Source organism: Humibacillus xanthopallidus (genome assembly GCF_044793955.1).
GTDB lineage: Bacteria > Actinomycetota > Actinomycetes > Actinomycetales > Dermatophilaceae > Humibacillus > Humibacillus xanthopallidus_C.
Genome location: NZ_CP084995.1, coordinates 682861 through 1144233 on the forward strand (window position 1 = coordinate 682861; position 461373 = coordinate 1144233).

The 461373-nt window shown below is 70.9% G+C and carries 405 protein-coding genes, 9 tRNA genes, 1 other RNA gene and 1 pseudogene (2 of these 416 cut by a window edge); 235 read left to right on the forward strand and 181 right to left on the reverse strand.

Going from position 1 to position 461373, the window contains the following annotated elements:
* On the forward strand, positions 1-1444 hold the 3' portion of the coding sequence (locus LG278_RS03150; protein WP_404390853.1) for a DEAD/DEAH box helicase. Its footprint begins 74 nt before the window's first position; only the last 1444 of its 1518 coding nucleotides appear in the window; its start codon lies off the left edge, out of view; its stop codon occupies positions 1442-1444.
* Between the two features lie 392 nt (positions 1445-1836).
* Here the strand turns inward: LG278_RS03150 and paaI are convergent, their stop codons facing one another.
* Together paaI and LG278_RS03160 are read right to left on the reverse strand one after the other, a co-directional pair.
* Complete coding sequence (gene paaI, locus LG278_RS03155) at positions 1837-2253, reverse strand: hydroxyphenylacetyl-CoA thioesterase PaaI (protein WP_404390855.1); 417 nt, start codon at positions 2251-2253, stop codon at positions 1837-1839.
* A gap of 119 nt (positions 2254-2372) precedes the next feature.
* Complete coding sequence (locus LG278_RS03160; RefSeq protein ID WP_404390857.1) at positions 2373-3608, reverse strand: 3-hydroxyacyl-CoA dehydrogenase NAD-binding domain-containing protein; 1236 nt, start codon at positions 3606-3608, stop codon at positions 2373-2375.
* A 90-nt stretch (positions 3609-3698) separates the two neighbouring features.
* Between LG278_RS03160 and paaN the strand changes: the two genes are divergently transcribed.
* Together paaN and LG278_RS03170 are read left to right on the forward strand one after the other, a co-directional pair.
* Complete coding sequence (gene paaN, locus LG278_RS03165; protein WP_404390859.1) at positions 3699-5423, forward strand: phenylacetic acid degradation protein PaaN; 1725 nt, start codon at positions 3699-3701, stop codon at positions 5421-5423.
* A complete protein-coding gene (locus LG278_RS03170; RefSeq protein ID WP_404390861.1) occupies positions 5423-6823 on the forward strand; it encodes an MFS transporter in 1401 nt (466 codons plus the stop codon). Before paaN ends, LG278_RS03170 begins: the two co-directional genes overlap by 1 nt.
* Positions 6824-6840: 17 nt before the next feature.
* Here LG278_RS03170 and LG278_RS03175 read toward each other — a convergent pair whose 3' ends face one another.
* From LG278_RS03175 to LG278_RS03185, 3 genes are all read right to left on the reverse strand, one after another.
* A complete protein-coding gene (locus LG278_RS03175; protein WP_404390863.1) occupies positions 6841-7221 on the reverse strand; it encodes a DUF1304 domain-containing protein in 381 nt (126 codons plus the stop codon).
* 87 nt (positions 7222-7308) lie between these two features.
* Positions 7309-10302 (reverse strand): AAA family ATPase, encoded by a 2994-nt coding sequence (locus tag LG278_RS03180; RefSeq protein WP_404390865.1) that lies wholly within the window; start codon positions 10300-10302, stop codon positions 7309-7311.
* 2 nt (positions 10303-10304) lie between these two features.
* Entirely contained in the window at positions 10305-11453 is a 1149-nt protein-coding gene (locus LG278_RS03185) for an exonuclease SbcCD subunit D (RefSeq protein WP_404390867.1), read from the reverse strand.
* Between the two features lie 171 nt (positions 11454-11624).
* On the opposite strand from LG278_RS03185, the gene LG278_RS03190 reads away from it, so the two are divergent.
* Positions 11625-12344, forward strand: a complete 720-nt coding sequence (locus tag LG278_RS03190) for a RibD family protein (RefSeq protein WP_404390869.1) — start codon at positions 11625-11627, stop codon at positions 12342-12344.
* On the opposite strand, the gene LG278_RS03195 is transcribed toward LG278_RS03190, so the two are convergent.
* From LG278_RS03195 to LG278_RS03215, 5 genes are all read right to left on the reverse strand, one after another.
* Positions 12334-13191, reverse strand: a complete 858-nt coding sequence (locus LG278_RS03195) for a TetR/AcrR family transcriptional regulator C-terminal domain-containing protein (protein WP_404390871.1) — start codon at positions 13189-13191, stop codon at positions 12334-12336. The genes LG278_RS03190 and LG278_RS03195 overlap by 11 nt on opposite strands.
* Before the next feature lie 172 nt (positions 13192-13363).
* Positions 13364-14275, reverse strand: a complete 912-nt coding sequence (locus LG278_RS03200; protein WP_404390873.1) for a hypothetical protein — start codon at positions 14273-14275, stop codon at positions 13364-13366.
* Positions 14276-14430: 155 nt separating this feature from the next.
* On the reverse strand, positions 14431-15099 hold the full coding sequence (locus LG278_RS03205) for a hypothetical protein (RefSeq protein WP_404390875.1): 669 nt from the start codon (positions 15097-15099) through the stop codon (positions 14431-14433).
* A 226-nt stretch (positions 15100-15325) separates the two neighbouring features.
* Positions 15326-15706: a phage holin family protein gene (locus LG278_RS03210; RefSeq protein WP_404390877.1), complete on the reverse strand. Its 381-nt coding sequence runs from the start codon at positions 15704-15706 to the stop codon at positions 15326-15328.
* 4 nt (positions 15707-15710) lie between these two features.
* Positions 15711-16799: a 6-phosphofructokinase gene (locus tag LG278_RS03215; protein WP_404390879.1), complete on the reverse strand. Its 1089-nt coding sequence runs from the start codon at positions 16797-16799 to the stop codon at positions 15711-15713.
* 147 nt (positions 16800-16946) lie between these two features.
* On the opposite strand from LG278_RS03215, the gene hisC reads away from it, so the two are divergent.
* The 3 genes from hisC to LG278_RS03230 are packed head-to-tail and all read left to right on the forward strand — an operon-like array spanning position 16947 to position 19587.
* Positions 16947-18083: a histidinol-phosphate transaminase gene (gene hisC / locus LG278_RS03220; protein ID WP_404390881.1), complete on the forward strand. Its 1137-nt coding sequence runs from the start codon at positions 16947-16949 to the stop codon at positions 18081-18083.
* 35 nt (positions 18084-18118) lie between these two features.
* Positions 18119-18817: a hypothetical protein gene (locus LG278_RS03225; protein ID WP_404390883.1), complete on the forward strand. Its 699-nt coding sequence runs from the start codon at positions 18119-18121 to the stop codon at positions 18815-18817.
* Positions 18814-19587, forward strand: coding sequence for a hypothetical protein (locus LG278_RS03230; protein WP_404390885.1), 774 nt, complete (start codon positions 18814-18816; stop codon positions 19585-19587). The genes LG278_RS03225 and LG278_RS03230 overlap by 4 nt, the downstream gene beginning before the upstream one ends.
* A gap of 124 nt (positions 19588-19711) precedes the next feature.
* Here the strand turns inward: LG278_RS03230 and LG278_RS03235 are convergent, their stop codons facing one another.
* The 3 genes from LG278_RS03235 to LG278_RS03245 are packed head-to-tail and all read right to left on the reverse strand — an operon-like array spanning position 19712 to position 22596.
* A complete protein-coding gene (locus LG278_RS03235) occupies positions 19712-21322 on the reverse strand; it encodes an AarF/UbiB family protein (RefSeq protein ID WP_404390887.1) in 1611 nt (536 codons plus the stop codon).
* Positions 21319-22221, reverse strand: a complete 903-nt coding sequence (locus LG278_RS03240) for a hypothetical protein (RefSeq protein ID WP_404390889.1) — start codon at positions 22219-22221, stop codon at positions 21319-21321. The genes LG278_RS03235 and LG278_RS03240 overlap by 4 nt, the downstream gene beginning before the upstream one ends.
* A gap of 3 nt (positions 22222-22224) precedes the next feature.
* Complete coding sequence (locus tag LG278_RS03245) at positions 22225-22596, reverse strand: hypothetical protein (RefSeq protein WP_404390891.1); 372 nt, start codon at positions 22594-22596, stop codon at positions 22225-22227.
* Between the two features lie 215 nt (positions 22597-22811).
* Between LG278_RS03245 and LG278_RS03250 the strand changes: the two genes are divergently transcribed.
* The 4 genes from LG278_RS03250 to LG278_RS03265 all read left to right on the forward strand — a co-directional run bounded on the left by LG278_RS03250 (position 22812) and on the right by LG278_RS03265 (position 28104).
* Entirely contained in the window at positions 22812-24212 is a 1401-nt protein-coding gene (locus tag LG278_RS03250) for an AAA family ATPase (protein WP_404390893.1), read from the forward strand.
* A gap of 245 nt (positions 24213-24457) precedes the next feature.
* Positions 24458-25612: a pyruvate dehydrogenase (acetyl-transferring) E1 component subunit alpha gene (pdhA, locus tag LG278_RS03255; RefSeq protein WP_404390895.1), complete on the forward strand. Its 1155-nt coding sequence runs from the start codon at positions 24458-24460 to the stop codon at positions 25610-25612.
* Positions 25612-26598 carry an alpha-ketoacid dehydrogenase subunit beta gene (locus LG278_RS03260; RefSeq protein WP_404390897.1) on the forward strand — a complete coding sequence of 329 codons (987 nt, stop codon included), beginning with the start codon at positions 25612-25614 and terminating at the stop codon, positions 26596-26598. Before pdhA ends, LG278_RS03260 begins: the two co-directional genes overlap by 1 nt.
* 15 nt (positions 26599-26613) lie before the next feature.
* A complete protein-coding gene (locus LG278_RS03265; protein WP_404390899.1) occupies positions 26614-28104 on the forward strand; it encodes a dihydrolipoamide acetyltransferase family protein in 1491 nt (496 codons plus the stop codon).
* A gap of 162 nt (positions 28105-28266) precedes the next feature.
* Here the strand turns inward: LG278_RS03265 and LG278_RS03270 are convergent, their stop codons facing one another.
* Both LG278_RS03270 and LG278_RS03275 read right to left on the reverse strand, forming a co-directional pair.
* Positions 28267-29088 carry an oxidoreductase gene (locus tag LG278_RS03270; RefSeq protein WP_404390901.1) on the reverse strand — a complete coding sequence of 274 codons (822 nt, stop codon included), beginning with the start codon at positions 29086-29088 and terminating at the stop codon, positions 28267-28269.
* Positions 29089-29167: 79 nt separating this feature from the next.
* A complete protein-coding gene (locus LG278_RS03275; RefSeq protein WP_404390903.1) occupies positions 29168-29761 on the reverse strand; it encodes a CGNR zinc finger domain-containing protein in 594 nt (197 codons plus the stop codon).
* 56 nt (positions 29762-29817) lie between these two features.
* Here LG278_RS03275 and LG278_RS03280 point away from each other — a divergent pair, with 56 nt between their 5' ends.
* Positions 29818-30960, forward strand: coding sequence for an MFS transporter (locus tag LG278_RS03280; protein WP_404390905.1), 1143 nt, complete (start codon positions 29818-29820; stop codon positions 30958-30960).
* A 382-nt stretch (positions 30961-31342) separates the two neighbouring features.
* On the opposite strand, the gene LG278_RS03285 is transcribed toward LG278_RS03280, so the two are convergent.
* Positions 31343-33496 carry an MDR family MFS transporter gene (locus tag LG278_RS03285; protein ID WP_404390907.1) on the reverse strand — a complete coding sequence of 718 codons (2154 nt, stop codon included), beginning with the start codon at positions 33494-33496 and terminating at the stop codon, positions 31343-31345.
* Between the two features lie 74 nt (positions 33497-33570).
* On the opposite strand from LG278_RS03285, the gene LG278_RS03290 reads away from it, so the two are divergent.
* Together LG278_RS03290 and LG278_RS03295 are read left to right on the forward strand one after the other, a co-directional pair.
* Positions 33571-34179, forward strand: a complete 609-nt coding sequence (locus LG278_RS03290; protein WP_404390909.1) for a TetR/AcrR family transcriptional regulator — start codon at positions 33571-33573, stop codon at positions 34177-34179.
* A 343-nt stretch (positions 34180-34522) separates the two neighbouring features.
* Complete coding sequence (locus LG278_RS03295; RefSeq protein WP_404390911.1) at positions 34523-34732, forward strand: hypothetical protein; 210 nt, start codon at positions 34523-34525, stop codon at positions 34730-34732.
* A 31-nt stretch (positions 34733-34763) separates the two neighbouring features.
* Here LG278_RS03295 and LG278_RS03300 read toward each other — a convergent pair whose 3' ends face one another.
* Together LG278_RS03300 and LG278_RS03305 are read right to left on the reverse strand one after the other, a co-directional pair.
* Positions 34764-35132: a TraR/DksA family transcriptional regulator gene (locus LG278_RS03300; RefSeq protein WP_404390913.1), complete on the reverse strand. Its 369-nt coding sequence runs from the start codon at positions 35130-35132 to the stop codon at positions 34764-34766.
* 80 nt (positions 35133-35212) lie between these two features.
* Entirely contained in the window at positions 35213-35560 is a 348-nt protein-coding gene (locus LG278_RS03305; protein WP_404390915.1) for a helix-turn-helix transcriptional regulator, read from the reverse strand.
* A gap of 560 nt (positions 35561-36120) precedes the next feature.
* On the opposite strand from LG278_RS03305, the gene LG278_RS03310 reads away from it, so the two are divergent.
* The 3 genes from LG278_RS03310 to LG278_RS03320 all read left to right on the forward strand — a co-directional run bounded on the left by LG278_RS03310 (position 36121) and on the right by LG278_RS03320 (position 43311).
* Positions 36121-40368, forward strand: coding sequence for a multicopper oxidase domain-containing protein (locus LG278_RS03310; RefSeq protein ID WP_404390917.1), 4248 nt, complete (start codon positions 36121-36123; stop codon positions 40366-40368).
* A 102-nt stretch (positions 40369-40470) separates the two neighbouring features.
* Positions 40471-41940, forward strand: a complete 1470-nt coding sequence (locus LG278_RS03315; protein WP_404390919.1) for a hypothetical protein — start codon at positions 40471-40473, stop codon at positions 41938-41940.
* 108 nt (positions 41941-42048) lie between these two features.
* Entirely contained in the window at positions 42049-43311 is a 1263-nt protein-coding gene (locus tag LG278_RS03320) for an Nramp family divalent metal transporter (protein WP_404390921.1), read from the forward strand.
* 40 nt (positions 43312-43351) lie between these two features.
* On the opposite strand, the gene LG278_RS03325 is transcribed toward LG278_RS03320, so the two are convergent.
* The 3 genes from LG278_RS03325 to trxA form a co-directional block, all read right to left on the reverse strand.
* Entirely contained in the window at positions 43352-43618 is a 267-nt protein-coding gene (locus LG278_RS03325; protein ID WP_404390923.1) for a metal-sensitive transcriptional regulator, read from the reverse strand.
* Between the two features lie 156 nt (positions 43619-43774).
* Positions 43775-44188: a DUF302 domain-containing protein gene (locus tag LG278_RS03330; protein WP_404390924.1), complete on the reverse strand. Its 414-nt coding sequence runs from the start codon at positions 44186-44188 to the stop codon at positions 43775-43777.
* Between the two features lie 54 nt (positions 44189-44242).
* Positions 44243-44620 carry a thioredoxin gene (gene trxA, locus LG278_RS03335; RefSeq protein ID WP_404390926.1) on the reverse strand — a complete coding sequence of 126 codons (378 nt, stop codon included), beginning with the start codon at positions 44618-44620 and terminating at the stop codon, positions 44243-44245.
* Between the two features lie 237 nt (positions 44621-44857).
* Between trxA and LG278_RS03340 the strand changes: the two genes are divergently transcribed.
* From LG278_RS03340 to LG278_RS03365, 6 genes are all read left to right on the forward strand, one after another.
* Positions 44858-46246 carry a rhodanese-like domain-containing protein gene (locus LG278_RS03340; protein WP_404390928.1) on the forward strand — a complete coding sequence of 463 codons (1389 nt, stop codon included), beginning with the start codon at positions 44858-44860 and terminating at the stop codon, positions 46244-46246.
* Between the two features lie 130 nt (positions 46247-46376).
* Positions 46377-47186, forward strand: coding sequence for a sulfite exporter TauE/SafE family protein (locus LG278_RS03345; protein ID WP_404390930.1), 810 nt, complete (start codon positions 46377-46379; stop codon positions 47184-47186).
* A gap of 131 nt (positions 47187-47317) precedes the next feature.
* Complete coding sequence (locus tag LG278_RS03350; protein WP_404390932.1) at positions 47318-48466, forward strand: acyl-CoA dehydrogenase family protein; 1149 nt, start codon at positions 47318-47320, stop codon at positions 48464-48466.
* Positions 48466-49560 carry an acyl-CoA dehydrogenase family protein gene (locus LG278_RS03355; RefSeq protein ID WP_404390933.1) on the forward strand — a complete coding sequence of 365 codons (1095 nt, stop codon included), beginning with the start codon at positions 48466-48468 and terminating at the stop codon, positions 49558-49560. The genes LG278_RS03350 and LG278_RS03355 overlap by 1 nt, the downstream gene beginning before the upstream one ends.
* 88 nt (positions 49561-49648) lie before the next feature.
* On the forward strand, positions 49649-50383 hold the full coding sequence (locus LG278_RS03360) for an enoyl-CoA hydratase-related protein (RefSeq protein ID WP_404390935.1): 735 nt from the start codon (positions 49649-49651) through the stop codon (positions 50381-50383).
* Between the two features lie 105 nt (positions 50384-50488).
* Entirely contained in the window at positions 50489-51688 is a 1200-nt protein-coding gene (locus LG278_RS03365; protein ID WP_404390937.1) for an MFS transporter, read from the forward strand.
* A 389-nt stretch (positions 51689-52077) separates the two neighbouring features.
* Here LG278_RS03365 and LG278_RS03370 read toward each other — a convergent pair whose 3' ends face one another.
* Together LG278_RS03370 and LG278_RS03375 are read right to left on the reverse strand one after the other, a co-directional pair.
* The gene (locus tag LG278_RS03370; RefSeq protein WP_404390939.1) at positions 52078-53784 is read right to left on the reverse strand and encodes an MDR family MFS transporter; all 1707 of its coding nucleotides are present in this window, start codon (positions 53782-53784) and stop codon (positions 52078-52080) included.
* Position 53785: 1 nt separating this feature from the next.
* Positions 53786-54283 (reverse strand): MarR family winged helix-turn-helix transcriptional regulator, encoded by a 498-nt coding sequence (locus LG278_RS03375; protein WP_404390941.1) that lies wholly within the window; start codon positions 54281-54283, stop codon positions 53786-53788.
* Between the two features lie 265 nt (positions 54284-54548).
* Here LG278_RS03375 and LG278_RS03380 point away from each other — a divergent pair, with 265 nt between their 5' ends.
* Entirely contained in the window at positions 54549-55289 is a 741-nt protein-coding gene (locus LG278_RS03380) for an ANTAR domain-containing protein (RefSeq protein ID WP_404390943.1), read from the forward strand.
* 41 nt (positions 55290-55330) lie between these two features.
* On the opposite strand, the gene LG278_RS03385 is transcribed toward LG278_RS03380, so the two are convergent.
* On the reverse strand, positions 55331-56119 hold the full coding sequence (locus LG278_RS03385) for a sigma-70 family RNA polymerase sigma factor (protein ID WP_404390945.1): 789 nt from the start codon (positions 56117-56119) through the stop codon (positions 55331-55333).
* Positions 56120-56294: 175 nt separating this feature from the next.
* Entirely contained in the window at positions 56295-57155 is an 861-nt protein-coding gene (locus LG278_RS03390; RefSeq protein WP_404390947.1) for a maleylpyruvate isomerase family mycothiol-dependent enzyme, read from the reverse strand.
* A gap of 26 nt (positions 57156-57181) precedes the next feature.
* Here LG278_RS03390 and LG278_RS03395 point away from each other — a divergent pair, with 26 nt between their 5' ends.
* The 7 genes from LG278_RS03395 (at position 57182) to LG278_RS03425 (ending at position 65254) form a co-directional block, all read left to right on the forward strand.
* The gene (locus tag LG278_RS03395; RefSeq protein WP_404390949.1) at positions 57182-59212 is read left to right on the forward strand and encodes a cytochrome c oxidase assembly protein; all 2031 of its coding nucleotides are present in this window, start codon (positions 57182-57184) and stop codon (positions 59210-59212) included.
* 281 nt (positions 59213-59493) lie between these two features.
* The gene (locus LG278_RS03400; protein ID WP_404390951.1) at positions 59494-59691 is read left to right on the forward strand and encodes a DUF6767 domain-containing protein; all 198 of its coding nucleotides are present in this window, start codon (positions 59494-59496) and stop codon (positions 59689-59691) included.
* 19 nt (positions 59692-59710) lie between these two features.
* Positions 59711-60517, forward strand: coding sequence for a carbon-nitrogen family hydrolase (locus LG278_RS03405; RefSeq protein WP_404390953.1), 807 nt, complete (start codon positions 59711-59713; stop codon positions 60515-60517).
* Positions 60514-62379, forward strand: coding sequence for an NHL domain-containing thioredoxin family protein (locus LG278_RS03410; RefSeq protein ID WP_404390955.1), 1866 nt, complete (start codon positions 60514-60516; stop codon positions 62377-62379). Before LG278_RS03405 ends, LG278_RS03410 begins: the two co-directional genes overlap by 4 nt.
* 38 nt (positions 62380-62417) lie before the next feature.
* Complete coding sequence (locus LG278_RS03415; protein WP_404390957.1) at positions 62418-63284, forward strand: hypothetical protein; 867 nt, start codon at positions 62418-62420, stop codon at positions 63282-63284.
* 72 nt (positions 63285-63356) lie between these two features.
* Complete coding sequence (locus LG278_RS03420) at positions 63357-63641, forward strand: DUF6458 family protein (RefSeq protein WP_404390959.1); 285 nt, start codon at positions 63357-63359, stop codon at positions 63639-63641.
* Between the two features lie 239 nt (positions 63642-63880).
* Entirely contained in the window at positions 63881-65254 is a 1374-nt protein-coding gene (locus LG278_RS03425; protein ID WP_404390961.1) for an acyltransferase, read from the forward strand.
* Here LG278_RS03425 and LG278_RS03430 read toward each other — a convergent pair.
* A complete protein-coding gene (locus LG278_RS03430) occupies positions 65232-66215 on the reverse strand; it encodes a helix-turn-helix domain-containing protein (RefSeq protein ID WP_404390963.1) in 984 nt (327 codons plus the stop codon). The genes LG278_RS03425 and LG278_RS03430 overlap by 23 nt on opposite strands.
* A gap of 228 nt (positions 66216-66443) precedes the next feature.
* Between LG278_RS03430 and LG278_RS03435 the strand changes: the two genes are divergently transcribed.
* The 6 genes from LG278_RS03435 (at position 66444) to LG278_RS03460 (ending at position 70591) form a co-directional block, all read left to right on the forward strand.
* On the forward strand, positions 66444-66578 hold the full coding sequence (locus LG278_RS03435; RefSeq protein ID WP_404390964.1) for a hypothetical protein: 135 nt from the start codon (positions 66444-66446) through the stop codon (positions 66576-66578).
* Positions 66575-66901: a hypothetical protein gene (locus LG278_RS03440; protein WP_404390966.1), complete on the forward strand. Its 327-nt coding sequence runs from the start codon at positions 66575-66577 to the stop codon at positions 66899-66901. Before LG278_RS03435 ends, LG278_RS03440 begins: the two co-directional genes overlap by 4 nt.
* A gap of 118 nt (positions 66902-67019) precedes the next feature.
* Positions 67020-67490: a hypothetical protein gene (locus tag LG278_RS03445; protein ID WP_404390968.1), complete on the forward strand. Its 471-nt coding sequence runs from the start codon at positions 67020-67022 to the stop codon at positions 67488-67490.
* 155 nt (positions 67491-67645) lie between these two features.
* Positions 67646-68875 (forward strand): hypothetical protein, encoded by a 1230-nt coding sequence (locus LG278_RS03450; protein WP_404390970.1) that lies wholly within the window; start codon positions 67646-67648, stop codon positions 68873-68875.
* Entirely contained in the window at positions 68872-69498 is a 627-nt protein-coding gene (locus LG278_RS03455; protein WP_404390972.1) for an ATP-binding cassette domain-containing protein, read from the forward strand. The genes LG278_RS03450 and LG278_RS03455 overlap by 4 nt, the downstream gene beginning before the upstream one ends.
* Positions 69491-70591: an FtsX-like permease family protein gene (locus LG278_RS03460; protein ID WP_404390974.1), complete on the forward strand. Its 1101-nt coding sequence runs from the start codon at positions 69491-69493 to the stop codon at positions 70589-70591. Before LG278_RS03455 ends, LG278_RS03460 begins: the two co-directional genes overlap by 8 nt.
* 126 nt (positions 70592-70717) lie before the next feature.
* Here LG278_RS03460 and LG278_RS03465 read toward each other — a convergent pair whose 3' ends face one another.
* The 4 genes from LG278_RS03465 to LG278_RS03480 form a co-directional block, all read right to left on the reverse strand.
* The gene (locus LG278_RS03465) at positions 70718-72580 is read right to left on the reverse strand and encodes an acyl-CoA dehydrogenase (RefSeq protein WP_404390976.1); all 1863 of its coding nucleotides are present in this window, start codon (positions 72578-72580) and stop codon (positions 70718-70720) included.
* Between the two features lie 183 nt (positions 72581-72763).
* Positions 72764-72837, reverse strand: a tRNA-Gly gene (locus tag LG278_RS03470).
* A gap of 50 nt (positions 72838-72887) precedes the next feature.
* Positions 72888-74606, reverse strand: a complete 1719-nt coding sequence (locus LG278_RS03475) for a SulP family inorganic anion transporter (RefSeq protein ID WP_404390978.1) — start codon at positions 74604-74606, stop codon at positions 72888-72890.
* A gap of 84 nt (positions 74607-74690) precedes the next feature.
* Entirely contained in the window at positions 74691-76226 is a 1536-nt protein-coding gene (locus LG278_RS03480; RefSeq protein ID WP_404390980.1) for an FAD-dependent oxidoreductase, read from the reverse strand.
* Positions 76227-76369: 143 nt separating this feature from the next.
* On the opposite strand from LG278_RS03480, the gene LG278_RS03485 reads away from it, so the two are divergent.
* Positions 76370-78124 (forward strand): FAD-binding oxidoreductase, encoded by a 1755-nt coding sequence (locus tag LG278_RS03485; protein WP_404390982.1) that lies wholly within the window; start codon positions 76370-76372, stop codon positions 78122-78124.
* A gap of 237 nt (positions 78125-78361) precedes the next feature.
* Complete coding sequence (locus LG278_RS03490; protein ID WP_404390984.1) at positions 78362-79606, forward strand: peptidoglycan-binding protein; 1245 nt, start codon at positions 78362-78364, stop codon at positions 79604-79606.
* A gap of 28 nt (positions 79607-79634) precedes the next feature.
* On the opposite strand, the gene LG278_RS03495 is transcribed toward LG278_RS03490, so the two are convergent.
* Positions 79635-79705 (reverse strand) — tRNA-Gly (locus LG278_RS03495).
* Positions 79706-79813: 108 nt separating this feature from the next.
* Here LG278_RS03495 and LG278_RS03500 point away from each other — a divergent pair.
* Both LG278_RS03500 and LG278_RS03505 read left to right on the forward strand, forming a co-directional pair.
* Positions 79814-80245 carry a hypothetical protein gene (locus LG278_RS03500; RefSeq protein WP_404390986.1) on the forward strand — a complete coding sequence of 144 codons (432 nt, stop codon included), beginning with the start codon at positions 79814-79816 and terminating at the stop codon, positions 80243-80245.
* Positions 80245-81087, forward strand: coding sequence for an SMP-30/gluconolactonase/LRE family protein (locus tag LG278_RS03505; protein ID WP_404390988.1), 843 nt, complete (start codon positions 80245-80247; stop codon positions 81085-81087). The genes LG278_RS03500 and LG278_RS03505 overlap by 1 nt, the downstream gene beginning before the upstream one ends.
* A 114-nt stretch (positions 81088-81201) precedes the next feature.
* Here LG278_RS03505 and LG278_RS03510 read toward each other — a convergent pair whose 3' ends face one another.
* Positions 81202-82734 carry an AAA family ATPase gene (locus tag LG278_RS03510; protein ID WP_404390990.1) on the reverse strand — a complete coding sequence of 511 codons (1533 nt, stop codon included), beginning with the start codon at positions 82732-82734 and terminating at the stop codon, positions 81202-81204.
* A gap of 83 nt (positions 82735-82817) precedes the next feature.
* Here LG278_RS03510 and dcd point away from each other — a divergent pair, with 83 nt between their 5' ends.
* From dcd to LG278_RS03560, 10 genes are all read left to right on the forward strand, one after another.
* Positions 82818-83396 (forward strand): dCTP deaminase, encoded by a 579-nt coding sequence (gene dcd, locus LG278_RS03515; protein WP_404390992.1) that lies wholly within the window; start codon positions 82818-82820, stop codon positions 83394-83396.
* Positions 83393-84160 (forward strand): alpha/beta fold hydrolase, encoded by a 768-nt coding sequence (locus LG278_RS03520; protein ID WP_404390994.1) that lies wholly within the window; start codon positions 83393-83395, stop codon positions 84158-84160. Before dcd ends, LG278_RS03520 begins: the two co-directional genes overlap by 4 nt.
* 105 nt (positions 84161-84265) lie before the next feature.
* Positions 84266-85519 (forward strand): ABC transporter ATP-binding protein, encoded by a 1254-nt coding sequence (locus LG278_RS03525; protein WP_404390996.1) that lies wholly within the window; start codon positions 84266-84268, stop codon positions 85517-85519.
* Positions 85516-86157, forward strand: coding sequence for an ABC transporter permease (locus tag LG278_RS03530; protein WP_404390998.1), 642 nt, complete (start codon positions 85516-85518; stop codon positions 86155-86157). The genes LG278_RS03525 and LG278_RS03530 overlap by 4 nt, the downstream gene beginning before the upstream one ends.
* A complete protein-coding gene (locus tag LG278_RS03535) occupies positions 86154-86936 on the forward strand; it encodes an ABC transporter permease (RefSeq protein WP_404391000.1) in 783 nt (260 codons plus the stop codon). The genes LG278_RS03530 and LG278_RS03535 overlap by 4 nt, the downstream gene beginning before the upstream one ends.
* A gap of 103 nt (positions 86937-87039) precedes the next feature.
* Positions 87040-87954 carry an ABC transporter substrate-binding protein gene (locus LG278_RS03540; RefSeq protein ID WP_404391002.1) on the forward strand — a complete coding sequence of 305 codons (915 nt, stop codon included), beginning with the start codon at positions 87040-87042 and terminating at the stop codon, positions 87952-87954.
* 184 nt (positions 87955-88138) lie between these two features.
* Entirely contained in the window at positions 88139-88306 is a 168-nt protein-coding gene (gene rpmG / locus LG278_RS03545; RefSeq protein ID WP_404391004.1) for a 50S ribosomal protein L33, read from the forward strand.
* Between the two features lie 158 nt (positions 88307-88464).
* Positions 88465-89232, forward strand: coding sequence for an alpha/beta fold hydrolase (locus tag LG278_RS03550; RefSeq protein WP_404391006.1), 768 nt, complete (start codon positions 88465-88467; stop codon positions 89230-89232).
* A 10-nt stretch (positions 89233-89242) separates the two neighbouring features.
* Positions 89243-89716 (forward strand): hypothetical protein, encoded by a 474-nt coding sequence (locus LG278_RS03555; RefSeq protein ID WP_404391008.1) that lies wholly within the window; start codon positions 89243-89245, stop codon positions 89714-89716.
* Entirely contained in the window at positions 89653-90588 is a 936-nt protein-coding gene (locus LG278_RS03560; RefSeq protein WP_404391010.1) for a cytochrome P450, read from the forward strand. The genes LG278_RS03555 and LG278_RS03560 overlap by 64 nt, the downstream gene beginning before the upstream one ends.
* Here the strand turns inward: LG278_RS03560 and LG278_RS03565 are convergent.
* Positions 90511-91260 (reverse strand): hypothetical protein, encoded by a 750-nt coding sequence (locus LG278_RS03565; protein WP_404391012.1) that lies wholly within the window; start codon positions 91258-91260, stop codon positions 90511-90513. The two genes, LG278_RS03560 and LG278_RS03565, sit on opposite strands and share 78 nt — an antisense overlap.
* A 181-nt stretch (positions 91261-91441) precedes the next feature.
* On the opposite strand from LG278_RS03565, the gene LG278_RS03570 reads away from it, so the two are divergent.
* The 3 genes from LG278_RS03570 (at position 91442) to LG278_RS03580 (ending at position 95036) form a co-directional block, all read left to right on the forward strand.
* A complete protein-coding gene (locus LG278_RS03570) occupies positions 91442-92674 on the forward strand; it encodes a GAF domain-containing protein (RefSeq protein WP_404391014.1) in 1233 nt (410 codons plus the stop codon).
* Positions 92675-93047: 373 nt separating this feature from the next.
* Positions 93048-94571, forward strand: a complete 1524-nt coding sequence (locus LG278_RS03575; RefSeq protein ID WP_404391016.1) for an aldehyde dehydrogenase family protein — start codon at positions 93048-93050, stop codon at positions 94569-94571.
* Between the two features lie 12 nt (positions 94572-94583).
* Entirely contained in the window at positions 94584-95036 is a 453-nt protein-coding gene (locus LG278_RS03580; protein WP_404391018.1) for a DUF779 domain-containing protein, read from the forward strand.
* An 81-nt stretch (positions 95037-95117) separates the two neighbouring features.
* Here LG278_RS03580 and LG278_RS03585 read toward each other — a convergent pair whose 3' ends face one another.
* The 4 genes from LG278_RS03585 to LG278_RS03600 form a co-directional block, all read right to left on the reverse strand.
* Positions 95118-95840, reverse strand: a complete 723-nt coding sequence (locus tag LG278_RS03585; RefSeq protein WP_404391020.1) for a transporter substrate-binding domain-containing protein — start codon at positions 95838-95840, stop codon at positions 95118-95120.
* 118 nt (positions 95841-95958) lie between these two features.
* Positions 95959-97920, reverse strand: a complete 1962-nt coding sequence (locus tag LG278_RS03590; protein WP_404391022.1) for an adenylyl cyclase — start codon at positions 97918-97920, stop codon at positions 95959-95961.
* A 110-nt stretch (positions 97921-98030) separates the two neighbouring features.
* Complete coding sequence (locus tag LG278_RS03595) at positions 98031-98942, reverse strand: LLM class flavin-dependent oxidoreductase (protein WP_404391024.1); 912 nt, start codon at positions 98940-98942, stop codon at positions 98031-98033.
* Positions 98939-101266, reverse strand: a complete 2328-nt coding sequence (locus LG278_RS03600; protein ID WP_404391026.1) for a (Fe-S)-binding protein — start codon at positions 101264-101266, stop codon at positions 98939-98941. Before LG278_RS03600 ends, LG278_RS03595 begins: the two co-directional genes overlap by 4 nt.
* A gap of 245 nt (positions 101267-101511) precedes the next feature.
* On the opposite strand from LG278_RS03600, the gene cysK reads away from it, so the two are divergent.
* From cysK to LG278_RS03635, 7 genes are all read left to right on the forward strand, one after another.
* Positions 101512-102441, forward strand: a complete 930-nt coding sequence (gene cysK, locus LG278_RS03605; RefSeq protein ID WP_404391028.1) for a cysteine synthase A — start codon at positions 101512-101514, stop codon at positions 102439-102441.
* A gap of 10 nt (positions 102442-102451) precedes the next feature.
* Complete coding sequence (cysE, locus tag LG278_RS03610) at positions 102452-103183, forward strand: serine O-acetyltransferase (protein ID WP_404391030.1); 732 nt, start codon at positions 102452-102454, stop codon at positions 103181-103183.
* 146 nt (positions 103184-103329) lie between these two features.
* Positions 103330-103653: a helix-turn-helix domain-containing protein gene (locus LG278_RS03615; RefSeq protein ID WP_404391032.1), complete on the forward strand. Its 324-nt coding sequence runs from the start codon at positions 103330-103332 to the stop codon at positions 103651-103653.
* Between the two features lie 299 nt (positions 103654-103952).
* Complete coding sequence (locus tag LG278_RS03620; protein ID WP_404391034.1) at positions 103953-104903, forward strand: type II toxin-antitoxin system HipA family toxin; 951 nt, start codon at positions 103953-103955, stop codon at positions 104901-104903.
* Between the two features lie 133 nt (positions 104904-105036).
* Positions 105037-105127 (forward strand) — tRNA-Ser (locus LG278_RS03625).
* A gap of 542 nt (positions 105128-105669) precedes the next feature.
* Positions 105670-106575, forward strand: a complete 906-nt coding sequence (gene folP / locus LG278_RS03630; RefSeq protein WP_404393522.1) for a dihydropteroate synthase — start codon at positions 105670-105672, stop codon at positions 106573-106575.
* A 225-nt stretch (positions 106576-106800) separates the two neighbouring features.
* Positions 106801-107004, forward strand: coding sequence for a cold-shock protein (locus LG278_RS03635; protein WP_404391036.1), 204 nt, complete (start codon positions 106801-106803; stop codon positions 107002-107004).
* Positions 107005-107164: 160 nt separating this feature from the next.
* Here LG278_RS03635 and LG278_RS03640 read toward each other — a convergent pair whose 3' ends face one another.
* A complete protein-coding gene (locus tag LG278_RS03640; protein WP_404391038.1) occupies positions 107165-108733 on the reverse strand; it encodes an LCP family protein in 1569 nt (522 codons plus the stop codon).
* 241 nt (positions 108734-108974) lie between these two features.
* Between LG278_RS03640 and LG278_RS03645 the strand changes: the two genes are divergently transcribed.
* Positions 108975-109064: transfer RNA gene (locus LG278_RS03645), tRNA-Ser, on the forward strand.
* A gap of 335 nt (positions 109065-109399) precedes the next feature.
* Here LG278_RS03645 and LG278_RS03650 read toward each other — a convergent pair.
* Positions 109400-109918, reverse strand: coding sequence for a DUF6328 family protein (locus LG278_RS03650; RefSeq protein WP_404391040.1), 519 nt, complete (start codon positions 109916-109918; stop codon positions 109400-109402).
* A 154-nt stretch (positions 109919-110072) separates the two neighbouring features.
* Positions 110073-111917 (reverse strand): phosphoenolpyruvate carboxykinase (GTP), encoded by a 1845-nt coding sequence (locus tag LG278_RS03655; RefSeq protein ID WP_404391042.1) that lies wholly within the window; start codon positions 111915-111917, stop codon positions 110073-110075.
* A gap of 457 nt (positions 111918-112374) precedes the next feature.
* Between LG278_RS03655 and LG278_RS03660 the strand changes: the two genes are divergently transcribed.
* From LG278_RS03660 to LG278_RS03705, 10 genes are all read left to right on the forward strand, one after another.
* Positions 112375-112447 (forward strand) — tRNA-Arg (locus LG278_RS03660).
* Positions 112448-112635: 188 nt separating this feature from the next.
* Complete coding sequence (locus tag LG278_RS03665) at positions 112636-113547, forward strand: alpha/beta fold hydrolase (RefSeq protein ID WP_404391044.1); 912 nt, start codon at positions 112636-112638, stop codon at positions 113545-113547.
* A 169-nt stretch (positions 113548-113716) separates the two neighbouring features.
* On the forward strand, positions 113717-115360 hold the full coding sequence (locus LG278_RS03670; protein ID WP_404391046.1) for an AMP-binding protein: 1644 nt from the start codon (positions 113717-113719) through the stop codon (positions 115358-115360).
* A 141-nt stretch (positions 115361-115501) separates the two neighbouring features.
* Positions 115502-117175 (forward strand): hypothetical protein, encoded by a 1674-nt coding sequence (locus LG278_RS03675; protein ID WP_404391048.1) that lies wholly within the window; start codon positions 115502-115504, stop codon positions 117173-117175.
* Between the two features lie 224 nt (positions 117176-117399).
* Positions 117400-119160, forward strand: coding sequence for an arginine--tRNA ligase (gene argS, locus LG278_RS03680; protein ID WP_404391050.1), 1761 nt, complete (start codon positions 117400-117402; stop codon positions 119158-119160).
* Between the two features lie 95 nt (positions 119161-119255).
* On the forward strand, positions 119256-120518 hold the full coding sequence (locus LG278_RS03685; protein WP_404391052.1) for an alpha/beta fold hydrolase: 1263 nt from the start codon (positions 119256-119258) through the stop codon (positions 120516-120518).
* A gap of 60 nt (positions 120519-120578) precedes the next feature.
* A complete protein-coding gene (locus tag LG278_RS03690; RefSeq protein WP_404391054.1) occupies positions 120579-121859 on the forward strand; it encodes an NAD(P)/FAD-dependent oxidoreductase in 1281 nt (426 codons plus the stop codon).
* Between the two features lie 79 nt (positions 121860-121938).
* Positions 121939-122514 (forward strand): OsmC family protein, encoded by a 576-nt coding sequence (locus tag LG278_RS03695; protein ID WP_404391056.1) that lies wholly within the window; start codon positions 121939-121941, stop codon positions 122512-122514.
* A gap of 39 nt (positions 122515-122553) precedes the next feature.
* Complete coding sequence (locus LG278_RS03700) at positions 122554-123264, forward strand: flavodoxin family protein (protein ID WP_404391058.1); 711 nt, start codon at positions 122554-122556, stop codon at positions 123262-123264.
* 125 nt (positions 123265-123389) lie between these two features.
* Positions 123390-123770, forward strand: coding sequence for an SHOCT domain-containing protein (locus tag LG278_RS03705; RefSeq protein ID WP_404391060.1), 381 nt, complete (start codon positions 123390-123392; stop codon positions 123768-123770).
* A 243-nt stretch (positions 123771-124013) separates the two neighbouring features.
* Here LG278_RS03705 and xylB read toward each other — a convergent pair whose 3' ends face one another.
* Genes xylB through LG278_RS03735 form a run of 6 tightly spaced genes read right to left on the reverse strand, consistent with a single transcriptional unit; the run spans position 124014 to position 131239 of the window.
* The gene (xylB, locus tag LG278_RS03710) at positions 124014-125432 is read right to left on the reverse strand and encodes a xylulokinase (RefSeq protein WP_404391062.1); all 1419 of its coding nucleotides are present in this window, start codon (positions 125430-125432) and stop codon (positions 124014-124016) included.
* Between the two features lie 55 nt (positions 125433-125487).
* Positions 125488-126507 (reverse strand): NAD(P)-dependent alcohol dehydrogenase, encoded by a 1020-nt coding sequence (locus LG278_RS03715; RefSeq protein WP_404391064.1) that lies wholly within the window; start codon positions 126505-126507, stop codon positions 125488-125490.
* Between the two features lie 10 nt (positions 126508-126517).
* Positions 126518-128026, reverse strand: coding sequence for a mannitol dehydrogenase family protein (locus LG278_RS03720; RefSeq protein WP_404391066.1), 1509 nt, complete (start codon positions 128024-128026; stop codon positions 126518-126520).
* A complete protein-coding gene (locus LG278_RS03725; protein ID WP_404391068.1) occupies positions 128023-128910 on the reverse strand; it encodes a carbohydrate ABC transporter permease in 888 nt (295 codons plus the stop codon). Before LG278_RS03725 ends, LG278_RS03720 begins: the two co-directional genes overlap by 4 nt.
* Positions 128907-129857 (reverse strand): carbohydrate ABC transporter permease, encoded by a 951-nt coding sequence (locus tag LG278_RS03730; RefSeq protein ID WP_404391070.1) that lies wholly within the window; start codon positions 129855-129857, stop codon positions 128907-128909. Before LG278_RS03730 ends, LG278_RS03725 begins: the two co-directional genes overlap by 4 nt.
* Positions 129854-131239 (reverse strand): ABC transporter substrate-binding protein, encoded by a 1386-nt coding sequence (locus tag LG278_RS03735; RefSeq protein ID WP_404391072.1) that lies wholly within the window; start codon positions 131237-131239, stop codon positions 129854-129856. Before LG278_RS03735 ends, LG278_RS03730 begins: the two co-directional genes overlap by 4 nt.
* Before the next feature lie 139 nt (positions 131240-131378).
* Here LG278_RS03735 and LG278_RS03740 point away from each other — a divergent pair, with 139 nt between their 5' ends.
* From LG278_RS03740 to LG278_RS03755, 4 genes are all read left to right on the forward strand, one after another.
* Positions 131379-132350, forward strand: a complete 972-nt coding sequence (locus LG278_RS03740; RefSeq protein ID WP_404391074.1) for a sugar-binding transcriptional regulator — start codon at positions 131379-131381, stop codon at positions 132348-132350.
* A 152-nt stretch (positions 132351-132502) separates the two neighbouring features.
* The gene (locus tag LG278_RS03745) at positions 132503-134068 is read left to right on the forward strand and encodes a Re/Si-specific NAD(P)(+) transhydrogenase subunit alpha (protein ID WP_404391076.1); all 1566 of its coding nucleotides are present in this window, start codon (positions 132503-132505) and stop codon (positions 134066-134068) included.
* Between the two features lie 3 nt (positions 134069-134071).
* Positions 134072-135457 carry a Re/Si-specific NAD(P)(+) transhydrogenase subunit beta gene (pntB, locus tag LG278_RS03750; protein WP_404391078.1) on the forward strand — a complete coding sequence of 462 codons (1386 nt, stop codon included), beginning with the start codon at positions 134072-134074 and terminating at the stop codon, positions 135455-135457.
* A 365-nt stretch (positions 135458-135822) separates the two neighbouring features.
* A complete protein-coding gene (locus LG278_RS03755) occupies positions 135823-136452 on the forward strand; it encodes a helix-turn-helix transcriptional regulator (protein ID WP_404391080.1) in 630 nt (209 codons plus the stop codon).
* 2 nt (positions 136453-136454) lie between these two features.
* Here LG278_RS03755 and LG278_RS03760 read toward each other — a convergent pair whose 3' ends face one another.
* From LG278_RS03760 to LG278_RS03770, 3 genes are all read right to left on the reverse strand, one after another.
* Entirely contained in the window at positions 136455-137957 is a 1503-nt protein-coding gene (locus LG278_RS03760; RefSeq protein WP_404391082.1) for an amino acid permease, read from the reverse strand.
* 105 nt (positions 137958-138062) lie between these two features.
* Positions 138063-138986, reverse strand: coding sequence for a PH domain-containing protein (locus LG278_RS03765; RefSeq protein WP_404391084.1), 924 nt, complete (start codon positions 138984-138986; stop codon positions 138063-138065).
* 55 nt (positions 138987-139041) lie between these two features.
* Positions 139042-139212, reverse strand: a complete 171-nt coding sequence (locus LG278_RS03770; RefSeq protein ID WP_404391086.1) for a hypothetical protein — start codon at positions 139210-139212, stop codon at positions 139042-139044.
* A 148-nt stretch (positions 139213-139360) separates the two neighbouring features.
* Between LG278_RS03770 and LG278_RS03775 the strand changes: the two genes are divergently transcribed.
* A complete protein-coding gene (locus LG278_RS03775; protein WP_404391088.1) occupies positions 139361-140341 on the forward strand; it encodes a small ribosomal subunit Rsm22 family protein in 981 nt (326 codons plus the stop codon).
* A 24-nt stretch (positions 140342-140365) separates the two neighbouring features.
* On the opposite strand, the gene upp is transcribed toward LG278_RS03775, so the two are convergent.
* Positions 140366-141004: a uracil phosphoribosyltransferase gene (gene upp, locus LG278_RS03780; protein ID WP_404391090.1), complete on the reverse strand. Its 639-nt coding sequence runs from the start codon at positions 141002-141004 to the stop codon at positions 140366-140368.
* A gap of 17 nt (positions 141005-141021) precedes the next feature.
* On the opposite strand from upp, the gene LG278_RS03785 reads away from it, so the two are divergent.
* Positions 141022-141507 (forward strand): nucleoside deaminase, encoded by a 486-nt coding sequence (locus LG278_RS03785; RefSeq protein ID WP_404391092.1) that lies wholly within the window; start codon positions 141022-141024, stop codon positions 141505-141507.
* Between the two features lie 11 nt (positions 141508-141518).
* Positions 141519-141608: transfer RNA gene (locus LG278_RS03790), tRNA-Ser, on the forward strand.
* 422 nt (positions 141609-142030) lie between these two features.
* On the opposite strand, the gene LG278_RS03795 is transcribed toward LG278_RS03790, so the two are convergent.
* The 3 genes from LG278_RS03795 to LG278_RS03805 all read right to left on the reverse strand — a co-directional run bounded on the left by LG278_RS03795 (position 142031) and on the right by LG278_RS03805 (position 143092).
* Positions 142031-142375: a type II toxin-antitoxin system HicB family antitoxin gene (locus LG278_RS03795; RefSeq protein ID WP_404391094.1), complete on the reverse strand. Its 345-nt coding sequence runs from the start codon at positions 142373-142375 to the stop codon at positions 142031-142033.
* Positions 142372-142620 (reverse strand): toxin HicA, encoded by a 249-nt coding sequence (locus tag LG278_RS03800; RefSeq protein ID WP_404391096.1) that lies wholly within the window; start codon positions 142618-142620, stop codon positions 142372-142374. Before LG278_RS03800 ends, LG278_RS03795 begins: the two co-directional genes overlap by 4 nt.
* A gap of 85 nt (positions 142621-142705) precedes the next feature.
* Complete coding sequence (locus LG278_RS03805; protein WP_404391098.1) at positions 142706-143092, reverse strand: tyrosine-type recombinase/integrase; 387 nt, start codon at positions 143090-143092, stop codon at positions 142706-142708.
* Positions 143093-143110: 18 nt separating this feature from the next.
* Here LG278_RS03805 and LG278_RS03810 point away from each other — a divergent pair, with 18 nt between their 5' ends.
* The 3 genes from LG278_RS03810 to LG278_RS03820 are packed head-to-tail and all read left to right on the forward strand — an operon-like array spanning position 143111 to position 144407.
* Positions 143111-143323, forward strand: a complete 213-nt coding sequence (locus tag LG278_RS03810; protein ID WP_404391100.1) for a hypothetical protein — start codon at positions 143111-143113, stop codon at positions 143321-143323.
* A gap of 60 nt (positions 143324-143383) precedes the next feature.
* The gene (locus LG278_RS03815) at positions 143384-143596 is read left to right on the forward strand and encodes a sensor histidine kinase (protein WP_404391102.1); all 213 of its coding nucleotides are present in this window, start codon (positions 143384-143386) and stop codon (positions 143594-143596) included.
* A 52-nt stretch (positions 143597-143648) separates the two neighbouring features.
* Positions 143649-144407, forward strand: coding sequence for a class I SAM-dependent methyltransferase (locus tag LG278_RS03820; protein ID WP_404391104.1), 759 nt, complete (start codon positions 143649-143651; stop codon positions 144405-144407).
* Between the two features lie 106 nt (positions 144408-144513).
* Here LG278_RS03820 and LG278_RS03825 read toward each other — a convergent pair.
* Positions 144514-144744 (reverse strand): annotated as a pseudogene (locus LG278_RS03825) (chorismate-binding protein); the annotation flags it as partial.
* Between LG278_RS03825 and gntH the strand changes: the two are divergent.
* Positions 144733-146016, forward strand: coding sequence for a guanitoxin biosynthesis MBL fold metallo-hydrolase GntH (gntH, locus tag LG278_RS03830; protein WP_404391106.1), 1284 nt, complete (start codon positions 144733-144735; stop codon positions 146014-146016). The pseudogene LG278_RS03825 and the gene gntH sit on opposite strands and share 12 nt — an antisense overlap.
* 285 nt (positions 146017-146301) lie before the next feature.
* Here gntH and LG278_RS03835 read toward each other — a convergent pair whose 3' ends face one another.
* Entirely contained in the window at positions 146302-148500 is a 2199-nt protein-coding gene (locus LG278_RS03835) for a bifunctional lysylphosphatidylglycerol flippase/synthetase MprF (protein WP_404391108.1), read from the reverse strand.
* A 743-nt stretch (positions 148501-149243) separates the two neighbouring features.
* On the opposite strand from LG278_RS03835, the gene LG278_RS03840 reads away from it, so the two are divergent.
* Together LG278_RS03840 and LG278_RS03845 are read left to right on the forward strand one after the other, a co-directional pair.
* Entirely contained in the window at positions 149244-150632 is a 1389-nt protein-coding gene (locus LG278_RS03840; RefSeq protein ID WP_404391110.1) for an ABC1 kinase family protein, read from the forward strand.
* A 284-nt stretch (positions 150633-150916) separates the two neighbouring features.
* Positions 150917-151753 carry a helix-turn-helix transcriptional regulator gene (locus LG278_RS03845; protein ID WP_404391112.1) on the forward strand — a complete coding sequence of 279 codons (837 nt, stop codon included), beginning with the start codon at positions 150917-150919 and terminating at the stop codon, positions 151751-151753.
* On the opposite strand, the gene LG278_RS03850 is transcribed toward LG278_RS03845, so the two are convergent.
* Entirely contained in the window at positions 151750-153330 is a 1581-nt protein-coding gene (locus tag LG278_RS03850) for a helicase HerA-like domain-containing protein (protein ID WP_404391114.1), read from the reverse strand. The two genes, LG278_RS03845 and LG278_RS03850, sit on opposite strands and share 4 nt — an antisense overlap.
* A gap of 73 nt (positions 153331-153403) precedes the next feature.
* Between LG278_RS03850 and LG278_RS03855 the strand changes: the two genes are divergently transcribed.
* Positions 153404-153700 carry a type II toxin-antitoxin system VapB family antitoxin gene (locus tag LG278_RS03855; RefSeq protein WP_404391116.1) on the forward strand — a complete coding sequence of 99 codons (297 nt, stop codon included), beginning with the start codon at positions 153404-153406 and terminating at the stop codon, positions 153698-153700.
* A gap of 95 nt (positions 153701-153795) precedes the next feature.
* The gene (locus tag LG278_RS03860) at positions 153796-154335 is read left to right on the forward strand and encodes a LytR C-terminal domain-containing protein (protein WP_404391118.1); all 540 of its coding nucleotides are present in this window, start codon (positions 153796-153798) and stop codon (positions 154333-154335) included.
* 79 nt (positions 154336-154414) lie between these two features.
* Here LG278_RS03860 and argF read toward each other — a convergent pair whose 3' ends face one another.
* From argF to LG278_RS03875, 3 genes are all read right to left on the reverse strand, one after another.
* Positions 154415-155434 (reverse strand): ornithine carbamoyltransferase, encoded by a 1020-nt coding sequence (argF, locus tag LG278_RS03865; protein ID WP_404391120.1) that lies wholly within the window; start codon positions 155432-155434, stop codon positions 154415-154417.
* Between the two features lie 176 nt (positions 155435-155610).
* Positions 155611-156906, reverse strand: a complete 1296-nt coding sequence (gene eis, locus LG278_RS03870) for an enhanced intracellular survival protein Eis (RefSeq protein WP_404391122.1) — start codon at positions 156904-156906, stop codon at positions 155611-155613.
* Positions 156907-156996: 90 nt separating this feature from the next.
* Positions 156997-158229 (reverse strand): MFS transporter, encoded by a 1233-nt coding sequence (locus tag LG278_RS03875; protein WP_404391124.1) that lies wholly within the window; start codon positions 158227-158229, stop codon positions 156997-156999.
* A gap of 98 nt (positions 158230-158327) precedes the next feature.
* Here LG278_RS03875 and LG278_RS03880 point away from each other — a divergent pair, with 98 nt between their 5' ends.
* Entirely contained in the window at positions 158328-159401 is a 1074-nt protein-coding gene (locus LG278_RS03880; RefSeq protein ID WP_404391126.1) for a LacI family DNA-binding transcriptional regulator, read from the forward strand.
* Between the two features lie 74 nt (positions 159402-159475).
* Here LG278_RS03880 and ffs read toward each other — a convergent pair.
* An RNA gene (gene ffs / locus LG278_RS03885) (signal recognition particle sRNA small type) lies at positions 159476-159574 on the reverse strand.
* A gap of 87 nt (positions 159575-159661) precedes the next feature.
* Between ffs and LG278_RS03890 the strand changes: the two genes are divergently transcribed.
* A tRNA-Ser gene (locus LG278_RS03890) sits at positions 159662-159749 on the forward strand.
* A gap of 127 nt (positions 159750-159876) precedes the next feature.
* Here LG278_RS03890 and LG278_RS03895 read toward each other — a convergent pair.
* From LG278_RS03895 to LG278_RS03905, 3 genes are all read right to left on the reverse strand, one after another.
* Positions 159877-161286, reverse strand: coding sequence for a hypothetical protein (locus LG278_RS03895; protein WP_404391127.1), 1410 nt, complete (start codon positions 161284-161286; stop codon positions 159877-159879).
* Between the two features lie 3 nt (positions 161287-161289).
* The gene (locus LG278_RS03900) at positions 161290-161946 is read right to left on the reverse strand and encodes an ATP-binding cassette domain-containing protein (protein WP_404391129.1); all 657 of its coding nucleotides are present in this window, start codon (positions 161944-161946) and stop codon (positions 161290-161292) included.
* A 161-nt stretch (positions 161947-162107) separates the two neighbouring features.
* Positions 162108-162569, reverse strand: a complete 462-nt coding sequence (locus LG278_RS03905; RefSeq protein ID WP_404391131.1) for a DUF3817 domain-containing protein — start codon at positions 162567-162569, stop codon at positions 162108-162110.
* 161 nt (positions 162570-162730) lie between these two features.
* Between LG278_RS03905 and LG278_RS03910 the strand changes: the two genes are divergently transcribed.
* Positions 162731-165508: a DNA polymerase III subunit gamma and tau gene (locus LG278_RS03910; protein ID WP_404391133.1), complete on the forward strand. Its 2778-nt coding sequence runs from the start codon at positions 162731-162733 to the stop codon at positions 165506-165508.
* Between the two features lie 293 nt (positions 165509-165801).
* On the opposite strand, the gene LG278_RS03915 is transcribed toward LG278_RS03910, so the two are convergent.
* Complete coding sequence (locus tag LG278_RS03915) at positions 165802-166164, reverse strand: DUF1622 domain-containing protein (RefSeq protein WP_404391135.1); 363 nt, start codon at positions 166162-166164, stop codon at positions 165802-165804.
* 227 nt (positions 166165-166391) lie between these two features.
* Here LG278_RS03915 and LG278_RS03920 point away from each other — a divergent pair, with 227 nt between their 5' ends.
* The 3 genes from LG278_RS03920 to LG278_RS03930 all read left to right on the forward strand — a co-directional run bounded on the left by LG278_RS03920 (position 166392) and on the right by LG278_RS03930 (position 171471).
* On the forward strand, positions 166392-167150 hold the full coding sequence (locus tag LG278_RS03920) for a class I SAM-dependent methyltransferase (protein ID WP_404391137.1): 759 nt from the start codon (positions 166392-166394) through the stop codon (positions 167148-167150).
* A gap of 159 nt (positions 167151-167309) precedes the next feature.
* Positions 167310-170645 (forward strand): S8 family serine peptidase, encoded by a 3336-nt coding sequence (locus LG278_RS03925; RefSeq protein WP_404391139.1) that lies wholly within the window; start codon positions 167310-167312, stop codon positions 170643-170645.
* A gap of 151 nt (positions 170646-170796) precedes the next feature.
* Complete coding sequence (locus tag LG278_RS03930) at positions 170797-171471, forward strand: lysophospholipid acyltransferase family protein (protein ID WP_404391141.1); 675 nt, start codon at positions 170797-170799, stop codon at positions 171469-171471.
* Here the strand turns inward: LG278_RS03930 and LG278_RS03935 are convergent.
* Positions 171435-172673 carry an aminotransferase class I/II-fold pyridoxal phosphate-dependent enzyme gene (locus LG278_RS03935; RefSeq protein ID WP_404391143.1) on the reverse strand — a complete coding sequence of 413 codons (1239 nt, stop codon included), beginning with the start codon at positions 172671-172673 and terminating at the stop codon, positions 171435-171437. The genes LG278_RS03930 and LG278_RS03935 overlap by 37 nt on opposite strands.
* Positions 172674-172767: 94 nt before the next feature.
* Here LG278_RS03935 and recR point away from each other — a divergent pair, with 94 nt between their 5' ends.
* The 8 genes from recR to LG278_RS03975 all read left to right on the forward strand — a co-directional run bounded on the left by recR (position 172768) and on the right by LG278_RS03975 (position 180290).
* A complete protein-coding gene (gene recR, locus LG278_RS03940; RefSeq protein WP_404391145.1) occupies positions 172768-173367 on the forward strand; it encodes a recombination mediator RecR in 600 nt (199 codons plus the stop codon).
* A 204-nt stretch (positions 173368-173571) separates the two neighbouring features.
* Positions 173572-174324, forward strand: a complete 753-nt coding sequence (locus LG278_RS03945) for a hypothetical protein (protein ID WP_404391147.1) — start codon at positions 173572-173574, stop codon at positions 174322-174324.
* Positions 174325-174457: 133 nt separating this feature from the next.
* Positions 174458-175048 carry a DUF5063 domain-containing protein gene (locus LG278_RS03950; protein WP_404391149.1) on the forward strand — a complete coding sequence of 197 codons (591 nt, stop codon included), beginning with the start codon at positions 174458-174460 and terminating at the stop codon, positions 175046-175048.
* A gap of 133 nt (positions 175049-175181) precedes the next feature.
* Positions 175182-176453: an aspartate kinase gene (locus LG278_RS03955; protein ID WP_404391151.1), complete on the forward strand. Its 1272-nt coding sequence runs from the start codon at positions 175182-175184 to the stop codon at positions 176451-176453.
* A gap of 144 nt (positions 176454-176597) precedes the next feature.
* Positions 176598-177782, forward strand: coding sequence for a DUF6544 family protein (locus LG278_RS03960; protein ID WP_404391153.1), 1185 nt, complete (start codon positions 176598-176600; stop codon positions 177780-177782).
* Between the two features lie 6 nt (positions 177783-177788).
* Entirely contained in the window at positions 177789-178901 is a 1113-nt protein-coding gene (locus tag LG278_RS03965; protein ID WP_404391155.1) for a WD40/YVTN/BNR-like repeat-containing protein, read from the forward strand.
* Between the two features lie 122 nt (positions 178902-179023).
* On the forward strand, positions 179024-179191 hold the full coding sequence (locus tag LG278_RS03970; protein ID WP_404391157.1) for a hypothetical protein: 168 nt from the start codon (positions 179024-179026) through the stop codon (positions 179189-179191).
* A 64-nt stretch (positions 179192-179255) separates the two neighbouring features.
* Positions 179256-180290, forward strand: a complete 1035-nt coding sequence (locus tag LG278_RS03975; protein WP_404391159.1) for a DNA topoisomerase IB — start codon at positions 179256-179258, stop codon at positions 180288-180290.
* A gap of 94 nt (positions 180291-180384) precedes the next feature.
* On the opposite strand, the gene LG278_RS03980 is transcribed toward LG278_RS03975, so the two are convergent.
* The 3 genes from LG278_RS03980 to LG278_RS03990 all read right to left on the reverse strand — a co-directional run bounded on the left by LG278_RS03980 (position 180385) and on the right by LG278_RS03990 (position 182905).
* Entirely contained in the window at positions 180385-180711 is a 327-nt protein-coding gene (locus tag LG278_RS03980) for a YbjQ family protein (protein ID WP_404391161.1), read from the reverse strand.
* A gap of 157 nt (positions 180712-180868) precedes the next feature.
* Entirely contained in the window at positions 180869-181366 is a 498-nt protein-coding gene (locus LG278_RS03985; protein ID WP_404391163.1) for a pyridoxamine 5'-phosphate oxidase family protein, read from the reverse strand.
* 102 nt (positions 181367-181468) lie between these two features.
* Positions 181469-182905: an MDR family MFS transporter gene (locus tag LG278_RS03990; protein ID WP_404393524.1), complete on the reverse strand. Its 1437-nt coding sequence runs from the start codon at positions 182903-182905 to the stop codon at positions 181469-181471.
* 359 nt (positions 182906-183264) lie between these two features.
* Between LG278_RS03990 and LG278_RS03995 the strand changes: the two genes are divergently transcribed.
* A complete protein-coding gene (locus tag LG278_RS03995) occupies positions 183265-184383 on the forward strand; it encodes a glutamate--cysteine ligase (protein WP_404391165.1) in 1119 nt (372 codons plus the stop codon).
* A gap of 40 nt (positions 184384-184423) precedes the next feature.
* Here the strand turns inward: LG278_RS03995 and LG278_RS04000 are convergent, their stop codons facing one another.
* The 4 genes from LG278_RS04000 to LG278_RS04015 form a co-directional block, all read right to left on the reverse strand.
* Positions 184424-185149, reverse strand: a complete 726-nt coding sequence (locus LG278_RS04000; protein WP_404391167.1) for a hypothetical protein — start codon at positions 185147-185149, stop codon at positions 184424-184426.
* Between the two features lie 72 nt (positions 185150-185221).
* A complete protein-coding gene (locus LG278_RS04005) occupies positions 185222-186763 on the reverse strand; it encodes an MFS transporter (protein ID WP_404393526.1) in 1542 nt (513 codons plus the stop codon).
* Between the two features lie 198 nt (positions 186764-186961).
* Positions 186962-187038, reverse strand: a tRNA-Pro gene (locus LG278_RS04010).
* Positions 187039-187145: 107 nt separating this feature from the next.
* Positions 187146-188078, reverse strand: coding sequence for a metallophosphoesterase (locus LG278_RS04015; RefSeq protein WP_404391169.1), 933 nt, complete (start codon positions 188076-188078; stop codon positions 187146-187148).
* A gap of 79 nt (positions 188079-188157) precedes the next feature.
* Here LG278_RS04015 and LG278_RS04020 point away from each other — a divergent pair, with 79 nt between their 5' ends.
* Positions 188158-188613, forward strand: a complete 456-nt coding sequence (locus tag LG278_RS04020) for a GatB/YqeY domain-containing protein (RefSeq protein ID WP_404391171.1) — start codon at positions 188158-188160, stop codon at positions 188611-188613.
* Between the two features lie 139 nt (positions 188614-188752).
* Here the strand turns inward: LG278_RS04020 and LG278_RS04025 are convergent, their stop codons facing one another.
* On the reverse strand, positions 188753-191215 hold the full coding sequence (locus tag LG278_RS04025) for a transglycosylase domain-containing protein (RefSeq protein WP_404391173.1): 2463 nt from the start codon (positions 191213-191215) through the stop codon (positions 188753-188755).
* A gap of 271 nt (positions 191216-191486) precedes the next feature.
* On the opposite strand from LG278_RS04025, the gene LG278_RS04030 reads away from it, so the two are divergent.
* The gene (locus LG278_RS04030; RefSeq protein ID WP_404391175.1) at positions 191487-191789 is read left to right on the forward strand and encodes a WhiB family transcriptional regulator; all 303 of its coding nucleotides are present in this window, start codon (positions 191487-191489) and stop codon (positions 191787-191789) included.
* 123 nt (positions 191790-191912) lie between these two features.
* On the opposite strand, the gene LG278_RS04035 is transcribed toward LG278_RS04030, so the two are convergent.
* From LG278_RS04035 to LG278_RS04045, 3 genes are all read right to left on the reverse strand, one after another.
* Entirely contained in the window at positions 191913-193085 is a 1173-nt protein-coding gene (locus tag LG278_RS04035; protein ID WP_404391177.1) for an ArsA family ATPase, read from the reverse strand.
* The gene (locus LG278_RS04040; protein WP_404391179.1) at positions 193082-194083 is read right to left on the reverse strand and encodes an ArsA-related P-loop ATPase; all 1002 of its coding nucleotides are present in this window, start codon (positions 194081-194083) and stop codon (positions 193082-193084) included. Before LG278_RS04040 ends, LG278_RS04035 begins: the two co-directional genes overlap by 4 nt.
* A gap of 213 nt (positions 194084-194296) precedes the next feature.
* On the reverse strand, positions 194297-195112 hold the full coding sequence (locus LG278_RS04045) for an alpha/beta hydrolase family protein (protein WP_404391181.1): 816 nt from the start codon (positions 195110-195112) through the stop codon (positions 194297-194299).
* 82 nt (positions 195113-195194) lie between these two features.
* On the opposite strand from LG278_RS04045, the gene LG278_RS04050 reads away from it, so the two are divergent.
* From LG278_RS04050 to LG278_RS04075, 6 genes are all read left to right on the forward strand, one after another.
* Positions 195195-195359, forward strand: a complete 165-nt coding sequence (locus LG278_RS04050) for a DUF4177 domain-containing protein (protein WP_141824447.1) — start codon at positions 195195-195197, stop codon at positions 195357-195359.
* 2 nt (positions 195360-195361) lie between these two features.
* Positions 195362-195826 carry a RidA family protein gene (locus LG278_RS04055; RefSeq protein ID WP_404391183.1) on the forward strand — a complete coding sequence of 155 codons (465 nt, stop codon included), beginning with the start codon at positions 195362-195364 and terminating at the stop codon, positions 195824-195826.
* 13 nt (positions 195827-195839) lie between these two features.
* Entirely contained in the window at positions 195840-196670 is an 831-nt protein-coding gene (locus LG278_RS04060; protein ID WP_404391185.1) for an NUDIX hydrolase, read from the forward strand.
* Positions 196667-197464, forward strand: coding sequence for an MBL fold metallo-hydrolase (locus tag LG278_RS04065; RefSeq protein ID WP_404391187.1), 798 nt, complete (start codon positions 196667-196669; stop codon positions 197462-197464). Before LG278_RS04060 ends, LG278_RS04065 begins: the two co-directional genes overlap by 4 nt.
* Before the next feature lie 120 nt (positions 197465-197584).
* The gene (locus LG278_RS04070) at positions 197585-198310 is read left to right on the forward strand and encodes a D-Ala-D-Ala carboxypeptidase family metallohydrolase (protein ID WP_404391189.1); all 726 of its coding nucleotides are present in this window, start codon (positions 197585-197587) and stop codon (positions 198308-198310) included.
* 28 nt (positions 198311-198338) lie between these two features.
* A complete protein-coding gene (locus LG278_RS04075) occupies positions 198339-199022 on the forward strand; it encodes a nucleoside/nucleotide kinase family protein (RefSeq protein WP_404391191.1) in 684 nt (227 codons plus the stop codon).
* Positions 199023-199044: 22 nt separating this feature from the next.
* On the opposite strand, the gene LG278_RS04080 is transcribed toward LG278_RS04075, so the two are convergent.
* From LG278_RS04080 to gntA, 3 genes are all read right to left on the reverse strand, one after another.
* Positions 199045-199722 (reverse strand): Crp/Fnr family transcriptional regulator, encoded by a 678-nt coding sequence (locus LG278_RS04080; RefSeq protein WP_404391193.1) that lies wholly within the window; start codon positions 199720-199722, stop codon positions 199045-199047.
* Positions 199723-199792: 70 nt separating this feature from the next.
* A complete protein-coding gene (locus tag LG278_RS04085; RefSeq protein WP_404391195.1) occupies positions 199793-200383 on the reverse strand; it encodes a DUF1989 domain-containing protein in 591 nt (196 codons plus the stop codon).
* Between the two features lie 53 nt (positions 200384-200436).
* Complete coding sequence (gntA, locus tag LG278_RS04090) at positions 200437-201231, reverse strand: guanitoxin biosynthesis heme-dependent pre-guanitoxin N-hydroxylase GntA (RefSeq protein WP_404391197.1); 795 nt, start codon at positions 201229-201231, stop codon at positions 200437-200439.
* A gap of 208 nt (positions 201232-201439) precedes the next feature.
* Between gntA and nth the strand changes: the two genes are divergently transcribed.
* The 3 genes from nth to LG278_RS04105 are packed head-to-tail and all read left to right on the forward strand — an operon-like array spanning position 201440 to position 204052.
* Positions 201440-202099 (forward strand): endonuclease III, encoded by a 660-nt coding sequence (nth, locus tag LG278_RS04095; protein WP_404393528.1) that lies wholly within the window; start codon positions 201440-201442, stop codon positions 202097-202099.
* Positions 202100-202109: 10 nt separating this feature from the next.
* Positions 202110-202850, forward strand: coding sequence for an NUDIX hydrolase (locus LG278_RS04100; protein WP_404391199.1), 741 nt, complete (start codon positions 202110-202112; stop codon positions 202848-202850).
* Positions 202850-204052 carry a MarP family serine protease gene (locus LG278_RS04105; RefSeq protein WP_404391201.1) on the forward strand — a complete coding sequence of 401 codons (1203 nt, stop codon included), beginning with the start codon at positions 202850-202852 and terminating at the stop codon, positions 204050-204052. The genes LG278_RS04100 and LG278_RS04105 overlap by 1 nt, the downstream gene beginning before the upstream one ends.
* 266 nt (positions 204053-204318) lie before the next feature.
* Here the strand turns inward: LG278_RS04105 and LG278_RS04110 are convergent, their stop codons facing one another.
* Genes LG278_RS04110 through LG278_RS04130 form a run of 5 tightly spaced genes read right to left on the reverse strand, consistent with a single transcriptional unit; the run spans position 204319 to position 208723 of the window.
* Positions 204319-205710, reverse strand: coding sequence for an aldehyde dehydrogenase family protein (locus tag LG278_RS04110; RefSeq protein ID WP_404391203.1), 1392 nt, complete (start codon positions 205708-205710; stop codon positions 204319-204321).
* Positions 205707-206141 carry a cupin domain-containing protein gene (locus LG278_RS04115; protein WP_404391205.1) on the reverse strand — a complete coding sequence of 145 codons (435 nt, stop codon included), beginning with the start codon at positions 206139-206141 and terminating at the stop codon, positions 205707-205709. Before LG278_RS04115 ends, LG278_RS04110 begins: the two co-directional genes overlap by 4 nt.
* The gene (locus LG278_RS04120; RefSeq protein ID WP_404391207.1) at positions 206134-207240 is read right to left on the reverse strand and encodes an isocitrate/isopropylmalate dehydrogenase family protein; all 1107 of its coding nucleotides are present in this window, start codon (positions 207238-207240) and stop codon (positions 206134-206136) included. Before LG278_RS04120 ends, LG278_RS04115 begins: the two co-directional genes overlap by 8 nt.
* A complete protein-coding gene (locus tag LG278_RS04125; protein WP_404391209.1) occupies positions 207237-207551 on the reverse strand; it encodes a putative quinol monooxygenase in 315 nt (104 codons plus the stop codon). Before LG278_RS04125 ends, LG278_RS04120 begins: the two co-directional genes overlap by 4 nt.
* On the reverse strand, positions 207548-208723 hold the full coding sequence (locus LG278_RS04130; protein ID WP_404391211.1) for an Ldh family oxidoreductase: 1176 nt from the start codon (positions 208721-208723) through the stop codon (positions 207548-207550). Before LG278_RS04130 ends, LG278_RS04125 begins: the two co-directional genes overlap by 4 nt.
* Positions 208724-208774: 51 nt before the next feature.
* Here LG278_RS04130 and LG278_RS04135 point away from each other — a divergent pair, with 51 nt between their 5' ends.
* The gene (locus tag LG278_RS04135) at positions 208775-209425 is read left to right on the forward strand and encodes a GntR family transcriptional regulator (protein ID WP_404391213.1); all 651 of its coding nucleotides are present in this window, start codon (positions 208775-208777) and stop codon (positions 209423-209425) included.
* A 317-nt stretch (positions 209426-209742) separates the two neighbouring features.
* Here the strand turns inward: LG278_RS04135 and LG278_RS04140 are convergent, their stop codons facing one another.
* The gene (locus LG278_RS04140; RefSeq protein WP_404391215.1) at positions 209743-210435 is read right to left on the reverse strand and encodes a response regulator; all 693 of its coding nucleotides are present in this window, start codon (positions 210433-210435) and stop codon (positions 209743-209745) included.
* Entirely contained in the window at positions 210432-212051 is a 1620-nt protein-coding gene (locus tag LG278_RS04145) for an ATP-binding protein (RefSeq protein ID WP_404391217.1), read from the reverse strand. The genes LG278_RS04140 and LG278_RS04145 overlap by 4 nt, the downstream gene beginning before the upstream one ends.
* Before the next feature lie 170 nt (positions 212052-212221).
* Between LG278_RS04145 and LG278_RS04150 the strand changes: the two genes are divergently transcribed.
* From LG278_RS04150 to LG278_RS04175, 6 genes are all read left to right on the forward strand, one after another.
* Positions 212222-213238 carry a Bug family tripartite tricarboxylate transporter substrate binding protein gene (locus tag LG278_RS04150; protein ID WP_404391219.1) on the forward strand — a complete coding sequence of 339 codons (1017 nt, stop codon included), beginning with the start codon at positions 212222-212224 and terminating at the stop codon, positions 213236-213238.
* Positions 213235-213828: a tripartite tricarboxylate transporter TctB family protein gene (locus tag LG278_RS04155; protein WP_404391221.1), complete on the forward strand. Its 594-nt coding sequence runs from the start codon at positions 213235-213237 to the stop codon at positions 213826-213828. Before LG278_RS04150 ends, LG278_RS04155 begins: the two co-directional genes overlap by 4 nt.
* Positions 213828-215381, forward strand: a complete 1554-nt coding sequence (locus LG278_RS04160) for a tripartite tricarboxylate transporter permease (RefSeq protein WP_404391223.1) — start codon at positions 213828-213830, stop codon at positions 215379-215381. The genes LG278_RS04155 and LG278_RS04160 overlap by 1 nt, the downstream gene beginning before the upstream one ends.
* Before the next feature lies 1 nt (position 215382).
* Positions 215383-215781: a universal stress protein gene (locus LG278_RS04165; protein ID WP_404391225.1), complete on the forward strand. Its 399-nt coding sequence runs from the start codon at positions 215383-215385 to the stop codon at positions 215779-215781.
* 272 nt (positions 215782-216053) lie between these two features.
* A complete protein-coding gene (locus LG278_RS04170; RefSeq protein ID WP_404391227.1) occupies positions 216054-220772 on the forward strand; it encodes an OmpL47-type beta-barrel domain-containing protein in 4719 nt (1572 codons plus the stop codon).
* A gap of 113 nt (positions 220773-220885) precedes the next feature.
* Positions 220886-221185, forward strand: a complete 300-nt coding sequence (locus LG278_RS04175) for a DUF6907 domain-containing protein (protein ID WP_404391229.1) — start codon at positions 220886-220888, stop codon at positions 221183-221185.
* Here the strand turns inward: LG278_RS04175 and LG278_RS04180 are convergent.
* The 6 genes from LG278_RS04180 to nhaA all read right to left on the reverse strand — a co-directional run bounded on the left by LG278_RS04180 (position 221163) and on the right by nhaA (position 227233).
* Positions 221163-221801, reverse strand: coding sequence for a response regulator (locus LG278_RS04180; RefSeq protein ID WP_404391231.1), 639 nt, complete (start codon positions 221799-221801; stop codon positions 221163-221165). The two genes, LG278_RS04175 and LG278_RS04180, sit on opposite strands and share 23 nt — an antisense overlap.
* The gene (locus tag LG278_RS04185) at positions 221795-223195 is read right to left on the reverse strand and encodes a sensor histidine kinase (protein WP_404391233.1); all 1401 of its coding nucleotides are present in this window, start codon (positions 223193-223195) and stop codon (positions 221795-221797) included. Before LG278_RS04185 ends, LG278_RS04180 begins: the two co-directional genes overlap by 7 nt.
* 199 nt (positions 223196-223394) lie before the next feature.
* Positions 223395-224237 (reverse strand): serine hydrolase, encoded by an 843-nt coding sequence (locus tag LG278_RS04190; RefSeq protein WP_404391235.1) that lies wholly within the window; start codon positions 224235-224237, stop codon positions 223395-223397.
* Positions 224230-225141: an alpha/beta fold hydrolase gene (locus LG278_RS04195; protein ID WP_404391237.1), complete on the reverse strand. Its 912-nt coding sequence runs from the start codon at positions 225139-225141 to the stop codon at positions 224230-224232. The genes LG278_RS04190 and LG278_RS04195 overlap by 8 nt, the downstream gene beginning before the upstream one ends.
* Positions 225142-225162: 21 nt before the next feature.
* Positions 225163-225768, reverse strand: coding sequence for a phage holin family protein (locus LG278_RS04200; protein ID WP_404391239.1), 606 nt, complete (start codon positions 225766-225768; stop codon positions 225163-225165).
* Positions 225769-225901: 133 nt separating this feature from the next.
* A complete protein-coding gene (nhaA, locus tag LG278_RS04205) occupies positions 225902-227233 on the reverse strand; it encodes a Na+/H+ antiporter NhaA (RefSeq protein ID WP_404391241.1) in 1332 nt (443 codons plus the stop codon).
* Positions 227234-227459: 226 nt separating this feature from the next.
* Here nhaA and LG278_RS04210 point away from each other — a divergent pair, with 226 nt between their 5' ends.
* Positions 227460-227693: a hypothetical protein gene (locus tag LG278_RS04210; protein ID WP_404391243.1), complete on the forward strand. Its 234-nt coding sequence runs from the start codon at positions 227460-227462 to the stop codon at positions 227691-227693.
* 28 nt (positions 227694-227721) lie between these two features.
* Here the strand turns inward: LG278_RS04210 and LG278_RS04215 are convergent, their stop codons facing one another.
* A complete protein-coding gene (locus LG278_RS04215; protein WP_404391245.1) occupies positions 227722-229116 on the reverse strand; it encodes a hypothetical protein in 1395 nt (464 codons plus the stop codon).
* A gap of 539 nt (positions 229117-229655) precedes the next feature.
* Between LG278_RS04215 and LG278_RS04220 the strand changes: the two genes are divergently transcribed.
* The 8 genes from LG278_RS04220 (at position 229656) to LG278_RS04255 (ending at position 237871) form a co-directional block, all read left to right on the forward strand.
* Positions 229656-229829, forward strand: coding sequence for a Flp family type IVb pilin (locus LG278_RS04220; RefSeq protein ID WP_404391247.1), 174 nt, complete (start codon positions 229656-229658; stop codon positions 229827-229829).
* A gap of 149 nt (positions 229830-229978) precedes the next feature.
* On the forward strand, positions 229979-230335 hold the full coding sequence (locus LG278_RS04225; protein WP_404391249.1) for a TadE/TadG family type IV pilus assembly protein: 357 nt from the start codon (positions 229979-229981) through the stop codon (positions 230333-230335).
* A 65-nt stretch (positions 230336-230400) separates the two neighbouring features.
* Positions 230401-231615 (forward strand): Tad domain-containing protein, encoded by a 1215-nt coding sequence (locus tag LG278_RS04230; protein WP_404391251.1) that lies wholly within the window; start codon positions 230401-230403, stop codon positions 231613-231615.
* A 20-nt stretch (positions 231616-231635) separates the two neighbouring features.
* Entirely contained in the window at positions 231636-232433 is a 798-nt protein-coding gene (locus LG278_RS04235; RefSeq protein ID WP_404391253.1) for a Flp pilus assembly protein CpaB, read from the forward strand.
* A complete protein-coding gene (locus LG278_RS04240) occupies positions 232430-233599 on the forward strand; it encodes a CpaE family protein (RefSeq protein WP_404391255.1) in 1170 nt (389 codons plus the stop codon). Before LG278_RS04235 ends, LG278_RS04240 begins: the two co-directional genes overlap by 4 nt.
* Positions 233596-234972, forward strand: a complete 1377-nt coding sequence (locus LG278_RS04245) for a CpaF family protein (RefSeq protein WP_404391257.1) — start codon at positions 233596-233598, stop codon at positions 234970-234972. Before LG278_RS04240 ends, LG278_RS04245 begins: the two co-directional genes overlap by 4 nt.
* Positions 234969-236957 (forward strand): type II secretion system F family protein, encoded by a 1989-nt coding sequence (locus tag LG278_RS04250; protein ID WP_404391258.1) that lies wholly within the window; start codon positions 234969-234971, stop codon positions 236955-236957. The genes LG278_RS04245 and LG278_RS04250 overlap by 4 nt, the downstream gene beginning before the upstream one ends.
* Positions 236954-237871, forward strand: coding sequence for a type II secretion system F family protein (locus LG278_RS04255; RefSeq protein WP_404391260.1), 918 nt, complete (start codon positions 236954-236956; stop codon positions 237869-237871). The genes LG278_RS04250 and LG278_RS04255 overlap by 4 nt, the downstream gene beginning before the upstream one ends.
* Positions 237872-240192: 2321 nt before the next feature.
* Here the strand turns inward: LG278_RS04255 and LG278_RS04260 are convergent.
* A complete protein-coding gene (locus tag LG278_RS04260; protein ID WP_404391262.1) occupies positions 240193-244356 on the reverse strand; it encodes a hypothetical protein in 4164 nt (1387 codons plus the stop codon).
* Between the two features lie 284 nt (positions 244357-244640).
* On the reverse strand, positions 244641-245186 hold the full coding sequence (locus tag LG278_RS04265; protein ID WP_404391264.1) for an NADPH-dependent FMN reductase: 546 nt from the start codon (positions 245184-245186) through the stop codon (positions 244641-244643).
* 148 nt (positions 245187-245334) lie between these two features.
* Between LG278_RS04265 and LG278_RS04270 the strand changes: the two genes are divergently transcribed.
* Positions 245335-245940 (forward strand): class I SAM-dependent methyltransferase, encoded by a 606-nt coding sequence (locus tag LG278_RS04270; protein WP_404391266.1) that lies wholly within the window; start codon positions 245335-245337, stop codon positions 245938-245940.
* Between the two features lie 12 nt (positions 245941-245952).
* On the opposite strand, the gene LG278_RS04275 is transcribed toward LG278_RS04270, so the two are convergent.
* Together LG278_RS04275 and LG278_RS04280 are read right to left on the reverse strand one after the other, a co-directional pair.
* Positions 245953-246486, reverse strand: a complete 534-nt coding sequence (locus tag LG278_RS04275) for a peptidase (RefSeq protein ID WP_404391268.1) — start codon at positions 246484-246486, stop codon at positions 245953-245955.
* A gap of 285 nt (positions 246487-246771) precedes the next feature.
* Positions 246772-247152 (reverse strand): hypothetical protein, encoded by a 381-nt coding sequence (locus tag LG278_RS04280; RefSeq protein WP_404391270.1) that lies wholly within the window; start codon positions 247150-247152, stop codon positions 246772-246774.
* 59 nt (positions 247153-247211) lie between these two features.
* Here LG278_RS04280 and LG278_RS04285 point away from each other — a divergent pair, with 59 nt between their 5' ends.
* On the forward strand, positions 247212-248504 hold the full coding sequence (locus LG278_RS04285; RefSeq protein ID WP_404391272.1) for a DUF222 domain-containing protein: 1293 nt from the start codon (positions 247212-247214) through the stop codon (positions 248502-248504).
* 142 nt (positions 248505-248646) lie between these two features.
* Here the strand turns inward: LG278_RS04285 and LG278_RS04290 are convergent, their stop codons facing one another.
* Complete coding sequence (locus LG278_RS04290; RefSeq protein WP_404391274.1) at positions 248647-250467, reverse strand: DEAD/DEAH box helicase; 1821 nt, start codon at positions 250465-250467, stop codon at positions 248647-248649.
* Positions 250468-250906: 439 nt separating this feature from the next.
* Here LG278_RS04290 and LG278_RS04295 point away from each other — a divergent pair, with 439 nt between their 5' ends.
* The gene (locus LG278_RS04295) at positions 250907-251578 is read left to right on the forward strand and encodes a sensor histidine kinase (protein ID WP_404391276.1); all 672 of its coding nucleotides are present in this window, start codon (positions 250907-250909) and stop codon (positions 251576-251578) included.
* A 26-nt stretch (positions 251579-251604) separates the two neighbouring features.
* Complete coding sequence (locus LG278_RS04300; protein WP_404391278.1) at positions 251605-252270, forward strand: LuxR C-terminal-related transcriptional regulator; 666 nt, start codon at positions 251605-251607, stop codon at positions 252268-252270.
* On the opposite strand, the gene LG278_RS04305 is transcribed toward LG278_RS04300, so the two are convergent.
* Positions 252251-253963: a hypothetical protein gene (locus LG278_RS04305; protein ID WP_404391280.1), complete on the reverse strand. Its 1713-nt coding sequence runs from the start codon at positions 253961-253963 to the stop codon at positions 252251-252253. The two genes, LG278_RS04300 and LG278_RS04305, sit on opposite strands and share 20 nt — an antisense overlap.
* A gap of 347 nt (positions 253964-254310) precedes the next feature.
* On the opposite strand from LG278_RS04305, the gene LG278_RS04310 reads away from it, so the two are divergent.
* Positions 254311-257694 carry a N,N-dimethylformamidase beta subunit family domain-containing protein gene (locus LG278_RS04310; RefSeq protein WP_404391282.1) on the forward strand — a complete coding sequence of 1128 codons (3384 nt, stop codon included), beginning with the start codon at positions 254311-254313 and terminating at the stop codon, positions 257692-257694.
* An 18-nt stretch (positions 257695-257712) separates the two neighbouring features.
* On the opposite strand, the gene LG278_RS04315 is transcribed toward LG278_RS04310, so the two are convergent.
* From LG278_RS04315 to LG278_RS04345, 7 genes are all read right to left on the reverse strand, one after another.
* Complete coding sequence (locus LG278_RS04315; RefSeq protein ID WP_404391284.1) at positions 257713-258774, reverse strand: hypothetical protein; 1062 nt, start codon at positions 258772-258774, stop codon at positions 257713-257715.
* A complete protein-coding gene (locus LG278_RS04320) occupies positions 258771-260315 on the reverse strand; it encodes an oligosaccharide flippase family protein (protein WP_404391286.1) in 1545 nt (514 codons plus the stop codon). The genes LG278_RS04315 and LG278_RS04320 overlap by 4 nt, the downstream gene beginning before the upstream one ends.
* The gene (locus LG278_RS04325; protein WP_404391288.1) at positions 260312-261739 is read right to left on the reverse strand and encodes an O-antigen ligase family protein; all 1428 of its coding nucleotides are present in this window, start codon (positions 261737-261739) and stop codon (positions 260312-260314) included. The genes LG278_RS04320 and LG278_RS04325 overlap by 4 nt, the downstream gene beginning before the upstream one ends.
* 46 nt (positions 261740-261785) lie before the next feature.
* Positions 261786-263102 carry a hypothetical protein gene (locus LG278_RS04330; protein ID WP_404391290.1) on the reverse strand — a complete coding sequence of 439 codons (1317 nt, stop codon included), beginning with the start codon at positions 263100-263102 and terminating at the stop codon, positions 261786-261788.
* A gap of 110 nt (positions 263103-263212) precedes the next feature.
* Positions 263213-264385 carry a glycosyltransferase family 4 protein gene (locus LG278_RS04335; RefSeq protein WP_404391292.1) on the reverse strand — a complete coding sequence of 391 codons (1173 nt, stop codon included), beginning with the start codon at positions 264383-264385 and terminating at the stop codon, positions 263213-263215.
* Positions 264386-264463: 78 nt separating this feature from the next.
* Positions 264464-265501 (reverse strand): NAD-dependent epimerase/dehydratase family protein, encoded by a 1038-nt coding sequence (locus LG278_RS04340; RefSeq protein ID WP_404391294.1) that lies wholly within the window; start codon positions 265499-265501, stop codon positions 264464-264466.
* Between the two features lie 91 nt (positions 265502-265592).
* Positions 265593-266414, reverse strand: a complete 822-nt coding sequence (locus LG278_RS04345) for a sugar transferase (RefSeq protein ID WP_404391296.1) — start codon at positions 266412-266414, stop codon at positions 265593-265595.
* 330 nt (positions 266415-266744) lie between these two features.
* Here LG278_RS04345 and LG278_RS04350 point away from each other — a divergent pair, with 330 nt between their 5' ends.
* Together LG278_RS04350 and LG278_RS04355 are read left to right on the forward strand one after the other, a co-directional pair.
* On the forward strand, positions 266745-267884 hold the full coding sequence (locus LG278_RS04350) for a glycosyltransferase family 2 protein (protein WP_404391298.1): 1140 nt from the start codon (positions 266745-266747) through the stop codon (positions 267882-267884).
* A 118-nt stretch (positions 267885-268002) separates the two neighbouring features.
* Positions 268003-268659, forward strand: coding sequence for an Hcp family type VI secretion system effector (locus tag LG278_RS04355; protein ID WP_404391300.1), 657 nt, complete (start codon positions 268003-268005; stop codon positions 268657-268659).
* A gap of 117 nt (positions 268660-268776) precedes the next feature.
* Here LG278_RS04355 and acs read toward each other — a convergent pair whose 3' ends face one another.
* Positions 268777-270771, reverse strand: a complete 1995-nt coding sequence (acs, locus tag LG278_RS04360; RefSeq protein WP_404391301.1) for an acetate--CoA ligase — start codon at positions 270769-270771, stop codon at positions 268777-268779.
* A 317-nt stretch (positions 270772-271088) separates the two neighbouring features.
* Here acs and LG278_RS04365 point away from each other — a divergent pair, with 317 nt between their 5' ends.
* Entirely contained in the window at positions 271089-272771 is a 1683-nt protein-coding gene (locus tag LG278_RS04365; RefSeq protein ID WP_404391303.1) for an alkaline phosphatase D family protein, read from the forward strand.
* A 38-nt stretch (positions 272772-272809) separates the two neighbouring features.
* On the opposite strand, the gene trpS is transcribed toward LG278_RS04365, so the two are convergent.
* The gene (gene trpS / locus LG278_RS04370; protein WP_404391305.1) at positions 272810-273934 is read right to left on the reverse strand and encodes a tryptophan--tRNA ligase; all 1125 of its coding nucleotides are present in this window, start codon (positions 273932-273934) and stop codon (positions 272810-272812) included.
* Between the two features lie 146 nt (positions 273935-274080).
* Entirely contained in the window at positions 274081-275010 is a 930-nt protein-coding gene (locus LG278_RS04375; protein WP_404391307.1) for a hypothetical protein, read from the reverse strand.
* A gap of 51 nt (positions 275011-275061) precedes the next feature.
* Here LG278_RS04375 and LG278_RS04380 point away from each other — a divergent pair, with 51 nt between their 5' ends.
* The 8 genes from LG278_RS04380 to LG278_RS04415 all read left to right on the forward strand — a co-directional run bounded on the left by LG278_RS04380 (position 275062) and on the right by LG278_RS04415 (position 281561).
* The gene (locus tag LG278_RS04380) at positions 275062-275946 is read left to right on the forward strand and encodes a hypothetical protein (protein WP_404391309.1); all 885 of its coding nucleotides are present in this window, start codon (positions 275062-275064) and stop codon (positions 275944-275946) included.
* Positions 275947-276656: 710 nt separating this feature from the next.
* Positions 276657-277496 (forward strand): hypothetical protein, encoded by an 840-nt coding sequence (locus LG278_RS04385; protein ID WP_404391311.1) that lies wholly within the window; start codon positions 276657-276659, stop codon positions 277494-277496.
* Complete coding sequence (locus LG278_RS04390) at positions 277493-278791, forward strand: TadA family conjugal transfer-associated ATPase (RefSeq protein ID WP_404391313.1); 1299 nt, start codon at positions 277493-277495, stop codon at positions 278789-278791. The genes LG278_RS04385 and LG278_RS04390 overlap by 4 nt, the downstream gene beginning before the upstream one ends.
* Positions 278784-279650, forward strand: coding sequence for a type II secretion system F family protein (locus tag LG278_RS04395; RefSeq protein WP_404391315.1), 867 nt, complete (start codon positions 278784-278786; stop codon positions 279648-279650). The genes LG278_RS04390 and LG278_RS04395 overlap by 8 nt, the downstream gene beginning before the upstream one ends.
* Positions 279651-279654: 4 nt before the next feature.
* Positions 279655-280320, forward strand: a complete 666-nt coding sequence (locus LG278_RS04400) for a type II secretion system F family protein (protein ID WP_404391317.1) — start codon at positions 279655-279657, stop codon at positions 280318-280320.
* 76 nt (positions 280321-280396) lie between these two features.
* Positions 280397-280639, forward strand: coding sequence for a DUF4244 domain-containing protein (locus LG278_RS04405; RefSeq protein ID WP_404391319.1), 243 nt, complete (start codon positions 280397-280399; stop codon positions 280637-280639).
* A complete protein-coding gene (locus LG278_RS04410; protein WP_404391321.1) occupies positions 280636-281070 on the forward strand; it encodes a TadE family type IV pilus minor pilin in 435 nt (144 codons plus the stop codon). Before LG278_RS04405 ends, LG278_RS04410 begins: the two co-directional genes overlap by 4 nt.
* Positions 281067-281561: an Rv3654c family TadE-like protein gene (locus tag LG278_RS04415; RefSeq protein ID WP_404391323.1), complete on the forward strand. Its 495-nt coding sequence runs from the start codon at positions 281067-281069 to the stop codon at positions 281559-281561. Before LG278_RS04410 ends, LG278_RS04415 begins: the two co-directional genes overlap by 4 nt.
* A gap of 20 nt (positions 281562-281581) precedes the next feature.
* On the opposite strand, the gene LG278_RS04420 is transcribed toward LG278_RS04415, so the two are convergent.
* The 7 genes from LG278_RS04420 to LG278_RS04450 all read right to left on the reverse strand — a co-directional run bounded on the left by LG278_RS04420 (position 281582) and on the right by LG278_RS04450 (position 289283).
* Entirely contained in the window at positions 281582-282046 is a 465-nt protein-coding gene (locus LG278_RS04420; protein WP_404391325.1) for an RrF2 family transcriptional regulator, read from the reverse strand.
* Positions 282047-282390: 344 nt separating this feature from the next.
* The gene (locus tag LG278_RS04425) at positions 282391-283401 is read right to left on the reverse strand and encodes a sulfate/molybdate ABC transporter ATP-binding protein (RefSeq protein ID WP_404391327.1); all 1011 of its coding nucleotides are present in this window, start codon (positions 283399-283401) and stop codon (positions 282391-282393) included.
* Positions 283398-284204 (reverse strand): sulfate ABC transporter permease subunit CysW, encoded by an 807-nt coding sequence (cysW, locus tag LG278_RS04430; RefSeq protein WP_404391329.1) that lies wholly within the window; start codon positions 284202-284204, stop codon positions 283398-283400. The genes LG278_RS04425 and cysW overlap by 4 nt, the downstream gene beginning before the upstream one ends.
* Complete coding sequence (gene cysT, locus LG278_RS04435; RefSeq protein ID WP_404391331.1) at positions 284201-284986, reverse strand: sulfate ABC transporter permease subunit CysT; 786 nt, start codon at positions 284984-284986, stop codon at positions 284201-284203. The genes cysW and cysT overlap by 4 nt, the downstream gene beginning before the upstream one ends.
* Positions 284987-285153: 167 nt before the next feature.
* Complete coding sequence (locus LG278_RS04440; protein WP_404391333.1) at positions 285154-286188, reverse strand: sulfate ABC transporter substrate-binding protein; 1035 nt, start codon at positions 286186-286188, stop codon at positions 285154-285156.
* 210 nt (positions 286189-286398) lie between these two features.
* A complete protein-coding gene (locus LG278_RS04445) occupies positions 286399-286695 on the reverse strand; it encodes a hypothetical protein (RefSeq protein WP_404391335.1) in 297 nt (98 codons plus the stop codon).
* Positions 286696-286859: 164 nt separating this feature from the next.
* Complete coding sequence (locus LG278_RS04450) at positions 286860-289283, reverse strand: DEAD/DEAH box helicase (RefSeq protein ID WP_404391337.1); 2424 nt, start codon at positions 289281-289283, stop codon at positions 286860-286862.
* 181 nt (positions 289284-289464) lie between these two features.
* Between LG278_RS04450 and LG278_RS04455 the strand changes: the two genes are divergently transcribed.
* The 6 genes from LG278_RS04455 to LG278_RS04480 all read left to right on the forward strand — a co-directional run bounded on the left by LG278_RS04455 (position 289465) and on the right by LG278_RS04480 (position 299199).
* Complete coding sequence (locus LG278_RS04455; protein ID WP_404391339.1) at positions 289465-289824, forward strand: anti-sigma factor antagonist; 360 nt, start codon at positions 289465-289467, stop codon at positions 289822-289824.
* Positions 289825-289833: 9 nt separating this feature from the next.
* Positions 289834-291381 carry a methyltransferase gene (locus LG278_RS04460; protein ID WP_404391341.1) on the forward strand — a complete coding sequence of 516 codons (1548 nt, stop codon included), beginning with the start codon at positions 289834-289836 and terminating at the stop codon, positions 291379-291381.
* A gap of 188 nt (positions 291382-291569) precedes the next feature.
* The gene (locus tag LG278_RS04465; protein WP_404391343.1) at positions 291570-294317 is read left to right on the forward strand and encodes a CHAT domain-containing protein; all 2748 of its coding nucleotides are present in this window, start codon (positions 291570-291572) and stop codon (positions 294315-294317) included.
* 124 nt (positions 294318-294441) lie between these two features.
* Entirely contained in the window at positions 294442-295236 is a 795-nt protein-coding gene (locus LG278_RS04470) for a TetR/AcrR family transcriptional regulator (RefSeq protein WP_404391345.1), read from the forward strand.
* A gap of 70 nt (positions 295237-295306) precedes the next feature.
* Positions 295307-297037 carry an ABC transporter ATP-binding protein gene (locus LG278_RS04475; protein WP_404391347.1) on the forward strand — a complete coding sequence of 577 codons (1731 nt, stop codon included), beginning with the start codon at positions 295307-295309 and terminating at the stop codon, positions 297035-297037.
* Entirely contained in the window at positions 297037-299199 is a 2163-nt protein-coding gene (locus tag LG278_RS04480; RefSeq protein ID WP_404391349.1) for an ABC transporter ATP-binding protein, read from the forward strand. The genes LG278_RS04475 and LG278_RS04480 overlap by 1 nt, the downstream gene beginning before the upstream one ends.
* A 73-nt stretch (positions 299200-299272) precedes the next feature.
* Here LG278_RS04480 and LG278_RS04485 read toward each other — a convergent pair whose 3' ends face one another.
* From LG278_RS04485 to LG278_RS04500, 4 genes are all read right to left on the reverse strand, one after another.
* Positions 299273-299410: a hypothetical protein gene (locus LG278_RS04485; protein WP_404391351.1), complete on the reverse strand. Its 138-nt coding sequence runs from the start codon at positions 299408-299410 to the stop codon at positions 299273-299275.
* 112 nt (positions 299411-299522) lie between these two features.
* The gene (locus LG278_RS04490; RefSeq protein WP_404391353.1) at positions 299523-302558 is read right to left on the reverse strand and encodes a BTAD domain-containing putative transcriptional regulator; all 3036 of its coding nucleotides are present in this window, start codon (positions 302556-302558) and stop codon (positions 299523-299525) included.
* Positions 302559-302707: 149 nt separating this feature from the next.
* Positions 302708-303220 carry a CHAP domain-containing protein gene (locus LG278_RS04495; protein WP_404391355.1) on the reverse strand — a complete coding sequence of 171 codons (513 nt, stop codon included), beginning with the start codon at positions 303218-303220 and terminating at the stop codon, positions 302708-302710.
* Between the two features lie 100 nt (positions 303221-303320).
* Positions 303321-303908: a C39 family peptidase gene (locus tag LG278_RS04500; protein ID WP_404391357.1), complete on the reverse strand. Its 588-nt coding sequence runs from the start codon at positions 303906-303908 to the stop codon at positions 303321-303323.
* A gap of 235 nt (positions 303909-304143) precedes the next feature.
* On the opposite strand from LG278_RS04500, the gene LG278_RS04505 reads away from it, so the two are divergent.
* Positions 304144-304701 carry a hypothetical protein gene (locus LG278_RS04505; RefSeq protein WP_404391359.1) on the forward strand — a complete coding sequence of 186 codons (558 nt, stop codon included), beginning with the start codon at positions 304144-304146 and terminating at the stop codon, positions 304699-304701.
* 82 nt (positions 304702-304783) lie between these two features.
* Here the strand turns inward: LG278_RS04505 and LG278_RS04510 are convergent, their stop codons facing one another.
* From LG278_RS04510 to LG278_RS04575, 14 genes are all read right to left on the reverse strand, one after another.
* Entirely contained in the window at positions 304784-305767 is a 984-nt protein-coding gene (locus tag LG278_RS04510; RefSeq protein WP_404391361.1) for an SDR family NAD(P)-dependent oxidoreductase, read from the reverse strand.
* 93 nt (positions 305768-305860) lie between these two features.
* Positions 305861-306286, reverse strand: a complete 426-nt coding sequence (gene soxR, locus LG278_RS04515) for a redox-sensitive transcriptional activator SoxR (RefSeq protein WP_404391363.1) — start codon at positions 306284-306286, stop codon at positions 305861-305863.
* A 47-nt stretch (positions 306287-306333) separates the two neighbouring features.
* On the reverse strand, positions 306334-306900 hold the full coding sequence (locus LG278_RS04520) for an AAA family ATPase (protein WP_404391365.1): 567 nt from the start codon (positions 306898-306900) through the stop codon (positions 306334-306336).
* Positions 306901-306991: 91 nt separating this feature from the next.
* Positions 306992-307921 carry an FHA domain-containing protein gene (locus tag LG278_RS04525; protein ID WP_404391367.1) on the reverse strand — a complete coding sequence of 310 codons (930 nt, stop codon included), beginning with the start codon at positions 307919-307921 and terminating at the stop codon, positions 306992-306994.
* A complete protein-coding gene (locus tag LG278_RS04530; RefSeq protein ID WP_404391369.1) occupies positions 307918-309207 on the reverse strand; it encodes a VWA domain-containing protein in 1290 nt (429 codons plus the stop codon). Before LG278_RS04530 ends, LG278_RS04525 begins: the two co-directional genes overlap by 4 nt.
* The gene (locus LG278_RS04535; RefSeq protein ID WP_404391371.1) at positions 309200-310786 is read right to left on the reverse strand and encodes a protein phosphatase 2C domain-containing protein; all 1587 of its coding nucleotides are present in this window, start codon (positions 310784-310786) and stop codon (positions 309200-309202) included. The genes LG278_RS04530 and LG278_RS04535 overlap by 8 nt, the downstream gene beginning before the upstream one ends.
* Entirely contained in the window at positions 310783-313233 is a 2451-nt protein-coding gene (locus tag LG278_RS04540; protein WP_404391373.1) for a tetratricopeptide repeat protein, read from the reverse strand. Before LG278_RS04540 ends, LG278_RS04535 begins: the two co-directional genes overlap by 4 nt.
* Positions 313230-314435: a hypothetical protein gene (locus LG278_RS04545; protein ID WP_404391375.1), complete on the reverse strand. Its 1206-nt coding sequence runs from the start codon at positions 314433-314435 to the stop codon at positions 313230-313232. Before LG278_RS04545 ends, LG278_RS04540 begins: the two co-directional genes overlap by 4 nt.
* A complete protein-coding gene (locus LG278_RS04550; protein WP_404391377.1) occupies positions 314435-315463 on the reverse strand; it encodes a glutamate ABC transporter substrate-binding protein in 1029 nt (342 codons plus the stop codon). The genes LG278_RS04545 and LG278_RS04550 overlap by 1 nt, the downstream gene beginning before the upstream one ends.
* Complete coding sequence (locus LG278_RS04555; protein WP_404391379.1) at positions 315460-316794, reverse strand: hypothetical protein; 1335 nt, start codon at positions 316792-316794, stop codon at positions 315460-315462. Before LG278_RS04555 ends, LG278_RS04550 begins: the two co-directional genes overlap by 4 nt.
* Entirely contained in the window at positions 316791-318503 is a 1713-nt protein-coding gene (locus tag LG278_RS04560) for an AAA family ATPase (RefSeq protein WP_404391381.1), read from the reverse strand. Before LG278_RS04560 ends, LG278_RS04555 begins: the two co-directional genes overlap by 4 nt.
* 40 nt (positions 318504-318543) lie before the next feature.
* Positions 318544-319140 carry a hypothetical protein gene (locus LG278_RS04565; RefSeq protein ID WP_404391383.1) on the reverse strand — a complete coding sequence of 199 codons (597 nt, stop codon included), beginning with the start codon at positions 319138-319140 and terminating at the stop codon, positions 318544-318546.
* A gap of 104 nt (positions 319141-319244) precedes the next feature.
* Complete coding sequence (locus LG278_RS04570; protein ID WP_404391385.1) at positions 319245-320513, reverse strand: toxic anion resistance protein; 1269 nt, start codon at positions 320511-320513, stop codon at positions 319245-319247.
* A 404-nt stretch (positions 320514-320917) separates the two neighbouring features.
* The gene (locus LG278_RS04575; protein WP_404391387.1) at positions 320918-321709 is read right to left on the reverse strand and encodes a dioxygenase; all 792 of its coding nucleotides are present in this window, start codon (positions 321707-321709) and stop codon (positions 320918-320920) included.
* Between the two features lie 135 nt (positions 321710-321844).
* Here LG278_RS04575 and LG278_RS04580 point away from each other — a divergent pair, with 135 nt between their 5' ends.
* The 5 genes from LG278_RS04580 to LG278_RS04600 all read left to right on the forward strand — a co-directional run bounded on the left by LG278_RS04580 (position 321845) and on the right by LG278_RS04600 (position 327246).
* Complete coding sequence (locus tag LG278_RS04580; RefSeq protein ID WP_404391389.1) at positions 321845-322435, forward strand: GyrI-like domain-containing protein; 591 nt, start codon at positions 321845-321847, stop codon at positions 322433-322435.
* A gap of 25 nt (positions 322436-322460) precedes the next feature.
* Positions 322461-325238, forward strand: coding sequence for a type I DNA topoisomerase (gene topA, locus LG278_RS04585; RefSeq protein ID WP_404391391.1), 2778 nt, complete (start codon positions 322461-322463; stop codon positions 325236-325238).
* 180 nt (positions 325239-325418) lie between these two features.
* Positions 325419-325853, forward strand: coding sequence for a GNAT family N-acetyltransferase (locus LG278_RS04590; protein ID WP_404391393.1), 435 nt, complete (start codon positions 325419-325421; stop codon positions 325851-325853).
* Positions 325854-325932: 79 nt separating this feature from the next.
* Entirely contained in the window at positions 325933-326724 is a 792-nt protein-coding gene (locus LG278_RS04595; protein ID WP_404391395.1) for a PIG-L deacetylase family protein, read from the forward strand.
* Between the two features lie 54 nt (positions 326725-326778).
* Positions 326779-327246, forward strand: a complete 468-nt coding sequence (locus LG278_RS04600) for an SCP2 sterol-binding domain-containing protein (protein ID WP_404391397.1) — start codon at positions 326779-326781, stop codon at positions 327244-327246.
* A 198-nt stretch (positions 327247-327444) separates the two neighbouring features.
* Here the strand turns inward: LG278_RS04600 and LG278_RS04605 are convergent, their stop codons facing one another.
* A complete protein-coding gene (locus LG278_RS04605; RefSeq protein ID WP_404391399.1) occupies positions 327445-329670 on the reverse strand; it encodes an NADP-dependent isocitrate dehydrogenase in 2226 nt (741 codons plus the stop codon).
* Positions 329671-329801: 131 nt separating this feature from the next.
* Between LG278_RS04605 and LG278_RS04610 the strand changes: the two genes are divergently transcribed.
* The 4 genes from LG278_RS04610 (at position 329802) to LG278_RS04625 (ending at position 333295) form a co-directional block, all read left to right on the forward strand.
* Complete coding sequence (locus tag LG278_RS04610) at positions 329802-331163, forward strand: serine hydrolase domain-containing protein (protein ID WP_404391401.1); 1362 nt, start codon at positions 329802-329804, stop codon at positions 331161-331163.
* An 89-nt stretch (positions 331164-331252) separates the two neighbouring features.
* Positions 331253-331795 carry a GNAT family N-acetyltransferase gene (locus LG278_RS04615; RefSeq protein ID WP_404393530.1) on the forward strand — a complete coding sequence of 181 codons (543 nt, stop codon included), beginning with the start codon at positions 331253-331255 and terminating at the stop codon, positions 331793-331795.
* 48 nt (positions 331796-331843) lie between these two features.
* A complete protein-coding gene (locus LG278_RS04620; protein ID WP_404391403.1) occupies positions 331844-332422 on the forward strand; it encodes a hypothetical protein in 579 nt (192 codons plus the stop codon).
* Positions 332423-332644: 222 nt separating this feature from the next.
* Positions 332645-333295 carry a DUF305 domain-containing protein gene (locus LG278_RS04625; RefSeq protein WP_404391405.1) on the forward strand — a complete coding sequence of 217 codons (651 nt, stop codon included), beginning with the start codon at positions 332645-332647 and terminating at the stop codon, positions 333293-333295.
* 207 nt (positions 333296-333502) lie between these two features.
* Here the strand turns inward: LG278_RS04625 and LG278_RS04630 are convergent, their stop codons facing one another.
* On the reverse strand, positions 333503-335590 hold the full coding sequence (locus tag LG278_RS04630) for an MMPL family transporter (RefSeq protein ID WP_404391407.1): 2088 nt from the start codon (positions 335588-335590) through the stop codon (positions 333503-333505).
* A gap of 61 nt (positions 335591-335651) precedes the next feature.
* Here LG278_RS04630 and LG278_RS04635 point away from each other — a divergent pair, with 61 nt between their 5' ends.
* Positions 335652-336179 carry a MarR family winged helix-turn-helix transcriptional regulator gene (locus LG278_RS04635; RefSeq protein ID WP_404391409.1) on the forward strand — a complete coding sequence of 176 codons (528 nt, stop codon included), beginning with the start codon at positions 335652-335654 and terminating at the stop codon, positions 336177-336179.
* Positions 336180-336211: 32 nt separating this feature from the next.
* Here the strand turns inward: LG278_RS04635 and LG278_RS04640 are convergent, their stop codons facing one another.
* From LG278_RS04640 to LG278_RS04660, 5 genes are all read right to left on the reverse strand, one after another.
* Entirely contained in the window at positions 336212-337159 is a 948-nt protein-coding gene (locus tag LG278_RS04640; protein WP_404391411.1) for an anti-sigma factor, read from the reverse strand.
* A complete protein-coding gene (locus LG278_RS04645) occupies positions 337143-337715 on the reverse strand; it encodes an RNA polymerase sigma factor (protein WP_404391413.1) in 573 nt (190 codons plus the stop codon). The genes LG278_RS04640 and LG278_RS04645 overlap by 17 nt, the downstream gene beginning before the upstream one ends.
* Positions 337716-337736: 21 nt before the next feature.
* Positions 337737-338402, reverse strand: a complete 666-nt coding sequence (locus LG278_RS04650; protein WP_404391415.1) for a class F sortase — start codon at positions 338400-338402, stop codon at positions 337737-337739.
* Positions 338403-338555: 153 nt separating this feature from the next.
* The gene (locus LG278_RS04655) at positions 338556-339356 is read right to left on the reverse strand and encodes a DUF4397 domain-containing protein (protein WP_404391417.1); all 801 of its coding nucleotides are present in this window, start codon (positions 339354-339356) and stop codon (positions 338556-338558) included.
* A gap of 325 nt (positions 339357-339681) precedes the next feature.
* Positions 339682-340929: an NAD(P)/FAD-dependent oxidoreductase gene (locus LG278_RS04660; protein WP_404391419.1), complete on the reverse strand. Its 1248-nt coding sequence runs from the start codon at positions 340927-340929 to the stop codon at positions 339682-339684.
* A gap of 335 nt (positions 340930-341264) precedes the next feature.
* Here LG278_RS04660 and LG278_RS04665 point away from each other — a divergent pair, with 335 nt between their 5' ends.
* Positions 341265-342563 (forward strand): SGNH/GDSL hydrolase family protein, encoded by a 1299-nt coding sequence (locus LG278_RS04665; RefSeq protein WP_404391421.1) that lies wholly within the window; start codon positions 341265-341267, stop codon positions 342561-342563.
* A 174-nt stretch (positions 342564-342737) separates the two neighbouring features.
* On the opposite strand, the gene LG278_RS04670 is transcribed toward LG278_RS04665, so the two are convergent.
* A complete protein-coding gene (locus LG278_RS04670) occupies positions 342738-343562 on the reverse strand; it encodes a tryptophan-rich sensory protein (RefSeq protein ID WP_404391423.1) in 825 nt (274 codons plus the stop codon).
* Positions 343563-343696: 134 nt separating this feature from the next.
* Entirely contained in the window at positions 343697-344467 is a 771-nt protein-coding gene (gene ddaH, locus LG278_RS04675) for a dimethylargininase (protein ID WP_404391425.1), read from the reverse strand.
* 159 nt (positions 344468-344626) lie between these two features.
* Between ddaH and LG278_RS04680 the strand changes: the two genes are divergently transcribed.
* From LG278_RS04680 to LG278_RS04720, 9 genes are all read left to right on the forward strand, one after another.
* Positions 344627-345403 (forward strand): MerR family transcriptional regulator, encoded by a 777-nt coding sequence (locus LG278_RS04680; protein ID WP_404391427.1) that lies wholly within the window; start codon positions 344627-344629, stop codon positions 345401-345403.
* 72 nt (positions 345404-345475) lie between these two features.
* On the forward strand, positions 345476-346510 hold the full coding sequence (locus tag LG278_RS04685; protein WP_404391429.1) for an aspartate-semialdehyde dehydrogenase: 1035 nt from the start codon (positions 345476-345478) through the stop codon (positions 346508-346510).
* 271 nt (positions 346511-346781) lie between these two features.
* Complete coding sequence (gene tmk / locus LG278_RS04690; RefSeq protein ID WP_404391431.1) at positions 346782-347471, forward strand: dTMP kinase; 690 nt, start codon at positions 346782-346784, stop codon at positions 347469-347471.
* Positions 347468-348628, forward strand: a complete 1161-nt coding sequence (locus LG278_RS04695) for a DNA polymerase III subunit delta' (RefSeq protein ID WP_404391433.1) — start codon at positions 347468-347470, stop codon at positions 348626-348628. The genes tmk and LG278_RS04695 overlap by 4 nt, the downstream gene beginning before the upstream one ends.
* 97 nt (positions 348629-348725) lie before the next feature.
* Positions 348726-350279 carry an alpha/beta hydrolase gene (locus tag LG278_RS04700; protein ID WP_404391435.1) on the forward strand — a complete coding sequence of 518 codons (1554 nt, stop codon included), beginning with the start codon at positions 348726-348728 and terminating at the stop codon, positions 350277-350279.
* Positions 350273-352033, forward strand: coding sequence for an alpha/beta fold hydrolase (locus LG278_RS04705; protein WP_404391437.1), 1761 nt, complete (start codon positions 350273-350275; stop codon positions 352031-352033). The genes LG278_RS04700 and LG278_RS04705 overlap by 7 nt, the downstream gene beginning before the upstream one ends.
* Before the next feature lie 88 nt (positions 352034-352121).
* Positions 352122-352195, forward strand: a tRNA-Thr gene (locus LG278_RS04710).
* A gap of 205 nt (positions 352196-352400) precedes the next feature.
* On the forward strand, positions 352401-353993 hold the full coding sequence (locus LG278_RS04715) for a M28 family metallopeptidase (protein ID WP_404391439.1): 1593 nt from the start codon (positions 352401-352403) through the stop codon (positions 353991-353993).
* Positions 353994-354097: 104 nt separating this feature from the next.
* Positions 354098-354574 carry a GNAT family N-acetyltransferase gene (locus LG278_RS04720; RefSeq protein ID WP_404391441.1) on the forward strand — a complete coding sequence of 159 codons (477 nt, stop codon included), beginning with the start codon at positions 354098-354100 and terminating at the stop codon, positions 354572-354574.
* A gap of 74 nt (positions 354575-354648) precedes the next feature.
* Here the strand turns inward: LG278_RS04720 and LG278_RS04725 are convergent, their stop codons facing one another.
* Both LG278_RS04725 and LG278_RS04730 read right to left on the reverse strand, forming a co-directional pair.
* Positions 354649-355980 (reverse strand): hypothetical protein, encoded by a 1332-nt coding sequence (locus tag LG278_RS04725; protein ID WP_404391443.1) that lies wholly within the window; start codon positions 355978-355980, stop codon positions 354649-354651.
* Positions 355981-356119: 139 nt separating this feature from the next.
* Positions 356120-358543, reverse strand: coding sequence for an HAD-IC family P-type ATPase (locus LG278_RS04730; RefSeq protein WP_404391445.1), 2424 nt, complete (start codon positions 358541-358543; stop codon positions 356120-356122).
* Positions 358544-358734: 191 nt separating this feature from the next.
* On the opposite strand from LG278_RS04730, the gene LG278_RS04735 reads away from it, so the two are divergent.
* Both LG278_RS04735 and LG278_RS04740 read left to right on the forward strand, forming a co-directional pair.
* Positions 358735-360174 carry an NAD-dependent malic enzyme gene (locus LG278_RS04735; protein WP_404391447.1) on the forward strand — a complete coding sequence of 480 codons (1440 nt, stop codon included), beginning with the start codon at positions 358735-358737 and terminating at the stop codon, positions 360172-360174.
* 46 nt (positions 360175-360220) lie between these two features.
* A complete protein-coding gene (locus LG278_RS04740; RefSeq protein WP_404391449.1) occupies positions 360221-361546 on the forward strand; it encodes a nitrate/nitrite transporter in 1326 nt (441 codons plus the stop codon).
* 111 nt (positions 361547-361657) lie between these two features.
* On the opposite strand, the gene LG278_RS04745 is transcribed toward LG278_RS04740, so the two are convergent.
* Positions 361658-362587, reverse strand: a complete 930-nt coding sequence (locus LG278_RS04745; RefSeq protein ID WP_404391451.1) for an LLM class F420-dependent oxidoreductase — start codon at positions 362585-362587, stop codon at positions 361658-361660.
* Between the two features lie 37 nt (positions 362588-362624).
* On the reverse strand, positions 362625-363176 hold the full coding sequence (locus tag LG278_RS04750; protein ID WP_404391453.1) for a TetR/AcrR family transcriptional regulator: 552 nt from the start codon (positions 363174-363176) through the stop codon (positions 362625-362627).
* Between the two features lie 230 nt (positions 363177-363406).
* Between LG278_RS04750 and LG278_RS04755 the strand changes: the two genes are divergently transcribed.
* The gene (locus LG278_RS04755; RefSeq protein ID WP_404391455.1) at positions 363407-363598 is read left to right on the forward strand and encodes a hypothetical protein; all 192 of its coding nucleotides are present in this window, start codon (positions 363407-363409) and stop codon (positions 363596-363598) included.
* A gap of 8 nt (positions 363599-363606) precedes the next feature.
* The gene (locus LG278_RS04760; protein ID WP_404391457.1) at positions 363607-365148 is read left to right on the forward strand and encodes an MFS transporter; all 1542 of its coding nucleotides are present in this window, start codon (positions 363607-363609) and stop codon (positions 365146-365148) included.
* A 122-nt stretch (positions 365149-365270) separates the two neighbouring features.
* On the opposite strand, the gene LG278_RS04765 is transcribed toward LG278_RS04760, so the two are convergent.
* Both LG278_RS04765 and LG278_RS04770 read right to left on the reverse strand, forming a co-directional pair.
* Complete coding sequence (locus LG278_RS04765; protein ID WP_404391459.1) at positions 365271-368771, reverse strand: nidogen-like domain-containing protein; 3501 nt, start codon at positions 368769-368771, stop codon at positions 365271-365273.
* A gap of 545 nt (positions 368772-369316) precedes the next feature.
* The gene (locus LG278_RS04770; protein WP_404391461.1) at positions 369317-369835 is read right to left on the reverse strand and encodes an inorganic diphosphatase; all 519 of its coding nucleotides are present in this window, start codon (positions 369833-369835) and stop codon (positions 369317-369319) included.
* A gap of 183 nt (positions 369836-370018) precedes the next feature.
* Between LG278_RS04770 and LG278_RS04775 the strand changes: the two genes are divergently transcribed.
* The 11 genes from LG278_RS04775 (at position 370019) to LG278_RS04825 (ending at position 381499) form a co-directional block, all read left to right on the forward strand.
* The gene (locus tag LG278_RS04775; RefSeq protein WP_404391463.1) at positions 370019-371551 is read left to right on the forward strand and encodes a D-alanyl-D-alanine carboxypeptidase/D-alanyl-D-alanine-endopeptidase; all 1533 of its coding nucleotides are present in this window, start codon (positions 370019-370021) and stop codon (positions 371549-371551) included.
* A gap of 125 nt (positions 371552-371676) precedes the next feature.
* The gene (locus tag LG278_RS04780; RefSeq protein WP_404391465.1) at positions 371677-372795 is read left to right on the forward strand and encodes a zinc-dependent metalloprotease; all 1119 of its coding nucleotides are present in this window, start codon (positions 371677-371679) and stop codon (positions 372793-372795) included.
* On the forward strand, positions 372792-373790 hold the full coding sequence (gene tilS / locus LG278_RS04785) for a tRNA lysidine(34) synthetase TilS (protein WP_404391467.1): 999 nt from the start codon (positions 372792-372794) through the stop codon (positions 373788-373790). Before LG278_RS04780 ends, tilS begins: the two co-directional genes overlap by 4 nt.
* A gap of 108 nt (positions 373791-373898) precedes the next feature.
* On the forward strand, positions 373899-374450 hold the full coding sequence (gene hpt / locus LG278_RS04790) for a hypoxanthine phosphoribosyltransferase (RefSeq protein ID WP_404391469.1): 552 nt from the start codon (positions 373899-373901) through the stop codon (positions 374448-374450).
* Between the two features lie 12 nt (positions 374451-374462).
* Positions 374463-375287, forward strand: coding sequence for a DUF1028 domain-containing protein (locus LG278_RS04795; RefSeq protein WP_404391471.1), 825 nt, complete (start codon positions 374463-374465; stop codon positions 375285-375287).
* 230 nt (positions 375288-375517) lie between these two features.
* Positions 375518-377623, forward strand: coding sequence for an ATP-dependent zinc metalloprotease FtsH (gene ftsH / locus LG278_RS04800; RefSeq protein ID WP_404391473.1), 2106 nt, complete (start codon positions 375518-375520; stop codon positions 377621-377623).
* Between the two features lie 3 nt (positions 377624-377626).
* Positions 377627-378199, forward strand: coding sequence for a GTP cyclohydrolase I FolE (gene folE / locus LG278_RS04805; RefSeq protein ID WP_404391475.1), 573 nt, complete (start codon positions 377627-377629; stop codon positions 378197-378199).
* Between the two features lie 74 nt (positions 378200-378273).
* On the forward strand, positions 378274-379086 hold the full coding sequence (gene folP, locus LG278_RS04810) for a dihydropteroate synthase (RefSeq protein WP_404393532.1): 813 nt from the start codon (positions 378274-378276) through the stop codon (positions 379084-379086).
* A complete protein-coding gene (gene folK, locus LG278_RS04815) occupies positions 379086-379985 on the forward strand; it encodes a 2-amino-4-hydroxy-6-hydroxymethyldihydropteridine diphosphokinase (RefSeq protein ID WP_404391477.1) in 900 nt (299 codons plus the stop codon). Before folP (LG278_RS04810) ends, folK begins: the two co-directional genes overlap by 1 nt.
* Positions 379982-380461: a DUF3180 domain-containing protein gene (locus LG278_RS04820; protein ID WP_404391479.1), complete on the forward strand. Its 480-nt coding sequence runs from the start codon at positions 379982-379984 to the stop codon at positions 380459-380461. The genes folK and LG278_RS04820 overlap by 4 nt, the downstream gene beginning before the upstream one ends.
* A gap of 246 nt (positions 380462-380707) precedes the next feature.
* Positions 380708-381499, forward strand: a complete 792-nt coding sequence (locus LG278_RS04825) for a hypothetical protein (protein ID WP_404391481.1) — start codon at positions 380708-380710, stop codon at positions 381497-381499.
* Positions 381500-381514: 15 nt separating this feature from the next.
* Here the strand turns inward: LG278_RS04825 and LG278_RS04830 are convergent, their stop codons facing one another.
* Positions 381515-381748: a hypothetical protein gene (locus LG278_RS04830; protein WP_404391483.1), complete on the reverse strand. Its 234-nt coding sequence runs from the start codon at positions 381746-381748 to the stop codon at positions 381515-381517.
* A gap of 8 nt (positions 381749-381756) precedes the next feature.
* Positions 381757-382944, reverse strand: a complete 1188-nt coding sequence (locus LG278_RS04835) for an NADH-quinone oxidoreductase subunit D (RefSeq protein WP_404391485.1) — start codon at positions 382942-382944, stop codon at positions 381757-381759.
* A gap of 84 nt (positions 382945-383028) precedes the next feature.
* Between LG278_RS04835 and LG278_RS04840 the strand changes: the two genes are divergently transcribed.
* Positions 383029-384321: a cytochrome P450 gene (locus LG278_RS04840; protein ID WP_404391487.1), complete on the forward strand. Its 1293-nt coding sequence runs from the start codon at positions 383029-383031 to the stop codon at positions 384319-384321.
* Positions 384314-384700: a VOC family protein gene (locus LG278_RS04845; RefSeq protein ID WP_404391489.1), complete on the forward strand. Its 387-nt coding sequence runs from the start codon at positions 384314-384316 to the stop codon at positions 384698-384700. Before LG278_RS04840 ends, LG278_RS04845 begins: the two co-directional genes overlap by 8 nt.
* A 23-nt stretch (positions 384701-384723) precedes the next feature.
* Here the strand turns inward: LG278_RS04845 and LG278_RS04850 are convergent, their stop codons facing one another.
* Complete coding sequence (locus LG278_RS04850) at positions 384724-385272, reverse strand: copper resistance protein CopC (RefSeq protein WP_404391491.1); 549 nt, start codon at positions 385270-385272, stop codon at positions 384724-384726.
* A gap of 5 nt (positions 385273-385277) precedes the next feature.
* Positions 385278-386588 carry an SAM-dependent methyltransferase gene (locus LG278_RS04855; protein ID WP_404391493.1) on the reverse strand — a complete coding sequence of 437 codons (1311 nt, stop codon included), beginning with the start codon at positions 386586-386588 and terminating at the stop codon, positions 385278-385280.
* 23 nt (positions 386589-386611) lie between these two features.
* Between LG278_RS04855 and LG278_RS04860 the strand changes: the two genes are divergently transcribed.
* The 6 genes from LG278_RS04860 to LG278_RS04885 are packed head-to-tail and all read left to right on the forward strand — an operon-like array spanning position 386612 to position 392282.
* Entirely contained in the window at positions 386612-387520 is a 909-nt protein-coding gene (locus LG278_RS04860; protein ID WP_404391494.1) for a Rossmann-like and DUF2520 domain-containing protein, read from the forward strand.
* The gene (gene panC / locus LG278_RS04865) at positions 387517-388437 is read left to right on the forward strand and encodes a pantoate--beta-alanine ligase (RefSeq protein WP_404391496.1); all 921 of its coding nucleotides are present in this window, start codon (positions 387517-387519) and stop codon (positions 388435-388437) included. The genes LG278_RS04860 and panC overlap by 4 nt, the downstream gene beginning before the upstream one ends.
* A gap of 40 nt (positions 388438-388477) precedes the next feature.
* Entirely contained in the window at positions 388478-388921 is a 444-nt protein-coding gene (panD, locus tag LG278_RS04870) for an aspartate 1-decarboxylase (protein ID WP_404391498.1), read from the forward strand.
* Between the two features lie 12 nt (positions 388922-388933).
* Positions 388934-390754, forward strand: coding sequence for an L-aspartate oxidase (locus LG278_RS04875; RefSeq protein WP_404391500.1), 1821 nt, complete (start codon positions 388934-388936; stop codon positions 390752-390754).
* Positions 390751-391656 carry a carboxylating nicotinate-nucleotide diphosphorylase gene (nadC, locus tag LG278_RS04880; protein ID WP_404391502.1) on the forward strand — a complete coding sequence of 302 codons (906 nt, stop codon included), beginning with the start codon at positions 390751-390753 and terminating at the stop codon, positions 391654-391656. Before LG278_RS04875 ends, nadC begins: the two co-directional genes overlap by 4 nt.
* On the forward strand, positions 391653-392282 hold the full coding sequence (locus tag LG278_RS04885; protein ID WP_404391504.1) for a flavin reductase family protein: 630 nt from the start codon (positions 391653-391655) through the stop codon (positions 392280-392282). Before nadC ends, LG278_RS04885 begins: the two co-directional genes overlap by 4 nt.
* A gap of 250 nt (positions 392283-392532) precedes the next feature.
* Here LG278_RS04885 and LG278_RS04890 read toward each other — a convergent pair whose 3' ends face one another.
* Positions 392533-393222, reverse strand: a complete 690-nt coding sequence (locus LG278_RS04890) for a class I SAM-dependent methyltransferase (protein ID WP_404391506.1) — start codon at positions 393220-393222, stop codon at positions 392533-392535.
* Positions 393219-394058, reverse strand: a complete 840-nt coding sequence (locus tag LG278_RS04895) for a hypothetical protein (protein WP_404391508.1) — start codon at positions 394056-394058, stop codon at positions 393219-393221. The genes LG278_RS04890 and LG278_RS04895 overlap by 4 nt, the downstream gene beginning before the upstream one ends.
* A 263-nt stretch (positions 394059-394321) precedes the next feature.
* On the opposite strand from LG278_RS04895, the gene LG278_RS04900 reads away from it, so the two are divergent.
* From LG278_RS04900 to LG278_RS04925, 6 genes are all read left to right on the forward strand, one after another.
* Positions 394322-395629, forward strand: coding sequence for an ankyrin repeat domain-containing protein (locus tag LG278_RS04900; protein ID WP_404391510.1), 1308 nt, complete (start codon positions 394322-394324; stop codon positions 395627-395629).
* A 9-nt stretch (positions 395630-395638) separates the two neighbouring features.
* On the forward strand, positions 395639-396265 hold the full coding sequence (locus LG278_RS04905; protein ID WP_404391512.1) for a TetR family transcriptional regulator: 627 nt from the start codon (positions 395639-395641) through the stop codon (positions 396263-396265).
* Between the two features lie 10 nt (positions 396266-396275).
* A complete protein-coding gene (locus LG278_RS04910; RefSeq protein WP_404391514.1) occupies positions 396276-397034 on the forward strand; it encodes an ABC transporter ATP-binding protein in 759 nt (252 codons plus the stop codon).
* The gene (locus LG278_RS04915; protein WP_404391516.1) at positions 397031-397765 is read left to right on the forward strand and encodes an ABC transporter permease; all 735 of its coding nucleotides are present in this window, start codon (positions 397031-397033) and stop codon (positions 397763-397765) included. Before LG278_RS04910 ends, LG278_RS04915 begins: the two co-directional genes overlap by 4 nt.
* Positions 397766-397871: 106 nt before the next feature.
* Positions 397872-398801 (forward strand): Ppx/GppA phosphatase family protein, encoded by a 930-nt coding sequence (locus tag LG278_RS04920; protein ID WP_404391518.1) that lies wholly within the window; start codon positions 397872-397874, stop codon positions 398799-398801.
* Positions 398802-398872: 71 nt separating this feature from the next.
* The gene (locus LG278_RS04925) at positions 398873-399607 is read left to right on the forward strand and encodes an SDR family oxidoreductase (RefSeq protein ID WP_404391520.1); all 735 of its coding nucleotides are present in this window, start codon (positions 398873-398875) and stop codon (positions 399605-399607) included.
* Positions 399608-399614: 7 nt separating this feature from the next.
* Here LG278_RS04925 and LG278_RS04930 read toward each other — a convergent pair whose 3' ends face one another.
* Genes LG278_RS04930 through LG278_RS04940 form a run of 3 tightly spaced genes read right to left on the reverse strand, consistent with a single transcriptional unit; the run spans position 399615 to position 402718 of the window.
* Complete coding sequence (locus LG278_RS04930; RefSeq protein WP_404391522.1) at positions 399615-400412, reverse strand: sugar phosphate isomerase/epimerase family protein; 798 nt, start codon at positions 400410-400412, stop codon at positions 399615-399617.
* Between the two features lie 52 nt (positions 400413-400464).
* The gene (locus LG278_RS04935; protein ID WP_404391524.1) at positions 400465-401691 is read right to left on the reverse strand and encodes an acetyl-CoA hydrolase/transferase family protein; all 1227 of its coding nucleotides are present in this window, start codon (positions 401689-401691) and stop codon (positions 400465-400467) included.
* Positions 401692-401725: 34 nt separating this feature from the next.
* Positions 401726-402718, reverse strand: coding sequence for a Ku protein (locus LG278_RS04940; protein WP_404391526.1), 993 nt, complete (start codon positions 402716-402718; stop codon positions 401726-401728).
* A gap of 18 nt (positions 402719-402736) precedes the next feature.
* Between LG278_RS04940 and ligD (LG278_RS04945) the strand changes: the two genes are divergently transcribed.
* Positions 402737-403684, forward strand: a complete 948-nt coding sequence (gene ligD, locus LG278_RS04945; RefSeq protein ID WP_404391528.1) for a non-homologous end-joining DNA ligase — start codon at positions 402737-402739, stop codon at positions 403682-403684.
* Entirely contained in the window at positions 403684-404565 is an 882-nt protein-coding gene (ligD, locus tag LG278_RS04950; RefSeq protein WP_404391530.1) for a non-homologous end-joining DNA ligase, read from the forward strand. The genes ligD (LG278_RS04945) and ligD (LG278_RS04950) overlap by 1 nt, the downstream gene beginning before the upstream one ends.
* 97 nt (positions 404566-404662) lie before the next feature.
* Here ligD (LG278_RS04950) and LG278_RS04955 read toward each other — a convergent pair whose 3' ends face one another.
* Positions 404663-405001, reverse strand: coding sequence for an Lsr2 family protein (locus LG278_RS04955; RefSeq protein WP_404391532.1), 339 nt, complete (start codon positions 404999-405001; stop codon positions 404663-404665).
* Between the two features lie 137 nt (positions 405002-405138).
* On the reverse strand, positions 405139-405366 hold the full coding sequence (locus tag LG278_RS04960; protein WP_404391534.1) for a hypothetical protein: 228 nt from the start codon (positions 405364-405366) through the stop codon (positions 405139-405141).
* Positions 405367-405447: 81 nt separating this feature from the next.
* Between LG278_RS04960 and radA the strand changes: the two genes are divergently transcribed.
* The 3 genes from radA to LG278_RS04975 are packed head-to-tail and all read left to right on the forward strand — an operon-like array spanning position 405448 to position 408906.
* Positions 405448-406863 carry a DNA repair protein RadA gene (radA, locus tag LG278_RS04965; RefSeq protein WP_404391536.1) on the forward strand — a complete coding sequence of 472 codons (1416 nt, stop codon included), beginning with the start codon at positions 405448-405450 and terminating at the stop codon, positions 406861-406863.
* Positions 406864-406918: 55 nt separating this feature from the next.
* On the forward strand, positions 406919-407995 hold the full coding sequence (gene disA / locus LG278_RS04970; protein WP_404391538.1) for a DNA integrity scanning diadenylate cyclase DisA: 1077 nt from the start codon (positions 406919-406921) through the stop codon (positions 407993-407995).
* A gap of 20 nt (positions 407996-408015) precedes the next feature.
* Complete coding sequence (locus LG278_RS04975; RefSeq protein ID WP_404391540.1) at positions 408016-408906, forward strand: A/G-specific adenine glycosylase; 891 nt, start codon at positions 408016-408018, stop codon at positions 408904-408906.
* A 351-nt stretch (positions 408907-409257) separates the two neighbouring features.
* On the opposite strand, the gene LG278_RS04980 is transcribed toward LG278_RS04975, so the two are convergent.
* Complete coding sequence (locus tag LG278_RS04980) at positions 409258-409641, reverse strand: PPOX class F420-dependent oxidoreductase (RefSeq protein WP_404391542.1); 384 nt, start codon at positions 409639-409641, stop codon at positions 409258-409260.
* 11 nt (positions 409642-409652) lie between these two features.
* The gene (locus LG278_RS04985; RefSeq protein ID WP_404391544.1) at positions 409653-410192 is read right to left on the reverse strand and encodes a gluconokinase; all 540 of its coding nucleotides are present in this window, start codon (positions 410190-410192) and stop codon (positions 409653-409655) included.
* 89 nt (positions 410193-410281) lie between these two features.
* On the opposite strand from LG278_RS04985, the gene LG278_RS04990 reads away from it, so the two are divergent.
* Genes LG278_RS04990 through LG278_RS05000 form a run of 3 tightly spaced genes read left to right on the forward strand, consistent with a single transcriptional unit; the run spans position 410282 to position 412822 of the window.
* The gene (locus LG278_RS04990) at positions 410282-411076 is read left to right on the forward strand and encodes an ABC transporter permease (RefSeq protein ID WP_404391546.1); all 795 of its coding nucleotides are present in this window, start codon (positions 410282-410284) and stop codon (positions 411074-411076) included.
* Entirely contained in the window at positions 411069-411893 is an 825-nt protein-coding gene (locus tag LG278_RS04995) for an ABC transporter permease (protein ID WP_404391548.1), read from the forward strand. Before LG278_RS04990 ends, LG278_RS04995 begins: the two co-directional genes overlap by 8 nt.
* Positions 411890-412822 carry an ATP-binding cassette domain-containing protein gene (locus LG278_RS05000; protein WP_404391550.1) on the forward strand — a complete coding sequence of 311 codons (933 nt, stop codon included), beginning with the start codon at positions 411890-411892 and terminating at the stop codon, positions 412820-412822. The genes LG278_RS04995 and LG278_RS05000 overlap by 4 nt, the downstream gene beginning before the upstream one ends.
* Before the next feature lie 180 nt (positions 412823-413002).
* Here LG278_RS05000 and LG278_RS05005 read toward each other — a convergent pair whose 3' ends face one another.
* The 9 genes from LG278_RS05005 to LG278_RS05045 form a co-directional block, all read right to left on the reverse strand.
* On the reverse strand, positions 413003-413506 hold the full coding sequence (locus tag LG278_RS05005) for an amino-acid N-acetyltransferase (RefSeq protein ID WP_404393534.1): 504 nt from the start codon (positions 413504-413506) through the stop codon (positions 413003-413005).
* A gap of 77 nt (positions 413507-413583) precedes the next feature.
* Positions 413584-414807 carry an LCP family protein gene (locus LG278_RS05010; RefSeq protein WP_404391551.1) on the reverse strand — a complete coding sequence of 408 codons (1224 nt, stop codon included), beginning with the start codon at positions 414805-414807 and terminating at the stop codon, positions 413584-413586.
* A gap of 95 nt (positions 414808-414902) precedes the next feature.
* On the reverse strand, positions 414903-417524 hold the full coding sequence (locus LG278_RS05015) for an ATP-dependent Clp protease ATP-binding subunit (protein ID WP_404391553.1): 2622 nt from the start codon (positions 417522-417524) through the stop codon (positions 414903-414905).
* Positions 417525-417792: 268 nt separating this feature from the next.
* Positions 417793-418290 carry a nucleoside deaminase gene (locus tag LG278_RS05020; RefSeq protein ID WP_404391555.1) on the reverse strand — a complete coding sequence of 166 codons (498 nt, stop codon included), beginning with the start codon at positions 418288-418290 and terminating at the stop codon, positions 417793-417795.
* Between the two features lie 8 nt (positions 418291-418298).
* Positions 418299-419051 (reverse strand): SAM-dependent methyltransferase, encoded by a 753-nt coding sequence (locus tag LG278_RS05025; RefSeq protein ID WP_404391557.1) that lies wholly within the window; start codon positions 419049-419051, stop codon positions 418299-418301.
* 78 nt (positions 419052-419129) lie between these two features.
* Positions 419130-420449 carry an alpha-hydroxy-acid oxidizing protein gene (locus LG278_RS05030; RefSeq protein WP_404391558.1) on the reverse strand — a complete coding sequence of 440 codons (1320 nt, stop codon included), beginning with the start codon at positions 420447-420449 and terminating at the stop codon, positions 419130-419132.
* A 152-nt stretch (positions 420450-420601) separates the two neighbouring features.
* Positions 420602-421615, reverse strand: coding sequence for a hypothetical protein (locus LG278_RS05035; protein ID WP_404391560.1), 1014 nt, complete (start codon positions 421613-421615; stop codon positions 420602-420604).
* A complete protein-coding gene (locus LG278_RS05040) occupies positions 421612-424869 on the reverse strand; it encodes a hypothetical protein (protein ID WP_404391562.1) in 3258 nt (1085 codons plus the stop codon). The genes LG278_RS05035 and LG278_RS05040 overlap by 4 nt, the downstream gene beginning before the upstream one ends.
* 522 nt (positions 424870-425391) lie before the next feature.
* Positions 425392-426189, reverse strand: a complete 798-nt coding sequence (locus LG278_RS05045; protein ID WP_404391564.1) for a maleylpyruvate isomerase N-terminal domain-containing protein — start codon at positions 426187-426189, stop codon at positions 425392-425394.
* Between the two features lie 141 nt (positions 426190-426330).
* Here LG278_RS05045 and LG278_RS05050 point away from each other — a divergent pair, with 141 nt between their 5' ends.
* The 3 genes from LG278_RS05050 (at position 426331) to LG278_RS05060 (ending at position 428828) form a co-directional block, all read left to right on the forward strand.
* Positions 426331-427281, forward strand: a complete 951-nt coding sequence (locus LG278_RS05050) for a proline dehydrogenase family protein (RefSeq protein WP_404391566.1) — start codon at positions 426331-426333, stop codon at positions 427279-427281.
* A 10-nt stretch (positions 427282-427291) separates the two neighbouring features.
* Positions 427292-428098: a pyrroline-5-carboxylate reductase gene (proC, locus tag LG278_RS05055; RefSeq protein ID WP_404391568.1), complete on the forward strand. Its 807-nt coding sequence runs from the start codon at positions 427292-427294 to the stop codon at positions 428096-428098.
* A 202-nt stretch (positions 428099-428300) separates the two neighbouring features.
* Positions 428301-428828 carry a GNAT family N-acetyltransferase gene (locus LG278_RS05060; RefSeq protein WP_404391570.1) on the forward strand — a complete coding sequence of 176 codons (528 nt, stop codon included), beginning with the start codon at positions 428301-428303 and terminating at the stop codon, positions 428826-428828.
* 160 nt (positions 428829-428988) lie between these two features.
* Here LG278_RS05060 and LG278_RS05065 read toward each other — a convergent pair whose 3' ends face one another.
* Positions 428989-429657, reverse strand: coding sequence for a TrkA family potassium uptake protein (locus LG278_RS05065; protein WP_141842030.1), 669 nt, complete (start codon positions 429655-429657; stop codon positions 428989-428991).
* 50 nt (positions 429658-429707) lie between these two features.
* On the opposite strand from LG278_RS05065, the gene LG278_RS05070 reads away from it, so the two are divergent.
* From LG278_RS05070 to LG278_RS05095, 6 genes are all read left to right on the forward strand, one after another.
* Positions 429708-430904 (forward strand): acetoin utilization protein AcuC, encoded by a 1197-nt coding sequence (locus LG278_RS05070; RefSeq protein ID WP_404391572.1) that lies wholly within the window; start codon positions 429708-429710, stop codon positions 430902-430904.
* A 297-nt stretch (positions 430905-431201) separates the two neighbouring features.
* Positions 431202-432563 carry an aspartate--tRNA(Asn) ligase gene (gene aspS / locus LG278_RS05075; protein WP_404391574.1) on the forward strand — a complete coding sequence of 454 codons (1362 nt, stop codon included), beginning with the start codon at positions 431202-431204 and terminating at the stop codon, positions 432561-432563.
* A 227-nt stretch (positions 432564-432790) separates the two neighbouring features.
* A complete protein-coding gene (locus tag LG278_RS05080; protein ID WP_404391576.1) occupies positions 432791-432991 on the forward strand; it encodes a helix-turn-helix domain-containing protein in 201 nt (66 codons plus the stop codon).
* Between the two features lie 212 nt (positions 432992-433203).
* Complete coding sequence (locus LG278_RS05085; RefSeq protein WP_003792170.1) at positions 433204-433302, forward strand: 30S ribosomal protein bS22; 99 nt, start codon at positions 433204-433206, stop codon at positions 433300-433302.
* A 228-nt stretch (positions 433303-433530) separates the two neighbouring features.
* Positions 433531-434577: an NAD-dependent epimerase/dehydratase family protein gene (locus LG278_RS05090; RefSeq protein ID WP_404391578.1), complete on the forward strand. Its 1047-nt coding sequence runs from the start codon at positions 433531-433533 to the stop codon at positions 434575-434577.
* Complete coding sequence (locus LG278_RS05095; protein ID WP_404391580.1) at positions 434574-436418, forward strand: 1-acyl-sn-glycerol-3-phosphate acyltransferase; 1845 nt, start codon at positions 434574-434576, stop codon at positions 436416-436418. The genes LG278_RS05090 and LG278_RS05095 overlap by 4 nt, the downstream gene beginning before the upstream one ends.
* Positions 436419-436526: 108 nt before the next feature.
* Here LG278_RS05095 and LG278_RS05100 read toward each other — a convergent pair whose 3' ends face one another.
* Both LG278_RS05100 and LG278_RS05105 read right to left on the reverse strand, forming a co-directional pair.
* Complete coding sequence (locus LG278_RS05100) at positions 436527-437819, reverse strand: hypothetical protein (protein WP_404391582.1); 1293 nt, start codon at positions 437817-437819, stop codon at positions 436527-436529.
* Positions 437820-437879: 60 nt separating this feature from the next.
* Positions 437880-438587 (reverse strand): sigma-70 family RNA polymerase sigma factor, encoded by a 708-nt coding sequence (locus tag LG278_RS05105; RefSeq protein ID WP_404391583.1) that lies wholly within the window; start codon positions 438585-438587, stop codon positions 437880-437882.
* Positions 438588-438802: 215 nt separating this feature from the next.
* Between LG278_RS05105 and LG278_RS05110 the strand changes: the two genes are divergently transcribed.
* From LG278_RS05110 to LG278_RS05150, 9 genes are all read left to right on the forward strand, one after another.
* Positions 438803-439057: a glutaredoxin family protein gene (locus LG278_RS05110; protein ID WP_404391585.1), complete on the forward strand. Its 255-nt coding sequence runs from the start codon at positions 438803-438805 to the stop codon at positions 439055-439057.
* Positions 439058-439207: 150 nt separating this feature from the next.
* The gene (locus LG278_RS05115) at positions 439208-439888 is read left to right on the forward strand and encodes a redox-sensing transcriptional repressor Rex (RefSeq protein ID WP_404391587.1); all 681 of its coding nucleotides are present in this window, start codon (positions 439208-439210) and stop codon (positions 439886-439888) included.
* Positions 439885-441243, forward strand: a complete 1359-nt coding sequence (locus LG278_RS05120) for a glutamyl-tRNA reductase (RefSeq protein ID WP_404391589.1) — start codon at positions 439885-439887, stop codon at positions 441241-441243. The genes LG278_RS05115 and LG278_RS05120 overlap by 4 nt, the downstream gene beginning before the upstream one ends.
* Positions 441240-442211 (forward strand): hydroxymethylbilane synthase, encoded by a 972-nt coding sequence (hemC, locus tag LG278_RS05125; RefSeq protein WP_404391591.1) that lies wholly within the window; start codon positions 441240-441242, stop codon positions 442209-442211. Before LG278_RS05120 ends, hemC begins: the two co-directional genes overlap by 4 nt.
* Positions 442208-443854 carry a uroporphyrinogen-III synthase gene (locus tag LG278_RS05130; protein WP_404391593.1) on the forward strand — a complete coding sequence of 549 codons (1647 nt, stop codon included), beginning with the start codon at positions 442208-442210 and terminating at the stop codon, positions 443852-443854. Before hemC ends, LG278_RS05130 begins: the two co-directional genes overlap by 4 nt.
* 13 nt (positions 443855-443867) lie before the next feature.
* Entirely contained in the window at positions 443868-444839 is a 972-nt protein-coding gene (gene hemB / locus LG278_RS05135) for a porphobilinogen synthase (RefSeq protein ID WP_404391595.1), read from the forward strand.
* A gap of 40 nt (positions 444840-444879) precedes the next feature.
* Positions 444880-445365: a MarR family winged helix-turn-helix transcriptional regulator gene (locus LG278_RS05140; RefSeq protein WP_404391597.1), complete on the forward strand. Its 486-nt coding sequence runs from the start codon at positions 444880-444882 to the stop codon at positions 445363-445365.
* Between the two features lie 339 nt (positions 445366-445704).
* The gene (gene hemL, locus LG278_RS05145) at positions 445705-447045 is read left to right on the forward strand and encodes a glutamate-1-semialdehyde 2,1-aminomutase (protein ID WP_404391599.1); all 1341 of its coding nucleotides are present in this window, start codon (positions 445705-445707) and stop codon (positions 447043-447045) included.
* Positions 447046-447256: 211 nt separating this feature from the next.
* Positions 447257-447877 carry a putative quinol monooxygenase gene (locus LG278_RS05150; protein ID WP_404391601.1) on the forward strand — a complete coding sequence of 207 codons (621 nt, stop codon included), beginning with the start codon at positions 447257-447259 and terminating at the stop codon, positions 447875-447877.
* Positions 447878-447988: 111 nt separating this feature from the next.
* Here LG278_RS05150 and LG278_RS05155 read toward each other — a convergent pair whose 3' ends face one another.
* Positions 447989-448606 carry a LysE family transporter gene (locus LG278_RS05155; protein WP_404391603.1) on the reverse strand — a complete coding sequence of 206 codons (618 nt, stop codon included), beginning with the start codon at positions 448604-448606 and terminating at the stop codon, positions 447989-447991.
* 128 nt (positions 448607-448734) lie between these two features.
* Here LG278_RS05155 and LG278_RS05160 point away from each other — a divergent pair, with 128 nt between their 5' ends.
* The 7 genes from LG278_RS05160 to LG278_RS05190 all read left to right on the forward strand — a co-directional run bounded on the left by LG278_RS05160 (position 448735) and on the right by LG278_RS05190 (position 455363).
* Entirely contained in the window at positions 448735-449415 is a 681-nt protein-coding gene (locus LG278_RS05160; protein ID WP_404391605.1) for a histidine phosphatase family protein, read from the forward strand.
* A complete protein-coding gene (locus LG278_RS05165) occupies positions 449415-450029 on the forward strand; it encodes a TlpA family protein disulfide reductase (protein WP_404391607.1) in 615 nt (204 codons plus the stop codon). The genes LG278_RS05160 and LG278_RS05165 overlap by 1 nt, the downstream gene beginning before the upstream one ends.
* Before the next feature lie 9 nt (positions 450030-450038).
* Positions 450039-450782 (forward strand): cytochrome c biogenesis CcdA family protein, encoded by a 744-nt coding sequence (locus LG278_RS05170; protein ID WP_404391609.1) that lies wholly within the window; start codon positions 450039-450041, stop codon positions 450780-450782.
* The gene (locus tag LG278_RS05175; protein ID WP_404391611.1) at positions 450782-452407 is read left to right on the forward strand and encodes a cytochrome c biogenesis protein ResB; all 1626 of its coding nucleotides are present in this window, start codon (positions 450782-450784) and stop codon (positions 452405-452407) included. The genes LG278_RS05170 and LG278_RS05175 overlap by 1 nt, the downstream gene beginning before the upstream one ends.
* Positions 452404-453396, forward strand: a complete 993-nt coding sequence (ccsB, locus tag LG278_RS05180) for a c-type cytochrome biogenesis protein CcsB (RefSeq protein ID WP_404391613.1) — start codon at positions 452404-452406, stop codon at positions 453394-453396. The genes LG278_RS05175 and ccsB overlap by 4 nt, the downstream gene beginning before the upstream one ends.
* A 1-nt stretch (position 453397) precedes the next feature.
* Positions 453398-453778, forward strand: coding sequence for a DUF4229 domain-containing protein (locus LG278_RS05185; RefSeq protein WP_404391615.1), 381 nt, complete (start codon positions 453398-453400; stop codon positions 453776-453778).
* A 124-nt stretch (positions 453779-453902) separates the two neighbouring features.
* Positions 453903-455363: an AI-2E family transporter gene (locus LG278_RS05190; RefSeq protein ID WP_404391617.1), complete on the forward strand. Its 1461-nt coding sequence runs from the start codon at positions 453903-453905 to the stop codon at positions 455361-455363.
* A gap of 137 nt (positions 455364-455500) precedes the next feature.
* On the opposite strand, the gene LG278_RS05195 is transcribed toward LG278_RS05190, so the two are convergent.
* The 4 genes from LG278_RS05195 to LG278_RS05210 form a co-directional block, all read right to left on the reverse strand.
* Positions 455501-456376: a 1,4-dihydroxy-2-naphthoate polyprenyltransferase gene (locus LG278_RS05195; RefSeq protein WP_404391619.1), complete on the reverse strand. Its 876-nt coding sequence runs from the start codon at positions 456374-456376 to the stop codon at positions 455501-455503.
* A 50-nt stretch (positions 456377-456426) separates the two neighbouring features.
* Positions 456427-456690: a PLD nuclease N-terminal domain-containing protein gene (locus tag LG278_RS05200; RefSeq protein ID WP_404391621.1), complete on the reverse strand. Its 264-nt coding sequence runs from the start codon at positions 456688-456690 to the stop codon at positions 456427-456429.
* A 122-nt stretch (positions 456691-456812) separates the two neighbouring features.
* On the reverse strand, positions 456813-457997 hold the full coding sequence (menE, locus tag LG278_RS05205) for an o-succinylbenzoate--CoA ligase (protein WP_404391623.1): 1185 nt from the start codon (positions 457995-457997) through the stop codon (positions 456813-456815).
* Between the two features lie 43 nt (positions 457998-458040).
* Complete coding sequence (locus LG278_RS05210; protein ID WP_404391625.1) at positions 458041-459645, reverse strand: MFS transporter; 1605 nt, start codon at positions 459643-459645, stop codon at positions 458041-458043.
* An 87-nt stretch (positions 459646-459732) separates the two neighbouring features.
* Between LG278_RS05210 and LG278_RS05215 the strand changes: the two genes are divergently transcribed.
* Complete coding sequence (locus LG278_RS05215; RefSeq protein ID WP_404391627.1) at positions 459733-460740, forward strand: alpha/beta hydrolase; 1008 nt, start codon at positions 459733-459735, stop codon at positions 460738-460740.
* A 6-nt stretch (positions 460741-460746) separates the two neighbouring features.
* Here the strand turns inward: LG278_RS05215 and LG278_RS05220 are convergent, their stop codons facing one another.
* Both LG278_RS05220 and LG278_RS05225 read right to left on the reverse strand, forming a co-directional pair.
* Entirely contained in the window at positions 460747-461091 is a 345-nt protein-coding gene (locus LG278_RS05220) for a DUF3024 domain-containing protein (protein ID WP_404391629.1), read from the reverse strand.
* A 13-nt stretch (positions 461092-461104) separates the two neighbouring features.
* Positions 461105-461373, reverse strand: the 3' portion of a protein-coding gene (locus tag LG278_RS05225) for a 1,4-dihydroxy-2-naphthoyl-CoA synthase (RefSeq protein WP_404391631.1). It continues 682 nt past the right edge of the window; only the last 269 of its 951 coding nucleotides appear in the window; its start codon lies off the right edge, out of view; the stop codon is at positions 461105-461107.

Sequence of the window (461373 nt, forward strand, 5' to 3'; positions counted from 1 at the left end):
CACCACCCCGACGCCGATCCAGGCCGCGACCCTGCCCGACTCGCTCGCCGGCCGCGACGTCCTCGGCCGTGGCCGCACCGGCTCGGGCAAGACCTATGCCTTCCTCCTCCCGCTCCTGACGCGCCTGTCGCAGTCAGGGCAGCGTCGCCAGGCCCGCCGCCCGCGCGCCCTGATCCTCGCCCCCACCCGTGAGCTCGCGACGCAGATCGACACCGCCATGGCGCCGCTCGCCAAGGCGCTCGGCCTCACCTCACAGACCATCTTCGGTGGGGTCGGCCAGAACCCGCAGGTCTCCGGCCTGCGCGCCGGCGTCGACGTCATCGTCGCCTGCCCCGGCCGGCTCGAGGACCTCATGCAGCAGGGCCACGCGATCCTCGACTCGATCGAGATCACCATCCTCGACGAGGCCGACCACATGGCCGACCTCGGCTTCCTCCCCGGGGTGCGTCGGATCATGGACAAGACGCCGGCCCAGGGTCAGCGGATGCTCTTCTCCGCGACGCTCGACGGCGCGATCAACGTGCTCGTCAAGCGCTTCCTCACCAATCCCAAGACGCACGAGGCCGATTCGGCCCAGTCGCCCGTCTCGACGATGGCGCACCACGTGCTCCACGTTGACAACGGCTCGCACCTGCCCGTGCTGCTCGACCTCACGGCGGCCCCCGGGCGCACCGTCGTCTTCACCCGCACGAAGCACCGGGCCAAGAAGCTCGCCAAGCAGCTCAACGCCTCGGGAGTTCCGGCCGTCGAGCTGCACGGCAACCTCAGCCAGGGTGCTCGCACGCGCAACATGGACGACTTCCACTCGGGCCGCGCGCAGACGCTGGTCGCGACCGACATCGCGGCACGTGGCATCCACGTCGACGACGTCGCGCTCGTGATCCACGCCGACCCGCCGGTCGAGCACAAGGCCTACCTGCACCGCTCGGGCCGCACCGCCCGCGCGGGCAACGACGGCACCGTCGTCACGATGATGCTCGACGAGCAGGTGCGCGACGTGCGCGACCTGACTCGCAAGGCCGGCATCAAGCCGACCACCACGCGGGTCCAGATCGGCCACCCGCTCCTCATCGAGCTCGCCCCCGGCGAGCGGTCGTATGCCGGTGGGCTCGTCCGCGAGGAGGCGCCCGCGGGTGCCCGTTCCGGTGGCGGCTCGCGGGGTGGCTCGGGCGGCGGTCGCTCCGGCGGCTCGCGTCCGGCTCGGGGCCGCTCCGGTAGCCGCGGCGAGGGTGGCGCGCAGGGCTCCGGCTCCTCCGGCCAGCGTCGTGGCGGATCCGGTCGCGGTGACGTAGCCGGCAGCACGTCCGGTCAGCGTCGGGGCGGCTCCAGCGCCCCCCGCCGCTCCGGTGGCACCCCGACCGTCTACTCGACGAGCACCGGTGGCGGCAGCGCCGCCGCGTTCTCGGCCGGCAGCCGCGGCGGATCGCGCCGCGCCTCCCGCTGACCCCAGCGCCCGACGACCCCCCGACGTGACCCACGTCGGGGGGTCGCCCGCATCCTCCCCCCGGCCAGTCGAGTGGGCACTTTCCACCCACGGCCTCAGTCGAGTGGGCAGTTTCCACCCACGGCCTCAGTCGAGTGGGCAGTTTCCACCCGCGGCGGTCCGGTGCGAAGTGCCCACTCGACGGAGGGGGTGGGGCAGCGTGCCCGGTCCTCACGCCCCCGGCCAGTCGAGTGGGCGGTTTCCACCCGCTGCGGTCCGGTGCGAAGTGCCCACTCGACTGAGGGGCCGGTGCAAAGTGCCCACTCGACGGAGAGGCCGGTGCGAAGTGCCCACTCGACTGAGGGTTTGGTGCGAAGTGCCCACTCGACGGGGGCGGGGCGGGGGGCGGGGGCTCAGGTGAGCGTGCGGCTGCGGCCGCGGAACTCGGCGACCACCAGCCCGTCACCCTCGCGCGTCACTGTCACGTCGGTGATGCCGCTGCGCCCGTAGGCCGTGCGCACCCGTCCCTCGGCCACGAGCACGTCGCCGAGACGGCTCGGGGCGGTGAACGAGATGTCGGCGCCTGCGGCCACCGTGAGTCGCCCCTGCGAGTTGCAGGCCAGCGCGAAGCACGAGTCGGCGAGGGCGAAGACGAAGCCGCCGTGGCAGATGGCGTGACCGTTGACCATGTCGTCGCGGACCGTCATCCGCACGACCGCGTGGTCGGTCTCGAGCACGACGGCCTCCATGCCCAGGGCTCGCGACGCGGCGTCGTCGGCCCACATGCGCTGGGCGAAGGCCACCCCCTCCGCCCCTGAGGTCCCCGGCACCCCCGTCATCCCCGACGTCCCCGACGTCCCCTCGTTCGAGGTGATCTCGGCACCGGCGTGGGGCCCGGCATCACCTCGACTCGGGGAGCTGTCGGCGCTCGCGGGGGACCCACTCGCACTCACGCGAGACTGCCGTCGGTGAGGGCCGGGCTCGGACGGTAGCGCCCACCCGGGAACGCCGTGTCGAGTTCGCCGATCTGGGCGGCGACGACGTCGAAGCCGATCTCGCGGCCCCACTCGATCGGCCCCCTCGGGTAGCGCACCCCGAGCCGCATCGCGATGTCGACGTCGTCGGCCGTCGCCTCACCGCGGTGCACGAGGTCGACCGCCTCGTTGACGAGCATCGCGACCGTGCGCGCGAGCGGGTCGGTCACGACCGGCCCACCCACGAGCCGTCCGGCCAGCTCGAGGTCGGGCTCGGCGCCCTCGACCGAGCCGTCGGCGGCATACGTGTAGATGCCCGAGCCGGTTTTGCGACCGAGCCGGCCCTCCTCGACGAGGCGGCGCTGGAGGTCCGTCGGTGCGTAGCGCTCGTCGTGGCCGGTCTGCTCCCAGACCGACGTGCCGACGGCGAGGTTGACGTCCTGCCCGATGAAGTCGGTCAGCTCGAGGGGCCCCATCGGGAAGCCGCCGCGCTCGCGCAGCACCCAGTCGATGGTCGCGGCGTCGGCGACGCCGGCCTCGACGAGGCGCTGGGCCTCGCCGTAGAAGGGCCGCGCGACGCGGTTGACGATGAAGCCCGGCGTCGAGACGCACCGCACCGGCGTCTTGCCCCAGGCGCGCATGAGTGCCGTCGCGTGCTCGACATAGGCCGCCGAGGTGAGCTCACCGCTCACCACCTCGACGAGCGCCATGACCGTCGGCGGGTTGAAGAAGTGCAGCCCGAGCATCCGCTCGGGGTCGATGACGTCGCGGGCGATGGCGTCGATGTCGAAGCTCGACGTGTTCGTCGCGAGCACCGTGTTGGCCGGCTGTCGCTCCGAGAGGTCGGCGAGGAGCCGCCGCTTGAGGCGGAGGTCCTCGGGCACCGCCTCGATGACGAGACCGCACTCGGGCAGGTCGCGCACCGAGTCCGCCGTCCTCAGCCGCTCCAGCGTCGCGTCGGCCTCCTCCCGGCTCGCCCGTCCCTTGCCGACCAGCCGGTCGAGGGAGGCGGCGATGCGCTCTCGCGCTGTGGCCGCCGCCCCCGCGGCCGCGTCGACGAGCACGACGTGGTGACCTGCGGCAGCCGCCACCTGGGCGATCCCCGACCCCATCGCGCCGGCGCCGATGACGGCGACGGTCGCAAAGATCCCCTCGTCGTCCGCGTCCCGGTGCGTCGCCTCGTGGCCGTGCTCGCTGACGTCGGTGTCCATGTCCGACATCCTGCCCGGTCGCAGCGGTCATGCGCCCGCTGGTGGGAGGGGACGGCATACGGCAGCCCGACATCTGGCTAGCATCGATGGGTGACCGCCACGGCAACGACGCCCACCCACCCGATGCTCGCCGCGCACGCCGGTGTCCTCGACGAGATCCGTCAGGCGCTGACGACGCGCTCCTACTACTCGCGCTACCCCGAGTCGCCGAGCCCTCGCGTCTACGGCGAGAGCGCCGCAGCGCAGGGGCTCGCTGCGCACGAGGCGCACCTCGGTCAGCCGTATGCCGCCCTGCTGGGTCAGCCGACCGACGGCACCTTCGTGGGGAGCGAGGTCTCGCCCTACGGTCCCGTGCTCGGCACGACGTATCCCGCGCTCGACATCGACGCCGGCCTCGAGGCCGCCCACGCGGCGATGCCCGCGTGGCGTGACGCCGGACCGCAGGTGCGAGCCGCCGTCTGCGTCGAGATCATCGACCGCATCAACCGCCGCAGCTTCGAGATCGCCAACGCGGTCATGCACACGTCGGGCCAGCCGTTCGTCATGTCGTTCCAGGCGGGCGGACCGCACGCGCAGGACCGGGCGATCGAGGCTGTGGCCGCGGGGCTCGTCGAGCAGGAGCGCGTGCCGACGAGCGTCGTCTGGGAGAAGCCCGGCAAGGACCGTGAGGGCAAGCCCGCCCCGCTGCGCCTGCAGAAGGACTACCGCATCGTGCCGCGCGGCATCGCGCTCGTCATCGGCTGCAACACCTTCCCGACGTGGAACGCCTACCCCGGCATCTTCGCCTCGCTCGTCACGGGCAACCCGGTCATCGTCAAGCCGCACCCCCGCGCCGTGCTCCCGCTCGCGATCTCGGTCGAGATCGCCCGCGCGGTGCTCGAGGAGGCCGGCTTCGACCCGGCGCTCGTGCAGCTCGCCGCCGAGTCCGACGGCCAGGGCCTGGCCAAGACCCTCGCCGAGCGCGACGAGGTCGCGATCATCGACTACACCGGCGGTCCGAGCTTCGGCGGCTGGCTCGAGCAGGCGGGCGCGGCAGCGGGCAAGCTCGTCTTCACCGAGAAGGCCGGCATCAACACGATCGTCGTCGACTCGACCGACAACCTGCGCGGCACCCTCGGCAACCTCGCCTTCTCGCTCGCCCTCTACTCCGGCCAGATGTGCACCGCCCCCCAGAACCTCTACGTCCCCGAGGGTGGCGTCGACACCGACGAGGGCCACCTGTCCTTCGACGAGTTCGGCGAGCGTCTCGCCGGGGCCATCGGCCGCCTGACCGGCGACGACGCCAAGGCTGTCGAGCTGCTCGGCGCGACCGTCAACGACCAGGTGCGCACCAACGCCGACTCGCTCGCCTCGATCGCCGAGGACGCCGACGGGCGCGTCGTGCTCGACTCGCGCCGCGTCCCCCACCCGACGTGGGCCGACGCCGTCGTGCGCGCTCCGGGCCTCGTCGCGCTGGACGTGTCGCGCGAGGACGTCTACACCCAGGAGTGCTTCGGACCGGTGGGCTTCCTCATCCGCACCGCCTCGACGGAGCAGTCGCTCGCCCAGCTCGCCGACACGGTCCGCGAGCACGGGGCGATGACAGCCGCCGTGTACTCGACGAGCGAGGACGTGCTCGAGCGGGCCCGAGAGGCTGCGGCTGCCGGTGGGGTCGCCCTCTCGGAGAACCTCACCGGCCAGGTCTTCGTCAACCAGACGGCCGCCTTCTCCGACTACCACGGCACCGGGGCCAACCCCGCGGCCAACGCCGCCTACACCGACGCCGCGTTCGTCGCCGGTCGCTTCAGAGTCATCACGTCACGACGACACGTGTGATGTCCGACCCTGCCGAGGCGTTTGATCTCGATCCCGCTCACCGAAAAGGTCTGCAGCGCAAGGTCGTCCGCACCCTCATCACGTCGCAGATCCTCTCGGGTCTCGGCATGGCGAGCGGGCTGGCCGTCGGCGCGCTGCTCGCGGAGGACCTCTCGGGCACGGAGTCGCTCGCCGGCCTCGGCACCACCTTCCAGGTGCTCGGCGGGGCGCTCATCGCCATCCCGGTCGCGCGGGTGATGGCGGCTCGCGGTCGCCGACCGGGCCTGCAGCTCGGCCTCGCACTGGCCATGGTCGGATCGGCGCTCGTGGTCACCGCCGCGGTCGCGCGCAGCTTCCCCCTGCTGCTCGTCGGCATGCTCCTCTTCGGGGGTGGCACGAGCGCCAACAGCCAGTCGCGGTATGCCGCGGCCGACCTCGCGCTGCCGGAGCACCGGGGGCGTGACCTCTCGGTCGTCGTCTGGGCGACGACGATCGGGTCGGTGCTCGGGCCCAACCTCGTCGGCCCGGGCCAGGCCTTCGCGCGCGTGCTCGGCCTGCCCGAGCTGGCGGGCTCGTTCGTCTTCTCCCTCGCCGGTTTCGCGCTCGCCTTCGTCGTCATCAACCGTCTGCTGCGGCCCGACCCCCTGCTGTCGGCGCGGGCACTCGAGCGCGCCGACCGGGCGGCCTCGGCCGGACGGCATACTGAGCCGGCGCGGAGCGTCGTCGCGAGCCCGAGCGGTCACGCGATCGAGGACGGCGCGGCGCTCGAGCCCGCCGACGGCATCGGCCCCGGTGAGCTCGGTGACGGCGCCGAGGACCATGACGGGTCACTGACGCGCGGGCTTCGGGTCGTGCGGGCCAACGTGGGCGCGCGCCTCGGTGTGCTGACGATCGCCCTCGGTCACGTCGTGATGGTCTCGGTCATGGTGATGACGCCGCTGCACATGAGCCACGGTCATGCCGACCTGCAGGTCATCGGCTTCGTCATCTCGGTGCACATCCTGGGGATGTTCGCATTCTCCCCGCTCGTCGGCGCGGCCGTCGACCGCTGGGGCGGGCGGCCGGTCGCGGCGACCGGTGGCGCGGTGCTGACGCTCGCGTCCGTGCTCGCCTCGCAGTCGATGACGGGGTGGTCCCCGCTGCTGCTCGTCGCGCTGCTGCTGCTCGGCATCGGCTGGTCGTGCACGCTCATCTCCGGCTCGACGATGCTGACCTCAGCCGTGACGGCGCAGGAGCGACCGGCCACCCAGGGCCTGTCGGAGGTCTTCATGGGCCTCGCTGGGGCGGGTGGAGGCGCGGTGGCCGGCATCGTCGTCGGCCTCTACGGCTACGGCACGCTCGGGCTGGGGGCGGCCGTCGTCGGGGTCGCCGTCATCGTCCTCGTCGCGGTGACCGCGCCGCGCCGGTCGTCGTCGGTCTGACCCGTGGTCGGCCGGCCTCAGGCGAAGAGCATGGCGAGGAAGCCGAGCAGTGGCAGGGTGCCTTGGATCAGTGCGGCCCGCAGGTAGCGCCGGCCCGACGCGGCGAGGACTGCGGCCGCGGCGACCATCGAGCCGGTCGCGAAGAGGACCAGCGCCGTGCCCGCAGTCTCGCTCCCGGACCACCACAGGACGAGACCGAGTGCGGCCCCGACGGCCAGGAAGAGGTTGTAGAAGCCCTGGTTGTAGGCCATCGGACGGGTCACGTCGGCGGTGGCCTGGTCGGCGACGCTGAAGCGCTTCCAGACCTGGGGCCGGGTCCAGGCGATGCTCTCCATCCAGAAGATGTAGACGTGGAGCAGGGCGGCCAGCCCGACGAAGACGCTCGCGACGACGCTCATGACCGGATCGTAGGCCCACGCACCCCCAGGTCGAGTGGCCGCGCCGCCCCATCGGTCCCGCTCGAGTGATGGGGGGAGGTGGCTCGGTCAGGCGGTGATGCGCAGGGTGGAGGTGCGATCGGGCCGGACGATGACCTCGATGCGGTCGGCGACACGCGACTTCAGCTCGGTGACGTGGCTGACGATGCCGACAGTGCGCCCGCCCTCACGCAGCCCCTCGAGGGTGTGCATCACGTCGTCGAGCACGTCGGGATCGAGCGTGCCGAAGCCCTCGTCGACGAAGAGCGTGCCGAGGTCGACACCGCCGGACTCGGCCCGCACGACCTCCGCGAGCGCGAGGGCCAGCGAGAGGGAGACGTAGAACGTCTCGCCTCCCGAGAGGGTGCCGACATCGCGGACTTGGTTGGTGTGCAGGTCGTGGACGCGCACGCCGAGGCCCGACTTGGCGTTGCCCTTCTTGGCGTCGGTGTGCTCGAGCGTGTAGCGGCCACCGGAGAAGCGGGCGAGCTCGGCGTTGGCCGCCGAGAGCACCTCGGTGAAACGCCGGATGAGGACGTACTTCACGAGGTCGAGGTTGAGCTGGTTGTCGCCGTTGCCCGACACGAGCTGCCCGACCCGCACCGCGTCGACGGTGGCCGCGATGACGGCGGCGTTGCGGCCCAGGGCCTCGTGGATGTCGGCGACGTGGCGCTTCGTGCGCCGCACCTGGTCGCGGAGGCTGCCGTGCTCGTTGGTGGCGGCCTCCATCTCCTTCTTGGCGGCCTTCTCGAGCTCGGTCATCTGGTCGATGTCGTCGAAGAGGGCATCGAGCTGCACGTCTGCGAGCTCGGGCCCGGTGAGGCCGGCCCGCACCTGCGTGCACGCCGTCTCGAAGTCGGCGATCTCCTGCTCGCGCTGCGTGATCCACTCGAGCGAGCGGTCGGCGGCGAGCCACTGGGCCACGTCGTCGAAGCCCGCGGCTGCGAGGTCGGCGTCGCGGGCGAGCTCGTCCTCGGCCACGGCCGCAGCCGCGACCGCGCGGTGACCGATGGCGTCGATCAGCTCGTCGATGCGGGTCGCCCTGGTGGCGAGCTCCTGGCGGCGCTCGGCCACGGTCTCGTGGCCGTCGCGCGCCTCGTCGACCTGGGCGCGCTCGCGCTCGATGCGCTCCTCGAGGTCGGCAAGGGACTGCTCGAGTCGGGCGATCGAGGTCTCGAGCTCGCCATGACGCTTCGTCAGAGTGGCTTGGGCGGCTCGGAGCTCGGCCAGACGAGCCTCGCCGCGGGCGACGTCCTGCCGCGCCTGCACCGAGGCGGCGAGAGCCTCGGCGGCCGCCTCCGCCCGCTCGCGGGCGGTCTCGAGGGAGAGCCCTACGGCCGCGGCCTCCAGGGCCCCGACCTCGGTGCGCAGGGCGCCGAGCTCGTCGACTCGCCGCGCGGCGGCCGCGCGCAGCGACTCGAGGCGTTGCTCCTCGGCCGTCACGCGCTCGGGCGTCACGGCATCGTCGCTCGGTCGCGCGGGTGCGGGGTGCTCGAGCGAACCGCAGACCGGGCAGGGCTCGCCCTCGGCGAGCGCCAGGCCGAGCTCTCCGGCGATGTCGTCGATGCGCGCCTGCCGGAGCCGGGCGAGGCCCAGCTCGGCACCGCGCACGGCCTCGAGGGCATCGGCCGTCGCGCGCTCGAGCGGCAGGGTGCGCGAGAGGGCTGCGGCGTGCGCGAGGGCCGCCTCGAGCACCGTCTGCGCTCGGGTCGCCTCGGTGGTGCGGCTGTCGAGCAGCGCGTGTAGCCGGCGGGCCTCGGTGAGGGCGACGTCGTGGGCCGCGAGCGCATCGGGCAGCCCCGCCAGGTCACGGGCGGTGGACGCCAGCGTGGTGCGCGAACGGTCGAGCTCCCCTTGCAGACGCCGCGCCTCGGTGATGCGGCCCCCGAGGGCCGTCTCGAGCGTGATGGCGCCGGCCAGCGAGCCGATGACCTCGCGTGATCGGGTGGCGACCTCGCGCAGCTCGTCGAGGTCGGTGTCGCGCAGGCTCTCGTCGACGCGCGCCCGGGCCAGCCGGAGCGCCGCCTCGGCTCGCTTGAGGGCCCCTTCGGAGATGGCGAGGGTGCGCACGGCTCCGACGACCGGCTTGGCCTGGCGGGCCCGCTCGACCTCGGCCCGAAGCTGCGTGAAGTGGACAGCGCGCTTGCCGAGCGTCTCGTCCTCGCGTTGCAGGGCGAGGAGCCGCTCGCGGCGCTGCATGCGCAGCCGGGCCTCTCCGACCATGTCGGCCATCTGGCGGTGGCCCTCGATCGCCTCACGGCTGCGCTTGCCCGCGTGCCGCTCATTAGTGGCGAGCTCGTCGACGACCTGAGCCAGCTCGCCGGTCAGCGACTCGGGGGACGAGCGACTCACCTCGAGGAGCGCGTCACGGCGGTCGGTCTCGAGCCCTGCAGAGACAGCGAAGGCCTGCACCGCCATGCGGATCTCGTCGACGGCCGACTGCCGTCGGGCCTGGGCGACACGACCTGCCTCGACGATCTCGTCCTGGACCCGCCGGAAGAAGGCCGTGCCGAAGACCTTCTCGAGCAGCTTGCCCTTGTCTTCGGACCGGGCGCGCAGGAAGGTCGCGAACTCGCCCTGCGGCAGGATCACCGTCTGCACGAACTGGTCGCGGGTCAGCCCGACCGCGCGGGTGATCTCGTCGTCGCAGTCGCCGATGTTGGTCGAGAGCAGCTCGCCACCGAGCACGTCGTCGGGGGTCGCGACGCGCCACAGCTTGATCGTGGGCTGCTGGACGGTCATGCCGTCGCCACGGGACTTGGGACGCTCGAAGCGCGGCGTGCGCTGCACGCGGTAGATGCCGGACTGGGTCTCGAAGACGAGCGTGACGATCGGGACCGTGCGAGGGTCGGCGTGGTGGGAGTGGATGCGCTCGACGTCGGCCGAGGCCTGGGCCACCTTGCCGTAGAGCGCGAACGTGATGGCGTCGATGATCGTGGACTTGCCCGAGCCGGTGGGCCCTTCGAGCAGGAAGAGGCCGGCGCGCCCGACCGCGGAGAAGTCGATGCTCTCGGTGCCGGCATACGGCCCGATGGCGGTCATCTCGAGGCGGTGCAGCTGCATGCTCAGGCCACCTCCTGCGACTCCGCGAGGTGCTCGGCCGCCAGGGCGGCCTCGTAGCCCGCCTCGAAGACGTCGACCTCGCCGTCGCTGGCGACGGTCTTGGTGACGTAGGAGATGAAGTCGCTGCCGAGCTCACGGGGGTCGCGTTCGCTGACGACCGTCGTGCCGCCACGGCCGCGGTCGATGGCCCCCTCGGGCTCGTGGAAGACCTGGAGGGCGTGCGGGAAGCGCGACCGGACGCGGTCCATGAGCGAGTCGGGCCGCACCCGGTCGGTCACCGTCACCCGCACCCACGACGCCTCGGCGCCGGAGTGCTCGGGCGAGGCGAGCAGGTCGTCGAGCCGTCCGCGCAGGGTGGCCATGGGCCGAGGCTGCTCGATCTCGACGGGAGTGACCGACACGGGGCCCTCGGCGGCCACGTCGACGAGGAGCACGACCTTGGTGTGGTCCTGCTCGGAGAAGGAGTAGCGCAGGGGGGAGCCGCTGTAGCGCACGACGGAGCCCTCGGCGGAGTCGGGTGACTGCGGCCCGTGCAGGTGGCCGAGTGCGGCATAGTCGATGCCCGCGAAGACGGTGCCGGCCACCCGGTCGACCCCTCCGACCATGATGGAGCGCTCGGAGTCGCTCGGCTCGGCGCCCGCGACGAAGGCGTGGGCGAGGACCACGCTGCGCACCCCGGACGCGCGGCCCGCGAGATCGGCCCGGATGCGGTCGCACGCCGCCGCGACGACCGCCTGGTGCGAGCGCGGCAGCACCTCACCGGACGGGGCCAGCGCAACTCGCGCGTGGTCGGGGTCGAGGTAGGGGATGCCGTAGATCGCCGCCTGCACGCCGTCGCTCCCCTCGAGCAGCAGCGGCAGGTCGAGGGCGCCCGGGTCGGTGACCATGCGGATGCGGTCGCGGAAGAGCGCCGAGCCATAGCCGAGCCGGATGGCCGAGTCGTGGTTGCCCGACGTGACGACGACGGTGGTGACGGCCGACAACCGCGACAGCGTCCACTCGAAGAGCTGGACCGACTCGACCGGCGGCACGCCCCGGTCGTAGACGTCGCCAGCCACGAGGACGGCATCGATGGGCACGCCGTCCGGCGGGTCCTCGACGAGCTCGCAGATGCGGTCGAGGACAGTCGACTGCGCCTCGTGGAGGCTCACGCCGTGGAGCGTGCGCCCGAGGTGCCAGTCGGAGGTGTGGAGCAACCGCATACCTTGACGTTAGGACCCCGCGCCGACAGCCCTGCGGTCGACACCCCGACGGCGGACGGGTGAGGTTCGTCGAGGAGCCTCGTCGCCGCGACCGTCGGTGCCCGCACCTACCGTGACCGGATGGACAGGCCCCATGTCGTCACCTACAACGAGGTCAGCATCGACGGGCGCGTCGTCGGCTTCGACACCCACCCGTCGCGCTACTACCGCCTGGGCTTCCGATGGCACTGCGACGCGATCCTCATGGGCAGCACGACGGCACTCGCCTTCGGGCCGCCCGAGTCTGCCGCCGACCAGCTGCGCTCGCTGCCCCCGCCCGAGCGGGTGCCCGTCGTGCCCGGCTTCGCGTCGCTCGTGACCGAGCCGCGACCGCTGCTCGTCGTGCCCGACAGCCGAGGCGCCGTGCGCTGCTGGCGGGATGCGCTCGCGCAGCCGTGGTATCGCTCGGTCGTCGTGCTCGTCTCGCGCAGCACGCCGGCCGACTATCGCGACTATCTCGACCGTCGCGGCATCGAGCACCTCGAGGCCGGTGACGACCGCGTCGACCTCGCGACCGCGCTCGAGCGCCTCGCGGCCACCCACGGCGTGACCGCGGTCCGCACCGACGGTGGCGGCGCGCTCAACGGCGCCCTGCTGGCGGCCGACCTCGTCGACGAGATCGCGCTCCTACTCGAGCCGGTCGTCTCGAGCGACCCCGGCGGGCAGGGGGTCGTGACGCTGCCCCACCCGGCCTCCCCGGGCGGCATACGCCTCCGGCTGTCGGACGTCGAGCGCTTCGACGACGGTGCGCTCCTGCTGCGCTACGCAACAGGCACGCGAGGGGGCGGGACTACTGGCTGAGCTCGAGATCCATCCGCTCGAGCAGCGACTCGAGCGCCACCTCGAACTCGATCTCGACGTGGTCCTCCTCGAGCTGCGGCGAGAGTCGGGCGACGGTCGGGAAGCGGTCGAGCGGCAGGGCTGCGTCGCTGGTGGGCAGGGACGCCGACCCCTCGTCGAGCGGCGTCTCGGGCCCGGAGAACTGTGCCCCACGCGCCGCCGACTCGAGCAGCAGGTGCCCGAGCAGGAAGCTCGTGAAGGTGCGGTAGGCGCGCACGGCCTGGTCCTCGGTGAACCCCCGTCGCAGGAGGCCGTCGAGGAAGGCCTCGACGACGGCGAGACTGCGCAACGGCGGACGCAGCCAGGGCGCCGCGGGGTGCCTCGTGGCGATGAGCGGGAAGGCGAGGGGGTGGTCGAGCACGAGCTGGCGCACCGTGTGGGCCATCCACTGCAGGAAGGCCTGCCACCCGTCGGCCGGGCCCATCCGGGCGCCGGGGTCGATCTCGAGGGTGGAGACGAGGCGGTCGACGACACCTTCGAGGAGGTCCTCGCGGCCGTTGACGTAGCGGTAGAGAGCCATCGCCTCGACCCCGAGGCGGCCCCCCAGTCGTCGCATCGTGAGCGCGTTGACGCCCTCGGCGTCGACGAGGGCGATCGCCTCGTCGATGATGCGCTCGCGGCTCAGCCGTGGGGCGGCCCCGTCGCCGACCTCGCGCCCGCCGACCTCGCGCCCGACGACCTCGCGCCCGACGACCTCGTCGGCGGCGACCTCGCCCCCGCCGGCATCCGCACCGGTGCCCGGGTCACGGCCCGTCCGGTCGCGAGGGGCGCGGGAGGTCTCCGGCGGTGTGCTCCGGGGGCTGGGCATGGGTGCTCCTTCACCGCTGGCGGTCGGGCGTCACCCCATCATGCCTGCGCCGGTGGGCTCCGGGCAGGTCAGCCCGCTGCGGACGACCGGCACCGCGGGAGGAGCCCAGACAGATGCAGCCGGGTGGAGCCCCGTCGAGAGGCTCCACCCGGCTGCGCAGGTGTGGCAGGGATCAGTAGGTGCTCTGACCGCCGTCACCGGGGCGGTGGCTGCCGCGGTAGTCGCCCGCCTCGAACGAGGTCGTGGGCTCGGAGCTGAACGACGTGGTCTGCGCGCCGGCCGTCTGTGCGCGGTCGTGGTAGAAGTCGTCGGCCGCCTGGGCCTCGTCGCGCTCGGAGGTGCCGGCGGTGCGACCCTCGTGGCGCGCCTTGGCCTCGCGGGCCTGCTCGCCGACGCTCGGCGCCTGACGGACCTGCTCGCGGATGCGGCCGCTCTCCTCGGACATCGTGTCGAGGTAGCGCTCCCAGCGGGCCTGCATCGGCTTGATGAGGCCGCCGCCCACACCGACGATGAGCACACCGGCGACGGTGGCGAGCACCGCGATGAGGACGGGCATCGTCACGGTGGTGGCGATGCCGACCTGGTTGAGGGCGGCGATGACACCGAGCGCCAGGATGAAGACGCTCGCGATGTTGGCGAGCACCTTGCCGTAGGAGAGGCCGCCCAGCGTGTTGGCGATGAGCTCGCGCACGGCTGCGGCGATCGCGGCCGCCACGACGACGATCACGATGGCGACGATGGCCTTCGGGAGGAAGGCGATCACGCCGGACAGCAGGTCACTGATCGGGTTGGGCCCGAAGATGCCGAAGGCGAGCTGCAGCACGAAGAGCAGCAGCGCGTAGTAGACGATCTTGCCGACGATGGACGAGGCGTCGTACTCGCTCTTGGCGAGCGCCTTCTTGATGCCACCGCGCTCGACGGCCTTGTCGAAGCCGACGCGCTCGAGGACCTTGTCGACGACCTTGCCGATCGCCTTGGCGATGAACCAGCCGATCAGCAGGATGAGCAGGAATGCCACGAACTTGGGTACGAAGAGCGCGACGGACCTCCACAGGTCCGACAGCGCCGTATTGATGTTGTCCACGTGGGACTCCTTCGCTTGCAGGGTGTTTACGTTGTAAACCGCAGTCGGTTCGATACCTACCCGTCGCGCGCGAAACGGAAACACCCCGCGGTATGCCGTGAGCCCGCCTTCACGCGGAAGGCGGGCTCACGGCATACCGGGCTGTAGCTCGGCGCTCAGCGGTACATCGTCGCCCTCACGATCTGCTGCGTGTAGATGTCGGGCGTCTGTGGGACGCCGTAGTAGTCCCACGTCTGCGTGGCGGTGTCGTAGACCGCCACCATGGAGCCGTACGTGGACACGTCGACGTTGAGGTTGCCCGTCTTGAACTTGCCGTCAGGCGAGTAGTCGAAGAGTGGCCCCAAGGTGACCCGGTCGTAGGCGTAACGGTCGGTCTCCCAGCGGCACGTCGTCTCGTCGCGGCACTCGATCTGGCCGATCTCCTGCCACGACCGGCCGTCCTCGTCGTAGGGGTGCTGCGCGAAGCACGGGTGCATCCGCGACGAACCGTGCTCGACCTGGATCATCAGGCGGCGGCCGGCCGGCTGGCTGACCGTGTAGGTGTCGGCGTTGACGAAGATGTTGACGAGCTGGGTGTCGGTCGGGGCGGGGATGGGTAGCCACTGCTCGTTCTCGTCCACGTACTCCAGCGACCCGTCCAGGAGCTGGGCGTAGGTGCCTGCGCAGCTCACCTCGCCGGAGACGCTGACGCCGCCGAGCTTGTTGACCAGCGCCCGGTCGACGCTGATCCAGTCGCCACCCGTGGCACCACTGGCGGGCGCGGCCGCCATCAGGGCCAGCCCGACTGCCGCCAGCGTGGCCAGGAATCTCGGTCGAGTCCTCATCGTCATCACCCTCCGGACCTGGGCGGTGGGCGCCGCCGACGGCGTCGCGTGCACCGACCCTCGCTTCCATCCTTCCCGGGAAGCACGGGGCCGCCAGAGCCGATGGTCCCGCCGTCTCGGACGCATGGAGGCTCCGTATGCCGTGAGCCCGCCTTCACGCGGAAGGCGGGCTCACGGCATACCGCGTCAGGCGACGGCGTCGAGCGATGGTGTCAGGCGATGGCGATCAGGCGTCCTTCTTGAGGAAGCCCAGCAGGAGCGAGACGAAGGTGATGATGAGCGCGCCCCAGATGGCGTCCCAGAAGAACTCGTTGACGTGGAAGGCCAGGTTGAACACCCCTGCGAGCCACGACGTGAGCTGGAGCATCGCCGCGTTGAGGATGAAGATGAACAGCCCCAAGGTCAGGATGATGAAGGGCAGCGAGAGCAGCGCCGCGATCGGACGCACGAGGGCGTTGACGACACCGAAGATCAGGGCGACGATCAGCACCGTGCCCACGGTCTTGCCCGTGCTCATGTTGTCGCCGAAGGTGATGCCCGGGACGGCCCATGCGGCGATCCAGAGCGCGAGGCCGTTGATGACGGTCTGAATCGCGAAGTTGACCATGGGCTCAGTCTCCCACGGGGGCAGGCGAATCGGCCGGAAGGCCGGGGTGCTCGTCACCGGGGATGCGGGGCTGAAACATCTGGTTGAGCCGAAGCAGGTCGGCCTCGACCATCTTGAGCGAGCCGACCGCGTCGGCAACCGCCACGCGCTCGATGCGGCCGTTCTGCAGGGCGACCATCTGGCCCCAGTCGCTGTCGAGCGCGGCCTCGACGGCGGCCACCCCGAAGCGGGTGCCGAGCACCCGGTCGAAGGCCACCGGCGAGCCGCCGCGCTGGATGTGTCCGAGCGCCGTCATGCGGCTCTCGATGCCGGTGCGGCCCTGGATCTCGCGGGCCAGGATCGAGCCGATGCCGCCGAGGATCTGGTGACCGTACTTGTCGACCTCCGGGGCGGGGATCTCCATCGTCCCCTCCTGAGGCGTGGCACCCTCGGCGACGACGACGATGGTGGCGAAGCGGCCCTTCTTGTGACGGTGCACGATGCGCTCGCACACCTCGTTGATGTCGAAGGGCTCCTCGGGCACGAGCGTGATCGCCGCGCCGCCGGCGAGGCCGGACCAGATCGCGATGTGGCCGACGTGACGGCCCATCACCTCGACGACGAGGACGCGGTGGTGGCTCTCGGCCGTGGTGTGAAGGCGGTCGATGGCGTCGGTGCAGATCTGGACGGCCGTCTGGAAGCCGAACGTCATCTCGGTGAGGCTGATGTCGTTGTCGATCGTCTTCGGCACGCCGATGACGGGGAAGCCGTTCTCGTGCAGGCGGCTGACGACGCTCATCGAGCCCTCGCCGCCGATGCCGATGATCGCGTCGAGCCCGTGCCGGTCGTAGGCCTTGCGGACGAGCTTGAGGCCGTTCTCGTGGGCGAACGGCTGGTCACGGCTCGTGCCGAGGATCGTGCCGCCGAGGGGGAGGATGCCGCGGCAGCGGTCGACGTCGAGCAGCTCGTAGTCGTTGTCCATGACGCCCCGCCAGGCGTTGCGGAAGCCGATGACGGTGCTGTCGTAGGTGACTTCGGCGGCGCGGGTGGCGCCACGGATGACGGCGTTGAGACCGGGACAGTCCCCGCCCCCGGTGAGAATGCCGATGCGCATGGAGTGGACTTTCGTCTGTGTGGGCAAGAAGAAGATGTCGACGCGGCGCTGGTCCGACGGTGTGAGCCTAGCCACAGTCGGGGTCCGCCGTCAGGAGCACGTCCATGGGACGGGCGCCGCCGTGGACACCCCCTCTACAGTTCGGGTATGAGCGACGCCGCCGAGAGCACCACCGAGAGCGCCCCGCCGAGGGAGACCTACGCCGCCCCCGAGGCGGCCGTCCGCCTCCGCGAGGTGCTGGGCCGGATGCCGGACTACAAGCCGGGCAAGGCGGCGTCGGCGCCCCCCGGCGTCACCGCCTACAAGGTCTCGTCCAACGAGAACCCCTACGGGCCGCTGCCCTCGGTGCTCGCCGCGATCGGTGACGGTGCGACGACCGTCAACCGCTACCCCGACATGGCCGTGACGGCCCTGACGCAGCGACTCGCCCGCGCGCTCGACGTGCCCCCCGAGTGCATCGCGACCGGCACGGGGTCGGTGGCCGTGCTCGCGCAGATCATCAACGCGGCGTGCGACGCCGGCGACGAGGTGATCTTCGCGTGGCGCTCCTTCGAGGCCTACCCCATCGCCACCCAGCTCGCCGGTGCCTCGCCCGTCATGGTCGGGCTCGACGAGCAGGCCCGTCACCGACTCGGCGCGATGTTCGCCGCGATCAACGACCGCACCCGCGTCATCCTCGTGTGCACGCCCAACAACCCGACCGGCCCCTGTGTCGGCCACGCCGAGATCGAGGCGTTCCTCGACAAGGTGCCTAGCGACATCATCGTCGTCATCGACGAGGCCTACGTCGAGTTCGTGCGTGACCCCGAGGCGGTGCGCGGCCTCGATGTGTGGCGCCACCGCCCCAACGTCGTCGTGCTGCGCACCTTCTCCAAGGCCTACGGCCTCGCCGGCCTGCGGGTGGGGTATGCCGTCGCGCACCCTCCCGTCGCCGCTGCCCTGCGCAAGACGGCCACGCCCTTCGGCGTCAACTCGATCGCACAGGTCGCTGCCATCGCGTCGCTCGACGCCTTCGACGAGCTCTCGGAGCGGGTGGACTCCCTTGTCGCGGAGCGCGATCGGGTCGTGCAGGCTCTCGTCGACCAAGGCTGGAAGCTGCCCCGGTCCGACGCCAACTTCGTCTGGTTCCCGCTCGGCGCCGACTCCACCGCCTTCGCGGACGCGTGCCAGGAGGCCGGCCTCATGGTGCGGCAGTACGGCGACGACGGCGTGCGGGTGACTGTCGGTGAGGTGGAGGCCAACAGCCGCCTCATCGAGGTCGCCGCCGCCTTCGGCGCGCGCTGACGAGACTGCAGCACGGGTCACGACGGGGAGGCAGGGTGAGGACGTCGGGGCGTGTGCTCGCCGGCCTGCGATCGGTCCGCCCGGTGGCGGGCCGGTGGCCAGTTGCGCTGGTGGCCCTGCTCGGGGTGGCGATGGCCGTGCCGTCGCTCGTCGGGCCGACGTGGCTGCAGACCGTGTCGGACCGCCAGCGCGGAGAGCTGCTCTCGCAGCAGTGGCAGTGGAGCTGGGGCCGGGTCGACGTGACCGGGCTGACCGGGGTGGAGCTCGACCTCGTGCCCAACCCGGTGGGTCTGGCTGTCGCCGTCGTGCTCCTCGTGCTGGGAGCGGTCGCCGTCGCGGTGTGGGCCCTCGCTCGAGGTGTAGTCGTCCTGCTCGCCCCGATCGCACTGGCACTGTTGGCCGGCCGGCTGCTGACGACGGCCGCCGAGAGGCACGGCCGCGTCTTCCGCGAGGAGATCGCGAGCGAGGCCGGGCTCAGCGTCACCTCCGGCTCGACGACGGTGGGATGGCTCGAGACGGCTTCGGCCGTGGTGCTCCTCGCCGCACTGGTCCTCATGGGCGTGGGGCTGGTGAGGGGGGCGTCTCGACCGGAGCCCGCCGAGCTGGCACGTCATGACCCCGAAGAGCCGGCCACACGGCATACCGGAGCGGCGTCGTCAGCGGCGGCGTTGCGCCCCAAGGGCGCTCGACTCGACGGCCCCGAGGTGGGACTGTCCGACGAGGAGCGTCGATGAGCGCGGTGGCGAGGTGGCGAGAGATATGGGCCCGTATGCCGTTCGTCCGGGGACGGCCGCCGGCCGCGGTCCCGGCTCTGCTGGGAAGCGTGCTCGCTGCCGCGACGATCATCTGGCCGGTGCTGCAGATCTCCCAGCCCATCGGACCCGACGGCCCGTCGTCCGACTTCGTGCAGCAGGTGTGGAGCTGGGGTCGCTACGAGATGACCGGCGACGAGGCGGTGGCCCAGAACGACGCGCTCAACCTGATGCCCGCCTACGTGCTCGGGGTGGCGTGCCTCGCGGGGCTGCTCGGGGGACTGGCATGGCTGCTGCGCCGGGGGTCGGACGGGCGGGTGCTCGGCGCTGCCGGAGTCGCCTTCGCCCTGGCCGTCGTCGGGGGATCGGCGCTCGAACGGCTCGGCAACGTCGCGCTCTACTCGGCCGTGGAGGTCACCGGCTTCCGGGTCGACACCCTCCCCACCGGCCAGGTGGCACTCGCGGCGTCGGCCCTGCTTCTCGTCGCGCTGCTGCTGATGCTCTGGCGGCCCGTCGTCGGTCTCGCGCGGCCGGTCGTGGCGCTCACGGGACGGCTCGCGGCTCGCGGTCGGGCGCGAGCTCAGGCCGACGAGGAGTCCGAGGCGTCGCCGGGGCAGCCTCGGGTGGGCACGGCCGAGCTGCGGGACGCTCGCTCGGCGGGCGGCACGGTGCGCGAGGGCGACCGCAGCGGAGAGGGCGTCGGCTTCAGCGACGGCGCCGGCCGGGAGGACCGCTTCCGCCCCCCGACCTGACCCGCACGTCGAGTGCCCACTTTCCGACGCCCCCCGCACGTCGAGTGCCCTCTTCTTGCCGGGTGCCTGTCGAAAAGTGAGCACTCGAGCTGGACTTCCTGTCGGGAAGTGGGCACTCGACGGTTCAGAGGGCGGGGGTGCCGGGGAGAACGGCGTCGGCGGGGCTCCGGCACTCGAGCGACGCGAGCACGCTGGCCCAGCGGCCGCGGCGCACGTCGACGCTCCAGACCGGAGCCGTGGCGAGCCGGGTGGCGACAGCCTGGGCCCGACGCAGGTGGACGTCGAGGCCGGTGCGGCAGTAGGCGTCGAGCTCACGGTGCACCCGCGTGACCCCCTCGTCATCGCGCGGTCGCGCCGGCGCCGAGCCGTCGGCCCGGATGGTCCAGAGCGCCGCCAGGTCGTGCGCGGTGACATCGCCGGTCAGGTGCGCGACGCGCTGGAGGAACCACGCCGCGTGGGCCGCCTCGTCAGGGCCGGCGCCCTGCCAGACCTCGCTGTCGACGTCGAGCGACCCGACGGCGCGCGCCAGTTCGGTGGCGGTGAGGGCATCGCGGGTGGCCTCGTCAGCCGGCCCCTCGTCAGCCGCCCTGTCGACACCGGTGGCGGCCACGAGGGCGTCGCGCAGTGCAGTCGTCGACGTGAAGCGTGAGGCAGGCGACTTGGCCAGCGCCCGGTGCAGCACACGCTCGCCCGACGGCCACGGGACGACGCCGACCGCGGCGAAGCGACGGGGCGCGTCCGCCGTGATCCGGCGCAGCGCCTCCTCGCGCTCGCACGCGAGGTCGAGGTAGGAGGTCGAGGTCAGCACACGGTGGGCGAGCGTCGCGATCGCATACTGCTCCGACGCTGCGTCGAGAGGAGGCAGGCCCTTGCCCTGCAGCAGCGCTCGGGCGCAGGCGGGGTCGAGCCCCTCGCCTCCGCCCGCCCGCGGGGCCGGCGCCGATGCGGCCCCGGTGGCCTCGCTCACCTGGGCGAGGCCGAAGTCGATGATCGTGACGGTGCCGTCAGGGCGCAGCAGGACGTTGCCGGCGTGCACGTCGCCGTGGAGCACGCCGCGCTCGTGCACGGCGGCATACGCATCGAGGACGGCGACGGCAACGGCCCTGCGGGCCTCGTCGTCACGGTCGGCCACGGCGAGGTCGACCGGGTCTCCGGCCACCTCGGTGAGCACGAGGGTGCCGCCGGTGGGTGACGCCTCGTGCCACACGAGATGAGGCACGTCGGTGCCCGCGAGCGGAGACAACCGGCATAGAGCCGCCACCTCCCGGGCGAAGAGGTCGGGGCCGAGGCCCGCCTCGTCGACGATCTTGACGACGACCGCGGTGCCGTCGCAGAGCACGCCACGCCACACCTCGCTGTCCCGCAGCGTGCGCAGGCGTGCGGTGATCGTCGCCGGGCCGACGACCTCGCCGACGCGCTGACGGTCCTCGACGCTGGCGGCACTGTCGGAGCCCTCGGGCACGAGCAGGTCGGCGTGGGTGAGCGCGACGAGGACGGCGAAGGCCTCGTCGAGGGTCGCCATCGGGTCACCGCCCGTCGTCGAGCAGTAGCCGAGGATCGCCTCGGTCAGCGTCGACGGTGACCGGAACTGCTCGAGCAGCTGCATCGAGTCGGCCGAGAGCAGCTGTGGGGTGACGCGGCTGCCACGACGGGCGAGCAGCACCTCGCCGTGGTCCGGAAGGGACACGACCTCCGTGTCGGTCGGCAGGACATAGCGCACGTCGGCCACGGTCATGAGCAGGTCACCTCGGCTCGGGTGCGTCGCGGCGCCGGAGTCTCGAGCGACGCACCGGCTCTTGCCGCCGATGACGTGGCGTCGCGACGGTCGGCTCTGACGGTTACAGGCGATGACATGGCGGACAAGTTTGCAGCAGAGCGCGATTCGACCATCTCATCCGGCGCCGGGTGCCACGTCTCCACATCGAGTCCGTGGGCGGCAAGCTGCGCAAGCGCCTCGTCGGCGACGTCCGCAGCGCTCGCCTGGAGGCCGAGGGTCACCCTGGTGGCGCAGAGCGAATCGGCCACCATGCGGCATACGTCGGCGCGCCAGCTCGTGCCGGCGACGTCTCGACCACGCGACACGATGCCGGTGGCGCCCACCTGGCCGGTGAACGGAACCCCCTGTGCGGCAAAGCCGCCCAGAGCGAGAGCGAACGCCGATGCGACGCGGTCGGCCCGGTCCGCGCTCGCGAGATAGAGCACGATCTTGTCGGGTCGGTGCAGACCGGCCAGGTCGGCGCCGACCTTCCAGGCCGGCACGCCGAGCAGGGGCGCATGCGTGAGGATGACGCCGAGCGTGGTGGCGACGTCGCGCACCGTCGGGCTGACATAGATCTTGTGCACGAGGGTGGTCGGGTCTGCGTCGGTCGCGGTCCAGCTGTGCCAGTGGCGTGCCACCGACCGCCTGTGGCCGGTGAGGCCGGACCCCGCGGTGCGTTCGGCTGCCGTGACGACGTGACGTGCCCACCGCGGGTCGAGCCGCCCGTCGGGCACGCAGCCGCCGGCGCGATAGAGCAGGGAGGCCAGCGCCGCCGAGTCGGTCGTCGCCGGGTCCACCCGACCGGTGAGCGCCGCGGCCCGCACGACGGCGGTCCGTGTCAGCTCGGCGAGGCGCCCACCGGAGGGGTGTGCCATCGGTCAGCCCTTGCCGACGACCGAGGCGACGTAGGCGAGGTCCTCGCCGGTCGCCTGCATGGAGTCGATCTGCTTCTCGACGGCCTCGAGGGTGACGCGGAGGTTGTCGCGCACGAGCTGCAGGTCGGTCTCCTCGAGGCGGCTGCCCGGGAAGACGATCGGGGTGATCGGCGTCGGGATCGTGTAGAGCGTGTTGTCGTCGGCCGGAAGGCCGACCGCGCCCCCGCCGCCGCGACCCACCGCGACGTGCGGCGACAACGCAGCCGCCCGGATGATCGGTGAGGTCTCCGGGATCGTCGGCGGGTTGGTGAGCGGGTCGTGCCAGCGGAACTTCGGCACGCGGTGGACGTAAAGGTCCTTGATGTAGAACCCCATGGTTAGGCTCCTCTGATTGCTGCCACGCCCCCGGTGACCGTGGCGGTGAGGGGAATCCGGATCGGATCACCACCGTGCAGAGGCGCCGTGCCGGCGCGCTGATACGCCGCGCAGGCGCGCTGATACGCCGCGCAGGCGCGCTGCTCCGTGGCTGCCGGGCCACCCCCGGCGGTATGCCGTCCGGTGCTGTCGGCGCTGCGGCCTACGGTCGGCGCATGCTGACCACCGTCGCCGTCTCGGGCTACCGCTCGCTGCGTGACGTCGTCGTGCCGTTGCACGGACTCGACGTCGTCACGGGCGCCAACGGCAGCGGCAAGTCGAGCCTCTATCGCGCGCTGCGGCTGCTCGCCGGGTGCGGGCGCGGTGACGTCGTCGGCACGCTGGCCCGCGAGGGTGGCCTGCAGTCGGCACTGTGGGCAGGGCCGGCGACCCTGGGCGGGGCCAGGCGGGAGGGGCATGCAGTGCAGGGCACGGCGCGCAGGGGGCCGATCAGCCTGCGCCTCGGCTTCGCGTCCGACGATCTCGGCTACCTCGTCGACCTCGGTCTGCCGCAGCAGTCGTCGGGCGGTCACGAGGGAGGTGAGGGCTCGGCCTTCCTGCGCGACCCCGAGATCAAGCGGGAGGTGGTGTGGTCGGGGCCGGTCATGCGCCCGGGATCGGTGCTCGTGCGTCGACGCTGGGGGCGAGTCGAGACCCGGGCTCCGGTCGGGCCCGACGACGGGTGGGACGACGGCTGGGGCGGCGACGACGAGTGGGAGTCGGACCCGCTCACGCCCGGCGGCGCGCGAGGGCGCGCAGGGGGTGCCGGGGCAGGTCTCGGGCCGGGTGTCGGCGCGCCCAGCGGTGCGCGACCGGGCTGGGTCGAGCTGACCCGCTCGCTCCGGCCCTGGGAGAGCATGCTGACCGAGCTCGCCGACCCCGAGCGAGCACCCGAGCTCATCCGGGTGCGACGGTTGATCCGGGGTTGGCGCTTCTACGACTCCTTCCGCGCCGACGCGGCAGCGCCCGCCCGTCAGGCGCACGTCGGCACGCGCACGCCGGTCCTCTCCGACGATGGTCACGACCTCGCCGCCGCTCTCCAGACGATCCGCGAGCACGGCCGGTCCGTCCTCGACCGCGCGGTCGCCGACGCCTTCGACGGCGCGATCCTCGAGGTGACCTCCGAGGGTGGGCGCTTCGACGTCGCACTGCACCAGCCCGGCATGCTGCGCCCGCTCTCGAGTGCCGAGCTCTCCGACGGCACCCTGCGCTACCTGCTGCTCGTCGCGGCCCTGCTCACCGTCGACCCGCCGCCGCTGCTCGTGCTCAACGAGCCGGAGACCTCGCTGCACCCCGACCTGCTGCCGCCCCTGGCCCGACTCATCCGGGCAGCCGCCGAGCACAGCCAGGTGATGGTCGTGTCGCACTCGTCCCGGCTCGTCGCGGAGCTGGGGATCGGCGCCGACCACGACACCGACACCGACACCCAGCGCGAGCCGGACGAGGCAGGAGCCGAGGAGGCCGGCCTCGGGTCACCGGCGCGCTCGATCGTGCTCGTCAAGGACCTCGGCGAGACCTTCGTGCAGGGGCAGGGGCTGCTCACCACACCGGCCTGGACCTGGGGCACCCGACGGTGACCCCGGGCAGCCGGCCACGGCGTCAGGTCGCCCGGTCACGGGAGGCCGGCGGGCGGCATACGTGCGGGGCGGCGGTGTCGGGGCGTCCCGCATTGTGAGATTCCCGGGAGGCTCCGGTAAGTTCCGTGCCGAGGACCCGCACGTGTCCGCCGTCACCTCGGCAGGCGCGTGTGACACAGCCGTCGGGCGGGTGACCCCCGCGCGCGGCCCGACAGAGGCCGGCCCCACCGGCAAAGGAGCGCCCTGTGAGCGACAAGGTAGTCGCCGAGCTGCAGGAGCCGACCCCCGCGGTCGGCGACGGTGGCCCGGACATGATCCAGCTGCTGACCCCGGAGGGTCAGCGCGTGTCCCATCCCGACTACGACAAGTACGTCGCGGACCTGACGGCCGACGAGCTGCGGAGCTTCTACCGCGACCTCGTGCTCATCCGCCGCCTGGACGCCGAGGGCTATGCCCTGCAGCGCCAGGGCGAGCTCGGCCTCTGGCCCAGCCTCCTCGGCCAGGAGGCGGCGCAGGTCGGCTCCGGTCGCGCCCTGCGACCGCACGACTTCGTCTTCCCGACCTATCGCGAGCACGGCGTCGGCTTCGTGCGCGGCATGGACCCGCAGAGCTCTCTGCAGCTCTTCCGCGGCGTCAGCCAGGGCGGCTGGGACCCCACGGAGCACAACTTCCACCTCTACACGATCGTCATCGGAGCCCAGGCCCTGCACGCCACCGGCTACGCCATGGGTGTGCGGATGGACGGCAACGTCGGCACGGGCGACCCCGACCGCGACACCGCCGTCATCTGCTACTTCGGTGACGGCGCCAGCTCGCAGGGCGATGTCAACGAGGCGTTCGTCTACGCCGCGAGCTTCGATGCTCCCGTCGTCTTCTTCTGCCAGAACAACCAGTGGGCCATCTCCGAGCCCGTCGAGAAGCAGACCCGCATCCCGCTCTTCCAGCGCGCCCGCGGCTTCGGCTTCCCCGGCGTGCGCGTCGACGGCAACGACATCCTCGCGACGTATGCCGTGACGCAGCACTGCCTCGAGGAGGCGCGCAACGGCAACGGCCCGCTCCTCATCGAGGCCTACACCTACCGGATGGGCGCGCACACCACCGCCGACGACCCGACGAAGTACCGCGTGTCGGCCGAGGTCGAGGAGTGGAAGTTCCGCGACCCGATCCTGCGCCTCAAGTCCTACCTTGCCCACGAGGGCATGGCCGACGAGTCCTACTTCAGCGCCGTCGACGAGGAGGCCGACCGTTTCGCGGCCGAGCTGCGCGAGGGCTGCGTCACGATGGAGACCCTGCCCGGCGAGACGATGTGGGACCACATCTATGCCGAGGACCACCCCGTGATGGAGGCGGAGCGCTCCGCCTACCTCGCCTACAAGGCGAGCTTCGAGGAGGCGAACTGATGGCGCTCGAGAAGGTCACCCTCGGCAAGAGCATCACCAACGGCCTGCGCAAGGCCATGGAGGCCGACCCCAAGGTCGTGCTCATCGGTGAGGACATCGGCAAGCTCGGCGGCGTCTTCCGCATCACCGAGGGCCTCCAGAAGGACTTCGGCGAGGAGCGCGTCATCGACAGCCCGCTCGCCGAGTCGGGCATCGTCGGCACCGCGGTCGGCATGGCCCTGCGCGGCTACCGCCCGGTCTGCGAGATCCAGTTCGACGGCTTCGTCTATCCGGCGTTCGACCAGATCGTCAGCCAGGTCGCCAAGATGCGGGCCCGCTCGCTCGGGGCCATCAAGATCCCGATGGTCATCCGCATCCCCTTCGGCGGCGGCATCGGCAGCCCCGAGCACCACTCCGAGAGCCCCGAGGCCTACTTCGCCCACACGGCGGGGCTGCGCACCGTGGCGTGCAGCAACCCCGAGGACGCGCACTGGATGATCCAGCAGGCCGTCGCGTGCGACGACCCGGTCATCTTCTTCGAGCCCAAGCGGCGCTACCACGACCGCGCCGAATACGACACGGGCGCGGCGTCGGCGCCGCGAGGGCTCTTCGAGGCCAACGTGATCCGCGAGGGCACCGACGTGACGCTGCTCGGCTACGGTCCCGTCGTCAAGACGATGATCGAGTCCGCCGCGGCGGCCGAGGCCGAGGGCACGAGCATCGAGGTCATCGACCTGCGCTCCCTCTCCCCGCTGCCCATCGAGACCATCGTGGCGTCGGTGCGCAAGACCGGACGCCTCGTCGTCGTGCACGAGGCGAGCAGCTTCCTCGGCATGGCCTCGGAGATCTCCGCCCAGGTCACCGAGCAGTGCTTCTACGAGCTCGAGGCGCCGGTCATCCGCGTCGGCGGCGCCAACATCCCCTATCCGCCGAGCCGGATGGAGGAGGAGTTCCTCCCCGACCTCGACCGCATCCTCGACGGCGTCGACCGCGCGCTCGCGTACTGAGAAGGGCTGCGACACATGGCAATCAAGATGTTCAACCTGCCCGACCCGGGCGAGGGACTGGTCGAGGCCGAGATCGTGGAGTGGAAGGTGGCGCCCGGCGACTCGGTCAAGGTCAACGACGTGGTGCTCGAGATCGAGACCGCGAAGTCCCTCGTCGAGCTGCCCATCCCGTGGGCCGGCACCGTCAAGCAGCTGCTCGTCGAGGTCGGTCAGACCATCGACGTCGGCACGCCGATCATCTCGATCGACGACGGCCTCGGGGGCGACGACGCACCCTCTGTCGCACCGGCGATCCCGGGTGAGCGGGCCCAGCCCGCCGACAGCGGTGAGGGCGCCATTCTCGTCGGCTACGGCGCCAAGGCCGGGGCCACGGCCCGCCGGGCCCGCAGGGCTCCCTCCGGGGGCGGTATGCCGTCCGCCCCGGTCGCGTCGCCGGCTCCCTCCGCGCCGGCCCCGGTGGTCGTCGCGGCGGCTCCCGCTCCCGTCGCTCCGGCTGCCGCTCCTGTGGCGACGGCTCCCGCTGCCGCCACCAACGGCCTCGGTGACAACGGAGCAGGTGACAACGCCAACGGTGCCAACGGTGGTCGCCCGAAGGCGAAGCCGCCCGTGCGCAAGCTCGCCAAGGACCTCGGCATCGACCTCGCGGCGGTCACGCCGACAGGAGCCGACGGGGTCATCACCCGCGACGACGTCAATGCGCACCTCGCGGGCTCCACTGCGCCCCAAGCAGATTCAGCCGCGTCCGCGGCACCCGGCGGAGCGGCATACAGCGTGCCCTTCGGGTCGGGGGAGCGCGAGGAGCGCATCCCCATCAAGGGCGTGCGCAAGATGACCGCGCAGGCGATGGTCGGCTCCGCCTTCACTGCGCCCCACGTCACCGAGTGGATCACGCTCGACGTCACCAAGACGATGGAGCTCGTCGAGCGACTCAAGGGCACGCGGGAGTTCGCGGACGTCAAGGTCACGCCGCTGCTCGTGCTCGCCAAGGCGCTCGTGCTCGCGATCCGCCGCAACCCGGGCATGAATGCCACGTGGGACGAGGCCGCCCAGGAGATCGTGCAGAAGAACTACGTCAACCTCGGCATCGCCGCGGCGACCCCGCGTGGCCTGATCGTCCCCAACATCAAGGACGCTCACGCCCTGACGATGCTCGAGCTGGCCCGGGCCATCGGGCAGCTGACGGCGACGGCCCGCGAGGGTCGCACGCAGCCGGCCGAGATGTCGGGCGGCACGGTGACGATCACCAACGTCGGCGTCTTCGGCGTCGACAGCGGCACCCCGATCATCAACCCCGGTGAGTCGGCGATCGTCTGTTTCGGCGCGATCCGCAAGCAGCCCTGGGTCGTCACCGCCGCCGACGGCACCGACGAGATCGCGATCCGCCACGTCACCCAGCTCGCCGTGAGCTTCGACCACCGCCTCATCGACGGCGAGCTCGGAAGCCGCTTCCTGTCCGACCTCGCGGCCATCCTCGAGGACCCGGCGCAGGCGCTGGTCTGGGGCTGACTCCCACCTCCGCACCACCCGTCGAGAGGCCACCTCCGGCCGCCAGTCGAGTGGCCACTCTTCGTCGCTCAGCGCACGTCGAGAGGCCACTGCAGGCGGCAAGGAGTGGCCACTCGACGTGAGCGGGCGACGAAGAGTGGCCTCTCGACGGGTGAGTGCGGGTCAGCCGGAGAGGGCGCGTCTGACGACGAGGTCCATCGCGCGGTCCGGGAGCAGCCGGCGGGCGGCCACGATCGCCCGGGCGCCCCGACCGGCGGGGTAGCGGGCCGCCGGGTTGGCAGCCTCGAGGGCCGTGAGGACCTTCTCGGCCACCACCTCGGGCCCGGAGCTCATCCGCGGGGTGTCGACGCGCTCGAACAGCACGGCCATCCGGCAGGCGAGGTCCTCGTAGACGGTGCCGAGCGAACGCTCGACCATGCTGTCGCGGGCGATCGAGCTCCACTCCGAGAGGATCGGGCCGGGCTCGACGATGACGACGTCGATGCCGAAGGGCGCGAGCTCGATGCGCAGGCTGTCGCTGAAGCCCTCGACGGCGAACTTCGTGGCGTGGTACCACGCGCCGAGCGGCTCATAGATCTTGCCGCCGATGCTGGAGATGTTGATGATCCGGCCGCTGCGCCGGGTGCGCATGTGCGGGATGACGAGCTGCGTGAGCCGGGCCAGACCGAAGACGTTGACCTCGAACTGCCGCCGCGCCTCCTCGATCGGCACGTGCTCGACGGGACCGTAGGAGCCGTAGCCCGCGTTGTTGACGAGCGCGTCGATCCGCCCCTGCTCGGTGATGATGCGGTCGATGCCGGCGATCATCGACGCGTCGTCCGTGACGTCCATCGGGAACGTCGTGATGCCGCGCGTCTCGAGCGAGGCCATCCGCTCGACCCGGCGGGCGACGGCATACACCGTCCATCCGGTCGCGACGAGGTGGACGGCGATGGACTCGCCGATGCCGGACGACGCACCCGTGACGAGGGCTACCTTGCTCATCCCGACACCGTATGCGGCGTGGCCGCGACCCGGCCGACCGGCCGGCCCCCGCGGGGTCGGCCGGTCGCCGCGGCTGCCCTCAGCTGGTCGCCGCGGATGCGTGGCCGCTCGACCTGCGGCGGCGGTGCTCGGCGGCCTTGACCCGACTCTGGCACCGCGACCCGCAGAAGCGCCGATGCGAGTTCTTCGACTGGTCGACGTAGACCCGGTCACAGGCCGGCGCCTCGCACATCCCCAGCCGTTGCCCGCCGTCGCCACCGAGGGCCATGGCGAGGCCGGCCGCGAGGCCGGCCGCCCAACCCCGGCTGAAGGAGTCGTCGGGCCCGTGGAAGTGCAGCCGGAAGCCGCCCTCGTCGTCATGGTCGAGCTGCGGACGGGCCCGGGTCCGGGCGAGCATGGCGTTGACGCGGGCGGCCGCCCCCGGGAGGTCGTCGACGGCGACGGCCTCGATGACCTGACGGGCGGCGCGCACCTCAGCGAGCAGGGCTCTCGCCTCGGCGGCGGTCGTCCTCCCGGAGTAGCCCTGGGTGCGCACCGCCCGCGCGACCGCCTCGACCAGCTCGTCGCCGGCGGGCTCGCCGACGGACCGCCCGCCGTCCTGACCGGGCGTGAGCTCGTTGACGAGAGCGACCGTGGACACGAGGAGCCGCTCCACGTGACTGTTGAAACGCATTGCTGCAGTCACCTAACGTTCGGGTCATGTTACTGGTCAACGACGCTACAGCAGTCATGAGGTCCATCGTCGTCATCCGCGTCGTCAACCGGCTCGGCGGCTTCGGCATGGCCTTCCTCGGCCTCCGTCTCGCCCGTGACCTCGGGCTCGACCTCGCTGGGGTCGGCACCGTGCTCGGGGTCTTCGGTGCCTGCACCATCGCGTCGCGGGTGCTCGGCGGCGTGCTCGCGACCCGCTTGGGGCCGCGGCCGACGATCGTCATCGGGCTGCTGGCCACCGCGTCGGCCCAGCTCGTCATCGGCCTGGGGCAGAGCCTGGCGACCGTCGTCGCGGGCGTGGTCGCCCTCGGCCTGGCCTACGAGATCATCGAGCCGGCCTCGCAGGGGCTGATCGCCGAGCACGTGCCCGCCGAACGGCATACCTCGGCGTTTGCCCTGCTCTGGGCGGCGCTGTCGGTCGCCGGCGTGCTCTCCGGACTGCTCGCCGCCCTCCTCAGCCAGTGGGGAGTAGGCGCCCTCTTCGTCGCCGACGCGGCGTCGAGCGCCCTCGCGGCAGGTGCTGCGCTCGCCTGGCTGCCCTCGCCGGCGCCAACGGATCCGGCAGCCCACGACCGGACCGCGACCCCGTGGCGATCGGCGGTCACGGCGCCGCTGGTGCGCTGGACCGCGATCGCCACCCTCCATGCGACGGTCGTGATGGTCGTGGTCTTCATGCTCCCGCTGGCGGTCGAGTTGGCAGGGCTCCGGCCGGCAACGACCGGGTGGCTCCTCGCGACGGCGGCGGCCGCCGCGATCGCCGCCCAGCCCGTCGTGCGTCGACTGGAGCAGCAGGCGGGCCCCGGGACGCTGCTCGTGGGTGGGCACCTCGTGCTGGCAGCCGGACTGGCGCTCTGGGCGACCGGTAGCGGCGGAGGCCTGTTTGCCGGCGCGGGGCTCGAGGGTGCCAGCGGGTCAGTGCTGCTCGGCAGTTATCAGGCGACCGCCGCGCGGATGGCTCGGCCCGGGGGAGCCTCGGCCGTGATGGCGGTCTTCGGGCTGTCGTGGGGAGTCGCCACCGTGGCGGCGCCGGTGATCGGCGCCAGCCTCCTCGAGCGACACACGTCCGTGCTCTGGCTGACCTGCGCCGTCGCATCGCTGGGACTGGCGGTGCTCCACGGTGCGATCACGGCGCGGCGCGACGTTCGCGCTCGGGCGGCGTGACAACCAGGGGGTATGCCGTGAGGCCCGTCCCCGACAAGCGTGCACTCCTCGACGTGGCCCGCCCAGTCGAGTGCCCACTTCCCGACGCACGGGTCAGGTCGAGTGCCCACCTCCCGACGCGGGCACCGAATCGAGTGCTCAGTTCCCCGACGTCAAACCCGTGGGGAACTGAGCACTCGACGTATGGGCAAGTCGAGTGCCCACCTCCCGACGCGGGCACCGAATCGAGTGCTCAGTTCCCCGACGTCAAACCCGTGGGGAACTGAGCACTCGACGTATGGGCAAGTCGAGTGCCCACTTCCCGACGCACGGGCCAGGTCGAGTGCCCACTTCCTGACGTGAAATCTCGTCGGGAACTGAGCACTCGACCTTGAGGGGCTGGTCAGCGGACGACTGCCTCGGCGCGCTCGACGGTGCGGGCACTCTGCCGGTCGACGAGGTAGGCGGCGGTGAGGTCGTCACCGACGGCGGAGAGGAGGCGGATGTCGACCGCCTCGTGACGCTCGGCGACGGTGGGCTCGCGCGTCGTCATGACGGTGCGGGTGTCGCGCTCGGCCACGGCTGTGGCGAGCTCGCGCTTGAGCGCCTCGTCGAGGATGCCCCCGGGCACCTTGGCCCGGGCCGCGACCTCGACGGCGAACCGCTCGGTCTCGGCTGCCAGCGTGGCGTCCTCGGTGGTCAGCATGCGTGACGTGCGGTGCAGCAGCGCTGCGCCTGCGTCGAGGTCACCGTCGCCGAGCCGCGTCACGGCCCGGGTCAGCAGCGGACGGTCGCCCCGCAGCGCCGAGTCGGCGAGCAGGCCCAGGCGCAGGCCGAGCAGGCGCTCGTGGGTGCGCGTGTTGCCGGCCTCGCGGCCCAGCGGCACCTTGAGCTCGTCGTCGGGAGCCGACTGCGACATCGTGTCGAGCAGCTCGATGCCGGCCTCGTCGGGCGTGTGGACGGTGTCGCGTAGCGGCACCTCCTTGATGAAGAGGGCGGCGAGCAGCGCGAGCGCGAAGGGGACCAGGCCCCAGACGAAGACCATGTGCAGCGAGTCGGCCAGTCCCTGTTGCACCCCAGCAGCGATCTGCGGTGGCAGCTGGGCGAGGGCTGACGGGTCGAGCACCGATCCGGCGCTGATCTCCTGCCCGGACTCCTGCATCTGCTGGACGACTGATGCAGGCAGGTGGGAGGCGATGTTGCCGGCGAGGCCGCTGGTCATGATCGTGCCGAAGACCGCTGTGCCGACGGTCGATCCGACGTTGCGGAAGAACTGCGTCGACGCGGTGGCGACACCGAGGTCCTTGCGCTGCGAGGAGTTCTGGATGATCAGGGTGAAGACCTGCAGCGCCATGCCGAGACCCACGCCGAAGACGATCATCGAGAGGGTGAGGTCGAGCTGGCTCGAGCCGTAGTGGAGCTGGGTCAGCAGCCAGAAGCCGACGCCCATGATGAGGATGCCGATGATCGTCTGCAGCTTGTAGCGGCCGGTCTTGGTGATGACGAGGCCGGAGATGATCGACAGGCCGATCATGGCGACGGACATCGGCATGAGGATGAGGCCGGAGTTGGTGGCGGACGCCCCGAGCACGCCCTGGGCATAGACCGGCAGGTAGATCATCGCGCCGAACATCATGACCGAGACCATGAAGGCCGCGATGTTGCTGAGCGTGAAGAGGGGGCTGCGGAAGAGCCGCAGCGGCAGCACCGGCTCGACGGCCCGGCGCTCGACGGCGATGAAACCGGCGAGCGTCACGAGCCCGGCGGCATACATGCCGAGGATGGCGGGCGAGCCCCAGGCGAGCGTCGTGCCACCGAGCGATGTCGGCACGAGCAGCAGGATGAGGGTCATCGACAGCAGCGCGATGCCGGCCTTGTCGATGACGGTCTCGCGCGGCGTGTACTCGAGGTGGAGGAAGCGGCTGATGCCGAAGTAGGCGAAGACGCCGACCGGCAGGGTGATGAAGAAGAGGTAGCGCCAGCCCCAGTTGTCGGTGACGAAGCCGCCGACCAGCGGGCCGAGGATCGATGAGAAGCCGAAGACGCCGCCCATGAGGCCTTGGTACTTGCCGCGCTGACGCGGCGGGATGATGTCGCCGATGATCGTCTGGGACAACGGCATCAGCGTGCCCATGCCGATGCCCTGGATGGCCCGGGCGGCGATGAGCCACCAGAAGTTCTGCGCGAAGCCGGCGAGGACCGAGCCGGCCATGAAGACGACGAGTCCGCCGAGGTAGAAGCCGCGACGACCGTAGAGGTCGCTCATCTTGCCGACGATCGGCACGGTGATGGCGCTGACGAGCATCGCCGCGGTGGCGAGCCAGGCGTAGTGGTCGATGCCGCCGAGCTCGGCGACGATGCGCGGCATGGCCGGCCCGACGATGGTCTGGCTGATCGACGCGACGAGCATGCCGAGCATGAGTGCGATGAAGATGTTGCGGGTGGCGCGGTCGAGTCCGGGCGCCTTCGTGGCAGGCGAGGCGCCGGTCGTGGGGCCGGATGGGCCGGTCGAGCTGGTCGCGGTGTCCGTGGCTACCCCCTGGGAGATCTGTGGCATGGGCTCGACGCTACTCCCAATGTGCAGTCACTGCAAAATTGCAGCGACTGCACATGCCGTGGCACGATGAGGGCATGAGCACCGAGCTGCTGACCGACGAGGCCTGCGGGCTGCGCGAGCGCAAGAAGCGCGAGACCCGACGTGCGATCAACGGAGCCGCCCTCGATCTGGTCGAGGAGAAGGGTTTTGCTGCCGTCACCACCGAGGAGATCGCGACGCGCGCCGGCGTCAGCGCCCGCACGTTCTTCAACTACTTCCCCTCCAAGGAGGCCGCCGTCATCGGCACCACGGGCGAGGAGCTCGAGTCGTATGCCGCCCAGCTGGATGAGGTGCGCGACGGTGAGTCGTCGATCGACGCCCTTCGGCGCATCCTCGCGGGCATGCTCGCCCCGGCCTCGATCGACCGGGGGCTGCGGGTGCGCCGCCGCCGCATCCTGCTCGGCGAGACGGCGCTCGCTCCGGCGCTCGTCGGCAACAACATCCGCATCGAGAACGCCCTGACCGCCGCGCTCGAACGCCGACTCGGCCTCGCCCCCGGCGAGTCGCTGGAGCCGCGGCTCACCGTGGCCGTGGCCATCGCGGCGGTGCGTGCCTGCATCGAGCACCAGCAGCACGGAGGGTCCGGCGACCTCGACAGCAACATCGACACCGCCTTCGCGCGGATCGCCGCCGGTCTCGGCTGAGGCGCGGCGCGCGTCGTGCTCCTGCCCGCTCCGCGGGGCCGCTGCGTCACGGTCCCACTGGTGGCCAGATCTCGGGCCACGCGTATCACCAGCGCCTGCAGCGCCTTCTGATCTGTAGCCGTGCCGCTGATGGCAGGGCGAGGAGGCCGGGCATGGATCGCGGGCGAAGGCAGGGCGTGGCCTCCGGGTGCGCCTGGCTGGTGGGTCTGGCCGTGCTGGCGTGGCTCGGGCTCGGCGCCCCCGTGGTTCGGCCCCAGGCCACGTGGACGCGGCCATCGCACCCGCCGCCAAGGTCATCGACCTAACCCCGCCCCGGCTCGACCCGTCCGTCAGACCGTCGGTCGTGACGCGTCGCGGCCTCGTCACGGCGGAGCCGCGAGGCGTCGATGCGCTGTCCGGCGTCGAGCGACAGGCCTGCAACGGAGGGCGTGCCCTCAGCACGCGCCGCCTCGGGGTGCACCGGGTCACTTGCTTCGCACGCGACCGGGCGGGCAACCTCGCGACGGCACACGTCGAATACCTCGTGGTCGACCGTCGCGTGAGCCAGGGGTGAGGATCGAGCCGCGGCGTGGGCTACTGCCTCGTCAGAGTGGGCCGGACCGTGCGGCCGTGGCGTGCTCGACGCACGTCGTCGCGGTCGGTCGCGCCTCGAGCCGGGCGGCCGGGATCTCCTCGCCGCACACCGTGCAGAGACCGTAGGTGCCGTCGGCGATGCGTCGCTGCGCCGCCTCGATCTCGGCGAGGTGCTCCTCGGCCTGGGTGATGAAGGCGGCGATCTGCGAGCGCTCATAGGCGATGGTCGGGCCCTCCGGGTCGTGCTCGTCATCGCCGTTGGCGCCCTCGGCCGCCTCGACCACCTCGTCGAACTCCCGGCGCAACGCTGCGAGCCGCTCGAGCTCGGTGGCGCGGTCGTGCTCGAGGCCCTGCGCCTGGGTTGCTGTCATCTCGCTCATGTCTCTCATTCTCCGCCGATCACCCTCCGCCGGCTGGCCGCAGTGGCGGAGACCACCAAGGCACGAGTCGTCGCGACCCGTCAGCGGGCGTCGCGCTGCGCGACGGCAGGGCGCGCGCTCTCCTCGGCCGTCAGTCGCCGCAACCGCGGCCGCTGACGCAGGAGGTCGACGAAGTCGCCGACCCGCAGCCCGGCCTCGAGCGAGTGCCTGAAGCGCACGTCCCGTCGCACGACGTAGCGGTTGCGCCGGCCCTCGCGATGGCGGGTGATGACCTGCGCGTCCTCGAGGTCGGCCACGATCTGCTGCACCGCTCGCTCCGTGATGCCGATGTTGTCGGCCATGTCTCGAATGAGCATGTCGGGATTGTCCGCCAGGCAGACGAGTACGTGTCCGTGGTTGGAGAGGAAGGTCCATCCTTTCCTGCTCATGTTTTGAGCGTAACTCCGGTCCCGAAGATGCAGCGAGAAACCTGAAGAGGTCTTCGTCACAGACGGCTTGCCTTTTGCCATTTTCGTCCGCTATGCGTTGAGGGCTATGTCAGAGGAGGGCGGGTTTGGGCGCTATGCGCACAGACGCCGTCGCAGGAAATGCATTTCCGTGATCCAGGGGCGGGCTGACGTCGGCGGAGGCCTTTATGGCCATGCGCCACGGCCGGATGCAAGGACGTTGCGCCATGGTGGAAACCCTTTGCTGGAGACGCGTTTCGCGTATTCTGCTTCGCCTTTTCTGCGCCCGGTCTCGGCCATGCGTCATGCGCGAAAAGGCTTGTGCCCGTGACGAACCCGAGACTGTCCGCTGCTCTCGGAGGGCGTGATGTGAATAGTTGACATTTCTGCCTTTCGCTAAGCCAAGGATCCCTGTTCGCCGATATTCCTAATACCGTGCCGCGCGCATAGTTTGCGTCTTACTCTCGCCAGAGGGGGGATCGGGAATTTCGATTCTCCGCCATGTCTCCCCGGCGAAACTCCTACGGATATGGACAAAGGTGATGAGAAGGAAAGTCACACGGGCGCTGGCCTGCGCCGTGGGGATCGTCGGTCTGACGCTGACCGCCCCCGCCGTCTCGGCCACCGTCACGGACGCGCGCGCCGATCTGGGTCAGGGCATCACCGCCCCCCAGGCCAGCGAGAAGGACCGCTACAAGGACAAGGCCAAGGCGGTCAAGGAGAAGCAGGCCAAGGCCATCGTCCAAAAGGATCGCGACGCGGCTGCCGCGCGCGCCCTGCAGGACGGGGCCCTCAACCCGCTCATGACGGGCATCGCCGCCGCCGCGGCCCCCGTCATCGACAACGGCGAGCCGGTGCCTCGGTACTTCAGCCACCCCAACTACGCCAACAGCCCGCTGCCGGAGATGACGACGACGCCCGGAGCGGATGTCCTCGTGGGCAACCCTGTCGTGCAGCGGTCGATCGCGACTGACACGGCGACGAACGTCCTCGTGATGAGCCCCGAGGTGCTGCCCGATGGACTCCTCACCGGCTTCCAGACGTTCGTCCAAGCCGGCTCCGAGAGCAAGTCCTTCCACGCCTACGTGCTGCGCCCGACCGGGACGGCCAACCAGTACTCGGTGCTGTTCGACAGTGGCGCGCTCACCACGCCCACGACGCCCGGGGTGGCCACCTTCGGGGTGAGCAACCTCGCGGTCCAGGCCGGTGACCGCATCGCCCACTACGGCCAGGGCATCCCGTTCACCGGCGGCTCGGGGACCGACAGCATCTACTACCCCACGAGCGCCGTGCCGCTCCAGGGCAGCGACGTCACTCTCGGGGCCGCTCCCTACCCGGCCTTCACCCAGGCGCGGACCTACTCCTTCGCCGCCAGCATCGTCGGCCCGGACCAGGTGACCGTCACCGGCGGGATCGAGAAGTTCAAGGACGAGCTGCCGGACATCGAGGCGGCCGTGCCGGACACCACGACCTATCCCGGGTCCGACTACTACGAGATCGGGCTCGTGGAGTACTCCCAGAAGATGCACGCAGACCTGCCGGCCACCCAGCTGCGCGGCTACGTGCAGCTCAACGGTGGCACCGGGACGCCGAGCTACCTCGGCCCCGCCATCGTGGCGCAGAAGGACAGGCCGGTCCGGATCACCTTCAAGAACCAGCTGCCCACGGGTGAGGGTGGCAACCTGTTCCTGCCCGTGGACACCACGGTCATGGGGGCGGGCATGACGCCCGAGGGCCACCAGTTCATGGAGGACAACCCCGGGATGGTGGACCCGCAGGTCCCCATGTGCAACGACCTCGCGATGAAGACCGCGATGGTGGCTGCCGGCCACTGCTACTCGGACAACCGGGCGATCAACCACCTCCACGGCGGCATCACCCCCTGGATCTCGGACGGCACCCCGCACCAGTGGATCACCCCGGCGAACGAGGACACCCCGTTCCCCCAGGGCGTCAGCGTGCAGAACGTGCCGGACATGACGAACGCCGACGACCCCAAGGACGGCGTCCAGACGCTCTACTACACCAACGCCCAGAGCGCGCGGCTGATGTTCTACCACGACCACTCGTGGGGCATCACCCGCCTCAACGTGTATGCCGGCATGGCCGCGCCGTACATCATCCAGGACGCGACCGAGGCGGGGCTGGTCACCGCAGGGACCATCCCGGACGCGGCCTCGACCATCCCGCTCGTCATCCAGGACAAGACCTTCGTGCCCAACGACGCCCAGCTCGCCCAGCAGGACGAGACCTGGAACAAGCAGGCGTGGGGTGGCGAGGGCAGTCTCTGGCTGCCGCACGTCTACTCGCCTGCCCAGAACCCCGGCGACGCATCGGGCGTCAACGCCTATGGTCGGTGGGCCTACGGGCCGTGGTTCTGGCCCCCGACGACCAACGTGGAGTACCCGCCGATCGACAACGCGTACTACGACTCCACCTGTGACCCCGACGCTGGCTGGTGCGAGCCGAAGCTGATGCCCAGCACGCCGTACAACTCGATGGGCATGGAGGCGTTCATGGACACCCCCGTCGTCAACGGGGTGGCGTACCCCTACAAGACGCTGGAGCCCAAGCCCTACCGCTTCCGGATCCTCAACGCCGCGAACGACCGGTTCCTCAACCTGTCGCTCTACCAGGCCGTCGACGCGAACGGCGCCGTGTGTGACGGCACCACGACCCCTGTCGCCGAGAGCACCGGCGTCGCCTGCACCGAGGTGGCGCTCAACCCGACCGAGGTCGCGGCCGCGCTCGAGGACCCGACCGTGTTCCCGACGCCGGTTGCCGGCACCGAGGGCCCGGACTGGGTCGTCATGGGCACCGAGGGCGGCTTCCTCCCGGCCCCCGCCGTCGTCCCGGCGCACCCGACCACCTGGGTCAACGACCCGACGGTCTTCAACGCCGGCAACGTCGACCAGCACTCGCTGCTCGTCGCGCCGGCCGAGCGCTTCGACGTGGTCGTGGACCTGTCGCAGTACGCAGGGCAGACGCTGATCGTCTACAACGACGCCCCGGCGGCCTTCCCGGCGCGTGACCCGCGCTACGACTACTACACCGGCAACGGCAGCTACACCGAGTCCGGCGGCGCGCCGTCGACCCTGCCCGGATACGGACCCAACACCCGCACCGTGATGCAGATCAAGGTCGCCGATGCCGCTCCGGCGGCCCCGTTCGACGTCGCCGCTCTCGAGGCCGCCTTCGCGCACCAGGCCGACGGATCCGGCGTCTTCGAGAAGGGCCAGAAGCCGATCGTCGTGGGCCAGGGCGAGTACAACAGCGCCTACGGCACCACGTTCCCGACGAACGGTCCCCTCAATGGCAACGTGCAGATCTTCGACACGTCGCTGACCTTCAACCGGCTCGTCGACCCAGACGCGGCCACCGCGCCGGGCGCACCGTTCACCACCTCCATGGAGGCGGAGCGGCTGACGATGAATCTCAAACCCAAGATGATCCAGGACGAGATGGGGGAGGCGTTCGAGAACGAGTACGGGCGCATGAGCGGCTTCCTGGGGGTGGAGACACCCAACGCCCAAGCGGGTCTGCAGAACATGATCCTCTACGGCTTCGCGATGCCACCGACCGAGGTCCTCGACGGCATCGAGCTGCCGCCGGGGGTGGAGGCCACGCCGATCTCGCAGGCAGACGACGGCACCCAGATCTGGAAGTTCACCCACAACGGGGTGGACACCCACCCGATCCACTTCCACCTCTACGACGTCCAGCTGCTCAACCGGGTCGGCTGGGACGGCATCATCCGCAAACCGGAGGCGACCGAGCTGGGGTGGAAGGACACCGTCCGCATCAGCCCGCTCGAGGACACGATCGTCGCGGTCCGGCCGATCATCCCGCCCATCCCGTCGGGATGGAACGGGCTGCCCAACAGCGTGCGGCTGCTCGACCCGTCGATGCCGGCGGGGGCCTACATCGCCAACACGACGCAGCAGGAGGCGATGGGCCTGCCCCTGATGGCCTTCAACCCCGACGGCGAACCGATCGACGTGATCAACCACTTCGTCAACTTCGGGTGGGAGTACGTGCTCCACTGCCACATCCTCAGCCATGAGGAGATGGACATGATGCGCACTCAGGCCGTGGCGATCAACCCGGTGGAGCCGACCGGCGTCGCGTTCGCGAGGACGACCGGCACCGGCCCGAACCGGGGCTACCGGATCACCTGGACCGACAACTCGAGGAACGAGACCGCCTTCGTCATCGAGCGCCGGCTGGGCACGACCGGCACCTGGGCGCAGCGCGCCGTGGTGCAGACCGAGGGCCGGGTCAACCTGACCACCCTACCCGTGGGGTCGACGAGCACCGGCGCGGCCACCGGACCGACCGGCTACACCGACATCACCGGGAGCAACACCGTCTACGAGTACCGGGTCTACGCGATCAACACGGTCGGGGACACCTGGGACTACTCGAACCCGGCGTTCAACAACCTCCCGCCGGGAGGGGGCTTCCCGACCATCACGGTCGACAGCCGCACCACCGGACAGGCCGTCAACGACCCCGTCGCCGCGCCGTCCAACCTCACCGGCACCCTGACCGTGAAGAACAGGAAGACCTCCACGGTGAACCTCAGCTGGACGGACAACTCCGACAACGAGACCGGCTTCCTCATCCAGCGCACCAATGCCGACGGCACCAACGTCGTGAACGCCACCGTGGCCGCCAACGCCACGACGTTCACGCAGTCCGTCACCTCCGGAGTCGCCTACCGATACCGGGTGCACGCCTTCAGCGACACCACCCAGTCCGGTTGGTCCAACCTCCTTCCGCTGCCGTGACCTGCGACAGCTGAGACCGGCCGACGAGGCCGTCGGGACCCGCCCCTCTCGGTCCCGACGGCCTCGTCCTGCGGGGGTTGACCCCTCCGGCAGGATGAGGCCATGAGCGACTCCAGCGGTGTGGTCTTCCCCGTCGACGCCTCCTCCGGGCGGCGAAGCACCGCGGTGGTGGGGCGGGCCGTCGTGGCCGAGGCGCTCAGCGCCGTCGACCCGGTCGGCTCGGCGTCGGCTGCGCGCGAGACGAACTGGCGCCAGGGCTACCTGCCGCACTTCCGGCGCCTCGTCGAGGCTGGCCTGTCGTCCGACGACGCCGCGGTCACCATCGCGCGCGACGGCGTCGCGGCTCTGCACGACCGGATGCGCTGGTCGTCGAGCGGCGACGACCGCCCGCTCGCCGAGGCCTTCTCCCGACCTCCCGAGGCCGAGCTCGGGCACGAGACGATCCGCGGGGTCGCCGCACCCGACCGCACCCTCTCCGTGCCGTATGCCGGTCAGCGGCTCTCGGGGGATGCGCTCCGTCGCCGGGTCGACACGTGGGTCGAGGCCGGCACGGTCGAGCCGTCCTGCGCCGAGGCCATCGGCGCGGTCATCGACAACCCCGACTGGCTCGACCTCTCCGACCGCACGGTCGTCGTGCTCGGCGCGGCCGCCGAGATGGGCCCCCTGCGCACTCTGCTGAGGTGGGGCGCCGATGTGGCCGCCGTCGACCTGCCGCGAAAGGACTTGTGGGAGAGGCTGATCGGCGAGACCCGCAAGAGCGCCGGGTCCATCACCGTGCCGGTGCGTCGCGGTGACTCACCGTTGTCCGAGCGTCTCGGCGGCGACCTCGTGCACGACCTCAGCGCCGTGACGCAATGGGTCGAGCGCCTCGAGGGGCCGCTCGTCATCGGCAACTACGTCTATGCCGACGGGGCCACCAACGTGCGGGTCTCCACGGCTGTCGACGCCTTGAGTGCCCGCGTCATCGAGACCCGGGGGCAGGGCGAGGTGGCGCTCGCCTTCCTCGCCACCCCGACCGACGTCTTCGCCGTGCCGGGATCGGCTGTCGCGCGCTCGGTCACCAACTACGCCGAGCGCCGCACGAGCAAGGTCCTCCGCGTGCCGCTGCGCACGCTCTCCGGAGGACGGCTGCTCCGCCGCAACTACGTGCCGGTCGGGGGGCCGGAGACGCCGGGCATCAACGACAGCGTCGTGCTGCAGCAGGGACCCAACTACCTGCTCGCCAAGCGGCTCCAGCGGTGGAGGGCGACGGCATACCGCGCCGACGGTGGGCTCGTGTCGCTCAAGGTCGCCCCTCCGACGCGCACCCGCTCGGTCGTCAAGAACCGCGCGCTCGCCGCGGCCTACGCCGGCGCCCACCGCTTCGGCATCGAGGTCTTCGAGCCCGGCACCGCCAACACGCTCATGGCGGCCCTGCTCGTGCACGACCTGCGCGTCGGCGCACCCGCTCAGCCGCACCCCTGGCAGGACGAGGCGTATGCCGCGGTGCACGGCGGGTTGTGGACCGCGGCTTACGACCCGCGCAGCGCCCTCGGGCTCGCCGCCCTGCTGGGAGTCGCGTCCGCGAAGTGACCGCGACGTGACGGCGCAGGCGCCCCGGCGCACCCGCGGTGCGGTGAGTCCCGTCTCAATGTGAACAGGGAGTTGGCGTCACCGGCCCCGAGGCTCGATGCTGTGCCCATGGGTGAGCGAGTGGCGCAGGAGCCGCGTCGGGTCGACGACGCGTCACCCGAGCGTGGGCTCGGTGGCACCATCACCTCCCCGCGCACGCTCGTGCCCGCCCTGCTCGCGGCGATCGCCTACGTCGATCCCGGCAACTTCGGGGTCAACATCAGCTCCGGCGCCGAGCACGGCTACACGCTCGTGTGGGTCGTCGTCTTCGCCAGCTGCTCGGCAATGGTCATCCAGTACCTCGCGGCCAAGCTCGGCATGGTCACCGGCAAGAGCCTGGCCGAGCACAGCTCCGAGCGCTTCCCGGGCGTGGGGCGGCTGCTGCTGTGGGGGCAGGCCGAGCTCGTCGTCATCATGACCGACCTCGCCGAGATCGTCGGCGGGGCGATCGCGCTCAAGCTGCTCTTCGACATGCCGCTCATGGTGGGCGCCGTGTGCGTGACAGCCTTCAGCCTCGTCGTGCTCGGCCTCAAGGTGCGCGGCCGGAGCCACTTCGACTCGGTCGTGCTCGTGCTGCTCGTCGTGATCATCGCGTCGCTGCTGTGGCAGGTGTTCATCGCCGACGTCGACCGCGTCGCGCTGCTGCGCTCGGTGGTGCCGGGCCCGCTCGACTCGTCGGCGGCCCTGCTCGCCGTCGGCATCGTCGGGGCCACCGTCATGCCGCACGCTCTGCACTTCCACTCGGCGGCGTCGCGTGGGCGCGACGACGGCTCGGCGCAGATCTCGCAGGCGGAGCGGCTGCGCGCCGGCCGGCGCACCGTGCGCAGCGTCGTCATCGCCATGACCGTCGCTGGGGCGGCCAACGTCAGCCTCGTCGTCTTCTCGGCGGGCCTGCCCGGCCAGGCCGGGGCGAGCATCGAGTCGGCGTATGCCGCGCTCGCCGCCAACACGGGTCAGATCGCCGCGACGATGCTGGCCGTGGCCCTGCTGGCGTCGGGTCTGGCCTCGACGCTCGTGGGCGTGCAGACGGGTGACGTCGTCATGGCCGGCTTCGGTCGCCGGCCGATCGCACCGCTCTTCCGTCGCCTGCTCGCCGTCGTGCCCGCCCTCATCATCCTCGGCTTCGGGGTCGACCCGACGAGCGCGCTCGTCTGGAGCCAGGTCGTGCTGTCGTTCGCCCTGCCGGGCACGCTGATCCCGCTGCTGCTCTTCACCCGTGATCGCCGGCTCATGGGCGGCTTGGTCAACCGCCCGCTCACGACGGCGACCGCCGGGCTCATCACCGCCGTGATCATCGCCCTTTGCGCCTACCTCATCGTCTCCGGAGGCTGACCGGTCGACCCGTCGACGAGACGCACGGGTCGACCAGCAGTCACGCGAGGGTCAGGAAGAGCTTCTCCATCGCGGCCTGGTCCTCGGGCTGGATGCCGTCGGGGTTGTTGAGGCACTCTCGCAGCCCGGTCGAGACGATGGCGAAGCCGGCCTTGTCGAGGGCCCGGTTGACGGCTGCGAGCTGGTTGACGACGTCGCGGCAGTCGCGGCCCTCCTCGATGAGGCGGATGACGCCGCCGATCTGGCCCTGGGCGCGCTTGAGGCGGTTGATGACCGGGGTCATGTCGTCGGGGTTGAGGGTGACCATGTCGTGCTCCTTGCGATGGCGATGCGATGGCGATGCGATGGGGTGGCGCTCGGGTGGCGGTGGTGCGGCGGTGAGGCACCAAGGTGGTGCAGACGCAACGCTACGTCCGCGTGCGGGCAGTCGGGCGCAGCAGGGTGGACCCTTCCTGCGCAGTGGTCAGGAGCTGGTGGCCGCGGGTGCGGTCGTCAGGGACTCGAGCGCGCGGCTCAGCCGCTCGCGGGCGTCCGTCGCGACGTCGAGCAGGGCGTCGTTGCCGGTGATGCCCACCATGGCCCCCGGGTCCATCGCCTCGACGATGGTGTGGTCGTCATCGACCGCCCGAACAACGACGTTGCACGGCAGCAGCAGCCCGATCGAGGGCTCGGCCTGCAGCGCCGCGTGGGCGAGTGGCGGTCGGCAGGCGCCGAGGATGACCTGCGGCGCGATGTCGACCCCGATCTTGCTCTTGAGGGTGGCCGCCATGTCGATCTCGGTGAGGACGCCGAAGCCGACTTCGGCGAGCTGCGCCCGGGTGGCGTCGAGGGTCTTGTCGAACCCGGCCGGGACGGTGGTGCTCAGGGCGTAGTGCATGCGGTGCTCCTTGTGGCTGTCGGTCGGGTGGCTGTCGGTCGGGGTGGAGGCAGGTCAGGCCGTGACGTCGTCGGTCTGCTGGGCGGCGACCTGACGGCGGATGTCGTCCATGTCGAGGCCGCGGACCGCGGTGATGACCTGCTCGAGGCCGGCTGCCGGCAGGGCGCCGGGCTGGCTGAAGACGAGGATCCCGTCGCGGAAGGCCATCAGCGTCGGGATCGAGGTGATCCGCGCCGCTGAGGCGAGGGACTGCTCGGCCTCGGTGTCGATCTTGCCGAAGACGATGTCGGGGTGCTTCTCGGAGGCCGCCTCGTAGACCGGGGCGAACATCCGGCACGGGCCGCACCAGGCGGCCCAGAAGTCGACGAGGACGATGCCCTCGGTGGCGATGGTCGACGCGAAGTCGGCCGAGGTCAGGGTGCGGGTGGACATGCGATCTCCTTCGGGGCGCGGGCGTTCCTGCTCTGGTGGGAAACTATACCCGTCGGGGTATACAACCGAGGCGACTTCCGCCACATTCCTCAGCCTCGCGGCATACCCGGTGGTGTATGTCACACGGCCGAGCCCCGTTTCGACGGAAGGCGGGGCGACGCGTTACGGTTGGTCGAGACTGATACCCCCAAGGGTATGCCAGCACCTCTGTCAGCCGACATCCGGAAGGAGCGCTCGATGCCCACCATCGTCGCCATCGACACCCCCACCCTCGGTGACCGCAGCTACCTCGCCCATGACGGGCGCGTCGCGATCGTCGTCGACCCCCAGCGTGACATCGACCGGGTCCTCGCGCTCGCCGACGAGGCCGGCGTCTCCATCACGCACGTCCTCGAGACCCACATCCACAACGACTACGTCACGGGCGGCTTCGCCCTCGCGCAGGCCACGGGGGCCTCCTACCTCGTCAACGCCGCCGACGAGGTCTCCTACGACCGCGTGCCGGTGCGCGACGGCGACGTCATCGACGTGTCCGACTCGATGCGGGTGCGCGTCATCGCCACCCCGGGCCACACCTTCACCCACCTGTCCTACGCCCTCGACGCGACACCCGAGGACGGTGACGGCGGGGAGCTCGAGCCGGTCGGCGTCTTCACCGGTGGCTCGCTGCTCTTCGGCGCCACCGGGCGCCCCGACCTGCTCGGCGAGGCGCACACCCACGACCTCGTGCACCACCAGTTCGCATCGGCGCACCGCCTCGCCGACGAGCTGCCCGAGCACACCCACGTGCTGCCCACCCACGGCTTCGGCAGCTTCTGCTCGGCCGGCGGGGCGGGTGAGGCGACGGCCTCGACCATCGGCCAGGAGCGGCGCACCAACCCCGCCCTGACCGACGACGAGGAGCGTTGGGTCGCCGACACCCTCGCCGGCCTCGACGACTACCCGGCCTACTACGCCCACATGGCCCCGGCCAACAGTGCCGGCCCCGACGCCCCCGACCTCAGTGCCCCGGAGCAGGCCGACAAGGTCGTGCTTGCCCGGCGCATCGCCGACGGGGAGTGGGTCGTCGACCTGCGCAACCGCACGGCCTATGCCGCGGGCCACGTCACCGGCACGCTGAACTTCGGCATCGACGGGCAGTTCGCGACCTACCTCGGATGGCTCATCCCCTGGGGCACGCCCCTCACGCTGCTCGGCGAGACGCCAGAGCAGGTCGCCGAGGCCCAGCGCGAGCTGGTGCGCATCGGCATCGACGAGCTCGAGGGGGCGGCCACGGGCACGCCCGAGGACTGGACCGACGGACCGATCGCGTCGTTCGAGCGCGGGAGCTTCGCCGACCTGGCACAGGTGCGCCACCACCGACGCGTCGCGGTGCTCGACGTGCGGCGCGCGTCCGAGTTCACCGCGTCGCACATCGACGGCGCGGTCAACATCCCGCTGCACGAGCTGCTCGGCCGCGTCGACGACGCCCCCTCAGGCGAGGTCTGGGTGCACTGTGCCGGCGGTTACCGCGCCTCGGTCGCCGCCTCCGTGCTGGCCGCCCACGGCCACCACGTCGTGGCCGTCGACGACAGCTACGACGAGCACGCCGCTGCGTCGGGGCTGCCCGTCCGAGTCGCGGCGTGATGCTCGTCCTCGAGGCCCCCACGCTCGGCACGGCTCCCGCGGCAGCCCCGGCCCCCGTGTCCACCACGGCTGCCGCGAGCGCCGCGGTCGACCGCTGCCCATCACGCCCTGCGTCAGGAGCACCCGACCCGTGCTGCTGACGGCCATCCCTCTCGGCCTGCTCATCGGGCTCGCCCTCGGCGCCCTCGGGGGCGGCGGGTCGATCCTCACCGTGCCGGCACTCGTCTACGTGCTCGGTCAGGAGCCGGATGACGCGATCACGAGCTCGCTCATCATCGTCGGGCTCACCGCGGTCATCGCCGTCATCCCGCACGCCCGGGCGCACCGCGTGCGCTTCGGCGCGGGGCTGCTCTTCGGTGCTCTCGGCACGGCCGGCTCGTTCGCCGGGTCGGCACTCTCGCGGGCGGTGCCCGGCACGACCCTGCTCGTCGCCTTCGCGGGACTCATGCTCGTCGTCGCGACGCTCATGCTGCGTCGGGCACTGCGCCCGGCGACTCCGGGCCAGCCGCTCGACCCGACGACGGAGCCGATGCTCACCCTGCGGCCCTTCTCGTGTGCCTGCCCCCGGGTGGCCAAGGTGGTCGTGACGGCCACGGCGGTCGGCCTCGTCACCGGCTTCTTCGGAGTGGGTGGCGGCTTCGTCCTCGTGCCCGCCCTCGTGCTCGCGCTCGGCTTCCCGATGCCCACCGCGGTCGGCACCTCGCTGCTGGTCATCGCCGTCAACAGCGCGACCGCTCTCTGGGCGCGCCTCGGCCACGGGGGCGCCGACCTCGACTGGCCCCTCATCGCGACCTTCACGGTCGCTGCGATCGCGGGCAGCCTCGTCGGAGGACGCGTCGCCGGCGCGGTCGACCCCCGGCGCCTCACCATCGCCTTTGCGCTCCTGCTCATCGTCGTCGCGCTCTACACCGCCGCCCGCAGCCTCGGCGTGATCGGCTGACCCGGCCACGCGGCATACCGGCCTCCTGAGGGTGACGACGGGGTCGCGAAGGGGCGGTGGAGGGCGACGGAGACCGACGGCGAGGGTGTGGGAGAGTGGCCGACACACCGCCCGTCCGAGGAAGGGAAGGCATGGCTGCCGGTCTGCTCCCCCCCGTCCCCAGGGAGCTTCCTGCGCTCACCGACCTGCGGCTCGAGGTGCGTGGCTTCCTCGCCGACCAGGTGCGCGAGGGTGCCTTCGAGCCCCACGTCGACACGTGGCTGACCCGCTGGGACCGCGGCTTCACTCGTGAGCTCGGCCGTCGCGGCTGGCTCGGCATGGTCATCCCGGAGCGCTACGGAGGCCGCGGCCGCACCTACCTCGAGCGCTTCGTCGTCACCGAGGAGCTGCTCGTCGCCGGCGCACCCGTCGCGGCCCACTGGATCGCCGAGCGCCAGATCGGCCCCTCCCTGCTGACCTACGGCACCGAGGAGCAGAAGCAGGCCTTCCTCCCCGCCATCAGCCGGGGCGAGCTCGTCTTCGGCATCGGCATGAGCGAGCCCGACTCGGGGTCCGACCTCGCGAGCGTGCGCACCCGCGCCGATCGGGTCGACGGCGGCTGGCGGCTCACCGGCACCAAGGTCTGGACGAGCGGTGCCCACGAGGCCGACGCCTTCTTCGCGCTCGCGCGCACGGAGCCGCTCGACCCGGTGCGCCGCCACGACGGCCTCAGCCAGTTCATCGTCGACCTGCGTGGGCCCGACGTACACATCCGGCCGATCGTCTCGATGAACGGCGACCACCACTTCAACGAGGTGCACCTCGACGGTGTCTTCGTGCCCGACGACCGGGTGCTCGGACGGCTCGGCGCGGGCTGGGCGCAGGTCACCTCCGAGCTGGCCTTCGAGCGCAGCGGTCCGGAGCGGGTCCTGTCGACCTACCAGCTGCTCGCGTCTGCCGCGCAGGCGATGGACGACGGGCGCCTGCCGCTCGACGAGGGCCTCGGCCGGCTCGTCGCGCGGGTCGCCGGCCTGCACCAGATGTCCTTCGCCGTCTCGCACGCCCTCGAGGCGCACGAGCCCGCCGACACCACCGCCGCCATCGTCAAGGTGCTCGGCACGACGACCGAGGGCGACATCGCCGACTACGTCGACGGACTCACTGCCAGCGGATGGGTGCAGGACGACGAGCTCTACACCCTCCTGCACGCCGCCATCCTGCAGCGGCCCGGCTTCACCCTGCGTGGCGGCACCAACGAGATCCTGCGCGGGGTCATCGCCCGCGGGCTGGGGATGCGCTGATGACCTCGGGCCCGCCCCTCGTCGAGCTGCACGGCGCCGACCCCGACCTCGTGGGCGTGCTGACCGAGCTCTTCGCGGCATACCGCAGCAGGCGCGCGACGCCCACGCACGTCGTCGACCTCGACCGCGAGCTCTGGGCCCAGCTCGAGGAGCTCGGCCTCACCCGGCTCACCGGGTCGCCCGAGCGCGGGGGCAGCGGTGGCACCTGGGCCGACGCGGCGGCGCTGCTCGGCATCGCCGCCGGGGCCGCGGCCCCGGTGCCGCTCGTCGAGCACGACGTGCTCGCCGGGTGGCTGCTCGAGGCAGCCGGACTGCCCGACGACGGGGGGCTGCGCACCGTATGCCGTCCGGACCCTTCGGGGGTCGCCCTCAACGTCACGTGGGCCCGGGACGCGACCCATGTCGTGGCGCTCTGGGAGGACGGCGACGAGTGGCGCGTTGCCGACGTGCCCATCGAGCACGTCGTGCTCACCGAGCGGCGCAACATCGCCGGCGAGCCCTGCGACACCGTCGAGTTCGAGGTCGACCAGCTCGAGGGCGGCGTCGTCGTGTCGCACGCGGTGGGCGAGCAGTTCCACCTGCGTGGGGCACTCGCCCGCAGTGCCCAGGTCGTCGGCGCGATGGAGCGCATCGTCGAGATCGTGCTGCGCCACGTCGCCGAGCGCACCCAGTTCGGTCGGCCGATCGGGCGCTTCCAGGCGGTGCAGCACCTCGTCAGCGACATCGCGGCCGAGACGGCGCTCGGGCGTGCGGCGACCGACGCCGCCGTCGCGAGAGCCTCGGCGACGAACTGGACCGACCCCGGCATGCTCTTCGCCGTCGGCGTGGCCAAGTCGTGCGTCGGTCACGGGTCGTCGGTCGTCGTGCGCGGAGCCCACCAGGTGCTCGGCGCGATCGGCACGACACTCGAGCACGAGCTGCACACGCTGACCAAGCCCATCCTCGCCCGACGCAGTGAGTACGGCTCGCTCCACGAGTGGGACGAGACGCTGACGAGCCTCGCCGTGTCGGCCGGCCACGACCGGCTGTGGTCGCTCATGACGACCGGACGAGCCAAGCCGTCGAGTGCCTCTGTCCCGACGGGTGAGAAGTGAGCACTCGACGGGGTGGGGCGTCGGAAGGTGAGTGCTCGCCGGGTGAGCGGTGTCGGAAACTGAGCACTCGACGAAGGAGATCCAGCCCATGACCGAGGTCCGCTACGAGGTGGCCGACGGCGTCGCCGTGCTCACCCTCGATGCCCCCGAGCGGCGCAACGCGCTCTCGGTGGAGATGTCGCAGGAGCTCATCGACGCGGCCCGCGCGGCCGAGGCCGACGCAGCAGTCGGCGCGCTCGTCGTCACCGGAGGCCCGCACTTCTGTGCCGGCGCCGTGCGCAGCGTGCTCGCCGACACCGGTCGCGACCCGGTCGAGGACGGCGCCTACCGCAACCTCGAGACCGTCTATCGCGCCTTCACGACGATCGGCGAGGTCGCCGTGCCCACCATCGCCGCCGTGCGGGGCGCCGCCGTCGGCGCCGGCCTCAACCTCGCGCTCGCCACCGATCTGCGCATCGTCTCGCGCACCGCCCGGCTGCTCCCCGGCTTCGCCCAGATCGGCATCCACCCCGGGGGTGGGCACTTCACCCTCCTCAATCGGGTCGCCGGCCGCGAGGCCGCCGCTGCGCTGGGGCTCTTCGGCGAGGAGGTCGACGGCGAGCGTGCTGTCTCGCTGGGACTGGCATGGGCGGCATACGACGACGGCGACGTGCTGGACCGCGCCCTGGGGCTGGCGAGCCGGGTGGCCGCGGACCCCGAGCTCGCGCGCCGCACGGTCGCGAGCTTCCGGCGCGAGACGGTGCCGGGCGGCATGCCGTGGGACGTCGCCGTCGAGCTCGAGCGGTCACCGCAGATGTGGTCGCTGCGTCGCCGCGAGGGCTAGACGCCGATTCGGCCCGATCGGGCTCTGGTGCAAGTATGGGGAGGTTGGCCCGGGCCCGGTCCGGTGCGCTGACCGTCCCCCGTCCCCGGCAGAGTTGGAGAGATCGTGCTGGCTACCTACCGACCTCTCTTCGAGGTCCCGGGTGCCCGCAGGTTCATCGCCGGAGGCTTCACGGCCCGCTCGGCCGGGTCGATGTTCGGCGTGTCCGTCGTGGCGATGGTCGCGGCGCGCACCGGCTCCTACGAGCTCGCGGGCGCCGTCGTCGCCGTCGGCATGGTCTCGCTCGCGGTGTGTGCGCCCTTCCTCGGGCGGCTCGTCGACCGCTATGGCCAGCGGCGCATCGCGATCCCGTTCTTCCTCTGGTCGGGCTTCTGGGCCGTGATGACCGTGCTCACGTCGCTGCGCGGCTGGCCGACCTGGCTGCTCTTCATCACCTTCCCGCTCTGCGGCGCCATCCCCAACCTCGGCACCATGGCCCGCGCCCGCTGGTCGCACATCTTTGCCCACGACCCGCGCAACCTGCACTCGGCGATGTCGTTCGAGCAGGTCATGGAGGAGGTCACCTTCGTCATCGGGCCGGTGCTCGCGATCTGGCTCTCGACGGCGTTCTTCCCCGAGGCGGGCTTCCTCTTCGCCACCATCGCGTATGCCGTGGGCGTCCTCGTCTTCATCTCCGCCCGGTCGACCGAGCCGCCCGTCGTGCCGCACCACGAGCGTCCGACCGAGCACGCCCACACGGTGCCGGGCCTCGTGCCGCTCGCCTTCATCATGGTGATGACGGGTGCGATCTTCGGGGTCAACGAGGTCGTGACGCTCGCGGTCTCGGAGGAGGCCGGGGCACCGGGCGCCGCCGGGGGCATCCTGGCGCTGTATGCCGTGGGGTCGGCCGCCGCCGGGCTCGTCTTCGGCCACTTCTCGCACGGTCGCAACCTCGTCAAGCTGCTCATGGTCGGAACGCTCGGCATGGCCGTGCTGCAGGTGCCGGTCTTCTTCGCCCCCAACCTCTGGGCGCTCGCTGGCCTCATGCTGCTCGCCGGCATGGCGACGGCCCCGACGCTCATCACGACGATGAACCTCATCGAGCGGATCGTGCCGAAGGCCCAGCTCAACGAGGGCATGACGATCGTGCTCACCGGCCTCATCATCGGCATCGCCGTCGGGTCGGCCGTCTCGGGCGTGGTCATCGACCGCATCGGTGCCCAGCACGGCTACGCGGTGGCGGTGGTCGCCGGAGGCTTCGCCTTCGTCATGGCGCTCGGCACCCGCGCCTTCCTCACCCGCCGCGAGCTGCACAATCTGCGCTGACCCCGCACGTCGAGTGGCCACTCCTGGTCGGCTGCGCTGAGTCGAGTGGCCACACCTGGTCGCCCCCACCACGTCGAGTGGCCACACCTGGTCGGGTGCGGTGACGTCGAGTGGCCGCTCTTCGCCCGGCGACAATTGGCCTCTCGGCTCACGGGGGCGGCCAGTTTTGGCCTTTCGACTCGGGGAGGCGGCGTGTCTTGGCCCGTCGACGGGTGGGGGGCCGGCGGGGGCGCGGTCCGGGCGGGCTGGCGATCGGGGGCGGACGGCATACGGCGGCTCAGTCGTGCTGGGACCCAACAACAGCGAGAGGCCACCTCCTGCGCGCGGCAAGAAGTGGCCTCTCGACTCGTCGAGGCGACCAGGATTGGCCTCTCGACGGGGTGGGGCGGTCAGTGGCCGGCGGGGACCACGACGGCGTCGTCGTCCTCGGCTGCCTCCGCCCCCGGCTTGGGGCCGAGGTCGACGTGCGGGAGGAAGAGCGAGGCGACGAACGCGAGCACGAGCACCCCGGCCGCCACGAGGAAGACGACCGACATGGCGTCGGAGAAGCCCACGAGGAACGGCTTGGCCAGCGTCGGGTCGAGCTGGTTGATGAACGAGCTGTCCGAGAGTGCCGCCCCTCCGATGCCGCCACCGGTGCTGCCCGACTGCTGCGAGGCCGCGAGCTGCTCGGCGAAGGCCTTGTTGGCGGCGGGGTCGCCGCCCGTCGGGTTGCGCAGGGCCGCTTGGAAGGCCGGGGTCGGCGCGATCGCGGCGAAGGCCTCGGTGATCTTCGTGCCGGCCTGCGAGAAGAGGATCGAGAGGAAGACCGCGGTGCCGAGCGTGCCACCGATCTGCCGGGTGAAGGTCGCCGACGAGGTGGCCACGCCCATGTCGCGGCGGTCGACGGCGTTCTGCACGGCGAGGGTCAGCGGCTGGAAGTTGAAGCCGAGGCCGATGCCGAAGAAGACCATCGCGATCATCGTCTGCCACAGCGGGGTGTCGGCGCCGACGTAGTGGAAGGCGAAGAGCGACAGGACGAGCAGCGCCGAGCCGATGATGGGGAAGATGCGGTAGCGGCCGGTGCGGGAGATCATCTGGCCCGAGAAGATCGAGCCGGCCATGATGCCGAGGGTCATCGGCAGCAGCTGCAGGCCGGCCTCCATCGGGCTGGAGCCCTTGACGATCTGCAGATAGAGCGGCAGCGCGGCGAGGCCACCGAACATGCCCATGCCGATGAAGACCGAGCTGATCGAGGCCGAGGCGATGGTGCGGTTGCGGAAGAGGCGCAGCGGGATGAGCGCCTCCTCGGCCATCGAGCGCTCGATGAGGATGAACGCGACGAAGCCGATCAGGCCGATGACGTAGCAGGCGATCGCGGTCGGGGAGTCCCAGCCCCACTGGCGACCCTGCTCGGCCACGATGAGCAGCGGCACGAGGGTGACGGTGAGTGCCATCGCGCCCCAGTAGTCGACGCGGTGGTCGAGGCGCGTGTGCTTGAGGTGCAGCGTGCGCGACACGACAACCAGCGCGGCGATGGCGATCGGCACGTTGACGAGGAAGACCCAGCGCCAGCCGGTGATGCCGAGGATGGTCTCCTGGTCGGAGAGGATGCCGCCGACGACGGGACCGATGACGCTCGAGGTGCCGAAGACGGCCAGGAAGTAGCCCTGGTACTTCGCGCGCTCGCGCGGCGGCACGATGTCACCGATGATCGCGAGGGCGAGCGAGAAGAGACCGCCGGCGCCGAGGCCCTGCACCGCACGGAACGCGGCGAGCGACGGGATCGACCACGCGAAGGTGCACAGCATCGAGCCGATCGTGAAGATCGTGATGGCGAAGAGGAAGAGCTTCTTGCGCCCGTAGATGTCACCGAGCTTGCCGTAGAGCGGCGTCGTGATGGTGGCCGTGATGAGGTAGGCCGTCGTGACCCACGCCTGCCCGGCGAGGTCCTGGAGGTCATCGGCGATGACGCGCATGGCGCTCGCGACGATCGTCTGGTCCAGGGCCGCGAGGAACATCCCCATCATCAGACCGATGAGGATCGTCACGATCTCCTTGTGGGAGAGCGGGGCTGGCGCCGCGGTCCGGGGCCCCCCTGCTGTCACTTCGTCCATGTCACTGCTCCTGGGTGGAGTCGAAGGGGAGGATGGGAAGGGCTTGGCCGCGCTCCCCCAGGTGCGCGTCGAGCGCGTCGCCGAGGGAGCGCAGCTGCCGGGTGAAGGTGGTGGCGGCCTCGCCGTCCCAGTCGGCGAGCAGCCCCTGGAACCACTGGGCGCGCGAGGACTGGATGCGCCGCAGCACGGAGCGGCCCTCGTCGGTGAGCGAGGCGACCTGCGCCCGCCCGTCGGTCGGGTCGGTCTCCTTGGCCACGAGGCCGTGGGTCACGAGGGCGCTCACCTGCCGGCTCACCGTCGACACGTCGCTGTGCAGGTTGGTCGCGATGTCGGAGACGCGCACCGGTCCGGCACCCGCGATGACGAAGAGCACGGGGTATGCCGCCACGTCGACGCCCTCGTGCACGCGCGGGGACGTGTGGCGGGCTGCCAGGAGCAGCTTCTGCACGCGCAGCAGGGACAGGAAGACGTCGTTCGCCTCCTGGTGGCTGACGGCCATGGGCCCACCTTCCCGAGAATGATTGCTTGCAGCAAGCAAGTATCAGTCGCGTCCCGGAGGTCGTCAAGCCCGGCTATGTCGGTATGGGGTGGTCTGGGGTGGTCTGTCGCGTGGTCGGTCGCGTGGTCACTCGGTCGCACCCCGGTCCGCTTTGTGCTTGTCTGGGCGCTGAGCGCTGCACTCCGGGGGGAGATGGGATGATGGCGGCGCACCGCAGGGCAGTCCTGGCCCCGCGGCAGCAGGTGCAGCGCCACAGAGGAGTCTTATGTCGAGCGAGAACCCGTCAGCACAGTCCGTCGATGCGACGATCCATGACGTGTTCCGGCAGCTGTCCGCCCTCATCTACGCGGGCGCCGACTCGGGATCGATCCACCAGGCCGTCGTCGACGCCGCCAAGCGGCTCGTCGACGGGTGCGACCGCGCGTCGCTGCTCGTGCGCACCCGTGACCGTTACGCCACGGCTGCCAGCACCGACGACATCGCCCGCCGCATCGACCAGATCGAGCTCGAGCTGGGCGAGGGCCCGTGCGTCGACGCCATCCTCGACGAGGCCTACCAGCACGACCCCGACCTGACCGACGCCCGCACGCCGTGGCCGCGCTTCACCGCGCGCATCGTCGCCGAGACGCCGGTGCGCTCGGCGATCGGCTACCGGCTCCTCCTCGACGGCGACAAGGTCGGCGCGCTCAACCTCTTCTCCGACACCCCCAACGGGCTGACGGCGAAATCCGCCGACGTCGGGGCGGTCATCGCGTCGTTCGCCTCGGTGGCGCTCATGGCGATCCGGGCCCGCGAGGAGGCGGCGACCCTGCGCGAGGGCCTCCAGAGCAACCGCGAGATCGGCAAGGCCGTCGGTCTGCTCATGTCGGCGCACCACATCAACGGCCAGGAGGCCTTCGACCTGCTGCGGCGCACGTCGCAGGAGCTCAACATGAAGCTCGCCCACGTCGCCGCACAGGTGGTCGAGGGCCAGGAGAGCCAGTTCGGCGCGACGCGCTCGTCCTGACCCTCCCGGCCGCAGGCCTCGCGGTCGGTTGTGGCTCGCTCTCAGGCGGAGCGGATGCCCTCGGCGTCGAGCGTCGTGCGCAGGGTGTCGAGGGTGCGGCGCAGCAGGCGGCTGACCTGCATCGCTGACAGGCCCATCGACTGGGCGATCTCGGCCTGCGTGAGGTCGTTGGTGAAGCGCAGCTCGACGATGCGCTGGTCACGGGCAGGCAGCCGCTCGAGAGCCGTGCGCACGACGATGCCCTCGTCTAGCGCCGGGTCGGAGCTGCCACGGGCGTTGCTGTCGAAGAGGTCGAGCACCGGCCGGCTGCCGTCGGCCGTGGTCGCGTCAAGCGAGGCGGGACGCAGGTTGCTCGCGGCGACCTGCGCCTCGCGCACCGACTCGGTGGTGAGCTCGAGCTCCTCGGCGAGCTCGTCGACGGCCGGGTCGTGCCCGAGCTGCTGCTCGAGCCGGGAGCGGGCGTCGGTGACGAGCTGGCGGCGCTCCTGCAGCTCGCGCGGCGGACGGACGAGCCACCCGTGGTCGCGGAAGTGGCGGCGCAGCTCGCCGGTGATGGTCGGCGTCGCGTAGGCGCCGAACTCCGTCGGCTTGCTGAGGTCGAAGCGCTGGATCGCCTTGAGCAGGGCCAGGAAGGCGACCTGCTCGAGGTCCTCCCGGTCGAGGCCCTTGCCCGAGTAGCGGTGGGCGAGGGAGCGGGCGAGCGGCAGGTGGAGCATGGTCACGCGCTCCAGTGCCCGGGTGCGGTCGGCCTTGCTCTCCGCGGTGCGTAGCTCTGAGATGAGATTACGAGTCTGCGCATCCTTGCGCGGACCCGACAGGATGTCGGTCATGGGTCCTCCGGGTGATCCCCCGATACGGCGCTGGCTTGACCGACACCTTGACGCTAGGCCGCTCAGCCCTGAATAGCAAGGCGGTTGGGGTTCCCATTGGGGCTCGAAATGGTGTATGCGACAGCGGGGCCCGTGGCCCCGCGGACCAGCCCTCTCGGCAGCCTCCCGGGGCGCCTCAGGAGGTGACGACGAGCGCGTCGAGGACCCGGCGCGCGATCTCCTCGTCACCGGTCACGGTGTAGTGGATCTCGTCGGTCGAGCGCCGTCCCGCAGCCCGCCGCGTGAGGGCGTCGGTCGTCAGGTGGATCGACGTGACGTCGAGCTGCTCCTCGCCGTCGGGCCGGTGGTGGCCGCTGAAAAGCGCTTCTCCGTAAGGGCGCTCGTCCTCACCGGTGATGACACGTGCACCCTCGCGGGCGACCACGGGGCCGGTGACGTCGACGACGACGGCGTGGCCTGCGCCGATGCCGGCCACCCGCGAGATGATGCGTGGCAGGGCGCGCAGGGCCGCCTCGGTGAAGACGGCGGCGGCGGGGGTGTCGAGGTTGCCGGGCCGGTCGAGCGCGTTGCGGATGTCCTGCTCGTGGCACCACGTGTCCATGACGCGCATGCGCAGAAGATGTCCGAAAGTCGTTTCGGGCCCGAGCGCGCCGCCGACGACCGTGTCGAGGTCGGCGGGTGACTCGCGCAGCGACGCGATGCGCTCCGGGTGGAAGTCGGCGAGCTCGGCGACGACCGCACGGCCGGTGCGTCCGCGCCGGGCCTCCACCTCTCGCTCGATGTCTCGACCCGCGTCGTGGCGCAGGTGCGGGTAGTCGGGCACGTCGACGTGATCGGCACGGATGCCGGCAAAGGACTTCTCGACGCCGACGACGTGCGAGATCTGGTCCTTCACCGACCATCCCGGGCAGTGGGTGGGCCGGTCGAAGTCCTCGTCGCGGCAGCCGAAGCCAAGGTCGATGACGGACTGGACGGTCTGGTCGAGCGCGTCGATCAGACCGGTGCGGTCGTCCGGGGCGGCCGGATGCATGGGCATGGCGCCACACTACTTACCCTTGAGCCATGTCGTCCGTGCCGCGAGCCTTCTCCTCCGCGGAGCGCCGCACCTCCCTGACGATCGGGGTCACGGTCGGTGTCGTGGCCGTCGGGCTGGTCTCGAGCCTCCTGGCGGCACGGTTCTCGGGTGCTGTGGCCGCCCCGCCCCCGGGCATCACCGACGCCGGCCCCGTCGTGCGCGCGGCGCTGCCGCTCGTCCGGGTCGTCAGCGACGTCGCGGCGGCGCTCACGCTCGGTGTGCTCCTGCTCGCCGCCACGATGGTCCCGGGTGCGACGCGCGCCGCGAGTGCGGCCCCGGGGGAGCCGCGCCGTGCGCTCGCCCTCAAGGTGGCGACGGGCGCGGCCTTCGTCTGGGCCCTCGCCGCCGCCGTGGGGGTCGTGCTGACCTTCGCCGACGCAGCCGGTATGCCGCTCAGCGAGCCCACCTTCGGCGCCCAGCTCCTGGCGTCGGCCTGGTCGATCGACACGCTCCGCGTCATGGTCCTGTCGGCCATGGCGGCCTTCGTCGTCGCCACCGGGGCCGCGCTCGCCACGACCCGCGCCGCCACTGTGGCGCTCACCGTGGTCGCCCTCTTCGGGGTGCTCGTGCTCGCGCCCGCCGGCCACGCGGGAGGCTCGTCCGACCACGAGACGGCCGTCAACGCCCTCGGCGCCCACCTCGTCGGCGTCTCACTGTGGCTCGGCGGTCTGCTCGGGCTCGTCGTGCTCCGCCGGTCGCTCGGGGACTCGCTTCGGGTCGTCGCGCGGCGCTACTCGAGCCTGGCCCTGTGGTGCTTCGTCATCGTCGGCATCTCGGGCGTCATGTCGGCGTCGACGCGACTGTCGGGCTGGCAGGACCTCACGACCGACTACGGGCTGCTGGTCCTCGTCAAGGTGGTGGCCCTCGTGGCCCTCGGCGCCGCCGGCTGGTGGCACCGGCGGGCGATGCTGGAGCGCATCGACGCAGGGGGCCGGCGGGCCTTCGCCCGGCTGGCGGTCGGCGAGACCCTCGTCATGGGGGCTGCCGTGGGCATCGCGACCGCCCTCGCGCGCACGGCGCCTCCGGTGCCCGAGACGGAGAGCGACCCGTCGGCGGCCCTGGCGCTCACCGGCTTCCCCGCCCCGCCCGCACCGACGGCGATGTCGTGGCTGACGGCCTGGCGGGTCGAGTGGCTCTTCCTCGCGGTCGGCCTGCTCGCCATCGGGCTCTACGTCGCGGGCGTCGTCCGCCTGCGCCGCCGGGGCGACGCGTGGCCGGTGCTGCGCACGGTGACCTGGGTCATCGGCTGGCTGCTCTTCCTCTACGCCACCAACGGCGTGCTCGGCATCTACGGGCGCGTCGCCTTCTCGTGGCACATGACGCTTCACATGTTCGAGGCGATGGTCGTGCCGATCTTCCTGGTGCTCGGCGCCCCGGTCACGCTCGCGCTCCGCACGCTGCGCCCCCGGCACGACGGCACGCTCGGACCGCGGGAGATGGTGCTCGGGATTGTCCACTCCCGCTTCATGGCGGTCCTCGGCAACCCCGTCTTCGCGGCGGCGTTCTTCTTCATGAGCCTCGTCGTCTTCTACTGGACGGGTCTGTTCGAGCTCGCGCTGACGACGCACACCGGCCACCTGCTCATGACGGCGCACTTCATGGTCACCGGCTACCTCTTCGCCTGGGTGCTCGTCGGTGTCGACCCGGGACCGAAGCGGTGGAGCCCCGCGCTGCGCCTCATCGTGCTGTTCGCGACCATCGCCTTCCACGCCTTCTTCGGTGTCGCCATGATCACCGGCACGACCGTGCTGGGCGGTGACTTCTTCGAGACGATCGACATCCCCTGGGTGCCTGACCGCCTCGCCGACCAGCGTTTCGGCGGCGGGGTGGCCTGGGCGATCGGCGAGCTGCCGGCGCTCCTGCTGGCCCTCATCGTGGCGATGCAGTGGTTCCGCAGCGACCGGGCCGAGTCGGTGCGAGCCGACCGCAAGGCCGACCGTGACGGAGATGCCGAGCTCACGGCATACAACGACCGGCTGGCGCAGCTCGCCGACCGCGACGACCGCACCAAGGCCTGACCACCCGGCGCCCCGCCGGCCCCCTCCCCACATCGAGTGGGCACTTTCCCACCGAGGAGCCGCGTCGGGAACTGGGCACTCGACCCAGCCCCGAGTCGAGTGGGCACTTTCCACCCATCCCGAGTGCCCAGCCGGCCCCCTCCCCACATCGAGTGGGCACTTTCCTACCGAGGAGCCGCGTCGGGAACTGGGCACTCGACCCAGTTCCGAGTCGAGTGGGCACTTTCCACCGGGACGGACCGACCTACTACGGCCGGTAGTATGGGTTCGGAGGTCCCGACATGACGCGAAGGCTGCCGACACCGCAGTGCCCGATCCGGCTGGGCGAGCCGTGCACCCTGTGCTTCCCCGGGGCAACCGGTCCGCAGGACTGCGGCCTCGTCTACCTCGTCGAGAGCGACGACGAGATGCGTGAGCAGCTCGCCGAGAAGCGTCGCGAGGTCCTCGCGAGCCGGAAGGCGCTGCACCCGACCGGCTGAGTCGTGTGACAGTGGTGCCATGAAGGTGGCCCTGATCCAGCTCGCCTACGGCGACGACGAGTCCGTCCCCGAGCGCACCCGCCGCGCAGCCGACCTCGTGCGAGCCCAGGCCGGGCACGACCTCGTCGTGCTGCCCGAGCTCTGGGCACCGGGCGGCTTCGACTATCGGCACTGGGACGAGCGGGCCGAGCCCGTCGACGGGCCGGTCGCCCGGGCGCTCGCCGAGGCCGCCCGCGACGCGGGCGTGACCCTGCACGGCGGCTCTATCATCGAGCGCGCTGACCCCCTCGAGCCCGGCGACAAGGGGCTGTGGAACACCAGCCTCGTCTTCTCGCCCACGGGCGACCTCGTCGCGACCTACCGCAAGATCCACCGCTTCGGCTTCGGCGAGGGCGAGCCGCTGCTCATCGACGCGGGTGACGACCTCGTCGTCCTCGACGTGCCCGTCGCGGGCGGGGACAGCGTGCCGGTGGGCCTGTCGACGTGCTACGACCTGCGCTTCCCCGAGCTCTATCGCCGACTCGTCGACGCCGGCGCCCAGGTGCTCGTCATCCCGGCCGCGTGGCCGATGCGCCGCGTCGAGCACTGGACGCTGCTCGGCCGCGCCCGCGCGATCGAGGAGCAGTGCGTCGTGCTCCAGTGCAACACCGCCGGCACCCACTCCGGCCACGAGATGGGCGGCCACTCGCAGGTCGTCGACGCGACCGGGAAGGTTCTGGCCGCCGCCGGCGCTGACGAGCAGGTGCTGAGCATCGAGATCGACACCAGCGCGGTCGCCGCGTGGCGTGAGTCCTTCCCCGTCCTCACCGACCGGCGGCTCGGATGAGCCCGACCGGCTCCGACACCCTGCGCTCCCGGGTGCGGGTGCGCGCCCCCGAGCTCGTCGGCCGCGGCTGGCTCAACACCGGAGGCCGGTCTCTCGACCTGGCTGACCTGCGGGGTCGCGTGACTGTCCTCGACTTCTGGACCTTCTGCTGCGTCAACTGCCTCCACGTCCTCGACGAGCTGCGCCCTCTCGAGGCGCGCTTCCCCGACGCCCTGACGATCATCGGCGTGCACTCGCCGAAGTTCGAGCACGAGGCCGACCCCGTCGCGCTGGCCGCAGCCGTCGAGCGGTATGCCGTCCACCACCCCGTCCTCGACGACCCGGAGCTCACGACGTGGCGGGCCTACACGGCTCGCGCCTGGCCGACCCTCGTCGTCATCGACCCCGAGGGCTACGTCGTGGCCTCGATGTCCGGCGAGGGTCACGGCCCCGGCCTGGCGGCGCTCGTCGCCGAGCTCATCGAGGAGCACGCCGCCAAGGGCACGCTCCAGCCGGGCGACGACCCCTACGTGCCACCGCCTGCCCCTGACACCGCGCTGCGCTTCCCCGGCAAGGCCGCTGCCCTTCCCGACGGCTCTGTCATCGTCTCCGACACCGCCGACCACCAGGTCGTGCACCTCGAGGCCGACCTCGAGACCGAGCGCGCGCGATGGGGTGGCCGGGGCGCACTGGCCGAGCCGCAGGGCGTGCTGCTCGCAACCCCTGACCTGGCGGCGTCGCTCGGCGTCGACCTCATCGTCGCCGACTCGGCCAACCACCAGCTCAAGGGAATCCGCTTCTCCGACGGGTCGATCCACGTCCTCGCCGGAACGGGCGAGCAGCTGCGCGAGCGCACCGGCGGCGACCCTGCGCTGGAGCAGGCGCTGTCGACGCCGTGGGACCTCGCGTGGTTCGAGGGCCGGGTCGTCATCGCCATGGCCGGCACGCACCAGCTCTGGGCGTGGACACCGGGAGAGACCGCTGCGGCAGGCACCCTCGAGGTGCTGGGCGGCACGACGAACGAGGGCCTGCGCGACGGCCCGGTGCTGGACGCGTGGTTCGCCCAGCCTTCGGGCCTCGCCACCTCCGCTGACGGCGCGAGGCTCTGGGTGGCCGACTCCGAGACCTCTGCCCTGCGGTCGCTGCACCGGGACGAGGTCGGCACCCTCGTCGTCGAGTCGCACGTCGGCACCGGACTCTTCGACTTCGGGCACCGCGACGGCGATGCCGGTGAGGCGCTGCTCCAGCACCCGCTCGGGGTCACCGTGCTCCCGGACGGCTCGGTCGCGGTGAGCGACACCTACAACGGCGCGATCCGCCGCTACGACCCGACGACCGGCCAGGTGACGACCCTCGCGCAGGGACTGGCCGAGCCCAGCGACGCCGTCGTCGAGACCGACGCCGACACGGGGGAGACCCGGCTCGTCGTCGTCGAGTCGGCAGCGCACCGCCTCGTCCGTGTCGCCCTGCCCGACGACGCCCAGCGGGTCGACGGCCCCGCTCGTCGCACCCAGCGACCGGCGACGCCACTGCCCACCGGCACCGTCGAGCTCGAGGTCACCTTCGTGCCGCCCCGGGGCCAGAAGCTCGACGACCGGTGGGGCGACCCGACGATGCTCGACGTCTCGGCCAGCCCACCCGAGCTCCTCGTCGGCGGTGGCGGCAGGGCGCGGGGCCTGCGCCGGTCGCTCACGGTGGCACCCGGCATACCGGAGGGCACCCTGCACGTGTCGGTGCAGGCGGCGGCGTGCGACGGAGACCCCGACACGGGCGAGGTGCCCGAGCACGCTGCCTGCCACCTCTTCCAACAGGACTGGGGCATCCCCGTCACCATCGACGAGTCGGCAGATGCCACGATGGTGCTCGATCTCAGGGGAGTCTGAGGGCCTCGCGGCCCGCGGCTGACAGTCAGGTGGCGCTCGTGGCACAACAGTCCGGCGGAGTCGTGCGACCCGTGATCTCACTGGTCTGCGGGGTGCTGGCAGTCGTGCTCCTGCCGCTGTCGCTCGTGGCGGTCTGGGCCTCGATCATGCTGACGCGCACGACGGTCTTCGTCGACGAGCTCACCCCCGTCGTGCGCGAGCCCCAGGTGCAGGAGGCGCTCGCCGACGGCGTCGTGACCGGGGTGCTCGGTGCGGTCACCCTGCAGCCCGCGGTGGAGCAGGTGCTCGAGGGACCGCTGCGGCAGGTGGCCACCACCGTCGTCGCCGATCCGCGCGTCGCCACCGCGTGGGCGGGCGCGCTGCGCAGCACCCATCGGCAGTTCGTCGGCGTGCTCGAGGGCCGGGCCGACACGGGGCTCGACAGCCGGGGTCGGGTGACGATGCTCATCCCGCTCGAGATCCCCGAGCTCGAGCAGGTGCTGTCGCAGGTCGGCGTCACCGACCCGGCAGCCCTGCGCCCCACCCTCGAGATCCCCCTCGTCGCCGCCTCCGACCTCGCCACCGCCAAGCGGGTGTATGCCGTCGCGGACGCCTGGGGTGTCTGGGCGCCCGTGCTCGTGGCGGCCCTCGCGCTCCTGGCGGCCGCGCTCGCCCATCGTCGACGAGCCACGATCGGGTGGATCGCGTTCGGCTGGTTGCTGGGCGGGGTGGGCCTGGCGTCGGCCCTCATGCTCGGGCGCGCCCCTGCGATCGACCTCGTGCGCGAGCCGGTCGTGCGCACGCTGGCCGACGCGGCCTACGGGCTGTCGGCGACGTGGCTCTACGCGGCCTCGGCTGTGGCAGTCGGCGTGTCCGTCGTGCTGCTCGTGGGGGTGGCGGTCTCGGGCCGATCACGGCGCCGCTGACAGGCGAGCGCCTCTGTGGGGTATGAGGTCTCGGAGCACGCACAATGGCGTGCCACGAGTCAAGGAGACGTCATGGGCATCGGACTTGGGATCTTCCTGCTCGTCGTCGGTGCGATCTTCTACTTCACACCGCTCGACAGCAACCTGCTGAGCACCAACCTCAACACGGTGGGCATCATCCTCATGCTCGGTGGGGCGCTCGCCATCGTGCTGGCCCTCATCATGAACGCGCAGCGCAACCGCACGCAGCACACGGTCGTCGCGGAGCGCCGTGGCGCCCCCGACGTCGTCGAGCGTCGGGTCGACGGTGACGAGGTCGTCGAGCGCCGCGTCGAGCGTCGCGACGGCCCGCTCTGACGGTTGGTTGGCCTGACGGTCTGAAGACCTGACGGTCCTCTGCAGCACACCGGGCCGCCCTGCGCGCCCCACCGAGTCGCCAACACACCGAGCAGCTGTCAGACCCGCGCGGCACACCGCGAGGAGCTGGCAGCTGCTCGGTGTGTTTCCGGGTCGGGGCCCAGCTGCGCGTGACGGGCTGAGTCGGCTGAGTCGGCGAACTCATCCCGCCGCCGCCCCGGGGGTGCTTGGCTGGACGCGTGAGCCAGTCTCCCGTGCGATCAGCGTCCGACATCGCCGCGGCCACGCCCGCCGACCGGGACCGGTGGGTCGACACGCTCCGGGTGGGCTCGCTCCTCGTCGTGATGCTCGGCCACTGGCTGATGGTCGTGCTCACCGAGGACCTGCAGATCACGAACGCGCTCGTGATCGTGCCCGCCCTGCAGCCGTTGACCTGGGTCCTGCAGGTCATGCCGCTCTTCTTCCTCGTCGGTGGTGTCGCCCACGCCCACACGTTGGGCTCGCTCGACCGGCGCCGGCCGCCCGGACCGGGGCGGTATGCCGTGTTCTTCCACCGCCGCGCCGTGCGCCTGCTGCGCCCCACCCTCGCGTTCCTCGTCGTGTGGGTCGCCCTGGGGGTCGCGGCCCACCTGTCCGGGCTGACCGCGCTCACCGACGAGGTCGGCCGGCTCGCCCGAGACGCGCTCGTCATGGTGCCGCAGCTGCTGTGGTTCGTCGGCATCTATCTCGGGGCCTGTGCCTTCGCCCCCCTGATGCGTGACCTGCACCGGCGGTGGGGCCTGCGCGTCGTCGTCGCGCTCGTCGCGATGGCGGTCGTCGTCGACGTCATCCGTTTCAACGGTGGGCCGGAGCTCCTCGGCAACCTCAACTTCGCCCTCGTGTGGCTGGCGCTGCACCAGCTTGGATTCGCTTGGCACGATGGTCTGCTCACCACCCGACGCGGGTGGGCGATGGCGGCAGCCGGCTACGGCGCGATGCTCGTCGCGGTGACGGTCGGGCCCTACCCGACCTCGATGGTGGGCCTGCCGGGCGAGCAGGTCTCCAACATGGCACCTCCGACGGCTGCGCTGTTGGCACAGGGCATCGGCATCTGCGGCCTCGCCGTCGTGCTCCGACCCGTCATGCGGCGGGTCCTGTCGCGCTCGCGCGTGTGGGCCACGGTCGTCGTCGCGTCGCCGTTCGCCATGACAGCCTTCCTCTGGCATCTCACGGCCCTCATGGCCGTGCTCGTCACGGCCCGCGCGGTCGGCGTCGTTCAACCCACCGTCGCCTCGGCAGCGTGGTGGCTGACCCGCCCGATGCTCTTCGCCGTGCTCGCCCTCGTGACCGCGGCGCTCGTAGCGGTCTTCGTCCGCTTCGACCGGGGTGGACAGGCCCCGGAGGTGACGCCGCCCGACACGCGGCGTTGGGTCGATCCCGTCACGGCGCTCTCCGCCCTCGTGCTGTTCTTCGGCATCCTCATCGTGTCGATCGTGGGGGTCGACGTGCTCGGCAACCGACCGGTCTTCTTCCTCGTCGGCGACGTCACGCCGGCGGTGGGATTCGCTGTCCTCGGGGCCGGACTGGTCCTGCTCCAGGCGCCGCTGGTCGTCAGGCGACCCAGCCGCGCTTGACGGCGAGGACGCCGGCCTCGAAACGGCTCTCGGCGTGCAGTGCCGACAGTGCCGCGGAGACGAGCCGTCGCACGGTCCGCACCGAGACGTTGAGCCTCCGGGCGATCGCCTCGTCCTTCTGACCCTGGGCGAGCAGGGCCACGACCTGGTGCACCCGGGCGTCCGAGAACTCCCCGTCGGACGCCCCGACGGTGTCGGGGACCAGCGGGATCGCGGCCTGCCAGATGGCGTCGAAGAGGGCGGTCGTCGGGGCGACGAGGTCAGGTCCGTGAACGACGAGCGCCCCGGACGACCCGGCACGCGGCAGGATCGCCACGTCCCCGTCGACGATCACGATGCGGTGCGGCGGCGCCGGGTGCGACCTGGCCTGGACCCCGAGGGCGACCTGCCCTGCGAGGTGGTCACGCCAGTGCGGAGCCTCCAGGGACGCGTCGGTGACGACGACACGCAGGGGGATGCCGCGGGCGAGCAGCTCATCGTCGAGCCGGGCCGATGGTTCGATCGCCGCTGGTGGCAGGGCGTGGCCGGGCAGCATGAAGGACACCCGCTCGCGAGCGGCCTGCGTGAGCTGGAAGAGGCGCGACGTGACGACGCGCGGGTCGTCGATCTGCTCGACGAGCCCTTGGGCGTCCGTCTGCGTGCGGCTGGTGACGAACGACTCCACCAGGGTGCTGAGGTCGTCACGCGCCTCGCTCACTTGGCGCTGACGCTCGGCGAGACGCGCTTCCTCGCGGCCGATGAGCACCTCGATGGCCTGCTCGGGCGGGATGGCCTGGAACGGACGCGAGCCCGCGCTCACCTCGACGAGCATGAGGTCGGCGAGCAGGTCGAGCTCGGCCTTGACCTGTGGCACCGAGATGCCGACGAGGCGGGCGATGTCGGCGGTGTCGGCCGTGGGCCGTTCAAGCATCGACTTGTAGACCGACTCGGTCACCGCCTGGATCCCGAAGACCTGGAGCATGCGCACCCCTTCGCAGCTGCATCGCGTCTGTTCGGCACGACTCTAGTCAGATCGGCAGGGCGGGACGGGCACCTGTGACATGTCGCTCGGCCCCGTGCGGTCCCGACGGCATGGCAGGAAGCGGTCACGTCCTGTTCGCGCCCGCCAAAGCGGTGGCGGCGGGCGGGCCCGCGCTCCAGAGTTCCCAGCAGCGGGCACAGGGGCCCGCCCGAGCACACCAGGAGAATCGTGTATCCCTCTCGCACTCCCCTTCGGTCCGCCCGCTCCTCCCGCCCCGTCGTGCTGGCCTGGTCGTGGCCCGACCTCGTCCTCTGGTGGCCCCTCGCCGTGCGTCGGGTCAGCGTGCGCACCCCGCTCGGGTGACTCCTGTCGCCCTGGTGCTGCGTGTCGGCCGGGCGGGTGAGCTCTCCTGGAGCCACCTGGCCGGCCGTCTCCGCGTCGAGGTCGAGGCGTGCGACGGCATCGACCACGCCTTCGTCGCGCCCTCGGGGGAGCTGTCGGGCGGGGTGGTCGAGCTGCAGGCAGTCCTCTACGTCCTGGACGTCGACGGCGCCCACGCCGTCGACGTGGTCATCGAGATGTCGCGCCCGCTGGTCGACGCCGGCGCCACGATCGCCGCGGTGGTCCCGGCAGCTTGGGGACATGGCTCCACCTGGCCACCTCCGGACCTTTTCGGGGTGAGCTGACCAGCCATACGTTCGGCCTGCGTCGCCGGGTCGGGACGCACCCATCCATCACCAGCCTCAACGAAGAGGCTTGAATGACAAGGGGATTCACATGTTGGGAGTCAAGCGACTCGGTATGATGGCGGGTGGTGCGGCCGCAGCGACGGCGCTTCTCGTCGGCTCGGCCGGATCCGCACAGGCCGCAACCGCCGAGAACTACTGGAACGTGGCCTACGGGCAGCTCTACGTCTCGGCGTGGGAGTGCAACACCTACGTGACGTCGTGCAGCTGGTACACCAAGGTCCAGCTGCGCAACAACGGTGGACGCATCATGGACCGCATCACGAACACCACCAAGATCTATGCCAACGGCATCTCGGCCAGCGTCACGATCTCCAAGGACCAGGTCTCGGCGACGCTCACCGGCAACCAGACCAGCATCGGCAAGGTGACGTGGACGAAGTACGTCTCCAACCTCGTCGAGCTGAGCGGCAAGGCCACCCCGTCCTGGACCACCATCGGGATCACGACCGAGGCCTGTCTCACCGGCAACGGGCCGGGCTCGTACGGCGACGTCAGCGCCAAGTGCGCCAAGATCGGTCTTTGGTGATCCTGAGCCGATCCCGTGCAGCCCTTCGGGCGCTGTCGCTGATCGCGGTGCTTGCCGTCTCCTCCGCCTGCACCGTGCAGGTCGGCGGGGGCGGCAAGCCCTCGGCGCTTCGAGACCATGTCGGGATCAACGGGCTGTTGGCAGACCCTGCAGCCATGAAGCACCGGCCGTCGGCAGAGGTCACCCTGGACCGAATCGGTGCGGCGCGGCTCACCGGGGTGGCCCTGCAGCGGGTTCCCTCCGCCGCGCTCATGGAGGGGTTGATCAAGCAGCAGGACGGTCCGGTTCGCCGTGACCTCGAGATCCGCTGGGCCACCTCCACCGGCGACACCGCCCGGGTCGCCCAGGCCATCGAGGCGCTCGGCGCGCAGTGCGGCGGATCCACCCCGTCCGACGACTGTGACAGCGCCCTGCGCTCCGTCTGGTCCTTCGTGACGGTGTCAGCCAGCCCGGCCCGGGCTCAGCTGGCCCGCACGTTCCCCGACCTTCGCCCTCCGGCGTGCCCGGCCAAGGCCGCGACCATCGGCGACCAGTTCATCAGCGTGCTCTGCGGGCGCCCGGTCCGAGACCAGGACGCCTTCGATGCCGCGGTCGCGCGGGAGACGGAGGGCGACGGCCGTTTCGCGGACAGTCGATCGCTCTGGGCCGCGGCGGCTGTCGCACGCGCCGGGGGACTCGAGTCCGACGAGCTCCGCTCGGCCGCGGAGAGTGCCGTGGGGCAGTCCCACGTCGAGGGTGTGTTCTTCGACGAGACACCTGCGCAGGGCACCTTGCTGACCTCGTGGGCCCTGCTGCACCTCGCTGATGCCGATCGTGCCGGCGTCGACCTCGAGGCGCTCGCCCAGGCCATCCGCCGCGAGCCGACCGACGGTGCCGCAGATCGCGTGATGCTGGCACGCGCCGGACTCGCCCTGCTCGGCTCGACGCCGACCCCCGCTGCCGGCGGCGCGCTCGCTCTGCGCGATCCCGACGGGCCCTACAACCCCTTCATCGCCCTGGCGGCGCGCGACGCCGGAGACCTGCGGCTCGTGTCGATCGGCTTCTCGATGACCGAGGCCCGCAAGACGCCCGAACGGCTGGCGTCGTGGCTCGTCACGAAGCGCATCATCGAGGGCCGCCCGATCAGCATCTCCGATGCGGACGCAGCCCTCCTCCGGCGGCTGGGCCCCACGCAGGCCACGCCCGGTTCGGCGGGCACCCCGGTGCCTGGGCTGCTGCGCGACACCGCGCTCGCCGCCGCCGGCAGGCCGAGCGAGCCCGTGTCCGTCTCACTAGGCTGCGGAGGCGCCGACTGGCTCGTCACCGTCGACGACGAGTGCGACATCCGCTCGTCCCTGCTCGTCGCGCTGCGCGACGACTTCACGACATCCCAAGGAGCCGCATGACCTCCCCTGCCGTGACCCTGCGCGGTGTCAGTGCCGCGCACGGTGCCACCCGGGACAGTCCGCTCGATCTCGACATCGCGCCCGGCGCGCGAGTGTGGATCAGCGGACCCTCCGGGGTGGGCAAGACGTCGCTGCTCTACGTCATCGGAGCGATGACGCTCGCGAAGCGCGGCACCGTGACCGTCGGAGGGGTCGCGGTGTCGAGCAGCCGGGTGGCCGACGAGGTGCGACGCGACCACGTCGGCTTCGTGCTCCAGGACGCCCAGCTCGTCGAGCACTGGTCGGTCGAGCGCAACCTCGCCACGATGGCCGGCCACGACAACGCACCAGAGGCCCTGCAGCGCCTGCACGCGTGGGGGGTGCCCGTCGAGGGCCGGCATCCTCGGTCGCTCTCGGGCGGGGAACGCCAGCGCATCGTCACCGCCGGAGCCCTGGCCAAGGGGGCCGCCGTCATCGTCACCGACGAGCCGACCTCGAGTCTCGACGAGACCGCTCGCGATGCCGTGATCGAGGCCTTCCACGACGCCGCCGAGGCGGGTGCGGCGGTCGTCGTCTCGAGCCACGACTCAGCCTGGAGCGCGTGGGCCAACCAGCACGTCCGCCTCGGGAGGACCGATGGCTGACCGCACCTTCGGCAATGCCTGGGCCAACGTCATCGGACGCCGGGTCGCCTCGGTGACGACGCTGCTCGTCGTCGCGAGTCTCGTGGCCGCGGTCACGGCCCTGCTCGTGCCCCTGCGCGACGTGCGAGACAACCAGCGCGCGGCCTACGACCGTCCGGAGTGGCAGTCGGTCTTCCTCGTCGAGGGGATCGCCGGCGCCGATGAGCCCATGACGACCGCTGACGTCGCTGCGCTGCGACGGACGCCCGGGGTGACCGGGGTCTGGCCCTTCGGCACGGTGGACGCCGATGCCGGGGGAGCGCTCGTGCAGCTCCGCTCCTGGGTCGCCGCCCTCAACGTCCCGATCGTGGTCGGCAGGGCTCCAGAGCCGGGGGCCTGCGAGGCCGCCGTGACGCGCAGCGTGACTGAGGCGACCGTGGGTGCGCCTCTCGACGTCTCGCTGGCCGCGGGCGGCAGCACGGTCGGCCTGGCGGTGCGTCCCGTCGTCGTGGGGGTCGTCGACCAGGGCTACCCGCTGGTGTCGGGACCGTCCGCCCTCACGACGTGCCCGATGCCGTCCACCCAGGCGCCGGAGCAGCTCGTCGTGGCCACGGACACCGGGCGCCTCCCCGATCAGTACGTGGGGGAGTCGCTCGACGTGGTGGCGGCCCGCTCGATGGAGGCCAGCGCGAGCACCGGGGTGATCGGCCTGCTGGCGCTCGTCCTCGCGGTCCTCTCCCTGGTCGTGCTCGGCTCGGTGGCACGGTGGAGCGTGCGGTCGCGTCTCGGGGAGTTCACGACGCTGCGCGTCTGGGGCCGCTCCCGCTCCGACATCGTGCGGATGGTCGGTGTCGAGCAGGGTCTGCTGGCGCTCGCTGCCGCGCCGGTGGGGCTCGCGCTCGGGACGGTGCTGGCCTGGGTGCTCGTCCGCGCCGGTGGGGAGTCGAGCCTCGTCGACCCCGCGGCCGGCATCGCGGTCGCCCTGCCGTCCGCCTCGACAGCCGCCCTGGCCGTGGGAGGCTTCGCGGTCGGTCTCGTGGTGCTCACCCTGGCGCCGGTCATGCGCGCGCTGGCCCCCGACGTGGCGCGCCTGCTGCGCCGCCGGGGTGAGTGAAGCACCGGTCACCCCCGGAAAGACACCGGGCGGCCGTCACCTCGAGCAGGAAAGCCTGCTGGAGCTGACGACCGCCCGATGTGCCGGTCAGGCGGCGGACCCGGTGAGGGCCCGCCGCCGGGAGACTCAGAAAGCCGACTCGGGCACGTCCATGAGGTCGTTGTCGGTCGCCTCGGCGATGGCACGCTCGGCGGCGAGCTTGGGCAGCACGTTCTTGGCGTAGAACGAGGCCGCCGCCACCTTGCCGCGGTAGAAGTCGGCGTCCTTGCCCGATGCACCGCCCTCGAGGGCGCGCTGGGCGACCTCGGCCTGACGCAGCAGCAGCCACCCGACGACGAGGTCGCCGGCGCCGAGGAGCAGGCGGGTGGTGTTCTGGCCGACCTTGTAGAGGTTGGTGAGGTCGCCGCCCACGCGCGGGTCGCTCTTCATGAGGTCGCCGATCATGTGGCCGAGGATGCCCTGCACGTCCTCCAGCGCCTTGCCGAGCAGCTCGCGCTCGGTGTCGAGGGAGCCGCCGAGGTCCTTGGCGAACTCCTGCATCTGCCCCGCGATGTGCTGCAGGGCCTGGCCCTTGTCGCGCACGATCTTGCGGAAGAAGAAGTCGAGGCCCTGGATCGCGGTCGTGCCTTCGTAGAGGGTGTCGATCTTGGCGTCGCGGACGTACTGCTCGATCGGGTAGTCCTGGAGGAAGCCGGACCCTCCGAAGGTCTGCAGCGACTCGGTGCCGAGCAGCGTCCAGGCGCGCTCCGAGCCGAGGCCCTTGACGAGCGGCAGCAGCAGGTCGCTGACCCGGTGGGCGAGCTCGGCGTCGGAGCCCGGCTCGAGCGGGGTGGCCGGGTCGTCCCCCTGCGCCTGGCTGACGGTGTCCTGCTGGCACGCGGTGTAGATGACGAGCGCACGCAACCCCTCGGCATACGCCTTCTGGAGCATGAGCGATCGGCGGACGTCGGGGTGGTGCGTGATGGTGACGCGCGGCGCCGTCTTGTCGGTCATCTGCGTGAGGTCGGCGCCCTGCACGCGCTCCTTGGCGTAGGCGAGCGCGTTGAGGTAGCCCGTCGAGAGGGTCGCAATGGCCTTGGTGCCGACGAACATGCGGGCGTTCTCGATGACCTTGAACATCTGGGCGATGCCGTCGTGCACGTCGCCGAGGAGGGTGCCGACCGCGGGCTCGTGCTCGCCGAAGGTGACCTCGCAGGTCGTGCTGACCTTGAGACCCATCTTGTGCTCGACATTGGTCACCCAGGCGCCGTTGCGCTCGCCGAGGGCACCGGTCTCGGGGTCGACGTGGAACTTCGGCACGATGAAGAGGCTGAGGCCCTTGGTGCCGGGCCCTGCGCCCTCAGGTCGTGCCAGCACGAAGTGCACGACGTTGTCGACCATGTCGGACTCGGCGGAGGTGATGAAGCGCTTGACGCCGGTGATGTGCCACGTGCCGTCGGGCTGCTGGACGGCCTTGGTGCGGCCGGCGCCGACGTCGGAGCCGGCGTCGGGCTCGGTGAGGACCATCGTCGTGTGCCAGGCGTTGTCGACGATGTGCTTGGCGAGCTTCTTCTGCTCGTCGTTGCCCATGTGCCACAGCAGGCTGGCGAAGGAGTAGCTCGCGGTGAACATGTGCACGGCGGGGTTGGCGCCGCACACCATCTCGGCCACCGACCAGCGCAGCGAGGCCGGCACGACCATGCCGCCGAGCTCGGCCGGGACGTCGAGGTTGCCCCACTCGCCGTCGACGTAGGCGCGGAAGGACTTCTTGAACGAGTCGGGCATCGTCACCGACTTGGTGACCGGGTCGTAGACGGGCGGGTTGCGGTCGGAGTCGAGCAGGCTCTCGGCCAGCTCGTTCTCGGCGAGGCGCGCGACCTCGTGGAGGATGTCGCGGGCCGCGTCGGCGTCGACGTCCTCGTAGATGCCCGTGCCGAGCACGTCCTGGCGTCCGAAGACCTCGAACAGGTTGAACTCGAGGTCACGCACATTGCTCTTGTAGTGGCCCATGAGGTCCTCCACCGTTCTGTCGATCGGGTGACCCGCGTCGTCGCGGGCGCAGCCAAGTTACCGGCCGGTACTCCCCATGATGCTACCGACGGGTAACGAACGCAAGAGCATCACCGAGACGCGGTATGCCGCGTGGCCGGGAACGACGAAGGGCCCGGTCGTCATGACCGGGCCCTTCGCACGTGGAGCAGGCGGCACGAATTGCACGTACGTCTTCCTTCTGGAAGAAGGCTGTTCTGCTACTGAACTACGCCTGCGTGTTCGTCAGGAACCATAGCGGACCGTCCCCTGACCATTCCAGTCGGCGCTAGCCCGGCGACTGCTCGGACCCTCGGGTGGACGACCGCTCGGCCTCGACCGCGCGGTAGATGTTGCCGTGGATGTGGTCGGCTCCGAGCCGCTCGATGACGCCGTCGCGATCGAGCGTCGCCCGCACCGACGGCTTGAGGCGTGCGAGTCGCAGGCTGACCCCGGACTCGTGGGCGACGTCGACGATGTCACCCAGCTTGTCGACACCTTGCGAGTCGATGAAGTTGATGCCACCGCAGTCGAGCACGACCCCGGTGATCTCCTTTCGCTCTTGGATGACCTCGCGGAGCCGATCGTCGAACGCGTCGGCGGTGGCGAAGAAGAGGCCACCGTCGAGACGGATCACGGCGACCTCGGGGTAGACGGTGTCCTCCGGGTGCTCGTCCACCTCGCGGAAGACCTGCGTGCCTGCCTCGAGGCCGAGCGACGGCATCTTGGGGCGAGTGGCCACCGACACGAGCCAGATGAGCGAGAGGATGATCCCGATGACGACGCCGGCCAGGACCCCGAAGACGAGGGCCCCGACGAGGGCCGCGATCGCGATCCAGAAGTCGAAGCGCTGGACCCGCCTGAGCCGCTTCATCTCCGTCACGTTCATCATGCCCATGACGACGGCCTCGATGATGAGCGCGGCGAGCACCGGCTTGGGCAGGTTGGAGAAGAGCGGTGCGAGGAAGATCAGCGTGAGGATCACGGTGACGCCCGAGGTCAGCGACGCGACGCCGGTCTTGGCGCCCGAGTGGTCGTTGAGCGAGCTCGCCGACAGGCTCGTCGAGACCGGCATCCCCTGGAAGACCCCGGAGGCGGTGTTGGCCAGACCCTGCGCCGTCGACTCCTGGTTGATGTCGACGCGGTAGCGGTGCTTGGCCGCGAACGCCCTGGCGTCCCCGGCCGTCTGGGAGAAGCCGATGAGCAGCAGCGCGACCGCGGCGAGCGAGGTCGTGCCGATGTTGTCGAGCATGAGCTGGAGGTCGGGGACCTGCAGCGACGGCAGTCCGCTCGGGATGTCGCCGACGAGTGCCACCCCCTTCTCGCCGAGGTCGAGGAACCGAGCGGCCAGCAGGCCGCCGACGACGAGCACCAGGGCGCCCGGCACCCGCGGCGCGACCGCTCTCAGCCCGAAGACGACCGCGAGCGCGACGACGCCGACGACCACCGTGGCGGTCTGCCCCTCGCCCAGGGTGCCGATCCACGACCGCAGCTCCTGGATGGGGTTGGAGCCCGTCACCTCGGTGCCGGTGAGCTTGGGCAGCTCGCCGATGACGACATCGATGGCTGCCCCGAAGAGGAAGCCGGTGACGACGGCGCGGGAGAGGAACCGCGCGATCCAGCCCATCTTGAACAGCGCCAGCAGCAGGTAGAGCAGGCCTGACACCAGGGTGATGCCGGCGACGAAGGTGGCGATGTCCTGCTCGGCGAGCAGGCCGGCGGCGAGGACGGCGCTCGCAGCCACCGCCGCCAGGCCCGAGCTGGGGCCGACGGAGATCTGCCGGCAGCTGCCGAAGATGGCATAGACGATCGCCCCGGCCGCGGCCGCATAGAGCCCGTTCTGCAGCGGGATGCCCGCGATGCCGGCGTAGCCGAGGTTCTTGGGCACGATGAGGGCGGCGACGGCGATGCCCGCGATGAGGTCGCCCCTCAGCCAGGCGCGGTCGTACGAGCGCAGCTGACCGATGAGCGGGACGATGCTCGGGCTCCACCGTGGCTTCGCAGTCATGACCTATGCCTACTCGCACCGAGCGAGCCGTGTGCCCCGATCGCGCAGATCTGTCGCATGTTCGGGCGATGAGGTCGACCGCCGTCAGGACGGGTGGAGGGCGTCCGCCACCGCGAGGGCCCTCTCGGCCAGGCGTCGGCCGCTCGGCAGTGCCAGCTCGTCGAAGCTGACCCGGGTGCGGCGTTCGACGAGGTCCTCCACGGTGAGCGCGCCCTCGTGCAGCACCCCGAAGAGCATCTCCGCGCCGATGGTTGGGCACGAGTCGTTCACGGGCACAGCCAGATCCGGATGCATCGAGGCGAGCCATGACACGTCCACCGCTTCCGTGCCGTAGCGCCGCACGAGCCGAGGAGGTGCGGGCACCCGCGCCAGGGCCTCGCGGGCTGCCGCCCCGACGAGGGGGAGCGTGCTCGTGCGGCACTCGGTCGCGATGCCGGCCCGGCGGCATACGGCATCGATAGCGTCCTGCGCCATCTGTCGGTAGGTCGTCAGCTTGCCGCCCGCGATGGTCACGGGACGGCCGGGCTCGTCGATGAGCAGGTGGCGCCGGGACACGTCGGCGGACTCGCCGACGGCGGGCCCCCGCACGAGCGGGCGGAGGCCCGCGAAGCGACCCACGACGTCGCCGGCGCCCAAGGGGCGCTCGAGGACGCGGTTGATCGTGTCGAGCAGGAAGCGGACGTCCTCGTCGGGCACGGCCGGCGCGACCGGGTCGACGTCGGCCGTCGGCACGTCGGTGAGGCCGAGCAGGACGAGCCCGTCGGGCTGGGGGATGGCGAAGACGGAGCGGCCGAACGCTCCGACGACCGGGGCATAGACGACGGCGCGCGGGCCGCCCAGAGACGAGGCCCGAACGACGAGGTGCGACCCGCGGCTCGGGTGGATCGTGAGCCCCGGCTCGTGCTCGCCGGCCCAGACCCCGGTCGCGTTGACGACGTGGCCGTGTGCCTCGAGGGTCGCCCCGGTCAGCTCGTCGCGCAGCAGCACCGAGCGGTCACCGAGCTCGAGCGCGCTGCACCGGGTGACGATATCGGCCCCGAGACCGGCCGCCGTGCGGGCCACTGCGGTGACGAGCCGGGCGTCGTCCTCGAGCTGGCCGTCCCAGTGGAGCAGCGCTCCGCGGAGGTCGTCGCGGCGCAGGTCGGGCACGAGGGCGAGCGCCTCGGCGGCACTGATGCGCGACGGCCGGGGCAGGAGACGGCGTGGGGTGCCCGCGAGCGTGCGCAGGGTGTCGGCCACACGCATACCGGCCTCGGCTGCGGCGCCCATCGCGGCGGGAGTCGCGTCGCCCAGCGGGAAGAGGTTGGCGGCGGGGCGGGTGAGGTGGGGCGCGATGGCCGTCATGAGGTGGTGGCGCTCGCGCGCCGACTCCCACGCAATCGCGACGTCGCCCTTCACGAGGTAGCGCAGCCCGCCGTGCACGAGCTTGGAGCTCCAGCGACTCGTGCCCGCCGCGAGGTCGACGCGCTCGATGAGGGCGGCACGCAGGCCGCGCGAGGCGGCGTCGAGCACGACTCCGGCCCCCGTGATGCCGCCACCGACGACGATGACGTCGTAGGGAGTGCTCGCCAGGCGGTCGAGCGCGGCGGCCCGCGTGGCTGCGTTGATGGAGGTGGTCACCTCGCCCCCTGACCGGCGTGCGCGACGCCGGAGTGGTCGCGGAGCACGAATCAACGGTACCCACGCGGCGCGATGTGCGACGGTGTTGCGCATGCGAACTGGGTGGCGGTGCGGCTGTCGGAGGTCGTGTCATGCGTCGTGCCATGGATGAGCTGACGCGCTCGATCCGGCGCTCGGTCTGGCACGGCTGGGGTGACCCGGCCGAGGCGCACCCCCTGAGCGCCGCGGGGTGGTCGATGCTCGGGTCGCTCGGCATCGCGCGCGGCCCGAAGTCGCCCCCGGTCGCGCTCGAGGAGGTCGTGCTTCCCCCGATCGCCCTCGGCGACGCCGAGCTGGACGCGCTGCGGCAGGTCGTCGGGGACGGCTTCGTGCACACCGATCGCCGGTGGCGGGTCGAGCACGCAGGGGGCAAGAGCTACCCCGACCTGTGGCGGCTGCGGCGTGGCGACGGGTCGCAGGCGCCCGATGCCGTCGTCGAGCCGGCTGACGCGGGCGAGGTGCAGCGGCTCCTCGAGGTGTGCGGTGCCCTCCGCATCGCGGTCGTGCCCTTCGGCGGTGGCACGAGCGTCGTGGGCGGCGTGGGTGCCGCCGGTGGCGGTGGGGTGGCGTTTGCAGGGGTGGTCGCCGTCGACCTGCGTCGTCTGGACCAGCTGCTCCACGTCGACCAGGAGTCGCGTCTCGCGACCTTCCAGCCGGGGCTGCGGGGCCCCGACATCGAGCGCGCGCTCGAGCCGCACGGCCTGACGCTCGGGCACTACCCGCAGAGCCACCAGGAGGCGACGCTCGGGGGCTACGTCGCCACGCGATCGGCCGGGCAGGCGTCGACGGGCTACGGCCGCATCGACGACATCGTGCTCGGGATGCGGGTCGCGACACCCCGGGGTGAGCTCTTGCTCGGAGGGCGCAGTCCCGCGTCGGCGGCCGGCCCGCGACTGCTCGACCTCGTGGTCGGCAGCGAGGGCACGCTCGGCATCATCACCGAGGCCACGCTCCGGGTCGCTCCCCGACCGACCGCCAAGAGGTATGCCGCGTGGCTGTTTCCGTCGTTCCACGCCGGCTCCGAGGCGCTGAGAGGTCTCGCCCAGGACGTCGGTCCGGGGCTGCTGCCCGACGTCTGCCGGCTCTCGGACGAGGAGGAGACCCGCGTCAACCTGGCGCTGGCAGGCCGCTCCGGTGCCGCCCTGCTCCGCTATGGGCGGGCGCGCGCGCTGCCTGCGCCGGTGCTCGTCATCCTCGTCTGGGAGGGCACGGACGCGGGCGCCCTCAAGCATCGGCAGTCGGTGAGTGAGCGGGTGCTCCGCCGGGGGAGCGGGCGGCGGCTGCCTAGCCGAGTTGCACGGGCGTGGGAGAAGGGGCGCTTCTCGGGGCCATACCTTCGCGATGAGCTGATGGGCCGGCGCATCCTCGTCGACACCCTCGAGACCGCGACGACGTGGGACCGCCTCGGCACCCTCCACGCTGAGGTCGGGTCGGCGATCCGGTCGTCGCTCGAGGTCGGCGGCAGGGGTGTCGTCGTCATGTGCCACGTCTCCCACGTCTATGCGACGGGCGCCTCGCTCTACTTCACCTTCGTCGCCGCTGAGTCGGCCGACCCGATGGCCCAGTGGCGCGCGGTGAAGTCGGCGGCCACCGAGGCGATCGTCGCCGGTGGTGGCACGATCACCCACCACCACGGCGTGGGCGTCGACCACGCGCCGTGGCTCAGCGCCGAGATCGGTGACTTGGGGGTGGATGTCCTGCGGGCCATCAAGGCCGAGCTCGACCCAGCCGGAATCCTCAACCCCGGCAAGCTCCTTCCGCCGGCGGAGGGCTCTTCCGGGGGTGCTGCTGACGGCGTCGTCGAGGCGGTGACACCCGGCCCCGACCCGGGGCTGACCTGCACCCCTGACCTCTCGTGATGCCACCGAGATGGAAGCGCAGAGGGCGCGCGGGCCAGGGTGAGCACCCGGTGCCCGGCCTCATATCACTCGCGAAGAGTGAGCCGGTGCGGCATACAGGGCCCTGACACTGGCAGGACAGTGGCAGCGGCTAGGGAGCGGGCGGTTGGGGCACGGGCCACGAAACCTGAGCTGGCCCTCGACGACGGTGGTGACCGATGTCCCGCCGCAGCCGTGTCCCGATCGAGGAGGAGTCCGATGGTGCAAGGGCGATCATGGGTGTCCTCGGTCGGCCTGCGCCATCGGGGGCGCGGAGTCCGGCTGGCAACGACTGTCCTGGCTGCGGCTCTGCTGCTGGGGGCGTGCAGCTCCGAGACGAGCGGTGACGCGACGCTTCGGGCGGCGGAGGCCAAGGTGGTCTCGGCCCGGTCTGCACTCGACGATGCCCAGGCCGAGGCAGAGACGAAGCGCGCGGAGTTCTGCTCTGCAAGCACCAGCTACATCACGGCGCTCGATCGCTACGGCGACATCCTCAACGAGACCGCTCCGACCGTCGGAGACGTCAAGACCGCCGGCCGCGACCTTGCCCAGCCCGGCCAGGACGCCGTGGCCTCCGGACAGGCCGCAGCCGACGCGACGAGGGCCGTGACGACGGCGGAGCAGGAGCTCGCTGCTGCGGAGGCCGAGCTGGCAGCCGTCCGGGCGGCCGCAACGGGGACTGCGCCTCCTTCACCGTCCACCTCGTCCACGACACCGGGCACGACGTCCACGTCGACCGCTCCTGCCGTGCCGAACGAGACCATCGTCCGAGTCCAGCAGGCGGAGAGCGAGTTCGAGACGGCGCAGGGCAGCATCTCGGACGACACCGCCCTCCGGGTGGCCTCGCAACAGTTCAACGCGGCGGCCGTCGCGCTCGAGATGGCGTGGTTGGGGCTCTACGCCGAGGCTGGCTGCCTGACCGACCCCCAGCAGCAGAAGGCCGTGAAGGCGGTGCAGGACTACACCAAGGCGTTGCAGCAGGACCTGCTCGATGCGGGCTACTACTCAGGCAAGGTCGACGGGGTCTACGGCCCGACGACCGTGGCCGCCGTGGAGGCGCTGCAGAAGGCTCACGGCCTCCCGGTCACCGGCGCCATGGACAAGGCGACCCAGGCAGGGCTGCGCACCGACCTGGCGGCCAAGGGCGGCGTGGCCGCCGGGGCCGAGGTGGCCTCGACCGCTGCAGTGCAGCAGACGCTCAAGCTCGCGGGTTACTGGGACGGGCCGGTGGACGGTCAGTGGACCCCGGCCCTCACCGACGCGCTCAAGCAGGCGCAGACCGAGCTGGGCGTGCCCGCCTCCGGAACGGTCGACGCGGCGACCATCGCAGCCGTCGAGAAGGCCATCGAGGAGGCGGCGGAGACCCCGACGGTCACGCTGACGGTGACGACGACAATCGCGCCGAGTCCGCAGTCCTCACCCTCGTCGACTCCGCCTGCATCAGGGGAGTCCTCGACCAACTAGGTCACCGCGGCCACAGCGGAGATGCGAGAGCGAGCGACGGGAATCGAACCCGCGTATCCAGCTTGGGAAGCTGGCGCTCTACCATTGAGCTACGCTCGCACGGGCCGCCGGGAAGCCCCCGAAAGGGGGCCGCGAGGCGGCACGCGGCGCCAGTGTAGCCGACGCCCGACCGATGGACAGACCTCGACCCCAGGGGCCCGACACCGCATGGATCTCGCCAAGCAGCAGGCCTTCGTCGAGCACGTCCGCGCTCGCGGAGGAGCCACTCGGCAGGTGGCCGTCACGCTCGAGCAGTTCTTCGACGGCAACGACTGCGAGTGGTGCATCGCGCCGAACCGCGACGAGGACCTCGAGCTCGAGACGGTGCGCGACGTCCTCCTCGCGCTGCGCGACCACGACGAGGTGCACGACGTGCGCATCGAGCTCGACCAGCTCGAGTTCCAGACCTATCCCGACGACGAATGGCCTTATGCCAGTGGGGTGGCCGTCATCACGACGCTCAGCCCGGAAGAGGTGGACGTGCTGACGATCGAGGCCGAGACCGACCCGAGCGGCGGCCCCTCGCCGAGCCCTGACTGGCTCGTCGACGGGCCGAACGTGCCGGAGGGCCACCACTACGTCGGCGTGTGGTGGGACTGATGGCCGGGCTCGAGCAGATCACCGACGCACTCTGCTACCACGGCGAGGGACCCGTCTGGTCGTCGACGTGGGGTGGGCTGCGCTGGGTCGACATGCTGGCCGGCGACGTGCTGACCCTGCGCGCCGACGGCTCCGTCGACCGGCTCCACGTCGGTGAGGTCGCGGCCTTCGTGCGTCCCCGCACCCGCGGTGGGTGGGTCGTCGCCACGGAGCGAGGGCTGGCGCTCGCGGACGAGCCGGACGGCATACCGGCGCCGTGGATCGAGCTCTGGGACGACCCGGCGATCCGGATGAACGAGGGCGGCGTCGACAGCCTGGGGCGCCTCTGGTGCGGGTCCATGGGCTACGACCGCGTGCCCGGCAGCGCGACCCTCCACCGCGTCGACGCCGACGGCCACGTCGTCACGGTGCTACCCGACGTCACGATCTCCAACGGGATCGACCTCTCGCCCGACCATCGCCTCGCCTACTACAACGACACGCCGACCGGACGCACCGATGTCTTCGACGTCGTGGACGGCGAGCTGACTCGCCGCCGCCCCTTCCTCACCCACGCCACCGGGCACCCCGACGGGCTCACCGTCGACACCGCGGGCAACGTGTGGGTCGCGCTCAACGGCGCCGGTCGCGTGCGCTGCTACTCGCCGCAGGCGCAGCTGCTCACCGAGATCGAGCTGCCCGTCCGGCTCGTGACGGCGTGCACGCTCGGCGGCGACGACGGCCGCGACCTCTTCATCACGACCTCGCGCGAGAACCTCGATGACCCCGAGCCTGAGGCCGGCGCCGTCTTCCGGGTGCGGGTCGACGTGCCCGGCCCGCCGGTGCGGGCCTTCGCGGGCTGAGCGAGCGGGGCGGCGAGCCGGAAGGCGGGCCCGCAGGCTCGCATCCTGCTCCGCCAGGCGGAGCAGGATGCGACTCCATCGTGCGCCACCCCGTCGGTATGCCGTCCGGCCGGCTCAGCCGGGGTGGAACCCTCCGCTCGTGGGGTCGTAGGCATGGAAGCCCGGGCCGCGCATCGCGCGAGCGGGACGGTGCAGCTGCTGCGCGCCCGGGAACCCCGCAAACATGCCGTCTCCCTCGGGCCTACCTGCACCCGGCTCACCGCCGGCCCCGACGCCGAGGAGGCTGCGGGTGAGAGTGTGCGCGTCGGAGAGCAGCTCGTCGAGCGCCGCGCCCAGGTGGTCGTCGGACGGCGGCTCGTCGGCGATGGCCGCCGCGAGCACCGCCCGGCGCACGAGCTCCTTGGTGAAGGAGGCGGTCGTGCCCTCGGCGCGGGCCGCCGCGGCAGAGATGGCCTCGGCGCCGAAGAGGTGCCCGCCGTAGAGGTGGAGCAGCGCCCGGCGCCCGTCGCCGTCGGGCAGCGGGATCTCGGCCGCGAGGTCGACGCGGCCGGGCCGCTGTGCCAGCGCGATCTCGAGGTCTTCGACGCGGTTGGTCGTGAGCACGAAGGCGACGTCGGCATCGGCGTCGAGCCCGTCGAGGGCGTCGAGCACCTCGAAGAGCAGCGGCGACGCGCCCATCCCGATCGAGCGGTCCTCGGCGACGAGGTCGCAGTCCTCGAGCACGATGATGGCCGGCTGGTGGGCACGGGCCACCTTGGCCGCGTCGTGGATGAAGCGCAGCGACCCGCCACTGAGCAGCACGGCCGTCGTGCCGGGCGACGCCGAGAGCAGGTAGCGCACCGTGTGCGTCTTGCCCGTGCCCGGCGGCCCGTAGAGGAGCACCCCACGCTTGAGGTGCTGGCCGTGGGCCTGCAGCCGCTCGCGCTGCTCACCCATCCCGATGACGTGGTGGGCCACCCGGTCGAGCACCCCCGCCGGGAGCACGACGGCCGCTGCGTCGACCGTGGGGCGCTCCACGAAGGTGAGACCGGCCATTCCGCGGCCATAGGGGTCGGACCCGAAGGTGATGACCTGTCCGCGGATCACGCTGCGCAGGTCCATCAGCTCCTGGGCCCGAGCGATGAGGGCGTCGGAGACCGCCCGGTCGCGCGCGATGACCTCGATCGCACCGGCCTCACGACCGAACTGGAGGTTCATCCCGAGGTGTCGCACGGCGACGGGCTCGCCCTCGTGCCGGAAGAGCCGGATGCCCGACGTGACGACCTGGCGCTTGTCGTCCTTGCCCGGCCCGGTGGACATCTGGTCGTAGTCGACCTGCCCCACCGGCAGCCCCATGCCGTGCTGCACGAGGTCGCCCAGGGACATGTGGTGCCGCGCATCGCCTGCGATGCCGACGATGCGGGCGTCCGCGTCCGCACCAGCGAGCTCGGCCAGCGCGATGTCGGCGTCGACGAGGCGGTGGGGGAGGATCGGCAGGTTGACGACGGAGAGCAGGTGCGGCTCGGTGCCGAGGTGCTCGGTGAGGACCTCGACGAGCCGGGGCCCTCCTCCCGGTCGCGGCAGCTCCTCGAGCACCCGGCGCAGCACGGCGTGGAAGTCGCTCAGCATCTCGTCGCTGGCGACGCGGGGGCGGTCGGAGGCGTCCATCCCCTGACCCTAGGAGGCCAGCGGTCGTTTCGGGAGGCGAGAGTTCGGCGGGCGTTCGGGGGCTCTCGCTGTAGCCTCGACCCGTGCTGCTCTCCGACAAGGACATCCGGGCCGAGATCGCGGCGGAGCGTGTGGTGCTCGATCCGTGGGACCCGCAGATGGTCCAGCCGTCGAGCATCGACGTGCGCCTCGACAAGTACTTCCGGCTCTTCGACAACCACAAGTACCCCTACATCGACCCTGCCGCCGAGCAGCCTGACCTCACCCGGCTCGTCGAGGTCGGTGCCGACCAGGACGGCTTCGTGCTGCATCCGGGCGAGTTCGTGCTCGGGTCGACGCTCGAGGCGGTGACCCTGCCCGACGACCTCGCTGCGCGGGTCGAGGGCAAGAGCTCGCTCGGCCGGCTCGGCCTGCTCACCCACGCGACGGCCGGCTTCGTCGATCCCGGCTTCTCCGGCCACGTGACGCTCGAGCTGAGCAACGTCGCGACCCTGCCGATCATGCTCTACCCCGGCATGAAGATCGGGCAGCTCTGCTTCTTCCGGCTCAGCTCACCGGCCGAGAACCCTTACGGCTCAGCGGCTTACGGCTCGCACTATCAGGGGCAGCGCGGCCCCACGGCGAGCCGGTCGTTCAAGAACTTCCACCGCTCACCGGTGTGAGCACCACGTCCGTCGGCCAGCTCGACGAGGTCGTCCCGACGAGCCGAGGCCGTATGCCGTTCGCGACCCTCGCGTGGGACGCGCAGCCCGCCGACGCCGGGGCCGTCGCCATCGTGCTCCACGGTGGCGCCGTGAACGGCCGCGAGCCCAACCTCCCGTGGTCGCACAACGTGGCTCGCCTGGTGCCCTTCGCCCGGTCGCTGCGGTCGGTGCCGGGGCCGCTGGCAGTGGCCCGCGTCCGCTTCCGCTACCGCGGCTGGAACGGCGCCGAGCAGGCACCACTCGTCGACGCCAGGTGGGCCCTGGAGCAGGTGCGGGCGGCATACCCCGACCGGCCGGTGGCTGTCGTCGGCCACTCGATGGGCGGCAGGGTCGCCCTGCACCTCGGCGACGAGCCCGACGTGCGGCTCGTCCTGGCGCTGGCGCCGTGGATCGAGCCGGGCGACACCAGCCCCGGCCCGTGGTGCCGCACCGTCGTCCTCCACGGCGACCGCGACGTCATCTGCGGGCTCTCCCGCTCGCGCCGGCTCGTCGAGCAGCTGCAGTCGCAGGGGCGTGACGCGACGCTCATCAGGATCGCGCGCAGCGACCACGCCATGTTGCTGCGAGCCCGGCTCTGGACCGAGCTCGTCACCGGCGTCACCGCCGCCACGTTCGCCGACGAGCTGGGCATCGGCGACGACGGTGTCGAGCCCCGGTCCGGGGTCGTCGGTGCGGCGATCGCCCGCGCGGTGCACGGTGGCGGGTCGGTCATCGACCTCTGAGGGGCCCGCCTGCGCGCCCGCCCGGTCACCCCGCCCGGTCACAGCGAGGCAACGGAGGGTTGGACGACCGAGACCGTGTCGGCCCTCGCGGGTACGTTGATCGACATGATCCGCTTCGAAGGCGTGACCAAGCGATATGGCGGCGCCCCGAGCGGCTCGCGCGAGTCCGACGGCAGCGGCGACGACGGGGGCGGCGTGGGCTCGGTCGCCGTCGACAACCTCACGCTCGAGGCACCGACCGGCCAGATCACCGTGCTCGTCGGGCCGTCGGGCTGTGGCAAGACGACGACGCTGCGCATGGTCAACCGCATGATCATTCCCACCTCGGGCACCATCTCCGTCGACGGCCGCGACACCGCCACCATGGATGTCGCCGAGCTGCGTCGCGGCATCGGCTACGTCATCCAGCACGCGGGGCTCTTCCCGCACCGCACGGTCGTCGACAACGTCATGACGGTGCCCCGGCTGCTCGGCGTCGACAAGCGTGAGGCGCGCACCCGCGCCATGGAGCTCATCGAGCGGGTCGGCCTCGACCCCGCCATGGCCCGCCGCTACCCGGCCCAGCTCTCGGGGGGTCAGCAGCAGCGTGTCGGGGTCGCCCGCGCGCTCGCGGCCGACCCGCCCGTGATGCTCATGGACGAGCCCTTCTCGGCCGTCGACCCCGTCGTGCGCGAGCAGCTCCAGAACGAGTTCCTCCGGCTCCAGTCCGAGCTCGGCAAGACGATCCTCTTCGTCACGCACGACATCGACGAGGCGGTCAAGCTCGGTGACCAGGTCGCCGTGCTGCGGGTCGGTGGCGTCCTGGCCCAGCTCGCCTCGCCCGCCAAGCTGCTCGCCGACCCCGTCGACGACTTCGTGGCGGGCTTCGTCGGCCGCGACCGGGGCTATCGCGCCCTGTCCTTCGCCGACGCCCCCGAGCTGTCGCTGGCCGACGAGCCCACCGTCCGTCTCGGTGCCTCGGCGCAGGACGTGCGAGCCATCGGGGCTCCGTGGGTACTGGCGGTCGGCGACGAGGGGGAGCCGGTGGGCTGGGTGCGATCGGCTGCCGTCGACCGCGAGGTCACCCGCGACCTGCTGCACCGTGGCGGCACGGTCGCCTCCACCTCGGGCTCCCTCCGGGCCCTGCTCGACGCCGCCCTCTCCTCGCCCAGCGGTCGCGGAGTAGTCGCCGGCGACGACGGCCGGCTCGTCGGCACGATCACCGCCGCCGAGGTCGTCCCCGCCATCGAGGCCCGCCGCGCCGCCGGCACGGCTGGCCAGGTGCGGGGCGACGGCCGGCCCGGTGCCGCTGACGACGCGACCGAGCCCACGACCGAGCGCACGGCCGATCCCACGGCCGAGGGGGCGACCGCGCGGTGACCTGGGCCCTCGACCACCTCGGCGACATCCTCTTCCGCGCCGGGCAGCACGCCTGGCTCGCCGGGCTGCCGCTCGTGCTCGGCCTGCTCATCGCTCTGCCACTGGGCTGGCTCGCCAACCGCACCCCGTGGCTGCGAGCGACCCTGCTGACGACGACGGGTCTGCTCTACACGATCCCGTCCCTCGCGCTCTTCATCCTGCTGCCCTCGATCCTCGGCACGAAGATCCTCGACCCGTTCAACGTCGTCGTCGCGATGACCATCTACACCGTCGCCCTGCTGACCCGCACCGTCGCCGACGGTCTCTCGTCCGTCGACCCGTCGACCCGGCAGGCCGCCATCGCGATGGGATACGGCGGCTTCGCCCGGTTCCGCGCCGTCGACCTGCCGCTCGCCGTGCCGGTCATCGCAGCCGGCCTGCGGGTGGCCGCCGTGAGCAACGTCAGCATCGTCAGCGTCGCCTCGCTCATCGGCATCTCGCAGCTCGGCTACTTCCTCACCGACGGCTATGCCCGCTCCTTCCCCACGGAGGTGTGGGTCGGCATCGTCGCCTGCCTCATCCTCGCGCTCGTCTTCGACCTCGTCATCCAGGTGATCTCACGCGTGCTGACTCCGTGGACCCGGGCGGTGGCGGCATGAACCTCGCCGAGATCACCGCCTGGTTCACCGACCCCGCCCAGTGGTCGGGCGCCGACGGCATCCCGAACCGCCTGACCGAGCACCTCGTCTACACCGCGATCACCCTGCTCGTGGGCCTCGTCATCGCCATCCCACTCGGTGCGTGGGTGGGCCACACGGGTCGCCTGCGCTGGCTCGTCACCGGCGCCAACGCCCTGCGGGCGGTGCCCAGCCTCGGCCTGCTCTTCGCCGTGTCGATGCTCGTCGGCCCGCTCATCCAGAGCGACCTCGCCTTCGTCATCCCGAGCATCGTCGTGCTCGTGCTGCTCGCCGTGCCGCCCCTGCTGTCAGGCGTCTACGCCGGCATCGACAGTGTCGACCCCGCCGCCCGCGACGCGGCGCGCGGCATGGGCATGACCGGGTGGCAGGTGCTGACGAGGGTCGAGCTACCCTGCGCGCTGCCGCTCGCCCTGTCGGGCTTCCGCAGCGCGACGCTGCAGGTCATCGCCACTGCGACGATCGCAGCCTCCGTCAGCCTCGGCGGCCTCGGCCGCTACCTCATCGACGGGTTGGCCTCGCGCGACTACGTGCAGATGGTCTGCGGCTCCATCCTCGTCGCCGCCCTCGCGCTCGTGGCCGACCTTCTCCTCGCCGCCCTGGAGAGGTATGCCGTCTCGCCGGGAATCTCCGGGCGGTCCGCGCGTGTTGCCCGGTCACGGTCCTCGCGCACCGGGGCCGCTTCACGCCCCGCTCCGGGCGATCCGGCCCGGTCCATCAGCCCGGCTGGCACCAGCACCTGACCCACCGCACCACCCCCGTGACCGATCATCTGCACGACCGACAGCACGACCGGACCCGATCAGCGCCACCGCCGACCGGGTCCCCATCCGAAAGGGACCGAACATGACACGCACGCGCATCCTCGCCGCGGGCCTGCTCCTCGCCGCCGCCGTGCCCCTGGCAGCCTGCGGAGGCGGCGGCGACCCCCTCGCCCCGGCGACCAGCGCCGGCTCGACCGGCGGGGCGACGGGCGCCGCCGGCTCGGTGACGGTCGGCTCGGCCGACTTCCCCGAGGCAGCCCTGCTCGGCGAGATCTACGCCCAGGCCCTCGAGGCCGAGGGCATGACGGTCAAGCGCCAGTTCAACATCGGCAGCCGCGAGACCTACCTCAAGGCCATCACCGGCGGCGAGGTCGACGTGCTGCCGGAATACACCGGCTCGCTGCTCAACTACTTCGACCAGAACGCCAAGGTGACGGCGCCCGACGAGGTCTTCGCCGCCCTCGAGAAGGCGCTCCCTGAGGGCCTCTCGGTGCTCGACAAGTCCGCGGCCGAGGACAAGAACTCCCTCGTCGTCACCCAGGACACCGCGAGCCAGTGGTCGCTCAAGGCGATCCCCGACCTCGCTGCCCACCAGGCCGAGCTCTCGATCGGTGCTCCGCCGGAGTTCAAGACCCGCCAGCAGGGCCTCGTCGGCCTCAAGTCGGTCTACAACATCGTGCCCAACGAGTTCCGCCCGCTCCAGAGCCAGGCGAGCGTCGAGGCGCTGAAGAACGGCCAGGTCAAGGCGGCCAACATCTTCAGCACCGACCCGTCGATCGTCGCGAACGGCTTTGTCGTGCTCGAGGACCCGCAGAGCCTCTTCGGCTCCGACAACGTCGTGCCGCTCGTGCGCACCGAGAAGGCCGACTCGCTCAAGGAGGCCCTCAACGCCGTCTCGGCCAAGCTCGACACCCCGGCTCTGGCCGACATGGTCAAGCAGGTCGTCGTCGACAAGAAGGACGCCAGCGAGGTCGCGAAGACCTGGCTCGCCTCCTGACCCTGCGGCGCCGGGCCTGCCGATCCGGCTAGCCCGGCTGTCGCGGCACCAGCACGACAGAGGCCCCCGCGTCGGATGCGGGGGCCTCTGCCGTCCCCGGGGGAGCCCCGGGAATGCAGACTAACCGATAATGGTTCTCATTACGGTCGCACCCATCGTGCGACCGAGACCTCGAGGAGAACCCATGGCCAAGCGCACCGACGTGCGACCCGTCATCACCCTGCGATCGACGGCGGGCACCGGCTTCAGCTATGTCACGACGAAGAACCGCCGCTCCCAGCCCGACCGCCTCGTGCTGCGCAAGTTCGACCCCGTCGCGCGCGAGCACGTCGACTTCCGCGAGACCCGCTGACCCCGGCGAGACGCCCTGACCCCGATCGAAAGAGCAGTTCGCCCCCGTCCGCGTGAGCCTGCGCGGACGCACCGAGGGGGCGAACTGCTCTTTCGATGAGGCGGGTGGATCTAGGCTCGGGACACCGCATCGCTTCACTTCACCGTCGAAGGAGAGTCATGTCGATCGCCCACCACGTCATCGGGTCCGGCCCACGCACCGTCCTGCTCACCCATGGCTGGTTCGGCTCTGCCGCCGGCTGGGGCCCGTTCGTCGACTACCTCGACCGCGACGCCGCCCGGTGGGTCTTCACCGACGTGCGCGGCTTCGGCGACCGGCGCGGTGAGCAGGGCGACCAGTCGCTCGAGGAGTCCGCGCGCGACCTGCTCGCCGTGGCCGACGAGCTCGGTGCCGATCGCTTCACGCTCGTCGGGCACTCGATGGGCGGCGCCGTCATCCAACGGGTACTCGCCCTCGCACCCGACCGTGTGGAGGGGCTCGTCGGGGTGACCCCGGTGGGCGCGATGCCGACACCCTTCGACGACGCTGGGCGGGGTCTGTTCTGGGGAGCCGCCGAGAGTCGCGACAACCGCTTCGGCATCATCGACTTCACGACGGGCAACCGCAACACGCCCGTCTTCGTCAACGCCATCGTCGACTGGTCGCTCGCACACAGTGACGTCGACGCCTTCGCCCGCGTGCTCGACGCGTGGGCCGGTGCCGACTTCGCCGACGAGGTGCGCGGCAGCGAGCTGCCCGTCCTCGTGGCCGTGGGCGAGCACGACCCGGCCCTCGGCGCCGAGACCGTCACCCAGACGTGGATGCCGCTCTATCCGAACGCTCGGCTCGAGGTGGTGGCCAACGCCGGGCACTACCCGATGTTCGAGGCGCCGGTGCACCTGGCGACGCTCGTCAACGGCTTCGTGGCCGACCTGCCCGAGGGCTGACCTCGCGGTGGTGGCCGACCTCGCTGCCCTGACCGCGATGCTGCACGACCCCTCGACCTACGTCGACGACGTGCCGTATGCCGTGCTCGCCGAGCTCCGTCGCGAGCACGGCATCGTGCGCGTCGAGGAGCCCGAGCAGGCGGGCTGGCCCGAGGGTCCGGGCTACTGGCTCGTGCTCCGGCACGTCGACGTGACGCGGGTGCTGCGCGACCCCGCGACCTTCTCCTCGCACCTCGGTGGCACGCAGATCCGTGACCCCGCCACCGACGGCGACCTCGCCTACGTGCGCCGGATGATGCTCAACATGGACCGCCCGAGCACTCACGGCTGCGCCGGATGCTCTCGCGGTCGTTCACCCCACGGGCCGTCGCAGCGCTCGAGGACCAGATCGCCGGCCACGCGAGCGCGATCGTCGACCGGATGCTCGCCGGGCCGCACGAGGTCGACGCCGCCCGCGACGTCGCGGCCGACCTGCCGCTCCTGACGCTCGCCGACGTCCTGGGAGTGCCGCCCGAGGACCGCGGACTGCTCTACGACTGGTCCAACCGCGTCATCGGCTGGCAGGACCCCGACTACGCCGTGAGCGCGACCTTCGACCCGGCGCGCGGCACCGACCTCGCCCGGGCCGCACTCGCCCTGCGTCCCGGACCGGACGCCGGTGGCCGGATGCCCGACCCGCGCACCCGCTCGGGCATGCCCGACCTCTACGCGTATGCCGCCGCGCTGGGTGAGCGCAAACGTGCCGACCCCGGCGACGACGTCATGTCGATCCTCATGGCCCAGCGTGACGATGGGCCCGCGGACGGTCGCGGTGTTGACGGCCGGGTGAGCGTCGAGGAGTTCGAGAACCTCTTCTGGCTCTTTGCCGTCGCGGGCAACGAGACGCTGCGCAACGGCATCCCCGGCGGGCTCATCGCGCTGCTCGAGCACCCCGACACCCAGCGACGACTGCGCGCCGAGCCGGACGGCATACCGGCTGCGGTGGAGGAGATGCTGCGCTGGTGGACACCCGTCATGGTGTTTCGCCGGACGGCGACGCGCGACACCGAGATCGCCGGTCAGTCGGTGGCTGCCGGTGACAAGGTCGTGGTGTCGTTCGCGTCGGCCAACCGGGACGATGCCGTCTTCGAGCAGCCCGACTGCTTCGAGGTCGCCCGCGACGCCCGGGCACACCTGTCCTTTGGCCACGGTCCGCACTTCTGCCTCGGCGCCCACCTCGCTCGGGTGCAGATGCGCACGCTCGTGCGCGAGCTGCTGGCCCGCACGGCGTGGATCGAGTCAGCGGGAGAGCCGGTCCGCCTGCGGTCGAACTTCCAGCGTGGCGTCAAGCGGCTGCCGATCCGCTGGACCGTCTGAGCCCGCGGGCTGCCGCGCCGGAGCCTGGTGAACGGGAGCGAGCGGGGCGAAGGCCGTCACGACGTCGATGCCATCGCGGAGCATCTGCACGAGACGCTCCTCCGGGTCGTCGATGCAGGCACGGGCGACGCCGTCGACGGCCAGCGCGACGATCTTGGAGGCGTTGGCCGGACGCAGCGCGGCCGAGTTGAAGCCCGTGCGGGCCAAGTGGATTCGCGCCCAGCGCTCGGCCGCCGGAGCCCGGGTGAGCGCGGCTCGTGAGGTGTTGGAGAGCTGCCCGGGCTCGCGGCCGTCACGCTCGGCGAGGATGCCCTCTGCGTTGATGATGGCGAGGGCCATGATGTTCTGGCGCTCCTCGGCGGCCACCGGCAGGGCGGCTCGGGAGGCCGAGAGCACGAGGGCTGCGGCCACCCGGTCGTCGTGCGGGTTGAGCCCCACGACCTCGGGGATCATCGTGCCGATGCGCTGGCGGCTCGTGTCGTCGAGCATGTCGTTGACGCACCGCGCCAGCGTGGCGAGCACGGGGTGCGTGCACGAGGGGTGGTCGCTCCATCGTTCACCGGCGAGGAACGAGGCCATCTCCATGAAGCAGGCGCCCTTGCGCGGGGTGCGGTGCCGACCCCGTGAGAGCACGGGCACGCCGTCGGGAACGAAGGGGGCTCGTCGTGACATCGACATCGTGGCTCCTCGCGCGGTGCTGTCGCTGGTCCTCGGGCAGCTCGGGGCAGGCCCCGGCAGGTCCCTTCATGGTGCGCCTCATTCGGGCTCTTGACCACCCCCTCCGCGCAAACCCTGAACAGCCCGATGACACGGGCACTGTCGGCCCGGGCCGGCGTGTGTGCACAATCGCGTCATGACAGAGACGTCGGAGCCGGTCGAGGGCAGCGGTGTGCGCGCCCACGTGGCCGACTCCTGGGTGCGCTCTGCCGCGGCGGGGGTCGAGGTCGACCGGGTCGAGGCGCCGATCACGCTGCCCGCCGACGCCCTGCGCGACCACCGCGAGGCCCACCCGCTCGCCGCCGTCTTCCCGCTGCTCGACGACGTGCTCGGCCAGGCGGCGCGTGACTGCGACGCCGTCATGGCGGTGTCGGACGCGTCGGGACAGCTGCTCTGGGTGTGCGGCACGCCGAGCGTGCTGCGCCGCGCCGAGAGCATCGGCTTCGTCGAGGGCAGCAACTGGGACGAGCGCCTCGCCGGCACCAACGCGCCCGGCATGGCGCTGCGCCTCGACCGTTCGGTCAACGTGCTGGGGGTCGAGCACTTCCGCCGGTCGGTGCAGCGGTGGAGCTGCGCCGCGGTGCCGATCCACGATCCGTCCGACCAGAGCATCCTCGGAGTGCTCGACATCACCGGTGGCGACGAGATCGTCGTGCCGCAGACGATGGCGATGGTGCGGGCCGCGGCCCGCATGGCCGAGGCCGAGCTGGCGCGCGAGCTGCTCGTCAGCGGGCGGGCCGCGACCGGGGTGGCATCGCAGGGCACGTTGTCGGTGCTCGTCGAGGCGCTCGGGCGCAACGACGCCCTGCTGACGATCGACGACGGCCGGGGTCGGCGTGAGACCCTCCGCCTGAGCCCGCGCCACAGCGAGATCCTGCTGCTCCTCGCGTCTGCGGCCCGGGGGCTGTCCGGCGACGAGCTCAACATCCTGCTCTACGAGGAGGACAGCAATGCGTCGACCCTGAGGGTCGAGCTCGGCCGCCTGCGGAGCCTGCTCGGTGACGCCCTGCTCGCCTCGCGGCCCTACCGCCTCGTCGCCGAGGTGAGCGGTGACTGGCTCGCGGTCGAGGCGCATCTCGCGGCGGGTGACCTCGCGAGTGCCCTGCGCGCCTATCGCGGTCCGCTTCTGCCGCGATCCGTCGCCCCCGGGGTCGTGCGCCTGCGCAGCGACGTCGAGGGCGACCTGCGGCTCGCTCTGCTGCACAGCGGGCGAGCCGACCTCATGTCGGCGTGGACGCGCGCGTCGTGGGGCGCCGACGACTACGAGATGTGGCAGGCCCAGGCCGCCTCGCTCGGCCCGACCTCGCCGCTCATCCCGCTCGTCCAGCACCAGATCGCCCGCCTCGACCGCGAGCTCGGCGCGGTCTGACCCCTCAGCGGGTGCAAACTGCCCACTCGACCGTGAGTGACCGTCGAGTGGGCACTTTCCAACCCAAACCCTGCGGTGCGAACTGCCCACTCGACCGTAGGGACCGTCGAGTGGGCACTTTCCACCCAAACCCTGCGGTGCGAACTGCCCACTCGACTGTGAGGGCCGTCGAGTGGGCACTTTCCACCCAAACCCTGCGGTGCGAACTGCCCACTCGACTGTGAGGGCCGTCGAGTGGGCACTTTCCACCGGCGAAGGGTCGACGGGGAGCCGGGGCCGACGCAACGTCGTTGCAACGTTGCGCCACCTAGCGTCTCGCCCAACACCTCGCCAGCACGCCGGGCGGGGGCCACCAATGACGTTGGGAGAACACATGACCGTCTACGCACCCCCCGGATCGCCGGACTCGCTCGTCTCGCTGCTCGACCGCTACGGCCACTTCATCGGCGGCAACTGGGTCGACCCGAAGAAGGGCCTCTGGTTCGAGAACATCTCGCCGGTCAACGGCAAGCCGTTCTGCGAGGTGGCCCGCGGCACCGAGGAGGACATCGAGGCCGCCCTCGACGCCGCCCATGCCGCCGCCCCCGCCTGGGGCAAGGCATCGCTCGGCGAGCGCTCGCTCATCCTCAACCGGATCGCCGACCGTCTCGAGGAGAACCTCGAGGCGCTCGCCGTCGCCGAGTCGTGGGAGAACGGCAAGGCCGTGCGCGAGACCCTCGCCGCAGACCTCCCGCTCGCTGTCGACCACTTCCGCTACTTCGCGGGCGTCCTTCGGGGACAGGAGGGTTCGAGCAGCGAGATCGACGAGAACACCGTCGCTTACCACTTCCACGAGCCGCTCGGTGTCGTCGGTCAGATCATCCCGTGGAACTTCCCGATCCTCATGGCCGTGTGGAAGCTCGCCCCGGCCCTCGCCGCCGGCAACTGCGTCGTGCTCAAGCCTGCAGAGCAGACCCCGTGGTCGATCCTCAAGGTCGTCGAGCTCATCGGCGACCTGCTGCCCCCGGGCGTGCTCAACGTCGTCAACGGCTTCGGCGTCGAGGCGGGCAAGCCGCTCGCGAGCAGCCCGCGCATCGCCAAGATCGCCTTCACCGGCGAGACGACGACCGGCCGGCTCATCATGCAGTACGCCTCGCAGAACATCATCCCCGTCACCCTCGAGCTCGGCGGCAAGAGCCCCAACGTCTTCTTCGAGGACGTCGCACAGGAGCGGGACGCCTTCTACGACAAGGCCCTCGAGGGCTTCACGATGTTTGCGCTCAACCAGGGCGAGGTCTGCACCTGCCCGTCGCGGGCTCTCGTTCAGAGCTCGATCTACGCCGACTTCGTGCCCGACGCCATCGCCCGCGTCGAGAAGATCGTGCAGGGCAACCCGCTCGACACCGACACGACGATGGGTGCCCAGGCGAGCAACGACCAGCTCGAGAAGATCCTCTCCTACATGGACATCGGCCGGCAGGAAGGCGCGAAGATCCTCACCGGCGGTGACCGCAACGTGCTCGACGGCGACCTCGCCGAGGGCTACTACGTCGCCCCGACGGTCTTCGAGGGCGACAACTCGATGCGGATCTTCCAGGAGGAGATCTTCGGACCCGTCGTCTCGCTCACGAGCTTCGACTCGGAGGCCGACGCCTTGTCGATCGCCAACGACACCCTCTACGGCCTCGGCGCCGGGGTGTGGACCCGTGACGGGTCACGCGCCTACCGGATGGGCCGTGGCATCAAGGCCGGTCGCGTCTGGACCAACTGCTACCACCAGTACCCGGCCCACGCCGCCTTCGGGGGCTACAAGCAGTCGGGCATCGGCCGCGAGAACCACAAGATGATGCTCGACCACTACCAGCAGACGAAGAACCTCCTCGTCTCCTACTCGCCCGATGCTCTCGGCTTCTTCTGACCGGGACGTGACATGACCCCTGACCCCGACGGTCACGAAGGGGCCCAGACGGGCCGACCCGGCGATGCTTCGGCTTCCCCCCACCGGGTCGACCTCACCGGTGAGGCGGCGGACCTGCTCCGCCGCCTCACCGGCCTGCACGGGCCGCTCATGTTCCATCAGTCCGGCGGCTGCTGCGACGGCAGCTCGCCCATGTGCTACCCCGACGGCGACTTCATCACGAGCGAGGCCGACGTGCACCTTGGCGACCTCGCGGTCGACGGACTCCCGGCGCCGGTGCCGTTCTGGATGTCGGTGTCGCAGTATGCGTACTGGCGGCACACCCACCTGACCGTCGACGTGGTGCCGGGGCGCGGCAGCGGCTTCTCCGTCGAGGCACCCGAGGGGGTGCGCTTCCTCATCCGCTCGCGGCTGCTCACCGATGACGAGCTGACGGCCTTCGGCATCACGTCGCCGCGCGTCTGACGGCGTCGCGCGGCTGCACCCTCCGGTATGCCGCGTGGCTGAGCCGCGCGCTCAGGTATGCCGTTTGGCTGAGGTCGGCGGTCAGGCCGGCGGGGCGACCGTCGTGTCCGCGCGGCCCGACCGGTCGAGGGCATCGCGCACGAACCCGCTGGCCTTGAGCTCCTCGACCGTGTCGTGCACGAACTGCACGGTGTCGGGGTGGTGCCCCTTCGTCGTGCCGACGGCCTGCCGGATCTGCATGAAGGCCTCGTCGACGAGGCGCAGCCCGGGCCGCGAGGCGACGAAGGCGGTGAGCGGCTGTCGGATGCCGGCGCCGACCTCGAGACCCTGCTCGGCGAAGACGTCGGCCCCCTCGGAGCCGCGCACGAGGCTCGCGTGCTCGAGCGAGCGGGTGAGGTAGAGGTCGTAGGCCGAGCCCTCCTTGACCCCGATGCGCACGCCCGGCCGGTCGACCTCGGCGACGGAGCGGATCGGTGAGTCCTCGGCTACCGCATAGACCCCCTCGATGAGCACGTAGGGAGCGGTGAAGTCGACCTCGGCCGCGCGCGCGGGCTCGATGGCCATGAAGCAGAGGTCCGCCGCCCCCGAGGTCAGCGCCTCGAAGGACTTCCGGGCGGCGTCGAAGCAGACGAACGACACCGGGATGCCGAGCCGGGCCGCGATCTCGCTCGCGATGTCGACGGTCACGCCGGACGGCGAGTCCGAGCTGCCTTGCGCCAGAACGGGATTGCCGAGATTGATCGACGCCCTCAGTGTCCCGGAAGGCGCGAGGTCACGGGCAACGGCAGTCAGGTCGGCGCTCATCGGGCCACTCTAGGCCGAGCCGCGACGGTGCGCGCGCGACGCTCCCCGCCGGACGGCATACGGGGTGGGGAAGCCCCCCCGGCCCGGCGGCACGGGGCCACCGGACCGGGGAGGTGCCTCACGGGTAGTCGACGACCGTGACCGGGGTCGACGCGTTGGCGATGGTGGACGGGCCGCCGACGCCGTTGACGACGTTGCGGATGCCTCCCTTGCCGTTGACCGGGTCGAGGAAGACCGTCAGCAGGTTGTGCAGCCGCACTCCCGGCGTCACGGGCACCTCGAACGCGTTGGCGGCGAAGATGTCGAGGCCCTGGTTGAAGAAGCTGTAGGAGCCCATGCCCGTGCCGGAGAAGTGCTCGACTCCGGGGGAGACGAGCAGGGCCGGGTAGCCCTCCTTGCCGGGTGCCGACATCCAGGCTGCCTGGCTCGGCGGGTCGTAGGGCTTCTCGTTCTGGAAGAAGGTCACCTCGCCGTGCTCGCCGTTCCAGATGACCTCGGTCTTCTGGTAGTGCTCGACGAAGAGGCCGGTCGCGGTGACGTGGTCGCCGTTGACGACGAGCCCGGTGTCGGCGGTGTTGTCGCTCCACCCCCCACCGTTGCCGTGGTCGGCGCGCCAGGCCCAGATGTCGTCGAGCAGGACGTGGTCGCTGTTGACCTCGAGGCTGACCGTGGCCTTGCCGAGGTAGGGCCCGCCGATGCGGAAGAAGACGTCCTGCAGGGCGGTGGGGTTGCCAGCGTCGCTCCAGCCGGCTCGGCTCGGACCCTGGCCTTGGGCGGCGCGCTGGGTGCCGACCTGGAGCAGCACGGGGGAGTTGACCGGGCCGGCATCGAAGGTGATGCCGGCGATGGCGACACCGGGCACGTCGGCGACGCTCATCGCGACCTGCCCGGCGGTGGGGGTGAGGCTGGCGAGGCCCAGGCCGAGCACGACGGTGTCGGCCCGCTTGATCCTGATCGTCTGGTCGAGGTGGTAGACACCCGGGGTGAGCAGCAGGTGGCGCCCGCGGGCGAGCTCGCGGTTGATCGCCTGCGCCGAGTCGGACGGCCGCGCCACGAAGACATCGGTGAGCGGGATAGACCGGCCCGGCGTGGGTCCGTCGGCCCACGACACGCCCCTCGTGTCGGTGGCTGCCGCGGGCACGAAGACGCGGTAGGCGCCGGACGAGTCGATGTAGAGATAAGGCTTCTCGCGACTCACCGAGGTGGTGTCGACGGTCGTGTAGGGGCCGCCGCAGGCCGCGCTGGCGGGGAAGCACCCGGCGGGGGCGCCCTCCGTGCCGGAGAAGACCTGGTTCCAGACGCCGTTGCTCCAGCCGTTGAGCTCGCTGTTGCGCGTGAGGAACTGCTGCTGCGAACCGCTGATCACGACCTGGTCGAAGCGCGAGTCGGCGATGAATCCGCCACTGGCGTAGGACGGTCCGGTGCAGTAGTCCATCAGCGTCGTCTGGCCCTTGACGTGCACGCGCCGGAGCGGCGCCGCCTGCGACACGGCCCAGAACTGGCCGCTGTAGCACCCGAAGTCGGGGGTCGTCACGTTGATCGTGAGGTTGGACATCGAGCGCCAGAAGTTGTTGAGCGCGATGCAGTGCCCGGTGGCGCTGCACTGGTTGCGGACGTAGATCGAGCCGTTGACGACGACGTCGCCCGGGCTCTGGCCGAGGCCCGAGACCTCGGTGTAGTAGCCGACCTGGAAGTTGAGCGGCTGCGCGGCCATGCCGTAGGTGCCGGGCTTGAAGAGGAGGGCGTAGCGCGCGCTGCCCATCTCGTTGGTCACCTGCTGCGCCGCGATCGCGTCGACCTTGGCCTGGATCTCGGCCTGTGGCATCGACGGGTCGAAGACGAGGACGTTCGGCCCGAGGTCGGGCGTCCTGCTCGGCGCAACGGCTGGCGCACCCGCCAGCGCGGCCGCGGGTGCGGCTGCCGGCGCGGCCGCGGGTGCGGCTGCCGGCGCGGCTGCGGGTGCGGCTGCTGCGGCATTCGCCGGTGGCGCTGCCGCACCCACCCCGGCGACGGCGACGGTGGGGACGGCCGCAAGAGCGGTCGCGAGGGCCATGAAGGCGAGTGGTCGCAGGGCTCGCATGCGCCGTTTGTCACGATCTCGTCGTTGAGTCATGAGCCGACCATTCTCCGTCGGAGACCGGTCGTCAAGAGATCGTGAGAGCGTTCTCACGGCTCGGTCGCGGTCCGGCATCAGCCGCGTCGCAGCAGTCGAGCCACCTCTCCGACGTGGGCGACGTAGTCCTCCGGATGCTCCTCGTCGGCGGTGGGCTGGAGGACCACGGTGTCGGCGCCCGCGTCGATCCAGGCCCCGAGACCGTCCGCGACCTCGGCCGGGTTGCCTGCGAGGCCCGTCAGAGCTCCGGGCTCCCAGTCCCACCGCGACTGCTCGATCTCGAGGCGTGCACCGGCGTCGGGGCCGAAGACGGCGGCAACGTACACCACGACACGGTGCTCCGGCAGGGACGCCTGGCTCGAGCTGCCGGGGCCAGGGGTCTCGATACGACGCGCGCGGCCCTCGGCGATCCGCTCCAGCGCCCTCTTCAGCTTCTCTGGCGAGGTGCCACCCGTGAGAACCGTCCCCGATGCGAGCTCCCCCGACTGCCTCAGGCTGCGCTCGCCCTCGGCCCCGATGAGCACGGGGCCGGGGTGCGGGCTGGGCCAGCCGAGCTCCACCTCCCTCAGACGCACGTAGCGTCCCTCCGCCGTGACCCGCTCGCCGGCGAGCAGCCGGGTCAGCGCGTCGTGGTACTCCGTCATGAGGGTCAGCGGTGACGCCACCCGGGCGCCGACCTGCTCCATCCACGGGGGCACGCCGTGCCCGACGGTCACCACGAGACGACCGGGGAAGAGCCGGTCCACGGTCGCGATCTCCATGGCTGCGAGGGCCACGTTGCGCAGCGGCACCGGGAGCAGGCCGATGCCGATCCTCAGCCGCGTCGTGGAGGCGAGGGCGGCCGCCGCCGAGGTCAGGCCTCCCTCGAGGAAGCAGTCCTCCCACAGCCACAGCTCATCGAGCCCGGCATCATCGGCGGCTCGGGCGGTCGAGAGGAGCTGCTCCGGCGGGGACTGGGGACGGAAGACAGCACCGATCCGGGTCGTCATGCCGGGGCCGGCTCCGGCTCGGCGGCCCCGACTGCCGCGCTCTCGTCACCTCCGCGGCGCACGGCGGCGAGGAGCATCTGGGCGATGTCGACGACCTCGACGGCGTCGGTGGCCTTGCCATCCTGGATCGCCGCGTTGAGCCCGTCCGAGAGCATGACCTTGCAGAAGGGGCACCCGATCGCGATGCGGTCGGCCCCGGTGGCGAGGGCCTCCTCCGTGCGGTTGGTGTTGATCCGCGTGCCGAGCTTCTCCTCCATCCACATGCGGGCACCACCGGCGCCGCAGCAGAAGGACTTCTCCTTGCTGCGCTCCATCTCGGCGTACTCCACACCGGGCAGGATCTGCAGCAGCTCGCGCGGGGGCGCGTAGACCTGGTTGTGCCGGCCGAGGTAGCAGGGGTCGTGGTAGGTCACCTTGGCGCCGGTCGAGGCCGCGCCGGTCATGGTGCCCGAGGCCACGGCCTCGTCGGGACGGGCCACGGGGACGAGCCGCTTCTCGCGAACGAGGCGGTTGAGCAGCTGCGTGTGGTGCAGCACCTCGTACTGCCCGCCGAGCTGGGGGTACTCGTTCTTGATGGTGTTGAAGCAGTGCGCGCAGGTGACGACGATCTTCGTCGCGCCGACCTCGTTGAGGGTCTCGACGTTCTGCTGCGCGAGCATCTGGAAGAGGAACTCGTTGCCCGCGCGGCGGGCGGAGTCGCCGGTGCAGGCCTCGCCATCACCGAGCACCGCGAAGCTGACGCCGGCGGTGTCGAGCAGCTCGGCCACGGCGCGTGTCGTCTTCTTGGCGCGGTCCTCGTAGGCGCCGGCGCAGCCGACCCAGAAGAGGTAGTCGACCTCGTCGAGCCCCTCGACGTCGACGCCGACCTGCTTGACCTCGAAGGGCAGGTCCTTGGCCCAGTCCATCCGCAGGCGCGGGGCGAGGCCCCAGGGGTTGGAGTTCTTCTCGAGGTTCTTGAAGAGGCCGTTGAGCTCGGCGGGGAAGGCCGACTCGATGAGGTTCTTGTAGCGGCGCATGTCGACGATCGCGTCGACGTGCTCGATGTCGACGGGGCACTGCTCGACGCACGCGCCGCAGGTCGTGCAGGACCACAGCACGTCCTCGTCGATGACCGCATCGGGGCCGTGCGGGTTGTAGGCCGACAGCGGGTTGCGGATGTCGTAGCCGGTCTCGCCCACGAGCTGCTCGGTGGCGACCGCGCCCTTGGTCGCGTCGTTGAAGCCGTCGGCGGCCTCGATGCCGCCGGCGCGCACCTCCTCGGAGGCGAGCAGCCACGGTGACTTGGCGTGTGCGTGGTCGCGCAGCGCCATGACGAGCAGCTTGGGCGAGAGCGGCTTGTCGGTGTTCCACGCCGGGCACTGGCTCTGGCAGCGACCGCACTCGGTGCAGGTCGTGAAGTCGAGCAGGCCCTTCCAGGTGAAGTCCTCGACCTTGCCGACGCCGAGCGCGGCGTCCTCGTCGAGGTCGTCGACGTTCTCGAAGTCGAGCACCTCGCCGCCCACGCGGATCGGCTGCAGCTCGCCGAGGCTCGTGCGACCGTCGGCGTGACGCTTGAAGAAGATGTTGAAGAAGGCGAGGAAGCGGTGCCAGGCGACACCCATCGTCGGCTGCAGGGCGATCGTGATCATCCACGCGAAGGAGATGAGGATCTTGATCGCCGCGATGATGATGATGAGGTTCTTGATCGTGTCGAGCGAGAGCCCGGTGAAGAAGTTGCCGATCCACCCGGTGAGCGGGAAGTGCAGCGCGGTGTCCATGCCGGTGCCGAGCTTGCGGGCCAGCGTCCACTCGAGGGCGCGGAGCAGGCCGATGCAGATCGTCACGCCGAGGATCGTGAACTCGACGTAGTAGGCCTGCCACCACGTCGAGCCGAAGAAGCGGCTGCGGCGCCCGTCCTCACCGGCAGCCGAGCGCGGGTGGTTCTTCTGCCGGATCGCGATGAGCAGGAGGATGCTGAGGAAGCCCGCGAAGGCGAAGAAGTCAGTGACCCACTCGTAGAGGAAGAAGTGGCCGATGACCGGCAGCGCGAACTCCGGGTCGAAGAGCTGGCCGAAGGCATTGAGCAGGGTGAAGAAGAGGACCCCGAAGCTGACCATCGTGAACCAGTGCGCCATCGCGACGACCGGCAGCCGTGACATGCGGGTGTGCCCGAGGAACTCGCGCAGCAGGGTGCGGGTGCGAGCGCCCTTGTCGTCACCCCGGTCCTCGGGCTGGCCGAGCCGGAAGGTCGCGAGGAAGTGGTTGACCGTCTTGACGAGCAGGGCCACGGCGACGGCGGTCACGCCGAGGCAGACGACGATGGCGACGATCTGGAGCGCACTCATGCCGGGGAGTCTACTGACCAGTTAGCAAGCGCTTAGTGATTGTGACGGCCGTCGCGACGTGACGATCCTCGCGCCGCGCGCCGCGCGCCGCGCGCTGGAGCGCAGGGCCCCAGGCCGAGGCCCGGATGCTGGGCCAGACTTGGCAGGGATAACGAGATGTTGGAATATGCATAAGGAGCACCCGGTTGTCACCGACAATCGAGTCACCAGACTGTTCGCACCACCAGGCCGAAAGGGCACCAGCCATGCCGATTTACGACGACGTCACCAAGCTGATCGGCAACACGCCGCTCGTGCGCCTCAACAAGATCACCGACGGCGCCGAGGCCACGATCGCGGCCAAGCTGGAGTTCTACAACCCGGCCAGCTCGGTCAAGGACCGCATCGGTGTCGCGATCGTCGACGCGGCTGAGGCGAGCGGTGACCTCAAGCCGGGCGGCACGATCGTCGAGGCGACGTCGGGCAACACCGGCATCGCCCTCGCCATGGTCGGCGCGGCCCGCGGCTACAAGGTCGTCCTCACGATGCCGGAGTCGATGAGCAAGGAGCGCCGTGCGCTGCTGCGCGCGTTCGGCGCCGAGCTCGTCCTCACCGACCCGTCGACCGGCATGAAGGGCGCGGTCGCCAAGGCCGACGAGATCGCCGCCGAGCGCGGCGGCGTGCTGGCCCGCCAGTTCGCCAACGCCGCAAACCCCGAGATCCACCGCAAGACCACGGCCGAGGAGATCTGGAAGGACACCGACGGCGAGGTCGACATCGTCGTCGCCGGCATCGGCACCGGCGGCACCATCACCGGCATCGGGCAGGTGCTCAAGGCCCGCAAGCCGAGCATCCAGATGATCGCCGTCGAGCCCGAGGAGAGCCCGATCCTCAACGGCGGCCAGCCCGGCCCGCACAAGATCCAGGGCATCGGCGCAAACTTCGTGCCCGAGATCCTCGACACCGAGATCTACGACGAGGTCATCGACGTCAACGCCGCCACCTCGGTCACCTGGGCCCGGCGCGCGGCGACCGAGGAGGGCCTGCTCGTCGGCCTCAGCTCCGGCGCCGCCATCGCCGCCGCCGTCCAGGTGGCCAAGCGCGAGGAGAACAAGGGCAAGACGATCGTCGTCATCATCCCCTCGTTCGGTGAGCGCTACCTCTCCACGATCCTCTTCGAGGGTCTCGTCGACTGAAGGTCGTCCCATGAGCTCCGCAGTCACCAGCCACCCGAGCGCGCCCCCGGCGCCGCCGGCGCACCCGTCCCTGTCCCTCGTCCGTGGTGACGCGGGTCAGGAGCCGTCGGCAGCCACTCCCGGGTCGGCGCCCGCCGACGCACCGCAGCGGTATGCCGGCCCGCTCGGTCTCGCGCGCAAGCTCGCCGACCGGCTCCTCGAGGACGTCGACGGCGCGATCGAGCGCGACCCGGCAGCGTCGTCACGCCTCGAGGTGGTGCTGACCTCACCCGGTCTGCACGCCATCTGGGCCCACCGCGGCCTGCACGAGCTGTGGAAGCGACCGGGCGGCCGGCTGCCGGCGCGCGTGCTCGCGACCGTGACGCGCTCGGTCACCGGCGTCGAGATCCACCCGGCAGCCCGGCTCGGTCGCCGCTTCTTCATCGACCACGGCATGGGCGTCGTCATCGGCGAGACCGCCGAGGTCGGCGACGACGTCATGCTCTATCACGGCGTCACTCTCGGCGGCCGGTCCATGGAGCACGTCAAGCGCCACCCGACGGTGGGCAACCGCGTGACGATCGGGGCCGGGGCCCGCGTGCTCGGCCCGGTTCTCGTCGGCGACGACGTCCAGATCGGCGCGAACTCCGTCGTCGTCAAGGACGTGCCGAGCGGCGCGGTGGCGACCGGCATACCGGCGGTGCTGCGCTTCCCGAAGCGCGACGCGGCCAACCAGTGGATGGACCCCGCGATCTTCATCTGAGCACCCCCACCCGCGAAGGGCCTCGACCACGGTCGAGGCCCTTCGCGCGTGCGGGAAGTGTGCCCGCGCACCACACGCAAGAGTCTAGGTCTCATATTTGATATCTTGAAAGCGTTAACGTCGCGAATCTGATTCTTGAGGTGGACATGGCTAGGGCAGAAAAGACGCGGACCCCGGTCGCCGTCACGCGTGCACTGGCGAGGCTCGGCGCCGACATCACGACGTGGCGCAAGCTACGTCACCTCACAGTGGAGCAGGTCGCCGACCGTGCTGGAGTCAGTCGCAGTACGGTCCTCCGCGTGGAGAACGGCCAGGGCGCTTCGATGGAGAACCTGCTGCGCGTCGCCCGCGCGCTCGGGGTGCTCGACCTGCTCACGAAGGCCATCGACCCGTTCAGCACCGACATCGGACGGCTGCGCGCTGACGAGGAGCTGCCGACCCGGGTGCGAAGGCGCAAGGCAACCCCATGAGCGGAGTCGAGGTCTGGGTCTCCCTCGATGGTCGCGACGTCCGAGCCGGCACCTTGTACTCGCATCGTCGACGCGGCGGCGACTCCGAGAGCGCGAGCTTCGCCTACGTCGAGGACTACATCGCCCACCGGGGTGCCTACGCCCTGGAGCCGGGCCTGCCGCTTGAGGGTGGTGCCCACCAGACGCCGACCGGTCACCCGATCTTCGGCGCCTTTGGCGATTGCGCCCCCGATCGATGGGGCCGCACCCTCGTCATGCGTCGTGAGGCTGCCCAGGCCCGCGCCGACGGTCGTGAGCCGATGAGTCTCGGCGAGATCGACTACCTGCTCGGTGTCCGTGATGACCTGCGTCAAGGCTCGCTCCGCTTCCGCCGCGATGACGGACCGTTCGAAGCCGTCGAGGATCCAGGCGTGCCGGCCCTCACCGACCTTCCCGTGCTGCTTGCACTGGCTGAACGCGCGGAGGCGGACACCGCGGACCTGTCAGACCTCCAGCGACTCATTCGAGTCGGCAGCTCCCTCGGCGGAGCGCGGCCGAAGGCCCATGTACGCGACGCCCAGGGCAACCTTGCGATCGCGAAGTTCCCCAGCAGTGCCCACGACACGTGGAACGTGATGGCGTGGGAGAAGGTCGCCCTCGACCTCGCCGAGCGCGCGGGTGTCATCGTCGCACCCAGCAGACTGTTGCGCCTCGCGGGTCGAAGTGTGCTGATCGTCGACCGCTTCGACCGGACACCTCCAGCCGACGGCGGTCCGGTCGGCCGGGTCGGATACGTGAGTGCAATGACGATGCTGCAGTCCGCAGACGGAGACCAAGGCTCCTACCTCGAGATCGCCGAAGCCATCGAGATGCGCTCGAGCCGTGCAACCGCAGACCTGCACCAGCTCTGGCGGCGCATTGTGTTCTCCATCCTCATCTCCAACACTGACGACCATCTGCGCAATCACGGCTTCCTCCATGAGCACGATGACGCGTGGCACCTGGCGCCCGCGTTCGACCTCAACCCGAACCCCGAGCCCGGGCCGAAGCACCTGAGCACGGCGATCGACCTGGGGGACGACACCGCCAGCCTTCAGCTCGCGCTGTCCGTGGCCAACTACTTCCGTCTCGGTGCCTCCGAGGCGGCCTCGACGCTGAAGCAGGTCCGATCGGCGGTGGGACGCTGGCCCGAGGTGGCAAGGCTCCATGGCCTGAGTGAGTCAGAGATCGATGCGATGGCCTGGGCATTCGACGCGCACGGCCGTCGGTGACGTGACGCGCAGGGTGTCAGGACGGCAGGTGTGGTCGAAGGCCGCCGCTGCTCCACGGTGGCCGCAGCAGACCGGGATGACGCCGATTCCGATTCGGGCGACGGACGAGGGTCGCACTAGACTTCGGCGCACTGGAGGGCTCGCATAGTGGCCGAGTGCGGCGGTCTTGAAAACCGCTATGGGTTCATAGCCCATCGTGGGTTCGAATCCCACGCCCTCCGCCAACTGCCCCGAGGCGCGGAGCGCCCACCCCGTGCCCGGGCATGAAAAAAGGGCCTCCGGACAGGTCCGGAGTCCCTTTCATCTCATCGGTCCACCGACCGAGGCTCGTCTCACCAGAGTCCGAGCATCTCCTCGTAGGTGGTGTTGGAGTTGTACTGTCCGACCCGCAGGTGCCGGGACGGACGATTCATCGCTGCGAAGAACGACGCGACATGTGACATCTGTATTCAGTTTCCTCATGACAAAGCCCCCATGACGAGTCGTCATTGGGGGCTCGGTGGTCGATCGTCGTTGCGGGACGATCAGAACCGGCAGACCACCCGCGGTCCGACCGGGAGCAGGGCCGGACCGGCGGGTGATGTCTGCTCGAGCAGCATAACAGTTCGGCAACCTTGTGCGCCAGACGGGTTGACCCCTAGGAGGACTCGTGAGATACGACAGTGTGAGTCGTCGCCCCGGTCTCGAGCCGACGCCCCCACCTGCCCCCCGGGCGGAGCCCGTCCTCGAGGCGCTCGCGCCTCTCGAGCTCCCCGCGCCGGCGGCGCTGGTGCTGCGAGGGCGGCAGTTCGATGCAGGCTCTCCTGCGGTCATGGCCATCGTCAACCGCACGCGTGACTCCTTCTTCAGCGGCAACCGGCACGGCGACCTCGAGGCGGCCAAAGCAGCGTTCGCCGACGCTGTCGAGTGCGGGGCCGACATCGTCGACGTCGGCGGGGTGCGCGCCGGCCAAGAGGGCGAGGCCGTCGATGCGGGCGAGGAGATCCGCCGGGTCGTGCCCCTGCTGCAGTGGGCCCGGGCCGCCCATCCGGAGGTCATCCTCAGCCTCGACACCTGGCGGTCCGAGGTCGCCCGCGAGGCGTCCGGCGTCGTCGATCTCGTCAACGACACGTGGGCCGGCCACGACCGCGAGCTCGTGCACGTGGCAGCCGAGGTCGGTGCCGGTTACGTCGTCTCACATACCGGCGGCCTCCCGCCGCGCACCGACCCCGTCGACGTCAGCTACGGGGAGGGCCCGCTCGACGTCGTGCGCGACGTGCTGGCGACGCTGTCGCGCGGTGCGCTGGTGGCCGAGCAGGCCGGCATACCCCCTGAGCGGGTGCTCATCGACCCCACCCTCGACTTCGGCAAGACGACAGAGCACTCGCTCGAGGTGCTGCGCCACACGGCTGACGTCGTTGCGCTGAACTACCCTGTGCTGCAAGCGATGTCGCGCAAGGACTTCATCGGAGAGACGCTCGACCTGCCTGCCGAGGAGCGGCTCGAGGGCTCGCTCGCGGCGACCTCCGTCGCGGCCTGGCTCGGGGCGACGGTCTTCCGCTCGCACGACGTCCGGGCCACCCGCAGGGTGCTCGACATGGTGGCGACGATCCGCGGCGACAGGGCCCCCAAACTCGCGCTGCGGGGGACCGCGCGACCACCCGAGACCGACCGCCCGGCCAACGCCATCTGAACAGCGAGAATGCCCTCGTTCCGACGGGCCGACTCGCCGGTAGTCTGCTACGTTCGACGCGGTTGCAGTCGTAGTTCCTCGCGGTCGAGCAGGTGCCCGTCATCACCGGTGACGGGTTTCTTTTTCGGTGTCGACGGGTTCGCCCGTTTCGAGTGGAGTCAAGGCGGCAGCTTGGGATGCGCGAAGTGCGTCATCTCACTCGCCAAAGAAGGAAGAGTTACCCGTATGGCACAGGGCATCGTCAAGTGGTTCAACGCTGAGAAGGGCTTTGGTTTCATTGCCCAGGACGGCGGCGGCCCCGACGTTTTCGTCCACTACTCGGCGATCCAGTCGAACGGCTACCGTTCGCTGGACGAGGCGCAGCGCGTCGAGTTCGAGGTCACCCAGGGCCCCAAGGGCCCGCAGGCTGACGCGGTTCGTCCGCTCTGATCAGAGAGATCTGATCACCCCTTAACGAGCGACACCGCATCACCGCACAGTCGTTTGTGCGAAGGCCCCCCGGTTGCGACCGGGGGGCCTTCGTTTGTCCCGTCGTGGTGCTGACGGCTCAGCGCCGAGCCCGTATGCCGGGCGGCGGGGTCCGCTCAGGTCAGCACTGCTCGTAGGGCGTGGTCGTCGGGCTGGGGGTGGCCGGCGTGCGCGTCTTGGTCGAGCTGGGCTTGGGTGTCACCGGCGCCGTCGACGGGGTGACCGCGGGCTTCGGGGCGGCGATCGCCTTCTTGATGAGGCTGCGGATCAGGTCGTAGTCCGGGTTGCTGGAGTAGACGTTCTCCTTCTGCGTCAGCGCCACGCTCGTGATCTTCGAGCGCTGCACGCGCTCCACGAGCTCGACGAAGGCCGGGAGGTCCTGGGCCTCGATGTCGGTGTAGATGCGCTCCTTGAGGATCTTCGCGATCTTGGGGTACTCCCCGACCATCTGTGCCGGGTTGACCTGCTCGACGATCGCCTGGACCACGCACCGCTGCCGCATCTGTCGGTGCGTGTCGTCGTCGCCGGCGCGACTGCGGGCATACCAGAGCGCATGCCATCCATCGAGCCGCTGGAGCCCGGGCTCGAAGTAGCCCTTGATGCCGGTGATCACGCCGTTGACGACGTGTCCACCGATGGGCAACGGCTTGCCCGTCGCGGCGTTCTTGACGTTGATCTCCAGGCCGCCCATGGCGTCGATGAGCTGCTCGAAGCCGTAGAGGTCGACGATGACGAGCTGGTTGATGTCGAGGCCGACGATCTCCTGGACCGTGCCGCGGATCTCCTGGCGCCCCGGCACCACGCCTGCGGGGTAGGCCCCGGGGTGGTCCTTGGCGAAGTTCTCGGCCTCGACGTAGAGGTTGGTGAGCATGCACTGGCCCGTGCCGCCGGGACCGTTCTGCGCGCAGCTGGAGTCGGGCATGCCGAAACTGCCCGACGGGTAGGCCTGGCGCAGCGGGCTGTCGTCCGCCAGGGGGGCGTTGAGCAGGTTGCGCGGCAGCGAGATGAGCGCGGTCCGGCCGCTCTTGGTGTCGATGCTCGCGACGATCATCGAGTCGGTGCGGATGCCCTCACGGTTGGAGCCCGCGTCAGAGCCGAGCATGAGGATGTTGACCCGGGCCTGGTTGGCCCACGGGTCGCCCTCGGTCGCGACCTCGACGCCCTGCCCGGGGGCCTTGTCACCGGCGGTCGTCGTGCCGAAGACCTCCTTGACCGTGTCGGTCGTGATCAGGGTGTACTCGGCGACCTTGAACGTGGATCCGGCGACGAGGAAGACGAGGACGGTGGTGAGCGCGGCCAGGGTGCGGGTGCGGGCGCGGTCGAGCCGGGTGGGCCGGGTCTGGATGGCCGTGAGGATGATTGAGCCGCACCAGAGGATGCCCATCACGACGAAGGCGACCGCGGCCGCCTGGAGCAGGGAGGGTCGTGCGACGAGGGAGAGTGCGGCGTTGGTGATGCCGTCACGGAGCACGACGTAGCCGACGACGATCCCGGTGAGCAGGGCGAGGGTGAGGATGACCCAGCCCAGCCGCTTGCTCCGTGTTTGGGTCAGGCCTGCTCCGGGTATGAGGGTGCCCAGAGCGGTGAGACCGAGGGCCCGTCGGAAGCCGGCGGTGACCTGACGGCGAAAGGCTTCGCGACCGCTGGTTGCGGCGTCGCGTCTGGGGCGCGGCGCGTTGGCGGCGGTCATCAGATCCTCTCGAGCGGGCACGGGGCATTCGTCGCCCGACGGGTGGGCAACGCTGACATTGTGCACCGTGAACCTTTGAACCGCCTCATGACGCGGTGAGAGTCACATGCGCGTGCCTCTGTGCGCCCGCCGCACGACGCAGCGGGTCCCGGTTTGGGAAGCGGACGGCGGGCCGGTAGCCTGTGTCCGCTCGTGCATCCTCGGCGCGCTCGACAGAGCTGCCGCAGGGGAGGGCGAGCACGGAGGCGTCGCATAGTGGCCTAGTGCGCCCGCCTGCTAAGCGGGTTGAGGATAAAACCTCTCGCGGGTTCAAATCCCGCCGCCTCCGCCAGCACCAGACAAGAAGGACCCCGACACGCTCTTTCGTCGGGGTCCTTCTTGTCTGGTGCTGATAGGACACGTGGGATTTGGGAGGAGTCCACGAGGACCCGAGGAACGAGGGGCCTCGTGGACGACGGCTCCCGCCGCCGCCCGTCGGACGCGGGTCGTGCGGCCCGGAAGGGCCGGTGGAAAGTGCCCACTCGACTGGTGGAGGCCGTCGGACGCGGGGCGTGCGGCCCGGGAGGGCCGGTGGAAAGTGCCCACTCGACTGGAGGGTGGTCGAGTGCGCAGGTTCCGAGCGGCATACCGGCGTCGAGAAGTGGGCACTCGACCGGGGGTGGCCCGTCAGGACGTGGGCACGCCACTCTCGGTGCGGGCCTCGAGGCGCTCGCGGGCCTTGCCCTTGTGCGCCATCGGCACGCCGACCCACAGGGCCAGGCCCAGCGCGAGCAGCGCCCCGCCGACCCAGAACGCAGCCGTGTGCGACATGAGCACGTCGAGCACGAGCACGACCCCACCGATGATGCCGACGCCGAGGGTGAAGAGGCCCACGCTCATGAGCCGGTCGGTGTAGGTGACGATGAAGTCCTTGAGCCCGTCGCGGAAGAGGGTGCGGTGCATGGCGACGGGGGCGGTGAAGACGACGACGCTGACGGCGGCCGCGAGCAGCGTGAAGACGTAGATGTTGCGCTGCAGGTCGGTGAGGATCGTGAAGCGCTGCTGGAAGGGGATGGTCAGCAGGAAGGCGAAGAGGATCTGCACACCGGCCTGGGCGATGCGAAGCTCCTGCAGCTGCTCTCCGAAGTTGCGATCGATCCGTTCGGCCTCGGTCTCGTCGCGGGTGTAGGGCTGTGAGTCGGTCATCCCCCATGAGTACCCCCAGAGGGGTCCCCGAGGACAGTCCCCGCGCGCTCTTACCGCCATGGGACGGACGGAGGGCCCGGCACCTCGAGAGGTGCCGGGCCCTGCATCACGTCGTCCGTCACAGCCGGCAAGCGGCGACGGACCACCCACGCCCTCAGCTGGCGCCGAGGTGGGCCTTCAGGGTGTCGAGCTCGGTGGCGAGCTCGGCGGGGAGGCGGTCGCCGAACTTGGCGAACCACTCCTCGATGAGGGGCAGCTCCTTCTCCCACTCGGACGGGTTCACCGCGACGGCTTTGGCGACCATCTCGGGCGTCATGTCGAGGCCCTCGATGTCGATGCCGTCGGCCGTGGGCACGAGGCCGATCGGTGTCTCCACGGCGTCGGCCTCACCCTCGAGGCGGTCGACGACCCACTTGAGCACGCGGCTGTTGTCGCCGAAGCCGGGCCACAGGAAGGAGCCGTCCTCGTCGCGACGGAACCAGTTGACGCCGAAGATGCGGGGGAGCTTGGAGGCGTCCGCACCCTTGCCGATCTCGAGCCAGTGGCTCATGTAGTCGGCGGCGTGGTAGCCGATGAAGGGCAGCATCGCCATCGGGTCGCGCCGCACGACACCGACCGCGCCGGTGGCCGCAGCGGTGGTCTCCGAGGAGAGCGTCGCGCCGATGAAGGTGCCGTGCTGCCAGTCGCGCGACTCGTAGACGAGCGGGATCGTCGTCTTGCGGCGACCGCCGAAGAGGATCGCGTCGATCGGCACACCGTCGGGGTTGTCGTACTCCGGTGCGAGCATCGGGCACTGCTTGGCCGGCGTGCAGAAGCGGCTGTTGGGGTGGGCCGCCTTGGTGCCGGCCTCGCCGTCCGCCGGGGTCCAGGAGTTGCCGTGCCAGTCGGTGAGGTGGGCCGGCGTCTCGTCGGTCAGGCCCTCCCACCACACGTCGCCGTCGTCGGTGAGGGCGACGTTGGTGAAGACGGAGTTGCCCTGGTCGATCGTCGCGATGGCCTGCGGGTTGGTCGACGCGCCGGTGCCGGGGGCGACTCCGAAGAGCCCGAACTCCGGGTTCACGGCATACAGCCGGCCGTCCTCGCCGAAGCGCATCCAGGCGATGTCGTCGCCGACCATCTCGGCCTTCCAGCCGGGGATGGTGGGCGTGATCATCGCGAGGTTGGTCTTGCCACACGCGGACGGGAACGCCGCCGCGATGTAGTGGACCTTCCCCTTGGGCGAGGTGAGCTTGAGGATGAGCATGTGCTCGGCCATCCAGCCCTCGTCGCGGGCGATCGCCGAGGCGATGCGCAGCGCGTAGCACTTCTTGCCGAGCAGGGCGTTGCCGCCGTAACCGGAGCCGTAGCTCCAGATCGTGCGCTCCTCGGGGAAGTGGACGATGTACTTCGTCTCCGAGCAGGGCCACGCGACGTCTGCCTGGCCCTCGGCGAGCGGGGCGCCGACCGAGTGCAGCGCGGGCACGAAGCTCGCGTTCTTCTGCTCGATCGCGTGGAGCACCGCGTCGCCGCAGCGAGCCATGACGAGCATCGAGACGGCGACGTAGGCCGAGTCGGTGATCTCGACACCGAACATCGGCTGCGTGGCGTCGATGTGGCCCATGACGAACGGGATGACGTACATCGTCCGTCCGCGCATGGAGCCGCGGTAGAGCTCGGTCATGAGGCGCTTCATCTGCTCCGGCGCCATCCAGTTGTTGGTGGGGCCGGAGTCCTTCTCGTCCACCGAGCAGATGTAGGTGCGGTCCTCGACGCGGGCGACGTCGCTGGGGTCGCTCGCGCAGTAGAAGGAGTTCGGCTTCTTGCTCTCGTCGAGGCGCACGAAGGTGCCGGCCTCGACGAGGGCGTCGGTCAGCTCGGTCCACTCCTCGGGAGAGCCGGTGATCCAGTGGATGTCGCGCGGCTGTGTCAGCTCGGCGACCTCGGCGACCCAGGCGGCCAAGCCGGCGTGGGTCGTGCGGGTGATCGGTTTCTCGTCAATGGTGGTCAACTCGGGGCCCATCCCTTTCGCGCGGTGCCGCCCGGCACCACGTCGTGCCGGTGTGACTGCCCGCCTGCGAACGGTTCGTCCCGGTGGGGCGCGAAAGTGTCCACATGCTGAGCAGATGACGTGATGTCTTCAAGGTACGCCCGGCCCGGAACCCTGCCGACCGCCTGAGCGTTCCCGACCGGTGAGACGCCTCACACCGGCCCGGGGCCGCAAGAATTTCGACGGTTCCTTGTCGGTTTCTTGCAGAAATTGCGCTACCGGACCGTAGGTTGCCGATGGGTGTCGTCCCGTCGGACGCGGGGTGACCGGTAGGTCCACGGCGGGTGTCGTGCCCCGGTGTCAGGCGCCGCTCGCGCAGAGGCCCCGGAGGAGCGCCGGTATGCCGTCCGGCCGCGATTTCGTGGATCGGCGAGGGTGGCGCTAAGGTAACTCTTCGTCCCACCGAGTGCCGATCGGCACCGCAGGACGCGCACCCGTAGCTCAACGGATAGAGCATCTGACTACGGATCAGAAGGTTAGGGGTTCGAATCCCTTCGGGTGCACTCTGTGTTGAGACAGAAGAACGGCCCCGCAGCGCCTCGGCGCAGCGGGGCCGTTGTCTTGTGCCCGCGGTTTGCCCGCGGGGTGCTTGCGGGCACGGCGTGGTCGTCGCAAGTCACCCGTCGGGGGTGACGCTCGGGGCGGGGCCCGGGGCGAGGATCGGAGGACCCGAGCAGAAGGGAGTCCCGAGGTGTCCGACGAGACCACGACTCCACAGCCGTCCGCTCCACGGCGTCGACTGACGCTGAGGCGCCGGCCGGCACCCCCCTCTGCCCTCGCCTCGCGGTGGACCACGGTCGACGGGATCAAGCTGCACTACCGCGAGTCGCCGGGGCCGCCCGACGGCGCGACGATGACGCACCTGCACGGCTTCGGGCTCTCCGGCGCCTATCTGGTGCCCACGGCGGAGCTGCTCGCGGACGACTTCCACACCCTCGTCCCCGACCTGCCGGGCTTCGGGCGCAGCGGCCGCAGCCCGAGCCCCCTCGGGGTCGAGGGGCTCGCCCACGCCGCCGCGGCGTTCCTCGACGAGAGGCAGGTCGCGACGACCTCGCTCGTCGGCAACTCGATGGGGTGCGCCGTCATCTGCGAGTTCGCCCACCGCTACCCCGAGCGGGTCGACCGTGCCGTGCTCGTCGCACCGGCGGGGGGACTGCACAACCAACCGCTCACCACGGCGATGAAGCAGCTGGTCATGGACTCGGTGCGGGAGCCGCCCAGCCTCATCACGGTGGCCGTGCCCGACTACCTGCGCTTCGGGGTGCCGAGCACGGTGCGGCTCTTCCGGGCCCTCACCCAGTTCCCGTCGCTCGAACGGCTCCTCGAGCTCCAGGTGCCGACCCTCGTCGTGCTCGGACGGTCCGACCCGCTGATGCCCGGGCCGGAGCGCATCAAGGAGGTGGCCGGCCAGACCGCCAACTCCGTGCTGCTCGTCGTCATCCACGGTGCGGCCCACGCCATCAACTTCAGCCACCCGGGCGAGCTGGCCAACGTCATCCGCCGGTTCATGGCGGACCGGCCGATCATCGACGACCCCGACTCGCCCGGCCACGCCCACGCCTACGAGATCCACCGCGGGCAGCACCTGCCCGACACCACCTGACAGAGGTCGGTCCGGCAGGCCTCGTGGTGGCCCCTGATGTTCTCGGGGTGGTCACGAGGTGGCCAGCGGCACAGCCGGGGTCTCTTGCGCGGTGGGCGGGGCCGGAGTTGGGTGTGGGTGCGGGATCCATCCACTGACCGTCCACTGCCGCACGCCCTGAGAGGCCCTCATGACCGACGCTCAGCTCGACACCCTCGACCCGACGCTGTCGCACACGCGCGGTGAGTCCGAGCCGGCCCTCATCGAGCAGACCATCGGCGACAACTTCGACGAGACCGTGGCTCGCTTCGGTGACCGCGACGCCCTCGTCGACGTGGCCCAGGGCAGGCGGTGGACGTATGCCGCGCTGCAGGGTGACGTCGACCGGCTCGCTCGCGCCCTGCTGGCCGTCGGGGTGCAGACCGGTGACCGGGTCGGCATCTGGGCACCGAACTGCTCGGAGTGGACGATGGTGCAGTTCGCCACCGCCAAGATCGGCGCGATCCTCGTCAACATCAACCCCAGCTACCGCTCCCACGAGCTGCAGTACGTCCTCGGCCAGGCCGGCGTCTCGACGCTCGTCGCGGCCGAGTCGTTCAGGTCGAGCAACTACCGCGCCATGGTCGACGAGGTGCGCGGCGAGGTCGACGGCCTCGAGCGCGTCGTCTACATCGGCACCTCCGACTGGGAGGAGCTGCTCGCCCACGCCGACGAGGTGTCGGGGAGCGAGCTGGCCGGCATACAGGCGGGGCTGAAGAACACCGACCCGATCAACATCCAGTACACCTCTGGCACCACGGGATTCCCCAAGGGCGCAACGCTCAGCCACCGCAACATCCTCAACAACGGCTACTTCGTCGGCGAGCTCTGCGACTACACCGAGGCCGACCGCGTGTGCATCCCGGTGCCCTTCTACCACTGCTTCGGCATGGTCATGGGCAACCTCGCCTGCACGACCCACGGCGCGTGCATGGTCATCCCGGCGCCGGGCTTCGACCCAGCCGCTACGCTGCGCGCCACCCAGGACGAGAAGGTCACCTCGCTCTACGGCGTGCCGACGATGTTCATCGCCGAGTGGAACCTGCCGAACTTCTCGGACTACGACCTGTCGACGGTGCGCACCGGCATCATGGCTGGATCTCCTTGTCCCGCAGAGCTGATGAAGCAGCTCATCGCGGCCGGCATCGAGGAGATGACGATCTGCTACGGCATGACGGAGACGTCACCGGTGTCGACGCAGAACCGCACCGACGACACGTTCGAGCAGAAGGTCGGCACCGTCGGTCGGGTCGGGCCCCACCTCGAGATCAAGATCGTCGACCCCGTGTCCGGCGAGACGGTGCCGCGCGGGACGGCCGGGGAGTTCATGACCAAGGGCTACTCGGTGATGCTCGGCTACTGGGAGCAGCCCGACAAGACGGCCGAGGCCATCGAGGACGGCTGGATGCACACCGGCGACATCGGCGTCATGCACGACGACGGCTACGTCGAGATCACCGGTCGCATCAAGGACATGGTGATCCGAGGCGGCGAGAACGTCTATCCGCGCGAGATCGAGGAGTTCCTCTACACCCACCCCGACATCCTCGACGCCCAGGTGATCGGGGTGCCCGACGCGAAGTACGGCGAGGAGCTGTGCGCGTGGATCCGGATGAAGGACGGCGCCTCCCCGCTCACGGCCGAGTCGCTGCGGGAGTTCTGCACCGGGCAGCTCGCCCACTACAAGATCCCGCGCTACGTCGAGATCGTGGATGAGTTCCCGATGACGGTGACCGGCAAGATCCGCAAGGTCGAGATGCGAGAGGTCACCGCCGAGCGACTCGGGCTCGGGTGAGGCCAGGGGCCGCGGGGCAGGAGCACGCCGGGCAGGTGCCCGGACGGGTCCGCGCGCCCTCCGCCGTGCCGGGGGAGGCTCCCGGGCAGTAGGTTTCGGGGGAAGTGGTCGTGAGGACCCGTTGACCCGAAGGGGAATCCAATGTCGGACACCACCAAGCTGATCCTGGCGGTCGTCGTCGTCGTGGTCGTCGTTGCGGTGACCATCAGTCTCTTCCTCAACGCGAGGAAGCGTCGTGAACTGGAGCACCGGCGATTCGAGGCCGGTGAGCTGCGCGCGCGCATCGACGAGCACGCACCGAAGCTGCAGGAGAGCGCCGACCGGGCGTCGGTGACCGGAGCGGTCGCGGCGGACGCCCGCAGCGAGGCCGAGCGCACGGCCGAGGAGGCCGAGCGCAAGGCTGCCGAGGCGCGCGAGCTCGAGGAGCAGGCGCAGCAGAAGGCTGCCGAGGCCCGACGGCTCGAGGAGCACGCCCAGAAGCACGCCGAGGAGGCCACGCAGGCGCAGTCCTCCCTGGTCGAGCTCGAGCGAGAGGCCGACCGCGTCGACCCCGACGTGCGCACCGACGCCGAGGGCTACCGGATCGACGAGTCGGGGCAGCGCCTGCCCGACAGGGAGTCCTCTGGTGCCGCCCCGGCGGTCGCAGCCTCGAGCGGTGCTGCCGCAGCGGCGTCGGCGCCCTTCCTGCGCGACGACGACGAGCCCGACCTGGCGGATGCGGAGAATCCCTTCGCGACCGACGAGGCCAACGCCCCTGACGCGTCGACGGATTCGGCGTGGGACGACTCCGTCGTGGGTACGAAGGATGGTGACCGCACCATCGACGAGACCATCGACGAGAGCAGGGACGACGTGAGCAACGACGACACGACCACCCCGGACACCCCGAGCAGCACGCCCGACACGGCGACCAGCGAGTCGAGCTGGGAGGGCTCCTCCGCCACGGGCGCGGCGGCCGCCGCCGGCACGGGCGCCGCGGCCGGCTGGGCAGCGCGCAGCGACGACGATGACGCCGACACCGACGCGGCGCCGGGCACTGACGACACCAACGCGGCACCCGCGAGTGCCGCCGACACCGAGGTGGCGCCGGGCACTGACGGGACCGATGCGGCACCCACGAGTGCCAGCGACACCGACGTGAGCGAGCCGTCCGCGCGCGAGGACCGTGCGGACGCCGAGCAGACCGTCTCGGTGCCGGCCCTCGAGGACCGCGACGACTACGTGACCGGCACGGGCACACCGGACGACGACCCCGGTGACCACCGCGGCCAGCCGTGGGCGACGACCTCGGGCACGCCGGCGCCGGAGCCGGCGAAGGACCCGGAGACCGGAGCCGAGGAGGGGCAGGCGACCGAGGGTGCCCTCGGGTCGCGCATGGACCCGACGACGGACACCGAGATCGACGGCGACGCCGACGGGTCGTCGTCCGACGAGGCGAGCCCGGTCGAGTCCGGCACGGACGAGCAGGTGGACCACACCGAGCTCCGCGAGGCACCTGTCGACGAGACATCGGCCGACGATGCAGGCGCGGATGCCGCAGGAGCAGGCGAGGGGGAGGAGCGGGCCGACGAGCCGCAGCAGTCCGGACCGCGGGTCTCGACCTTCGAGGAGGTCGTCGACGGCGGCTTCGGCCTCGGGTCGGCCGCGCCGCTGGAGGGCGGCGTGCAGCCCCTCGGCCACGACGTCAAGGCGAGCCGCGACGGCAGCACCTTCCTCGTGCCGGGCGACGAGGGCTACGACGACGCCCAGCCCGACGTCTGGTTCTACAACGAGGAGTCGGCCCGACGCGCCGGCTTCCACAAGTCCGGCGAGTAGGCCTCCGGGCCACCGGCTGCACCGATGGGCAGGTCGTCTCGCACGGCCTGCCCATCGTCGTCCGCGGACCCCGGCCGCGACCCCCGACCCCGACCGCAGGCCGAGCAGCCGCTGACCACCCGTCGAGCCACCCGGCATACGGGAGGCGTCTGGCGGTGGGCGCCGGACCGAGGCGCCCGAAACGGCGGCGCAGCCACCTGCGGGCCGCACCTAGACTTGCCCGCATGGTTTCACCGCTCGTCGCGCTCACGCCCAGGGTCCAGTCCGCGATCGCCGCCGCGCTCGGCGACGAGCACCGCGAGGCCGACCCGGTGCTGCGTCCGTCGCAGTTCGCCGACGTGCAGGTCAACGCGGCGCTGGCGCTCGCCAAGAAGGTCGGTATGCCGCCGCGCGAGGTCGCGGCGAAGATCGTCGCCGCGCTCGACGTCGACGGCGTGTGCGATGCCGTCGAGGTGAGCGGGCCGGGCTTCATCAACCTCACCTTCTCGAACGCCTGGCTCGCCCAGCTGCTGCAGGAGGTCGCCGCCGACGAGCGCGCGGGCGTGCCCCTGCAGGAGCGCGAGAACATCCCCATCGACTACTCCGCGCCCAACGTCGCCAAGGAGATGCACGTCGGCCACCTGCGCACGACGGTCGTCGGTGACTCGCTCGCCCGTACCCTCGAGCACCTCGGCCACAACGTCGTGCGGCAGAACCACATCGGCGACTGGGGCACCCCCTTCGGCATGCTCATCGAGCACCTCCTCGACGTGGGTAGGGAGTCGGCCGAGGCCGAACTGCTCGTCAGCGATCCCAACGCCTTCTACCAGGCGGCGCGGGTGAAGTTCGACCTGGCCGAGAAGGCCGAGCCCGCAGGCAGCGCAGGCGATTTCAACACCCGCGCCCGCACGCGGGTCGTCTCCCTGCAGGCCGGTGACCCCGAGACCCTCGCCCTGTGGCAGGAGCTCGTAGACCTCTCCAAGACCTACTTCAACACGGTCTACTCCACCCTCGGCATCACACTCACCGACCTCGACCTCGCCGGGGAGTCGACCTACAACGCCGTGCTCGGCTCGCTCTGCGACGAGCTCGAGGCCGCGGGCATCGCGACGATGTCGGACGGCGCCCTCTGCGTCTTCCTCGACGGCTACACCGGCCGCGAGGGCAAGCCTGTGCCGCTCATCATCCGCAAGTCCGACGGCGGCTACGGCTACGCGACGACCGACCTCGCGACGATCCGCTACCGCGTGCACGACCTCAAGGCGCACCGCGTGCTCTACGTCATCGGGGCACCGCAGGCGCTGCACCTCAACATGGTGTGGGACACCGCACGCAAGGCCGGCTGGCTGCCCGACGACGTCGTGCCGGTGCACGTCCAGATCGGCAACGTGCTCGGCGAGGACCGCAAGATCCTCAAGACCCGCTCGGGCAAGCCCCTGCGGCTCATGATGCTGCTCGACGAGGCCGTCGAGAAGGCCCGCGCCGTCATCGACGACGCCCGCCCCGACCTCGACGAGTCCGTCCGCGCGACGATCGCCCGCCAGATCGGCATCGGCGCCGTGAAGTATGCCGACCTGTCCGTCGCCCACAACAGCGAATACGTCTTCGACCTCGACCGCATGGTCGCGCTCACGGGCAACACCGGCCCCTACCTTCAGTACGTCGTCGCCCGGATCCGCTCGATCTTTCGGCAGGTCGGCATGGACCCGGCCGAGCAGCGGGCGCCGATCCTCGTCGAGCAGCCGCAGGAGCGGGCCCTCGCGCTGCACCTGCTCGGCTTCGGTGACGTGCTCGCCGAGGTGGGCGACGAGTACGAGCCGCACCGCCTCTGCGCCTACCTCTTTGAGCTGGCCCAGACGTTCTCGGCGTTCTACGAGAACTGCCCCGTGCTCAAGGCCGACCGCGACGAGGTGCGCGAGTCGCGACTCGCGCTCTGCGCACTCGTCTTCCGCGTCATGGCGACCGGTCTCGACCTGCTCGGCCTCGAGGCTCCCGAGCAGATGTGAAGCCCCGGGACGGCGCCCGAGCCGGCCGGACGGCATACCGGAGCGGTGTCGCAGTTGCCTGTGCTCAAGGACGCTGACCTGCGAGAATGGGCAGGGTGCGGTGCTCCTTCGGGGACCTCGTCATCGACACCGACCGGTTCCTGCTCGAACGCGGCGGGACGTCGCTGCACGTCCAGCCCCAGGTCTTCGACGTGCTCAGCCACCTCGTGCGCAACCGCGAGCGCGTCGTGCCGAAGACGGAGCTGCTCGACAGCATCTGGGGTGACCGTTTCGTCAGCGAGTCGACGCTGACGAGCCGCATCAAGGCGGCCCGCCGGGTCGTCGGCGACGACGGCATCAGCCAGACGGTCATCCGCACGGTGCACGGCCGCGGCTACCGGTGGGTGGCCGACGTGGAGCCCGTCGCCGAGCCCGGCGCGGAGCCGGACGCCGGCTCGCAGCCGCCGACCGTGCCACTGCCGCCGGACCCGCGGCATCTCGAGCAGCGCATCCGTTTCTGCCACGCCTCCGACGGGGTGCGCATCGCCTACGCGACGGTGGGGGAGGGCCCGCCGCTCGTGCGGGCGGCGCACTGGGTCACCCACCTCGACTACGAGTGGGAGAGCCCGGTCTGGCGGCACTGGATGGACGGGCTCTCCCGGGGGCGCACCTTCATCCGCTACGACGAGCGCGGCTGTGGCCTGTCCGACCACGACCCCGAGGACGTCTCGCTCGAGGCGTTCGTGCGCGACCTCGAGACCGTCGTCGACGAGCTGGAGCTCGAGCGCTTCCCCCTCATGGGGCTCTCGCAGGGCGGTTCCGTCGCGATGGCGTATGCCGTCCGCCACCCCGAGCGCGTCAGCCGCCTCATCCTCGTGGGCGCCTTCGTCAAGGGTCGGGTCGCCCGGGCCACCACCCCGGACGAGCTGCGCGAGGCGGAGCTGCAGGGCGAGCTCATCCGGATGGGCTGGGGCCGCGACGACCCGTCCTTCCGGCTCTACTTCTCATCCACCTTCATGCCGGACGCGCCGCCGCAGCTGTGGAGCGACTTCGCTGCGCTGATGCGCCGCACGACGTCGGCCGAGAACGCGCTGCGCCTCAACAACAGCTTCGTCGCGATCGACGTCACGGACCTCGTCGGCCAGATCACCGTGCCGACGCTCATCCTCCACGGCCGCGGCGACATGCGGATCCCGTTCAGCCAGGGCCGCGAGATCGCCGCACGCATCCGCGGGAGTCGCCTCGTGCCGCTCGACACGCGCAACCACCTGCTCGTCGCCGGCGAGCCCGCGTGGGAGCACCTGCTCGAGGAGATCGACGCCTTCCTCGCCGACGACGAGTCCTCACGGAGTCCACGGGAAGTCCAGATCCTGTCCTAGGACGGCGGCGCGCCGAGCGGGACCGTGGTCCTCATCGCAGCATCGATGAGGAGAGCACCCATGACCACCGCTTCACCGGCAGCCCGCCGCAGCAACACCACCCGCAGCGCCCGCACCCCGCGCACCGCCCACAGCGCCCGCAGCGCCCGCGGCGCGGATGCCGCCCGTGTCCTCGAGGCCGACGTCGTCGTCGTCGGTGCCCGCTGCGCCGGCGCGGCCACGGCCCTGTTGCTCGCCCGCGCCGGCCACGACGTGCTCGTCGTCGACCGGGCGAGTTTCCCCAGCGACACGATCTCGACCCACGTCATCGCCCGGTCGGGCATGGTGGCGCTGCACCGGTGGGGAGTGCTCGAGGCGGTCGTCGCCTCGGGGGCGCCGCCGATCCGTCGGGTCGAGTTCACGAGCGCCCTGGGCTTCCTGCAGCGCGAGGTCAAGGACCGCCATGGCGTCGACTTCCTCCTCGCCCCGCGCCGGATCGTGCTCGACGGCGTGCTCCAGCGCGCGGCGCGAGAGGCTGGCGCGCGGATCCGCACCGGGGTCGCCGTCACCGACGTCGTGCACGATGCGCAGGGACGCGTCGTCGGTGTCGTGGGCCAGGACGAGGGCGGGCCGGTCGAGGTCCGGGCCCGCCTCGTCGTGGGCGCCGACGGACTGAGCTCGCGTGTCGCCCGTGCCGTGGGGGCGCCGTTGACGATCGTCCGACCTGCCTCCGGTGCGGCGCAGTACGCGTACTACGACGGTGACTGGACGGCCATCGAGCACCACCTCGGCACCAACGCCTTCGCCGGCGTCTTCCCCACCCACGACGGGCAGGCCTGCATCTGGGTCTGCACGCCGGAGGACGCGGCACGGGCGTCGCGCCGGCAGCGCCGTGACCCCGCTGACGCCTTCGACGACCTGCTGGCATCGGCCGTGCCCGGCCTCGCCGCCCGGGTCGACCCGGGCGCCCGAAGGTCTCCGGTGCGGGGGATGCTGCGCATGCCCAACCACTTCCGTCAGGCGTCCGGACCCGGGTGGGCACTCGTCGGCGACGCCGGCTACCACCGCGACGCGGTCACCGGCCACGGCATCAGCGACGCCTTCCGCGACGCCGAGCTGCTCGCAGGGGCCATCGATGCCGCGATGAGCGAGCCCGACTGCGAGACAGCGGCGCTCGCGGCATATGGGCAGGAGCGTGACCGCCTGGCCGCGGAGGTCTTCGAGATCACCTGCGCCCTGTCGACCTTCCCCGAGCAGGGCCGTTTCCTCCAGCTGCAGAAGCAGCTCGCCGTGGCCATCGACGTGATGGCCGGCGAGATGGCGGCCAGACCGCTCCCACGCGCGAGCGAGTTCGCCGCGTGACCCACTCGTCCTCGACCAGCGAGGCACCGCCGACACCCGGCACCGATCCATCACCAGCACCATCCAGAAAGGCAGCACCATGACCATCACGACCGACAACCCCGCCACCGCGCACCGCAACGGGGTCGACACGGCGGCGCTCTTCGCCACCCTGGACGCCGTCAAGCAGATGCCGCCGGCAGCGAAGTTCCAGTTCCGGGCCCACAACCAGTGGGTCCAGGGCACGCACAGCCGCTCGAGCATCCACGACTTCTTCGGCGTCGGCGAGGAGCGCTGCCACGAGCGGGAGTTCGTCTTCGACGCCGACCACCCCGCCGTGCTCGTGGGGAAGGACAACGGGCCGACACCCGTCGAGTTCGTCCTCCACGCCCTGGCGGCCTGCCTCACGGCGGGCATGGCCAACATCGCCGCGGCCCGCAAGGTGACGCTCACCGAGGTGCGCTCGACGGTCAGTGGTGACATCGACCTCAACGGCATCCTCGGGCTTCAGCCGGTGCGCAACGGCTACGAGCAGGTGACGGTGTCGTTCGTCGTCAAGGGGGACGCCCCCGAGGAGGTGCTGCGCGAGATCGTCGAGCAGTCGCGCCAGCGCTCGGCCGTCTACGACGTCATCACCAACGGGGTGCCGGTCGACATCGACGTCGAGGTCGCCTGAGGGATTGCCGGCCCGTGGGCCGCGGAGGACAGTGCTCCCATGAGCGACTGGGACTTCAGCGGCCTACGGGCCACCTTCGTCAACTGCACCCTGAAGAAGAGCCCCGAGGTGAGCCACACCCAAGGGCTCGTCGACGCCAGCGCGGCGATCATGGGCGAGCACGGTGTCGACGTCGACGTCATCCGCCTCATCGACCACGACGTCGCGACCGGGGTCCATCCCGACATGCGCGAGCACGGCTGGGAGACCGACGCGTGGCCGGACCTCTATCCCGGCATCCTCGAGAGCCAGATCCTCGTCGTCGCCGGCCCGATCTGGCTCGGCGACAACTCCAGCGTGACGAAGCGCCTCATCGAGCGGATCTACGCCCTCAGCGGGATGCTCAACGACAAGGGGCAGTACCTCTTCTACGGACGGGTCGCGGGCTGCCTCATCACGGGCAACGAGGACGGCATCAAGCACTGCGCCCAGAACGTGCTCTACAGCCTCCAGCACGTCGGCTACACGATCCCGCCGAACGCCGACGCGGGCTGGATCGGCGAGGCGGGGCCGGGCCCCTCCTACCTCGACCCGGGCAGCGGCGGCCCCGAGAACGACTTCACCAACCGCAACACCACCTTCATGACGTGGAACCTCATGCACCTGGCCAAGCTGCTCCACGACGCCGGAGGGGTGCCGGCGCACGGCAACCAGCGCTCCGCATGGAACGCCGGTGAGCACTTCGGGTGGCACAACCCGGAGTACCGCTGAGCCGTGGTCCGTCGGGGCGAGTCACCCGGTCCGGATGATGCGACCGTCGGCGCCGGGTCGCGATAGTGGGCGCATCGGACTCTCCGACGGAGTTCGGTGCGCCCTCCGAGAAAGGTTGTTCTCCCGTGTCGTTCTGGGACATCGTCTGGTTCATCTTCATCTTCTTCGCCTTCATGGCCTACCTCATGATCATCTTCCAGGTCATCGGCGACCTCTTCCGTGACGACTCCGTGTCGGGCTGGATCAAGGCGGTGTGGATCATCGCGCTGATCTTCCTGCCGTTCCTCACGCTGCTCGTCTACCTCATCGTGCGCGGCAAGGGCATGGCGGAGCGTTCGGCCCAGGCCATGGACACGGCTCGTCGCGCGCAGGACGACTACGTCCGTTCGGTGGCCGGTGCGGGCGCCTCGGCCCCCGACCAGATCGCCAAGGCCAAGGAGCTGCTCGACTCGGGTGCCATCACGGCAGACGAGTTCGCTGCGCTGAAGGCCAAGGCCCTGGCCTGACGGTCCAGACCTGCCACGACGACCACGAGCTCGTCACCACCCACGTGTGGTGACGAGCTCGTGGTCGTCGTGGCCCCACTCGCGTCGCCATTCACCTGGTATGCCGGGTGGCCGGCTTCGCTGAGGCGCGGATCCCGCCGCATCCATCCCGCCGCGGCCGGATGAGTGTGGTCAAGCCGTTGTTCCCGCCGCATCCATCCCGCCGCGGCTGAGATCGTGTGGTTCCGTCAGACCCGCGGCTGCTCAGACTCCGTGGGTCGAGGTGACGAGCGCCTGGTAGCGCGCCACGACGTCGGCTGCAGCGGACTGCTGTCCGGCCGGCACGGGATACTCCGAGTCGACGGCCAGCGGCCAGGTCGGAGGCTCCGCCTCGCCCGACAGGGCCCACGCGGCCTGGCGGGCCGCGCCGATGCCGACGTACTCACCGGGCGCGGGCACGACGACGGGCGCACGGAAGAGCCCCGGAGCGATCTCGCGGACGGCGCGTGAGGCCGCGGCGCCGCCGATGAGCAGCACCCGCTCGACCCCGACCCCGTGCTGGCGCAGCGCGTCGACGCCGCCCACGAGGTTGCACAGCATGCCCTCGACAGCAGCGCGTGCGAGGTTCTCGGGTGTCGCGTTGGAGCGGGTGAGACCGCTCAGGGTGCCCGTCGCGTCGGGCAGGTCAGGGGTGCGCTCACCGTCGAGGTAGGGCAGCAGGGTGAGTCCGCCGGCGCCGGGATCGGCTGCGAGAGCGAGACGGTCGAGCTCTGCGAGGTCGACCCCGATCATCGTGGCCGCCGCGCCGAGCACGCGAGCGGCGTTGAGCGTGCACATGAGCGGCAGGTGCCGCCCGGTCGCGTCGGCGAAGCCGGCGATCGCTCCGGTCTCGTCGCGAATGGCGGAGTCGTGAGGCGTGAAGACCGTGCCACTCGTGCCCAGCGAGACGACGACGTCGCCCGGGCTCAGCGTCAGGCCGAGAGCGGCCCCCATGTTGTCGCCCGTGCCCGCGGCCACGAGCATGCCGCTGTCGGTGCGTCCTGCCGCGGCGGACGGCGCGAGCACCTCGGGCACCTCGAGCTCGCGCCCGAAGGCGGTCTTGAGCAGGTCGAGGCGGTAGTCGTTGGACCCGGCGGACCAGTAGCCGGTGCCGGAGGCGTCGCCCCGGTCGGTGGTCCAGCGCTCGAAACCTTTGCCCTGCTTGAGGATCCGGCCCGTCAGCCAGTCGTGGGGGAGCACGACCCGGGTCGCTCGGGCTGCCAGCTCGGGCTCGTGCTCGGCAAACCAGCGCAGCTTGGTCACGGTGAAGCTGGCGACCGGGACGAGGCCCACCGCGTCGACCCAGGCGGCCGCGCCCCCGAGCTCGGCGGTGAGGTCGGCGGCGGCGCCCGCGCTGCGGGTGTCGTTCCAGAGCAGGGCGTCGCGCACCACGTCGTCGTGCTCGTCGAGTGTCACCATGCCGTGCTGCTGGCCCCCGACGGCGATGGCTGCCACCCCGTCGAGGATGCCGTCAGCGCTCGACTGCTCGTAGGCCTCCCACCAGCGCTCGGGGTCGACCTCGGTGCCGTCGGGATGGGGTGCCCGCGAAGTGCGCACGATCTCACCCGTCTCGGCGTCGCACACGACGATCTTGGTCGACTGGGTCGAGCTGTCGACTCCGGCCACGAGGGTGCGGTCGCTCATCGGTGGTCCTCCAGTGGTGCGTCGGCGGCGGTGCCGTGCGTCGGTGCTGTCAGCATCACCGCTGCGGCAGGATGACGGCCTTGATGGCCTTCGCGTCGGAGCGTCCCGCCACGAGGGCCTCAGCCGTCTGGTCGAGCGTATGCCTTGAGGACACGAGGCGGTCGAGGTGCACCACGCCCGCTGCCACGAGTCCGATCGCCGTGGGCCAGGTGTTGGCGTAGCGGAAGGTGCCGGTCACGACGAGCTCGCGCTCCTGGATCGTCGACAGGGGCAGCATCACCTCGTCGCCGCCCATCCCCACCAGCACGGCGCGGCCGGCGGGAGCGAGGGCCCCGACCGCCTGTCGCGTGACCGCGGGGTGGCCGGTGCACTCGACGAGCGCATCCGGCGGGGCCTCGGCCAGGGCCGCGGCGAGGTCGTCGACGGTGGGGTTGACGGTGCGCGTGGCGCCGAGCTCCGCCGCCATCGCGAGACGGTCGTCGTTGACGTCGACGACCGTGATCTGGGTGGCCCCGGCGGCCCGCGCCACCTGCACGCACACCAGCCCGATCGTGCCCGCCCCGGTGACGAGCACGCGGCTGCCGACGCCGACCTCGGCCTTGCGGGCCGACCAGATGCCGACCGACAGCGGCTCGAGCAGGGCCGCCGCCTCGTCCGACACCGAATCGGGCACCGGATGGGCGAACGCCTCGTGGACGACCACGAGCTCGGCGAGCGAGCCGTCGACGGGTGGCGTGGCGTGGAAGCGCATGTCCGGGCAGAGGTTGTAGCGCCCCGCGAGGCACTGCTCGCAGGATCGGCACGGCAGGCCGGGCTCGATCGAGACTCGCTGCCCCTGCCGCGCAGGGTCGACGCCGGGTCCGACTGCGTCGATCACCCCGCTCGCCTCGTGGCCGAGCACCAGGGGCGACTCGACGACGAAGCTGCCGATGCGGCCGTGGTCGAAGTAGTGGGTGTCGGACCCGCACACCCCGACGGCCGCGACCCGGACCCGCACCTCACCCGCGCCGGGCTCGGGATCCGGCCGATCGATGATCTCGACCTCGCCCGGCCGGTTCAGCACCGCGACACGCATGGCGCTCCCTTCACTGGTCGGTGCCGCGCACGGCATACGTCTCGAGCGTGGCGCGGGCGCCGCGCTCGTGCAGGCTGGCGAGCGCGGCGGCATACGTCGTGGTGAAGCGCTCGTCGTCGACGAGGTCACCGAAGAGGTCGCGGTCGCGCAGGAAGGCGAGGTCGTCGCCCTCTCGCTGGCGGGCGGCTGCCGCCATGACCCGCTCCCTGACCCGGTCGATGACCTCGATCGGCTCGCCCTGCTCGTCGACGCCCTCGGCGTAGCGGGCCCACGACGCGACGACGAGGGCCGAGCGGTCGATCTGACCGCCGGTCTCGAGGTTGCGCCGGATGACGGGGACGAGCCACTTGGGGATGCGGTCGGAGCTCTCGGCGCACAGCCGGGCCAGAGTGTCGCGCACCTCGGGGTTGGCGAAGCGCTCGATGAGCTGGCGCCGGTAGGCGTCGAGGTCGACGCCCGGCACCTCGGGCAGGGTCGGACTGCCCTCGTGCTCCATGTAGCCGAGCAGGAAGTCGACGAAGAGCGGGTCCTGGCACACCTCGTGCGCGTAGCGGTAGCCGGAGAGGTGGCCGAGGTAGCAGAGCGCCTGGTGGCTGGCGTTGAGCAGGCGCAGCTTCATCAGCTCGTAGGGCACGACGTCGTCGACGAGCTGCACCCCGGCCGCCTCGAAGGGGGGTCGCCCGTCGGTGAAGTGGTCCTCGAGCACCCACTGGGTGAACGGCTCGCAGACGACGGGCCAGCCGTCCACGACACCGAACTCGTCGGCCAGCCGCTCGATGTCCTCCGGCGCCGTCACCGGGGTGATCCGGTCGACCATGGCGTTGGGGAAGGCGACGTGCTCGTCCATCCAGTCGGCCAGCCCGGGGTCCTTGAGGCGCGCGAAGGCGGTCATCATCCGCCGCGCGACATCGCCGTTGCCGGGCAGGTTGTCGCACGACATGACCGTGAAGGGGGTCTGGCCGGCGGCGCGCCGGGCCGCGAGCCCGGCCACGACGTAGCCGAAGACCGTGCTCGGCACGGCCCCCTCCTGCAGGTCAGCCCGGATCGCGGGGTCGGTGTCGTCGAACTCGCCCGTGACCTGGTTGACGAGGTAGCCGCCCTCGGTGATCGTGAGCGACACTATGCGGGTGCGGGGGTCGGCCAGCCGGTCGACGACGGCCGCGGGGTCGTCGGGGGCGAAGAGCAGCTCGACGATGCTGCCGATGACGCGGGGCTCCCGGTGGCCGTCGGGGTGCTTGACGACGAGGGTGTAGAGCCCGTCCTGCGCCGTCAGCGTCTCGACGATCCGGCGGTCGTGGGGCAGCACGCCGACGCCGCAGATGCCCCAGTCGAGCGCCTTGCCGTCGTTCATCAGCCGGTCGAGATACATCGCCTCGTGGGCGCGGTGGAAACCACCGACGCCGAAGTGCACGATGCCTGCGGTGACCGCACCCCGGTCGTATGCCGGCCGGCCGACGTCCTGCGGAAGGGCGGCATACGTCTCGGCTGAGAGGGGGGTCGTCGTGGGGGCCGGGGTCATCGCACCGCACCCATCGACAGGCCCTGCACGAGCTTGTCCTGGGCGGCGAAGCCGGCAGCGAGCACCGGCAGCGACACGATGAGCGAGGCGGCGCAGACCTTGGCGAGGAAGAGCCCCTGGCTCGTGACGAAGCCGGTGAGGAAGACGGGCGACGTGCCGGCCACGGTGCCGGTCAGCACGCGTGCCAGCAGCAGCTCGTTCCAGCTGAAGATGAAGCAGATCAGCGCGGCCGCCGCGATGCCGGGCATGACGACCGGCGCGATGACCTCGCGCAGAGTGCGCACGAGTCCGGCGCCGTCGACCTGGGCGGCCTCGAGCATCTCGGCGGGCACCTCGGCAAGGAAGGAGCGCAGCATCCAGATCGCGATCGGGAGGTTCATCGAGGTGTAGAGCAGGATCAGCCACCAGATGTTGTCGAGCAGGTGCACCTTCTGGGCGAAGAGGTAGAGCGGGAGGATGCCAGCGACGATCGGCAGCATCTTTGTGCTGAGGAAGAAGAAGAGGACGTCGGTCCATTTGTTGACCGGCCGGATCGACAGCGCATAGGCCGCCGGGAAGGCGAGGAGCAGCACGAGGATCGTCGAGAGCACGCTCGCCGTGAGGGAGTTGAGCAGCGAGGGCCAGGGGCCAGCGGCGAAGAACGACTGGTAGCCCTCGAGGCTGAGTGGCGCGAAGACGCTCGGGGGGTTGGTCGCGGCGTCGGTCTCACGGTGGAAGGAGGTGAGCACCATCCACATGACCGGCAGGGCGAAGAGGATGCCGATGACCCACGCCAGCAGGCTCAGCAGGGAGGCGCTGCGCGGTGGCTTGCGGTGGCGGATCTCCGACGGGTCCATCGGGGTGGGCCGTGCATCTGCCCGGGGGGTGGCGGCCGTGGCGCTCATCGGGACTCCTCCTTGAACAGGCTGAAGACGGAGCGCAGGGCGAGGGTCGCGATGATGATGGTGCCGATCACGACGACGACGCCCGCGGCCGAGGCCCGGCCGTAGTCCTGCGCGGTGTAGAAGGTCTGGTAGATGTAATAGGGAAGGTTGGCGGTGCCGAGCCCGCCCGAGGTGATCGTGAAGACGTGGTCGAAGTTCTGCACCACGTAGATCGCGCCGAGCAGTCCGGACAGCTCGATGTACTGGCGTAGGTGGGGCAGGGTCATGCTCCGGAAGATCTGCCACGGGCTGGCGCCGTCGATGCGGGCGGCCTCGACGACGTCGAGGGGCCGGCTCTGCAGGCCGGCGAGCAGGATGAGCATCATGAACGGCGTCCACTGCCAGACGAGCGCCGCGATGATCGCCCACAGCGGGTTGTTGGTGATCCAGTCGGGCTGCGGGGCGTCGGGACCGAAGATCCACTTGAGCAGTCCGTTGAAGAGGCCGTACTCGGGGTTGTAGAGCGCGTGCTTCCACAGCAGCGCCGCGGCGACCGGCACGATGAGGAACGGCACGATCATCAGGGTGCGCACGATGCCGCGGCCGCGGAACTTGCGGTCGAGCAGGAGCGCGATCGCGAGACCGAGCGCCAGGCTGATCAGGACGACCCCGGCGGTGAGCAGGATGGTGACGATCACGGCCTGGCGGGCGTTCTCGTCGGTGAAGACCCGCTTGAAGTTGTCGAGGCCCGCGAAGCCGCGCTCCTCGGGGTAGTAGGCGTTCCAGTTCATGAAGGAGATGACGAGCGTCGCGAGGAACGGCAGCTGCGTCATGGCGATGACGAAGATCAGGGCGGGCAGCAGCGGAGCGCGGCGCGCCCAGTCTCCGGCCTTGGCCAGCTGGGTCGACCGCTGCGGCGGGGCGGCCGGGGCCGGTGTGACCTCTTCGGTGGTGGTCGTGGTGCTCACTGTTCCTCCCGTGCCTGGTAGCGCTCGGCGACGTCCTCGGCGAGCTTCTGGCCCTTGTCGAGGGCCTCGTCGACCGTCGTCTGCCCGGCGATCGCGGAGCTGACGTCCTGACTGACCTGCGTGCCGAGATCGGGGAACTCGGGGATGTCGACGAACTGGATGCCGAGCGCTGGCCGCGGCTGCACGCCGGGGTTGGCCGGGTCGGCGGACTCGATGGCGGCCTTGGTCGGGGCGGCGAACGCCCCTGCCTCGGCGAGGTAGGCGGGGTTGTCGTAGGTGGAGGACCGCTTGCCGGCGGGGACCCGCGACCAGCCGAGCTTCTCGCCGACGAGCTGCTCGTAGTCCTTGCCCGATGCCCAGGAGATGAACTTCCAGGCGTTCTCCTGCTTGGTGCTCGCGGCCTGGATGCCCCACGACCACGCGTAGAGCCAGCCGGAGCTCTTCGTCTTGACGACGGGTGCGGCGACGTAGCCGATCTTGCCGCGGACCGGGGAGTCCTTGGCCTCGAGCGAACCGGCAGCCGACGTCGCGTCGTACCACATCGCCACATTGCCCTGCGAGAGGTTGTTGAGGCACTCCGTGAAGCCGGCCTGGGGAGCGCCGTTCTGGCCGTACTCGCGCACGAGGTTGACGTAGAAGTTGGTCGCCTCCTTGAACTCGGGGGCGTTGACCCGCGGGGTCCAGTCCTTCTCGAACCACGTGCCGCCGAAGGTGTTGACGACCGTCGTCAGCGGGGCGAAGAGCTGACCCCACCCGGGCTGGCCGCGCAGGCAGATGCCGGCCATGCCGGGCTCCGCCCCGTCGACCTTGGCCGCGATGTCGGCGACCTCGGGCCAGGTCGGGTTGTCGGGCATCGTGAGGCCCTTGGCCTCGAGCACGTCCTTGCGGTACATGAGGAACGAGGACTCGCCGTAGAACGGCTGGCCGTAGATCTTGCCCTCGGAGGAGAGCGAGACCTGCATCGGCTCGAGGATGTCGGCCTGGTCGAAGGCGGAGTCCTTGGCGATGAAGTCGTCGAGCGGGCTGATCCACTTCGCCTTGGCATAGATCGGGATCTCGAAGTTGCTCAGGCTGGCGACGTCGTACTGCCCCGCCTGGCTCGAGAACTCCTGGCTGATCTTGTCGCGCACGTCGTTCTCGGGCAGGACCGTGAAGTTGACCCTGATGCCGGTCTGGGCCGTGAAGTTGTCGGCCGTCAGCTGCTGGAGGTCGACCATCTGGGGGTTGTTGACCATGAGGACGTTGATGGCGTCGTCGCCGCCGCCCTGACCGACCGCGCCCCAGCCGGCACAGGCGGAGAGGCTCGCGACGAGCCCCGTGGTGAGTGCTGCCGCGGCGACGGCCGTGGGCCGCCTGCGAGTGCCGTGTCGGATCGGTCGCACGTTGCTCCTCCTTGAGTGATGCTCATTTGAGCGATGCAGTGCACATATGAGTAAAGTGACTCAGGTCACTCGTGTCAACAGGTCGTCCGAGATCGGAGGTCTCGCCACGACGGCGACGAGGAGGCAGCACACTGTGGGCGTGAGGGAGACGGGGATGGAGCGACGGGGACCGGCCGAGCTGGTGATGGCCGCCGCTGTCGCGCGCCGTCACTACCTCGCAGGCCGGTCCAAGATCGAGATCGCCGACGAGCTCGGCATCAGCCGGTTCAAGGTGGCGCGGCTGCTCGACTTCGCCCGCGAGCGGGGCATGGTGCGCATCGAGATCGTCGCGGAGGGTGACATCGACCTCGACCGGTCGGCCCGTCTGCAGGAGACGTTCGGGCTGCGCCACGCCATCGTCGTCGACGGGACAGGGCTGGACTTCAAGACCCTGAGCGAGCACCTTGGCGAGGCCACCTCGCGCTTGCTCGGCGAGATCCTCGACGAGCACGACGTGCTCGGGCTGCCGTGGGCGCGCTCGATCGACGTCATGACTCAGTCGCTGCGCCACCTCCCCGCCGTCGACGTCGTGCAGCTCTCGGGCGCGATGGAGGTGCCCGGGGTCAACAGCAGCGCGGTCGACATCGTGCGCCGGGCGGCCCAGGTGACGGGCGGCTCGTCGTCGATCTTCCACGCCCCGCTGCTGCTCGACGACGACACCGCCGCGAGCAGCATCCGCCGCGACGGCCTCGTGGCCCGCGGGCTGGCCCAGGCCTCGCGTGTCACCACCGCGGTCATGGGCATCGGGGCCTGGGCTCCGGGCCTGTCGACGATCTATGACGCGGTGTCGCCCGCCGACCGCGAGGCCTGCTTGGCGGCTGGGGTGGTGGGCGAGATCGGTGGGCGCTTCTTCGACGCCGGGGGCCGGCTCATCGACCCGCCGCTCAGCGGTCGCATCGTCACCATCGGCGCCGAGGAGCTGCGGGCGATCCCCGAGGTCATCGGCATCGTGTCGGGCCGTCCCAAGGCGGCGGCGGTGAGGGCGGCCCTGCGCGGCGGCCTGGTCAATGCGCTCGTCGTCGACGTCGTGCACGCCGACGCCCTCCTGGCCCCCGACGAGGCTCCTGGCTGAGCACACCTCATCGCGCCACGTGCCCACGATCAGAGACAGCGGCGGGCAACCGGACGGCATACGTGTGATTTGGGCGCCTCGGCGCCCGTTACCCGCCGGTCGTGCTCTAGGTTCGGGAACCAGTCCCTGCCCCTCAGCGCGAAGGAGCCATCGTGCAGATCGGTGTCCCACGAGAGAGTCGCCCCCGTGAGACACGGGTCGCCGCGACGCCCAAGACCGTCGGTCAGCTCGTCGGGCTCGGCTACGACGTCGTCGTCGAGTCGGGCGCGGGCGCCGTGTCCAGCTTCTCCGACGAGGCGTATGCCGCCGCGGGGGCTCGCGTCGTCGACGCGGAGCAGGCGTGGGGCTCGGATGTCGTGCACAAGGTCAACGCGCCGAGCGACGAGGAGATCGCGCGCCTGCGGCCGGGCACCGTGATCGTCTCGCTGCTGGCGCCGGCGCTCAACCCGGAGCTGGTCGAGAAGCTCCGCGCCGCGGGCGTGACCGCGATGGCGATGGACGCCGTGCCGCGGATCAGCCGCGCGCAGTCGCTCGACGTGCTCTCGTCGATGGCCAACATCGCCGGCTACCGGGCCGTGGTCGAGGCCGCGCACGAGTTCGGGTCGTCCTTCACGGGTCAGGTGACGGCTGCCGGCAAGGTGCCGCCCGCAAAGGTGCTGGTGGCAGGGGCGGGCGTGGCCGGACTCGCCGCGATCGGCACTGCGCGGTCGCTCGGCGCGATCGTGCGCGCGACCGATGCCCGGGCCGAGGTGGCCGAGCAGGTGGAGTCGATGGGCGCGGAGTTTCTCGCCGTGCAGATGCCGGAGGTCGAGGCGGGTGCCGCGTCGTCCGACGGCTACGCGAAGGAGATGGGGGAGGAGTACAACCGGCGCGCGGCCGAGCTCTATGCCGCGCAGGCTCCCAACGCCGACATCATCGTGACGACGGCCCTCATCCCGGGCCGTCCGGCACCGCGGCTCATCACCGGCGAGATGGTGGCCACGATGAAGCCGGGCTCGGTCATCGTCGACATGGCGGCGTCCAACGGCGGCAACGTCGAGGGCTCGGTCGCCGACGAGATGGTCCTGACAGACAACGGCGTGCGGATCATCGGCTACACCGACCTCGCCGCACGGCTGCCGACCCAGGCCTCGCAGCTCTATGGCACCAACCTCGTCAACCTCATGAAGCTGCTGACGCCGGGCAAGGACGGGCAGCTCGTGCTCGACTTCGACGACGTCGTGCAGCGCAATATGACGGTCGCCCGCGACGGCGAGCTGCTCTGGCCGCCCCCCACGATCCAGGTGTCGGCGGCGCCGGTCGTGGCTGCCGCCGCGTCGAAGCAGGTGGTCAAGGAGCCTGACAAGCCCAAGGATCCGAGGCGGAAGTATGTGGGCATGGCGATCGGGGCTGCTGTCTTCGCCCTCATCGCCGCCGTGTCACCCGCGAGCTTCCTGGGTCACTTCACCGTCTTCGCCCTCGCGGTCGTCATCGGCTACTACGTCATCGGCAACGTGCACCACGCGCTGCACACGCCGCTGATGTCGGTGACCAACGCGATCAGCGGCATCATCGTCGTCGGGGCGCTGCTCCAGCTCGGCACGACGCCCACCTCGGCTGGGGGGACCTCGACGGTCATCCTCGTCCTGGCCTTCATCGCCACGCTCATTGCGAGCATCAACATCTTCGGAGGGTTCACGGTGACCCGCCGCATGCTCACGATGTTCCGGAAGGGCTGACCGGTGACCGACGTCAGCAACGCCCTCATCCAGGCCGCCTACATCGTGGCGGCCCTGCTCTTCATCCTGTCGCTCGCGGGTCTGTCGAAGCACGAGACCGCCCGCGAGGGCAACGTCCTCGGCATGATCGGCATGGCCATCGCCCTCGTCGCGACGCTGTGGCTGGCCCTGCGCGACGCCGCTTGGGGCAACTGGGTCGCGATCGCGGTCGCCATGGCGATCGGCGCGAGCATCGGCATCTGGCGGGCCCGGCGCGTCGAGATGACCGGCATGCCCGAGCTCATCGCGATGCTGCACTCCTTCGTCGGTGCGGCGGCCGTGCTCGTCGGGGTCAACACCTACCTCGCCGACAGCGGCGGGGGCGATGCCGTGCACCTCGTCGAGATCTTCCTCGGGGTCTTCATCGGCGCGGTGACCTTCACCGGCTCGATCGTCGCCTTCCTCAAGCTCTCGGCGCGCATCTCGTCGAAGCCGCTCATGCTGCCGGCACGCCACTGGCTCAACCTCGCTGCGCTCGTGGCCTCGCTCGGCCTGCTCGTCTGGTTCGTCGCGTCGCACTCGATCGTGCCCCTGCTGCTGATGCTCGCCATCTCGCTGGCCTTCGGGTGGCACCTCGTGGCCTCGATCGGCGGCGGCGACATGCCCGTCGTTGTGTCGATGCTCAACAGCTACTCGGGATGGGCCGCGGCCGCGGCCGGCTTCATGCTCGGCAACGACCTGCTGATCGTCACCGGTGCGCTCGTCGGATCCTCGGGTGCCTACCTGTCCTACATCATGTGCAGGGCGATGAACCGGTCCTTCGTGTCCGTCATCGCCGGCGGTTTCGGGTCCGACGGCGCCGTGTCCAACGCCGACGTGGACTACGGCGAGCACCGCGAGACCAACGCCGAGGACGTCGCCGACCTGCTGATCCACTCCGGCTCGGTCGTCATCACGCCGGGCTACGGCATGGCCGTCGCGCAGGCGCAGTATCCCGTCGCCGAGCTGACCGCGAAGCTGCGCGAGCGAGGGGTCGACGTCCGCTTCGGCATCCACCCCGTCGCCGGTCGCCTCCCAGGGCACATGAACGTCCTGCTCGCCGAGGCCCGGGTGCCCTACGACATCGTGCTCGAGATGGACGAGATCAACGGCGACCTGCCCGAGACCGACGTCGTGCTCGTCATCGGTGCGAACGACACGGTCAACCCCGCCGCCGAGGAGGACCCCACCTCGCCGATCGCCGGGATGCCGGTCCTCGAGGTCTGGAAGGCCAAGGAGGTCATCGTGTTCAAGCGCTCGATGGCGGCGGGCTATGCCGGAGTGCAGAACCCGCTCTTCTTCCGCGACAACAGCGCCATGCTCTTTGGCGACGCCAAGGAGCGGGTCGAGGACATCATCAAGGCCCTCTGACCCTGCTCCACCCAGCGGAGCAGGGTGTGAGTCGCTGGCGGGGTGTCGCCCGCGTTTGACTCACACTCCGCTCCACCCAGCGGAGCAGGATGTGAGCCGCTGGCGGGGTGTCGCCCGCGTTTGACTCACACTCTGCTCCACCCAGCGGAGCAGGATGTGAGCCGCTGGCGGGGTGTCGCCGGCGTTTGACTCAGATGCTGCTCCGGCCAGCGGAGCAGGGTGTGAGCGGGGGAAGAGCTATACCGTCGCTGGTCGCTGGTCGCTGGTCGCTGGTCGCTGGGGATGGCCGCAGCGCGGGTGCCGTGCGTCCTGCGACGATCGGCTCGAGGCCGAGGTGGCCGCGCAGTCGGGTGGGGGTGACGCTGATGAGTGGGGATCGACCGCCACCGGTGTTCGATGCGGCGAGGTTCGTCCTTCGCGCACGGCGCGAGGCAGACCTCAGCCAACGCGACCTCGCCGACGTCATCGGACTCTCACGCGCGACCATCGGGCGGCTCGAGACCGGCGCGACGCGGGTGGGCGTCGATCTGCTCGGCAGCATCCTCGCGCTCGCTGGTCTGCGGCTCGCTGTGCTCGACGGGTCCGGTCGCGAGGTCCAGCCGGTGCCGGACGACGTCCTGCGGGACAACGCGGACCGCCGCTTCCCGAGCCACCTCGACGTGCTGTTGCCCGAAGACCAGCCGGCCTACCGAGGCGTCCACCCCCGACCGGGCCAGCCGCCTGCGACGGGGTGGTATCACCAGCGGCGCCGGCGGGCCGACCTGCGACGCCGTCGTGGGACGCAGCCGGACCACCCCACCCACAGCGGCGAACGCCAGCGCAGGAGAGCCGCCTACGAAGCACGGGTTGCCGCCGCCATCAGGCGACAGGCGGATGCTCCCGACCCTGAGTGCACCTGTCTCGACGAGTGCTTCGAGCTGGCCTGTCTGGCCGCGTGCCCCTGCCAGTGCGAGCCGGAGCGACCAGGTTCAGCTCGCTCCGGCCCACCTGTCTGAGGTCAGCGGTCCTTGACCATCTCGGGGGGCTCCGCGGCCGCCTCGGGCTCGGTCTCGAGTCGGCTGTGCTTCTTCGAGTAGATGAAGTAGATGACGAAGCCGATGGCCATCCAGACGAGGAAGCGGATCCACGTCTCGAGGCTGAGGTTGAGGATCAGGTAGAAGCAGCACGCCGCCGACAGCCACGGGATCCACGGGTTGCCCGGCACCTTGAAGGCGCGCTTCAGGTCGGGGCGCTTCTTGCGCAGGATCGGCACCGCGAGCGAGACGAGGATGAACGCCGACAGCGTGCCGATGTTGACCATCTCCTCGAGCGTCCCGATCGGCGTGATGCTCGCGGCCACGGCGACGGCGCCACCGATGATGAGGGTGAGCTTGACCGGGGTGCCGGTCCTGGGGTTGGTGACGCCGAGCCCGGGGGGCAGCAGCCGGTCCCGGCTCATCGCGAAGGTCACTCGGGTCGCGCCGATGATGAGCGTCATGACGACGGTGGTCAGACCTGCGACGGCTCCCGCGGAGATGAGCGTCGCGTAGCCGTCCTTGCCCACGGCGATGAAGGCGTTGGCGAGGGCGGCCTTCGGGTCGATCTCGCTGTACGGCTGCATGCCGGTGATGACGAGTGCGACCGCCACGTAGAGGATCGTGCAGATGACGAGTGAGCCGATGATGCCGCGGGGGAGGTCGCGCTGCGGGTTCTTCGCCTCTTCGGCCGTGGTGGCCACGACGTCGAAGCCGATGTAGGCGAAGAAGACGAGCGCGGCGGCCGACATGATGCCCAGCACGCCGAAGGTGGCCGGGGTCATGCCGGTGATGAGCTGCAGGACCGGGGCATGGATGCCCTCGGAGCCCTTGGCGCCCGGAGCCGACGGGGGAATGAAGGGCGTCCAGTTGTCGCGGTTGATGAATCCGATGCCCGCGAAGATGACGAAGAGCACGATGAAGAGCTTGACCCCGACGAGCACGAGGTTGACCCGCATCGACTCCTTGATGCCCTTGGCGACGAGCAACGTCAGGGCTGCGACGAGGACGAAGGCGGGAAGGTCGAAGTGCCACCCCTCCGCCGGGCCGAGTGACTCCGGCCAGGTGATGCCGAGCTGGTCGAGCAGTGTGACGAAGTAGGTCGACCAGCCCTGGGCCACGACGCTGGCGCCGAGCATGAGCTCGAGCAGCAGATCCCACCCGATGGCCCACGCGATGAGCTCGCCGAGGGTGGCGTAGGAGAAGGTGTAGGCCGAGCCTGACACCGGCACGGTCGAGGCGAACTCCGCGTAGCAGAGGGCGGCCAGGGCACACACGACGGCGCCGATGATGAAGGAGAAGACCACCGCTGGCCCGGCGTACTGCTGAGCCGCCCGCCCGGTCACGGTGAAGATACCGGCGCCGATGATGACGCCGATGCCGAAGACGACGAGGTCGAGCGCCGACAGGCGTCGTTTGAGCTGGTGGTCGGCCTCATCCGCGGCAGCCAGGGACTGCTCGATCGACTTCGTGCGAAAGACGCTCATGGTGACCTCCGAGCGGGTGGGGTCCGGTGATTCGACCCAAACTAGACCCGAGCGGCCGCCGGTGCGAGAGATGGGCGCTGGCGTGGACGCGCGTGTCGGCCCGCGTCAGGACTGCGGCCAGATCGGACCGGTGTCGGCCCCACGCCGGCGGCGCTTGATGTCGTCGCTCTCGTAGACGGTCTCGCCGTCCTTGCGCTTCTGGATCGGCACGGCCCGCGAGTAGGAGTCGAGGCGCTCCTGGATCGGGTCGTGGGTGCTGTGCACGTCGGGATAGGCCGGCCCCGAGCCTCGCGCAGCTCGGGGGCCACGCGAGCTGCGCCCTCCGGGTGTGATCGGGCTGACCGGTGCCTCATGCGCAGCCGGGGTCGCCCCCGGGTAGCCGCCGTAGCCCGTGGGGCTGCCCCCGGATCCTCCCGTGCCTCCCGACCCGCCGGTGCCACCGCCCGTGCCACCGCCCGTGCCACCCAGGCCTTCGAGGTCGTCGGGGTCGATGTCGTCGCCGTCGACCAGGTCACCGCTCGGCGGTGCGATGTGGAAGATCTCGGCACAGATGGCGCGGTAGGTCTCGTCGGGCTGGGGCACCCACTTGATCTCGCGCAGGGCCTGGTCCTGGCCGGCGCTCTCGAGGACGAAGCGCCCGTAGCCGAGGAGCTGGCCCGGGATCGAGCGGACGTAGCTCATGTCGGTCACCTTGATGAGCGGCATCATCGCGACCCGGTGCGTGATGACCCCGTAGCGCATGAGCAGGCGCTTGTCGGTGGCGACGAACCAGTTGTGGTGCCAGTCGAGCAGCTGCCACAGCATGCGCCCGAGCAGGATGATGAAGATCCACCAGAAGATCGTGCCGACCGCCTGGCTGTCGCGGGTGACGTTGGAGTCGACCCAGATCGCGGCGACGAGCGCGAGACAGGCGGTGGCGACCGGCTCGGCGACGCTGACCCAGTGGGAGCGCACGGCGGTCACGAGCTTCTCGCCGGGGAGCAGGATCGGCTCCAGCCCCGCCGGGACCTCGTGGTGTCGCAGTGCCATGGCCGGTGCCCTCCCCCCTCAGGCTAGACCGGTCCGGCCCGGTGGCGGGCCGGTCTCATTGGTTGAGGAGGGAGTTGAAGAACGACAGGATCGCGTTGAAGCCGTCGACGATGACGCCCCACAGGTTGCTGACGATGTCGGCGGCCTTCGTCGGTGACGTGAAGACCGCGTAGACGAAGAACGCGAGCACGATGATCAGGATGACTTTCTTGGTCTTGCTGCCCACGATCAGTCGCTCCTCGGCTCTCGGGGTGGTGCATGGGCCTCGACCCCGACGGGGCCACGGCACAGGGGTGGCACCAGTGTGCCGCAAGTGACGCGTGTGGTGCGGTTGGCGTCCCCGCGTGTTGCCGGCCGGCCGCTATCCTCCTGACGTGCCGTCACCCCCGACGTATGCCGCCGCGTTGCGTGACGCGATCGCCGACGTCACGCATGGCATCGCACCACAGCAGCTGGCGGCAGCCACCGAGGCCCTCATCGGGCGCTACCGATCGGTGGCACCCGCCGGACCGCCGATCCTCGACTCCGCCGATCGGGTCGCAGCCTATGCCGCCTACCGGATGCCGGCCACGCACGCGGCGCTCTCCCGGGTGCTCGGCACGGTGGCGGAGACGGGCCTGGCGCCGACGAGCCTGCTCGACCTCGGCGGCGGCACCGGCGCGGCAGCCTGGGCGGCGGCCGAGACCTTCACCTCCCTGCGCACGATCACGGTGCTCGACCAGGTGGAGGAGGCGCTGCGACTCGGCCGGAGGCTCGTCGAGTCCGCACCGGTGGAGGCGCTGCGCACTGCCCGCTTCGAGCGGGCCGCCGAGGGCTCGTGGCCGCAGGGAAGTGCCGACCTCGTCACCGTCTCCTACGTCCTCAGTGAGTTGACAGCGGACCAGCAGGGCCGCCTGGTCGCGGATGCGATGGCCCTCGGCCAAGCCGTCGCCATCGTCGAGCCCGGCACTCCCGACGGCTACCAGCGAATCCTCAAAGCGCGCAACGGGATCCGTGACGCGGGTTGGCAGCTGCTCGGACCGTGCCCCCACGATCTGGAGTGTCCACTGTCCGCTGGGGACTGGTGCCACTTCGCTGCGCGGGTCAACCGGTCGGCAGAGCACCGCCGGATCAAGGGCGGCGAGCTGTCCTACGAGGACGAGAAGTTCGGGTGGGTAGCGGGCGCACGTCCGGGCGTGGTTGCAGGACAAGCGATCTCGGGTCGAGTGCTGCGACACCCACTCAAGCGCAAGGGCTTTGTCGAGTTCCAGGTCTGCCGCCCCGACGGGACCGCCGGCCGCGAGGTCATCTCCAGGAAGCAGGGCGAGCGCTACCGCAGGGCCAGGGACGCCGAGTGGGGCGACGAGCTCCCCTGACCGGACGGCATACGGGATGGGCGGTCAGACGGTGCCGTAGAGACGGTCGCCGGCGTCGCCGAGCCCGGGGACGATGTAGCCCTTCTCGTTGAGTCGCTCGTCGATGGTGCCCGTCACGAGCTTGACCGGCACGCCGGTGTCGCTGAGTGCGGCCTCGAGGTTGGCGACGCCCTCGGGCGCGGCGAGCAGGCAGACGGCTGTGATGTCGTCGGCGCCGCGGTCGATGAGGAAGCGGATCGCGTCGGCCATCGACCCGCCCGTCGCGAGCATCGGGTCGAGGACGAAGACCTGGCGGCCGGTGAGGTCGTCGGGCAGCCGGTTGGCGTAGGTGACCGGTTCGAGGGTCTCCTCGTTGCGCTGCATGCCGAGGAAGCCGACCTCGGCGCTCGGGAGGAGGCGCACCATGCCCTCGAGCATGCCGAGCCCGGCGCGCAGGATCGGCACGATGAGCGGCTTGGGGTTGGAGAGCTTGATGCCCGTCGTCGGCGCCACCGGCGTCTCGATCTCGAACGGCTCCACGCGCACCTCGCGGGTCGCCTCGTAGGCGAGCAGCGTCATGAGCTCCTCGGCGAGCCGTCGGAACGTGGGACTGTCGGTCCGCTTGTCGCGCAGGTAGGTCAGCTTGTGGGCGATGAGCGGGTGGTCTGCGACGTGGACGTCCATGGGTGGAAACTTAGCGTGTGACCCGCCGCGCCGAAGCCCCCCATGAGCAGTCGTATGCCGCCCAGCTGGGTGAGGCGCTCGCGCTGGCGGCCGAGACCGCTGGCTCGCAGGACGTGCCGGTGGGAGCTGTGGTCGTCGACCGGCGGGGCACCGTGATCGGCCGCGGGCACAACGTGCGAGAGGAGCTCGGCGACCCGACCGGCCACGCGGAGGTGGTCGCCCTGCGCGATGCGGCGACGACCCTGGGCCACTGGCGCCTCGACGGCTGCACGCTCGTCGTCACGCTCGAGCCGTGCGTCATGTGTGCCGGGGCGGCGATGGCTGCCCGCCTGGAGCGGGTGGTGTTCGGGGCGTGCGACCCCAAGGCGGGAGCCTGCGGCTCGGTGTGGGACCTCACCCGCGACCCGCTCGCCACGCACACCGTGGAGGTCATCGGGGGAGTGCGAGCCGACGAGGCGGCAGGCCTCCTGGTGGATTTCTTCGAGGGCCGCAGGCTCCGGTAGGGTCTCCTCTCGGTGGCGTGTCCGAGCGGCCTAAGGAGCACGCCTCGAAAGCGTGTGTGGGGGTAACTCCACCGTGGGTTCAAATCCCACCGCCACCGCCAAACGACGCAGGACCCGACACGCTTTTCGTCGGGTCCTGCGTCGTTTTGTTGGACGCTGCGGGATTTGGGAGGAGGCCGGAGCGAAGCGGAGGCCGACGGCTCCCACCGCCACCGCCAGTCCCTTGCAGAAACGCCGGTTCGAGCCTCAGGGTTCGGACCGGCGTTTCTCGTCGTGGTCTCATTGCCGGTCTGATTCCGGCCAGCGAAGAGCGCTGACAGCCTGTTCGGGGGTTCAGCCCCGTTCAGTGGCGTCCGTTCCACGGGGACTTCGATACGGAACACGCGCCGAAGGCGGGCTTGGCGCTGTTCGCTGGCGTCCGCGACTGTTCGTCCGCGACCGTGCGTCCGGGGCGGCCGTCTGCCGGTCAGGTCGGGGCGGACGGGCCCGAGCATGTCCGGGGCATCACGCGATCCGCGGCAAGTCAGGACGCGTCCCCGAGTCGTCGCACGACGTATTGGTTGAGGCTTAGGTGTTCCTCCGCGGCTTCCAGTGCCAGTTTGCGGTGCAGTCGTTCCCCGACGCGGAGGTTGAACTTGCCGGAGTAGGCACGGGACGAGAGGGGTTCGGGGATCGGCTCGCCTGTTGTTTTCAGATCCTCGACGACGTCGCGGACCACGTCGCGGATGCCGTGCAGGGCATCGTCCTGGGTGGTGGCCAGCCAGGACAAGGACGGGAACTCGAGGCAGGTGCCGATGAACTCGGCGTCTTCGGAGGACCACGTGACGCGGTAGGTGTAGTGCGTGACGTCAGGGATCGTGACGCTCATCCGACTGACTCCTTCTTGTCGATGGCGGCCAAGACCTGCCGGACCTGGTACGCCTTGGCCGTGCCGTGGTCGTTCTGGATGTTGACCCGGGGGTCGCCGGGCCATGGGGTCTTGAACACGGCGTGGGATCCACCGCTGGTGCGCGGCGGTCCAAAGTGGTGCTCGCAGACCTTGACGAGCTCGTCGTACCGGACGTTGCGCGGGTTGGCGCGCATCTCGGCGACGATCTTGGCAACTGAGGGCACCCCTCTATGGTACTGCCGGTGGTACTGACTGTACTATCCATTGAGGGGTGAGTTGAGTCGCCGGCTTCCGGCTCGACTGCTGGCTTCAAGTGCCTGAGGCCATGTAGGCGGCGAGGATGTAGTTGGGGTGGCGGTCGAGGTTCTTGCGGGCCCGGTCGTAGCGCATCGTGGTGCGCGGGTCGGCGTGTCTGGCGGCGATCTGGACGTCGCGCAGGTCGATGCCGGCGTCGAGCATGGTGGTGACGAAGGTGTGGCGCAGCATGTGTGGGTGCATCCGGGCGGCGTGCACGCCGCCCGTTTTGGCGAGGTGGTGCAGGCGTCGGGTGGCGCAGTGGCGGTCCATCCGGCTGCCGCGGCCAGTCCGCAGGATCGGGCCCGAGGCGCGTCCGTCGACGGCGCCAGTGGCTCGGACGGCGGAGGCGGCCTTGACCTCGTCAAGAAGTCCCCGCTCGGCCAGGTAGCCCTCTTCCAACCCGGTAGCAGGCAAGCTATGGCGCCGTGGCTTGACCAGTCCTTGCCAGCGCTGGAGGACCGCGCGCTGGTCCGGGTCCGCCGACGCGCGCCCGGCCTGACCTTCGACGCCACCCTGGCGCCGTGGTGGGTTGTCGGCGAGGCCGCGGCGATGGAGCGCGCGATCACCAACCTGCTCGACAACGCCGCGAAGTGGAGCCCGCCCGAGGGCCGGGTGACGGTGCGGGTCTAAGCCGGCGTGCTCACCGTCCACGACCAGGGTCCGGGGATCGACGCCGAGGATCTGCCGCACGTGTTCGAGCGCTTCTACCGTGCCCGGGAGTCGCGCGGGATGCCCGGCTCCGGCTTGGGGCTGTCCATCGTCCGCCAGGTCGTCGCACGCCACGCCGGCACCGTCGCCGTCCACAACCGCGAGGGCGGAGGCACCCGCTTCACCGTCGTGCTGCCGGGCTCCCCCTCCCCGCACGGCGCGAGCTCCCAGCGCCGCGGTACGAGCGGCAGCTGACCGGGGGCCCCGAGGGCTCCCGCCGGGCCCCTCCGAACCCTAGAGTGGATAGATGCTTTTCGACGTCACCGCCGACGCCTACGGCCGGTTCATGGGGAGATACTCCGAGCCGTTGGCCGATCAGCTCGTGGCGATGGCCGGCCTGCGGGCCACCGACCGAGTGCTCGACGTGGGCTGCGGACCGGGGGCGCTGACCGCGCGGCTGGTCGCCGTCGCCGGCGCCAGCCGGGTCACCGCGATCGACCCGTCCTCGTCGTTCGTCGCCGCCGTCGCCGCCCGCCTGCCGGGCGTGGACGTCCGTGAGGCGAGTGCCGAGGCGCTGCCGTTTCCCGACCACGGGTTCGATGCGACGTTGGCCCAGCTGGTGGTGCACTTCATGAGCGACCCGGTGGCGGGCCTGCGCGAGATGGCCCGGGTCACGCGTCCGGGCGGTCCGGTGGTCGCCTCGGTATGGGACCACGGCGGCGGCCGAGGACCGTCGTCGCCGTTCTGGCGAGGTGTTGCGGACGTCCACCCCGGCGCGCTCGACGAGAGCGACCCCCCCGGCTCACGCGAGGGCCACCTGGGCCAGCTCTTCGAGGACGCCGGCCTGGGCGACCTCGACGAGACGGTGCTCACCGTGACCGTGCCGTACGGGAGCTTCGAGGAGTGGTGGGAGCCCTACACCTTCGGGGTCGGGCCGGCCGGCGCCTACGTCGACCGGCTGGACGAGGCGGACCGGCAGCGGGTGCGTGACGCGTGCGCGGCGCAGCTGCCCCCGGCGCCCTTCGAGGTCGCGGCGTCGGCGTGGACGGTGCGCGGGCGGGCCTAGCCGACTCCGTCGTGGGTCCGTCGAAGACCCGCAGCAACCGCTCCGCCTTCCAGCGGGACTCGGCGTACTCCTCGGCGACGTCGGAGTGGACCGTGATCCCGCCGCCGGTCCCGAGCAGGTAGCGCCCGTCGCCGCTGGTGGTCAGCGACCTGATCACCACCCCGAGGTCGGCCCGCCCGTCGGCGGACACCCAGCCGAAGGCTCCGGCGTAGGCGCCGCGGGCACACGCAGGAAGTCCGCGCCGATCGGGTTCGATCCCGAACTCGGGGCGATGCTCGGCACGGTTGCTGTCCACGCCGACGCCCTGTAGGAGGTGCAATCGACGGTGACCGCACATCGGCACGACCTCCCGGCGGCATATCCGGGCGTTGCGCGGGGTCCTCGGCTGCCAGAGCCCAGGACGAAAGACCCTTCCGGGCTTTCGGTCGGAAGACGATCGTGGATCGCAGACCATCTCGGAGATCGAGGAGGAAAGAGTCCCATGTCTGCATCCGCGATGCCTGTGCTCGCTTACCTGGGCGGAACCCAGGCTCTAACCATGACCCCGGTGGTCGGAGACCCCGTCCAGGCAAGGCCGGATGTGTTTATCCCCGGCACGGAGGACCTGGCGACCGGTGAGATCCGCGTGACGGTGCTCGGGAGCGGTGACCCGTGGATCCGACGGAGCCAGGCGTCGGGGTCGCTGCTGATCGAGGTGGGAAATCCGGAGCGGGACCTCTTCTTCTTCGATCTCGGCTCGGGATCCCTGGCGAACTTCACGGCTCTCTCGCTGCCGGTGGAGTCGACGACGAAGGTCTTCTTGTCGCACCTGCACGCCGACCACATCGGCGACATCCCTGGTCTGGTTGGCAGTCTGGCGAAGGCCGGGCGGGTCGACCCGGTCGAGGTGTGGGGTGGGGCATGTGAGGATCCCGACCTCGGTCTGACCGCGTTCGTCGAGCACATGGGAAAAGCGATGGCGTGGGACACCGCCTCGGTCAGTGGCGTCCGCCCGACCACGGGGTTCGCGATGGTCGGGCACGAGATCCCCTTCGACCGACCGGAGACGATCTACGAGCGCAACGGGGTGACCGTTTCCTGCTTCCCAGCCATCCACGGGCTCAGCGGCGCGGTCGGCTACTCCGTCGCCTACTCCGGCCTCAAGGTCGTCTTCTCCGGGGACACCCGCCCGTGCCGGCACGTCGTGGACGCGGCCGTGGGAGCCGACCTGCTGATCCACGAGTGCTTCCAGTCACCGGCGGTGTACGCGCGCGCCACCGGGCTTCCGTTGGAGACGGCCTTGAACATCACCCGCCTCGCCCACACGGTCCCGGACCAGATCGGCAAGATCCTCGACATGACCAGGCCCCGCATGGGTGCGCTGTGGCACCTCGACGTGACACCTGGCGTGGAGGGGGTCTTCGACGAGCTGGGTGCCCACTACACCGGACCGGTCACCGTGTCCCAGGACTTCACGGTCTTCAACGTCACCAGCGACGCTGTCGTCGCCCGCCAGGCGAAGGTGAACGACGCTGCGCCGCCCGTTCACGGACCCTCACAGAGCAACCCCGAACTCGACCTAAGACCGAAGCCACCTGCGTGGTGGGCCGAGGCACTTCTCGACCTGTGAGGTGACCGCTCATCGGCATCTGCGGACGTTTGCATCCGTCGCTCCCTCGACGCAGCGGGCGCTCCGATGCTCCAGGCCGTGGTGTCATTTGCAGTCTCATTCGCGTTTGTCGGGCGTGCCTCGACGGTCCATTCCGGGAACCCCTGAGCACGCGATCACCCTCGGGAACCCCGGCGAACGGTGGGTCCCAGAGCCCGAAAGCGTGTGTGGGGGTAACTCCACCGTGGGTTCGTATCCCACCGCCACCCTGAGCGCTCCTACGCCCACCCCGCCACCCGTGACGCCTCAGTGAGTCGCGCCTGCGGTGTCGGAGCCGCCCTTGGTGGCGCTCAGGCCCGCCTTCGCCAGGTCGCGCAAGGTGGCTCCGGGGAGGTAGGCCGAGGTGAGGGCGAGCCCGATGCGCGGCAGGGCTGCCTCGTCGGCGAACACGAGGTAGACCGGCTGGTGCCGAGGCTGGAACTTGCGCTTGAAGCTGTCGAGCGAGCGGAAGCCGTAGAGCGGCTCCATGGCCTCACCGAGCTGGTCGAGCAGACGATCGAGGGCGGCGCGTTCGGCGGTGCTGTCGCCGGAGTGGGCCAGGGGGGCGCCGGAGAGCGAGACGAACCGGGCCCCGGAGTCCTTGAAGGCGAGGCAGGCGCTGGCGATGAGGAACTCCGTCACCGGGCGGAAGCCGTCCGGAAGGCGCCGCATGACGTCGAGGGTCCAGCCGTGCACGACGCCGTCGGGGCCGTAGACGGGCAGCCACGACGTCACGCCGTGCACCGTCATCTCGCCGTCGATCGCCAGCCCGACCATGGTGTCGGGGTCGAGCGCCTCATCGACTCCGCCGAGCGTGAACCCCATCTCGGGCAGACCCTTGTCGGAGACCCACAGCTCCGAGATCGCCCGCACCTGCGTCAGCAGGCCGCGAGGCATGTCGGCGAGCCGCCCCTCGTGGTAGGTGATGTTGTCCTTGGCGGCACGGTTGAGCGCGGTCCGCACGTCCTGCCACGCCTTGCCCTTGAAGGCCAGGTCCTCGAGGTCGATGATCGCCTCCTCGGCGACGAGCACGTCGCGCAGGCCGCGCGTCCGTCCCCAGTCGGCGACCTCCTGGGTCACGGAGAAGAAGCAGACCTTGAGACCGCGGATCTCCTGGTCGTCGACGAAGGCCTGCAAGACGGTGGCTCGGGTCTGGGCGTCGGCCCCCACGGAGTCGCCCAGCGCGATGGCCATGCCGCGGTGCACCTGGAAGGCGACGTAGCCGTCCGGCTGGCCGGCTCCGTCACGGTGGATGAACCAGTGGTTGTCGGGCCACGTGCCCATCCACGACATCGTCGTGCCACCGTGCGTCTTGAGCAGGGCGATGGCCGTGTCGCGATCGCTCGCCCCAGCCACGAGCTCTCGGCTCCGGGCCTTGCGCGGTGCGGCGCGGAAGGCGGATCGGCCGACGATGAGCACGCCGAGCTGGAGGATGCTGAGGGCGATGGTGACGAGCAGCTGGGGAGTGGAGGAGATGAGCTCGCCCTCGGCGTTGAGCTGGTCTGCGGCAGTCAGCTCCAGGATCAGCAGGAGTGCCCCCGCCAGGGCAGCCAGCGACGTGAGGACGACGGCGATGCGCCACACCCGGCGCGATCCTCTGCTGAGGCCGCGCGCCACAGCGAGCGAGATGACAGCGTTGATGAGCACGGTGGTTGCGTCGGAGTCGTCGCTGGTCGCTCCGAGCGGGCCGTTCGACGGGACGAGGTAGACGACGATGTTGATCACGGCCGACACGACGAAGAACGTTGCTGCGATGACTCGCCACTCGTGCCGCGTGAAACGAGCGGGACTGAAGCGGGGCTTCCGGCCGAGCAGGAACGGCCCGAGCGCGAGTCCGAGCATGACGGCGAGGAAGTGCTCGACGTCCCAGAGCAGGCCGATGTAGAGCAGGGAGATGGTGACGTAGAGGCACAGGACGAAACGCACCCGCCCACGCCACGGAGGAATGAGCGTCGCTGATGCCGCCGCAACCGCACCGAGGGCGCCAGCACTGAAGCCGACGTCAAGGGTCTCCGAGAGCTCCTGCGCCCAGGCCCAGCCCGTTCCACGGAAGACGACGAGGAAGAGGGACGTGCCCAGCACACCGAAGAGCTGGGCCGCGATCGCCGCGATCGCGACCTTGCGCGTGCCCAGCCGCCACTCGGACCACCCGAAGAGCACAAGTGCTCCGCCGGCGACCGGGAGGTACTGCGCCGGCACGAGCGCGAAGAAGGAGCCGGTCACCGGCGTCCACACGCGGCCCGCCTCAAGGGAGGGCAGTCCGTAGGCGACGTACGGGAAGAGCGCCCGGTCCTGCAGCGGGTTCCAGAGCGACTGGGTGACGACACCGAGCAGGAGCATGATCCCGACGACGGTCAGGGTGAAGGGGAAGCGGCGTAGCGCCGCTCCTACGGACTCGTTGCGCCAGGGAAGGCGAGAAGGACGCGCTCCCAGCTGCTCGGTGGCCTCGGTTGTCTCGGCCTGCATGGCTGGATCCTCCCCTTGGTCCACCTTCGGTCGCGGCATGTCCATGCTAGCCACCGCGCGGTGGAGGGCAACGCGGAGGTGAACTAGGGTCGCAAACCAGACCTATCGTCGGGGAGGTGCGATGGACGTCGTGGGGTATGCCGTGGCCGTCGTGGTCAACATCCTGATCGTCTCGCTCCTGTCGCGGCGGCTGCTCGGAGTGCCGGTCGGGTGGCCGCGGACGATCCTGCTCTGCACGGCCATCCAGTTCGGGGCCCGCGGCCTGCTGATGTGGACGGGCACGACGCTGGACCTGCGTATCAACGGTCCGGCCGCGCCGCACGCCGCGCAGTCCCTGCTCATCGCCGCTCTGGTCCTCGCGTGGCTCTTCGCCGCGCAGGTCATGCTGCTGGCCGTGCTGGAGGCCTTCCTGCCCACGGGGACCATCCCCTCGGTCGTCTCCGTCCTGCGAGCGTGGCCGGCCCGGCAGCGGCGCGCGCTGCGATACACGGCCATCGTCCGGATCGCCGCCAAGCACGGTCTCGGCGCCTACCTGCGACCGTCGCCGACCGCGGTCAAGCTCCCGCAGGGCAACCTCGCCGCCTCGCTGCGTGCGGCGCTGGTCGAGGGCGGGGTCACCTTCGTCAAGCTCGGACAGATGCTGTCGTCCCGTCCCGCCCCGACCTCTGCCTCCGGCCTTTGTCGCCGAGCTCTCCACCCTGCAGACCAGCGTCCCGGCCCGGCCGTGGTCGGAGGTCAAGGGGGTGCTCGAGGCCGACCTGGGCCGGCCCGCGTCGGAGGTGTTCGCCCACGTCGACGAGGAGCCGCTGGCGGCGGCGTCCGTGGGGCAGGTCCACGCCGCCCGCCTGCTGACCGGCGAGGCGGTGGTGGTCAAGGTGCAGCGGCGCGAGGCGCGCGCCCAGGTGACCGCTGACCTCGACATCGTCCTGCGTCTCAGCTCCTGGCTGGAGCGCACCACCGGCTGGGCTCGTCAGCTCGGGGTGCGCCAGCTGGCGCAGGAGTTCGCCAGCTCGCTCGAGGAGGAGCCGGACTACCGCGTCGAGCTGGGCAACCTCCGGTCTGTCGCCGCTGCCCTGCAGGACAGCGGACGCACCCACGTCTCGGTGCCGACCCCCTACGTCGAGCTGTCCTCGCGCCACGTGCTGGTGATGAGCCAGATGGCCGGACGGCCGATCAGCCAGGCCGACAGCAGGCTGTCGACGCTCACCGCGCAGGTGCGGCACGACATGGCGACCGAGCTGCTGGGCGCGATGATGCACCAGGTCATGGTCTCCGGCGTGTTCCACGCCGATCTGCACCCCGGCAACATCTTCGTCAACGACGACGGGAGCATCGGGCTGCTCGACTTCGGCTCGGTGGGGCGGCTCGACAGCACCGCACGGGTGTCCATCGGCATCCTCATCGCATCCTTCGACCAGCAGGACACCCTCGCGGCGACGAACGCGCTGCTGGAGCTGCTCGACCCCGCTCCCGGGCTGGACGCCCGGCTCCTCGAGCGCGACATCGGTCAGCTGCTGCTGCGCTACTCCGGACCGGGGGCCTCGACGGCTGGCTTGTTCATCGAGCTCTTCCGGGTGGCCACGCGACACGGGATCGCGGTCCCGGGTCAGGTGGCCCTCGCGTTCCGCGCGATCGGGACCCTCGAAGGGAGCCTCAAGGCGCTGAGTCCCGGCATCGACGTCGTCGCCGAGACGCGCAGCCAGCAGACCGAGCTGGTCACCGAGTTCACGGGACCCGAGCGGGTCCGTGCCAGCCTGGACCTGCAGCTGGCCGGCCTCCTGCCGATGCTGGAGCGGCTCCCACGGCGACTCAACACGATCGTCGAGGATCTCGAGTCAGGGCGGCTCACCATCGGCGTGCGCCTCTTCGGTGACTCCGCAGACCGGTCCTTCGTCTCGGGGCTCGTCCATCAGTTCGTCCTCGCCCTGCTGGCCACGGCCTGCACGATCGGCGGCGTGACCTTCGTGACGACACCGGGCGGTCCGGCGCTCACGCCCGTCGTGAGCCTCTGGGCCTTCCTCGGCTTCACCCTGCTCTTCTTCGCGTTCGTCCTCGCGGCCCGCGTGCTCGTCATCGTCTTTGCGGGCAACGTCCTGTCTCCCCGCCGGACGGACAGCCGCAGGGGAGCATGAGGATGATCCGACGCAAGCACTGACGACGCTGAGCTTCGCGCTGGGTGACTCCGCCGCGACCCGAGCCGCATCGCCAGGGTTGCCCTCCCCGCGCCCTTCGGTTAGCGTCGGCGGCACACGGGGGACGCGCACTTGGGGCGCCCCGCCAGGTTCAATTCCTGGGTCCTCCACCACATCGAGTGAGGCTGGCCATCCCGCGGGTGGCCAGCCTCACTTGCTTCTACCGTCAGCTCGCCCGGTGCCGGGCCGTCGCCGATGCTGCCGGCGCTGGCAGGATGTGCCCCATGACCACCGACGTCCCGCTCAGCGTGCGCACGCCGTCCCCGCTCGGCGAGTTCCTCCGCGCGCGCAGGCACGCGATCGCGCCCGAGGAGGTCGGCATCAAGCGCGCCAAGGGCCGGCGGCGGGTGGGCCTAAGCCGCACCGAGGTCGCGGAGCTCGCCAACATCTCCGTCGCCTACTACGACCTCATCGAGCGCGGCCGTGACCTGCGGCCGAGCAAGGCGGTCATCGACGGTCTGGCGCGGGCGCTGCGCCTCGATGCCGACGGACGCGCCCACCTCGACTCCATCGCGTCGGGCGCCTCGCCGCGGCGCAAGGCCGAGCCCGAGATGCTCAGCGAGGAGCTCGAGGAGCTGCTCGACTCGATCGACCCCAACCCGGCCTACGTCGTCGGCGCCCGCTGGGACGTGCTCGGCGCCAACCACACGGCGTGCCAGCTCTTCACCGACTGGGAGAGCAAGCGCACCAAGCGCGAGCGCAACCTGCTGTGGTTCTACTGCTGTGACCCGGCGGCCCGCAGCCTCTTCGTCGACTGGGAGCAGGAGGCGGCCGACCAGCTCGCGCTCTTCCGCGAGGCCTATGCCCGCCACCCCGACGACCCGGCCTACAAGCGTGTGCTCGACGAGGTATTCAAGGGCAACCCCGCGACCGAGCACTGGTGGGAGCAGCACGACAGCGACCCGACGCGCGGTCGCACCAAGCGAATCCGGCTCGACACGGGCGAGGTCATCCAGCTGCGCCAGCTAGTGCTCCAGGTCGCCGACGAGCCCGACATTCGGGTCATCAGCTACTTCGCCGACGCTGACGGCGACCTCGACGACGTCGAGTTCGACTACTAACGCTTGCGCGTGCCGAAGATGCTGCGGGTGATCTCGCGCCCGATCACCGTGCCCGCCGAGCGGAGCATCGACTTGAAGGCCGAGCTGCCCGTCACCTGCTGGATGAGACCGGGCTCCTCCTTCGGGGCAGCCTGCCGCTTCGCCGCCGGCGCGGGGGCAGGCGCGGGCGCGGCAGCCGCCGGGGGAGCAGCAGGCGTCTGGGCTTCGAGACGCTTCGTGAGCAGCTCGTAGGCGGACTCGCGATCGAGCACGGCGGCATACCTCGGCCCGATCGTGGAGGCCGCGATGATGCCGTCGATGGTCGCCTGGGGGGAGGGGTCCATGAGCGAGTTGGGCGCCTTCATCCGCGTCCACGCGACGGGCGTCGGCACGCCCTTGTCGGAGAGCACGGTGACGACGGCCTCGCCGATGCCGAGGCTCGTCAGCAGCTTCTGCATGTCGTAGTCCGTGTGCGGATAGGTCGCGATGGCCTGCTTGAGGGCCTTGGCGTCGTCGGGGGTGAAGGCGCGCAGGGCGTGCTGCACGCGGTTGCCGAGCTGCGCGAGCACGCCGGCGGGCACGTCCTTGGGCGACTGCGTGACGAAGAAGACGCCGACGCCCTTGGAGCGGATGAGCCGCACGGTCTGCTCGATCGCCTGCAGGAACGCCTTGCTCGCGTCGTTGAAGAGCAGGTGGGCCTCGTCGAAGAAGAAGACGAGCTTGGGCTTGTCGAGGTCGCCCTCCTCGGGCAGGTCCTGGAAGAGGTCGGCCAGCAGCCACATGAGGAAGGTCGAGAAGAGCTGGGGACGGTCCTGCACCTGCGGCAGCTCGAGGCAGGAGATGATCCCCTTGCCGTCGGGCGCGAGGCGCAGCAGGTCGCGGGTGTCGAACTCCGGCTCGCCGAAGAAGTCGCCGGCGCCCTGGTCCTCGAAGGTGATGAGGTTGCGCAGGATGACGCCCGCGGTCGCGCTCGAGAGCCCGCCGAGCGCCTTGAGGTCGGCCTTGCCCTCGTCGGACGTGAGGTGGCTGATGACGGCGCGCAGATCCTTGAGGTCGAGCAGCGCGAGGCCGTTCTTGTCGGCGTAGTGGAAGATCAGCCCGAGGCTGCTCTCCTGCGTGTCGTTGAGCCCCAGCACCTTGGAGAGCAGCGTCGGCCCGAAGCCGGTGATCGTGGCGCGGATCGCGATGCCGCTGCCCTTGCCGCCGAGGGTGAAGAACTCGGTGGGGTATGCCGTCCCCGACCACGCCATGCCGACGCTCGTCGCGCGCTCGGTGATCTTGGGACCCCCCTCGCCGGGCGTGGCGAGGCCGGAGAGGTCGCCCTTGAGGTCGGCGAGGAAGACCGGCACGCCCTGCTCGGAGAGCTGCTCGGCCATGAGCTGGAGGGTCTTCGTCTTGCCCGTGCCCGTCGCGCCCGCGACGAGCCCGTGGCGGTTGAGCACGCTGAGGGGGATCTGCACGGGCGCATCGGGGTGGGCCTCGTCATCGATGACGACGGCCCCGAGCTTCAGCGTGCCCCCCTCGAAGGCGTAGCCGGCCCGGATCTCGTCGAGCTGGCTCGGGGTCGATGGGGGCGTCTCGGCAGCTGCGTCGGTCACGCTTCGAACTCTATCCGGCGACCTGTCCGCTTCGCCGCCCGTACCTGAGGGGTTCGCCGCCTATGCTGACCCGGTGATTTTCAAGGCCGTTGGCGACGCCCGCCCCTATCCCGACCATGGGCTCGAGACGACGAAGGACTGGTCGAGCGTGCCCCCGCGGGTGGTGCAGCTCGGTGAGCTCATCACGACGAAGAGCACCCTCGACCTGCGCGGACTGCTCGCCGACGACTCGACCTTCTACGGGGACCTCTTCCCCCACTGCGTCGAGTGGGAGGGCCAGCTCTACCTCGAGGACGGCCTCCACCGGGCGCTGCGGGCCGCACTGCAGCAGCGGCCTGTGCTGCACGCGAGGGTCCTGGTGCTCACCTGACCGGAGCCTTGGAGGGCGCCCGAAAGGGGGCTCTGACGGGAGCCAGGCGGCCCGGGCGGGTCGGCTGAGCCGGACGAACGAACGAAGGAGCGGGGATGTCGGAGATCGTCGACGAGGACGGTGCCCGCAGCTACCGGGTGCGCCGGCAGCGGCGCTCGGTGATCGTCATCGCCGTCGTCCTGCTCGCCCTCGCCGGCGCGTTCTACTACGCCTCGACCTACTTCCGCGCGACCGAGCCGCAGGCCGGCCCCTGCACCACCGAGCCGGTCGCCGTGCCGCTCAAGCCGGGTGACGTCAGCCTCAACGTCTACAACGCGACCAAGCGCTCCGGCCTCGCGTCGGCGGCCTCCAAGACCGCCACCGACCGCGGCTTCAAGGTCAAGAAGGTCGGCAACGACCCCAAGAAGGCCACCGTCAAGCAGAACGCCCAGGTGCGCTTCGGGCCCGAGGGGGAGGCGTCGGCCAAGCTGCTCATCGCCCACGTGCCCGGCGCCGTGGCCGTCAACGACAAGCGTGAAGGTGACACCGTCGACCTTGTGCTGGGCAACGCGTGGAAGAACTTCGGTGCGGCGCCTGCCGTCGTCACCCCGACGCAGACGCTGCGCCCCTGCCCGACGGTCACCGTCACCCAGTAGAGCCGCGGGGACCGCCCCGGCGACGGGCGCGCCGACCGCCCCGCCAGCGGCCCCGTCAGCGCCGGTCAGCGCCGTCACGTCAGAGCTGCACCATCGTCGCGACGATGAGGGCCTTGATCGTGTGCATGCGGTTCTCGGCCTGGTCGAAGACGATCGAGGCTTCCGACTCGAACACGTCGTCGGTCACCTCGAGCTCCTTGAGCCCGAACTGCTCGTGCACGTCCTGACCGACCTGCGTCTCGAGATCGTGGAAGGCGGGCAGGCAGTGCATGAACTTGACGCGTGAATTGCCGGACAGGGCAAGCAGATCTGCGTTCACCTGATAGGGCGTCAGCAGCTCGATGCGCTCGGCCCAGACCTGCGTGGGCTCGCCCATCGACACCCAGACGTCGGTGTGCACGAAGTCCACCCCCCGCACGCCCTCAGCTACGTCGTCGGTGAGCGTGACGCGCGCGCCGGTCTCGGCGGCATACCTCCTCGCGACGGCGACGACGTCGTCGGAGGGCCACAGCGAGCGGGGGGCCACGATGCGCACGTCGCTGCCGAGCATCGCACCGGTGACCAGGAGGGAGTTGCCGACGTTGAAGCGGGCGTCGCCGACGTAGGCGTAGGCGATCTGGTCGTCGGGCTTGCCGGAGTGCTCGCGCATCGTCAGCGCGTCGCAGAGCGACTGCGTGGGGTGCCAGTCGTCGGTGAGGCCGTTCCACACGGGCACGCCGGCATGGGCCGCGAGGGTCTCGACGACGTCCTGGCGGGTGCCGCGATACTCGATGCCGTCATAGAAGCGGCCGAGCACCCGCGCCGTGTCCTTGGCCGACTCCTTGTGCCCGATCTGCGAGCCGCTCGGGTCGAGGTAGGTCGTGCTGGCCCCCTGGTCGGCGGCCGCCACCTCAAAGGCGCACCGGGTGCGGGTCGAGGTCTTCTCGAAGATGAGCGCGATGTTCCTGCCCGTGAGCCGGCGCTCCTCGCGCCCCTCCCGCTTGGCTGCCTTGAGGTCGGCGGCGAGGTCGAGCAGCGCTCGCAGCTCGTCGACGGAGAGGTCGGTCTCGCGCAGCAGGCTGCGCTGGTGCAGGGCGGAGAGGATGCTGCCGGCGGTCATCGCCCGATGCTGTCAGGTGCCGCGCGCGGCCAGCAACGCGATCTCACGTCGCCGACCGACGCCTGTCGGCGCCAGCCCCACTGCCACGAGCCGGTATGCCGTGTGGTCAGCCCCGTGGTCGAGTGGCCTCGTCGTCAGCCTCGTCACACCCCGGGTTCTCCCTCACGGGGGCAGGCTCAGAAGTACTCCGTGAGGTAGGGGGTCGCGGCGAAGATCGTGTCGAGAGCGGCGTCGTCGTCGGGTGAGCCGCCTGTCAGGAGTCCAGCCTGCCGCAGGCGCGAGGTCGACCAGCCGCACCAGAGCGCGGCCAGTCCGCGGGCACCCACGTGGGCGGGCCCCCCGGCGGGAGCGGAGTCGACGGACCCGGCGGCGGCGGCCCCAAGGTCCGGTGAGGCGGCAACCTGTGTGGCGCTGCCCGAGCCGTTCTCCACCGACAGCAGCCACCGACCGGTGTTGCGCGGCGCCTCCGGGTCATCGACGACGACCTCGACCTCGGTGCGCGCGAGAGGCGGGAACCCTCGGCCGGCGAAAGCCGCCGAGAGGTCGATGACACGCGCCATCCACGGGACCTGCCGCACGTCCTCGGCGGGCAGGCCACCCAGCATCAGGGTGAGCGGGTCACGGGGGTCGAGGTAGGTGTGAACGGTCGGCACGGCTGCCGAGCCGGAGCCCACCAGGCCCCAGAGGCGGGCTGCAGCCTCGGGTGTTGTGGCGACGAGGTGCTCGACGGTGACGGCCTCGCTCGCGAGGTCGTAGATGACGACGCCATCGGACGTGACGTAGGTGATCAGCTCGTCGCGTTCGATCATGCCGCGCAGCTGGTCGACGGTGGGTGGCATGGGTCCGCTGCGGATGTGACGCTCTGCGTCGTCGCGCAGCATGCGGTGGATCACGTCGGCGTCCGCGGGTTGGGCCCGGCGCGGTCGTCCCGAGGTCTCTGCGGCCGCCGCGGGTGCCCCCGCCGGCGCGGCGGCGGGCGTCGAGGTCGCCGGCGACGGTGCTCCCCGCCGAGACGTCAGGGAGCCGAGGTCGCGAAGGGTGGGGCCGGCATACGTCGTGCGCTGCTGCACCCCGCCCACCTCGAAGCCCGAGCGGCGATAGAGACTCACCGTCGTCGGGAAGAGGCACGACACGACGTCGCCGAGCTCACCCATCCGGGTGATGAGGCCGCGCGTCAGCGCCGTGGCGACGCCCCGACCGCGAGCGCTCGGCTCGACGTAGACGCCGGCGACACCACCCATCCGCAGGTGCCGGCCACCCCACGCCTGCTCGTAGGGGCGGATCCGACCCGCCCCGACGAGTGCCCCGCTCTCGTCAGCCACCCCGAGCCATCGCCCACCGAGGGTCTCAGCGGCGACGCGCTCCCACCAGGTGCCGCTGTCACCCGTGGTGAGGGGTCCGAAGGCGCGGCTGCGGAGGGAGAGCACCTCCGGGAGGTCGGCCTCGGTGACGTCGCGCAGGTTCAGGCTCATGCTCAGACCGTAGCCAAGAGCCGCTCAGCCTCACGCGAGGCGGCCGGCGGGGGCGCTGCTACTGGTCGAGTGGTTGCCTCGTCCCACCTGTCACGGTGCGGGAGTGACGGCGGGGCCACTCGAGGGGGTGGGGCGGGGCTCGCGCACCGCCGGCACGGCGAGCAGGGCGACGATCGCGAGGGCGCCGACGACGAGGAGCGAGTGGAGCACGCCGACCTCGTCACCGAGGAAGCCGAGCAGCGGGGGCCCGGCGAGGAAGGCGGTGTAGCCGATCGTCGTCACGACGCTGATGCGAGCGGCGGCCCGCAGCGGCTCGTCGGCGGCGGCGCTCATGCCGACGGGGAAGCCGAGGCTCGCCCCGAGCCCCCAGATCGCGGCGCCGACGAAGGCGAGCACCGGGCCGCCGAAGACCACGAGGAGGCACCCGACGACGGCGGCGACGAAGAGCACGCGCAGCACGGGCACCCGGCCGCGACGGTCGAGCACCCGTGTGCCGAGCAGTCGGCCCGCGGTCATGGCGGTGAGGAAGACGGCGAAGCCGAGCACCCCCGCCCAGCGCGGCAGGCCGTAGCCGTCGGAGAGCGCGACGCCGATCCAGTCGTTCGCGGTGCCCTCGGTGAAGGCCGCGGCGAAGACGACGACGCCGATGAGCAGGGTGCGTGGCTCCAGCCAGGCCCTCCCGATGCCGGCCTTCTCGTGCACCTGGCTGCCGTGCTCGTCGAGCTCGATCGTGCGCGGCAGGAAGGCCCGCAGGAACCACGGAGTCACGGCCAGCAGGATGACGACCACCCCTCCGAGGTGCACGGCGATCGGCACGTGCAGGGCGGAGAGGCCGGCGCCGATGAGGGCGCTGACGACGGTGCCCCCGCTGAAGGCGGCGTGGAAGTGCGGCATGATCGCCCGCCCCAGCAGCTGCTCGACCTGGGTGCCCTCGAGGTTCATGCCGACGTCGAAGATGCCGGTGCCGAGCCCCACGAGGAAGAGCCCCAGCATGGCGAGCGGCCGGCTCTGGGCGACCGAGACGCCGAGACCGAGGCCGAGGAGACCGGCGCTCTGGATGACGGCCGCGCCCATGAGGGTGCGGGCGGCGCCGAGCCGGTGCACGATGAACCCCGAGATCGGCAGGCCGATGACCGAGCCGAGCGACGCTGCGAGCAGGGTGAGCCCGAGCTCGCCGGCCGAGAGCGACAGCTCGAACTTGAGGTCGGGCACGCGCGAGGCGAAGGCCGCGAAGGCCGCGCCGTTGATGGCGAAGGCCGTGAACACCGCGGTGCGTGCGGTGCGCACGACCGAGGGGGAGGGGGTGGTGACGGCGGTGTCCATGGGTGAAGCCTCTCAAGCCCAGCTGGCGGAGTCGTGGTTCTCGGTCAACGGTGCTTGTCGAATCGATTCGACCGAACCGTTTCGATAGGATGCCTCCCATGGCGTCCCGAGGTCAAGCCCGACCCACCCTGCGCACCGTGGCCGACCGGGCCGGGGTGTCGGTGTCGACCGCCTCGCTCGTCTTCAGCGGCAAGGGCCCGGTCGCGGCGACCACGGCCGAGCGGGTGAAGGCCGCGGCCGCCGAGCTCGGCTTCGCCGGACCCAACCCCCTCGCCTCGTCGCTGCGCCAGGGGCGTGCCGGCGCCATCGGGGTGCTCGTCGACGGCCGCCTGCAAATGGCCTTCCGCGACCCCTTCGCCATCGCCGTGCTCGACGGTCTCGCCGAGGAGCTCGAGGCCATCCCCACCGGCATGCTGCTCCTCGGGCAGCCTTCGGGCTCACCGGAGTCGACGGTGCCGCGCCTCTCGGGTCTCGCCCTCGACGCCGTCGTCTTCTCGCTCTGCGGTCCCGGTGACCACCCCGCCGTCGAGCACCTCGCGGCGCGCGGCATCCCGATGTTCAGCACGGGCGTGCCCGACGACAGGCGGATCACCCAGGTGCGCGTCGACGAGCGGGGCGCCGCGGCCGAGATCACCCGCCATGTACGCGCGCTCGGCCACCGCAGGGTCGCCACCGTGACGATGCCGATGCTGCCGACCAGCGTCGCAGGACCCGTGCCCGCCACCGAGCTGACCGCCCGTGACGCGAGCGTGCCGTCGGTCGGCCGCCTGCTCGGCTTCCGCGACGTCTTCCCTCGCGGCGCCGCCCTGCAGACGGGTGACGGCTCCTCGGTCGAGGGCGGCATCGTCGCCGGGCGGGCCCTGCTCGACGTTCCTGCGGCCGAGCGGCCGACGGCCATCGTCGCGCAGTCCGACGTCATCGCTGCTGGAGTCGTCATCGCGGCAGAGGAGCTCGGCCTGTCGGTGCCGGGTGACCTCTCGGTCACCGGCTTCGACGGGGTCGACCTGCCGTGGCTGCCGCACCGCCTCACCACCATGGACCAGCAGGGCCGCGAGAAGGGCCGCATCCTCGGCACGCTCGTGCGACGCACCCTCGCGGGCGGCCGTCCGCGCAGCGTCACCCAGCCGATCACCCTGCGCGAGGGCACGACGACCGCGCCGCCAGGGCGCTGACGGGGAGCGCGCTCCCCGGCCGAGCGGCATACCGTGTTTGCGGGGTCGGCGGGCGGGCGGTGGGGGCGCCTGGGCAAAAAGGGACACCCCACGTACCTGGAAGAGCTCTCCTACCCTTGCTGCATTCCTGCCCTGGGGGAGTTCGGAGAGGTACCACCACGCGGGGTGCCGACGACGAGTGTATGCCGCGGGGGCCCGCAGGCCGAAACCGGGGCTCCCGGATTTCTTGGGGACGCCTGTCCTCCGGTAGCCTCCCCCACGGAGGATTCGCATAGTGGCCTAGTGCGCACGATTGGAAATCGTGTTGGGATAAAACCCTCGGGGGTTCAAATCCCCCATCCTCCGCCAGATGACGACGGCCCCCATCGCGCCCAGCGCGGTGGGGGCCGTCGTCAACTGACGGCGCCTCCGGGATTTGGGAGGAGGGAGCGAGGAACGAGCGACCGACGGTTCCCCATCTGGCCCTAGCCCTCGGTCACCAGCGGTGCAGGTGGGTGAGCCGTCGCACGCGGTGCAGACCCCAGGCGATCAGCCCGACGACGAGCCAGACGGCCACGCCGGCCGCCGACGGGGCCCCGGCCCGGAGCGCCAGCGGCAGGATCGAGCCGACGATGAGCACGATGAACGACGGCATGAGATACCAGGCGATGAGGCCCTGCGGCCCGGTCTGGATCGTCGGGCTGCCCCGGAAGGCGGCGAGCAGGTGGCCGCCGGCAAGCGCCCCGAGCACGCACACGATCGACGCGAGCGCGCCCCCGTCGACCGCGCCGGCGCTGAGGGCGACGGCAACGCCATACGCCCCGCCGAGCACCGCGGTCGTGAGCACGGTGGGCACGACGAGGTGCGCACCTGCCTCCTCGAGCGGTCCGGAGCCGAGGAGCGACGGGGTGCCGATGTTGTCGGCCTGCAGGCGAAGCCCCTCGGCCCACGCGCCGTAGCCGAGGTAGAGCGGCACGAGCCCGAGGGGCACGGCGATGCCCGGCGCTGCCGGTTGGCTGAGCGCCCACGCGAGCACGACGGCGCCGAGCAGGACGAGGCCGAGCCCGCTGAGCAGGGACGACGGCTGGCGCCGGAGCCCCAGCACGTCTCGCCGCACGAGCACGGGCACCGGGCGCCCCGGCCGCAGCCGCACCGATCGTGCGCGCCGCACGGGGCGGGCGAAGGTGAGCCGGGCGGTGCGCAGGTTGCCGGTGAGGGCCGAGCCGGCCAGCGTCGAGGTGTTGGCGGAGTGCCGGCGCAGCGACTCGGTGTGCAGCTCGCGCAGCGCGTCGTCGACCCGCCAGAGCAGCGAGGGCCCCCGGTCGGGCCCGGGCCAGGAGCGCACCTGCGCCCACAGCCACACCCGCACGACGACGACGGCGAGCACGAGACCGCCGACGAGGGCGATCGGGATGACGAGCGGCCCCACGACCCCGGCGTAGGCGATCCCTGCCGAGAAGGTCAGCCCGACGAGTCCGGCGACGAAGAGGGCGGCTGCGACGGCATACCGCCACCAACGCCGCACGGCGAGCGCTCGGTCGACGGGGGCAGCGAGCACGAGGTCGATCCACGGCATCGGCGGCACGACCGGCCCACGGAAGCGGCCGGCCCAGCTGACCGCGACGAAGACGGCGGCCACCGCCGCGACCCCGACGCCGTATGCAGCGGGGGAGCTCAGCTGGTCGCGCAGCGTCGCGCTGTCGCTCGTCTTGAAGGTCGCCTGCACGAACGGGAAGCCGTAGACGAGCGCCATGAGCGCGAGGACGTAGGCGGCATACCGGCCCTGGGCGCGTGCCTTGGCGGCGGCCTCGCCGCCGATGATCCAGTCGGCCTGGCCGAGCCACTCGGGGTCGTCGACCTCGAAGGTGGGCTCGGGGGCGCTGTCTGGCCCGTCGGGTGTCGTCATCGCTCAGCGGGCGGGCACGACGTCGACGACGCGGGTGGCGAGCGCGGCCGTGAGCTCCGGGTCGTGGCAGGCCATCACGACCGTGGCTCCCGACTCGGCGCGCTCGCGGATGATGCCGGCGACGACCTGCCGCTTGGCCGTGTCGAGCCGCTGCTCCGGCTCGTCGAGCAGCAGCACGGTCGCCGGTCGCGCGAGGGTGAGAGCGAGGCGGAAGAGCTGCTGCTGCCCCGACGACAGCTCGTGCGGGAAGCGGTCGAGCAGCGGGGCGATGCCGAGCCGGTCGAGCAGCGCCTGGGCGCGGTCGTCAGACGTGCTGGGCTCGCCGCCCCAGGTCGAGTCGACGAGCACGAGGTGGTCGACGAGCGTCAGGTCGCGGTAGGTCGTCGGGGCGCCGAGGAGGCCGGCGACGGCGGCGCGCACGGAGCGGTCGCGCTCGTCGGCCTCGCGGCCACCGATCGTGGCGGTGCCCACGGTCGGCACGAGCAGGCCGCCGATGATGCGCAGCAGCGTCGTCTTGCCCGAGCCGTTGGGGCCGCGCAGCACGATGCACTCGCCGGGGTCGGCGTGCACATCCGTCGGCAGCAGCAGCGTCGTCTCGTCGATCGTCTTGCCGACGCCGTCGGCGCGCACCTCACCCGTCAGAGTCGCGACCGCGCTCATCCGCTTCCACCCTTCGTCGGCCCACCGACAGCCACCGTATGCCGCCCGGCTGGGAGCCCGCGTCGCCACCTCACCCGATCGAGAGAGCGATCCGATCGCCCTCACCCCAATCGAGAGAGCGATCCGATCGCCAGCAGGACGAGGCTCAGGGATCGCTGGCGTCAGCCCTGAGTGCTGACAGGCGGCCCCAGGAGCAGCGCGACACCGGTGAGGCCCGCCACCGCGACGAGCCCCACGGCCACGGCGACGGCGGGTCGGGCCAGCAGCGCGGCGACGAGTCGCTCGGCAGGGTTGGTCGGAGCCTCGCCGTCACGCCCGAGCCGCCATTCACCGTCGAGCCGGCCGCGCCGCTCGAGTCGGCGCTCCCACCAGACCGTGAGGAAGGGCGGCACCGCGCTCAGCAGACCGAGCACCCCCTCGCGCACCGTCCAGCGCTGGTTGACCCAGAGCAGCAGTGTGACGAGGCAGAAGGCGATGAAGACGACACCGTGCACGAGTCCGAAGACGGAAACCGCGAGGTCGGTCGTGCGCGTGACGTACTTGAGGAACATCCCGAGCAGCAGCAGCGCCCAGGTCACCACCTCCGCGACGGCGATCCGGCGGTAGAGGGTGCGGGGCGGCATACGGGGTCTCCTACGGTCTGTCGTACGACGAGCGAGCCCCCATCCTGCGCAACACACCGAGCAATCGCCAACTCCGCGCGGCATGCCACGGGGATCTGACGACAGCTCGGTGCGTTGCCGGGCGGGGGTCTGCCGTCGGTCCCGGCGGTTAGGGTTCGGGAATGGCCACCGCCCTGTATCGCCGCTACCGGCCCGAGAGCTTCGCCGACGTCATCGGCCAGGAGCACGTGACCGAGCCGCTCATGCAGGCGCTGCGCACGGGGCGGGTCAACCACGCCTACCTCTTCAGCGGGCCGCGCGGCTGCGGCAAGACGACGAGCGCCCGCATCCTCGCGCGCTGCCTCAACTGCGAGCAGGGCCCGACGCCGACTCCCTGCGGGGTCTGCGACTCGTGCGTCGCGCTCGCCCGCGGGGGCGCCGGCAGCGTCGACGTCATCGAGATCGACGCGGCCAGCCACGGTGGTGTCGACGACGCCCGTGACCTGCGCGAGCGGGCGAGCTACGGCCCGGCGCAGAGCCGTTTCAAGATCTACATCATCGACGAGGCGCACATGGTGACGCCGCAGGGCTTCAACGCCCTGCTCAAGATCGTCGAGGAGCCGCCCGAGCACGTGAAGTTCGTCTTCGCCACGACCGAGCCCGAGAAGGTCATCGGCACGATCCGCTCCCGCACGCACCACTACCCCTTCCGGCTCGTGCCGCCCCTCAAGCTCAGTGCCTACATGGAGCGGCTGCTCGTGGCCGAGGACGTCGCGGTGGCGCCGGGCGTGCTCTCGTTCGTCACGCGGGCCGGCGGCGGCTCGGTGCGTGACTCGCTCTCGGTGCTCGACCAGCTCATCGCGGGGTCGGGTCCCGAGGGGCTGACCTACGACAGCGCGGTGTCGCTGCTCGGTTTCACCGACGGTGAGCTGCTCGACGCCACGGTCGATGCGCTCGCCGCGGCCGACGGCGCGGCCACCTTCCGCCAGATCGACAAGGTCATCGAGTCGGGCCACGACCCGCGGCGCTTCATCGAGGACCTCCTCGAGCGGCTCCGCGACCTCATCATCGTCGCCGCCGTGCAGGAGGGCGCCGGCCAGGTGCTGCGCGGCACCCCCGAGGACCAGCTCGAGCGGATGCGCGTGCAGCAGGCCGCCTTCGGGCCGGGCGCACTCTCGCGCGCGGCCGACATCGTCAACGCGGGTCTCACCGAGATGACCGGCGCCACGGCGCCCCGCCTCCAGCTCGAGCTCATCTGTGCCCGCATCCTGCTCCCTGCCGCGTCGGGCGAGCAGGGGTATGCCGCCCGCCTCGACCGTCTTGAGCGTCGCCTCGACGTCGGCGGCGTCCCGAGCGCTGCGCGCGGCCCGGCTCCCGCGGCCTCACCCGCCGGTGCCTCACCTGCTGGTGCGAAGGCCAGCTCGCCGGCTTCCGCTGTTGGGCCGGGTGCGCCGTCGTCCTCGCCGACCAGCCACGAGACGACGCCGGTTCAGGCCCCCGGTCGCACCGTGTCGGACTACACCCCGCCCCCCTCGGGAGCTCCCTCCGCTCCTCGGGAGGGCGCGTCGGCGGGTTCGTCGCCCGCAGCCGGCGGCATGGGCGGGGGCCGCGAGCGCGACCTCTCCCACACCCTCGGCGCGGGTGGGTCAGGGTCGAGCGGAGCGGGTGGGTCGGCTGCCGGCGGGCCGGTGCACGGTGGCTCACCGTCGACGGCGGGCGCCGAGGCCGACGCGGCCCGGGCTGCTGCGGGTGCGCCCGTGGTGGCCGTCCCCGACGAGTCCGTCGGTGGCCCGTCGGTCGTCGAGACGGGTGTCGACTCGGTCGGTGACGTCGTCGAGCCAGCCGCGCCCGATGCGGTGCCGACGGGTGTCGAACCTGCCGGCTCTGTGGGTGCCGACTCTGCGACTTCTGCTGGCTCGGCCGCACCGACGCGTGGGCTCGACACCGACGACATCCGCCGGGCGTGGCCGACCGTGCTCGGGCGCATCTTCACGATGCGGCGTCTGACCTGGACCTTCGTGTCGCAGAACGCCCAGGTGATGGCCTTCGACGGGCGCACCCTCACCCTCGGCATCGCGACGGCCGGGCTCACGACGACCTTCCGCTCCGGCAACCACTCCGAGGTGGTGCGTCAGGCGCTCATCGACGAGCTCGGCGTCGATGCCGTCGTCGACGGGGTGCACGTCGAGGACATCTCGCAGCAGCCGGCCGTCGCGCCCCCGGCTGGCGCGGTCCCCTCCGAGAATGCCCCCCCACCGCTTGCTCCCCCTGACCACGGTCAGTCGAGTTCCATTGCCGCGCAAGGCAGCGCGGGCGGTGCCCAGGGCTCTCCTAGCCGAGGTGGCGGCAATGCCGCGGGTGGCGACGGCGGTGCCGGAGGCGTCAGCGGATCCGGTGGCTCCGGCGGAGCAGGCGGGTCGTGGGGTGATGCCGGCGCCGGGCATGATCCGCGTGGCGCGGGTCGCGACAGCTCGGGCTCCGGCTCGGGCGGTCGCGCGATGACCGAGGCCGGCCTCAGCCCGACCTCGCCTCGCTCGCTCCAGGACAACGCCGGCTGGGGCAGTCCTGCCGGCCCCGCCCCCGAGTGGGCCACCGCGACTGCGGCGCCGGCACCGGCAGCCGGCGGGACTTCGTCCGGGCCGCCCGCGCCGAGTGCGTCCGGTGCGTCCGGGCCGACGACGGTGTCCGGCGGCTCGGCCGGGTCGACCTCGACCGATGCCCGGCACGCGCGGGGTGCGAGCGCTGTTCGAGAGTCCTTCGCCGCAGCCCGGTCGGCGTCGGCGCGACGCGACGTGGCCGGTGGCGGGGGTCATGGGAGCGATGCTTCGCCCGCCGCGCCGGTCACCGACGACTCGGCCGTGAGCGACGACGACGAGGACATCGAGCAGTCCGGCGACGTCGGCCGCACCGTGATCGAGAAGGTGCTCGGCGGACGCGTCGTCTCCGAGACGACCGACTAGACCGGCACCCATCGGCACACCCGTCCGACTCATCCCCGAGGTCGAGTGCTCACTTTCGGACGGGGGTGGCGTGGGGGGAACTGGGCACTCGACTCATCCCCGAGGTCGAGTGGGCGGTTTCCGACTGGGCCGGCGTGTGAAGAAGTGCCCACTCGACTGGCGTTCTGGTCGAGTGGGCAGTTTCCGACGGGGCCGCGTGTTGAGAAGTGCCCACTCGACTGGCGTCTTGGTCGAGTGGGCGGTTTCCGATGGGGCCGGCGTGGGGGGAACTGGGCACTCGACTGGGTGGAGCCTCAGTCGGCGGTCTCCTGCTGGGCCTCACGAGGGCTCTGCCAGGGCCAGCGGCCGGTGATCTCCAGCTCGAGCGAGAAACTGAGGAAGGTGCGGATCAGGACGATGAGGCCGAGCACGAGGACGCTGTCGAGTGTCGGGGTGATCGCAACGGTCCGGATGATGTCGGCTGCGACGAGCAGTTCGAGCCCCAGCAGGATCGACCGGCCCAGCTGCCGCCGGAAGCGGGTGTAGGTGCCCTGCCGGTCGGCGCGGACGGTGCGCGCTGCGGCCACGGCGGCCAGGAGGGCGCCGACCACCATCGTGCCCACCCCGGCCGTGTCGAACCCCTTGACCGCGAGCTCGATGGCTTCGGTGAAGTCCACGTCTCCGTCCCTTCGTCGGTGAGCGCGACGCTACTCCCCGGACAGCCGCAGAGTCGTCCATTGAGGGCGTGACGCGACCGCGATCAGGTGTCGTGCTGCCCTGTGCCACGGCGGGACCCGCCGCCCGTGTCGGGACGTCGGGGACGGCATACGGGCTCGGCGACGCCGGTCCGGCGGGGTTGGGGATAACGCTCCGGGGGGCGACGCGACGGCAGTACGGTCGAACCGTGTCCTTCGATGTTGCGGCGGACGCGTACAACCGCTTCATGGGGCGCTACTCGGGGCCGCTCTCCAGTGACTTCGCCGACTGGGCGGGAGTGCGCGCCGGAGAGCGAGCCCTCGATGTGGGCTGTGGCCCCGGGGCCCTCACGCGTGTGCTCGTCGACCGGCTGGGCGTCGACGAGGTGTCGGCCGTCGACCCCTCGCCGTCCTTCGTCGCGGCGGTGCGGCAGCTCTTCCCGACCCTCGACGTGCAGCTCGCGGTGGCAGAGCGGCTGCCCTATCCCGACGACCTCTTCGACCACGCCCTGGCCCAGCTCGTCGTCCACTTCATGACCGACCCCGTCGGCGGGCTCCAGGAGATGGCCCGGGTCACCCGGCCCGGCGGCACCGTGTCGGCCTGCGTGTGGGACTTCGCCGGCGAGCGCGGCCCGATCAGTGTGCTGTGGCGCGCCGCCCGCGACCTCGACCCCGGGGTCCTCGACGAGAGCGACCTGCCGGGAGCGCGCGAGGGCGACCTCGAGCGACTCTGCCACGCGGCTGGCCTGGCCCGCGTGGAGAGCGGAGAGCTCGGCGTCTCGGTGCACCACGAGAGCTTCGAGCAGTGGTGGGAGCCCTTCACCTTCGGGGTCGGTCCAGCAGGCTCCTACGTCGCGGGCCTCGACGACGAGCACCGTGGTGCGCTCCGCGATCGATGCCAGCAGCTGCTGCCAGCCACCGACTTCGACCTCCGAGCCCATGCCTGGACGGTGCGGTCCCGCGCGTGAAAACGACGCCATGACAGCGCTTTTCATGTGATGTCGTGATTGTCGCCGCGACATTCGTCCCAAGCCGGACGGCTGCATCGGATCCGCGGACGCGCCGCCGAATCGTCCCTAGCGTGGGAAGGTCTCGGGGCCCATCCAGTGATGGACAAAGGAGTCCGGATGCGCCGTTCAGCCGCCCGCCCGCTCGCTGTCACCGCCGCAGCTGCGGCGGCCTCGTTGGCACTGCTCTCCGCCGGTGGCCCCGCGGCCGCCGACTCGAGCGACGCCAGCCGCTTCTCCGCCCGCCCTCTCCAGCCGGACGCCACGATCTCGGTCGACGTCGACAAGACGCTCTCGGACGCGGCGAAGGGCACGGATGGCCGTGTCTCCGTGATCGTGAGGCTGGACGACGAGCCTGCAGCCAGCTATGACGGCGGGGTGCGGGGCTTCCCTGCGACGAGCGCCCGCGCGACGGGTCGGCCGTTCAACCCTGCCTCGGCCGACAGTGCGCGCTACCGCGCCCACCTGCGGCAGCAGCAGGCGGCCTTCGAGCGAGCGGCCAAGGCGGCCGCGCCGAGCAGCACGGTCACCGCGCGCTACGACCTCGTGCTCGGCGGCGTGGCGATGCGCGTGCGCCGTGACGAAGCAGCCACGCTCGCCACGCTTCCCGGCGTGACGGCCGTGCTTCCCGACCGGCTCGAGCAGATGCAGACCGATGCCTCTCCGGGCTTCATCGGCGCCGGCGCCCTATGGAGCGGCCTCGGTGGCCAGTCGAAGGCCGGTGAGGGCGTCATCGTCGGCGTGCTCGACTCGGGCGTCTGGCCCGAGCACCCGTCCTTCTCGGACCCCGACCCCACGGGCAAGCCGTATGCCGCCCCACCACCCCCCGCGGGAACGCCACGGGCGTGCGAGTTCTCCGGCGGCGCCAACCCGGGCGCGCCGTTCGCGTGCAACGACAAGCTCATCGGCGCCGACCGCTTCATGGCGACCTACGACGCCCTCGTCGGGCTGTTGCCCACGGAGTTCACGACCGCGCGCGACGACAACGGCCACGGCTCACACACGGCGAGCGCGGCGGCGGGCAACCGGAGCGTCGCTGCCAGCATCCAGGGCCAGAGCCGCGGTGTCGTCAGCGGCATCGCGCCGCGGGCCCACGTCATGGTCTACAAGGTGTGCGGCGACGCGGGCTGCTACCAGTCCGACTCGGTGGCGGCCGTGCAGAAGGCCATCGCCGATGGTGTCGATGTCATCAACTTCTCCATCAGCGGCGGGTCCAACCCCTACTCCGACGCGGTCGAGCTCGCCTTCCTCGATGCCTACAACGCCGGCGTCTTCGTCGCGGCCTCGGCCGGCAACTCCGGGCCCGGGGCCGACACCGTCGACCACCGCGGACCCTGGGTCACCACGGTCGCGGCCAGCACCTCCAACCGGCACTTCCGGTCGGCCGTGCAGCTCGCCTCGCCGGACGGCGCCACGCTCTCGCTGACCGGGTCGTCGGTCACCCAGGGCATCCCGAGCGCGACCCCCGTGGTGCTCGCCACGGCGGTCGGCTCCAACGCCCTGTGCACCACCCCGATCCCGGCCGGCGCAGCCGCGGGCAAGATCGTCGTGTGCCAGCGCGGCCCCGGTCGGGTGCTCAAGAGCAAGGTCGTCGCCGACGGGGGAGGAACCGGCATGCTGCTCTACAACCCGACGCGACTCAACGAGTTCACCGACAACCACTGGGTGCCCACCGTGCACCTGGAGAACACGGCGGGAGAGGCCCTGCTCACGTTCATCTCCTCGCATGCCGGGGTGACGGCCACGTGGGCCAACCCCACGGCGCAGACCGTTCCGGGTGACGTGATGACGGTCTTCAGCTCCCGAGGTGGCCCCGCGCAGACCCTGGGTGTCAGCAAGCCCGACGTGACCGCGCCCGGTCTGCAGATCCTTGCGGCCAACACCCCGGCACCCGCGACGAGCGTGGGTGGCTCTCCGGGGCAGCTCTTCCAGAGCATCGCCGGCACGTCGATGTCGAGCCCGCACGTGGCCGGTGGAGCGGCCCTCCTCGCAGCCCTGCACAAGACCTGGACGCCGGGCCAGATCAAGTCGGCGCTCATGACGACGGCGACCACGGACGTCATCGCCAACGACGGCACCTCGCCGACGACACCCTTCGACCGTGGGTCGGGCCGAATCCGGCTCAACAAGGCGGGTGACCCCGGCGCCACGTTCGACGTGAGCGGCGCTGACTACACCGCGCTCGGCAAGGAGCTCTGGAACGCCAACTACCCGAGCCTCTACGTGCCCTCGATGCCCGGTCGGATCACGGCAGAGCGCACCCTGCGCAACACGTCCAACAAGGCGGCGAAGTGGAAGCTCAGCGTCTCGGCGCCGTCGGACCTCACGGTGACCGTGCCGTCGACCCTCACCCTCCCGGCCAACGGCAGCGCGACGTTCTCGATCTCCGTCGACGGGGCCGGCTTGGCTGACGGTCAGGTGCGCCACGCCCAGATCACGCTGTCGGACACCCCCGGGCACCGGCTCGTCTTCCCGATCACGGTCGTTCGAGGTCAGGCCCCGATCACGCTGACGAAGGCCTGCGCACCGTCGACCCTTGCTCTCGGGGCCACGACATCGTGCAGCATCACCGCGGCCAACGCCGCCCTCGCCGACGCGCCGGTCAGCATCGTCGACCCCGTGCCGAACCGGCTCGACGTCGTCGACGCCTCCGTCGTCGGCGGCACGCTCTCGGGCAACACGGTGAGCTTCACCGGCACGGTGCCGGCGACCGTGCCCCCGTCGGTCTCGATCGCTCCCGGCACCTCCCCAGCGGGGTACTTCCCGCTCAGCCTCTTCAACATCCCGCCGATCGTCGGGGTGGGCGATGAGACCATCGCCAACTTCAACGTCCCGTCGTTCATCTTCGCGGGGCAGTCGTGGACGCGGATCGGGGTCACGAGCAACGGGTATGCCGTGGTCGGCGGCGGCACGGGAGCGGACGTCGACTTCATCAACCAGACGCTGCCCGACCCGGCCCTCCCCAACAACGTGCTCGCGCCCTTCTGGACCGACCTCAACCCGGGCGCGGGCGGCGCGGTCCGCATCGGCGTCCTGACCGACGGGGTCAATGACTGGATCATCATCGACTGGGAGGCTGTGCGGGAGTACAGCTCGGCGAAGACCGCGAGCTTCCAGATCTGGATCGGCGTCGAGGGGAACACCCCTGCCGGCACGGACGTGTCGTATGCCTTCGGCCCGATCCAGGGGAACGGTGACGGTGGCTTCCTGACCGTCGGGGCGGAGAACGTCAACGGCACGCGGGGCCAGAACACCTACGTCGACGGGGTCGGGACACTCCCCGCCCAAGGCACCGAGCTCGTCGTCAGCAGCGCGGCCGGGACGGCAGGCACCCGCAGCATCGCCTTCGATGCCCGAGGGGCGAGCGCTGGCCCGTGGACCAACTGCGTCTCGATGACGAGCGCTGCCTTCGACGGCACGAGCGTGCGGTGCGTCAACGGGACGGTGACCCCGTGACCGCACGCGGGTCGCGCGGAAGGATCAGTCCCGGCCACTGACGTCACGAGCCCGCCGGGCGGCATACCGACGACGACGCCGCCAGCAGGGGAGGGGCGGCCGGCGCGGACACACCACGCCGACCGCCCACCGTCGGCTCTAGGCTGACCCCATGATGTACAGCCTGGGGCGCGGAGTCCTCTATCCGCTGTCCCACGCCCTCTATCGCCCGACGATCGAGGGCAAGGAGAACGTGCCGCGCGAGGGTGGCGTCATCGTCGCGAGCAACCACCTCTCCTTCATCGACTCCTTCGCCATCCCGCTCGCGTCTCCGCGCCAGGTCAGGTTCCTCGCCAAGGAGGAGTACTGGACCGGCTCCGGCGTCGGGGGAGCGCTGCGCAAGGGGTTCTTCACGGCCGTCGGCATGGTCCCGGTCAACCGGCACTCCGCGACCGCCGCTCAGGAAAGCCTCGACACGGCGCTCGAGGTGCTCAAGGCGGGCGAGGCCTTCGGCATCTACCCGGAGGGCACGCGCTCGCGCGACGGCAGGCTCTACCGCGGGCGCACGGGCGTGGCGTGGCTCGCGCTGACGGCCAAGGTGCCGATCGTGCCCGTCGGCCTCATCGGCACCGAGGACATCCAGCCCGTGGGGGCCAGCTTCCCCCGTCTCGCGAAGGTGACGGTCCGCTTTGGCAAGCCCATCGGGGTGGAGGCGTATGCCGGTGTGCCGGCTGGCAAGGCACGCCGGCTCCTCACCGACGAGGTCATGCAGGCCATTGCCGAGCTGAGCGGCCAGGAGCGGGTGGACTACTACAACGAGGTCCCGAGCGGCGACCTCTCGGCCTGACCCGCGGTTCCTGCGCCGACCTCGTCCAGGGCGGCGGCGAAGTGCGGCAGCGCCGCCTCGACCGACTCCACCGTCGCGGTGAGGCAGATGCGGAACCACCCCGGGGTCTCGAAGAGGGCACCGGGCATGACGAGGACGCCGAGTCGTGCGAGCGTCGCGACGAAGGCCTCGTCGTCCGCGATCGGCGAGCGTGGCCAGAGGTAGAAGGTGCCCTCGGGGGAGGTCACCTCGTAGCCCATCTCGCGCAGCGCCATGACGAGGCGGTCGCGCTTGGCTGCCAGCCCGGCGACGTCGACGGACAGCGCCTCGAGGTGGGGGACGGCATACTGCATGACGGCGTTGGGGAAGAGCCAGCCACCCGCGATCTGCATGGTCTCGATGGCGTCGAGCAGCTCGTCGTGGCCGGGCAGCCCGGGTGGCACGGCGACGTAGCCGAGGCGCTGCCCGGGGGCCAGCAGCGTCTTGCCGTAGGAGTAGCAGATGACGGTGTGGGCATAGAACTCGGCCGGGCTGTGGAAGGTGAGGCCGTCGAAGACGAGGCGGTTGTAGGGCTCGTCGGACACGATCCAGATGCGTCGCCCGAAGCGGGCCGACGCCTCCTCGAGCAGCTCGGCGAGCGCGGTCAGGGCCTCTGGCGGATAGACCCGACCGGTGGGGTTGTTGGGGGTGTTTACGACGACGATGCGGGTGCGTGGCGTCAGGGCGGCGGCGATGGCGTCGAGGTCGAGGTCGAAGCGAGGCGGGCGCGCGGGCACCTTGACGGGCACGAGCCCGGCCTCGAGCGCAAGGGCCTCGTAGAGGAACCACGGCGGCAGGGAGTAGACGACCTCGTCGCCCGGGTCGGCGAGCGCCTTCATGGTGACGGTGATGGCGCCGAAGCCGCCGGTCGTCATGCGCAGGTCTTCGCCCGACCACGCGAGCGGCACGACGCGGCGCAGCGACGCCGCAGCGGCGGTCTGCGCGGGCTCCTCGCTCTGCTTGTAGGCGAACCACAGCTCGTCGAGCGGCACGGCCGCCTCGCGGATTGCGTCGACGTAGCCCGGCTGCTGCATCTCGTGGGGGTCGCCGAAGGTGAAGTCGAGCACGCCGGGCTCGCGGCGCCGGGTGTCGTAGTCCGACCGGTTGAGGAAGTCGATGAGCAGGTGGAAGGGCCCGGCAGCCTGGATGCGTGCGCTGCGCCGTGACGCGACCTGCTCGTCCATGGACCCTCCTGGCTGGACCGACTCTCCACGGTAGTTGCGCGCGGCGGCCGCGTCAGGGCTTTGGGTGTCAGCACGCGGGCTTAGGGTGGCGGGTGTGTACGAAGGCGCGGTCCAGGACCTGATCGACGAGCTCGGCCGACTCCCCGGGGTCGGTCCCAAGAGCGCTCAGCGCATCGCCTTCCACCTGCTGCAGGCCGACTCCGACGACGTCACCCGGCTCGTCACCGCGCTGACCGAGGTCAAGGCCAAAGTGCGCTTCTGCGAGGTGTGCGGCAACGTCGCGCAGGCCGAGCGCTGTCGCATCTGCGCCGACCCCCGCCGTGACCAGACCGCCATCTGCGTCGTCGAGGAGCCCAAGGACGTCGTCGCGATCGAGCGCACCCGCGAGTTCCGAGGCACCTACCACGTGCTGGGCGGCGCGATCAGCCCGATCGACGGCATCGGCCCCGATGACCTGCGCGTGCGCGAGCTGCTGCCGCGCCTCGCCTCGGGTGAGGTGCAGGAGGTCATCATCGCGACCGACCCCAACCTCGAGGGGGAGGCCACCGCGACCTACCTCTCACGTCTGCTGCGCGATGTCGGGGTCACTGTGAGCCGGCTGGCCTCGGGCCTGCCCGTCGGCGGCGACCTCGAGTACGCCGACGAGGTCACCCTCGGGCGCGCCTTCGAGGGCAGGCGTCGCGTCAACGCCTGACGTTTGGCGAAACCTCCCCGGGGCAGGACCCAGCGCTGGGATCATCGCTGGATGGACGCACCGGACCCGCCCGGGGGAACGGCCTCGGGCCAGCCGTCAGAGCCCTCGCCACCTGCCTCCGGCGCCAGTGACACCGGCGTGAAAGGGACTGTGGCACGCGAGCGGCCGCCACGTTCCAGCATCTGGCAGAGCGAGGGTGCCAAGGTGGCCATCATCGGAGCGGTCGCCACGGCCCTGGCCGCCGCGGTCTTCACCAGCAGCAGGATCGACTCGCTCTTTGGCTGGGTCGGAGGAGGGGCGCCTACCAGCGGAACGACCTCTCAAGCGAACGTCTCGCCGTCCAAAAGCGCGAAAGTGGTGCGCAGCGCCGATGGTGGGGTCACGCTCACCGTGCCGGCCGAATGGGGCTCGGCGCCCGCCCCGTACGACATGCCCATTGACGGGATCATCGATGCAGGCTCAGGCGTACGTAGCGGTACGGGAGCTGGCCTGACCACCGCCCACGCCTACGACGAGCCCAGTGCATACGTCGGGGCGTCGGTGGAGACCGCCCAACGACTGAAGCTCGCGGGCCGCACCGAGGCGGATTACGTGACCTACCTCAGGCAGCTTCTCGAAAAGGATGACTACACCGTCGACGGGTGCACCTACGCCGGTCAGCGCCAGATCGAAAAGGAGGGATACGTAGTCGTAATCGATACGTGGGCGACGTGCCGTGGCTTTCGCGACGCAGAGTTCCGCAACATGTTCGCAATCTCCGTGGACGGCTCCCACTTCGTCGTGGGTTCGGCCGTCAGTGTGGGTGCGAGCCGCGAAGTCGGGGAGGAGGCGCTCGCCTCCTTCGCCATCCGTCCGGCGGCGTTGGACCGGGGTGAGGCGACCCCGGGAGCGGACAAGCGGTATCCGCTGCCCCGCTGGTTCGCGCGCGTCGGCGGTGATCGGGCAGGCACGCCGTGAAGCCCCCTCGTCGTTCAGGAGACGGGGTGCGCTTTCGGTCGAGGCCTACTCGGGTCGACGGGTGACCCGGGCGAGCGGCAGACTGAGGGACACAGCGAAGCAGGCGCTGCGGCATACGACGAAGGGGTTGCCCATGACCACGCACGCCACGGATGTCGAGGACGCCAACGACGTCGGCGACCTCGGCGGCCTCGCTGACCTGACCGCCGCGGAGGCCAGCGCCTTCCTCACCTCGGTCACCGAGGTGGCCTCGGGCAGCTCGCCCGACACGGCCCTGCCGGTGCTGACGCTGGCGCTCTCGCAGATCCTCGTCGCCGGCGCGCGCCTCGGCGCCATCCAGGACGTCGTGCCGACTGAGCGCTTCGAGCCCGACCCCGGCGCCGACGACGACGCCGACCCGCTGCGCGACGGCCTCGCCAACGCGCTCGCCGGCATCGACGACTACATCTACGTCATCGACCCGGTGACCTCGGGGGAGCGCGCCGACGGCTCGATCTCGGGCGACCTCGCCGACGTCGCCCTCGCGCTGTCGCACGGGCTCAAGCACTACTCGGCCGGCCGGCGGCTCGAGGCGCTGTGGTGGTGGCAGTTCAGCTACCTGTCCGAGTGGGGCGACCGCGCCCTCGCCTCGATGCGGGCGCTGCACTCGATCCTCGGGCACCTGCGGCTCGACGCCGACGAGGAGGCCGTCGGCGAGGCGGAGTTCGACGCCCTGCACCCCTGAGAGCCCGCAGGATTTGCGCTCCCACGCGCCCGTCGCCGGACGTCTCAGCATGGTGACCTCCCCGTGGGCGTGCCGGTGGCGAGCCTAGACTCGACCCGCACGAAACCGCCCAGCGACCAGATCCGGAGCCAGTGTGAGCATCGTCGTCCAGAAGTACGGCGGGTCGTCCGTTGCCGACGCCGAGGCGATCAAGCGCGTGGCCCGGCGCATCGTCGAGACGCAGCGCGCCGGCCACTCGGTCTGCGTCGTCGTCTCCGCGATGGGTGACACGACCGACGAGCTGATGGATCTCGCCGAGCAGGTCACGCCGTCGCCGCCCGCTCGCGAGCTCGACATGCTGCTCACCTCCGGCGAGCGCATCTCGATGGCGCTCGTCGCGATGGCCATCGCGCAGCTCGGCTCGGAGGCGCGCTCCTTCACTGGCAGCCAGGCCGGCGTCATCACCGACGACGCGCACGGCGCCGCCCGCATCATCGACGTGACGCCCGGCCGCATCCAGAGCGCCCTCGACGCCGGCCACATCGCGATCGTCGCCGGCTTCCAGGGGGTCAGCCAGACGACGAAGGACATCACCACCCTCGGCCGCGGTGGCTCCGACACGACCGCCGTCGCGCTCGCGGCAGCGCTCGGCGCCGACGTCTGCGAGATCTACACCGATGTCGACGGCGTCTTCACCGCCGACCCGCGCGTGCTGCCCAACGCCCGCAAGCTCGACGTGCTCTCGATGGAGGAGATGCTCGACCTCGCTGCCAACGGCAGCAAGATCCTGCACCTGCGCTGCGTCGAGTACGCCCGTCGCTACGGCATCCCGATCCACGTGCGCTCGTCGTGGTCGCGGAAGCCCGGCACCTGGATCAAGGACAACCCCTACGAAGGAGAAGGCGCCGTGGAGGCACCGATCATCGCCGGCATCGCCCACGACCGCAGCGAGGCCAAGATCACGATCGTCGGGGTGCCCGACCGCGTCGGCATCGCGGCCAAGATCTTCGGTGCCATCGCCGAGGCCGGCCTCAACATCGACATGATCGTGCAGAACGTGTCGGCGGCCGAGACGGCCAAGACCGACATCTCCTTCACCCTGCCCAAGGCCGACGGGCCCAAGGCGATGTCAGTGCTCCAGTCGATCAAGCACCACGTCGAGTACGCCGACCTGCGCTTCGACGACGGCGTCGGCAAGATCGCCCTCGTCGGCGCGGGCATGAAGAGCCACCCCGGTGTCTCGGCCAAGTTCTTCGGCGCGCTCGCCGAGGCCGGCATCAACATCGAGATGATCTCGACCTCCGAGATCCGCGTCTCGGCGGTGACGCGCGCCGAGGACCTCGACGAGGCCGTCCGCGCCGTCCACACGGCCTTCGGCCTCGACTCGACCGAGGACGCCATCGTCTACGGCGGCACCGGACGCTGACGCCCCGCCACTCGCGCTGAGGCCCGGTCCAGGGTCCCGTCACCAAGCCTGAACCGCGCTTCGCCGCGAGCGTGACCTTGGCGACGATGCCGCGCCGCCCACCCCGTCCCGCACGAGACTGGAGGGTGGGAGGAGGTGGCCGCCGTGCTCCTCAGGCGTGTCATCCGCTGGGTCGTCGTCGTCATCATCGCTCTCCATGGGCTGCTCCACCTGCTGGGGGCGGTCAAGGGCTTCGGGTGGGCCGCCGTGCCCGCCCTCACCGCAGACATCGGGCCCTTGCTGGGCTTCGCCTGGCTCTGCGTGGGTCTGCTCGTGCTCGCGGTGGCCGTCCTTCTCGCGCAGGGTGACTGCCCGTGGTGGGTGCCGCTGTCCGCCGCCCTGCTCTCGCAGGTCCTCGTCGTCTCGGCGTGGCAGGACGCGCGAGCCGGCACGGTCGTCAACGTGCTGCTGCTCGCTGTTGCCGGTCATGCCTGGGCCCGCACCGGTCCACGCAGCCTCCGCGCCGACTACGCCCGGCACGTGGAGGCGGCCCTCTCGGCTCCACGACACCCGGCCTTCGTCGCCGAGGGTCACGTCGCGGACCTCCCCGAGCCGGTCATCCGCTTCCTTCGCCAGGCGGGCGCGGTCGATCGCCCGGCGGTCGTCGGCTTCCGCGCGTCCATCCACGGTCGCATCCGCGGCGGTCCCACGAAGCCGTGGATGCCCTTCATCGGCGAGCAGGTGAACGTCTATGGCGCCGACCCCTGCCGGATCTTCTTCATGGACGCGACGATGCTCGGCCTGCCCGTCGACGTCCTCCACGTCTTCACCCGGGGCGCGGCGACGATGCGGGTGCGCCTCGCGTCCGTCGTGCCCATCGTCGAGGGTGCCGGCCCCGAGATGGACCGCGCCGAGACCGTCACCGTGCTCAACGACCTCTGCCTCCTCGTCCCCGCTGCGCTCGTGGGGGCGCCGATCTCGTGGGCGTCGACCGGCGCCGACACGGTCACCGCGACGTTCTCGCTGCGCCGGCAGACCGTGACCGCCGACCTGCGCTTCGACGCGGTCGGGCGGCTCGTCGACTTCGTCTCCGGCGACCGCCTCCGCTCCTCTGCCGACGGCCGCACCTTCACGCGTATGGGGTGGTCGACGCCCGTCCGCTCCGAGCGTGAGTGGGACGGACGCCGGGTATGCGGTGTGGGCGAGGCGCGCTGGCACGCACCCGAGCCTGAGGGGAGCTTCACCTACCTGGAGTTCGTCGTCGACGAGTGGGCGCCCATCGAGGGCGAGGCCTGGGCGCTGCCCGACCCCCCTTCACCGCGCGAGCCGGGGTCGTCCACCCTAGGTTGAGGAGGCATGAAGACACCCCACCGCACCGCCCTGCTCGCCGCCACCACCATCGCCCTCCTCGCCGGAGCCGCCAGCGCGTATGCCGCCCCCTCACCCACTGCGTCAGGGCACCGTCCCAGCGCGGCGGGCGAGGCCAACGCGACGGCATACGGCTGGAGCCTGACGCCGACGGGCACGACCGAGCGCTTCCGCGGGCTCGCGCCGGTCTCGTCGGAGATCGCCTGGGTCAGTGGCACGAACGGCACGGTGCTGCGCACGACCGACGGCGGCTCGACCTGGGCCGATGTCAGCCCGGAGGGGCTGGGCACTGAGGCGCTGCAGTTCCGCGACATCGAGGCGTTCGACGCGCAGCGCGCGGTGATCCTGTCGATCGGCGAGGGTGAGGACTCCCGCATCCTCGTCACCGCTGATGGAGGAGCGAGCTGGACCGAGACCTTCCGCAACGCGGAGCCGACCGCCTTCTACGACTGCCTCGCCTTCAGCTCGCCGCAGCGCGGTCTGGCCATGAGCGACCCGGTCGACGGGCGCTTCCGGCTCGTCGAGACCGCCGATGGTGGGCACACGTGGTCGATCGTCGACCCCGCGGGCATGCCCGACGCGCTCGCGGGCGAGTTCGCCTTCGCCGCCTCGGGCACCTGCCTGTCGACCGGCCCCGGCAACCGCACCTACCTCGCGAGCGGCGGCGTCGACCCGGCCCGTCTCTTCACCTCGACCGACCGCGGGCACACGTGGACGGTCGCGGCCACTCCCGTCGCGGGTGGAGCCGCAGCCGGCATCTTCTCGGTGACCTTCCGTGACGCGCGCCGCGGAGTGCTGCTCGGCGGAGACTTCACGGCACCGACCGGCTCGGTCGACAACGCCGCGTGGACGGCAGACGGCGGCGCAACCTGGAGCAAGCCGACGACCAACCCCGGCGGCTACCGCTCCGGCTCCGACTGGGTGACGGGCACCCGCGCGACGGTGCTGGCCGTCGGGCCGTCGGGCTCCGACGTGTCGACCGACGGCGGCCGGTCGTGGACCGCCTTCGACACCGGCAGCTTCGACTCCGTCGAGTGCACGAACGACGGAGCCTGCTGGGCCTCGGGCGAGCAGGGCCGCGTCGCCGCCCTGCACCGCTGACACCTCATCGGCCCGCCGCCCTCAACAGCCCCGGGTCGATGTATTGCTGCGTCCCACGATCGCGCGAATACATCGACCCGGCGCGGGGTACGGTGCAAGGGCAAGAGACCCCGCTCGGGGGGATGGGCAACAACGCTATGAGCACCTATGAGTCACACCTGCAGGACGACGGCACGGTCTTTCCTCCCGTCACCCCCGACCCGCCCCTGCCGCCCGGGCAGGAGGAGATCTTCGTGCCCGAGATGGTGCCGGTGAGCGACCCGGACGGGCCGGACCACTCGGAGGAGTAGGGCCCGCCTCTCCCGTCAGCCAGCCCGCGTCAACCCGCAAGCGCGTTCGGGGTACGTGTGTGGCGTGAGACTGCGACGGAGCGACATCGACGGGCCCGGCATCCGACGCGTGCGTCGGGGCAAGGGCTTTGGCTACGTCGGGGCCGACGGCTCCGCTGTCGTCCCTGAGGACCGCGAGCGCGTCAAGGCGCTTGTCATCCCGCCTGCGTGGCAGGACGTCTGGATCAGCCCCTATCGCAACGGGCACATCCAGGCCGTCGGCACCGACGACGCCGGTCGGCGGCAGTACCTCTACCACGACGCCTGGCACGAGGCCCGCGGGCGCGAGAAGCACGACCGCGTGCTCCAGCTCGCCAAGCGACTGCCCGCCGCGCGCAAGCACGTGGCGTCCGAGCTGCGCGAGAGCGGCTTCTCGCGACGGAGGGTCACGGCGGCCGGGCTGCGGATGCTCGACGCCGGCCTCTTCCGCAGTGGCGGTGAGGAGTACGAGAGCGAGCACGGCTCGCATGGCGTCGCGACCCTGTTGCGCAGCCACGTCGCGGTCAGCGGCGAAGACATCAGCTTCGAGTTCCCTGCCAAGTCAGGGCAGTTGCGCGAGGCGGTCATGAGTGACCAGCTGCTCGCCCGCATCGTGCTGTCGCTCAAGCGCTCCAGCTATCCGGGGGAGCGGCTGCTCGCCTACCGCGACAAGCTCGGGTGGCACGAGCTGCGCTCGAGCGACCTCAACGTCGCGTTCAAGGAGATCGTCGGCGAGGAGTTCACCGTCAAGGACCTGCGCACCTGGGCGGCCACCGTCACCGCCGCGGTGTCCCTCGCCCAGACGGGTCCCGCCGAGACGGAGCGTGAGGTCAAGCGCGCCGAGAAGGACGCCATGAAGGTCGTCGCAGAGCACCTCGGCAACACCCCAGCCGTGGCGCGTCGCTCCTATGTGGACCCGCGCGTGCTCGACGAGTACGCCGTCGGGCGCACCATCGCCCCCAGCCTGCGGAAGATGACGAAGGCCGACCGCGAGCGGCTGCGGGCCGGAGACCTCGTGCGCGTGCGTGACCGCGACGCCCTCGAGCGGGCCGTCATGCGCCTCGTCAAGGGCGCGTCCTGACTGGGGTCGAGACGCACACCTCGTGACGCACGTGTTGTGAGCGCCCTTGACTGACAGGGCGATTCGCGAGGCCCCGGCGAAGCGCCGGGCGCCGTCAGAGCGGGCTGACCACGACGGCGGTGCCGTAGGCCACGACCTCCTGGTAGCCGTTGCCCACCTCGCTGCCGTCGAAGCGCATGCAGAGCACGGCGTTGCCGCCCTTGGCCTCCGTGGCCTCGACGAGCCGCGCCATGGCCTCGTCACGAGTCTGCTGCAGCTGCTTCGTCAGGCCCTTGAGCTCGCCGCCGAAGACCGACTTCATGCCGGCGCCGAGCTGCGCGCCGATGTTGCGGGCCCGCACCGTCAGGCCGGTCACCTCGCCCAGCACGGTGTCCACCCGGTAGCCGGGGAGCTCGTTGGTGGTGACGACGATGACGGCCATGTGATCCTCCGAGGTCAGGCCCGGCGGCTTTGGCCGGGCACCCGACAAGGTTACGTGCTGCCGGGCTCTAGAGGTCGTATGCCGTTGGGCCACCTTGCGCGACAAGGCGACCCAACGGCATACCGGCGTGTCGAGCCTGTGGATCGTCAGGTGCAGATCAGAGGTCGACGACCTTGTTGTCGACGAGGTCCCCGTCGTCGAGGCGCTCACCCGTGACCTTGGCCTTGACGAGGTTGAGCACCTGGGTTGCCTTGGAGCCCGGGGTGTCCCAGAACTCGGCGGAGTCGGCGCCCACCTTGATGAGCACGTTGTTGGGGTTCTCCGGCCCGCCCTCCATCCACGCGTCGGTGAAGGTGTTCCACAGCTCCTCGAGCTTGGCGCGGTCGTCGACGATCTCGGCCGTGCCCGACAACGAGACCCACGAGCTGCCGGAGCTGAAGGAGACGTTGACCTTGGCCGGCGACTGCGCGGCGATGTCCTGGCACTTGTGGCTGTCGCGCTCGGCGATGAAGAGCACGTCGCCGTCGAACTCGACCTCCTGCGTCGCCATCGGGTGGCTGACGAGCCGGCCGGTCGAGTCGGTGTGGGTGAGCATCGCCACCCGGATGTCCTTGATGAGCTCGGCCACCTTGCGGGTGTCGTCGTCATGGCTCATGGCGCTCTCCTTCGTCGTGGTCGTCGGGGGTTGGTGACCTCCTCGACGTACCCAGCGCCGCAGGGTCGGTCCCGCAGCCAGCCGGTATGCCGTCCGGCTGGCTCAGGTGGTCGCGCGTCCGGTCGCGTCGGCTGCGACGGCGGCGCGGGCGGCGTCGGCCACCTCGGCGTCGGCCGCCATGGCGGCCTCGTGCTCGAGGCCCTCGGCCCGCACGGCGGGCATGAGCAGGCCCGCGAGGATCGTGATCACGGAGGCGATGAGCACGGCGAGGAAGACGGCGGTCGAGCCGGCCTGCACGGCGGCGGCGGACTCGGGTCCGCCGCGGTCGGCGATGATCGCGTTGGCGACGGCACCGAAGATGGCGACCCCGACGGCCGACCCGACCGAGCGCATGAACATGTTGGTGCCGGTGACGACCGCCCGCTCGCTCCACGGCACGGAGGCCTGGGCGGCGATGAGCGTCGGGGTGGCGACGAGACCGAGGCCGAGGCCGACGACGAAGGCCGAGCCGGCCGTGATCCAGACGTTGGGGGTCGCCGAGCCCAGCCACAGGGCAAAGGCACCGAGGGCGGCGACGACGAGGCCGATGAGCGCCGTCGGCCGGAAGCCGATGCGCAGGTAGAGCCGTCCCGACTGTGCCGCCGAGATGGGCCAGCCGATCGTCAGGGCGGCGACGGCGAGCCCGGCGACGATCGGGGTGACCCCCGTCGACCGCTCGAGGAAGGTCGGCACGTAGGAGGTGAGGCCGACGAGCACCGCGCCGACGCCGATCGAGATGAGGCAGGTCGCGACGATGAGCCGCCGCGAGAAGACCTCGAGCGGCAGGATCGGCTCGGCGGCACGCCGCTCGATGAGGCCGAAGACGACCAGGAGCACGCCGCCTACGACGAAGCAGCCGACGCTCTGCCACGACCCCCAGGCCCAGGCCTGACCGCCCTCGAGCACCGCGAGGATGAGCAGGGTCAGCGAGACCGTGAGGACGATCGCCCCGGCGTAGTCGATGTGGTGCTTGCGCCGCTCGATCGACTCGTCGTAGTTGCGCCACAGCATGCCGCCCGCGAGCAGGCAGAAGGGGATGTTGATGAAGAAGATCCAGCGCCACGAGGTGAACTGCGAGAAGACGCCGCCCAGCGTCGGGCCGACCACGGACGAGACCGCCCACACGCTCGCGATGTAGCCCTGCGTCTTGGCGCGCTCGGCGACGGTGTAGATGTCACCGGCGATCGTCGTCGTCAGCGGCAGCACGGCTCCGGCGCCCAGACCTTGAAGGGCCCGCATGGCGATGAGCGAGCCCATGCTCCAAGCGAATCCGCAGAGGATGGAACCGATGAGGAAGAGCCCGATGCCGAAGAGGATCACGGGCTTGCGCCCCACGGTGTCGGCGAGCTTGGCATAGACCGGCACCGACACCGCCTGCGCGAGCAGGTAGACCGAGAAGAGCCACGGGAACTCCGTCAGACCGCCCAGGTCATCGACGATGGACGGGACGGCCGTCGCGAGAATCGTCGCGTCGAGCGCGATGAGAGCGGTGGTGAGCATCAGCGCGAGCAGGATGGGGCCGCGTTCGGACCGCAGTCCCACGGTGGTCGAGGTGGACACGTTGCTCCTGGGGTCTCGGCAGGCTCGCGCTGGCACGGTCGGCGGCGCCCGGCGATACTCGGGTGCAACAGCCCGGAGCAGCATTCATTCCCGACGGGTCGAGCGCGGGCGAGCAGGTGCACGATCCGTGGGGGATGGGTACGTGCCGTGGCAAGCAACCCCAGCACACCCTTGCGCATGCCCGTGACCGTCGCCTCCGCGGCAGGACACACCACAGACGGCGTATGCCGCCGGGCTCGCTCCGGTCCGCCGGATCACCACCCGGTCCGGCGGCATACGTCCCCCGAGAGGAGCGCGTCGTGGCCCGGACCATCGGAGTGGAGGAGGAGATGCTCCTCGTCGACGTGAGGAACGGGCGGCCGCGCTCGGTCTCCGGCCAGCTGCTCGTGAGAGCGGAGGGACAACCGCCACCCGTCGCGGGGCTGGGGGTGCACGGCGCCGTCGAGGGGGAGTTCCAGCAGCAGCAGATCGAGACGCACACGGCGCCCGCCGCCGACCTCGAGACGCTTCGGGTCGAGGTGCTGCGCTGGCGCCGCGAGGCCTTCGCCGCCGCGCGCGCGAGCGGCTCGAGCGTCGCCGCGCTCGGCACGTCGCCGTTGCCCGTGCGCCCCATCCCGGCGAAGTCGACGCGGTATGCGTGGATCGAGGACCGATACCAGCGCACCGCGCGCGAGCACCTCACGTGCGGGTGCCACGTGCATGTGTCGGTCGAGAGCGACGAGGAGGGGGTGGCCGTCCTCGACCGGATCCGCATCTGGATGCCGGTGCTCCTCGCGCTCAGCGCCAACTCGCCCTTCTGGGACGGCGAGGACACCGGGTTTGCGAGCTATCGCACCCAGTCGCTCGTGCGCTGGCCGTCCTGGGGGCCGACCGACCGCTTCGGCTCACCCGAGGCCTACCACCGGCTGGTCCGCGAGATGGTGCTGACCTCGGTCATCCTCGACGAGGGCATGGTCTACTTCGACGCCCGTCTCGCCCAGCACTACCCGACGGTCGAGATCCGCGCCGCCGACGTGTGCTTCACCGTCGAGGAGGCCATCGTGATCGCCGCGATCTGCCGCGGGCTCGTCGAGACCGCGGCGCAGGAGTGGGCTGCGGGCATCGAGGCGCCCGACGTGCCGACGGCGATGCTGCGGCTCGCGACGTGGCAGGCCGCCCGCGAGGGCCTCTCGGGCCAGCTGCTCGACCCCGTCACCGGGCGGCCGAAGCCCTGCTGGGAGGTCGTCGGTGCCCTCGTGGAGCACATCACGCCGGCGCTCGAGGCCGTCGGCGACGTCGCGGCCGTGCAGGACGGCCTCGCCCGGCTGCGCGACGAGGGCAACGGCGCGATCCGGCAGCGGCGGATGTTCGAGCGGACCGGTCAGCTCGTCGACGTGGTGGCCGAGTCGGTGCGCGCGACGGCCCACGCGGCCGACTGAGCGGACGACGCGGCCCAGCCGGACGGCATACCTCCTCGGCTCACGCGCCCCCGCGCGTGGGGAAGCGCTCGTCGGGCTCTTGGCCGCGAAACATGCTCCTGACGATCAGGAGGTGGCTGAGGCCGTAGGCGACGGCCAGCACGGCACCCACCACGCTGACGACGGCGGCGCCGGCACCGGCGGCGCTCGCGATGAGGGCGCCGAGCGTGCCTGCGACGAGCGCGTTGACGACCATGAGGAAGATCGACGTGCTGCCCACGATGTGCAGCACGACGTTGCGCGGTCGCCCGAGGGCGTAGGTGTGCATGAGGCCGGCCTCGTCGTCGTGGATCGACGCCGTCAGGTAGGGCGCGAGCTCCGGCGCCAGGTCGACGTAGGCGTGGCGGAGGCGGTTCATCGCACGGATGAGGTCGGCGTCCTCCTGGCTCGCAGTGTTGACCCGGATCGCCGTCAGCGTGCCCATGATGAGCGCGGCCGAGGCGAAGCCGATCGCCATGACGCGGAAGGGGGCGCCGAAGTCGGTCGCCTGCGCCGTCAGGGCGAGCACGACGAGGAACGCCGACAGAACCGTCAGGTGGATCGTGATGCGGCTCATCACCTCGCTCCACGTCAGCGAGCGGGTGCCGAGGAGGCTCCAGTGCTCGGTGGAGAGGAAGACCGGCAGGCCGGGCGTCGCAAGGTCGAGCCGGGTCGGCGCCGGCATCGGAGCCGGCTGGGGAGCCGTCGGCTCGTGGCCATCGGGGTGGTCGGAGGGGTGGTCGGACATGCGTTCAGTGTCGTCCGCGCCGGACCCCGCGTGCGGGCGTTTGGCTCCACTGCGCGGCCGCGGCTGGCTTGCTCAGCCTGCACCCAGCCCCTCGACCGCGCTCGACGGCTTGATGTCAGGGAGTCGGAGCATCCGGAAGGCGATGCCCACGCCGAGCAGGGTCGCCAGGAGGGGGATGAGCAGGGCGACCTGGAGGGAGCGGTCACGGGCCTGGTCGTTGACCTCCAGGACCGCAGCCTCGACCTCGGCCGGCTGGCCGGTGATCTGCTCGGCCAGGGCGGTGTTGCTCATGACCTCGGCGTCGTCCTGCAGGGCCACCGCGATCTGCTGCTGCTGCGCCGGGGGGATCGCCGGGTTGCTCGCCGTCAGGTTCGTGAAGCTGAAGGACAGGGCGGCGAGCATGAGGCCGCCGGCCATGGCGAGCCCGAAGGACAGCCCGAACGAGCCGGCTGCCGAGTTCACCCCCGCGGCCTCGCTGATCCGCTCCTCCTCGATCGGAGCCAGGGCGTAGTTGTTGAGCTGGCTGACGAGCAGACCCAGACCGCAGCCCGTGATGATCAGGGGGATCACGAGGTACCAGCCGCTGTCCACCCGAGGGACGATCGGGATGATGATGAGGATCCCGACGGCCGCGAGCAGGAAGCCGGCTCGGATGAGGGCTGCCGGCCGACGGCTCCCGGACTTCTTGCCGGCGACCAGGGCCGTCGCGAACATGGTCAGTGACAGCGGAGCCAGTGACAGGCCGGCCTGCATGGCGTTGTATTCCAGCGTCATCTGGAGGAAGAGCGGCAGGACGATCATCGAGCCGCCGAGGGCCACCTGCTGCATCATCTGGCCCGAGATGCCGGCCGTGAAGTTGGGCTTGCGGAAGAGGTCCGGGTCGAGCAGGGTCACGCGCTCCTCGCGCTTGCGCCGCAGGAGCCAGCGGGCGAGGGAGAAGAGCGCAACGGCGCCGACGGCCAGGAGCAGGACGACGAACTCGCCGCCCTCCTGCCACACGAGGATGCCGAGCACGACGCCACCCATGCCCAGGACCGACAGGACCGCGCCGACCTTGTCGATGGCGCGAGAGCCCGTGTAGGGCACATCCTTGACGAGCCGGATCTGGCTGAGCACGACGGCGATGATGACGACCTCGAGCGCGAAGCCGACGCGCCACGAGAGGAAGGTCGTGACGAAGCCGCCGATCAGCGGACCCAGGGCTGCCGCGATGGCAGCCGCTGCGCCGATCATGGCGTAGGCCTGCCGCTGCGCCTTGCCGGAGAAGTTGCCGTGGATGAGGGACTGCATGGCCGGCAGCAGCAGCGACGCACCGAGCCCGCCGATGATCGCCCAGAAGATGACGATCGCCGTCAGGCTCTGCGCCAGCGTCATCGCCAGGGCGCCGACCGCATACGCCAGCAGACCGAGGACGTAGGCCCGCCTGCGACCGATGAGGTCGCCGACCTTGCTGTTGATGAGGATGAAGGCCGCTGACACGAGGGCCTCGAGGGCGATGGCTGACTGCACTCCGCTTGCCGTGGTGTCGAGGTCCTCGATGACGGCCGAGATCGACACGTTCATCAGGGACGTGTCGACCACGAGCACGAACATCGCCATGGCGAGAAGCACCATCAGGCGCCGGTTGCCAGACGTCTCCGGGTCAGTGCCCTCGGGTGGTGTGGTGGTCACTCGTCCTCCTCACGGGCCGTTGTTCTCTGGCCAACGCTAGGGACGGCTCGCGGCCTCGGCATCACCCCGCGGGGATGAAGCCCACCTGGGCAGCACAAAGGGCCCTGACGGCGTCTCCGCACGTCAGAGCCCTTGAGACAGTGGTCGGGGTGACAGGATTTGAACCTGCGACCTCTTCGTCCCGAACGAAGCGCGCTACCAAGCTGCGCCACACCCCGGTGTTGCATCTGCCCTCGGTGACTCACTGGAGGCAGCAAGCAGAGATGCTAGCGCAGCCCCCCGTGCATCTCCGAATCGACCTCGAGAGGACGTCCGCAGGGCTGCGTCAGGCGCGGGCGACGAGGGTCAGCAGGGTCGCCTCCGGCCGGCAGGCAAGTCGGACCGGCGCCGTGGGGGAGGTGCCGAGGCCAGCCGAGACCTCGAGCCACGCGGCACCGTCCGGGGCCTGCGACGAGGGGGTGTGGCCGGCTCCCGGCCACCAGCGGGAGAGGCCCTTGGCCCGCCGCGTGTCGAGGTCGCAGTTCGTCACGAGGGCGCCGTAGCCCGGCACACAGATCTGCCCGCCGTGCGTGTGCCCCGCGACGATGAGCGAGGCCCCGTCGGCGGCATACGCGTCGAGGACCCGCTGGTAGGGAGCGTGCGTCACGCCGATCGTCAGGTCGGCGTCCGGCGACGCGGCGCCGCGCACGAGGTCGACGCGGTCGTAGCCAAGGTGCGGGTCGTCGACCCCGACGAAGTCGAGCCGCAGCCCGCGCACCTCGAGGGTGTCGCGACGGTTGGTCAGGTCGACCCAGCCCGCCGACGTGAAGGCGTGCACGAGCTCACCGGTGGGCAGCCGCGGCGTCGAGCCGACCGCCCTGGCGTGGTCCTTGGTGAGGTACTTCAGCGGGTTCTTGAGCTTGGGGGCGAAGTAGTCGTTGGAGCCGAAGACGAAGACGCCCGGCAGGTCGAGCAGCCACTCGAAGGAGTCGAGCAGCGCCGGCACCGAGTGCGGGCCCGCGATGTTGTCGCCCGTGTTGATGACGAGGTCGGCGTCGAGCGAGCCGAGGCTCTTGACCCAGGCGGCCTTGGCGCGCTGGCGGGGCAGCAGGTGCAGGTCCGACAAGTGCAGCACCCGCAGCGGCGCCGCGCCCTCGGGCAGGACCGGCACCTCGAAACGCCGGAGCACGAAGGCATTCCGCTCGATGAGGGAGGCCCATCCGAGCACGCCCACCCCGGTCACGCCGAGGCCGAGCACGGTCTTGGTCACGGCACGCATGGGCCTCATCCTCGCACTGCCCCCCGCGCCGCCGAGAATCCGCGCGAGAGGTGGCCGCCCTGCCTGAGAGACTGGCCCCATGAGCACCCTCAAGGAGCAGCTGCAGGCCGACCTCACCACCGCGATGCGCGCACGTGACCAGGTCGGCGCCAGCACGCTGCGCATGGCCCTGACCGCCGTCACCACCGAGGAGGTCGCCGGCACCGAGCACCGCGACCTCACCGACGACGACGTGCTCAAGGTGCTCACCAAGGAGGCCAAGAAGCGGCGCGAGGCCGCCACGGCCTACGCCGGCGCCGGGCGCGCCGAGCTGGCAGCCAAGGAGGAGGCCGAGCTCGCCGTCCTCGAGGGCTACCTCCCCAAGCAGCTCTCCGACGAGGAGCTCGAGGGCATCGTCCGTGACGCGGTGGCGTCCTCAGGAGCCTCCGGTATGCCGCAGATGGGCCTCGCGATGAAGGCTGCCAATGCCGCCGTGGCTGGGCGCGCCGAGGGTGGCCGGGTCGCTGCTGTCGTGCGCAGGGTCCTTGCTGGCTGAGGGGTGTGGGCCGGCCCCACGCTGGGAGCAGGGCGGGGCGGCTGCGCCGGCCGGACGGCATACGGGATCGGCGCCTGTCGGCGGGACATGACGAAGGGCCGACGCGAGGAGCGTCGGCCCTTTGTCAGTGGGCGTTGGGTCAGCGAGGCTTCGGCGGCTTGGTCGGCTTCGTCGGTTTGCCCGGGGTGCCGGGGTTGCCCGGCGCGGGTGGCGTGTAGACGGTGGGCTGCACGACGGGCGTCTGCGTGCGCTGGGGAGTCGTGCTCTGACGGCTCACCCCTCCGCCGCGGGAGGTGTAGATCGTGATCATGCTGCCGGGCTGGGGGTTCTGGTAGGGCGAGATGCCCGCGACCCGGCCCGCCTCGACCTGCGAGCTCATCGTGCCGCCGATGCGGGTCTGGAAGCCGGCTGCCTGCAGGAGCGCCTCGGCCTCGGGGACGGTCTTGCCGACGACGGCGGGCAGCTGGCCGGGCGTCACGGTCTGGTTGTCCGTGTCACCCTTGAGGTACTTCTCCGCAGGCTCCTTGAACCTCGCCATGGGGGCGTCCTCGAGCGCGCCGTTCATGATCTGCTTCCAGATCGGGGCAGCGATCGAGGCGCCGTGCATGACGGGGTAGAACTGGCCGCCGACGCGGACGTTCTTCATGACGCGGGTGATCGGGTCGTAGGGGGTGCCGACCCAGACGGCGGTCACGAGCTGCGGCGTGTAGCCGACGAACCACGACTCGTTGTTGTTGTTGGCCGTGCCGGTCTTGCCGGCCGACTGACGGTCACCGCCCGAGAGCTGGTTGCGGATGCCCGAGCCGTTGGTCATGTTGTACTCGAGGAACTTGTCGGTCGCGCGGGCCACGTCCGCCTCGACGGCCTGCTCGCATTTCGTCTTCGGCAGCGCGACGTTCTTGCCGTCCTTGGTGATCTTCGTGACGACGACCATCGGGCACTTCTTGCCGTCAGCGGCGAGCACGCCGTAGGCGTGGGCCACGCCCTGCGGCGAGACGTCGGAGGCTCCGAGGATGTACTGCGGGGCGTACTTGCCGATCTCCTGGCCGTTGGACTGGTGCAGCCCGAGGCGCGTCATCGTGTCGCGCACCTTGCAGCCGCCGAGCTGCTCGGCGAGGGCGATGAAGGCGGTGTTGGTCGACTTGGCCGTCGCCTCCTTCAGCGTGATCCGGCCGCCGGCGAAGGGGCTGTCGTTGAAGACCTTCCACTCGCTGCCAGGACCGCAGTTGGCGATGCCGCCGGGCCACGTCTTCGGGGTGTAGGTGGCCTGCTGGTTGCCGCCGGCCCCCTGCGCGTCGACGCTGGAGTTGACGTTCATGCCCGACTCCATGGCGGTGACCAGGGCGAAGGCCTTGGCCGTCGACCCGAACTGGAATCCACCGGAGCCGCCGTACTTCTTGTCGAGGGCCCAGCCGATGCCGGTCTTGCCGCGCGACTCCTTGTCGACGGTGTAGCGCGTGTTCTGGGCGAAGGCGAGCACCTTGCCGGTGTTGGGGTCGGCCGTGTAGGACGCCGCGCCGATGCGCTCGTCGTTGCCGATCGGCACCTTCTTGTTGATCGCGGACTGGGCGATGCGCTGGACGCGGGGGTCGAGCGTCGTCGTGATGGTGATGCCGCCGCGGTAGAGCGTGCGCTTGCGCTCCTCGACCGTCTTGCCGAGCTGGGGCATCGTCATCGCGTAGTTGATGACGAAGTCGCACCAGTAGGGGTAGGGCGAGGCGAGGCACGTGCTCTTGGGGTTGGTGACCTTCATGTCCTGCTTGAGCGTGCGCTTCTTGGCGTCGGTCCACTGCTTGTCGGTGATCTTGCCGAGCTCGTGCATGCGGTCGAGCACGACGTTGCGTCGCGCGACGGCCTTCTCGGGGAAGTTGACCGGGTCGGTCGTGCCGGGGTTCTGCGTCAGGCCGGCGAGCAGCGCCGCCTGCGAGAGGCTGAGCTTGGCGGCCGGCACGCTGAAGTAGTGCTTCGCCGCGGCCTCGACGCCGTAGGCCCGGTCGCCGTAGTAGACGAGGTTGAGGTAGCCCTCGAGGATCTCGTCCTTGGACAGCTTCTTCTCAAGAGTGATCGCATACTTCAGCTCCTTGAGCTTGCGCATGTAGTCCTTCTTGATCGCGTCGGCGGCAGCCTCCTCGTTGCCGGCGCTGAGCGCGGAGTACTGCAGCGAGATCTTGACGTACTGCTGCGTCAGCGACGAGGCGCCTACCGACGAGCCGTTGCGCAGGTTGGAGACGACTGCGCGGATCGTGCCCTGCAGGTCGATGCCGCCGTGCTCGTAGAAGCGGTGGTCCTCGATCGCGACCTGGGCCTCGCGCATGATCGGGGCGATCTTGGCGAGCGGCACGATGGTGCGGTTCTGCTCCTGCGGCGTCGCGATGACCGTGCCGTCGGAGGCCAGGATCTGCGAGGTCTGGGCCAGCGGGTCGGTGGAGAACTCGCTCGGCAGCTCGTTGAAGACGTCCACGCCGCTGCGGGCCAGCGCGCCGGTGGCGCCCACGGCGGGCATGACGAGACCGGCGGCGAGCAGCCCGAGCACGAGGGCTGAGGCCAGGAAGGCCCCGAGCAGGCTGATGACGCCACCGAGCGACGTGGTGCGTGAAGACATGCGCCAAGGGTAACTGCTGAGACCGTGTCAGCCTCATCCGACGGGGTCGTGTACTACACCACGACCGGCGTCTCCCGCACATCGGGGCCATCGAGACGTATCAGGTGACTAGTCACCCGTCTCACTAAATGGTCCATAGAGCCTATGTCGGGCCCGGCCCTGCGCTCGTAATGTCTGATTTGGGCCAACGGGGGAGGCCCACGCCGAGACCGGTGGGACGGTCTCAGTCGGCTCGGAGTCGTGGGAGGCCCGGGCGGGGAGGGGTTGTGTCATGAGTATTGCCGCGGTCACGGAGGAGTGGACGCAGGAGTGGGCGAGCCAGGCTCGGTGCTCCAGCCAGGACCCGGACGCGTTGTTCGTCCGGGGCAAGGCCCAGCACGACGCGAAGGCGGTGTGCAAGACCTGTCCGGTGCTCGCGCAGTGCCTGGCAGAAGCGCTCGACAACCGCACCGAGTTCGGGGTATGGGGCGGGATGACCGAGCGTGAGCGTCGCGCCCTGCTGCGCAGGCGTCCCGACATCACGTCGTGGAAGTCGGCGCTGCGGGCCGGGATGGCCTCGCACCCGAGGGACTGATCCCTCGGGGCACGTTGAACTGGCGCCGGGGGGTGTCAGGGGGGACGTCGGCACAGCCGGCGGGAAAGGATTGCTGGGGTCGCGCCGGGGGGATCCGCCTGAGGATGGGTGGGCTCGGGGGCCTCAGGTTCCAGCGAGTGAGGCGCCGACCTCGCGCAGGCTCTCGAGGTCGTGCACGTCACGGCCGAGGGCCGGCACCTGCACGACCGGGATGCCCGGGTGCGCCCTCGAGAAGCGGTCCGCCAGGTCGCGCTGCCGCTCCGCCGTGCGCACGAGGTCGGCATGCAGGCGCAGGACGCCGGCGGCGGTCGTCGCGGATCGGGGACCGTTGCCCTCCTCGAGCGACTCGGCCACGGCGAGCGACTTGCTCGGGCTGAGGCCCGGAGCCGAGACGCGACCGATGCGGTTGACGACGAGCCCGGCCAGCGGCATACCGTCGGCCTCGAGGCGCTCGACGAAGAAGGACGCCTCCCGCAGGGCGTCGCGCTCGGGCGCGGCCACGACGAGGAAGGCCGTGCCCTCCTCGGCGAGCAGGCGGTAGGTCTCGTCGGCGCGCTCGCGGAAGCCGCCGAACATCGTGTCGAGGGCGTTGACGAACGTCTGCACGTCACTCAGCATCTGGCCACCCAGGATCTTCGTCATCGTGCTCGTGACGATCTGCACGCCCAGGCCGAAGACCTTGAGCCCCGCCCGGCCACCCGCCTTGGCGGGAGCGGTGAGCAGCCGGATGAAGCGCCCGTCGAGGAAGCTGCCGAGCCGGTTGGGGGCGTCGAGGAAGTCGAGGGCCGAGCGCGACGGCGGGGTGTCGACGATGATGAGGTCCCACGGCGCCTCCGGGGTGCCGGCGCTCGCCTTGAGCTGGCCGAGCTTCTCCATCGCCATGTATTCCTGCGTGCCGGCGAAGGAGCTGCTGACGGCCTGGTAGAAGGGGTTGGCGAGGATCGCCTCGGCCTTGCCCGGCTCGGAGTGCGCGATGACGACCTCGTCGAAGGTCCGCTTCATGTCGAGCATCATCGCGTGGAGGCTGCCGCCCGCCGACGTGTCGATGCCGGTGACCGGGCGGGGAGTGTTGTCGAGCTCCGTGAGGCCGAGGGACTGGGCGAGACGGCGGGCCGGGTCGATCGTCAGCACGACGACGCGACGGCCGGCCTCGGCGGCCCGGAGGCCGAGCGCGGCGGCGGTGGTCGTCTTGCCGACGCCGCCAGACCCGCAACAGACGATGATCTCGGTTGCCGGAGCGGCGATGAGGGCGTCGACATCGAGCTGCGGGGGTCGGTGTGGCGAGGGCTGGGTCACGGCACCATCCCCTGCTCGACGAGGAGTGCGGCCAGCTCGTGCACCGAGCCCGAGTCGACACCTTGCGACAGGGCGGGCAGCGTGACGATGGGCAGGCCGGTGGCCTCGAGCAGCGCGAGCTGCTCGCGCTCGAGGTCGACCCGCAAGGCGTGGTCCCGAGCCTCAGCGACCAGCCCCTCGACGAGCTCGGTCGTCACGGTGACGCCGGCCTCCGTGAGCTGGGTGCGCAGGGAGGGCTTGTGGAGGCGGCCGGCCCGAGCCTGCTCGAGCGCGGCGTCGTCGAGCAGGGGCGCGCGCACCATGTTGACGACGATCGCCCCGGGACGCAGCCCCTTGGCGCTCAGCTCCGAGATCGACTCGAGCGTCTCCTGCACCGGCATCTCCTCGAGCAGGGTCACGAGGTGCACGACGGTGCGGTCGGACTCGAGCAGCTGGGTGATCGCGCCCGCCTGCGAGTGGATGGGCCCCATCTTGGCGAGGTCGGCCACCTCGGAGTTGACCGAGAGGAACCGGCCGATGCGTCCCGTCGGCGGCGCGTCGAGCACGAGGGCGTCGTAGGCGAGCGGGCCGTCACCCTTGTGCTTCCCGTCGCGCCGGCGCCGGTTGGCCTCGTAGATCTTGCCGATGAGCAGGACATCGCGCACGCCGGGGGCGATGGTCGTGGCGAAGTCGATGGCGCCGAACTTCTCGAGCAGCTTGCCGGCGCGGCCGAGCTTGTAGAAGAGCTGGAGGTATTCGAGCAGGGCTGCCTTGGGCTCGACCGACAGCCCGATGACCTCGCCGCCGCCGGCGAGGCGCAGGATGCGGGTCTCCTCGGTGCCGAGCGGCGGCACGTCGAAGGTCTGGCTGATGCCCTGGCGGCCCTCGACCTCGCTGAGCAGCACCCGCCCGGGGCGCGCCGCGAGGGCGAGCGCGAGGGCCGAGGCCACGGTGGTCTTGCCCGTGCCGCCCTTGCCCGTGACGACGTGCAGCCGCGCCTTGGCCCAGTCGTTCGTCACCCGTCCACCCTAGGGCCACGCTCACCACGTCCCGGAGTCGAGGTGATCCCGGCACGGACGTGGGTGACGCGATCACCTCGACCCGTCAGGGAGTGCCTCTGGTTCGAGGTGATGCCGGTAGTGGCGTGGGGGACGCGATCACCTCGAACCGCAGGGAGGGCGGGGAGGCGGGGAGCGTGGGGGACGGTTGACGGCGGGGTCACTCGAATGGGGTCAGGGGATGGGCGTGAGGGACTGGACGGCGGCGAGGACGTGGGCGAAGGCGGGCGAGGTCGGGTCGATGAGGGCGAAGTGGTCGGCGCCCGCGATGACCTCGCTCGTCACGTCGACTCCCGCGGCCTCGGCCTGCGCGCGGTAGGCGTCACCCACCGCCGTCGGCACGACGTCGTCGTCTGCTCCCCAGAGCAGGCGGACCGGCACCCGCGGCGGCACGGTCATCGGGTCGGCCGCCGTCCAGGCAGCGCTCCCCGGGCCCGACCCGACGAAGGTCCGCGCCGCGTCGTCCCCGAGGTGCAGCCGGTCGGCGGCTCCCAGGTCCACCACGCCCGCGAGCGAGACGACCCCGGCCACCGCTCCGCGGCCCCCCTCGGTGAGCCACGGCTGGCCGGCGGCCCAGGTCGCGAGGTGACCTCCTGCCGAGTGGCCGACGAGGACCAGGGGCCCGGGCAGGTCGGGGTCGGCGAGCACCGCGGTGACCACCCCGCGCACGTCGTCGAGGGTGCCGGGGACGCCGCCACCCGGCATACCGACCCGGCGGTACTCGGCCACGGCGACGGTGTAGCCCGCGTCGGCGAAGGCCTGCGCCTCGGGCTCGGCGTGGGCGCGGTCGTAGGCCGCGCGCCAGAAGCCGCCGTGCACGACGAGGACGGTGGCCGACACCGCTGTCGAGCCCGGTGACGGGCCGCGCACGTCATAGACCTGCGCGGGATCGGCGCCGTAGGGGCGGGTCGCGTCGGGCGGGGACGACGGAGCGGTGGGCGGGGACGACGGAGCGGTGGGCGCGGGCTCCGAGCGCGGGGCAGTCGTCATGGGCGTCATGGTGCCACCGGGCGCGGGCGTGCACGCGGTGACGGCGCCGAGGGTGAGCGCGGCACTGAGTAGGGTGAGGCGCATGACCACGTGGGAGTACCTCACTGCACCTCTTCTGATCCACAACACGAAGGCGATCCTCGACAACTTCGGGGCGGACGGCTGGGAGCTCGTCCAGATCGTCAACGGGCCCGACGGCTCGAGCCTCGTCGCCTACTTCAAGCGTCCCAAGTCTGGCGGCAACTGACCATGAGTGCTGTCGAGGACCGCCTGGCCGAGCTCGGGCTCAGCGTGCCCGAGCTCGTGCCGCCCGTCGCTGCCTACGTCCCCGTCGTGCGTGACGGTGACCTCGTCTTCACCTCCGGGCAGCTGCCGATGGTGGATGGCGCGCTCGCCGCGACCGGCAAGGTCGGGGCCGAGGTGGACGCGGACGCCGCCAAGGCGCTGGCCGAGACGTGCGCCCTCAACGCGATCGCCGCGATCAAGTCGGAGGTCGGCGACCTCGACACGGTGTCGCGCGTCGTCAAGGTCGTCGGCTTCGTCGCGTCGGACCCCGGCTTCACCGGCCAGCCCGGCGTCATCAACGGCGCCAGCGAGCTGCTCGTCAAAGCCTTCGGCGACAAGGGGATCCACGCCCGGTCCGCTGTCGGTGTGGCGGCGCTGCCGCTCGACGCGCCGGTCGAGGTCGAGGTCATCGTCTCGGTGCGGGACTGACCGCGAGAGCGTCTTGGGCCGCATCTTCCCGCTGACGACGACGCCGGCCATCTCGGATGCCGCCCGGCGGTGGCTCGACGGTGAGCGGTGGGAGGTGGCCCGCCCCCGCCGCGCCAGCACCGTCATGCTCGTGCGCGATGCCGAGTCGACGGTCGAGGTCTTCATGCTGCGGCGGGTGTCGCAGATGGCCTTCGCGCCCAGCACCATGGTCTTCCCCGGAGGCGGCGTCGACGACCGCGACGGCGATGACGGGCTGCCGTGGGCGGGCCCGTCGCCCACCCAGTGGGGAGCCCGCCTCGGGTGCTCGCCGGCGGACGCGCAGCTCTTCGTGGCTGCCGCGATCCGCGAGGTGTTCGAGGAGTGCGGTGTGCTGCTGGCCGGTCCCTCGGCTGACGGGCCCCTCGCGCGGGTCGAGGCCGAGCGCTGGCGCGGCGTGCGTGACGCCCTCATCGCCCGCGAGGTCTCCCTGGGCGAGGTGCTGCGCGATGAGGGGCTCGTGCTGCGTTCGGACCTCGTCGTCGCCAAGGCGCACTGGGTCACGCCCGTCTTCGAGCCGCGGCGCTTCGACACGTGGTTCTTTGCGGCACACATGCCCCGCGGGCAGACGGCCGACGGTGACACGAGCGAGGCCGACCACGCCGCCTGGGTGACGCCCCGCGAGCTTCTCTCGGCGTATGCCGCCGGGTCGGCTTCCATGCTCCCGCCTACCGTCATGTGGGTGGAGGAGATCCACCAGACCGGCAGCGCAAGGGATTTCGTCGCGCACGCCGAGCACCTGCCGCTCATCATCCCCGAGGTCGTCGACAGCGAGCTGGGTCCGGCGATGGAGGTCGTCGAGCGATGAAGGGGACGGCGGTCGACCTGAGCTGGACCGGCGGCGCGGCGGGGGAGCGGGCCGTCTGCGTGCTCTGCCCGAACCCCTCACCGATGACCCTCGACGGCACGAACACGTGGGTGCTCGCCGAGCCCGGCTCGGACGAGGTCGTCGTCGTCGACCCGGGTCCGCTGGACGAGGCCCACCTCGAGGCGGTCCTTGACCGCGTGCGCGAGTCCGGCCGCCGGATCGCCTTGACCCTGCTGACCCATAACCACCTCGACCATGCCGAGAGCGCGGAGCGCTTCCACGAGCTGACCGGTGCGCCGGTGCGCGGATTCGGTCGCGGCCACGACGACGTGCGAGAGGGAGAAGCCATCACCGTCGGCGGACTCGAGATCCTCGCCGTGCCGACGCCGGGCCACACGAGTGACTCCTTCTCCTTCGTGCTGCCCGCCGACAACACCCTGCTCACGGGCGACACCGTGCTCGGCCGCGGCACCTCGGTCGTCGCCTGGCCCGACGGCAACCTCGAGGCCTACCTCGAATCCCTCTCTCGCATCGAGTCGCTCACCGGTGCGGGGGCGGTGACGAGACTACTGCCGGGGCACGGGCCGACCGTCGACGATGCGGCCGCGACCGTGACCTTCTACCTCCAGCACCGGGCCGAGCGGCTGGAGCAGGTGCGCGCCGCGGTCGCCCGAGGTGCGCAGACGGCATACGACGTCGTCGAGACGGTCTATGCCGACGTGCCGCGCAGCGTCTGGCCGGCGGCCGAGCAGTCGGTGCAGGCGCAGCTCGAGTACCTGCGCACCCACCCCTGACGCCGCTTCGAGATGCGCGGGCGTGCGGCAGCCGGGAGGGTGGAGGTGGCCGACCAGCTGGCCGGCTGACCCTCACGGACAGGGAATCCCATGCGACACAGTCGATTTCTGCGAGCACTGGTGGCTTTCGTGCTCGCGACGACGGGCCTCTCGGCAGCAGCCGTCACGGTGTCGGCTCCGGCCGCGCACGCCGACGAGTGCTACTCGTGGAGCCGCACGTTGAGCTCGGGCACGAGCGGCTCGGACGTGAGCCAGCTGCAGATCCGGGTTGCGGGTTGGGCGGGCTACGGCGTCAACATGGCGATCGACGGACAGTTCGGGGCGCAGACCCAGACAGCGGTTCGCAACTTCCAGAGCGCCTACGGTCTGTCGGCCGACGGGGTGGCCGGGCCGGCGACGTTCTCGACGATCTACGCGCTGCAGGACCCGGACTGCACGCCGGTGCACTTCTCCTACGCGGAGGCGAGCGAGAACTGCGGGCGAGGGCTCAACGGCAACGGGTCGGTCTCGCTGGCGACGGTCCGCGAGAACCTCAAGCGTGTCATGTGGCGCGCCGAGGCGCTGCGTCACCGCATGGGCGACCGGCCGCTCCGGGTGACCTCGGGCTTCCGTGACAAGGCGTGCGACGCCGCGGTCGGCGGGTCCGGCTCCGGTCAGCACACCTACGGAACGGCGCTCGACCTCGTGCCCGCCGACGGGGGCACAACGTTGTGCACCATCGCCCAGAACGCGAGGTATGCCGGCATGGGCGGCATCTTCGGGCCGGGCTACCCGGGTCACTCCGACCACACCCACGTCGACATCCGCTCAGGTCGCAGCTGGAGCGCGTCCCAGTGCGGCATCTGAACCCCGATGCGGTGCGAGACTGCCCAGTGTGAGCAGCTCCGCGCCGTTTGATCCCGCCACCGGCATCGACGCACTCGTCGCGGCGGCCGTCGACCTCGTCGGCGACCGCCGCCGGGTGGTGCTCGGCATCGCGGGCGCCCCGGGTGCCGGCAAGACGACGCTCGCCGAGGCGCTCGTGCGGGGCGTGGCCCGGGCCGAGGGCGCCGACTGGGTCGCACACGTGCCGATGGACGGCTTCCACCTCGCCGACGTGCAGCTGGACCGGTTGGGGTCCCGCTCGCGCAAGGGCGCCCCCGACACCTTCGACGCCGAGGGGTATGCCGCCCTGTTGCGTCGGCTCGTCGACGAGCCCGAGTCTTGGGTCTATGCCCCGGGCTTCGAACGCACCCTCGAGCAGCCCCTGGCGGCCGCGATGGTCGTCCAACCGGCGGCCCGGCTCGTCGTCACCGAGGGCAACTACCTGCTGCTGCCCGAGGAGCGGTGGCAGCGCGCCCGGGCCGCGCTCGCGCAGGTGTGGTTCGTCACGGGCGACGACGCCCTGCGTCGGTCGCGACTCGTCGAGCGTCACGTCACCTTTGGCAAGGAGCCTGACGCCGCCGACACCTGGGTCAAGCAGACCGACGAGGCCAACGCCGCGCTCGTCGCCGCCGTGGCACACACTGCAGACCGGATCGTCGTGAACGGACCGTCGGGGTGGTCGTTCCGAGGCTGAGAAGCCTTGTGCGTCAGTGCATTCAGCGAGCGCGGCGCTTGAGGCGCTCGACGTCGGTGAGCAGCACGGCGCGCGCCTCGAGGCGCAGCCACCCTCGCGTGGCGAAGTCGGCCAGCGCCTTGTTGACCGTCTCACGAGACGCGCCGACGAGTTGCGCGAGCTCCTCCTGGGTGAGGTCGTGCGACACCATGACCCCGCCCTCGACGGGTCGACCGAAGCGCTCCGACAGCTCGAGCAGGGCCTTGGCCACACGACCGGGCACGTCGGTGAAGACGAGGTCGGCGAGATGAGCGTTGGTGCGGCGCAGCCGCTGCGCGAGGGCGGCGAGCAGGGCCTTGGAGACCTCTGGCCGGCCGGAGAGTAGCCCCGTGAGGGAGTCGTTGCCTAGGCCGAGCAGCTGGGTCTCGGCGATGGCCGTCGCGGTCATCGTGCGGGGACCGGGGTCGAAGAGGCTGAGCTCGCCGAACATCTCGCCCGGACCGAGGATCGCGACGAGGTTCTCGCGACCGTCTGGGCTGGTGCGGCCGAGCTTGATCTTGCCCTCGGCGATGACGTAGAGGGTGTCACCGCGGTCGCCCTCATGGAAGAGGACGTCACCGCGCTCCATCCGAGATCGGCTCATCTGCGCCTGCAGCGCAGCAGCAGCCTCGTCGTCCAAGGCCTTGAACAGGGGCGCGCGCCTCACCACATCGAGATCCACGCGCTCAGTGTGCCATGGAGGACCTCCGTGCGCGGCTGTCAGACGCGCACCTCAGGGCCACGAATCGGCTTCAGCCGTCGATCCGGTAGTCGATCGGCTTGCAGACGCCGTTGTTGGACTTCTCTGCCGAGCAGGCCGTGAGGCCGACGACGAGGTCGGCGCGGGCCTCCAGCACGAAGCGGTCTCCGGCGACCGAGGTCGGCGGGTCGATGTGCAGCTCACCCTCGCGCTCGGCCCACACGTTCATGAAGATGTTGAGCGTCGTGGCGATCCGGTCGGGGTCGACACCGTGCGGCCCCATCGACGTCGCGAGGTTCTCGAAGCAGCTGGGGTGGTAGGCGCCCTCGAACTCGGGATAGAGCAGGTCGAAGGTCTGCTGGCTGCACGGCGTCAGCAGGAAGTCGTGTCGACCGCAGGTGTCCTCGACCACGACTGCCATCTCGGTGCTGCGGTTGCTGTAGAGGACCGTGCCGGTCGTCACGGCGGTCGAGTTGGCGTAGTCGATCGTGCGACCGGACGAGAGCCACTCGTCGTGGTCGTCGGCGAGCACGCAGTAGAAGTCGCTGACCTGGCCGCCGGTCGGGTCGACGACCGTGAGCCGCTGGCCCGTGCGCAGGAGGAAGGCCGCACCGGTCTGGGGGTCGAGCCGCGTCATGTCCATCAGGTCACCTTAGGGTCGTGCCTCGGGCAGCCAGCCGGGCCACCGCCGTCCGGCTAGTCGTGCACCTGACCGATGACCTCGGTGCCGGCGTCGCGGACCTCGAGCGGAGGCTCCCAGTCGAAGCCGTGGGCGCGTCCGGAGTACTGCAGCGCCTCCGTCGTCTCGCCGTGGTCGGCCACCATCGGATTCAGCGAGCCCTGCAGCTCCTCGTCGCGGCGTCGGATCGCCGAGCGCATGCCGTCGAAGCGGCCCTCCTCACGCAGCAGCTCGAACTGCTCGTGCGGGTTGAACACGAGGGTCGGCAGCGGCGCCCGCCGGGCCACGCGTGAGGAGGCCGGGTGCAGGCCGACGATGAAGTAGGCGGTGCCTCCGACGCTGAAGGCGAAGTGCGGGTCGTTGGGGTCGGAGCCGACTCCCGGGGCCCAGGCCTCGTCGTCGGCGTCGTGCAGTCGCTGGAGCAGCGCGAAGAGCGCCGCCTCGAAGGATGACTCGTCGGTCGGCACCGGCCCCCGGAAGCTGACGATGAAGGAGTGGAAGCCGTCTTCGCCCTCGATGCCGCGGGCAAAGGCTGTCAGCCGCTCGAGCAGGGCATCGGGCACCTCGGCGCTCGTCATGTCGTCGAGCACCACGTGCTCGAGGCTGCCGCGGCGAAACACGGACTTGGCACCGAGGCAGGGGAACTCGACGTGCCCGACCATGGTGCGCATCGCCTCGACGATCTGCTCCTCGGGGGCGTCGGCCAGGCCGGACGCAGCGAGCAGGCCGAGGGTGCGCTCGAGATCCCCCTCATCGGGCGCCAGCTGCGTGCCGGTGGACGTCAGGGACTCGGGTCGGGTCTCCGTTGACATGTCGTGCTCCTTTTTCCGTGCAGGGAGCCCTTACCCACCCGCACGGCGTTCAGGCGCAACCCTGGACACGGCGCCCTGACCCGGCCACCCGCGGACCGGGACGCGTCCGCGGGGCTCAGCGAGGCGGCATACAGTGTCGTCTGTGTCTGCCCGAGCCGTCGTGACCGCCGACGAGTCGCCCGTCGCCCGGGTGCGCCGCGCCCGTCGGATGTATCGCACGCTGCACGAGCGCTATCCGTATGCGCACTGCGAGCTCGACTTCACCACGCCCCTCGAGCTGCTCGTGGCGACGATCCTGTCGGCCCAGACGACCGACGTCGGGGTCAACAAGGTCACGCCGATCGTCTTTGCGAAGTACCGGACGGCCGCCGACTACGCGAACGCCGACCGCACCGAGCTCGAGACCATCGTGCAGCCGACCGGCTTCTATCGCGCCAAGACCGACTCGCTCATCAAGCTGGGCTCCGCCCTCGTCGAGCGCTTCGACGGCGAGGTGCCGCCCCGCCTCAAGGACCTCGTGACGCTGCCGGGCGTCGGGCGCAAGACGGCCAACGTCGTGCTCGGCAACGCCTTCGACATCCCCGGCATCACCGTCGACACGCACTTCGGGCGGCTGGCCCGCCGCTTCGGCTGGACCGACGAGGAGGACCCGGTCAAGGTCGAGCACGAGGTCGGGCGCCTCTTCATGCGCAAGGACTGGACGATGCTCAGCCACGTCGTCATCTTCCACGGGCGGCGCACGTGCCACGCCAAGAAGCCGGCCTGTGGCGCCTGCCCCGTCGCCCGATGGTGCCCGAGCTACGGCGTCGGCGAGACCGACCCGGAGCGGGCCGAGAAGCTGCTCAAGTTCGAGCTGGCACCGAAGTGACGGCTCCCGCGTGACGCAGGTCGTGAGCGGCATCGCGTATGCCGGCCGCTCGGGCTCCATCAACCCCTCCCCGACGCTCGGGGCGGGGGAGCGCTCGCGTCCCGCTTGGCTCCACGATCTCGCCGAACGCGTGAGCAAGACTCCGCCAGAATGGTTCTCGAAGTTCCTCCCCCCGGACGACGGGGCCCGCGAGTCCGCGGTGCTCATCCTCTTCGGACCGCCGCCGGAGGGCGCGACCGACGAGGGCGAGCACGTCGTGCTCATCGAGCGCTCGCACACGATGCGCACCCAGCCGGCCCAGATCGCCTTCCCCGGTGGGGCGCGCGACGCCGAGGACGACGACCTCGTGGCCACCGCGTTGCGGGAGGCGCAGGAGGAGACCGGCATCGACCCGTCGGGTGTTGACGTGCTCGCGGTGCTGCCCTCGCTCTTCCTGTCCCCGGCGAACTTCGTCGTCGCACCGGTGCTCGGCTGGTGGTCCGACCCGTCGCCGATCGGCGTGCGCGACCCCGCCGAGGTGCACGACGTGCTTGCGGTGCCCGTGACCCACCTCGTCGACCCCGGTCACCGCTTCTCCGTCACCCACCCCTCGGGCTATGTCGGTGCGGCCTTCGAGCTCGGCGACCTGCTGCTCTGGGGCTTCACCGCCGGGCTGCTGAGCAGCCTGCTCGAGCTCGGCGGACGCTCGCGGCCGTGGGATCCCGCGCTCGAGCGGCCGCTGCCCCCGCGCTATCTCGGCGGGGGCCGCTGATGACCGGCAGCACCCTGCTCGACCTGGCGCTCATCCTGCTGCTCGTCGGCTACGGCCTCTCGGGCTATCGCCAGGGGCTCATCCAGAGCGTCTTCTCGCTCGTCGGCTTCTTCGTCTTCGCGCTGGTGGCGGTGTGGCAGATGCCGGCCGTGCTCGAGCGGTGGGGGCCGGTCGGGCAGGACACCCGGCTGCGGGTCATCGTGCTGCTCGGGGCGGTCATCGTCTTCGGGTGGCTCGGCCAGTTCCTCGGTGGGCTCATCGGCGGGTCGATCCGCCGCAAGGTGGGCCAGACGTCGCTCCAGCGGGCCGATGCGGTGCTCGGCGCCGTCGTCGTGACCCTTGCCGCGACCCTCATCGTGTGGTTCATCGGGGGCACCCTGCGCACCTCCGGCAACCCGACGCTCGCCAAGGCGATGTCGGACTCCAAGGTGCTGCGGGTCGTCAACTCCGTCGTGCCGGAGCAGACCGGCGAGATCTTCGCCGGCTTCCGGGGTTTCCTGTCGAGCCAAGGCTTCCCGCAGGTCTTCGGTGGCCTGGTCCCCGAGCCGATCACGCCCGTGCAGGACCCCGACCCCGCTGTGGCGCGCTCCGCAGCGGTGCGCGAGGCCGGTCGGTCGGTCGTCAAGGTGACGACGATCTCGGCGTCGTGCCAGCGCGGTCAGGAGGGCACCGGCTGGGTCCTCACGCCGGGGCGCGTCGTGACCAACGCGCACGTCGTCGCCGGGTCGAGCGAGGTGCGGGTCGAGGGCGGTGACCAGCTGCTCCGCGGCCGCGTCGTGGTCTTCGACCCCGAGCGCGATCTCGCCGTCATCGACGTGCCGGGGCTGCCGCTGCCCGCCCTGGCCCTCGGCTCCGAGCTCGAGCCGGGCGCCTCGGCGGCCGTGCCGGGCTTCCCGCTCGACGGGCCCTTCACCGTCGTGTCGGCCCGGGTGCGCTCGGTCCTCGACGCACGCGGTCGCGACATCTACGGCGACCAGCAGGTGCTGCGCGAGATCTACTCGCTCGCCACGACGGTGCAGCCCGGCAACTCCGGCGGACCGCTGCTCGACACGCGGGGCCGCGTCGTCGGGGTCATCTTCGCGAAGTCGCTCGAGGACGCCGGCACGGGCTACGCGCTGACGCTCGCAGAGGCCAGGCCGGTGCTCGAGGCGGGGGCCACGGCGTCCAACGAGGTCGACACCGGAGCCTGCGTCGCCGGCTGACCCGCCCCCAGTCGAGTGCCCAGTTCCCGACGCGTAGGGCCAGTCGAGTGCTCCTTTCCCGACGGCGAAGGCCAGTCGAGTGCCCAGTTCCCGACGGCGAAGGCCAGTCGAGTGCCCAGTTCCCGACGGGGTCGGCCAGTCGAGTGCTCATTTCCCGACGGGGTCGGCCAGTCGAGTGCTCATTTCCCGACGTGGGGACTGTCGGGAAACGGGCACTCGACGTGGCGGGGTGTCGGGAAATGGGCACTCGACTTTGGAGGGGTGGGTCAGGCGGGGGTAGCGACCCAGTAGGTGCGCTCGTTGGTGAAGGCGAGCATCCCGGCGTCGGCGAGCTCGCGCCCGTAGCCGCTGCGCTTCGTGCCACCGAAGGGCACCCTCGGGTCCGACGCCACCGTCGCGTTGACGAAGGCCGCGCCCGACGTGATCTGCCGGGCGACCCCCACCGCCCGCTCGGTCGAGGAGCTCCACACGCTCAAGCCGAGCCCGTATGCCGTGTGGTTGGCGAGGGCGACCGCGTGGCCCTCGTCGCGCGCCACCACCACCGCGGCGACCGGTCCGAAGGTCTCCTCGTCGAAGACGGGCATGCCCGGCCCGGTGCCGAGCAGCACGGTCGGCTCGTAGAACCAGCCCGGGCCCGACCCGCTGCGACCACCCGTTGCGACGGTGGCACCGAGCCCGACCGAGGCGTCGACCTGGCGCTGCAGGGTGTCGCGCAGGTCGGCCCGGGCCAACGGGCCGATATCGGTGGCCGGGTCTGTGGGGTCGCCCACCCGCAGCGCTCGCGTGCCCGCGACGAAGTGCTCAACGAACGCGTCAGCGATGGCCTGCTCGACGATGAAGCGCTTGGCACACACGCAGCTCTGGCCCCCGTTGGTGAAGCGAGCCCGCACGGCGGCGCGGGCCGCGGCCTCGACATCGGCGTCGGCCAGCACGACGAAGGCGTCGGAGCCGCCGAGCTCGAGCACCGACGGCTTCGTCGCACGCCCGGCAGCCGCGCCGACCATCTCGCCGGCCCGGTTGCTGCCCGTGAGGGTGACGGCGGCGATGCGGTCGTCGGCGATGAGACCGCCGACGACGTCGGGGACGTCGGGCTCGGCGACGACGAGGGCACTGACGAGGTGGGCGGGCAGGCCGGCCTCCTCGAAGATCTCGACCAGGGCGAGTGCTGAGCCGGTGACGTTGGGGGAGTGCTTGAGCAGCAGGCCGTTGCCCGCGGCGACGGTCGGGATCGCTGCGCGCATGACCTGCCAGATCGGGAAGTTCCACGGCATGACCGCGAGCACCAGCCCCATCGGCTCGTGCGCGACCCAGGCCCTGACCTCGGCGGAGCCGTCGATCTCGACGGGACGGTCGGCGAGGATGTCGGCGCCGTGGTCGGCGTAGTGGTCGGCGGTGAGAGCCGACTTGGCGACCTCGCCGCGGGCCTCGCCGAGGGGCTTGCCCATCTCGCTCGTGACGAGGGCCGCCAGAGCCTCGGAGCGGTCACGCAGCACATCGCCGAGCCGGCGCACTGCCCGCAGTCGATCGGCGACGGGCACCCGTCCCCAGGCGCGAGCCGCGTCGGCCCCGGCCGCGACCGCGGCTTCGACGTCCTCCGCCGACATCGCGGCATACCGTTGCAGGACAGTGCCGTCGGCAGGGTTGACGGTCTCGATCATGGCGCGCTCCGCCCGCCTCGGTCGCTCTCGGAGAGGTGCTCGAAGGTCTCGCCCGTCGCGGTCATCGTGCGCGTCACGTCACGCCCGCCGTAGACCCAGTAGATGCGCATGACGCCGGATCCGCGGTTCCAGAAGCGGTGCGGGACGCCCGCGGGCACCCAGGTGGCCTCACCGGCGACGAGCGCGAAGGACTCGTCGCCGATCTCGGCGACCGCCTCGCCCTCGAGCACGAGCACCGACTCCTCGACGTTGTGGCTGTGGAGCGGCAGCCCCGTGCCCTCGGCGAAGCGGGTCTGCCCCGTCGTGACCGCGTTGGTCTCGCAGTTCCACTTGCCGACATATGGGATGGTGACGACGCCGTTGCCGCGGTCGAAGGGCGCGACCGTGTCAGGTCGCACGAGCAGGCTTGGTGGGGTGGGCTGCTCAGGCATGGTGGTCCTCTCGGTGGGTGGTGGGGTTTGACGCCTCCGCTGCCGACACGGCCTGCGAGATGGCCGCTGCGATCTCGTCGGTGGTGAGGCTGCCGCCGAGGTCGGGTGTGCGGGTGGCGGGGTCGGCGACCACCGCGGTGACTGCTCTCTCGATCGCGGCAGCAGCCGCGACGAGGTCGGCGCGATCCGATCGGGCTCCGTGCCAGTCGAGCAGCATCGCAGCCGACCGGATGAGCGACACGGGGTTGGCGACACCTTGCCCGGCGATGTCGGGCGCGGAGCCGTGCTGGGCCTGGGCGACGCAGGTGTCGTCGCCGGCGTTGATGGCTCCGCCGAGCCCGAGGCTGCCGCAGAGCTCGGAGGCCTCGTCACTGAGGATGTCGCCGAACATGTTCGTCGTGACGATGACGTCGAAGTCGCCTGGGCTGCGGATGAGCCGGGCGGCGGCCGCGTCGACGATGAGCTCGCGCAGCTCGACGTCGGGGTAGTCGTCCGCGACCCGGCGCACCTCGCGCAGGAAGAGCCCATCGGAGAGCTTCACGACATTGGCCTTGTGCACCGCCGTCACGAGTCCCCTTCTCGTGCGGGCGATCTCGAAGGCTGCACGCGCCACCCGTGCCGAGGCTCGGGCGGTGATCTTGCGGAGGGAGAACGCGGAGTCGGCGTCGGGCATGAACTCCCCCGAGCCGGCATACATGCTGCGGTCGGAATAGAAGCCCTCGGTGTTCTCGCGCACGATGACGAGGTCCATGGGCGTGCGGAGCACGCTGAGGTCGTCGACGGAGCGGCACGGCCGCACGTTGGCAAAGAGCTCGAAGCGCGTGCGCAGCTCGGCCGACGGGTTGATGCCGCCCTCGGCGCGCGGCGGGTAGTCGTAGTGCGAGACCGGTCCGAGGATCGTGCCGTCGACCTCGGTCACCCGCGCCAGCACGTCGTCGGGGAGGGTGGTGCCCGTGGCAGCGAGCGAGGCCAGCCCGATCTCGCGCACCTCCGTGTGCAGCCCGAGCCCGAAGCGGGCGTCGGCCGCCTCGAGCACCGAGAGGGTGGCAGTGGTGATCTCTGGCCCGATGCCGTCGCCGGGCAGCACGAGGATCCTCATGCGGCACCGCCCGCGTGGTGCGCCCGCACGGCGGAGAGGGTGTTGACCTGGCTGCCCGGCACGACGCACCGCTCGGCTGCCTCGCGCCACACGGCGAAGTGCGGCGCCGCGCGGTGGGCGGCCACGGCGTCCTCGTCGACGTAGAGCTCGTGGAGGACGAAGTGGTGGGGGTCGGCGAGGTCCTGGCACACGTCGAAGTGGAGGCAGCCGGGCTCGTCGGTGAAGCTGCGCTTGGCGTTCGTGGTGATGGCGTCGACGAAGTCGTCGAGTCGCTCGGGGACGACGTGCAGCGAGACGGTGAGTGCGATCACGGGTGGACCTCCTGGGACGGGTCGTGTGGTGGGGTGGGCAGCGCTGGGGGCAGGGGGGTGCCGCTCTCGGCAGCGAGCGCGGTGAGGCTCGCCCACGTGGTGGCAGCCAGCCGTATGCCGTCTCGCTCCTTCGCGTGACGGCTGCGGTCCTCGAGCTCGCCGGGCACGAGGATCTCGTCCGCCCAGGGAGCGAGCTCGCCGGAGCGGGTCTGGTCGACGAGATCCTCCATGCGAGAGGCGAACTCGGCCTCGCCACTCATGGCCGCGACGTCGATGACGATGAGCAGGTGGCCCGCGCCGCTGCGGCGATCGGGGTCGTAGGGCCCGGCGACCTGCGCGCCGAAGGCGCTTCCGGTGAGCACCCCGGCGAGGACGTCCATCATGAAGGAGATGACGTAGCCCTTCGGGCCGGCCATGGGCAGGATGAGGCCCGCGAGGGCCGCCGTGGGGTCGGTGGTCTCGTTGCCATCGGCGTCGGCCGCCCAGCCCTCGGGGATGTCGGTGCCGCGCTCGGCGGCGAGATAGACCTTGCCGCGGGCGACGGCCGTGTTGGCGAGGTCCATGACCACGACCCCGTGGCGGCCGGCCGGTGCGGCTATCGACCACGGGTTGGTGCCGATGCTCTTGCGCCGACCGCCCCAGGGAGCCATGGCCGGGCTCGCGTTCGTGACGAGGATGGCGACACAGCCTTCCTCGGCCGCGAGCCGGGTGAAGTAGGCGGCCGTGCCGAAGTGGCCGGAGTTTCGCACGGCCACGCCCGCGATGCCGTGGCGCCGGGCGCGCTCGACGCCGAGGTCGACGGCGCGGCGGGTGACGACCTGGCCGATGCCGTCGTGCCCGTCGAGCACGACGACGCCACCCGTGTCGGTGACCGTTTCGACCTCGGTGACCGTCGCCATGGCGCCCGAGGCAAGGCGGGCGGCATACCAGGGCAGGCGGAGCACGCCGTGCGAGGCGTGACCCCAGAGCTCGGCGACGACGAGGGTGTCGGCGAGCAGGGCGGCGTCGCCCGCGGGCACGCCGCACGCGGTGAGGAGCTCGGAGACGAGGCCGCGCAACGCGTCGGGGCGGACCACGACGTCGGTCGTGCCTGGCTCGGCTGCGGCGCTGCGGATGCCTTCGGCGGCCACGGCTGCTCCTTCGTCGGGTGGGTCGTGCAAGACTGGAGTCATGGAAGCATACTTGTATACATGTATGCAAGAGAGGGGCACAGGATGGAACGGATGAGGCGCGCCTCGGGAGGCCAGCTCGTCTACACCGAGCTGCGCCGACGCATCCTCGACCTCGAGCTCGAGCCGGGGCAGCGGCTCTACGAGCCCGAGCTCGCGGCGGAGCTGCAGGTCAGTCGCACCCCGCTGCGCGAGGCGTTGCGCCTCCTGCTTGCCGAGGACCTGCTCGACCAGCTGCCCACGGGGGGCATGGTCGTGCGCCCGCTCAGCACCGAGGACATCGAGGAGCTCTACGGCGTGCGGGCAGCCCTCGAGGGGGTGATGTCCGCCGAGGCAGCGCGGCGCCTGACCGACGCGGACGCGCGACGGCTCGCCGACCTCGTCGAGCGCAACGCGCGGCACGTCGGTGACGCGGAGGACGCGATGCGGGCAGGCCACGACTTCCACCTCGCCGTCGCGGCGGTGGCGCGGCACGGCTGGGCGGGGCGGCTGCACGAGCAGGTCGACGGGCACATGTCGCGCTACCGGGCGTTCACCAACCAGAGCCAGCAGCGGCGCTCGGCGGCGCTCGCCGAGCACCGCGCGATCCTCGACGCGATCGTCGCGCGCGACCCCGAAGCCGCCCGAGCGCGCGCGGAGGAGCACGTGCTCGCAGCCCGTGACGTCGCGCTCGACGCGATCGGTGGCCGGCTCGACGCTCGTTGACGTGACATCGAGCCGCGTGCGGCACCCATACGTCGATGGAAAGTGCCCACTCGACGGTGCTGGGCCCCGCCCCACTCGACGGTGGTGTGTGAAAGTGCCCACTCGACGGTGGGGTGGGTGCCGCCCCTCCTCGTCGAGTGGGCAGTTTGCACCCGACCCCGCGCGGTGGAAAGTGCCCACTCGACGGTGGTGTGTGAAAGTGCCCACTCGACTTTGAGTTAGGCGCCGCCCCTTCTCGTCGAGTGGGCAGTTTGCACCCGACCCCGCGCGGTGGAAAGTGCCCACTCGACTTTGGGGTGGGTGCCCGTTGGACGGGGTCAGGCGGTGGTGCTGCGGTAGCGGCGCTCCGGCCGGCCGGCGGCGCCGTAGCGCGGACGGAGGGTCTCGGCGGTGCCGACCTCGACGAGATGGTCGAGGTAGCGCCGGGTGCTGCTGCGCGAGAGGCCGGTCGCGTCGGCGCACTCCATCGCCGACATGCCGTCGTCGCCCGCCTCTGCGAGCGCCCGCTCGACCAGCTCGATGGTGTCGCGGCTGATGCTCTTGGGCAGGCGACGCGTCGTGCGCGCGGCCTGGCTGCGGAAGGCGCGGTCGACGTCGTCCTGGCCGACCTCGCCGGCGGCCCTCAGCTCGGCGAGCTCGGCCCGGTGCTCGGCGAACTCGACGAGCCGCTGGCGCAGGACGTCGATCTCGAAGGGCTTGACGAGGTAGTGGAAGACGCCGCCGCGCATGGCCTTGCGCACCGAGTCGAGGTCGCGCGCGGCGCTGATGACGATGACGTCGAGCTCGCCGAAGGGAGGCTCGCGCAACCGGCGCAGTACGTCGAGCCCGCTCATGTCGGGCAGGTAGACGTCGAGCAGCACGAGGTCGGGATGGGTGGTGCGCACGGCCTCGAGCGCGGCCGCGCCGGAGTGCACGACACCGACGACCTGGAAGCCCGGCTGGCGGGCCACGACGCTCGAGTGCACCTTGGCCACCATGAAGTCGTCGTCGACGACGAGCACCCGGATCATCGGGCCACCGCGAGGGGGTCGAGGGGGAGGGTGGCCACGAAGACGGCGCCGTCGTCGTGGGTGACGGTCACCTCGCCACCACGCTTTCGGCAGATCATCCGCACCAGCGCGAGACCGATGCCGCGCCGGTCGCCGGGCGGGGCCTCCTTGGTGCTGACACCCTGGCGGAAGACTCGCTGACCGAGGTCGCGGTCGACGCCGGGGCCGGTGTCGCGCACGGTGATGCGCACCTCGTGGTCGTCCTGCACGACCTCGACGGTGACGACGGGGTCGGGGGCGTCGGCCGAGGCGTCGAGGGCGTTGTCGATGAGGTTGCCGAGCACGGTGTTGACGTCGGTCGCCATCCGCTCGTCGAGGCGGTCGAGGTCGGTCGTCTCGGCGAGGACGAGCTCGACGTGCCGCTCGTCGGCCTGGCTCGACTTGGCGATGAGCAGGGCGGCCACCGCGGGGTCGGCGACGTGCGAGGTGATGCTCCGGGTCAGTCGCGTCTGCGTGTCGGCGATGTGGCGCACGTAGCCGCGCGCCTCGTCGTACTCCCCGAGCTCGATGAGCCCGCTGACGACGTGCATCCGGTTGCTGAACTCATGGGCCTGGGCGCGCAGGGCGTCGGTCGTGTCGCGCGTCAGGTCGAGCTCACGCTGGAGCTCGAGCATCTCGGTGCGGTCGCGCAGGGTGACGACCCAGCCGATGTGCCGGCCGTGGCTCAGCACGGGCATCCGGTTGATCGTCAGTACCCGCCCCCGGAAGGGGATGACGCGGTCGGTCGTTGTGTCGACGTCGTCGAAGATGTCGGCGAGGCGACCGGTGGGGTCGACGTCGGCGATGGCACGCCCCGTGCTCGCCTGGGGGATGCCGAGCAGGTGGGCAGCCTCGTCGTTGACCATGGTGATGCGCCGGTCGAGGCCAACGGCGAGCATGCCCTCCTTGATGCCGTGCAGCAGCGCCTCGCGCTGCTCGACGAGGCCGGTGATCTCGCGCGGCTCGAGGCCCAGGGTCTGGCGCTTGACCCGCCGCGACAGCAGGAGCGAGCCGGCGACGCCGAGGGCGCCTGCGATGCCGAGGTAGGTGAGCAGGCTCGGCAGCGCGGCGGCGAGGTTCTCCATGACGGAGGGGTAGGCGCGGCTGACGGCGACGACGCCGACCGTCTCGCGGGTCGTCGGGCTGATCACGGGTGCCGTCGCCATGGCGGCTCCGGTCCCGTCCTCGGTGCCCACCCAGCCCCGGCCGTCGAACGACGGGGTGTCCTGCAGCAGGACGGGGGTCGAGCGAGGCAGCGGGTCGGTGGAGACGATGATCCTGCGGTCGGGAGCTGCGACGACGACCTTGGTCGAGCCCGAGTAGCTGCGGCTCCCTTCGACGGCGGTCTGGGCCTGGCTGATGAACCCGGGGCTGCGGGTCTCGGCCGCCTCGAGGATGCCGGCGGTGCCGGCGAGGTTCTCGGCGATCGCCTGCGCCCGGCGGCCCTCGGTGTCGCGGAAGCGCGCGTCGGACTGCGCGAGCGAGACCGCGGCCACGCCGACGAAGACGACGCACATGATGCCGAGCTGCATGGCGAGCATCCGGCCCGCCAGCGTCCACCGGCGGAGCCGCAGCCGAGATCGCCACGCCGCGTCCATGACGACATCATGGGCGGTCCTGCCCGCGTCAGCCAACGTCAACGCGTGAGCAGAATGAACAAAATGGAGTTTGCGCTCCTAACGGTGACAGGCGATCCGGCGACCACCACGCTGACCAAGACACCACGGGCCAGCCCTCCACCGGCCCATCCCAGACAAAGGAGTCTCCAGTGCGTTTCCGGACCTCGCTCACCTTCACCTCGGCCATCCTGGTCGCGGGCCTCGCCCTCTCCGCCTGCGGCGTGAGCGCCGACGAGGACTCGTCCTCCGCGGGCGGCTCCACCGCGGCAGCCGGACCCGTCTCGGGTCTGCGCATCCTCGTGCCCAACTCTCCCGGCAGCGGCTACGACCAGACCGCCCGCGCGGCGGCCAAGGCGATGCAGGACGCCAAGCTCGCCACGACGATCGAGGTCTTCAACGCCGCGGGCGCCGGTGGCACCGTCGGCCTCCAGCGTCTCGTCAACGAGAAGGGCGCCGAGGACATCCTCATGCAGATGGGGCTCGGCGTCGTCGGGGCCGTCTACACCAACAAGTCGAAGGCCACGCTCAACGAGACCGTGCCGATCGCCAAGCTCATCGAGGAGTCCGAGGCCATCGTCGTGCCCAAGGACTCGCCTTACACGAGCCTCGACCAGCTCGTCACCGCGTGGAAGGCCGACCCGGGCAAGCTGGCCGTCGGTGGTGCCTCCAACCCCGGTGGCCCCGACCACCTGACTCCGATGCTGCTCGCCAAGGCCGTCGGGGTCACGCCCAAGGACGTCAACTACGTCGCCTACGACGGCGGCGGTGAACTGCTCACCGGTGTGCTCGGCAACAAGCTCGCCTTCGCCGCGACGGGCATCAGCGAGGTCGCCGAGCAGGCCAAGAACGGTGACGTCAGGATCCTCGCCGTGACGAGCGCCAACCCGGTCGAGGGCGTCGACGCCCCGACCCTCAAGAGCCTCGGCATCGACATGGAGTTCACCAACTGGCGCGGCATCGTGGCGCCCCCCGGACTCTCGGCCGAGAAGACGGCCCAGTACGTCGACCTGCTGACCAAGATGCACGCGTCGGAGCAGTGGAAGAAGACGCTCGCCGACCAGGGCTGGACCGACGCCTTCCAGACCGGCGACGAGTTCAAGGCCTACCTCACCGCGCAGAACGAGAGCGTCGCCGGCGTTCTCAAGGAACTCGGCCTGACGTCATGAGCACCGGCCAGGACGCGGCGGCCCCCTCGGGGGCCACGGGTGGACCGGGGGCCGCGACGCCCCCGGTCCCCCCGGACCGGGTGGTCGATCCCACCCGTGACGCCAGGGGGAAGAACTACTCGGAGTACGGCGTCGCCGTGCTCCTGCTGGCCCTCGGCGTCTGGGCGATCGTCGACGCGATGAGCCTCACCGACCTGGCCTCCTCGCGCGGCCCGGTCGGGGCCAAGACCGTGCCGATGCTCGTCGGCGGCCTGCTCATCGTGACCGCCATCCTGCTCGCCGTCGACGTCGCCCGCGGCGGTCGCGGTGAGCAGGAGGGCGGCGAGGACGTCGACCTCTCGCACGGCAGCGACTGGCACACCATCGGCCTGCTGGCCGGCGCCTTCGTCGCCAACGCGCTGCTCATCGAGCGCATCGGCTGGCCGCTCTCCGGGGCCATCCTCTTCTTCGGCACCACCTACGCGCTGGGCAGCCGCAGCTACATCCGCAACGCGATCATCTCGCTCGTGATGTCGGTCGGCTCCTGGTACCTCTTCTACGCCGGCCTCGGGATCAAGCTCCCCGTCGGGCTGCTGAAGGGAATCCTCTGATGGACGGCATCAACTCCCTCATCGAGGGCTTCGGCACGGCGCTGACGCCGATCAACCTGCTCTACGCCTTCCTCGGCGTGCTGCTCGGCACGGCCATCGGCGTGCTCCCGGGCATCGGCCCGGCCATGACGATCGCGCTGCTGCTCCCCATCACCTACACGCTCGAGCCGACGCAGGCCTTCATCATGTTCGCCGGCATCTACTACGGCGGCATGTATGGCGGGTCGACGACCTCGATCCTGCTCAACACCCCAGGTGAGAGCGCGTCAGTCATCACGGCCATCGAGGGCAACCTCATGGCCAAGAAGGGTCGAGGGGCAGCGGCGCTCGCCACGGCCGCAATCGGCTCCTTCATCGCCGGCACGATCGGCACGCTCGGCCTGGCACTGCTCGCGCCGGTCATCGTCAAGATCGCCGTGCAGATGGGTGCGCCCGACTACTTCGCCGTCATGGTGCTCGCCTTCATCGCGGTCACGACGGTGCTCGGCTCGTCGAAGGTGCGCGGCCTCGCGTCGCTCGGCATCGGCCTGCTCATCGGGCTCATCGGCATCGACCCGACCTCGGGTCAGCAGCGGCTGACGCTCGGCATCCCCGAGCTCGCCGACGGCATCGACGTCGTCGTCGTCGCGGTCGGACTCTTCGCGGTGGGCGAGGCCCTCTGGGTCGCGGCGCACCTGCGACGCTCGCCCCTCGAGATCGTGCACGTCGACGGTGCGAAGATGACCCGCAAGGACTGGTCGCGCTCGTGGAAGCCCTGGCTGCGCGGCACCGCGATCGGCTTCCCGTTCGGCGCCGTGCCGGCCGGTGGCGCCGAGATCCCGACCTTCCTCTCCTACGCGATGGAGAAGAAGCTGACCAAGCACCCCGAGGAGTTCGGCAAGGGTGCCATCGAGGGTGTCGCGGGCCCGGAGGCGACCAACAACGCCTCTGCCGCAGGCGGACTCGTGCCCCTGCTGACGCTCGGCATCCCGACCACCGCGACCGCGGCGATCATGCTGGGCGCCTTCCAGAGCTATGGCATCCAGCCGGGTCCGAGGTTGCTCGACACGCAGCCCGAGCTCGTCTGGGGCCTCATCGCCAGCCTCTTCATCGGCAACGCGATCCTGCTCGCGCTCAACCTGCCGCTCGCCGGCGTGTGGGCCAAGCTGCTGCGCATCCCGCGCCCCTACCTCTATGCCGGCATCCTCTTCTTCGCCAGCATCGGGGCGTATGCCGCCAACAACTCGACCTTCGACCTGTGGCTGCTCATCATCATCGGCGCGCTCGGCTTCTTCATGCGGCGCTACGGCCTCCCTGTCGTGCCCGCGATCATCGCGATCATCCTCGGCCCGGTGGCCGAGGAGCAGATGCGGCGAGCGCTGCAGATCAGCAACGCCGACCTGAGCGGCCTCTACAACACGGCGTTCTCGCAGATCGTCTACGTCATCATCGGGCTGCTGCTCGTCGTGCCACCGATCGTTCGCCTGGTGGTCAAGCGCCGTGGCGGCGGCACCGGTGGCCCGCTCGGCGACGACCAGCCGCTCCACGCGCACGCCAACCAGGAAGGACTCTGACATGCCGATCGTCGTGGGATACGTCCCGTCACCCGAGGGCCGCGCCGCACTGGGTCGCGCAATCGAGGAGGCCAAGCTGCGCGGGCGACGTCTCGTGGTCGTCAACGCGAGCCGCGGCGACGCGCTCGTGGACCGGCGGCACGCCTCCGCGTCGGACTGGGAGTCGGTGCAGCAGGACCTCGCCGACTCGGGAGTCGAGTTCGAGGTGAGCCAGCAGGTCGAGGCGCGCGACCCCGGTGACCAGGTGCTCGACGTGGCCCAGCAGACCAATGCCGAGCTCATCGTCATCGGGCTGCGGCGACGCACCCCGGTCGGCAAGCTCATCATGGGCAGCCAGGCCCAGACGATCCTGCTCGAGGCCGACTGCCCCGTGCTCGCCGTCAAGGCACCGACCTCCTGACGCACAGACACACCCAGCCCGTATGCCGTGGGGCCCGTTCCAGCCGGAGCGGGCCCCGCGGCATACCCGCGCCCGCGCAACCTCAGGGCTTGGACAAGTCCGTCGGCGGGGTGTTTAGACATTTGAACGGGCTCTTCAAGCGTGCAAGCCCGCGCGTTCAGGTGGTTGAACGTCAAACCGCATTGGACGGGGCGGAATCGCGCTTAGGTTCTCCATGTGCGCCGGGGGGCGGCACACACCACGACGTGTTGCATAGGGTGAGGGGAACGGGAATGAACGTCCAAACGAGCGCCGACAAGGGCGAGCAGTCACGTCGTAGACGCGGTGCGGGACGAGTCGCGCGACGGCTCTTGGCGGGTGCCGCAGTCGCCAGTGTCGTGGGCGGCGGCATCAACGTTGCGCCCGCGGCAGCAGCCTCGATCAGCAGCGCGCAGTTCACTGGTGGCGCTGGGACGGTTGCCTTCGGAGGCGTGCTCTACGCGAAGGTGAATGCCGCGCTGACGCTCACGGTCCAGACCAGCAACGACATCCAGTGCGTGATCCTTGCCGGTACCCCGGTCCCACGCCAGACCTCAAGCCCTGGCAAGACGGTGTGGACGTTCTCTCTGAACGCGCCAACCGGGAACGGAGTCCAGAACTTCGCGATCAACGCCTCCGAGAAGTACAACGACAACAACTGCACAGGGCAGTCCGCCACCACCCAGGCCAGTTACACCGTGGACAACGCGGGTCCAGTCGTGACGGCGGCTCTGACGCCCGCCGCCAACGCAGCGGGCTGGAACAACACCAACGTCACGGTGAAGTGGACTGCGGCTGACGCCGGTTCGGGCGTCGCCGTAGATCAGCCGTTCCAGACAGACATCGTTACCAGCAACGGCGCCACCAACCTTTCAGCTCCGGCCCAAGTGGACCGACTCGGCAACTCGGGTGCCGCGGGGGCTGTGACGGTTCGTGTCGACAAGGCAGCGCCGACGATCACTGCCACTCAGACCAAGAACGCCAACGGCACGACGACCGTGACATTCAACTGTTCAGATTCAGTCTCGGGAGGCGGTGAGGCCTCCGGCATCGTCACCTGCCTGGCTGATGGGACGGTCACGAACTCCAAGACGGTGGAGCCCGGCATCACCGTGACCGGTACCGCGACGGACAAGGCTGGCAACACGGCCACCACGTCCTCCACGGCCCCCGCGGGCGACACGACCGCGCCCCTTCTGTCCGGCACGCCCGCATCCCAGCCAAACGGAGCTGGCTGGTACAAGGATGACGTCACGGTCGACTGGACAGCGTCCGACTCGGAGTCGGGCATCCCGACCGCGCCGTCCGACACGACGATCACGGGCGAGGGCACGGGCCTCACCAGCTCGAAGACAGTCACGAACGGTGCGGGCCTTTCGACGACGGCCACCAGCACTCCGGCCGTGAACATCGACCGCACGGCGCCGACCACGAGCATCAGTGGCACGTCCAACAGCTGGGTCAATGGCAATGTCACCGTGACCCTTTCGGCGAGCGACAACCTTTCGGGAGTCGCCAAGACGGAGTACTCGGTCGACGGCGAAGCCATGCAGACCGGAACCAGCCTCACGCTCGGCTCCGAGGGCGACCACGCCGTCACCTTCTTCTCGACCGACAAGGTCGGGAATGTGGAAGCCGTCCAGACCGCGCACGTGAGGATCGACAAGACGGCGCCGAGCATCTCCCACGCCTTCGCGCCTCTGACCTACACGGATGGCGCCTGGACCAACCAGGACGTCACGGTGACGTTCACCTGCGCCGACCAGGGTGGCTCCGACGTCGCAAGCTGCACGGCTCCGGTCACCATGACCGCCGAGGGCAGCCACAACGTGAGCGGCGTGGCAGCTGATGGCGCCGGAAGCACCGCCAGCGACACGGCCGACGTTCGCATCGACAAGACGGCCCCCTCGATCTCGGCGACGGCCAGCGGCACCAAGAACGCCGCCGGCTGGTACCGGGAGAACGTCACGGTGACCTACACCACAAGCGACGACCTGTCCGGTGTGAGTGGATCGCCGAACCCCGAGGTCCTCGGAGAAGGCTTGAACCAGAGCGCAAGCGCATTCGTCACGGACGCTGCGGGCAACTCCGCTTCGGCCGGAGTCTCCAGCATCAACATCGACAAGACGGAACCATTGCTCTCCGCTGACTTCACCAGTGGCTGGCACACAGGTGACGTCACCGTCACGTGGACCTGCACCGACGCACTGTCCCACGTTGCGACTGGTCCGGCCGATGACATTGTGAGCGGTGAGGGCGACAACCTCTCCTCGACCGCGAGCTGCACTGACGTGGCCGGCAACACGGCGACCGAAACGGTCACCGGCATCAAGATCGATCGCTCAGCACCAGTGACGACCGGCGCGCTCGAGGGCGCGCAGCAGAACGGCTGGTACGGCAGCGACGTCAAGGTCACGCTGTCGGCGCACGACAACTTCACCGACGTCGCGGAGACCATCTACACGCTCGACGGTGGTGCGGAGCAGTCCTACAGCGGCGCCTTCTCGGTCAGCGCTGATGGGCCGCACACCGTGGAGTTCTGGAGCCAGGACGGCGCCGGCAACACCGAGACCGCGGGTGCTCCGCTGACCTTCCAGATCGACAAGACGGCGCCGACCACGAACGTCGTCATCCCGTCGACGGACACCGGCTGGTACGTCACCAGCGGCATCCCGGTGGCGTTCCAGGCCACCGACGCGCTCTCGGGCATCGGGGCGACGTACTACACGATCGACGACGGGACGACGCAGATCTACGGCCAGCCCTTCACGGCAGACCTGTCGACCGGCGTCCACACCATCACCTACTGGAGCGTGGACATCGCCGGCAACGACGAGGCGAAGGACAGCGTCAGGACCACTGAGATCAAGGTGGACACCATTGCTCCGACGATCAAGGGCAGCCAGAGTCCGGCAGCCAACGCCGCTGGCTGGAACAACACCGACGTCGACGTGAAGTTCACCTGCTCCGACGCCGACTCGGGAATCGACGGGGTGGCCGGCTGCGCCGGTGACACCACACTGAGCAACGACGGCGCGGGCCTGATCGTCCACGGCGACGCGGTCGACGTGGCGGGCAACCGCAGCGAGGCCGACTTCGGCCCGGTGAACATCGACAAGACCAAGCCGACGCTCGTCGGTGTGCCGTCCGACCCGAACGCAGCCGGCTGGCACAAGGGCGACGTCGCGGTCACCTGGGTCGGCGACGACGCGCTCTCCAAGATCGACAGCTCGAGCCAGCCGGCGAGCAGCACGATCACCGGTGAGGGCCGCCACCTCGGCACCGGTCCGAAGACGATCAGGGACAACGCCGGCAATGTGAGCGAGGAGGCTTCGGTCACGGGCATCAAGATCGATCGGACAGCGCCGGGGGTGAACGGTGCTCCCAAGACCTCGGCGAACGCCGCGGACTGGTACCAAGGCGAGGTCGTCGTCGACTTCTCCTGCTCCGACCCGCAGCTGGCCGACGGGACCGACGGCTCCGGTGTTGCCTCGTGCCCCACCAGCAAGCTGCTCAAGGGCGACGGCGCCAACCAGTCGGTCACCAGCGACGCAGCCACCGACATGGCCGGCAACGTCGGTGTCGGCAAGACCGTCGGTGGCATCAACATCGACGGCACCGCTCCGACGACCACGAGCAACAACCTGTGCACCAAGACGGCCGGTTGGTGCACCGGTGCGACGGCGCCCGTGGTGCTCTCCGCCGCCGATCAGACGGGGCTGTCCGGGGTCAAGGAGATCCACTACGTCGTCAACGACGGGGCGGAGCAGGTTGCCGCGGGCGCTTCGACGACGGCTACCGTCCCGCTCGATGGGAGCGGCGAGGGCACAGTCAGGTACTGGGCTGTGGACAAGGCGGGCAACAGCGAGGCGCGCAACACTGTCGACCTCAAGTGGGACAACATCGCTCCGACTGTGAGCCACGCGCTGTCGCCGGCACCGAACGCTGACGAGTGGAACAACACCGATGTCACGGTGACGTTCTCAGCCAAGGACGACGACAAGGGCTCGGGCCTCGCTGCCGGCACGCTGACGGCTCCGGCGACCCTCTCCGCGGAGACGGCCGGGCAGTTGGTAACCGGTTCGGCGAAGGACACCGCCGGCAACACCGGCACCGACTCGGTCACGGTCAAACTCGACAAGACCGCACCGACTATCACGGGTGCCATCACGATCGGCACTCTCGGCAACAACGGGTGGTACGTCGGTCCCGTCACGGTGACCTTCACGTGTGGCGACGCACTGTCCGGGGTCGCGACGTGTCCAGACCCGGTGACCTTGACCGCCAACGGCCTGAACGCGGCCAACGGCACTGTCACCGACAAGGCCGGCAACACGGCGGCCGCCACGATGGGGGGCATCAAGATCGACCAGGAGAAGCCGACGCTCACCAGCGCGGGTGTCAACGTCCAGGGCGGCACGTTCACGGTGGGTTCCGTTCCCGCTGCGACCTGCACGGCCACGGACAGCTTCTCCGGAGTCGCCACCTGCAAGGTCGTCGTGACCGGAGGCAACGCCAACGGCGTTGGTACCTTCACCTACGCCGCCACGGCAACCGACAGTGCGGGAAACGTCACGACGATCACTGGCACCTACAAGGCGGTCTATCGCTTTGACGGGTACCTCCAGCCGATCAACGACACGGCACACCAGGTTGGCACGTCGACGAGCATCTTCAAGGCGGGCAGCACGATTCCGGTCAAGCTGCAGCTGAGGAAGGCCGACGGCACCGTCGTTCAGGCGGCCACCGCGCCAGTGTGGTTCACGCCCGTCAAGGGCAGCGCCATGAGCGCCCCCGTGGACGAGTCGCTCTACAGCGTCTCGGCCGACAGCGGCAGCACGTACCGCTACGACGCGACTGCGCAGCAGTACATCTACAACTGGAAGACCGACTCGAAGGGCGGCAACTACTGGCGGATCGGCGTCGCGCTCGACGACGGCCAGACGTACTACGTCAACATCGGTCTTCGCTGAGAGTCCAGCACCCTCGGTCTCGAGGCTCCGGGGAATGGGGAGGAAGGGTGTCCCGCGTCGTGACGACGCGGGACACCCTCACCCGACTAAACATCTCTAGCAGGAGGGATGTCATGAGCATGACCAACGGTTCGTATGCCGGCCGACCGGCAAGCTGCCCCACCTGGTGTGTGCAGCAGCACGGCATACGGACGGGGGAGGACGATGCGATCCACGTGAGTGGGGAGCTGCTCGTCAGGGGGACGTCGCTGCGGCTCTGCACCACAATCGACCCCGCCACGGAGCAGGTCGATGGGCCGTACGTGCTTCTCGGCGGTGATGAGTACACCCTCCACGAGGCGGACGCCCTCATCGATGCATTGACCCACCTCGTCGACGAAGGTGTCGGCGTCATTCGCCGCGCAGGAGCCTGAAGGCGCCCTCGCGATCCGTCACGCGGAGCTTCTTGAGCACCGAGGACACGTGGACGCGGACGGTCGTCGCCGACAGGAAGAGCCGGCGGGCGACCTCGTCGGTGGTCAGTCCTTCGCTGAGCAACTGCATGACTTCCCACTCACGCGCGCTGAGCTTGGCGGCGGCGGCGGTCGGCCGACCGAAGCGACGCCTCGTCGGAGCGCGGAACTCGTCCATGACCCTGGCCACCAGCCGGGCCGACATGGCGCCCTCCCCGGCGAGGACGCCGCGAAGCCTGTCGGCGAGCTGGGTCGGGTCGGTGTCCTTGAGCAGGTAGCCAGACGCGCCCGCGCGGAGCGAGTCGAAGAGGTCCTCGTCCTCGGCGGACTGCGTCAACATGACGACCGCCACCTCGGGGTTCGCCCTGACGATGTCTCGGGCCGCCTGGATGCCGTTACCGGGCATGTGAATGTCGAGCAGCGCCACGTCGGGTTCGTGTTCCTGCACGAGTCGGACCGCATCGGCGGCGGTCGCGCCTTCGCCGCAGACGTCGCAGCCCCCGGACTCGAGCGCATCACGCACCCGACCACGCATTCGCGCGTGGTCGTCCGCGATGACGACGCGAACCGTCACCACGTCACCGCCACCGTGGTCCCGCGACCGGGAGCTGAGTCGATGGCGAGCGAGCCGTGCAGCGACGATGCTCGGTCCGCCATGCTCGTCAAGCCGTAGCCCGTCGCGCGGCAGCTTGCCGCGGACGGGTCGAAGCCCACGCCATCGTCCTGGACGAGAAGCCGCCGGCCCTGCTCGCCGTCGGTCAGCAGCAGCCTGACGCGATCTGCACGGCCGTGCCGTATGGCGTTCGAGACCGCCTCTCGGGTGATTCGCACCAGCGCGTGCCGCTGCTCCTGGTCGGCTCGCACGGAGTCGTCGACCTCCACGTCGAGAATGGCGTGGTAGCGCTCCGCGACCTGTCGAGCAGCCCGATGGAGAGCGAATCCGAGCGGCTCGTCGGTGCTCCTTCCCAATGCATCGACGGCGCCACGCGCCTCGTCGAGCCCACGGTCGCAGGCTTGGAGGATGCGTTGTCGCGCACCCGAGTCCGCGTCGATGTCGTGCGCCTCCGAGCGGATGTAGGCCAGCTCCTGCACGACGCCGTCGTGCAGCTCGCGGGCGAGTCGTCGTCGATCCTCGAGGACGGCAGCGCGCGCTTGGGCAGACCAGTACTGCCTGATCTCCCGCGCCGCACCGATGAGCAGGACGAGGTAGCAACCGGTGCGCAGCAGGTCGCCGGTGTAGAGCCATTCGCTGTACAGCGACGGGAAGAGCACGTAGCTGACGCGCGCAAAGGCGGCGAGCGCGAAGGCAGGCCCGAGCCACCGCAGCAGCTCGTCACCACCGTCGGGCTCCTCGAGCAGGGCCTGACGCGTGAAGAGGATGGACGCGGCGCCGAAGCAGCACGCGCCGAAGGCTTGCGCACCGAGGAGCAGCGGGTGCCCGCTGATCGTCGGTCGCTCCGCGGACACCGGCGGAGTCTGCGCCAAGGCGGCCGGTAGGACGTCGCGCAGGAGCCACAGCACCGAGAAGCCCACGACGACGGCGGCCACTGGGACGGCCCAGAGCCCGGGGCGCAGCACCACGGTCACGAGGCGCCGTCCCGAGAGGGCCGCGGACAGCACGAGGCCCGCGCCGACCGCGCGCAGCGCGAGGGGTAGCCAGACGGTGATCGCCTCGTCCGGGACCACGTCGAGCAGGCGAAGGCCCAGTGTCATCCCGACGCCAGCGAGTCCGAGCAACAGCAGCCCCTGGGAGAGCAGTACGTCCTGAAGACGCCGACTGCGTGTGAACCGTCCGTAGAGGAGGTATGCCGCGAGTAGCGCGACGCCGCTGTCCACCGTGTCGAGCACCAGGTGCAGTTCAGGGCTGTGGTAGGCGAAGAGCAGGTATGGAGTGCCGATGATGACCGCGGTGGTGGCCAAGCCGACCGCCCACCCCGCCACTGTCATGGCGAGTGCCAGTGGATCACGCATGGCGCGCATGTCCGATGTGCCCCTGCCTCTCGTGCCGACGCCACCCCCGAGCCGGCACCGCCACGCTAAGGGGAGGCCATGCCGTTCGCAACGAAATGCGGTATCACGCCGAGAATCACCCGTTCCCGCGGTTGTGGTCACGGGAAGCGAAGCAGATCGGTCGTGCTCGGATTCCGCGATGCTGGAACCCTGCGAGGCTTCAGGCGGTGAGCAGTCGAAGGACATGGTCGCCGACGAGGCGCATGCCGCGTAGCACGGCCCACACCGTGAGGTGCTCGAGGGAGGTGCCGACGGCGGGCTCCCAGTTGGCGATCGCGGCCCAGCTGACGGTGAGACCCGCGATGGTGACGGCGCCGACGTCGGCGCGCACACCGGCGTCGGTGCCGGTCTTGTTCCACAGCGCCGGCTCGGGATGGAGCGAGTCGTGGTGGGCAAGGGGATCGATACCGGCCTGGTCGACGAGCGGCAGGCCGACCATCGACTGGTCGACGTTGGCCGAGAGCCACTGTCGCACGAGCAGATCCGAGCCGGGCCCGGTGGCGGTGCCGGCAGAGATGCGGTGGGCGAGCGCGCTCAGCTCGGCGGCGCTGCCGGTGCTGAGGGTGGCGGCGTGCTCGGCCGAGCGGTCGTCGCGCACCCGGTCGTGCAGCGCGGTCGCCCGCAGGCCCAGGGCGGTGGCACGGGCGGCGACCTCGGCCAGCCCGACTCGCGCGAGCAGCACGTTGGTGGCGAGGTTGTCGGAGACGGCGCCCACGAGGGCGGCCACGTCAACGAGGGGGAGGGTCTCGACCGAGAGGGTGTGCCACAGTCCGGAGTCGCCCACCCACTCCTCGACCGAGCGCGTCAGTTGCTCGTCGGGTGAGAGCTCGCCGGCCACGATGGCGCGCGCCGTCTCGACGAGGAGGAGCACCTTGCCGACGGACGCCGTGCGGAGGGAGGCGTCGGCGTCGACCTCGGCGAGCGGCATACCGGAGCCGTCGCGGATGCACAGCGACCAGGTGACGCCACCGGCGTCGGGGAGCTGGATGTCGTTGTCAGCCAAGGGAGTCGAGCCACGAGACGAGGGCGGCGTTGACCTGCTCGGGCGCCTCCTCGCCGAGGAAGTGCCCGGCCCCGTCGATCTTCACGTGGCGGTAGTCGCCGGGCACGAAGGCGCCTGAGCCGTAGGTGGGGTCGAGGAGCACGCAGCCGTCGTCGGCGCCCTGGAGCTGGAGCACCGGCACGCGGATGGCGTGGCGGATGCGGCGCATGAAGAGCGGCCCGTCGGGGCGGACCTGCGAGCGGCCGAGCCAGCGGTAGTGCTCGGCGGCGGAGTGGGCGACGAAGGGGATCATCATGGCGTCGCCGTAACGGGCGATGTCGTCGTCGGTGGGGAAGGTGCTCGACGGCGACGACCACGAGGTGAGGAGGCGGCCGACGTAGTCGTGCGACTCCGTCATCTCGCGCTCGGGGGCGAAGGGCTTCTGGAGGCCGGCGATCCACTGCAGGGCCCGGCGCTGCTTGTGGTCGGTGAACGTCGCGTGGCGCATGACGCGCGGGTGCGGCATCGACAGGGAGGCGATGGCGCGGGTGACGTCGGGACGCAGGCTCGGCATGGACCACGCGATCCACCCGCCGAGGCCTTGGCCGACGATGACCGCCTCCTTCTCACCGAGGGTGCGGATGACGCTGGCGGCGTCGAGGCTCGCCATGTAGGTGTCGTAACCGCGCGGGGGCTTGTCGGAGCCGCCGTAGCCGCGCAGGTCGAGCGCGGCGGCGCGGTAGCCCGCGGCGGCGAGGGCGACCATCTGGTGGCGCCACGCATACCAGAACTGCGGGAAACCGTGCAGGAGCAGGACGAGCGGGCCCTCACCGAGCTCGGCGACGTGGAAGCGTGCGCCGTTGGCCGAGATGTAGCGGTGCTCCCACGGACCGTCGATGTTGACGAAGGCAGAGTCGACGGGCATGGGTGCGGCGGGTCGGGCTGGTCAGGCGTCGCGCGACGGGTCGGGCTTGCTCGCCGAGTCAGTCGTCGTGATGACCGTCGTGTCGGCGGTCGAGGAGGGGGTGGCCGTGGAGCCCGTCGTCGGCGTGGTGGCCGGCGTGGCGCTGACGGAGGTCGTCGCGCGGTTGGTCGTCGCCTTGGCGACGCGGGGGTCCCACGAGGGCGGCGGTGCCGGCACGACGGTGCCGGGGTTGGCGATCGCGGCCTTGATGCCGGCGACGGTCTGCTGCGCCTCGCCGATCGCCTTGTCGGGCGAGGGCTGCACGGTCTTCATCTTGCGCACCCCGAGCAGGCCGAGCACGGCGGCGACGATGAGCATCACGAGCGTGACGATGAGGAAGCTGGCCCAGCGGGGCAGCCCCATCGCCTGGATGCCCTCGGCGAGGGTGATGAAGATGAAGTAGACCGAGTAGAAGAGCACGACCGCTGCGCCTGCGAGCAGGCCACCGCCGACGCCGGCCTTCTTCGCCTGGACGGCGATCTCGGCCTTGGCGAGCGCGATCTCGCTCCGGATGAGTGCGGAGATGTCCTGGGTCGCCGAAGCAACCAACTGGCCCAGCGTCCGCTCCGGCCGGGGATCCGTGCTCATGGACTCACTTCCTCGATCATGCCGTGGGCCACGCCTGTGCGCCGCCGATGCCACCCTACTGTGCTGCACTTACCCAGACGTGCACGGATGGGGGCGGGTCAGCCGTGTGGTGTGCGGGAGTCTCGCGGGGTGGTCAGCTCGGCCGGCCGTAGATGTCGGGGATGCCGTCGAGATCGCGGTCCTCGGTCTCGCGCGCGTGCACGTCGCGGTAGTGCCGGTTGCGCGAGCGCAGCACGACGGTGGCCAGCAGGGCCGCGATGAGGCTGCCGACGAGAACAGCGAGCTTGACGTGGTCGTCGCGCTCGGAGCCGGTGCCGAAGGCGAGCTCGCCGACGAGCAGACTCACGGTGAAGCCGACGCCGGCGAGCAGCGAGAGGCCGAAGATGTCGGTCCAGCTGAGGTCCTCGTCGAGCTCAGCCCGAGTGAAGCGCGCCAGGGCCCACGTCCCGCCGAAGATGCCGATAGCCTTGCCGACGACGAGGCCGACGACGACACCGATGGCTGCCGGATCGGTGACGGCCTCGGAGAAGCCGCCGCCGACGACGGTGACGCCGGCCGCGAAGAAGGCGAAGACGGGCACGGCGAAGCCCGCCGAGAACGGCCGAATCTTGTGCTCGAGCTTCTCGGCGAGGGAGTGGCGGTTGGGGTCGTCCTCGACCTCGCGGTGCACCGGCACGAGGAGGCCGAGCAGCACGCCGGCGACGGTCGCGTGCACGCCGCTGTTGTGCACGAACATCCACGCGAGCAGGGCGGGGATGGCGAGGAGGAAGGGGTTGGTCAGCTTGCGCTTGAGGAGGAAGCGCCACACGGCCAGCGGCACGACGGCGGCGAGCAGCCACAGGAACTGAACGCTCGCGGTGTAGAAGACGGCGATGATCGTGATCGCGATGAGGTCGTCGACGACGGCGAGGGTCAGAAGGAAGGACCGCAGCGAACTCGGCAGGTGCGTGCCGATGACCGCGAGCACGGCGAGGGCGAAGGCGATGTCGGTGGCGGTGGGGATGGCCCACCCACGCAGCATCCCGCTGACGTCGGCGCTGCTGTCGCCGGCCGTGAGCGCGAGAACCGTGACGACGAAGAGGACGGCGGGCAGCACGACGCCACAGACCGCGGCGGCGATCGGCAGGGCGGCCTTGCGCCGGTCGGAGAGCTCTCCTGCGACGAACTCGCGCTTCAGCTCGATGCCGGCGACGAGGAAGAAGATCGCGAGCAGGCCGTCGGCCGCCCACGTGCCGAGGCTGAGGTTGAGGTGCAGCGACTCCGGACCCACCACGGTGTCGCGCAGGGTCGAATAGGCCTCTCGCCACGGGGAGTTGGCCCACACGAGCGCGGCGACTGCCGCGATCAGCAGGATCGCGCCACCCACCGTCTCGGTGCGGAGCAGGTCGGCGACGTAGCTCGTCTCGCGCCACGAGCTGCGGCTGAGGAGCTTGGTGGACTTGCTGGGGTTCGGGTTGTCGCTCACAGGTGGTCCCTTCGATGCAGGGGTCATCGGACGCCGACCAGACTTCCCGGCACACCATGGCCACGGGCAGCTGTGCTGTGAGCCGTTCACGATCCTATCGGGCGGCTGGGTGCCGGCGCTGGTGCGCGTTGGCTGGGTGCCTGCCCGCAGGTGCTGGTCGCGGGGTGGCCCCTGGACCTACATTGAGGGCGGGGCAGGGGGAGTCCGACGCGTCCTTGGGGGAAGCATGAGCGAGAAGCCGGCAGGCTGGTACTACGTGGGCGACGGCAAGCTGCGCTATCGCGACGACTACGGGTGGACCGAGTTCTACATGGACACGACCGACCCGCGCGCCCAGAGCTGGCCGCCGCCGACGCCACGGACGATGCTGCAGCAGGTCCGCGACGACGAGGAGGCACGCTCCAAGCAGGCGACCAGCCGGCGCGGGATCTTCGGGAGCCGGCGGCAGCGTCGGCCCTGAAATGCGCATGCCCGCCCGGGGCTCGACCTCAGCTCATGGTACAGAAGCGCGGGGTGCCCACGGCGACGGGGCGGTAAAGCAGGAGCTTGTCCTCCCAGCGGGTCAAGGGCTGCAGCTGGATCTGCCCTGCACCGGGACCGAAGGTGACCGGTGCCCCGTTGAGCGTCCCCTCCACGACCAAGGCAGGATTCTCGGTGGCAAGTCGTCGAATTCCCATGACAGGCAGGCCAATTGTCTCGCCGGTCGCAGCTTGGACGCGCGGGTCGTTCGAGCGCTTGATGATGACGAGGTCGCTGGCCCAGTCGGATACCTGCAGCGAGGGCATGAAGACGTGGTTGGGGGAGGCCCCTTCGGTGCGCAGGCCGGAGAACATCGTGAACACGCCGGAGGTGCGAACGCCGATGTAGGGCATAGCCGCCCACACCACGACGACGAGCAGCACAAACACTTGGACCGCAAGCGGGCGGCCGAGCGCCTGGGCGGAACGTGTGGTCCTCCAGGTGAGCAGGGCGGCGGCCAGGAATGCGATGAGGTAGACCTCTGAGGCCACGAAGAGGATGGCTGATGACACGCGCACCGATGCGTAGCCCAAGAAGCCAAGGGCGAGGAAGGCTAGCGCCATCGCCAGCCAGGGTGCCCGACGCACATCTCGCACGATTGCCGATCGGCTGGTGACCCTGGCCAATCGGTCGACGATCGCTGCGACGTCTTCATCGGCGAGGAAGAGCAGGAAGAGAGCATAGAGAGCAGCCGTGAAGTCGACGACGGCGAAGCCGGGACTTGCGCTGAGGATGAAGTGGAAAACCATCGCGACACGGACACCGTGACGTCGAGTGCGACGGATCATCAGCAGGATCGGGATGAGGGTCTCGAACGCGATGGTGGCCATCACAAACGCTGGCCCGAGCCCGGACTCGCGGGTCAGCCCGAACGACGCGGTGTCGGCAATGGCTCCGGCGCAGCTGCGCAGCGGATCGAGGAAGGTGACGTTGTACTTCGACAAGGCCGCCGCCGAGTAGGCAATGAGCAGGATCCAGCGAGCGGCAGGAAACGCCGCGGCCACGGCCGGAAGACTGCAGGAACGCCGCCACGCGAGCGTCAGGAGAATCGCCACGTTGACCGCGCCGGCCAGGATCCAGTGATCGGGGCTGTAGGGCATCTCGACGACGAGGTCCAAGACCTGCGCGCCCGCCATGACAGCAAGCCACCTCCCTCTCGGCGACCAGACCGCGATCAGTGCTGTGCCGAAGGTGACGATGTTCCACGGAGTGTCCAGGCGCGAGTCGGTCGCACCGGCAAGGTGGATGACGTGTGCTGCCGCCCACATGCGGACGAACAGGGTGGTGGACAGATGCCGCGTTCCGCCTTCGCCACCGCTGTCGAGGCCGACGGCTTGCTGGCTTGCCGGGACCGGTGCGGCCATGCTGCCCCTCACGGACGAACGGGATGGATGCCAAGAACGTGGCGGAGACGATGCTAGGTGAGTCGTCGTCCGGGTGAGGTCGATTGAGCGACTGGGCTGGACCAGTGCTCAACGCGTGCCCGCAACGGCGCGAGGGCATAGCGGACTTATGGGCGATCGACCCTCGCGGAGACGGTCGATCCCTAGGCTTGCGTCCAACGAGGGAGGTGTGTCGTGCCACGACGACTCATTCAGGCGTGCGACCGAGGGGCGACGGCAGTTGAGTACGCGGTCATGGCTGCGCTCATCATCGGGGTCCTCATCTCGACCGTGGTTCTCATCGGGCCGAAGCTGCTGCCGGGATTCCAAGAAGTGATCGCCGGCCTCTGAATGCGGAGCCACCCGGTAACCGGACACTTCGGCCATCCCCGACAACCCAGACTTTGCGGAATTTTCAACTGTTTCAGCGATTCGGAAGACAGCAGGACCTTCGGGCACCTAGTTTCTCCGCCGTGGGGGTTCCACATCGGGTGGCCCGTCAAACGTGAAAGAAGACAGTCATGACCAAGCTTGCAGCCAAGATCCAGACGCGCCTCCAGGCAGAGCGTGGCGCCACCGCGGTGGAGTACGGCGTCATGGTCGCGCTCATCGTCGCGGTCATCGTCACCGTTGTCGCCACGCTCGGGCAGGACATTCTCAACGCCTTCACGAATGTCGAGACCGCGATCCCGTGATCGGCTGATCCACGACGCGCGGCTCTCACTGCTGTGGGAGCCGCGCTCAGCCTTTCAGCCTCAAAATGCAGCGGGAAGTCAAGATGTACGGGTGTAGAACGTGGGGTCAGCGCTTTCGGCTCGGTCAGTCGCAGCGCGGAGCGACTGTGGTGGAGTTTGCGATCCTGCTTCCGCTCATGCTTCTCATCCTTGGTGGGATCACCGACTTCGGCCGCGCGATGTTCACTCAGATCCAACTCTCCAACGCGGCGCGAGAGGGTGCTCGCGCGGCCGTGGTCAGTGACGCCAGCGCGGATGAGATCGTCGATCGCGCCTCGTCGTCTGCGCCGAACATGTCAGACCTGACCATTACCGTCGATTTCCAGTGCCCGGGCGACACCGCGCAGGTCACGGCGTCGAGAGAGTTCGACTGGATCCTGCTCGGCCCCGCCGCGCAGTTCATGGGAAGCACGGACACGTTCAAGGACACCCTCACGTCGACGGCGGTGATGAAATGCGGTGGTTGAGCCCTTCGTGCCGCCGGGGCGCCCGGAGGCCACGTGAGCGTGGTGCGGTCGCGCCGCTGTTCGCGGTGCTGCTCGCCACGGTGGTCATGGGCATGCTCGCGCTCACGGTCGATGTCGGCTCGATCATGGTCGAGCGACGCTCGCTGCAGAACGGCGCTGACGCGGCTTCTATGGCACTAGCTGACGTGTGCGCGCAGGACGAGGCTTCATGCGATCCCAATGACGGCGAGAACGACGCGATGCTGACGAGCCTGTTGGAAGCCAACACCGGCTCGGACGGCCTGTCTCAGCTTGAGCTGGACGGCAACCGCCCTGACACGACGAACGGGCAGTGTGCCCGGACGCCCACGGGCAGCTCCTTTCCGGGCATGCCGGAATGCCTGTCCGCGAGCGAGACCGCCGACATCGCGGCCCTCAACGAGTGCCCTCCCGTGCCCGCTTGGCTGGCCGACGAACCCGAGATTCCCTACGTCGAGACATATTCCCGCACCCTGAGTGAGGGCGGCACGTCGATCCTGCCGAAATACTTCGCGCAGACCCTCGTGGGCACCCCGCCCGACAGCTCGGTGTCGGCCTGCGCGCGCGCCGCGTGGGGTGCGCCGACGTCCTACACGGGCACCATCCCGATCACGTTCTCAGTCTGCGAGTGGCAGTACTTTATGGACGACTATGGTGGCTACGTCGCGGAGCTTCCGGGGCCGAACGGCTACGGCAGCGGCCCCGGCCAGACGCCGTGGCCGACTACCGACCGGGAGAAGGTCATCTACCTCAAGGCTTCGTCGAGTGCCGAGCCGAAGACCTGCTTCTACAACGGGATGAACGACTTCCCAGGAGCCTTCGGCTTCGTCACCTCGACCGGGTGCGTCGCCACTGTCACCACCGAGGGGTGGGTGGACACCAAGACCGGCACGGCCGTGCCCAACGACTGCAAGCCGCTGCTTTCTGGCATGCACAACACGGTCGTGGCGCTGCCGGTCTTCGACTGCGTGCAGGGGGGCGCGAGCGCGCCAACCGCCGACATTGCCACCCTCGACTGCACTGACCTCGGCACCGGCACGCAGGCGTGGTATCACATCGCGGGCTGGGCGAAGTTCTACATCAGCGCCGTGCGAGCCCCCAGCGTGAACCTTTTGAGCGGCATCTCTGGTGAGGCCTGCTCCAACAGTGAGGTCTGCCTCAAGGGGTGGTTCGTCAAGGGCTCCCTTGAGGATGTCGACTCCATCACGGCGCCCGACGGCGACAACGACTTCGGCACCTACGCTGTGCTTCCGGCCGGCTGACAACAAAGGAAATACTCCGCATGAACCGACGCATCCTTGCCGTGCTGGTCGCTGTCCTACTAGCCATCGGCGGCGCTGTGCTCGTCATCCTCTACGCCAAGAAGGCGGACGAGCGCGCCATCGCGGCCGCCCAGCCGACGGCGGTCTGGATAGCCAAGGAACCGATCCCGGCCGGGACCTCGCTCAAGGACGCCCAGCGGACCGAACTCATCGAGGAGACCCGTGTCGCTGCCAGCGCCGTGCCCAGCGGGGCGCTCACCGAGGTGAGTGCTGACAACAATGCGCTGGTGGCACTCTCAGAGGTACAGGCCGGAGAGTTCCTCATCGCTGCCCGCTTCGGCACGACCCCCGTGGGCTCGAAGGCGATCGAGGTGCCATCCGGCAAGCTCGCCGTGTCAGTAGAGCTCAGCGATCCCGCGCGTGTGGGCACCTTCGTCACACCCGGCACTCGCATCGCCATCTACTCGTCGTACAAGATCAAGGCGCTCGGCGACGACGAGCGATCCAAGGCGATCAACGACAACGACGTAAAGGGCACCAGCGTCCTACTCGACGACGTCCAGGTCATAGGAATGGGCGACTCTCCTCTTGCGGCGCCGGCCTCGAGCGCAACGACGGAGAAGGAGGAAGACAGCAAGGCCAAGTCGAAGGCGGCCAGTTTCCTCGTGACCGTGGCGGTGACTCCGGAGCAGGCCACCAGGCTCATCCATGGCATCAACGAGTACGAGCTCTATGCCGCCTTGCGAGGCTCAGATGCCAAGATCCCCCCGAACGCCCAGGTCAACGACATGACGATCTTCAAGACGGTGCTGCCGTGACGATCCTCTGGGACCTCGACCCGAATGCGGTCGAGACCTACCGGTTCGCGCTCGGCAACGACGTGCAGCAGCTTGATGCTGGAGCCCGAGTGAGCCGCGCCTTGGAAGAGCGCCCCGATCACACCCTGGTCGTCATCGGTCCCGATGTCCCTCTCGACGCTGCCTGCGAGCTTGCGGAGCGAGAGCGGGTCGACCGACCTGAGCTGGGCGTCATCCTGCTTCGGCACAGACTCGATGTCACGGCGCTCGGGCAAGCCCTCCGGAGCGGGGTGCGCGAGGTTGTCCAGGGCGACGACCAGCCTGCCCTCGCCGACGCCGTACGTCGGAGCATGCAGCTGACGGTGCAGCTCGCAGGCCACCACGGCGTTCACGGCGGTCGCGATGGCAAGGTCGTGACCGTCTTCTCGGCGAAGGGCGGGGTCGGCAAGACCACGGTTTCGACGAACGTTGCTGTCGCGCTCGCGTCCGAAGGTGCCAAGACCCTTCTAGTGGACCTGGATCTGATGTTCGGCGACGTGGCGATCAGCCTCCAGCTCGTGCCTCAGAGCACGATCCGGGACGTGGTCTCCATGAGCGGACATCTCGACGAGCAGGGCTTGGCCTCGGTGGTGTCCACCCACTCGAGCGGGCTTGACGTGCTTGCTGCTCCCGCCGACCCCGCCGATGCGGACAGGGTGCCATCTCACGTCGTCATCGAGCTTCTAAGGGTAGCTCGTTCGCAGTACGACTTCGTCGTGGTCGACACGCCTCCCTCTTTCACGGAGCACGTGCTCGCGGCGTTCGATCTCAGCGATGTCACGCTGTTGATCGCGACCCTCGATGTTCCCGCGGTCAAGAACCTGCGGATCGCGATCAACACCCTCGACACCTTGGGAGCGCCGAGTGAGGCGCGCTGCATCGTGCTCAACCGCTCCGACGCGAAGGTGGGCCTCAAGCCAGGGGATGTCGAGACTGCCCTGAAGCAGTCGATCAGCGCGAACATCCCTAACAGTCTGAGTGTGCCGGCATCCGTCAACCGCGGTGTCGCCATTGTGCTGGATGAGCCGAGGAGCCCGGTTTCGATCGCCATCCGTGAGCTCGTCGACGTCGAGATCCGGCAGCGCTTCGGCGGACCCGTGCGCAATGGTGCCAAGCGGTCCTTCAGCCTGCTGAGGAGCAAGAAGTGAGCAACCTCGCTGATCGTCTCGACCAGGCCCGGCAGCTCCAGGGGTCCTTCGGGCAGGGCCCTGCAGCACTGCGTGGGCGCGGTGCAACCCGTCGCGGGGTGGACCCCTTCGCGTTGGTCAAGGAGCGCGTGCATCAAGCTCTGGTGGAGTCGCTTGGGCCTCGCCTGTACGACCCGCACCTCTCAGAGAACGAACTGGCCGCGCAGGTCCGGACCACGCTGCAGCAGGTGATCGATGCCGAGCAGACGCCGCTCTCTCAGGCAGACCGCACGAAGATCGCCCAAGACGTCTCGGACGACATCCTCGGACACGGTCCTCTCGAGCCCTATCTGCGCGACGCCGATGTCACGGAAATCATGGTCAACGGGCCATCCGAGATCTTCATTGAGCGCGACGGGCGCATCTTTCCCGTGGAGGCGCAGTTCTCAGATGCCGCCCATCTGCGTCGAACCATCGACAAGATCGTGTCGCGGGTGGGCCGGCGCGTCGACGAGTCGAGCCCAATGGTCGATGCTCGACTACCCGACGGCTCGCGCGTGAATGCAGTGGTCGCGCCCATCGCGCTCGACGGCGCACTTCTGACTATCCGCAAGTTCGCTGCTGATCCCTTTACAGACCGCGATCTGTTGGCTTTCGGGACGATGACGCAGCAGGTGCGCGACTTCCTCTACGCGTGCGTTCGTGGTCGCCGAAACATCGTCATCTCTGGTGGGACCGGTTCCGGCAAGACGACCACTCTCAATGTGCTCAGCTCGTTCCTGCCCGACGATGAGCGCATCATCACCATCGAGGACTCTGCCGAGCTGCAGCTTCACCAGGAGCATGTGCTGCGCCTCGAGGCGCGCCCCCCCAACATCGAGGGCCGCGGTGCCGTGCCGATCCGTGACCTCGTGCGCAACTCCTTGCGCATGCGCCCTGACCGCATCATCGTCGGGGAGGTCCGTGACGGGGCGGCACTGGACATGCTCCAGGCCATGAACACCGGGCATGACGGCTCGATCACCACGGTGCACGCCAACTCCGCTCGCGACAGTCTCTCCCGACTCGAGACGATGGTGCTGATGGCGGGGGTCGATCTGCCGGTGCGCGCGATCAGGGAGCAGGTGTCGGGCGCGGTGGACCTCATCATTCAGCAGAGCCGCCTCAAGGACGGTTCCCGACGAATCGTCGCTGTGACTGAGGTCGTCGGCATGGAGTCCGACGTGATCACCCTTCAGGACATCTTCACCTTCGACTACTCGGCTGGGCGGGACGAGATGGGACGGTTCCGTGGTCACCTGAGGCCGACGGGGATCCGGCCCAAATTCACCGCCGATCTCAGCGATCTAGGGGTGGAGCTGCCTATGACGATGTTTGCCCGGGGCGGGTTGTGACCAGCTGGTTGCGCCGCATCCGGCTGGTCGTGGTCATCGCCTGCATCATGACTGCGCAGGTCGTCACTGCGCCCGCCGCGAATGCTGCGGACCCGGTGACCGTGGGTTTGAGCGAAGTCAAGGCTGACGCGACGGGCGTCGTCGGAGTGCTTACGTTGCGCAGCAAGTCCGCCGCGCAAGTCGAGCCCGCCAGCCTGCGGGCATCGATCGACGGCGAGCCTGTGCAGGCAATCGTCAAGCAGACGCCCAAGCTCGAGCGTCGCGCGATGCTCGTCATCGACACGAGTGGCTCGATGGGCAGCACCGGCATGGCAACCGTGCGCACCGCCACGGCCGAGTACCTCCAAAACGTGCCGGCCGATGTCCGGGTCGGTGTCACCACGTTTGCAACCACCGCGGGTGTGGACCTGGCGCCGACGCTTGACCGGGCTGCCGTCCAGCGTGTGGTCAACGGATTGGCGGCGCGCGGGGACACCAGCCTCTACGCCGGCATGCGGAGCGCCATCACGTCGCTTGGCCCCAAAGGCGACCGGAGCATCGTCTTGCTGAGTGACGGCGCCGACACGATCGCCGACAACCGCTCGGCCGCCCGAACACAGGTGACGAACCTGTTGAAGAGCGCCGGCGTGCGCACGGACGTCGTGCAGTTCAAGACCGACGACCCCGACGCTGTCGCCGCGATCAAGGGCTTCGCGGCTGCCAATGGCGGCTCGGTCGTCGCCGCTGATGACACCGCAGCCGTGACCGCAGCATTCCGTGACTCAGCGCGAGCCCTAGATGCGCAGGTGCAGTTCTCAATGGCGACCGCGGAGCCCCTGACTGGACCGCACGAGGTGGAGCTGTCAGGGCGAGCCGGCCCGACCGCATTCTCCTTCACACGCACGGTGAACTTCGCTGACGCCGCAACTGTGCCGACACCGTCCGCCTCGGTACCCCAGTCGACTGCGCCTGCCCAGGCCCTTGGCTCCTTCGTGCTGCCCGCTCCCAAGGTCGAGCCGTGGCTCGTCTGGGTCGCGGCCGCACTCATCGGGCTCGGGCTGTTCCTGCTCGTCGGCGTCGTGCTTGCCCCTTCTCTCCAGACACGGAGGGAGCGACGGGTGGCCGGCATCGAGGCTTACGTGGTCGGTCCCAGGACTCGATCCAGGTCCGAGCAGAAGGCGCAGCAGACTGCGGTCACCGAGCAACTCGTGGCCTTCGGAGACACGATGATGAAGGGTCGACGGGGCACGGCCAAGACGATGGCCCTCATCGATCGTGCGGATCTCCCCTTCAGGGCAGGCGAATGGTTCCTGGTGGTGGCGCTCGCCTGCCTGGCTGGTGCCTTCTTCGGCTTTGTCCTCATGCGGGACGCACGTGCGGTGGGACTCCTGCTAGGGGTCGTTGGTGGGGGTCTCCTGGGATTCGCGCTGCCGTCGTTCGTCCTGCGGCACCTCGCGAGCCGGCGGGCGGCGGCCTTCGAGCGGATCCTGCCCGACGTTCTCATGCTCGTCGCCACCAGCCTCCGCAGCGGTTTTGGCCTGCCTCAGGCACTTGACGCGGTCGCGCGAGATGCCGCCGAGCCTGCCGCCAAGGAGTTCTCCCGCGCCCTTGCTGAGACGCGCATCGGCACGGACGTCTCCGATGCCCTCGATCACATGGCCACGCGTATGGACAGCAAGGCGATGCGGTGGGCTGTGATGGCCATCCGCATCCAGCGCGAGGTGGGAGGCAACCTCGCCGATACGTTGACGACGACGGCAGCGACCCTTCGCGAGAGAGAGTCGATCCAGCGTCAGGTCCGCTCGCTGTCGGCGGAGGGGCGGCTCTCCGCGCAGATCCTCATCATCCTGCCCTTCGGGATGTTCCTCTACATGCTGATGGTCAACTACGACTACATCAGCCTCCTCTGGACAACCGGGTTGGGGATAGCCATGATCATCGGCGGTCTCTGCCTCATGGTTGTCGGCGTCGTGTGGATGCGTCGCGTCGTTCGGATCGAGGTATGACGATGAACACCGTCTACGCGGGGGCAGCGCTGTTGGGGCTAGCCCTTCTGGCGGGCGTGCTGACCCTGATTTTTACCTCGAGCGGCCCGACGGGGGTCGCCAAATCCCTGGCCCTCATCGACCAGACGGTGGGGGCTGACACCGTCACTCGTTCGCAGCTACCGGCCAAGGAGCGCTTCGTCCAACCGCTGATGGACAAGATGCGCGGCCTGGCGGTGGCCGTCTCACCCAAGGGCACCGGCGACAGAATCGCCACCATGCTCGACAGGGCCGGGAACCCGAGCCCGTGGACCGTCGAGAGAGTGATGGGTGTCAAGGGTGCCGCCCTCGTCGTGGGTGTGTTCCTCAGCTTCGCCTGGGCTGGACTGTCACTGAAAGGACTTCTGGTTGCTGTCGCGGTTGGGATGGCCGTCTTCTACCTCCCTGACCTGTTCCTCTACAACCTGGCTCTGCGCCGCCAAGAGGAGACGGCCAAGGGCCTCGCCGAGGCGCTCGACATGTTGACCGTCTGCGTGGAGGCAGGGCAGGGCTTTGATGCGGCGCTCATGCAGGTCGCGCGCAACATTGAAGGACCGATCGCAGGGGAGTTCGCGCGAGTTCTTTCGGAGATCCAGATCGGGAGCTCGCGCAGCGAGGCCTTCGCCGCGATGGGCGATCGCGTCGCTCTTCCGCAGGTGAAGAACTTCACCACCGCACTCGTCCAGGCTGATCGCCTGGGCTTGCCTATCGCGACCGTGCTGCGCGAGCAAACCGCCACCATGCGCCTCGTCCGCAAGCAGAAGGCGGAAGAGACGGCTCAGAAGGTGACGGTGAAGATCGTCTTTCCACTGTTGCTCTGCATCTTTCCTGCCCTCTTCATCGTCATCATCGGCCCCGGCGTCATTCGTCTGATGGAGTCGTTCTCAGGCTTCTGATGCCTCGCGGAACCAGAGACGAGCCACGGACCTGGCTTTAACTCCCAGGGCGCGTCCCTTGCCCCCGACTCGTGCCACCGGGGTACGTCGTTTGAACCGTGCGTGGACGGCGTCATCGATCCCCTTCGCCCGTCGTGGCGCGCCGAGGGACCGAGTGGCAGGGCTTGGGGCCTCGGCGGCAGGCGTGCGCCCGGTGGTCAAGGTGAAGATCCTGGGCTCGTCGAGCCCATGAGGGGCGGCGAGCGAGCCGCGGAGCTCAGTAAGGAGCTTTCATGACGGCTCATCGAACCCGTTACCCCCGCTCACGACGGTCCAGCCCTCACCTTGCGATGGTTGCGCACACGATCGGCCGAGTCGTCGTGGCCTCAACGCGAACCGACGGATCACTGTTCGGTCGATGAGCGGGGTACGTCAATTCGTCCACTCGCAAACTGCTGACCAGCACGAACGCAGACGCGAAAGCCCGAATCGAGGAAAGTGGCACGAGTCAGGTCTGATGCCTCGCGGAACCAGAGACGAGCCACAGACCTGGCTTTAACTCCCAGGGCGCGTCCCTTGCCCGTTGCTGAGCCAGATTCAACGCTTGGCCGGAAGGGTGAGGAGAACATGGGCGTTGCTCTGAGCGACAAGGGTCCAGCCCTCTTGCCTCTGTAGGCCTGCTGTTGCAGGGAGGTCCACACCCAGAAGTGCATGCGTGCATCCGGTCTGAAGAAGGTATTGCTCCCAGGTTGGCTGCGCACGCCGGAATCTCATGTAGCCCTCCACCTCGTCGAGCGAGTAGATCTCCGTCCGTCCGTCAATGGTGGGTCGAAGGTGCGGGTGCCTCCAGATGAGCCAGCCACCCAGGCCGTATTCGTTGCATATAACCGTCCCGGATGAAAGCCGGTCAAGTGCTGGGCTGAGCTCGTTGGCGCCGCCTGAGGCAAATGAGGCGCGCGCGGGAGCGATTGCGCCAGCGATCACTAGACCCACCGTCGCAAGGATGACCGTGACGACAGCCTCCGGGCGCCCAAGGGGCTCTCGACGGAGTCCTGAGACGGACTGCAGAGAGATGGCCGCGAGCGGTGCCATGATGGCCGCAGCCACCGGGACAGTCCGGACGTACGCCAGCGCCAGAGCTGTTGCCAGCGCGGTCAACAGAATGCGCGTCCAAGGTACTCTCACCCCGGCGCGCAACCATGGTACGAGGCACGCGGTGCTCAAAATCAGGAAACCCAGAAACCCGGGATTGCCTAGCGAGGGGGGCAGCCACTCTTGAACGAAGTGGGTGTAGCCCCGCACTTCAAGGGGGCTGAGGAGGAGCGCCGGGCCAACTGGCGTTAGCGCTGCCGCGGCGACAGACGCAAGGGGGACAAGCGCAAGCCGAAGCCCACGACGTGCGGTGACGGAGCCGTCCAACACCATGCCTGCCACGGTCACAAATCCGATTGCGGCTCCAACAAACCACATGCCATGACTGCAGGCCCATGCCCAGGAGAGTGGTACTAGCCACCATCTTGGGCGAAGATCTGAAGCCGTTCTAAGCCATGCTGCGGTTACAAGGATCGTCAAGGCGAATGTCACCAGGTGGGGCCGCAAAGAGAAGCTGCTGCTCATAGCGAAGAACGTGCACGTCATCACCAGAGCAGTGATTAGGAGCGAGGCGTGCTCGCGAAGGGTTACCCACAGGATCAGGAGAATTGCCGCCGCCCCCAGTGGGAGGAGCCACGCCACAGCAGGCAAGCCGCCCAGTTGCTGGGCCCAACTCATGGCAAGCTCTGGCAGCCATTCATGAAGGCGCCAGGTCCGCGTGGACTGATTGCTCCAAGGGTCGGGACCGCTGAACGTCCACGTGGCACGTAGGTAGTCACCCGTGGCGATGTGCCAGAACGTGTCAGGGTCCGAGATCGGTGCGAGCGCCGACACGACCATGATCAGGACCAAGACCCCTGGGAGGACCCGTCGAGCTCGCAGCGGAAGTCCGCTGTCAGGCGAGGTCGAATCCGGCTTAGAGCCCATGAGGCTCGACCGTGTAGGGTCCTCCAGGGTCGCTGCCCGGCGCCGATCGGCTGCATTGTCAACTGCCACCCGGAGATCATGACGGAACAAGCGTCCTCCTGAACGCACTTTCGAGAGCAGGGTTCCACCCAGCCTCCGACACCGACCCCTACACGGTGGGGCCCGCCATAGAGTGAGCATCAACATCCTCAATCGCCACGCGGCTTCCCCATGCGCCACGTCAAACTCGCGGATGGCCGGGCCGCCACAAGGCATGTCGCCGACATCCACCTCTGGCTCCAACGATCTTCGCAACGGGCCCTGTTCGCCACGGGGCCCATCCCTCAGCCGGAGTAGCTCCCGGCCAGGTCGGCGATCACGTCCGTTGCGCCATTGGAGTTGTAGAAACTCACCTTTCCGCCTGCGCCGACCTTCACGACCACCATATTGGCGATCGTCTGGCCCGCGGTGAAGTTGAGGTTGGACGCGGACGATCGGGGTGCGTCAGATGGATGGACCGTCAAGAAGCCCCCACTGGTTGGAGCCGCGACCGTGACGTTGATGGCGACCGCGGTTGTACCTGCCGGCAGGCCCGGGATCGTCAGGGTCTTTGTCGACCCGCCGGTGATCTTGCCCTTGGCAACCCCCACTCCCGACCGGGTGTCCATCACGCGAGTCGGGTTGATGCCTGCGAACTCGCCACCTTGTCCCAATGCGTAGTAGCCGGCGAGGTCGGCGATGATGTGGGTGGTGCCACTGGAGTTGTAGATGCTGACCCGGCCGGACCCATCGACCGCAGCTGTCACGAGATTCGGGACCGTCTGCCCCTTGGTGAAGTTGACGCTCGAGACCGTGGGTCGGGGTGAACCGTAGGGATGAACGGAGAGGTAGCCCCCTGTCGAAGGAGCGGTCACCGTCAGGTTGAGGACGATGGCCTTTGTCCCCGAAGGGATACCGGGCACGGTCAACGTGATCGTCTGTCCGGATCCGACTGTGCCGCTGTGCCCCCCGACGCCGCTGCGGGTGTCGAGCACCCGGGTGGGTGCCACCGGAGTGAAGCCCGATCCGAGATCAGGGACAAAGTAGCCAGAGAGGTCTGCGATCAGGTCGCTTGTGCCCGCCGAGTTGTAGAGGCTGACCCGTCCTCCGGATCCCACGCGCACCGTCACCATGTTGGGCACCGTCTTGCCCGCCGTGAAGTTGAGGTTCGACGTGGTGGGACGTGCCTGTCCGTACGGCCAGATGATCACATGTCCGGTTGCCGTCACGTTGGTGGCGGTGACGTTGAGCACGACTGAGCTGACTGCTGCCGGAAGGCCAGGAATGACGACATTGATGGTGCGGCCAGCGCCGACCTTGGCCTTGGCCGCACCAAGGCCAGTCCGCGTGTCCAAGAAGCGTCGCGGCGAGACGGCTGTGTAGGAACCTCGGTTGTTGTCGACGGAGAAGCTCCGCCAGTCGCTCGCGCCGATCTCTGTGCCCGCGACATCGAGCGCGGCCACACGCCATTCCCAGGACCCGGTCGCCATGACAGCCGTGGGCGCATACGCCTGAGCAGCAGTCGGCACCTTCTCTGTCGTTGACGCGCCGCCGGCAGTCCGACGCTCAAAGCGATACGTCACCGCTCCGGGTGTCTCCGACCACGAGAAGTAGGCGCCGTAACCATTCACAATGGCGCCTGCTCCAGGTGCGGTGAGGGTTGGGACGGCTCCACGGGCGAAGAAGCGCCCGCTCGCCGACCACTGCCCGGCCCTGCCGTCGGCGTCGAGCCGAGCGACGCGCCAGACGTAGGCGGCAGAACTGGCCGGCAGTGGAGTGGTGTGGGCATACGCGGCCTGCTTGCTGAGGACGTTGACCACCCGGTTGGTCGACGACCAGTTGATGTCATCGTTCTTGTAGACCTCGAGCTGGTAGCTCCCGGCATAGTCGGTGGCCGCCCACGTGAAGGGCGAGGTGCCGCTCGTGCAACCGCTGGATCCGATGGTCGGGCAGGCTTGCGTCAGAGTCCCGATCGCGCCCTTGGGTGCCGTGAGTGCTGGCGCGGGGCTGGTCTTCACGAACGAGAACGTCCGTGACCACTGGAGCCCGTTGCCTGCGGCATCGACAGCCTGCACTCGCCAGTAGAGCGTCCCCTCGGGGTAGGTCTTGTCCCACGCGGTGTAGGTGGGCTGGTCGACGAGCTGGGTGTCGATCGGCGCCGCGAAGCTGTCAGCGGTAGCGACCTGCACGCGGTACTGCTTCGCAGACTGATTGCTGCGCTCGCTCGTTGCTCCGAAGGTCGTGGCGGCGTTGGTGGCGAGGTAGTCCTGCCAGGTGAAGACGGCCTGGTTGCTCACACTTCCGCCGTGGGTCGGGCTCGTCAGGGAGATCTCCGGAGACAGCTTGCTGAAGGAGTTCGTCGCAGCGGATGCCGTCGAGACGGGATCAGGTGCGCACACCCCGTCCGCTTTGCAGGGCCGCACGTACCAGTAGTACGCCTGCCCGGCCTGGCTGTCCGGCAGGGCGCTCGGAGTGATGGCGCTCGTCGGGTTCCACCGCGTCGAGACGGTGACCGGCACGTTCGTGTAGACGAGGTTGGTCAGCTCGCGGTCTCGGGCGAGATAGACCATGTAGTAGGCAGAGCCAGGCACGGGGTCCCAGTCGAGTATCGGTGTCGATGGCACCCCGTCACATGCCCGGGGGAGGGTCGGCGCGTCGAGGTATGCCGTGCATCCAGTCGTCTGGTCGAGGCCCGTGCCGTCGAGCGCCAGTCTCCGGCCAGCCACCGGGCTCAGGTCCGCGATCGTGAACGTGCCGAGAGAGCCTCTCCCGAGACTGACGTTGCCACTCGTGAAGGCTTCCACCTGCCAGTCGTACTGGCCGGCGGCCATGAGCGTCTTGCCGGTGTCGGTCGCCGACGCGTACGGGTGCTTGTCGCTGAGAAGCGGCGCGTGGCTGTCGGCGAAGAAGAAGCCGCTCCCGTGCACACCGACGTCCACGCGGTAGTAGGCGGCGTTGGCCACCGGAGTCCACGTGAGGGCGGGGAAGCGCGTCGTGGGGGCGGCCCCGGGAGCTGGAGCCGACGGGTCGGGCGCCGAGCCTGTCCCCGCCACCGGTGAGAGGTTGAACGTCCAGTTCGGATACTTCGGCGACACAAAGCCGTTCGCATCAATGGATTGCACGGTCCAGGCGAAAGGGCCGTCGGCTGGGTCCAGCGCCGTCGTCTTCGGCGACCAGCTCAGCGCATAGGTGTCAGCCGTGGTGGTCCTGCCACTGCCATCGGTCAGCGTGACCCGGTACTTCTCCGCATCCTGGGCAGCCTGCCACCTCAATGTCGGCGTGCCCACTGTGGAGCCGTTGGACGGTGAGAGTCGCAGCACCGCGGCGGACGCGTAGACGAACGTCCCGATGGTGGAGTAGATCCCCTGCACGTTGGCCGGCTCGTCGAGCGCACGCACGCGCCAGTAGGTCACGGTGCCCTGTCCAGGTGTGCACTTGTACGCGGCCAGGTCGAAGTACCCGGCGGCATACGTCGTCTGCGGCGTGAAGCACGAGACGAAGGTGCTGAAGTTGGGATCGGTGCTGACGTCGAGCTGATAGCGCGTGGCGTGCTCCACCGGGGTCCACTGGTAGTAGAAGTCGTCGCCCACGGGAGGGGACACGGTGCTGGGTGGGTAGACGAGCGTGGGCTTGTCAGGCCAGTGCCTCTGGAAGTTCTTCAGTGGTGTCACGGCCACCCAGTCGATCGTCTCACCGAGGTTGTTCCGCGCGCGCACGCGCCAGTAGTACTGGTCGTTGAGATACGTCGTGGCCGGGCTGTAGCGGGTGCCCTTGATGTTGACCCTGGTGTCGATGATGGTGTTGAAGTCCTGGTCGGTGCTGACCTGGAGCTCATAGGTCTTGGCTCCCTTGACAGGGCTCCACGAGAGGAAGACATCCTCGACTGCGGTGTTCTCGGCGGGGGTGAGCGTCTGGACCTGCTTCAGCGCCCCGACCGTGAAGGACCACGGGGACGAGAAGGCGGTGTAGAGGCCGTTCGACAGCAGAGCGCGAACGCGCCAGTTGTAGGTGCCGTCGGCCTTGGGGTCGGGCACGACCAATGACGTCGTCTTCGTGGAGTAGGAGGCGGCTCCCACGAAGTCACCATCGGGGTCCACCTCGACCTGGTAGCTCACGGCTGCCTTGACCGCGGTCCACGTGAGCAGGGGTGGCTCGTCCGGCTGGGCCAGGGCCGGTCCGCCGTTTCCGGGCGCGGTCGGGGTCGGGGGCAGCGTCGCGCTCACCGTGATGCCGGCCAGCGCCCACGCGCTGGCCCCGGCCGGACCGTTGGCGCGCACCCTCCAGTAGACCGCTCCGTCGGGCAACTGCACGGTCGGCACGATGTGGCGGTTGGTCGTGGTCTTGGTGAACACCGGTGTGGTGAACGACGAGGAGGAGGCCACCTCGACGTCGTAGGTCGTGGCCTCGGCGACCCGGCCCCACGAGAGCACCGGTGAGCTGCTGACCGTCGAACCCCCCTGCGGTGTCAAGGATGTGGGAGTCGCGGTAGCCGCCTGCGCTGTCCCCACCCCCATGGAGCCCGTCAGTCCGACAACAAGGGCGATGACCAGCATCGCCCTTGACACAGCGGCCCGCGCGAACGCGCGAGGCACCCCATTCCCAGCCATTGCTCCCCTTGCCCACACGTTTGTCCTGGGTCAGGTTAAGAGGTCGGGAACCATCCCGCTTGCGAATCGTAGAAGTCGGCAGGCGACACAGGGAATGCCGCCCGCGTTGGACGCGGACGGCATACCCCTGCAGTTGAGGTGAAGGGTCAGACGGTGGCGACGGCGGGCTCGTCGACGCGCGACGCGAGGGCGTCGAGCAGACCGGCCAATTCGGCGCGGCGCTCGTCACCCACGGTGAGCTCGCCCTCGGGGGTCACGTCCTGGGTGAAGACCAGTCCGGTGGAGCCGACGACGTCAGCCTTGACGTGACCGAGCACCTTGGTGAGGTCGGCGGTCGCGTCGCCGGCGCCGGTCCAGCCGTAGCCGACGAGGGCGACGGGCTTGGCGTCCCACTCGGCGAAGAGGTAGTCGATGGCGTTCTTGATCGGCGCCGGGAAGCTGCGGTTGTACTGCGGCGTCACGACGATGATCGCGTCCGACTCGAAGACGGTGGAGGCCCATGCCTTGGTGTGCGCCTTGGCATAGTTGCCGTTGCGGGGCATGTCCTCCTCGTCGAAGAACGGCAGGGTCGACAGGTCGACGAGCTCGACCTCCCACTTCGAGGCGGGAGCCTGGGCGGCGACCCACTCGGCGACCTTGGGGCCGATGCGGCCCGGGCGGGTGCTGGACACGACGATTCGAAGCTGCTTCACGATTCAACCAACTGCCGGGGTGTCCAGGACATTCCCGGCCGTCTCGCGAGGTTGATGTGAGCCAAGCCACGGACAGGGGCCACATCGGAGTCCCGGGGACGGTAGCGTTGCGCCCCACCCACCGGACCATCCGAGGAGAGCACCGATCGTGAGCGAGGGCACGGAGGCGGCGAGCTATGCCGAGCGGCTGCACACGAAGCAGCACGTCTGGTGGAAGCGCATCCTTCCGGTGCAGCTTCCCTACAGGCTCAACATCAAGCGGCAGCGCCTCGGCCGCACCCTCGACATCGGCTGTGGCATCGGCCGCAACATGAAGGCACTGAGCCCCGACTCCCTCGGCATCGACCACAACACGCAGTCGATCGAGATCGCCAAGCGCGAGGGGATGCGCGCCATGACGGTCGAGGAGTTCCTGGCCAGCGATGAAGCGCGGCCGGCGTCGTTCGATGGCTTCCTCATCGCCCACGTCCTCGAGCACATGGACGAGGACCACGGGCGCGAGCTGCTCCGCACCTACCTGCCCTACCTGCGCCCGGGCGGGTCGGTCTTCATCGTCTGCCCGCAGGAGGTCGGCTACCGCAGCGACCCGACGCACGTGCGCTTCACGACGGGCGAGGACATCGAGCGCGTATGCCGTGAGGTGGGCCTGACGCCCCAGAGCAACTTCAGCTTCCCCTTCCCTCGCCCGCTCGGGAAGGTCTTTATCTACAACGAGTTCTGCGTCAAGGCGACGCTGGAGGCAGCGCCCGCCTGACGCGTGGTCCTCTCAGGACGCGATGAGCAGCGACAGGGCCGCGGTGTCCACGTCGTCACCGGGATCGATGTCGTCCCTGGCCGCCAGGCGCGTCACGGTGCCGTGTGCGTCGGCCTCGATCCAGGCGGCACGGTGGGACAGGCCCAGGTGGGGGAGTCCGGGGAGGAAGAGGCACCCGGACGCGGTCTCGTATTCCGGCACTGACGCGTGGGTGCTCGCCGGCGGGTGGAGCACGGCGAGTCCCGGCGGCTGTTCGGTCGCGAACTGCCCCGGCCTCAGCGGGTGCTCGCCGATCAGCTGACCTTCGGCGATCACGAGCCCGACCGCGTGGTCGGGGGAGTCGTCGGGCACGGCCTCGGTAACTCGGAAGACGGTGCTGCCCGGCGGCAGCATGTGGGGCACGGCCGCCATGCGCACGGCGAGGAGGAGCACCTGGGTCCACTCGACGGTGTCGTCGGGCCAGCGCCCGAAGAGCAGGAACCCCCGCAGGCGGCCATGAGCGCGCATCGGCGCCACCTCCACCTTGGCGTCACGGCCACGGTCCATCAGGGCCTCCTTCGCGTGCGTGACGCCGAGTCCGGCCAGGCCACGTGATCACCGCGAGGTCGGGACGGATCGACAGTCACGCCTTCGTGTAACTCTTGATTGCAGGATGCCACCGCAGCGGTCCATCCGGCGAGGGACTGGCCGATTCGTTGCGTTCCCGAGTCCTGCAGGTCCGCGGCGCGAGCGCGGTGGTGGCCCCGTGCGGATCGGGTGCTCGGAGGTGCAGCCTCGCTCTCCGACGTGCCATGAGCCGGGGTATGCCGTCCGGCTCGCAACGCCGGCGCCTCAGCTCGCGTCGTGCGCTGGGTGGCTCGCGACCCAGGCCTCGAGCGCCGCGACCCGGGCGGTGAGCTCCTCGAGGTCTGGCGGCTGGCGGAGCAGGCGCTGGAGGTGGGCGCGCTCGAGCGGTGAGTCGGGCTGGGCGGCGGGGGTGAGTCCACGACGGATGAGGGTGCGCGCGAGCGTGGAGGGCCCCACGCCGATCTCGGTCGCGAGGTCGGTCAGCCGCTCGAACTCGTCGGTGCTGAGGCGCACCGAGAGCACCTTGGCGCGCTCGATGCCCTGCGCTGCGGACGGCGAGCCAGTGGTGGTCGGGCTTGGGGTGTGCTGAGCCGTGGACGCGTCTGTCCGGCCACGGCTGGATGAGGGTGCGGCTGGCTTGGCCATGTGGGCTCCTCGGTATGACAGTGTCATGCTTTGTCAGTGGTGGAGTCTAGGGTGAAGTCATGGAGGTCAGCGAGCTCGTCGACGACAGAGGTCTGGTCGGCGTGCTCCGGTTCGCGTCCGACGCGTTGCGTCTGGCCGTGCAGCGGTGCCCGACCTGGGCGCTCACGGAGGGCGAGGTGGGTGAGGCGGTCGGGTTGGCGCAGGCGGTGCGCGAGGCGGCCCAGGCGGTCACCGCGGTGGCGGCACGGGAGGCTGATGCGCGGGGCCTGGGCTGTGGGTTGGGATTGTCGCGGGCGGACTGGCTGCGCTCGATGGCGCCGGGACTGGACCCGCGTGAGGCGCCGGGCATCGCAAAGGTCGCGGCGGCGATGAACGAGCCGCGGTGGGCGGCGCTGGCTGACAAGGTGGCCTCGGGGGCGACCTCGATCGCGCAGGCGGCGACGATCGTGCGTTTCCGGGCCGACCTGGCCCGGATCGCCGACCCGGAGCACCTCGACGCGATCGTCGAGGCGATGGTCGAGGTCAGCGACGTGCTCTCCGCGGCCGAGCTGGCCCGGGTCGCAGCGCACGGACGCGCCTCGCTCAAACCTCCCGCCGACCTCGACGACGAGGACCGCCGGCTCCGGGCCGGGCGGGCGTTGAAGAAGATCGGCGAGACCGCCGGCTTCATCGACTACCTCCTGCGCCTGGACCCCGAGGCCGCAGCGATCCTCGAGGCCGCGATCGACCCGCTGGCCCGCCCGCGGCCCGACCTCGACTGGAGCGCGGACACCACCAGCGACACGACCACCGACACCACGACTGGCACCGGCACCGGCACCGGCACCGGCACCGGGAAGGACCCGCGCCGGCCGGAGACGCGCCGGGCGGATGCGCTGCTGGAGATCATCGGCCGCGGGGTCGCCGCCCCTGAGGGCGTGACCCGCACCCCGCGCACGCAGCTGGTGGTGACCATGTCGTTCGAGGCGCTGCTGGGCCAGCTGCGCGGTGCCGGGGTCTGCGACAACGACGCGGTGCTCTCCCCGGCGACGGTGCGCCGGCTGGCCTGCGAGGCCTCGATCATCCCGATGGTCCTCGGAGGCCGGTCCGAGGTGCTCGACCTGGGCCGCGGCGAGCGGTTCTTCACCCGGGCCCAGCGACGCGCCATCGCCCGCCGGGACGGCTGCTGCACCTTCCCGGGCTGCACCATCCCGCCGCAGTGGTGCGACGTCCACCACGTGACGCACTGGATCGACGGTGGCTGCACCGACCTGACCAACGGGGCCCTGCTGTGCGGGCGGCACCACACCGTGGTCCACGAGCGCGGCATGACCGCAACCGTCACCGCGACCGGCGTCACCTGGCACCGCTAGCTGCCCCGCCCCACACCTCGCCCCTGCCGGGCGAGGTCAGCGGCACGCCCAGGCTGGTGCAGGAGCTAGCCAGCTCCCCAAGCACACCACATCAGCCGGGCACTACGGCGGAGGCAGGCAGCGCGCACACCCCCGAGCGGCGCTACGAGCGTGGCCGATTCGAGCGCTGGCTCGGGCCCGACCGTGGACTGCCGTCGGGGGTGAGCTCGATCAGCTGCCCCGAGATCCGGGTGCCGCGAAGGCGCTCCATCGCACCCGGGGGCAGGTCGGCGGGCAGCTCCACGATCGAGTGGTCGGTGCGGATGTCGATGTGCCCGAAGTCCTGTCGGCCGAGTCCGCCCTCGTTGGCGATGGCTCCGACGATCTGACGGGGCTCGACCTTCTGACGCTTGCCCACGGAGATCCGATAAGGCACGAGCGGCCCGCTCGGGCCGCCGCGCCCGCCCCGCTGCTGTGGTCGGTCTCGACGCTCCCCGCGCTGCGGACGATCGCTGTAGCCGCCCCGGTCGCCACGGCTGTCGCGGTCACCGCGAGAGCGGTCGTCGCGGTCGAAGGTGCGGCGCGCCGGGCGCTCCGGCTCGGGGGAGAGGAGCATCGGCTCGTCACCCTGCAGGACCGCGGCGAGCGCCGCCGCGACGTCGACCTCGGGCACGTTGTGCTCGTTGACGTAGTGCGCGATGACGTCGCGGAAGAAGTCGACCTTGTCGGTCGAGAGCGCCGCGGTGATCGCGTCGTCGAAGCGGGTCAGGCGGGTGGCGTTGATGTCCTCGACACTGGGCAGGCTCATCGGGGTCAGCGTCTGGCGCGTGGCCTTCTCGATCGCCTTGAGCAGGTGCCGCTCCCTCGGTGTCACGAAGGAGATCGCGTCGCCGCTGCGGCCGGCCCGGCCCGTGCGGCCGATGCGGTGCACGTAGGACTCGGTGTCGGTCGGGATGTCGTAGTTGACGACGTGGCTGATGCGCTCGACGTCGAGCCCGCGAGCCGCCACGTCGGTGGCGACGAGGATGTCGAGCTTGCCCGACTTCAGCTGGTCAACCGTGCGCTCACGCTGGTTCTGCGCGATGTCGCCGTTGATCGCCATGGCGGAGAAGCCGCGGGCCCGGAGCTTCTCCGCGAGGGTCTCGGTCTCGTTCTTCGTGCGGACGAAGACGATCATCCCCTCGAAGTTCTCGACCTCGAGGATGCGGGTCAGCGCATCGACCTTCTGCGGGTAGGACACCGTGAGGTAGCGCTGGGTGATGTTGGGCGTCGTCGACGTCGTTGCCTTGACCGTCACCTCGACCGGGTCGTCGAGGTACTTCTTCGAGATGCGCCGGATCTGCGAGGGCATCGTCGCGGAGAAGAGGGCGACGTGCTTGTCGTCCGGGGTGTCGGCGAGGATCGTCTCGACGTCCTCGGCGAAGCCCATCTTGAGCATCTCGTCGGCCTCGTCGAGCACGAGGAAGCGCAGCTGGCGCAGGTCGAGCGTCCCCTTCTCGAGGTGGTCCATGATGCGACCGGGGGTGCCCACGACGATGTGCACGCCGCGCCGCAACGCGCTCAGCTGCACGCCGTAGGCCTGACCACCGTAGACGGGGAGCACGTGCACGCCCGGCAGCCGAGCGGCATACCGCTCGAAGGCCTCGCACACCTGCAGGGCGAGCTCGCGGGTGGGAGCCAGCACGAGCGCCTGTGGCGACTTCTGCTTGAGATCGAGCTGGCTGAGGATGGGCAGCGCGAAGGCTGCCGTCTTGCCGGTGCCGGTCTGTGCGAGCCCGACAACGTGCCGCCCCTGGAGCAGCGCGGGGATCGTCGCCTCCTGGATCGGCGATGGGTGCTCGTAGCCGAGCTCTTTGAGGCTCTTCAGGATTCGCTCGTCGAGCCCCAGGCCGGCGAAGCCCGGTCGCGTCGGTGCCTCACGGGAGTCCGTGGTCGGCGGCGTCTCGTCGATCGTGCTCTCGGGCGGGTTGGTGGTGTCGCTCACCCTCCGACGGTAGTGCGTCGCCCGGGGTGGGCGACACGTCTCCGCGTGTCTGCCCGGCGCCAAGGGCGCGAAAGGGCCGAGTGGCACCGTGCCGTGAGAAGGAGGGGGCAGTGACCGTTGCATGCAGTCCAGTGATCGGAAGAGCGCCGCCTGCGCGCCCGCCGGCACCGACTCCAAGAACCACGCACAGGTCGGGCGATACTTGTTGATCTACGGGATAAACGGCGAAAACGGTTCATAGGGAACGGGATTGCCACTCTCAGAAGTGATCACCTGAATGTGTGGATGGATGCCCCCTCAGGGGTTATCTTTCTCTCGTAGGAGGCGAAGCGCCGCCGGGGGGCGTAGCGCGAGCCGTTCCTTGGGGGGTCGTTTCCCGGGTGAGGTGAAGAAGTCCGCCCGCGTTCCGGGAGACGCTTATCCACGGTGGGGGGCCACCATGTACGTCGACGACGGCGTCAGCGATGCCGCATTCCAAGAACTCAAACCGATATCAGGATTCCCGATGCCCGCGGGCCCAGCACCCGCGGACACCGTGCGAGCCCTCTTGCACGACCTGCGGCAGCCTCTGACCGCATTGCGGCTCATGGCCCAGGACGCCGAGTGTGGCCGGCGGGACACGGTCCTGACCGCGATGCTCGACGAGGTCAACTGGCTCAACGACCTGGTCGAGTCGGTCCTCGGGGGTCATGCGGACACCGGCCCGCGCTACGTGCTCCTCGGGGATGTCGCGACCGCCGCGGCCGCTCTGGCCTTTGCTCAAGCAGGATGCTCCTGGACGGTCGAGGTCAAGGCGGAGGCGTGGGTGAGTGTCCGCCGCTGCGCCGTGGAAAGGGCGCTGCTGTGCGTTCTCGACAACGCGACCAGGGCAGCCGGGGACCACGGTCACGTCGACCTCGTGGTGTCGTCACACGCGGGCCACGGACGTCTGGAGGTGACAGACGACGGCCCGGGGCTCGGCCGGCTCGCAGCCCAGCATTCGTTGGGGCTGCCTACGGTTCGTGCGGTGCTGGCTGACTGTGGCGGCAGCTTTTCGTTGCGTGACGGGGTCGGCGCTGGGGCGGTCGCCACGATCGAGATCCCGCTCGCTGCCTCGGTCAGGGCATCGTGAGGGTGGTCATCTCTGACGATCACCGAATGCTCCTCGACGCCATGAGCACGTCGCTGACTGCACGAGGGCACGAGGTCGTCGCACAGGAGGTGACGCCTGAGGGGGCGCTGGTTGCGGTCGCTCGTCATGATCCCGACATCTGCCTACTCGACTACAGCTACCCGCACGGCACCTGCCTCGAGGTGCTGCGCACCATGACGGCGGAGCACCCGCGCACGCGGGTGGTGGTCTTCTCCGCCATGACCGATCCACAGACGGTGGGAGCATGCCTCACCGCTGGAGCTGCCGGGTTCGTGAGCAAGCTGAAGTCCATCGACGACATCTGCCAGGCCCTCGACCGTGCCGGCTCCGGAGGCGTGGCCATCGACGCGCACCTGCTTCAGCAGGTGCTCAAGCCGGCCTCAGGGGAGGACCCCCTTTGGGCCCTGCAGTTCCTCACGGATCGCGAGTGGGATGCATTGAGGAGCATCGTCCAGGGGCTGACCACCAAGCAAATCGCAGCGGAGCTCGGCATCAGCCAAGCCACCGCGCGAACGCACGTCCAGCGCCTCTTGGCGAAGCTCGGGGTGCACTCACGTCTGGAGGCGGCGGCACTGATCAACCGGCACGCCACCTCCGAGACGTGGCCGGTGCGACTTCGGAGATCAGGGCTGAAGCGAGGACCGTCAGACATCAGGGCGAGGTGGCCATGATCGAGACACGCACGTCATCGGTCGTCGCATCCAGGGTGTTGTTGCTCGCCATGCTCCCGATCCGGACGACGCTCACGCTCCGGGTCAATGCACTCAGCGCTGCGCCGCGGGCGAACGGACCGGTGAAGGCCGTGCCAACGGGAGTGACGAAACCCTCGAGCATGATCGTGCCGTCCGCGTTGGTGCGCTGGTGCAGTCGCAGCCGGTACGACGTGCCTGGGGCAAGCTTGGGCCCGGGAGCACCGATCGTCGTGTTGTAGTTGCGCAGGAGAAGGGTGCCGTCCGCACGAAGCCAGAACGACCCGGTGGTCACCGTGCCCGAGCCCGTGGTGTTGAGGGACTGCACGATGCGCGTGTCGCCGGTGCCGAGGGCGTTGACCCGGAGCGTCAGGTCGACCCAGTGCTCGGGAGATGCCGTGAAGCGCTGCTCGAGGTACGCAGAGGACGTTCCGCGGGGGAAGCGCGCCGAGGCGAGGCCTGCCACGGGGCGCACGGTCTCGAGCTGAACCGGACCATCGACGAGGGTTGCGCCCTTTTCGCCGACGAGACTGCGCTGCTCGAACGTCATGTCGGCCGCGGTCTTCGAGGTCGCCGTGGGCGACGGCGTGGGCGTCGGGGTGGGCGTCGGGGTGGGCGTCGGGGTCGCCGTCGTGGTCGTGGTGGGTGGTGTGCCCGGTGTGGTGGTGATGGCGCGGAAGCGGGTCCAGGGGATGGTGCCGAGGATGGTGCGGGTGATGGTGGTGTCCCAGCCGGCGGAGGTGCGGTCCTGGAGGTAGATCTTGGCGGAGCCGGAGTTGTCGACGACGTACATGCCGTACTGCTGGAGGGCTTTGGCGATGATCAGGCCGGTGGGGGTGACGCCGAGTCTGGTGAGGTCTTCGGGGGTGAGGGTGGGGTCGAGCTGGAGGCGGGTGCCTTCGGGTAGGTCGCGTCCGGTGGTGCCTTTGCCGTCGGACTTGGAGGCGGGGAAGGTGTGTTCGCGGGAGGGGTAGGCGTAGGCGAAGGCGAGGGCGTGTTCGATGCGGCCGGTGGTGATCTCGGTGGGGCGGACGGTCCCGGCGAGGTAGGGCAGTCCGGCGCCGCGGCCGGCGAGGCCGTCGGCGAAGCGGCCGGTGGAGGTGGTGTCGGTGCGGATGGCGTAGCCGTTGGTGGCGGTGGCTTGGCCGTTCTTCCAGGCGAACTGCCAGAAGCCGTACTCGATGCCGGCGGTCTGGTCCCAGAGGACGACTTGGCCGTCGCTGCCGGGGGGTGGGGTGAGGCCGGCGGGGATGGGCAGGTTGGTGATGGTGGGGGCGTAGCCGTGGCCGATGCGGGTGCCGGAGGTGTAGTCGGAGTAGTAGCCGGTGAGCTGGATGCTGGTGCGGGGTGCGGTGGGGGTGACGCAGTAGAGGCCGATGGCGTACTGGTCGACGTCGGAGGTGAGGGTCTGGCCGGTGGCGGTGAGGGTGGCCTGGTAGGTGGGGGTGCGGGGGTCGATGGTGGGGGTGGATCCGATCGGGGTGTTCCACGCACTCGACGGCGCATACGGTCGCTGCCCCGAGCACGGGGCCAGCGCGCTGGTCGCTGTGGTGACCGAGGCGGATGCGGTGGCTGGCGCAGACGCGGCCGTCGAATACATGGCTGCGCCGATCACGAGGGCGGCGAGGCCCGCGAGCGCAACGGCTGCCGGGCGCCTGCTGGGTCTGTTGGTCATAGTCACGATGTCGTCCTGAGGGGAGGGGTGGGGGTCGAGCCGGAGAATGCCCGCTCCTTTGCTCGACTCTTCTTGGGAGGGCGGACAAAGGGCCTTCGCCTGTCAGGGCGGACAAGATGTGGAGGTTTGTGTTAGCGAGTGTTGGGGTATCCGATTCGTGCCGCAACTCGAGATTGGGCTTGCCTGCGGAGTGGCCTGATTCGGGTCCTCCAGCGGGGTCGTGCGGTAGCCTCCATGGAGGGGGCGCGGCGTTCATGAGAATGGCTGCGTCAAGCAGTACACAAAGAACTATTCGGGCATTTCTCTCGGCGCCGTGACGCGTTCATTTCCTCGTGCGGGAGAAGTCCATGGCCACCCAGAGCCAGCCCTTTGTTCGCCTCGGCCTGCCAGCGATGGCGCTCGTCCTCGCGCTCGTGATGCCGACGTCGATCGACCTCGGCGCGAGCGCCCCGGTGTCGGCCTCGGTCAACCCCGTCGTGGTCGAGAACCAGAAGCCGGGCTCTGACGGATGGGGCCTCGGCCTCAACGGCTACCGGGTCGCCGACGACCTCGGGAAGCAGGTCAAGGGGTATGCCTCCGCCGCCAGCGTCAACGTCGGTGAGAGCATCGACCTCAAGGTCACGGTGAACCCGCCCCAGTCCTACACGGCCAACGTCTTCCGGCTGGGCTACTACGGCGGCAAGGGCGCACGGCTGGTCCGCTCGGTCGACGGGCTTGCCGGCATCCAGCAACCTGCGTGCACCCCCGAGGCCGGCACGGGTCTCATCGAGTGCCAGTGGTCGACCAGCTTGCGACTCGACGTGGAACCCGACTGGACCAGTGGCGTCTACCTCGTCCTGCTCACCAACGCCGCGGGATTCCAGAGCTACGTGCAGTTCGTCGTCAGGGACGACGCCCGACACGCGGACCTGCTCTTCAAGCAGAGCGTCATGACGTACCAGGCCTACAACAACTTCCCGAGCGACGGACAAGCCGGCTGCAAGGGCGTCCCAGCCACCGGCAAGAACCTCTACGACACCCAGAGCTCACCCACCAAGACCGTCACGGGAACGCCGCGCGCGGTGAAGGTCTCGTTCGACCGCCCGTACCCCTGCACAGGAGGCGGGAGCCTCCTCGACCCGGACTGGAGCTGGGAGGGCTACTTCCTCACCTGGCTGGAGATGAACGGCTACGACGTGGCCTACACGACGGACGTCGATGCACACCTGCGGCCCCAGACGCTGCTCGACCACGAGGGCCTGCTCTCGGTGGGGCACGACGAGTACTGGACCAAGGAGATGTTCGACGCCTTTGAGGGCGCGCGAGATCAGGGCGTCAACATCGGCTTCTTCGGGGCGAACGATGTCTACTGGCAGTCGCGTCTCGAGCCCTCGAGCTCCGGCGTGCCCGGCCGCACGATGGTCGTCTACAAGAACACGCCCAACAACAGCTACAGCACGGTCGACCCGGTCGTGCAGCCTGCTCTCCGCACGGTCCGCTTCCAGGATCCACCCCTCAACCGACCGGCTCAGACCCTCATCGGCACGTCGTTCCTGGGATCGACCGACAGGTCCACTCTCAACACTGCTCTCAGCCCGAGCGCCTCGGGCGGCTGGCCGTGGTCCGACGCGGGGGTGAGCCCAGGAACCGTGTTCTCGGGCATCATCGGCTACGAAGCCGACGGGTACTCCTGTCACTACGCTCCCCCCGAGAACACCGGCTTCGCGCTCGTTGCGGCCTCGCCGTTCCGCGGCTCGGACAAGATCAGCGGCACGGCGCACGCCGCTGCGTATGTGGCGCCGAGTGGCTCCCTCGTCTTCTCCGCGGGCACCATGTCGTGGGTATGGGGCCTCGTGGACAAGGCGGATCCGCGTGATCCCACACGCCAGGCCTCGCTCTACGACCCGGCCCTCGACAGGGCGACCGTGGTGGTCGTGGATGCCCTCGCCGGGATGACGCCGTCGCCGTCGCTACCAGAGTTCACTCCGGACTGCACGGCCGACGTCGACATGGGCTTCGAGGGCGCCGGCGTCATCGGCGCGGACGGCGCGATGCGCTCGTTCGGCACGGTCCTGCTTGACGCGGACAGCCCGATCGTGGGAGCGAAGTCAGCGAGGACCAACGGCGCGTCGAGCTACCTCGACCACCCGATCACGGCGGTGGACTCGGTGACGGTGGACTTCTTGCTACGACTCAACGCCGTGCCCGCCTACCCGGTGCGCGTCGTCGTAGTCAGCTCACAGATCACCGACATCGGAAACGTGGTGCTCAACCCCACCACCGGTGGGGTGACGGCCAGACTCCGCAACGGTTCACCTCCGATCGGCGCGGCGAGCCAGCTCGTGCAGGTCGGCCAGACGTACCACGTGCGTCTGGTGCAGAGCCGGGGCGCCGGTGCCGACGGCGTGCTGGCGGCATGGCTCGCTCCCGAGGGCTCGGAGCTCGGGGCCCCCTTCGCGCAGACGACGACGGCCACCTTCACGGGCAGGGCCGACAAGGTGCGGATCGGGTCCACGACTAACTCGCAGACGACCCCGCCGGGCCTCGACGCCGACATCGACGCCGTGCGCATCATCGGTGGTCCGGCCCCGGCCAGCATGACGCTGCCCCCCTCCAGCCCGACGGGCCTCGTCCTGTCCCTCTCGGGGACCTCGGTCCAACTGCGGTGGACGGACACGGCAACGAACGAGGCGGCATACGTCGTGGAACGCTCTGGCGACGGCGGCACCACGTGGACCCAGATAGCGACGCTGCCCCCCGACGCCGCCGGCCACCTCGACGCGAGCGTGGCTGCGTCGACGGACTACCTCTATCGCGTGGTGGCGATGAACGCGAACGGCTCGAGCGCCCCGACTCCCGCCCAGGCGATCAGCACCCCGGCGACCCCACCGATGGCGCCCGCGGGTCTCACCGCGACGGCTGCGAGCCAGACCCAGACACTGCTCGCCTGGAATGACCTGTCCACCAATGAGACCGGCTTCGAGCTCCAGCGAGCGCCGACCAGCGACTTCGCGGGCGCGGTGACGTGGGCGCTCCCCGCCAACACGACGACGTACTCGGACACCCGCGACGAGGGAGTGGCCTGGTACCGCGTGAGGTCCGTGGGCGCCTCAGCATCGACGTGGACCTCGTCCGTGGTCGGCGCACGCCAGGCCGACATGACCTTCGAGGCAGGCGCCCTGACCGGGACGCAAGGGGCCACCTCTGCCATCGGACCCGTGGCGCTGGAGATGAGCGCTCCGCTGGTGGGCACCGCCTCCGCGCGCTTCCGCGCCGCGACCACGACCGCGTACCTCGAGCAGAAGCTCGCCGCGGTGGCGCCGGAGACGTTCACCAGCCTGACGTACCGGGTCAACGCTCTGGCGTCCGGCGACACCCGCATCGTCCAGTCCCTCAACGGGACCGGAGGCTCTGCTCCCACCACGGGCTCACTGTGGCTCAAGGGAGACGGCACGCTGCTGCTCCGCAACTACAACACGACGATCGGGACAGGCGTCAAGCTCCTTCCCGGCATGACGTATCGGCTGGGTCTGCACCAACGGCGGGTCTCCGATGGGGCCATCGCTCTGGAGGCGTTCGTCGCCGGTGCCGGCCAGCCGTTCGGGACACCCTTCGCGAGCACCAGCAGCGCCCCGGTCTCGACCACGACGAACGTGACCGCGGTGCGACTCGGGGTCATGGCGAGCACCAACACGCTTGATGCCACGGTGGACGAGGCACACATCGACACGAGCTTCATGCCGACCCGCTGAGCGTCGGCCGTCAGGTCGTCACCGAGAGTGGGCGAGTGGTGTCGGGGTGTCCGGCGTGGTGGGTGGTGTGCCCGGTGTGGTGGTGATGGCGCGGAAGCGGGTCCAGGGGATGGTGCCGAGGATGGTGCGGGTGATGGTGGTGTCCCAGCCGGCGGAGGTGCGGTCCTGGAGGTAGATCTTGGCGGAGCCGGAGTTGTCGACGACGTACATGCCGTACTGCTGGAGGGCTTTGGCGATGATCAGGCCGGTGGGGGTGACGCCGAGTCTGGTGAGGTCTTCGGGGGTGAGGGTGGGGTCGAGCTGGAGGCGGGTGCCTTCGGGTAGGTCGCGTCCGGTGGTGCCTTTGCCGTCGGACTTGGAGGCGGGGAAGGTGTGTTCGCGGGAGGGGTAGGCGTAGGCGAAGGCGAGGGCGTGTTCGATGCGGCCGGTGGTGATCTCGGTGGGGCGGACGGTCCCGGCGAGGTAGGGCAGTCCGGCGCCGCGGCCGGCGAGGCCGTCGGCGAAGCGGCCGGTGGAGGTGGTGTCGGTGCGGATGGCGTAGCCGTTGGTGGCGGTGGCTTGGCCGTTCTTCCAGGCGAACTGCCAGAAGCCGTACTCGATGCCGGCGGTCTGGTCCCAGAGGACGACTTGGCCGTCGCTGCCGGGGGGTGGGGTGAGGCCGGCGGGGATGGGCAGGTTGGTGATGGTGGGGGCGTAGCCGTGGCCGATGCGGGTGCCGGAGGTGTAGTCGGAGTAGTAGCCGGTGAGCTGGATGCTGGTGCGGGGTGCGGTGGGGGTGACGCAGTAGAGGCCGATGGCGTACTGGTCGACGTCGGAGGTGAGGGTCTGGCCGGTGGCGGTGAGGGTGGCCTGGTAGGTGGGGGTGCGGGGGTCGATGGTGGGGGTGGATCCGATCGGGGTGTTCCACGCACTCGACGGCGCATAGGGCGGGGCGCTGCTTCGGCATGTGACGACGGAAGCATCCGGAGCGTCGGCGGGAGTGTCGCCGGGCGACTGACAGGCACCCAGAGCCATCATGAGGGCCAGGGCCCACCCCCGGACGGCGACCCGAGCCGTGGACGACTTCGCCTCGCGACTCATCGCACATCGAGTAGGAGACGGACGACACGGACCCGCGCCGCCTCCGGGAAGACAGCCAGCACCCGTAGGTCTCGACGGCTGGACCACAGCAGGAGGAGAGTGGCGGCGCCGACGAGCGCCACGTCGACGGCAAGGGTGGGGTCGAGGGCGGCAGTCGTGAGCGCGAGGATGCCGCCGAGACCCACGATCCGGGCCAATGCGCGTGCAAGACGAAGGTCGACGGGCCAGATGCCGAGGTCGTGCCGCACGATCAGGAGCTTGCCCACGGTCAGCAGCGCGATCGTTGAGGTCGTCCCGATGGCGGCGCCCAGCGCGCCGAACTGGCGCACGAGCAGCACGTTGGCGCTGATGTTGAGAACCGTGACCGCAACGTTGGCCAGCGCCAGGTTGCGCAGGATGCCGTGCGCCTTCAATGTGAGTCCACTGAGCCCGAAGATCGCGAGCAGGTACTGACCAGTGGCCATGATGGCGAGGATCGGACCCGCGGCCGCATAGCGCTGGCCGAACAACGTCTCTGTGAGTGTGGGCGCGCAGACGATGGTCAGGGCCGCGATCGGGAAAGTGAAGACGGCGATCCAGAGCGAGCACGACGCATACAACTCTTCCCCCCGGGCGGTTTCACCGCTGGCGAAGAACCGTGACGCCGTCGGGATGAACAGAGGGATCAGGGCGTAGAAGATCACGAGGTTGCCGCTGGCGAGCGGTTGGGTGGCTTGGAGAAGGGCAACTTCTGTCGCCCCCGAGATCCAGCCGACGATGACGGCGTCCGAGGCGAAGAGCACGATCGCGAGCAGGTCTGCGGCGACCGCCGAACCGGTGAAGAGCATCAGCGCCCGGACGGGCATGACCGGCCGCACGGCGCGGGCGACGACTCCGCGCTGTCGGAGCAGGCGCCAGAGCTGCGGGAGGTAGATGAGCAGGCCCACGACCGTGGCGATCACGTATCCCACACCGAGCACGAGGACCGATGCCTGCATGACGAGCATGACGGCGACCACGGCGATGCGCAGGAGGGGGGTGATGACGTAGCGCCGCCAGAAGATGGCTCCCGGCCGGCCGTAGACGGCGAAGAGCGTGCTCCCCAACGTGTCGACGGCCTGCAGGGGGGCGAGCAGGACCATCACAGCGAGCAGCTCCGCGCTCTGTCGGTCGTGGATGACCATGCGAGTGAGCTCGTCGCGGCCAAGGACGGTCGCAGCGACCACCACCGTGCCCAGCGTCACCACCACGGCGAGGTAGAAGAGGATCGCACCGGCGAGGTGTGCCCGCTGCCCGCGTTCGTCGTAGATGGCCAGGAACCGGGACATCGTCTGCTCCATCCCGAGCGACACGACGACCGTGAGAAGGGTGACGACGGCGATGCAGTAGGAAAAGGCGCCGAACGCGGCTTGCGGGAGGTAGCGGACGATGAGGACCTGGATCAGGATCCCGGCACCGATCGCGAGGAGCCGGCCGACGAGGAGCAGCGAGGACCCCCGGATGGCGGCGTGGGGCGACGGTGCCACCGCGGGGGCGGTCGCTCGGGGCTCGGCGTCCTTCACGAGCCGCTCCCGGCGAGTCGGCGGGCGTGCGTTGCTGTCCGCTGGACCGGGTTCGGGGGCTCCTCGGGGTGTCGTGGGGTCAGGTTGATGACGGCCGCCGAGAGCGCGAGATACAGCCACAGGTAGCGGGCGTAGGCGAGGTGGAGGAAGGCGCTGCACGCAAGGTAGAAGCAGAGGGAGACCAGGGCGGCGGTGGCCAGCCCCCGCAAGGGGGTGTGCCGTCGGGCACGAGCGAGACCGAGGAGGACGGCGACCACGAGACAGGTGAACGCCGCCAGCCCGAGCAGGCCGACGTCCGCGGCCAGACCCAAGACGATGTTGTGCGCGTTGCGCGCGCCGTCGCCGCTGTGGACGCTCCCGCCGGAGAGGTTGACATAGCGCTGGTAGTAGAGAGGGAACTGGCCCGGTCCGACTCCGACGAACGGATGCGCCGCGAACACTTCCCAAGCCGCCGCCACCTCCGACAGGCGGCCAGCCGCGGACGCCTCCTCGCCGGGCCCGCCTGCTACGACGGTCCCGAGCGTCGCGAGGCGTTCGGCCAAGGTGGGGACCACCGCCACGGCTGCGGCTCCCGCGACGCTGAGATAGACGAGGGTCTTGCGCGGAAGGACTCCGCCCACCGCGAGCAGCACGAGGACGCCGGCGGCCGCCATGAGCGCCCCGCGCGAATAGGAGACGAACACGGCGTAGCTCACGAGCAGCCCGGCCCCCACGCAGACGATGCGGCCCAGCAGGGTCCTCGCGGAGATCGCGAGGTAGATGGCCCACGGCGTCAGTGCCGTCATCACCATGGCGAAGAAGTTCGGTTCGCCGATCATTCCCGCGGCTCGGAAGCTGCCCCCCACGAGCTCATCGGCAAGAACCCACGACGATGAGGCCGTGATGTCATACGGCTCGGAGACCTGCGCCAACCCGAAGAACGTGTTGTAGAAGTTGCCCTGGCGCTGCTGGTAGGCCACGAAGAAGCCGACCACTGCCCCGGCCACGACGACTGCCTGGATGCAGAGCCGCAGTGTGCGCACTGTCCTGATGCTGTTGGTCAGGGCGAAGAAGAAGATGAGTCCCTCGAGCAGCCACTGGACCAGGGTCGGGAAGCTGTCGCCAGGGCGGAACGAGAGGACGGTTGAGACGGTCGCCACGAGGGCGAAGGCGAGCAACCCCGTCATCGGCCATCCCCACACGACAGGTGCCCGATTGACGAGGATCTGGTAGAGCGCGGGCAGCAGGAGGAGCAGGTAGGGCAGCACCGGGGCCAGTGCCGGCGCTCCCACGTTCGTCGCGAGCACGCCTACGTTGACGAAGAGGAGTCCGACCGCGACCGCGGTCACCCAGTTCGGGCCGGTGAGCGCGAGTGACAGGACGAGCAGGGCCGTGACGGTGAGCGCCACCGTCACGGCGAAGTAGCCCAGCAGGGAGGCGGTCACGGCGGAGCCTGAACCCGTGCAGCGACCGACCGGGTCGAATGGCCAGTCATGGGGCCGTGACGCTCTCGGGGGGTGTCATCAGTCGGTGCAGCGGTCGCCCATCCCGCAGCAGGACGACCCCGAGCAGGCGCCCACCGCGGCGCACAATGGCGTCCATGCAGTCCAGCAGGTTGACCTCGATGGACGGGTCGCCGTACTCACCGACGAGGACCACGGCGTCGGTGGAGCTCAGCCACCAGGGTCCGGCAAGGGCGGAGGCCAAGGACGGCAGGGTGAGGACGAGCAGGTCATCGCTGCGACCTCGGGCGGAGGCGAGGAGACGCTCGGCTAGCTCGGTCTCCTCCTGGGGACTGTCGACCTGGATCACGCTGAGGTGCGGGCGGGTCAGCCGGATCGAGTGAATCGTGTCAGTGGGGTCCACAAGCGCGACCCGACGCCCGGGGGCAGCAAAGGCACTCGCGAGATTGAGAGCGACCTCTGGGGCGATCGGGCCCGCCCTGGTCCCGACGACGGAGATCGAGCTCAAAGGTGCTGTCGCGGCCCGAACATCCATGCGCGCGGCGATCTGTGCGTACTCTGTGGCCCTGCGCCCACGGACCACTACCGGCCCGGATGCGTCGTGGCGACCCCTGGAGCGACCGCTGGACGTGACGCTGCCCAGGTAGTCCTCGTTGGCGAGGGCACCGCGCACTCGCAGCACTCGGCGATGCCGACGCGCGACGAGGAAGCACAGGGACGTGAAGGTCAGCAAGCTCCCCGCCACTGCCGAGAGCATGGCCACCGCCTTCTCACTGGTGTCGGTCTCGCGGTCCGCACGCGTGGCTGGCTGGATCAACGTCAGCGCTCCACTCGCTTGACGCGTGTTCTCCTGCGCGCGCACGTCGGCGGTGGGGTTCTGGACGGGCGGAGACGTCGGTCCCTGATCCCTCAGTCGATCGACCTCGCCGACGAGGAGGCTGGCGAGTCGCTGCGCTGTCGCGGCATCGGACCAGGTCGTCCTGATGGTCAGGATGCGGGACTTCTCGTTGAACTGCACGTCCGCCGCCGAGAGCAGCTTCTCGTCGGTGTTCAATGGCAGCCCCGCACTTCTCGCAGCCCTCTGCAGGACAGCCTCCGAGCCGAGGGCGTCGGCGTAGGTCTGCCCGAGGGAGGCTGAGGCGCGCAGGGAGTCCGTCGACCCGGTCAGCTGACCCACGAGCAGGCGCGCCTGGGACTCGTAGCCGGGGTTGATGGAACTGAGCGCCAGCAGGGCGAGCATTCCCGAAGCGATGCCGGCGCAGAGGACCGCCCACCAGAAGCGCCGAAGCGTCCAGAGCACGAGGCGGCTCGGGATGCCGCGCCCAGCCTCGGGTGGGTGCGGCATCCCGGGACGCGGACGGCCGGTGCCTCCGACGTCGACGTACGCGTGTGTTTGGGCGCCGCCCTTCGGCGCGGGAACCTGGAGGGATCGTCCTGGCTCCTGCTGGCCCTGTATCACCGGGCAACCTCCGCTCTGGGCGAGACCGCTTCGGCGCCGAGCCCATAGGAGTCGATGGTGGCAGTGAGCATCGACTCGAGACTGAGACGCCGCTGCTGGACGCGCGCCGCGCGCGTCACCATTCGATCGCGCCGATCCGGTTGCAGGGCAAGCGATGACAGTTCCCTCGCAAGGATCGCGGGGCCCGCGAGATCGCTCTGCACACCCCATGGCAACAGGGCGACCGCCCCACCCCCGAAAACGTCCGGGATGGCGCCAACCGCGGTGCTGACGACGGGTGTCCGGGAGGCTGCGGCCTCGAGCAGCACATAAGGAAGGCCCTCCGTCGTCGACGTGATGACCAAGGCGTCACACGCCACGAGCAGGTCAGCGACGTCGTCCCGATGGCCGAGGAACCGGACCAGGTCCGCAGGACCCGGCTGGCGCAGAGCCAGCTGCTCGAGCCGTTCTCGCTCTGGCCCGTCGCCGACCACGAGGAGGCGCGCGGTGGGTAGCGATCGATGCAGGAGCGCAACGGCGCGGATGGCCATGTCGAAGTTCTTCACCGGGACCATCCGACCCACGGCGGCGACGACGAACTCGTCGCTCCCGATCCCGAGCTCGCGCCGCACCTCGGCGCGGTCACGGGCGACGCCGGCGCCGTCGATGCCACTCCAGACCACCGCGACATCGTCAGCCGCGCCGAGCCCCTGAAGGTTTCGACGTACTGCGGGGGACACCGCCACCAGCTTCCATCTCGATCGAATGACACATCTCAACACGGCCTCGTGCCACGAGAAGCCCCACAGCCTTCCCTCCGAGTGGCCGTACTCGCTGTGCACCGTGGCGATTCGGGCACCTGTCGGTGCCCGACCACGATCAGCCAGCCTCACAGCGAGCTGTGACTGCGCGTTGTGCGCATCCACGATCCAGCCCGGGCGGGCGCGCATCACGCGTCCGAGCTCAGCGACGAGTCGCGGGTCCCACTTCCGCCGCGCCACCGCTTCCGCACGGACACCCGCGTGCTCGAGCGCGCTGGCGAGCGGGCTTCCCTCGAGACAGGCCACGCTCACCGGCACACCTCGATCCGCGAGCCCTCTCGCGGTGGCCACCACGCGCGTCTCGGCGCCGCCGGTGCGCCGCGCGAGGTCCACGAGGAGCACACCCGATGGCCGACCCGGCGCGGTCATCGGGTGTGTCGAGTCACGACCGGTTCGGTCGCGCTGTCGCGCGCTGCCTCGAAGTGAGCAGGACACGGTTCCTGCCTTTCAGTCGACCTCGACCGGCTCGCGCGACGCCGACCGAGTGAGGTGGGAAGTCGACCAGGACGCCCGGCCGGCCATGTGCGGTTCGGGCAGGTCGAGCTCCACACGCCGCCAGAGGACCTGCTGGAACAGCCCGTCGAAGAGGGCCGTTCGAGGGGCCCACCCGAGGAGCCGCCGCGCGACCTGGCTGTCCCCTCCGGTGCGGAGCACGTCTCCTGCCACGACGGGGGCGGTCTGCACCGGGAGGTCACCTCCCACGATCCTGCGCAGGTGACCCAGAACGTCCTGCATGGTGGCCGGCTCGCCGCCGCACACGTTGGCAACGAGGCCGAGCGGCAGGCCCGGCGTGCGGCCCGCGAGGATCACAGCGCGCACCACGTCGTCGACGTAGGTGAAGTCCCGAATGGCTCCGGGCGCTGCAAACAGCGTGAAGGTGCTGCCTGTCAGGGCCGCATCGACCATCTGCGCCATGGCCATCTCCGGTCGCTGCCGCGGGCCGTAGACGGTGAAGAAGCGGAGGGAGACCGTTGGCACTCCGTAGTTCTTCGAGTAGAGCACGGCAAGCTGCTCGCCGGCCAGCTTCGTGACGCCGTAAGGGCTGTAGGGGGAGGGGAGGTCGGACTCCCGGCACGGGTAACTCGCAGCATTGCCATAGACGGATGAGCTCGACGCGTAGACCACCCGAACGCGTCCGTGCGCGCGCGCTGCCTCGAGCACGCGCTGCGTCGCACACACGTTCTCGGTGACGTAATCGTCGAAACCTGTGGACCAACTGGTCCTCACGCCCGGCTGCCCGGCAAGGTGGAACACCACAGTGGCGTCTCCGTAAAGAGAGACCAGGTCAGCGGTGACCAGGTCTTCCTGCACGAGCGTGAAGCGCGGATTTGCCTGCAGCTCAGCGATGTTGCGTCGCTTCTGCTCCGGTGAGTAATAGGAGGTGAACTTGTCGATTCCGACGACGTCGACTTCCTGGGCCACCAGCGCACGGCAGAGCGCGCTGCCGATGAACCCGGCTGCACCGGTGACAACTGCCTTGATCATTGTGGTTCCTCCTGGCTGCGAGCGAGCGTGATGCCTGCGAAAAAGGACGGTGCGGGGGAGGGGGTGCGACCACGTCGCCGGGTGGCTGCCTTCAGGCCCCTTTGCGCAGCAGCAGCTCCGGAACGGTGCGAAGAAGGATCTCGGCGTCCAGGCGCCAACACGCCCGCTCGAGATACGCGAGGTCGAGGCGAACCCGCTCGTCGAAGGAGGGGTGGGCTCGGCCCGCGACCTGCCAAGCCCCGGTCAGACCCGACGGCCCGTCGAACCGGGCCAGCTGCCACGGCTCGTAGGCTTCCGGCCGAAGGCTCGTGGGGCGCGGTCCGACGAGAGACATGTCGCCCCGCAGAACGTTGAACAGCTGCGGCAGCTCGTCGAGACTCGTGCACCGAAGGAATCGACCCAGCCTCGTCACCCTGGGGTCAGGATCGACCTTGAAGTCCGGCCAGGTGCGCAGGTTGAGATGCTGCAGCTGCGCCTTGAGCTCGTCGGCGTTGGGCACCATCGTCCGGAACTTGTAGATCACGAACCGTCGCATGCCGCGTCCTGTCCGCTGTTGCTTGAAGAGGACGGGGTGGCCGGGGCTTCCTGCGGCGATGACGAGTGCGACCAAGCAGACGAGAGGGAGCCACAATGGGGCCATCACGAGCACGACGGCGACATCCGTTGCCCGCTTGATCCGTTCGTAGCGTTGCACCGCCCCTGCCTCGCGCGACGGGTATCTTGTCAGCCAGCTGCAGGCGAGGGGGCCCGTGGCCCCCACCGCTCGGACCGCCGTTGGGGGCGCGGACGATCCGAGGGTGGGGAGCGCGCCCCCGGGAGTGAGCAGAAGTCGAGGTGAGACACCCCGCGGAGCCCGGTGGCGACCCCGAGACGGTCGTCGTCCCGTCGTGAGTCTGAGCGGTGCGAGTGCCATGGTCCCTCCTCGGCTTCGTGTCGAGAGAAGGCTCGCCGCTGCCGCGACGGGGCGAATCCGATGGATGCAGGAGGTGGCGCTACGTCAAGTGACGTAGAAGCCTGGCGGTTGACCGCAATGTGTCGCCGTGGTCTGTCACCTTTGATGCTGGACCAGGCGAATTGTGCCGCGGGAGAAGGGATTCGGCCACGTTCACGTCGAACCGCGAGTAGGTTGCCCTCTGTGGGACTTCACCTGGATCGGCGCTCCAACCGCGAGGACAGCCGCCGGCACGGCGTCGGCCGGCCAGCTGGCGCCATAGCGTCCGTCTGCGCCTGGGTCGGGCTCGCTGTGACTGGCTACGCCTATGCCGGGTATCCCGCGCTCGTCGCGCTCGCCGCGCGTCGGCGCCCGGTCGAGTCCTACCCCGACCACCTCCCTGACGTCACGATCGTCGTGTCGGCGCTGGATGAGCAGGACGTCATCGGCGCACGACTGAACAACCTGAGGGCGCTTGACTATCCAGCCGACCGGCTCGAGGTCGTCGTCGTGACCGACGGCTCCTCGGATGACACGGCGAGGGTGGCGCAGGCACATGCGTGGCCCGGGGTTGTGGTCCTGCACGAGCCGGAGCGCCGAGGCAAGGCCGCCGCCATGGCACGCGCCGTCGACCACGCCCACCACTCCGTCATCGTCTTCTCGGACGCGAACAACCGCTATCCCCCGAACGGGATGCGTGAGCTCCTCAAGCCCCTGGCCGACCCGCACGTAGGCGCGGTGACCGGTGCCAAGGCCGTCGAGGGCGGCAGCGCGGCACTCACGGGCGGTGAGCGGGTCTACTGGGCGTACGAGTCCTTCATCAAGAGGCAGGAGTCGCGACTCGGCTGCTGCACCGCTGTCGTGGGGGAGATGCTGGCGGTGCGCCGAGCTCTGGTGCCGAACTTTCCGTCGGACCTCGTCAATGACGACTTCTTCATCGCGATGCAGGTGGCCCGCCAGGGCTATCGCGTGGCCTACGCGCCGAAGGCCGTGTCATGGGAGCCTACCTCGGCGTCCCTGGAGAGCGACGTCGTGCGACGGCGCAGGATGACGGCAGGCCGCTGGCAGTCGCTGTTTCGGTGGCGCGCGGTGCTTCCCGTCCGCGAGCCTTTGGTCATGTGGCAGGTGGCATCGCACAAGTACGTACGTTTGCTGTTGCCCTTCTCGATGGCGGCCGCCTTCGGGGCCAGTCTCGTTGCAGTGGCGGTGTCGGGGCAGCGCCGCCCTGTGCTTGCCGCCGTCCTCGTGGCCCAGGGTGCGTTCTACGGTCTGGCGGCCTTGGGAGACCATGTGCCGGAGGCTGCTGGGCCCGTGAGGACCGTCGCAGTGGGGGCCCGCTACCTGACCCGGACCAACTACGCGTCGGCGGAGGGACTTTTGGCCTACCTTCGGGGGCGCCGCTCCCTGCACCTGTGGGAACGCGTCCAACGGACCGCCAGCCCGGCGGGCTGACCGCGGGGGAGGTGCGATCCACGCGGTGATGGATTCGAAGAATCCGCTCACGGAACTCAAGGCACGTGGCTACCGTCGAAGGAGCCGCCTTTTCGCGGCGCCCGATGAAGGAGCCCGCATGAGCGACAGCACACCCACCTTCAATGCCACCCGCCGCAACCTGCTCAAAGGCGGGGCGCTCGGCCTCGGGACGCTCTCCGGAGGGCTCGCGCTCTCCGGGATGAGCGCCTCCCTGGCGGCCGCAGCCGACCCGCTGACCGGCGCCCCTACGGCAGCGCTCGCTACGGCCGGCGGGGCCGACTACTTCCTCAGCATCGACGGCATCCCCGGCGAGAGCGCCGACGAGGATCACCGAAACTGGATCGAGGTGCTCAGCTACTCCTGGGGTGCGTCCTCAGGCGCGACCGCCGCGCTGAGCGGGGGCGGCTCGGGCGCTGGCAGGGCCACGGTGACGGATCTCTTCGTGTCGAGCATGCTCAGCCAGGCCTCCCCGCAGCTCTTTCTCGCCGTCATGAACGGCAAGCACGCCACGACAGCAATTCTCGAGGGCGTGAGGAGCTCGGGCGAGGGGGATCGGGCCCCCTTCATGCGACTGTCCCTCGACGACGTGCTCGTGACGAGCTACCAGACCGGCGCCGCGGAGGAGACCCCCTTCGACGCATTCAGCCTCGCGTACGGCCGGATCAGCTACTCCTACTGGCGCCAGGATGCACGCGGCCAGATGGGACCCGAGCAGGTCGTCCGGTGGGACGTCAAGGCCAACAAGGCCTTCTGAGACAAGCACGTCCACCACGACGTATGCCGCCCACCCCCGATGCGGGAGTGGGCGGCATACGTCGTGGTGGCCTGCCCAGGCGCCGGCCGACGCGGGTGCCCGGGTCACGCCATGGGGTCAGTCCTTGGTCATGCCGGTCTTGATGAGCTCCATGACCGAGCTGTCGGCGAGGGTCGTCACGTCGCCGACCTCGCGGCCCTCGGCGACGTCGCGCAGCAGGCGCCGCATGATCTTGCCCGAGCGGGTCTTGGGCAGCTCGCCGACGATGAGGATCGACCGCGGCTTGGCGATCGGGCCGATCTCCTTGGCCACGTGGTTGCGCAGCTCCTGGACGAGGTCCTTGCCTTCACCGGGCTCGTCCGCCTCCTCGACGAACTCCTGGCGGAGGATGACGAAGGCGCAGACGGCCTGACCGGTGGTCTCGTCGTTGGCGCCGACGACCGCGGCCTCGGCGACCTTCGGGTGCGACACGAGGGCCGACTCGATCTCGGCGGTCGACAGGCGGTGGCCCGAGACGTTCATGACGTCGTCGACGCGGCCGAGGAGCCAGATGTTGCCGTCGGCGTCGTACTTCGCGCCGTCACCGGCGAAGTAGTACTTCTCGCCGAAGCGCGACCAGTAGGTCTCCTTGTAGCGCTCCGGGTCGCCCCAGATGCCGCGCAGCATCGCCGGCCACGGCTTCGTCAGCACGAGGTAGCCGACCTGCTCGGGCGTCGTGAACGGCTTGCCCTCGTCGTCGAGGATCTCGGCGCTGATGCCGGGGATCGGGCGCTGGGCCGAGCCGGGCTCCAGCGTCGTGACGCCGGGCAGGGGGCTGATCATGATGGCGCCGGTCTCGGTCTGCCACCACGTGTCGACGATCGGCGCGCGACCGCCGCCGATGTGCTTGTGATACCAGAGCCACGCCTCGGGGTTGATCGGCTCGCCGACGGAGCCGAGCAGGCGGACCGAGCTCATGTCGAACTTCGCCGGGATGTCGGCGCCCCACTTCATGAAGGTGCGCACGGCGGTGGGTGCCGTGTAGAGGATCGTGACCTTGTAGTCCTGGATGATCTCCCACCAGCGCCCTTGGTGCGGCGTGTCCGGGGTGCCTTCGTACATCACCTGCGTGATGCCGTTGGTGAGTGGCCCGTAGACGATGTAGGAGTGGCCGGTGACCCAGCCGATGTCGGCGGTGCACCAGTAGACGTCGGTGTCGCGGTGCACGTCGTGCACGACGGCGTTGGTGTAGGCCGCCTGCGTGAGGTAGCCACCGGTCGTGTGGAAGATGCCCTTCGGCTTACCGGTCGTGCCCGAGGTGTAGAGGATGAAGAGGGGGTGCTCGGCCTCGAAGGGCTGCGCCTCGTGGACCGGGGCGGCCTGCTCGAGGGCGTCGTGCCACCAGACGTCGCGGTCGTTCCACGCGGTGTCCTGACCGGTGCGCTTCACGACGAGCACGTGCTCGACGAGCGTGTCGCCGTGGTCGAGGGCTGCGTCGACGGCGGGCTTGAGCGCCGAGGGCGCGCCGCGCCGGTAGCCACCGTCGGCGGTGATGACGACCTTCGCCTTGGCGTCGTCGATGCGCGAGTGCAGCGCCTCGGCGGAGAAGCCGCCGAAGACGACGGAGTGGGGTGCGCCGAGCCGGGCGCACGCGAGCATCGCGACAGCGGCCTCGGGAATCATCGGCAGGTAGATCGCGACCGTGTCGCCCTTGGAGACTCCCAGGTCGGCCAGGGCGTTGGCGGCTCGCTGCACCTCCTGGTGGAGGTCGGAGTAGGTGATGTCGCGGGTGTCGCCCTCGGGCTCACCGACGAAGTGGATCGCCACCTTGTCGCCGCGGCCGGCCGCGACGTGGCGGTCGACGGCGTTGACGCACGCGTTGAGCTCGCCGTCGGCGAACCACTTGGCGAAGGGCGGGTTGCTCCAGTCGAGGGACTGGGTGAACGGGGTGCTCCACGTGAGGTAGGTCCGGGCCTGCTCCGCCCAGAAGCCCTCGTGGTCGGCGGCCGCCTGCTCGTAGAGGTCGGCCTTGCCGTTCGCCCGAGCGGCGAACTCAGGGGGCGGGGGGAAGGTCAGGCCCTCGTGGATGAGGTTGTCGAGCGTCTTCTCGCTCACGGTGTTCACCTTTCGCATCGACAGTGGTGCGCGGGGGTCGTGGTGGATCACGGGACATCTGGTGGATCAGGCTGGATCGTGGTCGGGCGCCCGGCGCGGCGTCGAGACACGCTCGGCGCCCCACGACGTCCAGGAGACCAACTCAAACGCAGGGTAGGTCGGCCTTCAAGGGTCGAGTGAGGCAGGTCTCTTCACTACCGGCCAGTAGCCTGCCGAACGGTCCGCCTCCGCCGACGAGCGGTCAGCCGGCCCTTCGCGTCCACGGCACCGACGCTTCACCGGGCCTTCGCCTGCCCGTCGGCCGCGACGGGCGCGAAACGGCAAATGTGGACGACATGGACATGACTCGTCGGCAGCCGACTCGCCGCACCCTCCTTCGCACCGGACTCGTCTCTGGCACGCTCGCCCTCGCCGGGGCAGGTGTCGTCATCGACAGCCGCCCGAGCGCGGCGGCCGTCACCCCGGCCGCCTACCCGTTCACCCTCGGCGTCGCGAGCGGTGACCCGTCGCCCGACGGCTTCGTCATCTGGACGCGTCTCGCGCTCGAGCCGCTGGCTGCCGACGGGCTCGGGGGTATGCCGTCCTCCACCTACCGGGTGAACTGGCAGGTCGCGACGGACGAGCTCTTCGCCGATGTCGTCAGGGCGGGCTCCGTTGCGGCAGAGTCCAGCTGGGCTCACTCCGTGCACGTCGAGGTTGCTGGGCTGCGCCCGGGGCGGGAGTATCACTACCGCTTCCGGCTCGGCCGCCACCTCTCCGAGCCGGGTCGTGCGGTGACCACGCCGAGCGCGTGGGAGACGCCCTCGGCCCTCACGATGGCGCTCGTGTCGTGCTCGAACTTCCCGGCGGGCTACTTCACGGCCTATCGCCGTCTTGCGGAGGAGCGGCCCGACGTCATCCTGCACCTGGGTGACTACCAGTACGAGGGCGGCGGCAACGGCGTCGGCCGCGCCCACGTCGGGCCGGAGACGACGACGCTCGCCGGCTACCGCCAGCGCTATGCGCAGTACAAGAGCGACCCGGACCTCCAGGCGGCACACGCGGCGGCGCCCTGGCTCGTCGTGTGGGACGACCACGAGGTCGACAACAACTACGCCGACGACATCGCCGACCGTGCCGTCGAGCGCCCCGGCTTCCTCGCCCGCAGGGCCGCCGCCTACCGCGCCTACTACGAGAACATGCCGCTCCGTCGCTCGTCGGCGCCGCGGGGACCCGACCTCGACCTCTACCGGCGCGTGCGGTGGGGCGGGCTGGCCACCTTCCACATGCTCGACACGCGGCAGTATCGCTCCGACCAGGCCTGCGGCGACGGCTACAAGGACTGCCCGGGTGCCGCCGACCCGGCGCGCTCGCTGCCGGGGCTGGAGCAGGAGCAGTGGCTCCTCGACGGCTTCCGCGCGTCGGAGGCCCGTTGGGACCTGCTCGGACAGCAGGTGTTCTTCGGTCAACGCGATAACAACCCGGCCGCGGCGACGACGGTCTCGATGGACGCCTGGGACGGCTATCCCGCCTCGCGTCGGCGGATTACGCAGGGCTGGGTCGACGCGGGCGTGCGCAACCCCGTCGTGCTCACGGGCGACGTGCATGCGCACTGGGCCTCGGACCTCTACCTCGACTACGCCGACCCCGTCGCACCGGTCGGGTCAGAGCTCGTCACGAGCTCGATCACTTCGGGTGGCAACGGCTACGACAGCCCCAACGGGCAGCACCCGTGGGCAGCGTGGAACCCCAACCTGCGCTTCTGGACCAACCTGCGCGGCTACGTGTCGACGACGATCACCCCCACGGAGCTGACGGCGCGCTACCGGTGTCTCCCCGTCGTGACGACGCCCGGCGCCGAGGCCTTCACACGGGCGGAGTTCGTGCTCGACGACGGTGTGCGCGGGCTGCGTCAGACGGTCGACAACCCGCTGCCGCCCGCCACGGCTCGTCGGTCCGGGCCGACTGCTTCGCCCGCGCCCACCGACGAGCAGATCGTCGCCGACACCATCCGCGAGGAGACCCACGGGGGTGAGTAGCCCGCACGGGCAGCTCGTTCCTCGATCGGGGCGGACCCTCAGTAGCTCATGCCCATGACGGCTCGCACCGTGGCGAGGGTCCGCTCGGCGATCTCGTTGGCTCGCGCGTTGCCCTCGCGCAGCACCTCCCTGACGTATGCCGGGTCGCGGGCGAGGTCTTGGCGGCGGGCTCGGTGCCCGGCGAGGGAGTCGTTGACCGCGTCGGTGACGAGCTGCTTGAGGGCCTGCGCGCCGCCGGCTCCGACCTCGGCTGCCAGCGACGACGGCGACCGGCCGAGGAAGAGCCCGGCGATCGTCAGGAGGTTGGCGACCTGCGGCCGCCGCTCCGGCTCGAAGGTGATGTGTCGCTCGGAGTCGGTGCGCGCCAGACGAATTCGCGCGGCGGTCTCGTCGGCCGTGTCGCGCAGGTTGATGACGTTGCCCTTGCTCTTCGCCATCTTCGTGCCGTCGGTCCCGAGCAGGAGGGGGACCTCGCCGAGCAGGGCCTCCGGCTCGGCAAACACACTGTGCCCGGCGGCATACCGGCTGTTGAAGCGACGCGCGATGGCACGGGTCTGCTCGAGGTGGGGGAGCTGGTCGCGACCCACCGGGACGATGCGGCTGTGGCAGAAGAGGATGTCGGCCGCCTGGTGCACGGGATAGGTGAGCAGCAGACCCGAGAGCGGGCGCTCGCCCGACAGCGACAGCTCGTCCTTCACCGTCGGGTTGCGCCGCAGCTCGGCATCGGTCACGAGGGAGAGGAAGGGCAGCATCAGCTGGCCCAGCGCGGGCACGGCGCTGTGCGTGAAGATCGTCGTGCGCGCGGGGTCGAGTCCGGCCGCGAGGTAGTCGAGCACGAGGCCCTGCACGTTGGCGCCGAGGTCGCCGACGGCGTCGCGATCCGTGATGACCTGGTAGTCGGCGATGACGACGAAGGTCTCGGCGCCTTTGTCCTGCAGTCGAACCCGATTGCGCAGGCTGGCGAGGTAGTGGCCGATGTGGAGCGGCCCGGTGGGGCGGTCGCCGGTCAGCATGCGAAACCGCGTGGGGTCGTTGGCCGCTCGCTCGTCGATGAGATCGTCGAGGATGCGACTGCGCTCGAGCGCTGCGGCATACGTCGCGCCCTCGGTGGGCGCGACACTCTCGGTGGTTGAGGCGTGGTCGGTGGTTGCCGTGGTGGTCATGGTGCTCTCCTGTCGGTGGTGCCCACAGGAGACCGACGTCCGCACATGCGAAGAGCCGCCCGTGGGCGGCTCTGGATGGTTCGTCGAGATGGCCGCCTCAGCTGGGCAGCCACCACGCGCGGGGCGGAGCAACGGACGAACTCATGTCACTCAGGATACGCACGGAGGACCCGCTCGGCGACCACCGTGAGCCATCGGCTCGGCTCACCCGGCCGGTCACTGGGAACGTAGGTCACGCCGGGGTAGGAGCGGTTGGCAGCCCAGCGACCGTCTGGCCGTCGCCGTCGCCGAATCAACGCGAGCGCCTCGTCCATGCGGGGGTCGCGCGGGACTCCCGCCGCGGCAAGTGAATCCAGCCCGCGCAGCACGTCGTAGTGCCAGCGAGCCGGGAAGTGCAGGCGAGTGAACTCGGGGCTGATCACCTGCCCGGTGCGCTCGCTGCGCAACATCCGGTGCCGGAGGAGGAACTCCGCCGATGACGCAGAGGAGTCCTCGAGCTCGGCCCTGCGATGATGCCCCCCCGCCCGGAGGTAGTCGGTGATGCCCTCCAGGACGCAGACGGTCGTGTGCATCGACGAGTGCGTGACGTGGGCACGGGGGCGGTTGCGGCAGCAGTTGAAGCCGCCGTCGACGACCCTCTCGGCCAGCAGGAAGTCGACGACGGACCGCACGTGCTCCTCGGAGGCACCGAACCAGCTCGCGTAGCCCAGCGACATCCCGTTGATGCACGCGTCGCTCGGCGTCGGTGGAGGGGATGGGTTGAGGCCACCGTCGGGACCCTTCTCGGTGGTGAGGATCAGCTCTACCGACTCGCGTGCCATGGGCTGCGAAGGCGTCAGGCCGATCTCCTTGAGGTGCAACAGCGTGTAGTGGCTGGACGTCCACTTCGGCTGGTAGAAGCCGCGACCCCAATGGCCGTTCGACGCGCGCGCCGCCAGGAGCGTCGCGCCCACACCCTCCGTGGCGATACGCCCCTGGAGCTCTGAGTCCTCTCGGCCCAGCAGGTCGCGCATTGCCAGGTAGGCCACAGCCACGTCACCGGCGAGCAGCCAGTCGATCACCTCGGAAGTGGCCACGGTCTCATGGTGGCAGGCGGGGAGGACTCGCCCCTCTTCTAGGCTGGCTCGGTGCCCGACGCCACGCCCAGCCAGTCCGCCCTGCTCCAGCAGCTCTCCGTGCTCGCCGACCTGCCCGGCGTGCGGGAGGTCGCCGACCGGGCCCGGGAGGCCGGCACACGACTGCGCTTCCACGAGGCGCTGCGCCGGCGGATCCCCGAGGCGGCCGCCGAGTCGCGCGTGCGCGGTGCGCGGGCGAGCGCCGCGCTCGAGGGTGCCGACCTGCCGGTCGAGCTCGTCCGCGAGCTGATGAGCGGCGCCCGCCCGTGGCCCGACGAGCTCGACCCGGGCGTCGCGACGCTCAAGGGAGCCGTGGCCGCGACCGCCGAGACGGAGCGCGTCGTCGGCCTCGTGCGCACCGCCCCGCTGCAGGCCCTCGCAACCCTGCACGTCGCCGCCGCGTCGCCCCTGGTCGGGGCCGGGAGCACGGAGACGCTCGGGCGTCCGCGGATCGGGGACGAGACGTGCCACGAGTTCGTCGACCTCGGGCCAGCGCCGTCGCCGGCCGTCGTCTCGAGCCGGCTCGCCGCGCTGTCCGAGCTCATCCTCGCGGGTGCCTCGGCCGCGAATCGCATTCCAGCAGCGGTGATCTCGTCGATCGTGCACGCGGAGATCGTGTCCATCCGGCCCTTCGTGCACGGCAACGGCCTCGTCGCCCGGGCGATGGAGCGGGCCCTCGTCCAGGCGCTCGGGCTCGACCCGACCGGGGTGGCGGTGCCCGAAGCCGGCCACGGCGGGAACGGTGGGCCGGCCTACCTCGGCGCCCTCACGGCATACGGCACCGGGACGGCGTCAGGGGTGGGCCTCTGGCTGACCCAGGCGGGGGAGGCGCTCGTGGGCGGGGTCGCCGAGGGGGAGCGGATCAGCGACGCCGTGCGCGCCGGGAAGCTCGGCTGAGCCGGGCGGGCTGTCCACCATGGTGGACACTTTCTGACGCTGCTGCACCCTTGGGGTCTGTCGCCACGCCGAGGACGTGCTGTAGAACGGGACCAGGAGCCACATCGCCGAGAGGCGTAGGGACGGATCCGAGCAAGGCAGAAGTCCCGAGAGGGCACCGAGTACCCACGCGAGAGCAGTTCACTTGGAACAGTCCACCCCCGGGCACCAACCCGGGGCCACACATCGAGAATGCACGCTTGGTAGCTCGATCCCTCTCTTGGAGGCCCGCCGGACATCGTCTGACGGGCCTCCACCTCGTCCGGCCGGCCCTGTGCGCCGCACACGCGTGAAGGCGCGACCGATGTGGCCGGCCACACCTGACAATCCCTGTCAAATCGGCAACCGCAGGACATGTCGGTTTGCATTCAGGCATCGAGGGGTCAAGGATTGAAAGAGCGCTCCCCCTCGGGGTCGAGCGCCGCGCGAACTGGCACCTCCCCCCGGCGCCAGGCTCGTGAGGTGGCCTCCGTCTCCCCCCCTGACGGAGGCCACCGCTCGTTCTGCTGACGGTTGGCCGAGGGTCGGCGCGGGCTCGGGCGTGCGCGCCGTCGGGCGCGGGCGGGCGCACCGGCGGGGGCCGTCCACACCTCCCTGCGCGTCCGGCGGGGTTGTCCACCGACGCCGGTATGCCGCTGGGCGCGGGCGTGCTGCCGGGCGACGGTGGGTGCATGGGAAACGTCATCGCCTTCGTGCCGGCCTCGGGTGGGACCGGCGCCACCACGCTCGCTGCGACCGTGGCCGTGCGGGCCGCGGCTGCCGGTCGCACGGCGGTGGTCCTCGACCTCGACCGCCTCGCCGGTCGCCTCGACGTCGTGCTCGGCGTCGAGCAGCTGGGTGGCTGGCGATGGCCCGATCTGGCCGACGTGGCCGGTGTCGTGGACGGGCGTCAGCTGCTGGGTCAGCTGCCGTCCGCGAGGGGTGCGGCGGCGCTCTGCTTCGGCGCGGTGGGCGCGGCGGCAGGTGGGGCGGTGGGCGCGGCGGCAGGTGGGGCGGCAGCGAATCAGTCGGACTCCCGCCTGGACGAGGTCGACGACTGGCTCGAGCAGGCGTGCGACGTCGTGGCTGGGCTCCGCGCAGCCGCCGACGTGGTCGTGCTCGACTGCCCGCGCGACGAGCGAGTGCTGGCGGCGCTGGCCGACCAGGTCGACGTGGTGGTGCTGACCGTCGGCACCGGCGTGGCGCAGGTGGCGGCCGCGGCCGTTGCGGTGCCGTTGGCTCGGCAGCTGCTCGACGGCGTGCGCCTCAGGCCCGGTGCCCTGAGCTCCGGCCCGAGCGTGCCGCCGCTCGAGCCGTGGGTGGTGCTGCGAGGGCAACGGGTCGACGAGCAGCTCCAGGACCTGCTCATGGACCACCTCGACGTGCCTGTCGTCGGGGCGATCGGTGACGACCGGCAGGTGCTCTCCGACCTGGCGGCGGGGCGGCCACCCGGCGCCGGTGGACGCGGGCCCGTCGTCGACCTGGCCGACCGGCTGCTCCTGCGGCTCGTCCTGCAGCCGGACGCGGCATGAGCCTCAGCCCAGCCGTCTGGCAGCGCGTGCGCGACGGTGTCGGTCCCGACGTCGGCGCCGTGTCGGCCGTGGCGCGCGAGGAGGTCGGGGCGCTCGGGTCGCGCCGCGTCGACGACTCGACCCGGTTGATGGCCTCTCGCATCCTCGGGGCCGGCGTGCTCGACCCCTTCCTCGCCGAGCCCCACGTGACCGACGTGGCCGTCAACGGCGACGGCCGGGTCTGGATCGATCGCGGCAACGGCATGGAGTCGACCGGCAACCAGCTGAGCGCTGACGACGCGCGGATGCTGGCCGTGCGGCTGGCCGGGTCCGCGGGTCGACGCCTCGACGAGGCCAGTCCGTGGGTCGACGGGCAGCTGCCGTCCGGGGCGCGGCTGCACGCGATCCTGCCCCCGCTCGTCGCCGGCGGGGCACACATCACGATCCGCGTGCCGCCACGCGAGCAGACGTCGCTGGCCGTGCTGGGGGAGCGAGGCATGTTCCCTCCGACCTGGCTGGCGGTCCTGCAGGCGATCGTGCGTCAACGGCTGGCCTTCCTCGTCTCGGGAGGCACCGGAGCGGGCAAGACGACCCTGCTGGCCGCGCTCCTCGGGTGCGCCGATCCGGGTGACCGCCTGCTCCTCGTCGAGGACGTGCGCGAGCTCGCTGTGGACCACCCTCACGTGGTGCGCCTCGAGGCCCGGCCGGCCAACGTCGAGGGGGCCGGCGAGATCACCCTGACCACGCTCGTGCGGCAGTCGCTGCGCATGCGCCCCGACCGCATCGTGGTCGGAGAGGTGCGCGGCGCCGAGGTGCGCGAGCTGCTCGCCGCCCTCAAAACCGGCCACGAGGGCGGGTGCGGCACGATCCACGCCAACGCCCCCGCCGACGTCATGGCGCGGCTGGAGGCGCTGGGTGCTCTGGCCGGGCTGGGTCCTGAGGCCGTCCGGGCGCAGGCGGCCGCAGCGATCGATCTCGTGCTGCACGTGGTGCGTGACGGTCCAGCCCGCCGGCTCAGCTCGATCGCCGCGGTGCTGCGGCGACCCGGCGGGCCCGTCGTGGTGCCAGCGCTCGACTGGTCCGGTGGCGTCGCTGCCCCTGTGACTGGCCCGGCCTGGCCGACGCTGATGGCGCGCCTGGGGTTGCTCGACCACCCGGAGCTCACCGACCCGGCTGACCCGGCCGACCTGGCGGGCATGGCGGGCCTGGCGGGCCTGGCCGACCTGGCCGACCTGGCGGGCATGGCGGGCATGGCGGGCCTGGCGGACCTGGCGGACCTGCAGGGCCTCGCCGATGGCGGGGACGGCGATGGCTGAGACCTTGGGCCAGGCGCTCTCGTCGGTCGCCACCGCCGCAGGTGCGCGGGGTCTGCTCGTCGGCCTGCTGGTCGCCACTGCAGTGCTCTCCTGGCCGCGTCGGGTCAGCCCCGAGAGTGCTGTGCTCGCGGGGTCGACGATCTCGTCCGGCGACAGCGCCGGTGACGCAGCAGGTGACGGCAGGCGGTTCGATGACTCGGCAGGGCGGGCGATCTGGCACGAGGACCCGGTCGTGCTCTATCGGCGGTGGCGGCTCCGTCGTGACCGTGAGCACCTGCTCGACGGCGTGCTCGTCCTGCTCGACTCGATGGCTCCCGCCCTCGCCATGGGACTTCCGCCGTCGCGCGCACTGGCGCTCGCCTCCGAGGCCGGCGCGGGTGATCCGCTTCTGAGCGAGCCGGCTCCAGGTCGCCGGCGTGGCGTCTCGGAGCTCGATCGTCTGACCGGCTCCCTCACGGCAGCGGCCGACCGAGGGGGCGCTCTTGCCGGTGTGTGGGTCGAGTGGGCGCGGTTGACCCGGTCACCCGAGATCTCCTTCGTGGCATCAGCCTGGGCCCTGTCCGAGCAGCACGGGGCACCGCTCGCCGTCGCTGTGGAGCGGGCCGCCGCAGGTCTGCGAGAGGCCCGGGCGCGGCAGCGCAAGGTGCGGGTGGCAGTGGCGGGTCCGCGGGCCACCGTCACGGTGCTGACCGTCCTGCCGCTCACGGGGCCAGCCTTCGGGCTCGCCTGCGGCATCGACCCCGCCACCCTCTACCTCGGCTCACCCCTGGCCGCGGTCAGCGCCGCCCTCGGGGTGGCCCTCATCGGGATCGGACGGCTGTGGTGCCGCCGCATGATTCGACGGGCGGTGGCGTCGTGAGCGGGTGGCTCTGGTGCCGCCGCGCGAGCCGTCGGGCGGTCGGGTCGTGACCTGGTCGGCGGTGACCGCCGCCCTGCTCGTCGCAGCGGCCGTGCTCGTGCTCCCCGGTCGCCCCGAGGCAGACGACGGCGGCGAGGGCCAGGACGAGCAGGACGAGCAGGCCGAGCAGTCCGGTGACGACGGTCGGGCCCGCCCGCAACGGCGAGCACGTCGAGGCCGGCGAAGCCTCACCGCTCGTGATCCGGACGAAGTGGCCTCGGCCCTCGCGCTGCTCCCCCTCGCCTACCGCACTGGCCTGCCCACCTGGCAGGTGCTGATCGCCGTCGCGCAGACCGGCCGCGACCCGGTTGCTGCAGACCTGCGTCAGGTGGCGACGGCACTCCAGTGGGGTGCGTCGGAGACCGAGGCGTGGGCATCCGTCGGCCCGGCCTGGACTGCGGCCGCTCGCGTGGTCTCCCTCGCGCATGCCGGGGGCGTGCCGCCGGGGCCGTTGCTGACAGCGGCCTCCGACGACCTCCATCGCGCGGAGCTCGACCGGCTTGAAGTGGCCGCAGCCCAGGTCGGCGTGCGACTCGTCGCCCCGCTCGGGCTGGTCCTGCTGCCCGCCTTCTGCTTGACGACGGTCGTTCCGCTCGTCGTCGCCCTGGGCAGCCAGCTGCTCGTCGGCTGACAGTCCGACGGCGAGCTGGCCGCCAGCTACTTCCCCGCGAGATGCGTGGGGACCACTGAGGAGAAAGAGAACTCGAATGACACCTACCAAGATCGCTGTGCGCCCCGCGCGGGCTCACGTGGCCCGCGTGGCAGGCGCCCGACGCAGGCTGCATCGCCTCCGGCAGCGGGCCGAGGCCGGCATGACGACGGCGGAGTATGCCGTCGGCATCATGGCGGCCTGCACCTTCGCCCTCGTGCTGCTCGGGGTCGTGCGGTCCGACGCCGTGCGTGGTGCGCTTGCAGGTCTCGTGCAGAGCGCCCTCGGGATCGCGGGTTGACCCAGCTCGCAATCCGCCGCTCTGCCACCGAGCGTCTGCGGGCCACGGTGTCAGAGCGTGCGATCGCCCGACGCGAGCGCACCTCGGGAGAGGCGGGGATGGTGACGGCCGAGCTGGCCGTCGCCATCCCCGCGGTCGTGCTCGTGCTGGCCCTGTGTCTGGCGGGCGTGACGGCGGGGATCGACCAGATCCGGTGCGTCGATGCCGCGCGCATCGCCGCACGGTCGGCTGCCCGCGGCGACACGCCAGGGGCAGTGCGAGAGGTCGCTCTGGAAGCGGCCCCGTCCGGGTCGACTGTGGTGGTGGTCGCAGACGGCTCGCTGGTGACGGTCACGGTCGAGGCGCGATCGGGTGGGTGGGGCGGAGTGCTGCCGTCCTGGGAGCTCTCCGCTCAGGCCACCGCGCCGCGCGAGTCGAGCGCCGATCGGTGACAGGGAGACCACGCCACCGCACGAGCGCGCCGGTCCCACCCGACGGCACCATCGCTCCGGTCACACGCGACCGCACGAGCGCCACAGTCTCGGGCGACCACGGAAGCGCCCCTGGGTCGCGTGACCGCGGGGGCGCGTCCGGCTCGGCCGAGCACGGGAGCGCGTCCGTCGTCATGGTCGCCCTCATCGGGGTGATCGTCTCGACCACCGCGGGCGCGCTCGTGCTTGCCGGCGTCGTGCGGGCCAGTCACCAGGCCCGCCTCGGTGCAGACCTCTCGGCGGTGGCCGGCGCCCTTGAGCTGCGCGACGGCGGGTCCGCCTCGGCCTCCTGTGCCGAGGCCGCACGCATTGCCTCCGCGAACGGCACCAGCCTGCAAGCGTGCTCGGTCAGCGGCAGTGACGTGACGGTCGTCGTGGCGGCGTCGTCCGCTGTGTGGCCGCAGCCCGCGACAGCCCGGGCCCGCGCCGGTCCGGAGACGTCTCCGACGTGAGTCCGGTGCGGGGGGAGCGGTCAGCGGTTCTCCCAGGCGTCGGGAGCGGTGAGCAGTTGCTGCACCCTGGCTGGCAGCTCGCCGGAGCGCAGAGCGGCGAGTGACGTCTCGTCGAGCACCTCGCGCAGGCTCGCTCGCACGGCGACCCACAGGCTCGGGAGATGCTCCGCGACGCCGCGGTATGCCGTCTCGTGAGGGCGAAGGCCGCGCACCTCTGCGAGAGGGCCGTCCACCGCACGGAAGATGTCGCCGACGCTGATCTGCGTTGCTGCCCGACCGAGCACGTAGCCACCACGCGCACCGCGCCGGCTGAGCACGAGGTCGTTGCGTCGCAAGTCGGCAAAGATCGCCTCGAGGAACTTCCTCGGCAGCTCCTGACGGGTGGCGAGCGCGTCAATGCTGATCGGGCCGGAGCCCTGCGACTCGGCCTCGGCGAGGATCAGCATCGCCCTGACGGCGTAGTCCACACGGGCCGAGATGTCCACGCCCCGCAGTCTGCCGCACGTTGAGCGGCGGTGGCCGCCAGCTACGAGGCTCCCGGTGGCCCGACGCCACTCGACTGCTTGCGCCCGGGTCGAGCGGCCGGTCTCCTCGGTCGGGAAATGAGCACTCGACTCACGCCCCACGGTCGAGTGCTCACTTCCCGACGGGAACGGGTGTGACGGCGGGGGCACTCGACTCACGCCCCCCGGTCGGGTGCTCACGTCGCGACACGACCGGGGGTGGGTGTGACGGCGGGGCCACTCGTGTCACACCCCACAATCGAGTGCTCACTTCCCGACGAGGTGCGTGTGACGACGCTGCCACTCGACGTCTGGGGGGGTGGGGGTCAGATGGCGAGGGCGGGGTCGTGGTCGACGACGGAGGAGCGGTCGGTGGCCCGCGCGTGGATTGTCTCGCCCTCGTGCAGCCCGAGCTCGGCTGCGTCGCGGCGGGTGATCTGCGCCGCGAAGCGCTCGCCGGAGTCGGCCCGCAGGTCGACGCGCACCTCGAAGCCGAGCGGGACGACCCGCTCGACCGTGGCCGTGATGACGCCGGGCGAGTCGGCGACCTTGGCGTCGAGCGCGAGCGCCGTTGCGCGGTCACGCTCGAGGGCGATGTCGTGCGGTCGCACGAGCTGGCCACCGAGGTGGGCGACCGACCCGAGGAAACCCATGACGAAGTCGTTGGCCGGGCGTTCGTAGAGGGTGACGGGGTCGCCGACCTGCTCGATGCGGCCGTGGTTGAGCACCGCGATGCGGTCCGCCACGTCGAGGGCCTCCTCCTGGTCGTGGGTGACGAGCACCGTCGTCACGTGCACCTCGTCGTGCAGCCGCCTCAGCCACTGCCGCAGGTCCGTGCGCACCTTGGCGTCGAGCGCGCCGAAGGGCTCGTCGAGCAGCAGCACCTGCGGGTCGACGGCGAGCGCCCGGGCCAGGGCCATCCGCTGGCGCTGCCCACCCGAGAGCTGCGCGGGGTAGCGGTGCTGGAAGCCGTCGAGCCCCACGATCTCGAGCAGGTCGTCGACCTTCCGCGCGATCTCGGCCTTGGGGCGCTTGCGGATCGTCAGGCCGAAGGCGACGTTGTCGCGCACGGTCATGTGCTTGAAGGCCGCGTAGTGCTGGAAGACGAAGCCGATGCCTCGTCGCTGCGGCGGCTCGGCCGTGACGTCGCGACCCTCGATCGTGACGGTGCCGCCGTCGAGCCCCTCGAGCCCGGCGATGACCCGCAGGAGCGTCGACTTGCCCGAGCCGCTGGGGCCGAGCAGCGCGGTGAGCGAGCCGCTCGGGATGTCGATGTCGACGTCGTCGAGGGCCAGGAAGGAGCCGTAGTTCTTGCGGGCTGCGGTCACGGAGATCATCGGTCGCTCCTCTTGCGGTCGAGCAGGGTCATGAGGAACAGCACGAGGAGTGCGATGCCCATGAGAAGGGTGGCGGCGGCATACGCCCCGTAGGTGTTGTGGTCGTCGATGTAGCGCGCGTGCACGAGCAGCGTCAGCGTCTGCGAGACGCCCGGGAAGCCGGACGACACCATGATCACGGCGCCGAACTCGCCAAGTGCGCGGGCGACGGTGAGCACGACCCCGTAGGTCAGGCCCCAGCGGATCGCGGGGAGCGTGATGCGCCAGAACGTCTGCCACTGGTTGGCGCCGAGCGTGGACGCGGCCTGCTCCTGCTCCGTGCCGATCTCGTGGAGCACCGGCTCCACCTCGCGCACGACGAAGGGCAGCGTGACGAAGATGGTCGCCAGCACCATGCCGGGCAGGCCGAAGATGACCTGGAAGCCGGCGCGGTCGATCGCCCCGAACCAGCCGTTCACGCCCCACAGCATGATGAGGGCGACGCCGACGACGATCGGCGACACCGCGAAGGGCAGGTCGACGACCGCCTGCAGCAGCCCGCGCCCCCGGAAGCGGCCACGCACGAGAGCCAGGGCCGTCACGACCCCGAAGACGACGTTGAGCGGGACGACGATCGCCACGATGAGCAGCGACAGGTTGAGCGCGGAGATCGCCGCAGGTGTGCTGATGGAGGCCATGAACGTGCCGAGGCCCGGCTCGAAGGCGCGCCAGAGGATGACGCCGATCGGCACGGCCACGAGAGCGAAGAGGTAGCCGAGCGCGAGGACGCGCAGCGTGATGCGGGTGCCGGTGCCGACCCTCATGCGTCTCGCTCCTCTCGGCGCTGGGTGCGGCTCGCGACGAAGCGGAGCAGCAGCAGCGTGACGAAGGCGATCGCGAGCAGCACCACCGAGACCGCGGCGGCGTTGACCGGCCGGTCGATCTCGATCTGCTGCTGGATGTACTGCGACGCGACCTGGGTCTCGCGCGGGATGTTGCCGCCGATGAGCACGACGGAGCCGTATTCACCGATGGCGCGGGCGAAGGAGAGGCCCGTGCCGCTGAGGACCGCCGGCGCGAGGGTGGGCAGCACCACCCGGCGGAAGGTCGTCCAGTTCGACGCGCCGAGGGACGCGGCGGCCTCCTCCACCTCGCGGTCGGCCTCGATGAGCACCGGCTGCACCGAGCGCACGACGAACGGGAGGGTCACGAAGAGCAGCGCGACGATGAGTCCCGAGCGAGTTGCGTTGAGCTGCAGGTTGATCGGGCTGTTGGGACCGTAGAGGGAGAGCAGCACGATGCTCGCCACGATCGTCGGCAGGGCGAAGGGCAGGTCGATGATCGCGTTGACGAAGCGCTTGCCGCGGAAGTCGTCGCGAATGAGCACCCACGCGATGAGCGTGCCCGTGACGGCGTTGATGACGGCGACGACCGCCGAGACCAGCACGGTGACCTGGAGGGTCGCGATGGCCGAGGGGGCCGTCACCGCCTCCCAGAAGCCGGCCCACCCGTCCTCGAACGCGGCCACGGTGAGCGCGGCGAGGGGGAGCAGGACGATGACGCTGAGCCAGAGGGTGACGACGCCGATGCCGAACGGGCGCACCACGCCGACGCGACCCCATCGGGGCTTCGTGCCGTGCGCCCGTGGCCCGGTCGTCGCGTGCCCACCGTCGCCAGACCCGTCGGTGGCCGGCTCCGGAGTGTCCCGCCCGCCCGGACGCGACAGCGGGGAGGCCGAGTGCTCGGCCCCCCTGCTGTCAATGGCGTTCGACGTCACTGGGTCGCCTGGTCGTAGATCTTGGCGATGTCACCGACGTCCTTCTTGAACAGGCTGCCGTCGACGGCCTTCCAGCCGCCGAGGTCGGCGATCGTCCACAGCTTGGCCGGTGCCGGGAACGTCGAGGCGAACTCCGTCGCGACGGTCTCGTCGACCGGGCGGAAGCCGGCCTCGGCGATGAGCTTCTGGGCTGCCGGTGTGTAGAGGTAGGTGTTGAACGCCGTGGCGGCGGTGAGGCTCTTGCTGTCCTTGAGTACGGCCACCGGGTTCTCGATCTTGAAGGTCTGGGGCGGCGTCACGTGCTCGACCGGGTCGCCGTTGCGCTCGATGAAGAGCGCCTCGTTCTCGTAGCTGAGCAACGCGTCGCCGCTGCCCTGCAGGAACGTCTCGGTTGCCTCGCGGCCCGACTTCGGCTGCACCTTGACGTGGTCCTTGACGAGGGAGGAGACATAGGCGAGCCCCGCCGCCTTGTCGGTGCCGCCCTCGCTCTTGGCGGCATACGGCGCGAGCAGGTTCCACTTCGCCGAGCCGGAGGAGAACGGGTTGGGCGTCACGACCTCGACACCGGGCTCGAGCAGGTCGTCCCAGTCCTTGATGCCCTTGGGGTTGCCCTTGCGCACGACGATCGTCACGACCGAGCCAAAGGGAATCCCCTTGTCCGCGTTGGCATTCCAGTTGGCGTCGACCAGGCCGGCCTCGACCAGCCGCGTGACGTCGGGCTCGACGGAGAAGTTGACGATGTCGGCCTCGGCGCCGGCGGCCACCTTGCGGCTCTGGTCGCCGGAGGCGCCGTAGCTCTGCTGGAACTGCACACCCTTGCCGCCGTCGCTCTGCTGGAAGGCCGGGATGAGCACGTCGAAGGCGACCTTAGGCACGGCATACGCGTAGAGGTTGAGCGTGCTGGTCACGGCACCGCCGGCGCCGGTAGAGCCGGGCTGCGCGACGACGTCGCTCGAGCCGCCCGCGCACGCCGACAGGACGAGGGTCCCGGAGGCGGCGAGGGCAGTGAAGGCGATGAGCGGGCGTCGCATGGCGGGGCTCCTGGCTGTGGTGATGGGGTGGTGATCTGGCTGGGGTGGTCGGGCGATGCCGGTCCTCGCGGTCCGGTGCCGGCCCCCTCGACGAGGGCGGGTCTCCTATCGGATGACTGGGAGTTTTGAATAGCATGGCGTTACTGGTCAAATAACGCACGCTTATGTCTCAGAGTGTGGTCGGAGGACCGTCGGCCGAGCAGGCGTCGGTCAGTCCCGGTCGGCCGAGAGCGTGCGGACCCGCAGCACCGGGCCCACCATCGTCGTCGTCATGACGTCGGTGGCCCGGTCGCCGTGCACCGTGACGCGGGCGCCCTCCTCGACCTCGACCTGCCAGCTCGGCGGGAAGAGCAGTTCCCAGGTCGTGCCGTCGTCGGCGACGAGGACGAGCGGCCGCAGCTCGACCTCCGCGCGCTGCAGGGTGCCGCGCACGACGACCTCCGGCGTCGACCGGGCCTCCCGCTCGCGGCGAATGGCCCGTTCGGCCTGCTCGCGCAGCTCGCCCACGACGTCTCGACGCCGGTCAGCCGACGGATCGCTCTCTCGATCGGGGGGCCCAGCGGGCGGATCAGCGGGCGGGTGAGGCGACGAAGTGCTCTTTCGATCGTGCTCGGGACGCCGATGAGCGGACGGATCGCTCTTTCGATGGCGAGGGGGTCTGTTGCTGCGCGTCACGACGAGCTCCTCTGCGGGTCATCGGCCTCACCAGCGTGCCGCAGCGTGAGGTCGAGAAGGGCGATCGCGCCGGCCTTGTCGAGCGGCTCGTTGCCGTTGCCGCACTTCGGCGACTGGATGCACGAGGGGCAGCCGGTCGCGCACTCGCAGGCGGCGATGGCCGCCCGGGTCGCGCCGAGCCACGCACGCACCCGCCGGAAGCCACGCTCGGCGAAGCCCGCGCCACCCGGGTGCCCGTCGTAGATGAGGATCGTCGGCAGGCCGGTGTCGGGGTGCAGGGCGGTCGAGACGCCGCCGATGTCCCACCGGTCGGCGGTCGCGAAGAGGGGCAGCAGCCCGATCGCCGCGTGCTCGGCCGCGTGCGCAGCGCCCGGTATGCCGGCCTCGTCCACCCCGGCGGCCGCGAGCTCCTCCACGGGCATCGTCCACCACACCGCCCGGGTCGACAGGCTCCGCTCGGGCAGGTCGAGGGGGTGCTCGCCGAGCACCTCTCCGCCGGGCAGGCGACGCAGGAACGACACGACCTGACTGCGCACCGTGACCTGCCCGAAGGAGCAGCGCAGCGGTCCCCACTGCTCGTGCTCGATCTCGCGCCCGATGTCGAAGTCGCTCACCGACTGCGCCTGCGTCGTCCAGCCGGGGTCGCCGCGCACCGCGAAGGCGGCGTGGTCGTCGAGGTCGAGCTCGGTGACGACCCAGGTCTGCCCCTGGTGCAGGTGCACGGCCCCCGTGTGCACCTGCGCGTGCGCCGAGGACTCGTCGACGGTGCCGACGACGCGCCCGGTGCGGGTCTCGATGATGCGGACCGGCTCGCCCGCGCCGCGCAGCGAGAGGTGGTCGGCGGGGCGGTCCTCGCGCGCCCAGAACCAGCCCCGTGGTCGCCGGCGCAGGATGCCCGCGGCGACGAGGGCGTCGAGCAGCCCTCGCGTCTGGGCGCCGAAGAGCTCGAGGTCGGCCTCGGTGAGCGGCAGCTCGGCCGCAGCGGCGGCGAGGTGCGGCGCGAGCACGTGCGGGTTGTCGGGGTCGACGACGGTGGCCTCGACCCCACGACCGAAGATCGCGGCGGGGTGGTGCACCAGGTAGGTGTCGAGAGGGTCGTCGGCTGCGACGAGGACCGCGAGCGAGCGGCCGCCCGACCGGCCGGCGCGACCGGCCTGCTGCCACAGCGACGACAGCGTGCCCGGCCAGCCGGCGAGCAGCACGGCGTCGAGTCCGCTGACGTCGACCCCGAGCTCGAGCGCGTTGGTCGCGGCAAGGCCGAGCAGCTCCTTGCCGCGCAGCGCGCGCTCGAGCTCGCGCCGCTCCTCGGGCAGATAACCGCCCCGGTATGCCGCGATGCCGGCTTCGGCGCTCACCGGCACCCTCTCCCTCGCGACCGACGCGACGACCTCGACCCCGGCGCGTGAGCGTGCGAAGGCCACGGTCTGCACCTGCTCACGGACGCAGCCGGCGAGCAGCTCACCGGTCTCGGTGATGGTGCTGACCCGCCGCGGCTCACCGTCGTCGCCCTGCACGAGTGGGGGCTCCCAGAGGGCAAACGTCATGGGCGCCCGGGGCGACCCGTCACGCGTGACCGCGGCGACCGGCATACCGAGGAGGCGGCCCGCGTGACCCTCGGGCTCGGCCACGGTGGCCGAGGCGAAGACGAAGGTGGGGGAGGCCTTGTAGCGGGCCGCCACGCGACGCAGCCGGCGCAGGACGGCGGCGATGTGCGCGCCGAAGACGCCCTTGTAGACGTGGCACTCGTCGACGACGACGTAGCGCAGCGCCCGCAGGAACGAGCTCCACCGGTCGTGCCGGGGCAGGAGCGAGTGGTGGACGAGGTCGGGGTTGGTGAGCACGAGGTTGGCGTGGTCGCGGATCCAGCGCCGCTCGTCGGTCGGGGTGTCGCCGTCGTAGGTGGCGGGCCGCACGCCGGGCAGTGCGAGACCCGAGACGCGGCTCAGCTGGTCGGCGGCGAGCGCCTTGGTGGGGGAGAGGTAGAGGGCGGTCGCGCCGCGGCCGTTGGGGGCGGCGGACCCGGCCATGAGGTCGCTGAGGATCGGCAGGAGGTAGCCGAGGCTCTTGCCCGAGGCGGTGCCCGTGCTGACGACGACGTGGCGACCGGCGTGGGCCGCCTCGGCGACCTCGACCTGGTGCGACCACGGGCGGTCGATGCCCGAGCCGAGCAGTGCCCCGAGCAGCGTCGGGTCGACCCAGCCGGGCCAGTCGTCGAGCGCTGCCGTGCGGGCGGGCACCTCGTGCACGTGCACGAGCCGCTCGGGGTGCTCGCCGACGAGCGTGCGCAGGAGCGCGTGCGGATCGGGTGCGTGTCCACGCCGGCGCGCGGGCTGCGGGGACTCTGCTGCCACGTGCGCACCACCCATCCCGGCCGCCGGAGCGGCGGCCGGGGCGTGGGTGGAGCGGGCCGAGCAGTCCATGTGGAGCAACCGTATGCCGTCGGGGTACGGTAACCGTCGAGCGGGGCATGTTACCCCGCAGTTGCCGGTCGGGGACGGCTCGTGCGTGCTCGACCGGCGCACACCGCAGGAGCCTCACGCAGGCACTTCACGCAGACATCACTCCGACGGCAGTCACGTCGGCCAGGGAAGGGACGGACAGGTGGATCTCTCGATCACCCGTGCCGACCACGGCGACCGCACCGTGGTCCACCTCGGTGGTGAGATCGACGTCTACACGGCGCCCCTCGTGCGCGAGAAGCTCGACGAGCAGATCCAGGCCGGTCGCACCGACCTGGTCGTCGACCTCACCGACGTCACCTTCCTCGACTCGACCGGCCTCGGGGTGCTCGTGGGGCGCCTCAAGCTCGCCCGCACGCGGGGCGGCTCGATGCGGCTCGTCGGCACCGACGACCGGGTGCTCAAGGTCTTTGCGATCACCGGTCTCGACAAGGTCTTCGAGATCCACCCCGACGTCGAGAGCGCCCTCGCCGCCGGCGTCGCGCCCGCCGAGACGTCCTGACGGACCGGCGTGCAGCCGAGCCCGGGACCTGACGCCCTGACCGGAGCCACCGCGCCGGTGCTCGATGTCGACCTGATCGGCCTGCTGCGTGCCGACCTCGTGGCGGCCGGCTTCACCCTCGACGGCATCGCCGAGCGACTCGGCCCCGTCGCGTCCGCGGCGCTGCACCGTGAGCAGGCCCTGCCGGCGCTGCTCGCGACGGACGGCGCCGACGACCCGTGCGCCGTGCTCGTGCGGTTGCTCACCCTCGGCCGCCCCGTGCCGTCCGGCGCGCTCTCGGCTGCGCTGCCGTCCCTCGGCCTCGACGGTGCGCGGGCGCTCGGCCTCGTCGAGGACGCTCCGGGCGACACCGTCAGCGCGACCTGCGACCTGCGTCCCTACGCCGACGACGCCCACGAGTGGTGGGTGGCGTCTGACCTCTCCGAGGTCGCGACCGGGCAGACGCTGCGTCCCGACCACGTGCTCGGCATCGGCGGCGCGTCGACGACGCTGGCCTCGTGGACGATCCGCCGACCGGCCGCCCGCGCGCTCGACCTCGGCACCGGCAGCGGCGTGCAGGCGCTGCACCTCGCGTCGCACTGCGACGCCATCGTCGCGACCGACATCTCCGAGCGGGCCCTGGCGTATTCCGCCTTCACCGGTGCGCTCGCCGGCATCGAGCTGGACCTGCGGCAGGGAGATCTGCTCGAACCTGTTGCGGGAGAGACGTTCTCGCTCGTCGTGAGCAATCCGCCCTTCGTCATCACGCCGCGCACCGACGACATGCCGCTCTATGAGTATCGCGACGGCGGGCGCGCCGGGGATGCCATCGTGCGCGCGCTGGTGCGCCAGGTCGGCACGGTGCTCGAGCCGGGAGGGGTCGCCCAGTTCCTCGGCAACTGGGAGGTGCCCGCCGGCCGCACGTGGCGCGAGGTCTGGTCGGAGTGGCTCGACGAGCAGGCCCGTGAGGGCGTGGCGCTCGACGCCTGGGTCGTGCAGCGCGAGTCGCAGGACCCGGCGGAGTATGCCGAGCTCTGGTCGCGCGACGGCGGCTCCCTGCCCGGCAGCCCCGACCACTCGAGGATGTATGCCGCGTGGCTGGCCGACTTCGCCGCCCGCGACATCGAGGCGATCGGCTTCGGCGTCGTCACCCTGCAGCGACCCCTGAGCGACCGGCCGACCTGGCGCTCGCTCGACGAGGCTGTCGGGCCGGTGGCCGCGCCGATGGGACCGACGGTCGACGCCGGGCTCCGCGCCCGCACGTGGCTCGCCGAGCACTCCGACGACGAGGTGCTGGGCGTCGCGTGGTCCTGCGCGCCCGACGTCACCGAGGAGCGCCACGGGCGGCCCGGTGCCGACGACCCGAGTGTCATCCTCGTGCGCCAGGGCGGCGGGCTGGGGCGGGTGGTGCGCGCTGGCACGGTGCTCGCGGCATACCTCGGCGTGGCCGATGGCGAGCTCACGGCGCGGGCTGCGCTCGACGCGATCGCGTCGCTCCTCGACCTCGAGGCGCAGGCGGTGCGGGCTGAGATGGTGCCCCAGCTGCGCGACCTCGTCGCCGACGGCCTGCTGCGCTGACGACAGGCGCCCGCCGCTTCGGCCGAAGGTATCGACCTGCCCCTTTGCGACCGTTTTCCGCGGTTTCGCGGTCCGGCGCCCATCGACGCTCGGGCGCCCTACTCTGAAGATCGGGGCGCCGTCCGGCAGGGATCGACTCGAGGCTCCGCCAGACGGGTCGACGTCGGTTGCCTCTTGCGGAGAGGACCATGGCCAGCGAGATCGAGCTCGAGATTGCCCCCGGGAGCACCCACGGGGAGTACGTCGTGCGTGTCCTGCGGGCGGCATCCGGTGGAGAGCCCTCGACGGTCACGACGCTTGACGTGGATCACCTGCTGGCCGGTCGAGACGCGCTGGAGAACGCCGTTCTCCTGTCCACCGTCTCGGCGCGGAGACTGATGCCGGTCGAGGAGGAGCACTTGCGGGCCGTCGGCCAGCAACTGTTCGATGCGGTGTTCCGGGGCACGATCAACAGCGTCTACAGGGCCAGCATGATGGTGGCCCGTCAGAACGATGAGCATCTGCGGATCATCCTGAGGCTCAATGCTCCCGAGCTCGCAGCGCTACCTTGGGAGGCGTTGTGGGACCCCGAGACGCGCTCCTACACCTGCATGCGTGAACCGCTCGTGCGGCACGTGCCGGCGCCATACAGCGTGGAGCCCCTCGAGGTCACGCCCCCCTTGCGGATCCTGGGTCTGAGCTCCTCACCCCGCGACCTGCCGAGCCTGGACCTCGACGGAGAGCAGTCACATCTCGCGGCGGCCCTGGCCAGACCGGTGGCGGAAGGTCGCATCGAGCTCCACTGGCTCCAGCAGGCAACCTGGGACCGGGTCCACGACATGCTGCTCTCCGGCCCGTGGCACGTCCTGCACTTCATCGGGCACGGTGACTACGACGCGGGCACCCAACAGGGCGTGATCGCGCTGGTGGGCCCGGACGGTCGCAGGGACCTGGTGGACGCCGAGCGGCTGGCCACCCTCCTCGGGGAGGCCGAGCCCACCCCGCGACTGGTGGTGCTCAACTCGTGCTCTTCAGGCGAGGAGGGCACGAGGGACCTCTTCTCGGGCACCGCCGCCGCGCTGGTCCGCAGTGGCATCTGCGCCGTCGCCGCGATGCAGTTCACGATCAGCGACGCTGCTGCGGTCAGGTTCGCCCGCGGCTTCTACACCGCACTCGCCAACGGACGTGACCTTGCGGCCTCGATCAGGGCAGGCCGGATCGAGATCCTCGGGACTCCGCGAAGCCTGGAGTGGGTGACCCCCGTGCTCTACCTCCGCGGAGACAACGCACGGCTGTTCGACCTCCACCCCCCGTCGGACGCGCGCCCCGGCCAGGGCGCGCCGACTGCGCCACCTCACGCTGCCGACGGCAGGGCGGCCCCGGCCCGCGCCGAACGGCCCCCGCCCGCGCAGCTGCATGCGATGTACCTGGCCGCCCGGTTCGAGCAGAGGGCGCAGAACTACGAACGTGCCATCGGTCTCTTCGACGAGCTGCTGTCGCTCGACCCCACCTACCTCGACACCGCGGCACGCAGGAGCGACGCTGCCCAGCAGCTCGAGCTCCGTCAGGCGTACGAGCGGGCCTTCGCGGCACAGCAGTCGGGCGACTGGCTGAACGCGACACTGGGCTTCTCCGAGATCACCGATGTCGACCCGTCCTACCGCGACGCGGCCGAGCGTGGTCGCGCCTGTCAGAAGGCTCAGCAGATCGCCGACCTCGGCGACGAGCTCAGGTATCACTCCGAGGCCGGCAACTGGCAGGCCGTCCTCGAGGCGAACGCCGACCTCGAGGCGCTGGATGTGCACGCAGCGGACCCGGACGGCATCGCCACTCGCGCTCGTGAGGCGTTGGCGCTCATCACCCCTCCGGTCGAGCACGCGGCCATTCCCGACCCGGCGCGCCAGCGACTCCTCGAGGCGTTTGCGGCGTCGCTCAGGCAGGTCATCAGCCGGGGGGAGCAGTCCATGGCTGCACCCGCCCCCGTGGCGTCAGTCGAGCCGCAGAGTGACCGGCCAATCGCTGACGCGGCGGTCGCTTCCCGGGCGCACGGCGACGCGGAGCCCAAACCGCTCCGGACGATCAGCTACTGGACGTCGACCATCTGGGCGCTCAGCTGGAGCTCGGACGGCGCCAGGCTCTGCGTCGCTGGGAACTCGTCGAAGATGAAGGTCTACGACTCCGACTTCACCCTCTTGGCCTCCTTCAAGGTGGGTGCGTGGTTGACGGCGGCGAGGTCCTGCGCCTTGAGCCCGGGAGGCACACTGGTCGTCGCGGGTACAAGCACCGGCTCCGCGATGGTCTGGGACCTCGCCACGAAGCGACTGCTCCACCAGCTGGAGCACCCTTCGCCTTCGGTCCTCGACGTCTCCTTCAGCCCGGACGGGAAGAGACTCGTGACTGCGTGCGGGGACAAGCTGGCGCGGGTGTGGGGAGCGACGTCAGGTGAGCTGCTCTTCACCATGGAGCACGAGGAAGCGGTCCTCTGCGCGGCCTTCAGCCCTGACGGGAGTCAGGTGGCCACCGGCGGCGACGACCACTGCCTGCGCCTGTGGGACTCCGCCACCGGCATGCCCCAGGCCGTCATCGGTGGGCCGCATGGCGTCCCCTCCACGGATCAGCCCGTCATCGCGGTCGCGTTCAGCCCTGACGGGAGCGCCATCGCCACGGCGGACTCGTCGAAGAGCGCTCGGGTGTGGAACCCCCGAAACGGGCGGCAGCGCTATCGCATCCAGCAGGCAGCCGCCATCGATGCGGTCGCCTTCAGCGCGGACGGGAGATGGCTCGGCACAGGTGGAGCGGGCGGACTGATCGGGGTGTGGAACGCCGCCACGGGTGTGAACCAGATGCAGATTGCAGATATCGGGAGCGGGCGCGTGGTGGCCGTGGCCTTCCGTCCGGGCCGCAACCTCCTCGCCACGGGCGGGACCTACGTCGCCCTCTGGGCTTTCGACGCGTAGGCCGCACTCTCCTCACGTCCAGCCGGGAAGCCGCAGGCCTGCCCGGACCTCGGCCACCGACTTTCTGGAGTACGGCTGGGCAAGCAACTTGTGAGTGAGCGCTCACTCATTCATGATGGTGGGCGTGCCAGCACGAGTTGACCGCGGCGAGCAGCGAGAGCGCTCCGGACGAGCCGCCCCGATGAGCCGCGACGACCGACGAGACGCCCTCGTCGACGTGTTCGTCGAGCTCGCCCACCGCGAGGGGCGCAAGCCGACGACGAGCGAGATCGCGCAGGAGGCAGGCGTCGCGGAGGGCACGATCTTCCGCGTCTTCGCGACCAAGGAGGCCCTCGAGCGCGAGGCCGTGCAGGCGGCGTTCTGCCCGGCCCCGGTGCGACGGCGCATTGCGGCCATCGACCCCGAGGGCACCCTGCGCGACCGGCTCGTGGACTTCACGAGGATCATGCAGGCGCGCTTCACCGAGGTCTTCGGGCTGATGGCGGCCCTCGGGCTCACCGAGCCGCCCAACCGTGGCCCCCACCTCGCCTGCTTCGAGGCCGGCCGCCACCTGCGCGGGCTCGCCGACGAGGAGGACGGGCACGCCGCCCACCAGCCGCTGCTCGACGCGATCCACGAGCTGCTCGTCCACGACGAGGACCACCTCGTCGTCCCTGCGGCCGATCTCGTGCACCGGCTGCGACTGCTGACCTTCTCGGGCAGCCACCCGGGCATCGCCGACGGGAAGGTGCTGACACCCGAGGAGATCGTCGACACCATCCTCTTCGGACTCGTGTGCCGGCCGCACGGGGCCGAGAGCGGTCTGGGCATCGAAGAGCTCTATGCGCAGCTCGGCGGCGACCCCGAGGCGCTCGCGCGCCCCCTGCCTGACGCCCCGCCCAGCCGGACGGCATACGCCCGTGGTGGAGGTCCGGCGTGACAAACCAGTTGACCCTCACCCTGCGTGAGTCCCTAGCCTCCTTGGCGTTACCCCGACGAAAGGCGCCCTCATGCTGATGCGGCTGCTCCGCACCCATCTGCTCCCCTACCGGGGGCAGATCGTGCTCATCGTCATCGCCCAGTTCGTCAGCACGATGGCCTCGCTCTACCTGCCCAGCCTCAACGGGCAGATCATCGACCAGGGGGTCGCCAAGGGCGACACCACCTTCATCCTGAGCCACGGCGCGATCATGCTCGTCGTCAGCCTCGTGCAGATCATCGCGTCGGTCGCGGCGACCTACTTCTCGGCCAAGGTGGCCATGGGGATGGGCCGCGACATCCGCGGCAACGTCTTCGGCACCGTCGTCGGCTTCTCCGCCCAGGAGGTGACGCGCTTCGGGGCACCGACCCTCATCTCGCGCAACACCAACGACGTCACCCAGGTGCAGATGGTGGCCTTCATGGCCTTCGCGCTGCTCGTCACCACGCCGATCATGATGATCGGCGGCATCATCATGGCGCTGCGCGAGGACGTCGGGCTGTCGTGGCTCGTCGCAGTCGCCGTGCCGCTGCTCGGCCTCTGTGTCGGGCTCGTCATCTCGCGCATGGTGCCGTGGTTCGGCCGCATGCAGACCTCGCTCGACGGCGTCAACCGCGTCATGCGCGAGCAGATCACCGGCATCCGCGTCGTGCGCGCCTTCGTCCGTGAGGAGCACGAGGAGGCCCGTTTTGCCGAGGCCAACGGCGACCTCACCAACGCCGGCCTGCAGGTCGGGCGCCTCATGGCCCTCGTCTTCCCGATCGTCATGCTGATCTTCAACCTGTCGACGGTCGCCGTCATGTGGTTCGGCGGTCACCGGATCGCATCGGGTGACATGCAGATCGGCGAGCTGACGGCCTTCCTGTCCTACCTCGTGCAGATCCTCATGGCGGTCATGATGGCGACCTTCATGGCCACGATGATCCCCCGCGCGTCGGTCTCGGCGGGGCGCCTGCAGGAGGTGCTCGACACCGAGTCGACCGTCGTCGAGTCCACCAGCCCGGTGCCGCTGCCCGCCGGGGCCGCCGCGCTGTCCTTCACCGCAGTCGACTTCCACTACCCCGGTGCCGAGGCCGCCGTGCTGCACGACGTGACGTTCACCGCCGCGCCGGGGCGCATGACGGCGATCATCGGCTCCACTGGATCCGGCAAGACGACCCTGATCGGGCTCGTGCCGCGCCTCTTCGACGCTTCGAGCGGCACCGTCGCGGTGGGTGGCGTCGACGTGCGCGACCTCGAGCTCGACGACCTGTGGGGCAGGATCGGCCTGGTGCCGCAGAAGCCCTACCTCTTCAGCGGCACGGTCGCGAGCAACCTGCGCTACGGCAACCCCGAGGCGACCGAGGCGGAGCTGTGGGACGCCCTGCGCATCGCCCAGGCCGAGGAGTTCGTCCAGGCCATGGGCGGCCTCGAGTCGCCGATCGCCCAGGGCGGCACCAACGTGTCCGGCGGCCAGCGCCAGCGCCTCGCGATCGCGCGGGCCATCGTCAAGCGGCCCGACATCTACCTCTTCGACGACTCGTTCTCGGCGCTCGACCTGTCGACGGACGCGCGGCTGCGGCGCGCGCTGCGCCCCGCCACGGCCCACAGCACGGTCGTGATCGTCGCCCAGCGGGTCTCGACCATCGTCGACGCCGACCACGTCATCGTGCTCGAAGACGGCCGGATCGTCGGTCAGGGCACCCACGAAGAGCTTCTCGACACCTGTGAGACCTACCAGGAGATCGTCGAGTCCCAGCGCAGTGCGGAGGTGGCGGCCTGATGTCCGAGGGAGTCAAGACCACGGAGGAGAAGGCCGCCGAGGCACGTCGCGGGCCGGCCCGGCGCGGCGGTCCGCCGCACATGGCGATGGGCCAGCCCACCGAGAAGTCGCTCAACTTCGGGCCGTCGGCCAAGCGCCTGCTCGGTCGGCTGCGGCCGCACCGCTTCAAGGTGGCCGTCGTGCTCGTCTTCGCCGTCGTCAGCGTCGCGCTCAGCTCGATCGGTCCCAAGATCCTCGGCCGCGCCACCGACCTCATCTTCGCCGGGGTCATCGGCGGGCAGATGCCCGCCGGTGCCACCAAGGAGCAGGTCATCGAGGGGCTGCGGGCCACGGGGCAGGACGGGTATGCCGACCTGCTGAGCAACGTCGACTTCGTGCCGGGTCAGGGCATCGACTTCACCGCCGTCGCCGGCGTGCTGCTGCTCGTGACGGCACTCTTCGTGGCCGCCTCGCTCCTCATGTGGATCCAGGGGTGGATCCTGCAGGGCGTGCTCGCGCAGACGATGTACGACCTGCGCCAGGAGGTCGAGGCCAAGCTCAACAAGCTGCCCCTGCCCTACTTCGACAACCAGCCGCGCGGCGAGATCCTCAGCCGTGTCACCAACGACATCGACAACGTCGGGCAGTCGCTGCAGCAGACGCTCTCGCAGCTACTCAACTCGCTGCTCACCGTCATCGCGGTGCTCGGCATCATGTTCTGGATCTCGTGGTCGCTCGCGCTCATCGCCCTCGTCAGCATCCCGATCTCGATCGCCGTCACCGCCGTCATCGCGAAGCGATCGCAGAAGCTCTTCGTGCAGCAGTGGCGCAACACCGGCGAGCTCAACGGCATCGTCGAGGAAACCTTCACCGGCCACGGCCTCGTCAAGGTCTACGGCCGCCAGAAGGAGACGGCCGCCAACTTCAAGGTGAAGAACGACGAGCTCTTCGAGGCGGCCTACGGGGCGCAGTTCATCAGCGGCATCATCATGCCGGTCATGATGTTCGTCGGGAACCTCAACTACGTCGCCATCGCCGTCGTCGGTGGTCTCCGCGTCGCGAGCGGCACGATGAGCCTCGGTGACGTGCAGGCCTTCATCCAGTACTCCCGCCAGTTCACCCAGCCGCTGACGCAGGTCGCCTCCATGGCCAACGTGCTGCAGTCGGGGGTTGCGTCGGCGGAGCGGGTCTTCGAGGTGCTCGACGCGCCCGAGCAGGAGGCCGAGCACGCCTCCCCGGTGCGCATCGACGACCCGCACGGTGCCGTCGCCTTCGAGGACGTGTCGTTCTCCTACGTGCCCGAGAAGCCGCTCATCGAGCACCTCGACCTGTCGGTCAGCCCGGGTCAGACCGTGGCGATCGTCGGGCCCACGGGCGCCGGCAAGACGACGCTGGTCAACCTCATCATGCGGTTCTACGAGCTCGACTCCGGCCGCATCACGCTCGACGGCGTCGACATCCGCCACCTCACGCGGCACGACCTCCGCGCGCGCATCGGCATGGTGCTGCAGGACACCTGGCTCTTCGGAGGCACGATCCGCGACAACATCGCCTACGGCCGCCCCGGGGCGACGGAGGCGGAGGTGCTCGAGGCCGCCCGCGCGACCTACGTCGACCGCTTCGTGCACTCGCTGCCCGACGGCTACGACACCGTGCTCGACGACGAGGCCTCCAACATCTCGGCCGGCGAGAAGCAGCTCGTCACCATCGCCCGGGCCTTCCTCTCCGACCCGGCGCTGCTCATCCTCGACGAGGCGACGAGCTCGGTCGACACGCGCACCGAGCTGCTCGTGCAGCACGCCATGGCCGCCCTGCGCTCCGACCGCACGAGCTTCGTCATCGCGCACCGCCTGTCAACGATCCGTGACGCCGACCTCATCCTCGTCATGGAGGAGGGGCGCATCGTCGAGCAGGGCTCGCACGACGAGCTGCTCGCACGTGGGGGCGCCTACGCCACCCTGTATGCCGCCCAGTTCGCGGGTGCCGCAGCCGACCTCGACGAGGAGCCGGGTCAGGGTGCTCCCGCAGCACGCACCCCGTCGCCGGGGGAGGGCGGCGAGGGAAGCCCGCCGGACGGCATACCGGAGATGGCTGCCGTCGGCGGCGGCGCGCCGGGACCCGCCGGCGGACCGGGAGTGCCCACGCCCGACGGGGCTGTGCCCGTCGACGGTCCGCGGGACTGACTCCGGCCGACGGAGTCCGGAAGCGACAGCCGGGGCCGCAGCGACAGTGCTGCGGCCCCCGTGCGTTCACACCTCAGCCGTGGCAGGTGCCGTTCACTGCCGGCGGCTTGCCCATGCACCATGCGGTCGGAGCGGCGTGGGCGCTCGTCCCCATGGCGGAGATGGCGACCGCTGTGATGGTCGCCGCGACGACCCGAATGACTGTCTTCATGTGGCTGTTCCCCTTCTGTGTGCTGCGCGCCCCTGTCGACTGCAGCCGAGGAGAAGGTACCCCGCGCGGAGGGTCGTGAGGGGGCTGACTCGACCTGTTTCGCCGAGGGAGTTCAACGGTCGTCATAGAGTCCGGGCGGGAGGCGCAGTGCCCTGCTGTCCAGACGGAGGTCGCCGAGGATCTGCTGCGCCTCGTGGTCCGCGTCGCCGGGCGACTGGTGACTGCGTGATGCGGACGACGGGGACCCGGGGTCGGCCGCGTCCCCTGGGCCATCGCCGAGCAGGGACAGTCGCGCCAGGTCCCGGGCCAGCTCGAGGGTGTCGCCGCGTCCACGCCAGATCTCCACACTGCGGGCCAGCGCCTCGGAGGCGCGCGCCTGGTCCTGCCTGAGGACGGCGATGTCGGCGTCCACGCGCAGCACCTCCGGCTCGCAGCCGCCTGGCGCGTGGGTGTCGAGGACCGGCCGAGCCAGGGCCAGCACCTCGTCGGCAGCTCCGGGGGCGCCGCGAACGACCAGCGCCGCAGCGCGTGCCATCCGACAGTGCGCCAGGCCCAGCTCGTCCCCCAGCTCTGCGGCGATGTCGCTCGCCTCGTCCAGCAGCTCATCGGCCACGTCGACCGCGCCCAGGTCGATCAGGCCCTCGGCCCGCGTGACGAGCCAGATGCAGGTGTCTCGGGCCTGCCCCGACGCGCGCACGTCGTCCACCGTGCGGGCGAGCAGCGGGTCGGCGTCGCCGGCGCGTCCCGCGTTGCGCAGCGCGACCCCGGTGGCGCCCAGGGCGCGCAGGTGACCGTGGTGGTCGTCCAGCTCGATCGCCAGCCGGCCGGCTTCCTCGTAGCAGCCCACGGCGTCGTCGACGCGGTGTGCCGTCTGCGCCACCCATCCCGACTGCAGGAGCGCCGTGAACTCCCGCGGGCGATCGCCGGTGCGCCGGGCGAGAGCCAGCTGACGCGCAGCGAGGGCAGGCAGCTCGGCATGGTGGAGGCGTTGTGCCTGCACGGCGAACAGCGCTGCCAGCAGGGATCCTTCGAGCTCTGTCTCTGTCGACGGCAGCGCGGCCAGGGTCTCGCGCAGGATCCGCTCGCGGTCGTCGTCGTAGGCGCGAGTGCGCAGGAACGGAGCGGTCGCGAGCGCCAACCGGGCCCGCATCGCCGCAGCGGCGGCACCACGCGGATGGTGGGCGACGCACGTCGCCACCAGGTTGTCTCGCTCGACCTCGAACCAGTCACGGGGGCGCACGGTGTTGGCCTGGCCGGCGTGACGTGTGCGAGTCGGCGATGGGCCAGAGGCGCCCTGGTCGAGGCCCGGGGCGGAGAGCCGCTGCTCGGCCACCAGGGCGCGTGACAGCCACTCCGCCAGGAGTCGCTCGCCGCTCTCGTCGTCGAGTCCGTGCAGGGCTTGCGACTGGAGCTCGACGGCGACGACGGTGACGAGTCCATGCATCCGGAAGCGCGGCTGGCCGGCCGCGTCACGGCCCACCGGCTCGACGAGGTGACGGTCGACGAGCTCGTCGAGGTCCCGGCCCCAGGAGTCGAGACCCGAGAGGGACTCGGCGACCCACCCCGCCCACTCGGGGGTGGGGGTCAGGGCCAACCTCTGGAAGAGCGCTCTCGCCCGGTCGGACAGCGACTCGACCGAGGTGAGGATGCTCGCGCGGACGTCGATGTCACCCGTGGACAGCTCGTCGAGTCGTGCGTGCTGCCGCTCGAGGCGCACCCGGATGTCGGCCAGCGTGAGCGAGTCGTTGGCGGCGAGCCTGGCCCCGACCACCATGAGCGCCAGCGGGAGGTGACCGCACAGGTCTGCGACCCGGCTCAGCTCGGACGGCTCGGCGTCGGCGCGGGCCTGTCCGGTCAGGGTGGCGAGCAGGCGACGGGAGTCGGTCGGATCCAGGGCGGGGACCGGCACGCGAACCGCACCGGCGAGAGCGGACAGCTTGCGGCGTGACGTGACGAGGGTGCAGCTGCCGGGCGTCGTCGGCAGCAGAGGGCGGACCTGCGCCTCGGAGGTCGCGTCGTCGAGCACGACCAGCACGCGACGTCCGCTGACAACCGAGCGGTAGAGCGCGATCCTGTCGTCCTCGTCGGTCGGCACCTGGTCGGGCGCCACGCCCAGCGAACGGATCAGGCGCGCGAGCGCCTCGGCCGTGCTCGCGGGCGACCCCGTACCGAGACGCACCCACAGGGTCCCGTCCGGGAAGTGGCGTTCGAGGCGGTGGGCGGCATCGACCGCGACCGACGTCTTGCCCGAGCCGCCGGGGCCGGCGATCACGACGACGGGTGGGCCGCTCTGCAGGGCTGCGCTGGTGACGGCCTCGACTGCCGTGGTTCTGCCGGTCAGGGCCCAGGTCCGCGCGGGCGCCTCTCGTGGCACCAGGGTGGTCGAGGGCGATCCCGCGTGCTCCGGTCTGGGCCAGGCACGGCCATCGAGGATGCGAGCGTGGAGGTCGATCAGCTCGGCACCGGGTGGCACGCCCAGGTCGTCGACGAAAGCGCGGCGCAGCGCGCGAAAGGCCGCCAGCGCCTCTGCCCGGCGGCCCGAGGCGGCCAGCGCCTGCAGCCGCTGAGCCTGCAGGCGTTCGTCGAAGGGGTCCACCTCCAGCGGCTCCGCGACGGCGGCCAGCACGTCGTCCGGCCGCCCGAGACGCTGGAGCACGTCCACCATGAGGTCGAGCACGGCGCGGCGCTCGACCTCGAGCCCGGTGCGCCACGGCAGGTCGTCACACCGGGCGACGTCCTCGAGGGCTGCACCCCGCCAGCACGAGAGGGCATCAGCGAGGAGTGCACGGCCCGCCTCGAGATCACCGTCGTCGCACGCAGCGACGGCGTCGTCGGCGTGTCTGCGGAAGTCGAGATGGTCGAGGGAGTGAGCGCCGAGGTGCAGCTGGTAGCCGAGCGGCCGGGTGACCAGCAGGCCGGGGTCGCGGGTCCCGAGTCGTCGTCTGAGGGCGGCGATGAGGTTCTGGAGCTGCTGTCGGGCGGTCTCCGGGGGCGTGTCCCAGAGGGTGGCGATGAAGCGTTCCGTGGAGACCAGGCGGTCGGCGTTGAGCAGCAGCATGGCGAGAACGAGCCGCTCCCGTGCACTCCCGAGAGGCACGAGCTGCCCGTCGTCCTCGACCTCCACCGGTCCGAGTACCCGAAACTGCACCCTCCATTGATACCTGACGACGCGGCCACGACGTCACTGCGCCCAGGCTCCCTCCACCCCTGCGGGAGGGAGTCTGGGCGCAGTGGCCTCGCTGGTGTCGCCGGCACGGGGGTGCAGCCGCGGGCCGACGCGACGTCGCCGGGGTCGGCTCAGCCCTTGCGCCAGTAGTAGGCGACCCCACCCTTGCTCTGGGCGTGCGCGGTCGGGTCGTAGGTGTGCTCGCCCACCCGCTCGTAGCCCACCCAGTTGGAGTCGACGACCCGGATCGTGGGCCCGTCCGGGTTGCCGCTGACGATCGCGGTGTGGATGCCGCGCGTATGCGTGGCGGCATCGGTCTCCTGGATGATGTCGCCGGCGCGCACCTCCGCCTTGCTGATGCGGTGGTAGCCGGCGTCGACGTAGGCGCCCCAGTAGTTGGGGCCGAGATCCCTGACGTAGACCTCGTTGTGGATCCGCTGGACGAACTCCTTGCACTGTCCGCCCGACTGGCCGATGTAGGCACGGGCGTGCGACACCATCGGGTGGACGGCAAGCATCTGGACGGCGCTCGCGGACGAGTCGCGCGCCTCGGCGGCGGACGCCGTGGCGGGCATCATGGCGGCGGCGGCGCCGGCGACGAGGGCTGCGGCCGTGAGGCTGCGGGCCGCGGTGGTGAAGGACATCTCTCTCCTTGGTCGGTGTGATCGGTGGGTGGTGCTGCGTGGACGGTGGTCAGTGAGGTGGTGGGCGGTGCCGCGGGTTGGTTGCGGCCCGCCCCGGTGCTCAGGCGCCGTAGGCCGTGAAGCGGTTGAGCTTGTTCCAGGCGACGATGTCGTCGTCATTGCGCCACACGCCGTTGCGGGAGGAGCGGAACGGGTCGGCGATCTTGTAGGTGCCGGCGCCGTAGCCGACGATGGCGATGTAGTGACCGGCGTCGAAGTGGTCCCCGTCGACCCACTCCATGTTGATGACGACCGGGTAACCGGCGTCGATGCTCCGCACGACCCGTGACCGGAGCGCGGTCTTGAGGGTGCCGGCGGCCGGCTGCCGGAAGTAGTAGCGCTGCGTCCGGTCCGCGATGCCGAGCCTGTTGTTGAGGACCCGTGCGATGGCATACGGGTCCTGGAGGCCGGAGCCGCCCTCGAGACCGAGCGAGTTGGCGAGCGACGCCTGGGTCGGGAAGCGGTCGCGGGCCGTGAGCGCGATGCGTGAGCTGGCCGCCGAGCACCAGGACTGAGTTGCCTGCAGCTGGTAGGAGTAGCCGACCGAGGCCGCGTCGGCCTTGGTGGCCAGGGCCATGGTGACTCCGGTGGCGAGTCCGAGGCTGAGGAAGCCCCGCCGGGGGAGGGATGAGCTCAGTGCGTTCTTCATGGCGGCACCTGTCCGTTCGTGGGTGTGAGGGCTGGAGGAGCCGCTGGCTGGCGACCCGTCGGGTCGACGTTCGCGAAACCGCCTAACAAGCCGCTAACCGAGCGCATGGGCGGCGGCGCGCTCGGTTGTTAGTCGTCAGTTAGGCACTCACGCAACTCTCGGTCTGCCTCCACGAAAGGGGGGCCACCGGGTGGATCCCCACCCGGGCCGAGAGACTTCGCGAAGGAGAAGGCGCATGAGCTGGAAGACACGGATCGTGGCCCTGCCACTGGCGGCGGTGAGCATGGTCGGGGCGATGGCGGCACCGACGCTGGCGGGCGAGTCCACAGTCGCTGCCGAGACGGCGCCGAGCCTGGCCCTCGCGGTGGCGACGAACCCCTACCCGGCCAGCTCGGTGCGCACCGGCTACACGGATCGTGCCAGGTGGACCATCAACGTGCTGCGCGACAACCGCCCGGCCCTCACGTCGTGCCACCACGGCAACTTCGACCCCGACTACGGTCACTCGGAGGGCAGCTACCACTACAGCGGCAACGCCGGGGACTGCTACGCCGGCAACACGCCCGGGCAGTGGCCGGGGCCGATCGACAAGGACCAGCTCCAGCGGGCCGCGAACTTCCTCGTCGCCAACGCCGGGCCGCTGAAGGTCCAAGAGGTGATCTGGTACGGGAAGATCTGGACCTGGCCGCGGCGCACCGAGGGGTGGCGCACCTACACCGGCGGCTCGGGAGTGGTGGGCGGGCACTACGACCACGTGCACGTGAGCATCGCCCGACCCGGCGACTCTCGCTGAGAGCGGCTGCGCGTCGTCATGCCCGGGTCGGGTGGGCTCACAGGGGGCCCACCCGGCCACGGCATGGGCAGGGCAGATCCGCCTAGATGGCCAGCCGGACGCCGGTCAGCTCCTCCGACAGGGCGATGAGTCGGCCCGCCACCTGCGGGTCGAGAGCGGCAGGGTGAGCCGTGAGCCGCGTCGGCTGTCCCCGCAGCTGCTGCCACCCCGACGGGCCCCAGTAGTCACCGTTGCGCACCTCGGGGGAGGCCACGGCGGTGACGAGGGGTTCGGCGCCGCGGTGCTTCCCGTGGGCGAAGGCGCGCACGAGGACTCTCGTCACGGGGCTCACGGACGGCTGGTTGACGGCGATCGAGCGTGACGGCGACAGGGTGTCGACCGCCGTGCCGGGGTGGGCGACGACCGAGGAGGCTGAGCCTGCAGCAGCCGGGGGGCCTGCAGAGTCGAGGCGCCGGGCGAGCTCGAAGCCGAAGGCCATGACGGCCAGCTTGGAGCGGGCGTACTTCGTCAGGTCGGACTGCTCGTCGTCGGGACGGGGGAGCGAGTCGGCGGGCTGGCGCACCCTCGAGTGGATGACGCTGCCGACGTGCACCACCCGACCGCTCGAGGCCAGCAGCTCGGGCAGCAGCCGCGCGACGAGGGCGAAGTGCCCGATATGGTTGGTGCCCCAGTGCAGCTCGAGCCCGTCCGCCGTGACGAGCGGACGGTGCCCGCGCTCGGATCGTGGTTTCGACCAGTCGGGCAGCGCGACGGCGGCGGCATTGGCGACGACGGCGTCGAGGCGGGGGAGCCGGGCGATCTGCTCGGCGGCGACCCGGACGGAGTCGAGCCGGGCGAGGTCGAGGGCGACGTGGCGCACCTGTGCCCCCGGCACGTGTCGCTCGATGCTGCGCACCGCCCCGGCCGCCCGGTCGGCGTCTCGTGCCGCGATGACCACGGACGCCCCCAGGCGGGCGAGCTGCTCGCAGGTGAAGTAGCCGAGGCCCGTGCTGCCCCCCGTGACGACCACCACCCGCCCGGCGAGCGGAGCCGTCAGCGGCTCGATGGCCGGCTCGGTCGGCGGCATACGTCCTCCTCGGTCGGCGGGCTCACGTGCTCCTGCTCTGTGGTGTCGGCGGACGGTCTGCTGATACGCGCGGGGCGGGCCACGCGGCATACGTCATCGGTCGGCGTCGGCCTCCGGCTGGAGGAGGACGGCGCCCGGCCCCCGGGCGGCGAGGGCGTCGTCGGGGTTGCTCAGGGCGCAGCTGCCCAGGCTGAGGCAGCCACACCCGATGCAGGAGTCGAGCTGGTCACGCAGCCGCTCGATGCTGCGGATCTGCGCGTCGAGGCGACCGCGCCACGAGCGCGACAGGCGGGCCCAGTCGGCGGTGGTCGGGGTGCGCGACTCGGGCAGCCTGGCGAGCGCCTCGCCGATCTCGTCGAGCGAGAGCCCGACCCGCTGCGCGGCCCGGATGAAGGAGACCCGGCGGATCGTGGCGCGCTCGTAGCGACGCTGGTTGCCGGTGGTTCGCTCGGAGCCGATCAGCCCGAGGTCCTCCCAGTAGCGCAGCGCCGAGGTGGCGACCCCGGTGCGCTCGGCCACCTGACCGATCGTGAGGGTCGGGTGCCGACTGGACCCGGCCGCCACGGTCAGGCGATCCTCGCCTCGCCGAGGCGCGTCACGATCTCCTCGACGGTCTCGTCAGGGGTCTGCTGCGAGCTGTCGAGCCAGAGCCCGATGTGCGGCGTCTCGGTGCGCACCTTGTGGTCGAAGTCGCGGATCGACCAGAGGTCGCCGTAGCCGACCTTGACGCGCTCGGCCTCGCGCTGCATGACCGTGCCGACGTCGGGGGCGAGCATGACGAGGCTCAGCGGCCGTGCGAGCAGCTGGTCGAGGAACGGCTGCAGCGTCGCTCCGACGAAGAGGTCCTGCACGACGACCGTGAAGCCCGCATCGGCGTAGAGGTTGGCCGAGTGCGCGGCGATCATGTGGCGCAGCGCGAGCTGCCGCTCGGCCTCGGGGTCGCCGTAGGGCGACATGTCGGCACGCCCCCGCACGACGACGCGGCGGAACTCGTCGCCGCGCAGGTGCACGGCTCTGGAGAACCGCTCGGCGAGCAGCTGGGAGACGGTCGACTTGCCCGCAGCCATGACGCCGGTGACGACGATGATCTGGGGGATGTCGACGGCGGGGTGGAGGGGCGGCCGTTCGGTCACACCCGCCACCCTAGGGTGCGCCACCGGTCGCTGTCGCCAGAGTTCAGGTGACGTTCAAGGTGCCATCACCTGCGGGTCGGTCCTGCCCCGGTCAGGCGTAGGCCTCGACCTCGTCGGGCGTGGCCTGGCGCACGACGACACGCGTCCACGCCCCGACGTAGAGCCGGTCGTCGTCACCGAGCTCGGTGCGGGGCCCGACGGCAATCGCCTTGGCGGGCAAGGGGCCCGAGGCCGGGGCGACATATGTGCCGTTGGACGAGCCGAGGTCCTCGACGAACCAGCGCGAGCCGTCGGTCGTCAGCTGGGCGTGACGGCGGCTGACCCCCGGGTCGGACGACAGGTCGAGCTCGGGGTGCGTGTTGCGGCTCGTCGAGACGCGACCAAGCAGGACGCTCTTGGTCCGCAGCGGCACGATGACGGGCAGCCCCGGCGAGGGGCAGGGGTCCTCGGCCTCCTGCGTCTTGTACCAGTCCGGGTCGATCCACACCTCGGCCAGCCACTCGAAATCCCCTGCGGCAGAGGCGCCATCGGCGCCGCCCGAGCCGCCCACGCCTGTGGACCCGGCCGGGTCGGAGGGGCCCGAGGCAGCGAAGGGCTCCGAGGGGTCGGCGACCGGCGCCGACGGGTCGCGGGGCATGGCGCCGGTCGTGAAGTCGTAGCCGCACGCCTCGCAGAAGAGCGCGCCGTCGGCGTTCTCGGTGTGGCAGTTGGGGCACTCGAGGGTGGTGGGCCCCGCGGGAGCGGCGGACGCACCCGTCCCGGCCGAGCCGGGTGCCGGAGGCGGGTCGAGGTCGAGCGAGGAGCCGGCGGCGGCCCCGGACGCGGTGGCCGAGCCGGGCGGCGTCGTCGGCCCGGGCGCGCCGGGCGCGCCCCCAGCTGACCCGGCTGACCCGGCTGACCCGGCTGACCCGGCAGGAGCGCCGGAGCCGGCCGGCTGGGCCGACAAATCGATGGGCGATCCGCAGGTGTCGCAGTAGTCGTCGGACTCGGAGGTGTGCCCGTTGGGGCAGACCGCGCTCACCGGCGCACCCGGCTCGTCTTCGTCGAAGCCGTGTCGAGCGACATCTCGTCGATCTTGGTGACGCCCTTCTTGAGGCGGACCGTGCCCGTGTCGGCATCGTCGATCTCGACGACCTTGCGCAGGCGCGTCGTCATCTCGGCGTTGCCGGTGGCGCTCGCGAGCTGCACGGCGCGGCCCAGCTTGGCGGTGGCGACCTCGTCCTGGCCCGACGCCTTGGCGGCGAGACCGTCCTGGATCATCTGCGCCAGCTCGGCCTGGCCGGTGTAGGCGGCGACGGCCGGGTCGATGCGGGTGGTCAGGGCCTCGTCGTTGCTCCACCGCGCCTTGACGAGGGCCTGGGTCACGGGCTCGCCGCCGAGCGAGATCTGCACGCGCGCCGCCAGCTGCTCCTGGCCCAGCGTGCGAGCGGGCAGCCGCACGGCCACGTGGTAGTCGCGGCTCTCGTCCGACCACGCGCCCGTGGGGTAGGCCCCGGTGAGCGGGTTGATCTCGCTGCGGCGCGTCGAGAGGTCCTCGAGAGTGGGCGAGACCTGCTTGACGAAGAGCAGCTCGGCGCCCTGCGGCACCCAGACGCGCAGCTCGGCGTTCGCGACGCCGCGCGCCATCGACGCGCGCATCATCGCCTCGAACTCGGCCGCCATCTCCTCGGGAGCGGGAATGAGGTCGACGGTGCCGAGCAGGGCCGAGGCGATGCTGCGCACCTCCTCGACCCGCCACTGGTCGCCGACGCCGCGGCAGTCGCACTGGAAGATGCCGATGCAGCTCTGCACCGCTGCGGCGAGCGACTGGGGCGTCTCGCCCTCGTTGACGCCGTCGGTCAGCAGGATCGCGTGCCGCTTCGTCACGTGCGGCACCGTCTGGAAGATCTGGCGAGCCAGCGTGAGCCACGTGCCCATCGCGGTGCCGCCCTGGGCGCGCAGCCCGTCGATGGCGCGGCCCGCCTCGCCGCGCGTGTGCGACGACATCGGCACGAGCGCGCCCTGGTGGCTGTAGGGGTAGATGATCTGGGCCGTGCCGTTGCCCGACACGATCGAGAACAGCGTGCCGTCGGTGATCTCGGCCAGCGCAGCCTTGGCGGCCTCGCCCGCGGCCTGCACCCCGCGCCGGCCCATCGACCCCGAGGTGTCGATGAGGATGACCTCGGCCGAGGAGCCCGGGTCGGTGGGGGCCGAGCCGGCGCCCGCGGTCGAGGCGCCCGTGGAGGTCACCCGCACGATGGCGTGCAGGTCGGTGCCGCCGTCGGGCAGGAACTCGTTCTGGAACACCTCAGCGGTGAAGTCAGCCATTGATCGGAGCCCCTTCCTCGGGGGCGGCCGTGTCGGCTGCCCCGTGCGTGTCATTCGATCCTTGTGCAGCCAGTCTCGCAAGGGCAACCGTGATGTTGTCGCGTCCCCCCTGCTCGTTGGCGAAGTCGACGAGCGCCTGCGCCAGCACCGCCGGCTCGTCCCCGACGCGGGCCTGCCTCTCGCGCAGGAGCGCTCGCAGGTCCTCGGCCTCGGAGCAGTAGTTCCACAGGCCGTCGGAGCAGACCATCAGCCAGCCCCCTGACAGCCCTGCCGGACCGCCCGGGGTGAGCGTCGTCAGGTGGGGCGTGAGGTCGTCGGGTGAGTCCTTGCCGAGCCAGCGCGTGATGGAGTGGGCGTGCGGCCCCGTCTCGGCGTCGGCCCGGGCGACACCGTTGGTCATCTGCTCCTGTGCATAGGAGTCGTCGCGCCCGAGCTGGGACGCGGGCTCGTCGTCCGTGTCAGGCAGCCAGTACACCCGGCTGTCACCGACGTTGCCCGCGACGATGACGCCGTCCTCGACGACGGCTGCCGCGAAGGTGCACGACGGCGGGTTGGGCACGTCGTCGTCGACCGTGGCGCTGACGGCGGCGTTGGCCTCGGCCACGGCGACGGTCAGGGCCCGGCCAGCGGCGGCCGCCCAGGCGTCCGGTGTGCCGACCCCCTTGGGGAAGGGCTGGTCGAGAACCGAGCGGGCCGCCTGAGCCGCCGCGAGCGACGCGAGGTGGGAGTCCGTCGCCATGGAGACGCCGTCGCAGACGACGAGCACCGCGCGTGACCCGGCGGGCTCGGTGGCTCGCAACGCCATGGCGTCCTCGTTGCGGGTATGCCGTTTGCCGATGTCGCAGACGCCACCGACCCAGGTGGCCGGTGCGTCCGTGACGTGGAAGCGCGGGTCGGGCGGAGGGGTGCCGCAGTGGTCGCAGTAGCCGTCGACGACGTGGCCCCGCCGACAGGCCTGGCACAGCGTGTCGTCGGCGCTGTCGCTGCTGTCCACGGCCGCGGACGCGACCGGGCCGGTCCAGCCCACGTCGAGCGGTGACTCCTCGCCCGCGGGCGCCGTCTGCGGTGTCGCGGCCGTGAGCACCCCGTCGGCCTGGGCGACGCCACCAGCAGGTGCGGACGGGCGGGCGGGGGCAGCCGTGCCCACCGATGGAGCGGCGCCCACGGGCGGCACGCCGCTCACGGGCGGCACCGCGCCCACCGGAGGGACCCCGCCCACCGGAGGGACCCCGCCCACGGGCGGAACCGGACCCACGGGGGGAGCCGCGCCCACCGGTGGAAAGCCGCCCACCTGCCCGGCCGAGCCGGACCCCGGGACCTCACCGGACGGCATACCGGCGGGGGCGCTCGCCTGGGGCAGGGCGCTCGCCTGGGGCAGCCCACTGGCCTGCGGCAGCCCCGACGGGGGCAGGGCCGCGGCAGGGGCGCTGAGATCGTGACCGCAGGCCTCGCAGAAGCTCGACTCGGCGGGGTTGGCCGCCCCGCACACCGGGCAGCTGCGCTCGTCGGGCGCGGTGGCGGGCACGGTGGCGGGCACGGTGGTGGGCACCTCGGCGCCCGTCGTGGGGGTGTCGGTCACCAGAGGCTCCAGGGTCGGATGGCGTTGGCTTCGTCGACGAGCGACACGCGCTCGTCGAGGTCGGGGGTGCGCTTCGCGAGCTCCCGGAGGGAGTCCTCGAGCCCGAGGCGCAGGTTGGTCGGGGTGGCCTTGTGCGGGCCGATGTGCACGTCGGCCTTGTTGCCGCTCGACTGCACGCTCGCCAGGGCCTCACGGTAGATGAGCGTCGTCACCTCGGCTTTGCGCCGGGCCGTCATCGACGTGTCCTCGAGGGTGCGCATCGCCTCGGCGAGGTCAGGCAGACCACGGTTGGAGCGCGTCAGCAGCTCGGCCAGTCCTGCGCGCGCCGTGCGGAAGGCGCTCGACTGGGGCGGCACGAGGCGGTAGGCCGAGACCGCGCCGTCGACGTCCTTGCGCGCGGCGCGGATGCGGGCGAGGCCGAAGGCGGCCATCGGCACGTAGGTGGCGTCGGTGCGGGCGCACGCGATGTAGAGGTTCTCGGCCACGGCGTCGTCGCCCGCCTTCTCGCAGGCGTGGGCGAGGGCGAGCTTGGGCGCGAGCTCGCCCGGCACCTGCCCGTAGACGGCATTGAAGGAGGCCTGGGCGCCGCGGGCGTCACCGCGCTCGAGCGCGGCCAGCCCCTGGATCCAGACCGCGCGCCACTCCCACGGGTCGGCGCGCAGCAGCTCGCTCGCGGTGGTCTCCGCGGTGTCGCGCTTGCCGGCGTCGAGGGCGGTGCGAGCGCGCTCGAGGAGCACTTCCGTGGAGGTCTTGGGCGGGTGCATCAGCCGCTCGAGGCGCTCGCTGGCGGTGCCGTTGACCGTCTGGAGCCACCCGACGAGCGCGTCGTGCGGGTCGCGCCGCAGCGAGGGCAGGTTGCGCCAGTCGTCGGGCTCGGTGCCCGGCGTGGGCACGTCGAAGAGGAGCGAGCTGACCGTGGTCGTCGCCGCGCCCGAGCCGCGGTCGAGGGCGACGACCTCGCGCAGCACCCCGACCATCTGCGAGCGCAGCTCGTCGGCCGAGATGAAGCGGTCGTCACGGTTGGGGGCGCAGGCCTTGGCCACGAGCCGGTAGAAGGAGTCGTAGCGCTGGAAGACCGGCACCGTGTCCTGCGCCGGCAGGACGTTGAGGTAGGTCGTCTGGTAGCCGCGGAACTCCATCGTCAGCACGACGAGCGTGCGGCCGATCGTGTAGATGTCGGAGGCCACCGAGACGCCGAGCTCGGCCACCTCGGGTGCCTGGTAGCCGACGGTGCCGAAGATCGCGGAGTCGTCGTCGTCGGCCCGACGCACGCCGCCCAGGTCGATCAGCTTGACCTCGTCGCCGACCTGGATGATGTTGTCGGGCTTGAAGTCGCAGTAGACCAGCCCGAGGTCGTGGAGGTACTGGAACGCCGGCAGGATCTCGAGGAGGTAGGCGAGGGCCTGGTCGACGGGCAGCGGGTCGTAGCGGCCGGTGTGCTGCATGCGCTGCTTGAGGATCGACTTGAGCGAGGTGCCGCCGACGTATTCCATGACGATGTAGCCGGCGTCGTCGTGCGTGACGAAGTTGTAGATCTCGACGATGCTCGGGTGCGACACCTGGGCGAGGAAGCGCTGCTCGGCGATGGCCGCGGCGAGGGCATCGGGGTCGGCCGAGTTGAGCAGGCCCTTGAGCACCACCCAGCGGTCGGAGACGTTCTTGTCGCGGGCGAGGTAGATCCAGCCGAGACCTCCGTGGGCGAGGCACCCGGCGACTTCGTACTGCCCGGCGACGAGGTCGCCGGCCTGCAGCTTCGGGTCGAACGAGAAGGGGAAGCGGCACTTGGCGCAGAAGCCGGTCGAGCGGCCGGGCTTGCCGTCGCGTCCACGGCCGACGGGCTCACCGCACTTGGGGCAGTAGCGCTTGCTCTCGGGCACCGACGGGTTGGTGAGCAGCGCCTTGGCGGCGTCGATCTCGGGCGCCGGACGGACGGTCGTGATGCCGCCGCCGAGCCGGGCCGACCGCAGCCGCTGGGAGCCGCCGGTGCGCCGGGTCGCCACCGAGCCGAGGGCACGGGCGTGCTTGGAGCCCAAGGCCGCTGACGCCAGGTTGCTCGACGCGGACGACCGCGTGGACAGCTCGGGGCCGGAGCCCGGAGCCGCACCGGGGTCGCCCGACGGGCTGCCGCCGGCCAGTGCCGCCGGGGCCTGCTGGTCGGCGGGCGTGCCGCACACGTCGCAGTAGCCGGCGTCGATCGTGCCGGAGCAGCCGGGCTGGAGGCAGGCGCCGCCCTCGGGGATGGTCGGTCCGGTGGCGAGTCGGGGGGACGTGGCGGCCGACGCGGCCTCGCCGGCGGCTCCGCTCCCGACGAGCCCGCCCCCGGTGGACGACGGAGGCGTGGACGACGCGGCCGAGGGGCCAGGCGTGGGACTGCTCGCGGCCATGCCGCAGACGTCGCAGTAGCCGTCGACGATGGTGCCGGAGCAGCCGGGCTGGGTGCACTTCATGGGCGACCCTTCTGGGGGCGGGGCGTGGAACGCGTGGCGACGTCGAGATAGGACTGGTAGGCGGCCGCGAGGGCGCGGGCCCGCACGAGCGGCAGGGGGGTGCGGGCGAGCGTCTCGTCGAGCCGCCGGCGCAGGTCGGCGAGGTCGGGCTCGAGCTCGCTCGGCACCCGCGCCGACGCAGCCATCGCCGACAGGGCTCCGACGAGCCCGACGACCTCGTCGCGCTCGGCCAGCCCGGCGGCATACCGCTCGTGGGCGAGGTCGAGCGCGCGCGAGACCCGCTCGAGGCGTTCGCGGTATGCCGCGAGCTCGGCTGCCGCTTGCGGCACGGGTCCCAGGGCACGCACGTTGGGGATGGCGAGGTGCGGCGCGGGGGTGATCGCCTCGATGCAGGCGCGTTCGAGGGCGCGGATCGCCGCGGCGCGGGCGTCGAGCTCCTCGATCTGCTGCTGGGTGCGCACCCGGCTGCGCGCGGCCGACGCGCGCTCGGCGGCGGCGACGATGAGGTCACGCTCGAGCATCGCGATGTCGATCTCGAGCGGACCGATCACTCCGCCGACGTCGGCGCCGCGCCGGGCGCGGGCGAGCAGGTCCTCGACGCGCCGGTCGAGGCGGGCGAGCTTGTCGGAGGCGGCGTCGCGCTGGGCGCCGGCGGGCACGAGCGGCACCTGGTCGCGGATGCGCTCGACCCCGGCCCGGGCGACGGTGATGCGCTGGGACGCCTCCGCGGCGCCGGGAGCCAGCGAGGCGCGGGCCTGCAGGGTGCGGGTCAGCGAGTCGAGCAGGCGGCACGCCTCGGGCAGGCTGACGGCGAGCGAGCCGCTCGAGGGGAGCGAGAGGTGCTCGGAGGTGTTGGAGTCGAGCCGGCCGTGGATGAGGGTCGAGAGGCGCTCGGCCTCCTTGGGCCCGACCCGTCCGCCGTCGAAGGTCGTCTCGAGGAGGGTCAGGCGGTCGCTGACCGCCTTCCAGAAGGTCAGGGCGACGGTGAGGTCGGTCGTGATCGCCGCCTGCTCGGCGGCGGAGAGCCGCAGCAGCGCCCGGTCGACCTCGCCGAGGTCGGCGCGGCGCTGGGCGACCCAGAGCCGCAGCGCGTTCAGGTAGGTCTGGGCCTCGCCCGCCTGCACGGGAACACCGAGCGCGCCCGGAGCCGTCGGGGCGGCGACGCCGGGCTGGTCGGGAGTGCTCCGTGGGGCGGCGGTCATCAGCGCCCGTAGACGGGGGTCGGGGGAGCGGGCGCCGGGCCGAGCGGCTCGGCGAGCCAGCGGTTGTAGATCGTCTTCCACTCGCCGTCTGCGACGAGGTCGGCGAGGACGCGGTTGACGTAGCGCACGAGGTAGACGTCGGCTTCGTTGAAGCCGAGGCCGTAGGGCTCGACCGTGATGGCCTTGGCGCTCGTGATGACGGTGTTGGGGTCCTGTGCGGTCAGCCCGGCGAGCACCGTGTCGTCGCCGGTGATGGCGTCGGCCTTGCCCTGCTGGAGCAGCACGAGGCAGCCGGTGTGGTTGGAGGCGGTGACGGGGATGGGGCCCTCGACGCTCTGCAGCTTGGTCAGGGAGGTCGTGCCGGTCGGCGCGCAGACCCGCTTGTCCTTGAGGTCGGCGAGACCCCACGACGCGGCGTCCTTGTCGGTCGTCAGCAGGCTCTTGGAGATGAGCACCTTCTGGCCCGAGCGGTAGTACTCGGCCGAGAAGGCGATGTCGTTCCACCGCGAGCACGTCATCGACATGTTGCGGGCCACCATGTCGAGCTCGCCGTCCTGCAGGAGCTTGATGCGGTCGCCGGCCGTGATGACCCGCAGCTGCAGCTTGGCGCTGCCGAAGAGGCTCGTCGCCACGGCCTTGGCCATGTCGATGTCGAATCCCGTGATCTGCGAGGTGAAGGGGTCGCGCGCACCGAAGAGGTAGGTGTCGGCGGAGACGCCGACGATGAGGTAGCCGCGCTTGAGGATCTCGTTCACCCGCGCGTCGGTGATCTGGCCGCGGCTGGGGAGGCTGCCGAGGGGGTCATAGGTCTGGGTCGCGTTGTCGCAGGCGGGCGCGGCCGTGCCGGGGGCCGAGGAGGTCGGCTTCGGTGTCACCTTGGTGGGCAGCGCCGTGGGCTCGTAGGTCACGCTCGAGCAGGCGGCGAGCGCGCCGACGCAGAGCGCGGCCAGTGCCGCACCGAGGCGGCGCCGGGTGCGGCGGGGACGTGGTGCGTCCGGCCGGGCCGGTCCGGGCTGCTGGGTGCTCATCGGTACTCCTCGATCCGCTGTCCGATGCCGCGCACGACGAGCCAGGCGGCGAGCAGCGCCGCGAGTGCGACGCCGAGGGCTGCGACGGGAGCCGTACCGGCGAGTCCGTCGAGTCGCTCGACGGCGGCCTTGCCGGCCGCATCACGCGCCTGCGTCACGGCGGTGTCGAAGATGGTGAAGGTGCCGTCGGACCCCTTGGCTGTGGCGTCCGTCGACATCGCAACCGCCTGCTCCCACTGGCCGTTGTCGTCGAGCTCACGCACCTGCTCGTGCACGGACGTGTAGTCGCCCCACTTGTCGGCCAGGGACTCGTCGTCGACACCCGAGAGGGCGTTGCGCACGGCCGTGTCGTCGGCCTTCCACGACGCCTCGTTGGACGCTCCGGAGCCGCGCCGGATGAGGGTGAGGCTCTCGTTGGCACGGGCGTCGTTGGCCGCGGTCGTCGCCTCGGCCAGCGTGACGGTCTGGCCGAACGACCCGTCGGCGACGGCCCGGGTGGCCGACCCGACCGCCGCGACCTGCACGAAGGTGAAGACGAGCGCGGCGAGCAGCAGGGCGATCGCGGCGGTCAGGCGGCCGTTGAGGTAGCGGTGCGTGCGCCTGGCCAGCCAGACCGCGATCACGACGAGCCCGATGAGCGCGACGAGCCCGACGGCGAGCTGCAGGCTCGAGTTGCTGCGGGTGAACTCGTCCTGGGCGCGCTGCTCGTTGGCGTCCACGATCGCGGTGATGATCGGGATGGCGTCGGCGCGCAGGCCGGCGCTCGCCTGGGTGAGGTACTGCGCCCCGACGGGCAGCCCGAGCCGGTTGTTGGTGCGGGCCTGCTCGACGAGGGCGGTGTAGGTCTGCACCTGCTGCGACAGGGCCCCGAGCGCGGTGCCGTCGGCGGGCTGCGCGGCCGCAGCCTCGGCGATGCCGGACGCGACGCGCGACATCGCCTGCTGGTAGCGGTCGCGCGACTCGGGCGACTCGAGACCGCCGATGAGGAAGGCATTGGTCGCTACGGCATCGGCGCGGAGCAGGTCGACGTGGATCGACTGGGCGCGCACGACCTGCGCGGTGTTGTTGGCGGCCCGCTCGACCGCGGCCTGCGACGAGAGCAGGGCGTTGGCGCTCACGGCGCCGAGCACGATGGCGGCCAGCACCCCGAGGACGCCGAAGAGGCGCATCCGGCCCGGGGTGCCGTGCAGCAGGCGCGACACGATCGAGCGGGCGCCGGGGATGCTGCCGGCGATGGTGCGCGGGCCCGCCACCGGGGGGCCCGACGGCGCGCCGGCGGGGATCGCGACGGGGATGTTCGTCGTCGGTCGGCTCGTCGGTGCGCTCGTCATCGGGGGTCCTCGCTCGTCGCGGTCTGGTCGTCCGAGACTGCCTCATCGACCGGCCCCTGACCATCAGGGTCTGCCCTGACCGGCACCGGATCCGTGCTGGTCGCCTCGTCGGTTGCCTCGTCGGTCGCGTCTGCCGGGGTCGGGGCCCCGGGCTCTGCCGTCACGGCGTCGGGGGCGGGCGAGAGGGCGAGGTCCGAGTCGTCCGGCGGCTCGAGCACGTCGGTCTCGACGGGCTCGTCGGGCTGCTCCGTGAAGTCGTCGGCCGTGAGCAGGCGCAGGTCGTCTCGAGAGGGCTCCGTCGCGTCCTTGAGCCGCCACGCGTGGCGCCCGATGGCCTGCTCGAAGAGGTTGCGCGAGAAGCGGCCGTTGCCGAAGGCCGAGGTGCGCGGTGTGGCTTGCAGGATGTGGCCCACCCGGGTGCGGGCCTCGGCCGTCAGCTCGTAGTCGGCACCCCCGGCCATCGCGTCGAGGATGGCGAGCAGCTCGTCGTCGGAGTAGTCGTCGAACTCGATCGTCGTGGTGAACCTGCTGGCGAGGCCGGGGTTCTGGGCGATGAAGCGGACCATCGGGTCGGGGTAGCCGGCGACGATGACGACGAGGTCCTCGCGGTGGTCCTCCATCTCCTTGACGAGGGTGTTGACCGCCTCCTCGGCATACTGGTCGCCCGTCAGGGCGTAGGCCTCGTCGATGAAGAGCACGCCGCCCTTGGCCCTGGCGCACACCTCGGCGGTCTTCATCGCGGTCTGCCCGACGTAGCCCGCGACGAGCTCACTGCGGTCGACCTCGACGAGCTGGCCCTGCGGCAGCAGCTCGAGAGCGCGATAGATCGCGCCGATGAGCCGCGCGACGGTCGTCTTGCCGGTGCCGGGGTTGCCGACGAAGATCAGGTGCCGGCTCATGCGGGGGGCCTTGAGACCGGCCTCGGCGCGCATCCGCTCGACGCTGAGCAGCGCCACCTGGCGGTGGATCTCCTTCTTGACGCGCGCGAGCCCGATCATCGCGTCGAGCTCGGCGAGCAGCTCCTCCACCGACTTCTCCGGCTCGGCCGGCTGCTCAGGCTCCGCGGGAGGGTCGCCGCCGTCGGCCCGGGCCTGGACTCCCGCAGCGGCCGGATCGCCCTGTGGCGCAACGGGGTCGAGGCGCGGGTCGAGCGAGGGGTCCAGCAGGCTGGGGAGGTTGGGGCGCAGCACATCAGGCATGCCGAAGGCGCCACCGGGCAGGGGACGTATGCCGCCCAGCGGCCCCGCGCCCAAGGAGCCACTCCCCGAGGGCCGGGGGACGGACAGGGCAGCGCCGCGCGCGGCGTCGAGGTAGGCGGCCGAGGCCGCCGACGCGTTGGCGATGACCCAGATCGGGGCCGTGCCGAGCATGACGGCGGAGGAGGCGACCTCGGTGAGCGCCTCGGCGTACTCCCCGGCCAGGCTGCTGCGCGACGCGACGAGGGCCTCCAGCAGGTCGGTCGGCGCGCCGCGCCAGCGCCGGGCGCTCGAGGCGGCGTCGAAGAACGCCTCGTTGACCCGGGCGAGGTCGGTGACGCCGGGGTGGGCCACCCGCGCCCACTCCGAGGCCGCCCCCGGCACCGACTCGGCGAGGGCGGCGGCCACGCGCAGCCCCTCGTCGCGCGCGGCGACCGGGTCGAGCCCGGCCTCCGCGGCGATGTCGCTCAGCTCGTCGAGGCTCTCGGCCAGGCGGGACCGGTCCGTGCTCATTTGTCGCTCATCGGTCAGAACTCGTCGGTCGGCTCATGCGTCACTCCGGCGGGGCGAGGGGGGAGGGGCTGGCGGGCGTGCTCGAGGGGCTGGTGGAGCTCGACGTCGTGGGTGGTGGCGCAGCCGGCACCGCGTCGGGGCCGAGGCCGAGCACCCCGCCGCCCGAAGCCTGCCCGAACTTCTGCTCGAGGAACGCCCCGTGCACGATGATCGCCTCGGCGTCGGCACGGCAGACGGCGTCGTAGACCTTGTCCATCGTCGTGCCGAGCAGGTCGAGCTGGTCGACGAGCAGCATGACCGAGCTCTTGCCGCCCGCGATCGGTCGGCTGTCGGCCCAGTCGCGCGGCAGGCGCAGGTAGTTGCCGATCGCGACCGGCAGGTAGTCGGTGGCCGTGGCCATGACGCTGAAGCCCTGGGCGCTGCCGATGCCCAGGGTGGTGAGCCGGGGGAGGGTCTGGCGCACGATGCGGGTGACGCGCAGCAGCCGCGAGAGCACGACGCCGGGCACCTTGCCGTCACGGGCCTGCTGCTCGATGGCGTCGAGCGCCCCGAGCAGCTGCTCCGTCGTCGGCGGCCCCGGGCGCGGCGGCTCCGGTGCCTCGGGCTTGTCCAACCCGAACCACGACCGGATTCCCACGTCGCTTCCCCTCTATGTCTCGCGCCGGACGGGGACTCGTGCCCGCGTCCGTGCCGCACCTGACCATCTTCGCCGAGCGGCCGCCGTGCCGGCGACCCGCCCCCTCACCGACCGGTGCCGAGGTCGAGCAGCCCGGGTGCGACGTTGTCGGCGCGGCGCGCGTCCTGCGTGGCGACGCGGTCGAGGTAGGTGCGCGACTTGGCGACCTCGGTCTCGAGGGTGCCGATCGTCGCCGCCATGTTGTCGAGCGCGCGCACCTTGAACTGGTCGATGGTGTCCATCGTCTCGTAGATGTTGGCGAAGGCCTTCTGCAGCGACTCGATCGAGAGCGTCGCGCTCGCAGACTGCTCCTGGATGCGCGCGGAGTTCTGCTTGAGGGCCTCCGACGTGCGCTCGATGATGCCCGAGGTCGTCGTGTTGAGCGCCGTGATCTGGTCGAGCACGAGCTGCTGGTTGTTGAGGGCCTGCGCGACGATGACCGCAGTGCGCAGCGCCGACACGGTCGTCGTCGTGGCGCGGTCGACGCCCTTGATGAGCTCGATGTTGTTCTTGATGATGATGTCGATCGCGAGATAGTTCTGGATCGACACCGCGAGTTGGGTCAGCAGGTCCTGGTGCTTCTGGCGCACGTAGAAGAGGACGTCCTCGCGCAGCGCCTTGGCCTTCTCGGGATCGGTCGCCTCGAGCGTCGCGACCTGCGCGGCGAGCTTGGCGTCGAGCCGCTCGGCGACGTAGACGTACTGGTTGAGGCGGCCCATCGACTCCCAGAGGGTCTTCTTCTCGAGGTTGAGGGCGACGTTGTCCTTGACGAGCTCGTCCTGGCCGGACTGGAGCGAGTGGAGGATGCCGTTGAGGTGGCTCTGGGCCGACTGGTACTTGCGGAAGTAGTCGGTGACCTTGTCGCCGAAGGGGATCATGCCGAGGAACTTCTTGGCGCCCGCGGCCTGGCCGGGGTCGAGGTCCTCGACGGTGCGACGCAGGTCGAGCAGCGTCTTGCCGACCTTGGAGTTGCCCGACAGGCCGCCCTCGTTGAGCGCCTTGACCGGCATCTGGAGCATGCGGTTGCTGCTCTCGGCCGCGAACTTCACCTCGTCGTTGCCCATCATGCGCACGTCGGTCGCCTTGGCCTCCCACTCGGGGGAGCGCGAGGCGGCCTGGAGCAGCGAGTCGAGGTAGGTGTCGACCTTGGCGTCGAGCCCGGGCAGCGCGGCCTCGGGCACCGCCGGGGCCATCTTGGGGGCAGCGGTCTCGGCGACGGGTGCCGACGGGGCCGGGGCGGTGAGGATGAAGGCGTCGGCGGTCGGCGGCGCGAGCGGCTGCACCTGGGCGGCGGCGGCTGCCGGTGCGGCCTGGGCGGCTGGCTGGTCGGTCATCTCGAACGGGGTCCTTCCCTCTGTGCCGGCCACGTCGGCGACGCGACCGAAGTCCTCGCTCGCACAGCGGCATACGGGCCCCGCTGGCGTCACGGCCACTCTACGGGCCGCGCGCGTGGGACGGCACGGGCATTCGCACGGTTCCGCAGAGGTTCCGGGGTCGACTCAGGGTCGAGTCAGGGTTCGACCCCACGAGCGTCAGGACGACCCCGGGGCTGGTGTCAGGGGCCAGCCCCGGGGACTCCCTGAAGGGCGACCGCGGCCCGGAGTCAGGGGAGGTTCCGAGTCGCGGTCGCGGGTGTGGCGCCCCACACGATGAGAACGGTGGGGGTTACCGGCGAGTTCCCGTCACGGTGCCGCCGGTATGCCGCGCGGCCGGCTCTCAGGAGACCCTCAGGAGACCCTCAGGAGAACTGCCAGGAGCGCTTCGACAGGCCGAACCAGAAGCCGTCGATGACGCTCTCGTTGTCGAGGCCGCCGGACTCGTAGGCGGCGCCGAGCGTGACGAAGAGCGGCGCGAAGTGCTCGGTGCGCGGGTGGGCCTCGTGCGCGGCAGGCGCTTTGTCGAGGAAGTCGAGCAGGCTGTCGACGTCCTGTGCCTTCATCGCCTCCTGCGCCCAGTGGTCGAACTCGGCGCTGGCCGGGGGCGGCGTGCCCTCGGGTCCCGCGGCCGGGTTGAACCAGCGCAGGTTGTGGGTCGTGAAGCCCGAGCCGACGATCAGGGTGCCCTGCTCGCGCAGCGGTGCGAGCCGCCGGCCGATCTCGAAGAGGCCGCGCGGGTCGAGCGTCGGCATCGACATCTGGAGCACGGGCACGTCGGCGTCGGGGAACATCTCCTTGAGCGGCACGTAGGCGCCGTGGTCGAGGCCGCGGGACTCGTCGCGGTGCACGGCCGACGAGGAGGTCTGGCCCGGGGCGGTGAGAAGCTTGGTCACCTCGTCGGCGAGGCCGGGCGCGGCCGGGGCGTCGTAGGTGACCTCGTAGTAGCGCTGCGGGAAGCCCCAGAAGTCGTAGGTCAGGGGCGCGCCGGTCGTGCTGCCGAGCGTCGTCGGGGCGTCCTCCCAGTGGGCCGAGACGATGAGCACGTTGTCGGGCTTGGGCAGGTCGTCGGACCAGGCGGCGAGCTCGGCCGTCCAGCGCTCGTCGTCGGCGAGGGGCGGGGCGCCGTGGCTGAGGTAGAGCACGGGGGTGGGCATCGTGGGTCCTTCCACAAGTTGTTGAAGTCTAAACTATCACGATGTCGGACGACGCCCCAGTATCTCGGCGAGAGGCGCTCGAGGCGGGCCCTTCGGCCCTGTCCCGCAGGCGGCGGGGCGTGTGAGCGTGGAGGCATGACCGAGATCCGGATTGTCGACGTGCCCGAGCAGCACACCGCCGTCGTGCGCGAGAAGGTGCCGATGGCCGAGCTGACGAGCTTCTTCGGGCGGGCCTTCGAGGCTGCCCTGCACGCCGTCCGTGCCCAGCGGGCCGTCCCCGTCGGCCCCCCGTTCGGCGCCTACCACGGCCCGCCCGGCGAGACCGTCGACGTGGAGGCCGGCTTCCCCGTGGCGAGCCCCATCGAGGACGCCCAGGGCGTCGTCGCGAGCACCCTGCCGGGGGGCCGGGTCGTCGAGGCCGTCCATGTCGGCCCCTACGACACGATGGTCGGCACCTACGCCGAGATCGAGGCTTGGATGGCCGCGCTTGGGGCTCGCGCCAGGGCCGCTGATGTGGGAGAGCTACCTCACCGACCCGGGCGACGAGCCCGACCCGGCGACGTGGCGCACGCTCATCGTCTGGCCCACCGCCTGAGGATCGAGCACCCCGCGACCCGGCCACCCGGCATACCGCCGAGGTGTGAATGCGATGCGAGCGCTCTTGACACCTGCTGTTACGGTCGAGCCGCGTCCACGCCGATGCAGCGACGAATCCGCTGCACGTGAGACCAGGAAGTCGAAGGTGCACCTCATGGCTGCAGGAAAGGGCCGCAAGCTCGTCATCGTCGAGTCGCCCGCCAAGGCGAAGACGATCGCGGGATATCTCGGAGGCGACTTCGAGGTCGAGGCGTCGGTCGGACACATCCGCGACCTGCCCAACCCGTCGGAGCTGCCCGCCGACATGAAGAAGGGGCCCTACGGCAAGTTCGCCGTGGACGTCGACAACGGCTTCGACCCCTACTACGTCGTCGACCCCGACAAGAAGAAGAAGGTCGCCGACCTCAAGCGCCTGCTCAAGGACGCCAGCGAGCTCTACCTCGCCACCGATGAGGACCGCGAGGGCGAGGCCATCGCGTGGCACCTGCTCGAGGCGCTCCAGCCGCGCGTCCCGGTCAAGCGGATGGTGTTCCACGAGATCACCCGCGAGGCGATCCAGCGCGCCGTCAACGACACCCGCGAGATCGACACCGCGATGGTCGACGCGCAGGAGACCCGCCGCATCCTCGACCGCCTCTACGGCTACGAGGTCAGCCCGGTCCTCTGGCGCAAGGTCCGCCAGGGCCTCTCGGCCGGACGCGTGCAGTCGGTCGCGACCCGCATGGTCGTCGAGCGCGAGCGCGAGCGGATGGCCTTCGTCCGGGCGTCCTACTGGGACGTGGAGGGCGACTTCACGCCCGACGGCGCTGCGCAGCAGTTCACCGCGCGGCTCTCCGCCGTCGACGGCGCCCGCGTCGCCACCGGCCGCGACTTCGCCGACGACGGCCGGCTCGTGTCAGCCGCCGGCAAGAACGTCGTGCACCTCGACGAGGCGCTCGCGACCCGTATCGCCGAGGCCTGCCTGCCTCTGCGCGCACGCGTCACGGACGTGCAGGAGAAGCCCTACACGCGCCGCCCCTCGGCGCCCTTCACGACCTCGACCCTCCAGCAGGAGGCCTCGCGCAAGCTGCGCCTGTCGTCGAAGAACGCCATGCGGGTGGCCCAGCGCCTCTACGAGAACGGCTACATCACCTACATGCGCACCGACAGCACGACGCTGTCGGACGCCGCGATGACCGCCGCCCGCAGCCAGGCCCGCGACATGTACGGCGCCGAGTACGTGCCCGACAGCCCGCGGCGCTACGAGAAGAAGGTCAAGAACGCGCAGGAGGCCCACGAGGCCATCCGCCCTGCGGGTGACCGCTTCCGCTCGCCGGCGCAAGTCGCCGGTGAGCTGCGCGGCGAGGAGTTCGCGCTCTACGAGCTCATCTGGAAGCGCACCGTCGCCTCGCAGATGGCCGACGCGCGCGGCTCGACGGCCACCGTCAAGCTCGCCGTCGACACCGCGGTCGAGGGCGCGCAGAGCGTTGAGTTCAGCGCGAGCGGCACCGTCATCACCTTCAAGGGCTTCCTCGCCGCCTACGAGGAGGGCCGCGACGACGACGCCGCAGCCCGCGCCGACGCCGCCGCCGAGGAGCGCCGCCTGCCCAAGCTGAGCACCGGCGTGGCGCTCGAGGTCGTTCGCGCCGAGGCCGACGGCCACGAGACGAGCCCGCCCGCCCGCTACACCGAGGCCACCCTCGTCAAGGCGATGGAGGAGCGCGGCATCGGACGACCCTCGACGTATGCCGCGACGATCGGCACGATCCAGGACCGCGGCTACGTCTTCACCAAGGGTCAGGCGCTCGTGCCGACGTGGCTGGCCTTCGCTGTCACGCGCCTGCTCGAGGAGCACTTCGGCAACCTCGTCGACTACGAGTTCACCGCCTCGATGGAGGAGGACCTCGACCGCATCGCCAACGGCGAGGAGGGGCGAGTCGAGTGGCTGAAGCGCTTCTACTTCGGCGAGGAGGCGACGTCGGCGGCCGGCCTGCGCCACCTCGTCGACGACCTCGGCGACATCGACGCCCGCGAGATCAGCACGATCCCGCTCGGCGACGGCATGGTCGTGCGCGTCGGTCGCTACGGCCCCTATGTCGAGGAGGTCGTGCCCGCGGGCATCAACCTCGAGACGGGTGAGGTGGCCGACGGCGCCGAGGTGCCGGCGACGCCGCGCCGGGCCACGATCACCGACGACATCGCCCCCGACGAGATGACCCCGGCCCGGGCGCGAGAGCTGCTCGAGGCGGCTGCCGACGACGGCAAGGTGCTCGGCCAGGACCCCGTGTCGGGCCACGACATCGTGGCTCGCGCCGGACGCTACGGCCCCTACGTCACCGAGGTGCTGCCCGAGGCCGACGACGAGGCCCCGGTCAAGGGCCGCAAGAAGCCGGTCAAGGCCAAGCCCCGCACCGCGTCGCTCTTCAAGGACATGGAGCTGTCGACGATCGACCTCGAGGCTGCCCTCAAGCTGCTCAGCCTGCCCCGCGTCGTCGGCAGCGACGCCGAGGGCGTCGAGATCACCGCGCAGAACGGCCGCTACGGTCCCTACCTCAAGAAGGGCACCGACTCCCGGTCGCTCGTCACGGAGCAGCAGCTCTTCGACATCACCCTCGACGAGGCGCTCGCGATCTATGCCCAGCCCAAGCAGCGGGGACGGGCTGCGGCCACGCCGCCGCTCAAGGAGCTGGGCGACGACCCGGTCAGCGGCAAGCCCGTCGTCGTCAAGGACGGCCGCTTCGGGCCCTACGTCACCGACGGCGAGGTCAACGCGACCCTGCGCAAGGACGACGACCCCGCCGAGATCACGCCCGAGCGCGGCTTCGAGCTGCTCGCCGAGAAGCGCGCCAAGGGCCCGACGACCCGCAAGCGCGCCGTGAAGAAGACGGCCAAGACGGCGAAGAAGACCGCGAAGAAGGCGACCGTCAAGAAGGCCACGGCGAAGAAGGCCTGACCCCCGCGCGGCCCAACCCTGATCGAAAGGGCGATCCGCCCGCGGGGGCGTGCTCGAGCGCACCCCCTGGGCGGACGGCTTCGTCCCACGTCCGCGGGCGTGGTCCCGGCCGAGTGACCCATCGCGTATGCCGGGTGGTGGCACTCCCGGGGAAGGTGCGGTTGGCGCTAGCGTCGGCGTGTGATCGAGACCCGACGACTCGAGCCCGCCGACCACGCGCGGTGGGAGGAGCTCTTCCGCGCCTACATCGCCTTCTACGAGCGCGAGCTCGACCAAGCGGCATACGACAGGGCGTGGCGCGAGTTCGCTTCGGACGCAAGGCTGCACGCGCTCGGTGCGTGGCTGGATGGTCGGCTCGTGGGCATCACGCACTTCCTCGTGCACCCGAGCACGAGCGAGGCCGACCTCTGCTACCTCGAGGATCTCTTCACCGACCCGGAGGTGCGCGGCCGAGGCGTGGCGCGCGCGCTCATCGAGGCCGTGCGCGACTGGGCGCGCGACCAGGGCTGCGGCAGCGTCTACTGGCAGACCCACGAGGGCAATGTCGTTGCCCGGCGGCTCTACGACACGGTCGCGCGCAACGAGGGATTCATCGTCTACACGGTGCTGGTCTGAGCTCACGCGTGGACGCTGCCGGGCTCGCTCGGTCGCGGGGGGCGACAGGGCTGTCGGCGCGGGGTGAGAGGCTCGTGGCATGGCAACTGTGGTGTTCGTGCACGCCCACCCCGACGACGAGGCATCGCAGACGGCCGGGTCGATGGCCCGCGCCGCCAAGGAGGGGCACCGGGTCGTCCTCGTCGTCGCGACGGACGGCGACCACGGCGACGCCCCCGACGACCTCGCCGAGGGCGAGACGGTCGTCGACCGGCGCCGCGTCGAGGCAGCGGCGTCCAACGCGGTGATCGGCACCCACCGGGTCGAGTTCCTCGGTTACGCCGACTCCGGCATGACCGGCTGGGCGCAGAACGACCACGAGACGAGCTTCGTCCGAGCCGACACCGAGGAGGCCGCGCAGCGGGTCGCCGGCATCCTGCGCCAGGAGGCGGCCGACGTCGTCGTCGGCTACGACTGGCACGGGGGCTACGGCCACCCCGACCACGCCAAGGTGCACGCGGTGACCAAGCGGGCGGCAGAGCTGGCCGGCACCCCGCGCTACCTCGAGTCCTCGATGAACCGCACCGCGATGATCCGCGGGCACGAGGCGGCGACGGCTGCTGGCATGGACGTCGGCGAGTGGGACCCCAGCCAGCCGATGGACGACGGCAACCCACTCGGCAGCCTCGAGAGCGAGCTGCACTGGGCCTGCGACGTCAGCGACTTCCTCGAGGTCAAGCGCGAGGCGCTGCGGGCCCACGCGAGCCAGTCCGATGCTCAAGGCATGCTGCAGATGCCTGAGCAGATGTTCGCCGCGAGCTTCGGCACCGAGCACTTCATCGAGCCGGGCCGCCCCGACGGCATGGTGCTGGGGTGGTTCCTCGACTCGTGACGCCCCCGTGGCTTACTCTCCGGTAACAACGATGTGACCCCTGAGAGGACCCCGATGCCTGCGATCGACTTCAGGACCGCGACGGTCGACGAGCTCGCGGCGATCGACCCCGCCGACTTCATCGACGCGGTGAAGTCGATGCCGGACCGGGAGCTCAGGGAGCTCATGGACGGCCCCAACCGCAGCCCCATCGTCACCTCGATCTTCACCCGGATGCCGCAGCTCTTCCACCCCGAGCGGGCCGGCGCCACGACGGCGACGACGCACTGGACGCTGACGGGCAAGCCCGACGGCAGCTCAGACGAGTGGACCGTGCGGGTCGCCAACGGGGTGTGCACCGTGGTGCCGGGTCACGACGGCGACGCGACCCTGGGGCTGACGATGCCGCCAGTGGAGTTCATCAAGCTCATCACCAAGACCGGCAACCCGGTGATGATGTTCATGACCGGCAAGCTGAAGGCACGCGGCGACGTCGCCCTGGCCGCCAATCTCGCCGGGTGGTTCGACGTCCCCGCCCGGTGACTCTCGCCGGACCACGGCGCCATGTCGAGTGCCCACTTCCCTGACGTCGGAGCGGCTGTGATGGAAAGTGCCCACTCGACGTTGAGCCGGGCCGGGTGGAAAGTGCCCACTCGACGTTGAGCCGGGCCGGATGGAAAGTGCGCACTCGACGATGACACGTCGAGTGGGCACTTTCGACCGTGGCGCTGCCCCGACGCGTCAGGGGAGCGTGGCGATGATCTCGTTGAAGGTCGTCGACGGCCGCATCACCGCGGCCACCTTGTCGGCGTCGGGACGGTAGTAGCCGCCGATGTCGACCGAGTGACCCTGCGCGTCGACGAGCTCCTGCGAGATCGTCGCCTCGTTGTCTGCGAGCGACTGGGCGATCTCGGAGAACTTCCCGGCCAGCTCGGCGTCGTCGGTCTGCTTGGCCAGCTCCTGCGCCCAGAAGAGCGCGAGCCACACGTGGCTGCCGCGGTTGTCGATCTGTCCGACCTTGCGGGCCGGGCCCTTGTTCCCGTCGAGCAGGCGGCCGGTCGCACGGTCGAGGGTCTCGCCGAGGATCTTGGCCCGGGCGTTGCCGGTCACCTCCGACAGGTGCTCGAAGCTGACGGCGATCGCGAGGAACTCGCCGAGGCTGTCCCAGCGCAGGTAGTTCTCTTGGACGAGCTGCTGGACGTGCTTCGGGGCCGAGCCCCCCGCTCCGGTCTCGAAGAGGCCACCGCCGTTGATGAGCGGCACCACCGAGAGCATCTTGGCCGAGGTGCCGAGCTCGAGGATCGGGAAGAGGTCGGTGAGGTAGTCGCGCAGCACGTTGCCCGTGACCGAGATCGTGTCCTCGCCCTTGCGGATGCGGTCCAGCGAGAAGGCGATCGCGTCGGTCGGCTTCATGATCTCGATGGTCAGGCCGTCGGTGTCGTGGTCACCGAGGTACTCCTTGACCTTCGCGATCAGGTTTGCGTCGTGGGCGCGGTCCTCGTCGAGCCAGAAGATCGCCGGGGTGCCCGTCGCGCGGGCACGGGTGACGGCGAGCTTGACCCAGTCGCGGATCGGCACGTCCTTGGTCTGGCAGGCGCGCCAGATGTCACCGGTCGAGACCTCGTGCTCGAGCAGCGTCGCGCCGGAGCCGTCGACAACACGCACGACACCGTCGGCGGCGATCTCGAAGGTCTTGTCGTGGCTGCCGTACTCCTCCGCGGCCTGGGCCATGAGGCCGACGTTGGACACCGAGCCCATCGTCGCCGGGTCGTAGGCTCCGTGGGCGCGGCAGTCGTCGAGGACGACCTGGTAGATGCCGGCGTAGGAGCTGTCGGGCAGCACGGCGAGCGTGTCCTGCTCACCGCCGTCGGCGTTCCACATGTGCCCCGACGTGCGGATCATCGCCGGCATCGAGGCGTCGACGATGACGTCGCTCGGCACGTGCAGGTTGGTGATGCCCTTGCTGGAGTCGACCATGGCGATCGCGGGACCGTCCTCGAAGCCCTTCTTGACGGCGGCCTCGATGGCCTCGCGCTGGTCGGCCGGCAGCGACTGGATGGCGCCGAGCACGGCACCCAGCCCGTCGTTGGGGCTCGCGCCCGCGGAGGCGAGCTCGGCGGCATACGTCTCGAAGAGGTCGGGGAAGAAGGCGCGCACGGCGTGCCCGAAGATGATGGGGTCGGAGACCTTCATCATGGTGGCCTTGAGGTGGACGGAGAGCAGCACGCCCTCCTCCTTGGCGCGCTCGACCTGGGCGGTGAGGAACGCACGGAGTGCCGCGACGCGCATGACGGTGGCGTCGATGACCTCGTCGGCGAGGACCGGGATCGATTCCTTGAGCACCGTCGTGGTGCCGTCGGCAGCGACGTGCTCGACCCGCAGGGTCGTGTCGCCCGCGATCACGGTCGACGTCTCGTTGTGGCAGAAGTCGTCGGCATCCATCGTCGCGACGTTGGTCTTGCTGTCGGCGCTCCAGGCGCCCATCGAGTGGGGGTGCTTGCGCGCGTAGCTCTTGACGGAGGCCGGCGCGCGGCGGTCGGAGTTGCCTTCGCGCAGAACGGGATTGACGGCTGAGCCCTTGACCTTGTCGTAGGCCGCACGAGCAGCCTTCTCGTCGTCGGTGGTCGGGCTGTCGGGGTAGTCGGGCAGCGCGTAACCGGCGGCCTGCAGCTCGGTGATCGCGGCCTTGAGCTGCGGGATCGAGGCCGAGATGTTGGGCAGCTTGATGATGTTGGCCTCGGGCGTCTTGGCCAGCTGGCCCAGCTCGGCGAGGGCGTCGTCGACCCGCTGCTCGGGTGTGAGCGCGTCGGGGAAGCTGGCGAGGATGCGGCCTGCGAGCGAGATGTCGCGCGTCTCGACATCGACGCCGGCCTGTCGGGCGAACGCCGAGACGATCGGCAGCAGCGAGGCGGTCGCGAGTGCCGGCGCCTCGTCGGTGTGCGTGTAGATGATCGTCGAGTCAGTCACCAGGTGCTCCATTCGAGGTCCGAAGAAATCTTGACATCAAGATATCGGAAGTGTCGTGATGATGGGGTCGCCGTCCCATCCTGCCGGGGTGCTCTGCGCCACGCCAGAGAGACGGTCCTAGGGTGGTGCGCGTGAGCGCCGCAGCCCCCGTCGAGGACTCCACCGCACGTCATCTGCACCATCTGCTCGCGACTGAGCAGCGCAAGAGCCGCCTGCCCTCGGTGGCCGCTGGCCTCGTGCGTGGCGCGGGCCTGGTGTGGAGTGACGCCGTCGGGACGGTCGACGGCCGGGCCGGCGGCGTCGCCGCTGACGCCGACACGCAGTATCGAATGGGCTCGATCACCAAGACCTTCGTCGCCGTCGCCGTCATGCAGCTGCGCGACCGCGGACGGCTCGACCTGTCGGACCGCTTCGACGCGCACGTGCCGGGCACGGCGTTCGGCGAGGTGACGATCGCGCAGCTGCTCTCGCACGGCGCGGGCCTGCAGGCCGAGACGGACGGCCCGTGGTGGGAGCGCACCGCCGGCCTCAGCTGGGACGAGCTGGCCACCTCTCCCGTGCGTCAGCGCTTCCGCGCCGGGCGCCGTTTCCACTACACCAACGTCGGCTTCGCCGCCCTCGGGGAGCTCGTCGCCCGGGCGCACGGCACCGACTGGTTCGACGTGATCGGGCGCGAGCTGCTCACCCCGCTCGGGATGACGCGCACGACGACTCGGCCCTCCGGCAAGGCCGCCCAGGGACTGGCCGTGCATCCTTTTGCCGACGTGCTGCTGCGCGAGCCGGAGCACGACGCCGGCGCGATGGCACCCGCTGGTCAGCTGTGGACGACGGTCGAGGACCTCGCGCACTGGGCCGCCTTCGCGGGCGGTGACACCGGCGACGTCCTCGATGCCGACACGCTCGCCGAGATGCTGGAGCCCCACACCGTCGGTGACAACCCGGGCCAGCCGTGGACGGTCGCTCACGGGCTCGGTTGGCAGGTGTGGAACCTCGCGGGCAGGAGGTATGCCGGTCACGGCGGCTCGATGCCGGGCTTCCTCGCCGGGCTGCGGGTCGACGTGGAGACCGGTGACGGAGTCGTCGTCTTCGCCAACACCACCGCAGGTATGGGGCCGGTCGGCTCGGATCTGCTCGCTGCCCTTGTCGAGCGGGAGCCGAGGACGCCGGAGCCCTGGCACGCGAGTGGTGATCCGGCGGCCCTCGACATCGTCGGCATGTGGCACTGGGGTCCGGCGGTGACGGTGGCTCGGGTGGTCGGGGAGCACCTCGTGCTCGGTGAGCCCGGGCAGGCTCGCGGCTCACGCTTCGTCGCCGTGGCCCAGGACGAGTGGGAGGGGCTGGACGGCTACTACGCGGGCGAGCCGCTGCGCCTCGTCCGTCGCCCTGACGGCACCGCCTCGCACCTCGACCTCGCGTCGTTCCGCTTCACCCGCACGCCCTACGACCCTGACGCCGACGTGCCCGGCGGCATCGACGAGCCCGGCTGGCACTAGTGCCAGCGCCCGACCTCACCCGTCTGGCGTGGCCGCGTCGGACCGCTCGGTTGCGGCTGCGTCCGCTCACCCTCGAGGACGTCGAGGCGGTGCATGCCTATCGGAGCCTGCCTGAGGTGGTCGTCCACCTGAGTCACGACGTCTTGGGTCGCGACGAGGTCGGGGCGCGGATCACCGAGCGCATCGAGCGAGGTCGGGCAGGGGCGGAGCGTCCCCTGCTGGCGCTCGCACTCGATGACCGGGCCACCGGGCGGGTCGTGGGCGACGTGATGCTGCGGCTGGAGCCGAGCCGTAGCATCTCCCGCACTCCGACCGAGGAGTGGGAGGGGACCCTCGGCTACGCCCTGCACCCTGACGTGCACGGCCGTGGCCTGGCGACGGAGGCGGCTGCCGAGCTGCTCGTCATCGGCTTCCAGGATCTGGGGCTGCGTCGGATCGCGGCAGACGCCTACGCCGACAACGTCGCGTCGGCCCGCGTGCTGCGCAGCATCGGGATGCGTCACGAAGCCACGCACCGCGCCACGTCGCTCGGCAAGGACGGCACGTGGCTCGACGACACGGCCTGGGCGCTGCTCCGCGAGGAGTGGTGGGCGGCGCGGGCGAGGCAGGCCACGGACGGATCGGCGGACTGAGCAGGTCGGCACGAGACGTCGTCGGGGATGCGACCTAGAGTGGATGGCGTGACCCTCCCGACGCCCGGTGACCCGCGCCCGCCACTGGCCGGCGTGCATCGCTGGCTGCTGGGCATGGTCACGCTGGCGCTGGCGATCGGAGTGGTCGTCATGCACTCCCTCGGCGTCGGCCACCACGGCCCGACGCTCGGCCACCACGACTCCGCGGTCTCGCAGCACGCAGTCGCTCAGGACACGGTCGCTCAGGACACGGTCGCTCACGACGCGATCGCTCAGGACGGCGTCGCCACGATGCAGGCGGAGGCTGTCACCAGCGGTCATTCCGCCGGTCATGGAGCCGCTGCGCACGACCTCGATCGCGTGGCGACCCCGGAGCCGGTGATGGCCGCTGCCGTTGGCAGCGGGCCTGACATCGCCTCCACTGAGGTCGGTCATGGCTCGATGGCCGTGTGCCTGGCGGTGCTGCCGCTCCTGCTGCTGCTGCATCGCCTCGGCGACCGCGCGTGGTTCGCGCGAGCCCAGTCGAGCGCCCGTCGTCACCGTCACGGACTGCAGACGTCGTGGCTGAGCCTCCCGCCCGGTCGCGCCAGTCCGTCCCTCTCGGAGCTCTGCATCCTGCGCACGTGACAGGGCCGCGCGCTGTCGCACCTGCGGCGGCGCCACCACCCGCGCCACCACTCGCGCAGAGACCGCGGCTGTCGCACCCGCGACGGCGGCGTCCCAAGACCTGCGGACCAGCAGCTGGTGCCACCGCGCGCACGCGAATGCCCGTGCGCCCGTGCGCCTCTCACAGGTCGCCCGGCACTGCGCGGCCACCCCCCACGTTTCGACCCAGGACAGGAAACCACCATGAAGAGCACCTTCCGTCACGCCACCCGTGCCCTCGTCGGCGTCGCCGCTGCCGTCACGCTCGCCGCATGCGGCAGCTCCGACCATGCCGGCACCGACCACGACGACATGCCTGGCGCCGCCGGCTCGCCGTCCGTGACGGCGCCGGCCGCGTCAGCAGACCACAACGCGGCCGATGTCTCGTTTGCGACCGACATGATCCCGCACCACCAGCAGGCGGTGGAGATGGCCGACCTCGCGGCCGAGCGCGCGAGCAACGCGCAGGTCAAGGCCCTCGCTGCCGAGATCAAGGCTGCTCAGGACCCCGAGATCAGGACGATGAGCGGCTGGCTGGCGCAGTGGGGTCAACCCGTGCCCACCGACACCGACGGCCACGACATGTCCGACATGGACCACGGCGACGGCGCCACCATGGAGGGGATGATGACCGACGAGGAGATGGAGCAGCTCGCCTCGGCCTCCGGAGCTGAGTTCGACCGCCTGTGGCTCGAGATGATGATCAAGCACCACGAGGGCGCGGTCTCGATGGCCACGACGGCGACCACCGCGGGCAAGAGCGCCGAGACGAAGGCCCTGGCGCAGGAGATCATCGCGGCGCAGCAGGCCGAGATCACACAGATGGAGCAGTTGCTGCCGAGCATCACCGGCTGACGTTCCGGTCTGGCAGCCCACCACAGGAGTGTGGGCCACGCGCCGCAGGGAGGCGGCGCGTGGCCCACAGGTGCCGAGGTCAACGGGGGGGAGCTACCTCGGCGGGGGGAGTGGATCGGTCGTGCGCCGAGGCCTCGTCTCCGCAGCCCCGGGTGTCCATGGTTTGTCCAGCGTTTCCCTGATCTTCCCCATGATGCACAGGGTTTGTCAAGGGTTGCTGCGAGACCCGCCGGTCGACACCTCCGGCACGGCCTCCTCGAGAGCGGGAGCCTGAGGGGTCTCCGGCGCGGGGAAGGGCTTGCGCGGCCACCAGAAACGGTCGCCGAGCACGACCGCGATGGCCGGCACGAGCAGGGTGCGCACGACGAGGGTGTCGAGCAGGACGCCGATGCAGATGATGACACCGATCTGCGCGAGCACGACGAGCGGCAGCACGCCGAGCACGGCGAAGACCGCCGCGAGCAGGATGCCCGCGCTCGTAATGACGCCTCCCGTGGCCGCGAGGCCGCGCAGCATGCCCTCACGCGAGCCGTGGGTCCGGGCCTCCTCGCGTGCCCGCGTGACGAGGAAGATATTGTAGTCGACGCCGAGGGCCACGAGGAAGACGAACGCGAAGAGTGGCGCCCCGTCGTCGAGCGCCGTGAAACCGAAGACCTTCGTGAAGATCCACCACGAGGCGCCGATGCTCGCGAAGTAGGTCGCGACCACGGTCGACACGAGCACGACGGGAGCCACGATCGAGCGAAGGAGCACGACGAGGGCAAGCATCACCAAGGCGAGCACGAGCGGGAAGATGACGAGCCTGTCGCGCGTCGAGGCCTCGGCCTGGTCGAGGGCGACGGCCTCGGTGCCGGCGACATGGCTTTCGGGCACCGGCACCAGTGCGGCACGCAGGGCGACCACGGTGTCGGCGGCCTCGTCGGAGCCGGGGGCGGCCTCGATGACCGCGTTGACCTCGGCCACGCCGTTGCCCTCGTTGACCAGCCGCGCGCCCGCGATGCCGTCGACGCCGGTCGCGGCCGCGGTGACGGCGTCGGGGTCGGCCGTGGTCACGATGATGGCGGGGTCGGCGCTGCCGGCGGGGAAGGACTGGGCGAGGCGCTCGCTGGCCGAGATCGCCTCGGGCTTCTGGAGGAACTGGTCGGAGGTCTTGAGGCCGGTGTCGATGAAGGCGATGCCGGCCGCCATGACCGCGAGCACGACGAGGGTGATGCTGATGACCCGCTTGGGGTGCGCGGCGACGCGGTCGCCGACCTTGCGCCACAGGGACTGGCCGTCGGCCAGGGCGGCCTCGCCCTCGCGCGGCACGCGGGGCCAGAAGATCCAGCGGTCGAAGATGACGAGCACGGCGGGCAGCACGAGCAGCACGAAGAAGGCCGCGACGACGATGCCGACGGCGCAGGCGAGCCCGAGGCCCCGGGTGGCCGGGAAGAGCGAGAGCAGCAGCGTCAGCAGGCCGATGACGACGGTGACCGAGCTCGAGAGCACCGCCTCGGCGGTGCGCCGCAGTGCCAGCGACATGGCCTCACGCCGGTCGTGGTGCCGGCGCAGCTCGTCGCGGTAGCGCGAGATGAGCAGCAGGGCGTAGTCGGTGCCGGCGCCGAAGACGAGCACCGAGAGGATGCCGATCGTCGACTCGTCCCAGACGACGTCGAAGGCGGCGAGCGTGTGGGTCGCGAGCACGGCCGCCAGCCGGTCGGCGACGCCGACGACGATGAGCGGGAAGATCCAGAGGATGGGGCTGCGATAGGTGAGCACGAGCAGCAGGGCGACGACCGACGCCGTGGCGATGAGCAGGCGGGTGTTGGCGCCCGCGAAGACGGCGGCGAGGTCGGCCTGCACCGCAGCCGGACCCGTGACCTGGGCCGTCACCCCGTCGGGCAGGTCGGCCTTGACGGTCGCGCGGATCTCCTTGACGGCCTCGGCGATCGCGGTGGCGTCATTGGCCTCGACCGGCACGACGGCGAGCAGTGCGGTGCCGTCGTCACTGCGCTGCACGGGCGCCCGACCGGCGCCGGGCACCTCGGTGAGGCGGGCCTCGATGGCGGTGACGTCACTCGGCGAGAGCTGTCCGGAGTCGGTGCTGAAGAGCACGACAGCCGTGGAGCCCTCGGACTCTGGCAGCTGCTCGCGCAGCTCCACGGCTGCGGCGCTGTCGGAGCCGATCGGCAGCGCGTCGGTCGCCGATGCGACGCGCGTTGCCTCTCCGAGCGTGGTGACGATGCCCATCGCCCCGCCCAGGGCGAGGATGACGATGGCAATGGCCCACCACTTGCGTGTGATCCTGTCGGTCACCGATCGCACGAGTACCTCCGCTAGGATGAGTAATCTGGTTACTCAGAAGATTACTAAGTTGGTGAGTGACATTATCAGGAATCAGGGCGACCGCAAACCACCGACCGACGCCGGTGGTCGCGATGATGCCCCACGTCAGGGCGCCGCGACCGGCGTTCCCAACTGGCGCCTCACCGAGACGCTCGCCGCGCTGCAACAGCTCGTCGAGGTGGCCGAGGCCGTGCCGGCAGTCGTGGCCCGGCAGGCGGGCCTCAGCACCTCCGAGCTGCACTCGCTGCGGCACCTCATGCGTGGCCCGATGGGACCTGTGGACCTCGCGAAGGTGCTGGGCGTCACGTCGGCGGCGTCGTCGGGCGTGGTCGACCGGCTGTGCAGCCGCGGTCACGCCGAGCGACGCTCGCACCCCGGCGACGGTCGGCGCACCGAGGTCGTCATCACCGACAGTGGTCGCGCAGAGGTGACCGCGCGCATGCGGCCGATGTTCGTGGCACTGGCCGAGCTGGACGCCACGCTGAGCGACGACGAGCGAGTGGTCGTCGAGCGCTACCTGCGTGGCGCCACGGCCGCCATGACCGACCTCATGGACTGAATCGGTTCAGGCGGCCGGTTCAGGCGGCCGGTTCAGGCGGACAGGGTGCCCCGCAGCAGGCTGTCGCCCGAGTGGGTGGGGGAGTCGTCGAAACTCTCGCGGGAGATGTCGACGATGACGTAGCCCTCGTCGATGAGGGACTGGCTGATCGGGAACGTGCCCTGGTCGCCTGGGGCGAGCACACCGACCGACACCATCCGCTTGCCGTCGGCGTTGAGCAACCACACCTCGAGGTAGCCGTCCCCGGCGTCGAGCGGGGTGGCCGTCGCGACGGTGAGGTCGAGACCCTGGCCGGTGCGCACGACCGATGCCTCACCCTCGTCCTGCTTGGTGTCGAGCGTGGACAGCGCCGTCTGCGCGACCGGCGCGGGCGGCGCCTCCGGCTGCCAGATGGCGCGTCCGGTCAGCAGACCGATGGCGAGGCTCGCGGCGGCCAGGCCGGCTCCCCAGCCGACCGCCCGACCGCGTCCCCGACGGCTGTGGTCCGCGTTGCGGGCCCTGCGGGTGCCGAGCTCGTCGTCGCTCGGCGGCGGGGCGGGTGACGCAGACGGGTCGCCCGTGGGCGACGCTGGCACGGCGGCGGTATGCGGCGTGGCGGGCTGCTCGACGGACTCCTGGACGGAGGGGGTGGCGGAGTGGGTCGCAGGCTCGCCAGGTGTGGCGCCAGACGCCGACGCGACAGGGGCGCCGCCCTGCCGGCCGGACGGGCCGGCCGCCCCAGCGAGGTCGTCACCGGAGAGGTCGTCACCGGTCAGGTCGTCTGCAGCGAGCTGGTCGCTGATGCGGCCCCACAGGGTGGCAGGTGGGGCCTGCCACGCGGCATCCGGCAGGCCGGCGGCAACCAGGCCAACGGCGCTGCGCAGGTCGGCGACCGTGGCCGCACAGGCGTCACACGTGTCGATGTGCGCAGAGATGGACGCGTCGCGTGCGGCATAACCGACAGCGACGTCGACGAGCTCGTCCTCAGTGGGATGAGACACGCTCCACCTCCTTCATCCGGTCTCTCAGTGCGAGGAGTCCTCGCCGCACGTGGCTCTTGATCGTGCCGAGCGGGAGGTCGAGGGCCTCCGCGATCTCCTGGTGCGTGCGGTCCTCGACAAAAGCCATTCGGAGCACGGTCGCTCTTGGATCGCCCATGCGCTCGAGCTCGTGGACGAGCAGCAGTCGCTCGGCCCAGTTGGAGTCGTCGACGCTGACGGGTTTCGTGACCACCTCGGCTGCGACGGCGTGCATGTTGCGGTGGCTCCGGTAGCGCTCGGTGCGCACGTCGGCCACCCGGTGCTTCGCGATGCCGACGAGCCACGCGGCCGGGGAGCCGAGGTCGGGGCGAACGGTGTGGCGGCCGCGCCAGGCCGCGACAAAGACCTGCTGGGTGACGTCCTCGGCGTCCTCGCGCGTGCCGAGGCTGCGCAAGGCGATGGTGTGCACGAGTGGGGACCAGCGGCGATACATCTCGGCCAGCGCCTCTCGGTCGCCCGCTCGCAGCCTGACGGCGAGGTCGGCGGCCTCGACATCCGGGTCATCATGCACGTGCACGTGCCCACCCTAACCACGCCCTCACGACACCGGGGTAGCGGTGACGACGACATTGCGGTCATAGGACTTCGTCTCGGGGTCGAAGGCGCCTGCGCAGGTGACCACGTGGAGCACCGGCGCGACGTCCCGAGCGAAGAGTGTCGTGAGGTCGAGCTGGGCCTTGCGGACGCTACGGACGTCGGACACGGCATACCGCGTCGTCGTGCCCCCTGACCGCACGACGAGGGTGTCACCCCGGCGGAGCTTCTCAACGGCGGCGATCGGGCCGACGCCATAGCCCGGCATGTCGAGGTGGGCCGCGAGGACCGTGGCGCCGCGGCGGTCGCCGGGGCGGGGGCCGAACTGGTACCAGCCGACCTCGGCGGGCGTGCGCGGCAGTGCCATCTCGCCGCCGCGGGCCACACCTACCGGGCGCACCGGCATGTCGATGTCGAGACGCTCGATGGTGAAGCGGGTGGGTGCCGGGCGGGTGGTCGGCGCGGCCTGGGTGGCCGGCCGCGCCTTGGGCTGGTCGGCGCGCCGGGCCGGTGGTGCGTCGGTCGACGCGGCGGGGCTGGTCGCCCCAGCCGCACCGGCCGACGCACCGATGGCCTCAGCAGCCGGCACCCCCGACAAGGCGTCGGAGGGCCGGGTCACCCAGAACGTCACGAGCCCCGCCAGGAGGGCGACCGCCAGAGCTGCGGCCACCCCCCTGGCTCCACCGGGGCGACCCGTCGCCGCGTGCCGGCGGGGGACCGGTGCGGGGGTGCGGTGTCGGGTCATCATCTCGGTGCTCTCGGAGTGGTCTACGAGTGGTGAGGGCTCGGCGTCGGTGGTGCGTGGAGTCGCTCTCGCGGCTGGTCAGCGCACCGAGGCGGCGCGGCGACGGCTGGCGAGCACCAGGCCACCGGCCACGGCGGACACGCCGGCGATGGCGGCCCAACGGGCGGCCTGCGACGACTCGTCACCCGCACCGGCGGGGACGCCACCGGGGGCGGAGTGCATGCCGGTGAGGACCTGCGTCGCGAGGGCGAGGTTCTGGTCGGCCGCGCTGCCCCACGCGTAGACGATCGTGTTGGTGCCTTCCTTGAGGTCGACGTCGGCCGGGCCGATGGCCACGGTGTCGGTGCCCGCGAGCACGACGTCGGCGCTGATCGTGCCGGCGTCGAGGTCAGCCTTGGCCTCGTTGGGGTTGGTGAGGTCCTTGAAGGCCACGGTGCCGTTGGCGCGCACGTCGACGGCCGGGGCCGCGGCGGTGTGGCGCACGGTGATGCGAGCCTTGCCCGCGTCGATGGCCGAGGTGTCGTTGACGAAGGGCGTCAGGATCGGCTTGCCGGCCTCGTCGAGGTGCGCCACGACGGTGATGTTGGCGTCACCGGGGACCTGCACGTCGTTGGCCTCGATGACGGCCGCGCCGCCGGCACCGGCGCCGGCTGCGGTGACCTTGAGGTCGTAGGTGCCCTCGGGGAGCATCAGCGGGTCGGTCAGCGTGCCGGGCTTGAAGTCGGTGAGCAGCTCCTTGCCGTTGGCGTAGACGTCGACGGTGGCGCCGGGGACGGCGTGCAGGATCGACACCGTGGCGTCCGCGGCGTGGGCCGGGGCGGCGAGCGCCACCGGGGCCAGGGCGAGGGAGGCGACTGCGGCGATGCGAAGGGTCTTCATGAGATGTCCTTTCAGAGCGGCACGTGCTGTGAGTTGCCGATGGGGTTGCTGCTGAGGGGTTCTGCGGTGAAGAAGCAACGGCTCGTGGTGACCGTCTGCCCCTTCTTCCGCGGCGGGGGTCCGTCTGGATGCAGCTCGCCCGAACTTTCTGAGATTCCGCCTGCGACGCGGTCCGGAGCGCGGCGACCCGGGAGCACGCCCCATCACCACTTCGCCCCCACACCCTCCAGTGCGCCGCTCCGCCTCGCCCGCCACCCGTGATGTGGCTGGAGTGACCACGAGGCCACTCGACGGAGACCCGTCGACCGGGCCCGCCGACCCCTCGTCAGGCGAGGTGGCTGCTCACGGCCTCGGCGGCGCGCTGCCCCGAGACGAGGGCCCCCTGGATCGAGGCGGTGTCGCGGTGGTCGCCGCAGACGAAGACGCCGTCGCCGATCGTGACGGCCCGGCGCACCTCGAGCGGGGGCGCCATCGCCGTCAGTGCGGCGTCGACGCGGTGCCGGGTGACGGTGCGCCATCCGGCCGTGTCGCAGCCGTAGATCTCGCCGACGTGGCGCAGCACCTCACCTTCGGAGGCGTCACCGTCGGGCCGGTCGAGCAGGCAGGTCGCCTCGACGAGGTGTCGCGCCGGCGGTGCATAGCTCGGCGCGGTGGCGGTGAGCACGGTGGTGTTCCACACCGGCCCCGGCACGTGCTCGGTGCGCCGGCCGTCGAGGGCGATGAGCGGCAGGTGGGTGGGGGGCTCGGGCGCCTCGAACCACCACGTGACCAGTCCCCTGGTCGTGGGCTCGGGGATCGGGGTGAGCCGTGCCGCGCCGATCGGGTCGGTGGCGACCACCACGGCCCGGGCGCGCACCGGCGCATCCTCGACCTGCACGTCGACGCCGCCGTCGCGCGGCGTGATCGACTCGACGCGGTGGCCGAGCCGCACGCGGTCGCCGAGCGGTGCTGCCAGCTGCTCGGGCAGTGCCTTCATGCCCCGCGCGGGCACTGCCGGACGGCCGAGGGCGAACATCCGCACGAGCAGCTTGGTGAAGTTGGCCGACGACGAGCCGTGGCTGTCGGCGAGCACCCCGGCGAGGAAGGGGTCGATGATCTCCTGACGAAGCCGTCCGGTCACGCCGGCCTCGTCGAGCGACTCGGCGAGCGTCGAATCCGGTTGGCGCATCATGGCTTTGGGGTCGGCGATGGCGCGTGCCGTCCAGCGGGTCACCCCGACGAGCTCGCGCGGGCGAAGGTAGCCGCTGCGCACCGTCTGGGAGAGCAGCCGCGGCTCGCGCACCGGGTCGGCCACGACCTGGAGGCCGTCGAGGCGCCGCACCAGCACCCCGGAGCCGAAGGGCTTGAGGTCGAGCGCGCCGACGTCGACCCAGCGGCGCACCGCGGGGTAGGCGGGGTTGAGCACCTGGAAGCCGCGGTCGCAACGGAAGCCGTCGATGACGTCGGTGCGCACCCGGCCCCCGACCGCGTCACCCGACTCGAGCACGATCACGTGGCGCCCGAGCTCGGTCAGCCGCCGCGCGCAGCGCAGCCCCGCCAGACCTGCACCCACGATGACGACGTCAGCGTCCACGAACGGATCACCTCACTGCTCGAGCGGCCCCCGGGGCAGCCTAGTGGCCGGGCGCCCGAAACGGACGATCCGCCCCCGCCGTTCACGTGCCCCCGGTCCGGCGCCACACGGCATACCTGACGGGGCCCGACCACCCCGCAGGTATGCCGTCCGGCGGCGTCCGCGACGGAGCCCCCGCCCGGGCGAAGCAGCCGTTCGGCGCCACCGGGTGACCGCTCGTCGCTCGAGCGCTACCAGCGGGCGACGGGCGGGCGCGAGCTCGTTGTTGGGGTGTTTCGTACCGTTTTAGCCTGATTCCGGTCGCAAGGAGGCGGCCCCGAGACAGTGAGGTCCCGATGCTGAGCACACGCTTCACCTCCACCTCCACCACACCGCCACCACACCGCTCGAGAGGGCGCACCGGTCGCCTCCTCGCCGTCGCGGCCAGTGCCGTCACGCTGAGCCTGGTCGGGTTCGGCCCGGCCTCCTCGGCCCCCGCGCCGACGCCCAGCCCGCTCGCGTCCTCGTCGGGTGTCTCGACCGGTTGGGTGGGCAGCTGGGCGACCGCGGTCTACCGGGCCAACGCGTCCGGCCCCTCGGCGACCGGTTTTGCCAACCAGACCCTGCGGCAGGTGACCCACCTGTCGGTCGGGGGCGACAGGGTGCGCGTGCGCCTGACCAACGTCTTCGGCACCCAGCCGCTCGTCGTCGGGTCGACCACCGTGGCGCTCCGGGGCGCAGAGGGTGGCGCGAGTGCGTCCTCACCCTCGCCGGTCACCTTCAACGGCAACTCGAGCGTCACCATCCCACCCGGAGCCGAGATGGTGTCCGACCCGATCGCCATGACGGTCGCCGACGACTCCGACCTCGTGATCAGCACGTTCCTGCCGGTTGCCACCGGGCCGGCGACGTGGCGCAGCTCGGGCTGGTCGACGTCCTACGCGGCGGCCGGTGACCTGACGGACGACACGGCAGGGTCCGGTTACTCATCGGTCGGCGCATCCTTCTACTTCCTCGACGGGGTCGACGTCTACACGCGCTCTGCCGGTGCGGTCGTCACCTTCGGCGACTCGATCACCGAGGGATGCTGCTCGGCGTCGTTCGTCGACGCCAACGTCCGCTACCCCGACTTCCTCGCCGACCGACTCAACTCGGGCGGGCCGAAGATGGGTGTGCTCAACGCCGGCATCAGCGGCAACCAGGTGCTGCGTGACGGTGCGGGCGCCAGTGTGCTCGCGCGCTTCGAGCGAGACGTCCTGGGGCAGACCGGTGTGCGCTCCGTCATCCTCCTCGAAGGCATCAACGACATCGGCACGACCAGGGGCGCGCTCGACCCGGCGCAGCTGATCGCGGTCTACCGGCAGTTCATCAGCCGCTCGCACGACGCCGGCATCAAGGTCTTCGGGGCGACGCTCACGCCCTACGGCGGTGCGGGCTACTACTCCGAGGCGGGCGAGGCCGACCGGCAAGCCGTCAACGCGTGGATCCGCACGAGTGGCGAGTTCGACGGCGTCATCGACTTCGACAAGGTGATCCGCGACCCGCGCAACCCCTCGCGGATGCTGCCGATCTACGACCCGGGTGACCACCTGCACCCCAACGCAGCCGGCTACGCGGCGATGGCGGCGGCCGTCCGGCTGGCCCCGCTCCGCTGACGACCACCCACCCGGGCTGTCGGGAAGTGGGCACTCGACTGGACGGAAGGTCGAGTGCCCACTTCCTGTCGAGGGTGGGGCTGTTCCGGCGACCCCGCGGCGTCGGGAAGTGGGCACTCGACGGGAGAGAAGGTCGAGTGCCCAGTTCCCGACGGTCGGGGAGGCGTGCAGGGATCAGCGCGCGGCGGCGGTGCTCCGGGTGGGGGCGTCGACGGCCGGCGCCGTGCGTCGAGCCGCCCAGACGGCGGCCAGCACGACGACGGCCGCAAGGGCTGCGGCGACTCCGGTCGCCGCCGAGGACGGCTCGTCGGTGAGTCGGCCCACGGCGATCCAGGCCAGGCCCCAGGCCATCGCGAGGGCGATCGCCCACCGCGCGCCCAGCCGTTGCGCGAAGAGGACGCCGAGGCCGGCCGCGACGGCGATGACCACGACGGCGGCGACCTGCGAGCCGGTGCTGCCGAGGTCGACGCCGGAGTCGACGAGGGCCGCCGTGATGTTGGCGCAGGACGCGACCGCGACCCAGCCGAGGTAGAGCCCGAAGGTCCAGTCGAGCACGACCCGCTCCAGCAGCGACCTCGCCGGCTCGGCCCCCAGCCGGACGACGAGCAGCCCCAGCGCGAGCGCCAGAGCGAGGATGACGATGACGCTCACCCAGATCCAGCCCTGCTGCGTGACGAGCAGCCAGGCCGCGTTGAGCAGCATCGAGGCCGCGGCCAGCCACCCCGTGCTGCGCACCCGCTCACGCATCGCGTTGCGAGCGGGGAACTGCCACACGGCATACGCGAAGAGCCCGAGGTAGATGACGCTCCAGATGCTGAAGGCGGGCCCGGCCGGGGCGATGAGGGTGGCCGTCGCGGCGAGCGCGCCGCCCGACGACTCCTCGACACGGGTGCCGAGCACCCCCACGCCGACCAGGGTGCCGAAGACGCAGAGCACCTCCGCGACGAGCACCGACACGCGGCGCACCTGGTCGGCGGTCGTCAGGGTGCTGGTGGTCACGGGGGGCACTGGAGGTGCCGTGGGTGCCGAGGGTCCGCTCGTCGTGCTGCGGGTGGGCCGGTCGGTCATGCCAGATCTCCGATTCAGTCACTAACTTGATTGCTCAGTTGGTTAACGACCGTAACAGAGATCGCTCAGCCGCGAAGCCGCACCGACAGGCAGGTGACGCAGCCCTCGACCTTCTCGAACTCGGAGATGTCGACCGTCGTGACGTCGTGGCCACGCGACTCGAGCAGCTGCGCGGTGCGCGGTGCGGCGGCCGACATGAGCACCGAGTTGCCGCCGAGCAGCACGACGTGGGCGCCGGATTCCTCTGGGACAGCGAGGAATCGGTCCCACACGGTTGGGTCGTCGACGAGGGGTGGATAGCCGATGATGCTGCCGTCGGGCAGCGCGGTGACGGCCGACTTGAGGTGCAGCACCTTCGTCACCGGCACAGGCAGGACCTCGACGCGATGGCCGGCCAGGGCGGCGCGCAGCTGCTCGATGCCCGACGCGTTGGTCCGCCCGCCGACACCCACCCAGATCGTGCGGCCGTGCTTGAGCACGTCGCCCCCGTCGAGGGTGCCGGGCTCCTCGATCTCGGTGACGCGGTAGCCCTGCGACTCGACGGCCTCTCGCACCCCGACGCGCTCGGCGCGCCGCTCGGGGGCTCCCGACCGGCAGAGCACGGCGACGTCGCCGTGCACGACGACCTGGTCCTCCACGAAGACGCCGTCGGGACAGTCGTCGACAGGTGGCGCCTCGATGACGGACCAGCCGCGTCGCTGGAGCACCTCGACGTACTCGCGCCACTGCCGCAGTGCCAGGTCGGGGTCGACGGCGCCCGAGCGGGCAATGTGCGTCACGAGCCCTTCCGCGAGACGGGGCGAGGGTCGGCGGACGAGGGCGAGGCGACGGTGCACGCGATCACTCTAGGGCGCGCGCCCAGCCGCTCGGGCGGCCAGCGCCTACCGTGGGAGGAGGCGAGCGCATACGACCGGGAAGGTCTGCAGCGAAACGGACTTGACCCTCACGCGACGTGAGGCGGCAACCTCGATCTCATGACCACCACGGAGCGAAGGATGCAGGAGAAGACCACCTGGACGGTGGGGCAGGTGGCTGACGTCTTCGGAGTGACGGTGCGCACCCTGCACCACTACGACGAGGTCGGCCTGCTCGTGCCGAGCGAGCGCTCGGCCGCGGGCTATCGGCTCTACACCGACGGTGACCTCCGGAGACTGCAGCAGATCGTCGTCTATCGCCGCCTCGAGCTGTCCCTCGAGCAGATCGCGACCCTGCTCGCGGGCGACGAGGACGCGAGCGTGCACCTGCGCCGGCAGCGCGAGGTGGTCATGACCCGGCTCGACGAGCTCACCGACATCGTCGTGGCCATCGACCGAGCACTGGAGAGAGAGATGGAAGAGCGACCTGCCACGACCGCCGAGCTCAAGGAGCTCTTCGGCGACGGCTTCAGCGACGAGTACGAGCAGGAGGCGCAGGAGCGCTGGGGTGAGACCGACGCCTGGAAGCAGTCGCAGTCGCGCACCACGCGCTACAGCCAGGCCGACTGGGCAGAGGTCAAGGCCGAGATGGATGCGGTCAACGCCGCCTTCATCAGAGCGCTGCAGGCCGGGGAGCCGGCGACGAGCGTGGCGGCGATGGACGCAGCCGAGGCGCACCGCCTGCACATCCACGAGCGCTTCTACGACATCTCGCACGACTTCCACCGCGGCCTCGCCGACATGTACGTCGCCGACCCCCGCTTCACGAAGACCTACGACGACCTGGCGCCCGGCCTCGCGGCATACGTCAAGGAGGCGATCCACGCGAACGCGGACCGTCACGCGACCGGCGGCTGAGCACTTCGACGCGCCTGACCGACAGGTGAACGCGGCGGGGGAGGGCCACCTCCCCCGCCGTAACCTTGGGGCATGCGAGTCGGAGTCTTCGGAGCAACGGGTCAGGTCGGCGGGGTCATGCGCACCCTCCTCGAGGAGCGCGACTTCCCCGTGTCGCAGGTGCGGTTCTTCGCGTCGGCGCGGTCGGCGGGCACGACGTTGCCGTTCAAGGGCGAGGACGTCACCGTCGAGGACTCGGCCACGGCCGACTTCTCCGGCATCGACATCGCGCTCTTCAGCAACGGCGGTGCGGCGAGCCGCGAGCTCGCGCCCAAGGTCGCCGCAGCGGGCGCCACCGTCATCGACAACTCGAGCGCGTGGCGCAAGGACCCCGAGGTGCCGCTCGTCGTCTCCGAGGTCAACCCCGGCGACCTCGACGACATCCCCAAGGGCATCGTCGCCAACCCCAACTGCACGACGATGGCCGCCATGCCGGTGCTCGCCCCGCTCCACGAGCGCGCCGGGCTCGTGCGCCTGCACGTCTCGAGCTACCAGGCGGTCAGCGGCTCGGGTGGCGTCGGCGTGCAGGAGCTCGATCGCCAGCTCAAGGGCACGTATGCCGCGGGCGACCCCACCGGGCTCGCGCTCGACGGGCGCGCGGTGGCCGTCCCCGAGGCCCAGCTGTATGCCGTGCCCGTCGGCTTCAACGTCGTGCCGCTCGCGGGGTCGATCGTCGACGACGGCTCGCTCGAGACCGACGAGGAGCAGAAGCTGCGCAACGAGTCGCGCAAGATCCTGCACGCCCCCGACCTGCGGGTCTCGGGCACCTGCGTGCGCGTGCCGGTGTTCACGGGGCACAGCCTCGCGATCCACGCCGAGTTCGCCGACGACCTCTCGCCCGAGGAGGCTCTCGACCTGCTCAAGAACGCCCCCGGCGTGATCGTCACCGACGTGCCCAACCCGCTCGAGGCGGCTGGTCGCGACGAGGTCTTCGTCGGGCGGGTGCGCGCCGACCAGGCGGCTCCCGAGGGCAAGGGCCTCGTGCTCTTCGTCGTCGGCGACAACCTGCGCAAGGGCGCGGCGCTCAACGCCGTGCAGATCGCCGAGGAACTGGTCAAGCGCCGCTGAGCCGGACTGCCGGACCTGTCTGCGAATCAAGCGGCGGATCAGTCGGCGGTTGCTGCTGCCCTGGCGACACCAAGTGCAGACTGATCCGCAGATTGACGCCGACGGGATCTGTCTGCGGATCAAGCGGCGGCTGCTGCTGCCCTGGCGACACCAAGTGCAGACTGATTCGCAGATTGACGTGCATGGGCGATCTGTCTGCGGATCAGTCTGCGGGTGGTGCAGCGGTGGGCGGCACGGAGAGACCGTCACCGGGGTCGCATAGGCTCGGCGCGTGACGGAGAACTTCGCGGCGAGACTCGGGTCCGCCGCTCCGCGCGGCACGACAGCCCCCGGGCTCTTCGTCTGCTTCGAGGGCGGGGACGGGGCCGGCAAGTCGACCCAGGTGCGACTGCTGACCCAGCTCCTCGAGGGGCGCGGGCGCGAGGTGGTCGTCACCCGCCAGCCCGGCGGCACGCCGCTCGGCTCGCAGATCCGTCAGCTCGTGCTCCACGGCGACCACGTCGCCGCCCGCGCCGAGGCACTGCTCTTCGCCGCCGACAAGGCGCAGCACGTCGACCAGCTCATCGCGCCGGCGCTCGCGAGGGGCGAGGTCGTCATCACCGACCGCTACACCGACAGCTCGATCGCCTACCAAGGTGCCGGCCGTGAGCTCGGCGCCGACGAGATCCGCGCGTTGCAGCACTGGGCCGTGGGTGGCGTTCTGCCCGACCTGACCATCGTGCTCGACGTCTCTCCCGAGGCGGGCCGAGCCCGACGCGGCGACGTGCACGACCGGCTCGAGTCCGAGGCCGATGTCTTCCACGCGGCGGTGCGGCAGGGCTTCCTCGATCTCGCCGCGCAGGACCCCGGCCGTTACCTCGTCGTCGACGCGGCCCTGCCGGTCGACGAGATCCACGCCCGCGTCGTCAAGGCGGTCGCCCGCATCGACGCCGCTGCCTCCACCGCACAGGGCCCGCGATGACGGTCTGGCGCGATCTCGTCGGTCAGGAGCCGACCGTCGAGACCCTCTCCCGGGCGGTGCGTGACGACGCGGCGATGACCCACGCGTGGCTCTTCACCGGTCCGCCCGGCAGCGGTCGGTCGACCGCGGCCCGTGCCTTCGCCGCCGCGCTCCAGTGTCCGCAGGGCGGCTGCGGCGAGTGCGTCGAGTGCCGCACCGCGCTCGACGGCACCCACGCCGACGTCAAGGTCGTCGCCACCGAGGGCCTCTCGATCAAGGTCGCCGAGGCCCGGGCCCTCGTGCAGGAGGCCGCGTTGCGTCCCTCGGTGGGCCGCTGGCGGATCATCATCATCGAGGACGCCGACCGACTCACCTCCTACACCGACGCCCCGGCCGACGCGCTCCTCAAGGCCCTCGAGGAGCCCACCCCGCGCACCGTGTGGATGCTCTGCGCCCCCAGCCTCGAGGACGTCATCGTGACGATCCGCTCGCGGTCGCGGCACGTCCGTCTGCGCACGCCCCCCGTCGAGGCGGTTGCCGACCTGCTCCAGCGCCGTGACGGTGTCGACCCGTCCATGGCGCTGCACGCAGCCCGTGCCGCCCAGTCGCACATCGGTCTGGCACGGCGTCTGGCCCGCGACGAGCAGGCGCGCATCCGCCGGCGTGACGTCGTCGCCATGTCGACCAAGATCGTCGGGGTGGGAGACGCGATCGGCGCCGCCGCCGACCTCGCGCAGATCGCCGACGAGGAGTCGAGCGCCTCGGCGAGCGAGCGCGACGCGGCCGAGCGAGCGCGCCTGCTCGAGACCCTCGGCGCCGACCCCACCGCGCGCACCCAGCCGCCGCACATCCGCTCGCAGGTCGCTGCTCTCGAGAAGGAGCAGAAGAACCGCGCCACGCGCCACGGCCGCGACGTCGTCGACCGCGCCCTCATCGACCTCGCCTCGGTCTATCGCGATGCGCTCGTGCTGCGTCTCGGCTCCGACGTCGACCTCGTCAACCCCGATGCGATGGACAAGGTGCGTGGCCTCGCCAGTGTCTTCACCGCCGAGCAGCTCCTCGGTGCGATGGACGCGATCACCGAGGCCCGCGACCGCATCAACGCCAACGTGCCGCCGCTGCTCGCGCTCGAGGCGATGGCTCTCCAGCTGCGCATGCCCCGCGACCTGGGCATGTGAGCACGATGCTCCCCGCGGCCGCGGCCGCGGCCTCAGGTCGGTCACGACCGTGTAGCGAGATCGGTGATGCGCAGGTTGTCGGGTTACCGTTTCCCGCATGACGCCGCGCCCCGCCGCCATCACCCGAGCCCTGACCGCGACGACCGCGGTGCTCGGTCTGCTGCTGACGGCGGCGTGCTCGAGCTCGGAGCCCCCCGTGCCCCCGACGTCCGCGTCCGACGTGCCCCCGGCCACGGCCCCTCCGTCCGATGCGCTCGATGCCTACTACTCCCAGCAGCTCGCCTGGTCACCCTGCAACGGCTCCGACGAGTGCGCTGACCTGCGGGTGCCGCTCGACTACGCCAAGCCCGACCCCGCCACCGACCTCACGATCAAGGTGCTGCGGGTGCCGGCCAAGGACCAGGGGAGTCGCATCGGGTCTCTCGTGGTCAACCCCGGCGGCCCCGGCGCGTCCGGCATGAACTACGCGGCCGCCGCCGACGGCATCGTCGGCACCCAGGTGCGCCGCTACTTCGACGTCGTGGGCTTCGACCCTCGCGGCGTCGGACAGTCGGAGCCCCTCGACTGCCTCAGTGACAGCCAGCTCGACGACTTCATGAGCACCGACCAGACCCCCGACGACGGGGCCGAGGAGCAGGCGCTGCTCACCCAGGCCCGCACGCTCGCCGCCGGGTGCGAGGCCAAGAACCCCACGCTCCTGCCGCACCTGTCCACCGCCGACTCGGCCAAGGACATGGACGTGCTGCGTGCCGCGCTCGGCGACGGCCAGCTCAACTACCTCGGCAAGTCCTACGGCACCTTCCTCGGCTCGACGTATGCCGGCCTGTTCCCCAAGCGCGTCGGCCGCTTCGTCCTCGACGGGGTCGTGCCGCCCGACCTCACCAACGCCGAGCTGTCCGAGGGGCAGGCGCGCGGTTTCGAGCTCGCGACCCGCACCTACGTCGCCGACTGCATCGCGCAGGGTGACTGCCCGCTCGGGTCGTCGGTCGACGAAGGCATGGCGTGGATCCGAGACTTCCTCGCCGACGTCGACCGCACCCCCATTCCCACGGGCGACCCCAGTGCCCCTCGCCTGGGTGAGGCCTGGGCCTCGTGGGGGCTCGGGCAGGCGATGTACGACCAGAGCTCCTGGAGCGCCTTGACCGACGCCCTGCGCGAGGCCGAGGCCGGCAACGGCGCGCGCCTCATGGCCTTCGCCAACGACTACGCCGGCCGGCAGTCAGGCGGTGGCTACACGAGCAACATCATGGAGGTGCTGCCGGCGGTCAACTGCCTCGACCGCCCCGACAGCCCCGACCTCGAGACCTACCAGAACTACGCCAAGATCTTCGCCGAGGAGGCGCCGACGTGGGGCGAGACGCTCGCGTGGGGCGGCCTGACGTGCGGTGTGTGGCCGGCCCGGTCGGGCTCCGGTCCGCAGAAGATCAGCGCCGAGGGCAGCGCCCCCATCGTCGTGGTCGGCACGACGCGCGACCCCGCGACGATCTACGAGTGGTCGAAGCGACTCGATGACCAGCTCTCCAACTCCGTGCTCGTGTCCTACGACGGCGACGGGCACACCGCCTACCGCCGCAGCAACGACTGCATCGACAACGCCATCGACGCCTACTACGTGCAGGGCCGCGTGCCTGCGGACGGACTGACGTGCTGAACGACGAACCGCGCCCCGAGGACCTGCCGGAGCGGGCTCCGAGCCCGTATGCCGCCCTGCCGCCCGAGCTGCGCCCCCGCGCCTCGGGCGCGCCCGAGGCTCCGGGACCGGACGGCCCGATGGGGTCGACGGTGCGCAAGGTCGTGGCCGCGATCGCCGTCATCGCCCTGCTTGCGGCGACGTTGCTCGCCGTCTGGGGCGCGTTCCGGGCCTCCGAGCCCGTGGCCGGTGACGCCTGGACGCAGGTGGGCTCCGCGCCGGCTGCGCCCTCCACACCGACTGCGCCCGGGGCTTCGACCCCCGCCACCCCCGGCCCCTCGGGTCCGGCCGACACCGACTTCCCGGCCTCGCTCGCGTCGTTCTACACCCAGCAGGTCGACTGGAAGGCGTGTGGAGACGGCTCCGGCCACGAGTGCGCCACGATCGAGGTCCCGGTCGACTACGCGAAGCCCGCCGGCGACCGTTTCACCCTGGCGGTGCGCAAGGCTCCGGCCACCGACGCGGGCCAGCGACGTGGCTCCCTGCTCATCAACCCGGGCGGACCCGGAGGGTCCGGTGTGCAGTACGCCCAGCTCGCGGAGTTCGCGTTCTCGCCGGCGGTGCGTGCGGCATACGACATCGTCGGCTTCGACCCGCGCGGCATCGGCCAGTCCTCGCCGGTGCAGTGCCTCACGGACGACAACATGGACCAGCTCTTCGACGTCGACCCGACGCCCGACTCGGCGGCGGAGCGCGCCGAGCTGCTGTCGGAGGCCGACCGCATCACTGCAGAGTGCGCCCAGCGCGGGGGAGAGCGCGCGCGTCACCTCAGCACGACCGAGGTGGCACGCGACATGGACGTCATGCGGGTGCTCGTGGGCGACAGCAAGCTCAACTTCTTCGGCGGCTCCTACGGCACGTTCCTCGGGGCGATCTATGCCGACACCTTCCCGACGAAGGTCGGCCGGATGGTGCTCGACTCGGCGATGTCGCCCAACCAGACCGACGAGCAGGAGATGTCCTACGACATCCAGGGCTTCGAGTCCTCGATCGACGCCTTCATCGACTGGTGCGTGGCGCGACCGGACTGCGCGCTCGGCTCCGACAAGGCCGCCGCCCGCGGCAAGATCATCGCGCTGCTCGACGCGGTGGAGCGCGACGGGCTCACGACGAGCAAGCCCGGGCTCGAGCGCATCGGCGAGGGCTGGGTCGGCTTCTCGATCTTCATGTGCCTCTACTCGTCGCAGTCGTGGCCCACCCTCAACACGGGTCTCGCCCAGGCCCTGACCGGCAAGGGCGACATCCTGCTCGCCAAGGGGATGTCGGTCGTCGAGCGCAACGCAGCCGGTCAGTACGCCGACACGACCTACCTGCAGGCGATGCTGCCGGTGCGCTGTGCTGACTGGCCCCGGTCACCCATGACGCCGTCCCTCGAGGCCGCCCGCGACAAGGCCAGGGCGGACCACCCGCTGTGGGCCCGGATGACGGGCGAGCTCTACGACAACTGCCGCACGTGGCCGACCCAGGGGCGCGCGCAGAAGGGCGGCACGCTCGCGACGGGGGCGGCGCCGATCCTCGTCATCGGCAACGAACGCGACCCCGCGACCCCGATCGGAGGCACCAAGCAGCTCGCCAAGGACCTCGAGTCGGGCGTCCTGCTCACCTCGGACCACGACGGTCACGGCACCTACTTCGCCGGCAGCACCTGCGTCGACACCGCCGTCGACGGCTACCTCATCAAGGGCACCGTGCCCGCGAACGGCAAGGCCTGCTGAGGGGCGGGACGGCGATTTTTCTCCCGGTTGGGGTCGTGCGTATACTCAACCACCGTGCTCGATCGTGCCGCTGGCGCGCCGGACACCTGCCGCTTTAGCTCAGTCGGCCAGAGCGATTCACTCGTAATGAATAGGTCGTCGGTTCGATTCCGACAAGCGGCTCAGATGGCGCCCCCGACTCCGGTCGGGGGCGTTTCTGCGTCCCGGGTGGAAGCTCCTGCGGACCGTCGAGGATTGACCCGAATCCGTGGCGCGCCCGGCTCGCCGGCTCTAGGGTCGGCAGAGTCGCCCCTGATCGGGGGCGCACCACCCCTGCAGCAACTCACAGAGCACCATCGCACTGCAGGACACAGAGAAGGGATGGAGCATGCAACGACGCATGCGCATCGTGTCGATCGGCGCGGCCGTCGCGGCCTCCGGGATGCTTGTCGCAACCGGGATCGCGCCGCAGGCCACCGCGGCCAACGACACGAGCGAGATGATGGTCACGAAGGGCTTCCGCAAGGCAGTCACGACGGCGGGGATCAACGAGCACCTCCAGGCGCTGCAGACGATCGCCGGCGGCAGCAACCGGGTCTCCGGCACCCCGCGCTACGACGCCTCCGTCGACTACGTGAAGGGCCGGATGCAGGCTGCCGGCTACCAGGTGACGGTCCAGCCGTTCCAGTTCGTCTACAACGCCGATGTGGCGCCCGCCGTCCTCCAGCGGATCTCCCCGAACCCCGCGGCCTGGACCGACGGACCGGACTTCGCGTCGATGACCTACAGCGGCAACGGCGACGTCACCGCGTCGCTCTATGCGGTCAACCTCACCATCCCACCGCCCGCGACCCCCGGCGCGAGCCCGTCCGGGTGCGCGGCCGCCGACTTCTCCGGCTTCCCCGCGGGTTCCATCGCCCTCATTCAGCGCGGCACGTGTGACTTCCGGGTCAAGGCCCTCAACGCCCAGGCCGCCGGTGCCGCCGGCGTCGTCATCATGAACGAGGGCCAGCCCGGGCGCACCGGTGTCCTGTCCGGCACGCTGAGCAGCCCCGGCGTCACCATCCCCGTCGTGGGCGCGACCTTCGCCGTGGGCGACTCGTTGCGAAACGGAGTCACCAACGGATCGACCAACTCCGTGGTGCGGCTCAAGGTCGAGCGGGTCAACGAGCCCCGCACGACCTACAACGTCATCGCCGAGACGCCAGGTGGCGACCCCAACAACGTCGTCGTCGTCGGGGCCCACCTCGACAGCGTGCCGCGCGGACCGGGCATCAACGACAACGGCAGCGGGTCGGCCGCGATCCTCGAGGTCGCAGAGGCGTATGCCGCCCAGGAGCGCACTCCGACGAGCAAGCTGCGCTTCGCCTGGTGGGGCGCGGAGGAGTTCGGCCTGCTCGGCTCGAACTACTACGTGGCCAACCTGTCGCAGGCCGACCGCGACAAGATCGCGCTCAACCTCAACTTCGACATGGTCGGCTCGCCCAACTACGTGCGCTTCGTCTATGACGGCGACAACTCCGCGTTCCCGGTCGGTCCGGGTGCGGCGCTGGGACCGGAGGGCTCAGGGGCGATCGAGGCGACCTTCCACGACTACTTCGACGCTGTCGGCCTCCAGAGCTCGGAGACGCCGTTCAGCGGTCGCTCGGACTACGGCCCGTTCATCGCCGTCGGCATCCCTGCCGGTGGTCTCTTCACCGGCGCCGAGGGCGTCAAGACCGCTGCCGAAGCGGCTGTCTACGGCGGCACGGCCGGTGAGTCCTACGACAAGTGCTACCACCTCTTCTGTGACGGCTTCACCAACGTCAACCAGAAGGGTCTCGACGAGATGAGCGACGCGATCGCCCACACGGTGCTCGTCTACTCGCGCCGTGACTTCGTCAAGTCGCCGCTGCTCGACCCGGTCCAGCCAGTCACGGCCAGCCTCTCCGGCGGCGAGGGTGGCGGGCTGCACGAGGAGCACGAGCTCGACGCCAGCTGATCGGTCGCCTCACGCGACACTGCTTGCCGTATGGCGCCGGGCCACGTCGGATGGTCGACGTGGCCCGGCGGTCTGCAGTCCCGCGCCTCTGGGAGAGTGAGCCGGTGAGCGACTGGACAATCCGGCGGGCGTCGAGTGCGGACGCGGCTGCCGTGGTCGAGCTGCGGGCCCTGATGTTCGCCTCGATGGACGTGGCCGGCCTCGACGATCCGCGGTGGCGGCAGGCCGCGGAGAAGTGGCTCGAGCGCGAGCTCGCCGGACGGCATACCTGCGTGGCGCTCGCGGTGGCTGCGAACGGACGCGTCGCTGCCGGAGCCATGGCCGCGCTACGGTTCGAGACCCCCTCGCCGGTCAACCCCAACGGCGTCTGGGGGCTCGTCAACAACGTCGCCACTCAGCCCGACGCCCGACGTCAGGGGCTGGCCCGTGCCTGCGTCGTGGAGGTGCTGCGGTGGCTGCGCGAGGAGACGGAAGCTCACCTCGTCGAGCTCTTCGCGACGGGTGAGGGGTCCGGTCTCTACGACGAGCTCGGCTTCACGCCCACCGCGTGGCCCGCGATGCGGCTACGACTGGAGCGCTGAGACAGCGAGCGGGCACCCTTGACCTGAAGGGTGCCCGCTCGTCGGGTGCGATGACGGTGTCAGTGCGGCGGCTGTCAGCGCAGCGGTGCCACCTGGGCCGTGGACGCCGTGGGAGCAGCGGTCGAGCCCGAGAAGGCCGACGGAGCGGTCGCCAGGTTGGGCGAGACGTCGAAGCGGCCCGCGACGTCGACGATGACGTTGGTCGTGCCGGCGTTGTTGTAGATGTTGAACTTGTTGACCTCGTTGAGCCCGACCATTGCCATGTTGGCGACGGTCTGACCCGCCGCGGGGTTGAGGTTGCTCGACGACGAGCGCGTGACGCCGGTCTGCCAGAGGGTGACGTAGGTGGCAGCGGTCGGCTTCACGGCGGTTGCGTTGGCCACGATCGCGACGGTGATGGAGTTTGCGACGGTGCTCGGAGCCGTGACGGTGCGCGTCGTGGTCGGGCCGAGCGTCGTCGTGCCGATGCCCGTGCGGGTGTCGACGATGCGCTTCGGCGCACCGGCACTCCGGAAGCGCAGGCCGTCACCGGCGGCATAGACGCCGACGACGTCGACGATCACGTCGACCGTGCCCGTGCTCGCGTTGCCCACCGCGAAGTCGACGAGGGGTTCACCGTCCGTGTCCGTGCGGTGCGTGACCGGCACGATCACCATGTTGGAGGTGGTCTGTCCGGCAGCGAAGTTGAGGTTGGAGGTGTTGGGGATCGCGCTCTCGTCGCCGTTCCAGGCGTTGAGGAAGCCCTTCGCCGTGGGACGCACAGCCGTGAGGTTGATCGCGAGCGCGGTGATGTCGGCCGAGTCCGGCCCGTAGGCGATCGACTGGACCGTGTAGGTCTGCGGCGCGAGCGCGGGGCCTTGGTCGGCCTTGCGGGTGTCGAGCACACGCCACGGGTCGTCGGGGAAGTAGTCGACGGCGCCGGCCGGCTTCGTCGTCGTCGAGCCGACGTAGTAGCCCTGCACGTCGGCGATGACGTGGGTCTGGCCGGTTGCGTTGCGGATGCTGACCCAGCCGTCGCTGCTCACCGGCACGGTGACGAGGTTGGCGCGCGTGTCACCCGCCACGAAGTTGAGGCTCGAGGCGTTGGGCACGGCAGCACCCTTGGGGTAGGCCACGATGTTGCCCGCCTGCGTCGGGCCCGTGACCGTGAGGTTGAGCACGACCGCCATGACGCCCGACGCGGGCACGCCTCCACGCCCGTTGACCTTGAGGTTGAAGACCTCGCCGGCACCCAGGGGGCGCCCGAGCGAGCCGCCACGCGTGTCGAGCATGCGCGCCGGTGCCAAGGACACGAAGGTGCCGTCGGCGACCCCGGTGACGGCAGTGGGAGCTGCCGGAGCGGCCAGTGGAGCGGCCGTGGCCGACAGCGCGCCGCCGAGGCCAGCCGATGAGAGGACGAGGGCCACTGAGAGCCCAGAGATGACAGACCGCCGCACGGCAGGTCCCCCGTTCCACAATGAAGCTGCCCCCGTGGCAGCGTGCCCGCGGAAGATATCACCCGGTTTGCGCGTGGTCGCCGGTGTTGGCCATCTCGTGACCTGCCGGTCAGTCGGCGACGTGGTGCGCGGCCTTGACTGCCGAGGACGTGCGATAGACGACCTCGACGAGCGCCGCCCCGACAGCGCCGATGAGGAGCGACTGCCACACCAGCGGCGCCGGCGCGTCGAAGTTGAAGAAGGTGCGGGCGAAGGGGACCACGAAGGCCAGCACGGCGAGACCGATCATGGCCGCGACGAGCGCCACCTTCCACGGACGGAAGGGTCGCGACAGCACGATGAGGATCCAGAAGAAGACGACGAGCAGGGTGATCGTCGCTCCCGTGCCGGGCTGCCAGCAGGCGACGTCGGACACCGTCTTGGCGCCGGTCTCGACCCTGCACCGAGAGACGAACTCGTCTGGGGGCACGCCGTAGTTGCTGCCGGCGAGCAGGTAGGAGGCGATGACGGCGAGCCCGGCGATGCCGCCGGCCGGCACGGCGAAGCGCAGGATGCGCCCCAGGAAGCCTGGCAGGTAGCGGCGCTTGTTGGGCCCGAGGGCGAGGAAGAACGCGGGGATGCCGATCGTCACCGCCGAGACGAGGGTGAGGTGACGCGGGAGGAAGGGGAAGGGCACGGCGAGCACCGCGGCCGCGATGATCGCGACGAGGCTCATCGCGTTCTTGGCGAGGAAGAGGTTGGCGACGCGCTCGACGTTGCCGATGACGCGGCGGCCCTCGGCGAGCACGTCGGGCAGGTGCGAGAACTTCCCGTCGAGCAGGACGAGCTCGGCGACGGCCTTCGTCGCCTGCGCGCCGTTGCCCATGGCGACACCGATGTCGGCGTCCTTGAGGGCGAGCGCGTCGTTGACGCCGTCCCCGGTCATCGCGACGACGTGGCCGTCAGCCTGCAGGGCGTGCACGAAGGCGCGCTTCTGCTCGGGCGTGACGCGGCCGAAGACGGTCGTGCGCGCCAGCACCTCGCGCAGCGCGTCCTGGTCGTCGGGGAGGGTGCGCGCGTCGATGGCTTCGCCAGCGTCGAGACCCACGGCGCGAGCGACGGCGGACACCGTGACAGGGTTGTCACCGGAGATGACCTTGACCTGCACCCCCTGCTCGCGGAAGTAGTCAAGGGTCGCGCGCGCGTCGGGCCGCACCTGCTCGGTGAGGGTGACGAGCGCGCACGGCGTGAGGTCGCTGGGGAGCACGGCCTCGCCGAGGGGCTCGGCGCTACGGGCGAGCAGCACGACCCTGCGCCCGGAGTCGGCCAGCCGCACGACCTCGTCGCGGATCGGCCCCGGCCCGTCGAGCAGCACCTCTGGGGCCCCGAGCAGCCACGTGTCGTGCCCCTCGAAGGACGCCGCGCTCCACTTGCGTGCGGAGTTGAAGGGAATGGTCTGCGTGCGGCTCCAGCCCGGCGAGTCGAGCGCCGCGCCCACCGCTGTCAACGTGCCGTTGGCGTTGGGGTCGTCGGCGAGCGCGCCCAGCCCGCAACGGATCTCGGCCTCGTCCTGGCCGTCGAGAGCGGTCACGCCCTCGAAGGCGATCTCTCCCACCGTCAGCGTGCCGGTCTTGTCGATGCAGACGATGTCGACCCGGGCGAGCCCCTCGACGGCGGGCAGTTGCTGCACCAGCACGTTGCGTCGGGTCAGCTGCACGGCCGACAGGAGGAAGGCCACCGACGTGAGCAGCACGAGGCCCTCGGGCACGAGCCCCACGACCCCCGCCGCCGACCTGATGACGACCTCCTGCCACCCCTGCTCGCCGACGGTGCGCCACTGCGACCAGATGGTGATGGGCAGGGCGACAGCGATGACCCAGGTGATGTATTTGAGCAGGGTGTTGATCGAGTCCTGGATCTCCGACCGCGTGCGGGTGAACTTGCGGGCGTCGGCCGCGATCCGGTTGACGTAGGCGTCGGCCCCGACCGTGCTCGCGTGGTAGCGACCCGACCCGGCGACCACGCTCGTGCCCGACATGATCGCGTCGCCCACGCCGTGGGCCACGGGGTCGGACTCGCCGGTGAGGTTGGCCTCGTTGAGCTCGAGGCCGGCACTCGCGAGGAGGGTGCCGTCGGCGGGCACCTCGTCGCCGGTGCGCAGCTCGATGAGGTCGTCCTTGACGACGTCGGTCGTCGCGACGACCGTCACCTCACCGTTGCGCACGACGCGGGTCGTCGGCGCGTTGAGCAGCGCGAGCCGGTCGAGCTTGCGCTTGGCGAGGTACTCCTGGGTGATGCCGATCGCCGAGTTGGCGACGAGGATCAGGCCGAAGAGCCCGTCGGCGAACGACCCCGTGATCATGATGAGCACGAAGAGGGCCCCGAGGATGGCGTTGAAGCGCGTCAGCACGTTGGCGCGCACGATCTCGCCGATCGAGCGTGACGTGCGTTCCGAGAGCCGGTTGACCTCGCCCCGGGCGACCCGGTCGGCGACCTCGGTGCTCGTGAGGCCCTCAGGCCTCGTCAGTGTGCTGTGGTCCCCCGGCGCTGTCACCGGCTCATTGTCGTATGCCGCCCGGCGGATTCGCGTCATCCGCACCGATCCGAGACGGTGACGTCGCCGACGGTCCCGGCCAGGCGGCATACCGGCGGACAGTTTGGCTGGCCGTCTGTGACTGATCTTGTTACTGATCGGTCTTCGGGACGAGGTCCGAGGCGTTTCTCGGATCGTGGGACGATTGCGCGGTGACTGAGTCGATACAACGAGCCCGTGCCACCACCGCGTCCTACTCGATCACGATGCGGATCCACGCGGGCACCGACCCAGCCGTGATCGGCGCGCTCGCCGTCAAGGTCGCCGAGAGCGGCGGCATCACGACGGCTCTCGACATCGTCGACTCGCACCCCGACCGGCTCGTCATCGACCTCACCTGCTCCGCCTCGAACGCCGAGCACTCCACCGAGGTCGTCGCCGCCGTCGAGACGCTCGAGGGCGTGCGCGTGCACAAGGTGTCCGACCGCGTCTTCCTCATGCACCTCGGCGGCAAGATCAGCGTCGAGAGCAAGGTCAACCTGCGCAACCGCCAGGACCTCGCGATGGCCTACACGCCCGGCGTCGGCCGGGTCAGCCAGGCCCTCTTCGAGCACCCCGAGGACGTGCCGCGCCTGACGATCAAGGGCAACTCGGTCGCCGTCGTCACCGACGGCTCCGCCGTGCTCGGCCTCGGCAACATCGGCCCGATGGCGGCGCTGCCCGTCATGGAGGGCAAGGCCGCCCTCTTCAAGCGCTTCGCCGACATCGACGCGTGGCCCATCTGCATCGACACGACCGACGTCGACGAGATCGTGCGCACCGTCGAGCTCATCGCCCCCGGCTTCGGCGGCATCAACCTCGAGGACATCGCCGCCCCGCGCTGCTTCGAGGTCGAGGCCAAGCTGCGTGAGCGTCTCTCGATCCCCGTCTTCCACGACGACCAGCACGGCACGGCCATCGTCGTGCTCGCGGCGCTCAAGAACGCCCTGCGCTGCATCGACACCAAGCTGCCCGACGCCAAGATCATCGTCTCGGGCGGCGGGGCCGCCGGGTCGGCCATCGTGCAGCTGCTGCTGGCCGCCGGCGCGGTCGACGTCACCGTCTCCGACCGTCACGGGCTGCTCAACAAGGCCGACGAGTCGCTCACGCCGGCGTGGCGCGAGCTCGCCGACAAGACCAACCCGCGCGGCCTCACCGGCACGCTGCGCGACGGACTCCAGGGCGCCGACGTCTTCATCGGCGTGAGCGCCCCACGAATCCTCGAGCCGGAGTGGATCGACGAGATGGCCGACAAGCGCATCGTCTTCGCGCTCGCCAACCCCGACCCCGAGGTCGACATCTACGAGGCGACGCAACGCGCGACGGTCGTCGCGTCGGGGCGCAGCGACTACCCCAACCAGATCAACAACGTGCTGGCCTTCCCCGGCGTCTTCCGCGGCCTGCTCGACGCGCGAGCCACCGACGTGACGACCGAGATGCTCATCAAGGCCGCCGACGCCATCGCCTCGGTCGTGACCGACGAGCAGCTCAACCCCAACTACATTATCCCCAGCGTGTTCCAGCCCGACATGAGCAAGACCGTCGCCAAGGCGATCGTCGACTGCGTGCCCAAGGCGCCCAAGCCGTCGATCCCGATGGTGGGCGCCAACTGACCGGGTGACCGGTGACCGAGTGACGGGGTGAGTGAGGGGTGAGCGGATGAGCGGGGCCGCGAGCCTGCGCTACCCCCTCGACGGCCGCCGGGCCTGGGCGGTCTGGGGCGCGGCCATCTCGGTCTACGTCCTCGCGGTCTTCCACCGCACCTCGCTCGGTGTGGCCGGCCTCGAGGCCGCGGAGCGCTTCGGCATCACGTCGGCCCAGCTGTCGACCTTCACGATCCTGCAGGTCCTCGTCTATGCCGTCATGCAGCTGCCCGTCGGTGCGCTGCTCGACCGCTACGGGTCCAAGCGGATGCTCGGCGTCGGGCTCACGCTGCTGACCGGTGCGCAGCTGGCGTTCGCCTTCGTCGACTCCTACGCCCTCGCGCTGCTGTGCCGGGTGCTGCTCGGCATGGGCGACGCGATGATCTTCATCTCGGTGCTTCGGCTCGCGGCGCTGTGGTTCTCGCCGCGGCGCACGCCGCTGGTCACCCAGTTCACGGGCCTGCTCGGTCAGCTCGGCGCGCTCGCCGCTGCTGGCCCCCTCGCCGCCGCGCTGCACGCCTTCGGCTGGACGCCCTCGTATGCCGTCGCGGCCTCCTTCGGGGTCGTGACGGGCATCGCGCTCGTGCTCGTCGTCAAGGACAGCCCGTGGGTCGACCAGCACCGTGACGAGCTGCGGCTCCGGGCGCTCGGCCGCACGCTGCGCGCGGCATGGCTCGTGCCCGGCACCCGGCTCGGGCTGTGGTCGCACTTCACGTCGCAGTTCTCGGCCAACATGTTCACGATGCTGTGGGGCTTCCCCTTCCTCATCTCGGGGCAGGGGCTCTCGAGCGCGCAGGCAAGCGTGATGCTCTCGCTCATGGTCGTCACGGCGATCGTGTCCAGCCCGGTCATCGGCACCCTGACGGCGCGTTTCCCGTTCTCGCGCAGCACCTTGGTGCTGTGGATCGTCGGCGCGGCCATCACGGCGTGGACGACGGTGCTGCTCTGGCCGGGGCGCGCGCCGCTGTGGCTGCTCGTCGCCCTCGTCGTGCTCATCGCCGTCGGTGGCCCCGGCTCGATGATCGGCTTCGACGTGGCCCGCACCTTCAACCCCCCGACGCGCATCGGCAGCGCCTCGGGCATCGTCAACACCGGCGGCTTCATGGCCACGCTGGCCGCCGTCGCGCTCGTCGGTGTCGTGCTCGACCGGGTCGCCCCTGCCGGGCCGTCGACCTGGGACGTGGAGGCATTCCGGCTCGCGATGACCGTGCAGTATCCCGTGTGGGCGCTCGGCATCGTGCAGATCGTGCGCTGGCGCCACAAGGCGCGGCGCGCCGCTCTCGAGGCCGACCCCGAGGCGTATGCCGCGATGCGCGCCGGCCGCTCCGTCACCTTCCACTGAGGACCCCGCCACCCGGCATACCCCGATCTCGCGTGAGGAAAGGAGCACTCGACGAGGGGAAAGGTCGAGTGCTCACTTCTCGACGCGACGGGCGCAGTCGAGTGCCCACGGTCAGGCGAGCTGGCGCAGGACCCCGTCGGCGATGTCGGCAAGGTGGTCGAGATCCGACAGGTCGAGAACCTGGAGGTAGAGGCGCTCGGTGCCGACCTCGGCGAAGGCGCCGATCCGGTCGACGACCTCGTCGGCCGACCCGGCAAGGCCGTTCGCGCGCAGCTCGTCGAGGTCGCGCCCGATGGCAGCGGCGCGCCGGCCGAGCGTCGCCTCGTCGTTGCCGAGGCAGACGACCTGCGCCGCCGAGAGGGTCAGCGTCGAGGGGTCACGTCCGTCCTCGCTCGCCATCTCGCGGACTCGCTCGAAGAGCCGGCCCGAGTCGGCGGGGGAGACGAAGGCGGCATTGAACTCGGCGGCATACCGCACCGCGAGCGCGGGGGTGCGCCGTTTGCCGCCGCCTCCGACGATGATGGGGACGCCGCCCTCCTGCACCGGTTTCGCGAGCGCGGGGGAGTCGACCACGGGGTAGTGGGCGCCCTTGTGGCTGAAGGTTTCTCCCGGCTTGGTCGCCCACAGCCCGGTGATGACGGCGAGCTGCTCCTCGAGTCGGTCGAAGCGCTCGCCGAGCGGCGGGAAGGGGATGCCGTAGGCCGTGTGCTCGGCCTCGAACCAGCCCGCGCCGAGCCCCAGCTCGACCCGTCCGCCACTCATCTGGTCGACGCCCGCCACCTGGATCGCGAGCGGCCCGGGGAGGCGGAAGGTCGCCGACGTGACGAGGGTGCCCAAGCGGATGGTGGTCGTGTCGCGCGCCAGTCCCGCGAGCGACGTCCAGGCGTCAGTGGGGCCGGGGCCGCCGTCGCCACCCATGTGCAGGTAGTGGTCGGAGCGGAAGAAGCCGCTGAAGCCGAGGTCCTCGGCCGCGCGGGCGACCGCGAGGAGGTCGTCGTAGGTGGCGCCCTGCTGGGGCTCGGTGAAGATGCGCAGGTCCATGGGCCCCATCCTGCCTGTAACGCCCTGCCGGGAACGCTCAGTCCGCGACGACGAGCCCGTCGACGACGACGTCGAGCATCGGGGTCACGTCGAGCTCGGTGCAGCTCGAGTCGGCGACGGTGGCGACCCCGCTGACGAGGCGCATGACGTTGACAGGGTCGACGGACGGGCGCAGCTCGCCCCGGGCGTCGAGGTGGTCGATGACGCGCCGGTTGGCGTCGGCCATGACCCGGCACTTGCGATACATCGGCGAGGCGGGGTCGTCCATGGCGGCGGCGATCTTGCTCGCGGCGCCGCGGTGCAGCGTGATGTGCTCGATGAAGTGCTCGAACCAGGCAGAGAGCATCTCGCGGGCGGGCAGGTCCGCGGCGATGGCCGCGTCTGCGTCAGCGGAGACCCGGTCGGTCCAGTCCTGCATGAGGGCGTCGACGAGCGCCTCGCGGGTGGGGAAGTGGCGATAGAGGGTGCCCGGGCCCACGCCGGCGCGCTTGGCGATCTCGTCGAGCGAGGCGTCGGTGCCGCGCTCGGTGAAGACGATGCGCGCGGTGGCAAGGATCTTGTCGTAGTTGCGACGGGCGTCGGCGCGCATCGGCCTGCCCAACGTCCCGAGTCCGGCGGGTGGTGCCGCGGGTGTTGAATCGTCTTGGGCAGCAACGGATCCCGGCGACGTCTCTCGCGTCGCCTGACCGACCTCGGCGGGCGTCACAGACATGCTCCTTGCAAAAGCGGAGAGAGTCTCCGTATAGTCGTTCCAGCAGAACCGGAGTGGCTCTCCGTTAATCGTACAGCCAGCCGTCGCCACAGAGGAGTCCGGCCACCATGACCACGACGATCCGCCCCACCCGACAGGCCCTGCGCGTCCACATGTCGCACCTCGCGACGACCCACCGCGCCCCCCTCGTGCCGCGCCCGCGCCCCGCCGCCGCGCGCCCCACCTCCTTCACGCCCATGGCCCGCGAGACCCTCACCGGCGAGGTGGCGCTCTACCAGTCCCAGCACGACGAACCCTGAGGCCAGAGATGTCGACCAGCACCACACCTTCGTCAGTCACCGCAGCGGCCGTCGCGTCACCGACGCCGACAGCGGGCGCCCGAGGCCGCGCCGCTCGCCGGGCCTCCATCGGGCTCGGCGTCGTGCTCGTCGCCCAGCTCATGCTCGTGCTCGACGCCACCGTCGTGAACGTCGCACTCCCGCACATCCAGACCGACCTCGGCTTCACACCCGCCGGCCTGTCGTGGGTGCTCAACGCCTACACCCTCGCCTTCGGCGGCCTACTGCTCCTCGGCGGTCGCCTCGGCGATGTCCTCGGTCGTCTGCGCAGCTTCGAGATCGGGCTCGGCATCTTCACCGTCGCGAGCCTGCTCGGCGGCCTCGCGACGACGCCGGCCTGGCTCATCGCCGCCCGCACGCTGCAGGGCGTGGGGGCTGCGCTCGCCGCGCCCAGCGTCCTCGCTCTCGTGACGACGAGCGCCTCGAACGAGGCCGCTCGCAACCGCGGACTGGCCCTCTTCACGGCGGTCTCGTCGGCCGGCGCGTCCATCGGTCTGCTCCTCGGCGGCGTCCTCACCGATCTCGTCAGCTGGCACTGGACCCTCTTCGTCAACGTGCCGATCGGCATCGTCGTGCTCGTGCTCGCCCGACGGTTCGTCACCGAGACGCCCCGCATGCGCGGACGCTTCGACGTCGTCGGTGCCGTCACCGCGACGCTCGGATCGGTCGCCGTCGTGCACGGCTTCATCAGCGCCGCCGACCGCGGCTGGAGCGCGCCGCTCACGCTCGCCTCGTTCGGCCTCGGGCTGCTCCTGCTGGCGCTCTTCGTGCGCACCGAGCGACGCGTCGCCTCGCCCCTGCTGCCGCTCGGCCTCGTCCAAGAGCGCTCGCGGGGCGGCGCACTGGTGCTCATGGCACTCGTCGTGGGAGCCCAGTTCTCGACGTTCTTCCTCGTCACGCAGTATCTCCAGCTCGTCCTCGGCTTCAGCCCCATCGCCACCGGCGCCGCGTTCCTGCCGCTCAGCCTCGCGATCTTCGCGACGTCGCGGGTCACCGCGCGCCTCGTCGCCCAGGTCGGGCCACGGCCCCTGCTGCTCGTCGGGACCATCGGGCTCACCGCCAGCTTCGTGTGGCTGAGCAGCATCACGGCCACGAGCACGTATGCCGCCCACCTCCTCGGCGCCCTCGTGCTCAATGGCGTCTCGGCGGCGCTCGTCTTCATGCCGGTGACGGTGGTCGTGCTCGGCGGCGTCGACCCGAAGCAGGCAGGCACGGTGTCGGGCCTGCTCCAGACCGCGCAGCAGCTCGGCGGCGCCGTCGGTCTCGCCGCGATCGTCAGCGTCTATGCGTCGCAGGCGGTCCCGGGCCAGTTCGTGCCCGGCGTCGAGCCGGCGTTCCTTGCCTCGGCGACGTTCACGCTCCTGGCTCTGCTCATCGCCGCGGTCGTGCTCCGCCCCGGTCGTCGGTCGGCGACCGAAGCGCGGACGTCGGACCTGCGGGATGGGTCTGACGATCAGTCGGCGGATCAGTCGGCACCTGGTGTCGCCCTGGCAACCGCCGACGCAGACTGATCCGCAGACTGATCGCCGCTGGCTCACTGCCCCTGCCCGGCCTCGCCCGGCCTCGCCCGGCCTCGCCCGGCCGCGGACGTGGTCAGCGATCCGGACGGCGGGCGTCTGGCCGCTCCGGTTCGTCACGGCGTGCCGGTTCGGAAGGCGAACAGGTATCGACCCGGGGTCGCGCCACCGCGGCTCCCCGAGACGAGGGCCGATGATCCGCCGTCGAGAAGGGCCCCGCTGACCCCGGATCCGGGAAGCTCCCCGCCGTTTCCGTCGGCGTCGCCCCAGCCCGCACGGGCGCTCACCCCTCCGATTCCTCCAGCGCCGTCGCTGGCATCCCCGGTCTCCCAGCCGACGTGGCCGTAGTTGAACGTCACGTCGATGTCGCCAGCGCCCAGTTCGGCACGGCTCGTGAGAAGGAGTTGCACGTCGATGGTCTTGTCCATGTGCTCGGCGAAGTAACCAACGCCAAGCCAGTTCACGCAGAGCGTCTTGTTGTCGGGAGAGATGCCGAAGGTGACGAGAGGCGAGCCTGCCGCGCGGGTGTCGACGTCGGCGAAGTACGGGGCGATGATCGGCGAACCGGAACCCGCGAGAGGGAACGGGGTGTATGTCCCCTGGGGGCCGTCGAAGGTCACGTAGCCGTTGTTCCCAACGTACGCGGTGGAGTACAGCGTCGACCCGAGTCGGACATCGAAGGGCAGCAAGAGGGCCTCCGAACTGCCGTCGTCGTTGGCCGCGATGACGTTGGCGTTGCAGTAGGCGTCCGCGGCGATCGCTCCGCCGCCCGATGCACCGGCGACCACGGGCAGGGTCAGCGACTGGGTGTCCGTCAGGCCACGGCCGTCGGTGAACAGGATGGTGAAGGATGCGTTCCCCCACAGCGCGGTGGGTTTGCCGACGATCCAGTCATCGACGAGCGAGAGGCCTGGTGGCAGCTCACCCGTCGACAGGCTCCAGGCTCCTTGACGGTTGTCAGCGGTGCGAAGGCGCTGGGCGTAGGGCGCTCCGAGTGTTCCTGCGTTGAGACTCGTGGTCGTGATGCTGGGGGGAGTGGATGACGGGGCGCTGGGCACCGTTCCCCACGTGGCGAGGACCTTGCTGAAGATCGTCCCCGTCACGAGAGTCACGTGCGCTGGCGAACCCTTCCAGTAACAGGCAAGGCAGGCCCCCATCGAGCCCGTGAGCTTGGCGTCGATCACCCCCACCGGCGTGGACAGGGGGTGGTAGCCGGCGTGAGCCGCCCCGGTGAGGTTACCCGTCAAGCCCGCGATGCCGTTCCACGTCAGCTTGGTGTCCAAGGCGCCGGTCGCTGTCACATCCACACCGGACGAAGCGGAGGCCTGAAGCGGTGTGGAACTCCCGTGGCAGTAGGCGACACGACTCTCCTGCCCGCTGCTCCAGCGGTATTCCATGCCGCAGCGCAAGGTCACCGTCGCGCGCACGTCTGCCTGGCCCGTGGCGATGAGAGTCACCGTTGGGCTGATGTCGAGGACGATCGCACCGGTGTTTCCGGCCGGGAACGCTTTCCGGATGGGTGGCAACGTCAGCGTGCACGTGCCGGCGGCGGAGATGGCAGCACCGAGGTTGACCTTCACCTCGCCGTCGAGGTCGAACTGGAAGAGCTCGAGCCCGCCTGTGCCGACGTAGATGCCCCCTCCTCCGAACAGCGGGTGCTTCCACAGCGCGGCCAAGGTCGGGGTCAACGAGGGGTCGACGGAGAGTCCGTAGAGGTCGGTCGTGATGGTCGGGTCGTCACATTCGATGCTCGACGCTGACGTCACGTCCACTCCGGACGCCAGGGTGGAGCGCTGGGTCGTGGCCTTCTGCAGCTTGGCGGCCTCGCCCAGCAGAACGCTCGCGTGATCCGGTGCAAGGGGAGGCTGCGGCGGCTCGATGTCGTCGGAATCGAGGGTGCCGCTCACGCTCACAGCGCCCTCGTGGTAGGCATCGGCGAAGGTGCCGGGAACGACATCCACCGCCGTGGTGCCGTCGGGCTGGGCGCTGGCCCCCGTGACCACCACGATCGCACCGGAGGGAAACCTCTCGTTGGGCGCGAGGACGAGCACGTCATCGATGGCTGGGGGTGCGCCGGTCAGTCGCACGGAGACCGCGTTGCCCTCCACGTCGGTTGCTATCTCGCCGATGCGTTCGGCCGGCACCTGCACCGTACGGGGTTGGCTCTTGGTGTCCACGCAGCCGGCGGCGCCGGTGCACTGGGACGGGAGACCGACGTCCACGACCAGTGTCGCCGACTGTGCAGCGGTCGATCCGGTGGCGTCGGTCACGTGGATTGCGACGGTCGAGGTCGAGGTTGCAGTGGGAACTCCCGAGATCGTGCCGCCCGGCTCGAGGGTGAGAGTCGACGGGAGGCCCGAGGCACTCCAGGTGTAGGGCTCGGTTCCGCCCGTCGCGACCAGAGCGGCCATGTAGTTCAGGCCCACCTTGCCGGTCGGTAGGGAGGTCGGGGTGATGCCGATGGCGCGGACGTAGCCGGAGACGTCGGCGAGCAGGTCGGTGGAGCCGTTGGCGTTGTAGAGGCGGATCTTGCCGGTGCTGCCGACGGGGACGATGACGAGGTTGGGGATGGTCTGGCCGGCGACGAAGTTGAGGTTGGAGGTGGTCGGCCGGGTGGTGTTGTCGGGGTAGGCGATGACGTGGCCGCTGGCGGTGGGTCGGGTGGCGGTGACGTTGACGACCACTGCGGAGACGCCGGTGGCGGGGACGCCGCCGCGGCCGGTGACCTGCACGGCGATGCTGGTGCCGGCGGCGACGGGTTGCTTGGGTGCTCCGAGGCCGGTGCGGGTGTCGAGGATGCGGGCGGGGTTGAGGCTGGCGACCGTGCCGGGCTGAGTGCTGGTTCCGGCGCGGACGTAGCCGGAGACGTCGGCGAGCAGGTCGGTGGAGCCGCTGGCGTTGTAGAGGCGGATCTTGCCGTTGCTGCCGACGGGGACGATGACGAGGTTGGGGATGGTCTGGCCGGCGACGAAGTTGAGGTTGGAGGTGGTCGGCCGGGTGGTGTTGTCGGGGTAGGCGATGACGTGGCCGCTGGCGGTGGGTCGGGTGGCGGTGACGTTGACGACCACTGCGGAGACGCCGGTGGCGGGGACGCCGCCGCGGCCGGTGACCTGCACGGCGATGCTGGTGCCGGCGGCGACGGGTTGCTTGGGTGCTCCGAGGCCGGTGCGGGTGTCGAGGATGCGGGCGGGGTTGAGGCTGGCGACCGTGCCGGGCTGAGTGCTGGTTCCGGCGCGGACGTAGCCGGAGACGTCGGCGAGCAGGTCGGTGGAGCCGCTGGCGTTGTAGAGGCGGATCTTGCCGTTGCTGCCGACGGGGACGATGACGAGGTTGGGGATGGTCTGGCCGGCGACGAAGTTGAGGTTGGAGGTGGTCGGCCGGGTGGTGTTGTCGGGGTAGGCGATGACGTGGCCGCTGGCGGTGGGTCGGGTGGCGGTGACGTTGACGACCACTGCGGAGACGCCGGTGGCGGGGACGCCGCCGCGGCCGGTGACCTGCACGGCGATGCTGGTGCCGGCGGCGACGGGTTGCTTGGGTGCTCCGAGGCCGGTGCGGGTGTCGAGGATGCGGGCGGGGTTGAGGCTGGCGACCGTGCCGGGCTGGCCGGTTGCAGCCACCGCAGACGTGTCGGAAGCGGCAACCGCTGACGCCGGCGGCGTCACCGGGCCGAGGGTCCCGGGAGCACGCGAGGCCTGGAGTCTGTGCGAGTTCACGGAGGCCGGTGAGTCCAGTCCCGCCGCAGAGGCCGTGGGTGGACAAGCCGCGCCCACCACAGCGAGTAGCGCCACAGGGATGAAGGACCTCAAGAGTGTCAGTTGCATCGGGGTGCCCTCACTGGTCGCCGGGTGGGTTCGTGGTGTTTTGGCCGTCGACAGACGGTTCCGCGATGCTCATGCACCCGCGACGGCTGCGTGAGGCAAGTTGCGACATCCACCTGACCGCGCAACACCGTCGGGCGTCCCGGAGGCGTCGGCAGTCATCTCAGCGCCCACCCCGCGAGGGCCACAGCCCCAGTGCCTGTCGAGGAAGCAGCCGGCACTTGCCGCGATGCTGGTGCTGCCAGACCTGCCCCACGTGGCACGACGGAGCCCCGCCACCAGCGTGGTGACGGGGCTCTCGTGAGGCAGCCGGACGGCATACCTGAGCGGTCGGTCAGTGACCCTCAGTGACCCTCGGGCATCGCCCAGCGGGCGGTCGAGCTGCCCTGCTCCTTGGCGCGCTCCAGCGCCTCGCGGATGATCTTCTCGGCGGCGGCGCGGCCGCCCCAGTCGGAGCCCTTGACGAACTTGCCGGGCTCGAGGTCCTTGTAGCGCTCGAAGAAGTGCTGGATCTCCTTGAGCGTGAACTCGCTGACGTCGCCGAGGTCCTGGATGTGCGCCGTGCGCGGGTCGACCGGGACGCAGAGCACCTTGTCGTCGCCGCCGGCGTCGTCGACCATGTGGAAGATGCCGACCGGGCGGGCCTCGACGACCACCCCGGGGAAGAGCGGCTCGGGCAGCAGCACGAGGGCGTCCAGCGGGTCGCCGTCCTCACCGAGGGAGTCCTCGATGTAGCCGTAGTCCGCCGGGTAGGCCATCGGGGTGAAGAGGTAGCGGTCGAGCCGGATGCGGCCCGTCGCGTGGTCGACCTCGTACTTGTTGCGCTGTCCGCGCGGGATCTCGATGGTGACGTCGAACTCCACGTCTGTCCCTTCTCGGGTGCTTCGGGTGGCTCCGGGGTGGCTCCGGGTGGCCACAGGTGGCTCGCGGCGACTCGTCGGCGCCGCTCGCATGCGGGAGCACACGGCCACGGCTGACAGAATCGTCCGCGACAGTGTGGCAGCAAGGTGCGTCCTTGCGCGAAACAACGACGGACGGGGGTGGGCATGGTGACGCCGTCGAGCGACCCCGGCCCCCCGATCCGCGGGCTCACCTACACGATGGCCACCGTCCTGTCGGTCATCACCCTCCTGCTGGGGTATGCCGTGCTCGACGTCGCCGACGCAGCCCCGGGTGTGCTGACCCTGGCCGCCGCGCCGCCGCCTCCACCCACGGAGACCCCGGGCACCCGGACCCTCCCCGTCGTGCCCCAGCCCACGCCGTCGACCTCGGTGGGCGAGCCGCTGCCCCCGCTCGCTGGTGACGCGCAGGCCCCGACCCCCGACGGCGTGACGAGGGCGCTGCGCGGGGTCGTCAGCCTGCCGGCGCTCGCCGACTCGGCCCTCGTGGTGCGAGACGGGCAGACCGGGCAGGTGCTCTTCGACGACAACGGCTCGCAGCTGCGCATCCCGGCCTCGACGACCAAGATCCTGTCGGCGGCCGCCGTGGGCCAGGCCTTCGCCGCCGACGCCACGCTCGAGACCGTGGTGCGCCGCGGCGCGTCGGACAGGGAGATCGTGCTCGTCGCCGGGGGCGACTCCCTCATCAACCCCGGCAAGGGCGACTCCGACCGGGTGGCCGGGCGCGCCGGGCTCGCCGACCTCTCGGACCAGGTGAGCACAGCACTCGAGAAGGCCGGCGTCGACGCCGTGACCCTCGCCGTCGACGAGTCCTACGCCTACGGCCCGGGGGTGGCGCCCACGTGGGACTCGGGCTTCCGCCCGTCCGGCATCACCGGGGCCGTGGCGATGCTCGGCCTCTCGAGCCAGCGGGCCACCGGCGGCCGGGTCGGTCCGGCCGACCCCGTCGCCGCCGTGCGTGACCTCTTCGCGCGCCAGCTCGAGAGTCGCGGGATCGATGTGACCCTCGCCCCACGGGAGCGTCCGTCCGCGACGACACCGCCACCCGCCACCCCCACGCCGAGCCCCACGGCCGCCCCCACGCCGAGCCCCACGGCGGCGCCCACGACCGGACAAAGCGAGGTGCTCGGACGCATCGTCTCCGCACCGGTCCGCGACCAGCTCGCCCTCGCGCTCACCGACTCCGACAACGCGCTCACCGAGATCCTCGCCCGGCAGGCCGCCTTCCGCTCCGGGGGAGGCACGACCTTCGCCGACACGGGGGCGTGGGTGGTCTCGCAGGTCACCGCGCTCGGACTCGACACGCGGGGGGTCGTGCTGCGCGACGCGAGCGGGCTCTCCCGTGAGAACCGGGTGCGGGCCGACCTGCTCACCCGCATCCTCGTGCTCGGCTACGACGGCCAGCACCCGGTGCTGCGCCGGGCCCTCGACGGCCTGCCCATCGGCGGCCTCACCGGCACCCTGGACGAGCGCTTCACGGGCGGCAACTCCGACGCAGCCGGCCGGGCCCGGGCCAAGACGGGCACGCTGACCGGCGCCAACGCCCTCGCGGGCAGCGTCGTCGACGACAACGGGCGGCTGCTCGTCTTCGCCGGTATGGTCGCCGGCGCGGGAACCACCGAGGCCCGAGCGGCGTTGGACCGATTTGTAGCGACTCTCGCCTCGTGCGGGTGCCGCTGAGAGGCCGGGAGGCACGAGACGGCGCCGCACCGGCCGCGGCCGACGAACGGGCACGACAGCAGGGCACCAGCACCAGATCCGCGACACAGCCGTCAGGACCCATGAGGGGCATCGGGAGGACTGGCATGACCGACACCACCGTCATCAGCGAGGCGGGGTCGAGCGACGGTCCGAGCAGCGGCCACCTCGCCTACGTCGACTACGACTTCGCCAAGCGCACCGGCCGCACCATCGTCAGCCCCGGGCCCCAGGTCTCGAGCGACGAGGCTGCCGAGATCGTCGCCGACCTCAGGGCGGCGGCCACCTCCGCCGTGGGGCCGGTCGCCGAGACGAGCCGGCTGGCCGCCCCCGAGGACGCCCCCGCCGTGCTGGTCGTCGACCGGGCGGGTTGGATCGACGCCAACGTCGACTCGTTCAAGGCGATGCTCGACCCCGTCGTCGACAAGCTCAACACCCGCAAGAAGGGCCAGCCGGGCAGCGCCACGGCGGCCGCCATCGGCAGCAAGGTCACCGGCGCCGAGATGGGCGGGCTGCTCGCCTTCTTCTCCAGCAAGGTGCTCGGGCAGTACGACCTCGCCCCGGGAGGCACGCCGCGGCTGCTCCTCGTCGCCCCCAACATCGTCGCGACCGAGCGCCGCCTCGAGGTCGACCCGAGCGACTTCCGCCGCTGGGTGGCGATGCACGAGGAGACCCACCGGGTGCAGTTCACGGCGGTGCCGTGGCTGCGAGACCACATGATCAGCCGCACCCAGAGCCTCGCCGTCGACCTCGCGCCGACGCCCGAGGACCTCACGAGCCGCTTCGAGCAGCTCACCAAGAACCTCCCCGAGGTGATCTCGTCGGGCGAGGGCATCGGGCAGCTCTTCGCGACGCCCGAGCAGAAGGCCCGCATCGCCGAGATCACCGCCGTGATGTCGCTGCTCGAGGGCCACGCTGACGTCGTCATGGACGATGTTGGCCCCGCCATCATCCCGAGCGTCGACGAGATCCGGCGCAAGTTCGACCAGCGCCGCAACGGCGCGGTCGGCGTCGACCGGCTGCTGCGCAAGCTGCTCGGCCTCGAGGCCAAGATGCGGCAGTATCGCGACGGGGCCATCTTCGTCCGGGCCGTCATGGACCAGGTCGGCCGCGACGGCTTCAACGCGGTGTGGACCTCGCCCGAGACCCTGCCGCGACCCGAGGAGATCATCGAGCCGGCAGCCTGGGTGCGCCGGGTGCACGGCGAGGCGGACTTCCTCCGATGAGCGGCCCCGACCCGGCCGTTGCCGCCACCCGACTCGCGGTGCGCCAGCACCTTGCCGACCTCCCCGCCGGGGCGACGGTGCTCGTCGCCTGCTCGGGGGGCACCGACTCCGTGGCCCTCGCGGCGGCCCTCGCCTTCGAGGCCGAGCGAGCCGGCATCCGCGCCGGCGCCGTCGTCGTCGACCACGGCCTGCAGCCCGGCTCCGACGACGTCGCCCAGGCCGCCGCGGCCCTGTGCCGCGACATGGCCCTCGACCCCGTCGAGGTCGTCCGTGCCGACGTGCGCCAGACCGGAGCCGGCCTCGAGGCCGATGCGCGCAGCGCCCGCTACGCCGCCATCGAGGCGGTCGCCGACCGTCTCAACGCGGCCGCGATCCTCGTCGGCCACACCCGCGACGACCAGGCCGAGCAGGTGCTGCTCGGCCTCTCTCGAGGCTCGGGCGCCCGCTCCCTCAGCGGTATGCCGGTGCGCCGCGACCGCTACATCCGCCCCCTTCTCGCCCTGCCGCGCGCCACGACGCTCGCGGCCTGCGCGGCCTACGGCATCGAGCCGTGGAACGACCCGCACAACAGCGACGACTCCTTCCGCCGGGTGCGGGCGCGGCGGCTGCTCGCGACCCTCGAGGCCGAGCTGGGGCCGGGTTTCGCCGCCGCGCTGGCCCGCTCGGCCGACCTGCTGCGCGAGGACGCCGACTACCTCGAGACCCTCGCGATCCGGGCCCGCGCGCAGCTGCCCGAGGCGGCGGGCGCCCCCGGTGTCGACCTCGAGGCCCTCGCCGCTCTGCCACGGGCGATCCGCACCCGGGTCTGGCGGCTGCTCGCGGCCGAGGCCGGAGCGCCGCTCGCCGACGTCAGCGCCGCCCACGTCGAGTCGCTCGACGCGCTGCTGACCTCGTGGCACGGCCAGGGTCCGCTGCACGTGCCGGGCGGCATCGCCGTCGCCCGCACCGGCCGGGAGATCCGCTTCACCCCCCTGCGGGAGACCGCCAGCGCCTGAGGCGGCGAGGGTGCTGTTGAATGGTCAGGCACGCCCAGCGTGTGACCGCACCACCACCGCACCACACCGCGCCCCCACTCACGCGCACCACCACACGGAGGAGTCCTCGTGGACCACACCGACATGGGAGACGACCTCGCGACGGTTCTGCTCACGGAGGAGCAGATCCAGACGCGACTGGCCGAGCTCGCGGCAGACATCTGGCGCGACTACGAGGGCAAGGACTTCCTCCTCGTCGGCGTGCTCAAGGGCGCTGTCGTCGTCATGGCCGACCTCATGCGGGCCCTTCCCGGCACCGCCCCGATGGACTGGATGGCGGTCTCGTCCTACGGCTCGGGCACGAAGAGCTCCGGCGTCGTGCGCATCCTCAAGGACCTCGACACCGACATCACCGGGCGCCACGTGCTCATCGTCGAGGACATCATCGACTCGGGCCTCACGCTCTCGTGGATCAAGGCCAACCTCGAGTCGCGCAGCCCCGCCTCGGTCGAGATCTGCACCCTGCTGCGCAAGCCCGACGTCGTCAAGGTCGACATCCCGGTGCGCTACGTCGGCTTCGACATCCCCAACGAGTTCGTCGTCGGCTACGGCCTCGACTACGCCGAGCAGTATCGCAACCTGCGCTGTGTCGGCACCCTCGCGCCGCACGTCTACTCCTGAGGGCTTGGCCGCATGACCTTCTCCATCGTGGCCCGTCAGGGTGAGGCCTACGGCGTCGCCGTCGCGAGCAAGTTCCTCGCCGTCGGCGCTGTCGTGCCAGCCGCCCGCGTCGGCGTGGGTGCGGTCGCGACGCAGTCGTTCGCCCGCGTCGCCTACCTCGAGGAGCTGCTGGGGCGCCTTGCTGCGGGTGAGGGCGCCGAGGAGGCGCTCGCCGCCGCGACCGCCCTCGACGACGGCCGCGAGACGCGCCAGGTCGGCGTCGTGGGCGTGGGCAACGCCGCGACCTTCACGGGGTCCGAGTGCAACGCGTGGGCCGGCGGGGTCGCGCGTGACGACGGCGACACGGCATACGCCATCCAGGGCAACATCCTCACCGGTCCCGACGTCGTGACCTCGATGGAGTCGGCCTGGAACGCCTCGGCCGGGCGGCCGCTGGCACAGCGCCTGCTGGCCGCGCTCGTCGCGGGCGACGAGGCCGGCGGTGACTCGCGGGGGCGCCAGAGCGCCGCGATGTATGCCGTCGAGCCGGGAGCCGGCTACGACGCGAGCGGGGTGCTCGCCGACCTGCGCGTCGACGACCACACCGACCCCGTGGGCGAGCTCGGCCGGCTCCTGTCGGAGTGGGAGATGCACTTCGGCAAGCCCGAGGACGTGCAGCCGCTCGAGGGGGAGCTCGCCGAGGAGGTGCGCTCGCGCCTCGCCGCCGAGGGGTATGCCGCCGCCGACCTCGCCGTCGCCCTGGCCGACTGGGCCGGCAACGCCAACTACGAGGCGCGGCTGAGTCCCGAGGGCATCGACCGCCGCGTCCTCGAGGCCCTCCGCGCGGCCACCGGCTGAGGTCACTCTCATCCTGCTCCGTCTGGCGGAGCAGTCTCCGAGCGACTCGGGGAGGCCCGGGGAGGCCCGGGGAAGGCTCGGGGAAGGCCCGGGGATGGCTCGGGGATGGCTCGGACCGGTTCGTCACGTGAGCACGACATGCGGAACACTGGTGGGGCGCCGGACGTTGTGCCGGTGGATCAACTCACCGGACGAGCAGGAGGACCGGGGCCGTCTGGCCCCGCACGTACATGGACGCTAAGCGGATACTGCGCACGCCACTGCTGTGGATCATGGTCCTCATCAGCGCGCTCGTCTTCGGCATGTTGCTCTCCGAGTCCGGCCCGCCGCGGATCGACACCTCCGAGGCCATGAAGCAGATCTCGAGCGGCAACGTCGAGTCGGCCAAGCTGCTCAACAACGAGAAGATGGAGCTCACGCTCGTCAAGCCCTACACCTCGCCCGAGGGCGACGTGAAGGACGCGAAGTCGGTCTACGCCTTCTACGTCGACGCGCGTGGCAAGGAAGTCGTCGACGCGCTCAACGCCAAGCCCCCGACCAAGGGTGTCGACGACCAGATCGACCAGCAGAGCTGGGTCGGCTCGCTCCTCTTCTCCATCCTGCCGATCATCATCATCCTCGGTCTCTTCTGGTTCCTCATGAGCCAGATGCAGGGTGGCGGCAACCGCGTCATGCAGTTCGGCAAGTCCCGCGCCAAGCTCGCGACGAAGGACACCCCGAAGGTCACCTTCGCCGACGTCGCCGGCTGCGACGAGGCGATCGAGGAGCTCACCGAGATCAAGGAGTTCCTCCAGGAGCCGGCCAAGTTCCTCGCCGTCGGCGCCAAGATCCCCAAGGGCGTGCTGCTCTACGGCCAGCCGGGCACCGGCAAAACCCTGCTGGCGCGCGCCGTCGCCGGCGAGGCGGGCGTGCCGTTCTACTCGATCTCCGGCTCCGACTTCGTCGAGATGTTCGTCGGTGTCGGTGCGAGCCGTGTGCGTGACCTCTTCGAGCAGGCCAAGGCCAACGCCCCCGCGATCGTCTTCGTCGACGAGATCGATGCCGTCGGTCGCCACCGTGGCGCCGGCATGGGCGGCGGTCACGACGAGCGTGAGCAGACCCTCAACCAGCTCCTCGTCGAGATGGACGGCTTCGACGTCAAGACCAACGTCATCCTCATCGCCGCGACCAACCGGCCCGACATCCTCGACCCGGCCCTGCTGCGTCCGGGCCGCTTCGACCGCCAGATCGCCGTCGACGCCCCCGACATGCTCGGCCGCAACCACATCCTCCAGGTGCACGCCCAGGGCAAGCCGATGGCGCCCGACGTCGACCTGCTCGCCGTCGCTCGCCGCACGCCCGGCTTCACCGGTGCCGACCTCGCCAACGTGCTCAACGAGGCCGCCCTGCTGACGGCGCGCAGCGACAAGAAGATCATCGACAACTACTCGCTCGACGAGGCCATCGACCGCGTCATCGCCGGCCCGCAGAAGCGCACCCGCATCATGTCGGCCAAGGAGCGCAAGATCACGGCCTACCACGAGGGTGGTCACGCCCTCGTCGCCGCGTCGCTCAACCACACCGACCCGGTGACGAAGGTGACGATCCTGCCGCGTGGCCGGGCGCTCGGCTACACGATGGTCATGCCCGTCGACGACAAGTACTCCACGACGCGAAACGAGATCCTCGACCAGCTCTCCTACGCCCTCGGTGGCCGCGTCGCGGAGGAGATCGTCTTCCACGAGCCGACCACCGGTGCGAGCAACGACATCGAGAAGGCCACCGGCATGGCCCGCAAGATGGTGACCGAGTTCGGCATGTCCGAGCGCATCGGTGCCATCAAGCTCGGCCAGGGCACCGGCGAGGTGTTCCTCGGTCGCGACATGGGTCACCAGCGCGACTACTCCGAGGAGATCGCCCGCATCGTCGACGAGGAGGTGCGCGCCCTCATCGAGGCCGCCCACGACGAGGCCTACCGGGCGCTCAACGCCAACCGCGACGTGCTCGACAAGCTCGTCCTCGAGCTGCTCGAGCGCGAGACGCTCAACCAGGCCGAGCTCGCCGAGATCTTCACCGAGGTCGTGCGTGTGCCGCAGCGGCCGACGTGGCTCTCGTCGCAGACGCGCGTGCCGGGCGACCGCCCGCCCGTGCTGACGCCCGGCGAGGTCGCCGCCCGAAACGGCTCCAACGGCCAGCACGGTCACCTGCCGCCGCCCGTGGCACCCGACCGCGCCATCGAGGAGAAGATCGACGAGGCGGCCTCGGTCGGGGCCCACCCCCTCGCCGACGAGCACCCTCCGCAGCAGATCATCGAGGTGCCCGACGACCGTCCGATCAACCCGGGCGAGAAGAGCTGAGCGGTGGCGATCGACCAGGCGCGGGCCGAGGCCGCCGTGCGTGAGCTGCTGCTGGCCATCGGCGAGGACCCCTCTCGTGAAGGGCTGCTCGACACGCCGGCCCGCGTCGCCCGCTCCTACTCCGAGATCTTCGCCGGTCTCGACATGGACGCGGCCGACGTGCTCGGCACGACCTTCGAGATCGACCACCAAGAGCTCGTCATCGTGCGCGACATCGAGCTCTACAGCACGTGCGAGCACCACCTCGTGCCCTTCCACGGCGTGGCGCACGTCGGCTACATCCCCAGCGAGGACGGCCGCGTCACCGGCCTGTCCAAGCTCGCGCGGCTCGTCGAGGTCTATGCCCGCCGGCCCCAGGTGCAGGAGCGTCTGACCTCGCAGGTGGCCGACGCGATGGTCGAGCACCTCGACGTGCAGGGCGTCATCGTCGTCATCCAGGCCGAGCACCTCTGCATGTCGATGCGCGGCATCCGCAAGCCGGGCGCGAGCACCATCACCTCGGCCGTCCGCGGCCAGCTGCGCGACCCGGCCACTCGAGCAGAGGCCATGGCACTCATGCTCGAGGGCAACAAGTGACGGACTCGCACGCCGAGCGCGGAGCCGGCAGCCCCGCTGAGCAGCTGCTGGACACGACGGAGCGCACCCTCGTCATGGGGGTCGTCAACGTCACGCCCGACTCCTTCTCCGACGGTGGCGAGTGGTTCGAGTCGGACGCTGCGATCGCGCACGGCCTCGAGGTGCTCGAGGCCGGGGCCGACATCGTCGACGTCGGTGGCGAGTCGACGCGACCGGGCGCCGACCGTCCGTCGGTGGCCGAGGAGCTGCGCCGCGTCGTCCCCGTCATCGAGGCGCTGAGCGGGCGCGGCGCCGTCGTGTCGATCGACACGATGCGGGCCGAGGTTGCTGCTGCGGCCATCGACGCGGGCGCAGCGATCGTCAACGACGTGTCCGGCGGCCTCGCCGACCCGGAGATGGTGCCGCTCGTGGCCGGGTCCGGCTGGCCCTACATCGCGATGCACTGGCGCGGCCACAGCACGCAGATGCAGTCGCGTGCTGTCTACGGCAACGTCGTCGGCGAGGTGCTCGACGAGCTGTCGGCTCGCCGCGACGCGCTCCTCGAGGCCGGCATCGCCGCCGACCGGCTCGTGCTCGACCCCGGTCTGGGCTTCGCCAAGACGGCCGACCACAACTGGGCCCTCATGGCGGCCCTCCCCGTCCTGCACGGCCTCGGCCACCCGATCCTGCTCGGTGCCTCACGCAAGACCTTCCTCGGCCGCCTCGGACGTGACGAGGGCGTCGCGCCGCGACCCCCGGCCGAGCGCGACGCCGAGACGACCGCCACCTCGGTGATGGCCGCCATGGCCGGCCTGTGGTGTGTGCGCGTGCACGACGTCGCCTCGACCGTGCGCGCCCTGGCGGTCGTGCAAGCCGCCCTCGACCACGCGCCCGAGGCAGCCGACTGATGGCTGACCGCATCGTCCTGCAGGGCGTCTCCGGCCGCGGCACCCACGGCGTGCTGGACTTCGAGAAGCGCGACGGACAGACCTTCGTCGTCGACGTCACGATGACGTGTGACCTCGAGCGGGCCGGCCGCACCGACGACCTCGCCGCCACCGTCAACTACGCCGAGGTCGCCGCCGACGTCGTCGCCCGCATCGCCGGCCCGTCCTTCGACCTCATCGAGCGCCTCGCCGAGGTCATCGCCGACGACGTGCTGCGCCACGACCTCGTCGAGCTCGTCGAGGTCGTCGTGCACAAGCCCGAGGCCCCGGTCGGCCAGCCCTTCACCGACGTGCAGGTGCGGATCGAGCGCGCCAACGCTGCCGCGGTCGTCGTCGCCCTGGGGTCAAACCTCGGCGACCGCGGCGAGACCCTGGCGTCGGCGCTGGCCGCCCTGCGCGACGTGCCCGGACTCACCGTGACCGGCGTGTCGTCGATCGTCGAGACCGACCCGGTCGGCGGTCCGGAGCAGCCGCCCTACCTCAACGCCGTGGTGGTCGGCCGGTCGGCGGCAGCGCCCGACGTGCTCCTCGAGGAGCTGCACCGCATCGAGGCCGCTCACGGTCGCACCCGCGAGATCCACTGGGGCGCAAGGACACTCGATCTCGACCTCATCCAGTTCGGCGCCCCCGGCGGCGCGCGCGAGGTCGTCAGCGACGACCCGCGTCTGACGCTGCCGCACCCCCGAGCGGTCGAGCGGGCGTTCGTGCTCGGCCCGTGGAAGGACGTCGACCCGAGGGCCACCTTGCGTGTGGCACCCGGGGACGGCGGCATACGCCCGGTGTCTGAAGTGCTCGACGCCATCTCACCCGACCTCGACGCGGCGGGCGTGCGGCCCGGCCCCCGATGGGAGCACCAGTGACACCACACACCGGCATCCGAGTGACGACCCTCGTCATCGCGGGACTGATCGCCACGGGGCTGTCGTCGCTCGTGCTGCGCTTCGTCACCTCCGGCGGAGCCGAGGTGCCGTCGCCCGGCTGGGTCGCCATCGCGGTGATGATCTTCCTCGGCGCGGGCCTGCTCGTCGCCGGGTGGCAGGTGCGCAAGGTGCGCGACGGGCGCTCCGACGGCAGCGTGTCGCCGCTGCGGGCAGCCCGCACGCTCGTGCTCGCCCAGTCGGCAGCGTTGACCGGTGCGGTGCTCGTGGGGTGGTACGTCGCGAACGTCCTCGTGCTGCTGCCGAATGCCGACGTTCCGTCGCAGCGCGACCGGATCCTGCCCTTTGCGCTGCACGCCGTCGTGGCGCTCCTGCTCGGCGTCTCGGGCATGGTCGTGCAGCGCTGGTGCCGCCTTCGCCCGCGCGACGACGAGGACGAGACCCCGCCCCCAGCCTGACCCGCCACCCACACGCGCTGATCCATCGGTCCGCGGACGAGGCCCGCGCGCACGGGCTGCGGACACGTCATGCTGGTCAGATGCTGCACGCGGCGAATTGGTCGAGACGGATGCAGTCGAGGCGACGGCGGGTGGCGAGTGCGCCGGCACTCGAAGGTCATGTCGGCGCTTGCACTGTCGGCCTGCGGCAGCACGGAGGCACCGCCTGGAGTCGCAGCTGAGTCGTCCCCGACGACGTTGCCCTACGTGGCCGACGCTCCGGAAGCCTTCGACGTCCGAGCAGAGGCGGTGCTCGCCGCGCTGCGGACGGACGGCACCTTGAGCACGTATGCCGCCTCGCTCGTGTTGCTGTCACCGCGCGTCGTCGAGACCGGCTATCCGAACGAGGAGCTCAAGCAGGCCTTCGGCAACGGCGGCTTCGAGGCGGCGCCGAGCCTGCGGGGCGACGCAACCACCCGGACGGTGACCGTTCCCGGCGGGAGCACCCGCTCGCTGCCCGTGCTCGGCGCTCGCGAGACGCTCGAGCTGGCTCGGCGCGGGGCACCGGGATGCGGGGCAGTCGCCACCGCCTGCCCGATCACCGTCACCCGGGCCGAGCTCGGCACGGTCGAGGCCGACACAAACCACGGTCGCGTGACGCTGCCGGCCTGGCAGTTCTGGGCGGAGGGGCTGACGACGCCGTATCAGGTCATCGCCGTCGAGGAGTCGGCTCTCGGCTCCCTGCCCACACCACCCACCCTCGGTGGTGGCGGCCAGGAGGGCACCGCCGGACTGCTGTCCGCTCAGCCCCCAGTCGTCCTGCGCGACGACGCTCTCGTCGTGACCATCGGGCACGGCGCGTGCGACCTGGGCCTCGGGGCTCACCTGCTCGAGGAGAGTGACGCCGTGGTCGTGGGCGGCTCGTCATCCGGAATGAGCGGCGAGGTCTGCACGGCCCAGCTCATCGGAACGCCGGCCACGATGCCGCTGGCGCGGCCGCTCGGCACACGTCCTGTGGTCGACGTCGTCACCGGCGCCGTGCTGACGACCTCCGGTTGAGCCGACCGGCTTGAGTCAGGTGGTCGCTGCCTGCGTCTCGGTCGAGGTGGGCGCCGGCTCCGTCGGGGTCGGTTGCGACGGCGGCTGGGGCGGGCCGTCGGGCGTCGTCGTGCGCGTCGGCCACGGCGGCGGCACGGTGTCGACCGTGTCCTCGTCGGAGCAGGCCGCCGCGAGTGTGATGGCGGCCGTGATGACGGTGACGGCGGCGGCACGCAGGACGCTCTCGCGCGAGAGCCGGGCGGACGGCATACGGCGGCTCACTTGTCGACGTCCCCGACGACGAAGAACATCGAGCCGAGGATGGCGACCATGTCGGCGATCAGCTGGCCGGGCAGCATCTCGGAGAGCACCGAGACGTTGTTGAAGGAGGCCGACCGCAGCTTGAGGCGCCACGGCGTCTTCTCGCCGCGCGAGACGAGGTAGTAGCCGTTGAAGCCGAGGGGATTCTCGGTGGCGCAGTAGATCTCCCCCTCGGGCACCTTGAGCACCTTGGGCAGCTTGACGTTGATCGGTCCTGGCGGCAGCTGGACGAGCCGGTCGAGGCAGGCCTCGGCGAGGTCGAGCGCCACGTGCGTCTGCTCGATGAGCACCTCGAGGCGCGCGAGGCAGTCACCGGCCGTGCGGGTGACGACGCGGCCGGGGCCCTTGTCGCCGAAGAGCTCCCCGTAGGCGAGGTAGGGCGCGTCGCGGCGCAGGTCGACGTCGAGACCGCTCGCGCGCGCGATGGGGCCGGACACGCCGTAGGCCATCGCCCGGTCGCGGGGCAGCACGCCCACGCCGCGGGTGCGCCCCTCGAGGATCTCGTTGCCGACGATGAGGCGCTCGAGGTCGGGCATCCGGGCGCGCACGTTGGCGATCGCCTTGTCGACCCGGCCCATCCACCCGGCCGGGAGGTCCTCCTTGAGGCCGCCGACCCGGTTGAACATGTAGTGCATCCGGCCGCCGGAGACCTCCTCCATGACCGCCTGGAGCTCCTCGCGCTCGCGGAAGGCGTGGAAGACGGGCGTGATCGCACCGAGCTCGAGGGGGTAGGAGCCGAGGAACATCAGGTGGCTCAGCACCCGGTTGATCTCGGCGAGCGCCGTGCGCGCCCAGACCGCGCGCTCGGGCACCTCCATGCCGAGCATCTGCTCGACGCCGAGCACGACCCCGAGCTCGTTGGAGAAGGCACTCAGCCAGTCGTGCCGGTTGGCGAGCACGAGGATCTGGCGGTAGTCGCGCACCTCGAAGAGCTTCTCGGCGCCGCGGTGCATGTAGCCGATGATCGGCTCGGCGCTGACGATGCGCTCGCCGTCGACGACGATCTGCAGCCGCAGCACGCCGTGCGTCGCCGGGTGCTGTGGGCCGATGTTGAGCACCATGTCGGCCGTCGCGAGGCCGCCTGCGCCGACACCGACGGTCAGCGCCTGGCGCTGGCCCGACGACGAGGCGGTGGTCTCCGTCATGGGCCAGAGCCTACGGCCCACACCGCTCCGGTATGCCGTGTGGCCCCTCCCCGGGTCGCCCCGCGGTCGGGCAGAGTGTGCAGGGTGAGCGCCTCGTTCGACCTGACCGACCCCGCCTTCGTCGCCGGTCCCTACCCGGCCCTCGCGCAGGCCCGGCTGAAGGGGCCGGTGCAGTGGCACGACGGACTCGGCCTCTGGGTGACGACCACCCACGCCGCGGCGGGTGGCGTGCTCCGCGACCGGCGTCTCGGCCGGATCTTCCGTCCACGGGCAACGGGGGAGGACGATCCGTGGACCGTCTTCGACTGGTTGCACGCCGACTCGATCCTCGACTCGGAGCCGCCGAAGCACACGCGGCTACGTCGGCTCGTGGCCGGAGCGTTCAACCGCGGCCACGTGGAGCGGCTGCGGCCCCGGGTCGAGCAGATCGCCGACGACCTGCTTACGGGCGTCGAGGCGGCGCTCGACCAGCCCGGCGAGGGAGGCGGCCGGGTCGACCTCATCGAGGCCTATGCCGAACCGTTGCCCGTCCTCGTCATCTGTGAGCTCCTCGGGGCCCCGGCCACCGACTGGAAACGGCTGCGCGACTGGTCACAGGCCATCGTGAGGATGTACGAGGTGGCGCCCACCCGGCCAGCGCAGGAGGAGGCGAAACGAGCGTGTGCCGAGTTCGCGGCATACGTCGACGAGCTCGCGGCCGAGCGCGCAGCGCACCCGGGCGACGACCTGCTGACCTCGCTCGTGCAGGAGCGCGACGGCGGTGACCGGCTGTCGCGGCGCGAGCTGGTGGCGACCGTCGTGCTGCTGCTCAACGCGGGTCACGAGGCGAGTGTCAACGGCTTCGGCAACGGCCTGGGCTCGCTCCTCGCCGAGCCCGACCAGCTGGCGGCAGTGCTCGGCGCCCTCGGCGACGACGACGGCGACGGCGACAAGGCGGTCGCCCTGCTCGTCGAGGAGATGCTCCGGCACGACTCACCCCTGCACCTCTTCGAGCGCACGGCCACCCGCGACGTCGAGCTCCACGGCGTGACGATCCGCGAGGGGCAGAAGGTCGCGGCCCTGCTCGGTGCGGCGAACCGTGACCCCGCTGTCTTCGACGAGCCCGACCGCTTCCGCGCCGACCGCGACCCCAACCCGCACCTCGCCTTCGGAGCGGGCATCCACTTCTGCCTCGGCGCCCCGCTGGCACGGATGGAGCTGCAGGTCTCGGTGCGAGCGCTGCTCCAGCGCCTGGGGCCGCTCGAGGTGGTCCAGGCGGTGCGACGACCCACCTTCGTGCTGCGCGGCTACGAGAGCCTCGTGGTGCGGCGCGTGCCCGCAGGCTCACGCCGGCCCACCACGCCGGATGGAGTTCGAGGGAGGATGACGCATGAGTGAGCTGACCCCCTACATCTGCGTTGCCGACTCTCGCGCAGCGATCGAGTGGTATCGCGAGCACCTGGGCGCCGACGTCACCGACGAGCCCGTCGTCATGCCCGACGGCCGCGTGGGGCACTGCGAGCTCGCGGTCGACGGTGCCCGGTGGATGATGTCGGACGCCTTTGAGTCGGCAGGGGTGGCGCCCCCGGACCCCACGCGTGGCAACGCCGTCACGCTGCACGTCACGGTCAGCGACGTCGATGCACTCTGCGAGCGGGCGCGTCGCGGTGGTGCGCGGATCGACCGCGAGCCCGCGGACAACCCGCCGATCGGCCGGCTCGCCGTCTTCCGTGACCCGTTCGGTCACCGCTGGTTCCTCAACCAGCCTCTCGAGTAGCCGTCGCCGGGCTGCTCGCGCTTTCAGCGTCGGTCGGCAGCCCGGGCGCGGAGGGCGACGAAGCCGCCGATCGCGAGCAGGACGAGGGTGCCGGCGATCGACAGCATCACCGCGGCGAGCGGGAAGGACGCGCTGTCGTCGGAGGCGGAGGCGGGCGCGGCCTCTGCCGGCGGCTGCGGCGCCGTGACGGGGGCGGCCGTCGACCCGTCGAGGCCCGTCGTCGCGACGAAGGCGTAGCTCCCCGTCACCGGGTGGCCGTCGTCGGAGGTGACGCGGTAGGCCACCGTGTAGCTGCCGGCGGGCGCACTGGGCGAGATCGCCTGCGTGACGACGCGGCCTTGGATCGTCGGCGCGCCCTGCTGCACCGCCCCGCTCGGCCCGGTGACGACGACCTGGGTGCCGATCGACAGCGGCGCGTCTGTGAAGGTCAGGCTCACGCTCTGCGGCAGGCGCTGGACGGTCGAGTCGGCGGCCGGAGTGGTGGTCTCGAGCACGTCGTGAGCGCTCGCGGTCAGCGGCGCCCCGAGCACCACGACCACGAGGACGGCGAGGACCGAGAGCACGCGACGCATGTCCCTCAGGTTACGTCCCGGCCTGCGACCCGCTTCACCGCCCACCAGAAGTCGCCGAACCCCGCGGGCCGGATGAGCTCAGCCTCCGCGCCGGCCCGTTCGAGCGCGCGCAGATAGGCGAGCGGGTCGCTCGAGGCGAGGGCGTGCGGCGGGGTCTGCCCCCGCACGCCGAGCCGCCGCAGCAGGTCGCGCTGGCGCCCGACCTCGTCGGCGTCGAGGCTGTCGACCGCGACGTGGGCCGTGAGGTCCATCGTGCCGTCGGGCACGGGGTCGCCCTGCACCCCGCGGCGGTATGCCGTGAGCGTCCCCCCGCTCGGCCGCTCGGCCCGCGTGTGGCCGTAGTCCACGGCGACGAGCAGGCCGGAGTCGACGCGAGCCACGAGGTCGGCCCAGGCCTCGTCGCGGGAGAGCCCGACCTCGATGCGGTCGCCGGGCGTCGTGGCGGGCCAGTGCGCTGCGGCCCAGTGCCGGTCGGCGTCGGAGGGCTCGGGGCCGAGCGTCTCCTCGCCCGTCCGCGGGTCGACGAGGACGGTGCGGGTGGTGCCGCCGGTGTCGACCTGCGCCACCGTGCAGGGCACGACGTCGAGCCACTCGTGGGCGATGACGAGGGCGTCGCTCAGCCCGGCGAGCTCGTCGGGCAGGGCCGCACCGCCGGGGGAGCGCATCCAGCCGATGCGCTCGTCGAGGCCGGCCGGTCTCTCGACGACGTCGACGGCCACGACTCGAGTGGGTGAAACTGCCCCCTCGATGTCCTCACCCGGTCGAGTGGGCACTCCCCACCCGTCGCCGTCCTCCCCGCCAAGTCGAGTGGGCACTTTCCACCCGTCGTCGGTGGGTGAAACTGCCCACTCGACGTCTTCACCCGGTCGAGTGGGCACTCCCCACCCGTCGCCGTCCTCGCCGCCCCGTCGAGTGGGCACTTTCCACCCGTCGCCGGTGGGTGAAACTGCCCACTCGTCGTCGTCCCCACCCGGTCGAGTGGGCACTTTCCACCCATCGTCGGTGGGTGAAACTGCCCACTCGACGGGGTCTGGGGTGTCGGGGAGTGAGCCCTCCACGGGGGAGACGTCGTCGAGCGCCCGGAGGAGGTGGGTGGCGAGCTCGCCCCGCCCGGCACCCACGTCGACGACGACCGCGGGCAGCCCGTCGTGCTCGCGGAGCCACAGCCGCAGCAGCGCCTCCGCGAGGGCCGCCCCGGTCACCCCGTGCGTCGCGGTCGTGAAGTGCTCGGCAGGGCCACCGCGCGTGACGTAGAAACCCCGCCCGGCGGCATACAGGGCGTCGTGCCAGGCGTCGCGCCACGGAAGGGCATCCACGCCCACGGACTGTAGGCGATAGCGTGCAGTGGGTGAGCACTCCGCACGAGCGACCGGCCCGCTTCGAGGTCGGGATCGTCGGCGCGGGTCGGGTCGGGGCAGTGCTCGGAGCGGCCCTGGCGCGGGCCGGGCATCACGTCACCGGCGTCTCGGCCGTGAGCGAGGCCAGTCTCGAGCGCTCCGCGACCCTGCTGCCGGGCGTGCCGGTGCGGCCGATCCCCGAGGTCGTCGCGGGGGCACACCTCGTCGTGCTCGCCGTGCCCGACGACGCGCTCGCCGACCTCGTCGCCGGGCTCAGCGCGACGGGCACCTTCACCCCCGGCCAGCTCGTGCTGCACACCTCGGGAGCGCACGGCATCGGCATCTTCGAGGCGGCCGCGGCGAGCGACATCGTGCCTCTGGCGCTCCACCCCGCGATGACCTTCACGGGCACGCCGATCGACCTCGAGCGCCTGCACGACTGCTGCTTCGGCGTGACGACCGTCGACCTGGCGCGTCCCCTCGGCGAAGCGCTCGTCATCGAGATGGGCGGCGACCCGGTGTGGATCCCCGAGGACGAGCGCGTGACCTACCACGCGGCCCTCGCGCACGGCTCCAACCACCTCGTCACCCTCGTGGCCCAGTCGATGCAGCTGCTCGCCGAGGCGGGCGTCGACGACCCTGCCCGCGTGCTCGAGCCACTCCTGTCGGCAGCCCTGTCCAACACCCTCCAGCTGGGTGACGCCGCCCTCACCGGACCGGTCGCCCGAGGCGATGCCGGTACGGTGGCCGGGCACGTCGCGATGTTGCGCAGGGTGGCGCCGGACATCCGTCCGACCTACCTCGCGCTCGCCCGCGCGACGGCGCAGCGCGCTCTGCTCAGCGGTCGACTCCGTGCGGCAGCCGCCGAGCCGCTGCTCGAGCTGCTCGCCCACGAGGAGGACGAGACGTGACCGCACCAGAGACCGGCCCGGCCAGGGACCTCGGGAGCACTCCCGTGGTCGCCCGCACCCGCGAGGAGCTGCGCGAGGCGCGCGCCGCCCTCGATGACGGTGACGTCGCCGTCGTCATGACGATGGGCGCCCTGCACGAGGGCCACGCGACCCTCATCCACCAGGCGCGCCAGGCGCACCGCCACGTCGTCGTCACGATCTTCCTCAACCCCCTGCAGTTCGGGCCCAAGGAGGACCTGTCGCGCTACCCGCGCACCTTCGATGCCGACCTCGCCATCTGCACGGCGGCCGGCGTCGACCTCGTCTTCGCGCCGACGCCCGACGTCGTCTATCCCGACGGCGACCCCGGCGTGCGCATCTCCGCCGGTCCGCTCGGCGACGTGCTCGAGGGGCAGTCACGACCGGGTCACTTCGACGGCATGCTCACGGTCGTCTCCAAGCTCATGCACCTGACGCGGTGCGACTCAGCCTGGTTCGGGCAGAAGGACGCCCAGCAGCTGCTCCTCATCCGCCGGATGTGCCGCGACCTCGACCTCCCCGTCGACGTCGTAGCCGTCGCCACGGTGCGCGAGCCCGACGGACTGGCGATGTCGAGTCGCAACACCTACCTCACCCCCTCCGACCGCGAGACGGCACGGTGCCTGTCGGCCGCGCTGCGGGCCGGGGCGGAGGCCGCCGCCGAGGGGCCGTCGGCGGTGCGCCGCGCGGCCCGTGCCGTGCTCGTGCGCGAGCCGCTCGCCCTCGTCGACTACCTCGTGCTCGTGCACCCCGACACCCTCGAGGACGTGCCGGAGTGGTATCACGGGGAGGCTCTGCTCGCCGTCGCCGGTCGGGTCGGCACGACGCGACTCATCGACAACCTGCCCCTGCTCGTCGGCCCCGGCGGGGGCGCCCTCGAGACGTTCTCGCGGGCCTGACGGGCGACACGCCACTCTCTCGAGCTGAGGACGAAATCCCTTGCAGCGCTTCATGCTCCACTCCAAGATCCATCGCGCGACCGTCACGCAGGCTGACCTGCACTACGTCGGCTCGCTGACGATCGACCGCGACCTGCTCGATGCCGCCGACCTGTGGCCGGGGCAGCAGGTCGACGTCGTCGACGTCGACAACGGCAACCGCCTCACGACCTACGCCATCGAGGGCGAGCGGGGCACCGGCATCGTCTGCATCAACGGTGCTGCGGCGCGGCTCATCTCGCCCGGCGACACGGTCATCGTCATCGCGTATGCGGCGATGGAGGATGCAGAGGCACGGGAGTTCGAGCCACGGGTCGTCTTCGTCGACGACCACAACAGAGTGGTCGAGGTCGGTCACGATGCCGGGGACGTGCCCGACGGGTACGGGTTGCTCACGTCGGCCGTCACCGAGCGGCACCATGACTACCAGCACTCCGATGACTGAGAGGCCGAGCGTATGCCGGTGAGCGGGCTCCCCGAGATCACCATCCCCCGGCGCCTGCGGGCGCCCGCACCGGGCTGGACCACGACGGCCGACGTCATCGTCGTCGGCTCCGGCATCGCCGGCCTGACGACGGCCCTACGTCTCAGGCGGCGGGTGGACCGCGTGCTGCTCGTCACCAAGACGGTGCTCGACGAGGGGTCGACGGCCTGGGCCCAGGGCGGCATCGCCGCCGTCATGTCGCCGGAGGACAGCCCCGCCGAGCACATCCACGACACCCTCGTCGCGGGGGTCGGCCTCTGCGACGTCGAGGCCGTCGAGGCGCTCGTCAACGAGGGGCCCGACGCCGTCTGGGACCTCATCGCGCTGGGGGCCGACTTCGACCGCGGAGACACCGGCCAGATCTCGCTGACCCGTGAGGGCGGCCACCACCGCGACCGCATCCTGCACGCCGGCGGCGACGCCACGGGCAAGGAGATCTCACGCGCCCTCATCGCCGCGCTCGACCGGGTTCGTGACGACCCCGGCATCGAGGTCATCGAGCACGCCCTCGTCGTCGACCTGCTCACCGACGCCTCGTCACGGGTCTGTGGCGTGACGCTGCACGTCATCGGGGAGGGCCAGGTCGACGGGGTCGGGGCGGCCCAGGCGCGGGCCGTCGTGCTCGCCACGGGCGGGCTCGGCCAGATCTACTCGTCGACGACCAACCCGTCGGTCGCGACCGGCGACGGCATGGCCGCAGCGCTGCGCGCCGGTGCCGTGCTGGCCGACCTCGAGTTCGTGCAGTTCCACCCCACCGTGCTCTGGCTCGGCGAGGGCTCGCGGGGCCAGCAGCCGCTCATCTCCGAGGCGGTGCGCGGCGAGGGCGCGTTCCTCGTCGACGAGCAGGGTGTGCGCTTCATGCAGGGTCAGCACGAGCTGGCCGACCTCGCGCCGCGTGACGTCGTGGCGAGGGCGATCATCACCCGGATGCGCGAGTCCGGCACCGACCACGTCTACCTCGACTGCCGCCACCTCGGTGCCGACTTCCTCGAGCAGCGCTTCCCTTCCATCGTCCAGCGGTGTCGTGAGCTCGGCTTCGACCCCGCGACCCAGCTGCTCCCCGTCGCCCCGGCCCAGCACTATGCGAGCGGCGGGGTGCGCACCGACCTGCGGGGCCGCTCGTCGCTCGAGGGCCTCTATGCCTGCGGCGAGACCTCGTGCACCGGCGTGCACGGTGCCAACCGCCTCGCGTCCAACTCCCTCCTCGAGGGACTCGTCTTCGGGCGGCGGATCGCCGACGACCTCACGAGCCGGCTGGGCGCGGGCGAGCTGCCCGACACCGTGCCCGTCGTGTCGGACGAGCAGCCCGAGCTCATCCGCGGCAAGCGCCGCCTCCACGTGCAGCGCGCCATGACCGCAGGCGCGGGCACGGTGCGCTCGGCCGCCTCCCTGGAGCGCACGGAGTCCGCTCTCGCCGAGGTCACCCGCCGCGGGGTCACCGACGACAGCGGCCGCCCCGGGGGGCCCAAGAGCTGGGAGGCGACGAACCTGCTCCACCTCGGCCGCGCCCTCACCCGTGCTGCGGCGCACCGCGCAGAGACCCGCGGCGGACACGTGCGCGAGGACTTCCCGGCGCGCGACGACGAGCACTTCCTGCACCACGTGCACCTCGTCCGGGGTGCCGGTGGACGCCTCGACACCGAGGTCGTGCCCGTGCCGCGGTCGAACCTCGACGGACTCGATCTCGACGGTCCGTCGCCGGTGATGGACGAGGACAAGCCACGCGCGGTGCCGGCCCCGGCAGCGGACGGGCCCGTGCGGCATACGGAGTCGGTCATCGAGGAGACATGGTGAGTGCTGCGGTGACGAGCGACGGACTGAGCGGCTTCCCCCTGGAGTGGGCGCAGGACGTCGTGCGGGTGGCCCTGCTCGAGGACCTGGGGCCCGACGGCGTCGACGTGACCACTCAGGCGACGATCCCCGCCGACCAGCACCGGGTCGCCGAGATCGTGGCGCGCGCACCAGGTGTGGTCGCTGGCGTCCCGGTCATCGACCTCGTGCTCACCGCGGTCGCCGAGACCAGGGGAGCCGACCTCGTCGATCCCGACGTGCTGGTCGATGTGCTCGTCGACGACGGCGCCCGGGTCGAGCGCGGCGACGTCATCGCGAGGCTCTCCGGCCCGACCCAGGTGATCCTCGTCGCCGAGCGCACGATGCTCAACCTTCTGAGCCGGCTCTCCGGCGTCGCGACGCACACGCGTCGCTGGGCCGACGCGCTCGACGGCACCGGCACGATGGTGCTCGACACGCGCAAGACGACACCGGGGCTGCGGTGGCTCGAGAAGTACGCCGTGCGCTGTGGCGGGGGCACCAACAAGCGCATGGGGCTCTACGACGTGGCCATGATCAAGGACAACCACAAGCTTGCGGCGGGGTCGGTTGCCGCGGCCTACGACCTTGTGCGAGAGAGCTTCCCGGACGTCACGGTGCAGGTGGAGGTGACAACCCCTGCCGAGGCGCAGGAGGCCTACGACGCCGGTGCGCGCTTCATCATGTGCGACAACATGTCGGTCGAGGTGCTCGGCGAGACGGTGGCGCTGCTGCGCGCTGCGGGCGAGCCGGTCGAGATCGAGGCCACCGGAGGCATGACGCTCGAGGTCGCGCGGGAGTATGCGCTGACGGGCGTCGACTTCATCAGCGTGGGAGGGCTGACGCACTCCTCGCCGATCGTCGACATCGCGCTGGACCTCGTGTGAGACGTGAGATCCCGCTGGGGCACGGGCCCGCCGAGGATCGCCTCACGGCGGGAGCGGCGTATCGCCTGCTGACCGCCTCGGTCGTGCCCCGACCGATCGCGTGGGTGTCGAGCCGCTCGGCGACAGGGGTCGACAACCTCGCCCCGCACTCGTTCTACACCGTCGTCAGCACCGACCCGCCGATGGTCGCCTTCACGTCCGTCGGTCGCAAGGACACGCTCGACAACGTCGAGACGACAAAGGAGTTCGTCGTCAACCTCGCTCCCGAGTGGCTCTTCGAGCAGGTCAACGCGACGGGCACCGACTACCCGGCCGGCATGAGCGAGTTCGACGTCGAGGGGGTGGTGCGGGAGGACGCGCTGACCGTGGCGCCGCCGCGGGTCGCGGGCTCGCCCGTCGCACTGGAGTGCCGGCTCCACGAGGTGCGGCCGACCGGCAACTGCTGGGTCGTCGTCGGTGAGGTCCTGCACGTCGCGGTCGCCGAGGACGTGCTCGACGAGTCGGTGCCGGGGTCGCCGCACGTCGACATCCGCCGGGCCAGGCCGTTGTCACGGCTCGGGCGCGACGAGTGGGGACTGCTCGGGGAGATCCGCGAGATCGCCCGCCGCCGCTACCGCCGACCCTGATCCCGTCGAGTGGCCAATCGTGGTCGCCTCCATCCTGTCGAGTGGCCAATCGTGGTCGAGCGTTGGTCACGGACCGCCGCCGCGGGAGGGGCGGCCAGAAGTGGCCTTTCGACGCGGGAGGGGCGGCCACGAGTGGCCTCTCGACGGGGGAGAGGCGGCCAGAAGTGGCCTATCGACACGGGAGAGGCGGCCAGAAGTGGCCTCTCGACGGGGGAGAGGCGGCCAGGTTTGGCCTCTCGACGCGCAAACCTTAGTAGCGGCGCCACCAGAGGTTGATGGCGTAGTCGACGCCCGTGGCGTCGGGGTGCTCGGCGAGGATGAGGTCGGCGTGCTCGGGGTCGAACTCGATGCCGATGACGGCCTCGAAGTCCTCGCGGGAGTCGAAGTCCCATCGGATGTCCAGGCGCTCGCGCTGCCAGCTCTGCCGGGCCCAGAAGCGCTCGACGGCGCGCGGGTCATAGGTCGGCAGCGCGCGGCGGAACCACGCGCCGAAGGTCGAGCGGGTCGCGTCGTTGTCGACGACGAAGGCCGCACCTCCGGGCCGCATCACCCGGTCGAGCTCGGCCAGGCCCGGCTCGCAGCCGGGTCCGAAGAAGTAGGCCCAGCGTGCGTGCGCCACGTCGAACGACGCATCGGGCACCCCGATCGCGGCGGCACCCTCCTCGCGGACCGAGACGGACGGCATACCGGAGATGCGTTGTGCCGCAAGCGAAGCCAGCGGCGGGTGGGGCTCGATGCCGACGACCGAGCGGGCGTCGCGGGCGAAGAAGGGGAGGTGGTAGCCGGTGCCGCACCCGATGTCGACGACGTCGCGGCCGGCCCAGTCGAGCACCTCGCGCATGGCCGACTCGATGACGTGGTCCCGGTCGACGCCGCGGTTCTCCACCTCGTAGACGTCGGGGGACTCCCAGATGTTGGGGCTCGGGATGATCTCGCTCATCGGGCCCGCTTCCTCGCTGCCTGGGTCGCGCGCGTGCGCGCCGTCGCCTGGGCCTCGAGCGTGGCCGGGTGCACGAGCAGCGGCAGCAGCTGCCGCACGCCGCGGGCCCGCACCGCCTTGACCTGGGCGAGGTGCCCTTCGGCGCGGATCGCCAGCTGCTCGTAGGCTGCCTGGCCCATCAGCTCGACGAGCTCGGCGCGGTTGGAGCGATACACGGGCTCGCGCCCGACGTGCGCCTCGGGGTTGCCGGAGCAGTACCAGTCGAGGTCGTGCCCGCCGGGGCCCCAGCCGCGCCGGTCGTACTCCGTGATCGTCACCTCGAGGTAGCTCGTGTCGTCGGGCAGCTCGACCGTGCGGAAGGTGCGGCGCAGCGGCAGCTGCCAGCAGACGTCGGGCTTGAGCGAGTGCGGCTGCACCCCTGTCAGCACGGCGTGCTGATGCAGCGCGCACCCGTCGCCGGCGGGGAAGCCGGGGCGGTTGAGGAAGATGCAGGCGCCCTCGACGACGCGGGTCTTGCGGGCGCCGTCCTCCTTCTCGGTCCAGTCGTCTCGACTCCCGGTGGCCGTGCCGACGGAGTGGAACTGCCACTCGTCCTCGCCGAGCTCGGCGACGGCCCGCGCCACGCGCTTGACGTCATCCTTATCGGTGAAGTGCGCGCCGAGGGTGCAGCAGCCGTCGTCGGGCCGGTCGGCGTAGACGCCCTTGCAGCCGTTGCCGTAGATGCACGTCCAGCTGCTCGTCAGCCACGTGAGGTCGCAGCGGTAGCGCTGCCCGGCGTCCGCCGGGTCGGTGAACTCGACCCAGACGCGGGGCAGGTCCAGCGGTGCTTCAGCCACCGGCACACCCTACGTCGTCGGGCTCGCAGGTGCGCTGGGCGCGCCCATCAGGCGGATACGCCGGCCCCGCGCCAGCCCTACGCCCACCCCACGACACCGCTGGGGTATGCCGCGTGGCCGGCTCCCGCAGTAGTCTGAGGTCGGCGTCCAGGTCGCCTCCGGTGCGCGGGAAGGGGCTCAGCCTCCCTGGAGACGACAGCGATCGGCCCGACCTCCTTTCGGCCCGACCCAGCGCACGCCGGGCACGACGAGAGGAGGCCGTCATGGCCCTGTCACTGCCCGGCAACCCCGACCTCGAGCGCTTCCGGCGCGACGCGCGACGTCTCCAGCGCGGTGTGCGCGACCGCGATCCCGAGGCGCTGGCCCTCGTGGAGCGCCACCACCCGTCGGGCGCGCCCGACGAGGTGGACGGCTTCGCCCTCGCGGACGCGCAGCTCGTGCTCGCCCGCTCCCACGGCTTCACGAGCTGGCCCCGGCTGCGCGACTACCTCCGGCGCAGTGAGGGGCTGCGCCGCGACCCGACGACGATCGACGATACCGAGCTGGACGACGTGGCGGACCTCGACGCCCGCGGCGCCGTCGCAGACGGCGGAGCGGTCCGACGCCTCGCACAGGCGGTGCCCGCACTGGCCTGCCTGCGCTACGACGGCGCCGACGACCCGGCTCGCTGGGCCAGGGCCGCCCAGCTGCTGCAGCGCCACCCGGACCTGCCGGGTCGTGACCTCTTCGTCGCAGCCACCGTCGCAGACCCCGCCAGCCTGCGCGCCCACCTGGAGGCCGACCCCGGTGCAGCGGTCCGCTCCGGCGGCCCGTTCGGGTGGCCCCCGCTGCTCTATCTCGCCTACTCCCGTGTGCCACAACGCGATCCGCTCGCCAGCGCGCGACTGCTGCTCGATGCAGGCGCCGACCCCGACAGCGGCTACCTCTGGCAGGGGGTGCCGCCTCCCTTCACCGTGCTCACCGGTCTCCTCGGTGAGGGGGAGTCGGGGCCCGGCCGACAGCCGCGGCACCCGGCCTGGCGCGACCTCGCCCTGCTCCTCCTCGAGCGGGGAGCCGACCCGAACGACCGGCAGGCGCTCTACAACCGGATGTTCGGGCGCGACGACAGCCACCTCGAGCTGCTGCTCGAGCACGGGCTCGGGCACCCCGCTGGTGAGGTGTGGGCCGAACGGCTCGGGGTGGCTGCCGAGTCGCTGGAGGAGATGATGGAGCGCCAGCTGCACTGGGCAGCATCGCACGGGTTCGCCTCTCGCACAGAGCTGCTCGCGACGCACGGCTTCACCATGACCGAGGTCACCACCCCCGCGGCGATCGGTGTCGATGACCTGCGTGATGGCCGCACGGCGCTGCACCAGGCCGCCTTCATGGGTGACCTCGACGCCATCCGTGCCCTCCTCGAGGCAGGCGCCGACCCCACGGTCACCGATGCGCAGCACGGCACGACCGCGGCCGACTGGGCGCAGTGGGCGCGCCAGGAGGAGGCCGAGCAGCTGCTCCGGGACGCGGAGGCCGAGCGTTCGAGCAGTGCCCGCCACACGGCATACGGCAGCGGCGACGGCAGGCAGGGTTAACGTGTGGCCATGACCCCACGCGTGGAGGACGCCGCCGCACAGCGCGGTCGCGGCCGACGGCCCGGCGGGCCCGACACGAGGGCCGCCATCGTCGACGCGGCGCGAAGCTCCTTTGCTGCCAAGGGATATGACAAGGCGAGCCTGCGCGGGATCGCGCGCGACGCGGGAGTCGACCCCGCCCTTGTGCACCACTACTTCGACGGCAAGGCGGCGCTCTTCGCCGAGACCATGGCGGTGCCGGTCAACCCGTCCGAGCTCATCGAGCGCGTGCTCGACGGTGATCGCGAGCGCCTGGGGTGGCGTCTCGCCGAGACGTTCCTGACCGTGTGGGAGCCGCCCGAGCGGCGGGAGGCCCTCGTCGCGCTGGTGCGATCGAGCATGACGAGCGAGGACGCGGCACGCATGGTGCGCGAGTTCCTCGGGCGCGAGGTCTTCGGACGCATCGCCGCGTCGACGGGAGCCGCCGACCCGCAGCTGAGCGGGTCGCTCGCCGCCTCGCAGATGATCGGCCTCGTCATCGCTCGCTACGTCGTGCGGGTGCCGGGGGTGGCGACCGCGAGCCGGGACGAGCTGATCGAGCGCCTCGGCCCGGTCCTCCAGGGCTATCTGGTGGACGATCCGCGCCGACCCGAGTAGATTTCATCACATGATGAATAACTACGATGGGCCGGCGGTCGCGATCAGCGGCCTGCAGGTCGTGCGTGGTCGGCGCGACGTCATCCCGGGCCTCGACCTCGAGATCCCCGCCGGCGAGGTCGTCGGGCTGCTCGGCCCCTCGGGCTCGGGCAAGTCGACCCTGATGCGTTGCATGGTGGGGGTGCAGGTCGTCAAGGGCGGCACCGTCACCGTGCTCGGCCACCCGGCGGGCTCGCCGGCGCTGCGCCGCGAGGTCGGCTACGTGACTCAGTCCCCGAGCGTCTATGCCGACCTGACGGTTCGCCACAACGTCGCCTACTTCGCTCACGCGGTCGGTTTGCGCGGCGACGAGCTGCGCGAGGCGGTCGACCGCACCCTCGTCGAGGTCGACCTCGTCTCGCACGCCGACCAGCTGATCCGCGACCTCTCCGGCGGCCAGGAGTCGCGGGTGTCGCTCGCGGCCGCCCTCGTCGGCCGGCCCACCCTCCTCGTCCTCGACGAGCCCACGGTCGGGCTCGACCCGGTGCTGCGCCGCGACCTGTGGGAGCTCTTCGCCCACCTCGCCGAGGTCGGCCACTCCCTCGTCGTGTCGAGCCACGTCATGGACGAGGCGACCCGCTGCGACCGCCTCGTCCTGCTGCGCGACGGTGAGGTGCTCGCCGACGTCACCCCCGACGAGCTGCTCGTGCGCACCGGCGCGGTCGACGCCGATGCCGCCTTCCTCGCCCTCATCGACGCCGAGGCGACCAGCGGCAGGAGCGCGTCATGAGCCCGGACCTCACCGTCGCGACCGCGGGGCGCGTGCTGCGCCAGGTGCGCACCGACCACCGCACGATCGCGCTCATCATCGTCGTGCCGTGCGTGCTGCTCGGCCTGCTCGCCTGGATCTATGACGGCACGCCCGTCTTCGACCGCATCGGGCCCGCCCTGCTCGGCGTCTTCCCGATGGTCGTGATGTTCATCGTCACCTCCGTCGCAACGCTCCGCGAGCGCCAGTCGGGCACGCTGGAGCGACTGCTCACGACGCCCATGGGCAAGGGCGACTTCATGCTGGGGTATGCCGTCGCGTTCGGTCTGCTCGCCGTCGTGCAGGCTGTCGTGGCAACGGGATTCGCCGTCTGGGTGTGCGACCTCGACATCGCCGGGCCGCTCTGGCTCCTCGTTGTGGTGGCGGTCGCCGACGCCGTGCTCGGCACGGCGCTCGGGCTGCTCGCCAGCGGCTTCGCACGCACCGAGTTCCAGGCGGTGCAGTTCATGCCGGCGTTCATCCTGCCGCAGTTCCTGCTGTGCGGGTTGCTCGTGCCACGTGAGCTGCTGCCGCCCGTGCTGGAGTGGGTGAGCAACCTGCTGCCGCTGTCCTATGCCGTCGACGCGATGAAGGAGATCACCCGCAACGCCGACCCCTTTGCCGAGGTCGCGCGCGACCTCGGCATCGTCGCGGGCTTCATCGTCGCGGCCCTGGCGCTCGCCTCCCTGACCCTGAGCCGCCGGTCCCCGTGACGCGCCCTGGCCGCCCAGCGGCTGCACTGCGGCTGTGCTGCGGCTGCCCACCGTGAGGCGAACCGGTGCGCGCCGGCACCCGGCGGCGCGCCACTAGGGTGAGGTCATGCGACTGGGCGTCATCGACATCGGGTCCAACACGGTCCACCTCCTCGTCGTCGACGCCTACCGCGGGGGTCACCCGCTGCCGGCGTTCTCGCACAAGACCGAGCTGCGGTTGTCCGAGAGCCTCGACCACGACGGTCGCGTCGACCCGGCGACGGCCGACCGCCTCGTCAGTTTCCTCGGCGAGTGCCTGCGGGTGGCCGAGGACCAGGGGGTGCAGGACGTGTTCGCCTTCGCGACCTCCGCGCTGCGCGAGGCACCGAACGGCGACGACGTCATCGCCCGGGTGCGCGACGAGACGGGCATCGACCTCGAGGTGCTGACGGGCGAGGACGAGGCACGCATGACCTTCCTGGCGGTGCGGCGCTGGTTCGGCTGGTCGAGCGGTCGTCTGCTCGTCATCGACATCGGCGGGGGATCGCTCGAGCTGGCCTCCGGCATCGACGAGGAGCCCGACGTCGCCCTAAGCCTGCCCCTCGGGGCGGGCCGCCTGACCCGCGAGCGCCTCGCCGGTGACCCGCCCGACGCGGCGGACGTGCGGGCGGTCCGCTCGCACGTGCGCAGCTCGCTGGCCGAGCAGTTGCGGCCGCTGCTCACCGTCGGGTCGCCCGACCGCGTCGTCGGCACCTCCAAGACGATGCGGTCGCTGGCCCGCATCGCGGGCGCGGCGCCGCGCGCCGAGGGCCCCTTCGTGCCGCGGTGGCTCGGACGCGACGACCTGCACGGCATCGTCGACCGCCTCGCTGGCATGGACGCCGCGCACCGCGCCGAGCTGCCCGGCGTCTCGACGGGTCGCGCCGCACAGTTGCTCGCCGGAGCCCTCGTCGCCGAGGCCACCCTCGACCTGCTCCAGGTCGAGCGCATCGACATCTGCCCGTGGGCGCTGCGCGAGGGCCTCATCGTCCGCCGTCTCGACCAGCTGGCGCCGTAGCCCGGCGGGGCACCCGCGGCAGGCGCGCAGCCTCCTCGGCCGAGCGGCATACCGGCTCGTAGGCTGCCGGGGTGAGCACCCAGGACACCCGCCCCGTCGCCGTCGTCACGGGGGGCACCCGCGGCATCGGCCTCGGCATCGTGCGCGACCTCGCGCCCACCCACCACGTCGTCGTGGGGGGTCGCAGCGAGGAGAGCGTGCAGCGCGTCGTCGCCGGCCTGCCGTCGGCGCAGGGCCTCGTCGCCGACCTCGGCGACTGCGCTCCGGGCGGCTCGCTCGACCGTGCGCTCGACGGGCTCGTGCGCGCCCTGCCGCGCGTCGACGTGCTCGTGCACTCGGCCGGCATCCTGCGGCACGGCAGCGTCGCCGAGGCGCCGGTCTCGGACTGGGCGGAATCGCTGACGGTCAACGTCGTCGCCGTCGCGGCCGTCACCCGGGCGCTGCTGCCGGCCCTGCGTGCCGCCCACGGCATCGTCATCACGGTCAACTCCGGCTCGGGCTTCACCTCCGGAGCCGCGTCCGGCGCCTACAGCGCCTCGAAGTTCGCCCTGCGCGCCCTCACCGACGCCCTGCGCGAGGAGGAGCGGGCCCACGGCGTGCGCGTCACCTCGCTCCACCCCGGCCGCGTCGACACCGACATGCAGCACGAGCTCGTCGGGCACGAGGGCGCCGACTACGACGCCGCGGCCTACCTCGACGTCGAGTCCGTCGTGGCAGCGGCCCGGCTGGCCATCGACGCGGGCCCGGGCACGAGCGTCGACCTCGTCTCGGTGCGGCCCCGCGGCTGGCGCCCGACTGCGGGCTGAGCGGCCCTCAGATCCGCGAGGCGCCCATCGTCGGCAGCAGCCCGAAGCGGGCGAAGGCGAGCGACTCGGCGAGGTCGATGTCGCGCTGGTCGCGCGTGCCCTTGCGCGTCGACACCTCGACGACGACGTCGCCCTCCCAGCCCGTGTCGGAGAGCAGCTCGAGCACCTCGGTGCACGGCTGGGTGCCGCGACCGGGCACGAGGTGCTCGTCCTTGAACGAGCCCAGACCGTCGGTGAGGTGCAGGTGGGCGAGCCGGGGCCCGAGCGCACGCACCATCTCGACCGCGTCCGACCCGGCCGTCGCCGTGTGCGAGAGGTCGATGGTCACGTTGTCGTAGGGCTGCGTCGTGGGGTCCCAGTGCGGCAGGTAGGCGAGCACCTCACGGCGCGCGGTGCGCCACGGATACATGTTCTCCACTGCCAGGCGGATCCCGGTGTCGTGCTCGCGCAGCGCGATCCCGTCGACGAATCCGGCGGCATACTCCCGCTGCCAGCGGAACGGCGGGTGCAGCACCACGGTGGGCGCACCGACCTCGAGCGCCAGCTCGATCGAGCGGTCGACCTTGCCCCACGGGTCGGTGCCCCAGACCCGCTGCGTCAGCAGCAGCGTCGGCGCGTGCACCGACAGGATCGGTATGCCGTGCAGCTCGGCGAGCGCGTTGAGCGCCCCTGCCTCCTGGGTGACCGGGTCGGTCCAGACCATGATCTCGACGCCGTCGTAGCCGAGGCGGTCGGCCGTCGCGAAGGCGGTCGCCGCGTTGTCGGGATAGACCGACGACGACGAGAGCCCGATGCGGATGGTCATGCGGTCATTGTCCGTCACGGGCGGTGCGCCGTCCTCGGCGGTCCGGTGCGTCTCAGGCGAGACCGAGGCCGCTGGCCTCCTCCCACAGGTCGTCGCGGACCTGCGGGTGGGCGCACTCCTCGATGATGTCGCGGCACTGCTCACGCTCGCTGCGGCCCCAGAGCTCGGCCATGCCGTGCTCGGTGACGACGGCGCTCTGCTGGAAGCTCGTGACCGGCTCGTCGAGGAGCGGCACGATCGTCGAGACGTCGGCCTTCGGGTGCCACGAGCGCAGGGCGATGAAGGACTGGCCTCCCGGCGAGTGGAGCGCTCCGACGATGAAGTCGGTCTGGCCGCCGAAGCCGGAGTGGATGCGCGCGTTGATGCGCGAGGCGTTCGCCTGGCCGAAGAGGTCGACCTCGAGGGCGGTGTTGACCGAGGTCATGAAGCGCTGCTGCGCGATGAGGCCGGGGTCGTTGGTCTTCTCCGTGCGCAGCATCCGCACCCGTGGGTTGTCGTGGATCCAGTCGTAGAGCTCGCTCGAGCCGAAGCAGAACGACGTGACGAGGGGGTGGTCCTCGTCGAGCGCGCCCGCGGCATCGAGCGCGAGCACGCCGTCGGAGAACATCTCCGTCCACATGCGCAGGCCGCGCCGACCGGTGAGAGCGGCCAGGGTCGCATCGGGCACGCCGCCGATGCCGAGCTGGAGCGTCGAGCCGTCGCGCACGCGCGCCGCGACCCGCTCACCGATGAGCCGGCTCTCGTCGTCGGGCTCGAGCGGCGCGTGCGTCGGCAGCCGCTCGTCGACCTCGATGGCGAGGTCGATGTGCTCGACGGGCACGAGCGCGTCGCCCGACGTGCGCGGCATGAAGCTGTTGAGCACCGCCACGACGAGCCCGCCGTGCGCACGCACGGCGTCGATCGCCGCCGGCAGGATGTTGACCTCGAGGCCGAGGCTGACGTGACCTCCCACCGGGGGTGTGCAGTGGATGAGCACGACGTCGGGCACGAGCGTGCGCGAGAAGAGGAGCGGCACGAGCGACAGGCGCGAGGGCACGTAGCGCAGCTGCGGGTGACGACGCATACCGGGGCCGACGAAGCACGTCTCCGCGGTCACACCCTCCCGGTCCGGTATGCCGCGGGGTGCGTTGAGCGCGTGGATGACGTAGCGCTCGAGCGCCGTGTCGACGGCACGCACGCCCTCCCAGGGCACCGCGGTGTTGCCGCTGACGACGACACGCGGGTTGGCGGGCAGGGCACGCAAGCGGGCCTGCAGGTCCTCGACTGTGACGGTCTGCACCCCCCCATCGTGGCGCAGTGCGGGCCGTGCGGGGTCAGCTTGCCCGCTTCGTCGCTGCCTTCTTGGTCACAGTGCCGGAGCCGGTCTTCGAAGTGGCCTTCTTGGTGGCGGTCTTGGCGGTGGAGGTCTTCTTCGCCGCCGACTTCTTGGCGGTCGAGGCCCTCTTGGCAGTCGTCTTCTTCGCCGGGGTGTCGCTGTCGGCGTCAGCGTCTGCGGAGTCAGCCTTGGGAGCGGCGCTCGGGCTGCCCGACTTGGCGGCCTTGGCCTTGTCGACGCTGCGTTGCAGGGCCGCGAGCAGGTCGACGACCTCGGTCTCCTCGCCCTCGGCCTCGGGCGTCGTCGTGATGTCGCCACCCTCGATCTTGCTCGCGACCAGGGCCTCGACGGCCTCGGCGTAGTCGTCCTCGAACTCGTCGGGCACGTAGTCGCCCGAGAGGGAGTCGACGAGGGAGGACGCCATCGCGAGCTCCTTGCTCGTCGCGTGGGTCTCCTCGGAGAGCGACTCGAACTCCGGGGCGCGCACCTCGTCCGCCCAGAGCAGCGTCTGCAGCACGATGACGCCGTCGCGCACACGCAGCACGGCAAGGGTCATGCGCGAGCGCACCGACACCGTGACGAGTGCCATTCGGTCGGCCTTCTCGAGGGCGTCACGCAGCAGCACATAGGGCTTGAGGCCGGTCTTGTCGGGCTCGAGGTAGTAGGACTTGTCGAACAGCAGCGGGTCGATCTGCTCGGAGGGCACGAACTTCTCGATCGAGATCTCCTTCGTCGACCGCGACGGGAGGCTCTTCATGTCCTCGTCGGAGAGCACGACCATCTGCCCGTCGGCGGCCTCGTATCCCTTGGCGATGTCGGAGTAGGCCACCTCCTCACCGTCGATGGCGCAGACGCGTTTGTAGCGGATGCGCCCGCCGTCCTTCTCGTGGACCTGGCGGAACTGCACGTCGTGGTTCTCGGTCGCCGAGAAGAGGCGGACCGGCACATTGACGAGTCCGAAGGAGACCGCGCCTTTCCAGATGGCTCGCATGAGAACAAGAATGCACCCATGCGCCCCATGCTCGCGACGCCGACGGTGACCATTCCGTCCGGCGACGCCTGGCAGCACGAGGTGAAATGGGACGGTATGCGTGTGCTCGCCGACGTCTCGGAGGGCTCGCTGACGCTGTGGTCGCGCACCGAGCGCGACGTCACGGTCGCCTTCCCCGAGCTGCGCCGGCTGGGGGAGGAGTATGCCGACATGCTCCTCGACGGCGAGATTGTGGCGATGCAGGGCGGCACACCGTCGTTCGCCGCGCTGGCCGAACGCTTCCACGTCACCGACGCCCGCAAGGCGCAGCGTCTGGCGGAGCTGGCGCCCGTGACCCTCATGACCTTCGACCTGCTGCGCCTCTACGGCGTCGAGCTCATGGGCCGGGCATGGAGCGACCGACGGGCGACGCTCGAGCGCCTGGAGCTCGACGGCCCGCGCTGGCAGACGCCGCCGACCTTCGACGACGGCCAGGTGCTTCACGAGGCGACCAAGGAGCAGGGGCTCGAGGGGATCGTGTCGAAGCGAGTCGACTCCGTCTACACCCCCGGTGTGCGAAGTCCCTTCTGGCTCAAGTCTCCTCACCGGGGCACGGTGTCCGTCGTCATCGGCGGCTGGCGCCCTGAGTCGACGGGCACGGTGCGGGGGCGGTTGGGTGCGGTGCTCGTCGGTGTGCCCACCGCCGGTGGCCTGCGCTACCTCGGCCGGGTGGGCTCGGGGCTGGCCGGCAAGCTCGGCACCGCGCTGATGCGCGAGCTCGAGCCCCTCGCCTCCGACGAATCTCCTTTTGCCACAGAGGTGCCCCCAGAGGATGCCCGGGGCGCGAGCTGGGTGCGCCCCCTGCTCGTCGCAGACGTGCAGTCGCTGGGACTCGGCGGTCAGGGCCGACTGCGCCAGCCGGCATACAAGGGCTTGCGTGGCGACCTCGCGCCCGGCGACGTGGACGACCAAGGGATGGGTGAGTGATGGCCTACGAGCCCACGAAGGTCACCGTCGAGGTCGAGGGCCGCCGCCTGCGGCTCTCGAGCCTCGAGAAGGTCATGTATCCACGCACCGGCACGACGAAGGCCCAGGTGCTCGACTACTACGCGCGCATCGGACCGGCGATCCTGCCGCACCTGCGAGACCGAGCGGTCACGCGAATTCGCTTCCCGCACGGTGTCGGTGACATGCAGTTCTTCGAGAAGAACATCCCCTCAGGCACGCCCGCCTGGATCCGGCGGGCCGGGCGTGACCCTGTCTTCCCGTTCATCGACGACCTCGCCGGCCTGACCTTCTTCGCCAACCTCAACTCCCTCGAGCTGCACGTGCACCAGTGGCGCTATGAGGGTGAGGGGCGTGACGCCGTGGCGCTCAATCCTGATCGGCTCGTCATCGACCTCGACCCGGGGCCCGGCACGGGCCTGCACGAGTGTGCTCGCGTCGCGCTCATCGTCCGTGAGCGGCTCGGCCGGATCGGCCTCGAGACGGTGCCCGTCACCAGTGGCAGCAAGGGACTTCAGCTGTATGCCGTCCTGCCGGGGGCGCACACGAGCGACGAGATCCGTGACACCGTGCAGCAGCTCGCCCAGGAGCTCACCAAGGCCCACCCCGACCTCGTCGTGTGGAAGATGGCCAAGGAGCTTCGTCCCGGCAAGATCTTCCTCGACTGGAGCCAGAACGTCGCGGCCAAGACGACGGTCTGCCCCTACTCCTTGCGTGGTCGCGACGAGCCGACCGCCGCGGCGCCGCGGTCGTGGGCCGAGATCGAGAGTGGGGCCGAGGGCGGCGAGCTCGTGCAGCTGCGCATGGAGGAGGTGCTGGCCCGCGTCGAGGCCGACGGCGACCTCGCGGCGAGCATCACCTGAGCCCGGCCGCGGACGTGGCGTTCCCGGAGGTGGCCGGGACGTGCGAACGGCCCGGCGATGATCCGCCGGGCCGTTCGCGTTGGTGCTGCTGTTTCGGTCAGTGGGCCTTGTCGTAGGCCGCCTGCACCTCGGCCGAGATGCGGCCGCGGTCCGACACCTGGTGGCCGTTGGCCCGGGCCCACTCGCGCACCGCGCCGAGGTCGGAGCGCTTGGCGCCGCCGGCCGAGGCCGAGCGACGTCGCGAGCCGCCGCGGCCGCCGGTGCCGCTGCGACGGGCGTGGCCCGTCCAGGCCGCGAACTCGTCGCGCAGCTTCTTGGCGTGCTTGTCCGAGAGGTCGATCTCGTAGGAGATCCCATCGAGCGAGAACGACACCGTCTCGGCAGCGTCACCGCCGTCGAGGTCGTCGATCAGCTTCACTTCGACACGCTGAGCCATGTTTCTCCATCTGATTGTGTAGCAATGGGAGGGGTTATCCGCGCCAACCACTCGCGGACAACATCAATTTACACTCCCACGGCGCAGAAATCGCATTCCGCGCTATCCACAGAGATGTTTATTGCGGTGTGACGAACTCAGCGGGCGGTGATGTCCGGTGCCGCAGTGCCGGTGTTGTCATCGCTGGTGGCGGCGGGTGCGGATTGTGTGCCGGTGTCTCCCGCTTGGTGCTCCTTCTCCCATTTCGCGTGCGCAATGCGCTCGCGGCGGTCGCCCTCGAGAATGCTCTTGATGACGAAGTAGAAGAGCGTGGCCATGCCGATGGTCGGCACGAGCGCGAGCACGTAGGGCATGACGGAGTCCATGCCGCTATTTTCGCACGGGATCTCGCAGCGGCCATCAGCGCGCCGGACCTCGTTGTCGGAGGGGGACCGTAGGTTGTCGGCATGGCTACCAAGAGCACCTCGCGGCGCGCCGCCGGCTTCCGCTGCTCCGAGTGCGGGTGGACGACGGCCAAGTGGGTCGGCCGGTGTGGCGAGTGCCAGGCGTGGGGGAGCGTGGCCGAGGTCGGCGATGCTCCTGCTCGCACGACCGCGGCGACCGCCGTCACCCCGGCCCCGCGGATCGGTGACGTCGATGTCACCCGTGCCGCCGCGAGGCCCACGGGCGTCGGAGAGTTCGACCGGGTGCTCGGCGGCGGGCTCGTGCCCGGGTCGGTCGTGCTCGTCGCCGGGGAGCCGGGCGTCGGCAAGTCGACGCTGCTGCTCGACGTGGCGGCGCGTGCGGCCCGCTCCGGTGCCGCCGTGCTCTATGTCAGCGGCGAGGAGTCGGCCGCTCAGGTGCGCGGTCGCGCCGAGCGCATAGACGCCATCGCCGACACCCTCTACCTCGCGTCCGAGACCGACCTGGCGACGGTGCTCGGACACGTCGAGGCGCGCTCGCCCGACCTGCTCGTCGTCGACTCGGTGCAGACCGTGGCCAGCGCCGAGATCGAGGGCCAGGCCGGCAACGTCTCCCAGGTCCGAGAGGTCGCGGCCAGCCTGATCCGGGCCGCCAAGCAGCGGGGCATGGCCGTGCTGCTCGTCGGCCACGTCACCAAGGACGGCTCCATCGCGGGCCCGCGGGTGCTCGAGCACCTCGTCGACGTCGTGGTGCAGTTCGAGGGCGACCGGCACTCCCGGCTGCGCCTCGTCCGCGCGGTCAAGAACCGCTACGGCCCCACCGACGAGGTCGGCTGCTTCGACCTGTCCGACATCGGCATCGTCGGCCTGCCCGACCCGAGCGGTCTCTTCCTGACCAGGCGTGACCTCGCGGTGGCCGGCACCTGCGTCACGGTGACGCTCGAGGGTCGACGGCCCCTCGTCGCCGAGGTGCAGGCGCTCGTCGCCCCGTCGACGCTGCCGAGTCCGCGGCGCACCTCGAGCGGCCTCGACGCGTCCCGGCTGGCCATGATCATCGCCGTCCTCGACAAGCGGGCCGGCGCACCCGTGGGCTCGCGCGACATCTTCGCGGCCACCGTGGGCGGGGTCCGCCTCACCGAGCCGGCAGCCGACCTCGCGATCGTCTGCGCCGTCGCGTCCTCCGTCATCGACCGTCCGCTCGCCACCGACGTCATCGCGCTGGGCGAGGTCGGGCTCGCCGGTGAGGTGCGCCGGGTCACGGGCCTGCAGCGGCGCCTGGCCGAGGCCGCACGGCTCGGCTTCCGTCACGCACTCGTGCCGCCCGGCAGCCTCGACGGGGGTGCGTCCCTGCCCGACGGCATCCGCACGCACGAGGTGGCCGACGTCCCCCGTGCCATCGAGGCGATGGGCCGTCTCGCCGGGCCGCGAGCCAGCGACACACGGGCCGTTGCCAGCGTCTAGACTGCGTGCGACTGGGGTGGTCGCGCTCGGCGCCCCCCTCGCCGACAGGGATGTGATGGACCGGAACGACGAGCTGCTGCTGCGTGCAGCCCTTGCTGCCGTCGCCCCCGGCACCGAGCTGCGTGACAGCCTCGAGCGCATCCTCCGCGGACGCACCGGAGCCCTCATCGTGCTCGGCTACGACCGCATCGTCGACTCCATCTGCACCGGCGGCTTCGTGCTCGACGTCGAGTTCTCGGCGACGCGGGTGCGAGAGCTCTGCAAGATGGACGGCGCCGTCGTGCTCGACCGCGAGGGCACCCGCATCCTGCGCGCCGCGACCCAGCTCGTCCCCGACTCGAGCATCGAGACGACCGAGTCGGGCACGCGACACCGCACGGCCGAGCGGGTCGCCAAGCAGACCGGCTTCCCGGTCATCTCGGTCAGCCAGTCGATGGGTGTCGTCGCGCTCTACGTCGGAGACCTGCGACACGTCATCGAGGGCTCCCCGACGACCCTGTCCCGCGCCGACCAGGCGCTGCAGACGCTCGAGCGCTACAAGGCCCGCCTCGACGAGGTCACCGGCACGCTCTCGGCGCTCGAGATCGAGGACCTCGTCACCGTCCGCGACGTCACGGCCGTGCTCCAGCGCCTCGAGATGGTCCGGCGCATCTCGGCCGAGATCCAGGACTACGTCGTCGAGCTCGGCACCGACGGGCGACTGCTCTCCCTCCAGCTCGAGGAGCTCATCGGCGGGCTCGGCAACGACCGTGAGCTCGTGATCCGCGACTACCTCCCGGCGACCAAGTCGAGCCTCGGCCTCGACGACGCGCTCGCCAACCTCCAGTCGCTCAACTCGGTCGAGCTGCTCGACCTCGCCGCCGGCGCGCGCGCCGTCGGCTTCTCGGTCGTCGGCGACAGCCTCGATGCGCCGGTGAGCCCGCAGGGCTACCGGCTGCTCACCAAGGTGCCGCGTCTGCCCACCGCCATCGTCGACCGTCTCGTCAACCACTTCGAGTCGCTCCAGCGACTGCTCGCCGCCGGCATCGAGGACCTCATGCTGGTCGACGGTGTCGGCGAGGGCCGCGCCCGCGCCGTGCGCGAGGGTCTCTCGCGCCTGGCCGAGTCGAGCATCCTCGAGCGCTACGTCTGACGCGCCGCTTCCTCTCCCGTATGCCGCCTGGCTCGCCCCCGATCGCCGTGCTCCACGAGCGCGTCAACTCGTGGTTCAGCGAGGCCGGCCGTGACCTGCCGTGGCGCCGTGCCGACTGCAGCCCGTGGGGGGTCTTCCTCTCCGAGGTGATGTCGCAGCAGACACCGCTGTCGCGGGTCGAGCCGGTGTGGCGCGAGTGGATGGAGCGATGGCCGACGCCGACCGACCTGGCCGCGGCCTCACCGGGTGAGGTGGTGCGCGCCTGGGGTCGGCTCGGCTATCCCCGCCGGGCGCTGCGGCTGCACGAGGCGGCCACGGCGATGGTCGAGCAACACGACGGTGAGGTGCCCCGCGGCCACGAGGAGTTGCTGGCGCTCCCGGGGGTCGGCGCCTACACGGCTGCCGCGGTGTCGTGCTTCGCCTTCGCCAACCCCGAGGTCGTCATCGACACCAACGTCCGGCGCGTGCTGGCCCGCACGCTGGAGGGCAAGGCGTTGCCCCACCTGACCCTCAATCGGGCCGAGTCCGATCTCGCCCGGGCTGCCATGCCGGCCGACCGCGACGCCGCCAACACCTGGAACGTCGCCGTCATGGAGCTCGGCGCGCTGATCTGCGTGGCCCGCGGACCGCGCTGCGAGGAGTGCCCGGTCGCCGATCTGTGCGCGTGGAACGTCGCCGGCCGCCCGGCATACGAAGGACCCGCCCGACGCGGGCAGGCCTGGCACGGCACCGACCGTCAGGTGCGGGGCGAGATCCTGCGGCGGCTGCGCGAGGCTCACACCTCGGTGCCACTTGCGAGTCTCGTCGATGCCGGCGACGATCCGGCCCAGGTGATGCGCTGCCTCGACTCCCTCGTGGCCGACGGCCTGCTCGAGCCGCTCCCACGCCAGCGCTTCCGCCTCCCGGCCTGACCCGCCCACCCCCCACAAAGTCGAGTGGGCACTTTCCACCCAACCCCCAACAGTCGAGTGGGCAGTTTCCGCCGCCCCCCGAAGTCGAGTGGGCAGTTTGCACCCGGGTCCGGCCCACGGGTGCGCGAGTCTGCGGTGGAAAGTGCCCACTCGACGTCGCTCGTGCGTCCGTCACAGTCGAGTGGGCAGTCTGCAACCGGGGTCCGGCCGACGCGCGCGCGAGTCTGCGGTGGAAAGTGCCCACTCGACGTCGCTCGTGCGTCCGTCACAGTCGAGTGGGCAGTTTGCACCCGGGGCCCGGCCCGCGGGGGCGCGAGTCTGCGGTGGAAAGTGCCCACTCGACTTTGGGGGTCAGAGGTTGCCGAGGATTCTCGTGACGGTGATGGCGATGACGACGCGCTCGGGGTTGGGGCGCGGCTCCCGGTAGCGCGCGGCATACCTCCGCTCGGCGTCGCCGACGGACTGCGGGTCGTCCAGCACCTGAGTCGTGCCCTCGAGGGAGAGCCACCACCTGCCGTCCACCTGGCAGAGGACGGCAGGGCAGCCCGCGGCCGCGTTGCGCGTCTTGCGGCTGCCACGGCTCGTGATGACGCGGGCCGTCGACGTCTCGGCGTCCCAGGTGAAACCGACGGGCGTCACGTGCGGCGAGCCGTCGGGGCGCAGCGTCGTCAGCGTCGCAAGATGGCGGACGGCGAGGAAGTCGAGGGCCTCGGGACTGAGGTCACGCGGTGCCATGGCCATCGGCGTCAGCCGGCCCGCCGCCCGAGGGCGATCAGGCAGCGGTCCCGGACCTCCGTGGGCTCACCCTCGGTGGTGACGCTGACCCCGGGCTCATCTGGGGCGAGCGGCTCGAGGGTGGCGAGCTGGCTGGGCAGCAGCGACGGCGGCATGTAGTGACCGGCCCGGTGCTCCACGCGGTCGGCGATGACGGCGCCGGGCGCCTCGACATGGAGGAAGCGCACGTGCGGACGGTCGCGGCGAAGCACGTCGCGGTAGGCGCGGCGCAATGCCGAACAGGTCACCACGGCCGACTCACCGGCGGCCTCTCTGGCGCTGATCCACCTGCCGATCGTCTCGAGCCAGGGCCAGCGGTCGTCGTCGGTGAGTGGCTGGCCGCTGCGCATCTTCGCGACGTTGGCCTCGGGGTGGAAGTCGTCGCCCTCGGCGAACTGCCACCCCAGCGCCGTCGCGATCCCCGTCGCGACCGTGGTCTTGCCGCTGCCGCTGACCCCCATGACGACGATGATGTCGGGGGTGGGCAGGTCTTCACGGGGGGTGTCCGGCATGACCCGAACGTACCCCCGTTGATCCGGCGTTGATCCGGGACCGGTCGGTCGGTAGCGTGGCCCCTTGTGCCTGCCCACGCCCGAGTCTCGTGAAGACCTTCTGGCTCCTCGTGCGGGCAGGCTTCCGGAGGCACTCGACCTACCGGCTCGCGCTGCTCGCGGGGATGACGACCAACTCGGTCTTCGGCATCATCCGTGCCTCGATCCTGCTCGCGGCACTCGCGTCGGCCGGCACCTCGATCGGCGGCTACGACGCGCCCATGACCATCGCCTTCGTCTGGTGGGGTCAGGCGTTGCTCGGCACCGTCAACCTCTGGGGCTTCGCCGAGGTGAAGGACCGCGTGCGCACGGGCGACATCGCCGTCGACTTCCTGCGACCGATGAACCCGCAGCTCGCCTATCTCGCAGGCGATCTCGGGCGGGCCGGCATCAACCTGATCGGCCGGGGCATCCCGGCCATCCTGCTCGGTGCCCTCCTCTTCGACATGGCTTGGCCGCCGTCCGGCCTCAGCTGGGCGGCGGGTGCCGTGTCGGTGGTGCTCGCCGTGGTCGTCGCCTTCGCGGGCAACTTCGTCATCAACCTGCTCGCCTTCTGGCTCGTCGAGATCCGCGGCATCATGCTGCTCTGGATGATCACCGGTGGTCTGCTGTGCGGGCTCTACCTGCCCGTGCCGTGGTTCCCTGACTGGCTGCGGACCATCGCCAACTGGTCGCCCTTCCCCTCGATGCTCCAGCAGCCGATCGACATCCTCGCGGGACGCGTCGTGGGCGCCGACATCGGCACGTCGCTCGCGATCCAGCTCTTCTGGGTGACGGCCCTACTCGGGCTCGGTCAGCTCGTGCTGCGGGCCGGTCGACGCCGCCTGGAGGTGCAGGGTGGCTGACGACCGTGGCTCGCTCGCCGAGCGACTGCGCCCCTACCGCGTGCTGCTCGCCTCCCGCGCCCGCGCGCAGATGCAGTACCGCACGTCCTTCGTCACTGACATCCTCGGCACAGTCGGGGTCGGGCTCGCGGAGTTCGCCGAGGTCTGGGTGATCTTCCACAACGTCGACGTGCTCGGCGGCCTCGACTTCACCGCGGCCCTGCTCGTCTTCGCCCTCTCGAACCTCGCGTTCTCCATCGCCGACATGTTCGTCGGGCACCTCGACCAGCTGCCGCGCTACATCCGGGCGGGGCAGGTCGACGCCTTCTACGTGCGGCCGCTGCCACTGCTGACTCAGCTCATGACGAGTGACCTGTCGCTGCGTCGGGTGGGTCGCCTGTCGGTGGCGCTCGTCGCCCTCACCGTCGCGCTCACCACCGCCGACATCGCATGGTCGCCGGCCACCGTGCTGCTCATCGTGCTCACGGTCGTCAGCGGCACGGCGATCTTCTCGGCCCTGTTCACGGCCGCCGGCGGCCTGCAGTTCTTCCTCGTCGACGGCTCCGAGTTCACCAACGCCTTCACCTACGGCGGGTCGTATGCCGCCCAGCAGAGTCAGCAGGTCTTCCCCGACCCGCTGCGCATCTTCTGGACCTTCGTCATCCCGACCGCCTTCGTCGCCTACCTCCCGGCCGTCGCCATCCTCGACCTGCCCGGCGACCACCTCGCCCCACCGTGGCTGGCGTGGTTCACGCCGGTCGCAGCGGCGCTCGCCTGGACCCTCGCCGGCCTGTGCTGGAGGGCCGGCACCCGTCACTACCAAGGAGCCGGTGGATGAGCATCATCGAGACCCGCGACCTCGTGCGCGACTTCAAACGGACCCGCGCCGTCGACCACCTGACGCTCGCCATCGAGGCGGGCGAGTCCGTCGGCTACATCGGTGCCAACGGGGCGGGCAAGTCGACGACGATCAAGATGCTGACCGGCATCCTCAAGCCGACCTCGGGCCTCGTGCGCACCTGTGGGCTCGACCCGATGCGCGACCGCATCGGGGTGGCCCGGCGCGTCGGCGTCGTCTTCGGTCAACGCTCCCAGCTCTGGTGGGACCTGCCCCTGCGTGACTCGTTCGACATCCTCGCCGCCATCCACCGGCTCGAGCCCACCGCCGCTACTGCGCGCACCGACCGCCTCGTCGAGCAGCTCGAGATGGGGCCGCAGCTGGGCACGCCCGTGCGATCGCTGTCGCTCGGGCAGCGGATGCGTGCGGAGATCGCCGCCGCCCTGCTGCACACCCCGGAGCTGCTCATCCTCGACGAGCCGACGATCGGGCTCGACGTGCTCTCGAAGCAGCGCCTGCGCGAGTTCCTCGTCGCCGAGCGGCGCGAGCGGGGCACGACCCTGCTGCTGACGACCCACGACATGGGCGACATCGAGCGGCTCTGCGACCGGGTGCTCGTCGTCGACCACGGCCAGCTCGCCTTCGACGGCACGCTGCCCGGTCTGGCCGCGACGGTCGGGGCGCAGCGCATCCTGGTCATCGACCTCGCCGAGCCGACCCCCGACCTGACCGGCGTGCCGAGCACGACGCTCCTCGAGAGCGAGTCGGGGGGCCTGCGCCAGCGTCTCGCCTTCGACGCCGCAGCCACGACGGCGGCCGCGGTGCTCGCCCACGTGTCGGCCCGTCATTCCGTGCGTGACCTGGCGATCGAGGAGCCCGACATCGAGGACGTCGTGCGGCGCATCTACGCCGCCTCCGGGCGCGGCTGACGCCCTCACCCGTCGAGGGGCCAATCGTTGCCGCCGGTCGACCGACGCAAGCGGCACGGAGTGGCCACTCGACCGGGGAGGGGCGACACGGAGTGGCCACTCGACCGAGGAGGGGCGACACGGAGTGGCCACTCGACCGGGGAGGGGCGGCACGGAGTGGCCACTCGACCGGGGAGGGGGTCAGAGGGTGCGGAGCATCCGGTGGTTGCCCAGGGTGTTGGGCTTGACCCGCTCGAGGTCGAGGAACTCCGCGACGCCCTCGTCGTAGGAGCGCAGCAGCTCGGCGTAGACCTCGCCCGAGACCGCCTGCCCCTCGATCTCGGTGAAGCCGTGCCGGGTGAAGAAGCCGACCTCGAAGGTCAGGCAGAAGAGCCGCTGGACCCCGATCGCGCGGGCGTCGTCGACGAGCTCCTCGAGGAGCCGGCCGCCGAGCCCCGTGCCGAGCATGTCGCCGGCCACGGCGAGCGTGCGGATCTCGGCGAGGTCCTCCCACATGACGTGCAGCGCCCCGCAGCCGACGATGCGCCCGTCGAGCTCGGCGACGCGGAACTCCTGCAGGCTCTCGAAGTAGGTCACCGCCTCCTTGCTCACGAGCACGCGACGCTCGGCCAGCGGGGCCACGAGATCCCGGATGCCGCGCACGTCGGACGTGCGTGCGCGCCGGATGACCGTGCGGGCGCGCAGGTCGGCGCTGTCGTCGGTGCGATCGTCGATGCGATCGTCGGTGGGGCGCTCGGTGCGCTCGCCCGCAGGGCCGGCCGTCACGAGAGGTTCCCGTCGCGGAAGGAGGCGAAGAGGCGCCGGGCCTCGGCGCCGAGCACGACGATCGACTGCCCGGCGGCGGTGCCGAAGGGCCCCTTGGCCACGTCGCGCCCGACCTGCAGCGGGTTGAGGGTGTGCAGCCCGGCGGTGAAGGTGAGGATCTGCTCGGCCGACAGGTCGCTCTCGCCCACCTCGCTGAAGCTCGTGAGGGCGCTGGGGATCGCTGCCGGCCCGGCAAGCTTGGCCTTGACCGCCGCCGCGAGGATGACCTCGCCCTGGTGGCGTGAGCGGCCGAAGTCGCCGTCGGGCAGCGTCTTGCGCTCGCGGGCGTAGGCGAGTGCCTGCGCCCCGGACAGGGTCTGCGGGCCGGCCTTGATGACGAGGTCCTTGGCGTGGGACGCGACGACGGTGCGGGGGATGACCATCGGCAGGCCCCCCTGGTCGTCGACGATCCGCTTGAAGCCGGTGAAGCCCAGCAGGACGTAGCCCTCGATCGGCAGGCCGGTTGCTGCCTTCACCGTCGCGACCTGCGCCTCCGGACCGCCGAAGACCATGGCGGAGTTGATCTTGCCCTTGCCGCCCGTGCTGAGCGGGACCCAGAGGTCTCGGGCCATCCCCATCACGCCCCCGCCACCCGCGCCGTCGACGCCGATGACCTGCAGGACGTCGGCGCGCGTGCGGTCGAGCGCCTGGCCCTTGCGCGCGTCGGAGCCGATCGCGAGCAGCCAGCGGGGACCGCCCTTCCCGAGGCTCGGGGTGTCGACGCCGAGGGAGGGCCACCAGCCGCCGACGACCTTCCAGGTCGGTCCGACCGCGAGGGTGACGTCGCGGCCGGCGGTGACGACCGCGATGGGCGTGCCGCGCCACGAGCCCGTCGATGCCGTGGCCTTGACCTGCGCGGGACCGGCCGTGCGAGCCCTGAGGGCGGCAGCGGCGCTCGGTGAGGCCGACCCGCCGACGTCGCTCCCGGCATACAGCCTCGTCACGAGCGCCGAGAGCGCGGCCGGCGCCCCGGTGACGGTGACGCCCGCCGTGGGCGTGCCGCCCGAGCCTGACGACCCAGAGCCGGTCGACCCGGCCGCCGCCGCCGACCCCGGTGTCTCCGCGGTGGCTCCCGCACCGGTCTCGCCCGTGCAGGCGCCCAGCGCCAGGGCGAGGGCGAGCGGCACGACGAGCGCGACCGTGGTGCGGCGCCGAGCGGTCGGTGGGGACGGGAAGATCACGGGCCCACGGTAGACGACGGCCGGGGACGGCGAAGGGGCCGGGGACGATGTCCCCGACCCCTCCGGTCGTGCGGTGGTGCCCGTGCGGCGCCGGGTCAGCGCTCCGTGCCGGTCAGGCCGGCGTCGGGGTAGATCTGGTCGTCGGGAACGGTCGGCGGGCCAGCGGTGACGTTGACACCGAGGGCGTCGTCGAGCGCGGGGCCCTCGGGCAGCTCCTGCAGGTCGTCGGCCGGGCGGTGCTCGGCGTCGGGGTGGGCCATGTCGGAGAAGGTGAACTTCTCGGCCTTGCCCTCACCCTCGGTGCCGACCTCGATGTACTGGCCCGACAGGAACTCGGCGTAGAGGATCTTCTCGGACAGGGCGTCCTCGATCTCGCGCTGGATGGTGCGGCGCAGCGGGCGCGCACCGAGCACGGGGTCGTAGCCCTTCTTGGCGAGCAGGTCCTTGGCGCCCTGCGTGAGCACGATGCCCATGTCCTTGTCCTTGAGCCGCTTGTCGAGCTTGGCGATCTCGAGGTCGACGATCTGCGTGATCTCGTCCTTGGTGAGGTGCGGGAACACGATGGTGTCGTCGACGCGGTTGAGGAACTCCGGGCGGAAGTGCTGCTTGAGCTCGTCGGTGACCTTGTTCTTCATCCGCTCGTAGTCGGAGCGGCTGTCGGGACCCTGCGAGAAGCCCATGCTGGCCTTGGAGATGTCTCGCGTGCCGAGGTTGGTCGTCATGATGATGACGGTGTTCTTGAAGTCGACCATCCGACCCTGCGAGTCGGTGAGGCGGCCGTCCTCGAGCACCTGCAGCAGCGAGTTGAAGATCTCCGGGTGGGCCTTCTCGACCTCGTCGAAGAGCACGACGGAGAACGGCTTGCGGCGCACCTTCTCGGTGAGCTGACCGCCCTCTTCGTAGCCGACGTAGCCGGGAGGCGAGCCGAAGAGCCGGCTGACCGTGTGCTTCTCGGAGTACTCGGACATGTCGAGCTGGATCAGCGCGTCCTCGCTGCCGAAGAGGAACTCGGCGAGCGTCTTGGCGAGCTCGGTCTTGCCGACACCGGTTGGGCCGGCGAAGATGAACGAGCCACCGGGGCGGCGCGGGTCCTTCAGTCCGGCCCGGGTGCGGCGGATCGCCTGCGAGAGCGCCTTGACGGCGTCGTTCATGCCGACGATGCGCTTGTGCAGCTCGTCCTCCATGTGGAGCAGGCGGCTGCTCTCCTCCTCGGTCAGCTTGAACACCGGGATGCCGGTGCTCGCAGCCAGGACCTCGGCGATGAGCTCCTCGTCGACCTCGGCCACGACGTCCATGTCGCCCGACTTCCACTGGGCCTCACGGGCGGCCTTCTCCTGGCGGAGGCGCTTCTCGTCGTCGCGCACCCGCGCCGCACGCTCGAAGTCCTGGCCGTCGATGGCCGACTCCTTCTCGCGCACGAGAGCGGCGATCTTCTCGTCGAACTCGCGCAGGTCCGGCGGAGCCGTCATGCGGCGGATGCGCAGTCGCGCGCCCGCCTCGTCGATGAGGTCGATCGCCTTGTCGGGCAGGAAGCGGTCGTTGACGTAGCGGTCGGCCATGTTGGCCGCCGCGACGAGCGCGCCGTCGGTGATCGTCACGCGGTGGTGGGCCTCGTAGCGGTCGCGCAGACCCTTGAGGATCTCGATGGCGTGCGGCAGCGTCGGCTCGGCCACCTGGATCGGCTGGAAGCGCCGCTCGAGGGCCGAGTCCTTCTCGATGTGCTTGCGGTACTCGTCGAGCGTCGTCGCACCGATCGTCTGCAGCTCACCACGGGCGAGCATCGGCTTGAGGATCGACGCGGCGTCGATGGCGCCCTCGGCGGCACCCGCACCGACGAGCGTGTGGATCTCGTCGATGAAGATGATGATGTCGCCGCGGGTGCGGATCTCCTTGAGGACCTTCTTCAGCCGCTCCTCGAAGTCACCGCGGTAGCGGCTGCCGGCTACGAGCGAGCCGAGGTCGAGGGTGTAGAGCTGCTTGTCCTTGAGCGTCTCGGGCACCTCGCCCTTGACGATGTCCTGGGCCAGGCCCTCGACGACGGCGGTCTTGCCGACGCCGGGCTCGCCGATGAGGACGGGGTTGTTCTTGGTGCGGCGCGACAGCACCTGCATGACGCGCTCGATCTCCTTCTCGCGCCCGATGACCGGGTCGAGCTTGCCCTCGCGGGCAGCCTGCGTGAGGTTGCGACCGAACTGGTCGAGCACGAGCGAGCCCGCGGGGGTGCCCTCGGCCTGACCGGGGCCGACGCCGGCGCCGGCCTTGTCGCCGCTCTGGCCACCCTGGTAGCCGGAGAGCAGCTGGATGACCTGCTGGCGGACCTTGTTGAGCTCCGCGCCGAGCTTGACGAGGACCTGGGCGGCGACGCCCTCGCCCTCGCGGATGAGCCCGAGCAGGATGTGCTCGGTGCCGATGTAGCTGTGGCCGAGCTGGAGCGCCTCGCGGAGCGAGTACTCGAGGACCTTCTTCGCGCGGGGCGTGAAGGGGATGTGGCCGGTCGGGGCCTGCTGCCCCTGGCCGATGATCTCCTGGACCTGGGCCCGCACCGCCTCGAGCGAGATGTCGAGCGACTCGAGGGCCTTCGCGGCGACGCCTTCGCCTTCGTGGATCAGACCCAGGAGGATGTGCTCGGTCCCGATGTAGTTGTGGTTGAGCAGGCGTGCTTCCTCCTGCGCGAGGACAACCACCCTCCGGGCCCTGTCGGTGAACCGTTCGAACATGTTCCTTCTCCTGACTGATCGAGAGACATCTCGATGCTATCCGTGCACACGCTGGCCCGCTGTCGACGAGCACACCCCGACCAACGTCGCCGGTGGGGCTCCTGTTCCCCATCCTGAGCGTGAGGGGCTCAGGTTCCGAGTCTGTTCGCCATGAGCGGAACGCCGGCGCGACGCCTCATGCGTGCGACCTTCGTCGACGGTCTCACCGCTCCCTACCCGCTCCAGTCTCGACGCCTCGTGTTGCGTCGCGGTTTCGCAGCGGTGTCGGTCAGGAATCCGATGGCGGGTCGACGCCGGCGAAGCGCGCATGGAGCCCGCGCACCTCGTCCTCGAGCTCGGGCGCCGGCCCGTCGACGACGATCCCCGGCACCAGGGCGCCGATGGGGTATGCCGTCACCGGGCTCGCGGGCCCACCCCACGACGCGCGCCACGCGGTCAGCTGCGCCGAGCTCGCGGCATACACGATGCGACCGAGGCCGGCCCACCCGTGCGCCGCGGCGCACATCGGGCAGTGCTCGCCGGAGGTGTAGACGGTCGAGGCGGCCCGCTCCCGCGGGGAGAGGTGGGTGCCCGCCCAGCGGGCGATCGCGAACTCGGGGTGCTGGGTGGCCTCGAGCGCCACGACGTGGTTGTGGTCCTCGAAGAGCACCTCGCCCTGCTCCGAGACGAGCAGCGAGCCGAAGGGCTCGTCGCCGCGGTCGAGGGCCTGCCGGGCGAGGGCGACGGCACGACGCAGGTGGACGAGGTCGGTGCCGGTGAGACTCATGCGGACCCTCACCCGACCCTCCCCGTGACGAGGGCGAAGGTGATGAAGGCGCCGCCGTCCGCCTCGAGCATGCTCTGCACGGGGGAGGAGTGCTCGCCCTTGAGCTCGAGCACCGCGCGCTCCCACAGCAGCCAGTTGGCGCACCCGTCGTCCTGGGTGCGCGCCGTGACCGAGGCGAAGGCGCGACTGAAGGCCCACTGGCTGCGCAGCCACTCGGCGGTGTGCCACGCGGCGCTCTCGGCGCCGACGACCCGGTCGATGTGCTCGGGGATCTCGCCGAGCTCGCGCACCTCGGTGGTCAGGGCGGGCGTCGCGACCCCGAGCTGCCCACCGGGCACGAGGAACTTCGCGAGGTAGGGCGGGTAGCTGTCGGCCGTGCCGAAGTACTCCCAGGCGTCGATGCTGACGATCGCGTCGAAGGTGCCGTGGCCGAAGGGCAGTGCGTGCGCGTCGACCCGCATCGGCAGGACGCGGTCGGCGACGCCCTCCGTGCGGAAGACAGCGGCGGCCTCGGTCGGGTCGACCCACAGGTCGGCTGCGACCACGTCGACGCCGTATTCCTTGGCGAGGAAGACCGACGTGGCACCGAGCCCCGAGCCGAGGTCGAGCACGCGCATGCCCGGGCGCAGGTCGAGGTCCGTGGCAAGGTCCTCGAGGAGCCACAGTGGGTGCGGACCCATGTCGAGGTCGACGAGCCACCGCGCGTCGTAGGTCGCCGACTTGGGGAACGCGTCCTTGCTCAGGTGGTCGAGGGCGGGCATGGCTCGATCCTGCGCCACCGGTCGCGACGGCGTCGAGCCGTTTCACCCGTCGAGTCCCGGGGGCCAGCCGTCAGGTGGTCAGGGCGCCCGGCGCAGGCGGTCGACGGTGACATCGGCGAGGGAGGCGCAGCCCGTGAGCCCCATCTGGAGGTCGAGCTCGGCACGCAGGTTGCGCAGCACCTCGGCGACGCCGTCGGAGCCGGCGAGGGCAAGGCCATAGACGTGCGGCCGCCCGATCCCCACGGCCGTGGCGCCGAGAGCAAGGGCGGTGAAGACGTCTGCCCCGCAACGGATCCCGCTGTCGAAGATGATCGGGGCGGAGGATCCGGCGTCACGCACCGCGGCCACGACGTCCGGAAGCGCGTCGAGCGCGGCCACCGACCGGTCGACCTGTCGACCGCCGTGGTTGGAGACGTAGATGCCGTCCATGCCGGCGTCGACGGCGCGCCGGGCGTCGTCGGGGTGCAGGATCCCCTTGAGCACGATGGGCAGGCTGGTCAGCTCGCGCAGCCGCGGCAGGTCGTCCCACGTCAGCGACGGACGGCTGAAGACCTCGAGGAAGGTCTCGACGGCGGCACGCGGCTCCTTAGCGGTGAGGTTGTCGCGGGTGCGCCCCGGGTGGTTGCGGCTCATCGACAGCAGGGTGCCGATGGCAGCGGCAGTCGGTCGTGGGCGTGGCTGCGTCTCCGCGCTGTTCGACGGGGAGGACCGCTCGGCCGACTGCCGGGCCACCCGCTCCGCGACGCGCCGCTGGAAGACGGGGTCGGACGTGTACTGGGCGATCCCCTCGCCACGGGCGAAGGGAAGGTGCCCGAGGTCGAGGTCGCGGGGGCGCCAGCCGAGGTATGCCGTGTCGAGCGTCACGACGAGCGCCTCGCTTCCGCAGGCCTCGGCGCGGGCCACGAGACTCGCGACGAGGTCGTCGTCGCTGCTCCAGTAGAGCTGGTACCAGTGGCTGGAGCCGCGCAGCGTGCTCGCGATCTCCTCCATCGGGACGGAGGCCTGGGTGCTGATGATCTGGGTGACGTGTTGCTGCCGCGCTCCCCGGGCCAGGGCAAGGTCGGCCTCGTCGTGCGCCATCGACAGCACGCCGACCGGGGCGACGAGCAGGGGGCTCTCGTGCCGACGGCCGAAGAGCTCGACGCCGGTGTCGCGCGCCGTGGTGTCGACGAGCATGCGGGGGACCACCTGCCAACGGTCGAAGGCGGCGACGTTGGCTCGCGCCGTCGCCTCCGATCCTGCTGAGCCAGCGACGTAGCCAAAACCATTGCGGGACATGGTCCTTCGTGCGGCGGCCTCGAGAGCCGTGCTGTCGGTGGGCACGAGCGGCCGATGGCCGAAGGCTCCCGCTCCATAGATCGCGGACTGCACGGTGCGCCCGAAGCCCAGTGACGGCATACCTGCTCCCTTGCTCGTGCCGTTCTGCCGGCCGAGGTGACGGCGGCATGTCGCTGTCTACCCGATCCTGGCCGGGACGTCGAGGCATCCGGGGCAGCGGAACGGGGACCGGCGAACCGGTCCCCGTCCGTGTGCGATTCAGGCGCCAGCCGTCACAGCACGTTGTTGTTGTACTTGTCCAGCGTGGTAGCGAGGCTGTTCATCGTCGCCGCGTCAGCCGCACTGATGGCTGCGTGAGACAGCCCGTTGAACTTGTACTTGCCGAGCAGCAGCACCGACTGGTTGATCTGAGCGGTGACGGTCGTCGCCGCGTCGGCCTTGTAGTTCAGCTGGGCCGCCACGAGCTGTGCCGCGAGGTTGAAGGCGGGATCACTCGCCATCTTCTTCTTGCCATCGATCGTCGACTTGTTGAGCAGGTTGACTGCCTTGGCACAGTCCACTGCCTTCTGCTCGTTGGCTCCCGCCTTGAGCGTCAGGTAGTAGTCGATGCCGAACACTGGCCAGCCGCCGCTCGTCGCCGAGACGACCATCCCGGTGGCACCGTACTTGGCGAGTGCGATGTCGAGCGAGTTCTTCGACTTGAGAGCCGACTTCGCGCACGAAGCCCAGTTCTTCCAGTAGCCGATGGTGAGGCCGAAACCACCCGGCGGCCGGTTGTTGAGCACCTCGAACACCGTCGGGTCCGGACCGGTCTGAGCGACGAAGTCCAGGCAGTAGACGTTGTTGACGACGCCCGGGTTGAGCGTCACGCCGTCCGCGAGGTACTGCTCGGGCACGAACTGCGCCGCGCCGAGGTTGATGATCCAACCCGTGTCGGGCAGCTGCTCACACACCTGGTAGTGGTCCCCAGGCGTGAGAAGCGTGGCAAAGGTGAACTCTCCGGCATTGGCGGCGTTGGCGACCTTGGTCTCCAGGACGGTGCCCGGGTTGCCGATGATCGCCGTGGCTCCCTGGCGCAGCTGGAAGGTGAACACCTCGAGGCCGGTTGGCGGCTGCGGGTTCGAGCCGTCGTGGTTCGCAACGGTCTTGACGACCTTTGCCGTGCCCCGCATCCGGTTGGTGAAGGTGCACGTCACGGTCTCGCCCGGCTGGACGGAGATCGCGGTCACTGCGCTCCCGTCGTCACACGTCTTCGTGATGAGCTCCCAGACTGCTGGGATGTTCACCTCGGCGACGCTGTACGTGGCCGGAAGCAGCAGGCCCGAGTCGTTGCTCTCGCCGTCGGCCAGGCTGAAGTTCGCCGCGTAGTTCGGGTCGAACTCGAACAGCTGGCTCGAGCCGGCAGGTTGCGTGACCTTCTTGCCGTGATCTTGCCGCGCTGCGTGTTGGTGAACGTGCAGGTCACGGTCTCACCCGGGTCGAGCTTGAACGTGGCCTTTGCGGTGGCCAGGCTCGTGGTGCTCGCGGTCGGGCTGGCGCCGTCGTCGCAGCTGAGGCCCGTCAGGTCCCACCCGGTCGGCACGGTCTCTGTCGAGGTGTACGTGCCGGCGACGAGGTCCTGCACCGAGATCGCGCCACCGTTGCCGATGCTGCCGGCCACGTGACCCGTGTAGGTGAACAGGTCGGTGGCCGTCGTCGGGTCGGTGATCTTCTTGACGATGATCGTGCCGCGCTGCCGGTTGTTGAACGTACACGTCACGACCTCACCCGACTGCAGGCTGATCGCTGCCGGGTCGCTCCCGTCGTTGCACGTGGCACTCGTGAGGTCCCACCCGCTGGGGGTGTTCTCGAGGACCGAGTAATCGCCCGGGACGAGGTAGCCCGAGTCGCGGCTCTGGCCGTCGCTCAGCTCGAAGTTCGCGCCGTAGCTGGTGTCGAACTCGAACTTCTGCGTCGAGCCGTCGGGGTCGGTCTGCTTGACGACGATGATCTTGCCGCGCTGCGTGTTGGTGAACGTGCAGGTGACCGTCTCGCCGGCGTCGAGGCCGATGGCCTTCGGGTCGCTGCCGTCGTCACACGACGCACCGGTTTGGTCCCACCCGGTCGGGGTGAGCTCGTCGACCGAGTAGTCGCCGGGCACGAGCAGGCCGGAGTCGGCCTGCTGGCCGTCCTTCAGGAAGAAGTTCGCGCCATAGCTCGTGTCGAACTCGAACGACTGCGTCGCGCCCGTGGGGTCGGTGACCTTCTTGACGATGATCGTGCCGCGCTGCGTGTTGGTGAACGTGCAGGTGACCGTCTCGCCGGCTGCCAGGTCGATGGCGTCGACCGTGCTTCCGTCGTCGCACGTTGCGTTCGTCTGGTCCCAGCCACTCGGCGTCAGCTCGTCCACCGCGTAGGTGCCGGGCACGAGCAGTGAGGACTCGTTGCTCTCGCCGTTCTGGAGGAAGAAGTTCGCGCCGTAGTCCGGATCGAACTCAAACGACTGCGTCGAGGTGACCGGGTCGGTCACCTTCTTGACGATGATCTTCCCGCGCTGGGTGTTGGTGAAGGCGCAGGAGAGGATCTTGCCGCTGTCGGTCGTCAGGTCGAGCGTGAACGAGCAGGTCCGCGCCGGCTTGTTCGTCGTGACCCTGGCGGGCACGCCGCCGAAGTCACCGGTGAGGCCCGTCAGGTCGTAGCCGGCCTGCTGGGTCTCGGTGATGGTGTACGTGCCGCCGTCGACGCTCAGCAGAGCCGCGAAGGCGTCGTAGCCGTCGCCAGCCATGACGTTGTTCAGCGTCTCGCTCAGTCCACCGGGTCCGGTCAACGTGAAGGTCCAGTCACCGCTGGTGACCGGCACGGTGTCCTTCTTGACCCTCGCGGACGCTGCGGGAGCGCTGTTGTGCACGGGGAAGGTCAGAGCGCAGGTGCTCGGGTCACCGGCCACGAGGGCGAAGGTCTTCGCCGCCGTGTCCTGAGCCGAGTACGGCGCCGTGGCGTCCTCGTGGAACGAGTACGAGCCCGTGATGTCGAGTCCGCCGATCGTGTTCGAGCTCACCGGCCCAGTCGAGTTGGCAGGAAGGTCCACCGTCGCGATGTCACCCGTCGCCACCAGGGCGTTCTGCAGGTGGAAGGTGAAGGCGAGAGCCTTGGCGATCGAGAGGCTGGCGGTCTTGGACACCGTGACGCGTCCGGTCGCCTGGGTGGAGACGCCGATCGAGGCGTCGGCCGAGGCGGTGAACCCGTCTGATCCCGTGAGAGTCGCCGTGTCGGACAGCGTGCCGGTCGTGACGATTGCGGACGTGGAGTAGATCGTCTTGGTGAAGGTCACCGAGCCGGAGCCACTCTGCTCGTCAGAGGTCCACGAGACCGGACCCGTCGTCTTCGTGCCGGCGACGTAGCCGTTGTCGAACGAGCCGGAGGCGCCGGTGAACGAGTCGGTCGAGAAGCTGAGACCAGTGCCCGTGATGGACTCGACGTCGGTGATCGTCGCCGTGCCGTTCGTGGTGACGCCCGAGGACTGCACCGTGGCACTCGCCGTGGCCGTGGTCGCTCCCGGCACGCTCACACCGGTGACCTTGTCGGTGTAGGTCGCCGTGGCGACGTCGTTGAGGTCCGTCGTGCCCGAGGGCACCGTGGTCGTGTGCGTGAGCACGAGCATGGTCGTGTTCGCGGGGACGTCCACCGGCCCGGACACCGCCGGAGCACCCACCGGACTCAGGCCAGACCTGATCTGGTCGCTGACGTTGACCGTGATGACGCGAGAGGCGGGGTTCGTGGCATACACGTTGGTGACGATGGTGATGTCACCGTCCGGTGTGGCCGCCAGCTTCGTCCACCTCACCGTGATCTCCGCGGACTGGCTGTAGCTCGTCGAGCCGGTGCACGTGTCAGCGAAGCTGACGGTCGCGGGGGTCGGCTCCTTGACGACGTTCCACACGTGGTCGCTGTCCTGGGTGGCCGTCATGTCCTTGGACAGCTCCTGCGGCAGGATCGCGTTGACCGGGATCGAGATCTCCTTGGACCCGATGCCCGACGTGTCGAGGTCATCGTTGGCGAGGTTGAAGTGGAGGGAGGCGCCCGGGTAGAGGTGCGAGCCGAGCGCCAGTCGGGCATAGAAGTCGTAGACGCACTCCGTGTTGTCCGGAAGGTTGTTGAGCGTCACGATGCGGTAGAGCGTGATGTCGGCGCTGCCGATGCCGGGGCTCTTGAACTGCTGCGCCGTCGAGGAGAACGTGGTGCAGCCCGTTGCGGACGAGTGCGCCGTGTTGAGGGTTGGCGCGCTGATGACGTCATAGCCGGGCCTGCCGGCGTCATAGTTGTCGACGGCGATGGCAAAGGCAAGGTTCTGGCTGTCCGGTGCGGAGTTGCCCGCCTTGACGGTGACGCGGTACGGCACGAGGTCGAGCTCGTTCCAGCCCGGGCCGAGGTTGCCCGGGGTGTAGTCGCCGTCCGGACAGATGAACTGGCCGCCGATCGGCAGGACGATGCTGCCGTCGTTGCGGCAGCCCTCCTTGCTGTACGAGACGCCACTGCCGGTCGTCTCGGCACTTGCAGGCATGGCTGTCACGGTGATGGCGAGCGCGCTCGAGGCGATCACGGCCAACGTGGCAAAGAACGAGACCACAGACGTGCGTGCTCTCGCGGCGCGCCCCCCGGCGCCAGGTGAATGCATTTTCACTTTTCCCTCCAACAAAGCGGTGAATGGACCGTTTGTTCGGTCTATGTCCACCAGTCCGAGTTGCAGGAATGCCTCGCTTATGCCCCCGACCTCGCCGCGCCGCACCCATCGGTCGGATCTGGTCATTGGGGGAGGATTGCCGCGAGTCGCTTTGCTTCCCAAGGCATTCGCGTCGCGTCACCTCTCCGGATCACCCGAGGGCCGTGCCCCCGCGCGGTCAACACAGAGCGTAGATCCGCAATTCATGGGGTGTGTGCAGAACGCAGCAAAATAGCGTGCCCAGGCAATCTCTTTGGCAGCCCATGGCCAGTTATGAGTGCTATTTCGGGAGAATGCGATTTGGTGCCCACGACAGCATCAAGCGCGACATGTTGCCCCATCGGGCACCCTCGGTCGGCGGGGCTACCACGTGACCGACACGGTGTCGGTCCACCACCGCTCGACCTCGTCGCGCGGGTCGCCGCCGCGACTCCACAGGCGCAGCGCGAGCTCGACCGGCTCGCCGGTCAGCACGGCGTCGTGCGCAGGCACCTCGGCGCCCGCCTCGAGGTCGAGTCGCTCGACGACGGGAGGCCGGTCGGGGCCGATGTCGAGCAGCCACGCGCGCGTCGTCGACATCGGTGCGACGAGGAGGCGGAGCGGCGCGTGGGTGACACCCTGCCTGGCCCGCGGCACGAAGCCGGTGAGCAGCTCGTCGATGCCGTCGATCGCGATGGCGTCGCGGATCCAGGTCTCGTCGGGGCGCGGCGCGCGTCCGAGCCGGGCCGCGAGGGCGTCGACCGCGTGGACGGTCGTCTCGTGGCACTGCCGTCGCGCCCAGAAGAGCCGCGGCGGCGGGGCATCACGCAGGAAGGGGCGGCCCGCGAGGTCGTCGGGTGCGACGACGATCGCCTGCAGCAGCGCGGTCGCGCCGTCGTCGAACCAGCCGAGCAGGTCGGGCGCCGCCAGCCCCGCCTGCTCGAAGGCGCCGGGCTCGGTGTCGGGAGTGCCCCTCAGGTGGCTCGTCGCCCAGCGGTGCACCATGCCCTGATGCGCCACAAGGTCACGCACCGTCCACCCGGGGCAGGTCGGCACGGGCGCGTCGAGGCCGGCCGCCGCCGCATTGGCCCGCAGCACCGTGGCCGCGGCGCCGAGCGCGTCGCCCAGCTCGTCGAGCGACGGCAGCCGCAGCCGTATGCCGTCCGATGGTCGCTCCTGCACAGGTCTCCTGCCGCTCGTCGTCCCGCTCGTCATCCCACTCGTCCTCGCGCGGTCGAGTCTGCCGCACGGTCCCGCCAGGGCACCGGTCCCGCGGCGGTAGATTTGCGGGCGACCCGCACTCGAGCCCGACCGGAGGCACCCGTGGACGCCAGCGACCTGCTGCGCAACTCGCTCCTGCAGCTGTCCAAGCAGGAGAAGATCCGAGACGTCATCGAGAAGGCGCCGGTGTCACGCTCCGTCGTGCGCCGCTTCGTGCCCGGAGTCGACAACGCCGACGTCGTCGGCGCCGCCACCGAGATCGGCGCCTCCGGCCGCCTGTCGACGATCGACTACCTCGGGGAGGACACCACCGACCTCGCGCAGGCCCGCCACACGCGTGACGCCTACGTGTCGCTGCTCACCGCCCTGCGCGACCAGGGGCTCACCGAGGGCGGGGCCGTGGAGGTCTCGCTCAAGCTGAGCGCGCTCGGCCAGGCCCTCCCGGGCGACGGCAACGCGATCGCCCTCGACCACGCCCGCGAGATCTGCGAGGTCGCGCGCAGCGCCGGCACGACGGTGACGCTCGACATGGAGGACCACACGACGACGGACCTGACGCTCGACGCCCTGCGCGAGCTGCGGGCCGACTTCCCGACCGTCGGCGCGGTGCTCCAGTCCTATCTCTACCGCACCGAGGCCGACTGCCGGGACCTCGCGCACGAGGGCTCGCGGGTGCGCCTCTGCAAGGGTGCCTACAAGGAGCCCGAGTCCGTCGCCTTCCAGACCGGGGCCGACGTCGACAAGTCCTACGTGCGGTGCCTCAAGATCCTCATGCAGGGCGAGGGCTACCCGATGGTGGCGTCGCACGACCCGCGCCTCATCGAGATCGCCGGGGCGCTCGCCGGCCAGGCCGGCCGCGACCCGAAGTCCTTCGAGTACCAGATGCTCTACGGCATCCGGCCCGAGGAGCAGAAGCGCATCGCCGACCGCGGCGACCAGATGCGGGTCTACATCCCCTATGGCGAGGAGTGGTACGGCTACCTCATGCGGCGGATGGCCGAGAAGCCCGCCAACGTCGCGTTCTTCCTGCGCGGCGTCGCGTCGAAGAACTGACGGGGCCGTCATGACGACCACCGCGATCTTCGGCGCAGGGGTGATGGGCGAGACGCTGGTCTCCGGCCTCATCCGCTCGGGACGTGAGGCGTCCGACCTCATCGTCACGGGGCGCACCCCCGACAAGGTCAACGCGCTCGCCGAGCGCTACGGCGTGCGGGCCCTCTCGAACGCGGAGGCGGCCGACCTCGCCGACACCCTCGTGCTCTGCGTCAAGCCACAGGACATGACGGCTCTGCTCGACGAGCTGCGTGACCACGTCGCCCCGGGCAACACCGTCATCTCGCTCGCGGCGGGCATCACGACCGAGCTGCTCGAGTCACGACTGCCCGAGGGCACGTCGGTCGTGCGCGTCATGCCCAACACCCCGGCTCTCGTCGACCAGGGCATGTCCGGCATCTCGCCCGGGCGGCACTGCACCGAGGACCACCTGGCCGAGGCCGAGGCGCTGCTCAGCTCGTGCGGCAAGGTCGTGCGGCTGGCTGAGAAGCACCTCGACGCCGTCACCGCGATCTCGGGCAGCGGGCCCGCCTACATCTTCTACGTCGTCGAGGCGATGATCGAGGCGGGCGTGGTGCTTGGCCTGCCACGGGCGACCTCGACCGAGCTCGTCGTGCAGACCCTCTACGGCGCTGCCACGATGCTGCGCGAGACGGGCGAGCACCCGACCGTTCTGCGGGAGCAGGTCAGCTCGCCCGGCGGCACGACGGTCGCGGCGCTGCGCCAGCTCGACGACCACAAGGTGCGAGCCGCCTTCGTCACGGCAATCGAGGCGGCTGCCGCCCGCTCCAAGCAGCTGGCCTCCGGTCAGGGCTGAGGCCGGTGGGTGAGCACCACCACCGAGCGAGCCATGAGGGCAATGCTTTCCGGGATGAACGTGTCTCCGCGGGCCGCCCAGGCGTTTGCGCGGTCGGTCGGGAGGCGGCCGGAGTCCGTGCGGCAGGGGCGCCCCGACTGTTCACCGATCGGCTGCCGCTTGCGCGTGCGTCGGGACGGCCGGGCATGCAAAGGTTGACCCCATGACCGACATCAGCGTGCGCTCCCTCGGCGAGGACGACTGGCAGGACTACCGCTCGGTCCGGCTCGCGGCATTGCGTGAGTCCCCCGAGGCCTTTGTGGCGACGGTCGACGAGGAGGAGGCCTTCGACGAGGATCTCTGGCGAGAGCGGATGCGGCGGTCGGCCCGCCTCGTCGCCGAGCGCGCCGGAGAGGCGATCGGGGTCGTCAGCGTCGGCAGGGCCGAGTCGGAGGAGGGTGACGCCGGCGAGCTCTTCGGCCTCTGGGTCCGCCCCGACGCCCGCGGGTCGGGCGTCGCGACGAGGCTCGTCAAGCAGGGCGCCTCGCTCGCGGCGGCACGCGGCCAGTCGCACCTCGTCTACTGGGTCGGCACCGAGAACGGTCGCGCAGTGGCCTTCGCGAGCGGCATGGGCTTCCGCCCCACCGACTACCGCCGGCCGATGGGCGTCGTCAGCGAGGAGGACGGCGAGGAGGAGATCGCCATGGTCCTCGCCCTCGGCAGCGACCCGAGCGCCGCGCCGCGACTCTGACCGCACCGCGCACCCGACCTCGCGCGCTGACCGCACCGCGCGTCTCACCTCACCACGCCGTCCCCCTAGCAGTGGCGTGCCTCGGGCATGCTTGTCCTAGAAGCGAACTCGCCTGGACGAGCGGGCCGGCCCGCCCGATCGACCGCCCCGGCGGGTCGTCTCAGGGGCGGGCCGCGAAGCGCTCGATCAGCTCGGTGGGGCCACTGACGATGAGCATGTGGTGCGCCGAGATCTTCGTCTGCGGCACGGCATACGTGAAGTCCTCGCCCGGCGCCTTGACGCCGACGATGGTGACGCCGTACTTCCGGCGCACCTGGCTCTGCTCGAGGGTGAAGCCGATCGTCTCGCTCGGCGGCTTGATCTTGACGATGGCGAAGCCGTCGTCGAACTCGATGTAGTCGAGCAGCTTGCCGTTGACGAGGTGCGCGACGCGGCGTCCCGAGTCGGCCTCGGGGGAGATGACGTGGTGCACCCCGATGCGGTCGAGGATGCGCTTGTGCTCGGGCGACAGCGCCTTGGCCCAGATCGACGGCACGCCCGCGTCGACGAGGTTGGCCGCGGCCAGCACCGACGACTCGACCGAGCTGCCGATGCCGACGACGGCGATCTTGGGCTCCGCGCTGCGGATCATCTCGAGGGCGCTCGCCTGCGCCATGTCGGCGTGCACGACCTTGGCCACCTTGTTGACGAAGCTCTCGGCGAGCTGGTTGTTGCGCTCGACGGCGATCACCCGGTGCCCGAGTCGGGTGAGCTCGAGCGCCACGGCCGAGCCGAACCGCCCCATCCCGATGACGATGACGTCATCGTCGAAGAGCCGGTTGCGTGCCATGGGTCATAACCTCCGTCGTCTGCGGTGTCTCCCGCGATAGCGTCTCAATCATGCCAAGTCAGGCCAGGGTCGTCTGGGACACCGCGTTCACGAGGTATGACTTCGGTCCGATGCACCCTATGGCGCCCATCCGGCTCGACCTCACCGCCCGCCTCTGCGACGCGCTCGGGGTGCTCGACGCCCCCGGGGTCGAGGTCGTCGGGGCCGAGGTCGCGAGCGACGAGCTGCTCGCGACCGTTCACGACGCCGACTACATCGCGGCCGTCAAGGCGGCGTCGGTCGACCCCGCGACTGCCGACACGGCATACGGCCTCGGCACGGAGGACGACCCCGCCTTCCTCGGGATGCACGACGCCAGCGCACGCGTGGTCACCGGCACCCTCGAGAGCTGCCGGGCGGTGTGGACGGGCGAGGCGGAGCACGCCGTCAACTTCTGCGGCGGCCTGCACCACGCGATGCCGGGTGCGGCCAGCGGCTTCTGCGTCTACAACGACGCGGCCGTCGGCATCCGGTGGCTGCTCGCCAACGGTGCCGAGCGGGTCGCCTACGTCGACCTCGACGTGCACCACGGCGACGGGGTCGAGCGCATCTTCTGGGACGACCCGCGCGTGCTGACGATCTCGGTGCACGAGAGCGGTCGGGCGCTCTTCCCCGGCACCGGCTGGCCGACCGACATCGGCGGGCCCGAGGCCGAGGGCGACACCGTCAACGTGTCGTTGCCGCCCGGGCTGCCCGACGCCGGGTGGCTGCGGGCCATCCACGCCACCGTCCCCGCGCTCGTGCGCGCCTTCAAGCCCGACGTGCTCGTCACCCAGCACGGCTGCGACACGCACGTGGAGGACCCGCTGGCCCACTTCGCGGTGTCGGTCGACGCCCAGCGCTCGGCGGCTGATGCCATGCACCGCCTGGCCCACGACGTGTGCCAGGGGCGGTGGGTCGCCCTCGGCGGCGGCGGCTACGAGGTCGTCGACGTCGTGCCGCGCTCGTGGACCCACCTGACGGCCATTGCTGCCCACGCACCGATCAAGACTTCTGAGCCGGTGCCGCAGGAGTGGCGCGACCACGTCGAGCGGGTGACCGGCCGGCCCGGCCCGCACCGGATGGGCGACCTCACCGCCGAGGACGGCCCGCTCTGGTGGCGCTCGTGGGAGATGGGCTACGACCCCGCGAGCGAGGTGGACCGGGCCATCATGGCGACGCGCAGCGCGGTCTTCCCCCTGCACGGCCTCGACGTCCACTTCGACTGACGATCGAGAGAGCAATCCGCCCGATCGAGAGAGCGACCCGCCCGATCGAAAGAGCGACCCGCCCGATCGAAAGAACGATCCGTCCGCTTCACGCGCCCGCGACGTGCCCGGCAAAAGGGGACGGATTGCTCTTTCGATTGCGGGTAGGGTTGTGCGCACGGCGACGACGGGCCTGACGATCCTGAGCCGAGCACGACCAGAGGCCGACCGCGATCCGCGGCGGCGAAGGTGTGGTGGCACAGCGACATTCCCCATCGCCCACACCTCCGGGGCACCAACCCTCTGGAGGTGAACGGAATGCAACCCACCCAACCCCTGACCACTCCGCGCGTGCTCGCGCGGGACCTCGCGTCCGTCGAGCCCGGTGAGCGGGCCACGCTCGCCGGCTGGATCCATCGACGGCGCGTCCTCGCGAGCGTGACCTTCCTCGTGCTGCGCGACCGGACCGGCCTGGCCCAGGTCGTCGTCAAGGACCCCGCGACGATCGCGCAGCTCCACGGGCTCCCCGAGGAGACCGTCGTCGAGGTCACCGGAGCGGTCACCCGCAACGAGGCCGCCCCCGGGGGAGCCGAGCTCACCGAGCCGGTCATCACCGCCCTCACCGAGCCGGCGCTGCCCCCGCCCACGGAGCTGTGGCGGCCCACCTTCGGCGCTGGCCTGCCGACGCACCTTGACCACGCGGCGGTGACCCTGCGCCACCCCCGGCACCGGGCGGCCTGGCAGCTCGCCAGCGCCTCCATGGCGGGCTTCCGCTCCGCCCTCGGCGCCCTCGACTTCACCGAGATCGCCACGCCCAAGCTCGTCGGCACCGCCACGGAGTCCGGTGCCAACGTCTTCACCGTCGACTACTTCGGGCGCACCGCCTACCTCGCGCAGAGCCCGCAGCTCTACAAGCAGATGCTCGTCGGGGTCTTCGAGCGCGTCTTCGAGGTCGGCCCGGTCTTCCGCGCCGAGCCGCACGACACCGTGCGCCACCTCGCGCAGTACACCTCGCTCGACGCCGAGCTCGGCTTCATTCGCGACCACCGTGACGTGCTCACGGTGCTGCGCGCAGCCATCGCCGGCATGGTCGAGCACATCAGGCGGTATGCCGCCGACGCCGCTGCGCTCCTGGGCGTCGAGCTGCCCGAGGTGCCCGCCGAGTTCCCCGTCATCCACTTCCGCGACGCCCTGGCGCGCGTGGGCGCCGACCCGGACGAGCCCGACCTCAGCCCCGCGCACGAGCGCGCGCTCAGCGAGTGGGCCAGGACGGCGTACGGCTCGGATTTCCTTGCGGTGGAGGGCTACCCGATGGGCAAGCGCCCTTTTTACACAGCACCAGAGGGGTATGGGCCGACCGGGCCACGCGGGTCGTCTGGGGGTGCTCGGGGGGTGGAGCCCCCCGAGGGTTCCAACAGTTTTGACCTGCTCTTCCGGGGGCTGGAGCTGACGACCGGGGGGCAGCGGCTGCACCGGCCGTCGGACTATGCGGCGGCGATGGCGCGGACCGGCACGGACCCCGTGCTGCTGGCCGGCTACCTCGACGCCTTCGCGCACGGCATGCCTCCACATGGCGGCTTCGCCATCGGTCTGGAAAGGTGGGTCGCGCGGCTCACCGGCGCCGAGAACGTGCGCGAGGTGACGCTCTTCCCGAGGGACCTGCACCGGCTCGCCCCCTGAGGTCGGGGTTCGTCGCCGCGGCTGGCGGTGGTGCAGATCCGGCGCGTTTCGCCGGATTGCAGGCCTGCCCGTCGGCGCGCCTCCTTGCGTTTCATGGGCAGTTCGCTCCCAGCACTTCCCCTCCCGTCACAGCAGCCCCTAATGTTGCTTCTTGCACCTGCGTGACGTTTCGCCGGAGGGGAAGCCGTCGACGCGCGGGTGCATCCACCAGAAGATCGGGGTTTCACATGACGAATGAGCGCCAGCTCGCCGAGGTGCGGTTCCTGACCGTCGCCGAGGTCGCCTCGATCATGCGCGTGTCGAAGATGACCGTCTACCGGCTCGTCCACGGCGGGGAGCTCCCCGCCGTCCGGGTCGGGCGTTCGTTCCGGGTTCCGGAGGACGCGGTGCACACGTACCTGCAGACGGCTTACATCGACACCGCGTGAAAAGCGTCGCTTCGCACCCGAGGGGGCGGCACGGACCCAGCGTCCGAGCCGCCCCCTCGGGCGTGCGGGCCGGTTCTTTTGGGCTCCGGCCCGGCACGCGCTACGCTGTGGGTTCAGTTCGGCTCGTGAAGTTCGGCACCTGTCTATGACGGTCTGTCGGCAACGCCGGCACATCGCACAGTCAAACACCCGTCTCACGACAAGGACGACCAATGGGCTCTGTCATCAAGAAGCGCCGCAAGCGGATGGCGAAGAAGAAGCACCGCAAGCTGCTGCGCAAGACGCGTCACCAGCGTCGCAACAAGAAGTGACCTGAGCGCCTCGACGCGCTCGAACGCACACGACCTCCACCCTCCGGTGGGGGTCGTTCGCGTTGTGGGGGGCCTTTCTGGATCACGTCGGGCGTATGCCGGGTGGTGGCCCGGGTGCGCCCGCCACGACGGATGTCCGGCGGCGTCTGTAGGCTGACCGTGCGCGGGCAGAGCACCACGGATGCCCGGCCCACGAGAGTCCGACCGCCGGGCGACAGGAGGAGCCGTATGGCCAACGTCGTGCTGGTCACGGGCGTGTCCCGTTACCTCGGCGGCCTCTATGCCCGGCGCCTGTCGCACGACCCGTCCATCGAGCGCATCCTGGGCGTCGACGTCGTGCCGCCGCGGCACTCGATCGGTCGGGCCGAGTTCGTCCGGGCCGACATCCGCAACCCGATGATCGGGCGCATTATGAGCCAGGCCGGGGTCGACACGGTCGTGCACATGAACGTCATCGCCACGCCCAAGGACATGGGCGGGCGGGTGACGCAGAAGGAGATCAACGTCATCGGCACGATGCAGCTGCTCGCTGCGTGCCAGAAGTCGGAGTCGGTGACGAGGCTCGTCGTCAAGAGCTCGGCCGCCGTCTACGGCTCCTCGCCCAAGGATCCTGCGATGTTCAGCGAGGACATGAGCCCCAAGAGCCTGCCTCGCACCGGCTTCGGCAAGGACTCGGTCGAGGTCGAGGGCTACGTGCGCGGCTTCTCGCGTCGTCGTCCCGATGTCGAGATCACGATGCTGCGCCTGGCCAACGTCGTCGGACCGACGATCCACACCTCGATCACCGACTACTTCTCGCTGCCGATCGTGCCCATCCCGCTCGGCTTCGACGCCCGCTTCCAGCTCGTGCACGAGGACGACGCCATCGCCGCGATGATCCTCGCCACGACCGGGTCGGCGGTCGGCATCGTCAACGTCGCCGGCGACGGCTTCGTCACCGTGACGCAGTGCACGGCCATCGCGCGGCGTCCGGTGCTGCCCGTGCCCCTGTCGAGTGGCGGACTGCTGGGCGCCATCGTCAAGCGCAGCGGGCTGGCCGACTTCTCCGCCGACCAGCTCACGATGCTCGCCTTCGGTCGAGGGCTCGACACGACCCGGATGCGCACGGTGCTCGGCTTCGAGCCGGTCTTCACGAGCCGGTCGGCCTTCGAGGACTTCGCCCGCCACCTGCGACCCGCGGTGCCCGGGGTCGACGGTGTCGGAGGAGCGGTGTCCGACGCCGCCGGCGGCACCGCCGCTGCCATCGCCCGCGTCTTCGACAGGATCCAGCCGTGAGCGACGACACCAGCGCCGACAAGACCGGCGACCAGACCGGGGCAGCCACGAAGGCCACGAACGCGACGAAGGCGCCGAAGAAGAAGAAGAAGGCGCGGGCCACGAAGGCCGCCAAGACCGCGAGCGCCACGAAGGCGGCGGCGAAGAAGTCGCCCTCAGCGTCTGCTGTCCCGTCGGCGACCGTGGCCAAGAAGACTGCGTCGGCGACGGCTCGGCCGGCGCGCGGTGCGTTTGCCGCCGGAGCGGCTCGGGCCTCGGGCGAGCGCCGCCGCCGCAGCGGCACCCCGCTCATGCCCGACGAGCCGGTCGAAGTCAGTGCAGCGCGTCGGATCGCGATGCTCGAGGGCGCGCCCGCGGATGGTGGTGTCACTCCGCAGGCCCCTCAGGCGGCGCAGACCCCACAGGCCCCTCAGACCCCTCAGACCTCCGAGTCCACGCTCACCACGGAGACTCCCGCGGCCCCGCAGACCGACGCGCCGGCCGTGCCGCGCCGCCGTCCGACGCGTGCCTCGATGCGCACGCGACGCTCCGCCGACGGCGAGCCGACGCGGCTGCGCGCCGTGCCGTCCGTGCCCGACGCCGACGAGGCCACGGCGGCCGAGTCCACCGGCCCGAGCCGGACGCCGTCGCGGCCCACCCGACCGACCCGACCCACCCGAGCCCCGCGCCCGACCCGCCCCGCGCGCACCGCGGTGACCCCCGACCGTGCCACACGGCATACCTCGGGCGGTGGGGCCGGCGCAGGCGACGACTCCGGGCACGACATCCTCGGCGACGTCCTGGACGACGCCGACCTCGACACCGCTCCCGGAGCCGTGGGCGAGGGTGCCGGCTGGGAGCAGGCGCTCACCTCGGGCCTGCAGTCGCGCGCCGAGCGGCTCGTGGGTGCGGTGCTCGAGGCCGCGGAGTTCAGCAGCGAGGCGCGCCCCGGCCCCGCCGAGCTCGTCGACCTCGCGGTCAACGTGCTGCGGGCGGCAGCGACCTCAGCCGGCGTGCCCGCCGAGGAGGTCGAGCGCCAGGTGGCCGAGGCGCTCGCCTACCTGCGCCGCCGGCTCACCGGCGACTACGTCGTCGACGAGTTCGGCTTCGACGAGGACTACACCGTCAACGTGCACCTCCCGCTGCTGCGGCCCTTCTACCAGAAGTGGTTCCGGGTGGAGGTGCGCGGCATCGAGAACATTCCGTCGGTGGGCGGCGCGCTCGTCGTCGGCAACCACTCGGGCACCGTCGCGATGGACTCGCTCATGACGCAGCTCGCGGTCTATGACGAGCACCCCAACCACCGCCACCTGCGCATGCTCGGCGCCGACCTCGTCTTCCAGATGCCCTTCATCGGCACGATGGCTCGACGCTCGGGCACGACGCTCGCCGCCAACAGCGACGCCGAGCGGCTCCTCAGCGGGGGCGCCCTCGTCGGGGTGTGGCCCGAGGGCTTCAAGGGCGTCGGCAAGCCGTTCAGCGAGCGCTACAAGCTCCAGCGCTTCGGCCGTGGCGGCTTCGTGTCGGCTGCGCTGCGGGCCGGTGTGCCCATCGTGCCCGTCTCGATCGTCGGCGCCGAGGAGATCTATCCGATCCTCGGCAACATGCCCACGGTCGCGCGCCTGCTGGGCCTGCCCTACGCGCCGATCACGCCGACCTTCCCGCTGCTCGGCCCGCTCGGCCTGCTGCCGCTGCCGAGCAAGTGGCTGATCGAGTTCGGCCCGCCCATCGAGACGACGAGCTTCGGGCCCGACGCCGCCGACGACCCCATGCTCGTCTTCGACCTCACCGACCAGGTGCGCGAGACGATCCAGCAGACGCTCTACAGCCTGCTCATGCAGCGCAAGTCCGTCTTCCTCTGACCGTCGCCCGGGTCGTCCGGGTCGTCCGGATTGCCCGGCCACGCAGCCGCCGAGCCGGTATGCCGTCCGGGCGAGGTGGCACGTCGTGCTCGTCTCGTCGTGGCGGGGTCAGGGCCCTGGCTGGGGGAGCGGCAGGGTCGCCGTGGGCAGCGACACGGTCGCGCCGGGCAGGGTGACCCCGCCACCGCCGACGGTGACGCTCGAGGTGGTGACGCCGACGTCGGGCAGGGTGACGGTGGGCAGGGGGCCGGGCAGCGTGACGCCACCACCCCCTGCCCCCAGCGTCGCGCTGGTTACCCCGACGGTGGGAAGCCGCACCGCACCGCCCGCCGGCGACGAGGTGCGTGCACCGTCACCCTGCGTGGGTCGTGGGCTCGAGCCCTGCGCGGGCGGGCTGTCGGAGGAACGGGCAGTGTCACGTCCGGTGGGCCGGTCGCCGGCGCGTGCGGAGGGCTCGAGTGAGGGGCTGCCCGGCTCTGCCGGTCCCGAGGTGGTGGGGGCGCCGGCCGTCACCCCCGTCGCGCGGGGCGTCGACACCTCACGCGCGAGGAGCGCCTTCGCGGCGACGGACGCCTCGCCGCAGGCGCTGCACGCGGCGAGCTCTCGCAACGTCGCGTCACGGCTCCGCTCGAGCACGTCGTGGAGCCGCTGCCACGCGGCTCTCGCGATCGGTGGCAGCGCAGCAGGGCTGAGGGCGTCGACCGCCGGCACGACCTCGGCGTGGAAGTCGGACAGCGAGATCAGCGCGTCGACCCGCTGCTCGGAGCGGTAGGCCTCGAGCAGCACCGTGTCGCCCGCCGTCGTCGACGCGGTCGCCGCGTCGAACGCGCCGGCGAGGTCGGCGGCGGCGTCCGGAGTGAGCTCCACGGCGAGGTCGGCACCGGGCTGGGCACCGGGCTGGGCAGCGGGTTCGGCCCCGGGCTGGGCGTCGCCGCCGGGACCCGAGATCAGCTGCACCGCCTCCTCGACGTGCTCGCGGGCCTGGTCGAGGTGCGCCCGGCCGAGGCCCACGGGCTCGCGGTGCAGCTCGAGCACCACCCGGTCGAGCAGCTGCTTGACGGGATAGAGGCGGTCGCCCGGCAGCGCCGACCGGGAGAGCGCGCCGAGCCCGCCTGCGAGCACGAGAAGCACCGCCGCCGCAGCGACGAGCAGCCGGGCCCGCCTGCCGACGCGCATGACCGCTGGTCCGCGATCCCCGGGGGAGTCCGCCGCACCGGCTGGCCCCTCGAGGAGGCGTTGGCGCAGGTCCGCGACGAAGTCCGCTCGGGGGGCCAGCCCCCGCTGGTCGAGCGACTCCACCTCGCGCGCGATGCCGACGAGCGAGGCGATGTCGGGGTCGTCGACCGCCTGCCCCTCGAGGGCACGCTGGAGGAGCGCGCCATCGGCGTTCGCTCCGAGCATGCCCAGCCTCCTACCGGTCCCGCACGGTCAACGACGAGAGGCCGTCCGTCGTCACGCGGCTCATCGATCCAGACCACCGAGCGAGGCGCGCAGCGCGCGGGTGGCTCGCAGCTGGAGCTGCTTGACCGCGCCCTCCGAGCGGCCGAGCACCCGCGCCGTCTCGGCGACGCTGAGCCCCTGGAGGAAGCGCAGGGTGACGCACTCGGCCTGGTCGGGTCGCAGGGCGCGGATCGCCTCGACGAGCTGCTCGTCACGCTGGCGGGAGAGCACGAGCTCGTCCGGCGCCTCGACCCTCACGTCGGCGTCTCGCATGTCGGCGGTCGTCACCTCGAAGCGGAAGCGCGCCGACTTCACGTGGTCGGCGACGAGGTTGCGCGCGATGGTGATGAGCCAGGCGGCGAGGTCCTTGCCCTGCCAGGAGAAGGTGTCGATGCGGCGCAGCGCGCGCAGGAAGGTCTCCGACGTGAGGTCCTCGGCCAGCGCCCGCTGACCGACCCGGACGAAGAGGTAGCGGTGCACGGTGTCGACGTAGGCGTCGTAGAGCTGCCCGAACGCCTCCCGGTCACCGGCCTTGGCGAGCTCGACGAGGGCGACGACGCGCGCGTCGACGACGTCCTCCCGGGACGGCGCGGACCCACGCGCCCCGCTCCCTGAGCCGGGACCGGGGCCGGGGCCGGCGCCGCTGTCGACGGCGGCCCAGACCGCCTCGAGCACGGAGCGCCAGCTCGGCAGGGGGGAGGCTGAGGTCAGGGACGAGTGCTGCGTCACCACGGCAGTGGGCGGACACAGGCCGATACCGCACATATCGGACCCCGCCTGGGTGGACGTCACCCGGGGCGCGGCAGGTGCGGCGCTGGGGACTCGTCGGTGGGCCGACCCCGTGAACGGGCTCATCCCGGCTCACATACCCCCGTCGGTGCCCGGTTACTCGGGCCCTCGGCGCGGGATCGGGCCGGCGCACCGGCCCCACCTACAGTGGGGGTATGCGTGTAGACGAGCCCACCGCCCCGCGGGTCGTGCTGCTCGGCCGCCCCGGGTGCCACCTGTGCGACGACGCCCGCGAGGTCATCGAGCGCGTGACGTCCGAGCTCGGCGTGTCCTGGCAGGAGCACTCGATCGACGACGACCCCGAGCTGTTGCGGCGCTACGCCGAGCAGATCCCCGTGACCTTCGTCGACGGCCGACGCCACGAGTTCTGGCGGGTCGACGAGGCGCGACTGCGCGCCGCGCTCGCCTGAGCCGACCGGCCGGCATACCGCCCGATCACGTGACGTGATAGGTGGCTCACGTCAACTTTGTGCATGGCTTCACAAACGTCTAGCCTGATCTGGTCCCCAGGTGCTCCGCGTTCGTGAGAACGCCTCAGCGAGAGGAGCCGGTGAGCAAGCGTGTCCGCCGACCCCGCACTGCGTCGCGAGATCCCCGACGCAACCGTCGCGCGGCTCCCTGAGTACCTCCGCACCCTGTCCCGGCTCGCCGAGGACGGCGTCCTGTCGGTCTCCTCCGAAGAGCTCGCTGCCGCTGTCGGCGTGCGCTCGGCGCAGCTGCGTAAGGACCTCAGCCACCTCGGCTCCTACGGTGTCCGAGGGGTCGGCTACGACGTCGAGACCCTCGCGCTCGAGATCTCCCGGGCGCTCGGTCTCACCGAGGACTGGCCCGTCGCCATCGTGGGCATGGGCAACCTGGGTCGGGCCCTCGCCTCCTACTCCGGCTTCGTCACCAAGGGTTTCCGCATCGTCGCGCTCTTCGACGACGACCCGGCCCTGATCGGTGAGCAGCTCGCCGACGTCGCCATCAGGCCCCTCGCCGAGCTCGACGCACGGCACGCCGTCGACCCCATCTCGATCGGGGTCATCGCCACCCCGGCACCGGCCGCGCAGTCCGTGTGCGACCGGCTCGTCGGCGCCGGCATCAGCTCGATCCTCAACTTCGCCCCGGCCGTCCTGTCGGTGCCCGCGGGCACCGACGTGCGCCGCGTCGACCTCTCGACCGAGCTGCAGATCCTCGCCTTCCACGCGCAGCGCAAGGCGCTCGCCGCCGGCCACCTCGGATCGGCGGTCGTGTCGTGAGCCTGCTCGTCATCGGCCTGTCGCACCACACGGCCCCGCTCGCCGTGCTCGAGGCGCTCGCCGAGCACCCCGACCGGTCCGGCGCGATCGCGACCGCTGCGCTGTCGTCCGCCACGGCCACCGAGGTCGTCGTGCTCTCGACCTGCAACCGCCTCGAGGTCTATGCCGAGGTGCCGGCCTTCCACCCGGCCGTCGCCGCCATCGGCGAGGCGCTCGCCCTTGCTGCCGGCGTGTCGTCGACGCCGCGGTCGGCTGAGCCGTCCGACGACCTGCCCCACCGGGCCGAGGTGCTCGCCGACCACCTCTACGTGCGCCATGACGAGGGAGCCGTCGCCCACGCCTTCACCGTCGCCTGCGGGCTGGACTCGATGGCCGTCGGCGAGGCCCAGGTGCTCGGCCAGATGCGTGATGCCCTTGCCGTGGCCCAGGCGCGCGGGCAGGTGGGTGAGTCGCTCAACTCGCTCTTCCAGCAGGCGCTGCGGGTCGGCAAGCGTGCGCACGCCGAGACCGACATCGACCAGCACAGCGTCTCGCTCGTGCACATCGCCCTCGAGCAGGCCGCCGAGCGTCTCGGCGACCTCACCGGGCGCAGCGCCGCCGTCGTCGGGGCGGGCAGCATGAGCGGTCTGGCCGCGGCCACCACGCGCAGGGGCGGCATCGGCTCGCTCACCATCGCCAACCGCACGGCCGAGAGGGCGCAGCGGCTCGCTGAGGCCACCGACGGCGACGCCCGACCGTGGGCCGAGCTCGCCGACGTCGTGGCCGAGAGCGACCTCGTCATCACCTGCACCGGCGCCGTCGGGCACGTCATCACGGGCGAGACCCTCGCCCGCAGCGCGCGGCTTCGCGCCGGACGCCCCCAGGTCGTCATCGACCTCGCCCTGCCCCGCGACGTGGAGCCCGCCGACGACTGGGCCACGGATGCCCCCGGCGTGACGCTCGTCGACCTCCAGCACCTCGGGCGCCTGCTCGAGGGTCGGGCCGACCGCACCGAGGTCCGTCGCGTCGGCGAGCTCGTCACGGCAGAGGTGGCCGACTACCTCACCCGGCGCATGGAGAAGACCGTCACGCCGACGGTCGCGGCACTGCGCGCCCGGGCCGCGAGCCTCGTCGCGGGCGAGATGGAGCGTCTCGACCAGCGGCTGCCGCACCTCGACGAGCAGACCCGAGCCGAGGTGGCGCTCGCCGTGCACCGGGTCGTCGAGAAGCTGCTCCACACCCCGACCCGCCGGGTCAAGGAGTTCGCGATGGAGGGCAGCGGCGACGACTACGCCGCAGCCCTGCGCGAGCTCTTCGACCTCGAGCCCAAGGACGTCGCCAACGTCTCGGCGCCGCCGAAGCGGAGGACGTCATGACCGTCCTGCGCCTCGGCACCCGTCGCTCCGCCCTAGCGACCACCCAGTCGCGGTGGGTCGCCGACCGGCTCGCCGACCTCGGCCACGAGGTCGAGCTCGTCGAGATCACGACCGAGGGCGACCGCAGCGGCGAGCTGCTCACGACCATCGGCGGCACCGGCGTCTTCGTCTCGGCGATCCGCGATGCGCTGCACGAGGGCCGCATCGACGTCGCCGTGCACTCCCTCAAGGACCTGCCCACTGCGCCCGACCCCGAGCTCGTGCTCGCGGCCATCCCGGTGCGCGAGGACAGCCGCGACGTGCTCGTCGCCCGCGACGGCCTGACCCTCGGCGAGCTGCCCGTCGGCTCGGTCGTCGGCACCGGCTCGCCCCGGCGTGCGGCCCAGCTGGCCGCGCTGGGCCTCGGCCTCGACGTCCGGCCGATCCGCGGCAACGTCGACACGCGCATCCGCTTCGTCGCCACCGGTGCGCTCGACGCCGTCGTGCTCGCCCGGGCCGGTCTCGCGCGGCTCGGGCGTCTCGACGAGGCCACCGAGGTGATCGACCCGATCCAGGTGCTCCCGGCGCCCGGGCAGGGTGCCCTCGCCGTCGAGTGCCGCACCGACCGCCCCGACGTCATCGCCGCCGTCGCGGCGCTCGACGACCCCGACACCCGCACCTGCGTCACCGCCGAGCGGTCGCTGCTGTCCACGCTCGAGGCGGGGTGCACCGCTCCCGTCGGGGCGCTCGCCGAGGTCGTCGAGGGTGACGACGGGCTCGAGCTCTCGCTGCGCGCGTTCGCCGGCAGCGAGGACGGCAGCCTCGAGCTGCGGCGCTCGCTCGTCGGCGACTACACCCAGCCGGCGGCCCTCGGGGCCCGGCTCGCCCAGATCCTCCTCGAGGACGGCGCCGCCGACCTCACCACCACCAACGGGGCCGCCGCCCCGACCCCAGACCGCGCCCCACACCGTTCGGAGCATGTCTCGTGACTCGTACCCACCAGCCGTCAGAGACGACGGCGTCGACCACCTCGGCTCCGACGACGCCCGCCCGCGTCGCGTTCGTCGGATCCGGCCCCGGCGACCCCGGACTGCTGACGTTGCGCGGTCGCGACCTCATCGCGGCGGCCGACGCCATCATCCTCGACCGCGTGACGAGCGAGGCCGACGTGCGTCACCACGCACGCCCCGACGTCGAGGTCATCGACGCCGGCCACGGCGAGCAGGGCCAGGAGCTCACCCAGGCGGTGCGCGCCAAGCTCCTCGTCAAGGCCGCCAAGTCGGTCGGCCCGTCCGGCCTCGTCGTGCGCCTGATGGACGGCGACCCGGCCACCTTCAACGGTCTCGTCGAGGAGGTCCGCGCCTGCCGCAAGGCCGGGCTGAGCTTCGACGTCGTCCCCGGGGTCTCAGCCGTCACCGCCGGTCCGACGTATGCCGGTGTGCCGCTCACGTCGAAGGCGACGGGAGCGCTCCACGTCCTCAGCGTCGACCGCAGCCTCGACTACACGGCATACACCTCGTCGGACGACACGGTCGTGCTCGTCGGGGCGCCGGCCTCGATCCGCACCGGCCTCGCCGGCCTGCTCGCAGCCGGTCGTGCCGCGGAGTCGCCCGTGGCGCTCAGCGAGCGCGCCACGACGGTGCGGCAGTCCTCCGTCGCCACGACGCTCGGGGCAGTTGACCGACTCTTCAGCGGCAAGGACGCGTTCGATGTCACGATGGCCATCGTGTCGCCCAACGTCGACCTGAGGGACGAGTTCGCCTGGTTCGAGACCAAGCCGCTCTTCGGCTGGAAGGTGCTCGTGCCGCGCACCCAGGCGCAGGCGGGTTCCATGGTCGACCGTCTCGCGGGCTACGGCGCGACCGCCGACGTCGTGCCCACGATCTCGGTCGAGCCCCCGCGCACCCCGCAGCAGATGGAGAAGGCCGTCAAGGGTCTCGTCACCGGGCGCTATGAGTGGATCGGCTTCACGTCGGTCAACGCCGTGCGCGCCGTGCGGGAGCGCTTCGAGGAGTTCGGGCTCGACGCCCGTGCCTTCGCCGGGCTCAAGGTCGCGGCCGTCGGCGGCGTCACCGCCGCCGCGCTGCGCGAGTGGGGCATCAACCCCGACCTCGTGCCGAGCACCGAGCAGTCGGCCGCCGGTCTGCTCGAGGACTGGCCGCCCTTCGACGAGGTCTTCGACCCGATCAACCGCGTGCTGCTGCCACGCGCCGACATCGCCACCGAGACGCTCGTCGCCGGGCTGCGCGACATGGGCTGGGAGGTCGACGACGTCACGGCCTACCGCACGGTGCGCGCCGCTCCGCCGGCCGCCGAGATCCGCGACGCCATCAAGGGCGGCGACTACGACGCCGTCGTCTTCACGTCGAGCTCGACGGTGCGCAACCTCGTCGGCATCGCCGGCAAGCCGCACCCCGCCACGGTCGTCGCCTGCATCGGACCGGCCACGGCCAAGACGGCGCAGGAGCACGGTCTGCGGGTCGACGTGCTGGCCCCGGAGGCCTCGGCGCTCAGCCTCGTCGACGCACTCGCCGGCCACGGCGTGGGCCTGGCGGTCGCTGCGGCGGAGGCCGGCCAGCCGGTCCAGCGTCCGAGTGACAAGCGTCCGGCCTCGCGCCGTCGCGCCCGCTGACGGCGGCGTCACGGTGATCGAACGTCCCCGCCGGCTGCGGCAGACCCCGGCGCTGCGCTCGCTCGTCGCCGAGACCAGGCTGCATCCGCGCGATCTCGTGCTGCCTGTCTTCGTGGCCGACGGGATCGATGCCCCGGCGCCGATCCCGTCGATGCCGGGCGTGCAGCACCACACTCTGACGAGCGTCGTCGAGGTCGCTCGGCGCTGTGTCGATGCGGGTCTCGGCGGGATCATGCTCTTCGGTGTGCCGCGCGAGCGCGACAAGGACGCGAGCGGCAGCGGCGCCGTCGACCCCCACGGCATCCTCAACGTCGCCCTGCGCACGGTGCGCGAGGCGGTCGGCGACGACCTCGTGGTGATGGCCGACACGTGCCTCGACGAGTTCACCGACCACGGCCACTGCGGGGTGCTCGACGACCGTGGCCGCGTCGACAACGACGCCACCAACGAGCTGTATGCCGCGATGGCTGTCGCGCAGGCACGCGCGGGCGCCCACGTGGTCGCCCCCTCGGGGATGATGGACGGTCAGGTCGCGGTCATCCGTGAGGCACTCGACCACGAGGGCTTCACCGACACCGTCATCCTCGCGTACGCCGCGAAGTACGCCTCCGCCTTCTACGGACCCTTCCGCGAGGCCGTCCAGTCCAGCCTGCAGGGTGATCGCCGCACCTACCAGCAGGACTCGGCCAACGTCGTCGAGTCTCTCCGCGAGATCGACCTCGACATCGCCGAGGGCGCCGACATCATCATGGTCAAGCCGGCGATGTCCTACCTCGACGTCGTCTCGGCCGCTGCCGAGCGCGCGTCGGTGCCGGTCGCGGCCTACCAGGTGTCGGGGGAGTACGCCATGATCCAGGCGGCGGCCGCCAACGGCTGGATCGACCTGCGCGGGGCCGCTCTCGAGTCGCTGACCTCGATCCGGCGAGCAGGGGCGCAGATCGTCCTGACGTATTTCGCCCTCGACGTGGCCGACTGGCTGGCCTGAGCCCACTACGATCTGTGCACAGTAGAGGGGAGGTGACTCCATGACGCCTGCAACGGGGGATGGAGTGCGGTGGCTCAGCGACGCCGAGCAGGCCTCGTGGCGCGCCATCCTGCGCGGCACCCGGCTGCTCGAGCGGGCGCTCGACGACGCCCTCGACGAGCCCGGCCTGCAGCTGTCGGAGTACGAGATCATCTCGATGCTCTCCGAGAGCGACAACCACCGGCTGCGCATGTCGGAGCTCGCGTCGATGGTCGTGCAGTCGCGCAGCCGCCTCACCCACACCGCCAAGCGACTCGAGGACCGGGGCTGGGTGACGCGCGAGCAGTGCGCCGACGACAAGCGTGGGGTCGAGCTCGTGCTGACGCCGGGCGGTCTCGCCGCCGTGCGCGAGATCTCCGCGGTGCACGTCGAGAGCGTGCGCAGCAACCTCGTCGACATCATGACGCCCGAGCAGTTCCAAGCCATCGGCGACGCGATGGCGATCGTGCGCGACCACCTCGACCCCGACGGCGTCAGCGGCCGCTGACCCACCTCCCCCCGTCGAGTGGGCACTTTCCACCGGCATACCTCGTCGGCAACGGGGCACTCGACTTGCCGCCCCGTCGAGTGCTCACTTTTCGACGTGGGAAGTGCCCACTCGACTTGCCGCCCCGTCGAGTGCTCACTTTTCGGCGGTGGAAAGTGCCCACTCGACGTGCTGCCCCGTCGAGTGCTCACTTTTCGACGGTGGGAAGTGCCCACTCGACTTGCAGCCCCGTCGAGTGGGCGTTTTCCACCAAGCGCCCGCGGTGGGAAGTGCCCACTCGACGAGAGGGGGGAGGGGGCGGCACTGGGGGGCGCGGCGGGGGGCTGGGAGACTGGGGGCATGAGCTCAGGCCCCGTGACCACCCAGCCGACCACCGACGTCCCGGCGTCCGCAGCGCTGCTCGAGCGCGCGAGCCGGGTCATCCCGGGTGGCGTCAACTCGCCGGTGCGAGCCTTCCGGGCCGTCGGCGGCACGCCGCGCTTCATGGCGAGCGGGGCGGGGCCGTGGCTGACCGACGCCGACGGCAATCGCTATGTCGACCTCATCTGCTCGTGGGGTCCGATGATCCTCGGCCACGCCCACCCCGACGTGCTCGCAGCCGTCACCACCGCTGCCGCCAAGGGCTTCTCCTTCGGCACCCCCTCGGAGAACGAGGTGCTGCTCGCCGAGGAGATCGTGGCCCGGATGGAGCCGGTCGAGCAGGTGCGCCTCGTCAACTCCGGCACCGAGGCGACGATGTCGGCGCTGCGCCTCGCGCGCGGCTTCACCGGCCGCGACGTCGTCGTGAAGTTCGCCGGCTGCTACCACGGCCACGTCGACGCCCTCCTCGCCTCGGCAGGCTCGGGCGTGGCCACCTTCGCGCTGCCCGACTCGGCCGGAGTGCCGCGCTCGAGCGCCGGCGAGACGATCGTGCTGCCCTACAACGACCTCGCCGCCCTCGAGGCCGCCTTCGCCGAGCGCGGCCACGAGATCGCCGCCGTCATCACCGAGGCGGCACCGGGCAACATGGGCGTCGTGCCCCCGGCTCCCGGCTTCACCGAGGGGCTGCGCCGGGTCACCGCCGCCCACGGTGCGCTGCTCATCTCCGACGAGGTGATGACCGGCTTCCGCTGCTCGCCCTCGGGCTACCACGGCCTCGAGGAGCACCCGTCCGGCGCCGCCGACCTCTACACCTTCGGCAAGGTCATGGGGGGCGGCTTCCCGACCGCGGCCTTCGGTGGGCGCGCCGACGTGATGGCGATGCTCGCCCCCCAAGGGCCGGTCTACCAGGCGGGCACCCTGTCCGGTAACCCGGTCGCCTCGGCGGCCGGCCTCGCGACGCTGCGCGGGTGCACCCCCGAGGTCTATGCGCGGCTCGAGGTCGTCAGCCGAGCCATCGCCGACGCCACGACGACCGCGCTGTCGGCCGCCTCGGTGCCGCACACGATCCAGTGGGCGGGATCGATGTTCTCGGTCTTCTTCCGCGGCGGGGCCGTGACGGACTACGACGGCGCCCGCGAACAGGACACCGACGCCTTCCGCCGGTTCTTCCACGCGATGCTCGACCACGGCGTGCACCTGCCGCCGAGCGCCTTCGAGTCGTGGTTCGTCTCCTCGTCGCACGACGACTCGGCAGTCGAGCACGTGCTCGCGGCCCTCCCCGCCGCAGCCCGCGCAGCCGCCACCCCCGACGCGGGGTGACCGCCCCGGACTGAGCACCCACCGACACCCGCCTGACCACCGATTCGAGGTCATCCAGGCAGGCCCGTCCGTGCCGGGATCACCTCGACCGCGGGGCTGTCTGCCCGGTCCGTCTTGCCCGTCGCCTCTTGCCGTGTGCCTCGACGTGGGTGGACGCTGGAAGGCGACGGCGGCGCCGTCGGGGTGCCGCCTCGATTGAGGGAGGTGGGCCGTGCACGCACGATCCACGACGGTGATGGGCCAGCCCGGCATGGTGGAGACGGGCATCGCACACGTGCAGGACGTGGTGATGCCGCAGGTCAGGGCGATGGAGGGGTGCGTCGGGCTGTCGCTCCTCGCCGACCGCACGAGCGGACGGTGCATCGTCACGACCGCCTGGCGCGATGAGGAGGCGATGCGCGCGACGGCTGGCGCCGTCATGAAGATGCGCTCGGACGCCGCTGCCCTCCTGGGCGGCGAGGCCACGGTCGAGGAGTGGGAGGTCGCCTACCTCCACCGCGACCACCGGGCGGCCGACGGCGCCTGCGCGCGGGTGACGTGGTCCGAGTCGGACCCCGCGTCCATCGATCGGGTCCTCGATGCCTTCAAGATGGGGATCATGCCCCGGGTCGAGCAGCTCGAGGGCTTCTGCAGCGCCAGTCTCTTCGTCGACCGGGCCACGGGCCGCGCCTGTGTCACCGCGACCTACGACTCCGAGCAGGCGATGGCGGTGACCCGTGACGCCGCCATGGGGTTGCGGGCCGACCTGGCCCAGGACACGGGGACACACATCACGGAGGTGGCGGAGTTCTCGCTCGCGATCGCGCACCTCGACGTCCCCGAGCTCGTCTGATGACCGGTTCTGCCTGGTTCTGACCAGACGGTTCGAGGTGATCCCGACAGCCGCGTGGCTGCCGGGATCACCTCGATCAGGGGAGCGCGCGAACAGAGCGTGGGGAACGTCTCAGTGGACCGTCGCGAGCAGCACGCCGACGCCGACGAAGAGCCCCCCGAAGACCCGGTTGATCGTGCGCTGACCCGACTCCCGCCTGGCGAGCCGACCCAGCCCGCGAGCAGCGGCCGCGAAGAAGAACCACATGACCACGACGTCGATGACGACGACGGTCGCGGCGAGCACGGCATACTGCGGCAGCAGCGGGCGGTCGGTCACGATGAACTGCGGCATGAAGGCGAGGAAGAAGACGACGGCCTTCGGATTGGTGAGGTTGACGAGGAGCCCCCGGCGAAACATCGACCCCGCGGGCTCAGGCTCCGGCTCGCCGATGATGACCCCCGTTGCACGAGAACGGAACTGGCGCACACCGAGGTAGGCGAGGTAGGCGGCTCCGGCATACCGGATGACGTTGAAGAGCACCGGCGAGCCCGCCACGAGCACCCCGACCCCAGCAGCGACGATGGCGATGTGCGCGACGAGCGCGACCTGCTGGCCGAGGATGCCCCAGATCGAGCGGGTCCAGCCGGAGCCCAGCGAGTTGGCCATCGTGTTGATGGCCCCGGCCCCCGGGGTGAAGGAGATGAGCGTCCCCGCGCCGACGAGGGTGAGCCAGAGTGACCATGACACGACAGGGAGTCTAGGTCGCCTGCCGTATGCCGTCCGGTCCCGTCCACGTCCGACGCGCGCCCCTCGTCGGGCGGGCGGTGTCCGGAGCGGATTCGGTCCTCGCCTGCACGTTTGAGAGACTGTCGACCATGAGCGCGAGCGCGACCGGGATGCCGGCAGACGGGACGGCGGACGCCCCCGAGCTGACCGTCGTGCACCTCATGCGCCACGGGGAGGTCCACAACCCCGAGGGTCTGCTCTACGGGCGCCTCGAGGGCTACCTGCTCTCCGACCTCGGCGAGCAGATGGCCGGGGTCGTGGCCCGGCACCTCGAGCCCAACGACATCACCCACGTTGTCGCCTCGCCTCTCGAGCGGGCCCAGCAGACCGCGGCTCCCGTCGCGCAGGCGCACGAGCTGCCGATCGCGACCGACGAGCGCGTCATCGAGGCGGCCAACCACTTCGAGGGCCGCTCGGTGGGCATGGCCGACCTCATGCACCCGCGCAACTGGCACCTCTTCAGCAACCCGCGCACCCCCTCCTGGGGCGAGCCCTACGAGGAGATCGCCGAGCGCATGCTGGCGGCGATCGACGATGCGCGCCTCGCCGCCCACGGCCACGAGGCGGTCATCGTGAGCCACCAGCTGCCGATCTGGACGGCCCGCAACAAGCTGGCCGGCCACCGGCTGTGGCACGACCCGCGCCGCCGCGAGTGCACGCTCGCCTCGCTGACGTCCCTCACCTACTCGGGCGACGAGCTGTCGTCGATCACCTACTCCGAGCCGGCCGCCGCCCTGCTCGGGCAGGCCAGCAGGAGCGTGGGCGCCTGATGCACCAGCCCGACCGGCGCACCGCACTGCGGTGGGGCGCCCTCGCTCTCGCAGGCGGTCTCGTGACCGTCACCGCCGCGTGCTCGAGCGACCCCAACTCGGTCGAGGAGCAGGCCCGCTCGGGTGACCGCAAGGGCTACGTCGCCGGTGACGGGTCGATCGAGCAGCTGGCCGTCGGCGACCGTGGTGAGCCGGTGACCTTGTCGGGCACGACGCTCGAGGGCCAGCCGTGGAGCCTCGCGGACCGGGCCGGCACGGTCGTCGTCGTCAACGTGTGGGGCTCGTGGTGCCCGCCGTGCATCGAGGAGACCCCGGCGCTGCAGAAGGCGTGGGAGAAGGTCCAGGCCGATGGCAAGCGCGTCGACTTCATCGGGCTCGACAAGCTCGAGAGCCCCGAGACCGGGCTCGCCTTCCAGAAGGCCAACGACGTCACCTACCCCTCCCTCGCCTACGACGGTGGCGTGCCGATCCTCTCGCTGCAGGGCAAGGCGTCGGCGACTCCGACGACCCTCGTGCTCGATGCCCAGGGCCGCATCGCCGCCCGTGTCTCGGGCCCGGTCACGACGACGACGCTCCTCGGCCTCATCGACGACGCCATCGACGAGAAGGCCTGAGGCGCCGCCGTGGATGCGCAGATCGCCACCGGCTCGCTCGTCGCCGCGGCCGCCGTCGCGCTGGTCGCGGGCTTCGTCTCGTTCGCCTCGCCGTGCGTCCTGCCCCTGGTGCCCGGCTTCCTCGGCTACGTCACCGGCCTGTCCGACGTCTCGCTGGAGCGCCGTTCGCGCGGCCGCCTCGTGCTCGGAGCCGTGCTCTTCGTCCTCGGCTTCACCGTGGTCTTCCTCATCGCCGCCGCGGCCGTGTCGACCGTGGGGCTCGCCTTCAGGGAGCACCAGAGCGCGCTGATGCGCATCGGTGGCGCCGTCGTGCTCGTCATGGGGCTGATGTTCCTCGGCCTCGGCCGGTCGTATGCCGCGCCGATCGCCTGGCGACCGCGTGCCGGTCTCGCCGGGGCACCGTTGCTCGGGGCGGCCTTCGCCATCGGCTGGTCGCCGTGCATGGGGCCGACCCTGGGCGCGATCCAGGCCATGGCCGCGCCGCTGTCGGCGCAGTCGGGCTCGATCGGTCGCGGCCTCGCGCTGGCCGCCGTCTACTCGATCGGCCTGGGGCTGCCCTTCGTGCTCATGGCGGCACTGTGGGAGCGGGCCGGCACCGCCAGCGACTGGCTGCGCGAGCACCGTCGGGCGCTGCAGACCGTCGGTGGGCTCATGCTCGTCGCGGTGGGCCTGCTCATGGTGACGGGCGTCTGGGAGGACGTCATCGTGTGGCTCCAGGTGCGGCTCATCAGCGGCTTCCAGGTGGCGATCTGATGACGACCGAGACCCCGCCCCGGCCCCGCAGGCGCACCCAGGCGGACCCCTCCCTGCCGCGGCTCAGCGCCGTCGGCTGGGTCCGCTGGGCCTGGCGGCAGCTGACGAGCATGCGCACGGCGCTCTTCCTGCTGCTGCTGCTGTCGGTCGCGGCGGTGCCCGGCTCGATCTTCCCGCAGCGCAACATCGACTCCGGTCGCGTTGCCGACTACATCGCGCAGAACCCCACGACCTCGCCCTGGCTCGACCGCTTCGGCTTCTTCGACGTCTACGCCTCGCCGTGGTTCTCCGCGATCTACCTGCTGCTCTTCGTCTCCCTCGTCGGCTGCATCGTGCCCCGCACCAAGGTGCACCTCGCCGCGCTGCGGGCGACGCCCCCGCGGGCCCCCTCCCGCCTCACCCGTCTCGACGAGCACGCCGAGGTCGTCACCGATCTGTCTCCGGAGGAGGCGCTCGGCGTCGCGCGAGAGGTGCTGCGGGGCAAGCGGTTCCGTCTGCACTCGCACGACGACACCAGCCTCTCGGGCGAGTCGGGCTACCTGCGCGAGACCGGCAACCTCGTCTTCCACCTCGCGCTCACGGGCATCATCGTCGGCATGGCCGTCGGTCACGTCTTCGGCTGGCGCGGCGACATCATCCTGCCCGAGGGCACCCGCTTCGCATCGTCCGCCGGCACCTACAACACGATCTCGCCCGGCCCCTGGGTGGACACCGAGAGCCTGCCGCCCTTCGTGCTGGGGCTCGACCGGCTCGACGTGCAGTTCAACGAGACCCCCGGCCGCGGCTTCGGCACCCCCCGCGAGTTCACCGCCTACACGACGCTCCAGCCCGAGCCCGGCGCGCCCGCCACCGACGAGACGATCTCGGTCAACCACCCGATCACCGTCGACGGCGCCGACATCTTCCTGCTCGGCAACGGCTACACGCCCGTCATCACCGTGCGCGACGCCGCGGGCGAGATCCTCTACCGCGAGGCCACTCCCTTCCTCCCGCAGGACGGCAACTACCGCTCGGTCGGCGTCATCAAGGTGCCCTCGGCGTCGCCGAAGCAGCTCGGCCTCACCGGCTTCTTCCTGCCGACCGCCGAGCCCACCTTCGTGCACGGCCCCGCCTCGCTCTTCCCTGACGCCAAGGACCCCGAGCTCGCGCTCTCGATCTGGGAGGGCAACCTCTTCCCCGGCGACGCACCGCAGTCCGTCTACACGCTCAACACCGACGAGATGACGCAGGTCGCCAAGGCCGACGGCTCGCCCGCCCTCATCCGGCTCAAGCCCGGGCAGACCTACGAGATCCCGGGCGACCGCGGCACCGTGACCTTCGACTCGGTCAAGCGCTTCGCGGGCCTGTCGGTGCGCACCGACCCGGGGGCGCCGATCAGCCTCGTCAGTGCGATCCTCGCCACGCTCGGCCTCATCCTCGGCCTCACGATCAAGCGTCGTCGCGTCTTCGTCCGGGTCCGCGCCGCCGAGCCGGGGGCCGCAGGGGTCGACAGCCCCTCGGGTGACGGCGGACGACCGGCTACCGTGGTCACCATCGGAGGCCTGTCCAAGGACTCCGACGCCGGGCTCGCCGCGATCGTCGCGGCCGTGCACGACCGCCTCGCAGAACGGAACGACCGCTCGTGAATCTCGCCGCCAACGCGAACGCCGCGCTCTACGCGTCCATGATCGTCTACACGCTGGCCATGCTCGCCTTCGCCTGGCACCTCGCGGCGCGCGCGCCGCAGGTCGCCGAGTCGCGGGTCGGCGAGCGCGACGAGGTGCGCGAGGACGTCCTCGTCGGCGCCGGCGGCTCCGGGGCACCCGGGCGCCGCACGACGAGGTATGCCGCCGGGCCCGCTTTCGAGGAGAGCCTCCAGAGCCGGCAGCGGGGCAACATCGCCCTCATGCTCACCTACCTCGGCACGGCGCTGCTCGTCGCGTCGGTGGTGATGCGTGGCCTGTCCGTCTCCCGCCCGCCGTGGGGCAACATGTTCGAGTTCGCGACCGCTGGCGCGGCCGCCGTGGGCGTGGCCTACAGCGTGATGGCCAAGCGCAACCACTGGCAGTGGCTGGGCGTCTTCGTCGTCACCCCCATCCTGCTCGTGCTCGGGCTGTCGCTCTCGGTGCTCTACACCGAGGCCGGCGAGCTCATGCCGGCACTCAAGTCCTACTGGCTCGCGATCCACGTCAGCGTGGCCTTCATCGCGGTCGCCTTCTTCACCATCGCCTTCGCCATCGGCATCGTCTACCTCGTGCGCCTGCACCGCGAGGAGAAGCCGCCGGCCAAGCCCAACTTCATGGAGTCGCTGCCGTCGTCGGCGGCCCTCGAGCGCACGGCATACAGCCTCAACATGGTGGCCTTCATCCTGTGGACGTTCACGCTCATCGCGGGAGCCATCTGGGCCAAGCAGGCGTGGGGCGCCTACTGGCAGTGGGACCCCAAGGAGGTCTGGACCTTCGTCATCTGGACCGTCTACGCCGCCTACATGCACTCGCGCGCGACGGCTGGCGTCGACCACCGCAAGTCGATGTACATCGCCCTCGTCGGCTTCGTCTGCGTCATCATCAACTTCACGCTCGTCAACCTCGTGTCGACCTTCGTCGGCATGCACAACTACTCCGGGGTGGGCTGACGTGGCGCGTTACACCGTCCTGCGCCTGCTGATCTTCTTCGGCTTCGTCTTCCTCTTCTGGATCATCGGCCTGCGCGACAACCCGGTGCTGCTGCTTGCAGCCTCGGCCATCGCCTCGGCTGCCCTGTCCTACGTGCTGCTGCGCGGCATCCGCGACGAGATGACGGCCAAGCTCGTCGAGCGTCACGAGGCGCGCCTCGCGGCCAAGGCGCAGCTGCGGGGTGACGAGGCTGACGAGGATGCCGAGACCTCCGCGTCGCTGCCGCCTGTGACCGGCACGGCCGGGACGGTCGGCGCGCCCGGCGCGCCCGGCTCGACCAGTGCGGATGCCGGCCTCAGCAGCGACTCGTCGGGCGAGGACCGGCGCCGCACCGAGCGCTGACCCTGCCCGTCCCGGTCGGGGCCCTGACGGGTATGCCTGAGCCGTGGTGCATTCGAGGCGCGTGGGCGCCATGTGGTCGGCGTCGGTGGGCCAGCGGCGCAGTCGTGGCCGTAGGCTCGATGCTGTGACACCGCCCTCGCCCGAGGTTCCCCGTTCCGGCCGCGCGCCGCGGGCCGTCTCGGCGCGCGAGACCCTGCCCGACGGACGGCACGACGGACCGCTCGACAGGGGGCCGGGCGGCGGTCACGACGCGGGCGGACACCACCTCGGCGGGGCCGAGCACGGCACGATCGCTCGCCGCGAGGCCGCCCGCCGGATGGGGGCCAACTCCGAGCACCATCCGCAGTGGATCGCCGTCCCCTCGGCCAACGTGCGTCGGATCGTCTTCACGGTGCTCGCGTCGATCGTCGCGCTCTGGATCGCGGTGTGGGCCTTCACCGCCACGTCGTCGTTCCTGCTCCTGCTGCTGCTGGCCTGGCTGCTCTCGATTGCCATGGAGCCGGCGGTGCTCTGGCTCTCGCGGCGGGGGATGCGGCGCGGCCTCGCCACCGGCATCACGATGGTCACGATGCTGCTCATCACGGCCGTCCTGGCCGAGCTCTTCGGTCAGGTCTTCCTCTCCCAGCTCTCGCAGCTCGGCCAGCAGTTCCCGAGCGCCGTCACCTCGGCCCTCGACTGGGTCAACAGCACGTTCAACACCTCGTTCGACATCGCCCAGATCCAGCGCGCCCTCGAGCTGACCCCCGACAGGATCGGTGAGCTCGCCGGCAAGTACGGCGGCGGTCTCCTCGGCGTCTTCGGCTCGGTGCTGACCTTCGTCTTCGACGCGCTGACGATCCTCGTCTTCGCCTACTACTTCTCGGCCGACAGCCCGCGGCTGCGCCAGACGATCGGCTCCTGGCTGCCGCAGCGCTACCAGCACGTCTTCATCACGGTGTGGACGATCTCCGTCGAGAAGACCGGCGGCTACGTCATCTCCAAGGTCGTGCTCGCCACGCTCTCCGCCATCTTCCATGCGGCGTTCTTCTGGTTCATCGACGTGCCGTTCTGGCTGCCGCTCGGTGTCTTCGCCGGCATCGTGGGGCAGTTCATCCCGACGATCGGCACCTACATCGGTGTCGTCCTGCCCGCCCTCTTCGCGTTGATCGACAAGCCGATCAACGCGGTGTGGATCGCGCTCTTCGCCACCGTCTACCAGCAGCTCGAGAACTACGTCTTCACCCCGAAGATCAGTCGTCGCACGATGGACGTCCACCCCGCCGTCGCGCTGGGCTCGGTCATCGCGGGTGCCGCCCTCTTCGGTGCGATCGGGGCCATCATCGGCATCCCGGTGGCGGCCGTGCTCCTCTCGATCCTCAACACCTTCCGGCAACGTCACGAGCTGGTGCCCGAGCTGGCCTCGCTGCAGGCGGCCGACGACGAGGATGACGACGACGAGGACGATGACGACGTCGATGAGGGCGGCGAGGATGACGGCGGCGGCGAGGACGGCCTCGAGCGCGATCGGGGCCGTGACACCCGGACCGGGGACGCTGAGAACACGGACGCCGCCAACGCCGCCCAGGACACCTCCCGTTCGAGGTGATCCCGGGCCCCACGTGCCCCCCCGGCATGACCTCGATCCGAAGGGGGAGGGGCCGGGGACCCAAGGGGGCCAGAGGGGCGGGGGCCTAGGGGAGGGCGAGGCCGAGTGACCAGAGGGGCCAGTGGGCCAGCGGGCCCTCAGGCCCTGCCGAGGGCGAGGCCGAGCGCGAGCAGCGCCGACCAGACCAGCTGGAAGCGGCCCGTGCCGGCGAGAGCGGGGATGAGGCCGGGTCCCGTCGCTCCGCCGACGACCGCCTGCATCGGCCGCACCGCGAACGGGGCGGCGAGCAGGGCGAGCAGCGCCCAGGGCGAGGTGAACGAGGCGAGCCCGGTCATCACGAAGGCGACGGCCACCAGGGCGACGTAGAAGACGCGGGTGCCGCGCTCGCCCATGCGCACGGCCAGGGTGCGCTTGCCGTGGTCACGGTCGGTCGGTATGTCGCGCAGGTTGTTGGCGACGAGGATCGCCGAGGCGAGGGCTCCGACACCGATGGCGCCCCACCATGCCGCGGCGGTGAGCGAGGTCATCGTCGCCATCGTGCCGAGGGTGGCGACGAGGCCGAAGAAGACGAAGACGAAGACCTCGCCGAGCCCCAGGTAGCCGTAGGGACGGTCCCCGCCGGTGTAGAACCAGGCCGCGAGGATGGCGGCGACGCCGATCGGGATCATCACCCACAGGCCGGAGAGCCCCACGAGGGCGAGTCCGATGAGGCCGGCGAAGAAGAAGGCCGTGAACGCCGCGATCTTGACCGAGCTCGGAGCTGCGAGGCGCTGCCCGACGAGCCGCACCGGGCCCACGCGCACCTCGTCGGTGCCCCGGATGCCGTCGGAGTAGTCGTTGGCGTAGTTGACACCGACCTGCAGCAGCAGGGCGACGGCCAGCGCGAGGATCGCGTAGGCCCAGACGACCTGCCCGGCCTGGTAGGCGGCGCCGGTGCCGATGAGGATGGGCGACACGGCCGCGGGCAGTGTGCGGGGACGGGCGCCCTCGATCCACTGGGACAGGGTGGCCATGGGTGCTGGGGGTTCCTTCGCTGCGGACGGGTGCGGGCGGGTCGCCGACGTCAGAGGCGGCGCAGGAAGTCGGGGTCGTCGTCGGGGCCACGCGGGCCGGAGGGGCGACCACCCGAGCCACGGGCGGGCCCGCCCTGGGTGGACGAGCGCTTGATGAGGAACCAGGCGACCGGTCCGGCGACCGGGACGAGGATCGCGAGCAGCCACACGGGCTTGGGCATGATGCGCACCCGGGTCCGGTCGGTCTGCACGCAGTCGACGAGCGCATAGATCGTCGCGAACACCACGATGGCGATGAGCACGACGCGCAGCACGGCAACTCCTCTTGCGAAACCCAGCCACCTGGCGACCCGGCGACTCAGGTGATCGACGACTCAGGGCGACTCGTCAGTGACGCCTGGCGACACCGGGGGTGGTGCCCCCATCTTGCCATCGCTCAGGCCCGCTCCTGCATCGCATGCCGGATGGCGGGTCGGTCGGGCTTGCCGGGGCCGCGCTGGGGGATGGCCGGGAGCACGAGCACGCGGCGCGGCAGGGCCCCTTCGGGGAGGATGCCCCGCAGCCGTTCGCGTACCTCGCGGGTCGTGAGGTGCCCGGTCGGGTCGAGCAGGGTGACGGCGGCGCAGACGCTCTCGCCCCATTCCGGGTCGGGCAGGCCGAGCACGACGACGTCGAGCACCTCGTCGAGGTAGCGCGACATCGCGTCCTCCACGACTCCGGGGTTGATCTTGAGGCCCCCGCTGTTGATGACGTCGTCGGCCCGGCCGTCGATGACGAGCAGCCCGTCGTCGTCGAAGTGACCGAGGTCGTCGGTGCGAAACCACCGCACGCCGTCGGGGTCGACGGTGAACGCGTCGGCGCTGAGGCCCGGCTCGCCGAGGTAGCCGTGGGCGACGGTGTCGCCGCCGAGCACGACGTGGCGGTCGTTGTCGATGTGCACCCGGCTGACGGGCAGCGGCGACCCGTCGTAGACGCACCCCCCGGCGGTCTCGCTCATGCCGTAGGTGAGGCTCAGGGTGACGCCCTGCCGCCGGGCCCGCTCGACCATCGCGGCGGGGGTGGCGGCGCCGCCGACGAGCACCCCGTCGAAGGTCCGCAGCGCCTCGAGGCCCGCATCGTCGTCGAGGAGGCGGCCGAGCTGGGTGGGCACGAGGGCCGTGTAGCGGCGCCTCGCCGAACCCGACGGGCGCAGGCGGCCGGTGGCCTCGACGAACCGGGCGGCCGTGAAGCCGTCGCGCAGGTCGACGACCGCAGGCACGGTGCCGGCGGCGATCGATCGCAGCAGCACCTGGAGCCCCGCGATGTGGTGGGCCGGCAGGGCCAGCAGCCAGACGCCGCTGCCGCCGAGCACCTGGTGGGTGGCCCACGCCGAGCGCGAGAGCGAGTCGGCCGTGAGCAGCGCCCGCTTGGGCCGGCCGGTCGACCCCGACGTGCCCACGGCGAGCGCGAGACCCTCGGGGAGGTCGGCAGGGTCGTGACGGCCGGTGAGCGGCACCGGTGAGCCGGCGGCATACGGCAGAACGGGCGCCCGCCCGTCGAGGGCTGTCTCGAGGCGGGGCAGCAGCGTCATCACGCCGTCACCCGCCGGGACGGCGAGGGGCTGCAGAGCCGCTCTGGTCATGACGGCATTGTGCCGTGTGTGGCTGCGCCCGTCTCGGGAGGGTTCAGGCGCGGCGCGGCGGTCGGAGGCGTGACCGGGTCGCCGCCCGCTCCACGTCGGGCTCCGCGCGGCGCCGTTGCAGAGCCGCCATGACGATCGTCCAGACGAGCGCGACGGCGCAGACCGAGAAGCCGATGCGCGGCTCGAGCGGCAGCACGATGCCGAGCGTGCCGCCGACGACCCAGAGCATCTGGAGCATCGTCTCGGACCACGCGAAGACCGACGTGCGCACCCGCTCGGGCACGTCGCGCTGCACGAGCGCGTCGAAGCACAGCTTGGCCAGCTGCGCCGACAGGCCCTGGGCGAAGCCGAGGAGCACGAGCGTCCAGATGCCGTACCAGATGCCCGTCGCGATGCAGGCGAGCGTGGCGCCGATCACCGAGAGCATCGCCGTGCGCTCGGGGCGGTGTACCTGCACGACCCCGCCGAGCACGCTGCCGAGGGCGTTGCCGATGCCGATCGCGACGGCGACGAGCCCGAGCACGAGCGGCCCGCTGAGGCCGTCGATGGGCTGCTCCTTGGCGAGGAACGCGAGATACATGATGAGGAAGCCGGTCAGCACGCGCGTGCCGCCCGTCGACCACATCGAGTGCAGGACGGGCCAGGGGATCGCCGCCTTGCGACGCCGGAAGCGCCCGATGGGGCCGAGGGAGTCGACGGTCAGCGCCTCGTCGTCGCCGCGCCCCACCGAGGGGGTATGCCGTGTGTCCGGCACCGCGCCCCCGCGCCCGTCGAGCGGCGGCCGGGTGCGGATCGGCACGGTGTCCTCGGGGTTGAGCTCCCCGGCGGAGGAGTCGACCGCTGCCGGCAGGCGGATCGCCTGCACCGTGCCGAAGACGAAGACGACGAAGGCCGCCCGGAGCGTCCACTCGGGCCCGGCCAGCAGGGTCAACCCGCCGATGATGCCGCCGAGCACTGCGCCGACGACGCCGGCCATCGACACCCGGGAGTTGGCCGCGACGAGCGTCGTGCCGGCAGGCAGGAGGCGGGGGACGGCCGCGGCCCGGGTGATGTTGTAGGCCTTGGAGGCGACCAGGCAGCCCAGGGCCGCGGGGAAGAGCCACCCGCTGTCGCCGCCGATCGCCTCGGCGAGCACCCAGCAGAGGAAGGCCCGCACGGCCGTGGTCGTGCCGATGGCCCAGCGGCGGCCGTGGCTGAAGCGGTCGAGGAGCGGCCCGATGAAGGGGGCCACGAGCACGAAGGGCACCATCGTCAGCAGCAGGAAGGCCGCCACCTCGCTGCGGGCCTCGGCCGTCTGCGGGTTGAGGAAGAGGGTGCCGGCGAGCGCGAGCATCATCACCGTGTCGCCCGCGGTGTGGCTCGCCTGCAGCTCGGTCACCCGCGCCAGGCCGCTCTCGCCGGCCCCGCCCGAGTGGGTGAAGTGGTGAGCCCGCCGGGCGGCATACCGGCCGGAGCGGGCGGTCACCCGCGCGGCACCCGTGGCGACCCGCCCGATGCCGCGCCCCACGGCACGGGTCGCGTCGGCGGCAGCGGCCCGCGGGGGGCGCTGGAAGTCGGCGGGGCGGCCACCCTCGGGCACGTCGCGCGGACCGTCTCCGGCAGGGGCGGGTCGCTCCTGCCCACCGGTGACGTCGTCGCGCGGATCCACCTGATCATCCTGCCCTGTCCCGGCGGTCGTGGTGCGTCGGACACCCGGTTCGCCGGCTGCGGCGACGGAGCGACCTAGGCTCGCGACGTGATCGCCGCGCCGACACCCTTCGAGCACCCCGACGCCTCCGCCTCGCCCTCGAGCGTTGCGCGGCCCGACAGGGTCGCCGCGACCTGGTCGGCGGTGCTGGGTGTCGTGCTCCTCGGGGCGGCTGTGTGGCTGGGCGTGCTCAGCTGGGACGTGCTGCGGGCCGGCCACCCAGCCCACCTGCTCGCCCTCGCCGCCACGGGGGTCGTCGGGCTGGTGGTGCTCGTGCGGGCCGTCGTGCTGTGGCGGCGTCCTGGCCGAGCGAGGGCCGCGTCACGACGCAGCTGGCCGCGCCTCGTCGGCCGCGGCCTCGCGGCCGTCGCGACGGTGGCAGTGGTGGGGTCGCTCGTCTGGCTCGTGCCCTTCGCGGCCAGCCCCGGGGCCGTCGCCGCGATGGCCGGCACCTCGGACGTGCGCGTCACCGACGCGCCGACGACGATCACACTCACTCCTCAGAGTGTCTCTGCGACAAGAGGGTTCGTCTTCCAGCCGGGCGCGCGGGTCGATCCACGTGCCTACGTGCCGATCCTGACCGAGGTGAGCCGCAGCGGCGTGCTCGTGGTCATCGTCAAGCAGCCCTTCGACATCGGCTTCCTCGCGATCAACGCGCCGTCAGCGACCCTCGAGGCCCACCCAGAGGTCACGACGTGGGCCGTCGGCGGCCACAGCCTCGGTGGCGTGGCCGCGTCGTCGTATGCCGGGTCGCACACCGACACGGTGCGCGGCCTCGTGCTCTGGGCGTCCTACCCGCTCGGGTCGCTCGCGCAGAGCGGGCTGCGCGTCGCCTCGGTCTCGGGCTCGGCCGACGGGCTCGCGACCCCGGCCGACATCGAGGCGAGCCGGGTCGACCTGCCCGGCGACACGGCATACACCGTCGTCGAGGGAGGGGTGCACGCCTTCTTCGGCGACTACGGCGAGCAGCCCGGCGACGGCACCCCCGGGGTGAGCAGCGAGGAGGCCCAACGGCAGATCGTCGACGCCACGGTGGCCCTCATCGGGTCGCTCTGACGGGCCTCAGCCCTTGAAGATGCAGGTGGGGTCGTCGTCGACCTCGGCGAGCAGCTGCTCCATCGTCCCGAACTGGCGGTTGCCCTGGGCGTACTCGTGCCACCGTTCGTTGCGGTCGCGCCAGTAGAGCGCCCAGTCCCTCGTGCCCACCCGGTAGCGAAGCTGCGCCATCGCGAAGTGGGTCCAGTCCCCGACACCGTCGAAGGGGACGCGGGTCTCGCAGAGGGTGACGTTGCGTCCGCGCACGTGGAGCTCGACCCTCACCTGGTGCAGAGCGTGGGCGGGCACGGCGGCGGCGCACCAGCGACGCGCACGTGCGAGGTCGAGCTCCGGAACGGGAGTTGACGGCATACGGCGGGCCTCCTCAGAAGTACCAGGGGAAGGGTGACCAGTCGGGGTCGCGCTTCTCGAGGAACTGGTCGCGGCCCTCGACGGCCTCGTCGGTCATGTAGGCGAGGCGGGTGGCCTCGCCGGCGAAGACCTGCTGGCCCATGAGGCCGTCGTCGGTGAGGTTGAAGGCGAACTTCAGCATCCGCTGCGCCTGGGGGCTCTTGCCCATGATCTCGGTGGCGACCTGCAGGGCCTCGCGCTCGAGATCGGCGTGGTCGGCGACGATGTTGACGGCGCCCATCC

Bases quoted from the DNA above. Each gene is read 5' to 3' on its own strand.
- LG278_RS03160 (WP_404390857.1), bottom strand. From the start codon at position 3,608: ATGGACACCGACGTCAGCGAGCACGGCCACGAGGCGACGCACCGGGAC.
- LG278_RS03170 (WP_404390861.1), top strand. From the start codon at position 5,423: ATGTCCGACCCTGCCGAGGCGTTTGATCTCGATCCCGCTCACCGAAAA.
- LG278_RS03175 (WP_404390863.1), bottom strand. From the start codon at position 7,221: ATGAGCGTCGTCGCGAGCGTCTTCGTCGGGCTGGCCGCCCTGCTCCAC.
- LG278_RS03180 (WP_404390865.1), bottom strand. From the start codon at position 10,302: ATGCAGCTGCACCGCCTCGAGATGACCGCCATCGGGCCGTATGCCGGC.
- LG278_RS03190 (WP_404390869.1), top strand. From the start codon at position 11,625: ATGGACAGGCCCCATGTCGTCACCTACAACGAGGTCAGCATCGACGGG.
- LG278_RS03195 (WP_404390871.1), bottom strand. From the start codon at position 13,191: ATGCCCAGCCCCCGGAGCACACCGCCGGAGACCTCCCGCGCCCCTCGC.
- LG278_RS03205 (WP_404390875.1), bottom strand. From the start codon at position 15,099: ATGAGGACTCGACCGAGATTCCTGGCCACGCTGGCGGCAGTCGGGCTG.
- LG278_RS03210 (WP_404390877.1), bottom strand. From the start codon at position 15,706: ATGGTCAACTTCGCGATTCAGACCGTCATCAACGGCCTCGCGCTCTGG.
- LG278_RS03215 (WP_404390879.1), bottom strand. From the start codon at position 16,799: ATGCGCATCGGCATTCTCACCGGGGGCGGGGACTGTCCCGGTCTCAAC.
- hisC (WP_404390881.1), top strand. From the start codon at position 16,947: ATGAGCGACGCCGCCGAGAGCACCACCGAGAGCGCCCCGCCGAGGGAG.
- LG278_RS03230 (WP_404390885.1), top strand. From the start codon at position 18,814: ATGAGCGCGGTGGCGAGGTGGCGAGAGATATGGGCCCGTATGCCGTTC.
- LG278_RS03235 (WP_404390887.1), bottom strand. From the start codon at position 21,322: ATGACCGTGGCCGACGTGCGCTATGTCCTGCCGACCGACACGGAGGTC.
- LG278_RS03240 (WP_404390889.1), bottom strand. From the start codon at position 22,221: ATGGCACACCCCTCCGGTGGGCGCCTCGCCGAGCTGACACGGACCGCC.
- LG278_RS03245 (WP_404390891.1), bottom strand. From the start codon at position 22,596: ATGGGGTTCTACATCAAGGACCTTTACGTCCACCGCGTGCCGAAGTTC.
- LG278_RS03250 (WP_404390893.1), top strand. From the start codon at position 22,812: ATGCTGACCACCGTCGCCGTCTCGGGCTACCGCTCGCTGCGTGACGTC.
- LG278_RS03260 (WP_404390897.1), top strand. From the start codon at position 25,612: ATGGCGCTCGAGAAGGTCACCCTCGGCAAGAGCATCACCAACGGCCTG.
- LG278_RS03265 (WP_404390899.1), top strand. From the start codon at position 26,614: ATGGCAATCAAGATGTTCAACCTGCCCGACCCGGGCGAGGGACTGGTC.
- LG278_RS03270 (WP_404390901.1), bottom strand. From the start codon at position 29,088: ATGAGCAAGGTAGCCCTCGTCACGGGTGCGTCGTCCGGCATCGGCGAG.
- LG278_RS03275 (WP_404390903.1), bottom strand. From the start codon at position 29,761: ATGCGTTTCAACAGTCACGTGGAGCGGCTCCTCGTGTCCACGGTCGCT.
- LG278_RS03280 (WP_404390905.1), top strand. From the start codon at position 29,818: ATGAGGTCCATCGTCGTCATCCGCGTCGTCAACCGGCTCGGCGGCTTC.
- LG278_RS03285 (WP_404390907.1), bottom strand. From the start codon at position 33,496: ATGCCACAGATCTCCCAGGGGGTAGCCACGGACACCGCGACCAGCTCG.
- LG278_RS03290 (WP_404390909.1), top strand. From the start codon at position 33,571: ATGAGCACCGAGCTGCTGACCGACGAGGCCTGCGGGCTGCGCGAGCGC.
- LG278_RS03300 (WP_404390913.1), bottom strand. From the start codon at position 35,132: ATGAGCGAGATGACAGCAACCCAGGCGCAGGGCCTCGAGCACGACCGC.
- LG278_RS03305 (WP_404390915.1), bottom strand. From the start codon at position 35,560: ATGAGCAGGAAAGGATGGACCTTCCTCTCCAACCACGGACACGTACTC.
- LG278_RS03310 (WP_404390917.1), top strand. From the start codon at position 36,121: ATGAGAAGGAAAGTCACACGGGCGCTGGCCTGCGCCGTGGGGATCGTC.
- LG278_RS03315 (WP_404390919.1), top strand. From the start codon at position 40,471: ATGAGCGACTCCAGCGGTGTGGTCTTCCCCGTCGACGCCTCCTCCGGG.
- LG278_RS03320 (WP_404390921.1), top strand. From the start codon at position 42,049: ATGGGTGAGCGAGTGGCGCAGGAGCCGCGTCGGGTCGACGACGCGTCA.
- LG278_RS03325 (WP_404390923.1), bottom strand. From the start codon at position 43,618: ATGGTCACCCTCAACCCCGACGACATGACCCCGGTCATCAACCGCCTC.
- LG278_RS03330 (WP_404390924.1), bottom strand. From the start codon at position 44,188: ATGCACTACGCCCTGAGCACCACCGTCCCGGCCGGGTTCGACAAGACC.
- trxA (WP_404390926.1), bottom strand. From the start codon at position 44,620: ATGTCCACCCGCACCCTGACCTCGGCCGACTTCGCGTCGACCATCGCC.
- LG278_RS03340 (WP_404390928.1), top strand. From the start codon at position 44,858: ATGCCCACCATCGTCGCCATCGACACCCCCACCCTCGGTGACCGCAGC.
- LG278_RS03350 (WP_404390932.1), top strand. From the start codon at position 47,318: ATGGCTGCCGGTCTGCTCCCCCCCGTCCCCAGGGAGCTTCCTGCGCTC.
- LG278_RS03355 (WP_404390933.1), top strand. From the start codon at position 48,466: ATGACCTCGGGCCCGCCCCTCGTCGAGCTGCACGGCGCCGACCCCGAC.
- LG278_RS03360 (WP_404390935.1), top strand. From the start codon at position 49,649: ATGACCGAGGTCCGCTACGAGGTGGCCGACGGCGTCGCCGTGCTCACC.
- LG278_RS03370 (WP_404390939.1), bottom strand. From the start codon at position 53,784: ATGGACGAAGTGACAGCAGGGGGGCCCCGGACCGCGGCGCCAGCCCCG.
- LG278_RS03375 (WP_404390941.1), bottom strand. From the start codon at position 54,283: ATGGCCGTCAGCCACCAGGAGGCGAACGACGTCTTCCTGTCCCTGCTG.
- LG278_RS03380 (WP_404390943.1), top strand. From the start codon at position 54,549: ATGTCGAGCGAGAACCCGTCAGCACAGTCCGTCGATGCGACGATCCAT.
- LG278_RS03385 (WP_404390945.1), bottom strand. From the start codon at position 56,119: ATGACCGACATCCTGTCGGGTCCGCGCAAGGATGCGCAGACTCGTAAT.
- LG278_RS03390 (WP_404390947.1), bottom strand. From the start codon at position 57,155: ATGCCCATGCATCCGGCCGCCCCGGACGACCGCACCGGTCTGATCGAC.
- LG278_RS03395 (WP_404390949.1), top strand. From the start codon at position 57,182: ATGTCGTCCGTGCCGCGAGCCTTCTCCTCCGCGGAGCGCCGCACCTCC.
- LG278_RS03400 (WP_404390951.1), top strand. From the start codon at position 59,494: ATGACGCGAAGGCTGCCGACACCGCAGTGCCCGATCCGGCTGGGCGAG.
- LG278_RS03405 (WP_404390953.1), top strand. From the start codon at position 59,711: ATGAAGGTGGCCCTGATCCAGCTCGCCTACGGCGACGACGAGTCCGTC.
- LG278_RS03410 (WP_404390955.1), top strand. From the start codon at position 60,514: ATGAGCCCGACCGGCTCCGACACCCTGCGCTCCCGGGTGCGGGTGCGC.
- LG278_RS03420 (WP_404390959.1), top strand. From the start codon at position 63,357: ATGGGCATCGGACTTGGGATCTTCCTGCTCGTCGTCGGTGCGATCTTC.
- LG278_RS03430 (WP_404390963.1), bottom strand. From the start codon at position 66,215: ATGCTCCAGGTCTTCGGGATCCAGGCGGTGACCGAGTCGGTCTACAAG.
- LG278_RS03445 (WP_404390968.1), top strand. From the start codon at position 67,020: ATGGCGGGTGGTGCGGCCGCAGCGACGGCGCTTCTCGTCGGCTCGGCC.
- LG278_RS03450 (WP_404390970.1), top strand. From the start codon at position 67,646: ATGAAGCACCGGCCGTCGGCAGAGGTCACCCTGGACCGAATCGGTGCG.
- LG278_RS03455 (WP_404390972.1), top strand. From the start codon at position 68,872: ATGACCTCCCCTGCCGTGACCCTGCGCGGTGTCAGTGCCGCGCACGGT.
- LG278_RS03460 (WP_404390974.1), top strand. From the start codon at position 69,491: ATGGCTGACCGCACCTTCGGCAATGCCTGGGCCAACGTCATCGGACGC.
- LG278_RS03465 (WP_404390976.1), bottom strand. From the start codon at position 72,580: ATGGGCCACTACAAGAGCAATGTGCGTGACCTCGAGTTCAACCTGTTC.
- LG278_RS03475 (WP_404390978.1), bottom strand. From the start codon at position 74,606: ATGACTGCGAAGCCACGGTGGAGCCCGAGCATCGTCCCGCTCATCGGT.
- LG278_RS03485 (WP_404390982.1), top strand. From the start codon at position 76,370: ATGGATGAGCTGACGCGCTCGATCCGGCGCTCGGTCTGGCACGGCTGG.
- LG278_RS03490 (WP_404390984.1), top strand. From the start codon at position 78,362: ATGGTGCAAGGGCGATCATGGGTGTCCTCGGTCGGCCTGCGCCATCGG.
- LG278_RS03500 (WP_404390986.1), top strand. From the start codon at position 79,814: ATGGATCTCGCCAAGCAGCAGGCCTTCGTCGAGCACGTCCGCGCTCGC.
- LG278_RS03505 (WP_404390988.1), top strand. From the start codon at position 80,245: ATGGCCGGGCTCGAGCAGATCACCGACGCACTCTGCTACCACGGCGAG.
- LG278_RS03510 (WP_404390990.1), bottom strand. From the start codon at position 82,734: ATGGACGCCTCCGACCGCCCCCGCGTCGCCAGCGACGAGATGCTGAGC.
- LG278_RS03525 (WP_404390996.1), top strand. From the start codon at position 84,266: ATGATCCGCTTCGAAGGCGTGACCAAGCGATATGGCGGCGCCCCGAGC.
- LG278_RS03535 (WP_404391000.1), top strand. From the start codon at position 86,154: ATGAACCTCGCCGAGATCACCGCCTGGTTCACCGACCCCGCCCAGTGG.
- LG278_RS03540 (WP_404391002.1), top strand. From the start codon at position 87,040: ATGACACGCACGCGCATCCTCGCCGCGGGCCTGCTCCTCGCCGCCGCC.
- rpmG (WP_404391004.1), top strand. From the start codon at position 88,139: ATGGCCAAGCGCACCGACGTGCGACCCGTCATCACCCTGCGATCGACG.
- LG278_RS03550 (WP_404391006.1), top strand. From the start codon at position 88,465: ATGTCGATCGCCCACCACGTCATCGGGTCCGGCCCACGCACCGTCCTG.
- LG278_RS03560 (WP_404391010.1), top strand. From the start codon at position 89,653: ATGCTCGCCGGGCCGCACGAGGTCGACGCCGCCCGCGACGTCGCGGCC.
- LG278_RS03565 (WP_404391012.1), bottom strand. From the start codon at position 91,260: ATGTCACGACGAGCCCCCTTCGTTCCCGACGGCGTGCCCGTGCTCTCA.
- LG278_RS03570 (WP_404391014.1), top strand. From the start codon at position 91,442: ATGACAGAGACGTCGGAGCCGGTCGAGGGCAGCGGTGTGCGCGCCCAC.
- LG278_RS03575 (WP_404391016.1), top strand. From the start codon at position 93,048: ATGACCGTCTACGCACCCCCCGGATCGCCGGACTCGCTCGTCTCGCTG.
- LG278_RS03580 (WP_404391018.1), top strand. From the start codon at position 94,584: ATGACCCCTGACCCCGACGGTCACGAAGGGGCCCAGACGGGCCGACCC.
- LG278_RS03585 (WP_404391020.1), bottom strand. From the start codon at position 95,840: ATGAGCGCCGACCTGACTGCCGTTGCCCGTGACCTCGCGCCTTCCGGG.
- LG278_RS03590 (WP_404391022.1), bottom strand. From the start codon at position 97,920: ATGCGAGCCCTGCGACCACTCGCCTTCATGGCCCTCGCGACCGCTCTT.
- LG278_RS03595 (WP_404391024.1), bottom strand. From the start codon at position 98,942: ATGACGACCCGGATCGGTGCTGTCTTCCGTCCCCAGTCCCCGCCGGAG.
- LG278_RS03600 (WP_404391026.1), bottom strand. From the start codon at position 101,266: ATGAGTGCGCTCCAGATCGTCGCCATCGTCGTCTGCCTCGGCGTGACC.
- cysK (WP_404391028.1), top strand. From the start codon at position 101,512: ATGCCGATTTACGACGACGTCACCAAGCTGATCGGCAACACGCCGCTC.
- cysE (WP_404391030.1), top strand. From the start codon at position 102,452: ATGAGCTCCGCAGTCACCAGCCACCCGAGCGCGCCCCCGGCGCCGCCG.
- LG278_RS03615 (WP_404391032.1), top strand. From the start codon at position 103,330: ATGGCTAGGGCAGAAAAGACGCGGACCCCGGTCGCCGTCACGCGTGCA.
- LG278_RS03620 (WP_404391034.1), top strand. From the start codon at position 103,953: ATGAGTCTCGGCGAGATCGACTACCTGCTCGGTGTCCGTGATGACCTG.
- LG278_RS03635 (WP_404391036.1), top strand. From the start codon at position 106,801: ATGGCACAGGGCATCGTCAAGTGGTTCAACGCTGAGAAGGGCTTTGGT.
- LG278_RS03640 (WP_404391038.1), bottom strand. From the start codon at position 108,733: ATGACCGCCGCCAACGCGCCGCGCCCCAGACGCGACGCCGCAACCAGC.
- LG278_RS03650 (WP_404391040.1), bottom strand. From the start codon at position 109,918: ATGACCGACTCACAGCCCTACACCCGCGACGAGACCGAGGCCGAACGG.
- LG278_RS03655 (WP_404391042.1), bottom strand. From the start codon at position 111,917: ATGGGCCCCGAGTTGACCACCATTGACGAGAAACCGATCACCCGCACG.
- LG278_RS03670 (WP_404391046.1), top strand. From the start codon at position 113,717: ATGACCGACGCTCAGCTCGACACCCTCGACCCGACGCTGTCGCACACG.
- LG278_RS03675 (WP_404391048.1), top strand. From the start codon at position 115,502: ATGTCGGACACCACCAAGCTGATCCTGGCGGTCGTCGTCGTCGTGGTC.
- argS (WP_404391050.1), top strand. From the start codon at position 117,400: ATGGTTTCACCGCTCGTCGCGCTCACGCCCAGGGTCCAGTCCGCGATC.
- LG278_RS03690 (WP_404391054.1), top strand. From the start codon at position 120,579: ATGACCACCGCTTCACCGGCAGCCCGCCGCAGCAACACCACCCGCAGC.
- LG278_RS03695 (WP_404391056.1), top strand. From the start codon at position 121,939: ATGACCATCACGACCGACAACCCCGCCACCGCGCACCGCAACGGGGTC.
- LG278_RS03700 (WP_404391058.1), top strand. From the start codon at position 122,554: ATGAGCGACTGGGACTTCAGCGGCCTACGGGCCACCTTCGTCAACTGC.
- xylB (WP_404391062.1), bottom strand. From the start codon at position 125,432: ATGAGCGACCGCACCCTCGTGGCCGGAGTCGACAGCTCGACCCAGTCG.
- LG278_RS03715 (WP_404391064.1), bottom strand. From the start codon at position 126,507: ATGCGTGTCGCGGTGCTGAACCGGCCGGGCGAGGTCGAGATCATCGAT.
- LG278_RS03720 (WP_404391066.1), bottom strand. From the start codon at position 128,026: ATGACCCCGGCCCCCACGACGACCCCCCTCTCAGCCGAGACGTATGCC.
- LG278_RS03725 (WP_404391068.1), bottom strand. From the start codon at position 128,910: ATGAGCGCCACGGCCGCCACCCCCCGGGCAGATGCACGGCCCACCCCG.
- LG278_RS03755 (WP_404391080.1), top strand. From the start codon at position 135,823: ATGAGTGGGGATCGACCGCCACCGGTGTTCGATGCGGCGAGGTTCGTC.
- LG278_RS03760 (WP_404391082.1), bottom strand. From the start codon at position 137,957: ATGAGCGTCTTTCGCACGAAGTCGATCGAGCAGTCCCTGGCTGCCGCG.
- LG278_RS03765 (WP_404391084.1), bottom strand. From the start codon at position 138,986: ATGGCACTGCGACACCACGAGGTCCCGGCGGGGCTGGAGCCGATCCTG.
- upp (WP_404391090.1), bottom strand. From the start codon at position 141,004: ATGGACGTCCACGTCGCAGACCACCCGCTCATCGCCCACAAGCTGACC.
- LG278_RS03795 (WP_404391094.1), bottom strand. From the start codon at position 142,375: ATGAGCGTCACGATCCCTGACGTCACGCACTACACCTACCGCGTCACG.
- LG278_RS03810 (WP_404391100.1), top strand. From the start codon at position 143,111: ATGGCGCCGTGGCTTGACCAGTCCTTGCCAGCGCTGGAGGACCGCGCG.
- LG278_RS03820 (WP_404391104.1), top strand. From the start codon at position 143,649: ATGCTTTTCGACGTCACCGCCGACGCCTACGGCCGGTTCATGGGGAGA.
- LG278_RS03835 (WP_404391108.1), bottom strand. From the start codon at position 148,500: ATGCAGGCCGAGACAACCGAGGCCACCGAGCAGCTGGGAGCGCGTCCT.
- LG278_RS03845 (WP_404391112.1), top strand. From the start codon at position 150,917: ATGACCACCGACGTCCCGCTCAGCGTGCGCACGCCGTCCCCGCTCGGC.
- LG278_RS03860 (WP_404391118.1), top strand. From the start codon at position 153,796: ATGTCGGAGATCGTCGACGAGGACGGTGCCCGCAGCTACCGGGTGCGC.
- argF (WP_404391120.1), bottom strand. From the start codon at position 155,434: ATGACCGCCGGCAGCATCCTCTCCGCCCTGCACCAGCGCAGCCTGCTG.
- eis (WP_404391122.1), bottom strand. From the start codon at position 156,906: ATGAGCCTGAACCTGCGCGACGTCACCGAGGCCGACCTCCCGGAGGTG.
- LG278_RS03875 (WP_404391124.1), bottom strand. From the start codon at position 158,229: ATGGACACCGCCGTCACCACCCCCTCCCCCTCGGTCGTGCGCACCGCA.
- LG278_RS03880 (WP_404391126.1), top strand. From the start codon at position 158,328: ATGGCGTCCCGAGGTCAAGCCCGACCCACCCTGCGCACCGTGGCCGAC.
- LG278_RS03895 (WP_404391127.1), bottom strand. From the start codon at position 161,286: ATGACGACACCCGACGGGCCAGACAGCGCCCCCGAGCCCACCTTCGAG.
- LG278_RS03900 (WP_404391129.1), bottom strand. From the start codon at position 161,946: ATGAGCGCGGTCGCGACTCTGACGGGTGAGGTGCGCGCCGACGGCGTC.
- LG278_RS03905 (WP_404391131.1), bottom strand. From the start codon at position 162,569: ATGCCGCCCCGCACCCTCTACCGCCGGATCGCCGTCGCGGAGGTGGTG.
- LG278_RS03910 (WP_404391133.1), top strand. From the start codon at position 162,731: ATGGCCACCGCCCTGTATCGCCGCTACCGGCCCGAGAGCTTCGCCGAC.
- LG278_RS03925 (WP_404391139.1), top strand. From the start codon at position 167,310: ATGCGCCGTTCAGCCGCCCGCCCGCTCGCTGTCACCGCCGCAGCTGCG.
- LG278_RS03930 (WP_404391141.1), top strand. From the start codon at position 170,797: ATGATGTACAGCCTGGGGCGCGGAGTCCTCTATCCGCTGTCCCACGCC.
- LG278_RS03935 (WP_404391143.1), bottom strand. From the start codon at position 172,673: ATGGACGAGCAGGTCGCGTCACGGCGCAGCGCACGCATCCAGGCTGCC.
- LG278_RS03950 (WP_404391149.1), top strand. From the start codon at position 174,458: ATGACCACGCACGCCACGGATGTCGAGGACGCCAACGACGTCGGCGAC.
- LG278_RS03965 (WP_404391155.1), top strand. From the start codon at position 177,789: ATGAAGACACCCCACCGCACCGCCCTGCTCGCCGCCACCACCATCGCC.
- LG278_RS03970 (WP_404391157.1), top strand. From the start codon at position 179,024: ATGGGCAACAACGCTATGAGCACCTATGAGTCACACCTGCAGGACGAC.
- LG278_RS03980 (WP_404391161.1), bottom strand. From the start codon at position 180,711: ATGGCCGTCATCGTCGTCACCACCAACGAGCTCCCCGGCTACCGGGTG.
- LG278_RS03985 (WP_404391163.1), bottom strand. From the start codon at position 181,366: ATGAGCCATGACGACGACACCCGCAAGGTGGCCGAGCTCATCAAGGAC.
- LG278_RS03990 (WP_404393524.1), bottom strand. From the start codon at position 182,905: ATGCTCACCACCGCTCTCATCGCGCTCGACGCGACGATTCTCGCGACG.
- LG278_RS04000 (WP_404391167.1), bottom strand. From the start codon at position 185,149: ATGTCCGACCACCCCTCCGACCACCCCGATGGCCACGAGCCGACGGCT.
- LG278_RS04005 (WP_404393526.1), bottom strand. From the start codon at position 186,763: ATGGTGCTTCTCGCCATGGCGATGTTCGTGCTCGTGGTCGACACGTCC.
- LG278_RS04015 (WP_404391169.1), bottom strand. From the start codon at position 188,078: ATGCGTGCCGTGACCAAGACCGTGCTCGGCCTCGGCGTGACCGGGGTG.
- LG278_RS04020 (WP_404391171.1), top strand. From the start codon at position 188,158: ATGAGCACCCTCAAGGAGCAGCTGCAGGCCGACCTCACCACCGCGATG.
- LG278_RS04025 (WP_404391173.1), bottom strand. From the start codon at position 191,215: ATGTCTTCACGCACCACGTCGCTCGGTGGCGTCATCAGCCTGCTCGGG.
- LG278_RS04030 (WP_404391175.1), top strand. From the start codon at position 191,487: ATGAGTATTGCCGCGGTCACGGAGGAGTGGACGCAGGAGTGGGCGAGC.
- LG278_RS04045 (WP_404391181.1), bottom strand. From the start codon at position 195,112: ATGACGACTGCCCCGCGCTCGGAGCCCGCGCCCACCGCTCCGTCGTCC.
- LG278_RS04050 (WP_141824447.1), top strand. From the start codon at position 195,195: ATGACCACGTGGGAGTACCTCACTGCACCTCTTCTGATCCACAACACG.
- LG278_RS04055 (WP_404391183.1), top strand. From the start codon at position 195,362: ATGAGTGCTGTCGAGGACCGCCTGGCCGAGCTCGGGCTCAGCGTGCCC.
- LG278_RS04065 (WP_404391187.1), top strand. From the start codon at position 196,667: ATGAAGGGGACGGCGGTCGACCTGAGCTGGACCGGCGGCGCGGCGGGG.
- LG278_RS04085 (WP_404391195.1), bottom strand. From the start codon at position 200,383: ATGGACATGACGCGGCTCGACCCCCAGACCGGTGCGGCCTTCCTCCTG.
- gntA (WP_404391197.1), bottom strand. From the start codon at position 201,231: ATGTCAACGGAGACCCGACCCGAGTCCCTGACGTCCACCGGCACGCAG.
- nth (WP_404393528.1), top strand. From the start codon at position 201,440: ATGTATCGCACGCTGCACGAGCGCTATCCGTATGCGCACTGCGAGCTC.
- LG278_RS04105 (WP_404391201.1), top strand. From the start codon at position 202,850: ATGACCGGCAGCACCCTGCTCGACCTGGCGCTCATCCTGCTGCTCGTC.
- LG278_RS04110 (WP_404391203.1), bottom strand. From the start codon at position 205,710: ATGATCGAGACCGTCAACCCTGCCGACGGCACTGTCCTGCAACGGTAT.
- LG278_RS04115 (WP_404391205.1), bottom strand. From the start codon at position 206,141: ATGCCTGAGCAGCCCACCCCACCAAGCCTGCTCGTGCGACCTGACACG.
- LG278_RS04120 (WP_404391207.1), bottom strand. From the start codon at position 207,240: ATGAGGATCCTCGTGCTGCCCGGCGACGGCATCGGGCCAGAGATCACC.
- LG278_RS04130 (WP_404391211.1), bottom strand. From the start codon at position 208,723: ATGACTCCAGTCTTGCACGACCCACCCGACGAAGGAGCAGCCGTGGCC.
- LG278_RS04135 (WP_404391213.1), top strand. From the start codon at position 208,775: ATGAGGCGCGCCTCGGGAGGCCAGCTCGTCTACACCGAGCTGCGCCGA.
- LG278_RS04140 (WP_404391215.1), bottom strand. From the start codon at position 210,435: ATGATCCGGGTGCTCGTCGTCGACGACGACTTCATGGTGGCCAAGGTG.
- LG278_RS04145 (WP_404391217.1), bottom strand. From the start codon at position 212,051: ATGGACGCGGCGTGGCGATCTCGGCTGCGGCTCCGCCGGTGGACGCTG.
- LG278_RS04155 (WP_404391221.1), top strand. From the start codon at position 213,235: ATGAGCACCGGCCAGGACGCGGCGGCCCCCTCGGGGGCCACGGGTGGA.
- LG278_RS04160 (WP_404391223.1), top strand. From the start codon at position 213,828: ATGGACGGCATCAACTCCCTCATCGAGGGCTTCGGCACGGCGCTGACG.
- LG278_RS04165 (WP_404391225.1), top strand. From the start codon at position 215,383: ATGCCGATCGTCGTGGGATACGTCCCGTCACCCGAGGGCCGCGCCGCA.
- LG278_RS04170 (WP_404391227.1), top strand. From the start codon at position 216,054: ATGAACGTCCAAACGAGCGCCGACAAGGGCGAGCAGTCACGTCGTAGA.
- LG278_RS04175 (WP_404391229.1), top strand. From the start codon at position 220,886: ATGAGCATGACCAACGGTTCGTATGCCGGCCGACCGGCAAGCTGCCCC.
- LG278_RS04185 (WP_404391233.1), bottom strand. From the start codon at position 223,195: ATGCGTGATCCACTGGCACTCGCCATGACAGTGGCGGGGTGGGCGGTC.
- LG278_RS04195 (WP_404391237.1), bottom strand. From the start codon at position 225,141: ATGCCCGTCGACTCTGCCTTCGTCAACATCGACGGTCCGTGGGAGCAC.
- LG278_RS04200 (WP_404391239.1), bottom strand. From the start codon at position 225,768: ATGAGCACGGATCCCCGGCCGGAGCGGACGCTGGGCCAGTTGGTTGCT.
- LG278_RS04210 (WP_404391243.1), top strand. From the start codon at position 227,460: ATGAGCGAGAAGCCGGCAGGCTGGTACTACGTGGGCGACGGCAAGCTG.
- LG278_RS04215 (WP_404391245.1), bottom strand. From the start codon at position 229,116: ATGGCCGCACCGGTCCCGGCAAGCCAGCAAGCCGTCGGCCTCGACAGC.
- LG278_RS04220 (WP_404391247.1), top strand. From the start codon at position 229,656: ATGACCAAGCTTGCAGCCAAGATCCAGACGCGCCTCCAGGCAGAGCGT.
- LG278_RS04235 (WP_404391253.1), top strand. From the start codon at position 231,636: ATGAACCGACGCATCCTTGCCGTGCTGGTCGCTGTCCTACTAGCCATC.
- LG278_RS04255 (WP_404391260.1), top strand. From the start codon at position 236,954: ATGACGATGAACACCGTCTACGCGGGGGCAGCGCTGTTGGGGCTAGCC.
- LG278_RS04275 (WP_404391268.1), bottom strand. From the start codon at position 246,486: ATGGACCGTGGCCGTGACGCCAAGGTGGAGGTGGCGCCGATGCGCGCT.
- LG278_RS04280 (WP_404391270.1), bottom strand. From the start codon at position 247,152: ATGGCCAAGCCAGCCGCACCCTCATCCAGCCGTGGCCGGACAGACGCG.
- LG278_RS04285 (WP_404391272.1), top strand. From the start codon at position 247,212: ATGGAGGTCAGCGAGCTCGTCGACGACAGAGGTCTGGTCGGCGTGCTC.
- LG278_RS04295 (WP_404391276.1), top strand. From the start codon at position 250,907: ATGTACGTCGACGACGGCGTCAGCGATGCCGCATTCCAAGAACTCAAA.
- LG278_RS04300 (WP_404391278.1), top strand. From the start codon at position 251,605: ATGCTCCTCGACGCCATGAGCACGTCGCTGACTGCACGAGGGCACGAG.
- LG278_RS04305 (WP_404391280.1), bottom strand. From the start codon at position 253,963: ATGACCAACAGACCCAGCAGGCGCCCGGCAGCCGTTGCGCTCGCGGGC.
- LG278_RS04310 (WP_404391282.1), top strand. From the start codon at position 254,311: ATGGCCACCCAGAGCCAGCCCTTTGTTCGCCTCGGCCTGCCAGCGATG.
- LG278_RS04315 (WP_404391284.1), bottom strand. From the start codon at position 258,774: ATGAGTCGCGAGGCGAAGTCGTCCACGGCTCGGGTCGCCGTCCGGGGG.
- LG278_RS04330 (WP_404391290.1), bottom strand. From the start codon at position 263,102: ATGCCGCACCCACCCGAGGCTGGGCGCGGCATCCCGAGCCGCCTCGTG.
- LG278_RS04335 (WP_404391292.1), bottom strand. From the start codon at position 264,385: ATGACCGCGCCGGGTCGGCCATCGGGTGTGCTCCTCGTGGACCTCGCG.
- LG278_RS04340 (WP_404391294.1), bottom strand. From the start codon at position 265,501: ATGATCAAGGCAGTTGTCACCGGTGCAGCCGGGTTCATCGGCAGCGCG.
- LG278_RS04345 (WP_404391296.1), bottom strand. From the start codon at position 266,414: ATGGCACTCGCACCGCTCAGACTCACGACGGGACGACGACCGTCTCGG.
- LG278_RS04355 (WP_404391300.1), top strand. From the start codon at position 268,003: ATGAGCGACAGCACACCCACCTTCAATGCCACCCGCCGCAACCTGCTC.
- acs (WP_404391301.1), bottom strand. From the start codon at position 270,771: ATGCGAAAGGTGAACACCGTGAGCGAGAAGACGCTCGACAACCTCATC.
- LG278_RS04365 (WP_404391303.1), top strand. From the start codon at position 271,089: ATGGACATGACTCGTCGGCAGCCGACTCGCCGCACCCTCCTTCGCACC.
- trpS (WP_404391305.1), bottom strand. From the start codon at position 273,934: ATGACCACCACGGCAACCACCGACCACGCCTCAACCACCGAGAGTGTC.
- LG278_RS04385 (WP_404391311.1), top strand. From the start codon at position 276,657: ATGGGAAACGTCATCGCCTTCGTGCCGGCCTCGGGTGGGACCGGCGCC.
- LG278_RS04390 (WP_404391313.1), top strand. From the start codon at position 277,493: ATGAGCCTCAGCCCAGCCGTCTGGCAGCGCGTGCGCGACGGTGTCGGT.
- LG278_RS04395 (WP_404391315.1), top strand. From the start codon at position 278,784: ATGGCTGAGACCTTGGGCCAGGCGCTCTCGTCGGTCGCCACCGCCGCA.
- LG278_RS04405 (WP_404391319.1), top strand. From the start codon at position 280,397: ATGACACCTACCAAGATCGCTGTGCGCCCCGCGCGGGCTCACGTGGCC.
- LG278_RS04425 (WP_404391327.1), bottom strand. From the start codon at position 283,401: ATGATCTCCGTGACCGCAGCCCGCAAGAACTACGGCTCCTTCCTGGCC.
- cysW (WP_404391329.1), bottom strand. From the start codon at position 284,204: ATGAGGGTCGGCACCGGCACCCGCATCACGCTGCGCGTCCTCGCGCTC.
- LG278_RS04440 (WP_404391333.1), bottom strand. From the start codon at position 286,188: ATGCGACGCCCGCTCATCGCCTTCACTGCCCTCGCCGCCTCCGGGACC.
- LG278_RS04450 (WP_404391337.1), bottom strand. From the start codon at position 289,283: ATGGACTGCTCGGCCCGCTCCACCCACGCCCCGGCCGCCGCTCCGGCG.
- LG278_RS04465 (WP_404391343.1), top strand. From the start codon at position 291,570: ATGGCCAGCGAGATCGAGCTCGAGATTGCCCCCGGGAGCACCCACGGG.
- LG278_RS04475 (WP_404391347.1), top strand. From the start codon at position 295,307: ATGCTGATGCGGCTGCTCCGCACCCATCTGCTCCCCTACCGGGGGCAG.
- LG278_RS04480 (WP_404391349.1), top strand. From the start codon at position 297,037: ATGTCCGAGGGAGTCAAGACCACGGAGGAGAAGGCCGCCGAGGCACGT.
- LG278_RS04485 (WP_404391351.1), bottom strand. From the start codon at position 299,410: ATGAAGACAGTCATTCGGGTCGTCGCGGCGACCATCACAGCGGTCGCC.
- LG278_RS04495 (WP_404391355.1), bottom strand. From the start codon at position 303,220: ATGTCCTTCACCACCGCGGCCCGCAGCCTCACGGCCGCAGCCCTCGTC.
- LG278_RS04500 (WP_404391357.1), bottom strand. From the start codon at position 303,908: ATGAAGAACGCACTGAGCTCATCCCTCCCCCGGCGGGGCTTCCTCAGC.
- LG278_RS04505 (WP_404391359.1), top strand. From the start codon at position 304,144: ATGAGCTGGAAGACACGGATCGTGGCCCTGCCACTGGCGGCGGTGAGC.
- LG278_RS04510 (WP_404391361.1), bottom strand. From the start codon at position 305,767: ATGCCGCCGACCGAGCCGGCCATCGAGCCGCTGACGGCTCCGCTCGCC.
- LG278_RS04530 (WP_404391369.1), bottom strand. From the start codon at position 309,207: ATGGCTGACTTCACCGCTGAGGTGTTCCAGAACGAGTTCCTGCCCGAC.
- LG278_RS04540 (WP_404391373.1), bottom strand. From the start codon at position 313,233: ATGAAGTGCACCCAGCCCGGCTGCTCCGGCACCATCGTCGACGGCTAC.
- LG278_RS04545 (WP_404391375.1), bottom strand. From the start codon at position 314,435: ATGACCGCCGCCCCACGGAGCACTCCCGACCAGCCCGGCGTCGCCGCC.
- LG278_RS04550 (WP_404391377.1), bottom strand. From the start codon at position 315,463: ATGAGCACCCAGCAGCCCGGACCGGCCCGGCCGGACGCACCACGTCCC.
- LG278_RS04555 (WP_404391379.1), bottom strand. From the start codon at position 316,794: ATGACGAGCGCACCGACGAGCCGACCGACGACGAACATCCCCGTCGCG.
- LG278_RS04560 (WP_404391381.1), bottom strand. From the start codon at position 318,503: ATGAGCACGGACCGGTCCCGCCTGGCCGAGAGCCTCGACGAGCTGAGC.
- LG278_RS04570 (WP_404391385.1), bottom strand. From the start codon at position 320,513: ATGACCGACCAGCCAGCCGCCCAGGCCGCACCGGCAGCCGCCGCCGCC.
- LG278_RS04575 (WP_404391387.1), bottom strand. From the start codon at position 321,709: ATGCCCACCCCCGTGCTCTACCTCAGCCACGGCGCCCCGCCCCTCGCC.
- LG278_RS04580 (WP_404391389.1), top strand. From the start codon at position 321,845: ATGACCGAGATCCGGATTGTCGACGTGCCCGAGCAGCACACCGCCGTC.
- topA (WP_404391391.1), top strand. From the start codon at position 322,461: ATGGCTGCAGGAAAGGGCCGCAAGCTCGTCATCGTCGAGTCGCCCGCC.
- LG278_RS04595 (WP_404391395.1), top strand. From the start codon at position 325,933: ATGGCAACTGTGGTGTTCGTGCACGCCCACCCCGACGACGAGGCATCG.
- LG278_RS04600 (WP_404391397.1), top strand. From the start codon at position 326,779: ATGCCTGCGATCGACTTCAGGACCGCGACGGTCGACGAGCTCGCGGCG.
- LG278_RS04625 (WP_404391405.1), top strand. From the start codon at position 332,645: ATGAAGAGCACCTTCCGTCACGCCACCCGTGCCCTCGTCGGCGTCGCC.
- LG278_RS04655 (WP_404391417.1), bottom strand. From the start codon at position 339,356: ATGAAGACCCTTCGCATCGCCGCAGTCGCCTCCCTCGCCCTGGCCCCG.
- LG278_RS04665 (WP_404391421.1), top strand. From the start codon at position 341,265: ATGCTGAGCACACGCTTCACCTCCACCTCCACCACACCGCCACCACAC.
- LG278_RS04680 (WP_404391427.1), top strand. From the start codon at position 344,627: ATGCAGGAGAAGACCACCTGGACGGTGGGGCAGGTGGCTGACGTCTTC.
- LG278_RS04685 (WP_404391429.1), top strand. From the start codon at position 345,476: ATGCGAGTCGGAGTCTTCGGAGCAACGGGTCAGGTCGGCGGGGTCATG.
- LG278_RS04695 (WP_404391433.1), top strand. From the start codon at position 347,468: ATGACGGTCTGGCGCGATCTCGTCGGTCAGGAGCCGACCGTCGAGACC.
- LG278_RS04700 (WP_404391435.1), top strand. From the start codon at position 348,726: ATGACGCCGCGCCCCGCCGCCATCACCCGAGCCCTGACCGCGACGACC.
- LG278_RS04715 (WP_404391439.1), top strand. From the start codon at position 352,401: ATGCAACGACGCATGCGCATCGTGTCGATCGGCGCGGCCGTCGCGGCC.
- LG278_RS04740 (WP_404391449.1), top strand. From the start codon at position 360,221: ATGAGCGGGGCCGCGAGCCTGCGCTACCCCCTCGACGGCCGCCGGGCC.
- LG278_RS04745 (WP_404391451.1), bottom strand. From the start codon at position 362,587: ATGGACCTGCGCATCTTCACCGAGCCCCAGCAGGGCGCCACCTACGAC.
- LG278_RS04750 (WP_404391453.1), bottom strand. From the start codon at position 363,176: ATGCGCGCCGACGCCCGTCGCAACTACGACAAGATCCTTGCCACCGCG.
- LG278_RS04755 (WP_404391455.1), top strand. From the start codon at position 363,407: ATGACCACGACGATCCGCCCCACCCGACAGGCCCTGCGCGTCCACATG.
- LG278_RS04760 (WP_404391457.1), top strand. From the start codon at position 363,607: ATGTCGACCAGCACCACACCTTCGTCAGTCACCGCAGCGGCCGTCGCG.
- LG278_RS04775 (WP_404391463.1), top strand. From the start codon at position 370,019: ATGGTGACGCCGTCGAGCGACCCCGGCCCCCCGATCCGCGGGCTCACC.
- LG278_RS04780 (WP_404391465.1), top strand. From the start codon at position 371,677: ATGACCGACACCACCGTCATCAGCGAGGCGGGGTCGAGCGACGGTCCG.
- tilS (WP_404391467.1), top strand. From the start codon at position 372,792: ATGAGCGGCCCCGACCCGGCCGTTGCCGCCACCCGACTCGCGGTGCGC.
- LG278_RS04795 (WP_404391471.1), top strand. From the start codon at position 374,463: ATGACCTTCTCCATCGTGGCCCGTCAGGGTGAGGCCTACGGCGTCGCC.
- ftsH (WP_404391473.1), top strand. From the start codon at position 375,518: ATGGACGCTAAGCGGATACTGCGCACGCCACTGCTGTGGATCATGGTC.
- folP (WP_404393532.1), top strand. From the start codon at position 378,274: ATGGGGGTCGTCAACGTCACGCCCGACTCCTTCTCCGACGGTGGCGAG.
- folK (WP_404391477.1), top strand. From the start codon at position 379,086: ATGGCTGACCGCATCGTCCTGCAGGGCGTCTCCGGCCGCGGCACCCAC.
- LG278_RS04830 (WP_404391483.1), bottom strand. From the start codon at position 381,748: ATGCCGTCCGCCCGGCTCTCGCGCGAGAGCGTCCTGCGTGCCGCCGCC.
- LG278_RS04835 (WP_404391485.1), bottom strand. From the start codon at position 382,944: ATGACGGAGACCACCGCCTCGTCGTCGGGCCAGCGCCAGGCGCTGACC.
- LG278_RS04845 (WP_404391489.1), top strand. From the start codon at position 384,314: ATGAGTGAGCTGACCCCCTACATCTGCGTTGCCGACTCTCGCGCAGCG.
- LG278_RS04850 (WP_404391491.1), bottom strand. From the start codon at position 385,272: ATGCGTCGCGTGCTCTCGGTCCTCGCCGTCCTCGTGGTCGTGGTGCTC.
- LG278_RS04875 (WP_404391500.1), top strand. From the start codon at position 388,934: ATGCCGGTGAGCGGGCTCCCCGAGATCACCATCCCCCGGCGCCTGCGG.
- LG278_RS04890 (WP_404391506.1), bottom strand. From the start codon at position 393,222: ATGAGCGAGATCATCCCGAGCCCCAACATCTGGGAGTCCCCCGACGTC.
- LG278_RS04900 (WP_404391510.1), top strand. From the start codon at position 394,322: ATGGCCCTGTCACTGCCCGGCAACCCCGACCTCGAGCGCTTCCGGCGC.
- LG278_RS04905 (WP_404391512.1), top strand. From the start codon at position 395,639: ATGACCCCACGCGTGGAGGACGCCGCCGCACAGCGCGGTCGCGGCCGA.
- LG278_RS04910 (WP_404391514.1), top strand. From the start codon at position 396,276: ATGATGAATAACTACGATGGGCCGGCGGTCGCGATCAGCGGCCTGCAG.
- LG278_RS04915 (WP_404391516.1), top strand. From the start codon at position 397,031: ATGAGCCCGGACCTCACCGTCGCGACCGCGGGGCGCGTGCTGCGCCAG.
- LG278_RS04920 (WP_404391518.1), top strand. From the start codon at position 397,872: ATGCGACTGGGCGTCATCGACATCGGGTCCAACACGGTCCACCTCCTC.
- LG278_RS04930 (WP_404391522.1), bottom strand. From the start codon at position 400,412: ATGACCATCCGCATCGGGCTCTCGTCGTCGTCGGTCTATCCCGACAAC.
- LG278_RS04940 (WP_404391526.1), bottom strand. From the start codon at position 402,718: ATGCGAGCCATCTGGAAAGGCGCGGTCTCCTTCGGACTCGTCAATGTG.
- ligD (WP_404391528.1), top strand. From the start codon at position 402,737: ATGCGCCCCATGCTCGCGACGCCGACGGTGACCATTCCGTCCGGCGAC.
- ligD (WP_404391530.1), top strand. From the start codon at position 403,684: ATGGCCTACGAGCCCACGAAGGTCACCGTCGAGGTCGAGGGCCGCCGC.
- LG278_RS04955 (WP_404391532.1), bottom strand. From the start codon at position 405,001: ATGGCTCAGCGTGTCGAAGTGAAGCTGATCGACGACCTCGACGGCGGT.
- LG278_RS04960 (WP_404391534.1), bottom strand. From the start codon at position 405,366: ATGGACTCCGTCATGCCCTACGTGCTCGCGCTCGTGCCGACCATCGGC.
- radA (WP_404391536.1), top strand. From the start codon at position 405,448: ATGGCTACCAAGAGCACCTCGCGGCGCGCCGCCGGCTTCCGCTGCTCC.
- disA (WP_404391538.1), top strand. From the start codon at position 406,919: ATGGACCGGAACGACGAGCTGCTGCTGCGTGCAGCCCTTGCTGCCGTC.
- LG278_RS04975 (WP_404391540.1), top strand. From the start codon at position 408,016: ATGCCGCCTGGCTCGCCCCCGATCGCCGTGCTCCACGAGCGCGTCAAC.
- LG278_RS04980 (WP_404391542.1), bottom strand. From the start codon at position 409,641: ATGGCACCGCGTGACCTCAGTCCCGAGGCCCTCGACTTCCTCGCCGTC.
- LG278_RS04985 (WP_404391544.1), bottom strand. From the start codon at position 410,192: ATGCCGGACACCCCCCGTGAAGACCTGCCCACCCCCGACATCATCGTC.
- LG278_RS05000 (WP_404391550.1), top strand. From the start codon at position 411,890: ATGAGCATCATCGAGACCCGCGACCTCGTGCGCGACTTCAAACGGACC.
- LG278_RS05015 (WP_404391553.1), bottom strand. From the start codon at position 417,524: ATGTTCGAACGGTTCACCGACAGGGCCCGGAGGGTGGTTGTCCTCGCG.
- LG278_RS05020 (WP_404391555.1), bottom strand. From the start codon at position 418,290: ATGAGTCTCACCGGCACCGACCTCGTCCACCTGCGTCGTGCCGTCGCC.
- LG278_RS05025 (WP_404391557.1), bottom strand. From the start codon at position 419,051: ATGCCCGCCCTCGACCACCTGAGCAAGGACGCGTTCCCCAAGTCGGCG.
- LG278_RS05030 (WP_404391558.1), bottom strand. From the start codon at position 420,449: ATGCCGTCACTGGGCTTCGGGCGCACCGTGCAGTCCGCGATCTATGGA.
- LG278_RS05040 (WP_404391562.1), bottom strand. From the start codon at position 424,869: ATGCCTGCAAGTGCCGAGACGACCGGCAGTGGCGTCTCGTACAGCAAG.
- proC (WP_404391568.1), top strand. From the start codon at position 427,292: ATGACGACCACCGCGATCTTCGGCGCAGGGGTGATGGGCGAGACGCTG.
- LG278_RS05060 (WP_404391570.1), top strand. From the start codon at position 428,301: ATGACCGACATCAGCGTGCGCTCCCTCGGCGAGGACGACTGGCAGGAC.
- LG278_RS05065 (WP_141842030.1), bottom strand. From the start codon at position 429,657: ATGGCACGCAACCGGCTCTTCGACGATGACGTCATCGTCATCGGGATG.
- LG278_RS05070 (WP_404391572.1), top strand. From the start codon at position 429,708: ATGCCAAGTCAGGCCAGGGTCGTCTGGGACACCGCGTTCACGAGGTAT.
- aspS (WP_404391574.1), top strand. From the start codon at position 431,202: ATGCAACCCACCCAACCCCTGACCACTCCGCGCGTGCTCGCGCGGGAC.
- LG278_RS05080 (WP_404391576.1), top strand. From the start codon at position 432,791: ATGACGAATGAGCGCCAGCTCGCCGAGGTGCGGTTCCTGACCGTCGCC.
- LG278_RS05085 (WP_003792170.1), top strand. From the start codon at position 433,204: ATGGGCTCTGTCATCAAGAAGCGCCGCAAGCGGATGGCGAAGAAGAAG.
- LG278_RS05090 (WP_404391578.1), top strand. From the start codon at position 433,531: ATGGCCAACGTCGTGCTGGTCACGGGCGTGTCCCGTTACCTCGGCGGC.
- LG278_RS05100 (WP_404391582.1), bottom strand. From the start codon at position 437,819: ATGCTCGGAGCGAACGCCGATGGCGCGCTCCTCCAGCGTGCCCTCGAG.
- LG278_RS05110 (WP_404391585.1), top strand. From the start codon at position 438,803: ATGCGTGTAGACGAGCCCACCGCCCCGCGGGTCGTGCTGCTCGGCCGC.
- hemC (WP_404391591.1), top strand. From the start codon at position 441,240: ATGACCGTCCTGCGCCTCGGCACCCGTCGCTCCGCCCTAGCGACCACC.
- LG278_RS05140 (WP_404391597.1), top strand. From the start codon at position 444,880: ATGACGCCTGCAACGGGGGATGGAGTGCGGTGGCTCAGCGACGCCGAG.
- hemL (WP_404391599.1), top strand. From the start codon at position 445,705: ATGAGCTCAGGCCCCGTGACCACCCAGCCGACCACCGACGTCCCGGCG.
- LG278_RS05160 (WP_404391605.1), top strand. From the start codon at position 448,735: ATGAGCGCGAGCGCGACCGGGATGCCGGCAGACGGGACGGCGGACGCC.
- LG278_RS05165 (WP_404391607.1), top strand. From the start codon at position 449,415: ATGCACCAGCCCGACCGGCGCACCGCACTGCGGTGGGGCGCCCTCGCT.
- LG278_RS05175 (WP_404391611.1), top strand. From the start codon at position 450,782: ATGACGACCGAGACCCCGCCCCGGCCCCGCAGGCGCACCCAGGCGGAC.
- LG278_RS05195 (WP_404391619.1), bottom strand. From the start codon at position 456,376: ATGGCCACCCTGTCCCAGTGGATCGAGGGCGCCCGTCCCCGCACACTG.
- menE (WP_404391623.1), bottom strand. From the start codon at position 457,997: ATGACCAGAGCGGCTCTGCAGCCCCTCGCCGTCCCGGCGGGTGACGGC.
- LG278_RS05220 (WP_404391629.1), bottom strand. From the start codon at position 461,091: ATGCCGTCAACTCCCGTTCCGGAGCTCGACCTCGCACGTGCGCGTCGC.